The organism is Nocardia iowensis (genome assembly GCF_019222765.1).
Lineage (GTDB): Bacteria > Actinomycetota > Actinomycetes > Mycobacteriales > Mycobacteriaceae > Nocardia > Nocardia iowensis.
The window spans coordinates 5096440-5557812 of the sequence record NZ_CP078145.1 but is presented as its reverse complement, the minus strand read 5'-3'; the positions used below and the strand labels follow the sequence as shown (position 1 = coordinate 5557812).

The window sequence follows — 461373 nt, the reverse complement described above, 5'->3', positions numbered from 1 at the left end:
GGCCTTGCCTACTGTGATTTCAAGCCGGACAACGTGATGCAGACCGACGAGCAGCTGAAGCTGATCGACCTGGGCGCCGTGATTGCCATGGACGATCAGGACAGCCCCATCTACGGCACCATCGGCTATCAGGCGCCGGAGATCGCCGAAACCGGCCCCACCATTGCCACCGAGGTCTATACGGTCGGGCGCACCCTGGCCGTGCTGCTGATGAATGTGCCGCAGCAGGGCGGGTATTTCGGCGAGTTGCCCGGTCCGGACACCGAACCGCTGCTGGCCACCTACGATTCGCTGCACCGTTTCCTAGTGCGCGCGACCGACGACGACCCCGACGCACGCTTTTTCTCGATGGAGGAGATGGCCGACCAGCTGACCGGTGTGCTGCGCGAAGTCCTGTCCATCGATGACGGCGTACCGCGCCCTGGTATGTCGACCTACTTCAGCCCGCCCCGTGGCGTCTTCGGTGTCGGCGCGCCGGTGGGCGCGGCGAATATCATTGCCGCCCTGCCGGTTCCGCTGGTGGATCCGACCGACAGCGCGGCCGCTCTGCTCGCCACGACCAGCGGAACCGACCCGGCGGAATTGGAACAGGCCTTCGAGGCGGGCCTGCGCTCGGTCGTGACCGGGCGCGGCGCGTCGACCGAGATTCCGTTGCGACTCATCCGCGCCGCGCTCGAGGTGGGTGACACCGCGGCAGCCGAACGGCGGTTGACCGAGGTCGCCGCGACGATGCAGGGGGATTGGCGGCTGGCGTGGTATCGCGGTGAAACCCGGCTGCTCGCCGGTGATTTCCCGGCAGCCGCCGCCGAATTCGACGCGGTATATGGCGCGCTGCCCGGGGAGGGAGCGCCCAAACTCGCACTGGCCGCCGTCGCGGAGCTGGCCGGTGCCGAGGCCCCCGATGCCGCAGGTTTCGATGCCGCGCAGGAAAAGCGCAGGGCGGCACGCTATTACGAGACGGTGTGGCGCACCGATCGCAGCTACCTCAGCGCGGTCTTCGGCCTGGCCAGGCTGCGCGCGGCGACCGGTGACCGGGACGGCGCGGTGCGCGTGCTCGATCAGGTCGACGCGGGTTCGTCCCTGTTCACCGAGGCCGCAATCGCCGCGGTGGAGACGATGCTGGACGGCCGGTCGCCCGCCGACCTGACCGAGCCGATCCTGCGCGACGCGGGCGAGCGGGTGGCGCGGCTGCGGCTGGATTCCAAACGCCGTGCCGCCCAGGTGCGTTTGCGGGTGCTGAGCGCCGCCCTGGACTGGCTGCGCGCTGGCCACGTTCCGGCAGCACCGGATCCGTTGCTCGGCGCGAACCTGGATCAGGACGGGGTTCGGACCGGATTGGAGCGTTGCTATCGAGACCTGGCCCGGGAGACCGACGACATGTGGGAGCGATTCGCATTGGTAGAGCAGGCGAACACCGTCCGGCCGAGGACCACCTTATGAGTGCGCCGGTCGGCCTGCACTGTCCGGGTTGCGCCGAGGAGGTGCACCGGCAGGATCGTTTCTGCGAGAACTGCGGTCATGAGTTGGGCGGCAGGCGAATCGCGTTGCCGAACCACGATCCCGGTCCGCCGGCCGCCTGCGAAGGATGCGGCGGCCTGCGCTACGACGCCGACGGCTACTGCGCGGACTGCGGGCAACTGCGCGGGGTGCCGGATCGGTTCGAGGCCGACCTCGGTGCCGTCGCGGTGGTCACCGATCGCGGAATCGCGCACGCGCGCAACGAGGATGCCGTCGCGGCGGCCGTGCTGGAGGGTACCGGCGGGCTGCCCGCGACCGCGGTGATCGCAGTCGCAGACGGGGTGTCGACCTCGGCGAATCCCCAGGCGGCCTCGGGTGCGGCGGCCAGGGCGGGCGTCGATGCCTGCCGCGCCGCACTGCTGGACGGACTGCCCGCGGCCGAGGCGGCCATGGCCGGACTCGCGGCGGCGGCCGAGGCGGTCCGCGACGTCGCGGTGACCGACGGCCACGCACCGTCGTGCACCTATGTGTCCGCCGTGGTGCAAGCGGGCCAGGAGAGCACCGAGATCACCGTCGTCAATGTCGGTGACAGCAGAGGCTATTGGTTGCACGCCGACGCACCCGACGACCCGCGCAATCCACCGTCGCAGCGGCTGACGGTGGACGACTCCTGGGCCCAGGCCTTGATCGACGCGGGCGCGATGGACGAGCAGGCCGCGATGAACGACCCACGGGCACACACGCTCATCCGCTGGCTCGGCGCGGACAGCCCGGCGAAACCGTGGTCCGACAACTGCCTTCGGACGCTGCGCACCACCGGGCCCGGTGTGCTGCTGCTGTGCAGTGACGGCCTCTGGAACTACCTGTCCGACGCGACCGCACTCGCCGAAGTCGCCACTTCGACCGCCGCCGCGGTCGCCGCCCGCGAACTCGTCGAGTTCGCCCTGCGCTGCGGCGGCAGCGACAACATCACCGTCGCGATCGTTCCCGTTCCATGGTCCGGAAAGCCAGGAGAAGTACAGTGAGTTCCGTTGCAAGCAATGGCATTTCGGTAGCTGTCGACCAAAACGAGTATCTGGCCGACGGTGTCGGCACGGTCGACGCCGTGCTGACCGTCGAGACCGCGGCCGACCTGGTGGTGGCCGCCGCGCCGCAGGAACGGCTGGAGATTCTCATCCTCGACTGCTCGGGCTCGATGGCGACCGGCCGCAAGTTCCCCGGCGCCCGCCAGGCCGCGCTCGCCGCGCTCGACGTGATGGCGGACGGCACCAAGTTCGCGATCATCGAGGGCACCTCGATGGCGAAGCTGGCCTTTCCCTCGGATGTGCCGTCCATGCCCGCGAATCAGGACTCCCGTGCGGCCGCGCGGCGCGCGCTCGACAAGCTGAAGCCAGGCGGCGGCACCGCGATGGGCACCTGGCTCGGCCTGACCAGGCAGCTGGCCAAGAAGCATCCCGGGGCGATGGTGCACGCCATTCTGCTCACCGACGGCAAGAACGAGCACGAGCAACCCGAGGCGCTGGCCGCGGAGATCACACAGTCCGAGGGCATGTTCACCTGCGACTGCCGTGGCGTCGGAACCGATTGGCGGGTCGATGAATTGCGCGCCATCGCCTCGGCCCTGCACGGCACCGTCGACATCGTCGCCGACCCGGCCCGGCTGGCCGAGGACTTCGCCGAGATGATGCAGGGCTCGATGGCGAAGGCGATTCCGGAACTGACGCTGCGGATATGGACCCCGGCGGGGGCCGAGGTCCGGTTCGTCAAACAGGTCGCACCGACCATCGAGGATCTCACCGCCCGGCGGGTGGACACCGCCGCGCAGGTGGGGGAGTACCCCCTCGGCGCGTGGGGTGCGGAGGACCGCGACTACCACGTGCAGGTCCGGGTGGAACCGGCCGCGCCCGGCCGGGAGAAGCTGGCCGCGCGGGTCAGCGTGGTCAGCGGCGACGAGGTGCTCGGGCAGGGTCTGGTGAAGGCGGTGTGGACCACCGACACCGAGCTGTCGGCCCGAATCAGCAGGCGGGTAGCGCATTACACCGGTCAGGCGGAATTGGCGCAGGCGGTGCAGGAGGGACTGGCAGCGCGCAAGAGTGGCGACACCGATACCGCGACGGCGAAACTGCGGCGCGCGGTCGAACTCGCGGCGGAGTCGGGCAACGAGAGCACGGCGAAACTGTTGCGCGGCGTCGTCGAGGTCGACGAGCGCCATGGGACGGTGCGCCTGCGCGCCAGTGTTGCGGCAGCCGATGAGATGGCCCTGGATGCTCGCTCTACCAAGACGGCCAGGGTGCGGAAGGAGGGATAGTGGGCGTCACCTGTCCCGAAGGGCATCAGTCGAACTCGACTGATTATTGCGATCTCTGCGGGGCGCCGATCGGGGAGGCCGCGGCGACCGTGGCCGGGCCGGTCGCGCTCTGCCCGTCGTGTGGTGCGCCCAGCACTGGGCGCTTTTGTGAAGTCTGCGGGCATGATTCGGCGCTGCCTGCCCCGGCTGCTCGGCCCAGTCCGGTGGCGGTAACCGCCCCGGTGTCGGGCGAGCCCGCGCCCGTACCGCCCGCCGTCACCTGGGTGGCCACTATTACCGCGGATCGCGAATTCTACGACCGGGTGATCGCCCGCAAGGGCCCCGACGCCGATCAGGTCGGGTTTCCCGCGTTCTATCCCGAGCGCCGAATCATCTTGCGCGGCAACGACATCTTGATCGGTAAGCGCAGCGTCTCGCAGGGCCTGACGCCCGATATCGATCTCGGCATCGCACCCGCCGATGTCGGTGTCTCCCGAGCGCACGCGATGATCCATATCGATGACAACGGGCTCACCGTCACCGATCTGGGCTCCACGAACGGCACCAGTATCAACGGCAGCGACGACCTCATACCCGCCAAGGTGTCGATCCCACTGCGCAGCGGCGACCGCATCCATCTCGGTGGCTGGACCACCATCGTGTTCGCGACCGAGCCGCCCGCGCCCGAACCGGCCTGAGCGCCAGCCGCTTTGCGTCTGGGACAGCCTTGCCAGTTCTATAGACACCGGTGTTCATTTGCGCCTATCGTCGTGAGTTATGACGAAGTTCGGCGGCAAGAGCTGCCTGATCACCGGGGCGGCCGGCGGTCTCGGCCGCAGCACCGCCCTCGCGGCCGCGGCCAACGGAGCCTCGCTGATCCTCACCGACATCGATGCGGAAGGACTGCAGCAGACCGCGACGCTGGCCCGCACGGCGGGCGCGACGGTGCATCTCGCGGCGACCGCGGACGTCAGCGACCACGAGCAGGTGGTTGCCCTGGCGGCCAGGGCGCACGACGAGGTGGAAAGCGTCGACATCGTCATGAACGTGGCCGGGATCGCGACCTGGGGCACCGTCGACCGACTGACCCACACGCAGTGGCGGCGCACCATCGACATCGACCTCATGGGCCCGATCCACGTCATCGAGGAATTCTTGCCGCCGATGATCGCGGCGGGCCGCGGCGGTCATCTGGTGAATGTGTCCTCAGCGGCCGGACTGTTCGGGCTGCCGTGGCATGCCCCGTACAGTGCGGGCAAATTCGGCCTGCGTGGCGTTTCCGAGGTGTTGCGGTTCGATCTGCGCCAGCACGGCATTCGGGTGAGTCTGGTCTGTCCCGGTGCGATGGCGACGCCGATGGTCGATCGCGTGGACATCGCGGGCGTCGACCGCACCGCCGAGGCGGTGCAGCGTGCGATGGCGTTGTTCATGCGGACCGCGGTGACGCCGGAGGCCGCGGCGCGCTCGATCGTGCGCGGGGTCGAGCGCAACACCTATCTGGTCTACACCTCGAACGACATCCGCATCGGGCACTGGGCGCAACGATATTTCCCGCCGTCGTACCACCTCGCCATGCGCGGTCTGAACTGGGCTATGAGCCGTTATATAGATCAACCGGCTACGAGAACGACCGTGCGCTGACGTCGAGAGGACCCGCCATGGCCCTGCCGCTGAGCTCCACCGCGGTGCCGGTGCCGCCCAACCATCGATTCGATATCGGGCCCGCCCGGTATCCGAAGTTGTTCGGCGCCAACACCGTTCCCATTCCGATGTCGGACGGCGCCGTCCTCACCGCCGATATTCTCCGGCCCGGCGACGGGGCCGGGCCCGCGCGCGAGCCGCTGCCCGCCATCATCAACTTCACCCCGTACAACAAGATGTTCAGCCGCCGCGGCATGCGCTGGAACAATCCGCTGCGCGCGCTGGGGGAGCGGGTGGGTTCCTCGGATCGGCAGCGGTTCACCGCGCGCGATGTGCTGCACACACCCGCGGGCGGGATCTTGGAACCGTTCGCGATCAACCGGACCGCGGTGCGCCGCGGCTACGTCGGGCTGATGATCGACGTGCGTGGCACCGGCAGCTCGACCGGTAGCTGGGACTTCTTCCAGCCGCGCGAGCAGCAGGACTATCTGGAGGCAATCGCGTGGGTGCGTGAACAGCCCTGGTGCAACGGTGAATTCGCGGTGACGGGGGTGTCCTACGGGGCGATCTCCGCGCTGATCACCGCAGGTTTGCGGCCGCAGGGGCTGCGCGCCGTCTTCGCCATCGAGGCGGGCGAGGACCCGATGCGCGAACTCGGCCTGACCGGCGGCGTGCCGACGCCGGGGATGCTGCTGTGGATCCTCGCCGTCAACGGTTTCAAATGGCTGCCGTCGTTGCCCGGCCTGCTGCGGGCCGGGATCACCGAGCAGTTTCTGCGCGACCGGATCGCCGACCCGGCCAGCTGGGTGCGGCACGCGATCGAGATCGGGCTCACCGAGCAGCATCCCGATGGCTTCCTCAACCCGATGTGGGCGGGCAAGCTGGCCCGTTTCGAGAACATCACGGCGCCGACCTGGATCCACGGTGGCTGGCACGACGTCTACAACCGGTCCAACTTTCGTATGTTCGACCGAATCCCGTTGTCGGGCGGGGCGAAACAGGTGCTGGTGGACGACTCCTATCACCTGACCATCGGTTCGGGTTTCGGGGCATCGGACAGTCCGCAGGCGATCGATGAACTGCAATGCGCCTGGTTCGACCGGTGGGTCAAGGACATCGACAACGGTATCGACGGCTACGGCCCGATCACTGTCCGTCGTCAGGGTGACGGCCGGTGGCTGCGGCATCCGGTGTTCCCGGACCCTGTCGCCACGCTGCAACGTTTCTATCTGAACGCCGAAACCTCCGGTGCGGCAGCGCATGCCGGTACCGACGCCGGACTGGCGCCCGAAGCCACCGAGGTCGCCTCTCGACTGCCGCTACCCCCGGGCCGAATCAGCATGGCGTCCAACAACACCGGCGTGCTCAGCATGGGCGTGGCCCTGCTGTTCGGGCGCCGCTTCGGCACCGATGACCGGCGCGCCGAGGCCGGGGCGATCACCTTCACCAGCGCGCCGTTCACCGAGGACACGGTCGTTTCCGGCCCGATGAACCTGCACCTGAATGTGGAAGTCGAAGGTACGGACGCGTTTTGGTCGGTCACTGTCTGTGATGTCGAGCCCGGCGGAGCGTCGGTACCGATCACCCGCGGCGCGCTACTTTCCAGCCTGCGCGCGATCGACACCGAGGGTAGCGAATACGTAGACGGTGAGCTGGTGTTCGCCTTGCATACGCTCACCGCCGAGTCCGTGCTGCCGGTGGTGCCCGGCGAGCCCTTCGTCATCGACATCGAGATCAACCCGACCGAAGCGCTGCTGCGGACCGGCCACCGATTGCGGGTCGCGGTGAGCCGCAATAGTTTTCCGCGTCATTTCATCGCGCCATGGCGGCAACGGATGATCGGCGGGCAGGCGATCGCGCTGGACCCGGAGCGGCCGAGCTATCTGACCCTGCGGGCGCGTCGCGCCGTCCTAAGCAGATGATCTGCTTTCCCGCAACACCTTCGGGCTGTGGCATTTGGCACCAATTGTCGGGATTGTCCCCCGAGCGTAACTCGCTACTGTTTACTACAGGACGTAGTAGCTGTTGAGGGGAAGCAATGGACAAGCTGCAGAGCAAAGTAGCTCTGGTTACCGGATCCAGTCGTGGCATCGGCCGTGGCATCGCCTGTCGCCTGGCACAGGACGGTGCACTGGTCGCGGTGCACTATTCGAGCAATGAGCAGGCGGGTAAGCAGACCGTGCGCCAGATCGAGGAGGCGGGCGGCCAAGCCTTCCTGTTGCACGCCGAACTCGGTGCGCCAGAAGCGGTCTCGGAACTCTTCGGAGCGTTGGAGACGGAACTGCGCGCCCGCATCGGCACCCCGAGACTGGACATTCTGGTCAACAACGCGGCCTACGCGGGGTTCACCGGCGCGATGCCAGAGGACGTCACACCGGAAATGTTCGATCGACACATCGCGGTGAACGCGAAGGCGCCCTTCTACCTCACCCTGCGCGCACTGGACCTGATGCCGTCCGGTGGACGCATAATCAATATCTCCTCCGGCATGACACGAACCTCTCTGCCCTCGCAGATCTGCTACGCGATGAGTAAAGGCGCGCTGGAACAGATCACCTTGCAACTGGCGCTGCACATCGCTCCCCGTGGCATCACCATCAACACCGTCGCCCCAGGTGTCACCAACAATGGCGACCCCGTCTTCGACGACCCCGCTACCGTCGCGGAGATGTCCGCCTGGTCGGCGTTCAACCGCGTAGGTGAGGTCTCCGACATAGCCGACGTCGTAGCCTTCATCGCCTCCGCCGACTCCCGCTGGATCACCGGCTCCTACATCGACGCCTCCGGCGGCACCCTGCTCTGACCAGCCGAGCTACCGAGCGCCGAAACTCGCTTGCGTCGGGTGGGATCATGATCAGCATGGCTTCTTCGGTCTACCTCATCACCGGCATTCAGGCCGCAGGGAAATCGACTGTGGCGCAAGCGCTGGCGGAGCGATTACCGCGGTCGGCGCACGTGCGTGGGGATACCTTTCGCCGGTTCGTCGTCGGTGGGCGTGAGGAGATGAGTCGGGAACCGTCGCAGGAGGCGCTGGAGCAGCTGTGCCTGCGGCACCGGCTCGCCGCCAACACCGCGGACGCCTACGCGGCGGCCGGGTTTACGGCGATCCTGCAAGACACCGTGCTCGGCGAACTGCTGCAGTACACCGTCGATCAGATCGAAACGGAGCCGCTGTATGTGGTCGTGCTCGCACCACGACCGCAAGCCGTCGCCGCACGCGAGGCGGGCCGGGGCAAGGTGGCCTATGGTTCATTCACGGTGGAAGACCTGGATACGGCCTTGCGGGAAAGCACGCCACGCCTCGGATTGTGGCTCGACACTTCCGATCTCACCGTCGAGCAAACCGTCGACCAGATACTGAGCCGCGCGGAGCCACTGTCCCGCTGACTGCACGCGGTGCTACGGCGTCCGTGGCATGTTGAGCGGGGTCAGCGACTTGGTGGCAGGCCCTTCCAGGAGGGTGCCGTCGGGGGCGAAACGGGAACCGTGCAGCGGGCAGTCCCAGGAGCGTTCGGCGTCGTTCCAGCGGACGATGCCGTAGAGGTGCGGGCAGACGGCGGACAGTTCGGTGGTGGTGCCGTCGACCGTGCAGGTGGCGGTGGGGCGCAAGCCGTGCCGTTGCACGGTGCCGCAGCCCTCCGCCGGAACCTCGTCGGAACTGTGCGCGGCCACGCGCAGCCACCCGGCCGTAAGTTGTTGGGCGACTTCGGCATTCGCGATGGTGGCGGACGGCAGCGCCTTGAGCTCGCCCGGGCGCCAGCTGGCCAGCGCGCCCGCCCACTGCGGCAACTTGCCGGTGATCCGACCGGCCAGCGCCAACGCGGCGGCGACCCCGTTGGTCATGCCCCACTTCGCGTACCCGGTGCCGAGCAGGATGTTGTCCTGCCCTGGCAAGAGAGGGCCGACGTACGGGAGTTGTCCGACCGGCTGGTAGTCCTGCGCCGACCAGTCCTGCAAAGGCTCTGCGGTCGGGAACCAGGTGCGGGTCCAACTGATCAAGTCGTCGACCTTCTTGCGCGCTTCGCTGGTCCGCCCGACCGCGTGGCCGTTGCCGCCGACGAGTAGCAGATCGCCATCCTGGCTCGGTGCGTAGCGCAGCGACCGGGTCGGTTGACCGGCACTGATGTACATGTCGTGCGGAAACGCCTCGTTCATCCGGAAGGCGGCCAGGTACGAGCGCTGGGCGGTGAGCCGGGCGAAGAAGCCGCCGCGATCGAGAATCGGTGTGCCGGTGGCCAACACGACGGTGCCAGCGCCGAGATCACCGTGCTCGGTCTCGACGGTGAGGTCACCGTCGGAGCCGTGGTGCACACCGCGCACCCGGGTGGATTCATAGATCGGCGCGGCGTGCGATTCCACCTCGGCGGCCAGCGCGGCGAGCACGGCCATGGGATCGACCTGTGCTTGATCGGCCAGCCGCACCGCGCCGTACGCCGGGAACGGCACGTCGAGCTCGGTCACGAATTCGGTGGGCAACCCCGCCTCCTGGGTCGCCTTCTGTTCGGCGCGAACCTGACCGAGGTCGGCTTCGGACTGCGCGTAGGTGACGGCGGCGACGCGCTGCACCGGCACGCCGCGCTCCGCGCAGAAGCGCAACAACCACTCCTGCCCGTCCCGATTCGCCGCGACGTAGTCGCGCAGTGTCGCGACGCTGTGGCGTCGCCGGATCTGCTGCGCGCGGGTCCCTTGGAGCAGACTGATCTTCGCGGTGCTCGCCCCGGTCGTGCCCGCGCCGACCCGCCTGGCCTCGACCACCGCCACCTGGACGCCGCTCTCGGCGAGCAGCAGCGCGGTCACCAGGCCGGTGAGCCCACCGCCGACCACCACGGTGTCGAAGCGTGAGCCGGGGGTGAGTCGCAGCCGCGCCGGGACCTCGGCGTCGGTCGTCCATAGTGACGTCATAACTGGGACATAACCGATGCGCCGGTGCGCAAACGCACCGGTTGTCGGGCGGAAAACAGGTATATACGCGGTGCGGCTACCTTCCCTAGGCTCGACACATGAGTCTTCGCGCGAGGGAGCACGGCGTCGAGTTCCCCGGAGCCACCGGGGAGTTGAACGCGATCACCGACGTACCGGGGGTCGAGGTCGGATACACCACGCTGATCCGCGGCGAGGACGTGCGCACCGGCGTGACGGCGATCCTGCCGCGCGGCCGCGAACGCGTGTTCACGCCGTGCGCGGCGGGCTGGTATTCGCTCAACGGCAATGGCGAGATGACCGGAACCACCTGGCTCAGCGAGACCGGCTCGTTGTCGCTGCCCGTGCTCATCACCAACACGCACGCGGTCGGCACCTGTCACCGGGGGATCATCGATTGGCTGGTCGGCGCGTTTCCCGAACTGCCGGACGACTGGTCGCTGCCGGTTGTCGCCGAGACCTGGGACGGCTACCTCAACGACATCAACGGCACGCACGTCACCGCCGCCGACGCGGTGGCCGCGATCGACGCCGCGGCGGGTGGGCCGGTTGCCGAGGGCAGTGTCGGCGGCGGCACCGGGATGAACTGCTACGGCTTCAAGGGCGGCAGCGGCACCGCATCCCGGGTGGTCGGTTACGGCAAGGACCGGTACGCGGTAGGCGCTTTCGTACAGGCGAATTTCGGCTCGCGCAGGGAGCTGACGATCCGCGGTGTCCCGCTGGGCGCCCGGCTGAGCGAGGACGACCCGTTGGGCGAGTGGTCCGCGCCGTCGGGTTCGGGCTCGGTCATCGTCGTCATCGCGACCGACGCGCCACTGCTGCCGGGGCAGCTGACCGCGCTGGCCAGGCGGGTGCCACTCGGCCTTGCCCGCACCGGCACCACCGGCTCGCACTTCTCCGGTGACATCTTCCTCGCCTTCTCCACCGCCAACGAAGGGGCGCTCACCAGCACCTACCCCGCCGGTGAAACTCCTTATGAGCAGCTGAGATTCATTCCGTGGGGTCAGCTAAACCCGTTCTACGACGCGGTCGTCCAAGTGGTGGAGGAGGCCGTGGTCAATGTGCTCTTCGCCGGCGAGACGATGGTCGGACGTAGCGGCCACCGCTCGCCGGCGATGCCGGTGCAGGAGGTGCTGAAGTTGCTCACCGCGAACTGACGGTGTCCTGCATCAACTCCGCTTCGGTGGCCTCGTGGACCGCGAGCCAGCGCGCGAACTCCTCGAACGACTCCCTGCGGTCGGCGCCCGCCGTCGAAAGCATGTCGTCGAGTAGTTCGCGCATCCGATTGTGTTGCAGAACAAGGAGTTCCACGACGTTTCTGTGGTGACTCGATGTCATGTGCTACCTCGTTCGTGCCGCAAGGGTGGATCGGTTATTTCGGGACCAGGATGCCGGTCAGATCGGCCTTCTTGATCGGGGTGTCCGGGTTCGCCTGTGCCGCGCACATCAGCTTGATCGAGGCGATGGCCGCGTCGACCGTCCGGTCTTGGGTGGGCGGGGCATCGCCGCCGCGTTCCTGCTCCAGGAACTTGGTGACGGTGATCCGCTGCTTGTCGGGATCCTGCGCGCTGAATTCGCTGCAGGGCGTGTCACCGCCCTTGTTGACGAGCTTTTCCGGCTCGTCACCGCAGCCGCCGACGAGCAGTAACGCGGCGGCCGACGCGAACACCAGTAGTTTGCTTGTCTTTGTCATGATCAACCACCGAATCCGGCGAGGGCGGAGGCGAGATCGGATGAGTCGAGCACGTCGATCGCCTGCTGGCGCACGTCAGGGCAGGCCTGCGTGGTGATCTTGTCGATGACGCTGCGGTCCTTGAGCACGGTGTCGTTGAGGCCACCGTTGCGGGCCGCCCAGTTGTGCACGGTGCCGTTGAAGGCCACGCGGCCGAGCGCCGCGCCCTCGGTGCGCCACTTGTCGATTTCCGGACTCATCATGTCGCACAACTGTTTTGCCGCTGCGGGCGAGACGTCGTCGTCGGGGTCCGGCACTTGAGCGGTAGTGGACGGCATCGACAGCGAGATCGTGCTGTCGCCTGGCGTTGCCGGGGTCGCCGGGTCTGGGTCGTCGGTGTCCGAACACGCGGCGAGCAGCGGAGCAGCAGCTAGCGCACCGGCGATCAGCAGGGTGCGCAGCACGGGCCGATGGCGATGATCTGTCATGTCTTCTCCTCCGGAGGGGGACCGCCGGACACGGCGGCATCACGATCCGCATACCCGGGTCCCCGATGCCCAATCAGTGACCAGCGGGATCGCTGAGGCCTCGGCCTTCCTTATTCTTGACTCGGCGATGTTCCAGAATCACCCAGGCAAAGCCGACCACCAGGCACACCACGGTCGTGATCCCGCCGATCAGGGCCCAGCCTTCGAAGCCGTAGCCGGCCGCGGTCAGGGTCAGGCCGAGACCGACCAGGCCAAGGCCCACCAGAATGATGCCCGGCCAATTGCGGGTGTCCTCGATGGATTCCCCGACGTGGCTGCGGGAGGTGCGGGTGTAATCCGGGAAGTTGTCTTCGTCGGGACGTCCGTGGTGCTCGGCGCCGCCGTGTCCCGAGGTCGTTTCGTTCGGTCCGGGAAGCATAGGGATCCTTTCTGGTCCAACCACCGGAAAAGGGGTCTCTCATTCGAATACCCGGTCGAACAGGGATCAATCGGCAGCCCGAAGCAGGTGTTCGGTGGCCGAGACGATCGCGGTATCCGGGATGGCGTCGAGGCCGTGCCTGCCGCAGGGCGTGGTCGGATCGCCGAGCACCACGGTCGGCACCCCGTAGGGCGCCCAGCGCCGGGCCGGGACGACCGGTGCGAACAGCGAAACGACCGGCGTCGCCACCGCCGCGGCCAGCGGTGCGGTGCCGGTGTTCGGGGCGACCACGGCGTCGGCGTCGCGCAGCACGGCGGCGAAGCAGGCCAGATCGGTGGCACCGCCGAGATCACGGGCGTGACCGTCGGCGACGGCGCCGGTGAGCTCGCGTTCGGCCGCGCTGCCGGTCACCACGACGCGATGGCCCGCGTCGACCAACGCCGCCGCGACCTGCCTGCTGCGCCGCGCCGACATCCGGCGCGCGGGTTCCGCGGCACCGGGGTGCAGCACCACATAGCCTGGGCCGCCGGTCAATTCGGTGACCTCGGGCAGATCTTCCCGCACACGCAGCTGATGCCCGGCAGGCGGGTAACCGGCCGCGACGGCCAACGACAGTGCCCGGATCTGCTCCGGCATGGCGTCGGGTACGCGATGGCGGACATCGAGTAGCGTGCCCGCCTCGTCGGTGCTGATCGCACTGATCCGCGGCACGCCCGCCATCCGCAGGATCAGGGCGAGCGGCAATGGGGACTGATGCAGCGAGGTGCTGATGATCGCCTCGTCCGGTGCCAGCATGCGCAGGCATTCGATCAAGGCGCGCACGGCGGCATGGGTCAGCGGCGGCGGATCGGTGTCGACCCAGGGTGCTCGGAATTGCAGCACCCGGTCGACGCCGGGCAGCAGCGCGGCAGCCGAACTGCCGCGCGGCCCCGCGAGGTAGCTGACCGTCCCGGCTACCCGCGCGACGGCGCGCACCATGGGTCCGGTGAGCAGGACGTCACCCGCGCTGTCCAGCCGCGCCACCAGTACGTGGCCGGTCATCGGGTGGGCAACGCTCGGTGCGTTTCGACGCTGTCGGCGAGTATCCGGTCCCAGCGGCTCAGGAATTCGTCGATGCCGAAATTCGCCTGCGCCCAGTGCCGCGCGGCCTTGCCGGTGAGCTCGGCGAAGCCCGGTTCATGGATGAACTGCCGGATCGCCTCGGCGAGGATGTCGGGCTCGGTCGAGACGATGCCAGCGTCCGCGGGAATCGATGCGGAGGCCTCGGTGGTGCCGAGCGCGACGATCGGCATGCCGAGATACATCGCCTCGATCACCGACAAGCCGAGCGACGTCCAGCGCGGCGTGTGCACGAACACGCGGTGTCGCGCCAGTTCGCCGTGTAACCGGCCCTGCACGAAATCGCCCGCGCCGCAGACTCGTTCGGGCGGAACCTGGAGCGCGGTGTGCACGCCTTCGGTCCCGGTGCCGTACACGTCGATCGGGGCGGCCTCGGACAACGGCGCGAGCAGATCGGTGCCGGTGATCCGCCAGCGCGGCACCGGCTCGTTGATGATCGTTGCGGCCCTGGGGAGTTCGCCCGTGTACAGGTAGCCGGGGTCGAGCACGCCGTGCGGGATCACCGTGTTCGGGCAACGACCGTTGTCCCACATCAGCCGGTTGAAGGAGGTGACGTGGACCAGCGGGATGTCGGTGCGCTCGGCCAGCGGGTGCTTGGTGAGTGCCGCGTGCTCGCGCGGAGTTTCGTGCTCGACGTACACCGCGGGCAGGTCGGCGCCGGGTGATCTGCCCAGCCAGTGCGACACCAGGTCGAGTTCCTTGGGGCGTTGCAGAACTACGACATCGATATTCGCGTCGGCGAGATCGGCTGGTGCGATGTCGATCGCGTTGGGCCAGGGTCGGTCGCATCGGCCCCGCGCCCATTCGCTGCCCGGTGCACCGTCGTGGCCGTCATAAGGCACCAGGTACCGATGCTTGCCCTGGACGAACGAGGTCATCCAGGGGCCGTGCACATGCCAGACGAGAACGTTCAGCGGTCCGGCCGCCCCGTTCGGATCAGTCGTCGGAGCTTCCATACGGACCGGGTGCCCGCATGGTCGAATCCGAAACGCCCGGTCTGGACCGACGTCCGATTACAGTGTCGCGGGCTGCAATTCGTAGACCGCGTAGGCCGCGCGGATGACCGGCTGGGCGACATTGCGGACGCGGGTGCCGCCCGGTGTCGTTCCGCGTTCGGCGCCCGCGTGGGCGTGGCCGTGCAAGGCCAGTTCGGCGCCGTGTTCGTCGATCACCTCGCCGAGCAGGTATGAGCCGAGGAACGGGTAGATCTCGCGCGGCTCGCCGTGCAGCGTGTCACTGACGGGGGAGTAGTGGGTGAGCACGACCGTCATGTCGGTGGACAATTCGGCCAGCGCCGAGCCGAGCGAATCCGCCAGATCCACCGTGTGCCCGGCGAATTCGCGCATCAACCGCTCGCCGAAGATGCTGGCGCACTTGCCCGCGAACCCACCGCCGAAGCCTTTCGTCCCGGCGACCCCGAGCGTCTGCCCATCGATGTCGAACGTGACAGCCGTGCCCTCGAGCACCGTGATGCCATGATCGGTGAGCAGTTTGGCGATATCGTCTTCGAGGTCACTGTGGTGATCGTGGTTGCCGAGCACGGCGACGACGGGCACGCCGAGATCGGCGAACTCCGTTGCCACCACTTGCGCTTCGTCCAGGGTGCCGTGCCTGGTCAGGTCGCCCGCCAGCAACAGGACATCGGCCCGCTCGGGCAGGTCGCGCAGCGCGGGCCGCAGCTGACCGCCCGACTCGGCGCCGAGATGCACATCCCCTACCGCCGCGATCCGCATGAGGTCAACTCCTTCGTTCTTCGGCAGGGCCGAGATCTTCGCACTCCGCGGGCGCGGTCGGCCGGGTGACGTGCACGTCATTGTGAATCCGGGCCTGCGGAAGCTGCTCGCGCACCACGGTTTCCATCTGCTGCTTGCGCTGCTCGCTACTCACTTCACCGCCAAGCACCACGACATCGCCGCGAATGGTCACGTGCACACCGAGTTCGGCGGTGCGCGGATCTTCGGCGAGTGCCCGGCGCAGATGGGCGACGAGGTATTGCGGTTGCTCCATCTACTTCGCCTTTCCGATATCGGTGACGCCGAGATCCTCGAGCAGGCCGAGGAACGCCCGCGCGTAGGGCGACTCCTTGGTCTTCTCGCGCACAACCGGCCAGTCCACCTGCTCGCGCAATGCGCGCGCGATGTGCAACAGCGGGCTCAGGTCCAGCCGGTGCGCGTCGAACACCAGCAGTTTGTCCACCATCAGATCGGTCGCGCTGACCACCGGCGCGGTGGTGGGGCCGACCCGCATGATCTCCGCGCGGTCGAGCAGGTCGTCGGTCACTTCCCGATTGTTCGGCCGGAAGATCACGTCGATCAGGACGTCGCGGTCATAGACCTTGCGCAGCCAGTCCTCCGGCGGGTCGCAGGCGCGTAGCCCCGCCTGAATGAGCGCCTTGACGGCCCGGTCGGTATCGGCCGGTTTGACGAAGATATCGACATCGTGTTCCGTGGTGGGCCCGCCACGTGCGTACACCGCGCAACCGCCGGCCACCGCGAACCTGATGTCGGTGTCGGACAGGGTGTTCACCGCGCGAGTCAGCGCGTGTAGCAGTTCTTCCATGGTCGCCACCATGCTGCGGTGGTACCCGGCGCGCACCTGGTTAATCGTGGCCGAATGGGGTAACCGAACAGGTACCGGAATCGCCCGTAGGGCCAGGTCGGGGGCGTTCGTACGCTGAGTAGCGTGTCGCGCGCCGGTTGGATCAGGAAGAGGCAAGACGCGGATGGCCGAAGATGGGGCCGTCTCGGCAAGCGAGAGAGTCGACCGGAAGGCTGCTCGGGCTCGAAGTGACGAGGCGTGGAATCGGGAAGCTCGTGGTGAAACCGAAACCGAACGGCTCGACCGCAATTGGAGCAATCTCATCCAGGAACTGCGGGTGGTGCAGACCGGTGTCCAGTTCCTGATTTCGGCGCTGTTGATCGTGCCGTTCCAGTCGTCGTTCGCGGCACTGTCGCAGACGCAGCGGGTGCTCTATCTGATCACTCTCGTCGCGGCCGTCGGGGCGACGGTGTTTCTGGTCGCGCCGGTCTCCTGGCATCGCATTCTGTTCCGCCGACATCGCCTCGGCAATGTGGTGGCCGCGGCGCACCGGTGCGCGATGGCCGGAATCGGCTTGCTCGGCATCTCGCTGACCGGGGCCTTGGTGCTGGTGATGAGCATGGTCGCCGGGACGGTCGAGGGCGTGATCGCCGGGGTGGCCGCGGCCGTGTTGTTCCTGGCGGCCTGGCTGGTCACCCCATGGTTCTGGCGTGGCCCGAGCCGGACCGACGCCGGGGACACCTGAGCGGGCCGTCCTCGGTCACTGCGCCGAGACGACTTCCCCGGCGTGTGCGGGCGCGGCCCGGTGGTAGGCGGTCAGCGTGTCGATGGCGATCTGATCCCAGGCGTAGCGACTCGCGGCACGTTGGTACCCGGCCGCACCCCAGGTGTCGCGCAGTGTCCGGTCCGCGAGCAGCGGTCGCACGGCCCTGGCCACGGCGACCGGGTCCGGCGGCGCGATAAGCCTGCCGGTGACGCCGTCGACCACGGTGTCGAGCATGCCGCCGACCGCGGTGGCGATCACCGGCTTGCGGCACGCCATCGCCTCCAGCGGGACCATCCCGAACGGCTCGTACCACGGGGTGCTCAGCACCACATCCGCGGACCGGTACCAGCGCGGCAGCTCACTGCGGCGGACCTGACCGAGCATCCGAACCCGTTCCTGCACACCGCAATCCACTGCGACCCGGCGCAGTCGCCGACCTTCGCTGTCGTCGGCGACATCGTCGCCGACCGGTCCGCCCGCGATCACCAATTCGGTGTCCGGCAGGTCCGGCAGCGCCTTGATGGCGACATCGAATCCCTTGCGCGGCACCAGCTTTCCCACCGAAAGCAGGCGATGCCTGCGGTGTCGCTGTTGGCGTTCGGCAGCTGGGCCCTCTGGCGTGAAGGTCGAAAGGTCAACGCCGCTCGGCACGATCGAGATCCGGAACCGGGGAACTCCCATCCTGGTCAGCTCCACCACCTCGTCCGAACAGGTCGCCACGATGTGCGCCGCGCGCCCGGCGATCAGCCGTTCGAAGCGGATTCGGGAGCGTGGACTGGTGTCGGCGAGGCCTTGGTAGCGGCGCCGCACGGTGCCGAGGGCGTGGAAGGTGACCACCACCGGGATACCGTGTGCCCGGGCGGCCAGCTCGGCGGCGAGGCCGGACATCCAGAAGTGCGCGTGCACGATGTCGGGCGTATCGAGTCCCCACTGTCGTTGCAGGAAGCTGCCGAAATCGCCGAGATGCGGCAGGCTGTGGTCCTTCGGCAGCGGTTGGGCAGGCCCGGCGGGCACATGCACTACTCGATAGCCCGCATCGGTGATCAACTCCGGCAGCAGATTCGGCGCATCGCGGCGGGTGTACACGGTGACCTCGTGCCCGCGCCGCGCGTAGGCCGCCGCCAACTCCGCGACATGGATGTTCTGGCCGCCCGCGTCGGTTCCGCTGAGCCCCGCCAGTGGGCTCGCGTGCTCGGAAACCATGGCAATCTTCACGATCTGCTCCGTTCTCACCACGGGTGACGGACATGCGGCAGCGCTGCGCGGTGCCCGCGACCAGGCATCGCGTGACATGTTCTGCATTCGGATATGTCCCAGTTATGCCCGTGCGCCGGCGAACGAAACCCTTGACCCCACTTCGTGATACGCGGCGGTGGTCAGATCATCGACACGATGATCCCGATCGCCACCGCGGTGAACACCGCCACGAGAAGCACCGTCGCGATGATCGCGGCGACGCCGGTGCCTGGGAAGTGATGGCTGGTCGATGGCTCGGGCGCGGACAGCCCGGACGTCTGTGCGGTCTCCGGCGGGGTAGAGCCGGGCGGCACCCCGCCGCCCTGCTCGAGGTCCGGTGTCGTGGCGGGGTCGGGATCCATGGTGGCCATCGCGCTCACTCCCCGTCGTTGCCCGGTGATTCCGGGGCATTCGGCCGGCTGCCGTTCTTTTTGCGATAGAGGACGACGGCGCCGACGAGCACCGCGATCCCGATGATCACCAGAATTTCCATATGCAGGGCGTACCCGGTCTCGAGACAGTCAATCCGCGATGGTTTGCCCGCCGAGATTGCGGGCAGTCGGCTACCTAAGACTTCTGCGGGCCGCCGAACAGCAGCGGGGGACCTGCGGTTTTCGGCTGAATTTGTGACATCGACGACGGGCCGTGCCACACTGTAGGAGGTTGAGACTACAGCCGACCCCGGTTCGACGCATGGCGCCCCACACCCGCCGGAGAGCCGGTCGATGGGATCCGTAGTGACAGCCGATTCGCAGCGCTGCGACAGCTGCTCGCTCCCTTCCCTCGTCGACCGTCTGTCGCGTAGAACTGGATTCCCCCTCTACGGGAGGTCAGTTATGTCCGCTAGTTCCGCTCTGCATGAGCACGCCGAGGGCGTGCACCGGAACGGCTCGAGGCCGGGACCTCACGACAGTCAGTCCTGGGCACAGCGCGTCGATCGCCGCCACGAATGTGTGGTGGTCCGCGTTGAAGGCGAATTGGACGCCGTCGCCTGCCCGGATTTCTTCGCCACGGTCGAACAGGCGGTCCGCTCGAACTGCCACGCCGTGGTGATCGATCTCCGCGCGGCGAGATTCCTGAGCTTGCGAGCCGCTTCGACACTGGGCGCGGTAAAACAACGAGCCGCGTGTGAAGGGACCGACGTGCGAATCGTCGCCGGGCGGCAGGCCATCGAGCGGTCGCTCGAGGTCTCCGGCGTACGACCGCTGTTCAGTCCCTATCCGTCGATGCGAGCCGCACTCGACGCCTGAGACACACCCGATCCGCCGGCGTCGCCGATCTCGGCGTGGCGCGGAGTGATCTGCTCGCGTGCCGCACGCCGACGACGGATACTTGCGCTGTGACTGAAATTGGGCCGGTCCAGCCCGAGGATGCTCTCGCGCTGGACCGGGTGATCGGATTAGGGACGCCGCAGAGTGTCGGTAGCTTTCGGTTCTGGTTCGCCGACCAGCGTTGGGAATGGTCCGACGAGGTGGCCGCGATGCACGGTTATTCGCCGGGTAGCGTGGTACCGACCACCGAACTGCTGCTGACGCACAAGCATCCCGACGATCGCGCCCAGGTGGCCAACGCGCTGGCCAAGTCCATCGACGAGGGCGACCCGTTTTCCAGCAGGCACCGGATCGTCGACACCGCGGGCCACATCCATCACGTCATCGTCGTGGCCGACCACCTGTTCGATGACGAGGGCCAGGTCGCCGGGACCGCGGGCTACTACATCGACGTGACCGACACCCTCGAACATCACCGGCAGGAAGCGCTCGACGACGCGCTGCCCGAATTGTGGGCCTCGCGCGCGGTGATCGAACAGGCCAAAGGGGCGGTGATGCTGGTCTACGGTGTCAGTGCGGAACAGGCGTTCCGGGTGCTCAGCTGGCGTTCGCAGGAGACCAACATCAAGCTGCGCGCCCTGGCCTCGCGGCTGGTCGCCGACCTCGACGCGCTGACCGATTCGACCGTCGGGTTGCGTACGAAATTCGACCACTTGTTGCTCACCGCGCACGAGCGGATCCCGGCCGGCTGATTCCGCGCGGACGTTTCGCGAGTGCCGCGGCGGGTACGACGGTAGAGATGAGGAGCGTCGCGGCCTCGCAAGTTGTAGCCTGCCGCGGTGCTGGGCAGCGGGCGGCCCGCAATACCCCGGATCGGGCGGTGACGTGACGGCTCCGGGTCGGCTGCGAGAGCAAGGTGGTGATGGGCATGGGGGAATGGACTTCCCGATCCTCTACGGAAACAACGACAATCGGCGTCCGAATCCCCGCGCAGTTGGAACAGCTGACGATGCTGCGCGCGCTCGCCGAAACCGTCGCTCTCATCGCCGATTTCGCCCTCGATGAGGTCACCGATATTCGTCTCGCGTTGGACGAGGTCGCCACCTCATTGATTCTGGACGCGGTGCCCGGCTCGAACCTCGACTGCGAATTCACCTACGACAGCAGGCAAATGTTCGTCCACGTCGCCTCGGTGGCCACCTCGGAGTCGGTGGTGGGGCAGGCCGGTTTCGGCTGGCATATCGTGCGGACGCTGACCCATTCCATCGCGGCCGCGCAAGCCCCGTTCGACGGGGTGATTTCCGGGTATCCGACTGTGGTCGACTTCAGTTGGGTACGAGGGGCATCGGATGGCGGGTGAATCGAGATCACGCGGCGATAGCTACGACAATATCGAGCCCCTCTTCGAAAAACTCGCCGCCCTGGACGAGGACGATCCGCGCCGCGAGGGGATGCGGGAGGAGCTGATCGGCCGGTGCCTGCCGCTGGCCGAGCACATCGCGCGCAAGTTCGCAGGGCGCGGCGAGAATTTCGATGACCTGTTGCAGGTCGCGCGGCTTGGCCTGGTGCAGGCCGCGGACCGGTTCGATGTCACCCGGGGATCGTCGTTCCTGTCTTTCGCGGTGCCGACGATCATGGGCGAGGTACGCAGGCACTTCCGCGACAACACCTGGTCGGTGCGGGTACCGCGCCGCACCAAGGAGATTCAGCTCAGCATCGGTGCGACCGTCGAGGAGCTGTCGCAGCGGCTCGGCCGGATGCCGCGCGCCCGCGAAATCGCGCAGGAACTCGACGTCGACATCGTCGAGGTGACCCAGGCGCTGATCGCGGGCAACGCCTACCAGTCGTCGTCCATCGACGCGGTGGCGGGCGACGACATCGAGAACGCGCCGCTGCCGCTGCTGGAGAGCCTCGGCGAGGAGGAACCCTCCTACCATCTGGTGGAGGACTACCTCGCCGTTCGCCCGCTGATCGAAGAGCTGCCCGAACGTGAGCGGCAGGTGCTGATCATGCGGTTCTTCGAGTCCAAGACGCAGAGCCAGATCGCCGAGGTGCTCGGTGTCTCCCAGATGCACGTCTCACGGATTCTGTCGAAAACCTTGAATCAGTTGCGCGATCAGGCATTACGCGACTGATCCTGATCGCGTCGCGAGATCGCTTGCCGTCAGAGTGGATTCGGCGGGGTGGGGTCCGTCGGCGGGAACGGGCCGCCGGGGTCGGGGATCGGCGGGATCGGTCGCGGGCCACCCGGATCGGGCGGGGCGGGTGCTGGATCAGGGCCGGGCACCGGTGGTACCGGGTCCGGCGGGGCGGGTGCCGGATCGGGACCGGGTATCGGCGGAACGGGGTCGGGATTGGGGTTCGGGCGCGGCGGCACCGGGTTCGGAGTGGGTGGGACCGGGTCAGGGTTCGGGGTAGGTGGGACCGGGTCGGGGTTCGGGGTAGGCGGAACCGGACTGGGCTCGGGGGGCACTGGACTAGTCATCTGTATTCCTCCTCGGTTGGGCGTTACCCACCCGCGCCCCGGCGAATCAGCCGCGATCGCTGGCTCGTTGCGGGTGACTCGGCTCACAGCCGCACCGCTCGTCGGCATTTCCGGCGGCGATCTGCCGGAAATGGCAGTCGTGTGACCAACTGCCGGTTTGCACGAAGTCGAGGTCGGGTACGTGAAGAGAAGCCGGACATACGATGCCGATGGCTCAGGAGCTCGTTTATGAACGACCACCGACTACGCACCCGGAATCCGTACGCCGGATCGGGAAGCGCGACGTCGCCACAATTTCAATCGCTCGAGCGGATGGACGCCACGCGCCTCGGGACTTTGAACCGGACGCGCGTCACCAGGAATCACGACATCATCCGGCAGTGGGCGGAGCGGCGCGGCGCGCGGCCCGCCACCATGCCCGGCAGTGAATACAACGGGCGACTGGGCGTGCTGCGCTTCGACTTTCCCGGATACGGCGGCGCGGTGCTGCGACCGGTGGATTGGGACGAATGGTTCGCCACCTTCGACGCGCGCCACCTGCATTTCCGCTACCAGGACCGGCGCCCCGACGGGACACCGAGCAATTTCAACCGCCTGGAACGCCCGACTCGCGAGGACCACTGAGCGCTGGACGCGCCGAGCGTCGGGCTGATCTAGCGCCGGACTGACCTTTCGAAGGGCTCTGTGACCGAATGGACGGTCACAGAGCCTTTGCCGTGTGTACAGCCCGATTTATCCCTCGGCCGGGTTGAGGCTCGCGGGCAGCAGGCGCGGCAGCACCGCGGCGCCCGCGGTGGCCGCCACCGCCGAGCTGGTGGCGATGGTCCAGCCAACCGGGCCGAGCGGAGTGCAACCGAAGTAGTGGCAGAGACCGGGCGTCATGACCACCGCGCCGAGGACGGCGCCGCTCGCCGCGATGGTGAGCCAGACCAGCGGGCTGTGCCGACCGGAGATGAGCGTCTGGCCGAGCTGGGTGCCGATCAGCGCGACCAGACCGATCGTCTCGGCGCGACGCTTGGTTCCGGTGTAGCGGCCGAGCGTCCAGGCGATGGAAGCGCCGGTGGCCGTGGCGATTCCGCGCACCGCAAGGGTGCGGAGCAGGTCGCTGCCGAGCTGGGCGGGCGGGATCTCGGCGAGTTGGGCGGCCCGCTGTTCGGCTTGCGCCTGTGGATCGTCGGCGGTGTCCGGATCGAGCCCGGTGCCGTCGGGGGAGAGCGCCAGCGCCATCGCGGGGAACATATCGGTGAGCATGTTCACCAGCAGGAACTGCCGTGTTCCGAGCGGGGCCTGTCCACTCACCCCGGTTCCGTACAGCGTGAATGCCACCTCGCCCGCGTTGCCGCCGACCAGCACGCCGACGGCGTCGGTGACCCGCTGCCACATGCCGCGTCCCTCGACGAGCGCGTGCAGCAGCGCCAGCGGATCCGGCCGGGTGAGCACGAGGTCGGCGGCATTGCGTGCGGCGGCCGAACCGTGGGCGGCCATACCGATGCCGACGTCGGCGGTGCGGATGGCGGCGGCGTCGTTCGCGCCGTCGCCGGTCATGCCGACCACGTGACCGGCGCGGCGCAGCGCGGCGACGATGCGCACCTTCTGCTCCGGATCGACCCGCGCGAACACAGTGCTGCGCTCGATGAGGTCGGCCTGGGCGGATTCATCGAGCCGATTGAGATCCGCGCCGGTGGCGACCGAACCGACCTCGATACCGAGTTGCTCGGCCACCGCCGCAGCGGTCGCCGGATGATCACCGGTGATCATTCGCACACTGATTCCGTTGCGCTGCAAGGCGTTCACCAACGGGTAGGTCTGTGGCCGCGGCGTATCGGCCAGCCCGAGGAAGCCGAGCAGGGTGAGTTCTCCGACCGCCCCCTCCATGTCGGCGGGGGTCTCGGACAGATCGCGGCGGGCGACCACCAGCACGCGCAGGCCCTGCCGGGCCAGATCCTGGATCACCCGCTCGGCACGCTCGCGGATCTCGTCGGTCAGCGGCACCGGTTCACCCTGTCGCACCCGGGTGCAGCGCCGCAGCACCACCTCGGGGGCGCCTTTGACCACCAGGCGGAGCCGGTGGGTGGTGTGACCGAGTGCGGCGGCGTAGCCGCGGTTGGATTCGAACGGGATCTCCTCGATCGGATCCCATTTGTGGGCGTCGTCGCCGAGGATCTCCGCGGCCTCCAGGACGGCGCGGTCGGTGGCGTGCACGACCGGGCCCTCGGCCGGATCGGGGCAGGCGCGGGCGGCGGCGCGCAGCAACCTGCGGGCGTCGTCGGCATCGGCGTCGGGGTTCCACTGCTCGTTCAGGTCCGCCACCGTCACCAGGCGTAGCCGTCCCTCGGTCAGCGTGCCGGTCTTGTCGAAGCACAGGGTGTCGACCCGGCCGAGCGCCTCGACGGTGCGGCTGGCCCGAACCAGCACACCGTGTCGGGACAGGCGCCGGGCCGCCGCCAGCTGGGCAACCGTGGCGACCAACGGCAATCCTTCCGGCACCGCGGCCACCGCGACCGCGACTCCGTCGGCGATGGCGGTGCGCAGCAGCCTGCCGCGCAACATCCCCAGCACGGTGACGACGCCGCCGCCCGCCAGCGTGAGCGGCAGGGCGCGATCGGTCAGCTGCCGCAATTGTGCTTGTACACCACCCTTTTCGGGCGGCATCGCACCCGCGGTCGCCCGCCCGGCCTGGGTGTCGTCGCCGACCGCGACGACCACCGCGAGCCCGGTCCCGTTGACGACCGTGCTGCCCTCGAACACCATGCAGGCGCGCTCGCCGAGCACGGCGCCCGGCGTGGCGGCGGTCCGCTTGGACACGGTCACCGATTCGCCGGTCAGGCCGGACTCGTCCACCTCCAGATCTTCGACGCGCAGCAGGCGCGCGTCGGCGGGGACCACGTCACCGGCCCGGACCAGCAGCAGATCACCGACCGCGAGCCGATCGGCGGGCACGACGTTCTCGCCCCCGTCGAAGTTCTGCACCGCGTCGCGGCCGACCAGGCGACCGGTGAGCTGTTCACCCTCCAGCAGCCGATGCAACGCACCCTCCGCCCGCTGCCGTTGCCGGGCCGACACGACCGCGTTGACCGCGAGCACCGACGAGAGCAGCACCGCGTCCGACGGCGCCCCCAGGATCGCCGTGGCGACGGCGCCGACACCGAGAATCGGGGTGAGTGGATCGGCCAGCTCGCGGCGTAGGTGGTGCAGGAACGATGTCATCGGAACCAGTGGCGTCAGTGCGCCGATGCGGCCCTGCCCGCCCGGTTCCGGACGCTCCTCGACCGGACCTGGATCGGGCAACCGGCTCAGCACTTCGCCTGGCTCGAGCGCGTGCCATGGCAGCAGTGGTGCCAGCACCGCGGGTGGCCGCATCCTGGCGACCCGCCAACCGGTGAGCGCGCCGTTCAGCACGCCGGTGTACTGCGCGGCGGTCATCGGTGACAGCCGACCCGCCGCGCCGGGTGCGGCGACGAGCAGTAGGCCGCCGAGTGCGCACGCCGACAGCGCCAGTGACCGGCCCCGCTCACTCACCTGCCGGGCGGGCGTGATCGCGGCGAGTACCCGGTGCACCTGGGTCAGCTCCCGGCAGACCACATCGGCGCTCCACGGCACCTGTGCTTCGCCGTTGTCGCGACTCACCAGGCCGATGGCCACATCCGCCCAGAACATGGCCTTGTGCGCCCGCGGACTCAGCACGGCTACCGCATGCCCGTCCTGCTGCAAGCCCTGGACCAGTTTGCTCAGCGACACCCCGTTGGAAATGAATTCATCCGCCAGCGCGCACAATTCGGCCGCATCCTGGCCGCCGACCAGGATCACCCGCAGACCCGCGTTGCGCGCCTCGCTCAGCACCGCGTGCGCGCGGCGATCGAGCTCGCGGCCGACGAGCACCCGTCCGACGGTATGGTCGCCCTCGCGCAGCTCGCGCCACACCGGGCGCAGCGTGGCGCCGCGGTCCCGGGTTCCGGTGCCGGGGTGTACCAGGCGGAGCTTGCTCTGCCGCGCGTCCGGTTCATCGGCCGAGGCCCACAGCAATCGTTGGGCGGCGCTCCATACCCGCGCCGCGGGCCACTCGTCGCCGCCCTCCGCATCCAGCACCATCCGGCGGCTGGTCAGCAACGCCTCCCCGTCGATCACCAACGCGGACAATCGGTCCAGCCGCCGCCACATCGCCGGATGCAACGTCAGCACTCCGTCGCGGGAAAGGGCGGTGGACACGGTGGCGGCGAACACCTCCCGGCCCGCCCTGGCGGCCTTCGGCGCACCGAGTGCCAAGATATCCGCGGACCCGGACAGGCCGCGGCCGCCGAGTGCCGCGGCCACGGCACCGACGGTCGAGCCGGTCGCCGCTTCGTCCGCGACGCGTTCGACCGGCCCCTGCGGCAGGGTGCCCGGCCGGGTGTACGGCGGCAGCGGATCGGACACCGCGGCGGCCGGGCGCCGGCTCAGCGCGGGCTCCCACTGCTGCCACTGGAGGTGCCTGGCCACCGCCTCGGCCAGGGTGAAACTGCGTTGCGCGGTGTCCGCGACGAGATTCGCCACGCCCTCGGACGCCTGGGTACCGAACGCGTTGCCGACCGCGTTCGCGATGCTGAGCAGCAGGTCGGCTCTGGTACGTCCCAACCGGTGTTCCAACTGCCTGCGCAGCCGCGGCTGGGTATCGACGACGGAAGCGACCGATCGCAACATCCCGGCGGGGCCGCGCAGCGGCAGCACCGCCCCCGCCGTCGACAAGGCGATCGCGCAGATATCGCCCGCGACCTGAATTCCGGCCGCCAGCAACGGTTCCCGGTCGGCCGGGTATTCGACCGTGCGGCTCCAGTCCAGGTCGTCGACGTGGGTCTCGGCCTCGACCTCTTCGATGGCTTCGAGCAACTCGGGCAGGTCCTCGGCGCCATCGGCCAAGGCGGCGACCACCCGCCCGGTCACCGCGTTGACCCGCCACCAGCGCACATCGCCGCGGCGGTCCAGCTTCTTGGCCAGTGCCCGCGCGACGGCCGCGCTCTTGCTCGACGCCAGCCCGCGGACCTCCACCGTCGCCCGGTCGTCGTGCAGCGCGACCCGCCGCTGGGACCGTTCGGCGTGCGGATCGACCAGCGCGGCAAGTTCCTCGCGCAACGTCGTCTCCGGCCCGGGTTGCAGCAACGCCAATCCGTCCGCCGCGGCGTGCGCGCCGGACTCCAGTGCGTGCAGCGGCGCCTCGACCGCCTTCGCCCCGGATTCGAGTGCGTGCAGCGGCGCTTCGGCCACTTTCAACCCCACGCCGACGGTCAGCACCGCCCCGGTCTTCGCCGCTTTCACCATCGCGCTAGCGGGCGCCTCCAACCACCACGGCGCCCGTACGTCACCTACCGAAAACCCCATACCGGGCAGCTACCCAGGGCCGATTGCCGCAAACAGTTTCGAAAGAGACTGTGCCAGGGATTGTTTCATCGGCTCGGTGGCCGGAGCGTGACGTGCCCGACCCGGTGAGACAGATGAACAGCTCGCAAAGAGAATGTGTCGGACATCACGTAACGGTTGCGTAACGACTCCCGCGGGACCAGTGTGGAGGAGTAGCCAGCCAGACGCTGAACACTCGCTCGTCGCTCTCGCGGCGATGGGTGATCGGGCTCACCGGCTACTGAACGAGCGTCCGATCCACGTTTACCGAACGGTTTGTTCGGGTACCTGGGTGGTCGGCAAGGTGCTCGAACAAGCGGAATGTCGCGTCGGTATGGGGATGCGATCTCCGCACCGTGACGCGGGTCCGCGTGTCTGTAAAGGGATAGGTATTTGAGCGCGAACCTGATGATCGTTGAAGACGACGACCGGGTCCGTGGTGCGCTGCGGCTCGCCATGGAAGACGAAGGCTACGACGTCGAGGAGGCGGAGGAGGCCGAGGACGCGCTCACCCATCTGCGCAGCAATGGCGTTCCCGATGTGATGATCGTCGACCTCATGCTCGGCGGCATGGACGGCTTCGACTGCATCCGCGAGATCCGCCGCGAGCACGACGTGCCGATCATCGTGGTCAGCGCCCGCGACGACACCCACGATGTGGTGGCCGCGCTGGAGGCTGGCGCCGACGACTTCGTGACGAAACCGTTCGAGATCAAGGAAATCACCGCGCGGATGCGTGCCGTGCGCCGCCGCGCCCGCCTGACCGTCGAGCGGGACGCACCGCAGGAGATGGTGCTCGACGCCGACCCGCACGCCCCGCTGGTGCTCGCGCAGGACGGCGGCGTTGTCCGCCGCGGCGACGAGGAGATCCGGCTCACGCTCACCGAATTCCGGCTGCTGTGTGAGCTGGCCGAGGCCCCCGGCCGGGTGTTCAGCCGCACCGTGTTGCTCGAACGCGTATGGGACCAAGGATTTTTCGGTGACGAGCGGATCGTCGACGTACACATGCGCAGACTGCGCACCAAGATCGAACGGGATCCGTCCGATCCGCGCATCGTTGTCACGGTGCGTGGGCTCGGCTATCGCCTCGATGTCCAGCGCTGAGCGCTGGTTTGATCCGCAACGTTGGAGTTTGCGTAGTCGGGTGACGGCCATGTTCGCGGCGATCGCCGCGCTCATGTCGCTGGTACTCGTCGTGTCGGTGTTCACCATCAGCCGCAGCTATCTGCAACGCGCGCAGGTCGGCGAAACCGACCTGCAAGCCAATTTGAACCTGCTGCGCAATGTGCTGATCGGTTGTGCGGTGGTGGTGACCTCGATCGGCGCCGCAGTCGGCTGGTGGGCGAGCAGGCGCGTCCTGACCCCGCTGCACCAACTGGCCGGGACCGCGGCCAGGATCGCTTCCGGCGATCTCGACCAGCGCCTGCCCGCCACCCGTGACCAGGATCTGGCCATCACCGTCGAATCGTTCAACGCCATGGTCGACTCGCTGCAGCGCCGCATCGAGCGCGAGCATCGGCTGTTCGGCGATGTCAGTCACGAGCTGCGCACGCCGCTGACCACGCTGATGGCCAGTGTCGACGTACTCAACCGGCACCGCGAGGATCTGCCGGAACGATCGCAGCGGGCGCTCGGCCTGGTCACCGACGAGGTGGACCACCTGCGCCGCCTGCTCGACGATCTGCTGGCCTTGGCGCGGGTGGAGGCGGGCATGCATCGCGGCGACGTGGAACCGCTGTCGATCCGCGACCTGCTGACCCACACGCTGGCCGAACGGCGGTACCCGCCGGATCTGCTGACCGTCGACGAGGACGTCGTCGTGCTCGGCCGCAAGCTCGAGTTGGAGCGTGCGGTGGTCAACCTGCTGCAAAACGCCGACTTGCACGGCGGCGGCGTGGTGGCGGTGTCCGCCGATCGGCGCGACGGCGCGGCGGTGATCGTGGTGGACGACGCGGGGCCCGGCGTGCCACCCGCGGACCGCGTGCGCATCTTCGAACGTTTCGCGACCGCGCGCACCGGCCGTCGCTCGGCGACCGGCACCGGAATCGGCCTCGCGCTGGTGACCGAGACCGTCGCCAAGCACGGTGGCCAGGTGCAATGCCTCGATCGGCCGGGCGGCGGCGCCCGGTTCAGCGTCACCTTGCCCGGCGTCGACGCAATCGAGCCGTAACACAACCGTAATGAAGTCGACCGGGCCACCTCAAAGTTGGTTCGTAAGCCTGGATAAGTACTGCAACCGACCAGGGAGTTGTATGTCACCGTCAAACTCGAACACCGCGGAGATCGAACGATCCCGTGTCGAACAGGCCGCAGCCGCACTCGGCTCGTCCCCGGCCCGCAAACAGACCGGACCCGCCGTGGTCCTGCGCGCGCCACGCGTCGGCGACGGCGCCCAGATGTGGCGGATCGCGAAAGACTCCACCGTGCTCGACACCAATTCGAGCTACGCGTACCTGCTGTGGTGTCGCGACTTCGCGGACACCTCGGTCGTCGCCGAGCTGAACGGCCGCATCGTCGGCTACGTGATCGGCTTCATCCGGCCGCAGGCACCGGACACGGTGTTCGTCTGGCAGGTGGCCGTCGATCCGACGCAGCAGGGCAGGGGCACTGGCGCGGAGCTGCTGCACGCGCTGCTGGACAATGTTGCGACCCAGGGTGTTTCGGCGTTGGAGACGACGATTTCGCCGGACAACGCCGCGTCGATCGCCCTGTTCACCTCGGTGGCGCGCCGACGCGACGCCCGAATCACCAAGCGCCCCTTGTTCGACGCGGGCGTCTTCCCGGACAGCCATGCGTCCGAGGATCTCTATCTCATCGCACCGACCGCTCGCACCACGCAGGAGGACCACCGATGATCAACGCCGACACGAGCATTTTCGAGAGTCTCGAATCGAATGTGCGCGGCTACTGCCGCAATTGGCCGACCGTATTCACCAAGGCCAAGGGCAGCTGGTTACGCGACGAGGACGGCAAGGACTACCTCGACTTCTTCGCGGGCGCGGGCGCACTGAACTACGGCCACAACAACGACGTGCTCAAGCAGCCGCTGCTGGACTACATCGCCGGCGACGGCATCACGCACGGGCTGGACATGTCCACCTCGGCCAAGCGTGAACTGCTGGTCACCTTGCGCGACACCATCTTCGCGCCCCGCGGCCTGGACTATAAGGTCCAGTTCCCCGGGCCGACGGGTGCCAACGCCGTCGAGGCCGCGCTCAAGCTCGCCCGCAAGATCACCGGGCGGGAGACGATCGTCAGCTTCACCAACGCCTTCCACGGCATGACATTGGGCGCGCTGTCGGTCACCGGCAACGCCGCCAAGCGCGCGGGCGCCGGTGTGCCGTTGGTGCACGCGGCGCACATGCCCTACGACGGTTACTTCGACGGCACCACCGCCGACTTCCAGTGGATGGAAAAGGTTTTGGACGACACCTCGTCCGGCTTCGACCGTCCCGCCGCGGTGATCGTCGAGACCGTGCAGGGCGAGGGCGGCGTCAATGTGGCTCGCGCCGAATGGCTTCGGCATCTGGCCGGGCTCTGCGCGGCCAGGGAGATCCTGCTGATCGTCGACGACGTGCAGATGGGCTGCGGCCGCACCGGCCCGTTCTTCTCGTTCGAGCTGGCGGGGATCACCCCGGACATCGTCACCTTGTCGAAGTCGATCGGCGGCTACGGCCTGCCGATGGCGCTGGTGCTGTTCAAGTCCGAACTCGATCAGTGGGCGCCGGGCGAGCACAACGGCACCTTCCGCGGCAACAACCCGGCGTTCGTCACGGCCGGAGTCGCCTTGCGGCACTTCTGGTCCGACGGCGCGCTGCAGGCCGCGACGCTGGCCAAGGGTGAGCGGGTCGCCCGGACGCTCAGCGAGCTGGCCGACAACGTGCCCGGCCTGTCCACCCGCGGGCGCGGACTGGTGCACGGCGTGGTGTTCGACGACGCCTCGCAGGCGGGCAAGGTCTGCCAGGTCGCCTTCGAGCGCGGCTTGCTGGTGGAGACCTCCGGTTCCACCGACGAGGTGGTGAAGTTGTTGCCGCCGTTGACGGTTACCGATCAGGAACTCGAGCACGGTCTCGGCATCCTCACCGGCGCGGTCGACACCGTCTGCAGCGGCATGGGGGCGATCGCATGATCGTGCGCAGCACTGCGGAGATCACCGGCACCGATCGTGACGTGGCGGGCGAGGGCTGGCGCAGCAAGCGCATCATCCTCGGCGGCGACGGCGTCGGCTTCTCCTTCCACGAAACCACCATCGACGCGGGCACCGTGCACGAATTCCACTACCGCTACCACGTGGAAGCGGTGTGGCTGATCGAGGGCGATGGCACGCTCACCGATCTGGACAACAACGTCACCTACGCGCTCGCGCCCGGCTCGATGTACCTGCTCGATGAACACGAACGACACCGCCTCGAGGCGCGCACCAAGATGCGGATGATGTGCGTGTTCAACCCGCCGGTCACCGGGCAGGAGGTCCACGACAGCACTGGGGCGTACCCGCTGGTCGCCGCGACCATCGGGGGATAGGTAGCAATGGTTTTGCAGCACACGGAAACTCGGCAGGAAGTCAGCTCGACCGACCGTTACCCGACCCGGCTCAGCACGCCGGGACGGCACCTGGATCGGGTGGACCCGACGGTGTGGGGCTCGATCGAGAGCCCGGAGCTGGCGAGCTTCGACGCCGATGGTTTCGCCAGCATCGACGAACTGCTCACGCCCACCGAGGTCGCCGACTTCAGCGCCGAAATCGGCCGTCTCGCAGGCGATCCCAGCCTGCGCGACGACGAGCGGCTGATCGTGGAGAAGTCGTCGAACCGGGTGCGCTCGGTCTTCGAGGTGCACCGCCTCAGCGCGGCGATCGCCGATCTGACCCGCGAATCCAGGGTCGCCGGATTGGCCAGGCAGATCCTCGGCTCCGAGGTGTACATCCATCAGAGCCGGGTGAACTACATGCCCGGCTTCCGCGGCACCGGCTTCTACTGGCACTCGGATTTCGAGACCTGGCACGCCGAGGACGGCATGCCCGCGCCCCGGGCGGTGAGCCTGTCCATCGCGCTGACCGACAACTATCCGATCAACGGCAGCCTGATGGTGATGCCCGGCTCGCACCGGACGTTCGTGCCCTGTCTGGGCAGCACACCCGCCGAGCACTATCGGGAGTCGTTGCAGGAGCAGGAAATCGGCGTGCCGTCCCAGGAGGACATCACCGTGCTGGCGAATCGGTACGGCATCAGCCAGTTCACCGGCCGGGCCGGGTCGGCGCTGCTGTTCGACTCGAATCTGATGCACGGCTCGTCGAACAACATCACCCCGTTCCCGCGCTCGAACATCTTCCTGGTGTTCAACAGCGTGGAGAACACGCTGGTCGAGCCGTTCGCCGCACCCGCACCGCGGCCCGGCTACATCGGCAGCCGGGACTTCACGCCGCTGTCGGCCTGATCCGTTACCGAGGCGCCCTTCGGTCCACCTTGCCGGACCGAAGGGCGCCTTCGGTGTGCGGTGGTCGCGCGACGGACGCTGGCCAGTCGAGGCGCTGATGCTCGGCGCGCGGGGTGCGGCCATCGGCGGTACGATCCTGTCGGCCATCGCGCCGCGGCTGTCCACATCGCCGATTCGGGGCCGGGTCCCGTCAAGTCCCGCCAAATGTTCTTTTGGCGTGCGCAATATTCTGGCCAACATGCCGATCTTGGGGTTCGCCACAAGATCACTCAACTGCCGCGGGCCCGTCGGTCGGCGCAACAGAGGGCGTCCGCCATCGACCGAGGCTGTGCGCGTGGACTTCTCGGTCCACCGCGGCAACGGCGCTGGTCCCGAAGTGTTTTTCCACTGATTGTGCAGAGTGCCGCCGGGTATTGGTATCCGGCACAAAAGTGGTCGTTTGACCAATTCGATGGCAAATTATGGGCAATGCCGCGAGGGCTTGACCTAATTGTTACCGCTGGGTACAACTACGTAACCATGCCGACGCAGACCGCTCGGTCGGCCCATGAAGAAATGCACGCAGTTGGTAACGGACGTCATCACGATCGATGCGGAGTTCGCGGCCGCACGTAAAGCCCTGTGGGACTTTTTCATGGACCCACAGACCTACACCCGGATGTTCCGCGGAATCGGCGACTGTGTGCGCGCCGAGAACTCGGATACGCACCCCGTTCTCCTGATCCGTGCCAGGTACGCCGGGACCGACCTCGCCGTGCCCGCGCTACAGCTGGTGATCGGCAAGGAGCTGGAGACCTTCGAGCTACAGTGCCCCGGCCTGGGCAGTTTCGCCGCCGTGCGGCTACGCGGCGAGCAGGAGCAGACCCGGATCACCGTCACCTACTTCGGCGCGGGCCGGATCCATCCGTGGATCGCCGAGCGGGACAACGACGAGGTGATCGACTGGACCATGGCCGGTCTGGACCGCATCGTCGACGCCATCCTCGGCGCGCCGACGTCGGTGCTGGTAAACGGCGAGGAGTCGGCGGCGAAACAGCAGGTCGGCACGTTGAAGCAGATGGTGAGCACCGGCGTCGTGCGCACCTATCGCCCCGACCGCGCGCTCAAGCAGATGGGCGGGCTCGCCCGGTGGGGATTCACCCTGGCCGGTGGTTACGCGGCCGCCGCGGGGCACTCGCCGCGTCGGCTTGCCGTGGTGGACGACGTGTCCGCTTATACGTTCGGTCAAATGCACGATCGCACCCACAAACTCGCCTCGGCGTTGGCCGCGCTCGGCATCGGCGCGCGCGACAAAGTGGGGCTACTTTCGCGCAACCGGGTGTCGATGGTCGAATGCATGGTTGCCACCGGCAAACTCGGCGTGGACACGGTGCTGCTGAACACCGGCCTGTCCGCCCGGCAGGTCGAAGACGTGGCCGACCGGCACGGACTCTCCGCGGTCTTCCTCGATGACGAATACGAGCCGCTGACCAAATATGTCCCGTCCGGCGTGCCGCGTTTCGCCACCAGCCCGCACACCGGGTACGACCGTTATACCGTCGATGATTTGATCGCTATCGACGCGCCGACCTTCCCCCGGCCCGCACATCCGGGCCGGTTGATCGTGCTCACCTCCGGCACCAGCGGGACGCCCAAGAGCGCACAGCGTCCGCAGCCAAAGGGATTCGGCACGGTGGCCGCGCTGCTGTCCCGAATTCCGTTGCGGATGGACGAGACCATGCTCATCCCCGCGCCGCTGTTCCACACCTGGGGGCTGGCGGCATTGCAGATCAGCACCCCGATCCGGGCGAGTGTCGTACTGCCGGAACGGTTCGACGCCGAGGACTGCCTGCGACTGATCGAGCAGCACGGCGTCACCTGCCTGGTCGTGGTGCCGGTGATGGTGAACCGGATTCTCGATCTGCCCGCGCACATCCGGGACCGCTACGACACCTCCAGCCTGCGGGTGGTCGCGAGTTGCGGTGCGCCCCTTGCCGGTCCGACCGTGCTGCGTTTCATGGACACCTTCGGCGACGTGCTCTACAACGTCTACGGCTCGACCGAGGTCTCCTGGGCCACCATCGCCGATCCGGCCGACTTGCGGGCCGCTCCGACCACCGCGGGGCGCCCGCCGCTCGGCACGAAACTCGCTGTGCTGGACAAGGATTTGCGTCCGGTGCCGCGCGGGGTCACCGGCCATATCTTCGTGCTCAACCACATGCTCTTCGACGGCTACACCGACGCGAAGCCGCCCACCGAGTGGGGCGGCATGCTCGACACCGACGATCTGGGCTACCTCGACGCCGACGGGCTGCTGTTCGTGGCGGGCCGGGACGACGAGATGATCATCTCCGGCGGCGAGAACGTCTTCCCGCGCCCGGTCGAGGAGGCGTTGTCGCATCTGCCGCAGGTGAGCGAGGTGGCGGTGGTCGGGGTGCCGGACAAGGAGTACGGCCAGCGGCTCGCCGCGTTCGTGGTGACCCGCGAAGGGTTCGGCCTGGACCGCGACATGGTCCGCAACTACATCCGGCACCGGCTCAGCCGATTCTCGGTGCCGCGTGACGTGACCTTCCTGGACGCACTACCACGCAACGCGACCGGAAAGATCCTGAAGCGCACGCTGATTCAGCCGAGCTGAGCGCCGGGCTCAGCTCAGCCGATTCCTCAGTTCATCCGGCGGATCGCCGCCGGGCCCAGGTCCGCGATCGTCCGATAGCCGTCGACCGCCATCAGCAGATCCGCCTCGGCGAGCAGCGTGCGCAGCACATGCACGATGCCGTCGGCGCCGCCCAGCGCCAGGCCATAGGCGTACGGGCGACCGATGCCGACGGCGGTCGCGCCGAGCGCCAGCGCCTTGACGACGTCGGAGCCGGACCGGATGCCGGAGTCGAACAGCACCGGCAGGCCGTCGGCGGCCGCGACCACGCCGGGCAGGTGCTCGATCGCCGGGATGCCGCCATTGGCTTGCCTGCCACCATGATTCGAGCAGTAGATGCCGTCCACGCCCGCATCCTTGGCGCGGCGGGCGTCGTCCGGGTGACAGATCCCCTTGAGTACCAACGGAAGATCGGTCAGTGACCGCAGCCAGGGCAGGTCGTCCCAGGTGAGTAGGCTGCCGAACTGCGCGGTAAAGGTCAGGACGGCGGTTTGCGGGTCCTCCTCCGGGGTCTTCGCGAGCATGCCGCGAAACACCGGGTCGCTGAAGTAGTTCGCCAGGCAGTGGCCGCGCAGCTGCGGGAAGTTCGAGGTGCTCAGATCGCGGGGCCGCCAGCCGGGTACCCAGGTATCCAGCGTCACCGCGATGGCTTTGTAGCCCGCGGCCTCGGCGCGGCTGACCAAACTCTGCGCCAGGTCGCGGTCCTTCGGGGTGTAGAGCTGGAATATGCCCGGAGTGTCGCCGAAGCGGGCGGCGACGTCCTCGAGCGGGTCGACCGTCAGCGTGGAGGCCATCATCGGGACGCCGGTGCGGGCCGCGGCCTCGGCGGTCGCGAGGTCGCCGTGCCCGTCCTGCGCGCACAGACCGATCACGCCGACCGGTGCCATGAACAGGGGCGAGGGCAGCTTCATGCCGAACAGCTCGATCGAGAGGTCGCGGACCTTCGTGTCGCGCAGCATCCGGGGGACGATCCCGAGCTTCTCGAACGCCGTCACGTTGGTGCGCTGGGTGAACTCGTCGCCCGCGCCACCTGCCACGTAGGACCAGATGCCGGGCGGCAGCGCCGCCTGCGCCCTGGCCTCCAGCTCCGCGTATGTCATCGGCAGCTCGGGCAGCACCCCGCTCAGGCCCTTGAAGTAGATCTCGAACTGGTAGTCACCGAAATTGCTGGTCACATCGCTTCCTTCCGCGTTTGATACATAAATGTATCCGATACATTTGTGTAGCGGGGCGCGTTGCCCTGGCGATGCCCGATACGTAGTACCCGGTAGAGGGTCATCCAGCGGTCCGGATGAACAAAACCGACCGGTTCGTCCTGCATGATCCCCGCTGCGGTACACGCTGCCCGCACGGTGCGGGCAGGGAACTGGGTCCGCAGTGAGCTCGCCAACGAGCCGCCGACCCCTCGGAAGCCGAGCTTCACCACCCGGCGGTAATCGTCGAGTGCCGAGTGCGGCAGGAGTGGGTGGGGGCGCCGGTGCAGCCGCAAGAGCGCGGTGTCGACACTCGGTACCGGACGAAAACTGTGGCGTCCGATGCGAGTGCCCAATGTTGTTGCGACAGTGGGCCAATGGGTTACCGTGAGCTTGGTCCACCGGCCATAGTCGCCGGAATGTTTACGGGCGAACTCTAATTGGGTCAGCAAGGTCGCCGAGGTGAGCTGCCGGGCGGCCAGGCACCAGCGCACCACGTCGGTCGTGACGGCGAAGGGTACGTTGGCCACCACCGCGAACGGCTCGTCCGGTACGCGCACGGTCCGGAAATCTCTGTGGAACAGCATTATTCGATCGTTGCCTGCGTATCGCCTGCGCAGGCGTTCGGCGTAGTAGCCATCTTTCTCGTAGGCGAGTATCCGGCCTGCGGCACCGAGCAGTTGCCTCGTCAGCATGCCGTCGCCGGGACCGATCTCGAGCACGAGATCCGCGGCGGTGACACCGGACGAGCGCACGATCAACCGGGCGGCGCCGACATCGATGAGGAAATTCTGCGACAAACGCTGGCGAGTACCGGCACGCGAATCGCGGGCGCGCGGCAGCGAAGGATTGCGGGACATGGGTGTCCTCCGAACGGAGTGGTCGAATCAGAAAAAGTGATTCGCCCGGACCCATGCCAGGGCACAGAGATCCGGCGGTCTCATCGACCGCCGGCGCAGCTCCCGATCAGAACTGTCGGGACACCGTGGCCGTGCGGTGCGCTGGCAGAGCCCAGGCCTCCGCGCGCAGCCGAATGTAGTACGCGCCGATCGCGCACGCTCCGTTCATCCCTGAACCGCCCATACGCGCAAGCTACCGCAGCCCCACACCTCCCGCCACCGCATTATTCGCCCCTGATCAGCGGCGGGCGACCTCGTCCGAGTCGAGCAGGTTCCGCCGTAGGGCGGCGACCAAGTCGTCGCCGGTGCCGAGCAGGTCCGCCGTATACCCGCGCACCGATCCGTGTTCGGCCACGAGAGCCGCCAGGAACAGCCGCATCACCTCAGCAGGCGCTCGCCCGTATCCGGGCCAGTTCGGCTCCTTGCCCGCATTCGCCCTGCGCCAGTCCGCGAGCAGGCGTTCGGTGGCGAGTTCGGTGCGGGCGAAGTCCTCGATGATCACGTCCTCGGATACCCCGAGCAAGGCCAGTACGAGCGCGGCGAGCAGCCCGGTGCGGTCCTTGCCGGACGCGCAGTGGAAGACCGTCGGGCCGTCCGCGACGGCGAGTACCTCGATGGCCTGGCGCAGTTCTTCGACGCCGTCGTAGGCGACCTCCAGGAACCGCTCGGCGAGATAGGGGCCGACCTCGACGTCCTTGCCGAGCGCGGCCTGGTCGTAGGGGCGGTGCTCGATGCTGAGGTTGTGATAGGCGAGTGACTCGTGGTGGGGGACGCGACCTTTGGCATCGATCTCCCATGGGTAGCGCAAATCGATGACGGTGGTGACGTCCAGCTTCAGGAAGCGCTCCCAATCGTCGCCGTGCAGCTTGCCAAGCGAGTCGGAGCGATACAGACGGCCCCATCGCACCAGCTGTCCGTCTTCGGTCGGGTAGCCACCGAGATCACGGAAGTTGTGTAGCCGCTCGAAGAAGATGTGTCTGTTCACGACTCGGACTCTATGGCGGAGGAAACAACGCCGCCCGTACGCTGCCCCTCACCGATATTCAGCGGCGGGTGTGGCGGTCCGTAGGGCACACTCTGATCATGAGCCTGCGTTCGGTGAGCGACCTGGTCAGGGTGACAACTGCGGGCGAGAAGCTGGACTATCTGTTCTTCTGGGGGCATCAGCCGGAGCGTGGCGGGCGGATCGGGGCGAGTTGTTTGAGTCAGTGGTGGCTCGCATCGTTCACGGTGGACGGGAACACCTTCGCGTCGGCCGAGCACTACATGATGTGGGGCAAGGCCGTGCTGTTCGGTGACAAGGAGAATGCCGAACGGGTGCTTGCGGCGGAAACACCCAAGGCGGCGAAGGCGCTCGGGCGGGAGGTGCGCGGATTCGACGGGAAGGTGTGGAGCGCGCATCGATACGAGATCGTGGTGCGCGGCAATGTCGCGAAGTTCGGGCAGCACGCGGAGCTACTGGAGTATCTGCTCGGGACGGGCGAGCGGGTGCTGGTCGAAGCCAGTCCGGTGGACCGGGTTTGGGGTATCGGGCTGGCCGCCGACGATCCGCGGGCCGAGGATCCTGCCCGGTGGCAGGGGTTGAACCTGCTTGGTTTCGCGTTGATGGAGGCTCGCGCGCAGTTACGCGGTGGTCAACTCGACCCGACGGACTGATCGGCGTTGGTGGAGCGTTCTTCGTCGGCGCAGGCCCGCCAGACGCGTGCCTCGGCGTAATTGCCTTGCCGGTCGAGGAGTTCGGCGAGTCCGGCCATCGCGCGCGGTTCGCGTCGGTCCGCGGCGGCCCGCCACCACCGTTCCGCGTCCACCAGGTCGCCGCGGCGGAAGTGCACGACACCTAAGTCGTAGGCGGCGCCCGCGTGACCCGCGTCGGCGGCTTGCGCCCACAGACCGCACGCCTGGTCTTCCTCACCACGGCTGTACATAGCGACACCGAGGTCGTAGAGGGCGGTCCGATAGCTGGCGTCCGGGGCGGGCTCCTCGTCGGTCTGTGTGGCGGGTTGCACCATGGGTCGGGTAGGCGCCGACTGGACACCAGGACCGTACTGGGCGTCGGAGCCGAGGTAGGGAGTGGGACCGGGTTGCGCGGGCGGGTCCGCGACCGGGGCCGGATGCGGCTGCGTGACACGGGAATACGCGTCGAGCGGCACCGGCTGCGCGCTCGGCGCGTACCCGGGATTGGTCTGCGCGGACTGCATGGTCGGGGGATGGGCACTGTTCTGCGTCGCCGACGGGTAGGCGCCGCTCGGGTCGGTCGGTAGGTTCGGCGCCGAACGGAGTGGTGTTTCCAAGGCGGGCCGCGGCACCGGCTGCGCGTGCTGCTTGACCGGCGCGGTACGCACTTCGACGACGAGGTTCGCGAAATTCGCTGGACCCTCGCCGATGCTGCACCACAGGACGATCCGGCCGTCGGGCGTGTTCTCGATGACGATGCCGTAGTTGCCGACCCAGGACTTTTGTTCGCCGAAACTGTCGACCCAGACCGGTGTCAGGGTCACCAGGGTGCCGGGGGCGGTGCCGATGATGTCGAAGCTGATGCCGCCGACGAGGGCATCGGACCACACGTCCACCCCGGCCAGCCGGCGACCGTTCAGCGCGACGTAGCCGTCGACGACCGACAGCCCCATGCCGAGACCGCGCAGCCCGGTCGGCGGCGCCGCGGACAGCAGCGTCACGGTGACCGCCGTCGGCGCGGGCCCGACCTGCTCGGTGTACATCGGGTAGACCTTGCTGCCGCGCAGCACGATGGGGTCGGCGCTCTGGTAGCGGGCGGCGAGCGGTAGGTCTTCGGGCGAATTCCGCGCAGCCCATGACGAATACGGCTCGTTCATGCAATGCCCGCCTTTCCGCCGAAAGCGTCGTGCCGTCCCTGCGCTGTTGCGGCGGGGTATACCGTACTCGCCGCAGCCGGGAAAGGCGCAGCAAATCAAGCCGAGCGGGCGACGATGCGTTCCAGCGCGGCCAGATCCTTCTCCAGCATGCGGAAGAGCCAATACACGCCGATGAACGCGAGGGCGCTGCCAAGGCACAGCACCCGCAGGGCCACGATGACGGCCGGAATGTCCTCGGGCGGTATGAAGGTCGCGCCCGCGACACCGAGCAGCGGGACGGCGGCGGCGATGGCGAGGAAGTAGGTGCTGCGCCGGTCGAGTTGCTGGAGTCGCCGCGCGTCCTTGGCGCCGAGCCCGCCGTGCCGGAGGAACATCGGATACAGCGAGCGCACCGCGTAGAAATTGACCATGAAGTACGGGTACGCCATCGCGATGGCGCCGCAGACGATCTGCGTGATGAAGAAGTGCAGGTAGGACTCGGCGGTGAGGTGGTTTCCGGAGACCTGTACGGAAACCGGCACCGCGACCCCCGCGATGACCCATAGCATGAAGCAGGTCAGCACATTTCGCTTGCCGAGCAGTAACGTGTCACTGCGCGCACGGGCCAGAGTATCCGCGTCGTAGGACTTTCCGTTGCGCAGCCCGCGCGAAATCGACCACAGCTGGGCAACCAGCACGTTGGTGACCACGAAGCCGATCAGGAAGCACAGCCCGTAGGTGGTCAGCGCGATCTGGTCGAAGCGGTGTTGTGCCTGCTCGTCCAGCTTGCCGATGATCAGTGTCCGATTGTGGTTGTAGCTGTACCAGATCGCCAGCGCGTTCGGCACGGCGATGGCGAGCGCCATGATCGGATGCATGAGTACCCGGGCCCGCAGCCGCCAACTGGTCGGCGGGGGATCGACGAGGTCACGGGCCCTCGCGTCGAGGCAGACCTCCAACTGCTGGGCCATGTCCGCGCCACGCGGCCAGCGGTTGTCCGGGTCCGGGTCGAGTGCGCGCACCAGCGCCCGCCGCAGCGCCGCCGGACAGTCCGGCGGAAGATCTTGATACGGCAGGGCATTCGGGCCCGCCGAGCGGCGCTCCAGCATGCCGTCCAGCGCCGTGCGATCGCCGCCGGTCACCGAGTCGTCGTCGAAAGGTTTTCGGCCGGTGAGCAATTCCCACAGCACAACGGCGAGCGCGTAGAGGTCGCTGCGGGTGTCGAGATCCGCGGCCGTGCTCGCCCGATCGGGATGCACCGCCGCCAGCTGTTCGGGCGACATGTAGGCGAGCGAGCCACCGAAGTAGGCGACCGGGCTGTCTCCCGAAACGTTGCCGCTGAAGCTGATATTGAAGTCGGCGAGCTTGGGAATGCCGTCCGCGGTGAGCAATACGTTCGCCGGTTTGATATCGCGGTGCAGCACACCGGCATTGCCCGCGTAGTCGAGCGCCTCGGCAAGCCGCCGCCCCAGCCAGGCAATGGTTTCCGGCCACGACAGCGTCGCCAGTTCCGCCCGCAACGGTGATTCGCTCGGCCGGATCTCCCCCTTCCCGGCGAGCACCGAGTCGATGACATCGAGCAGCAGCGTGCCGTTGCGCTGTTCCGGTGGGGTCACCCGAACCCGCTCGAGCACGGTGAACAACGTCCCGCCCGGCACATACTGCATGTAAAGCAGCCGCAACTTGCGGCTCTCCAGGACTCGCTGATCGAAGACTCGAACGATGTAGTCGTGATCCAATTGCGCCAAAGTCTGCGGCTCGGAGCCCTTGTCGCGGGAGATCTTCACCGCTACCAGTCGCTGCATCGACCGTTGCCGCGCCAGGAATACCCGCGCGAAGGCGCCGCGCCCGAGCCCGGTCATCAGGTCGAAGTCGTCGATCTTCTGCCCGGCCTCGATATCGTCGAGCCGCACCGGCTCGGCGGCCGACATCATCGTGCTGTGATAGTCGTCCGTCGCCAGCATCTCCGAAAGTTGTTCGGCCTGTGCGGGATACGCCGCGGTGTATTCCTCGACCCGGACCGAGCTGCCCGCCCGCCGCCGGACGTGGAACTCCTCGTAGATCAGATCCGGCGGCAGCGGCCAGGTCCGCAGTTCCGGCAGGTCTGCCACGTACTCCGCCAGACGTTTCGGCGCCGCGCCCCGTCCCCAGCGATTGGCCAGATCGACCTTGATCAACTCGATCAACGACACCCGCCGAATAGCGGGCGAGTCCGGCAGATAGGCCCGCAGGTCCGGCGGGCTGGCATCCTCGCGCCACGCTTCGGCAAACCGTTCGACCACCTCGGTCACCCCGGTGCCGCGCGAACCTCCGGGCGAACGGTCCGATGCGACCGTCGCCCCCGGAACCGGCGGGGCGGGGTGCGCCATCTGCGCATCGTATCCCCGCCGCTCCCGCGAAACCGGGCGTTCGCCGGGAAAAATCCCGCGAAACGGGCGGTCAGCCGGAGGTTGTCAGGCCGTCAGGAGGTTTCTGCCGAGAGGCCTGACGGACTCGTCGACCGGTCCCGCAACATCCCGGTAGCCTCGGACCCGTAACCCGCGTCCCGGGCCAGACACATCACGACGATCCGCCCTTTGCCGCGCGAAACCCACAGTGCGGCAATATCTTGCGAGGTATCGTCGAATCGGTCCATGGACCCTGGGGCCGTGCACTCCTACGTCGAGGTGAGCAAGGACATGACGACCGCCGGTACCGAAAACGTGCAGCCACTCGATGACCAGGTACTGGTCCGGCCGCTCGATAAATCCACTACGGACAGCCAAGAAGGCCAGGTCATCGCGGTGGGCCCGCACGAGCCCGCCGACCTAGATATCCAACCCGACGACATAATCCGCTACGCGAAGGACCTCGGCACCCCCATCAACTACGGCAAGGACACCTTCGTGATGATCTCCCTGCGAGACGTCCTGGAAATCATCGACAAGTAGCAGCGAACGGGGCAGCTAGGCGGTTTGGGCTTGCCAGTCTCGTTCGACGGTGCGCATGAGGGCTGGGTAGACGAGTAGGTAGCGGAACGGCAGGATGGCGGCCATGTAGAGCTTGCCGAACAGGCCGTTGGGTTTGACGAGGACGGCCATTTGGCCGCGGTAGCCGCCGGATTCGTCCTGGACCCAGCCGATGTGCATTATCGCGTGCACGGTGCTGTTGGCGATTTCGGCGGCCCATTCGTCCTGGGTCAAAAAGACCGAGTGGAAGGGTTTGCTCTGGAACGCCGGGCCGGGTGGAGCGTCGCGAAGCTCCGCGGGCAAACGGTCGCGCAGCGATGGGACGCGGGTGGCGATGCCGGTGTCCTCCTTGTCCCAGCCGAGTAGCGCTCCGAGCTTCCAGCGGATCGCGAAAAGTATCCGGTAGGCAGGGGACTGGTTCGAATCGTTGCCGGTCGCTATGTGGTGGACCAGACGCGAGAAGTCGTCGGGACCCCCGGGCGTGGGTAGGGCCCACACGTCTTCGAGCTCGAAATCGCCTGCGAGTTCGTGAATGCGCCAGGGGCGCGAGGTGTGCGCGGTATTCGGCAGCTTCATGTGCTCGCTCCTGCTAGACGGAAAGCAGCTTGACGATGTGGCGCGGGCGGCATTCTCGTTCGTCGAACGCGACGTCCACGTCGGCGGACGCGACGGCGGCGAATGATGCCGCGCAGGCTTCCTCGGATTCCCACTGGCCGGTCGAGATCACCGCGTCGCCTTCGGCGCTGACCCAGCAATCGACGGCCAGGCATCCCGGCGCCGACCCCATCACCTCCCTGACCTTGCGCACCCGGTCGACGAACTCCTCGAAATGGGCGGGCTCGGGGTAGTGAAAGGCCACGAAACCGACGGTCATCTTGCGCTCCTGACGCTGGCGAGGGCACCGTTGCCCTCGCAATTCGCTTACTTCCCAATGGCTTTCAAATATACGGTGCCGTATACTTCGATCGTAACGTGCGGTGCGCCAGTGTCAACACCGTCGGCGATACTGAAGGTATGGTCGCCGTCACTCGCACACCACGGAGCAGTTGGATCGAGCAGGGCCTGCTGGCGCTGGCAACCGGCGGTCCCGATGCCGTCCGCATCGAAAGCCTCGCGCAGGCGCTCGGCGTCACGAAGGGCGGTTTCTACGGCCACTTCGCCGATCGGAACGCACTGCTGGACGAAATGCTGGACACCTGGGAGCGGGAAAGTACCGAGGAGGTACGGGCCCAGGTGGAACGTGAGGGCGGTGACGCGCGAACGAAGATCCGCCGCGCGGGACTGCTCACCTTCTCCAACGATCGGATGCTGCCGATCGACCTGGCCATCCGCGACTGGGCCCGTCGCGACGAAGCGGTCGCCGAACGCCTGCGCCGCGTCGACAACGACCGCATGGCCTACGCGCGCGAGCTCTTCGGCAGCCTCTATTCGGATCCGGCGGAGGTCGAAGCCCGCAGCATGCTCGCTTTCTGCCTAGCCGTCGGCAATCACTTCCTCGCCGCCGACCACAACGAGCACACCCGCCATGAAGTCGTCGTCCGCGCCGCCGATCTGCTGCTCGAATGTCCGTAGGTGCGGACGCGGCTCAGTTGTCGGCCTGGGCTCGGGGGAAGGCCCAGCGGGCGTAGGTATTTTCGGGGCGGACGGTGATCACATCGCACGTTTCGACCAGGGGGTCGACGGTGCCGTCCAGGTGGTCGAGGCAGGGGGCTATCACCGCTTCGGCGCCACTGGTCCGGACGACGTTGAGCAGGTGCAGGATTCGGTGGTCGGTGTCCGAGCCGAGTACCACGGTGTCGACCAGGTCGTACCCGAGTCGCTTAGCGAGACTACGGATCTGGGTCTCGTCCCATGCTCGGTGCGCACCCGAGATGTCCTGCCGCAGGTACCCGAGCGCCATTGGTTTCGCCGTCATCATCATCACCACCCTTCTCGCTAGAAAACTAACGCACCACCACGCCTAATACCACCCACAGCGCATCCCCGAGCTCCCCAAATCTACCCGCGCCCACCTCGGAACGTTGCACACGCAAAGTTGGCCGTTGGGGCGGGTGTCAGGGGAATCGGGGGCGGGCGGTGGGCCGTGGCGGGCGGTAGGTTCGTGGCGGCGGTTGGTGAACGTTTCTGAAGGCAGGTCGGTCTACATGCTCGTTCGGATCGTCCGGGTGATCTTGGTGATGTGTTGTGCGATAGCCGGTTTCGGGGTGGGACCGGCCGGTGCCGTTCCCGGCGGCGCGAATCCGGTGTTGGTGATCGGCGGGATCGGCACCGATGTGGGTCCATTGGAAGTCTTGCGAACGTGGCTCGGTTCGCGGGGGTATACCGCCTACTGGATGGTGCTGCGCGCCCATCCGACCGAGAACGCGCCGTTCGGCAGCGCGCCGATCGCGGAGTCCGCCCAGGCGGTGGCCGAGCAGGTCGCGGAGATTCGGCGGGAAACCGGTGCGGAGCGGGTCGATCTGGTCGGGCATTCCATGGGCGGGCTCGCCCAGCGTCACTACATCAAGTTCCTCGGCGGTCTCGGGCAGGTCGGTACCTATGTCGATGTCGGGACACCTGAGCTGGGGATCGTGCTCGCCTTGGAGTGCGCCGACCGGTACCCGGGTTGCCGTGATCTGCTGCCGTGGTCGGAATTCATCCGCGATCTCAATGCCCCGCCCGCGATACCGCCGGGACTTCCCGCGTACCACCTGTACACCGAAATCGCGTTCGAGAACGTTCCGCTGCCGGGTGCGACCAACGCCAGTGTCCAATCGTTCTGCGCCGGGCGACGTGTTGCCCATGGCGACCAGCTCGTCGACGGCGCGGTGCAGCAACTGATCGACTCCGCATTGCGGGGTGGGCCGCTGTCGTCCACCTGTCCCTAGGTTGGTCAGGCGTCGCCGAATGGGCGATCTGCCTTGTCGACGGTGAAAACGCCACGTCGTGGGCATGTCGTCGGGAATGGGCGACTCGGGAGCGGCTAACGGATTTATGTGTAACCGACGGTTACAGATAACTTCGGGAGGACTCTGTGAGGAGGGGCGGTCGCGGATCGAATCACGCGGTACCGGAGATGTTCACAGCCTACCTGGTGCCGGAATCAGCCGCTACCGAGCCCTTGGCAAACGAGCGCTGAGCAGGTTCGCGATAACCAGGTCGACCCGACCAAGCGCTTGCTACGCTCGCCGCATGATCTCCACGGCGGTCTGGGGCACCGGCAATGTCGGCCGGGCGGCCATTCGAGCCGTCGAGGCACACCCGGCACTGAAACTCACGAACGTGCTCGTGCACAACCCGGACAAGGTCGGGCGCGACGCCGGTGAACTGAGCGGCCTCGACCACCACCTCGGTGTCGCGGCGACCGACGACGTCGACGCGGTGCTGGCATCGGGTCCGCGCGCTGTCGTGTACGCGGCGTCCGGTGATATCCGCCCGGACGACGCACTCGCCGACATCGTGCGGGCGATCCGGGCCGGAGCGCTGGTCGTCACGCCCGCGCTGTACGCGCTCTACGACCCGCGCAACGCACCGGCGGAGGTCCGCGACCCGGTGCTGGCCGCGATCGCGGACGGCGGCGGTTCCCTGTTCGTCTCCGGCGTCGACCCCGGCTGGGGCAATGATGTACTGCCGCTGTTGATCAGCGGCCTCGGCGGCACCGTGGACGTGATCCGCTGCCAGGAGATCTTCGACTACTCCAGCTACGACCAACCGGACTCGGTCCGCTACCTCGTCGGCATGGGGCAGCCGATGGATTATCAGCCACCCATGCTCGCGCCGAGTGTGCCGACCATGGTGTGGGGCGGGCAGATTCGACTGATGGCGCGTGCGCTCGGCGTCGAACTCGACGAGATCCGGGAGACCCTGGAGCGACGGCCGCTGGACGCCACGATCAGCACCCGGTCGATGGGCGAGTTCACCGCGGGCACCCAGGGCGCGGTGCGGTTCGAGGTGCAGGGCATCGTGGCGGGGGAGCCGCGCATCATCATCGAACATGTCACCCGCATCCATCCGTCCTGCGCGCCGGAGTGGCCCGCGCCCGCCGACGGCGACGGTGCGCACCGCGTGATCGTCGAGGGTCGCCCGCGCATCGAGGTCACCGTTGAGGCGACGGACGAGAACGGCAACCGCGCCGCGGGCGGAAACGCCACTGCGGTAGGTCGTTTGGTGAGTGCCATCGATTGGCTGGCCGCGGCCGAACCCGGACTCTACGACGCACTCGATATTCCGCTGCGTCCGGCAGTCGGCAAACTCGGAAGGAAACACCCATGATCATCGACATCCCCGAGGGCAAGGACCCGATCGGTTACGTCTGGGGCGAGATGGTGCCGGGCATCGGCGTCGCCGCCGCCCAGTTCTCGATGTCGGTGTATGCGCACAGCACCCTAGGATTGCGCGAATTCGAAGCCGCCCGCCTGCGCATCGCGCAGATCAACGGCTGCCTCTTCTGCCAGGATTGGCGCACCGAACGCGACGGCGTCAAGGTGGAGCCCGAATTCGCCGACGCCGTCACTGACTGGCGCAGCACCGAAGCCTTCGACGAACGCACCAGGCTCGCCGCCGAATACGCCGAGCGCTACGCCCTGGACCACCACAGTATCGATGATGAGTTCTGGACCAGGATGCTGGCCGAATACTCTCAGGTCGAAGTCGTGGAACTGAGCATGAGCATCGGCTCCTGGCTGGCCTTCGGCCGGCTCAATCGCGTCCTCGGCCTCGACACCGCCTGTGTGCTGCCAGGACATTCGGCGGCGTAGTCGATCGGTCGCGGCGGGAACGCTAACGTTTCGGCACCCACGCGGGTTGCCCGTCGACAAGTCCTGTCTCGAACAATTCCGGCGCGTCCAGGACGGCGCGGAGCAGGTCGTGCGCCTCCACGGTCGACAGCGAGGTGGGGTAGCGGAGGTAATCGAGGGTCGCGGTGATTTCGGCCTGGAATCGATGGCTGAATTCGATGTCGCCGACACAGGTGAGGGCGATGCGGCCGTGCCAGTCGATGTCGTGCCTGCCGTCCGGTCGGCGAGTGAAGAACACCTCCTGGTCGGCGACGGAATCGTGGCCGAGTAGATAGATATTGAAGGCCAGATATTCGAGTTGATCGATATCGAGGAGGGGCAGCGGATCGGCGGTCAAACGTTGCGGCGTCAACGTTTTCAGTTGAAATGGATTTCCGGGTGTGGCGGCGAGAAACCCGGTGCCGTCGTCCTCGCCCCAGTAGGTGGAGGACAACGTGCAAGCGCCGTAGTTCCGCCACACGTCCGGCGAGGACCAATCATCGGTCCCCGCAGCGCCTTTCGTGGACGCTTCGGCGACATATTCCGCCGACCGCAGGTGCAGATCGAACCATAAATTGCCGTTCTCGTCGATCCGCCCGGTCCAGGCGAACTCCTCGATCGCGTGCCCTGTCGGCCACGGGTTTCCCGGAAACACAATCCGTCCGATGGCCGGATCGTGTTCCGGGTCGATCCTTTCCATGCCGACGAACCTAGCGACCGACACCGACAAACCCCGCATCCGCCGCCGTTTCGGTTCCGATAATGCTGTTCACTCAGGCTTTGACCGTCGTCTCGTCGCCCGACGCACCGGCATCCGGCGCGTCCTCGACGGTGCGTTTCGGTCCGGTGAACCAGGTGCGGGCCGAAACCAGCCACCAGATGCCGATGGCGCCGACCACCCCGATCAACGCGATCGGGGCGTAATTGACCGTATTCCAGGTGAACTCGCTGTTCCATGGGTAGCCGCGGTCGTCCATCGGGAGGATGAACAGGAAGCTGATCAGCACGATCCACAGCAGCGCGACCACGCCGACCGGGCGATACCAGCGCCCGAGTTGCCAAGGGCCGGTCTGGAACCGGGAGCCGTGCAGCTGGCGCAGCAGGATCGGAATGCCGTAGGCGATGTAGAGGCCGATGGTGGCCACCGAGGTGGCGGCCGCGTAGGCGGTGGGTGCGTTCGCGGCGGGCACCAGCATGGACGGAATCAGCAGCACGAACGCGAAGAACGAGATGAACAGCACCGCGTTGACCGGCACCTTTCGCGCCGAAAGTTTCGACCAGAGCGCCGATCCCGGCACCGCGCCGTCCCGGGAGAAGGCGAACAGCATGCGCGAGGCCGAGGTGACCGAGGCGTACCCGCAGAACAATTGCGCGGTCGCCGCGATGATCAGCAGCAGCCCGGACCAGAACGAATTCAGCGAATTCTCCAGGATGTAGATCACCGGGTAGCCACTGTTCTTGGTCGGATCGAGCGCGTCGTCCAGATTCGGGATCGCGAAGGTCACCGCCATGATGAGCAGGTATCCGGCGATCGCCGACGCCACGATGGTATTGATGATGCCCTTCGCCGCCATCCGCGAGGCGTCGTGGGTTTCCTCGGACATGTGCGCCGATGCGTCGTACCCGGTGAACGTGTACTGCGCGTGCAACAGGCCGAGCAGGAAGCTGAAGGCCACGCCGCCGAACCCGACCGCGCTGTTGTCGACGGTTTCGGTGAACACGAATCCGACGCTCTGATGCTGGTTCGCACCGAAGGTCAGCACGAGCACGAATATCGCGACGCCGCCGACATGCCACCACGCGGAGATATTGTTGATCACCGCGGAAAGATGCGGCCCTATCGCGTTCAGCACGGCGTGCAACACCAGTATCACCAGGAAAACAAGGAAGATCGCGGTCCGGTCGGTGCCGATCTCGATGCCGATCACGTTCAGCACCACGGTGGTGAAGATCGCCGCCCCGTAATCGATGGCCGCGGTCACCGCGATCTGGCCGATCAGATTGAACCACCCGGTGAACCAACCCCAGACCGGCCCGCCGAGCTGAGCCGCCCACCAGTACAGCCCGCCGGAGGTGGGGTACGCGGAAGCCAACTCCGCCATCGCCATGCCGACGAACAGCACCATGAGCGAGACCAGCGGCCAGCCCCAGGCCATGGTGATCGGGCCGCCGTTGGCCAAACCGATTCCGTAACTGGCCAATCCGCCGGTCAGGATGGAGACGATGGTGAAGCTGATGGCGAAGTTCGAGAATCCGGACCAGGATCGGGCCAATTCTTGTTTGTAGCCGAGTTCGGCGAGCCGACGTTCGTCGTCGGACGGGGACGGTCGTTCACTCATGTACTGCTCCCGGGTGTAAACACTGCCCTCACACAGCGTTTGCCAGAAGATCAGTGTGGAGTAAACCTGGGTCAACCGCACGGCAACCAGGAATACCGTGGCAAATCGCTGCGACCCCCTCCGGCCGTGGCCGGGTGCGTCGCCGTAGCGTGGGACATATGAGCGATCGACTGGTTGTCATCGGTGGTGACGCGGCCGGGATGTCGGCGGCTTCGCAGGCACGCAGGCTGAAGGACGCGAGCGAGCTGGCGATCGTGGTCTTCGAACGCAGCCGGTTCACCTCGTACTCCGCCTGCGGAATCCCGTACTGGGTCGGCGGCGATGTGACCGAACGCGATGCGCTGATCGCCCGAACGCCCGCGGAGCACCGATCCCGCGATATCGACCTGCGGCTGCGCACCGAGGTGACCGAGATCGACGTCGCCGGCAGCCGGGTGCGCGCCCGTGATCTCGAGTCCGGCACCGAATCATGGACGGGCTACGACAAACTCGTGATCGCCACCGGTGCCAGGCCGATCCGGCCGCCGCTGCCCGGCATCGACGCGGCCGGTGTGCACGGCGTGCAGACCCTCGACGACGGACAGGCCCTCATCGATACGCTCGACCATACCGAGGGCAAGCGCGCGGTCGTGGTCGGTGCGGGCTACATCGGTGTCGAGATGGCCGAGGCGCTGATTCAGCGCGGCTACGACGTCACGATGGTTCATCGTGGCCCGCAGCCCATGTCGACGATGGATCCGGACATGGGTGCGCTGGTCCGGGATGCCATGTGCGGCATGGGCATCAAGGTGTTCGGCAATGCCGAGGTGACCGAGCTCCGCACCGACGAGCAGGGCCGGGTCAGCGCGGTGGTCACCGACAGTGCCGAATATCCCGCGGACGTGGTGGTACTCGGCATTGGGGTACGCCCGGACACGGAATTGGCTCGCGCCGCCGGCCTGCCGCTGGGGGAGTACGGCGGACTGCTGACCGATCTGGCCATGCGGGTGCGCGGCCACGAAAACATTTGGGCCGGTGGGGATTGCGTCGAGGTGCTCGATCTGGTGTCCGGTCGCGAACGCCATATCGCCCTCGGTACCCACGCCAACAAACACGGCCAGATCATCGGCGCGAATGTCGGTGGCGGGTACGCGACCTTCCCTGGTGTCGTCGGGACCGCGGTGAGCAAGGTCTGCGACCTGGAGGTCGCGCGAACCGGCCTGCGGGAGAAGGACGCTCGGGCCTCGGGCTTGCAGTTCGTCGCCGTCACCATCGAATCGACCAGCCGCGCGGGCTATTACCCCGACGCCGCGACGATGACGGTGAAGATGATCGCCGAACGGCACACCGGGCGCCTGCTCGGTGTGCAGATCGTCGGCCGCGAGGGCGCGGGCAAGCGCGTCGACATCGCCGCCGTCGCACTCACCGCGCACCTGACGGTCGACCAGATGACCGCTCTCGATCTCGGTTACGCACCACCGTTTTCCCCGGTCTGGGATCCCGTGCTGGTGGCGGCCCGCAAGGCGGTCACCGCGGTGCGCGAGCGCCGGTAGCGCTCAGGCCGCTTCCCGGTACACCGCGAGGACCGGGATTACCCGCGACGTCTTGGCCTGGTACTCCCCGAAACCCGGCATGATCTCGACCATCCTGGCGTACAGCGCGTCGCGTTCGGCGCCGGACACCTCCTCGGCTTTCGCCGCGTACCGTTCGGTGCCGATCTCGACGGTGAGCTCAGGGTTGGCCCGGAGATTGTGGTACCAGGCCGGGTGCTTGTCGGCGCCGCCGTTGGAGGCGATGAGCACGATTCGGTCGCCGTCGGGCAGATAGACCAGTGGATTGGTGATGCGGCGGCCCGACTTGGCGCCGGTGGTCGTGATCAGCACCATGGCCGCGCCTTCGAACATGCCGCCGACCTTGCCCGCGTTGGCGCGGAACTCGTCGATCACCTGCTCGTTGAAGCTTTTTCGGTCGAAGTCGGGGCTGTTGGGATCGGTCACGTCGTTGCCTCCAGTGGTCGGTTTTCATCCGGGTAACCATGGAGCGAGTGACGAAATTCCTGCGCGCTCAGTAGTCGGCGAACAGCTCGAGCAGGTCGGCCTTGCCGAACATGACGGCGGCGTCGCGGGCCGACGGGGTGCCCGCGTCCGGGTCGGCGCCGCACTCGACGAGTATTCGCGCGATCTCGGTCTCACCCTTGAAAACCGCACCGGCCAATGGGGTTTGCCCCTTGTCGTTGGCGCGGTTCGGGTCGGCGTCCCGGTCGAGCAGCGCCGCGACGGCATCACGATGACCGTGATAGGTGGCGAGCATGAGGAGGGTGTCGCCCGCGTCGTTGGTGAGATCCGCGGGGACGCCGGCATCCAGATAGGTGGCCAGCGCGGCGGCGTCACCCTGGCGAGCGAAATCGAACAGCTTGGTGGCCAGTTCGATGAGTTCCGGATCTATGTCAGCGCTCATTCGCCTTTCCTACCACGCCTCGGTGACACTCATCCGGAGCTCGCCCGCTTTCCCATCTCGGCGCTGACCTGCCGCAAATCGGCGACGAACTGCGCGTATGCCTCGGTACGGTCCGGTGCGCGCAGCACCGCAGACGGATGCACCGTGGCGATCACCCGATAGTCCGCCATCGAAATGACTTGCCCGCGTTGCTGACTGACCTTGAACGAGGGTCCGACCACCGCCTGCGCGGCGATCGCGCCGAGGCACACCACCAATTCCGGCCGCAGGAGCGACAACTCGGCGGTCAGCCAGGCCGAGCAGGCGACGATCTCGGTACGGCCCGGCTGCTTGTGGATCCGCCGCTTGCCCCGCTCGACGAACTTGAAATGCTTGACGGCATTGGTCAGATAGACGGTGGCACGGTCGATACCGGCCTCGTCCAGCGCGCGGTCGAGCAGGTGACCAGCGGGGCCGACGAACGGATGCCCCTGCCGGTCCTCCTGATCGCCCGGCTGCTCACCGACCATGACGACGGTCGCGTTGTCGGGGCCTTCGCCGAACACTGTCTGCGTCGCGTCCCGGTAGAGATCGCAACCCCGGCAGCCGCACGACGCCTCCTGGAGGGTCGCCAGATCCGCTCCGTCGGGGACGAATTCGGCGGCCCCCGGCGCCTTCATTTCGCCTCCTGAGCTTCCCGCGCGTAAGGGGGGTACGCTTCGGCACGCAGCAATCCGGCCAGGTGCGCGGCATTGCGGGCGACCGCGCCGTTCGTCCGCTGGACGTCCTCGGGGGTCTCGTACAGATCCTGATAGTCGACGGAGCCCATCGCCTGACCGTTCCAGTAGGTGCCGCCCTGTGCGGGAATGGTGAACCCGATGTCGTTCAACGCCTGGAACAGATCCGCGATGATCTTGTGCGCGCCGTCCTCGTTGCCGACCACCGCGGCGATCGCGACCTTGCCGACCATGCTCGGCCTGCCCTCGTCATCGGTCTCCGACAGCTCCGCGTCGAGCCGCTCCAGCACCCGCTGCGCCACCGATGACATGTGCCCCACCCAGGTGGGCGTCGCGACGAGCAGGATGTCGGCGGCCGCGATCTGTGCGCGCAGCATCGGCCACGCATCGCCGTCGCCCTCGTCGGCGCTCACCCCTGGACGCACGTCGTAGTCGACCACCCGGACCACCCGGCCGACCACCCCGTATCGTTCCAATTCGTCCAACACCTGCCCGGCCAGCAGTTCGCTGCTCGACGGCTCCGGGGACTTCTTCAAACTGCACACCAGCGCTACGGCTGTCAACGCGCTCATGACTGGGTCGACCTCCTTCGGGCGGGGGAAACTGCTGCCGAGTTACCCGTTTTGCCCGCGCTCACGCCGGACGCCCTCGAATGCCCTTCTCACCTGGTGTACCGGTATAGTCGCCGCGGATGAGTAGTGTCACCACCCGCGTTGAGCCGGAAGCCAAGAACCGTCGACTCGGCGTCGTGGTATGGCTGGCACCGGCGCTGTCCATCGCGTTTGCCGCGTTTTGTCTGCTGTTGCCCGTCTGGCCGCTCGACGAGATCACCGGCGGGTTCATCGACCTGCAGGTCTATCGCCTCGGGGTGGACGCATTGCGTCAAGGCAACGACATGTACGGCCAGTTGCCGCAGACCACCATCGGCGCGGGCTTGCCGTTCATCTATCCGCCGTTCGCCGCGCTGGCGTTGAGCCCGTTCGCTCTGCTGCCGTGGAATGCGGCCGCATTCACCTTCTTCGTCTCGTCCGTGGCCGCGCTCGCGCTCACCCTGTACCTGGTTGCCCGGCAGATTTGGCCCACGGCGGGGCAGCGCGGACTCGCACTGCTTGCGACCGCGTGCGCGACCCCGCTCGGCCTACTGCTGGAGCCGATCCATTCGACGCTGAACTTCGGTCAGGTGAACCTGCTGCTGATGGCGTTGGTCGCCGCCGACTGCCTCACCGAGAAGCCGCGCTGGCGGCGCGGCATGCTGATCGGTGTCGCCGCCGCCATCAAGCTGACCCCGGCGGCCTTCGTGCTGTATTTCCTGGTGCGCCGCGACTACAAGTCGGCGGCGACGGCCGCGGCGACCGGTGCGGCGGCCACCTTGCTCGGCTTTGCCGTGCTGCCGCACGACTCCGCGAAGTACTGGTTCGGCGGAATGGGCAATGTGTCCGGCTTGAGCGGTTCGGCGTTCCACACGAACCAGTCGATCCAGGCCATGCTGGCCCGGCTGAAGGTGCCCGAGCCCGCGTTCACCGGACTGTGGCTGATTCTCGGCGCCGCGCTGCTGGTGCTGGTGATCGCGGCCATGCGGCGCGCGACCGACTTCCCGCCGCTCGCGCTGGCCTTCAACGCGGTCTTCACACTGCTGTTCTCGCCGATTTCCTGGTCGCACCACTGGGTCTGGATCGCCCCGGCATTGCTGGCCGCCATCGGCTACGCCACCCGGTTGCCGCGCCGTCGGGCCATCGGCTGGTCGGTGACCATCGCCGTCATCACGGCGGTCTTCGTGTACGGCCCGCAGAACTGGCTGCCCGACGGCGAGCATCGCGAAACCGAGTGGACGCCATGGCAACACATCATCGGCAACACCTATGTGTGGTTCAGCGTGCTGCTCGTCGCGCTGTACTTCGTCGCAGGCCGCCGGGCCGCTCCCACGCGAGAACCAGTGCCGGCACTGGTGCCGCAACACCAATCCTGACCACCGGGTTGTTTGCTGCCGGGATCCCCGGGTAGGGCGTCAGTGACGGCACACCGCCGTCGCCGACAGAATTACCCGAGGCAAGGAGGGATGCACATGGCCGACGCCCCACGTGGCTTTGCCGCCATGGACGCAGAGCAGCAACGCAAGATCGCCAGCCAGGGTGGCAAGGCGAGCAGCGGCAGCTTCGACAACGATCCCAAGCGTGCCAGCGAGGCAGGCAAGAAGGGCGCCGCGGCGCAACCGACCGCCGCCAAGCGGCTCGGCGGCGAACACAGCCACCAGAACCGGTAATCCGAAAAGCAGCCGATGGGCGGGGCGTCAGCCTCGCCCATCTCCCGTCTCGAACCGAGGGGATGGCAGCCCGATGCGCTTGCGCCGCAGCACCATCTACGGCCCCGGCCTCACCAGGGTCCGGCGCGGCCGCGGTTTCTCCTATGTCACGACCGACGGTGCGGCGGTGACCGACGACGAAACGCTCGATCGCATCAAGTCTTTGGTGATTCCGCCGGCCTGGCGCAAGGTGTGGATCTGTCCGCACCCCAACGGTCACGTGCAGGCGGTCGGGGTGGACGTGGCGGGCCGTCGGCAGTATCTGTACCACGAGCAGTGGCGCAAGGAGCGGGACGAGGAGAAGTTCGACCGGGTACTCGAACTCGCCGCGCGGCTACCCGAAGTGCGACGACAGGTGCGCGCGGATCTGGCCGACCCGGGGCTCGGCAAGCACCGGGCCGAGGCGGTCGCGATCGAACTGCTGGATCGCGGCGTATTCCGGGTCGGCGGTGAGGAATACGCGGAGGAGAACGGTACCCGTGGCGTCGCCACGCTGCTGCGTGAGCAGGTGCGGTTGTCCGGCGACGAGATGCTGTTCGACTATCCGGCCAAGGGCGGTATCCGGCGACGGGTTCGCGTCACCGAACCGCTGGTTGCCAAAGCTGTTCGGGCGCTGCGGCGCTGCCGATCCGGCTCGCCGCGACTGCTCGTTTATCGCAACGGGACCGGTTATCGCGAACTACACGCCGAGGACATCAATCTCCGCTTCCGGGAACTGGCGTGCTGCGACTGCAGCGCCAAAGATCTGCGGACCTGGCAGGCGACGGTGCTGGCGGCGGCGGACTTCGCTTCGGCCGAATGCCCCACGTCGCAACGTGGTCGCAAGGCAGTGGCGAAGAAGGTGATGGAAGATGTTGCGGCAGCCCTCGGCAACACACCAACGGTGGCCCGCAACTCGTATGTCGATCCGCGGGTGGTGACGGCATTCGAGAACGGATCGACGATTGCCGCGGCATTGCGGCGCGCGCGACGGGCCGCTTCGGACGACGAGCGCCGCGAACTGGTCGACCGGGCGGTGATTCGGCTGCTACGCAAGGCCAAATGACCCGCTGCTCATCCCCTTGCCCAGCTCAGGAGGGCCGGAATCCCGTTGTCCCAGCCGTGATCCCGGCCTCCTTCGCCCACTTCACCTTGATGAAGACCTCTACGCTAACAGCGCACCCGGTCTGCCCGACAGCCACGAAAACTGGTGTCCCCGATCATGCAAGCTCCAGTAGTGGGCCGACATGTATCGCGCGGTACACCTCGTTGCGGATCGCGTTGGCTTCCTGGTCGGTGAGCGTGCGTGCCAACGGCCGGAGAATCAGCCGCACAACGGCATTCGTTTGCCCCGGCACGATGCCGAGACGGTCCCGCGCCTGCTCGGAGAGCTCGGCCCATGGTGTCCGAGCCGATACGAGCACGGACTCGATGTCATCGGCTCGATCGTGCAGTACTTTTCGCACGGTGTCGCCGAGGGTCTCGTCATCGGTGTCGTCGGCGATCACCACCGACAGGTCGCGGCGAATCGGCGGCAGCATCGAGACCGGCCGCCACGGCGAGAGGTCGCGCAGCTGGTCGGCGATGCGCGGGTTATCCGATCTGAGGTAGCGGATATCGGGAATTCCCTTGCACAGCATCAGGGCTCGGTCCAGGCCCATACCTAGCGCGGTGCCCGACCAGCGGGCGGGGTCCAACCCGGCGCCGACGAGGACGTGTTCGGCGATGAGGCCGCATTCGGCGAGTTCCAGCCAGTCGGCACCCAATCGCACGTCCACTTGCCGCCCCAGGGCGGTGTAGGGGTGTTGTGCGGGCGTCGTGCGCCATTCGGCGCCGGGCAGCACCGCCTCGACCAGGCGGGCGACCATCTCGTTCACCTCGTGGTCGCCGGTGTCCGGCCTGGACCGCAATCGCCATAGATCGACTTGGTGCGGTTCGCCCACGTGGATGCGATCGACGACGTCTCTGCGGTAGGTCAGCCCGGGCACGACGATGAGCTCGTCGACTTCGGTCGCCACACCGGCGTAGCGCCGCAGCGTCTCGGGGATGTCGGCGGTGGTGTGGCTGCGCAACATCACTGTCGGGCTGAGATATCGGGTGTAGCGCGTATCGCGGGTGATGTCGGACGGGTCGTAGCCGAGCTTGTCGTAGTTGTCGACGACGGCGACGATCGGCGAGTTGCGGACGATGTGCACCGTCGACGCCCAGGCGTCGGCCAGCGCGTCGATGGTCCGGTTCAGCAGAGCCTGCATGGCGTGCGGTCCCTGCGCGGCGTCGCTCAGGTCGCGCACGGCAAGCGCCCGCGACAGGTCCAGCGGAGTGAGATAGGAAGACATGTGAGTTCCTTTGGTAGCCAGTCGGATTCGGTGAACCCCCCCGAACCGCCGACGGCCACAGGAACTACGTGAGCGAACGCACGCAGCAGACCCCGCGGCCGACTGTCGGCCGGGGGCGAAGAAATCGCCTGCACGCGTTCATGAACCAAGCGTAAGGGATCACTCGGTCGCAAAGCCAGCGACAACCACTATTTTTGAACGATCGGTCCAAATGAAGTAGTCTTTGCCTCGTGGGCAGAACGAAGGAATTCGATCCGGACGCGGCACTGCGGACGGCGATGGAGCTGTTCTGGCGGCAGGGCTACGAGGCGACCTCCATGCAGGACCTGGTCGACCATCTGCAGCTCGGGCGCGGCAGCATCTACGGCGCGTTCGGCGGCAAGCGAGAGTTGTATCTCAAAGCGCTGGAACGCTACGCGGAAGACACTCGGGCGGGATTGCTCGACCAACTCTCCGTGCCCGGGTCGGCGTTGGCGGCGGTTCGCGCGCTGGTGCGCTGGTACGCCGAGACCTCGCTCGCCGACGAATCGCGAAAAGGCTGCCTGATGACCAACACCGCGGTCGAGCTCCCCTCTGATGAAGGCGCGCGCCGACTGGTCGCCTCCGGTTTGGAAACCATGGAGACCGTGCTCACGAGCGCTTTGCTGCGGGCGCGTGCGCAGGGGGAGTTGTCGGCGGATCGGGACCCGGTCGCACTGGCCAGATTCATCGTGACGCTCCTCCAGGGGATTCGCGTTGTCGGCAAGACTCCGGTCCGGCGTCGCTTTCTCGATGACACGGTTGAGCAGGCGCTGACCCTGCTCGGCTGAGCCGTCGGTCGTTCTGCACCACACCGCCGTTCGGGCACCACATTGTTCCGTCGGGCATCGCTATGTCCATTTACTGGACCGATCATTCAAGAAAAGGATCCTCCTGTGACACACAACGTTCCGACCGATGCCGAGCTGGCCGCCTCGCTGGACGGCGACTTCACCAGCGCCTACGCCGAGGTCAACGGCACCCGCCTGCACCACGTCACCGGTGGTGCGGGCGAGCCGTTGATCCTGCTGGGCGGCTGGCCGCAGACCTGGTGGCAGTTCCGGAAAATATTGCCGGAGTTGGCTCTTCGCTATCGGGTGACCGCCGTCGATCTGCGCGGCATGGGCGGCTCGGCCAAACCGGCCGCAGGCTACGACAAGAAGACCATGGCGCGCGACATTCACGAATTGATCCGGCAGCTCGGGCACCGGTCCGCGTTCGTCGCCGGGCACGATATCGGCGCGTCGCTGGGCTATCACCTGGCCGCCAATTTCCCGGAGTCGGTGCGGCGGTTGGTCACCGTGGACATGGGCGTCCCGGATGCCGCCTGGCAGGCCATCACCATGCTGCCGGGCAGCGACGATCAAGCGGCGGCACTCGAGCACGGGCGCGGCGGCTATCCCTGGTGGTTCGCCTTCAATCAATTGCGCGAACTCCCCGAACAGCTGCTGGCCGATCGCTTTCGGTTGGTGATCGATTGGCTGTACGGGCACATGCTGGTCGATCAGGCGTCGGTGGAAGAAGAGGCGCGGCGCATCTACGCGCACGCCTACGATTCCCCCGACGCCATCCGCGCGGGCAACGGCTGGTATCAGACGATGCGCCAGGACATCGCCGATCTCGCGGACTACGCGCCGGTGACGGTGCCGATCCTGACCTTGGCGGGGGAGGAGTCGTATCCGGCACTGCGCCAACAGATGTCGGCGGATAAAGGGACCGACATCAGGGTCGTCGAGATCAAGGGCAGCGGCCACTACATCCCCGAAGAGCAACCCGGCCAGATGGTGCGTGAGCTGACCGCGTTTTTCGAATCGAGCGCGGTAGCAAGCGCTTAGCGGTTCCGAGCGCCTGCTCAGGCGGAGATGGGCTCCAGGTCGTAGAAGGGGGGATAGGTCTCGCTGCCGGTTCGCTCGGCCGCATCGATGTAGTCGGCGAGAGCGCTACGGGATCGAGCGAGCCGGGCCAGCTGATCGTCCAGTCGGCGCAGGCGTGACCGCATCGCGGCCAGCAGTTCGGGGCACCCGGGCAGCTCAGGGGCCTCGCCGACCGCGCAGGGCAACAGGTACGCGATGTCCTCGGAGGACAGTCCGGCACCGAGCAGGTGCCGGATCTGCTGCACCCGCAGCACGGCGTGCTCGTCGTACTCGCGGTAGCCGTTCGCGCCACGGTCTGCCGCCAGCAGGCCGTTCGCCTCGTAGTAGCGCAACTGATGGGCGTTGACGCCCGTCCGGCGACTCAATTCCCCGATCCGCATCGAAACCCTCACTTGACCTTCACACCGGTATGAACGTTGATGATGCTGCCATGGACAACAAAGCACCCGTGACAGTCATCGGACTCGGCCTGATGGGCCAGGCGCTCGCCGGCGCGTTTCTGAAAGCCGGACATCCCACAATCGTGTGGAACCGGACGGCCGCCAAGGCCGACCAGTTGGTGGCCGAGGGTGCACGGCTGGCGTCAGCGGTCGGCGACGCTCTCCAGGCGAGTTCCCTGACCATCGTCTGCGTCACCGACTACCAGGCCATGCGCGAACTGCTCGGCGCGAGCGACATCGACCTGAACGGCACGATGTTGCTCAACCTGACCTCGGGCAACTCGGCCCAGGCCCGAGAAGCCGCCCGATGGACCGAGCAGCGCGGCGCTCGCTACTTGGACGGCGCCATCATGGCCATCCCGCCTGCCATCGGGACCGCCGAGGCGGTGATTCTGCACAGCGGCCCGCAGTCGGACTTCGAAGCGCACAAGTCGACGCTCGACGCGCTCGGCACCGTTACCTACCTCGGCGCCGATCATGGGCTGGCGTCCCTGTACGACGGGGCGGGCCTGACCATGATGTGGAGCGTCCTGAACGCCTGGCTCCATGGCACCGCCATGCTCCGAACGGCCGGTGTCGACGCCGTGACGTACGCGCCGTTCGCGCGGCAGATCGCCGCCGGGGTGGCCGAATGGCTGCCCGGGTACGCCGAACAGATCGACAGCGGGTCCTTCCCGGCCGAGGTGTCGGCCCTGGAGGGCGACGCGCGGACGATGGCGCACCTGATCGAGGAGAGTGAGGCATTGGGTGTCAACGCCGAACTGCCGAAGTTGATCAAGGCGATGGCCGACCGCTCGATCGCCGCCGGGCACGGCGCGGAGCAATATCCCGTGCTGATCGAGGAATTCGGCAAACCCTGAAACGCCCGATCCGGCACCGGAATCCAGTTGACTGGCCTATCCGGAACCGGCCGACAAGCGTCCGGCGACACCGGGGATCCGGTCGACCATCGCGATGGTGAAGTCGGCGAGCAGGTCGATCAGGCCGTCGCGATCCACGTCGAGACCGCCGTCGAGCCAGACGAGGACGAGTTCCGCGGCACCGCCGGTGATCAGTTGCGAGGTCGCGGCGACGGCGGTGTCGTGGCCCGCGGGCAGGGCGAGCACCAGCCGGGTTTGTTCGATGATGACGTCGGCGACCCGGCGCATGCCCGCGAAGCGGGTGCGCATCAGGGCTTCGTTGCCGTACGCCTGGGCAAAGATGATCTTGGCACGGCGTGGGTCGTCGGTGAGTTCGATGATGAGTGCGGCGACGCCTGCGCGGATCTTGTCGGCGGGCGCACCCGCGGTGTCGACGACGGCGGCGCGGGCCCGGTCCAGCGCGGCGTCCTGAATTTCCAGCAGTAGCTCGGACGCGAGGCCGTCCAGATCGGGGAAGGCCTCGTAGAAGAAGCGGGGACCGACGCGAGCCTGCTCGCAGACGCCGCGAACGGTCATCGCCGACAGGCCCTGGGTGCCGACGATATCGAGTGCGGCATCGAGCAACCGCCTGCGTCGATCTTCCCGGCGCTCGGCGGTCGACGTGCCACGGTAGGTGCCGCTGAATGCTCGGGTCACCCGAGCAGCCTCGCACAAGAGAAGTCGGGAAACAACTGTTTACGGAAACGTGCGTTTCCGATATGGTCGAGGGGTCGCAGCGTCGCGAAGGGACCACCGGCATGAGTCTTCTCGTTCCCCCGAAAATCACTGATGTCCATGGGGATGTCCGCCACCTGCGTGCCCGGATCGCGAAACGCGCGCAGGCCTTCGGCGCTCGGGTCGCCGACCGCTACCCGTCCAGCGCGCGTCCGCTGGCACAGCCGCCGCCGGGCAGTGGGTTACGACCGGTGCTCGGGGACTTCGGCGTGCCGGGCATCGGCTACACCCTGCACGCGTTGAGTGATCCGATCATCTTGTCGCGCAACCGGTTCGAACGTTTCGGACCGGTGAATTGGATGGGCATCCTTGGTCGCCCTGTGGTCTGCGTCGGCAGCCCCGCTGCGATCGAGGCCGTGCTGATGGACCGCGACAAAGTCTTCTCGGCGCAGCGCGGCTGGGAGTTCCTGATCGGCCCGTTCTTTCGCGGCGGATTGCTGTTGCGCGATTTCGACGAGCACCTGTTCCATCGCCGCATCATGCAACAGGCGTTCACGCGGCCGAAGCTGATCGGGTACCTGGCGTTGACGACGCCGCGCATCACCCGTGGCGTCACCGGATGGCGGCCCGCCGCGCACTTCCCGCTCTACGACGCGATCAAGCAGATCCTGCTGGAGCAGGCCACCGAGGTCTTCGCCGGAGCCGAGATCGGCCCCGAAAGTACGGTGCTGGCAAGGGCTTTCGAGGACGCGGTGCACGGCGCGACCGCGCTGATCCGGGCCGATGTGCCGGGCGGCGTGTGGTCCCGCGGGATACGCGGCAGGCGAATTCTCGCCGAGTACTTCCGGCGCGAGCTGCCCGCCAAGCGCGCGGGCGACGGCTCCGACTTGTTCAGCGTGCTGTGCCACGCCGAGACCGACGAGGGGCACGCCTTCTCGGATCAGGAGGTCATCGAGCACATGATCTTCGTGATGATGGCCGCGCACGACACCAGCACCATCGCCGCGTCGATGCTGGCCTACGAACTCGCCCGCCACCCGGACTGGCAGGACCGGCTGCGCGCGGAATCCCGCGCCCTCGGCAAACCAGCCCTCGACTACGGCGATCTCGACCGGCTGCCCGGACTGGATCTGGCGTTCAAGGAGACGCTGCGCTTGTATTCGCCGGTGGCCCAACAGGTTCGCGAAACCACCAGGGATACTGAGCTGCTCGGCTACTACGTGCCGAAAGGCACGCTGATCATGGTCGGTTCGTACCCGATGATGCGCACCGACGACTACTGGCACGACCCCGATGTGTTCGACCCGGAGCGGTTCGCGGCCGAGCGCCGCGAGGACAAATCGCACCGGCTCGCCTGGGCGCCGTTCGGCGGCGGCGCCCACAAATGCATCGGCCTGTACTTCGGCGGCATGACCGTCAAAGCCGTGCTGCATCAGATGTTGCTGCGCTACCGCTGGTCCGTGCGGCCGGGCTATCAGGTCCCGCTCGTCGCGGGCACTGGACCCATGCCCGCCGACGGCCTGCCCATCCGCTTGGAACGGCTGCCGTCGTGAGGATCGTCGCCGACCGCACCCGCTGCGACGGGCACGGTATGTGTGAAGCTTTGGCGCCCAATCTGTTCCGCGTCGGCGACGACGGAATCGTCGCACCGCGTACAGACTCCGTCGACGACAACGATCATGACCTTCTGCAACTCGCGATCGACAGCTGCCCCGTCGAGGCGCTGCGCCTGGCCTGACTCGCGCGTGCCTTTTCCGCTCGGCGCGGTCGGCGGTGGAAACGCCTGGGCATCGGGCGATCCCAGTGGATGACATCGAAGAGAGATCAAGAGTTTGGAACCTCGCCGCCGAGGCATTCCCTGTCCGATACGACCGGCTCGGCAAGGAGGTTCAGGTGTCGTCTGGGGTGTTGATCGCGGTGATCGTTCTGGTGGTCCTCGCAGTGGTGGCCATCGCCTTACTGGTCTGGCCGATGGTGCGCAGGCAGCGACTGCGGAGCCGGTTCGGGCCGGAATACGACCGGACGGTACAGGAACACGAGGACCGTCGCGCGGCGGAACGCGAACTGGCCGAACGCGAGCGGCGGCATGCCGAACTCGAATTGCGCGAGCTGACGCCGGAACAGAAGCAGCTCTACACCGCGCAGTGGGTCGAGGTGCAGGAACAGTTCATCGATGATCCGGCCGAGGCCCTGCAGGCCGCCGATCGCCTGCTGACCACGGTGATGGCCCAACGTGGTTATCCCACCGAGGATTTCGATCAGCAGGTCGCCGACCTGTCCGTCGAGCACGCGGAACCGCTCGGCCACTACCGGGCCGCGCACGAGATCGCGACCCGTCCGGCCGGCGCCGAGGTGTCGACCGAGGACCGGCGTACCGCCATCGTGCACTACCGGGACCTGTTCCAGGACTTGCTGAATGGCGCCACCGACGACAAGAAGACCGAGCACGACAAGAAGGCACTGTCATGAGCACCGAATACGAACGCACCGTGCACTCAGATAAGCCCACCGAGGATGTCCCGATGAGTGAGCGGGAAGCGCGGGCTTCGACGTGGGATGAAGGGCCGGGCCACGCCGAGAACGCTTGGACCGCAACAGAATCAGAGACCAGCGCCCGCTCGGAGAAGCAGGCTGACGACCAAGTGCATGCGTCGGAGAACGTTGCCGAATCGGAGCACGCGAAGACGACGGACTACGGTACCGAACCAGCGACCGCAACCGAGTACGGCGCGGAGACCGCGCCACAGCACGACGCCGAGCCGGATCACGTGATCGCCACCAGCGGTGACGCTGACGCGGATCAGGAGACCACCGCGACCGCGGACACCGAGCCGGATCAAACCGCCGTGGCCGCGAACGGTGCTGAGCAGCAAAAGGCTTCGTTGGATGACGTCGGCACGCCACTGTTCACCGACTCCGAGGTCGACCGCCTCCGCACGCAGTGGCGCGAGGTGCAGGGTGCCTTCGTCGACAATCCGCGCGACGCGGTGACCCAGGCCGACAAGATCGTCGCGGACGTCATCTATCAATTGACCACCGCCTACGCGGAACGCAAGCGCGTGCTCGAGGAACGGTGCGCCGGGTTGCACGAGGCGGATACCGAGGAGCTGCGCCAAGCCCTGCGCGGCTATCGGGGCTTCTTCCATCGGCTGTTGGTGATCGAACAATAGACGTCACCGACGGAAGGCGTTGCCCATGAATTTGTTTCGATTGCCGACCGACCGGATCGACCAGCTGACCGACTGGGTCGGCCGGCAGCTGAAGGCGCGGGTCCCGTCGCCCGACCCGGCCGACCGGGATCCCGAATTCATCATCGACACGGTGGGTCCCGGTTGGCTGTTCGCGCGGCTGTATTTCCGGGCGGAGGTCCGTGGCCTCGAGCGGATCCCGGACGAGGGCCCGGTCCTGTTGGTCGGCAATCATTCCGGCGGCAACGTCTCACCCGAGGTGCTGGTGGCGACCTTGGCGTTCGTGCGGCGGTTCGGCCCGCACCGCCCGTTCTATCAGCTGGCCCACGACATGGTGATGGCCTATCCGGTCATCGGCACGCTGCTGCGCCGCTTCGGGACGGTGGGTGCGAACCCGGACAGCGCTCGGCAGGTGTTGCGCGACGGAGCGGTGGTGCTGGTGTATCCCGGTGGCGACTGGGAGGTGCACCGCCCGACCTGGGAGGAAGACCAGATCGACTTCGCTGGCCGGACCGGGTTTCTCCGGTTGGCCTGGGACGAGAAGGTGCCCATCGTGCCGATGGTCAATATCGGTGCCCAGCAGACCGCGTTGATGCTGACCCGTGGGGACCGGCTCGCTCGGTTCCTCCGGCTGGATCAGATGATGCGGCTGAAGGTCTTTCCGATTTCGCTCGCCCTGCCGTGGGGCCTCAACATCGGTGATCTCGCCGGTCATATTCCGTTGCCGAGTAAGGTCACCGTCGAATTCCTGCCACCGATCGATCTGCGTGCGGAGCTCGGTCCGGAGTTGGATGTGGAGGCGGCCTACGAGTACGTCACCGGCATCATGCAGGAGGCGCTGAGCGGCCTCGCGGAGGAACGCGGGCTACCGATAGTCGGCTGAGAAGCAGTGGCCCGCAACCGATTCAGCTCGTGCCGGGAAGCGCCTGCGCGACGAACATGTAGCTCTTCTCCTCGACCCGCCGCGCGATGCGCCACTGGCCGTCGACGCGCGCGAATGTGTCGAGGTACCAGAGACCGCACAGCATGAGGCTCGCCGGTCCGTCCCCGCCGGACAGCAGCATCGGGTTGTGACACATGGTCCGTCCAGTGGCGGTGTCGCCGTCGAGGATGATCGATGAGTTGCTGATCAAATGTTGGAACGCGGGGAAATTCGGCAACATGGCGGCGAGGAATTCCTTCGTCGCCGCCACGTCGCCGGCCGGTCCGCCCATCGCCGTGTAGTCGATGTGCGCGTCGGCGGTGAAGATGTCATCCAGCCGATCCCACTGGCCGGTGTCAACGGCGTGGGAGTACCGGACCATGAGGTCCTGGATCTCCAGGCGGTCCGAAATCTCTTGCAGGGACAGCATGTTTGCCTCCGAATTGCGCCGATCCTCTTGGCGCTATGCCACCAGGGTCGAGCCCGGGAATCAATAGTCGAAGGCGCGCAGGGCGGCGGAGGCGAGAAGGGTCAAGCCTTGTGCGGGAGGATGGATAGTACGAGTGCGAGTCCGGCCGCGATGCTGGCGCACGCGAGGACCGTGGTGACCGCAGACTGCGTAAGAGCGGCGATGCCGATCGAAAAGGCAAGGCACGTAGCGAATGCCAGTACCGCGGTCCCCGGCTCCACGCCGGCGATCCGGGCTGGTCGGTGATCCGTCGATGTCATGCTTCTGTGATACCCACTGGGCGCCGTTACGAAACCGTGACGGGAAAATCGCCGCGTGCGCCCTTGGTTCGGGCGCCGTAGCCGTCAATACGCCTCGGTGGCGAAACCGGACGAGGTGGACATCACAAGACCGCGCCCGCATTGACAAACTTAGGTATCGCTAACTTAAGCTCTCGTCCCGTGACCTCCGCCGACACCACCCGCACGGCCGCAGTGCCGCGCCGAATCCCGATGCTGATGCTCGGGTTTGCCGCGCTGCTGCTGTGCGTTGTGTTGAGCCTGGCCCTCGGCGCCCGTTCGGTCCCGCTGGGCACCGTCGTGCAGGCACTGCTCGGCGACGGTGGCAGCCGCGACGCCATGGTGGTCACCGGCATGCGACTGCCGCGCACCCTCGTCGGTCTCGCGGTGGGCGCGGCGCTCGGGCTCGCGGGTGTCGTCGTCCAGGGCATCACCCGCAACCCGCTCGCCGCGCCGACTACCCTCGGCATCAACGCGGGCGCCGGGCTTGCCGTGGTCATCGCCATCTACGCACTGCACTTGACCCGCCCCGTCGAGTACCTGGGGTTCGCGTTCGTCGGGGCCGCCTGCGCCGCGCTGTTCACGCTGACGCTCGGGCGGCGGGCGGGGGACCTGGATCCGGTCCGCCTGGTGCTCGGCGGCACCGTCTTGCAGCTGGTCCTCGTGTCGTGGACGTCGGCGGTGCTGCTGTTCAGTGAACGCACCTTGGACGAGGCCCGCTTCTGGCTGGCCGGATCCATCGCCGAACGCGACGTCGACGTGCTCGTTCCGATGCTGCCCACGCTGCTGGTCGGCGCGGTGATCGGTCTGGCGATCGCGCCTGCCCTCAATACCCTCGCGCTCGGTGACGAAGCAGCTGAGGCACTCGGCATGCCGGTGGGCCGCATTCGGCTGGCGGGCATGGTGGCGGTGGTATTGCTCGCGGGTTCCGCGGTCGCCGTGGCCGGGCCGATCGCCTTCATCGGGCTGGCCGCGCCGCATTTGGTTCGGCTGGTGCTTGGCAACGACCATCGCCTGCTGGTGCCGGGGTGCCTGATCGCCGGGCCCGTGCTGTTGCTCAGCGCCGACATCCTCGGCAGGCTCATCGCCCGGCCCTCCGAGCTGGAGGTCGGCATCGTCACCGCATTCCTCGGTGCGCCGCTGCTCGCCGTACTCGCTCGGCGGACGGCGCGATGATCGACGACGCCCCGTTGCGGAACGGTCGAATGACAGTGCGTTCCCAGCCGTCTGAACTCGGTCCATCGGATGTCCGGGTGCGCCAGCGCAGGCGCGCGATCCTGATCGGCGCGGTGTGCGCGGCGGCGATTGCCGTGCTCTCGACCGTTGCCCTCAGCCTCGGCGAAGTGGACATGTCGGCGGCCACCGCGTTGCGCGCCGCGCTCGGCTTCGGCGATCAGGGCGAGGTGTACATCGTCCAGGAGTTCCGCGCCCCACGCTTGGCGGCTGCGCTGCTCGCGGGCGCGGGGCTGGCCACCGCGGGTGCCGTGCTGCAACGACTGTTCCGCAACCCACTGGCCTCACCCGACGTGATGGGAGTGACCGGCGGCGCGTCCTTCGGAGCGGTGCTAGTCCTCGCTCTCGGCGCGAGCCAGTCGTTCATCCCGCTGGGCGCACTCGGCGGTGGGATGCTCGCCGCCGTGCTGCTCGGCGTGCTCGGCTGGCGTTCCGGACTGCCGGTCACCCGCCTGGTGCTGGTCGGATTGGCCGTGCAGGCCGGGTTGGCCGCCGCGGTGAATCTGATGGTGGTGCGTTTCCCGCGGGAACTCGCCGGGTCGGCCGTGCAATGGACCACCGGCTCGCTCTACGGGCGCACGTGGCCGGAGATCCAGGGCGCGGCGGTGGCGTGCCTGCTGGTGCTGACGCTGCTGTATCTGCAATATCGGACGCTGGCGGTGCTCGATCTCGGGGACGAGTCGGCGGGCACCCTCGGGGTCCGCGTCTCCTACTCCCGCCTTGCGCTGCTGGTGTCCACCATCGCGCTCGCCGCCCTGGCCGCCGCCCTCACCGGGCCGATCGCCTTTGTGGCGCTGGCGGTTCCGCATCTCGTCCGGCGGCTGGTCGGCCCGCCCACCGCCGTCACGCTCGCCGTCACCGGCCTCGCCGGTGCGACGCTGCTGCTCGTCTGCGACTTGATCGTGCAGCACGCGCTGCCGATCGAGGGGTTGCCCGTCGGTGTCGTCACCGCCACCGTCGGCGCCCCGTGGTTGCTCATTCTGATGCTCCGCGAGAGCTCGCCCGTCGCCAGGAGGACCGCATGAGTGACAAGCGCGAAGCAGCCCGCGCGCAACGACCGGACGAACCGGACCGCGCGAGTGACGGCGTCGCTGGTAGCCCGCAGCGCAACGAATTGGCCGCGCAGGCAATCGATCTGCGTTACGGAGACCGAGTCGTGATCGATGGGCTCGACCTCGTGCTGCCCGGCAATTCGGTGACCGCCATCGTCGGTCCGAATGCCTGCGGCAAGTCCACCCTGCTGCGCGGCCTCACTCGGCTGCTGCGTCCGTCCGGCGGCACGGTCACCCTCGACGGCGCCGATATCCACCGAATGTCGGCCCGGACGTTGGCCTTACGGATGGGCCTGCTGCCACAGCAGCCGATCACGCCGGAGGCCATCACGGTCGAGGCGCTGGTACGGCTGGGCCGCTATCCGCATCAGCGGTTGCTGCGGCCCTGGTCGGCCACCGACCAGTCGGCCGTCGAGGATGCGTTGCGCCGCACCGGCACCACCGAACTGCGCGACCAGCAGGTCGATCGACTCTCCGGCGGTCAACGGCAACGCGCCTGGATCGCGTTGGCGCTGGCACAGGACACCGATCTGCTGCTGCTCGACGAGCCGACGACGTTCCTCGACCTGCGCCACCAACTCGACGTCCTCGACCTGGTCGCCGACCTGCACGCCGAAGCGGGCCGCACGGTCGTGATGGTGCTGCACGACCTCGGCCAGGCCGCCCGCTACGCCGACCACCTGGTGGTGCTGCACGACGGGCGGCTCGCCGCCGCCGGGCCACCCGCCGAGGTGCTCGACGCCGAGTTGGTCCGCACCGTCTTCGGTGTCGACTGCCTGGTGATGCCCGACCCGGAAACCGGTACCCCGCTGGTGATTCCGCGCAGCCGGACTGCCCGATTGACCGCCGCTCGCGCCTGAGCGGCCATCCACTGCGTCGCCTCGCTCGAGCTGATGCACCACTCCAAGAGATGAGGGACTGAACATGTCCACACGTCGATTCCGCGCCCGCGGGTTCGGTCGAATCGGTATCGCGACCTTTGTCGCGGCAGTGGGTCTGTCCGGCCTCACCGCCTGCGGAAACAACACCACCAGCACGGATTCCGCGGTGTCCGCGGCAGATTCGGCCAGCTTCCCGCGCACCCTCGACACCCTGATGGGGCAGGTGACCATCCCGCACGTGCCCAAGCGGGTGGTGGTGCTCGACACCGCCGAGTTGGACTCGGTCACCCTGCTCGGCATCAAGCCGGTCGGCGCGGTCATCCCGCACACCAAGACCAAGGGCGGGTTCCCGGAGTATCTGGCAGACAAGGTCGGCGGAGTGACCGATGTCGGTCCGCTGCTCGAGCCGAACCTCGAACGGATCGCCTCGCTGAAGCCCGACCTGATCCTGTCCTCCAAGGTCCGGCACGAGAAGATCTACAGCAAGCTCAGCGGCATCGCGCCGACCGTGTTCACCGAAACCACCGGTGGCCCTTGGAAAGAGAACCTCGCGGTGCACGGCAAGGCGCTCGGCCTCGACCAGCAGGCCGCGGACGCGCTGAAGAGCTACGAGGGCCGCGCTCGCGCGCTCGGCGACGCCATCAAGGCGAAGAACAACGGCGTGCTGCCCACCGTCTCGGTCGTCCGGTTCCTCGCCGGGCCGACCCGGCTGTACCAGAGCAACTCCTTCAGCGGTGTGGTGCTGGCCGATATCGGCCTGCCGCGCCCCGCTTCGCAGATCTCCACGGATCCGAAGAAGATCATGAAGGAGGTCAGCCCCGAGCAGATCGATCAGGCTGACGCGGACCTCATCTTCGTCGCCACCATCGATGATCCGGGCAAGACCGAGAAGGGTCCGGTGACCACCAGCCCCGTCTGGCGGGATCTCCGCGCGGTGAAAAACGGCAAGGCCATCGAGGTCCCCGATGAGACCTGGATGTCCGGCATCGGCATTCAGGCCGCCGATCAAATGCTCACCGACGTCGCCAAGGCCACCGGCGTCAACTAGCCACGAGCGGGACATCAAGCTCAGTGATGTCCCGCTCGAGGGGGGTTTCACGGGTGGCCCGGGAGAGCGGGCAGGCGAGCCAGGTCGAGGTGGTAGCGGGCGTACGTTTCGAAGGTGGCGATGCGGGCGAAACCTACGCGCTGAAGTACGGCGACGCTCTTGTGGTTGCCGTGGGTTACTCCGGCGAAGAGGTCGGTCGCAATGTGGGTGGATCGTGCGTGTCCGGCGGCAGCGTGCACCGCGAGGGTGGCGATACCGCGGCCGCAGGCGCTGTGGGCAAGTAGGTAGCCGAGTCCGAACTTCGGCGGGTCGTGCGGAACCAATTCGACACTGCCGACGAGGAGGTCGTTTTCGTAGATGCCGAAATTATGCCGCGGGTCGAGCTCGGCGAAGGCCGCTGCGTGGACGTCGGCGGGGGCCGCGACCGCGTCGACATAGTCGCCGTGTCTCGTGAGATGCTCGGCACTGGAACGGAGGAGATCCGCGTAGGCGGACCCGTCGCCGGGTAGGAGGGATCTCAGCTCCAGCCCTGAGCGGATCGTGGCAACCTGCACCACCGGCATGGTGGTGTAGACGGCGCAGCGGGGCAACCCATTTTCCGATGGAGGGCCGCGCCTGCGTTCAGATCGGCAGGCCGTGCCCGAGCCGGGTCACCGCGGTGACGATCGCCATCGATTGGATCGTGACCAGGCGGTGCACCGGAATGGGTCGGCCCGGCGCGTTGGTTTCGATGTCGGCGCACCATCTTTCGAAGATCGCGCCGAATCGGGCGCGCTCCGCGGCAACGGCGGCCGACCCGTCCCGGCCGGTTTCGTCGAGTAGTCGCAGCAGCATGCCGCCGGCGCGCAGCCGGGCCACCCCGACCCACACGTACTCTTCGATGAAGATCTCGCCGCGGCTCGCTTGCCGGGTCTCGGTGACGGATCGTTTGGCCGTTGCGTTCCCGCGCAGGGCTCGCACCATGTCGGTCAGTGCTCGCTCGAACGGACTGGACCCGTTCAGCCGGTCGGCGATTCGGCCGAGCGAGCCGCAGACGATGTCGGCGATCTCCTCGTAAGAGCGTGCGGTGCAACCCAACACGCCGGCCAGCGGACGCCCGCTCGGCGCGTGGTCGGTGACGCGCGGATCCACCCACAGCGGCAATTCACACACCAGCAGGGCGGTCCCGTAGGCGGCCGCGTAGTCACGAATTCCGCCGCCGTACATCATCGCCAACGGTTCGACGCCTTCGGCGGCCAATGTCTCGGCTATCCGCTGGAACAACGGCAGTTCGAAGACACCCGGCGCCCAGGTGCGCGCGCCGGGCACGTCGGGTTCGCCGTTATAGGTCGGCACACCCGCCGCGGCGAGCTGGTCGGTGAGCCCAGTCCAATATTCGCGATCGCCGCCGGTGGTGTAGAAGAACCCGCCGCCGAAATCGGCATTGTGCAGCGACACGATCAGTGCGGGCCGCGTCCGATCGATCAAGCGCATCAGCGCCAGCGTTTCGGGCATCGGCGCGCCGACGTGGGTGCCACGCCAACTGGTCGGGAAGCACCACTCCGGTTGCTCGGCGGCGGGTGGCCGGTAGAAACCGCGCGCCACGCCCGTTCTGGTCCGTTCCCCGGCGAACCAGCCTTCGTTGAGCCGGGTCCCGTCGGGATCCAGGCACAGCACGAAGTGCCACGTGGCTCCGAGGGTCTGCGCGTCGTCCCGGGTCAGCCTGCCGAGCAGGTGCCGAATCGTCGCCATCCCGATCGGTTCGTTCGGATGTGGATTCCCGACCACCAGCACCTGCCGGACACCGGACCCCACCCGTACATCCCGAATCGGGTCGCCGCCGCGAGATCTACCGATCTCGGTGACCGTCACCCGATCCGGCACTGCGTGGACCAACTTGTCGACAAATCCGCTCAGTTCGTCCACCGTCGGAAACGCGTCGATCCGCTCGACCAACCCGACAATATTGCTCACATCATCCACCGCCGCGACCTTCATCCTCCCGCCCGTATCAATAGTGAGCGCGCCAGGCGGTGCGCGGGCCAGATTGCCCTCAGCAGAAGGGATTCCGTAGCATCGACAACCCGTCTAACGTCCGATGACAGAATCAATCACCGGTGCGGGACGGCCTACTTGGGCAGGGAGAACGACGGCGGTGCGTCGGCGTCGGCGGTGCCGAACAGCGGGTCGGGTTCCGCGCCCATGGTGAAGTCGAGGCGACGACCGGAGCTGACGAAGGATTCGGGTAGCCAGGCCTTCGTGGTGTTCTCGCCGTCGACCCGCAATCCGCGAATGTAGGGGGCGTCCTCGGTGGCTTCGGGGGCGTTGATAATGATCTCTTCACTCGAGGAGCGGCGGATCACCGCCTTCGTGAAGGCCGGTCCATGGACGAATAGTTCCGCACGGCCCGGTATCACCGGATAGACGCCGAGCGAGGCCCAGACATACCAGGCCGACATGGTGCCGAGGTCGTCGTTACCCGCCAAGCCGTTCGGACTCGGACCGAACAATTCGGTGCGCGCCCGGCGGACGACGTCCTGGGTCCGGTCCGGCCGCCCGGCCCACGCGTACAACCACGGCGTTTGCAGGGACGGCTCGTTGCCGAGGTAGGCGTACGGCGCGTGCGGGCCCGCGTTCAACTGGGTGAAGAAGGTATCCAGCCGCGCGGCCGCCCTTTCGTTGCCGCCCATCAGTTGGAAGAGCGTGCGTACGTCGTGGAAGGCCATCCAATGATATTGCGCGCCATTGCCTTCCACATATCCGTCGGTGCCGGCCGGGTCGAACAGCAGGCCGAAGAAGCCCTCGGCGGAGCGGGGTTGCAGCCAGCCGGTGAGCGGGTTGAACAGATGTCGCCACCCCTGTGCGCGGCGCAGGAATTTGTCGTGGGTCGCGCGGTCGGTCAACCGGTCGGCCAGCTGGGCTATGCCGAAGTCGGCGATGGTGTATTCGAGGGTGTCGGACACCTGGCCGGGCACCCAGCCGAGCCGCTGATATTGGTCGTTGCCCGGTCTTTCGGTGTACCCGGACTTCTCGCCGACGCGCTCGGCGCCCGCGACCATCGAGGCCAACGCCCCCTGCGCATCGAAGTCGCGGGCCCCGAAGGCGTACGTGCTGGCGATGATCGAGTGGTACGGGTCGCCGTTCATCACCCCGGTGATGGTGTTCTGGTGCGACCAGCGGTCCCACACGTCGCCGAGGACGTGCGCGTTGTCGTACATCGATTGGGCGATGTCGGCGGCGACGTCGGGTGCCAGCCAGGCGAGCAACTGCGTGTGGCTGCGGTAGATGTCCCAGCCGGAGAAGGTGGCGTAGTAGTGGTGGCCGGGGCGAACCCGGTGTACCTCCCCGTCGAATCCGGTGTAGCTGCCGTCGACATCATCGAAGATGTAGGGCTGCAGGAACACGTGGTAGAGCGCGGAATAGAAGGTACGCAACCGATCCGGATCGCCGCCGGCCACCTGGATCTGATCGAGCCTGCGTCGCCAGGCCTCGCGCGCGTCCACGCGGACGGTGTCGAAATCCTTCTCGGCGATTTCGGCGGCGAGATTGCCGCGGGCGCCGTCGATGCTGACGTAGGACAGGCCGGTGCGCATCTGCACCGGCTGATCGGAGTCGAACTGCAGGAAGACGCCGGTCCCGTGGCCGTTGCTCGCGATCTCGCCGGAGTTCGTGCGCCGGGTCGGCGCCGCGCCGCGGGTGGTGGTCGTGCCCGGCTTGATGACGTTGTCCTGCCAGCTGCCGGACGCGGTGATCGGGCGGTCGAAGGTGGCATGGAAGTAGACCCGGTACCGGCTGCGCGCGCCACAGAATCCGCCCGTGTGCGCCCAGCCGGACACGGTGTTGCCGTCGATGGTGACCTCGGCGTCGTCGACGCCGTTGACCGAGCCGGTGACGTCGAGCAGCAGCGTGCCCGGCTTGCCCGGCGGGAAGGTGAAGCGGGCGATTCCGGCCCGGGTCGAGGCGGTCAGTTCGGTTTCCACGCCGCTGTCGGTGGTGACCCGGTAGTAGCCGGGGCTGGCCTGCTCGTTCGCGTGATCGAAGGTCTGAACGTAACCGGCGCCGTCGACGGCCGGTGAGCGGCCGATCGTCCCGGAGATCGGGAGGACCGGAAAGTCTTGTGCGCCGGTACATCCGGGGCCGGAGATGTGCGTCATCGAGAACCCGTACAGCCGGTTGTCCTCGTACTTGTAGCCGCCACCGGCGGTGCGCACCGTGTCCGGGCTCCACTGCATCATCCCGAATGGCGTGACCGCGCCGGGAAATGTCATTCCCGCGCCGCCGCCGTGCCCGAAATCGGGGCCACCGTCCTGCGTTCCGATAAAGGGATTCACGTGCCTACTGGAATCGGCCACCGTCTCGGCCTGCGCGACAACGGGAATCAAGGGAAGCAACAGGGGAACAACGATGCCGACAAGACGGCGACGCGACATACCTCTCCTCGGCGAGCGTCCGACAATGTTGCCCTGTGCTTGCCCATCCTGGCATCTCGCGCGTCCGCCGCAGCCGCCGACACGCCGCTGATCTGCGCTTTTCCCGCTCACCGTCGGCACGGCGGCCGAACCGGTTGGTGGTTTCCGGCTGCCCTCGCGTTGGCCACGAAGGGGAGGACGGTGTTTCGAGACCGCGAGGCCGGTTATGCAGGAGCAGTACAAGATCGGCTGCGTGCGCGCGGACGACTCGACCGGCCACGCTGAGAGGAATCGGATATGGGAGCGGGCGAGCTGCTGGCGTTGGCTTCGGCCGCATTCTTCGGCACGACGCATTTCCTGAGCGCGCTGCTCGCTCGTCGCGCCGACGCCACGGCGGTGGCGTTGTACGCGCAACTCGGTGGCAGTGTGCTGATCTTGGCGGTCGCACCATTGGTCCCCGCATCGTCGGTCACCGTGTCCGCGCTCGCGTGGGGTGCGTTGTCCGGGATCGGAACGGGGCTCGGCGTCACCTTCCTGTACCGCGGGGTCAGCCGCGGACGGTTGAGCGTGGTGGTCCCGTTGAGCGACGTGGGTGCCCTGATGCTGCCGGTGCTGGTCGGTGTGCTGTTGCTGGGGGAACGGCCGTCGTCGCTGAGCTGGGCGGGCATTGTCGTTGCCATGCCCGCGCTGTGGCTGGTCTCTCGGTCGGCGGGCGAGGGGGACGGCGAGGGGAGCGTCAGCGGAGGCAGCGTCGACGGGCTGATCGCGGGGGCCGGGTTCGCTTTGCAATTCATCGCACTGGCCAGGGTCGACTCGGCTGCCGGGCTCTGGCCGCTGGTCGCCAGCCGGTTCGCCTCGGTGATCGCGATCGTGCCGCTCGCGGTGGGCGCGCACGCGGCGCTGCACATGCGTCCTCGGGTGTTGCTCGGTGCGCTCGGTACCGGAGCGCTCGGCACCATCGCCATCGCGCTGTACACCTGGGCCACCTGGCAACAGCTGCTTGCCATTGCCGTGGTGCTGGCGGCGCTCTATCCGGTCATTCCGGTCGTGCTCGGGCTCACCGTGTTGCGCGAACGGGTCAGTCGCGCGCAGGTACTCGGGCTTGTTCTCGCCGCAGCCGCTATCGCGGGCATCGCACTCGCTTGACGAACGGGGGTGAAAGCCAGTGCGGCACTGTTATGTTGCGCCTTGGGCCCGTGTTTTCCGATCAGTAGTTGAGCGTGATTTGGTTGTCGCGCAAAATATTCCGGAGGTCGGCGAGTTCGAGGATTTCGTGGATCCAGGTGGGGGTGGCGAGCGGGTGCGCTACCACCGCCCGGACGGCCGCCGTCGCGACCACGGCCGTCGCCAGCGACTGGCCACGGCCCGCCGCCCAGCGCATGGAACCGTCCGCCGAGCGGGCGAGTGCGACCCATTTATCGCTGCCGGGCAGGTGTTTCGGCACGAGCGGACGGAGCACGGGCGCACGGGTGAGCAGACCGAGCCCGGCGGTGGCGAGGCGGGAGTCCAGTCTCAGATAGCTGCGTACCGGGACACCGAATTCGCGGGTGAGGCGGTGCTGGTCGGCGAAGTCGGCACGCAGGGCGCGGGCAGGCCGGTAGCCGGACTCTTTCGGAACCTCGAAGCGGACCGGCCCGGTGAAGTTGCGGACGGTGGTGCCGTCGGGGTCAGGGAAGCGTTGTCCGAGTAGGTGATACGTCCAGGCTGTCGCGGCGGGGCCGTGGTGCTCACCGGATCCGAGGCCGATCATGATGTCGACCGGGCCGTGGTTCCCGGACAAGGCGTCCACGGCGAGCAGGGTGGTCAGGCCAGGTGCCAACCCGACGCCGAGCAGCACCGGACCAGCGATCTTCTCCAGTCCCTGAACGTATTCGGTGGTTGCCGAGATATCGAGGAACGGAATCCCACGGCTCGCGCAGACCTGGGCGAGTCGAAGGTCCTCACCGCCCGCGCAATTGACCACGACGGCCGCGTCGTTCAACGCGGCCTCGTAACCGTTCACATCGGAGAAGTCGAGTACCACGTCCGCTCGCGTGCTGTCCCGTCCGGCGGCCCGCGCCACCATCCCGTCCGCCCGCAGTAGTCGCACCAAGTGCGCGCCGACCGCTCCATAGCCGCCCAGGACCAACACGTTCATGCTCTTTCGGGTCATGCCACGATACTACTTCACTAGAGCGGAGCTCTAGCGAAAAACGATGCAAGGCGGGCAGCATCGCCTCCCGCAGCCGGAGGACCCGGGGCTTTGGTCCCGAAACCGAGTGCCACTCGGCCCCTTGATGCCGTCGTGCAGCGAGCTGATGCTGGAAATGTGCTGGTCGGGACGAGAGAACAAGGCCGAGGCGGACAGTGGTTTCCGTGCGCGGCGATTCGGGAATAGCAAGCTGCGGCAAGGCTTCTCGGTAGCGGTGATCGCTTCCGCCGATGCTGTTCCGACCTCACGCGACATGGGAAATTGTGTGAGGAGGCCGGATGGGAACCGCATTCGCAGCGGGCAGCAAAACGACGACACGGCAATCGCGCACCGGTGGTGACAGTTACGACAATATCGAGCCCTGGTTCGACAAGCTGGCTTCGCTACCGCACGACGATCCGCATCGAGCAGAGGTGCGGGACGAGATCATTCATATGTGCTTGCCGTTGGCCGAGCATATCGCGTGCCGATATGCCGGGCGCGGCGAAGAATTCGACGATCTGCTGCAAGTCGCGCGAGTGGGACTGTTGCGCGCGATCAACCGATACGACGTCTCCCGCGGCTCGCCGTTCCTTTCCTTCGCGGTGCCGACCATCATGGGCGAGGTGCGCAGGCATTTCCGGGACTACACCTGGGGTGTGCGGGTGCCACGGCGGGACAAGGAGTTGCATCTCGAACTCGGGCCCGCCATCGAATCGTTTGCCCAGCGCACCGGCCGGACACCAACGGCCGAGGAAATCGCCGAGGCGCTGCGGGTGTGTCCGGACGATGTCGATCGGGCACTGATGGCAGGCAACGCCTACAACTCCGACTCGATCTACGCGGCCGCCGAGGACGACACCGGAAATGGGGCGGTGCCACTGCTCGAAACCCTAGGGGCCGTCGACCCGTCCTACTGTCAGGTGGAGGACACCCTCACCGCGCGGCCGCTGCTCGCCGACTTACCCGACGAGCAGACCCGCGTCCTCGTCATGCGATTCTTCGAATGGAAGACCCAATCCGAGATCGCGGAAATCCTCGGTGTCTCGCAGATGCAGGTCTCCAGAATTCTGTCGACGACCCTACTGGGATTGCGCGAGCAGGCGCTCGCCGACTGAGCTCGGCGCACGCGAAGAAGGCCCCGCTCTGTTGAATCGGGGCCTTCCGCGTTCATTCAGAGGAGCCAGGGATTGGCGGCGCAGACTTCGGTGGGGTGTGCGACCGGGTCGAGTGCGCGCAGGGCGATGGAGACCGCGCGGGGGGAGTAGAGCATCGAATTGTGATCGGAGATGTCCTGCGAGCAACCGTCTTGCAGGAGGACGTCGTCGACGGTCGCGTCGGGGCCTGCCGTCAGGTAGGTGCGGGTGAATGGGCTGGACACCTCGTCGTAGCGGTCGGCGACAATGGTGTAGTCGATGCCGGGCATCGTGTCACCGCCCTCGTTCAGCCTGGTCAGCACCGGCGATCCGATGAGCTGCTGAATACCCGCGTGGCCGATCAGCGCCTCGGTGGGCGTCGAAAGGTCCAGTCCCATCGTGTTCTTGAAGACGCCGAGCAGGCTGCCGAGACCGCTGAGCGTGGTGCCGTGATTGGTGGCGCCGTAGGTGATGAGCTTCTTCACCTTGTTCGCCGCGGGATCGTTCGCGTCCGCGCCGCCCTCGAACTTCAGGTACTGGCGTGCCACTACGCCACCCTGCGAGTGTCCGATCATGTCGACCTGGCCGGTGCCGGTGGCGGCGAGCACCCGATCGACGAAGGCGGCGAGCTGCTTCGCCGAATCCTCGATGTAGCCGGTGGCGCCGATCGTGGGTTGGTTCAGTCCGGCGCCTGCGACGTTGGCACGTCCGTAGTTGAACGTGAAAACGCAATAGCCCGCCTTGGCGAGCTGCGGCGACATGTAGGAGTAGGCACCGAAGGCACTGGCCCAGGTGCCGTGCACCAGCACAACCGGGCGCGGGTGGGCGTCGTCGGGCTTGCACGCCCAGTTGTTGGCGCCCTGCGGAGCCACGTCCGGATTGACGAGTCCGTAGGCGAAGGCCGCGGCCTCGTCGGTCAGCACCGGGCCGTACCCGACGGTGTCGGCGGAGTGCGTTTCCGAGACCGGCCCCGGATCCCCAATGGCCACCGCGGCATTCAGCCCTGATCCGACAATCGCGGCTGCCATGATCGCCACGGCGATGCGCGGCGAACGGAGGATGCTTCTCATTTGCTGGTTCCTAGGAGGAGGGGTGCATCGCACAGGTGTATGGGAGGTGACTGCCGTTATCGACAGAAACTGGTCGTACGACCAGTTGAGGGAAGAGTAAAGGCAATTCGCCAGAAATTTGCCGTGACTACTTTCACGCCCGTGACGCTGCTGTCGGCGGTGCGGAGTGCGCGGCCGGTCGGCGACCGGATCGCCTTGTCACGGCGGTGATTTCCTCACCCATAGTTCACGCAACGTTTCAGCTGTTCAGCAGTGTCGAATGCGCGTTGTTGCGGGGCACGTGCGAGGGCGTGAACGGGCGGTTGGACCGTCGGCACAAATTTGCCATCGGGTCGTTTGTGCCTGCGTATCAGCAGGTCATGAGGATGGGTGCGGCCAAGACGCAGGGTATTCACACGGTTGTATCGGCACGGTTGTGCCGAGGCGCCGGAAGCTGCGCGGGCCATCGTTCGTGCGCCGGAGTCGGCGCGGTAGTCAACTGGCGCGGTGGTGGATCGGGCGTACACCGGCGAGGGCGCGCAGCGCGTCGGCGCGGGAGATGGGCTGATCGTCGGCGAGGGCGGCGAGTTCGATAGCGAGCCAGTCGCGGATGAGTTCGCTCATGGTGATGCCCCGGGCTCGAGCTTCGGCCTTGATCGCCTGGTCCATGTCGAGGGGTATGCGCAGGGACCGCACCACCATGATGTCCTCGCCGGGCGTCAACGGGGGCGGCACGTCGGCTTCGGGCACCGGTGCGTCGTCGAAGACGAGGCTGTCCATCAATTCGTCCACGCCCCGGGGTGTGGACGGAAAGTTGTTGTCGCCCATCACTGGTTCTCCTGTTCCCACTTTTCGAACTCGGCCACCTGCTCCGGGCTCATCGTTCGGGCGGCGACGATCTGCCATTGCCAGGGCTCGGCCTGACGCAGGCCGACGATCAGCGGTCGACCCGCCGCCGTCCGCCCCCAGATCGTCAGCATCTCCATGCCCGCGGTACCGCGCCCACGCCGTGGCCACCGTCGCTGCTTGGTCAGCACCTGCATCACCTCGTTCGGAGAGATCCCGATGAGCATGTCCAGCGCCCAATCAGGCCACTCGAAACCCACAACTCCACATAATACGCGCGTATTACGCCAGATGGCGGTAGGGCCGGTGACTGGCCAGGCGCGCGATCAGAACGAGTACAACGGGACGATTGTGCACGGCGGTGTCACCGGGTGTCTCGCGTCGAGGGCGTTGCCGATCATCGCGACCGCGGTCGGTGAGTACGGTTGGGCGAAGTGCTGTGACAGGTCGGTCGGGCAGACGTCATTGATGTAGTGGGTGCTGGCGTTGCGAGCGCCGTCCGGTACCCGCATACCGCCGAAAAGCCCGAGCTCGTCGGCGGCGTCGGTGATTTGGATGTAGCGGAGAGTGGGTTGCAGCACTTGGGCCTTGCCCACCGACCATGGGTCGAGCAACCCGAGGCCGAGGGGCGGCACTGCGCCGTTGTAGAGGATGGCGTCGTAGAGCGGCTTCGGAATCGTCGAGCGGCCGATGGCGGTGAGGTCGAGCGGCGGGCCGGTGAGGGTGTACGGCGAGGAAAGCAGGACCACCTGATCGGCCTTGTGTACACCGCCGAGTTCATTGAGGTAGTAGCGGGTCACCACGCCGCCCTGGGAATGCGCGACGAAGTCGACCTGCGAGGTTCCGGTCGCATCGAGAACCTGGTCCACGAACCGGTCGACCTCGGTCGCCGACATCGGGATCGGGTCCATGCCATTGAGCCCTGGCGCGACGTTGTACATCGTGCGCCCGTAGTCGAGGGTGAACACGCAGTACCCCTGGTTGTGCAGGTAGGGAGCGATCGCGGTCCAGTTCACCGCGTCCGAAAGGAATGTGGAGCCGACGAGGATGATCGGCTTTGGATGTTCCGGCGTGGGCTTGCACCCGAAGTCGTTTGCGCCGGGAACCGGCCCATCCCAATCGGTTTGGGCGATCCGGACCATCTCACTGTTGCCATACCGGACGGGTAGCTGATCGGCGTGCGCCTGCGGCGCGGTGGCCAGCGCGAATGCGGCGGCAACCGCGGTCAGTAAGCGTGCGTGTCTCATGGTCGATCCACAACTTCCCCCGTGAACGATGCTCGAACCGGAGCCTAACATAAACATTGTTCATGTTTGGCTGATTCGTGACAGGATGACGAAGTGCCGACCGAACGCCGACTTCGCCGACGCGAGCCCGTTCAGGAACGCAGCCGGCAGCGGGTCGAGCGCATCCTCGCCGCCGCGCTGGAGCTGCTGACTGAGGGTGGCATGGCCGCGGTCAACACCCGTGCGGTAGCGGCGCGCGCGGGCGTCTCAGTTGCCACGCTGTACCAGTTCTTCACCAACAGAGAGGCGTTGCTCGAAGAGTTGGCCCTGCGCAGCACCGACCGGTTGGACGACGAAATGCCGGACCGGTTGGCGGCGGTTACCGCCGACACGATCGCCGCCGCGGTCGACCAGATCGTCGAACTGCATCGAATCCACTACCGCGCACATCCGGAACTGGTAGCGCTGTACTACGCCCGCCGGGCGCGCGGCGAATTCGCCGACGCGCGTGATCATCGAAAGCGGTTCGCGGACATGGTCCGTCGGATGCTCATCGACTGCGGGCTATTGCCGGACGATCTCGATCCGCTGGTCACCGAATTGGCGATGGAACTCGGCGACCGGATCATAGAGGTCGCTTACCGGTCAATGCCCGGTGGCGACAGCGCGGTAATCGCCGAAGGCAAACTGGCCATCGCGCGCTACCTCGAAGCACACGCCCGGTAGGTCCCGTCAGGCGGATCGGCACAGGGTTGATCCGCGGGCACATGCGTGTCGGAAATCGAGCTGCGTCCTGCTTGCCCGCGCTGGTAGAAGTTGACGCGTGGTTTATGTCGACATTCCGCTGACCGAGGACATCCGAGCCGCTGTTGCGGCCGAATGGGGATTCAAGGGCGACGGCGTGCGGTTGCACGGCGGGGAGGAGTCGGCGGCCTACCGGGTCGGTGAGGTGGTGGTGCGGATCGGTGCACTCGACCGGGACCCCGCCGAGGTCGAGTGGTGCAATGGTGTCGCCGTTGCGGCCGCTCGCGCGGTGCCGGAGGCCGTGGCACCGCTGCCGCGTGCGGATGGTTCGACGGTCGAGATGGTCGCGGGGCGCCCGATCACGGTGTGGCCGTTGATCGAAGGACAGTGGGTCAGTAGCGAGGATCCAGTGCAGTTCGGCGAGGCGGCAAGGCTGCTGGCGCGCGTGCACCGCGCGCTGGCCGATTACCGTCCGCCGTCGCGACCCGCGCGGTCGTTCCTGGAGATCGGGCTCGATGGCGAGCCGTCGGCGGAGCTGCCGGATCCCGAGTTGGACCGCTGGTTGGCCGAGTTCACCCGGACGGCCCGCCCGCAGCCACTGCACGGCGACTACTACGAAGGCAACCTGCTCGCTCACCACGGGCACGTCACGGCCGTACTCGACTGGGACGAGGCCCTGATCGGCCCGCCGGAGGTCGAACTGGCCTCGGCCGCCTTGGAATTCGCGGATGAGCTGGGATATGACCTCGGCCACGCGCGAACGTTCGTGGACGCCTACCACGCCGAGGGTGGCACAGCGGAACCCCTGGACGACCTCGCGCTCGCGCAGCTGATGCGACACCGATTGCGCCGGGAGGCAGTGTATTTCGGTATCGCGGTCGCTCGCGGCGTGGTGCACGACGAGGACGACCTCGAATACCACCGCGATCGGCTGGCGGCATTCCACCGGCTCAGGCCCTGAATCGGACCGGCGCGAGGCGGCCGCGCCCTCCGCTCCGTGGACCGGTCGGGCGAGGTAGCATTCGGCGAAAACGTAGAGGAGTCAGTACGATTCGCACGCTGATAACAGCTTTCAGGACTGCACGGTGTGCCGTGCTCGCCGCCGTCGCCGCGCTCGTCCTCACCGCCTGCTCCTCGCTGTTGACCGACTACCGCGCCGAAGCCGAAAGGCTCGAGAAGGAAATCTCGGCTATGCCGGGGGTGCAGAGTGTCGATGTGGCCTACGTCAGCGACTTCTTTCTCGGGGACCACTACTTCCGACTCGGCGCACACCTGCCCGACGCGACCGAGCCGCAGATCAGTGACGTCATCAACCGCATCAAGGAGCTCCTTCGCAATTTCGGCGGCTTAAGAGACCGAAGCATCGAATTGGTCGTCGGCGACAGAGCGAGGGTCGGCACCACCAAGTATTTCGAGGTCGCCCCTTTCCTCGATGCGATCCGAAACGTCCGCCAGTACACGGCATCAGTGCCCGATGGGGGGATCTTCTGGGATGTGCGCCCCACACCGGCGATCTCCGTCTCGGATGGGAAGACCAGCACGGCCGAACCGCTCGCTGCGATCCGAGCGATGATCGGCGCCACAACGGCCGCTCATGTCTCGATCGAGACGACCGAGCATGGACAGTGGAGCGTCGACCTACCGTTATCCGCCGAACGGGAGGCAGAGCTTCGCCGCCAGCTGTCCGAAATCCCCTTGGCCACCATGATGGTCGTTATCGAAGACAGCTACGTCAGCGAGCTGTCGGTGCGCAACAGGGTGCCGTCGACCTTCGACCCCGACCTCGCCTACGACCAACTCGCCGACACCGTAAAGAAATTGGGCCCGACCACCGACCACCCCCTGCGCCTGAGGTGGACATGGCTCTTCTTCTACACCGACGGAAAAGCCAACGAAGGCTTCGTCCACGCCGCTGGCTGCGACTATTCCATTCCCACCGTCTTCGACGACGCCCTCAGCGGACCGGCCCTCACCGTCCAGCGCAGGATGCGCGACGAGTTCGACACCTGCCAATAGGACCGCTAACGACGCAGCTTCAGTTGCGTCGGTCGATGTGCCGTCGGCGGAACATCGGGACGGGTTTGCCAGGGACGCGGCCCATCGACCGGGCGGTATTCGACGCCGAGCGCGTCGAGACGGGGGAGATGGTGGTCGCGCAGCCGCGGTAGGAACTCCGCGAAGTCCCGATTCGCCGGGCTCCAAGCGACTTCGGCGATAGCGCACAGCCGGGGAAAGGCGGCATAGTCCACCCGCCGCACCGAATCCAGATGCTCACTCCACAACTGCGCTTGGACACCGAGGACGCGTGGTTCGTCCGACTCGGGCTCGTAGCGGTACATGTCTTCGAGCGTCCGCAGATAGCCGACCGGGATCGGCTCATCGGGGTGATCCGACTGCCGATGGTCCAGGTAGACATGTTCTTCCGGGCACAACACGACATCGTGACCCGCCAGCGCCGCCCGAGCGGCCGCCGCTTGGTCGCGCCATGCGCCGATCACCATCGGCGGTAGCGCTCCGGCGTCGAGCACCTCGTCCCAGCCGAACGCCCGTCGGCCGCGCTCGGCCAGGTACGCCGCCAGCTCGGCGACCAGACGGCCGTGCGCCGGAGTCGCGCCGGGCACCTCGTCACCACCGATACCGATGACCGGCGAGGGAAACACCGTCAACACGTGATCGAAGACGCGGCGGAAGAAGTCCGTCGTATAAGCCGTCGGCTCCAGCAACGCGGTGCTGACACCCCAGGAAGTCCATACCTCCCAAGGCGTTTCGGGTTCCGGTCCGAGCTCGGGATACGCGGCGATCACCGCGCGAGCATGGCCGGGGACATCGATCTCCGGCACCACGGTGATCGACCGCTCGGCCGCGTACGCGACGATCTCACGCAGGTCGTCGGTGGTGTAGAAACCACCGTGCGGGCGACCGTCGCGTTCCGGACCGTCGTGCCGTCCGACCATCGATTCCCTTCGCCACGACGCGATTTCGGTCAGTCTAGGGAAGTCCGGGACGTCGATCCGCCAACCTTGGTCGTCGGTCAGATGCAGGTGCAGCACATTGAGTTTGTGCACCGACAGCAGATCGATGAATCGGAGGACCTCAGCCTTGGTGCGAAAGTTCCGCGCCACGTCGAGCAGGCAACCGCGCCAACGGAATCTGGGGTGATCCGTCACCACACCGCACGGCACAGTGTGCTCGCTCGTACCGATGGGTGCGGCACGGAAGGCGTCCGGCCCGGCGAGTTGGCGCAGTGTCTGCTGCGCGTGGGTCCGGCCCGCGAGATCCGCGGCGGTGAGCGTAATGCCGGTCGGCGCGATCTCCAGCCGATAGCCCTCGGGCGGCAGGCCGGGATCGGTGCGGACGTCGAGTTCGGCGGGCCAGGAACAAACACCGGGCAGCGGGGTCACCGAGACCGGACGGGGGAGCAGCGTGTCGAAACCCGGCATATCAGCCCTTCACCGCCCCGCCGAGCCCGGAGACCAGTTTCCGCTGTACCAGCACGAACAGCACCAGGGCCGGAATGGTCATCAATGTCGAGGCCGCCATGACCGCGCCCCAATCGGTGTCCTCCGGCTTGAAGAACACCAGGATCGCCTGCGGCAGTGTCTGATTCTCGGTTTTGGAGATGATGAACGTTTTGGCGAACAGGAAGTCGTTCCACGCGTGGATGAACGACAGCACGCTGACCGACACCAGCCCGGGCGCCACCAGCGGGAGCAGGATCTGCCACGCGAACCGAAGACGGCTCGCACCATCGAGTTTCGCCGCTTCTTCGAGCTCGATCGGCACCGCTGCGACGAACCCGCGCAGCAACCAGATGGCCAGCGGCAGGCTGAACACCAGATCCACCAGCATGATCGAGCCGAGTTCGTTCAGACCGAGCGCCGGGACGGTGCCGCCGATCGAGCGCATCAGGAAGAACAGCGGAATCGTCAGCGCCTCAACGGGAACCATCTGGGCAACCAGGATCATTACCAGCAGCACCGTCCGGCCACGGAACCGGAACCGGGTCAGCGCCACTGCGGACAGGAACGACAACACCAGCGAAAGCAGCACCACCACAACGGCAATCAGCAAGCTATTGAGGAAGAACCGGCCGAAACCGTTCATCGAGAGCACCCGGGTGAAGCTGTCCAGGCTCGGCGTCAGGGTCCACGGTTTCGGACCCGCCGATTGGATCTCGCCCGGCGGTTTGAGCGCCGAGAGCACCATCCAGTACAGCGGGAAGGCGACGAACCCCGCGATCACCACCGTAATCATCTCGGCGACAAGCCGACCGGGCTTGCGTGGGGTGCGGCGCAACGGTTTCACTGCCACGGCGTGCTCCTGCGCTGGGACCGGACATAGAGCCCGGTGATCGACAACAGCAACAGTGTCATCAGCACTCCGATCGCTGAGCCGAGCCCGTATTCCTGCCCGGCGAAGGCCTTTTGATAGGCGTAGACATTCAGCACCAGGTTGCGCCCGGCGACACCGCCGCCATTGGTCATGACGTAGATCTGGGTGAACACTTTGAAGTCCCAGATGATCGATTGAATTGTGGCGATCAGCAGCAGCGGCCGCAGCATCGGCAGGATCACCGAGCGCGCCGCCCGCCACGCCGAAGCGCCGTCCAGTGCCGCGGCCTCCAGCACTTCCTCCGGTATCGCTTTGATGCCCGCGTACATGGTCACCATGACGAACGGGAACGAACACCAGATCACCTCGGCGGCAACCAGTCCGAACGCGCTGAGGGTCCCGAAGGTCCACGAATGGCCGTCCATCGAACGGAACCCGAGACCGGAGAGCGCTTCATTGACGACACCGAAGTCGGCGTCGAACAGGAAGAGCCAGACGTAGGAACCCGCCATCGCGGGAGTCGCCCACGCCCCGAGCGCCGCGAGGAACAGCAGCATTCGCGGCACCGCGCGGACCCGAGTGGCGAGCACGGCCAGCGCCGTGCCGACCACCAGCCCGCCGACCACGCAGACCGCGCCGAACCCGAAGGTGTTGGCGAGCACGATCCAGAACTGGCTGTCGGCGAGGAGTTCGCGATAGTTGCCGAAGCCGATGAATTCCAATGGCGCGGCGCCCGTCGCCTGCGCCTGGCCGTAGTCGTAGAACGAGATCAGCACGATCTGGTAGATCGGATAGACCAGTACGGCGGCGAGCAGGATCCCCGCCGGGGCGAGGTATAGCCAGGCGGCAACCGTATCCCGGCGGATGCGCCGCGGTTTCGGTGTTATACGCGGTGCCGGGATGGTGACCGGCCGTTCCTGAATTGCCATGTGCGCCTACCTGAATGCCTTGTTCATCGCGGCGGCTGCCGCGGCGAGCGCCGCCGATGGTTGCTTGGCCCCGGTGGCGATCTGCTGCACCGCGGTCGGCAGCACGTTCTGGCTGTCGATCTTCGACCACGCCGGTGTGCTGGGTACGAACTTCGTCCCGGCCCTGAGCGTTTCGACGAACGGCGCGAGGAACGGGTCGTTCGCCGCGAGCTTCTGCTGCACACCGGACAGCGTCGGCAGGTTCCCCATCGCCAGGTACATTTTTTCCTGATACTTCGCGCTACCGAGTAATTCCACGAAGTCCATCGCGAGACCCCGCCGCATACTCGCGCGGAAGACTCCGAGCAGATTTCCGCCCGCGAATGCCGGTGCGATCGAACCTGTTTCGGTACCCGGCAGGGGCATCACCGCGTATTTGTCCTTGACCGCACCCTGATCCATCGCCTTGCGGCTGAAGTCGCCGCCGATGGTCATCGCGGCCTTGCCGCCCGCGAACGCTTGCACGCTCTGGGTGCCGGTGAAGTCGGCGCACTGTGCGGCCGGACAGATATCGTCGTGGATCAGCTCGGCGTATCGGATGATCCCTTCCGTCGCCCGATCCGAGTTCACCGTGGAGTTCCACATCGTGCCGTCGTATTCGGCGATCTCGCCGCCGTGCGCCCAGAGGAACGGCAACATGGCGTAGGTGTACTTGCCGCCGACCGAAATGCCGTACAGGTCAGGCCGTTTCGCGCGGATGCGGCGGGCGGTGTCGGTCAGTTCGGCCAGCGTGGCCGGTGGCCGCAAGCCCAGTTCGGCGAAGACGTCGGTGCGGTAGTACAGCGCGCGCATACCGGTGTACCAGGGCAATCCATAGATCTTGCCGCCGGATTTCGCGGTTTCCAGGACCGAAGGGTCGATGTCCTTACCCTCCGGCCAGGACGCGAGATCGTCGCCGAGATCGGCGAACGCGCCGGTGACGGCGTAGCCGGCCAAGTCGGTATTGCCGAATTCGGCGAGGTCCGGTGCGCTGGCCGGATCGTTGAAGGCGCCCGCGAACTTCTCCGCGCGGCCGGCGACGGGCACCCATTGCACGTCCACTTCGACATTCGGCCGAGTCGCCCGGAACTCCGCGATCGCCTCGTTGACCACGGTTTCCTTCGGCGCGCGGTTCGCTTCGTCGAAAAGCCAGACCCGTACGGTGCCGGTCCGCTCATCACCGCCGGACCCGGCCGGTCCGGATTGCACCGGTGCGCACCCGGCGAGCAGGAACAGTGCGGCTCCGAAGGTGAGTGCGCGTCGCACGGACCCGCCAACGGCTCTCGGCCGGAATTCACGATGCAGCATCAAGGTCCTTCGGGGTCCCGCCCATAGCATGTTGCGTATTGTGCAACGTGTATTGCGTTGCGTGCCACAATGTTTAGCATCAAGGCGGGCCACATTCAATAGGCAGATGTGATCCGCATCGCAGCGGGCGGTGGACGGAGAGTTACCCTCGAAGCAAGGAGGCCTCGGTGCGAACCTTCCGCTTGGCCTCGCCGAGCGAGCAGGAATGCGAGGGCCACCCACTGCTGACCGTGATCGGCGCACCGTTCAACTCCGCCGGGACAACCGGCGGGGTGGCGAAGGCGCCAGCTGGACTGCGCGCAGCCGGCCTCCTCGACGCGCTTCGCGCCCACCGTGGCGACGTACGCGATATCGGCGACGTCGATGTCGGCACGCCCAGTCCATCGCGCGACCCGGAGAGCGGGCTACTGGCGCAGGAATCCCTCACCGCGACAACCACATCCGTCCGCTCTGCGGTCGCGGCGAGCATCGAGGCGGGGGAGTTCCCCCTGGTGCTCGGTGGTGACTGCCCCGTGCTGTTGGGTGCCTTGCGCGGCGCCCAAGACGTGCTCGATGACGTCGCGCTGGTCTTCGTGGACGGGCACGAGGACGCCTGGCCGCCGAAGCGAAGCACCACCGGCGAAGCGGCGGACTGTGAACTCGGCCTCGCGCTGGCCGGTACCGACGCTCGGCTTCCTCCTGAGCTGGCCGATCAACTGCCCGCCCTCGACCCGACCCGGGTCGTCGCCCTTGGCCCACGCGACGCGGCCGAGTTGCAGGCGGACGGAGTGCCTTCGCTCGCCTCGACCATCGCCCTGCTCACCGACCGCGATCTGCACGAAAAAGCTGCCGTACCAACGGAAATCGCCGTAGGCCGGTTCCGTCGCCGAGGCTCTGCCTGGTGGCTGCATGTCGACCTGGACGTGCTGTCGACCGCCGCGATGCCTGCCGTGGACTATCCGCAACCGGGCGGTCTCGACTGGTCGGACCTCACGGCCATAACCGACGCCGCCATCCAACCCGGTTGTGTCGGAATGACATTGACCATCTACAACCCCGATCTCGACAGCGACCGGCGCCATGCTCACCGCATCGTCGACTATCTCGCGGAATCCCTGTCCGGCACTCCGGAGTCCGCTGATAGGTGAGTCACGGGTTCGATGGCGGAAGGTCGTCCATTTCGAGATCGAAGCGGACCCCCGAGTCCAGCATGGCGGTAGCGGACAGTCCGAATGTCTTGCGGAAGGTATCGCTGAAGTGCGACGGGGAGGCGAAGCCCGCATCCACCGCGCAGCGGGACAGATCGTGGCCCGCCGCGATGCCATGAACCACCTGCCGTAGGCGTGCCCACTGCTGGTAGCGGCGGAAGGTGGTGCCGGTGCTCCGCCCGAACAGGCGCAGGAAATGCGAGGCCGACAGTCCCAGTCGAGCGGCGGTCTCCTCGGCGTGGAACACCCGGACGGGGTCCCGCCGGATCGCCGCGGCCAGCTGGATGATCCGCGGGTCCACGCTTTCCGGTGCGGGGACTCCGGCACGCCGCAGTAGGGCTCCTGGATCGCAGTTGTTGTCGCACGCGGCAATGAGTTCGCGCTCGTGCTGGTGCTCGAAACCGAAGGGGCCGGTGAAGGAGCGCATCGCCGCGGCAACGGGGGCGATCGGCGTCCCGGCCGGGTCGATGAAGAGCAACATGATCCGCCCCTCCGATGCGAGCATCGAGTGCACGGCCCGTGCGGGAGCGAACGCGCTGCCTGTTGTCGTCGGCCCGTGCCCGGGCGCCCGGAAGACGAGCGGCGCGTCCAAGCCGACACCGAGGACAGCGACCGAGGTGGCGTGCGCGGCGACGGTCAGGTCCGGACCGATATAACAGACATGGCTTGGGCGGACGAACATTACCGGTCGTCGATCACCGCACGTTTTCGGAAGCGGCGCAACCGTCATGACTGAGAGGCTAGCCAAGGGACGTGGCTGCGTCGAGACATGGTGGGGGACAGAGGAGAACACGGTGCCAAGATCCGGAACTCGCACTCTCGACACTACTGTGGTCTGCGCCGGGGACAGTATCACCTCTGGTCAGTACAGTGCGGACTACATCGCGATGTTGCGGGCACGTAACGAGGGACGTCTGATGACATTTATCCGCGCAGGCGTCAACGGCGACCATTCCTACAGCCTGTTGGCCCGCCTCGACGCCATCATCGAGCAGCAACCGGATATCGCGACCGTGCTGATCGGCAGTAACGACGCCTGGTGCAGTCTGAGTGAAGACAACGCTTTGGCGTCGATGCGCCGCAGGAAGCTGCCGACCATGCCGACGATCGGCGATTATCGGGAGAACCTGTCCGCCATCACCCAGCGGCTGCTGGAGGAGACCAACGCCCGGATCGCCCTGCTGTCCTTGCCGGTGCTCGGCCAGGAATTGGACTCCCTGCCCGCGCGGACGACGCGCTTGTTCAGCCGGGTGGTCAAGGAAACCGCCGCCGCATACGGTGTCGCGTATCTGCCGCTGTACGAGCGGCAGATCGAGCATCTGCGATCGGTCAGGTCGCGTCAATGTATTCCATATCGCGACGACTCGGCTTTCCGTGCGCGCGTCTTCGCGCGGCACCGCTTGCTGATGGGGCGGTCCCTCGACGACATCGCCAGGCTGCACGGGCTGGAGCTGACGACCGACTTCGTCCACCAGAACAGCAGGGGTGCAGCGATGATCGCCGATCTGATCGGTGATTTCATCGACGCTCGCTGAGCCCGGCTGTGCCACAGGAATTATGGGCAATGGCAGATACTGGTCCTGCGGAAAAACGCCAGTCATGCGGGTAAACTATGATGTGCTCCGTTCAGCGGACTATACATACCGAGGAGGAGGTCCGTGGGGGATGGCGACGGCCGGGCCGCTCTGCGCAGTGAAATAGCCGCGTTCTATGCGGGCTTCGGTCAACCCGACGCCCTGCTGGCCGCATTTCGGGAGGCTGCCCTGCTGGTGCCGGTGACCGATGACGAGCGCGTGTATGTTTCGCAATTCGGTGGCATCGACTGGTTGTGCGCCTTCACCAGCATCGAGGAGTACGCCCGATACATGATGGCTCGTGGTTATCTGGCCGACGGCGGCATCGACGCCGACCGGGAGTATCGATATCATTCATTGTCCGGGTGGCGCCTGCTCGCTTACGCCGAAACACGCGATCAGCCGACCGGCGTCACTGTCGACGTCGTGGGGTCGGCGCCGATGGCATTTCCGCCCGATGTGACCGAGTAACAACAGAATCGGGAGGCCGGTCATGACACAGCAGGTGAAGGTGGACCCTGCGGTGCTGGTACAAGCCGCGAAGGGGATCGAGTCGACCATCGGTGAGCTGTCGAATATGGGCATCGGTGAAACGGGCAACATGGGGCGCGGTTTCTCGTTGTTGACCTTGTCGACAATGGAGGCAGGCAAGCACACGGTGCAGAAGACCTTCGAGGAGTTCACCGAGCGCTGGTCGTGGGGTGTGCGCGCACTCGTGCAGGCGGGCAACTCGATCGCGCGAACCCTCGGCCTCGCGGCAGGTCGCTATCACGAGATGGACTCCAAGGCCGAGGGCACCTTGAAGAAGATGTGGACGCACCTGGCCGGTAACCCACACCTGTCCGACGAACAGATCACCTCGCGGTCGTGGGGAGATACCTTCTCCGACAACGCCTTCAACCACATACGCAACGCGGACTACAGTGCGGAGTCGTTCCAGAAGGCGGGGCAGACGATGCAAACGAACATGAAGGTGATCGAGGCGGTCGGCCCACAGGCGTTGGCGAATGTCAGCCCGTTGAGTGGCCTCGCCACCGGCGAGACGCCCGGCTGGAACACCGGTGCCTCGAAGACGGCCGCCGACATCATGAAGGAGTCAGGGGGGCAATAGCTTTGGGGCTCGGCGATTTCATCAATGATGTCGGCGACGCGATCGAGAAGGGTGTCGAATCGGTCGTCGAGGGTGCCGGTCAGCTCGCGGACGCCGGGTTGGACGTACTCGGCGACGGGGCGAAAGCGATCGGCCTCGACAGCCTGGGGGAGGGCCTCGACGACCTCGGCGACAACATCGCCTCGGGCACCGGTGGCAATGTCGATGAGGAGGAACTCGGCGAGACGGAAGACCCCAAAGAGTTGATCCGCGGCGAACCCGCCGAAATCAGCTCCACCGCAGATACCTTGAAGAAGATGGCCAGTGCGATCGACTCCACCGGCCAGGCCCTCAAGCAGATCGACGCCGCCGACTGGGTCGGTGCGGGTGCGGACGCGTTCAACGAGGTCTACGACAAACAACCGAAGCTGTGGTTCGAGGGTGCCGACGCGATGACCGCGGCCGCCAAGGCCATGGATGCCTGGCACAACGAGGTGAAAACCGCGCAGAGCAAGGCCGCGGACGCGATCGATAAATGGAAGGCCGCCGACGCCGAGGAACGCAGGCAAAAGACCTGGTGGAACTCGCTTTCCGGGGAACAGCAGGCGCAGACCCCGCTGGTCGACACCTGGACATCGATGCGCAACCAGGCGCGCGAGATCCTGCGCGGCGCGCGAACACAACGTGACAACGGCGCTTCCGTCGCGGTCAGCGCGTTCGCGGCGGCCACCGAGAAGGCGCCGAAGGAGCCGCCGTTCACCGAACGGTGGATGGCCAACATCTCGGACTTGGGTGGGGTGCTCGAGCACGGGGCGTTGAACTTCTCCGCAGGTCTGCTCACCAGCCTCACCGGGCTCGTCCAGTTCGCCCGGCAGGTCAATCCGACCGACATCTACAACCTGACCCACCCGGCCGAGTACGCCGCTGGACTCTCCAACCTCGGCACGGGATTGGTTGTCGCAGCGGCCGATCCGGGTGCCACGGTGTCGGCGATATTGTCCGACGCGCGCCGCAATCCGTTCGAATTCCTCGGTGCGCTGACCGGCGACGCGCTGCTGACCGCCGCTACCGGCGGTGCCGGTAGCGCCAAGCTCGGGGTCAGCGCGCTGAAGAAGATCACCGACGCGTCCAGGCTCACCCGTTTCGCCGACGACGCCGGTGACCTCGGGCGACGGCTGCCCACCGAACCGCAGGGACGGGTGGGGCAGACACCAACGCCGGAGAGCCCGAGTGCCGGTCCGGCACCGCATTCCGATACCAGGCCGACGCCGACGAATCCGGTCGATGCGAGCAGTCGGCCGGAATCGCCCGCGCCGAGAGCCGACACGGGCGATGGTCCGTCGACGACGCCGGAGCAATCGAGTCCGCAACGCTCGGAGTCGCCGGCGAACAATCCGGACACGCGTGCCGAACCCGATCCGGCGCCGCGGCAGCGTTCGGAACCCGAACCCGAACCTGACCCCACGCCGCATTCGGACCCCGATCCGACGCCCAGTTCGCGTCCTGATCCAGACCAGGCGCCGCGTGCCGATCCGGACCCGTCGCCGCGGTCCGACCCCGATCCGTCGCCGCGCACCGAGCCCGCTGGTAACCGCGCGGATCCGGATCCGACGCCCACACCGCGTCCGGATCCCGATCCTGACTTGGCTTCTCGGCCGCAGTCGGACTCCACGCCGACGCCGCGTGTTGATCCTGATCCGACGCCGCGGGCTGATCCCGATCCCACGCCGCGGGCCAATCCTGATCCGACGCCGACCTCGCGTTCGGACTCTGACCCGACGCCGACGTCGCGTTCGGAGTCTGATCCCACGCCGACGTCGCGAACCGAGCCCGACCCGGCAACACGCACCGATCCTTCCCCCACCTCCCGCACCGACCCCGATTCCACACCGCGCACGGAGGCCGATCCGAACCCGACTGCCCGTCCGGATGCGGATCCGACACCGGAATCACGCCACGATCCGGGACCGGCTTCGCACGCGGATCCCGATCCGACGCCCACCCAACGGCCGGATGCTGATCGCCCATCGCCCGATTCGGACGGCACGCCGAGGACGAATCCCGATGCGGCACAGCCGGTTCGACCGGACCCCGACCACACGCCCGCTGGGCGCCCAGATCCGGACCAGTCGCCCGTCAATCGCCCCGACTCGGACCAGTCACCCGGCGGACGCGATGACGGCACGCCGACGCCGCGCACCGATCCCGATACCACGCCCGCGGGACGCACTGATCCGGCCCCGACGCCAGGGTGGCACAGTCCGGTCACCCACGCCGACAGTCCGACACCGCGCACACAACCGGACTCGTCGTCGCCGACCCGCCCACACGCCGACCCGTCGCCTGCTACCCGTCCACATGGCGACCCGGCGACCACCCCGCGCACGCAACCGGAATCCAGGCCGCACGTGCGCCCCGAACCCGCAACACGTGTGCATCCGGACCCCACGCCAAGGGAAACCCCCAGCCGCGAACCCGTGGCCGCCGTCCGGGCCGATCCGCAGTCGTCACCGGCGGCCCGCACGCAACCTCATTCGCCCGCAACCGGTCGTCCGACTCCGGACCATACGCCGCAACGCGCGCACGCCGATCCGTCCACCCGGTCCGACCCGGATGCACCGCGGCGATCGGATCCGGAACCTCGCCGAGGACCTGACGACGCGAATCCGCGTACCCCGCATCATGATCCGGACCGAACGCGCGATCGCGGTGATGGGCACGACCGTCCGCGGGGTCCGGAAGACCCACCACGGGATCGTGACTCGAAGTCTGATCGTGATCCGAAGTCCGATCGTGATCCGAAGTCCGATCGTGACCCTGAGTCGGACCGTGATCCGAAGTCCGACCGTGATCCGAAGTCCGATCGTGACCCTGAGTCGGACCGTGATCCGAAGTCCGACCGTGATCCGAAGTCCGATCGTGACCCTGAGTCGGACCGTGATCCGAAGTCCGACCGTGATCCGAAGTCCGATCGTGACCCTGAGTCGGACCGTGATCCGAAGTCCGACCATGACCCGAAGTCTGACCGAGACTCCGACCCCGATCGGGAACCACGACCCGACCACGACTCCGACAACCCGACGCCGCAAGACCGCGCAGTCGCCGACCGCAACGCGCACGAGCAGGCTCGCGAGTCGGGTTCGGAATCCGATCGCACGCCGGAGCAGAAGACCTGTTCCACCGACCCGGTAGATATCAGCACCGGCGAATTCCTGCTTCCCGAAACAGATCTCGCACTGCCGGGTGTGCTGCCGCTGGTACTGCGGCGCGCTCACCACTCGAACTACCGATTCGGTCGCTGGTTCGGCCCTTCCTGGTCGGCCACCCTGGATGTCCGGCTGGTCATCGAGGATGCGGGCGTAACGTTCATCGGTGAAGACGGCATGATGCTGGCCTACCCACACGCCGAGGTCGGGGTCCCCGTGCACCCGCTCAGCGAGGGCCAGCAATGGTCGTTGACCCGAACCGACTCCGGCGGCTACCGCGTATGGGACCAGCGCCGCGAATTGATCTGGCATTTCGCCCCCGAACTAGGCCTCGACGGCATCGAAGCCCGCCTCGGCAACTACGCGATCTCGGCCATCACCGACCGCCACCACAACCGCGTCCGCTTCCACTACGACGCCGACGGCGTGCCGACCGAAGTCACCCACTCGGGTGGATACCGCGTCCGAATCCATTCGGACCACGGGCGCATCACCGGCCTGTCACTCATCACCGACAATCCAGACCTCGGCGAATATGCCACGCCCATAATAGAATTCACCTACGCCGCAGGCCTTTTGGTCGCCGTCACCGACGCCGCGGCCGCAACCACCCGCTACACCTACGACGCCGACCATCGGATGACGTCATGGACCGATTCCAACGGCAACCAGATGGTCAACACCTACGACGAGTCCGGCCGCGTGGTCTTCCAACGCGGTACCGACGGAATCCTGAACTCCGACTTCGACTATCTGCCGCTCCCCGACGGCACCGGACGTTTCACCACCGTCACCGACTCCCGCGGCGCGGTCACCACCCACGGTTTCGACCGCGAATTACAACTCCGCGACATCATGGACCCCACCGGTGGCCGCACCCACATCGACTACAACGCCGACCGAAAACCGTTGAGCGTCACCGGCCCTGACGGAGCGAAGACCACCTACTTCTACAACGGCGCGGGTGATCCGGCGAAAATCACCCGCCCCGACGGAAACGCCACCCTCATCGAATACCTGTGGCGAAACCGCCCCACCAAGATCACCACCCCGGACGGCGCGATCTGGCAGCGCGAGTGGTCCGAGGACGGCAACCTGTCCGCGATGATCGACCCGGCGGGGGACCGCACCGAATTCACCTACCACGCCAACGGCGCCATCGCCACGATCGTCGAATCCAACGGCGCACGCACCGTAGTCCAGGTGAACCCGGCCGGACTACCGGTCCGAATCACCGCGCCACACGGCGCGATCACCCAGATCCAGCGCGACGCCGCAGGACGCCCGACACAGATCATCGACTCGATCGGCGCGGTAACGCACTACGAGTGGTCACCAACCGGAAAACTGCTCCGCAGAACCGATCCCGACGGCCACTCCGAATCCTGGACCTACGACGGTGAGGGCAACGTACTCGCCCACACCGACCGCGCCGGTGGCATAACCCGATTCACCTACGGCGCTTTCGATCTCCCGCAGACCCGCACCGACCCCGCGGGTTCGGTCACTCGGTTTACCTGGGACACCGAGCGTCGGCTCACGGCCGTGCAGAACCCGCTCGGCCAAAGTTGGAGTTACACATACGACAGGGCTGGGCGGCTGACCGCCGAAACCGACTATTCCGGTGCCACAACCCGATACACCCATGACAGGGTGGGGCGGGTCGCCACCGTCACACCGCCGACGGGCATCACCCGCAGCCACCGCCATGACATCCTCGGCCGCCTCACCGAGATCGCCGCCGACGACACCTGGATCCGCTACACCTACAATCCCGCTGGCGCAGTCCTGACAGCTGTCAATGGCATCGGCGCGGACACGACGCATACCCTCGAATTCGCCTACACCGCAACCAGAAAGATCGCCTCCGAGCAGCTGGACGGGCAGCAGCCGATGCTGTTCGAGTACGACCAGCGGGGCAATCGAACCCACCGAACTACCCCCTCCGGCGCCACCACTGCCTGGCACCACGACATCGTCGGCCGCCTCGACAGTCTCAGCACCGACAACCACGAGGTTTCCTTCAGCTACGACCCCCTCGGACGCCTAACCGGTTGGCGCACCGGTGAAGTCGCGGTTACCCGAAATCTCACCGAGGCCGGCCGCACCTTGGACCAAGCGGTAATCGCCTTCCCCGCGCAAGCCCTGTCCCTCGACATGGGCCAGTCCACCCGCCCGGCACCCTATCAACTGCGGCGCGACGAATTCACCTACCGCCCAGACGGATACCTCGTCGGCCACCGTACCGCCCGGCCCGAGGCCGATGTGATCGAACGGGCCTACGATCTCGACCCGCTCGGCCGCATCACCACTGTCCTGCGCAACAGCACTGTGACCGAGCAGTACGCCTACGACCCGTTGAGCAACATCACCGCGACCCTGTCCGCTGTCGATGAGCACCAGGGCGTTCACGACGACAGTCCTGGTGCGCCCCCTCAGCAGGGGACACTCGGGCAGCGGCGCGAGTACCGCGACAACCTGCTTATCCGTGACGGGCGAACCCGCTATTACTACGACGAATCCGGACGGCTGATCCGCAAGACCCGCACGCGGCTCTCGCGCAAATCCGAGACCTGGTTCTATCGCTATAACAGCTTCGACCAGCTCACCGATGTCTGGACACCGGATCGGCAGTGGTGGCACTACACCTACGACGCACTCGGCCGCCGCACGACCAAGCAGCTATTGTCCAACGACGGGGCTGTTCTTGAACGCGTCGACTACACCTGGGACGGCACGCATCTCATCGAGCAAGTCACTGCCGCCGCGGTCACCCGCTGGCATTACCAGCCCGACTCCTATACCCCGATCAGTCAAACCACCGATCAGAACAGCATCGATCACGAGTTCTACGCCATTGTCACCGACCTGGTCGGCACGCCCGTCGAATTGATCGAGCCCGATACCGCCCACACCGTAGCCACCGCGACCGCGGACCTGTGGGGCAACACCACCTGGCATGGCCCCGTCAGCACGCCGCTGCGCTTCCCCGGTCAAATCCACGACCCAGAGACAGGGCTGCACTACAACCTGCACCGCACCTACGACCCCGCAACCGCCCGATTCCTCACCCAAGACCCCCTCGGACTAGCGCCGGCCCCGAACCCGAACATCTACCCCCACAACCCCACCACCTGGAGCGACCCCCTAGGATTGACTCCGGAGAGCTGCGGCATTGCGCTCGGCTTCAGCGAATTGGACGGGGATCCACTCACACTGCAAAACTTCGCTGAGGCTGTCGGAGCCAAGTCCTACCATGATTGGCCGTCTGGCGGTGAAGACTGGGTCAACGAGTTCAAAGCCTACGTTCGCGATGGTCAGACGCCAATTCACTTCAATTTGGACGGCATGGACGATGCCCAATGGATCGCGTCCTCCCAGGCAGCTCGGGGGCTCGATCCTATCTTCGATGGACACGCAACGCCGTGGGAACTAAGCTTTATCCAAGATAATCGGAGCTCGTGGTCCAAGGTGTTCTTCTACAGAAACGGAAGTCGTTATGACAATCCATTCACCTCAGAATGAAGGTGAACGGTTGAATGAATCCCTGCCAGTTTTTTTCGACAGAAAGTTCAAGCCGTGGCGCTACTCGGTCAGTCATTCTGAACTCGAAATACGAAGCGTTGGCAGGAATTCGGATAGCGATTTCATAGTTCTGAAGTTCCACAACGTGATCGCGATGAAACTCAAAACACACTACGACCCACTCACACTCGCCATAGCCGATGAATCGCAGGCCGAAGATATTTTACGCTTTGCTGACCTGCCGGAATCGGATTGGAATCGGGTGAAATGCCTGGCGCTCAAATCGGACGGCGAAGACAGCCTCGTGGCGTGTGTTGGATACACAATGCGGACGCACTCGCGGAGGGACGAATAGTCACCCCATCACTACTCGTCGGCTGGTCCGTCAGTGCGCCGGGTACTTTGCTTGGCTGCGACTGATCGAACCCCGGGGGGTAGCGGCTCGAAACGTTGGGGCCACCGTGCGCGTGTATATCCGGCCCGTACTCGGCTGGTTGGCGACTTTCCCGCTCAGCAGGTGTGGCTGTTGCCGCTCAGCTCGACTCCACTGACGGCGGCACCCGGCGGTGTAAATACCTTCCGCCACAACCGTTCCACCGGGCACTGACCGCTGGCAGGGTCAGGTGGTCACCGGATGCACGCGGTTGGCGCCGATGCGCTCGATGCGGTCACGACCCCAGTCGCCGAGGGGTTCGAGGGCGCGGTTGAGGGCAGTGCCCAGCTCGGTGAGTTGGTATTCGACCCGCGGCGGCACCTCGCGATAGACCTCGCGTGTGACGATGCCGTCCTCCTCCAACTCGCGCAGCTGCTGGATCAGCATCTTCTCCGAGACGCCGGGCAGGCCGCGGCGGAGTTCGCCGAAGCGGCGGACTCCGTAGTTCTCCAGCTCCCACAGGATCAGTGCTTTCCATTTGCCGCCGATCACGTCCATCGCGGCGTCGATGCCGCAGAAGTATGGTCCAGATCTCTTTTCGCCCAACGCCCGACCTCGCTACCTGTTCACACACCCATTGGTAAGTACCGGACCAAATAGTAGGTACTTGTCGCCATCGCGGGCAACGAGCAGGGTTGGTTTCAGCGCGCTGACCATCCTGTTCACGAACTTCCAAGGAGTTGACCCCGCAATGGCGGAAACCACGAACACCCCGGTGACGGTCCTCGGACTAGGCGCGATGGGCCAGGCGCTGGCCGCCACGCTGCTGAAGGGCGGCCATCCGACGACGGTGTGGAACCGCACCCCCGGCAAGGACACCGACCTCGGCGCGGCCGGGGCGGTCAGCACCCCGTCGGTTGCCGAGGCGGTGCAGGCGGGCGGGCCGATCATCGTCGTCCTGTTCGACCACGCCTCCGTGCACACCACTCTCGACCCCGTGGTCGACGAACTGTCCGGCAGGCAGGTGATCAATCTGACCAGCACCGCCCCCAACGAGGCCCGCGAGCTGGCCACCTGGGCGGCCGAGCACGGCATCGACTACCTCGACGGTGGCATCATGGCCATCCCGCCCATGATCGGTCAGCCGGGCGCGTCCATCCTGTACAGCGGCTCCGAGGCGATCTTCAACGAGCACCGCACAGCCCTCGAATTGCTCGCCGCCGCAGAATATTTCGGCGACGATGCCGGACGGGCTTCCACCTATGACTTCGCCTTGCTCGCCAACATGTACGCCATGTTCGGCGGCTTCATGCACGGCGCGGCCATGATGCGCTCGGTCGGCGTCTCGGCGAGCGCGTTCGCCGAGCGAGCCGCGGCATGGGTCACCGCCATGGCCCAGATGTTTCCCGCCTACGGCGAGCTCATCGACAGCGGCGACTACACCCAGCCCATCCAAAGCCTCGCCTTCCACAAGGCCGCCCTCGACGCCATCAACCGGGCCAGCCGCGACGCCGGCGTCGCCACGGACTTCGTCGCCCCCATCAAAAACCTCATCGACCGCCAGATCGCCGACGGCAACGGTGCCCTCGAGTTCGCCCGAACCATCGAAGAACTGATCTGACCCAAGGAAAGGGCTTCCGACCCACCCCGCCGGAAGCCCTCCCACCCACCCCACACCCCCCGGCAAAACACGCGGTCAACCCGCGATTTGGTCCACGCGGCGACATCCGATAACCTTGCTGAGCACCACCGGTCCGGGTGGCGGAATGGCAGACGCGCTAGCTTGAGGTGCTAGTGCCCTTTAACGGGCGTGGGGGTTCAAGTCCCCCTCCGGACACACGTGTTAACCACCGGGATGCCGGCACTGACCACAGCAAGCTGTTGGCGGTGTCGGTATTTTATTTCCAGGTGCAGGGCTTCGTAGAGGGCTGCTTGGTCTTCGGTTGCGCCAGCTGTCAGTACCGCTCTGATGTCGCCGAGAGAATCGATGAGCTTCTCCAGTTCGCCTGCGGTCATCCGCCGGATCGTTGGGATCGCATCCAATTCCGCTCGGGCTATTGCTCTTTCAGCCTGCGCTTGGTTCATCGGATTGATCAGTGCTTGTACATCGACCCCGGCTTCGATCGCAGCCTGATACCGCCGCAGCTTCGTCTCCGCGGCGGAAAGTCTTTGACGGACGAGTTGGCGTTGGAGATCGCCGTCGCTGTCGGCCTGGGCGGCGATGAGCGTCGCGATCGTCTCGGCGCGATGGCGTCGATCGAAGACAGTCGCGATCCAGTTATTGACCGGCACGATGAGTCGCGACTCCGCCAGGTTCACCGTCTTCGGGTGACTTTCGAGTGCGGGGCTGCTGGGCGCGAGAGTGCTCGCCCTGCATCGGTACCAGACGGAGTTGTCTTTGATTCCGCCTTCCATCTTCCGATCGCAGTCGTCGCAGCGGATTCGGCTGCGAAACCGATACTGCTGGCGGCCGGTAACCCTAGTGCGTTCGAGTTTGGCGCGTCGCTGCAGACCACCGCCTCCTCGTGCTCGGCGCGCGAGTTGTACCTGGGTGTAGGTCTCGACGCTGATGATTGCGGGATGTGCGGGTTTGCGCGAGCGGATCACGCGGTCGTTGCTCGACCTGCGAAACCGGACGACTTTGCCCGCTGCGACGTCGTCGCGGTCGAGTAGTTCTTCGTGTTTGGTCCCCGATCAATCCGGCCAGTGCCAGCCCCGACCACGGGCCACCTTCGCGGTGCCGGATGCCCTTCGCTCCCGTCGTCGAGCAGGGTTGGGCACGGCCCGAGATACCGGCGCTCGACCGGCCGATCGACGACGTACCGAATCTGCGCGAGCGCGCCGGACACCTCGACGAGCAAGTCGTGCGCGGCTTCGTGCGCGCGCACCTCGCGGCGATGCTGGGCAAGCCACAAGGGGGCCTGTTCGAGCTGGCCCGGCGCGGTGATCGGCAGTGTGCCGGGCCGCCATCGCGCGAATCGCGCGGATTTCGGCGATAGCCGTCGACGCCTGCTCTGCCGATGAGGGCCGGGAACCAACCAAGAGTTCCCACATTCCGGTGTATTCGAGGATGCCGACGAACGCCTCTCGCGTCGCCTCGACTTGCCACAACTGGCGTTCTTCGTGGGCATTCGCCTCGTCCTCGGCAAGGCGTGCGCGTATGAACGCGTCGATCGTTGCGCCCTCTTCGCTCATGCGGCCGATCCTCCCGCCTACGCGTCTCGCCGCGCCAGTCAGTGCCAGCACGTCTTCGATACAAGTAGATCCGGTCAGACTGAGTCGCACGTGTTCTTTGGGCGTGGCACAACCCAACAAGCGCGGTACCCATCCTTCTGCTCGGTAGAAACGAATACCGACTGACTACAGGCCCGGACCACTCGCGGTGCGGGACCTTCCCGATCTCTAAGGACAAAGGAGGCACATGTCGATCCGACGCTGGATCAGCACAACACTGGTCACCTTCGTAGCAGCGATGTCCGCCGCCGCCGTTTACGCAGGCCCAGCAACCGCCGCCGACCCCACATGTGCCGAAACGGGCGAGTCGTACGGGGCGTACAGGAAGTGTGAATTGAAGAAGCAACAACAGGACCACGAGATGGACTGTGATAAGGGCGGAGACGAGGAGGCGTGTGCGGAGATTGACCGCCTTCAGAAACTGATCGACAAGATCAAAGACTGAAATCTGAACTGACACAGACGGACCGCAACCGTCGAGCATCACGCTGGCCGCTGTTGTGCCTCTCACCGCACCAGCGTGAGCGCGTCGCCGAGTCTGTAGACGTGCACAGAGGTGGCGTCGATCGGGTGATCGGTGATCCGGTCGCCGTGCTGCCATGCGCGAGGCCCGATCCGGCGTTCGCGAGCCCACCGCGGTACAGCGTCGATTTCGGCACCGCAGCACCGATGCTCTCGGTCACTCGAATAAGGTCGCTGAGGCTGTAGAGCATCTCCTCGGCCGCTGCGCGCACAGTGTCGAGGATCTCGGCGACTTCGTGCTGTGTGCGGCACCGGCCGCACCGGACCCAGCTTGCGCCGAGTTGGGCGCGTAGCTCCCACCGGCAGCGACCAGGATGGCGACCGCGGTCCCGGTCGCGGGATCGACTGACTTGATGCGTCCGGTTAACTGCACCGTTCCAGCGGAGGCAGCCTCGACGACCGTGTAATTCGACAGCCGAACGCCGTATCTGATCATCGCGCCCGGGTCGCCGAGCCATCCGGTGACGAATCCCGCCCCCAAACCCATGGTGAGCATGCCGTGGGCGATCGCATCCGGAAGACCCGCGAGCGCAGCGACCTCGTCATGCCAATGGATGGGATTCGGGTCCCCGGAGACCCCGGCGTAGTTCACCAGATCGCCGCGTGTCAGGCGCACAGACCGAGAGGGAAGTTCGTCACCGACGGCTATGTCCTCGAATCGGAACATGGTGCGCGGGACACGCGTTCGTGAGATCGCCGAAAGACATACAGCGGTCCCGTAATCCGGATCTGTCACCAGCGGGCCGCCCACATCAGTTCCGACCTAGGTTCGAGAGGCTGTGTCGAGCCCGCTCATGATGACGCGCTCGATCGTGTCGCTGATCTCGGCGTTGACATCCTCGCCGGTGAGGCCGACGACGGTCGTGTGCATGATCTGCACGACCTCACCGGTCTGGTCGCCGAAGGTGTTGGTGATGGTGAGCAGGTCCTTGCCCGCGATCCGACGCACCGAGGACAGTTCGACATCGCTGACCAACCGGTCGCCGGTGAGCACTGGCTTGTACATTTCGAAAACCTGATCGGTCTGCACGACCACGTCGTAGCCGGTCATGACAGTCTCGAGCAGCCTGCGGTTGGCCAGCATCGCGACGGTGGAGATGAACGTGGTGGGCGCGAGCAGACCGGCGTATCCGAGCTCACCAGCGGCGGCTTCGCTCCAGTGCGCCGGGTGGAAGTCCTGCACAGCTCGCGCGTACTCGCGGATCTTCTCACGCCCCACCTCGTAGTAGTCGTCTGTCCGGTAGCGATGCCCCACCAGCCCAGCCACATCGAAGTGCCGACGATCGCACAAGTCACGTCATCCAGGGGCCACCCTGACACGGCTTGGGGGACGGCGCCGGATGTGTTGGACGAACTCGCGGTTATAGCGTCGGCCTTATGAGGTCAACTACTATTCAACTTGCGACCGTCGGCGCGTACGCGACGGTCGCAAGTCTCGTTTTCGCGATCACTGTCGCCGAGACGATCTTCTTGTATCCCAACATGTTTCGAGGCGTGCCGGAGTCGCTGGCGTTGTCCGACGAGTTCATGACCGTGGTGGATATCGGTGCCGTGATGCGCCCGATGGGCATGGTGATGACACTGTGCGCGGTGATCGCGATCGTGGTCGCGCTGTGGGCACGGCAGGCGCGGGGTTGGATCGCCGCATCGCTGATTTTCCTGATCGGTGGTCAGTTCCTGTCGGTTCTCTACCAGTGGCCGCGGGCGAGCATCTTTGGCGAACGAGACCAGCACACCGTGGAGGAGCTCGAGCGCGCGGTGACGGAATTCCTTGTCGGACACGGATTCCGGATCGCCGCATCGCTCGCGGCGGCGGTATTGGCGATAGCCGCGGTGTTCTCGATCTACCGCGCCCGGGTCCTCGCGGGGGCGCGAGCGAATTCCGCGGCCGAGCATGCCCTCGTTTGTTGATCTTCACTCCCCGTTCTCCGCTGTTACAATGTGGAGCCACAGAGCTGCACACCCCAGAGAACCGTCGTACAACTCTACGGGGGGTGTCTTCGGTACCATGTCAGGCCACGGATTTGAAACCCCCTGAGAACGCCACTACGGCGAGCGCGGTTCCAGCGGACAGCTGGTTGTCCGGACGTGTCCGCCGCTTAGAGGACATTGCATGCCCGTGTAGGGTCTCAAAACTCATGTCGGAACTCAGAATGATTGACAGTGTCGTAGCGGATCTGTCGTAGTTTGAGATTCTGCTCCCGCTGCGGGCTGATGGGTGGATGATCTTCGCCAGTTAGCTTCCGTGGCGGGAGGTTTCGAGTTGGCGAGCGCAAGTGCGCGGAGGTCTCGGCGGTTGGTTGGCGTCGATACTATCGAGGTCGCTTTTCGGCGTGCTGGTGGATCTGGGCAGGTCCAGTCGCTGGGGGGTAAGGGCTGAGATGCTGAGCGGGGCGGCTCCGTGGCGGAGGTTCCGCTGGTATCACGGCCAGAAGCACTATTCGGGTTCGTATTGGTCGGCGACCGAGGCGCTAGCCAGGGCTTTCAGTTACGGCGACCGCTTCAGCTTCTTCATCTGCTCAACCCTTGTGGTGAGGTAGTCGCGGAGGCTGAGAAACTTCGTAGTTTCGCCGTTGAATTCCCATACTGGCGCGCTGTCACAGTCACCGTTGTCTTCGCAGCCGACGGTAAGCACGAAGCGGGTTTGGATGTTGTTGGTGCCGATCAGGATGAGGTCGTCGAACGAGCGCACCCCGAAATCGTCTGTGGTCGTGCCGGTTTCCTCGAGCATCTCCACGAAGATTTCGCGCTCTGGCGAGTCCTTGGCCAGCTGCTCTGTCGAGAACAGGCTGATGGTGCCGAAAACGACAGGCCAGCCGTTCGCGTGTTCGAGCCACTGCCGTAACTGGCGATCGAACCGCTTCTCGAGGCGTCGCTCGGCGGCACCGATCTGCTCCGCGGTGGCGGGCGGGTCGGGTCGGGTGAGCCTCCATGTCAGATCGTCGTTCTCACCGCCGTGAGTTTTGTCGTAGTCGTACCAGCGTTGCCGCTCACTGGTCAGGGCCGCGATCACGTCGGTGCACCAGTCGCCGGGGTGGTCTCCTGCTGGCGCCGAGCAGGCTGCGGCCGCGGCTAGCGCCACCATCAGTATCGTCGTGGTTCGAAATAACCTCATGTTCGGCTCCCTCTCGCATTCAGGTTCTCTAGGGCGCCTGCGTGTTCGGCACCGCGTCTAAAAGACCTGCCGGCGGATCGGCACGCGGCACGCACCCCACGCCATCCATCCATTCACCCGGAACGAACGCACGCACTTTGTAGTACTCCGGGTACGCCCTCGACTGTCCACCGATGGATCCGTTCAAGCTCAAGTCCATCGGCATCCAGTACTCCTGGGCCGGGTTCGGGTTTCCTGACCATACGGTATCGGGGAGATGACCCGCGACGATCTTTCCCGAGGGGTACCAAACGGTGTTAACCGTCGGAGGGTGGTAGATGGACCGGAACCTGCTGTGCTGATCATCTCTCGCATCCTCGGCAAGGTCCTCCTCCGCACCCGTGAGCTTGTTCCTGTCCAACGGAAGTCCGCGGTTTTTGTTGGTGAGCTCGTTCCCGGCCTTGATGTACTGGAGGAGCTGATATTCCAGAGCCCCTACTTGGGCGGGGGTCATATTGGCGGGGAGACGCTTGCTGTTCTTGCTGGGCAGGCAGACCGCGACCAATCCTTCGCAGTCCTTGTCGACGTCGGCGGGATAGCACGTCCTCTTACGGTCGCGGTTGATGTGGCGCCAGCGATACCTGCCGTACCAGTCGTCCCGTACCTCTTCCCAGGCCGTCTCCATGATCTCTTCCTTCGTGCCGTGGCACTCCGAGTTGAGTTGGTTGACGCGTTGGATGACCCTGGCCACGAGGGGATCGTCGGATCCGTCTTCAGCTTCCAGCGGGCCGGTGATGTTCCTGACGACCCAGTGCACTTCTTCGCTGCTCAGAGGACTCACCGGGCACGACTCCGGGCGGGCCGGCTCGCGCGGATCCCGCGGCGTCGGTGGCGGTTTCGTCGGTTGTTTCGGCGGTTGTTTTGGCGCCTTCTGATCCAACGAACAGGACGGATTGTCAGGATGGCCGGGGAGAGCGGGTGGCAGGTATCCGGGGATGGGGATGATGGCCTTGCACGGATTCGGTGCTGGGCTCGGTGGTGGCGGGGTCAGTGCCGCAGCGGGCGGTGGAGCCTGAGGTGCGGACGGAGGGCCGGTGGGTATCGATGGTTGGAGTGGAGTGGGTAGCAGCGTGGGGGCGGTTGGTTCTTCGATCTCGGGGAAGTTGCCCCAGCATGGCCAGCCGGGATGCATTTCCTGCCATTGCGGGCACGGCACATACGGATTGATCGGTTTCGCGCCCGCATCCGGCGTTCCGTTAGCGGCGACTATCAGGCCGATACCGGCGGCCAGCGCCGCGACCATGACGACGATGCCGAAGCCACGCCGGACCGACGCGCACCCCGTAGCTGTCCTGTTTGGTGACATGGGTTGTCTCACAGGTAGATCGGGTCGCCGTAGACGGCTAGTGAGTTGTCTGCGGTGGGGGTGGTGATGTTGACCTGGGCGTAGGAGCGCAGGCTCACCGGTCCCATGCAGCCGTCGATTTTGATGTGGACCTGGTCGGAGGTGATCGAGCCGTGGCGTCCGGTCAAGGGTTTGGTGGCAAACGGAATGGTGGTGATCGTGCCGGGTTTGAGGGTCACCGACGGCGAGATGCTCGCGCTACCACCGACACCGAAGTTGGTGAGGCCGATGCTGATGCTCGGGCCGATAGCCAAACCGATTGTGATGCCGTTGGTTACGTCGACCTGGCAGCCGATCTGATAGCCGAGTGAGATGGTTCCGGCGTTCACCGGTGCGGTGCCCATGCCGTCGATGTCGGTGACCGCCTTGAGGCTGACGAACCCTTCACGGGTGAACGGGGTGGCGGCGAGATTGGGGTACCTGTCGAGGTTTTCGTCGGTCTTGGTGATCCGCATCTGCCAGCCGTCGTCGGTGGTGACCTCCCGCGACTTATCCGCTAGCGGTTCGGCAGCGGCGGTGCCGCTGCCCATCGCGCTGACCATTACGCAGGTCAGCAATCCGAAAAGTCCTGCCTTCGTGCCACGAATACGCATGAATACCCCGCATGGAGACAACATCGAGCAATCGGATGATGACGAATTAGCCTGTACCACAGGCGAATTCGTCCAGTTGAACCCCCCTTCGGCCCAACGCCAGAACCATAACATGAACATGAATCAGGTTCATATTCTTGTCGTGTCAAGATGACCTGCGTGGCCACAGAACGTCAACACCGCCGACGAGAGCCAGTTCAGGAACGCAGCCGCGAACGGGTCGAGCGACTGCTGAGCGCGGCCCAAGAACTAGTGGACGAGCAAGGGCCGGAAGCGGTCACCACGCGCGCGATCGCCGAACGCGCCCAACTGCCCGTCGCCACGCTGTATCAGTACTTCGCCAATCGTGAAGCGGTGCTGGGTGAATTGGCGCTGCGCATCATCGATCGCCTCGACGAAGAGTTCCCCCAGCGCTTGGCGGCGTTGCCAGCGACCACCCTGCCGGAGATGGTGGAGCAGCTGCTGGAGTTGCATCGCCAGCTCTACCGCGGCGATTACCCCGCCCTGGTGACGATGTACTACGAAGGCCACTACACCGGCGACATCGCCGACGCCCGCCCCCACCGGCACCGTATGGCCCACATGATCCACCAAGCCTTCATCACGAGAGGCATGCTCCCCGCCACCACCGACCCGCTGATCACCGAACTCGCTGTCGAACTCGGCGACCGCGTGGTCGAGCTCGCCTACCGCCGCACCCCGGGCGGTGACCCCGTCGTCCTCGCAGAAGGAACCCTCGCTCTGACCCGCTACCTCGAAGCACACACGAAGACCGGGGACTGATAGAGCCGATCCACCATGCCAACTCGGTGCTCGGCCCGGGTCGCCGTGTGGCGCTTTTGGGTGGCGATGGGTGCGGGTTGCCTATGTTGGGGCGACGTTTTCGGTCGACTCCGCCCGTCCCGCCCGAACCTCAGCTCCCGCAAGTAATCGTCGGCGACCGCGACGCCATCGAGGATGGTCATCCACCACTGTCCAATACCGATCTGCCGATGGCATCCGGACCCGAAACGCACGCACCCTGCCTCCGCCCTCCGTCGGTATTGCCGATGTGCGAGCTGTCGGTATCGCGCGATTTCGGTAGGTGACCAATCTCGGGCCAGCTCTGGATCGAATACCTGGGGACCGATGTCTTTTCGTCGTCTGGGGGAGAGTTCGTGGGTGTCGGTGGTGGAGGTCGTATACGCGTTCTGTATGCGCCGCTCGCAGCTGTTGCCGTAGCAGCAGTGCTCTCTTTCGTCGGCCCGGTGGCGGGTCCCGCTCGGGCGCTGCCGAGCACAGGTGTCGGTATCCATACTGCTGCCGATTCCGGCGATGCTTTGATCGACCAGGCTCGCACCCGTGCTCGCTACGTCGAGGGTCGCACCAGAGTAGTAGCCTCCTTTCTCACGCCCAAGGAATGTGAGGATCCCACGCGCGAGACCAAAAAAGCTGTCAAAACCGCGGTCGAGGCGGCTGATTCGGCTAAGGACGCGTCATCGGCATCCCGCGCCGCTGCAGATGCCGCCAAGGCTGCCCTCCCGGCCTACACCTGCCTCGTCGGCGTCCTTCCTCAGATGATTTCACATCGGACGCAAAGACCGCGCCGCAAGGCGTTCGCCGATACCGTAAGGCCCGACCAGGAATGCGCGATCGGTGGGGTGCGACCCATCCACGGCGGGATACGCAACGAATCAACCGGTGGCGTTCCGGATGAGACCTCAGACCGATATTCGATACCCAGACACCCTCATGTGGCTGTGGGTTGACGATGGTCCTGGTCGTCTGGAGAGACGCTACTCGCAGTGCGCTGGTCGATATCCATTGGGAGAGGAGCACCTTAGTGCATTTACTGGTTCAGCCTGCAACATCACTCCGCGAGAAAACGCCTACAGGCCGCGCGATCGTGCTGCCGCTGCTCGTAGCTGCCACCACGGCGATCCCCATATTCATCACGCAACCCGCCCTCGCTGACTGGCCAGCCGAGACCGTGAAGATCACAAACAATTCCATGGGATACGAAGCATGCGTCGGAACATATGACGCTAAATCTCCCATAGGGGTTATAGATTGCCCCGCACCCGAAGAAGATCCTGAAGACGATCCTTTGCCGGATCTAGATAAATGGATCGCCATCGACGGCACCGGGCCAACTCGCCTCAAAAATGGAGAGATCAATAAATGTCTGGGTGTGGTAGTCAGCGCGGAGTTGTACGATTGCAACAGCAAGGATGCGCAACGCTGGACATATGATCCGGCTACCAAGAAGATCACCGGACCAATCCCCCGTGGCAAGAAAGGCCAGACACTGTGCTGGCAAACCAACAAGACGGGCGCGCTCGCAGGCAATCCGGATAATAACTGCCAGGGACCCCGCGGGACCTGGGTGGTCAAGCCCGTGAAATAACAAATCCTCTGTACACGCCCGACCCCCTGGAGGGAGGGTTCCACCCGGCCCCCTCCAGTGCCATGGTTTTCCATCCGGAACCGGAAATCGCAGGATTCGTGGTCAAACTGTGACCATGCATACCGACGGGTATGCATGGTCACAGTTTGCGAGCTCCCACCGGCATTCGCTCCCGTCGTCGAGGACGGCCGGGCAGGGGCCGAGGCACCGCAGTTCGATCGGCCGGTCAACGATTCGCCGAATCTCGGCCAGTGCGCGCGACACGTCGACGAGCAACTCGTGCGCGGCCTCATGCTCGCGGAGCTGGTGGGGGTGCCGTGCCAGCCACATTGCGGCCTGCTCAAGCTGGGTCGGCGCGATCAACGACAGCGCCGCAGGGTCTCGCCCGTCACCGCCGCATGCTGCCGAGCGAGGTCGAGCAAGCACGGGCTTCCGATATCCGGTGTCACGCCCAGGGTTTCGGCGAGGACCCGGTCCAGCCGATTACCGTGGTTTCGAGCTGGGACAGCGCACGGTCACCCTGCATGGTGGCGCGGTAACTCGTGGCCCGCACGGGCAGGGGCGTCTCGGCCGAACGTACGCGCGGCGAGCCTACACGTCGCGGCTCGCGTGATCGCCAGCTCGGCGAGCAGGCTCGGCACCTCGCGAAGGTCGGTCACGACGCCGTCGGTGCACGTCTGGCACAGCGACAGCCCGTCGGCGACCGGCCGCTCACACTCGGCGCGCGGCGCTGGCTCCGGGGCGGAATCTTCCAGAGGCACCGACACTTCCAGGTAGAGACCTTCGACCAGACCGGGGGCGTCGGCGTCGGCCAGGGTCAGATAGGACGTAAGGGGCCGAAGACAGCCAGAGACGGAGCAGAGGGCATTTGCCGCCACTGGCGTCCGAAAGACGCCCTGAGCCGCAACAGATTCCCCGCATGATGGGGCGCGAAGACCGCCAGCGGGCAGAGCAGGCAGACCCACGGCCGCGCGGGGCAGGGTTTGCCTTGGGTCCATGCAGCCCGGACAGTTGATCGCCGCTGGCTGCGGTGAACACATCCCGCTCTCCGCCGACCAGCTCCGCGAGTACGGTGTCGTCGAGACCGAGTTCGGCGACCAGTCGCGGATAGTCACGGCCCGTCCGCAGTGGTGGTTTCCTCGGTGACGATGGTCGGCGGGTGTGCCCGGCGGAGCATGCCTGCTGAACTATGGTCGCGGTTCGCGAACAACTGCCAGCAGGGATCGCGTCCAGATCCACAAACGTAGCCTCCGGTCGAGGTTGGTCGAATCAGGGACGGCGTGACCGCCTCTGATCAGGCGCTTGTATGCGGCGCGTTTGCGTCCGCAATTTTCAAGGCTGCATCGGAGGTGGCGCTGCATCTCCCGGTGCGCCTGCGCGATGGTGAACGGTTGTGTGGGTGGGCTGTGAGTGTGTCCGCAGGGCCAACTGCCGTGCTGTCGAACATGTTTGATTGCCGAGCGCCGTTCACGACGCGCAGCCGCGGCGCTGGGGATCCCCAGCAGCACCCGTGCCAGTCCGATGAGGCCGCCGATCGCCAGCGCAATAATTGCAATGTCGAATACGGGGCTCATCAGGTGCTCGCAGTCACCGGCTCGGCTGTTCGGCGTGCCCGCAGCGGTTGGTGCTTGCGGGGAGTGCACTGGTGTTTGGGCGACGGGCGTTCGCTACGCAGTGGGGCGGGAGGTTCGGCTGGTTCGTTGGTAAGCGCAGGCGGTGGTGGGCAGACGCGGCCGCGGACCGGCAACAGGTCTTGTGGATCAGCCGTAGCGTTCGAATCGTTACGTCTCCTCTCCAGCAGAGGCATCGAGATCCGGAGTTCGCGCGGAGCGCCGATTCATGCCGGAGCGATTCCAGATTGGGCACGGGTTTCGCCGGACGCGGAGGGCTGCGGTCGGAGCTGGGGCGCTCGCCGGTGCCTTCGTGGTTAGTCTGCGATCGTCGCCATCCAGCCGACGATGGCCTCGTGATAGTCGCTACGGTTCTCGGCGAAGTTCATGGCATGTCCGGCACGAGGAAGCACATAGGCTTGCAGCCTGGCGTTCTGGTGGAAGTATGGTGCTTCGGCGGCAGCGAGAGCGGCGGAGTCGACGCAGGCTTGGCGGGTACAGAGCGGATCGAGCTCACCATTGGCAATCAAAACCGGTACCTGGATGTCGAGCGTCATGGGGCCGACGGTGGTCGGCAGACCCGTCGTCATCTCGGCTGCGGTGAACGTACTGACAGTGTCGTCCGCGATCGGGATCAACGCAGGGTCGGCACCGGGTCCGAGGAAACTCGAGGCGCGGGTTCCCGGGGCGGTGGTCAGATAGCCTGCGTCATAGCCTTGACCCGTGAAACGCGGGTCGGTGTCAGCGCGCACGAATGTCGTCGCAATCCGTGCTGTACCAGCCGCGTCCACGCTGTGGGAGTAGCCCGTGAGGAGAAGGGCGTCGAGTTCGGCGCCGTTGATTGCGGCGATGGTCGCGATTGCTGAGCCGAGGGAAGCCCCGGCGAGGACGACTCGGGCGAATCCGTGTTGGTGCCGTAGTTGGGATACCAACTCGCCGACTGCGGTGGCTTGGACCTGGGAAGTGAGTGTCGCGCCAGGCGGCTTGCTGCTGCGCCCGCTGCCGAGGCGATCGATGGCCAGGGTCGTGGCTCCCGCGGCATTCATGGCGGTGCGGAAGCTGTCTCCACCGGCGTGATCCCCAGCGGGGTCCCAGTAGGAGCGGTCAATGCTGGCGCCTGGTATCAACACCATGACCGTGGTTGTCGGCTTCGCTGGTCGACACAATGTCGCACCGATCTGACCGACCGCGGTCGGCATCATCAAGTCCTCGCATCTGGGTTGCAGGACAATCCCATCACCGTGAGCAACGGCCGGGACGCTGAACGTCACTACGGCAACCAGGACAGTGAAAGCTTGAATCAGAGTGTGCGCAACAGGTATTCGCATATCATTCGACATTCGCGTCTACTCCCTCGAGATCGGTTCCGGATCGGCTGAGGGCCCGCAGTCCGGCGAGTACCGCGGGCAGCAGGGTGTGATCCGGAGTGGTAGGTATGTCAAAGGCGTTGTGCACCTGGGCGAGTGACGGAGCGGGTGCGGGTTCGCTGTCGGTGGCGCGGCTGCTGTTGTCCTCGGCGCGGTGTTGAGTGGGCGCCATCAGGAGACCGCGAACCGCACGACATAGCCGATGTGCTCTGCTATCGCGGCGCGTGAGACATCGAGGTTGTGGGCGTTGCGGCAGACGAAGCCGATGAGGGTCGACCACACCAACATCGCGCGGATCTCGTCCATCGCTCGGCCCTCCTCGGCGTTGGTGCCGGCTGGCGTGCCGCTGCGGACGGTGGCCAGAAGTGCGACGACGGCGGCGCGGAGTTGGCTTGAACGTTGAGCGGCTCGATGGTCACCGTCGTTGCCGTGTGCGGCGAGTTCGAGTTCGAGGCGAACCCAGCCCGGTCGCGCCATGGCGACCTCGGTCCACGTGACCAGCATGGCGATGAGGTCGTCGACATCGCGGGGGCGGAAGCGGTGGATTCGCGCAGTGGCCTGATTGCACACCGCGTCGGCGACGTCGTGGCCGATCATGATTTTGCTGATGCCGGACGGCCGCCGGACACCTGCACGTTCGATGATCTGCCTGATCGAGGTCGCCGAGAACCCGCGGGTGAGGAACGGTTCGGTTGCGGCTCGCAGCAGCTGTTGGCGGATCTCGGTTGGATCCGGCTGCTCGCTTGCAGGATTATCGTCAACTGCGAGTGGGGATGTGGTCACTGGACGGTGGGCTCCTCGATCACGGCTGCGGGTCAGTACTAGATGCGGGTGGACGCGGCGACCAGATCCCGGTCGTCGCCATAGGTGACGAGCGCCCCCTGTACAGCGTCCGGAGCGCTGCGGAGGGGAGCGGGTGCGAACGGTGCACAGCACAGGGCGTTCACCGGTATGTAGATCAAGTTGTTGCAGCGAAACGATTTATCGACACCGCTAAGGAAACGTTCAACGCGTTGATGTGTAGAAAGCCGTTGGCGCGCGGTAGTTTTCGGCCCGTGCAGGCAATGGCCCACGCTGGAGGCGGATTCGGGTGCGGTGTTATCGTGGCCGTCGCTTCGTGCGGGCGGCGATCCGGTGGCGTTCCTCCTCGGACAGGCCGCCCCAGATCCCGTGTGGCTCGCGTGTTTTGAGGGCGTAACCTCGGCACTGAGCCAGCACCGGGCAGGTGCGGCAGATTTCCTTGGCTCGTTTCGCTCGTGCAAGGCGTGCTTTGCCTCGTTCGCCGTCGGGGTGGTAGAAGACTGCTGGATCTTCTGTGCGGCAGCTCCCGCGCATCTGCCAGTCCCAGGCGTCGGTGGACGTCGACCTGACGGAGAACCCGGTCATGAGAGCCGCTGGCCCACATGGCGACGAGCGGCGTCGTAACACGAAGGATCCCAACGGGCGTCGAGAAACGCTGCGGTACAACCAATTGCCTTCATACGAACGGCATCCCTTTCCCGGTGGTGTCGATGGTGTGGGTGGATCGAGGTTTCGAATGCGGACAGGTGTGCTTCGCGGTCAGGGGCAACGCGGCGGTAAGCCAGGACAGGAAGCCGCTGTAGTCCACCTCGGCAGAGACCTGAATCGGGTAGCCGCCGGGGTCGCGATTCATGCGCGCGTCGGCTTCGATGCGCACGGTTTCGGGCACGAACTCCACGACCGGGACATCGAGGGCGGCGGCCAGGGTGAGCGGATCGTTCATCCAGCTACTCGGCACGGCCTGGGGCGCGCGGCGTGCCCGGTAGGCGAACCAGCGCGATGCGTTCTGGGCGATCAGGTCGAGCTCGGCAGGTGCGTTCGGCCTCGTCACACATGCGTACAGGTCAGAGGTGGGCGTGACGGCCAGCTCATCGACGTTGGTGTGGCTGCTCATCACCAGCCGAGGCTTGTGGGCCGTCCTCATAACGAGATCGAACGCCGCCGGGTCCATGCGGGGGTTGTGTGAGGCTCGGTCGGGATTTCTGTAGCGGTCGAGCCAGCCACCCATCATCGTCAGTCGTATCTGCGGACAAAGATCAGGCCGGGCGGTGAGAACATCGGCGAGATTGGAGGCTGGACCCATCCCCACCCAGATCACCGGATGAGTCGACTTCTCACAGATCGCACTGACGTAGCCGAGGACGTCGGTGCACGCGGGCCAGGTCGGCTGTACTAGTCCGCCCATGACGAAGCGCTGATCGGCGCCGGGGAGTCGGCGCCCGGCGATGACGGGCACGTCGGGGCGGCCGTGGCTGTTGAGGACCTTGCGTGCCAGATGTGCCCGTTGATAGTCCTCGGTCTCGTCGGTCGTGATCACACCGAGGTGGCGGACCAGACGTGTACCGGCCCACAGCGTGAGCATGTCGTCGAGGTCGTGACCGAGGTCGGTGTCCAGTACGACCGTTGGTGAATCCGGAGCGAGGTAGGGGGCAGCGTTCACAGACCCATCCCTTCTGGTGAGCTCGTCGAGGTGATTGAAAGATGTTGATTGGCAACGGATCTGCGCGACTGGTGTAACGGTGAAAGGGGGAGGTCAGCGGCCAATCGGTCGAGTGGGTCATCGCCTGCGGGTGCGCAGCATTGGCAGCTGCTCTACTGCGGTGTTGTAATCACGTTGGGCTTTCAGCAATCCCGCGATATTGAGGTCGCTAGCAAAGGCCCGATAGAGCAGCCACCGCTGCGCCATCCGAGACAGCAGTGCACCGATCTCGACGTCGTCGATCGGTATGTCGACCAGATCGGCGACCGCGTTGTCGACGGCGTGGACCAGACGGTGGACCTCGGTGTCGACGCCGCGAGGTGTAGTGCCGTGTGACAGCGTGCAGTGTTGGTGCGCGAAAAGGAATTTCACCGCATAGTCGGACCAAACCGGGCTATGGCGAACCAGATCGGCCGCGTTCTGCGGGTTCTGGCGCGGCAGCCACAGGACCCGGCGGCGGCACGCTGTGAGGAGGCGTTCACCAATGCCTGCCGAGGGAGAGATCGGCGGGCAGACCACGGCGAAATGGCGGACCCAGTCCGCGGCCAGTGGCAGTCCGGCCGTGGAGGTGTGATGGGTGTGCAGTGGTATCGAGTCCTTGGTCATTTCGACGGCCCCACGTCGAGGGGGCGCGCACCGCGCCATCCAAGCGGCAGCTGGACAAGGCCCGCAGCGACGTCATTGACGAGATCGACGTATCCTTCGACGACCTCAGCGAGGTGGAACCACGCGTCGTGTTTCTTCTGCTCCGTGCCGGACGGCGTTTCCTGCTGGTCGCCGGCGTGGCGAATCGTCCACCCGACGTGGGCATATGTCCGGGCGGCATGGCTGATCACCTCACCAAAAGAATGGGTGTGCCGTCGCGCACCAGAAGGGCGCGGCACATTGAACACGGCCCATGAGTTGATCTCGGCCTCGAGATCGGCGATCTGGGCGTGCACCGCAAACACGTCCACCCGCTGTCGGCGGTCCGGATCCACGGTGCCCGGGATCAGCGAGGCGTGCAGATCTCCCAATTCCCGGGCCCACCCGAGCAGCTCCGGTGCCTCGCTGAGCTGACCGGCGAGCGCGGTCAGCACCCGATCCCTCGACGGTAACGACTCAGCGGGAAGGACCGGGTAGCCGAACTCGGGGGATAGTGTCCCCTCGAGCAGCGACTGGATGGTGGTGTATGTATCCATCACTGCCTCGCTCCGGCATGTTCGAATGGCACCGCGTACTCGCGGCCGAGCGTGCATCGGGTGATCGTTCGCCCGCGCTCGGTGTACCGAATAGCGTTCGCGCACAACGCTTTCAGTGTGCCGCTGGGTGGATCGGGGCGCGAGCGGGTTTCCTCGAGTTCCACCACGAGCAGGTCGTCGGATCGGTGCAGCAGCCGGATGTATCCGTCGTTGCCGTCGGGGCCGAAGCCTCGTTCCCGCGCAGCGCGGGCGGCACGATTGGCATCGTCGACCAGCTCCTTGTAGAGCTGTTCAACGGGCACCATCTGATCGATCCACATCCGATCGGTCAAAACCTTGATCGCATCGAGCCGTTTGGGCAGCGTTTCCCCGTCGAGCCGCGACTGCACCAGCACCACTTCGTCGGTGGCGGGCAAGCGTGCAGGGATCGGCTGCCGGGGCGGGATTTGACGGCCGGAGGTGAGGTAATAGATATGGGCAGTTCTCATCGTGGTGATGCGATGGAGCACGGCGAGCCCTGAGGGGCCAACGCTGGTCAGATGTGCCCGTGACGGCACCACCACGTGACCACCGCCCTCGCCTTCTAGCTGCGCCATCAACTCCCACAGCCGGTGAGAGCTCGGTAGCTGCGGGTCGAGGACCCGTGCGAGCTCCAGATTCCGTGACCGTGCTACCTGCTCGAGACGTCCCCTGATGTTGAGACTGGGGACTCGGCGATCGGCCTCTTCAATCAGCGAATTCAGCACACACTCGGGAGCTCTGGGCTCGATGAAGACTCCACCCGGTCCGAAGTCGGACTGCATCGCGAACTCGCGTATAGCAGAGGTGACGGCATCCATGGACTGCTGCCCGATTAGATCCATTCTGAAGTATCCGAACCACATTTTTTTCACGCCCTTTCGGGTGCGACGCTGGGTTCAGCGTGGTAGGCAACGTACGCAATTGCCTGCGGATATCGGTCGGTCAGCGAGGTCTGCATGGTGTGCGCTCCCTGGGACGATTGGAGCACTCGGCTACGGCTACGACGGCCCCAGTGCGGAGAGGAGGGATGTCCATATCCGGGGTGAGGGGTCCAACGCGGAATGCCGGGTGCTCCTTCAGACTTCGCCCAAAGGTCGGAAGCGGAAAGGCAACGAACCGGCATTTTTCCGGAATTGTTTGATCACCGGCCTATGCGCCGGGCGTAGCCTGACACCACTATCAACCACCACACTCAGCGGAGCCGCCGATGATCGGTGTCACCTGGACCGGTTTTGAGGTCGCGTGCCTGCAAGATGCGATGCTGCTAGGCACCGACGAGTTCGGCCATCGGATCGGGTGTTCTCCGCGATCAGTACGGCTCTGGCTCTCGCAGGGGCCTCACGCGCGGATCAGCCCGAGCAGCAAACGCCTTCTCGAAGAGGCGTACACCAAGCTGGACGATGCCGGGAAGCAGCGATTCGAGAAAGCCCTCTATCAGCAAACGCGGGACAACAACGCACTGCTCGACTCCGGTGTCGCGCAAGTCCTGCCCGCCCGACAGCGCAGTGAAGGTCTGCTGTCGGAACTCGACAGCCTGCGGATGGCGGTCGACCAGACACTGACCAGATGTAGCGTTACCCCCGCCCGCGTCGAGTTGATCGGAGAACGTGTAGCAGAACGGGTACGCACCTACACGACCATCCCGCCGAGCACAGCCTTGGCTGCGATCGCGCCGGATCTGCTCGAAGTCCAGGCGATCGCGGCGGAGCGTCAACCGGCCGCGATCCAGGCACGCCTTTCGGAGGCGTCCGCGGTGCTGAGTCTGTTGACCGCCGATGCACTGATGAAGCTGGGCCAGATTCAGCGTGCGAACTACTGGTACGGCACCGCTCGGCTTGCCGCAGACGACAGTCCGAACTTCGAACTGCGGGCCGGGGTCCGGGCCCAGCACGCGATGCTGCCCTACTACTACGGCGATCTCGCGGACACTGTGACGTTGGCCCGGTCCGCGCAGGAATTGTTGCCTGATATCGCCTGTGACGCGACTGCACTGGCTGCGGCCGCCGAGGCTCGAGCCCTCGCAAGGCTGGGTGACGATCACGGAGCCGAAAAGGCGATGGCGAAAGCGCAGACGCTGACTGACGGGCTTGATAGCGCCCCCAGTGACGAAGCCTTTCGTTTCAGCTCTAAACGTCTGCTGCTGTATTTGTCTGGAACACTGACCTACATGGGGCGCCTCGCTCGAGCCCGCCGCGTCCAGGACGAGGCGCTACGGCTCTACAAGTCAACGCCGGCAGTTATCATCGACCCGGCGCTGATCCAACTGGATGCTGCAGTGGGCTACGCGATGGACAGATCAGCTGAAGAGGGCTGCCAGCTGGCGGTGACAGTCTTGGACTCGCTGCCTCCAGGGCACCGAACTCGACTCGTGATTGCCCGTGCGACTGACGTGCTCGAAGCACTGCCGGCCCGGAGGGCGGAACTACCCGCAGCAGGTGCCCTTCGAGAGCTGGTCACTGCCCAGTCGGAAGCGCAATGACACGCCAAGACGCCGAACCGATGCACCTGACCGAATCAACATTCACTCCGGAAAACACCCGCAACATCCTTGAGACGGCTTGCGGCATTGCGGGTTTCGACGCGGCGTCTGCGGTGGTGATGCGTCATCACACCAACGCTGTGTATCTGCTCGCCGCGCAACCGATCGTGGTGAAGATCGGCAGACCCGATCACCACGGCCACATCGACGTCGTCGGCCTCGTACGCTGGCTCCAGCAACAGGCGGTACCGACTGTGTCGCTGATCGACACCGAGCAACCGCTCCACATCTCAGGTTGTCCGGTCACCTTCTGGCGATACCTGGATCAACAAAACAGGATCGTCAGCGCGGCCGATCTCGCCGAGCCCTTCGCCAAACTGCACGCCTGCCGGGCACCCGTACCGGTGGCACTGCCTGACCAACAGATCACCTACACATTCGAAGCGATCTCAACGGCGATCGATAACAACACAATCCTGTCCGCCCAGGACCGCGCGATGCTCCATGAACGACGAGAACAACTGGCAGAGCATGCCGACAACATCCGATGGGTCCTACCGCGGGGACCGATTCATGGCGATGCGCACCACCTAAATGCCTTGTGGGACAAGCCAAATGAATGCGCCGTGCTCGCCGACTGGGAGAACGCAGCAATCGGGCCACCCGAATGGGACCTGGCCACGCTCGAGGTCCATTGCCGCCGTTTCGGCCACCCTGCCGATGAATACGACCGGTTCGCCACGTCATACGGATTCGACATCCGCGATTGGTCTGGCTATCGATGGTTGCGTGACTTGCGAGAACTACGCATGATCACCACGAACGCACGAAAATCAGCAAGGGGTTCCTCCACCGCGGCCGAGGTCTTACGCCGCATCGAAGCGCTAAAGGCGAATGCCCCGATCGGTTGGAACATCCTCTAAGAACCCGGCGTTGCACACGGGCAATCTCCCGCCGCCTGAAAAGTCCCCCAAACAGCGTCGGCGGCTCGGTCTAAGAATGGGAGCGAACTCATCCCGTGTGCCGAACGCACACTGAGACCGCCCGCGCCGTTCGCTTTCGACCCGACCACGGCGAAACCGACCGCTCTGCCCGACCCCACCCACCACCACGAGCCCGGCGTGCACTGGCAGTCGCTGCGTTGGGGCGGCCGCGCCCTGGGAATCCGACTGGAAGACAAGGGAACTCGCGACGATCCCCGGCGGCTACGACGAGGAGGCAATCCGCGCCATGGACCGCGCCCAGGCGCGCAAGGCGCTGCTGCGGTTGTATGGGATCGGCCCGGTCTCGGCGGGTTATTCGCTAGGAGTGGTGCCCGAACGAACTCAGGGCAACTTCTGTAGTCGCCGGGCGGGCACTGACATTTGTCATGGCCGATCCATGAGCAAGTCATAGGGATTCGGTGACTGCGCTTACTACTGTCTTCCAGCGGTCTCCGTGATCGTTGAAGCCATGAACAGCGCACTTCGCAAAGCCCCGAATCAGGTTGGCGGGGGGACGAAACCGATCGACGATGTCATCACCGCGCGTGGCCTGCGCCGGACCTATGGTCAGGGCAAGGACGCCTTCGAAGCGGTCAAAGGGGTGGACCTGGAGATCGTGGCCGGGGAGGTCTTCGCCTTGCTCGGAACCAACGGAGCGGGCAAGACCTCGACCCTCGACCTGCTGGAGGGGCTGGCCGCGCCGACGGACGGCGTGGTGCGGGTCTTCGGTCTCGATCCGCTCCGGGATCGTGCGCAGGTACGCGCGCAGGTCGGAATCATGTTGCAGTCCGGTGGGCTGCCCGCCGAGCTGACCGTCCGCGAAACGCTCGAGATGTGGCGCGGGACGTGCACCGACCCCACCACCGCCGAGGCGGTCCTCACCCAGGTCGACCTGCTCGACCGGGCCGACGTCCGGGTCGGTTCGCTGTCCGGCGGTGAGCAACGCCGCGTCGATATGGCGTGTGCCCTGCTGGGTCGGCCGCGGTTGCTGTTTCTCGACGAACCGACCACCGGGCTCGATCCGGAAAGCCGCCGGGCGACCTGGCGACTGCTCGCCGAGCTCAAGGCGGCCGGGGTGACGATGGTGCTCACCACGCACTATCTGGACGAAGCCGAGGCCCTCGCCGACCGGATCGCGATCATGCACAAGGGTGCGGTCGTCCGCACGGGCACACTGCGCGAGATCGTCGACGGGCACCCGGCCCGGATCGCCTTCGATCATCCGGGACTGTCGTTGCCGCCGTTGCCCACCGCGCGGATCGACGCCCGAGCTCGCGTCACCGTCACGACGAATGACCTGCAGAGTCATCTGTTCGAGCTACTCGCCTGGGCCCGCGAGCACGGCCTGCGACTGGGCGGTCTCGAAGCCCGCGCCGCGTCCCTCGAGTCGGTTTTCCTCGATATCGCGGGCGATCCGGCGGACGCGAGGACCACCACCCCCGACCTGATCGGAGCAGCCCGATGATCGACACCACCATGCCCGCCACGAACTTTCGCCGCCGCCCGTTGGCCGCGCTGGCGAGGGCGGAGTTCCTGCAGTTCCGGCGGAACAAGACGCTGGTCTATATGGCGACGGTCTTCCCGATCGGAACACCGCTGGCTCAGTATTTGATCGCTCGCAAGGACGAGCCGGCGACGGCCGCGATGGCGGCGACGACCTTCGAGATGCTGGCGTTGCTGACTTTGCTGTTCGTGCAGTACTACTCGGTGCTGTCGATGGTGACGACGCGACGGGGCGAGGGCGTGCTGAAGCGGCTGCGTACCGGTGAAGCCGCCGACTGGCAGATCCAGACCGCCCCGGCGGTGCCGGGCGTGCTGGTGACGCTCGCCTGCACTGTCGTGGTCGCCGCCGTGGTCTACGGCACGGGCGCGCCGGCGCCGGTGAACCCCGTGGCGATCGCGCTGGGACTGATCGGCGGCGTCGCCCTGTTCGCGCTGCTGGCGCTCGCGACCAGCGCGGTGACGAAGAACGCGGAGGCCGCGCAGATCACCTCGCTGCCGGTGATGATCGTGGCGATGCTGGGTCTCGGGTCCATCCGCGGTGTCCTGCCGGATCGGCTGGCCGCGGTGGCCGACTGGACCCCGTTCGCCGCGGTGTCCGACCTGGTCTCCCTCGGCGCGGCCGGTAAGCCGGCCACGGCCGCCGACGCCGACGTGGCCGCCGGCTTCACAGGTACTTTCGCCGATCTCGGCCGTCCGTTTGCCACACTGGCGCTGTGGACCGTCCTGGCAGTCGTGCTGACCCGCAGGAGCTTCCGCTGGGACGATCGGGGATGAACCGGTTGACCGGGTGGTGGCACGAGTTGCCGGGAGCCGCCAAGTTCCGGCTCTACACCCGGGTCACCCTGCAGTTCGCGATCGCCTTGCTGGTGCTCGTCGTGGTGGTGACCAACGGCATGGATGCGCTGTGGTCCGCCCTGGGGATCGTGATCGCCGGAATCGCGGCCATCCTCGCGCTGCACGCCCAACCCGAGTTCGCGACCGATGCGGTATCGCACCGCTGGGCTTTGCCCACCGCCATCGCCTTACTGGGCGGGGTGTGGGTCGCCTATGCGGTAATCACCCGGCTCGCGGTGAGTGAGTCCGTCGCGGAACAAGCGCGAATGGCCGGCAGCTATACGGCGATAGTCGCCGTCTTCTCGGTCGTCTCGTTTCTGCCGCGGCACAAGTGGTGGGTGGTCGCTGGTATCGGCCTCGCCACCGGTCTGGTCTTCGCCTCGTCTCTGAGCAAGGGCCTGATCGCGGCGCTGGTGGGTTCGCTGGCCGGTGCTTTCGCCGTCGGGACGACTTTGCTCACGGTGTGGGGATTGCGGGTGGTGGAGGAGTTGGAGCGGGCGCGGGTGGTCGAGACGGAGCTACAGGTGGCCGAGGAACGGTTGCGCTTCGCGCGGGACCTGCACGATGTCGTCGGCCGCGGCTTTTCCGCGATCGCGGTGAAAAGCGAACTCGCGGCGGTGCTCTCGCGAGCGGGCGACGCCGAGCGCGCGGCCGCCGAGATGGACGAGGTCAAGACCCTCGCCGTCGAATCGATGGGCCAGATGCGTCAGCTGGTGCGCGGTTACCGTGGCATCGATCTGCGGGCCGAGGTGGCCGGGGCCCGCTCGCTGCTCGCCGCGGTCGGATGCCGGCTGGTGGTCGAAGGCGACGCGGCCAGGGTTCCGGCGCGCTACCACGAGGTCTCGGCCTGGGTGGTGCGTGAGGGTACGACCAACATCGTCGAGCACTCCGCGGCGACCTCGGCGGTGCTGAGCCTCGGGGATGCCGGGATGTCGCTGCGCAACAACTGTCCGCGCGGCACGAGTGGGGAGCGCTCTGGGCTCCGCGGCCTCGCTGAACGGCTCGCGGCCACCGGGGCGACCCTCGAGGTGAACGCGTCGAGCGATGCCTTCGAGCTCGAAATCCACTGGGAGAAAAAATGATTCCGGTCCTGCTGGCCGACGACGAAACACTCATCCGCGCCGCGTTGGCGACCCTGCTCGATATCGAGACCGATCTCGAGGTGGTCGGCCATGTCGGTTCTGGCGAGGAGCTCCTCGCCGAGTGGCGGCGCCGGACCGCCGCGGGCACACCGGTCGCGGTAGCCGTGATCGATCTGCAGATGCCCGGCATGGATGGCATCGAAACCGCCGTGGAACTGCAGCGTCTCACCCCCGGCGCGGGCACCCTGATCGTCACCAGCCACGGGCGCCCCGGCTATCTGAAACGAGCACTCGCCGCGGGCGTGCGCGGCTTCCTGCCGAAGACCACCTCGGCGGCCACACTGGCCGAAGTGATCCGGACCGTCCATGCCGGCGGCCGCTACGTCGACCCCGAATTGGCGGCCGAGGCGATCAGCGCCGGCGACACCGTCCTGACCGGACGCGAGGCGGACGTGCTCGAGTACGCCCTCGACGGCGCGTCGGTCGACGATATCGCCCGCCGCGCCCACCTGTCGCCCGGCACCACCCGCAACTATCTGTCCTCCGCGATGGCCAAACTCGGTGTCGCGAACCGATACGAGGCCGCGCTCAAAGCTCGGGAAAAGGGCTGGATCTAGTTCCGCCCGAACCCCTTTCGCAATACATACAACGATGGAGTTCGACATGAAGTCCGCTACGGCCGCCGTAACGGTGGCCCTGTCAGTGCTGGCCCTGGCCGGCTGCGCGCAGCAACCGGAACCGTTGCAGCGCTATTACCACCAGCACCTATCCTTCGGAACCTGCGACGGGTATGCCACGACCTCGGGCGACGAAGAAGCCTTCGCCAGCAGCCCCGATCTCCGTTGCGCGCGCATGGAAGTGCCACTGGACTACCAGAATCCGGACGGCCGTACCGCGCGGATCGCGTTGCTCAAAGTGCCTGCCCGCGGGGAAAAGCTCGGATCACTCGTGCTCAATCCCGGTGGCCCCGGCGGCGCCGGGATGAGCCTGGCCGCCGCCGCCGCGAAAATCTGGGCGAACAATCCGATCACCGAGCGATTCGACCTGATCGGCTTCGACCCGCGCGGTGTGGGCGCCTCGACTCCCGCGGTCGACTGCTTCACCGACGCGGAGGTCGATACCGGCCAGGCCGTTTTCCCGACCGCCGCCGCGGTGGGCCGCTGGACCGCGACCGACACTCATGCCCTGATGAATCGGTGCGCCGAGCGTTCCGGTGGGCTGGATGTGCTTACGCACCTCGGCACCCGCGACGCCGTCCGCGACATGGACGTGCTGCGCGCCGCCCTCGGCGACGACAAACTCACCTTCGCCGGGCTGAGTTACGGCACCCGCCTCGGCGCGGTGTATGCGGAGATGTTCCCGCGCAATGTCCGCGCGCTGGTCCTCGACGGCGCCATCGACCCGGCCAGCGGCACGGTCGAGCGCCACCTGTCACAATTCGCCGCCTTCCAGCGATCGTTCGACAAGATGGCCGCCGACTGCGCCACCCGCCCCGACTGCCCGTTGGGCACCGATCCGACCAAAGCCACCGAGGTCTTCCAGAGCATCGCCCGCCCCTTGAACGACCACCCGGTGCCCGCCGGCGACGGCCGGAAACTGGATTTCTCCGGTGCGTTCAGCGGGGTGGGCGCGGGCCTGTACGTCGCTTCGGCCTGGCCGACGATCCTGCGGGGCATCGCCGAGATCGGCACCGGCCGCGGCGATATCCTGCTCGCCCTGAACGACGTGCTGCGTGGGCGCGACGCGAACGGGCGCTGGTCCAACTTCGGTGAGGCCAACTACGCCATCAATTGCCTGGACGAGCAGCGCCGCAGCCCTGCGGAAGAAACGGATCTGCGCCGAAGAATCTACGCGGCCGCGCCGTTCACCGACCCTGGCACCGGAGCCGACGGCGCCCGCGACGGATGCGAATTCTGGCCCGCAGAACCAACTTTGGGCTATCCCTACGCTACCGGTATCGAGAACTTGCCGAAAACCCTGACGATCTCGACCACCGGTGACCCCGCCACCCCCTATGCGGGCGGCGTCAGCCTCGCCCGAGCACTCAGCGGAGCCATGCTCACGGTCGAGGGTGAACAACACACCGCCGCCCTGTCCCCCAACCCCTGTGTCCACGGCGTCGTGGCCAACTACTTGATCGACCTGAAACTGCCTCCCGCAGAAGCCAAATGCGCGCTCTGACCGCGCGGGGTCGATCACGCCTTCCACCTGGCTCGGCCCAGATCACCGACTCGCCGCCGGCCCGATCACAGCTTCCAAGAGCGCGATGCCCTTGTCGTCGAGTCGATACGATGCCGCTACGATCCGCAACCACGGTCAATCGGTCAATCTTCAAACCCTGGCTACAAAATGCCTTCCAAGCCGAAGGCGGCAACCTCGGCGAGGACCCGTTCCGCGTCGCTTCCCGGCCAGCTGGGGGCGATCCGCAATCCGGCTCCCGTGAAGTCGAGTGCTTCCAGCAGTTGACGGCGCGCGAAGTAGGGCAGCTCGGTGGTGGGCTCACCATCGAGGGCCAGAAGATCGAAAATTACATACTCGACCTGTGTGGCCTGAATCGCCGCGGTGGTCGGGCGGTTGAGGTGGATGCGTCGCTGCAACTGCCGGAACGACGGTCGCCCATCGGCGGCCAGGGAGACGATCTCACCGTCGAGGATCCAGTCTCGGTCGGGTATTGCCGCAGCCAGGCGTTCGGCGACATCGGGGAAAGATGGGGTTACCTTGCGCTGGGCTCGGCTATAGATCCGCCATCGCCCACCGCGCGAGATGGCGATGCCCCTCATGCCGTCGAATTTCAGTTCTGTCGCCCAGGTGTCATCGCTCGGGGGCGGACCCGAGACGGCCAACATCGGAGTCGGCACCGGCACTCATGCAGCGTATCGCTAGTTTCGCCGCACCTTGGCAAGGAATACACCCACTGCCTGCAATAATGCGATTGCGTCACCGTAAGCGAGCGGAATACTTCCTAGATAGACAACATTGAGCAAACCAGGCTGTGTGGGGTGTCGGGCGCGACTGCCTACTCATCGGTTGCGTTCTAGCCGCTGTGCGATCGACAGGCACTAGGCGAATATCCGCTTCTGCCGCATGCCGAGCGTTCGGCCGACCATGATCACCGCATCGCTTGGTTGACCAACAATGAGCCGCAGAGCTAACACCCCCGAAGAACCGTTGGTCTACCAGTCCACAGATCAGCAGGTGCAACAGCTCGCTATAGGTCCAGAACCCCAGGGAATGACGCCCGCAGTGGCTACGTCCATCGATCTGGACGGCGTCTGTCCACGGATTTCGACGGCACCCTGAAATCGGACAGGGGTAGTGTCCACGAATTTGGACGGCATCTGTGGTGGGCTCAGCGGTGGGGTGTTGAGGCATAGTGGGAGGCCGTGGCCGACAACGAGATATGTATCGACGCCGCTAACGTTTTGGGGTTGGTGGAGCTGCTGGAGTCAGTGAACCTTGCTCGTTCCCGTGGCTCTGCCGGTGGCAGCGCCGGGGCGGAGAGATACAAGATCGGCTGTCTCTGAATTCCGGTAGCGTCCCTGCGGTGCGCCCCGCGCGGATTGACGCCACGACACCCCTTCTGGACGACCCGACATGACACACGACTCCGACATCGACGCGGCACTGGCTAGCCTCGACGGCAGGCGCGGCAGCATGGTTCCGTTCGCCGGCACCTGGTGGCGCGCACCGTATCCCCACACCCAATTGGCCGATGGCCACGCCTGCACAGTCCTCGCTGACGACGACGGGCTACAGACCCTGGTCGTCGCCGACGACGGCGAAGTCCTGATCGTGACCGACGACGGCACAGAGCTGGTCAACACCACCGTCGAGCGCTTCGCCGCGTGCGCCTGCGCCTACACCGAGGCCCGCACGCAAGCCCGCCACATCGACGAGGACGACGAGGAGACCTTGGAAGCGCACGGAGAACAGACCCTCGCCACCTTCCGCGGCATCGACCCTGCTGCCGTCGCCGGCGAGAACCAGTTCTGGTCCGTCGCCGCGGAGGAACTAGGCTACGGCCTCACCATCTGACAGTGAGGCCGTAGCCTACGGCGCGTCTACGCTCCGCCGGTCCCCAGCCCGCCACACAAGGTGCCGTCGGAGTTCACGGATACTCGATCTTGAAACCAGCCCCCGCTGCCGTCGAAATCAATGGATAAGCACCGTCCGTATCCATGGACGCAGCCACCCGCGGGCCGCCGGTGACCGGCGGTACCCGCGTCTGCAGATGTCCTGATGAGAACTGGGTCCGAGGTTTCAGTAGATGTCGTTGTCCAGGTGGAGGGTGTCGCGGTACCCGTGCCGGTAGTCGGCGACGGCATCGGCTAGGTAATGCAGTCGGCGCGCGACCACATCCGGTGGGTCGGCCATCTGCCACCCACCACCGTCTGCACGGAGTCCGTTGATGTTGGGCAGCGCGAGCAGGTTCAACGCCGCGGCGACTTCGTCGAGTGTCGGTGCTGGGTCGAGGTCACGGCGCACCACCCGATGTATCTCGGCGGTCGCGAAGCTGCCGCAGTCGCCCTCGTCATCGATGGCGGCCATCACCACCGAGAGCACGTCACCGGGTCGTTCCTCTCGTGCGGTCATGGGGCACTCCTGCGGTTCACTTCGGTTCGGACAATGCTCGCTGCGGGCACCACTGATACGCGAGGACATGGCCCTGCTGATTGGCAACCGGTGGAGCGCATGTATTCGTCTGTTGCACAATTCCTCCGTCTCCAGCGAGTGGGACTCTGGCTACCGCCCGTGTCGACCATGGAGACGATCGTCTTGGCCGGCGGAGTTGGGCGGCGGTGCTAGGGAGTGCTCGGGACACCACTGGCGCAAGACGAGCTGGCCGTGGCCGTTACCGGTAGGGGCGGTGAACTCGACGAGTCCCAGCCATGCCCCGTTCCAGGCCCGGGCCCAGCCGTGCAGCAGTCCTGGCACGGTTCCGGTCAGGCGCAAGCCGCCGGATCTGACCCGCAGCGGTACCGACTTCTTCGGGCCGAAGGTTGAGCGTTGAGTTGAGATCGCTTGGCCGAGGTCAACGATGACAGGCGTCGGAGGTTCGACGACCCGACGTAGTGACGGGCTGAACTCCTCCGGCCATCATCGAACATAGGTTCGAACTATACCGCGTCTCCTGGATCAAGTCCGCTGACATCGACACGTCGAGAACGCGCGGCATGCGGCATGAGCGGACATCGCCGCTGGACCTGGACGGGCCACCAAGGTGAGATGTAACTGTCTCGCATCGCGATCGTCCGGCGACGCGATCGACGACGTCCGACCTACCTGCGTGCTGTTGTTTTCATTCGACCACTCGAGTCAACTGTCCGTCGATGTGATGCAGCTCGACGGGTCTTCCTTTAGTATCGTTTTTCGCCGCGGTCCCGCTGAACGTCACGGCGATAACGCGGGTTCCGCGGTCGCATTCCGGCGACTCCATCCTGCTGATCACCCTGACTTCGGCGTGCTGCGCCGAGGCGACGAGCGAGCGAGACTTACGTCGCAGCTCCGACGTGTTGGCCATCGCCGCAGGATTGTCCGGCGATATCGCCGTCGTCATCTTTCCGTCGGTGAGTGTCACGGTCACCTCGACGGGGCCGATCGGCGCGGGTTTTACCTCCGTATCCGGGCGGTACCTGGCATCGATGTTTCCTGTGTAGACCGCCGTGCCGTCGGCGTCGACCCAGTCCGACATCGTGAGCCCGCACTCCGGATGTGCGGACAGCAACCCGACCGGCCCCAACCGCTCGCCGTGCGAGGTGATCAGCGGCCCGACCGCGGACACCGCCACGAACAACGCGACAACAGCAATCCAGCGGGGGTAACTGCGGCTGGGCCACCGGCGCACGAAAACCGCCACAAGTGCGGCAACGCACGCGCCAGCAGTGCAGGCCAGACTCACGTCGACGTACCCGGGCAGGTGCGGCCGATGGTCGGTGAGGAAGGTCAATGTCGCGACGAATTGGGTGTATAGACCCATCGTCAGCCCGGCAACGACGAGCGTCCAGGATTCGACCCGGCTCCGCACCACCCGGACGCCGACGACGAGCAGGCCCGGTGTGAATACGGCGAACAAGGGTCCGTACACATAGAACACCGCGGCAAACAGTCCGTTCGTATCCAGATCGAACGCCGGATCCGGCGACGGCGTCGACCACAGTCCGAGGGTCACCGCGACCCACCCCGCGACCAGAAACGCGTACCCTACCCATTCAGCGGTGCGCGCGATTCGCATCGGCTCCCACCCTGCGACGGCTGTGGTCAGCTGGTCGCCGCCGCGCCGAGCGAAGCGCGGCCTCACATCTGACATGGCCGAACGATACCGCCCGGCATGGCGATAGACGACGCCCAGAATTTTGCTGACTACCGGTCAGCCGACACACCCTGTAGGACAACCGCGCCCGCGCTGCCGCCGAGTCGGCATCCTCTGATGACCCAGGTAAGACCACGCCGCTGTACCACATCGTGTAATCGGCAAATCCGGATGTTCTGCGCCGCAGTCGTTCTCGCCGAGGCAGAACGCCCGCACTGCGGCATTATCGTGCATTGCTCGTGGTTTCGTGTGGGTGCTGTTTCGCTGGCATGCGTGGCCTGCCGGCGCGCTGTATCACAAGCTCGGAGTACCCGCCGACCCGTTCGAACCGCTGCACGGGACATGGAAAGCCCTACAGCCCAAGCCATTTCGAATGATCCACACCGACCTACATCGCAAGAGCATGATTATCCGCAACGGCCGGACAGTGTTCTTGGATTGGGAACTTGCCCTGTACGGGGACCCGGTATGCGACGGCGCCATCCACCTCCACAAAATGGGCTACTGGCCCGAGGAACATCGGCAGTTCCTCACCGCGTGGGCGGCAGCCGAACCCGAGGCCCTCTGCGGCAACTGGGAACACGATCTCGAGGTGTACCTCGTCCACGAAAAGATCAAGTCCGCCGTCCTCGACACGGTCCGCTACGCCAAGGTCATCGCCGAAGGCACTCGCACCGCCGACCACGAACAACGCCTGGTACACAGCCTGACCGATAAACTCGCAGCAGCCGCACCACTCTGGGGCCAGAAGACCAGTGTTGATGCGGCACAGGTAGATGCTGCACTTCGCACCCGCCACGATCAGCCGGAGTGTCGAACCGCCGGAACCTAGGTCCCCGCGCGTAGTCACCAGTCCCGAGGTGTGCTGGCGGAACCGGCGGAGCCTCGCGTGCGTCAGATGGACATCCCCGATCACTGTGTGCCGCTGAGGCTTTCCCTCCGCAATGGCTTTGGGTGCGGCAGTACTCACGCACGCGCTCTTTCCGAGTCGGTGGTGACTGTCCTTACGGCAGGTCAGTCCTTACTTTTGCATGGTGGGCGAGGACCTGCTTCACGGCGTCTGTAACCGGCGGGTCCTCGGTGAGGCTGGTCCAGGTGTAGGCGTCGTGCTCGGTCAGCTCGACCGGGTCGGGGGCGGTGACGTCGATGGTGAAGTTGAATTGGCGGCTCTTCTTGCCGCTGCCAGATTGATAGTCGAAGTCACCGAGGTACTCCTGGATGTCGGCGACGTCGAGGCCGGTCTCTTCCTTGACTTCGCGGATCAGCGCAGTGCCGAGCGTCTCACCCGGCTCGACCTTCCCGCTGGGCAATTCCCAGATGCCTCCCATGAAGTCGTCGACGGGTCGTTGCAGCAGAAGCACTTTGCCGTGGTACTGGACGACCGCGCCGACGACGAGTTGTTGCACCCCGTCTCGTTCGGCGTCCTGAACGAGGTTCTCCAGCAGCATGGTGTCGATCATCAGTTCCTATCCTTTCAGGTCGGCGTGGTGTGCGATGACTTTGTAGATGGCTTCGATGTAGCGGTCGACCAGCGGTAGGTCCTCGTTTCGGTGCCAGACCGGCAGCTTGAGGGTCGCGTGGTGGATCCCTTCTGCCCGCGGATAGTCGCCAGGAGCGTAGGCCAGTTGCCGGTGAACGCCGGAAACAAAGGGCCAGGGTCCTGAAAGAGTGGCAGCAGGTTAAGCGGGCAGGTGGAGCCAGGGCGGTCCATTTCATCGCAGCCTTCGGCTTGAAGAGCGGCGTGAAAGCGTTCGACCGGGATATCGTCGAAGAATTCGGCGCTATAGCTCATGGTCAGCCCCTACCAGGATGGCTGCACCTCGGGTTCATGCCATGTCACGGCGAGACCGGGCTCTCGATCCGGTGTTTGCCGCTGACACCGAACCCGACGCTGTGGTCGCCGCTGGCCGCCACACCGGGCAGGTGGGATCACTCCTCGCGGAGGCCGAAGCTCATGGCCCGCACGGCGGTAGCTCATGGCCCGCACGGCGGTTCGTAGTCCATCTCCGGGAGGTAGCGCTTCCACTCCTCGCGGCTGATCCGCGGGCGCACCGTGGCGCAGATGCTTGCCTCGATGCGGGCGGTGTCGGTCTCCCAGACGCGGGCTGAGCGGTCTGCGGATGTGCTGGCCAGGAGGTGGCCGTCTGGGCTGAACACCACCGCGCCAACGTCGTCGCTATGGCCGGTTATGGTGCCGGCGTGCACCGGGCGGTCCGGTCGCGTCACGTCCCACAGCCGGATCGCCCCGTCGGTGTCGGCGGTGGCCAGCAGGCGCCCGTCCGGGCTGAACGCTGACATCCACACCATGCCGGGGTGGCCGGGAAGCGTGGTCACGGGCCGCGGGCGGCTTATGTCGGTCACGTCGAATAGCCGCACCGACTTGTCGGGGGCGTTCAGGGTGGCCAGGATCCGTCCGTACGGGCTGAACGATCGGGCGGTGACCACGTAGTCGCCCGGTGGGAGCTCCAGCTCTCGCGGGGATCGCGGATCGCCGACGTCCCACATCTGGGTCTTGCGCTGGCCGGCGCCGCTGGCGACGATTGTCCGGCCGTCTGGGCTGAACACCAGCGACCACACCAGTTCGGGGCGGTCACCGAGCCGGGCGACCAGTCGCGGACCGGTCGCGTCCCACAGGCTCACGCCCTGGTGCCCGCCGACCGCCAGCACGCGGCCGTCCGGGCTGAACGCGACCGCGACGACCTCGCCCGGCCCCGGGGCGATCTCGGACAGCCGGTGCGGCCGTCGGGGATCATCGACTTTCCACAGCACGGCGATACCGTCCTCGGACGCGGTCGCCAGCGTGCGGCCGTCGGGGGAGAACGCCACCGACCGGCTCGGGCGGGCGCCGACGGTGAGCGTGGCCAGCGGGCGCCGGACGCGGGGATCGCTGACGTCCCACAGGCGTGCGGTCCCGTCCCAGCTGGCAGTGGCCAGGACTCGGCCGTCCGGGGCGAACGCGGCGTCCGCGACGATGTCGCGGTGGCCGACCAGTGGGAGCGCCCGAAGGTCTTGCAGCCGAACAGCTTTGTCGTCGTCGACGGCGGCGACCGTCGCGCTGTCCGGGCTGAACGCCACCGCCGACCGGCCGCCGGGGATCGTGGTGACATTGCCGGGGCGCGCCGGATCGGTCACGTCCCACAGGATCGTGCCGCCGCCGGTGGAGGCCAGCCAGCGACCGTCCGGGCTGAACGCGACCGAGGTGACGGCGGCCGCGTGCCCGGAGAGGACGGCGGGCGCACCATCTGGGACCGGCCAGAGCCGCACGTCGTGGTCCCAGCTCGCTGTCGCGATGAACCGGCCGTCCGGACTGAACGTCACGCCGGAGACGAGCGCCGCGTGCCCGGTCAGAACGCGGATCGGACGGGGCGTGCGCGGGTCGGTGACGTCCCACAGCCCGACGGTGTCGCCGCCTGCGGCGGCCATCGTCCGGCCGTCCGGGCTGAACGCCAACTGGTGCAATCGATCCGCGTCACCGGAGAACGCGCCCAATTCCTGGGGCCGCCGGGGGTCGCGGATGTCCCAGAGCTGGACGGACTTATCGTTCGTCGCGGTCGCCATGACGTTGCCGTGGAACGCCACCGAGGCGATCGTGCTCGCTGGGGCGCCCATCCTCGCGAGTTCGGCCGGGGAACGCGGATCGGTCACATCCCATATCCGGGTGCCGCGCTCCCCGATCGTCACCATCGTGGCTCCGCCCGGCGCGAAACCCACCGCCATCAACCGCTCCCCGAGCTGAAGCGCCATGATCTCCCTCGGGCCGGCGGGGTCGGATGTGGCCCACAAACGCAGTGTCTGGTCCTCGCCGACGGTCGCCACCACCCGGCCATCCGGGGCGTACGCGAGGAAGATCTCGTTGCTCGCGTGGCCGGTGAGCCGGGTCGAGTGCGCCGTTCCGTATGCGCTGAGCAGGGCGTCGCGGGTCTCCGCGAGCGGCGCCATCCGGTGCGCGGCGAGGGCGAGCTGCGCGGCGAGCCCCGGGTTCGCCGACCGGAGCGCGGTCGCGTCGGTCAGCACCCGGCGGGCGATCGCGACGGTCCGCTCCCGCTCGGCGGCGCGTTCCGAGCGCACCGCGAACACGGTGGCTGCCGTCGCCAGCACCAGTAGTACGGCGAGCAGCGCGACCAGCCTGCGCAACCGGCGCGCCTGCCGGACGGCGGTGGCGCGCTCGGTCGTCTCCGCGTCCAGGCTCGTAGTGAGGAACCCGCGTTCGCGGGTGGTGAGCGCGGCGTCGTTGTCGGCCGCCCAGTCGCGGCTGACAGCGAGGCGGACTCCTCGGTAGAGCGTGCCCGGATCGCGGTCGTGCGCCTCCCAGGCGTCGGTGGCGTCGGTGAGCAGGCGGTGGATCCGCAGGCCGTCGCGGTCTTCAGCGACCCATTCGCGCAGGCGTGGCCAGCACCGGATCAGCGCCTCATGGGTGATGTCGACAGTGTCCTCGTCGACGGTCAGCAGCCGAGCCCTGGTGAGCCGTTCCAGAATGGCGAGCGTTCCGTCATCGGTGTCGAGCTCCTGGCGGCGGACGCGACGCTTGAGGTGATCGGCGGTCTCGCCGACGGCGGTCATGCGCAGGAACAGGTGGCGGGCGATGTCCTGCTCCGGCGGGGAGAGCGCGGCGTGGACCCGTTCGGCGGTCCGGGCGATCGCGTGCTCGATGCCGCCGACGGCCTCGTACCCGGCAACGGTCAGCGTGGCGCCGCTGCGCCTGCGCCATGTCTCCAGCAGCGCGTGCGACACCAGCGGCAGGGCCATCGGCTGACCAGTGGCGTCGGCGATCAGCCGTGATACCAATGCAGCCTCGACCATGCAGCCGGAACCGGCCGCCGGGCGGGTGATCGCCTGCCGCAGGTCCTCGGCGCTCATCGGACCGATGAGGAGCTGGCCGCCGCGCAGTGCGTCGATCAATCGGGGGTGGTCCCCGCACCGGCCGTAGAAGTCGGCACGGACGCCGATGACCACCCGGGGAAGCTCAACGAGCGCGTCGATGAACCGCCGCCGCTCGTCATCGCCGCAGAGGGTGAACACCTCCTCGAACTGGTCGACGACCAGCAGGTCGGCCCCTGCGGCCCGGGTGAGCTCAACCATCGGCTCCGGGCCGGGGGTGATCACCACGCCGGGGGTCCGCGCCAGCAGTCCCGCGCGCAGCACCGATGACTTGCCCGCCCCGGACGCGCCGAACACGCCGGTGAACCGTCGCTCCCGCACCAGCCCGACCAGTTCGCCGACCACCGCGTCCCGGCCGAAGAACCGGTCCGCGTCGGCCGCTTGGAACGCGGCCAGCCCGGCGTACGGCGCGGGACCGGTATCAGGTTCGGATTCGGATTCGGATTCAAGTGCCAGCTCGGCGGCAACCTCGCGCCACCGCTCGCGCCACAAGTCGACGTCGCCATCGCACGCCCGGACGTAGGCGACGGTGACGGCGAGGCTCGGCAGAGTCCGCCCAGCGGCTGCCTTGGACAGCGCAGCCACCGAGTAATCCACTCGCGACGCGAGTTCGCGGTAGGTCGGGCTGCCCGCCTTCTCACGCAGTTTCCGCAGGCCATCAGCGAACCGGCCGAGCGTCGTGTCGACCGTGTCCAGTGGCCGCTCCGCTCGTGGCACCTCAAGCTCCTTTGTTTCCTCAACCTTTCCCCGGCGGGAAACAACGGGACCGGGATAGACCGCTATTGTCATCCGTTTTCATCCGAGGGGAAACCATGAGATCACCCAACACGTCGGACACCGGCGACCTGATCGGCAACGGGGTGCCCGGCAGCGTCGTCGCCCTGGTCAAACAGGACACCCAGATCATCACCGGGGCCTACAAGCGCTTGGCCAGGCGAACGACAACTCGCTCACCGCAGCGTTCGTCGACAACTCCGGCACGCTGAACGTGGCGTCGGTGAACGGGACGGGAGCGTGGACGGCTCCGAAGCGGTGGCCAGGCAGAGGAGGTCGAGCCGCTCAGCGGTGGTCCGGTTAGGCCAGATCAGACCCGGCTTCGAGCACGGGCATCGAAAACATACAGGGGGCGGGCTTCGACCGCGTTCCTGTTGTAAGTGGAGGAGTAGTACATATGGGGACTTACAGATTCGGCATCGATAGTTTTCACATCGCATCGCTCCGATCGGCGCAGAAGGACACGCTGTACGCGTCCACAGGTCTGACGGTGTACAACGCTGCGGGTGGTCTGCACAAGCATTGGGGCTCACACGGAGGCGCGCTCGGTGACTGGGGGACGGGCGACGAGGGGCGGCTCTTCCTGCCCTGGGACGAGGTTTCGGTACCGGGCCCCACCCCGGACAATCCAGATGGCGGATGGGTCGCCTGGTCGTTCCTGCTCGTCAACGGCGGACACAAGGAAAGCGGCTTCGTAGACGTGCTCAATAAGGCGGCCGATTCGTTCGCGGGTGCGTTGGCAGGCAAGGTGGTCGAGCCTGGAGCCAGTGCGGGTGCGGCAAGTCTTGCCTATCTTGCCGGTTTCGGCGGAATCTTGGCCGCTCAGCAGGTGCTGAACATGCTCACGGCCGACTGTGACGGGCAGGTGGCTGGCGGCGCATTCATGTGGACCGCTGCCGAATTGGCCGTCATGACCGCCGGGGGCAAGGTCAATATCTTCAGCGAGGACAATCCTGGCACCAATAGCCCGCCGGGCTGTGGTGACAATTCGCACTATTGGATCTCTTATCGGGTAGGACCGTCCACCGCGGGCCTGCCCGCCGGTGCGCCGATCACTGCCGCGCGTGTTGACGACGATGTGAACGCGGTCGTAGTCGGGCTCGACGGATCACTCGAAGTAACGTCGGTCTCCGGCTCCGGCGGGGGCTGGACGCCCATCAGCACGATCGCCCCGTCGGGCACCGCGCGCCCCCGCACTCCCATTGCATTGGAAAGGCATGGGTCGCTGAAGCAGTTCGACGCGTTGTTCGCTGGACCAAATGGTGAAGTAAAGATCGTCTACGGGAGGGAGAGGCAGCAGGGTTGGACCGGCCCCGAAACCATCGCCCCGGCCGGAACGATAGGCTCGAACACGCCGATCGCGTTGGCGGTACAGGGCGATCATGACCAGCTGGATGCGGTATTCGCCGGACCCAACGGCGAGGTCAAGCTCATGTGGGTAGAAGGGACCGGCGGCTGGCACGGCCCCGAAACCATCGCACCGGCCGGAACAATAGGCTCGAACACGCCGATCGCGTTGGCGGTACAGGGCGATCATGACCAGCTGGATGCGGTATTCGCCGGACCCAACGGCGAGGTCAAGCTCATGTGGGTAGAAGGGACCGGCGGCTGGCACGGCCCCGAAACCATCGCACCGGCCGGAACAATAGGCTCGAACACGCCGATCGCGTTGGCGGTACAGGGCGATCATGACCAGCTGGATGCGGTATTCGCCGGACCCAACGGCGAGGTCAAGCTCATGTGGGTAGAAGGGACCGGCGGCTGGCACGCCCCCGAAACCATCGCCCCGGCCGGAACAATAGGCTCGAACACGCCGATCGCGTTGGCGGTACAGGGCGATCATGACCAGCTGGATGCGGTATTCGCCGGACCCAACGGCGAGGTCAAGCTCATGTGGGTAGAAGGGACCGGCGGCTGGCACGCCCCCGAAACCATCGCCCCGGCCGGAACAATCCGCCCGAACACGCCGATCACATTGGTTCGGCAAGGGTTTCGGGATCAGTTGGATGCGATATTCGTCGCGCCGGACGGTTCGATCAAGGTCATGTGGGTGGAGGGCACTGGCGGCTGGCACGTTCCGGAGGTGATCGCTCCGGCGCGACAGGGGGCGTTGGCTCACGCGCAGGCCAGGGTGCGGGCGCTCACCGACGAGGCAAGAGCACTCTGGTCGGCCGGCGACCGGGACGGTGCGATCACGCGGGCGCGGGAGGGCGAGTCGCTGGCCCGCGACATCGCCGAGTACGACCCGGCGTACCCGGGTCTCGGCGAGATCCTGGTGGACCCGTTGGCCACCTACCTGGCCGAGGCGGGCAGGCGCGACGAGGCGATCACCGCGCTGCGCGAGGCGGTGGACGTGTTCACCCGGCTCGGCGACGCGGCGAAGCTCGACACTGCGAAGCAGCGGCTCGCCGGGCTGGGGGTGTTCATCGGCCGGTGGACAATGTGGCAGACCAACGGCTTTCTCATTCAGCTGGACGTGAACCCTGCCGATGGTGCAGGTAACTTCGACGGCAGCGCGGCCTACGACGGAAGCACGGGAGCGATCCGAGCAGGCCAACTGGGTGCCCGCGACGTGGTGTTCGAGATCCATTGGATCGACGGCCGCAAAGGCCGATTGACCGGCCACCTCGATGACCAAGGGATATGGTCGGGCGACAGCGTCGATATGGCAGTCCCGGAGAGCACAGCACGCTGGTCTGCCAAGCCCAGTTAGGGGATGAGCTGGGCCGCCACCAGCGCGAAGTCATGGACGTCACTTGGACGGTTCAGGCAGGATTTCGATCCATCGCCTGGATCGTCCTCCCGCGCCTTCAACCCATCACCCCCGCCAGTGATTGAGATTAGGTAGCCGCAGGTTTACCGCACAGGAGGCCCGCTACGTGCGGTGACCCTTACTGCCGCGACCCGCGCGCTCGATCGGGACAAACGGTCCCCCTCCGGACACAACCATTACGCACACGGGTGGTGGTGGCTGAACTTCAGCCACCACCACCCGTGTTTCGTGGTTGTAGGTCATTTTGAGGCCGAGTTGTCGGTAGACCTCGAGTTTGTCGGTGGGATCGGCGGCTCGCAGGATCTTCATCAGTCCGCCGAAAGACTTCACGAGTCGGCGAATCTCATTGCGGCTCAGTGTGGGCCGGGCTTCGGTTGTGGCCTCCATGGCGGTCAGCTGGCCGGCGACTTCTCATTCGGCTCGGGCCTGTCGTGTCCAGGTCGCGATCAGGGGGGTCGGTGCCTGCCTCGAGCGCCGCGCGGTAGCTGTTGAGCTTGCGGTCGTATTCGTTCAGTGACTGCTGGATAGCGCGCATCGAGGTTACTGTCGCGCTGCTGTCTGGTTGGGCTTGTTCGAGCATGGCGAGGGATTGCTCGATCTGATCGCGGCGAAAGACTTGGGCGAGCCAGGAGTCGACGGGGCCGATGATTTGGTCTCCTCGCAGGTAAACCACTGCTGGATGGTCGATGTTGTTGGCGATGGCGTATTCGGCCGGGAAGCGGCAGCGGTGGTGGGCTTTGTCGTGGTTCCAGTTGCCTTGCATCCGGCGGCCGGTTGGGGCCGACGGATCGACCTGCAATCCCCATTTGAAGGGCCGACCGCGCCGAATACACCGCGACAAGCTCAGCGCGACAGCAAGGAAGGAACCTCTGTGAGGTCTATGGTGGGGAATTCGCGATCATGGGTGCGAGTCGGTTTGGTGATAGGCGTGTGTGCGACGGCCTGCGGTTTGATTCTCGCGATCGAGAGCGGACACGTACCCGCGCAGGCGCAATCGACATCGCAGTCGTGCAAAGATCAGGGCAAGGCGATCAAGGAAGCGCTGCCGGAAGACCTGCAAAGCGCGGTTGACGAGATCGAAAACGCGAAGGACGGCAAGGCAGTCGCGCGTGGGATGGACAAACTACTCACCGGCGTCGGGAACTTGGAAGAGGGCGCCGAGACGGTGATCGGCTTCAACCTGTACGCCAGCAAGGACGCCTTCTCCCCAAGCATCCAAGAATCGATGGATACTCTGGCCAAGAAGGCTGCTTCCAAAGAAGAGATAACCGACAAGGAAGCTGTGTCCCTCATATCTGCTGTGCTCGTCTCTCTTATGGAATGTGCGATCACCGCGTGCCACAACAAGGTTCGTCGCCGCGCGCCCCGTGGATGGGTCGGCTGAACGCGCTCCATGCGGCATTACCGCGCGTTCCATGAGATCGAATCGTCAGTGCGGCTCCGGCCTGGAGGTGCCTGGCGGCCGATCCGCTGCCGATGTGAAAGGTGCACTGCCGAGTCGCACACCTACAGTTCGGAGCGCGCTCGAGCGGATCGCAAATAGTACGCTTGGACCTGCGACCTGACCTGAGTGGTACCGGCGCAGTGCGTCATTGACGGCGACGCGCTCTCCGGACGATCACCTGGTCCCCATCCTCCATCGGATCACGATGTTGAAGGTGGCTCCGGCACTCACCGAGATGCCGCTTACGTCGGCATCTCGGTTGACCGGAGCCATCTTTGTGAGGGGACCGGGTTGACCTGGCCCAGGGCGATGGAGACCGTGCCGGGTGTTCGATCATCGAGCGCCCGGCGGAGGCGGACTCCCAGAGGAGTACACGACATTCGGCAGAGGCGAACGTTCGCGAACGCGCGGGTCGCGGCATGTGCGGACGTTGCGTTACAGCAACGGGCAGTATGACTGGCGTGGTCCCGGTCTATGGAGGCAGGATTGGGTCGAATCCACGCGGTGAGTTGGTGGTCAGGATCTGGCACTGAGTCGCAATCACACCGATTGGGTGTTGGGTCGAAGGCCGGTTTGCCCTGTCAGAGAAAGTGCTGAGTGGACGCCCTCATACTGGCAGTGTGAGCAGCTCCGAACCGGCTGACGCGTTGGCCGGACCCCTCCGTAGCGCTGGCCGCGGCGCGGATCCGCGATTGTCCGGCGATCTCGTGACGGCAGCCAGTGGCGAACAGCCCAGTGCTGCACTGGCTGTAGTTGCCGAGGCCGCACTATCGTCGGGAATCGCTCTCGCAGACGTTATCCGCGCCTGTACTGCCGCACGTCTGCAAATCAGAACGCGGGCAGGGGTTTTGCGGAACTACGAGGATCCTGCCGAAGAACATGTGCTTGATCTGATGGATCGTCTTACCGGGTGGTGCGCCCCCGGTAGTGAGCTGCCACGCGGCTCTGAAGTCGGCGACTGAGTTCGTCTGTCGAGTTGGTCCGGCACGCGGGGGCTTACGACGCGAGGAGCCTCGCTGTGCTGCGCCTATTCGGCAATAGTGGACGTTTCAGAGGTGTTGGTGGCCAACCGATACGCGGCTGGCCACCATCCGCTCGGAACGCGCGAGTCGCGGCATGAGCGTGCGTTCGGCATCCAGGCTCGACATCCCGCCGGAACTCGGGTATCGCGGTTATAAGCTTGGGGGACAAAGATTTCGAGTATGGACAAGCCGAGTCGCCAATCGCTCGAGCGGCTATGGGGCGAGCATCGACAAGCCCCATTTCCGCCACGTGCACGTGGCGTCGACATCGCGGGCGTGGACCTGGTGATGCTGGATGGGGCCACGGCGGGTTGCGTCCATACTGCCCTGTCTCACGCACTGGATGATCGCCGTCGCCGCGCTCTGGTCAAATGCATTGAGTCGCTGGGCAGGATCTTGCCGCACCTCGAAGATGAGTACGAAGCGGAGTATTTCGAGCGAGTGCGCGACATAGCCGTGGTGCTGGCAGCGCTCGAAGGGGTTGAGATCGACGCCAAGCCATCGCCCTGACATCGGCAGACGCAGACGTTCGCGAACGCGCGGGTCGCGGCATTACAGCACGTTTGCCGACGGACATCCGCGTCCGATTTCGAGCCGCGGCGAGCAGCGGGACGGGTCGACTGTGTCTTCGGATCAGGACGTTCGTCGCATCGGACTTTGATCTGGTGGCACAACAGCGTCGGTAAGGCTCAACCTCGAAACGGCCTTCCGCCGATGCCTGCACAGTCCGGGCCGGACTCTTCCCCCCGCGTCGCGCACCACTTCGCTGTGCTGAGAAGATGTCCGGTGCCGGGGATCGCCTCGGGAGAAGGGACATGCCCATGCGACGAACAGCTTTTGTCGTGTCGGCGCTGATGGTCGTCACTTGCGGACTCACCGCGGTTGCCGGTACTGCGGGAGCGGTCGACGACAAGGCGACATGCGCCGCCCTCAATGAGGCCTGGACCGATTTGAATAACCGGCTCGGAGCACTCGGCGGCGCGGGCTCGTTCTCCGAACTGCGGCAGATCTACCTCGACACCGCCGGGGACCTCCGCGTCGTGGCGGACGCCGCAGACCCGGGCGCGTTGAAAGACGCGCTCAATACTGCTGCGGCACAGCTGAGTCGGCTCGAGACCGCGACGAACCTCGACGACTTCGACAGGGTGATGGGGGATCCCGCTCTCACCGCTGCCTTGGACGCCGCCGGCACGCCCTGCGGTCTCTGATCTCGCCCGGCGCGCTCGGCGGCGCGACCGGCCCGCCGTCGCCGCCGGTCTCGTGAGTGCACGCTGCGTAGCGAGCTTCATCGTCGATCCGGTCAGCTCGGAGTCGACCGTCGAACAATCCCGAGTCGGCCGGTCCGGTCGGCGCGCCATGCGGCATGAGCGTGCATCGCGGGATGCGAGCAGCGAGTTCCGTTGATCAGGCTTGCGGCGAACCGTGGTTCACGCGATGTCTGATCTGATCGGCTTGATCAGGTTCCGGAGAGCGTGGTCGTATTGCTTGCGGTCGAATCGGAATGGACCGAACGTGCCATAGTCGCGTGCCCGGCGATCGGGTTGTTCGGCGCAATCCCAGAGCACAAGGTCGTCAGTGACGGTTATCTCGGCCAGCAGCGGCCAGCAGCCCCACTCACCGCATTCACACACGAGCACGGGCGTCTTGGATCCCGTTGCCATGGTGGACCTTCCATGGAAGTGGTCATCCAACCGGAGGCACCGAGAGTACGCCGGGATGAGACCCCCGTATGCCCCACCTGCCGGCCGCATACCTGCCTCTAGCTCGAATCTGTCGATCAGGTCGGTGAGTGGCACACTGTCGATACAGGGCATGATCCGGTCGCATCGCACGATCGGAAGCATGTCGGCGAGCAGCCAGCGGCGTGGGCGGCGGAATTCGACTTGTATGTCGAACTGAATCTTGTTGATGGCCATGCCGAAATCCGGTTCAGACAGCGCCTCGGTTTGCGGCTGCGGACCCAACGCGTCGGCACGAACAGTGGCCTGGTCATCGGCGTCGCCGGGATCCAGCCACTTGCCGGGGGTCACCGGCAGGGGCGCAGGACGCCCTTTCCACAGGAAAAGATCATGGCCTCACCATATGTGGCGCTCGTATCGCCCGCAAGATCCGCTCGAGCAGGTGCAGACGCAGGAAAGCGACGGACAGAGACATCCTGAGCCCGCAGGCATTTGCGCGTTGAGAAGGCGTGCCAGTCGACCTTCTGGATGACCGCCCAAACACGCGCCATGCGGCATTACCGCGCATTGCGGGTACCGAGATGTTCTAGCGGGTTGATCGTTGAGCGTGACCGGTTGCGGCTACGGATAGCGCGTCGGGTGCATCCCAGGTCCACAATCGGGTGTTGAGTGAACGTAGATTGGATTGCAGCTGCCGATAACTAGGGATTGCATGGCCCCGGCCTTCTGTATGCCGGTGTTGAATCCCGATGGCTATCAGTGGTGAAGAGCTAGCCCGCCTCGGTGGGGGTGTTGACGATGGATACAAATCGCCATCCGAGGTCGGTACGTGCGGCGAGGAACGTGGCTTGGTAACTTTCGATCACTTGGCCCTGGCGGTCGTTTCTGGTGAAGGTCGTTTCGATGACTGCTGCCAGGTCGTTGAGGACACGCACGCTGCGTCCGGATTCAATGCTGTCGGCATAGTCGTCGTCGCTCAGGCGCTGAAGTTCCTGACCGTATGCCTCGAGCAGGGAACGCTGGTCGGTGAACGCGATGTAGCCCGCAGGAGTCATCAGGGAAATCGGAACCCCATAGAACTCCAGCACCCACGCCGTGTCCTCGCGCTGTTGCGCGGGGGAGGTGTGGTCGTGCCACGCGGCGACGTAGCGATCGAAAAACGCCTGCACCTCGGCGCTGATGTCGCTGCTCACGGGCAAGGTCATAGCGCGATGTTAGCGATGGAATTCACGAGGCCCTGGTGAGACGCGCCGCGTCGCGAACGGCGGGTCGGCCTTCTCCTGCCGCAGCGGCGGTAGCGTCGCTGTCTACCGCTGTCCCGTAGTCGAACCTCTATTCACCCTGACGGGCCGGATTGCCAGCGCAAAGCGTCAGTCGACCCCACCCGGACGCTATCCAGCAAGGTGAAAGTGTCGCAATGACTAGCCGATCAACAGGCTGGCGCGCCGAACTGTAAGCACCTGAATTCGGCAGATCCCGAGGTCCATACTCGGTTGACTCGTCCCTGGCGACGAACCAGCCGGAGGCACTCAATTCGGCCTGTCAGTGCGTTCGTGCCATCCTCGGCTCGGCGAGCCTGAACCGAGCGGGCCGCGGCGACAGCAGATACTGCGGTCGCTCGCAGGAGGCAAGGATGGTTCCGGCCGTCGGCCCGGGATTCACCTGCCCCAACCTTGTCCGGGTAGGGGATCCAGCCGAAAGCTCAGCTGCGCACCGAGTTCGCGGAAGCCGAGCGCGGCGGCGATCCACTGGGATTCCGCCGTGCGGGCACGCCACTGTGGCACCAAACCCTGCGTGAGAGCGTGTTCTGCGGCGGCCGAGGCGACCACACCAGCCGAACACACGACAAACGCCGACGAGGACGTTCGGGGCCGAGGAGGTCCGCCCGCTCGTGTGAATCGGGTTCAGGCTTGGGCCAGGCGAGTTGAACCCCGCCCACGCGGACCCATGCTCATGCTCCGTGTGTCTGTGATCCACGCAACGCTGGACCTCGAGTGGGCTCGAGGTTGCACGATGGTTCCGAGACCGTAATCGAGGAGGGAAGCGAACTGTGCCGAAACTTGACCGGATCATCGAGTCCGCGTTGTATGTCGACGACCTCGGTCGTGCCAGAAAGTTCTATACCGATGTGCTGCAACTGAAACCGATTCTCGAAGCGGATCCGTTGTGCGCGTTCGACATCGGAGGCGACAATGTGCTGCTGCTGTTCCGCCGCGGCGGATCGCTCGAACCGAAAGTGCTGCCCGAACCGGGTCTGCCGAACGGCGAGATCCCACCCCACGACGGCAGTGGCCGGCTCCATGTGTGCTTCGCGGTCTCCGAGGACCAACTGACCGAGTGGGAAACTCACCTGAACGCGCACGGCATCCCGATCGAAGGCCGGACCAATTGGGCACTTGGCGGACGCAGCATCTATTTCCGGGATCCCGACGAGCATCTCCTCGAACTCATGACACCGGGTAACTGGCCGACCTACTGAACCTCCTGACCAGGGCGAGTGCCCAGCCTGTGCTCCAGACGTCAATTCAGCCTGTATCCGCTCATCGTCAAGAGCGGATGTTCTGCGCCGCAATTGATCTCGCCGCACAGAACGCCCGCCACGCGGCATTACAGGATATCGAGAGGTTCGATGACTTTCGGAATCGGTCGTGGCTGCTGTCTCGAGGTCGTCTTCTGTCGCATATCGTCGCCGATCACCGTGCCCTGCAATAGCTTCAGCGAGAGTGGCTGTTCGGCCGGTGCCCGCGGTTGTGCGAAGGTGGTGTGAAGCATGATCGTGAGGAGAATCCGTGGCATTGATCTCGGCCGCTGTATGCCCACATCCGCCGGGACTGATACCCGACGTTGCCGGGGAGGCCGCCTCGCAGTGGGACCAATTGCGGGCTGCCTGCGCGGAATCCGTTCGCCGGCTGGATCTTCCTCAGTTGGGCATCGACGGCAGGGCTGCCGTCTTCGAGGGGTTCGGCGCGCGCCCTGCGGATGAGACGACACCCGAACTCGTGGTGATTGTGGGTGGTGACGATACGACCAGGACGTTCCACCCCGCCGGTGCGTATCCGAGCCTGCGGGCGCACGGCATCGACTGGTGGGGCGGCTGGGGACAGGATCACGACGAGTCGGCGCCGTTGCCATTGTCTCTTTCCCTCGGCTACTGGCTTCTCGATTTCGGCCGCCCTCCTGGAGTGCTCATGGCACGGGTCGAGTACCAGGCCGTGTCGTTCGATGCCTCACCGCAGGACTGCGCGAGGCTGGGGTGGGAGCTGGCCGGGCGCGCCGGGCGGGTCGCGATGCTGGTGATGGGAGAAGGGTCGGCGGTCAGGGGTGTCACGGTGCGGCCACACCCGGATGAGCGGTCCGGGCGCTATGACGCCGAGGTGGCAGCTGCGCTCGGCGAGGCCGACACCGAGGGGCTGGGTTGGCTCGATCCGGCGTTGTCCAATCGGCTGAACGCAACCGGCCGAGCGGCATGGCAGGTCCTTGCCGGGGCGGCTGACGGACAGCGATTCCAGGCAGAACTGCTGGCAGGTCCGGCATCCAGCGGCGTGGGATATTTCGTGGCCACTTGGACCCAGGGCTCGTAGCGACACCCGCGATAGCAGGACAGCCGACACACGCATCTCGGCAATACCGGATGTTCAGCACCACAACCGGTCTCGATGCCTTCGATTTCGCCGTACCAGCCTCGTTTTCGGCTCGTTTGCGGCGCAGTAGAAGATCGTGTTCGAGTTCGTAGATGGGCGATGTGGTGCGGGCGCTCAGCATTCCATACGCGCGAGCGGAACGATTCTCTCCTCCCGTTCAGGTCGTGCGGTACGAGGCGCGGGTCTACGCGTTCGAACGGGCCCCGGCCTCGCCGCAACTGCCACCGAAATTGTTCGACAAACTGATCGGCAGCGACGATCTTCGTACGGATGAGCACTGCCAGCGCTTGTCGGTCACAGTGCCGGCCGATGTCGGCGACAACGAACGGCTGCCGGTGCTGGTCTGGATCCATGGTGGCGGCAACGTCGCTGGTGCCGGCGATCTCGCCCAATACGATCCATGCGCGCTGGTTGTCGAACAACGCGTGGTCGTCGTGACCGTGACCTTCCGGCTCGGAATGTTCGGCTTCCTCGGCAACGGGACCGAGGTGCCCGCGAATCTCGGTCTGCTCGACCAGCTGACGGCGTTGCGGTGGATCCGGGACAACATCGCCGCGTTCGGTGGCGACTATTGTTCGGTAAGAACGGTCATGGTGGTGTGCCCCTGATATCGACGCCTGCCGAGCGCAAGTCGGCTTCGACCAGCGCCATCAGTCGGCCCCAGGCGGGTGCGATCTGCGCCTGGTAATCGTTGATCAGTCCAAACCGGGCCGCCGTGTCGGTCTTGCCTTGGAGGCTGGTGGGTATCGCCAGCAGCTCGGGGTTGGCGAGAAGGTGGGTGGTGATGGCCGTGGCGAGTTCGGCGACCCGCGGATCGTCGGGTTCCCATCCGCTGGCCTCCCAGTTGCGCTTGAGCAGGGTCACGTACTGGGCGTCGTCGAGGGAGTGCTCGATCTGGGTGAGGAAGTCGTCGAAGTCCCACGGGACCAACGCCTTGGCCAGCACAAGGCTCTCTCGGGACTGTGCAAGGTAGTCCGGGGGGAAGCCGAGGTCGGCGGCGCGGTCCAACAGCGCGCACGCGCGGTCGGGCAGCAGGAGCCGGTTTCCGGCGGCGAGCCGGTCCACCATGTCACGGCGAGCGATCAGCTCCTGGATCCGATCGGTCAGCCGTTGTTTGACCTGGGCCAGGTCGGCGGCGAACTGCTGCGGATCGGCGCCGAGCATGGTGCCGATCTCGGCCAGCGGCACGCCGGCTTCGGCCAGGGTCCGGACCTGGACCAGCCGCAGCACGTCGGACGAACCGTAGCGTCGGTGATCGAGGCTGTCGCGGCGGGGTTCCTCGACCAGGCCGAGCCGGTGGTAATGCCGCACGGTCTTCACTGTGACACCCGCGAAGGCCGCCGCTTGGCCGATCGTCAGACCACTCGTCATGTTCTCAACGGCTCCCGCTGCCGACGGCGGCGACTTCGCGCACGGCGTTGGCGATGGCACGGAAGTCCTTGCTCAGCACCTTGGAGTGGTTGCTGGCGACGGTCGCGCTCACCTCGATGTTCGGATTGCGGGCGAGCACCGGGCCGAGGTTGGCCCGTTGTATCTGCATTTCATCGGCCTCGCCGCCGAGGTTGCCGCCTGAGGCGACCACCCAGCGCACCGGCACGGTGAGATTGTCCAGCACCGGCTCGATCTCGGCGACGACCTCGTTGAGCTCGATGTTGACTTCGGCGTGCTGATCGCCGGTCATCCGGGCGGCCATGCCCAGCCGGCGGGCCACCGGAAACGCCCAGCGCATTCGGCGGAACAGACGGCGGACATCGTCGCGGGTCATGCTGCCGCGGCTGAACAAGTCGTATGGGTACGCGCCGTCGACCGGGACCACACCCAAGGCACGGTGCGGGTTTCGGCTGGCCCAGTGCACCCCCACCACCGCGCCGTAGGACCAACCCACCAGAATTGGCCGGTCTACCCCCCGCGCCGCGAGAACGACACCGACGTCGCGAACGCACGCCTCGAAGGAATAATCCGCCGAACGCCGCGATCGGCCGCGGGCCCGCTCGTCATAGGTGATGTGCCGCCAGCCCGGACCCAGGTCGGCGATGACGCGGCGCCAATGCTTCTGATTGGCATACGAGCCATTGAGGTAGATCACCGGAGTACCGGTATCACCAGTGTCGGTCACGGCCAGCGCCGTGTCCTCGACCGGCACCATACCGGTCCAGGACGAATCAGTCTGGTGCCCACGGTTCATCTTTGTCATGCACCTAGGGTGCGCCCCTGCCCTTAGGTCAACGCCACCCCAGACTTGCTCCACCGGTAGGTGTTCTGGATCACCCAACCTAGCCGCTGCCTTCCTGGCGATGCTTACTCCGGCTGGAACCGGATCTCCTTGGGGTCGACGGCGGCCCGCCGTCGACCGCGCGCCGCGCTCGAGGGCCGTGCCTTCAAGACCTACAGGTCGGTGATATCGCCGTCAGCGTCCACCTCTACGAGGACGCCACGCACTTCACCCCGACCCCGCACCCCGGCTATGTCACCTGTGGTGACAGGGGGTCACTGCCGCTACCTTTGTTCGGCGCCAGATGGAGGGCATCGAGTGCGAAATCTATTGCGGTGACCAGCCTGGCCTGGTCGTGCCCGGCGCGCTCCCTGACTCGTAGCCCCAGGACGGTGGTGAACAGGGATTCGACCGCGGCGTCGATATCGAGGGCGGCTGGCAGCTCGCCCGCCGTGCGCCCGCGGCGCAGGACCGCGGCGAGTGTGTCACGGGTGGCATCGAAGGCGGCTTCGATCCGTTGTCGCACGTCGGTGTCGGTGGCACCGAGCTCGGTGGCGGTGTTGACCACGAAGCATCCGTCGGCGACATCCGCGTCGGCCGCACCGCTGATCATCCAGATCATCCAGTCGCGCAACACATCCCGGCACGTACCCGGAGCTTCGAGACGGTCGCGGGATGCGGCCGAGTCGTGTGCGCGGTAGTGGTCGAGCGCGCGCAGGAACAGCGTGTGCTTGTCGGTGAAGGTCCGATACAGGCTGCTGGATTTCAGGCCGAGTTCCTCGCCCAGGTCACGGACCGAGGTGGCGTGATAGCCGCGACGCCGGAACACGGAGACAGCCTTGGCGACCACCTCTTGCTCGTCGAATTCTCGCGGTCTTGGCACAGGGCCAGGCTACCACTGTTGTGGATCGATCGCTCCCGTATTATCGTCTGCCTTATGGGAACGATCGCTACCAAATCGAGGAGACAACATTGATCGAGACACAACACGCGGCTGAACCGGTCACACTTCAGACGAATCGCTGGTGGGCCGTAGTAGCGGTGGCGATCGGGACGTTCTTGCTGGTGACGGCCGAGCAACTGCCGATCGGATTGTTGTCCCCGACCGGGGAAGCGCTGCGCGTCTCCGCGGGTATGGCCGGGCTGATGGTGACCGTGGCCAGCATCGTGGCCGCTGTGGCGGCACCGGTGGTTCCGCTGGTGATCGGACGGCTTGACCGCCGGGTACTGCTGATCGTCCTGATGGGGCTGATGACCGCCGCCAATGCGATATCCGCGGTGGCGCCGAACTTCGGGGTCATGCTGGTTTCCAGAGTGCTGGTCGGCATCGCGATCGGCGGGTTCTGGGCGGTGGCCGCGGGGTTGGCGGTGCGGTTGGTGACCGAGGCGGCGGTACCGAAAGCCACGGCGGTCATCTTCGGAGGGGTCGGCGCGGCGAATGTCCTCGGTGTCCCGCTCGGGACAGCACTCGGCGGGTTCGCAGGCTGGCGTCTGGCATTTGGGGCACTCAGCGTTCTGGCGCTATTGGTCTCCGTGGTCCTGATCGCGGTCCTGCCGCCGCTGGTCGCCACTGAGCCGGTCAGCCTTCGCCAGCTCGGCGAACAGTTCCGCAACCCCGGCGCCCGAGCGGGCATCCTGGCCACATTCCTCCTCGTGACCGGACACTTCGCGGCCTATACCTTCATCGGGCCGATCGTGCAGCAACTATCCAGAATCGGCGCCGAGTTCGTCGGTCCGCTGCTGCTGGGCTTCGGCGTGGCGGGCATTGTCGGAAATTTTGTCGCCGGCGCAGCCATCGGGCGAGCCATGCGACCGACCGTGCTCGGGATCGCCGCAGGCCTGGCGGGGCTGGTGCTGCTCTACCCACTGCTCGGCGAAGGCCCGACCAGTGGGGTGCTGCTGGTGCTCGGGTGGGGACTGATTTTCGGCGGCGCGTCGGTCAGCCTGCAGACCTGGATGATCAAGGCGGCACCCACCGCGGTGGAAGCCGCCTCCGCCCTCTGGGTCGCGGTATTCAACCTGGCCATCGGCCTCGGCGCACTGCTCGGTGGCGTGGTCGTCGACCACCTCGCCCTACCCGCGGTACTGATATTCGCCGGCGCGCTACTTATCTTGGCTGCACTGGCCATCTGGACGACCCGTGACTTCGACGCCGACCCCACCTCGCCACCGGTCAACCCTTGAGCACCCCGAGGCAGAACCCGCTGCTCGTTATACAGCTCGCGAGCGCCTGACACCATCGGCTGTTGTTCACCCAGACCGGGTGAACAACAGCCAAGCCATCAACTCTCACCGCAGCATGTGACGCGCCACAGTCGATCCTCTTCTGACGCACTGACATCGGCACTATCGAATGTTCTGCGCCGCAGTTGATCTCGCCGCGCAGAACGCGCGCCCAGCGGCATTATCGCTCACTCGCTCTGACTGATGTCAGCCTCACGAATGCAGGAGCTTTGCGAACATTGCCCACCAGGGCGGTGTCAGTACCGGTCGCTATGGTCACCGCATGACCCATCCGGCTCCGCGTACCTTCGACCAGGTTTGGACTCGTTTCCTGCATCAGCTCGGCATGTACTCGCCCGCCTCCGCCGCGACCCTGCAACCCGGCGCCACCGCCGAACAGATCGCGCACCTGGAAACTGTCCACGGTTTCGCGCTGCACCCCGACGTCCGGGCGCTGCTCGAACATCACAACGGCACCGTGTATGTCGACGGGAATGCCGTAGAAGGCACCGACTTCCTGCCGATGGGGTACATGCTCGACTCGATCGACCGGATCCTCGCCGGTCACGAATGGCGAACCACCTTCAGCGCCGAGAATCGAGCAATAGGCATTCCCGAGGAGACTCTCTACGGCCATGCCCACCAATGGGTTCCGATCGCTCACTCCATCGACGCCGGTATCTTGTTCGTCGAGCACCGCCCCGGACCGACCTACGGTCACGTCATCGAATTGGGTATCGGCTCGGGCGCTTTCGAAGGCACCCTGTGGGCCAACACGCTGCTCGAATTCTTCGACGCCCTCACACACTCCCTCGACACCCGCACCCCCTTTCACGACCAGACCCCCGGCGTGCGGGAGTCGAACCTCACCGAGGAGATCTATTTGCACTGGGACTGGGACGAGTGACCCTCCCCGAGACTCGAACGAGCCCTGGTAACCCCACGACTACGCCCTATCCGTTGATTTCTCGGCAGTCCGGAACCCCTATCGCTGACCCTCGCGTCCACCCGCTCGACACGTGCACACTGCCCGGTGCTGCCGCGAAATCGTTCAAATCTCGATACCGGCGGGGTTCAAAGCCATCCTGTATTCGGCAATATCGAATGTTCTGCGCGGCAGTCGATCTCGCCGCGCAGAACGCCCGCCACGCGGCAGGAGCGGACGTTGGCGCTATTCAAGCCTGTCGATGTCCAGATGGGCTGTACCTCCAGCATTAGCGATCGCGGCGGCCAGGTCGTGTGCGAAGGTGCTGATGGCTTGGTAGCTCGTCGGGACCAGGAGACGAGTTTCTGTCACGGTAGCGGCGGTCGGAGAATGAGCATCGATATCGATCATCGCGAGATGAACCGCGACCGCAAGTTGACCACGGCCCGTCAGAACGAAGGCGGCCAGGTCAACAGTCTCGTGGTCGCCCAGATCAGCGGAAACGCGAATTCGAGCGTCCCGCTTCCATGGATAGATTTGTAGCGCGCTGACCCACTCCTGTAGGTCCGAGTCGTTGAAGTAGCCGACAGCGGCGCCCGCGAAAGGTGGTACGCATGCCGAGACATGTAGCTCACCCACGCCGATGATCTCCTCGGGTTGATAGGTGACGGCCAGCCCGTCGGAAACGTCGAACACAGCTCGAACAATACGTTGGACCAACACTTCCGCGTCGTCACCAGCGCATGGTCGAACGACCACGCATCGGCAATATGGTGCGTTGAGGCCGTCGAGATGATCTCGGCACGTTGATCTTTCGAACGTGCCGCATGGCCGCTTCGAACCGCACGCCCAGCGGCAAGAGAGTGCATTTGCGAGAAGTTCTCGAAGCGCTGAACAATTGAATGGTCTTGCTGTGGGCGACCTGGGCATACTGTGCGGCATGGAGGTGGAGAGGCGGCTGTCGTGCAGATCGCGCGGTGAGCCGTTCGAGATCGAATCGGATCGTGGGCTCGTGCTGGCGCTGGAGGCGCTCGACGGAGCCTTCGGCTCGATCCGGCCACCCGCGGCAATCGACTGCTGCCCGCATTGCGAGAAGGCGCACGACTACGCTCCCCTCCTCACACGCCCGCGTCAGCAGCTGACCGGAACCGAACTGGGTGCCTATGCCTTCAGCGTGTTGAACACCGTTGGGTCCGCCGCTGATCTGCACTACTTGACCGGACGGATTCTGCAACTACTGCACAGCGATGACAGTCGAATGCCCGACATCGAAGTGTTCTACGACAAACTTCACAGGGCGGGTTGGACCTCCTGGCCGCAGGCCGAGGCCATCGGCGCTGTCTTCGATGCCCTCTGGCACGATCTGCTGACCCGCGACTCCTCACACGAGTCCGTCGAGACTCTGTTGTGCGCATTGGGTTTGGCTGAGGACACGATTGCACCTCGGCTGTCGCGTTGGGCCGACCTCGACTGCGATATCGCAGTCCGCCGACTTTACGAGTTCGTCACGTGGGGCTGCCGACAGAAAGACGGACTTCTCCTTCCGTGCAACACTTTCTGGAACCGGGCGTTACCGACCTACCGCGAACTGGTCGTCTGGCTCAACGAAGGACCGGCGCTGTGCGCGGTCACCGCAGCCTTCGATCGTTACGACGACCCCCACCTGCTCGAGGTCGTCGCGGGTATCCACGGTCTCCTCGTGATGTCCGGCCACGAGCACGACCACATCGCCTAATCGGCAATATGGTGCGTTGCGAGCGCGAGCTGGTCGGCTGTCTGGAGCGGGCAATTTGACGGTTTGAGGCGTACATCGGGTTTGATTCCACGGAAGCTGGGGTGGCGTAGCGAGCCGTCTGCTGAGTTTCGGTAGGCGATGTCGGCGACGAGGATTGGCTCGACGAAGTGTCCGGCCCGCAGGATCTCGCGGGATATGGGTCCGGCGATCGCTGGGTGGGTCAGGGCGATCTGATCGAGTGTGGCGCCTAGGATTTGGCGGGTTTTCATGGTGCAACCGGTTCCTATGCATCCGATATAGTTCAGATAGCCCTGCGCGTCATGACCGGCCAGGATGAGTGCGCCGAAGCTGTCGGCGTGTGCGCCAGTGCCCGGGAGCCAGCCTATGATCAACGCGTCGGCGAAGCGGCGAATCGCGGTCTTTACCCAGCTGCGGTTCCGGGCGTGGCGGTGGAGGCGGCGGCCCGCCGCTGCGAAAGCCCTGCCATCCCAGCTTCCGTCGAGCGCCGAGCTCATTACCCCTTAGCGTCGTGAGCACACCGACCATGGCGGCGAACAGCTGGTCAGTTCTGGTCATCACCAGATGCAACGATGTTGCATCCGATACAACCGGTCGGTGACTGGTCCCGAGATCGGTTCGACGCCGATGTGGCTGGCTCCCAGCGCGGTCCATTTGAATCCGGAGTCGGCGGTTTTCGAGTCGATGATCGCGGGTTAGGCACGAGCTCGACGTAGGCGCTCGGGCGCCTGCACGCGAACAGCCTCGCAGCACATCCGCGGGGCGCCATGCAGAGCCTCCCATCGAGCGTTGTGCGATGCCGCCCATACGCTGGCCGCCCACGCGACCTCCCGCTCCTCCAGGCTGAACCGGCGGCCCCGCACATCCTGATAAGCCGTCAGAAACGCGGCAGAGCTTTCAATCGGTGCAAGGATCGGCGGCCCGACCGCGCGGGTGAACGCGCCAGAAGCCGCACCCGTCAACGCCGCCTCCGGCTGCCAGGCCAAGCTGTCCCAGTCGTGAACGGTCCACACCTGACCGTCGCGCCAACGGAGGTTCTGAGCTTCGAAGTCGGCATGACCCAGCACACACGCCAAGTCGGCGGCCGACAACCGCTCGCGGGACCGTTCGGCTGCGTCGATGACGTACTCAGGCACACCGCTCTGGTCGCGCTCATCAAGGAACTCGATGGCCGGCCACAAGCCGGAATCCGCGTGATCCCACCGCACCCAGCGAGGATTCGGCAACGGAGGCGAGACGGCCACGCCAACCAATTCGGTCATAAGCCGGGCGAAGACTGCCGCGTATTGCATCGCGACATCAGGGGAGTCGCCACCCAAGATTTCCCCCTCGGGGCGGTACTGCTCCGCATGCACCGCCAAGGCACCGACCTTCACTACGGGAGTGAGCGGTCGGGCGCACGGAAACCCCTGAGTTGCCAACGCGGCCTGCGCGGCAACACACGATGCCACGCGGCCGTCGTCTTCTCGCACCTTCACCACGACGTCCTGCCCGCCAGCCAACCTCAGCCCGAACACCTCTGAAATCGACCGCCACTCGAACAGCACGCAGACTGGCTCATCCGCCAACTGGTCGATACACCAGGCGGCTATCCAGTCCGGCAAGTCGTCCAACAGCACGGTATGCACTCTCTCACGCAACGAATGGCGCAACGTTGGAACATGTGAACACCACCAGTTGAGTGCGCGGCGATCCACTACCGACCGCGCCCCTCGACCAGCCTGAATGCAACTGTCAACGCCGATCCCGGCGGCGGCTACCGGCCTAGCCGCAACTTTGTTGGCTTTGGATGCATCGCGAGTTCTTGGAGCCTGGCCGGTACGAATTGCGCTACGCGCATGAGGGGCGTGCTCAGCCCGGTCCGAAGCAAACCCGTAAGCGGCAATACAGTGCGTTCGAAGCCGAGGCTCAGAGTGCTTGCGCAGCGCATCAGCGCAGTTCTCGTTCGGTAGCGGCGGTCGACGATGCGCGCCGAGCAAATGTCGCATTCTGTGAACCGCTTCAGCGTGTTCATGCGCCGAAGTTCGGGAGCTCCGTGTCAGTGGGCTTCTCTACGCTGCCGCCCATGACCCTTTCCCGAATCAGACCGCACCACACTCCTATTGCCCTCTTCGCCTTCGAGCTTGTCGGCTTCGATCCTGGCGAGATGAACGCGCCCTCGTCCTCTGGGGCCTCGCTGCCGGGCGATGGTGGGCTCTCGCCGGTGGGGATGGTGTGAGAAGTGTTCAGACTCGATGGCGAGGTGCACGTCTCCTACGGCCAGATCTATGTTGAGAGTGCCCCCGGGGGATCCGGCGCGCGCATGGACGAGGCGTTCGTCGGGCAGAACTCAGGACTGTGCGGCGCCGCGGTACCCGGCGAACTTTTCCTGAGGACCGGTTTGCACACCGGCAACGTCGGTTTCACCGTCGAAGTGCGCGGCCAGGCTCCCTCGCTGGATCCGGCATGGGAAGACGTCGTGGAGGTCTCCTTCTACCCGCTCTCGGAGCAGAGCTTCCTGGTGCAGTGGGCTGGTGAGGATTCCTGGGAACTGGACTTGAAAGAAGGGCTCGACTACCGGGTGCGGTACTGCGCTCAGGGCATGGACCAGGCACGGGAGAAGGACGTCAGGCTCGATGATGAGCCAGTACTGGACCGTTACCTCCTACAGCTCTGGCCCGCCCCGCCCGAACCGGACCGCATAGTGCGCCAGACCTCACAGAGGGCGGCCCGCGCCCACGACTATGCCCGCCAGCTACCCGATGACGGGTTCCGCGTGCGGGCCATCATGGCCCAACGACGGGCATACCTCACTCCTGAGGGCACCGAATCGTTTTGCGACGCCGAATCTCCACACGGAATAGCGGATATGGCCGTCATCTCCCGCGAGGCCGATCTCCAGTCTGTCCGCGAGCAGTTGACATCGCTGAGCTCCTATCCCACAGCGCTGCCCTGGGATTGGACCGCCACCTTCGTCGTGCCAGCCGACGATCGCGTCGGTTACATCGAAGCGTTCCTCGAACAGATCGGTGAGCACGCCTTCGCCCTCGGTACTGTCCTGGCGTCGCTGGAATCGGGGGAAGACTACTACCTGGCCTTCGTGACACCGACCGAGTTCGAACAGCTCTCGCGGCTTCTCACCGCACACAGGATGAGCGCTGAAAGCGTGCGGGATGGCCGCTGGACGCGGAGCGTGAGCTGGGAAGAACGCGCAGCGAGCAGCGTGATCAGAGCCTGGGCTATAGCCAACGGCCACAAGGGCAGTGCAGCCCCCGGAGCGGCGATCACGTGGTCGCTCGAGAGCCCCGAGGCACCCGAGGAGGCCGGGCAGGACCGGCCCGCCTGACGCGTTCGGCGCCCGGGAATCCGCGCCCGCTATCCCGTCCCCAGGGCGGAAGTGGGTGGCCGCGTTCCGCGCCCGTGCCACAGCCCAACCGCACACAGTAGAAGCGCCAGGGACAGCTCCACCCATCCTCAAATCGGCATGTGCGCGGGTTGGAAGACTCTGTGAGCCAACCATTCTGGACGGCTGACCACCGCGCGCCCAGCGGCATCGCGCCCAGCGGCATGAGGGTGCGTTCGCAAGCAGTTGGCCGGGCGTCCATAGCTGCGACAGCAGACCGGATAGCTGGTCATCTGATAGCTTCGGCAACGATGGCTTGCCTGCGGGCAGCATAAGGGGGATGGATGGATACCGCCGAGCGTTATGAGCGATTCGCCGACCACGAAGTCTGCGGATACTCGCCTTCCTCCGAGGAGTGGTCCCGCGGAATCGCCTGTGACCCTGAACTACTCGGCTTGATCAACCAACTCCCAGCAGACAAACGCAGGCCCAATCTTGTGTTGGCTGCGGCCCGCTTCCTCGGTGCCGAGCCGTCTGGCTACCCGAGTTTCAAAGCCTGGATGATCGAGCACTGGGACCGAGTCGCCGAGGTGGCGCTGGCTCGGTTAACACAAACGAACGAGCCGGGGAGAACAGCTAGCCTGCTGCCCCTGTTGGCTCAGTTTCCGGGGCCGTTGACGCTGATCGAGGTGGGCGCCTCGGCCGGACTCTGTCTATACCCCGACCGATACAGCTACCGCTACGACGAGCGTCTGAGCGTCGATCCAGCCGACGGGGTATCGCCGGTTGTGCTGCGCTGCACGACCGCTGGGGACCCGCCACTGCCCTCAGAAGTCCCTGAGGTCGTATCGCGCATGGGGATCGACCTGAATCCGCTCGACGTCAACGACGCGGGGGACATGGCATGGCTAGAGGCGCTGGTTTGGCCTGAACAGCAGCATCGGCTGCAGCGGCTGCGCGCGGCGGCCGACATCGCACGAGCGGACCCGCCAGCCTTGGTTGCTGGAAACCTGCTCGACACCATCGCAGATGTGGTGGACGCAGCAAACCCGGATACTACGGTCGTGGTCTTCGGCAGCGCCGTACTCACCTATTTGGACCCACCATCGCGGCGCGCCTTCGAAACGATGGTGCGCGACCTTCGATGCAAGTGGATCGCCAACGAGGGCACCGGCGTCATCGAGTCGCTCACCGCCCAACTGCCCAAGCCGCCCCACACAACTCGAGACAAGTTCGTTCTCAGTCTTAATGGGGAACCGATGGCATACACCGGACCGCACGGCCAATCGCTGGACTGGATCGCCGACATCGAGACGGCGCGATAATCGGCTACATAGGACTGGTGTCAGGACCCGATCCCGGCCAGGATCACGTCCGGATGCCCGGTGAGAAGCTCCCTAATCGGCTGCCCACCTGCGTCATTGGTGTGCACACCGTGATCGGGCGTCACCGCCGGACCACGACACAATTGAGCGCCGACCGCCCTACGGATGGGTCAGCCCGCATCCATGAAAGGCCGGAAGGGGTACGAGGGTGCGCCAGGAAGGCGATGGTCGGAATCCGTGTAACTCCGAGTCATCCGACTCCGCAATCGGTTCAGAATCGGCCCGCGGAGAGGAAGTCTCACCACTATGGTGGGATGCCGGAGTTTGCCACAGCGACCGCAGTTGAGGAGTTGCCATGCCCGTACGGTTGGACCTGGTGGCGATTACGCTGGACTGTGCCGATCCGGAGGAGATGGCCGAGTTTTATCATCAGGCCACCGGTTTCGAGTTGCATCCCAAGTCTGGCAGCAACTTCGCTGGTCTGAATCGTCCGGACGGGCTGTTTCTCGGTTTCCAGCGAGTAGACGACTATCGGGCGCCGCAGTGGCCCGCTCAAATCGTTCCACAGCAGATCCACCTCGACTTCAAAGTTGACGATCTCGACCGGGCGGAGGCGCTGCTATTGGAGTTGGGCGCGACCAAGCCGGAGCACCAGCCGGCGGGCGACCGGGCACGCGTCCTCATGGACCCCGCCGGGCATCCGTTCTGCCTGACCCTTGACTGAGAACAGCGATCTGAGACGGCCGCCAACCATCGAGCAAACATCCTCAATTCGGCATTACCGCGCCGTCCGGGTGGCGATGCTCGTGGGTCAGGAATTGTCGGGAAGGTGTACTGCTGTGGGAGGTATGTCTGCTCTGATGCCTCGAAAGCTTGGGTGCCGCAGGATCGCGTCGTGGCTGATTTCGCGGTAGTGGATTTCGGCGACCAGGATGGGTTCGACGAAGTGGCCGGCGGATAGCACTGTGTGCGGGATGGGGCCGGACGGATGGGGCGATGCAGAAAATCTTACGTTGATTTTCGGATGTTCGGGACGGCTGTATAAGCCCGGATTGTCGTATGGGGGGTTACCGGCTCTCCCCTCCAGACGGATCTTGTAGGTACGCAGCCTCGTGGGTCTGATCGCCGGAGAACGCGCGATATTCGAGGCGAGAGGGCACTCCACGGCTCGAGTCGCTAGGAGACAAACCCTAGATTCCACCACAGCCGCTACCGGTCACGATCCCTTTATTGTCTCCGGCGTCCACTGTGCGGCATCTCCCTGCATAATGCTTGAGCTTCTTCACTGATCCATCTTTCAGGGTGGCCTGGCCACCTTTTGTTGCGGAGATGAATCCTCCCCACTCTGAGCGTTCATCAGATTCTATTCGAAGAAGTTTACAGCCCGTCCCGATCACGTCGTAACTAGCTTCTATTGTGGTCCCGTATGTCGGGTGGTAGGAAGTCGTCTCCGAGGCCCACTGCGCGCTGATCAACTCGCAACCATAGACGGGGTCCATCCACAGCCCATGCCTCCGTAGGCGGCGAAATTATCAACGCGAAGGCGGAAATTGCGACGGTACTCGATACTTTTTTAAGGCTGTCACTGTGCACTCCTCTGAAGACACACTCGCATGTGGTCGGTTGGTATTCGGGGCGACGGACCGGCCGGATGGGTACTACCGAGCAATATCTCGTACTACGGCGGGTGTGTCGACACGCTCAACGGGCGTTCAGGTCGGGCGCTCTCAAGGTGCCGTGCCCCTTGAACCGTGCGATAGGCGGCATGAGAGGACATTTACACCAGCGGTTCGGCGGCCCTGGGCTGGCGGAAAACGTCAAGCACCTGCACCCATCCGGAAGCGTGCTCAGTCCGAATCATTGGACGGTGCGTCCCTGAATAAGCCTGTGGATGTACGCAGGACGTCAAGACGGGACGACAGACCGACGCACAGCCAGTCGCCTCGTCAACACGAACGCGTCGGATCCAGTTGTGCCGGAACTGTTGCGTTGTGGGTCAGATCGGTAGAGCGCCGCGGCGTAGGAGGTGTCGTAGTGAGTGCGGTATGGCCAGCACTCCCGCGCCTTCGACCGTGGTGTGCGGGCCGAGGCTCTCCAGGTTTATCGACATTCGCTGTGCCGCTGCATATGCACCGAATACCAGGTCCTGCGCGGAGTCTGCCGCCGGGAAGTGACCGTCGAGTTCCGCTGGATCCGGCTCCTGGTTTTCCGGAGGCAAGCGATCGTCCCCATTACGCTGATGCAGCATGGCCGCATACGCTGCTGCTCGATCGTGGTCCTCGTGCGCCGGGCGCGGCTCACGTTCGCGGTCGTTGGCCTCCATCCAAGCATTCAACTCGGGGAGTGAATCCATGGAATCGTGTTCCTCGCACCGATAGACATAGACGTCGTCGGAAGACACACAGTGCATGCGGATTTCGCCGTCTTGGGCGATGCACCATTGGCTCCACGTAGTGTCGGCATAGTCGTCGATGGTGAACTGTTCGTACCAGTGCGCGGTCCCGAACCGCTGGCTCAATTGCTCCATCCGCTGATACAGCTCGTACCGGCTCTGTGCCGAAGTCGAGCCTGGTGTGATTCCGCCGAGTGCCTCGTTGCGGCAGAAGACCAGGGTCCACCCGTCCAGCACGGGAGTGACGAATACCTCAGGGCAGAGGCTGTGCCCGTACAGCTGTGAATTCTCGGTCCAGAAATCGCCTTTCCGGCTCGTCCACATGTCGGTGGGCATACGCTCCGGTTTTATCCCCTGCCACAGCGCGAATCCCATACGCATCGTCGCGGGAACCGGATCAGTGAGATCGAGCGCGTCCAGGACCGCGGCCTGATCGGTGGTCGGCAGCGCAAACCACGCGCCGCCGAGTATGCCCATGGACAACGATTCAGGTGCCTCGCCTCGCTGCTTCATCCGGATCAACCGACGAAGCATCACCAGATCTTCCGCCGGAATGTGATTCCACCCGAATTCGGCAAGCATCACCAGCGCTACTCGCCGCGCAGCCGAGTCCCGGCGTACCAACCGCAGTGAGTCGATGATGCCCGTCCCGAATTCCTCCAGCTCCCGCATCGCCTGGTACCGGACCATTTCGAACGAACTGCCCAGTAGGGCGAGGAGAACGGGGAGGTGTTTGCATCGGTGTGCGGCAACGACTTCGCCACACCACTTCCAGAATGTGCAGCCGATCGGTGCAGAGGACTGTTGGGGCGAGAACTCAGGCATACGAGTGGCGGCAGGCAGTCCGAGCGTGACCAGCAGCCGCTCGCCCAACCCTTCGCTCGGCGCATCCACCAGCGCGCCGACCAGAAGTTTGAATTCTATCGGTCTGCGCAGCACCTCGATGCATTCCGGCCAGGCATAATCGAAACGCCCGTCAGCCAGCAGTTCCAGGGCCATCGTGACGCGCGGCACCCTATAAAGGGCATTGCGAGTGTCCACCCAGCACACCCGCGTGCGAACCGCCGGATCGGTGTCGGTCAGCAGCGTCCGGAATTGTTCTGAAGTGAGGCCGTCTATCAGCAGTCCATAAAAAGGGTCTCGATTGCTGTCATCGACAAGCAGATCCAACGCATCCCACGTCTGTCGCCGGATCCTCGGATCGGCATCGGTGGCCCGCATCCGTACGTCGTCCAGCAACTCCTCGCCTGCTGCGCCGCGAAACCTCCACCACTCCTGCGTCACCGAGTGTTCAGCAAGCAGGGCCCGCAGCCTGTCCGAGTCGACCTTCTTCACCGTCGCAACATAGCCGACCGTACCCGGCCATCGCGATGTTCGACGGGCCTCGACAGGCGGGCGTTGGCTGGATCAGAACAATGTGTCGCGGCCCCGTAGCGGCCGGTAGCCGGTCGGGCCGAGCTGAGCCAACTCGGCATCGATGTCGACCTCGATCGAGCCGAAGAAGTTGATGTTCTCGCTGTGTGCCCGGGGAGATGTGCGCCAGCACCTCGTCGTCGATGGGGCGACCTTGACGGCGCATCTGATCGACCGCCAGCCCGTAATACCCACTCGACCACGCGAACACCGCGTTCGTGGCCAGGGGTCAAGCACCACGCCTGTTCGGTCTGCGCTTCCAGATGCCGCGCCTGGAAGGCTCCTTCGTGGGCGTAGATGAGACCACGTTTGAGCGCGTGGATGGACTCGCCCTTGTTGAGTTGGCGGGGGGATCTTGCGCCGATAGTCCGGGTCGGTCAGATACCGGCAGGCGTAGACCGTGCGCGCATAGCGCCGTATTCCTTCAACGCCGAGGCCAAAGCGTTCTGACGAGTCGACGCGGACAGCTTGCCCACCAGCAGAGACGCGGTGGCGTGCCCGAACTTCAGCGATCCAGCCAACCTCAGCAGGTCGTCGTAGTGCTCGGCGATCAGATCCAGATTCAGCTTGCGAGTCAGGAGCGGTCCGCGAACACCCGTCGCCACGAAACCCGACCTCCAACACAACCGATCAGCCTCGTCGGCAGCCAGCCGATCATTAACCGAGCCCGTCCGCAGCCCGAACCGGAAACCCGACATCTCTGCTGGTCAAACCATTGTCGTTGTTTTCGCGCGATTACTACCGGGACCCCGACAGCTGCATGGTGCTACTGCGGGGATCTACGGCCGTGCTTGCTCACCGTTGTCTGGCGGTCAGACGGAAAGACGGCAGACACACGATCTTCGGCACTATCGGATGTTCTGCGCGGCAGTCGATCTCGCCGCGCAGAACGCGCGCACGGCGGCATTTGCGGACGTTCCGCGCCGCACTGATCTCGCCGTGCAGCCGCGTCCAAAATCACGCGGCAGCACCTCGACCGGCCGCGGGCGAGGAACGTCGAGCAGATCCGCCAGGTCCGCGATACTCGCCCCGCCCTGACGAACCAATTTCCTCGCTCGCCCGCATGCTCGGCGTCTGGCGGTTCATGCTCTACAAATACGTGCCCGAGCTCGGTGGCGGTGCAGGGCAGTGGGTAGACGCCGAGCCGCGCGTGATCACCTCCTCGTGATGTCGGAGGTCTCCATTTCCGGCCGATCCGAGAGCGTGAGCAGCACGGTCTCGCTGAGACACACGCTAGTGACGGATTGTTCGGAGTCTGGGTCTAAGGTGCCGTCGCGAGTGGTCAGACAGGCGCCCACCCGGGTATCACCGGGCTCTAGGCGGAGGTCCGCCAGCATGGCGGTCGCGGTGTGCTTCTTCCCGTCACAGGTCGCATCCACCAACGTATCGTCCGTATCGTCTCGCTCGTTCTGAATGATTAACCACAACTCCTTTACCCCGATCGAGCCCTTCGCGTCATCGGCGGCGCACAGCAACCAGCTCGAGTAACCGTCGCTGCAACCACCACGGCAGATGCCTGTTGAATGTGGCACCGAAGATTGGCCGCAGCAGAGCCTTGACAACCGCAGGTGGCAGAGCGATATCGCGCATGAATTCGTGCTCGCGGCTATGGAGACACGGCTGTCGGCCGCATCCGCTGATGTGCCAGACCAGCAGACACCTTGCCGCGACGGCACACTCAACCCTTGTGTTCGCGGAAGGTTGGGCTCAGCTCGCTCGACTCGGGCAGAACATCGTGGGTCGACCGAGGAAGCGATGATCGTCGGTCACAGTTCGGCCTGGTGATTCTGACCCCATCTGCACACCGACCGCGTCGGATGGAACAACGCACGCGGTCGTCACGCATGTACGGCAATTCGCCGCGAATTCGATGCGTCAGGAATTTCAGCAAATATCCGGGAATTCGACTACCATGGATCGAGCGGCGCATGAAATGTGTTGCATGCCAACCCAATTCAAGTATCTCACAGCGAGGTTGCTTTGTCAAATTTTGACTATGCGGCGGAATTATCGATCGAGCGCGAATACGTCGCATTTCTGTACGGGGAATTGGATGCGGTCCGGCAACAAGCGGTGGGCCGGCTCTCCGCCGAGCTGCGGGACACCGCCGCGGCGAGTCCGGAGGAGCGGTGGCGGCGTGAGGTGGCGGTCGGCGCGCTGCGTGGCCAGGTGAGCCGGTATCGCGCGGCCGAGAACGGACTGTGTTTCGGGCGGTTGGATCATGGCGCGGCGACCACCTATATCGGGCGAATCGGGCTGTTCGACGAGGCGCACGACTACGAGCCGTACCTGCTGGACTGGCGGGCGCCCGCGGCGCGGCCGTTCTACACCGCGACGGCCGCCCGTGCCGAAGGGGTGGCGCGGCGGCGGCATCTGCGCGCCCGCGGCCGGGAGATCATCGGATTTCACGACGACGTGCTCGATCTCGCTGCCGCCGGGGCCGATACCGACGCGGCGCTGCTCGCGGCATTGGCCGCGCCGCGCGCGCGGACGATGCGGGATATCGTCGCCACGATCCAGGCCGAACAGGACGAGATCATCCGGCTGCCGCATGCGGGGATCGTGGTGATCGAGGGCGGACCAGGCACCGGTAAGACCGCCGTCGCGCTGCACCGCGTCGCGTATCTGCTCTACTCCCGGCGGGAGCAGCTGTCGCGGCACGGTGTGCTGATGATCGGGCCCAACCCGGTATTCCTCGACTTCATCGGCGCCGTCCTGCCGTCGCTGGGGGAGACCGACGTCGTCTTCGCCACGCCCGGCGAGCTGATGCCGGGCGTCCGCACGGCGCTGGAAGATGCGCCGGAGGTCAAGCGGGTCAAGGGAAGTCGCGCCATGGTCGACGTGCTGACGGCGGCAATCGCGGATCGTCAGGAGCTGCCCGGCGATCCGATCGAGGTCGAATTGAGCGATGTCACCATCGATATCGATGCCGAGGTGGTTCGCGATGCGCGAAAAGCAGCCCGCGCTAGCGGATTACGGCACAACGATGCCCGTCGAGTCTTCTGTTCCGGACTGCTCGACGGGCTCGCCGAGCGTGCGGTGGACAAGATCGGCGCGGGGTGGCTGAGCGCGCGCGATACCGGTATTCGCGCCGAACTGGCGGCTGACGCGCGCGCCGAACTGGCCGAGCACGGGGTGGTGCGTGCGGCGATGGGTAGGCTGTGGCCGCCGTTGACCCCGCAGCGGTTGCTCGCCGACCTGTTCGGCTCGCGTGCGCGCCTCGCCGCGGTACCGCTGACCGATGCGGACCGGGCGCTGCTGTGGCGTAAAGGCGCTGCGGCATGGACGATTTCGGATGCCCCCCTGCTCGACGAGGCCGCCGAACTGCTCGGCGTCGTGCACACCGGCGCGCGGGCGGATGATCGGCGCGAACGCATCGACTATGCGCGGGGAGTGCTCGACATTCTCGACACCGACGACGATCCGGACGTGCTGCGCGCCGTCGACGTCATCGATGCCACCGGGCTGGCCGAGCGGCATGCCGAGCGGGACCATCGGACGCTGGCCGAGCGCGCCGCGGCCGATCGCGAATGGACCTACGGCCACGTCGTGGTGGACGAGGCCCAGGAACTGTCCGAAATGGATTGGCGGGTCATCATGCGCCGCTGCCCCGGCAAATCCATGACCATCGTCGGCGATCGTGCCCAGCGGCGCTCCCCGGCGGGCGCACGAACCTGGGCCGACGTGCTCGACTGCTACGTCCCCAACCGCTGGGCGTACCGCACCCTCACCATCAACTACCGCACCCCCGGCGAGATCATGGACCTCGCGGCTCGGGTCCTTGCCGAGGTAGATCCCGCGGCGATGCCGCCGAAGTCAGTGCGCCGCACCGGAATTCAACCGATCGCGGTCCATGTGGCCGAAGCATTGCCCGTCGCCGTCGACGAACTGGTGCGTACCGCGACCCTCGCCACCGGCTCCCTCGCCGTCATCGCACCGGACGATATCGAACTGAATCCTGAACTCACCGTACTGAATCCGGCCGCCGCGAAGGGGCTGGAATTCGATGTCGTAATCCTGGTCGAACCCCAGGTCATCCTCGAATCACCCTGCGGCGCCGCAGATCTCTACGTCGCACTGACCCGAGCCACCCAGCGCCTGTACCTTCTCCACTCCGAACCCCTCCCCACCCCGCTGACGGAGGTGCGGTCTTGAACTCGTCCGCGGGTAAGTGGTCCTGCGGCGAGCCTCGCATAGAGGATTGATGCTATGGCGCTGTGCGCGGTCGAAACCGAACTAGAGGTGGCCGATTGGCTACGCTCACTTTCGGACAGGGATTTCGGTCGTGTCTCGCGAGGGCATACTCACCGCCGACAAGGCATTTTGTAGCCAGAGTTTGAGATTGACCGTTCCCTAGTCGGCATCGCTGACGTAACCGCCGCCCACACCGAACCCGTCCGGAGCCCGGTAAATGCGGACGTTCCAGAGACGTTGGTGGCCGACCGTCCGAGGCGGGCCACCGTCCGCTCGAAACGCGCGCTCCGCGGCATGTGCGGATGTTCGTTCACGGTGGAACCTCGAGGCGTGGAGTAAACGCGCTGCCTCCGGTGTTGTAGCACCTGTTGTTGCAGCGATCACAGCGGGCTCGGTGATGGTCCGCCCGGGAAGGGACGGAGCCGATGAGCCTTCGTCAGTTCGAGTACGCGCTGGCCGTGGCCGAAGCGGGATCGGTGACGGCTGCGGCGGAGTTGCTGCATGTCGCTCAACCGTCGATGTCGCAGCAGATCCGCAACCTGGAGCGGGAATTGGGCGTGACGCTGTTCGCGCGGACACCGGCCGGACTGGTGCCCACCGTGGTGGGTCGTGCGTTCCTGCGGGAAGCGCAGGTAGCGGTGAGTGCGGCGCGGCGGGCGCGAGCGACGGCGCGAGGCGGTGCCGAGGAGCTGGTGGGGGAGTTGGTGGTCGCGGCACAGATGGGCTTCGGTACTCGGCAGCTGCCGGTCGTGCTGAGCGCGCTGCGCCGCCGCTTTCCGCGCCTGGAGGTCACTGTCTTCGAGGAGCCGAGTTCAGCCGAGCTGGAGCGGCTGTGTCGCCAGGGCGTGCTGGATCTCGCTTTGATGGCGGCCTGTGATCGTGGCCCCGCCGACGCCAAGCACCTCGGCTACGAAGAGTTTGCCGTGGTGCTGAGCGCCGGGCATCGGCTGCTCGACTCGGAGCGGGTTGAGCTGTGCGAGCTGGAGCGGGAATCGTGGGTGCGGTTCGACCGCGACAGCGCGCTCGACGGTGTGCTGACCGGCGTGCTGCGCGACAACAAGCTGACTCCGACCACGGCCGCCCGTGTGTCCCAGACGGTGACGGCCGTGCGCTGGGCCGCGTACGGACTGGGAGTGACGCTCGTCCCGGCCTCCGTGGTGCCCCACGGTTACGAGCACCTCGCTCGCCCGGTGGTCCCGGCCGTGTCCCAGCCCGTCGTCGCCGTGGTCCGCCACGACGCGGGTCCGGCGGAGGCGGCCCTGCTCGAACTCCTGCGTGAGGAGAGCTGGCACAAGCCCGCTCAGAGCTGGGTGACACCTCCGTCCGCAACGAACTCGGTGCCTGCCGCGTAAGTGGCATCGAAGGCGAGAAATGCTGCCGCCCTGGCAATTTCGTCGGGGGTGCCGAAACGCCGCATGGGATTGTCCGCGACCCGTTCCGCTTTGAACTGCTCGGCGGCCTCTGCGGTCATCGTGTTTTCCAGAATTCCCGTGTCAATGGGACCGGGGCTGATCGCGTTGACACGAATTCCGCGCGGAAGCAGTTCGCGGGACAGGGTGCGGGCCATCGAACGCAGCGCCGCTTTGCCCGCCGCATAGACGCTGGTGTCCGGCAAACCCAGGACGTTCGCATTCGAGGTCGTGAGGACAACGCCCGCGCCCGGGCTGAGCAGCGGGGCGAGCTTCTGCACTGTGAAGAATGCGCCTTTGACATTGATCGCGAACAGCTCGTCGAACATCTGCTCCGTTGTCGACTCGAAGGGCGTGAGGGAGGCGATGCCGGCGTTGACGAACAGGGCCTCGATCGTGCCGAGTTCGGCCGTTACCCGCTCCGCCAGCGCATCGAGGTCGGATTGTGCGGTCACATCGCCTCGGACGGCAATCGCGTTCTTGCCCAGCCGTTCGCGCGCGGTGTCGAGGCCGGCCTGCGAGCGGCCGGTAATCACTACTCGGGCTCCGCCTTTCACCAGCAGCTTCGCCAGCGCGAACCCCAAGCCGCTGCCGCCACCGGTGATCACCGCATTCTTGTCGTTATATGCACCCATGCCGGGATTCCTCCGTTGTTGTTTTCCGAACTTGTTCAGCCCCTGGGGAATTCGCCGCCGTCGACGACGATGCTGCTTCCGGTCAGCCAGCTCGTCCGCGGCGAGACGAGGAAAAGCACCGCGTGGGCGATGTCGGCGGGCCGACCATCGCGCCCCAGCGGTGGGGCGGTGTTGTCCTGGCCCGGCCCCACATCCAGGCGTGCCCACTGCTCCCGCGTCGCCTCGCCACCAGGGGTGGCGGTTCTGCCGGGAGATACGGTGTTGACCCGGATTCCGAACGGGGCCAACTCCGCAGCCAATCCGCGGCTGTAGTTCTCCAGTGCCGCCTTCGCTGTCGTGTAGTGCAGGAAAGGCGGTGCCACCGTGGGGACCGCGGCCGAGGAGATGTGCACGATCATCCCCGAACGCCGGTCCCGCATCCCTGGTGCCACCAGCGAGTCCAGCCGCACAGACGCCAGGAAGTTCAAGTCCAGCGCGTCCTGCCACGCTTGGTCCGGGATCGCCAGTGCGCCTTGGTAGGGACCCGCCCCGCCCGCGTTGTGGACCAGGATGTCCACCCCGCCGAACATCTCCTGCGCGGCTGCGGCGAGCGTCTCCGCACCGGCCCGAGTTCGCACGTCGGCCGCCACGAAGGCGGCCCCATCCGGTACCGGGCTCGTTTCCGATCGGGCGGCCGCAAGCACCTCGGCGCCCGCGTCCAGGAGTTGGCGCACAACGGCGGCTCCGATTCCGCGAGTACCGCCGGTCACCAGGGCCCGCTTTCCCACGAGTTCTCCTGTTCCCGAACCGTTCTCGACCGTACTCATGTCAACTGTCCTCTCGATTGCGATATTTGACGGCTCGACGAAAAGGAGCGCGACGTACCCCCGGGCACGAATCTTCGGAGAATCGCGGTCGGGCACCTAATCGAGCTATTTCACGGTATGCCGGCGAAAGAACGACAAGCAAAGACGAAAATTCAGTAGGCACCATAGGAAATTCCTATACAGTCCCAAACCTTCCGCTCGTGTCGACAAACGCCGAGCTCCGGCTGCGGTACCTCGCGCAGAGCTTCCACCCGTAGCGGAGGATCGGCCAAGCACGTTGTAGCTCAATGGTTCGACGCATACTGGTGCACGCCGGATCAGGAGTCTTCGCCCATCTCGCTACACGGGACGCCACCGATCCGGCGAACGGCCGTAAGAACATGGCCGACATGTACCAAGCACCAGTTGATATTCGGAACGCAAGGGCACCCGGGTAGGGTCTCAGAATCCGTGGCACACGGTGGCTGCGTGACCTGCTGGTTTCTTGGTTGTCTCACGGTGTGGCCAGCTGTGGTTGTCGCAATTCGCTGGCATTTCCTGAGCCGTCAGAACTGGCTAGTCGGACCCAGTGCCATGATCGCCTCGCTGAGCTCAGCCGCGGACTGGGCCACGGACTGGGAAAGGGTGGTGTCCGGCTCGGCCAGCCAGCGGGGCATGGCGTGCCGGTGGATCGCCAGCACCACGTCGATTATGAAGCGCGCCTTGCCGGGTTCGACGCCGCGACGTTCGATGGCCGGGACGAGTGCGTCGGCGATGGAGTCGAGCTTGATCAGCTCGCGCTCGGCCAGTGCCGGGTTGGCGGCGATCACTTTCCCCCGGCGTACCAGAAATTCGCGTGGGCGAAAGATCTCCTCGGCGGTTCCCAGTGCGGCCAGCAGCGCCTCGAACGGCGTGAGGCCCGGGTCTGCCGCCTCGAGCTGGGTGACGAGGTGCGCCTCGACCTCGTCACCGGCGAAGAGAACTTCCCGCTTGTCGGGGAAGTAACGGTAGAACGAGCGCTCCTTCAGACCGGCGGCACCTGCGATCTGCGCGACCGAGGTGCGGTCGAATCCCTGCGACTCGAATAGCTCGAGCGCCGCGCGCTCGAGCCGGCCCTGTGCGTCGGACTCCCATCTCGGCATACACACCAGCCTACGACAACAGCATCTGTTGTCATGATGTACGGTGGGCGACAACAGATGCTGTCATCACGAAGCGGGTGTCATGAAGGCTCTTCAATTCGACCGGTTCGGTTCCCCTGACGCGATTGTGCTCCGCGACGTCCCGCGGCCGGAGCCGGGACCCGGCCAGATCCGGATCGGCGTGCGAGCATGCGGCCTGACACCGGCCGACTGGCACCTCGTCAACGGTCTCCTCGCCGACCAACTGCCACCGCTGCCGCGCGGGCTCGGCCTCGAGATCGCGGGCACCGTCGACGCACTCGGCGACGGCGTCACCGGCGTCCGGATCGGCGACCGCGTGTTCGGCCCGGCCACCTTCGACGGCCCGACGGCCGGTGCTGCCGAGTACGCACTGATGCCGACCTGGGCGCACATTCCCGACGGCGTCACCGACGAGCAGGCCGCCGCGCTGCCGATGGCGGCCGAGACGGCATGGCGCGCGCTCGACGACCTCGGGGTCCGGCCGGGCGAGCTGCTGCTCGTCCACGGCGCGGGCTCTACCGTGGGCGAAGCGGCGGTGCGCTTCGCGCTGCACCGGGGAATCCGTGTGATAGCCACCGCCGGGCAGACCCGGGCCGCAGCCCTGGAACAGATCGGCGCCCGAGTAACCGCATACGGCGACGGCATGGCCGAACGTATCAGGGCACTGTCCGAAGGTCCCGTCGACCGCGCCCTGGACACGGCGCCGACCGGCGGCCGGATCGACCGCGCCGACCAGCCCAGCCCGGCCGGCGGCGCACTGCCGACCCTGATCGAACTGACCAGCGACCCCGACCGTGTCCTCACCGTCTCGGACTTCGCCGCCGCGGCCGATCTGGGCGTCCGGACCACCACCGAGATCCGCTACGACCAGATGGACGAGTTCGCCCGGCTCGCCGACGAAGGCATCCTGGTCGTACCGGTCGCCCGCACCTACACGCTCGACCAAATCCAGAAAGCGGCCGAACTCAGCCAATCCCGCCACCCCGGCGGCAAGCTCATGCTCGTCCTGTGAGGCATGACCGCCCGACAGTCCGAACCCTCCTGCCCCGGAACACAACTGGCGAAGATCATCAACCACCAATCAGCCGGAACAGGGAGCCGAATCTCAAAATCATGGCCAACTGGTCCACGCTATGGCCAATCGTTCTGAGATTTGGCCACGAGTTCCGAGACCCTACAACCCGGCTTTTGGTCACCTGATCCGAATCCTGTGACAGGTCAAGCGCAGGCGAGTCAGATCGCCTCAGCAACCGCACAGCAGGGTTGGGGGTTCTAGACCTGTAGCGGGCTGTTGTGCCTGCTGACCTGCGGGCCGGTTTCGCAACGGTTCCCTGGGGGTGTTCGCTCTGCGGCTCCGTGTGGGTCGACCGAGGGATGCGGTGATCATTGTGGCCGAACGCGCGCTCCGCGGCATGAGCGTGCGAAGGTCGTCTGCGGCGCGGTCGTGTGGTCAGGTGCTGTCGTGCCGAGCGGATTCCTGCGTCGTAGCTGTCCACCCGGTGTCGAGGAGGGTGAAGATTTGGTCGAGTGCCCATTCAGGGTCGTCTCGTCCGTGGACGAGGCTGACGGCTTCGAGGGCGAAGTGGGCCAGAGCTTGGGCGGCGGGGTCGTTTTCGGGTAGTCCGGTGTCGGCGACGATCGCTGCGGCCAGGGCGTTTTCGTGACGCAGCCATATGCGCCGAGCGCGCTCGCGCAGTACCGGAGTGGCCTCGATCAGGTGGAGGAACTCGGGGAAGTGAGGGTCGGTGCGGACCTGTCGAGAGCGCTCGTCGTGCAGCAGCGTGCGCAGCGCCTGGGGGATGGACTGGCCGGTCGGGCGCTCGCAGACGGCGGCGACGAGCGCTTCCTCACGGTCGGCGTCCTGGTCGAAGATCAGTGCTTCCTTGCCGTCGGGGAAGTGCTTGAACAGCGTGGCCACCGAAACGTCAGCGGCGTCGGCGATCTCCCGCACGCCGACCGCGTCGTAGCCGCGCTCCAGAAACAGCCTCAGCGCCGCGTCCGCCAGGGCTTGGCGGTTAGCGGCTTTCTTGCGCTCGCGGCGTCCTGGTTCGGTCATGTGCCCACCTTAGCGCATGGGTAGAACAGGTTGAAATGTAGAACCGATATACTTTTGGCACGGTTTCACCTAAGCTGGGTGAAGCGAGGTCGACCCGGCCTGCACCCAGCGGCGACAACCACACCGCCGCAACACGTTCGAGAGGAACCACCCTGATGACCACACCCCGTATCGCTATCGTCGGCGGCGGCCCCGCGGGCCTGATGTGCGCCCGTGTCCTGCAGGGATATGACATCCAGCCCACGGTGTACGACGCGGACGCCGCCGTGGACTCCCGTGACCCGGGCGGGACGCTGGACTTGCACGCAGACGCCGGCCAGATCGCGTTGGAGGACGCCGGGCTGATGGACGCTTTCCGGGCTTTGGCCCGGGTCGAGGGCCAGGCCAAAAGCCGCCGCGACCACCACGGCACCGTCCTGGCCGAGTTCACTCCCGCCGAGGGCGACGACGCGGCTCCCGAGATCGACCGCGGGCAACTGCGGACCATGCTCTATGAGCACCTGCGTCCCGGCACGGTCGCCTGGGGGCACAAACTCCTGCACGCGACCCCGCAAGGCGGTGGCACGCACCGACTGGAGTTCGCCAACGGCGCCAGCACCGAAGCCGACCTCGTCATCGGCGCCGACGGCGCATGGTCGCCGGTTCGTCGGTTGCTCACCGCCGCGGTCCCGCAGTATCTCGGGGTCTGCTTTCTCGACGCCCGATTCGATGACGTGGACACCAGACACCCCGAAATCGCCGCGATCGTCGGTGACGGCCACATGTTCTCCTCCGACGGCGACGGCCGCGCGGTGATCGTCCAGCGCAACAGCAACGGTGTGGTCCGCGGTTACGTCGCCTTCCGCGCCGAACTCGACTGGCACGTCACCGCCGGCGTGGACATCACCGACCGCGAGGCCGTCCGATCCTTCCTGCTGCGGGAATTCAGCCACTGGTCCGCGCTCATGCGTCCACTGCTCACCGACATCGACGGCGACTATGTGCCACGCAGCTTCTGGGCCCTGCCCGCTCCGCTGACCTGGAACCATGTCCCCGGCGTCACCTTGATCGGCGACGCAGCCCATCTGATGGCACCCTTCGGCGGCCACGGCACCAATCTCGCGTTACTCGATGGCGCAGAACTCGCGCACGCCATCCACAAAGAGAACAATCTCGACGACGCGATCACAAGCTACGAGACAGCGATGTTCCCACGATCCGCAGAACTGGCCGTGAGCTCGAACACCGCGCTCACGCGGTTCTTCGCCACGACATCCCCCGACACACCGCACCTTCCCCCAGACCACGCGCGCGAACACGAGAACTACCAGACCAGGGCCGCCGAATATCGACGCAGGCAACAGAAACCATAGCCACACCTCAGCGAGAAACCAGGCTTCGGCGACATGCCGTGAACAAGCAACCAAACGCCCGCAACTCGGCATTATGGGACGTCCGCTTAGTACTGCAACTGCGCGTGGGCTGAGGTTGTTTCTCATCGGTGCGGCGGGGTAGACGGGCCTCAGATGATCTTGTCCGTTTACCGCCAGCATGACGGGCGTGGATGCTCATAGTGTCGAGCAATGGCTATCGACAACCGGGCTGTGGTTCAGGCGGCGTGGCGGGCGTTCGCCAGTCACGACGCAGAGCAGATCGCAGCGTTCTTCACCGAAGATGCCGAATGGCTCGCTCCGGCGGGCAACGCGACCGCGGTCGCGCTCGACGCATCCAGCCACATGATCGGCAGGCAGGCCATCACGCACTTCCTCGCAGACGAGTTCTCGCGGTTGTTCGTCAGTGACGTTGCTGTGGATTTTCGCGGCTTCTACGTCGACGGAGACCGGGTGATTGTGGAGGAAACGATGAGCGCCACGCTGGCAACCGGAAATGCCTACAGCAACGACTACTGTTTCGTCTTCGAGCTGCGGGACGGTCTCATTTACAGGGTGCGCGAGTACATGGACACCACGCGCGGGCATCGCGACGTCTTCGGAGGCGTCGCCGCTGGCGCCAGCAGCACTACCGAGGCCGCGCACACGTCGGTCAGGTGAGGGGGTGGCCGCGGCGGCGGTAGTGCGACAGCCGGGCCTGGTGTTGTCGGCGTCGTCGCCATCGTGACCAGGCCCAGACGTGCTCGGCGGGATTTAGCCGTGTGAGCACGAACGCGATCAGCAGACGACGGATCTCCGATAAGGTGAGCGCGATCATGCCGTCGCCTCTGTCGGTAATTCCCCCTTTGCTGCAACGGTTTTCGTCGCAGCCAGCCAGGCCAGGGCGAGCATCGACAGGGTGATGTGGGCATACCAGGCCCGCCATTTGCGAACCTGGTAGTGATCCAGCCCGGCCTCGCCTTTGGCCTGCTGAAACGCCTCCTCCACATGCCAGCGTGCCCCTGCGATCCAGGCCAGGGCGACCAGCCGCGCCGAAGCCGGGCCGTAGCAGAGATAGTAGGCGATCTCAGTGGGGTTGCTGATCGAGCGTCGGGCCAGCAGCCAGTGTCCACGCCCGGACTTCCAGGTGCCGTCGATCTGGCGGCGTGCCCAGTCGTATTCGCGTGGCCCGTGCGCGCCAGCGCCGACCGACAACCGCTGCCACGACGGTGCGGCGAACTCGCCGACCAGGTCGTCGGAGCGAGTGGTGCGGTCGGCGCGAGTGGTCATCTGGTGGTCGCGACGGGTGGCCATGACGTAGAACACGTCGCGGTCTTCGAGCCAGCCCCGCAGGTAGCCTGCCTGCCCGTAGGCTTCGTCGGCGGTGAACCAGGCGAAGGGCACCTCCGCCGCCAGCGCACGCTCGAGCATGGCGATCATCTGCCGCGGCTTGGTCGCGAACTCGACCTCGTCGGGTATTCCGGCGTCGCGGCATCGCTCACGATCGGACGTCCACGACTCCGGGACGTAGAGTTCCCGGTCGATCAGGGCGTGCCCGTGCCGGGACGCATACGCCAGAAAAACTCCGATCTGGCAATTCTCCGTACGCCCGGCGGTGCCGGAGTATTGCCGTTGCACCCCAGCGGATTTCACGCCCTTCTTCAGGAATCCGGTCTCGTCGCCGGCCAGCACGGCTCCGGGGTCGCCGAGGTGCTCGACGACGTAGTCACGCACGTCGTCGCGGACACCGTCGACGTCCCAGTCCGCAGCGCGCAGCAACCGCTGCATTCCATACGGGCAGCCCTCACCAGCACGTTCGGCTACCGTCCACCCGTTCTTGCGTTCCAGACCCCGCGACCAGCCCCGACACGTACTCCCGCGCTCGCCCCCGCGGCTCAGCCCGGGTGAACCGTCTCCCGATACTCGCCATCAACGAATCCAGCTCCGCCACAACCCGATCCAACACCACCCGACAGGTCTACCAGCACCAAACGATGCGAGTGCAGTTGCAGTATTAGGCGGCCGGGTCACGGTTGGCCTGGAAGATACGGGTCACGTTCGGGGTTCTGGCCCAAATTTCGTGAAGTCGATGGTGCTGTTGCTTAGTCGCTCAACAAGATTCGCTTCCTTAACAGGTCCGGGTTGGCTCGGCCGAACATCTGCCGTTTCAACATCTTGATCCGATTGACGTGGCCTTCGCCCGCACCGCTGCTCCAGTGCAGGATCACGGCTGCCGCCGGACATCGCAGAACTCGTGGAACAACTGGCCGGGAACGCACACGACCGCTGGGCGGCATGCCGAATATCGGAGGGCCTGGCCCCCACATCCGTGCCGAGGCCGTGACGCCTCGAACAAGTATCGACAGAGTGCCGCCGCACCCGAGGTGTGGCGGCACTCGCGGTAGGCGGGTCGTGCCTATCATCGTTTCGCCGTAAAGCATCTTCGGGTCCGGTGGCCAGCGAATCACACTGCTACGAAACGCTTTACGATCACGGAATCCTCCTTGGAAGGGGTCGTGAAACATGGCGTAGCAGTAGTGCGGCGGCCGCGGCCGGGAGGGATCCTGCTACTCGGCGGGCACCTTGCCGGTGATTAGGTCGACGAAGCTGGCCGGGGTGTTGGCGCCGATGAGCAGGCCGTGGTTGCGGTCGGATTCGGCGGCGAACTCGGCACTGCGGGGGAAGAGTGCTTGCTCGTATTCCGAGAGTGCGGCCTCGGCATCGCCGGGGTGTGCGGCGAGGGCCCTGCCGAGTTCGGCGCCGTCGAACATGGCGAGATTGGCGCCCTCGCCCGCGAACGGGGACATGAGGTGCGCCGCGTCGCCGAGCAGGGTGAGACCCGCGACTCGGTCCCAGCGATGATCGATCGGCAGGATGTTGACCGGGCGTAGCACCGGCTCGGCGTCGGCGTCGGTGATGAGCGCGGTCAGCTCGGGTGCCCAGCCGTCGAACTGTGCCGCCACACGTTCGTAGGTGGTGACGGCATCGGTGACATCGAGGTCGGCGAACCACTCCTGCGGCTTCGACAGCGCGATGTAGGCGTGCAGGACGCCGTGGGCCTCGCGGTGCACGAGGATCCCCTTACCCGGCGCGATGGCCGACATCGAGCCCGCGCCAACGAGTTCGGCTGCGGCAGGGTGGCGTTCATCCACGTCGTAGAGGTAGGTCTCGACGAACGTCGTGCCGATATAGGTCGGCTGGGCGTCCGACAGCAGCGGGCGCACCCTGGACCAGGCGCCGTCCGCGCCGACGAGCAGGCTCGTCGTCACGGTCGTCCCGTTGGCGAAGCGCAGTTCGTGGCGGCCCTCGCCGATCCCGGCGACCCCGGTGACCTTGTGCCCCCACCGGATCGTGTCGTCGGGCAACGAGTCGAGCAGGATTCGGCGCAGGTCGCCGCGCAGGACTTCCGGGCGTCCGCCGGTGCCGTCGTCGGGTTCGTCGAGCAGGACCGTGGCGTGCTGGTCGAGGACGCGGGTGGCTTCGCCGCCCTGGTGGATGATCGCGCGGAATTGGTCGGTGAGCCCGGCGGCTTCGAGAGCGAGCTGCCCGTTGTATTCGTGCATATCGAGTTGTCCGCCCTGGGTGCGGGTGTCCGCGGAGGCTTCGGCCTCGTAGATCGTGGCGGGGATGCCGTGCAAGTGCAGGACGCGGGCGAGGGTCAGGCCGCCGAGTCCGGCGCCGATGATCGTGACGGGGGTGGTCATGATGCCTCTTTTCGGGTTGGTACGACGTACCAACAGCTTGGTACGACGTACCAGTTGTGTCAAGATGAACCATGGCCAGAACCACCGAACGTCGCGCCGACGCCCTCACCCGCGAGCGGATCATCGAGGCGGCGGTCGAACTGCTGGACTCCGCCGGGGAGAACGGGCTCACCTTCCGCGCCCTGGCCACCCGGTTCGAGACCGGTCACGGTGCCATCCAGTGGCATATCGCGAACAAGGCCGAACTGCTCGAGGCCGCCACTACCCGCGCCGTCGCCCGCGCCATCGAGGATGCCGATCTGCAGGGCTCGCCCCGAGATGCGCTGCACGCCTTGGCCTCGGGGGTGTTCGACGCCGTCGAGGCGCACCCCTGGATCGGTGTTCAGCTCGCGCGCCCGCCGTGGCGGGACGCCATGGCCGAGATCTTCGAACGCGTCGGACGACTGGTGCGAGCCCTCGGCGCACCCGAGTCCGTGCAATTCACCACGACCCAGGCCCTGCTGCACTACATGATCGGCGCCAGCGGCCAGAACGCGACCAACGCCCGCTTCGGGGCGGGCGGTGATCGGCAGCAGACCCTCGACACCGAGGCCGACCGCTGGCAACGCCTCGACCCCGACAAGTACCCGTTTACCCGGACCATGGCCGCCCGGCTACGCCGACACGACGACCGGGTCGAATACCTGGCAGGTATCGATCTGATCATCGACGGTATGACAACCACGGCCCACGGAGGCGAGCGATGACCGCTCCAGCGTCTGCACAACGCATCCGGCGCCGGAGCGATTTATTGTGTTCGTATGGCTGGAAGATTCGCCATCGCCATCGTCGTAAGTTGTGTTGCCTTGGTGTTCGTCGGCGCGCAGGCACCCGTTGCGAATGACGCCGACGATGTCGCTCCGCTCTATAACGCCGCGCAGGACAACTTCGTCCGTGGCGACGTGGCAGGCGGATTGGCCCTGCTCGAGCAGGCGGTGGCTGTCGATCCCGGAAATACCGATGTCCTTGCGCTGCGGGCATTCTGGGCCGACGAAGCGGGAGATGTCCGCGCTCGTGACGACTCGGTGAACCGGCTCTGTGAGCTCGCACCCACCGTGCGAACGGCAGTGCTCGACGCCCTGCGGGCCATTCACAAAGCGCTGGTTACTCGGGTCAATTTCACCCCGACGCCACAGGGCCCCGAGACGGCAATCGTGATCCCGGGCTACGGATTGCTGCCCGACGGCTCGATGCGACCGGAGCTGATCAACCGATTGCAGGCCGGGCACTACGGACCGTCCCGCCGCGACGACCTACGGTGCTGTCCCTGGGCTATCGAATCGTGCCGCCCGGCAAGAACAACGGCCCCACGGTCCTCTGATCTCCTCCGGCCGGTCTCGTGTCAGCCGACCGCGTACGAGCCCGCTGACGAGAGCAAAAGAATTAGCTTCCGCGCTGGTGGGGCTTCTGCTTTCACGCGCAGCACTTGTAGGCGCTCTGAGTGATCGTGTACGGTTCGCCCGGCGGCGGTGTAGTTGTGGGTTTCGTGAACACATCCGGCGGGCACGGCACCTGGTCGCAGGAATCCAATACTTCCGGATGCTCGAACAACCATGTCACTCCCCATAACAGGGCCGCCAGCAACAGCACCGACGTGAACGCAATCTTGAACTTCACCCATTCACGATAGAGGAGAAGCCCCGCCGATCGGCGGGTGCTATTCCTTACCGCACGGTGTCAACTCCGGTTCGATCGCGGATCAGGCGCAGTTTGCGTGATTGACCCGACCTGGATTGCCAACGGGCGCTTGATGATCGATCATGTCGCTGGTGTTCTGATCTTGGACCGCTTGCGGTCTTGTTCCCGCATCTGGATGGGCTGCAGATCGACGGCATGACCGCGGCCGGGCTTCGAGTGGACCTCGATGTGAGCACCCGTGACGAGGCAGCCGTCTGTTCGGGCTGTGGAACCTCGTCCCGTCGGATCCATAGTCGCTACCGGCGGCGATTGTCCGATACGGCGATCACCGGCCGAGAGGTCGTGATCCGGTTGCGAGTGAGGCGGTTGTTCTGCGACAACTCCGGTTGCGGGAGAAGGACTTTCGCTGAGCAGCTGCCAGGACTGGCGGAGCGGTATGCCCGACGCACGACCATCCTGCAGCGCTTGCTGTGTGCGGTCGCGCTGGCATTGGGCGGTCGTCCGGATGCCCGGATGACCCGGCATTTGGCAGCCACGGTCAGCCGGATGACGCTACTGCGGCAGATCCGGGCGCTGCCCGATCCGGACCAGGCGACACCCCGCGTACTCGGGGTCGACGACTTCGCCCTGCGTCGCGGCCACCACTACGCAACGATCCTGATCGACATCGAGACCCGGCGCCCGGTCGACGTGCTCGGCGACCGCACCGCTGACACCCTCGCTGCCTGGCTGCGTGCCCATCCCGGAGTCGAGATCGTGTGCCGGGACCGCGCCAGCGCCTACGCCGACGGCATCTCGGCCGGAGCGCCGAATGCTCTGCAGGTTGCCGACCGATGGCACATCTGGCACAACCTCGGCGAAGCGGTCGAACGCGTCGTGGCCCGACACCGAGACTGCTTGGGTGCCACGGCCGTCGCTGAGTGCGATGTCGAGCCAGTGGTCGTGCGCCAGCAGCAAACGCCGGTGACTTCCGAGGTGATCGAGCCGCCAACCGGCAGGACGGACAAGTGGGCTGTCCGGACTCGTGAACGCTACGCCGCAGTCCACGCACTGCTCGGCGACGGTGTGAGCATCCGGGCCGTTGGCACCCAGCTCGGCTTGGCCCGGGGAACCGTGCGGCGTTTCGCCCGTGCCGTCAGCGTCGAGGAGTTGCTCGTCAACCATGGCACCGGGCGGCGCCCGAGTCTGCTCGAGGAGTTCAAGCCCTATCTGCATCAACGATGGAATGAGGGCTGCACCAACGCAACTCAGCTATTCCGTGAGATCCAGGAACTCGGCTACCGCGGAGGCAGCAAGATCCTGCTGAACTACCTGCACCCGTTCCGCGCCATCGGCGACATTCCCCGCGCAGTCCGCAAGCCGCCGTCGGTCCGTCGCGTCGTCAGCTGGATCATGAGCGAGCCCGCCCGTCTCGATCCCGACGATCAGCAGCGGCTCGACGCGATCCTGACCATGAGCGCCGAACTCACAGCCTTGGTCGGTCACGTCCGGGCCTTCGCGACGATGATGGTCGAGTTGCGTGGTCGTGAGCTGGAGCGATGGATGGCCGCCGTCGATGCCGAGGACCTGCCCGCGCTGCACTCGTTCGTCCGCGGCCTGCGCCGTGACCTCGACGCGGTCACCGCAGGCTTGACGCTGAGCTGGAGCAGCGGACCGGTCGAAGGACACGTCAACCGCATCAAGATGATCAAGCGCCATGTGTTCGGCAGGGCAAAACCAGATCTTCTCCGGAAACGAATCCTGTTGAGCGACTGAACATCCCGATCCGATCGGATCACCAAATTTGTGCCTGATCCACGTTCGGGCCGGAGTTGACAGGTCTTCGCCCTACCGGGACTGTCGCTGGCACCTATAGTTTGTGGCATGTGGCTGTATGCCGTGTGGGGGTGCATCGGTGCAGCTGTCAACTGCGGGGTCGTTTTCGTTGAGGCCAGCACCAGAGTCAAAGGGTGGCCATGGGGCCAGCCCGAGGGACCGGGTGGAGGTGTCTACGCCGCGGCGGTCGTAGTCCAAATCTGTACGGGTGCTGCGACTTCTGCTGCCGTGCTCAGCAGTGGCCTGATCACGCCGAATATTCTCATCGCCTTCGGCATCGGGACGGGCACCCCCGTCGTGCTCAAGAAGCTCAGCTTTTACGTGCAGTCCCTGCTGCCAGGAGACGAAGAACCGCAGGACGGGAGGAAAGGCTATGAGCCGTAGCCGATTCGGGCGCCGGTTTCTTGCGGCGTTGGCTGGTTCCACTCCAGCGTTCACCCGCCCAGTGAGCGAGGAATATCGGGGCGCCGGACGACGGTTCCTGGCCGCGCTCGCTGGGTCGACCCCCGCATTCAGCGCCGCGCCCAGCGATCAATACCGCAGAAGCGCAGGCATTTCGGTGCGACCGGACCGCGATGTCCGTCCCACCTTTCGCCCCTTCCGCCGCGGGCCGAGCTTGGCCCCGGCCCGAATGCGCGCCTCCGGCGGGGGGTGGACGAGGATCGCAGCAATAGCGGGGATCGCGGGTCTCATCGTCGCGCTCTTCGTTTCCGCGAATACCGTGTACAGATCAGCTCCTCCCGACCAGGCGGTAGCACTGGGTCCTGCCGGGGAGGTGAGCTTTACCGATTTCAGCCCGGCAGGTGGGGTCCTCGGTGGTGTCGGCGCCCATGGCACCGTCCGACTGTGGGACCTATCGGGCAACCAAGTCCGCACCTTCGAGACAGGTGCCAGCTCTACCACCTCGGTGGCGTTCAGTCCGGACGGCCGTTCAGTCGCTATCGCAGCCAATGACTCCTCGATCCGATTGTGGGACACCACAACCGGGCAGGCATCGGCGGTCCTGGACGCTGTTGGCGGACCGGTGTTCGCGGTGGCGTTCAGCACGGACGGCCACGTCTTGGCCTCGGCGTCGGCCGACGGTGCCGTCCGCATCTGGGACGTTCTCACCGCTCAACTGATCGGCGTCCCCCTGACCGGGCACGTCAGCCAGGTGACCTCGGTGGCGTTCAGTCCGGACGGCAACCGATTGGCATCAGCGTCGGCTGACCACACCGTCCGCATCTGGGACTGGCGCACCGGTTACGCGATTGATGGCCCTTTCATCGGGCACAACGAGTCAGTAGCAGCGGTTGCGTTCAGCCCAGACGGCCACCGACTGGCAACGATCGATATCGTTGGCGTGGTCATCGAGTGGGACGCCGCCACCGGGCGTCCCATCCGTGTTACCGACACCGGTCTCGAGGGCAGGGTGGCTTCGGTGGCGTTCAGCCCGGACGGCAAGACCATACGGGCAACCGGCAACCAGGACAGCACGCTGCGATTAAAGGAACTGAAGGCCTGAACGAGTCAGTCCCCTAACCCAAAGCGGTCGACTTCACACCCGAGCCATGATTTTCCGAACCCGCCGGTAGTGATGACCCGGGCGCTAGATGAGACTGCTCAGTCTTAGCCTCAGTCGGTCTCGTCTGTGGAACGCGCGGGTCGCGGCAATGTCGGGTGTTCAGAAGTTGGCAGTCGTCGAATGGCTCTGCGCGTCAGCTGTTCGGAGCGAAGCGGTAGACCTGCGATTCGCGAGGTTGGAATCCGAGTCGTTCGTACAGGCGGTTGGCCGCAGTCCGGGATGGTCGGGAGGTCAGATCCAGCGTTCTGGCACCGGCAGCGCTCGCGCGCATCTTCGCCTGCTCGATCAGTACCGCGCCGATCCCATGACCGCGGGCGGCCTCATCGACGACGACGTCTTCGATCCGTGCCCGCAGCCCTGACGGGATCGGGTACATCACCAAGCTCAAGGTACCGACGATCTTTCCGTCGTCACGGGCGATCAGCACGGTGGTCGATTCGGTAGATGCCAACTGTGTCAATGCTTCCCGATCGAGACGTTTCGCCGACTGCGACAGCTGCGGTAGCAGCCGACCCACTGCCTCGACGATCTCGTCATCGACCACGCTCAATGCTTCCACCGTGACTGCCATCCAGGCACCGTACCGCTCGGCGGTCCGAAATGACCTCAGCCCTTTGGCCTTCCGGACTTTGACTGGGCTGTTTGAGCCGCTCGCGACGTAACATCACCGCGCGTTCACGCGGCGATTGTTGGTGTCGGGCCGGTACGTGTAGTGGATGAGTCCCTGCTGAAACTTGCCTAGGTTGTCGTAGAGAGCGCGAGCTGGGCTGTCTTCCAGGGAGTTCCAGTAGAGACCGGGGAAGCCGTGCTCTTTGGCGTCCTGCGCCACCCACTCGATCAAGGCCGTCGCCACACCCCGCCGCCGGACTTCGGCGTCGACGAACAGGTCCGCCAAATAGCATTTGCCGGAGTACCAGATACTGGCGTGGAACAGGTAGTGCGCGATAGCGACCATCTTGCCGTCGAGCCAGGCGCCGACCCCGCGTATCTGCTCGTCGTCGAGCAGACGTCGCCATGCACGTTCATAGTCTTCGTCGCTTCGTTCGACCGCGAAGTACATGTCCTTACCGCGTGCCAGCACTTCCCAACTGGCGCGGTCGGATTCGGTCAGGAGACTGATTTCTTCCACGGTGACCATCATTACGACGCACGTGCCTGCGTCCCTACTGGGTGTAGCGCCGACAGAGACGCACTGGATTCGGCAAGAGCGGCGTTCTGCGCCGCAGCCGATCTGGCCCCGCAGAACGCGCGCACCGCGGCATTACCGCGTTCCATGAGATCGAATCGTCAGTACGGCTCCGGCCTGGAGGTGCCTGGCGGCCGATCCGCTGCCGATGTGAAAGGTGCACTTCCGAGTCGCACACCTACAGTTCGGAGCGCGCTCGAGCGGATCGCAAATAGTACACTTGGACCTGCGACCTGACCTGAGTGGTACCGGCGCAGTGCGTCATTGACGGCGACGCCCTCTCCGGACGATCACCTAGTCCCCATCCTCCATCGGATCACGATGTTGAAGGTGGCTCCGGCACTCACCGAGATGCCGCTTACGGCGGCATCTCGGTTGACCGGAGCCATCTTTGTGAGGGGACCGGGTTGACCTTGGCCAAGGGCGATGGAGACCGTGCCGGGCGTTCGATCATCGAGCGCCCGGCGCCCGGCGGAGGCGGACTCCCAGAGGAGTACACGACATTCGGCAGAGGCGAACGTTCGCGAACGCGCGGGTCGCGGCATTACCGCTCACTCGTTCCGACTGAAGTCAGAGTCGACGGGTGCAACACAGAACGCCTCTGATCGGACCGTGCCCGCGGTCAGGTCAAGAGGGGGAGATGTCTATGCGGTCGGTCGGGTGGGCGGTGGTGCCAGGCCGAGGATCCCGGTGAGGTCGCGCAGGCATTCTTCGTAGACCGGTTCGAGGTCGGAGTACGCGAAGTCGAGCTGGTGCAGGACTTCCATGCACAGCAGGCCGTAGAGCCGAATCCAGCAGGACAGGAAGACATGCGCGGCCGCGGGTGGCAGCTGGTCGCCGATACTCGCCGAGTACGCGATCAGCTGCTCGTGTAAGGACGCGGGCAGATCCGTCAGCGCGGGGATCGGGAACGGGCGCGTCTGCCAGAGCTCGATCGTCAGATCCAGCAGGACCCGTTCGAATCGTTGCCCGGCCCGGTGGCGTTCGGAATCGGGTTGCCGGTTCAGTGGGGTGATGGGGGCGGCGAAGATCCAGCCGAACTCGGCCGGGTGGGCGATCGCCCAGGTGCGCATGGCGCGGCAGACCGTCAGGATACGTTCGCCGACAGGCGCTTCGGCGTCGGCGTCGCGGGCCTGTTCCATTGAGGTGGCCAGCTCGTCGAAGAAATCCGCGGTCACTGCGCCGACCAGCGCCTCGTGGCTGGCGTAGTAGTGATACAGCGACGGACCGCTCATCCCGACCTCCCGGGCTACCGCGTTGATCGTCACCGCGGCGGCCCCGTGCTCCACCAGCAGCGCGCGTACCGCCTCGTGGATTTCCTGCAAGGTCGCCTTGCGTAGCCGCTCGCGTCGCCCACCGGTCTTCGTCGCCATCGTCGCCTTTCCGCTGCACCGCCGTCGTTGACATCCTAGAGCATCTATGGTGTCTTAATGACTCTAAATTATCTATATACTCTAGGGAGTTGGTGTGAGACATTCGTGGTGGCTGGTCCTGGCAGCCGCGCTGGTCGTGACGGCGGAGTGGTGGCGGCAGTCCCGAGCTGCTCGGCTACGCGGCGGCCGGCCGGTCTGTGATCGCAGGAGCCGGCGTTGAAGGCGCTCGTCGTGGGTGGCGGTATCGGCGGGCTGGCCGCCGCGGTAGCGTTCCACCAGCAGGGCTGGACGGTGGAGGTGCTCGAACGCGCACCGGAAATCACCGAAATCGGTGCGGGGCTCTCGATTCAACCCAACGGGCTGCGCGCCCTGGACGCGCTCGGCCTCGGCGACCTACTCCGCGCCGGCGGGCCGGCCGGGCCGCCGCAGGGTATTCGAAATGCCGAAGGCGCCTGGCTGATCCGCAACGATATCGCCGACCTGGAACGGCGCTTCGGTCCGTGGGCGATCATTCACCGAGCCGCACTGGTCGACATCCTGCGCGCGGCCCTGCCCGCGTCTGCGCTGCGACCGGGAACCACCGTGCGAGAGGTGTTGCCCGACGGCACAGTCCATTACGACGATGGCACCGCCACCGCGGACCTCGTGATCGGCGCCGACGGCGTGCACAGTGTGACCCGGCGCTCGATCTGGCCACATGCCGCCGGTCCGCGTTACCTGGGTTACACCACCTGGCGCCTGCTCACCGCGCCTTACGAGGTGGCGGGCAGTATCGAAATGTGGGGTAAGGGTGAACGATTCGGCTATCTTCCGATGCCGGACGGCCGTGTCTACTGCTATCTGATGGGCAATGCCCCGGCCGGATCGCGTACGGGACTTGAACAACTGCGCGACCGTTTCGCGAGCTGGCATGACCCGGTCCCGGCACTCCTCGCGGCCGCTTGCCCGGACGAGGTGCTGCAGCACGACACTTACGAGCTACCGAATCTGCGCACTTACGTCCGCGGGAACGTCGCGATACTCGGGGACGCCGCCCACGCCATGGCACCGAACCTCGGGCAGGGCGCCTGCCAGGCACTCGAGGACGCCGTCACACTCGCCGCAACCGTGGGCACTCGCGGCATCGACGCGGGGCTGGCGCAGTACGACCGCCTGCGCAGACCACGCACCCAGATGATCGCCCAGCTCTCGCGCCGCGTCGGCGCACCCGCACACTGGGATTCAACTCTGGCCATCGCCCTGCGCAACACTGCCCTGCCCCTGCTGCCCAGCGCGTTCCTCGGTCGTTCGATCACACCCGCCTACTCCTGGACGCTCTGACACCCACCCGAAAGACGAACGATGCCCTTGCCTCGAATCGTGATCGCCGTTGTCGCGGTGATCACAATGGTCAGCCCCGTCCTCGCCGACTTGGTCATCCCCGACCTGGCCGCGCAGCACGCCTTCAACCCGAACTGGCCGCCGCACGCGAAGTTTCACGACGCTCAATACATGGTGATGACGGTGCTGCTGGGCCTCATCGGCCTGGCGCTCATCCTGCGGCCAGGCCGGGACGCACACCGCTCGACGCTGTGCGCGGCAGCCGTCGTGGCCACCCCATGGCTCGGGATGGCCGGCGCGCTACTGTTCCCCGAGACCGCCACCCACGACCCGGAGTTCGCCGCACAGACCGTCTTCATTCTCGGGCTGCACGGGCAACTATTCCTGGCGCTGATCCTTCTCGCAGCCCTGCTCGGCGCGCTAGTGGTGTCATGGCGGCGTGCGATTCGACCTGTCACCGACCAGCCGTCGAGCCGCTGAGGTCGAAGCGGCATCCAAGCAGAGGATGGGTCGTGACTCGGCAATATCGTGCGTTGGGAGACGCTGTCGGCCAACCGGTTTGGACGGCTGACCAACACGCGCTCCGCGGCATGTGCGTGCGTTGTTTGTCGGGTGAGAAGCGATGTCGTCTAGCTCCGCGACGGTGTGAGCGCGATCCTGCCGAACACCTCGCCTGCTTCCATTTTCTGGTGGGCCAGAACGGCCTGTTCCAAGGGAAGTGCCTCGTGCACAACGGCTTTTAGCTCGCCACGACTGGCGGCAGAGAACAGTTCGGCGGTCACGGCGCGTCGCGCGAGTGCGGGCACGGTGTCGGCGCTGAAAGTGCCGAACGACATCGACTTCCGGAACGCCGCGACCATCTCCATACCGAAGTCCGCCGGTGGCATGCCTGCCATCGCACCGACGGCCACCATGCGACCGTTCGGCTCGAGCCGGGCGAAGAAGGAAGGCAGATCCACACCGGCGACAATGTCGAGGATGACGTCGTAGCCTGCGGGAGCGTCCTGCCCACCCCGGCCGGCGCGGTCGAGCACGTGGGTCGCGCCCAGCTTGCGCAGGCGATCGCCACGCTCGGCCGAGGATGTCGTGACCGCCACCGCACCGGCACCGCCACGGGCTGCGATCTGGACCGCCATGACCCCGATGCCGCCGGCCGCGCCGCGCACCAGCACCGACTCACCGCGAGCGAAGTGGGCGTGACGCAGAGCGAAGTGGGCCACCATTGCCGAGCTGCCGAGCGTCACCGCAGCGACGGCCGAAAGGTCGGCAGGCAGGGGAACGAGCATCTCGCCCGATGCGAGCGCCTGTTCGGCATACCCGCCGCTCTCACCAGTGAGCGCCCACACACGCCGGCCGACCCAAGTGGTGTCGACGCCCTCGCCGACCTCGGTCACGGTGCCCGCGACCTCGCTGCCGAGGATGCGACCGGGCGTGGCGCCGTACGCGGCCAGCGCGCCGCTTCGGATCAGGGCATCGAGACCGCCGACGCCGATCGCCTCGGTCGTGATCGACACCTGCCCGGCGGCCGGATGCGGGTCGGGGAAGTCGACCACGGCGAGCGCCTCGGGACCCCCGAATGCCTGGACTATCACTGCCCTCACCGGTTTCTCCATGTTCTTCTCGATCGGAACCAACCAGCGGACCGTAACGGACGGACCCGTCCGTTTAGCTAAAGTGAGAGCGGTGACTGCTCATTTGCCTCACACACTGCGTTCGGACGCGCGTGACAATCGCGAACGCATCCTCGAGGCGGCTCGCACGGTATTCGGCAGCGCAGGTCTGGATGTGCCGATGCGGGAGATCGCCCGGAGTGCCGAGGTCGGGCCCGCGACCCTCTACCGCCATTTCCCGACCAAGGAGATGCTGGTCGCGGAGGCGTTCACCGATCAGATGCTGGCCTGCCGGTCCCTCGTGGACGAGGGGCTCGCCGACCCGGATCCCTGGCATGGTTTCTGCCTCACGATCGAGAATCTCTGCGAGCTGCAAGCACGCGACCACGGTTTCACCGCGGCCTTCATGTCCACCTACCCCCACGCGCTGGATTTCGCCGCGATCCGCACATCCTCGCTGACCGCCGCCGCGGAGCTGATCCGCCGCGCCAAGGACACCGGGCGCCTACGCCCCGACATAATGCTCGACGACCTCATCCTCATGATCATGGCCAACAACGGCATCCAGGCGAGCACGCCTGCAGCACGCCTAGCGGCCTCCCGACGCTTCGCCGCACTTATGATCCAAGCGTTCCAGGCCACCCCCGGGTCCGCGCCGCTGCCGCCGCTACCACGATTGATGCCCACAGTGCCGGTACCCCGACACAAATCCAACCAGTCGAAACACTCGGCGACCAGGGGATAACCACCCTGTCATCGGCACTATCGGATGTTCTGCGCCGCAGTCGATCTCGCCGTGCAGAACGCCCGCCACGCGGCAGTATCGTGCGTCTGTCCTTGTTGGGGCATGGTCGGACGGTGGGGAAGGACGACCATGTTGTCCACCCGCCGGGGATCAACTGCCGAAAGATGGCTCTGCATGGCGTCCTTCCCGCCCTCCATACGCTTATTTGCTGCGTCCTAGTGGGGGTCGATCGGCGCGATCGTGGCTACCGAGCGGTCAGCTCGAGCTGGTGGAAAATGATGTCTCGTAGTCGAGAAAGGCCTCGATAACGGCGGTTTGGGTGGTGTATCGATCATTGAAACGGTTGGGGCTCCAGTCGGCGGCGGAGGTCAGGTCGCTGGTTCCGTGCAGGAGTAGGTCGGTGAGGACCTTGGCGTAGCCGGGGCCGTGGGTGAGTCCGGCTTCGTTATCTCCGGTCAGGGCGTAGAGGCCCTCGACGGCGGCGACAGGCCCGACCAGTGCGCGCCAATCAGGGGTGTAGCAGGGTGCGCCGTGTTTGACCGTGATGCTCGATTGCCGGGCCAGAACCGGCATCACGGTGTCGGCGCGTGCGGCCACTCGCAGCAGTTCCCGCACACCGTCGTAAGGGATCTCGTCGAGCCGCTCCGGCATCGGGGCGTCGAGGAGGATGTTGCGCGGGTACGTATCGTAGGTGCCGCCCCACAGCAAGCCACCGGCGTGCCAGCGCACCCACAACAGTGTTCCGCCGTCGGTGTCCTCGGGAATCAGACCCGAAAGGAACAGAGCGGGCAGCGTGCTGGGCAGATCGAGGTTCTCGGTGATGATCCGTGAGGTGATCTGCGGTGCGGTGGGCAGGAATATGCCGAGGGGAGCGAGCAATTCATTGCTCCACGCGCCCGCAGCCACCACCACCGCCGCACAATCAATTGTCCCGGTGGCGGTTTCGACGCCGACGATACGACCGCCGCGGGTACGCAGCGCGGTAACCGGCCGCCGCGAGTCGACCACTCCGGGGTGACGGTGCAGCCGCTCGGCAAGGGCTGCCCCGACCTTCGGCGCGAAGACCTGCGCACCGCCTGGCTCGAACAGTCCGCCAGCTATTCCACTGCCCGCGACCAGGCCATGGGTCAGTGCCTCGACTTCGGCCGCATCCACAACAGTCGCTTGCTCGCCGTACTCCGCACCACTGTCGCTGATTTCCTGCAACGAGGACGCGCGGGCGTCCAACGACAGAATTCCGTTGCTACGCAGGTCGATGTCGTGGCCTTCGGCTTGCAACCGGGCATAGTAATCCAGGCTGTAGCCTGCCACGGCTTGCTCCGCCGCGAATGGCGTCCAGCTCGCCAGGAACCCGGCACCGGCTGCGCTGGTGCCCTGAAAGAGCCCGTCGCGTTCCAGCAGCCGGACACTTCCGGCCCCGGATTCGATCAGGTGCAAAGCTAGTGTGCACCCCAATATTCCGCCACCGATGACGACGACGTCGGCGTGGTCAGACATTATTCCTCCAGTAAGAGTCCGAGCGATATTCGAACCCGGGGCCCCTGGGATGAACCGACCCTAACCGACTCCCGAAATTTTCGCCTATGGCAATTTTTCAGACCAAATGCCAGCTCGCGGACGCTTCATCCGTAAGGTCGCGGATGCGAAAGTGACGGCGCTGGGCACGCTGGCCGAGAAGAGCGTCAAGCCGAGCGGCATGTCTGGCCGTCACCCCGACGAGTGTCCACTCCTCGGCAGCAGAGGATGTTTGATCCGCGGCGTACTACTGCTCGGTTGGTGTTGGGCCTGCCTGGACCCACGCATTGCGGAGCGTGGTGTAGTCGATCACGACGATGCCTTCCTGATCGAGAAGTTCCCGGGCTTGCCTGGAAATCAGGAACTCGTAGTCGGTGCGGCGCACGCGCCATCCGCTGTCGATCGTCTTGGACTGCCCACCACCTGTGCTGGGATGTACCGCCCACTCAGTGAGCCCGGCGGGCAGATCGTGTAGCAGCTGGGTGTACCGAGCCGCCTTGTCCGCGATGTCGAGGGCGAAGCTGTCCAGGAAATCGTGGTCGACCACCGGCAGGCCCCGTTGCCGGGCCTTCTGCCGTCCTGGTTCGAGCCAGATCCTGGTGGCAACACCGTACTCGGCGGCCAGCGTCATGGTCAGGTCGAGGATGTCCGCGCGACCGCCGTCGGCCAAGCAGTGGAAGTCCAGATGTGTCGGCACGAGCCCGGCGTCCACCACGGCGTTGATCTGGGCCCGGAACTCTCTCTCGACCTCTGGCAGGCGGGCGCGCGCCAGCAACTCGGCGCGCCCTGTGGGGGTGAAGGCGCGCAGGAGGCCGGTGTCGTCGAGCAGAGAGGTCACCGCCGTCTTCGGGCTCAGCGGTTCCCACCGGTCTTGGGCGCAGTCGCGGACCAGCGTGAGGTGGATCCCGAACCGAACTTCAGGTCTGTCCTGCAACAGGCCCATGGCCTGTGGTGCTGCGGGACTCACCGGCATCAGGCTGCACGAGCTTGCGATCCCCTGTTCGATCCCTACCCCAACTCGAGGCCCCCGACAAAACCCTGTCGGCCTTCCTCGAATTCCACGACACCCGCATCGCCAAGCACACCGGCTGAGCTGGTCACGGCCGCCTGGCGAGTCTGACACCGCGCCGCCAGACTTCGGTGACCGCCGCGGTCGCGGAGATATCAGCAGTGGGATCTCCCTCCACCAGGAGCAGGTCGGCGCGCAGCCCCGGGGCGACGCGACCTCGATCCGCGAGCCCGAAGTACCGCGCGGGCAAACTCGTAGCCGCCGCGAGCGCCTCCTGGTTGGTGAGTCCCGCCGCGATGAGCAGCTCGAGCTCCCGGTGCAGTCCGGCACCGTGGGCCGGGACATAGGGGGTGGCGTCGGTCCCGGCCAGCAGCGGCACGTCGGCCTCGTAGAGGAGTCGCGCGACCGAGGCTGCGCCTGCCGCCGTGCCGGGCACCGAACGATCGGCGGCCTGCTCGGTGATCGCCTCGAAGTACACGAGCGTGCTGATGACGAAGATGCCGCTGGCGGCAACGTCGGCGACGAGATCGGTGTCGGAGGCGTCGGTCCAGACGTGGGCGAGTCCGTCGACGCCGCAGTCGAGAGCGGTGCGTACCTCGGCGGCGGTGATGGCGTGCGCGATCACCCTGAGGTCGGCCGCATGGGCCGCGACGACCAGCGCGCGCACCGTCTGCTCGGACAGCACCGGCAGTGTTGCTCCGTGCACGGCGCCGTCATCGATGACGATCTTGAGATAGTCGGCGCCCTCGGCGAGCCGGGCGCGCACGAAATCGACTGCCTGGTACGGGCTTTCGATCATGTCGAACGGCGCGGCGCCCTGCGTGTCGACGCCCGGCGCGGCCAGCAGTTGGCTGGGGTGCCCGCCCGGGGCCGTGGCGAGGGTGCCCGCGCTGCGAAAATCGGCGATGTCGTCGCGCCGGGCGGCGAGTTCGCGCTGGATGGCCAGGCTTTCGGGCAGGCAGAACATGTCCAGCTCGGTGGTGACGCCGAAGGCGAGGGCGGCGGCGAGATCGCCCTCCCCGAAGGTGTGCGTGTGCGCGTCGATCAGGCCGGGCAGCAGTGTCCGCCCGGTCCCGTCGATCTCGATATCGCCGGGGCCGCCGTCGTACTCGGCGATGCGATCGTCGATGATCAGCACGGTCGTGCGGGGTGTGGTCTTCTCACCGTCGAACAGCCGGACGTCGCGAATTACGGTGCGCATGGAATCTCCCGCGGGTTGTTCGATAGGGAAGAGCCGGTCCCGCGCGAGCCAACCCGCGGTGCCGACGGCGGCGGTGCCGAAAACGGCGCTCGCACGCAGGAACCCACGCCGGTTCATCGGGCGCTACGAACTACGAGGCGCATGGCTGACTCCTGGTGTGTCGGAGGGATAGGTATGAACAAGGAGGGGATCGGCTCGGGCGATGTCACGCTCTACCCAGCGCGAGTGAGATGGATCACGATGCGCCGCTTCGGCGTTACGTTCGGAACCGGCGCGCACTCTCGGGTGGTGTACACCGGCGAACAGAAAGGGGTGCGCGATGAGCGAGCCAGGACGAGCGATGGCGGACGCCGACACGGCGACACGGATCTTCGTCGAGCACCGGGAACTGTTGTTCTCCGTTGTCTACAACATGCTCGGCAGCGTCGCCGACACCGAGGACGTGCTGCAGGATGTGTGGCTGTCCTGGGCGCCGCGCACCGAGCCGAAAACCGTGGCGCAGGTGGAGAATCCGCGTGCATACCTGGTGCGGATGGCGGTGAACCAGGCGCTCGCCCGCCGGGCGGCGGTGACCAGGCGCCGGGAAACCTACGTGGGCCCGTGGTTGCCCGAACCACTGGTCGCCACCGCACCGGAGTCCGATGCCGAAGCCGAAGTGCTTCGGGTGGAGTCACTCTCGACAGCCCTGCTGGTGGTTCTGGAATCGCTCGCACCGGTGGAGCGGGCGGTATTCGTGCTCTCCGAGACCTTCGGGTACAGCCACGGCGAGATCGGCGAGATGCTGGATCGCAGCCCGGCGGCGGTACGCCAGCTGGCGTACCGGGCGCGTCAGCATGTGGCGGCCCGCCGCCCCCGTACCCAGGCCGATCCGCGGCTGCGCCGCGAGGTCACCGAGCGCTTTGTCGCCGCCACCATGGGCGGCGATCTGGAAGGTCTGCTCGCGGTACTGGCGCCGGACGTCACGCTGTGGACCGACGGCGGCGCGAAGGGACCCGCGCACAGCCTGCGACCGGTGCACGGCTGGGAGCGGGTCGCCAAGGTCTTCCTGGAGCTCGCCCGCGGCGGCGGGCTGCGCGGTTACCAGGTGCGGTGGCGCACGGTCAGCGGCGATCCGGGTGCCGTCGTCTTCGACGGCGATGCACCGCTCGCCGTTCTGGTGCTCGACGTGACACCCGACAACATGGTTCAGGGCATCTACTCGGTGACCAACCCGGACAAGCTGACCGGCGTCCGCTGACAGGCAACCGATTCCGCGAAGTCCTCTCGGGCGACCCGGTTCTGCATTGTCGGCCGCCGCTGCGGGTGCGCGACACCCTGTTCTGAGCGGCCGTTCACCAGGGATTCAGCAACCATCGCTCGACTGTTGTTCTGCGACAATGGTTCCGGTACGTGGTGAAGGAGAAGAATCCGTGACAAGCGCCTTTCCAGGCCAGCCCGCGTCGGCAAGGATGTGGCGGTGACTCCACGCCAGTGGCCCCTCGTGGCGGAGCAGGTCGTGCCCGCCGATGAGTTCTCGGCGTTCGAGTCCGCCTGCGCGGCGGTGACCCGCGACACGAACGGTTTCGAAGAATTCGACAGGTTCGAGGACGCCCACTGGAGCCTGCGAACAGCCGGGAACGGAGCTAGCCGAGGGTGGGTACTCACCTTCGTTGTTGGCAACGACCCGCTGTTCGGATTCGGAGTCAGCGACGGGCTCGAAGCCGCAGAGATCGTCGTGCGAGTGGCGGAAGCCTTCCAGGATCACATGGCTGGCTACGAGTTCATCCAATGGCCGTTGCACGGCCACCGCCCGGCAAAACCAGCGGTAGTCGAGGGCGGAGCCGTCTGGATCGACGGCTCCGAGATCACCGCCGCTATCGGCAGCCTCGATCCGAGCGGTATGGACTGATGCGCACGCTGATTCTGACCTTCACCATGTTCGGCACGCTGCTGGGCGCGATAGGGGCTGTGACATTCGCGGTGGTGGTCGGCAGGCCGATCGAGCTCTACACCGACCACGTCTATACCGCCAGCTACGAACCGATGCCGCTGGGCACACTGTCAGAGATTCGAGGACTGCTGAATACCGCGCTCATCACGGCCGGGCTGATCCTGGGCAGTGGCTTGCTCGGAGCGGCCATCGGATGGGGTTTGACAGCAACGGGTTTCAGGATGTACTTCAGGCCGACCTCAGTTCTCGGGGTCGAGGAGCATCCGGGAGGAAAGCCACGCTAAACAGACAGGGCGAATCCTGTTGCTGTGCTGGTGATTTCATACCGGCTTGACTGATGAGGGTGTGCCCGGGCTGGTTCATCGACATCGAAGCCGCGACCAGCCTCTCGGCCATCGCCGCCTACGCGCCGGCCAGTCTCACCGACCGCGGCATCCCCGAAGTCAGCGTCGCCGAACTGCGAGGCCGCGCCCGCGAACTCGGCTGTCAGAAGCACGCGTTTGCGTAGCGGTGGAAGCCCGGCCCTGCCGAACATCTGCCTGTGAGCATTTTGATGTGATTGACCCGGCCCTCGACCGGACCGGAGTTCCAATGCATGGTCAGACCGGCGATGACGGCGTTGAGGTCGGACTCGAGCCCGCGGATTGGGTGCGTTGTGGCGCGGCCAGATGAGCTGTTAGCTATGCCACGCAACGGCTCTGTCACAGACTTTCGTCCGTCGGCGTCTCATGTTCGTTCAACACACCCCACGAGTGAGGACGACACCATGACTACTCGAGAGCACGCAATCGCTCTGGTTACCGGAGCGAACAAAGGGATCGGCCGGGCGGCAGCCCAACAGCTCGCCACCTTAGGAATGACAGTGCTGGTCGGCGCCAGGGATCCCCAGCGCGGCGAGCAGGCCGCGGCGGCGATACGCGCGGCCGGGGGCACAGCGCATGCGCTCACCTTGGACGTCACCGATGCGGCGACAATCCGAGCGGCGGCACACTGGATCGAGGAACATCTCGGGCACCTGGACGTACTGATCAACAACGCGGGAATCAGCGGTTCCGGTCAGGTCGACCCCGGCGACGCCGTCGACCAAATCCCCAGCACCGTCGAGCTGGACATGGTCCGAAAGGTCTTCGAAACCAACGTCTTCGGCGTGATCGCGGTGACCAATGCCATGCTGCCGCTGCTGCGGCGGTCACCCACACCGCGCATCGTCAACGTTGCGAGCCATGCCGCTTCGCTCACCCTGTTCAGCGACCCCAATGGTCCGTTCGCGGCGTTGTTGCCCTCGGCGGCGTACTCGCCGTCGAAGTCGGCGCTGCTTTCGTTGACTGTCAACTACGCCAACGAACTACGTAAGGACGGCATCCTGGTCAACGCTGTGGCTCCCGGTTACGTGGACACCGACAGCAATAACCACACCGGCTTTCTCACCGTGGAGCAAGGAGCAGCGATTCTGGTGCGCATGGCCACACTCGGGGCAGACGGAACAACCGGTGGATTCGTCAGCGAAGACGGCCCGGTTCCGTGGTAGTCGATCGCTGCCCGCAACGCGATCATTCGGCGAATCGTCACCGCAGAATGTTCATGACCCGTCACGCGCTCCTGCCGCGGTACGGGCGTTCTGTGCGCCCAGATCGGCTGCGGCGCAGAACGAACGTCCGCATCTGCCGATGCGCGAGCCCTTTCGGCTCAACGACCCACTCCCACAGAAGGATTGATCAGATGCCGAACTGGCCGACGCTCGACCCGATCGAACAGCGCGACAAGCTCACCGAGATCACGAGCGAGGTGCTCCCCACCCTGCCGATCGGTTGGACTCGGCTTGTAATGCGCGCCAGGATGATCGGGCCGCATGCGGAATCCGATACCGGAGTGCGAATGCCCGACGGCACGATACAAGCCTGGTCGTTTCCGCCCGATGTCTGGCGGAAGTTCCAGCAACTGCGGAAGGGATGTATGTTCAGGGACTCGGCTCATGGATCGAGTTCGAATACATTCTGGATCCGCCCGACCGCTTCACCATTCGATACAACCGAGATCCGCCCCAGCCTTCTCGGTACCGCCGACGGCTGCGCACTTCGGCACCGAGAACAAGTGGTTTCCGCGATCGGATCAAGAGGTGCCGGAGTGGTTCCGCCAGGGGCTGAGTCCAGCCTGGCGCTGTTCGAACCGGCCGCGCGAGCTGTCCGGAGATCAACGGACACAGCACTTTACGGCTGTGCTCGTGTCGGTCCGCGTTGTCAGGTGATTGGTTCGGCCTCAGCATAAGCGGCGCGCCCCGCCCTAGCGCGCCGTGGCCATAGCCGATCGGTCCTCCGTTAACGTCACTGGTCGGTCAGTATCTGCCGATGTGGTGGCCACGAGACGAGTGCCGACTCCAGGTTGGCGGATAGGCTCGTTGCAGTTCTCGGTCTGTCCTAAGCGTGCAAATCGAGGACAAGCGTCGCGGCGGCCGATCTGACCGCGCCCTAACGTGATCTTTGAGCCGTGTGTGTCCGGTCGACGGGGGCCAGTGACGGGGACCAACCGCGGACGAAGGATGGTTCGTCCGCGTTTGGTCCGGCGCGGTGTGCTTGCGCTTCAGACCTGGGCGAAGCCGCCGTCCACGACGAGTTCGGAGCCGTTGACGTAGCTGGACGCGTCGGAGGCGAGGAACACGGCTGCCGCGGCGATTTCCTCTGGTTCGGCCAGTCGGCCGAGCGGAACCGCCGCCCCGGCCGCGGTGAGTTCGTCGGCTGAGACCAGCTCTTGCAAGCCCTGTGTGCGGGTGCCGCCGGGGGAGAGCACGTTGATCCGGTACTGGCGCTTGCCGGCGTCGTGGGCGAACCCGCGAGCCAGGTTGCGGATCGCGGCCTTGGTCGCCCCGTACACGGGCAGGTAGGACTGGGGGCGCGAGATCGCCGTCGATCCGGTGAGGATGATCGACGCGCCCGGCGAGAGCAGCGGCATCGCTTTCTGCACGGTGAACAGCGAGCCCTTGACGTTGGTGGTGAACATGGCGTCGAATTGCTCCTCGGTGATCTCGCCCAGCGGGGCGGCGATTCCGATCCCCGCGTTGGCCACCAGGACATCGATCCGGCCCGCCTGTTCGGCGACGGTGGCGTAGAGCCTGTCGAGGTCTTCGAGTCGGCCGACGTCGCAGCGGATCCCGGTGACCTTGGGGCCGAGTTCGGCTTCGACCTCGTCGAGCTGCGCCTGGCGACGACCGACGGCGAACACCCGCGCTCCCTCGGCGCGGTAGGACCGCGCGATCGCCAGCCCGATACCCGTGTTCGCCCCGGTCACGACCGCGACCTTGCCCTCCAGCACCTTCATGACAACTCCTATCCGCGTTATTGACCGTACAGTCCATAATTTTGCTTATATGGACCGAAAGGTCAATAACGCGAGAGGCGCTGTGCCGTACTTCACTGCGGCAGGAGTGCTCAGAACGCGGGCAGCAGGCCGTTGAGCAGAGCCTCGGCTGTGGCCGACAACGCGGCCGGATCCTGGCCGACTCGGCCGAGCACGATCAGCCCGAGCTGACCGGCCAGCACCGCCCGGGCGGTGACGTCGGGGTCCAGATGGGGCGCGAGGTCTCCCTCGCGTTGCGCTCGTCGTACCGCGTCGGTCAGCACGGCGGTGGTCGAGGCGTAGCTGCGCCGCGCCTCCGCGGCCACCTCGGCGGCGCTCACCGACAGTTCCATCGCAGTGTTGGCGAGCAGGCAACCCCGACGGGCTTGCTCGCCACTGGGATCACGCACGGGCCCGGTCACGAAACCCCGGATTACATCGATACCGCGCTCAGCTTGTTCGAGCCAGCTGCGTAGCATTTGATTATTGGCCTCGTCATACATCCGCAGCACGCGCAAGAACAGGCTCTTCTTGTCTCCGAACGCTCCGTACAGGCTCCCCTTGCCGAGCCCACTGGCTATCAGGAGATCTTCGAGCGATGTGCCCGCGTACCCGTTATCCCAAAACGCCGACTGCACAGCTGACAGCACGCGCTCTTCATCGAACTGTCGTGGACGCGGCATGGGGGCGATACTACCCATAGTGGACTGGCCGGTCCAGCATCCTCGCGAGGTGGCGAGGCCGGCAGCGAGCAACTGACCGTCGTCGATCTTCACGACCGTTCTGGGGTTGGGGGAGAAACGGCCAGGATTGAACGCTAAGGGCGTTTCTCCTGGTCAGAGCATATTCACCATCGACCACTTTGGCCGCGACCGTCCTGGCTGCCGCCGGGCTGGCCGCTATCGCGCTCGTACACACCCGTTCTGCACGTCCAGCATCGGAACAGCTCTGCACCCTCTCCGTGGGAGCTGCCGCCGGGCGCGACGGGTGTACCCGCTCGATGAACGAGTGATCGGAATTTGAAATCCCTGCAGCACAAACATGCTCAGCCGTTCATGATGTCGCGGACGCTGGGGGAGTACCTCCAGAACACCCTCTTCTGACTCGCCCCTTTGCTCCGGGCGCCTCTCATAATCCGCTCTTGCCGAATTGAGGGCGTTCGATCCGGCAACCGGCAGCTGTGCGGAATCTAGCGCGTCTGGTTCGCGGCTGCCGATTCCTGGAAGTCGACGAGCGCTTCTCCGTGCACCTGTGCCCACCGCGTCAGCATCGCTATCGGCTCTTGGAGCGTCTCGCCGAGCGGGGTCAGGCTGTATTCCACCCGCGGGGGCGCCTCGGCGTAGCGCCGTCGATCGACGAGGCCGTTGCGCTGCAGGCGGCGCAGCGTCTGAGTCAGCACCTTGTGGGAGATACCGCCGGACAAGGCGACGAGTTCACTGTGCCGCTTGGGGCCGTCTGTCAGCGCGTACAGGGTGACTACCGACCACTTGTTCGCGATGACCTCCATCGCTGTGCGCGCGGGACAGTCGGTCATGAACATGATTCCGGCAGGAGGACGCACGACCCGGAGGTTACCAAAAGGTACCTATCGGATTCCTAGCGTTGCCATCATGCACATCACAGCCCTGACCCTGTCCGCCCTGCTCGCCGTGGCGATGCTCCAGTCCGGAGTGATGAAATTCGTCCGCCCCGCGTGGATACGCCAATTCGCCGAAGCGGTCCACCTCACCACTTCCCAGCTCCATGTGCTCGGGAGCCTGCAGATCGCCGCGACGGTCGGGCTCATCTGGGGGATCTGGTTCCCGCCCTTCGCGATCGCCGCCGCGATCGGGCTGGTGCTCTACTTCGTCGGCGCGATCGTCGCCCACATCCGCACCGGCGACCGAAATATGTTGGGGGCCATGGTGTTCCTTACGTTCTCGATCGCGACGTCAATCGTGCTCGGTGTCGATGTGTTCCTCACCTGAGCGCAGAAGCCCCCGAGACGACAAGGAACATGTACTTACGAATCGGTCCGCGAACCATAGGCCAGTGCTGAAAGCCGAGCGCTCGTGCGCGACGCCTGGCTCGCCAGAGCCGAACATCCGATCTTGCGCCGTTGCCGCGTCAGGTGGGGCGGGCGACCTCCCAGGCGGCCTCGATCATCTGGAAGATTTCGTCCACCGTGGCCGGTGGATCATCCGCCGCACGGCCAAGCGAATAGGCGTCGATGACGAACCTCGCGAGCGCCCGGCATGCCGTTGTGGTCGGTGCCGGGTCGAGATCTGCGGCGATGGCAGTGGCCAGCGATTGCGCATAGCGCAGCCGCATCGACTCCTCGTACTCCCGTAGGGCGAGTGATTGGTTGATCATGCGCCAGATCGGAGCGGCGTCCTCGGATGCGCAGTGCCGCACCATGGCCTGGATCTCGCGCCGCAGCGCGGGGATGAGGGGCTCGTCCGCCGACCGGCCGGTGACCGCCCGGGTCAGTCGCTGTTCGAAGTTCTCTTCCTGCTCGAACACCAGGGCCTCTTTCGAGGCGAAGTGGGAGAAGAGCGTGGTGACGGCTACGTCGGCCTCGGCGGCCACGTCGCGGATGCCCACTTCGTCATATCCGCGTTCCAGAAACAGCCGCAGGGCGGTATCGGCGATCTTCTGGCGGGTCGCGGCCTTCTTTCGCTCGCGACGTCCGACGGTCGGCGCTGTCATGAGCTGATGCTATCAGGTGTTAATCAGTAACCGATGCAAGAAACTATCAGTTGCAAAACACTAACGGATAGGCTTATGTTCGAGGTATGAAAGCAGTGCGCTTCGCCGAGTACGGCGGCCCGGAGGTCCTGGAACTGGTAGAGGTGGCCGAACCCCATCCGGGTCCTGGTCAGATACGTGTCGCCGTGCGTGCGGCGGGGGTGAATCCGCACGATTGGCGGGTCCGCGAGGGTCAGTTCCAGCGGATCAACCCGATCCAGCTGCCCGCTGGCGTCGGCCAGGACGCGGCCGGTGTGGTGGACGAGGTCGGCCTCGGGGTCAGCGGCATTGCGGTGGGAGACTTTGTGTTCGGCCGCGGTTCGAGCACCTACGCCGAGTTCGCCGTCCTGTCCTCCTGGATGCGCCTGCCCGAGCAGTTGAGCTTCGCCGAAGCGGCCGGTTACCCGTCGGTGGTCGAAACCGCACTGCGGATCCTGCGCCTGGTCGGCGTCCAGCCGGGGCAGACGCTGCTGGTCAGCGGCGCGGCCGGCGGGGTCGGGTCGGCGGTGTTGCAGATCGCCCGCGACCGGGGAATCACGGTGATCGGCACCGCCGGGTCCGCGAACCAGGACTACGTGCGCAGCCTCGGCGCCCGCGCCACCACCTACGGCCCGGGCTGGGTCGAGCGGGTACGTGAGCTCGGCCGCGTCGATGCCGCACTGGACCTCAACGGCGCTGGCGTGCTCCGCGGACTGCTCGACCTGACCGGTGACCCGGACAAGGTGATCACCATCGCCGACCTCGAGGCCCCCATGCTCGGCATCCGCTTCGCAGGCGTCGGCGGCAACATGCCTGCGGCGCTGGCCGAGGCGGTCGACCTCATCACCCGCGGGAAACTCCGCATCCCGGTCGCCCAGTCCTACTCGCTCACCGAGGCCGCCGCCGCGCACGCGGACAGCCAGGCCGGACACACCCGCGGACGCCGGGTCCTGCTCGTCTGAGCCCGTCTCTCCAGGCGGGATGCCCGCCGAATACCTGCACACCTCAACCTATCGACCTGACCACTTCACCCCGCCGAGCCGGAACAACCGGCGCCGTCGCCTGCTCCAGGAGAAACGTGTATCGCCCCCGCATCGACACCGACATCGAGATGACGACCAGAGACGGCGTCGTCCTCGCCGGCGATCTATACCGCCCCGATGACGACGGCCGCTGGCCGGTCTTGCTGCACCGCACCCCGTACAACCGCAAGGATTCCTACCGGGTTTCCGGGATAGTCGCCGACCCGCTGTGGCTCGCCCGCCAAGGCTTCGCAGTGCTCGTCCAAGACACCCGTGGCCGGTTCGAATCCGGCGGCGAGTTCGACTTCATCACCCAGGAGTACAACGATTCCTCCGACGCGATCGACTGGGCCGCAACACAATTCTGGAGCGACGGCAACGTCGGGATCTACGGCTCGTCCTACCTCGGAATGGCCGTCCTGCAAGCCGTCGCCGCCCGCAACCCACACCTCAAAGCCGCTGTCGCGCTGGTCGCCACCGCCGACATGCACCACACCGCCCGACCGGGCGGAGTGTTCGAACTGGGCTTCCTCACCACCTACGCCCTCGTCTTGTGCCGCGAAGGCCTCGACCACACTTCCTTGGACGCAGGCGAGCAAGAGCAGGTTCGCAAGCTACTCACCGAAGCCTTTGCCGACCCCCGCGCCACCGTGAGCCGACTGCCGCTGACCGACATCAGCCCCCTCGACGACGACCGGATCGCGCCGTTCTGGACCGACTGGCTGCGCTCGCCCCACGACCCGTTCTGGGACCGGCCCACCCTGCTCACCGAACCCGAACGGGTCACCATCCCGTTCCTGCAGATCACCGGCTACCAGGACTTCACCAGCCCCACCCAGTTCCGGCTCGCCACCCAGCTGGCCGACAACGAGCACACCGGCCTCATCGCCGGACCATGGACCCACTTCGGCACTTACACCCCCTCCGGCCAGGTCGGTGCCCGCGTCCTGCCCAACGCCGGAGCCGGTGTGCCCACTTGGAATCCGGTACTCGCCGCGTTCTTCGACCGGCACCTGCGCGGCGGCGACGGCTCGGCCTACCCCACCGCCGACCGGTATCTGTCCGGACCAGGCCGGGTCACCTACTTCGTCGGCGGTTCGAACACCTGGGCACACGCACCCGCCTGGCCACCCGCGACGACCGTCGCGGAATGGGCCCTCACCTCCGGCGGCGACGCCCGCACCGCAACCGGCGATGGACTGCTCGCCCACCCAGGCGCGAAACACGAACCGACCTCCGCCATCTCCGACACCTTTACTGCCGATCCGCACGACCCGTTTCCCACTTACGGCGGAGCGATCACGATCGAAGGCGACGCCGCGGCGGCACCGCAGGGCATTCAGGACCAGCGCGCCGTCGACGGCCGCGTCGACCTGCTCGTCTACACCAGCGCACCGCTGACCGAGGACGTGATCATCGCCGGACAACCCGAGCTGGTCACCTTTCTCACCAGCAGCGCCCCGGATGCGGACGTGTGCGTCACGCTGGTCGACGTCGAGCCCGACGGTTTCGCGGGCAACGTGGCCGACGGCGCCCAGCGCGCCCGTTACCGCGACGGTGGCGACACCGACTGGCTCCGCCCCGAGCAGCCCGGTCGGGTGACCGTCACCCTCCACGACGTCGCGCACCGCTTCCGCGCCGGGCACCGCATCCGCGTGCAGATCGCCGGTTTCAGCTTCCCGCGCTACAGCCGAAACCTACACACCCGCACCATTCCCGAGTTCGGCACCCTCGATGAGGCCGTTGCCGCCCAGCACACCGTGCACCACGGTCCGACCGCCCCGTCCATGCTGCGCCTGCCGGTGCTCAGCTGACCGACCAGCTCAGAAAGAGCCCACGTTGTCCGAAATCGTCGTCATCGCCACCCTCCAAGCCAAACCAGGACGCGGCGCCGAACTACTCGCGCTGCTCTCCGCATTGATACCTCCGGTGCTCCGCAGCGAGCCCGGCCTAGAGCGTTACGCCTTCTATGTCGAACAAGGCTGCGACCCCCTCCGCGTCACCGTGATCGAGAAGTACGCCTCAGGCACCGACTTGACGGCACACAACAGCGGTGTTGTGGCTGGCTATCTGCCTCGGCTGCTCGATCTTGTCGACCCCGCACCCCACACCATCGAACTACGCCCGGCACCACTGACGTTCACCGTCAGCGAGACCGACGCCGCTCGGCTGACCATCTAGCACCGCCACCGACCCGACCGGCTTGGTGGGGGCGGACCCGCCGATCGGCGGGTCCGCCCCCGCTGATCGGCCCCAACACCGTCCCACCACAGCGGTTCGGAAGCTCGCGGTGGGACTGTGGGGTGAGCATCCCGTAGCTGAATGCCGCGTATTGTCGCGAGAACTTTGCCGCCGAGCCGCGTCCGGCCCGGAGAAACAGGAGTGAAACCATGCCCGGTATGAACCGGAACGGCGACACCCGCTCGACCGTTGTGAACCGACGCCGACTGCTCTTCGGCGTCCTCCCGGCCGCCGCCCTGATGGTCGGCTGCGGCGAGTCAGGTGCCGGCGCACGGACCGCATCACGACGGCTCGCGCTCATCTACAACGGCGCGCAGGGGTGCCCCGGATGCGCGCCCGCTGTAGCCGACCTGCTGCAAGGGGCACCGCACCCATTCGAGGTCAAATATGTCGGCCCCGGCACCGAGATACCCGTGAGCGCAGCCGCTTTGGCCGAAGCCCAACTCTACGTCCAGCCCGGCGGTGGCGCCGACCTCGAGGCGACCTGGCAGTCCCTGCGCGGCTCAGCCGGGCTGATCCGCGACTGGGTCCGCGACGGCGGCAGCTACCTTGGGTTGTGCTTCGGCGGCTACCTCGCTGGCCGCAACCCGGGCTTCGACCTGCTCCCCGGCGACACCAACGGCTACATCAATTCCCCAGGCGCCACGGTTCCCGACGCCCGCGACACCGTGGTACCGGTGGACTGGCAGGGCAAGCCCCGCCACATGTACTTCCAGGACGGGCCTGCCTTCTTCCTGGACGACGGCGCCGACGCCACCGTCCTGGCGACCTACCCCAACGGCACCGCCGCCGTCGTCGTCGCCCCCTACGGCAAAGGCAGGGTCGGGGTCAGCGGCCCACACCCGGAGGCCGACGAATCCTGGTATGCGGAAAAGGGATTGACCAACCCCGACGGCGTCCACTTCGACCTGGCCTACGAACTGATCGAAGCGACCGTCGGACGGCGCTGATCCCACCATTACCGGATCACGCACCGATCTCGATATCGGCGCTGCACCTCCGCCATCGCCGCGCCTGCCCGTGCGCTAGATCCGGTCGCCGCCTGCGCGGCAGCGGGAGGGCCGGGGCCGCCGCTCGCGTGCGGCGTACCAGGTCGCAGTACTGCTAGCCAGAGTGGCGAGCATCAGGGCCTCGATTTGGAAGGGTGTCGGCATCGCTCGGAAACCGGCCAAACCCGAAAACAACGCTGCGCACGCCGCAATCGCGACAGTGAGGGGTACGCGGCGGCGATGCAGCGCGGACGAATTATGCACCAGGTTCGCCGCATCCCGGTGCCGTATGCCGCCATACGCGTCGAGTTGAGCGTGCGAGAGAAGCGCCACCGCGGCGTGGTCCGGCTGGGGTGCCAGCGACCGCGACTCTACCAGCCACCGCGTTGCCGATCGTGGGACTACCGACGGTAGGCTATCTGCTGGGAGAACGTGTTTCAGATCTGGTATGCGGACCGATCATGGCGGCCACAGTTGACCGTCCGGTATTGCCGATTATTTGCCGTCAGAAGAGAGCGATGGTTGGGCCACGTCTTGGTTCGCGTACCAGGAATACATCCACCGGATCCTCGGTGCTTACGACGAATCCGTGCCGTTTGTACAACCGTCGAGCCGGGCTGCCCTGCAAGACATTTAGCCGCACCACGATGCCATCGCGGTCGCACTCCTCCAGCAGATGGCTCAGCACTGCCGCACCGATTCCGCTGCCTTGCAGATGAGACGCGAGGTAAAAGTGCTCGAGCCAGTGCGCATCCGCCGCCGGGCGCAACGCCACGCAACCGGCGAACTCACCACCGACTTCGATCACCCATGTGTGCTCCGCGACGAACTCATCCCGCAATCGCTGACGAACGCGCTGGCTGTCATATCGGCCGAGCCGGGTCAGATCCGCCCGAAGCACCACAGCCCGCAATTCGGCTATTGCCTCGACATCGGCCGATGTGGCCGGTCGAATCTCCCAGTCCGCCATGATCGCCAGGCTATCTCGCGCCGAAACGTACGCATCTGCCGCTGTACGCGCTAAGCGAAGCGGCCACTTCGCGGCGGTCGGCGGACCAGAGCTGTTGCAGCTCAGGACGTCCGCATCTGCCGATGTGCGGCTGACGGCACCGGGCGGGGCGGAGGCTTCGTAGTAGTCGACGGACAGAGCCAGTCCGCTTAGACCGTGTCTCACGTCGGTGTAGTTCGTTCTCCGTGCTGGCGCAGTTCTCGGGCCGTGTTGTCTTGGGCGGTGAGCAGGTCGTCGCCGTGGTCGAGAACCCAGGTGCCGAGCGCTTTCATGGGTCCGTCGACCAGACTTGCACCCAGACTGGTCAATCCGTAGTCGACGCGGGGTGGCGTCCGCGCGTACCTGCGGCGCTCGATCAGGCCGTAGCCGAGGAGGCGGCGCAACGCTTCGGTGAGGGCTTTGTCGCTGACACCGCCGATACCGGCCCGCAGTTCGCGGCGGCGGCGTGGCCCATCACGCAGCGCAGCCAACACGACGGGATCCCAGGTATGGGCGAACAGGTCGGTGGCTGCACGCAACCGGCAGTCCGCCACCAGCTGCTGGCGGTGGTCTTCGAAACCGCTCATCCCGCCATGATCACCCGTCCATTGTGCACCGATCGGTGCGTATCGGTTTCCCTACCGTAGCCGTCGTTCGGGCTACGAGATGAAGGAGCTACCGATGCGAATCGGGATTCTGGGAACGGGCATGCTGGCCAGCGCATTGGGAAGTCGCTGGACGCGGGCAGGCCATGAGATCGCTGTCGCCGGGCGATCATTGGCCAAGGCCCAGCAGGTCGCCGCGCGTCTGGGCGGCAGAGCACGAGCGTTGACCGTGCGGGAGGCGATTGTCGAAGTGGACGCAGTACTGCTGGCAGTCCCGTGGAGCGGTGTGGAAGACACTCTGTGCAGAGTCGAAGCCTTCACCGGGACACTGGCCGGCATGACGCTGATCGACCCGACCAATGCCGTGGACCACGGCGTCGGTGTCCTGCACACCCCACTCGGTAGGTCGGGTGCGCAGCGTGTTGCGGAACTAGCCCCTGGTGCGCATGTGGTGAAGGCATTCCACTTGTTTCCCGCCCAACAGTGGAGCGATCCAGCGAATCCTCCTGTGACGGTAGCGATCTGCGGAGACCACCCGGATGCCCTGCGCGTCACCGAGACCCTCGTCCGCGACGCCGGCGCTCACGCTGCCGTGCTGGGCCCGCTCGACCGCGCGCGGCAGCTGGAAGAAGCCGCAGGCTTTGTTATCGGCCTGGCCTTCAAAGGCTTCGACCCGCGTGCGGCAGTGCCACGCGTTCCAGCCACGCGATGACAGCAGCAGAGTAACCAGCGGATACTTCGCACCGGATTTCAACTGTTTGCCTCATCGGTTGTGCCGCATGATGTTCGAGTTGTGTCGAACAAGTTGTCCAAGTGTCTTGTGCCGGATGAACTGTGGCAGCTGACCGAGGCGCTGCTGCCGGAATTCTCCCTGCCAGTCGTGCGACATCTAGAGAACGACGAAAGCGCCCGACTCGCAAGACGAGTCGGGCGCTTTTAGCGCTTCGGGGGAACGCACTCTCATGCCGACGAGCGTGTATCCCGCGGGCACCCGGCTCGTCGGTCTGGTCGACCGGTTGGCAGCGGCCGACCAGCGGTCATCCGGCGGCGGTCCAGCCTCCGTCGACGGGGACGATTGCGCCGGTCATGTAGCTGGCGCGGTCACCGGCCAAGAAGGCGACCACCTCGGCGACTTCGATCGGGTCGGCCGTGCGGGCCATCGGCACCGCGTCACCCAGGGCGCGGATGGCGTCCGGGCTCACCACGGCGATCATCTTCGAGGAGCGCATCGGGCCGGGCGAAACGGCGTTGACGCGTACCTTCATGGGAGCGAATTCCGGGGCCCAGGCGCGAGTCAGGGATTCCAGCGCTGCCTTGGTAGCACCGTAGAGGGCCACGCCGGCCATACCGATCCCAGCGGCTGTCGAGGTGATGTTGACGATGCTGCCGCCGCCGTTGGCGGCCATCTTCGGTGCCAAGGCGGCGGTGAGGATGAAGGGCGCACGCACGTTGATGGCGAAGGTCTGTTCGTACACGTCCAAGTCCTGCTCGGCGGTCGGGCCGTTCGGCACGATGGCCGCGTTGTTGATCAGGATGTCGACGAGTCCGGCGTCGTCGGTGAGCTGGCGCACCGCTTGGCTGTCGGCCAGGTCGGTCTGGATGAACCGAGCCTGGCCGCCGAGGTCGTCGACGACTTGGGCACCGCGGTGCGGGTCGCGGCCGGTGATCACCACGTCCGCGCCGCCGGCCACCAAGATGGTGGCCACTGTGTGCCCGAGGCCGCCGATGGCGCCGGAGCCGGTGATCAGAGCCGTCTTTCCTTGGAAGTCCACGGGTGGGTCCTATCGTTGTTTCGGAGTGCGATGATCTTGCTTTGCCGCTGTCGGAGGTGCAGCGACACAACAACGCGGGCAACACCTTTCAACTCAAAGGCCGGGGGCACCTCTCATGGGCATGGTGCAGGATCGGGTAGCGGGGTGGCGGTGAAGACGTGCTGGGGGTCGTAGCGCTGTTTCGCGGCGATCGCGCGTGCCGCGTGCGAGCCATAGGCGTGGGCGACCTGGTCGTGCTGTTCTGGCAGAAGGAAGTTGGGGTAGCCGCCGGGCAGAGCATGCGGTTCCAGTGCGGTCCAGACGGTTGCGGCCCAGTTCCGGTACGCATCGGCGTCATCGCCGGGTCCGCGTCCGGCGGAGATCTCGATGACGACATGGTTGGTGCGCAAGCCGAAGGCGGTGTCGTCAGCGCCGACGCGGGTGGCGGCGCCGTGGAACTGCCGCAATCCGATTCCCGTTCCCGGCCCGGGGCGCTGCTCCGCCAAGCCGATGAGGAGATCGAGGATGCCGGGCGTCAGCGCCGCGACGGTACGAGTGCGCAGGTCCCAATGCAATCCGGTGGGGACAGCCTGGTCGAACTGCGTCAGCAGATCTTTCTGCGTGGCCGGGCCGACGGTGCTGGTGATCGGGGTACCGAGCCGCATGACCTCGGCGATAGCGGTTTCGGCGTGCCGTGGTTCGCCGGACCAGACGGGCACCGCGAGCAGACACGGCCCGATATCGGGGACGAAGGTGAATTCCAGCAAGACGGTCAAGCCTTCGGGAGCGTCCGTGACCAATTCCGCGTACCGGGTCGACACCGTCGCCGCTTGTTCCCAGGGGAACAGGATGATCCCGCCGACGAGACCGCGGTCGGGGTGGGTCCGGATGCACATTTCGGTGACGACACCGAAATTCCCGCCGCCGCCCCGCAGTGCCCAGAGCAGTTCGGGATCATCCTCGGTCGATACGAGTTGGCCGTCGGCGAGTACGACCTGTGCGCCGAGCAGGTTGTCGGCGGCGAGTCCGGCCGTGCCGAGTAGCAGGCCGTAGCCGCCGCCGAGGGTCAGACCTGCCATGCCGATCACCCCGGCGGTCCCGGTGGCGACATTCGCGCCGTGCCTCGCGACAGCTGCCACCACATCACCGGCCAGGCTTCCCCCGCCGGCTACCGCGTCGGCCCCGACGATCCGTACGTCGCGCATCGCTCCGAGGTCGATCACCAATCCGCCGTCGCGCAATGCCCGCCCGGCCCAGTCGTGACCTCCGCCGCGCACCGACACCCCGAGACCGAATTCCCGCGCCGCGGTGAGGGCTGTGGCGACCTCGGCGCTGCTGCGGGGCCGTACGACCAGGGCAGGCCGAGTGGTTACCGCGCCGTTCCATAACGTCACGGCCTCGGCATAGGCCGGATCACCCGGACCGAAGACGCGGTCGGCACGCAACCGCTCCCCGAGACGACGGGCCAGTTCATCGATCGCATTCGCGGAACGCACGGGATCCTCCCCGATGGTGTCGTAGTGACGGCGGCCTCACGGTGCCGAATGCTGTTCAGCCGCAGCCTGTTCGGCTGTTACAGACTAGGAGGTACGGTGCGGTCTAGGCTTGGACGGCAGTGCCATATCGATGGAAGATCCGTGCCATTCAGGAAGTGGGAAGAGCATGGCGGTCCCGAACGAGCCCGGATCCAGCGCGACGTTCGCCGCAGAGGCCACCGCTCCCGGCACCGCGGCAGCGCGTTTCGGCCGTTTCTGGCGCGAGTGGGAAGCACAACTGGGTAAGAAGCAGCCGACCCCCCACTTCGCACCAGGCAGCACCGGTGACTTCCAGATGAGCGCCCGTGCCGTCACGGCGCACGACGCGGTGATCGCCGATGTCCGCAGCGAGTCCCTCATCAGCACCTACACCAGCCCACCTCGCCAAGGCGACGAGCAGGTGCTGATGCACGTGGTCCGCCGCAACGCCTGGCGATTCGCCCGACCGCGCGAGGGTGAGCACACCGTCCCCGCAGGGCATTTCATGCTCCAACGCATGGGTCCACCCACCTTCGAGCAAGCGCGGCGCACCGCGGCGACGGTCCTGATCGTGCCCACAGCACCTCTGGCCCGTCTGATCCTGGACCGGCTGATCACCGGACCGGCATCCTCGGCCGAGATGCGGCTGCTGCTGGGGCAGTTGCAGTTGGTCGAGCAGACCGCCCGGGACCTCACCCCGGCTGGTGCGCTGGCCGCCCGCAATGCCCTGCTCGAGTTGGTCGAGGGGGTGCTGCGGCAGCAGGCGGACAGCACCGAGCCCCACCTCGGCCCCGCCCTGGCTCAGGCGGTGAAAGACCTCGCGGACAGCCGCCTCGCCGATCCGGACCTCTCGCCCTCGATGCTGGCTCGCGAACTCGGCGTCTCCGTGCGCACGCTGTACCGGGCATTCGCGGCGGTCGAGGACAGCGTCGCCGGTTACATCCGCCGCCGCAGGCTCGAACAGGCCAGCCTCGAACTCCTCAGCCCCGTGGGTCGACCGAGCATCTCGGAACTGGCCGCCCACTGGCACTTCGCCGACAGCAGCCATTTCATCCGCGCCTTCAAGAGTCAGTACGGCCGCACCCCCGCCGAGTTCGCCCAGACGGATACCGGCGATGAACCAGACACACACCCGTCCCGGAGAGCGTGATCCGTTCCTCGCCAAGCGGTTCGAACACGCCGAATCGCGGGCGGCGCCCCGGTCGAACCGCGCGCCCCGGCCGAACCTCTCGCGTGTGGTCCCTGGCTACTTGCTCGCCTCACGCCCACAGACACGCAACGAACTCGGCGACTACCTGGACCAACTACGACTCGACACCACCCGATTCGAAGAACAATGAACCCACGCCCGAGAAGCCGAGCGCCGCATCACAACCGATAGAAGACGAGGGCAGCACCCGGCCCAGACCTGGTATCCGGCAGATGCACGCCGGGGCCGAGCTGATCTTGCGAACGTCCTATATTGCCGCGACCGGCCGTTCGGAACCCAGGCCGCGGGCTCGGTCGGCGAGTGCACGCACGTGCTGCGGAGCGCGCGGCCTGCGGGTGAGATCTGCTGCGGCTCAAGACATCCGCGCCTGCCGGGTTGAGCCGCCAGCTGCAGCTGGACCAAGAGCGCCGAGCGCGCAGCAAGGTCACAGGGTCGGGCCGTAGGTCTCGATCAATGCCTACAGTGAAGAGGTGGCTGACTCTTTTCTCGCACCGGGGTCGCGAAATGTAGCCGGCCCGGGGTGGTTTCTGTGGTGGTTGGTGATCAGCCAGAAATGGCGGATCGCACTGGGGGCAACCTTGGGCACTATCTGGATGGTGTCACTCGCGGTCCCGCCTTATGTGTTGTCCCGGGCGATCGACGATGGACTGGTGGCCAGGGATCCGGTCGCGCTCGCGCGTTGGACCACAGCCGGTTTCGCTGTCGCCCTCGCGATCGCCGTTTCCGGCATCGCCCGGCATCGGACCATGACGAAGGTCAGCATGGACGCTGCCGATCGTGTCATCCGGGCGACGGTGCATCGCAGCGTATATCTCGGAAACTCGCTGGCGCGCACGCTGAGCGCGGGTGAGGTCACCACCATCGGTACAGCCGATATGCAGGTCATCGCGCAGTCGCTGACGATCACCGGGCCCGGTGTCGGCGCAGTGGTCGCCTATCTCATGGTCGCGGTTGTGCTGCTGTCGATCTCGCCGCTGCTCGCGCTGGTCGTGCTGGCCGGTGTGCCGTTGATCATCGGCACCGTGGTGCCGCTGTTGCGCCGGATCCAGCAGCGCGGCAGGGGATATCGGGACCATCAGGGCGCTTTGACCGAGCGGCTCGCCGACGTGCTCAACGGGCTCCGAGTTCTCAACGGACTGGGCGGCAAGGGGCGGTACGCGGCTCGTTTCCATCATGAGTCGCAGGTGCTCATCGCCAAGGGCGAGCGCGTCGGCGCCGTGGCCAGTTGGGTCGACGCCCTCGCCACCGGCTCGCCGATGTTGTTTCTGGCGATCGTCACCTGGCTGGCCGCCCGGATGACGGCCACCGAGGCGATCAGCGTCGGTGATCTGGTTGCCATCTACGGCTACACCGCCATGCTGATCGTGCCGGTCGGATTCCTCATCGAGGGTGGCAACAGCATTGCCCGCGCGCGGGTCGCGGCCGACCGGGTGGTCCGGCTGCTGCGGCTGAGTAACGAACACGACCATGATGAGATGACCGACACGGCACCGGAAGCTCCTGCGGCGCTGCGGGATCCGAGCTCCGGCGTGGCTGTACTGCCGGGCCTGTTCACCGCTCTCGCCTGCGCCACACCGGCGGACGGCGTCGGGATCGCCGACCGGCTCGGCCGGTTCGCACTCTCGAATGCGACCTGGGGCAGCGCCCGGATCGACGCGGTGGCGCTGAACTCGGTCCGATCACGAATCCTCGTCGCCGACAACGACGCTCACCTGTTCACCGGATCGGTCCGCGAGATCGTCGCGGGCCGCTACGACACGGACGACGAGCGTGTCTGCGCGGCGATCCATACCGCGGCCGCCGACGACATCATCGACGCGCTGCCGCAGGGGCTGGACGCCGTTGTCGGTCCCAAAGGCCACAACCTTTCCGGTGGGCAGCGGCAACGACTTCGGCTCGCCCGCGCCCTGTATGCCGCGCCCGAGGTGCTGCTCGCGGTCGAGCCTACCTCCGCGGTGGACGCACACACCGAGGCACGGATGGTGGCCAGGCTGGCCACCGCCCGCCACGGCACAACGACAGTTCTCGCCACTACCTCGCCGATCGTGCTGTACCGCGCCGACTTGGTGTACTACGTGGTCGGCGGCCGGGTCGCCGCCACCGGCACGCATCGGCAGTTGCTCGAAACCGAACCGGGTTACCGCCGCCTGGTCACGCGCGGCGCCGATGCCCAGGTGCTGCGATGACCACCCTGCTGCCGGTCGCAGCCGCGGCGCGCGTCCGGCGGGCCGCCTGGCAGGAAATACGCTCTGACCGAGCGCTTTTCAGCGCCGCCATGGTCGCGAATATCCTCGCCGCCGGGGCCGGACTGCTGATACCGCTGCTGCTTGGGCGCATTGTCGACGCGGTCACCGGCACGCCGGGGCGCGCAGTGCTCGCCGCGGTGGATCGGCTCGCCGTGGCGATCCTGGTCGTGACGGTGGTCCAGATCGTGCTGCTGCGTTACGCGCAGCTGCTCTGTTATCGCTTCGGCGAGCGCACGGCCGCCCGAATCCGCGAGCGGTTCCTCGACCGTACGCTCGCGTTGCCCGGCGCGCTGGTTGAGCACGCGACCACCGGGGATCTGATTACCCGCGGCACCGCGGACGTCAACGCCGTCGCCATCATGCTGCGCGGCATGGCGCCACAGCTCTTCCTGGCAGCCGTTCAGGTGGTGTTCCTCATAGTCGCGGTGCTGCTGCTCGATCCGATGCTCGGCGGTTTCGGACTGGGCGCGTTGGTCATCGCCGTTGTCGCACTGGGTGCTTATCTGCGTCGGGCCGAGGCTGCCTACCTGCGGCAGGCCACGGTCGCCGGGCAGGTCAACGAGGTGGTCACGACCACCGCGCAAGGAGCGCGGACCGTCGAGGCATTCGGGATGGCGCGACTACGGATCCAGGCGGCGGACTCCGCAATCACGGAGAGCCGGCAGGCGCGGCTGTCGACCCTGTGGCTGCGCACCCGGCTGTTCCCGGTGGTGGAGATCGCTTGCGCGCTACCGGTGGTCGGTGTGCTGCTGCTCGGCGGCTGGTTGCACCGCAACGACATGATCTCCCTGGGCGCCGTCGTCGCCGCAGCGCTTTACCTGCAGCGGCTGATCGATCCGCTGAACCTGTTCATGATGTGGCTGGACCAGATCCAAAGCGCCACGGCAGCATTCGCCAGAATCGAGGGTATCGCCGCAGCGGGAGGGCCGCGAGTCGAGCCGGATCCCGCGGTCATCGTCGAGCCTGCCGATGACCGAATCGTCTGTGCCGACGTGCATTTCGCCTACGAAAACGGCCGCGATGTCCTGCACGGCGTCGACCTCGATATCCGGCCTGGCGAACGGCTAGCCATTGTCGGGCCCTCCGGTGCAGGCAAATCCACCCTCGGCCGGCTACTCGCCGGGATCGAGGCACCCGACCGGGGTTCGATCACCATCGGCGGCGTGCCGATCGCCGGGCTCGCCCCGGATCGCCTGCGCCGTCAGATCATCCTGATCACTCAGGAACACCATGTCTTCCGCGACACGCTGCGCGAGAACCTGCGCCTGGCCGCCCCGACCGCCACCGACGCCGAGCTGGCCGCAGCGCTCGCGGCCGTAGGCGCGAGCTGGGCCGCGGAGCTTCCGGACGGTCCCGATACCGTGCTGGACGGTCGGCATCGGCTCGATGATGCGCAGGCACAGCAACTTTCGCTAGCCCGCGTGGTGCTGGCCGACCCGCACACGCTGATCCTGGACGAGGCCACCGCGATGCTCGATCCGACCACCGCCCGCGATACCGAACGTAGCCTGGCCGCCATCCTGTCCGGTCGCACGGTCATCGCCATCGCCCACCGCCTGCAAACCGCACACGACGCCGACCGTATCGCGGTCATGGAGAATGGCCGCATCGCTGAACTAGGCACCCACACCGAACTGCTCACCCGGGACGGTAGCTACGCCGCCCTCTGGCGCACCTGGCACGGCTGACCATGGGACACCACCCCCGACTCCTCGAAACGTCCTACTGCCGCAGGGCGCTCGGCCGGCGCTTGAGATCCGCCGTGGCTCAGCACATCCGCACATGCCGCATATCGCGTGTTCTCAGCCGGATTGATCGTGAAGGTAGGCGATCTTGGGGGTCCGGTCTCCGAGTGCCTGGTGCGGCCGCACGGTGTTGTAGAGGACACGGAAACGGTGGACCTCCATGTCCAAGGCATCACCGTCGGCGATGACACCGCGATACAAGTGCTCGTACTTCAGGGTGCCGAAGAACCGTTCGATCACACCGTTGGTCTGCGGGGACCGCACGCGGGTACGCACGTGCCGAAGCAGAAAATCGAAGCCGGTGAAGGCGGCCTTGAAGACCTCGCCACGGAAACACGAGCCGTTGTCGGAGACCACCGCGATCGGCGCCGATCCGATTGCCTGCCGAATCGCCGTCCGGCCCGAGGACCTCGGCCACGCCACGGTCGACGCGCAGGTCGTCCACACCGAGGACCCGCTCGGCTTCGGCGACGGCGAGCTGCAGGCATTTCAGGGCATCGTGGGCCACGCGCCGTGGTGGTCACGGTGATGGCCAGGCAGTATTTGGTGACGTAATCGATGACCGCGCAGATCCGCCAAATCCCTCCACCGCTGGTCTCGAACTCGCTGAATCGGTCTGCCACACCGCATTACGTCGCGTCGGTGGTTCCCGGAACACCTTGCGCCGCAACGCCGCCCACGACTTACGGTCCGCGCGAAAACCGCGCGGCAACAACAATCCACGACGACGTAGCGCCCGTTCGACCGTGGACGTCGACACCTCGAAACCGTCAGCGCGCATCAACGCCGCGATCTTGCGATGCCCCCACGCCGGCCACGCCTCGGCGTATCGCGCCGCGATCGCCTCGAACCGATCGAGTTGCGGTGACGGCCGCGGTCGGCGCCGCGGCTTGCCAGCACGGTGTCGGGCCAGGCGTCGGCGGTAGGTGCGTTCCGGGATTCCGGCCAGCGGCGCGAACCTCGAAACCGGCAACCGTTGTGCCGCTCTCAGGGCTTCGAGGTCGGTGAAGGGACACGCTCGACACCGCCGTACCGCTGGATCCGCAGCTGCACCGTGGCCTCGGCGAGGGCGAGTTTGAGCTGTTCGTTCTCGATCCGCAATCGCCGCTCCTCCGCCCCACCGCGGGCTCCGGCCGGACCGCTCGGGCGTGGTTCGAGGGCCTTCGTGCCTGCCTCGAGGAACGCTTGCTTCCACTTCGAGACCGCCACGCCAGACACCCCCGCCGCCGCGCGGCCTCGGACACGCTCATCTCCCCTCTGAGCACCGATAGGACGATCCGCACCTTGTCCTCGACCGGGATCCTCGACCTCGCCGACCGTGACATGGCGTCGCCTTCCTGGCTCATGGTTCGGGACCTTAAACCTGCCGAACCTGCCACATATGGTGACGCAGAAGACCGGGTTAGTACTCGAAATTATGTTCGAGTACTGGACCGACGAGTTCGCGTCGTCGTTGCGGCGGGTGGTTGATCCGCCGCAACGGGTGCTCGTTGACCTCGGTACCGCGATTCCCACCTACGCGCCGCTGCGCCGGGACTCGGTGCAGATGCGCGTCAAGGCTGCGGGCCTGAACACCTCGGAGACGGTACCGGGACTGCTCTACGCCTGGGCGCGCACCCGAGACGGTGCCTGGCTGGCGCTGGTCAGTTTCGCGGTCCCGACTGCCAACAACGCGGGGCGGATCGAGACACGGCAGTGGTGTCCAGCGCGGGCGCTGACGCGGGTGGAGTAATCGGCACTGCTGGACGGTTGGACCCGTTGAAGACATCAACCACGTCCTCGGCATCCTGCGCCTGCCCGCTGTCGGCTACCGCCGCGGCCATCACCCCGAAAAGGTGCTCGCGCGCATCACCGACATGTTGCAGGGGATCGACCCCGGCGAGCCCGACAGCGCTGAGATGTATACCGACCCTCGGGACTGAGAGCCGGACCGCCCGTACACTGCGTTGGGCGACAGCCGTTTCGGAAGCAGAGGGAGGCCGCAGTATGACCGCCACATCGAAACGACCCTTCCCCTTCCTGGGCCCGGCGTCGACCAGTGACGCCGAAGCAATCCGCGACAATGACTGGTCTGCCTTCCAACACCTGCCGACGGTCTACGACCATTGGTCGCTCAAACCGTGGTCGCCAGGCCAGGCAGGCTACTACTGGTATTTGACATTCTCCGATCCGGCGCTGGTCGAGCTGGCTTCCCACTGCCAAACTGAGCTCGCGCACGACGGCCTCGACCCCGTCCCCCTCGACGGACTGCACCTGACGATGCTCAACATCGGCCGGACCGACGACGTTACCGGGCACGAGCTCGCGCGCATCGCGGACGCTGGTCGTGTTGCCGTTGCCTCGGTCAAGCCGTTCCGGCTCAGCGTAGGGCCGCTGACTGGTTCGCGGAGCGCGCTGCGTTTCTCGGTCACTCCGTGGGACCAGCTGCTGGATCTGCACCGAAGGCTGCGCTCAGCCACCGCCCAACACCGGGACGGGAGCCGTCTGGCCGAAACAGCCGAGTTCAGACCACACCTCGGCGTCGGCTACCTCAACCGCAGACAGGACGCGCAGCAACTGATCAAGGACGTCAGCGAGCTACGTGAACTGCCGCCCGTCACCGTCCGCGTGCATGAGATCCATCTCGTCGAACTCCGGCGCGTCAATCGCGAGTACAAGTGGGAGAATCGCGCTGTCGTTGCGCTCGGGTGACTACAGCTCCGGCGCCGCGAATTCACGGGCTGCCGGTGCCCACTTCTCAAGCTCTTCGAGATACCCCTCTGATGCTCGTGTCGGGATAGCCCGCATTAGGGCGCCGAGGTCGTTCGCGCGCTGCCACACCGAGCGGATCGGGCGATCCTGAGACGCGGTCAAGGCCTCGATGCCCAGTTGCGCGGCCTGCTCGACGTCCCGGTTGTCTTCGCCGAGTAGCGCAGCCGCCATGTCCAAGCGAACCAGGGATCGACTCCATACCGAATCCGATTCGTCGATACGGTCCTGAACCTGCTGTCCGAAATCCAGCGCGCGGCGGTATTCACCGGCCGACAAGAACGCTGTGGCGGCGTTGGCCATCAGCCGAGCCTCGCCGTACGGCGTGAAGTCCAGCGCAGGGGTGAGGCCCAAACCAGTGCTCAATGTCCGAGCGGTATCCATCGCGGCGGCGATCGCTACTTCAACACCCGCGGTGTCCCCAACCTTGCCGAGGGCGCGCGCCAACCCGTTGGAATACAGCCGGATCGCCTGTGGCCCTTTACCCGCAAGGTCAAGTCCCTGGTAGGCGAAGCGGACGGCCGCAGCATAATCGCCTTCGTAGTAGGCGCAGAAGCTCTCTGTGCTGCGCACCCACGCTTGCAGGTCCGGGTCCCCGAGCATCTCAGCGATGGCGAATGCTTCACGGCAGTACATCTTCGCGTGCGCGAACCGACCTCGATTGACGGCCATATACGCCAGGACGCCGGACAGCCTCCCCGCCACCCCGTAGAGCTGGCGCAGTTGCATGGGGTGCCGCCGCTTCTGTAGCAGCGTTTCGATTTGCTGGCGTGAGGCGATCACCCCCGGCGCGAGCCGCCGCGGACCCTCTAGCTCGTACCGATCGACCACGTCATCCACAGCAAGGGAGAAGATCGTTACAGTGTCGCCGTCGGCATTCATCTCAGTAACGGACTGAAGCCGCCCAGCAATCTCGGTGGGGTTTTCGAACGGGTCCAATGCGACCGCCCTGTGCGCAGGTACTCCACCGCTCGCCAAGGCAGCCTGGAATCGGGCTAGCTGCGACTCATCGAGCCGGTTTAGTGTCGTGTCCATTGCCGCTGCGAAGCGGCCGCGCAGAAGGATCGTCTCGTGCCGGTTTTCCCACTTGACCACGGCTGCGAGAGTGACTCCGAGAATCTCTGCGAACTCCACCTGCGTGACGCGCAACGCAATCTCGCGCAGTAGTCGAACCTCTACGCCCGTCCAATGGGTCACGACCATTTGACCTACTCACTTTACGTGGCGAAGCGTGTGTGGAGAAGCGTATAAGTTCCGTATAACCTCCGTGGATTCATTGGGCAACCCACCGGCGCAATCGTTATGGGTGCACTCGGCGTCGGGGCGATGTCCGGGCCCCGACCAGGCAGGACCCTCCTCGACGCCGGGTGCGTACCAACCACACCACGCACCCGAGGGGTATCGCCCAATGCCCGTGACAACGATTGCCCTGGTCTTTGCTATCGCCTTCCCGTATCTGGGATGGCTGGTCTGGGCCATGGGACGACCTGCTCATCGACCGCCCGCCACGTCCGATGCGGCATTGTCCGCCGCTGATGAATGGCCCATCTGATGACCGCCGCCGGGCAGGGAGCCGACACCGTGGCCGACGAGGACACCCGTGTAACCGAACTCGATCGGGTCGCGGCGACCTGGTACGTGCGCGACGGCGTGATCCATGTTCTGCGGATACGCAGCGCCGACGTCGACACCGTCCTGCCTAACATTCCCACGCTGGGCCAGTGTTTCAACCTGATGCCGCGCACCCTGTGGGAGCGGGTTCGCTACGAGTACGAACAGACCCGTCCGCGCGGGGGTCGATGAAATCGGTCCGGCTTTCCCATTCTCGACACCCTCCCGCGCTGGTAGAGGGTTTCGCCTTCAGGAGCGAATCATGTTGCATATCACTTCAACTGAGCACGGCCAGGCATGCTGGCAGATAGCCAACAACCGTCTCTGGATGGAATCGTTCACCGACCATCACAGCCAAGCCATGGCATACCGGCTGCGGATGGATGGCACCGAAATAGATATCCCGAATGCCCTGTCTGGCGTGGTCTATTTCGGCGAAGCCGACCAGCGTCCGGAGTTGCCGTTCGTGGCGGAACGGTTCCCGAACCATCGTGCTCTGTGGGTCGCTGTCGAAGCCGCGTAATGGGATGTCGTTGAACCACTCGAACATTCGCGACTGGACAATCTTGATCAACCTGCCCTGGACTACACGACCGGCGAATGGAATGCCGCCGAAATCCGCGAATCAGCCTGCGGGACAAGGCGGTCGGCGTGACCCGCCCTGCCGCGTCCACGTCGGCCACCCGAATGCCGGGTGCATGGTGAAACCCGCGCCGAAACTTGACACGTCCCAGCCGAACGCGGCGTGGATCTGGAATTGCCTGCTGGGCGGGAAAGACAATTATGGGGTCGATCAGGAAGTCGTCCACCGCATCCGGAGGATCGCGCCGGACGCGCGGACGGTGGTGTGGTGGACCCGCCAATTCCTACTCCAAGCCGCCCGTAGGGCAGCCGAGGCGGGGGTGGATCAGTTCCTCGACCTCGGCGCGGGTATCCCGTTCTCGCCCGACGTGCACGAAGCGATCCATGAAGTCGATCCTTCGGCGCGGATCGTGGCCGTGGATTACGACCCGATCGTGGAAGTCCATTGCGACGCGATGTGGTGCTATGTCCCCGGTATGGCCGTGCTGCGGGCCGATATACGTGAGCCCGCCGCCCTGCTCGACCAGCTGCGTGAGTACGTGCTGATCGATTTCACCCGGCCTGTCGCGGTCCTGATGGGCGCGGTACTCGACCAAGTGAGCGACGCCGAAAACCCCGCCCAGATCATCGCCGAACTACGCGAAAACGCCGTCGCGGGAAGCTATTTCGTACTCACCCATCTCTCCGATGACAGCGACCCGGACCTGATGAACCAAACCAGCACCGACACCGCCGACACCCCGGCGCAGCTTTTCTCCCGATCCGCCGACACGATCGCCGAATGGTTAACCGGGCTCGACCTGATCGCCCCCGGTATCGCCCCGGTCCAGGACTGGCTAGACGACGCGCTCCCGCCCACTCGCCTCGCTGTGGTCGGTGGTATCGGTCTCACACCGAGCCCGGCACCCACACCCACGCAGGAGCAGCCGCGGCGGCGGTTGCGTCACTCGGAGGAGGGGACCTATGCCCGGTATTGAGGGCGAGCCCGCGCCGTGGATCACCACCGCGCACTGCGGGTGGTTCTGCGTCGACAGCCATGGTGCGGTGTGCACGGCGCGGTGTCCGGGGATGTTCTGCGGGCAACTCGTCGCGGTCGTAGACGGGGCACTGACCGAGCACAGCCACGCCAACCACGCCACGGCGTGCCCGTGGACCGGAGTCGGTGTCCGCGTCGCGGACGCCGCATCTCGAAGCCACCCGCCACAGCGCGGGTGATCACATCCCGTGAACAGGGAGGAACACATCATGGGTGCAACATTGAAGAACGCGGCAGCAGCGGCGCTTTTAGTCACCGTCGCGGCCTCAACCGCGAGCCCAGTCGCGCACGCAAGCTCCGAACCGACGAGGCTGTGTGCCTGGAAGTTCCAGCCGAACGAGCCGTTCCCGCAGCACGGGGCCGTAATCGTCGGCGGCTACGCCGAATGCCCCACCGCCCCGGAAGCCCTTTCGGTCCGCCTGCGGTTGTGGTTCCGCCCGAGCGGGGGCACCTGGATGCCGCGCGGTGATGACTCGACCAGCCTCCCGAGTCCCCACCTTCTCAATTTCGCGGTCCGATCATTGGACTGCGCTACCGGCCTTTGGCAAGGCGAGTACGACATGGCCGAGGTCGCGGGTGGCTACACTCGCCGGGAAAACGGCAAGAGCCTGCAAGCCATCATCACCTGCTGAAGGGGGTTGCTGTGAAGGCACGAAACATAGCGCGCGGTCGCCTGTATTGGGTGCTCAGCGACATACGCCACATGCTGCGCAACCTGCGTCCCCCGGAGGGCCAGAGCTATCCGGTCCGTTATGAATTGGGATGGGGCTGGACGGTTCGCTCCAACCACGGTTGGCGCAGGTTCCCGATGGTGACTCCGCCGCTGCACTGGACTCGGCGAATCCCCGCTGACGCACAGACGGCGGCCGAGGACTGGGCGATGGACTGTATGGGCATTTCGTGATGGTCGCGAATGGGTAGACACGTCGACCGCGACACCTGAAGAACGACAAAAGCGCCCGACTCGTCTTGCGAGTCGGGCGCTTTTGGTGCTTCGGGGAACGCACTCTCATGCCGACGAGCGTGCGTCTGCTCCGGAGGCAGACTCAGAATGGTTTCCGGGTCCCAGGACGCCGCTGGTCATGAGCAGGTCGCGGAGGTAGGCACCGATTTCGTCGGTGGATTCAGGCTGAGTGTCCACGGTCCCGAAGACCTCGAACACGTCGCGCGGCAACTCAACGACCGATCCGTGTGGTCGGTGGCAACGAATATGGGCTGATCAGCGTCCACGTCCGTGCGTGGGCGAGCTATCGCGTATCCCGTTGCTATTCCCGAATCATGGAGGTCGCGTGAGTGTTTCGCGTTGTGTGCTTGCTGGCGTCGTCTCGGTCGCACTGGCGGTGACCGGGATCGGCGTCGAAGTTTCGGCTCAGGCCGCTCCACCGGAGGAGTGCGCGGAGATTATTGCGTCCGCTGATAAGACGCCGAAGACTTTGCTGGAGCAGGCGAAGGTTCGTGCCTGCTCAGCCGCCGCCCGCGCCCGCACCGCCGCCACCGCCGACGGCGGCGCGAACTGGCGCGCCCGCGCCGCCGACGATGCCGATGACGCCGACGCGGCCGCCGCCCACACCGTCGAGGGCAAAGGTGTCAGCGCCTTCGGCGTCATCGGCGACGCCGCCGACGCCGCCGACGCCGCCCAAAACGCCGCCGGCGAGGCCCTCAACGGCTCCTTCAACGTCGACGACGCCGTCAAGCGGCAAAGCGCCCACGAGGCCGCCTTCAAGGCCGCCTCCGCCGCGAGGCAGGCGTCGTACGCTCCTGACGACGTCGACCGTGCGAACGCGGCGGCGCGGGCGGAAGTGAAAGCCGTGGAGGCTTCGAATGAGGTTTTCGGGGCTCCGGAGCCGTTGAAGATCGGTGAGGTACCGAAGGAGTAGCGGCCTTCAGCTTCGCTGAGCCGAGGAGCTCAACGACCTGCTACACAGACGCTCGGCCGGGGTTACTCCCAGCCGAGCGTGTTGTCTCGATGCCGCGTGGGGCTCGCCCCGACCTTTCCGCTCGACAGCCCGCCAGTCAGGCGGCGGTCGAGATCGTGGGTGCTGTGGTGGTGCCGTGGGTGGCGATGTGGGGGTTCCAGGGTTGTCGGGTGGTGACGACGGCGTGGAGCTGGCGCAGGATCGCCGCATCGATCCCCTGCCCGGCCTTATTGCTGCCGAGCCTGCGGTCCTGCCGAAGCCCGGACCCGCCGCAGTCAACAGCCCACACCTGCAGCGCTTTTCGCGGTCTCCTGAGAGGGCTTCGTGCCCAGGGCGTTCCCAGCGATTACGACAGCAGGACGAACGGCACGCAGCTGCCCGCTCCTCACCACAACTCTGGCAAGGCCACTACGGGCCAGAGACAGATCCGGGTAGCGGATGAGAACCGTTCGCCCATAAGTAGGACGTTCCCCACGTCCAGGCAACCGACGCACTAAACGTCTTTCTATGCCGCTGGGCGGGCGGCCAGCGCGGCGAGATCGACTGCCGCGCTGAACGTCCGCTCTTGCCGATGACCGCGCGCGGTTCTTTGTCTTCAGTACCGAGCAGCCACTTGACGCGACGAGATCCCCCCTGTTCGTGGGGTCTCGTACCAGTCATGATGGCGGACGCACGAGCTGTGTTACCTGCATCCGCTCTGCATCGAAGTGCGCCGTGATTTCCCGGCCGCGCGCATCGATGATGCTGATCGTGTTGTTTCCCGCGAAGGACACACGCTGTGGACATCGCTGACCTTCAGGTGCTATCCACACATCGGTCTGCCTGCTGAAGAGGCCGCCGCGCTCCCGCAGCCGGACGGCGCAGAGGGTGTCGATCATGGCGTCCACGTAGTGCGTGACGGCCTCGTGGCCACCGTCTGCGCTGACCTCGACGGCCACGGTCTTCCTGTCATCCGAATCAAAGGCTGCCCACAACATTGTCAGCGGTACGAGAGGAACCACCGCCAGCACCAGCACGGCGGCGGGCACAAGCCAATCCCGCGTACGCCGCCAACCCATCCTCGGCCCAAGGACAACCAGCGCCGCCAACCCGATCAAACACACCGGAAAAGCCCAAACGGGGACATCCTGAAACCGATAGAAGCGGCCCGACGACCAGATCGCAGGTGCTGCCGCGAGGGCCATCACCACCAGCGCGGAGACCGCGAGCAGCCAGGCAATCCGCCATCGGCGCGGCACCCTATCCGTCGCGCGCCCGTGCCCACTCGGCGCGGGAATCGTCTCGTCAGTCGTCTGCTTTGTCAACGATCGGCCCAACTCGTGCAATCCGAACTCACCGCCAGCCTATCGGCGTCGTCCGCCACACCCGATCCCGGTGAATGGTCATCTGTTTCGCGATCACCAACATCCCACGCAGCCCCAGCTCGCGTGATGCGGGCGACGAACCGCACGTCCGATAATGCCGCATGCCGCGCGTTCTCGACGTGTCGATGTCAGCGGACTTGATGCAGGAGACGCGTGTCTTGCGTCAACCCGGTGGCAGGCTGCGATGGTGAGTTCGGTTGTCCGGGCTGGCTCCTGAGAACGCGCGGTAATGCCGAGAAGCGTGCATCCAGATGGGTACGCGCTGCGGATTGCCCTGATCGCCTGACCCGGGGGAGCTTGAGGTCAGTGATTGCCCCGCCCCGCCTTGGCAGACCCACCCGAAGAACAGCTTCGGAGTGGGGCGGGGTGTCAGTGTGCTGTGGTGGGCGGGGTGAGCGCGGGGCCGGTCTTGCGGGTGCACCACCAGATGATCGCGGTGATGATGGTGACGGCGAGGGTCGGGATGAGCTGGGTGGCGGAGCCGGCCCCGGCGGAGCGGTCGGCGAGCTCGGCGCCGAAGTCGATACGCATCAGCGGGGCACCGAGGAACGCGACCGTGTTGAGGACGGCGTGGAGGACGACCGCGATCTCGAGGCCACCGGTACGCCAGGTGATGATCGCCAGGCACGTCCACAGCACGAAATACCAGGTGTTGATGTAGGGGTCGGTGGACCCGTGCGCGGCGGTGAATAGGGCGCTCGAGACAAGCACTCCGGCGATCAGCCCGGCCCGGGGGCTGCGGGTCCAGCTGCCGACGACCCGGAACAGTAGCCCGCGGACGCCGTATTCCTCCCCCGTTGTCTGCAGGGGTGTGAGCAGGAGGGTGCCGACGAGGATGCCGATGAGGTCCAAGCGCGACCACGGCGCCTCGGTGCTCGGGGCGAAGAATCCGATCACGTTGACAAGTACCCAGGCCGGGCCGAACGCGATGAGTGCCTTGCCGAATAGATCGAACCGGAACCGGGAGGTCACCGAATGCAGCGAGGCGCCGGGGACACCGTAGAGCCAGCGTTGGATGAGCATGCTCCACGGGATGAGCAGCCCGAGGGCGATCAAGGAACCGGCGTGGTAGAGGGGGGTGTAGTCCGTGCCGCCGAGGATGGGCGGCGTGTTTCCCATCTGCACGTCGATGAGTCCGAGCGCCCTGCCGATGCCGGTGGGAAAGAGGATGAACCCGGCGATCAGGAGCCCGATCGCGAGAATGCCGCGACCGATGCGGCGCTTGGTCCCGGCGAGGACTCGGTGGTACTCCACCCCGCTGGGAACGGATTTCGAGTGGCGCGGTTCGCCGGGATCGAGGAGCCACCCGGGGGTGGGCATCGTCGTTGTCATGGCGTTTTCTCCTTGTGGGGTCAGCTGCCTGCCATATCGAGCAGAGGTGTGTGGCGCAGGCGAACTACACGCGCCGACGTACTAACACACTGTGCTAGTACGCACGCTAACACACTGTGCTAGTAAGCTGAGAACGCAGACCATAGGTACCCGGCGAAAGGGATGACAGTGGGATCGCGGGAGAAGATCCTCCGAGCGGCGGCCGAGATGATCGCCGAGGACATGACGGCGACGCTGAGCGTCCGGGCGGTCGCGGCGCGCGCCGGTGTGAGCACGGGTTCGCTGCGGTTCCATTTCCCCACCCAGCGCGCGCTCCAGGACACCGTGCTGGCGCGGATCTACGAGCACGTGATCCCCGACGACCCGATCCGGGATCGGTCACTGCCCGCCCGGGACCGGCTGGTGAACTGCCTGCGGCAGGTACTCGCGCCCGCCGGTGTCGGCGAGGAAGCACGCCGAGCCTGGGGCGCGGCGTATGAGGCCTTCATTGCACCCGACCCGACGGAAGAACTCCGCACCGCGTACTTCGCCTACGAACGGGCGTCGGCAGGCCGTGTCGAGTACTGGCTGGGCGTGCTCGCCGACGAAGGCGTGCTTTCTCACGAGGATCGCACCCGCCAGGTGAAATTTTTACTCACCGTCCTCAACGGGCTCTCGATCGAGCGAGCGCTCCCGGCCAGCGAATCCATCCTCAGAACCGAAACCGAGACCCTCTACACCGCCGTCGACTGCGTTCTCAGTACGAGCACCACATGACCCCGACGTAGTTCGCCCCCTGCTCCGCGCCCGACCGGGGCTCGCCTCGACCGACCGCTCGACGAGCCGCCTGTTCAGGCGGGGTTCGCGATCATGGCGGAACGGATTCTGGTGCCGTGGGTTGCGATGTGCGAGCCATCTGAACCGCTACATGCCCGACGAGATCCGGGCCGGTCGGGAACGGGGCGGAGGAAGTCGAGCGGCCGGGCGTGGCTGTCGGCGTGCGGTGGGAGATGGTCGATCGGTAATCAGGTTGGCCGCTTCGACGGTCGGACGTGTCACAGGCTGCAACGCGCGCCGACGGGCGGTGCTTGGAGGTCGAGTAGATACGCGTCCACCACGCGGTCGACGCACTCGCTGCCGCCCAGGAGGTAGGCGCCGTGCTGCTTGCCGTCGACGGAAAGCAGGCTTGCGCCCAAAGCGTCAGCCATCGCGATGCCGCCCTCGTGTGGTGTCGCAGGATCACCGATGACTGACACCACGAGAGTCTCGGGAAGGTCTTCGATACGGGCGAGCCACGGTTCGTCGCCAGTGGGCGGCGCGGGCCAGGCCTCGCACTCGCTGTGGTACTCGCCTGCGGTGAATACATCGAGGTCGAACATCGGCGCCACCTCTCCGAGCCTGCGCGCCAGCGCGGTGTTTTCCTCGGGTGTCAGGCGGGGCCAGTCCATGCAGCGCACAGCGATGTTCGTGTCAAGGTCGAGCGCGTAGCCGCCATCGGCGGTGCGACCGTAGAATCTGTCGCGCAGGGCGAGCATCTCGTCGGCCCGGCCTGCCTCGAGGGCAGTCAGCGCTGCGATGACGTCGGGCCATTTCGCCTGCGAGAACAGGCCGCCGGAGATGCCGACGTAGACGTCCCAGATGTTCACCTTTCTGCGGTCGGCGGTCGGTGGCGTCTCGATGAGCGGTTGGACGATCTCGTGGAGGCGATCGCTCGCTGCTGTGGGATCGGTGCCGAGTACGCAGTCGGCTGTTTCGGCGCAGAATGCGGCGAGGTCGTCGAACCGCGCCTGCAGGCCGGCGAACTGAGAGAAGCGGAACTCTGGTGCCGTCAGGTCGGGCGCGATGGCCCCGTCGAGCACGATCGCGCGGACCTTCTCGGGGTAGGTCGCGGTATACATGGCGCCGAGCTGGGAGCCGTAGCTGTAACCGAGGTAGGTCAGCTGGTCGTCGCCGAGCACCTCTCGCAGGATATCCATGTCACGCACGACGTTTGCCGACCCGGCATTCACCAGGTTCGCGACCCCGCCAGAGCCCTCGGCGCAACGTGCTGCGAGCTCGGCCGCCTGTTCGGCGCTGGTGATGTCGTACACGACGCCGAATCGTGGCGCCGCGCCCGCGTCGTACTCGTCGTCGGTGTAACAGTCGAGGGCCGGGGTGGACGACCCGATGCCCCGAGGATCGAAGCCGACGATGTCGAAGCGCTCGGCGACGGGGCTGGCCTGCCACAGGTCCACGGTCGACGCGACGAAGCTGGTGCCGGAGCCTCCGGGACCGCCCGGGTCGACCAGCAGCGAGCCCTCGGCCTCACCCGTGGCGGGCAAGCGCAGGAGTGCGACGTGCGCCTTCTCGCCCTTCGGTTCGTCGTAGTCGAGCGGCACCTCCACCGATGCGCACTCGAGCGCCGGGTTCGCGAACAGCTCGGCGTCCGCTGTGCTCGTCGCGGTGCCCTCGCACGCGCCCCAGTCGAGCTCTTGCTCGAGGTAGGGGCCGAGGCCTGCATCCGTCCTGGAGTCCGGTGGGGAAGATGCGGCTGTATAGCCGGTGAGTAAGAGCAGTGTTGACGTGGCGGCGGCGAGCACGGTCTTGGACCGTCGAGATCGATTCAGGAATCGAGGATGTGATCGCATGCGCACTTCCTTGGTTGAGCCGCAGTGGTACGAGACGCGGCGGTGTGACGGGGCGTTCGTGGCGGAGCGCACTGAGACGCTCGATGACCGAGGAAGCTTGTCCGGCTGGAGCGGAGGCGTCAGCTCTCGATCCCATCCGCCTCGGCGTCCAGGAGGCGATGGTGTCGGAAGGTGAGTGCTCGCTCGATCCCCGCGAGGGCCGCGGCGATCGTCAGCGCCGTGTTCGCCCATACCGGCAGGTCGATGGGCGAGACGAACGGCGTGAAGCGATCCGCCCAGAGCGGCAGGTGGGTGACCATCTCGAGCAACTGCGGAGCGAGCAGGATCAGGTTGACCGCCAACACGATCACCGCACCGGCGGCCAACGCTCGCCCAATTCTCGGGCGCCGCCGGGAAAGTTGAGCTCGCCAGTGCTCGGGCGTCCCGGGCGCGGGATCAAGACGTCGTTGGCTGCCGTTCGCGCTGATCAGGTGAATCCGCTGCATGCCGTACCGGCTCGCGGCGACCTCGATGCCGTCTGATCCGAGCGAGAACCGTACCGGCATGTCGGCGGTCTGCACGTGGCGGTCGTCCCGGTAGAGCGACGCCCGGCCCGCCATGTGATCGATATCGACCGTCGCCGTCGACGCATCGGGGAGGTCGACTGCAAATCGTGTGCGCTCGAGCGAGAGGGATGGGCGGAACGGTGGCAACGGTGAACCAGGCTCTGGAGCGGGCATCGACCACGCATCCGTATCGCCGTCGAGGTCTTCGAGCCCTCCGAGGCCGTAAAGGTCCTCGCCCGTCGAGCCGGGCCGGGGGTTGTACCAGCCCTTCATGTCTCGCGCTGTCCGGAGCCGTCACGGGAAGGAGGACCGCCTCCAAGCATTTCTAGCATGTCCATGCTAGAGAATTTAGCATGCCGATGCTAGAGATCGCTATCATGGGGCCATGCCCAAACGAATCGACCCGGATGTCCGCCGGGAGCAGGTCGCCGACGCCGTGATCGATGAAATCGCCGCGCACGGGCTGCGTGCGGTTACTCTCGCCCGGATCGCCGATCGCACCGGCTTGACTATTGGGAGCATTCGCCACTACTTCGGCGACACGATCCGCGAGGTCATGCGCTTCACGCTGAGCGTGCTCATGCAGCGCGCCGTGCGGCGCGCGACGGCGATGTCCGACGATCCGGTGGCACGGATCATCGACGTCATCGTCTTTGCCGCGCCAACCAGCGATGCGGAGCGCCGGGAGAACATCGCCCTCGTCGAGTACCGCGTCATGGCGCGCACGGACCCGGAGCTTGCGGCCGACATCGCCGCGATGTCTCTCGAGGGCGCAGGAGTAATCCACTCGCTGCTGCGCGACGCGCTGGCCGACCGCATGATCGACGAGGAGGCGCTGCACCGCGAAGCGCTACTGCTGCTCACCCTGGTTGAGGGCTTCTCGTGCAGTGCGGCGCTGTTCTCCGCCCCACTGCACGAGACGGACGTCCGTGCCGTCGTGGCGGCGACCATCCACCGTCTGCGCGACGCCTACCCACCCGTCGAAGTAGCCGCCGAGGACGCGGCGGCGCCGGTGCGCTGACTGTCGGCACCCGCGCGACCAGAGGTTGCCTCGGCATGCCAACCACATGGATCGAGTTCGATCCCCGCATCAAATCCCCACGAACGATGGCAGGCGATCAACGACTTTGTCTCCAGCGCACCGGTTGTCCCTGCCGCCACCCAATGGCTGACCGCCGATAACGGCTCTACTGCGGACTTTGATTTCAAGACACGTCGAAGACGTTGTAGACGAACGTGATTCAGCCAGAGATGACGTCGGGGCGTTCGCCGCGACCTCCGCCTGGGTGCTGCGCGCGACGATCGCGCATAACCTGCTGCGCGCCGCCGGTACGCTCGCGGGCCCGATCCTGGGCAAAGTCCGCAGCGCGCTACCCTCCGGCGAAAGATCATCGCGGTCCCTGCCCGACTGGACCAAGGATCATGCAGGAATCAATCGTCGGTCAGCTGCTTGCGAAACTCCTGCCGCCAACGGGGGTCCTGACGCAGCCCCACGACCAAGCCCAGGGATTCCCGGACCGGCAGGTTGAGCGCGTCGGCCATGGCGCGGGCGGCCATGGCGCGGTCCTGCCAGACAGACCGGTCCTTCCAGTCGGCGAATATTACCTGGGCTTCCGCGTGCACGCGGCGCAGCCGCAGGTCAAGGGCGGAATCGTCGGTAACGCCGGGGTGATCCTCCTCGCTCAGCAGGGACAGTGCGGCAGTGACCTCGGCATAGGTGTCGAGTCCGGTCTCGGCGGCCAGTGACGACATCTGCGTGGCGAGTACGCGGCGCAGGCGCTCGGGCGTCGCGGCGTCGACGAGGGAGGCAAACCGGTCAGGCACGGGTGTCTTGAAGTTGTGCTCCGGGAGCCCGAAGTTGTTGTCCGGCAGCAGGGGAAGGATCCGCGCGCTGTCGAGTTCCCCGTTCAGGCCGGGCGGTGGCAGTGGAATGCCGCAGTGGCGAACGACCGCGTTGCATACCGCCAGCAGCCGTTCTCGCCGTTGCTCGGGTGCGGGTTCCTGATCGGACATCGGCAGACCGGGGAAGACCTCGAACGGGTCGCGCGCGCCTTGCGAGACGGCCGATCGGGAGTAGTACTTCGTCACCAGTTCGCCGTCGTCGACAAGGAACACCAAAGTCGTACCGTCGTCCCAATAGCTTACGGACACCGCGCGGGTGCCACGGGACACCCGGCGCAGCACCTCCTCGCGTGTGCCCTCGAAAAGATGAAGACCTTCCTCGATGCCGAACGCCCAACCGCCATGGGTTCCCACGCGGACCACCGGCAGCAGCACGACCGGGACCTGCCGCTGGTTGGGGCTTTCCGGCTCCTGCCGCCACCGTGGTCGCCGGGTCTCGGGCAACGCACCGAACCGGCGCAGGAGTTCGGACTCGTCCAAGGCCTGCGCGAAGGTCAGGCAGAAATTGTCATACCCGCTGGGCCAGGTCATGTTCGGCGTGGCGGAGGAACTCGTCCGGCGTGGCGCGTCGACGACCGGGTCGGCGAGCGCGAGGTCGAACAGGGACCGAGGCTCGGTTCGCCGTTCGGGAGCGGGTTCCCACAGCAGCGTCCCGTCGTCGACGACAGGCACATACGACAGCCCCACCGTCATGACGGTTCCGCCCTCCAAGGAGTCGGCGATCTGTTCCATGAAGGCCGCGAGGCTTCCCCATTGCCCGAAGCCCACGCCCTCGGCCTCCCACTGCTGGCCCACCGCGCCGAACGACTCGCCTCGACGGCAGTCCACGACCAGCCCGTCCGCACTGATATTGCGGGCGAAGGGTACGAAATCGTGGTGCCAGAAGCCCTCCATCAGCGGGTCTCCCTCGTGCCTGGCCCACGACTCCTGCTGGCTCCGGCCCGAGGAGAGGATCTGGGCGAGGGTGTAAGGCTCGAAGCCGGGGAAGCTGAAACCCCCCTCCTCGGGGGAGACGAAACCCAACTTCCCGGGCGAGACTCCGTCGTGGTGCCGCAGATACGCGACCAGATCCGCGGGGAACTCCACCTCCAGCTCGGTAGCTGCGGCGCTGATGGCCTCCTGCGAGGCGGGTGGGCGCAAAGATGAGAAGGTACGCGGCGCATGCGCGGCGAGCCAGGAGTCGATCCGTCGCCAAGACTCTTCAATGGGTCTAACGTGCATCGTCCGATCATCACATCCACCTCCGACACCGATGCCTGCTCCGGAGGCCACCTCGGCCGATACGGTCTTCGCGAAAGCCACTGAGCTGCAACAACGTTCTCAGATCCAGGCATCAACTCTCCGGGACCCCAGAGAAAGCGCGTTCTTTGGGGGATCCGGACCTGTGGCGTGGTGTTGCATCGCGGACAGTCCGGTGGAGTTTCGCGATGATTCTCTGGGGCGCGTAGGCGTTCACCACCACATACACCGGTGGCCTGCGCGAAAAGCGGTGCAACGCACAGAAGGTAACGCAGCCACACACCATCGATGGTAGTGGCGGACACCGAGGACACGTCTACGTCAACGACGCAGACGCGTCCTCGGCAGCAGTACGAAGCCCGGTGCGCCTCCGGAACGTACGCTCGTGCCGCATAGCGTTCGGTCGGCCCGGCCAAACCGGTTGGCCGACAGCACTTCCCAACGCACGGGCAGCAGGCCCAGTGTGTTGCGGCGGGTGCGTTGTCGGCGTCAGGCTGACGGTGCACCTCAGGCTCGGCGAGTGCTGGGTCAGGCGGTGGGTTCGGCGCCGAGCCGGTCGACGACCGCGACGGTGATCGTGGAATGGCCCATCACCTGGCCCGTGCGGAAGACCACCGCCGGATTGGTCTGGTTGCCCTCGCCGAGTACCATGTCGCGAACCATGGTGCGGCGGGTGCCGATGATCTGCTCGCTGACCGGATCGATGATGATCTCGTCGAGTTCGGTGCCCTGCGGAACGCGGGGGAGGACGTCCACGAAACCGAGCGCCGTGCCCTTGCGTCCGTCCAGGTTCGGCACGTTCTCGGCGACCTTGATCCCGGGCATCCGCAGGAGCGCTTGGTGCAGCACGGTGCGCAGGTCCTTCGGCACCATGCCGGTGGAGAGTAACTCCCGGGCGTCACCGAAGGCATCGAGTTCCGGGCTGATCTTGGCGCCAGGTTCGGGGCCTTCCTTCAGCTTGGCCAGCAACGCGTCCGGGTCGCGCGGCAGCGCGGCGAGGAACTCCGGGGTTGGCCGGGACCACTTGCCCTCGAGCGGGCGGCACGCGGGTTTGTCGGCGTTCTCGCCCATATAGCTCCACGACCCGCAGGCGGCCCGCCATTCCCCGGAGAAAGTGCCCTGCTCGAACCTCCGCTGGTTTTCGGGGGTGTCTTCGCTGGCAGGTATTATCTTGACCGGCCGGGCATGGTTGCGGCGTTCCATCCATTCGTCGGTCCAGGTGGCCGGCATCCAGATTTCCCGAGTGGACTCCGTCTGGTAGGCCACGTCGCCCCGCGAATTCCCGACCCCGTCGCCGCGCTCCCCCACGTAGAGGTACTGGCCGGGAGCCAACCCCCGATCCGGGTCGGCCCCCGCGGCAGCGGGGGGTTGGACCTGCGGGGGTGATTGGTCACCACCGCTCGTGGTGCAGGCCGCGGTCGCCGCGATCACCACGGCGGCGGCGGCCCCGATCGGCAGCCATCGGGATCTGCGCCGTGCGGAACCGGGCCGAAGCGCCCGGACCATTGCCTCGGCGTGACCGGCCGGACCACCGGCGATCTCGGAGAAACCTTTCACTCGGCCCGAGGCGGGCTTTTCCTCGCTCTGTGGGCGGATATCGTCGTTGATCATCGAGAGAGCACACTCCGTCTCGTTAGTGGGACACGCTCTCCAGCGAACCAACACGTCAACCGATCGGCATCATCAAGCTGTCACACGCCCGTCATCGATCTCATTCCCGCAGGTAGAGCAAGATTCCAGAGCGCTCTCCTCGCACCCGACGTCGAGAAGGCTTGTGAGAGCGGTTTGTCGAGCTCGCCGCGACGGCCAAGGCAGAGATCGTCATCTACGGCACGGTTAGGCACGGCGCACACTGAATCAGTTTTGTCGATAACGCCCCCGTAGGAACGCACTCTCCTGCCGCATCCCGGGCGTTGATCGGCCGTCCAAACCGGTTGGCCAGCAGCGCTTCCCACGCGCTACTGGCGGATGCCGCGAACGTGTGGCACAACCGCAACGGGCCGAAATCCGAACATGGCCCAGGACAGAGAGTTCGAAAACCACTCCGGCCCGGGCCGGGTTATGACAGAGGCCGACACAGTTACCGCTATGTTCGCGAGAGTGACTGGCAGCCAACGGCCAATGGTGTGCACCCGACGGTGACTGGTCGGGTTCATTGCGGTCCGAGGAACCGGGCCACGGTGTCGATGAGTACGTGTTGTTCTTGTCGGGGGTCGAAGGAGTCGAAGTCGGCGACGGCGACGGCGAAGCCCTCGATCAGCAGCATCAGCCACGTGGTGAGGCTTCGCGCGGACAGATCAGTGCGGATGGTGCATTCGTCTCTGGCACGTGTTACCCAGTATCGGAGGCCGGTGCGGACGGTGTCCTGATGTACGGCAAGAGCTTTCGCGACACGTTCGTCGCTGATCTGAGCGCCGACGGCGCGCGTGAACCCCGCAGCGCGTTCGTCGCGCAGGTCATCGAGCGCGTGGCCGAGGTAGTCGAAAAGCACCTGACGTGCGTCGGTGCGACCGTGCTGGGAAGTGAAGAACTCACGGACTTCAGCGGTGCCCAGCTCCAGGATCGCGATCAGCACGTCGGATTTGGTGGGGAAGTAATGGAAGAAAGTGCCTGAGCCGATACCCGCGGTGCGGCAGATCGAGGCCGTGCTGGTGCCGTGGAAGCCGTCGGCGGCGAACCGGGTCAGCGCGGCGTCGATGATGTGCTGGCGCCGTGCCTCATAGCGTTCGGGGTCGATGGGTCTGGGCATGGCTTCGACCTTAGCCTTGTTATTGGAGTAGGTACTCCATTAACCTGGTGGGGGTGTTGGCAAGGTTGACGCTGCGAGAGCGGATCTGGCCGTTATTGGCGGTCTTTTTCGGTGCACCGGTGTGTGCGGAGTACTTGCAGGCATATCTGCCGGGGACCGGCGACGGGCTCGGGATGCTGGCCGGTCTGCTGATCTTCGGTCCGCTCTACGGTGGTGCGGCGCTGCTGATCCGCGAGATCGCGGTGCGCACGGGCCGGGGATGGCGCGGAATCGTGTTGCTGGCCACCGCATTCGGCGTCGCTATGCCGGGCCTGGTGGATTTGTCGCTGTTCGCCGAAGACAACCCGGGAGTGGCCTACTGGGATCAGCTTCGCCTGCCCACCTTGCTCGACCCGCTCGGAATCGCGGTGTACCCCACCATTGTCTGGGTGCTCGGTCATGTTCTGATGAGCGTCGGCGCGCCGCTGGCGCTGCTGAACGGCCTCGCGCCGCGGCATCGGCAGCGGCCACTACTCGGCGGTGTCGGACTCGCAGTGGTCGCAACGCTCTGGCTGGCGGTCACCGTATTTGTCCGGTCCGATGCGGCGGAGAACGAGCCGAGCTTCGCGCAGACCGCCAGCGCCTGCGTATGCGTTGCGGCCCTCGGCGTGCTCGCGTTCACGCCGGTGGGTCGTCCGGTCGCCGCCACTACTGCTGGGCAACGGATTTCGCCGTGGAAGGTGCTGGTTGCCGGTTTTGTCGGCATGCTCATCATCGACCTGGCTCCGCCGACCTGGCCCGGTGTCGGTCTTGTCGTGTGCGTCGTGCTCACCGCTGCCGTGGTACTCGGCGCGACGATCAGAAACCGTCGATGGACCGCGTATGAGATCGCGCTGCTGGCCGCGGGCGCCTTGATCGGGCGAACCCTGACCGGCTTCCTCGCACCACTACCCGAAGGAGTGTCCGCGGTCGCGAAATACAGCTCCAGCACAGTGCTCTTGGCCGTAGTCACACTGATCGCTGCTGCTGTGGTCCGATCCGGACATCGCGTCGGGCCGACCACCGAAGTCCTCCGCCCATGAACCGCAACCAGCGCGGGTTGCGGATTCGAAGATCGACTCACATTAGGTGGTGAGCTGACGGGACTGGCGAATGCCTGCTGCGGCACCTGGACGTGGATGCCGACCTCATCGTCGACGTAGGCGAGCTGGCGTTCGAGCTCGCGAGAGCCGAGCGTCGGGTACTGGAGATCCAAACTATGCTGCACTGTTAGGCCAATGATGATCCTCATCGCAGGCTCGATGATCTGTTCAATCTCATTGCCGATCCCGCGATTCTTCTGGTGGCGTGGGATCGGGTGTGGAGCAACAGGGGCGCACGCACGGCCGGAGTGGACGGCGAGACCGCCCGCTATATCGAGAACGCGGGGTCGAAGAGTTCCTGGCACGGCTGCGGGTCGATGTGAAAGCCCGGAGTTTCCAGCCTATTCCGGTCCGGCGGCGAGCGATTCCCAAGGCGGGCGGTAAGGTTCGCTATCTGGGGATCGCGACCATCCGGGACCGGCTGGTTCAAGCGTTGCTGAAGCTGGTGCTCGCCACGACTTCGCGGTGGCCCGCCGATTGGTCATCATCGTCTTCGGCGTCGGTCAACTCGTCGGCGGGCGATCCACGAGCGCAATCACCTTGCGCGGCAACTGCCCCGGACGACGTATCACCAAGTGCAGGTGGAGTATGAACCGATGCCGTGTTCGAATGGGGAAACCCGCACGCGGAACGGCAATTCCGGGTCAGGTCAGCACGGCTTCGATCAGATGTGGTCCCGGGTTTCGGATCGCGGCGGCGAATTGGTCGGCGAGTTGTTCTGCTGTGGTCGCGCGGGTCGCGGGGACGCCCATGCCGTGGCTGAGGGCGACGAAGTCCAGATCCGGCTGGGAGAGGTCGAGCATGCGGGTGGCAGCGCCGCCATTGCGCTGTGCGCCGACGCGGTCGAGTTCCGAGCGCAGGATGGCGTAGGACTTGTTGTTGAGCACGACGGTGGTGATGTCGAGGTTTTCCCGGGCTTGGGTCCATAGCGCGGAAATGGTGTACATGGCGCTGCCGTCGGCCTCCAGGCATACGACCGGCCGGTCGGGACACGCCACCGCGGCACCGACCGAAAGTGGAAGGCCTTGGCCGACAGCCAATCCGACCAGGCCGAGAACGTCGTGGGCGGGTGCGCCCGCGGTGGCCTCCGCCAACGTCTGCATGCCCGCGGTGATCGATTCGTCGCAGACGATCGCGTCTTGGGGCAGCAGTCCGCCGATGACCCACGCCCAGTTGGCTTGGGTGAGTACACCTTTGGGCAGGGCAGTGAGAGCTGCGGGAGCCGGGCGTGGAGTCAGGTCGGGTGCGATCCGGTCGGCGATGGCGGTCAAGCCGTCCAAGACGGGGATGAACTCGTCAGCCAGCACGTGCACATCGATTCCGGCAGGAACAAGGTCTCCGCTCTGGCCTGGATACCCGAAGGACGCAACGGGTCGTCGGGCTCCCGCCAATATCAGATGACGCACTCCCGCCATCTGGGCGCGCACATCTTCGCTGCGGTAGGCGAGCGGAGTCACCGTCGGGATTCCCGCTCCACGGCGCAGCGCCGCGGGCCAGGTCGGGCAGAACAGGAGTGCTCCGGTGGCCTGGGCGATGCGGTCGGCCGCGTCGAGCCCTTCGGTGGTGAGCGCGTCGCCGTCCAGCAGCAGGGCGGTCCTTTCGCCGGAACACAGGACTTTCTCCGCGGCATCGGAGGCGACGACGGCCTCTCGGGCGGCCGTGATCAGCAGGGCGGGCGCCGCAACGCCACCCCTCGACCACGACAGGTCGGCGGGCACCACGACCGTCGCTATCGACCCGGAGGTGCCGGTGCGGTTGCCGACCGAATCCTCGAATCCTCGGGTGGCTGCGATCGCGGTAGCGATATCGCGGCCGAGGTCGGCGCTGTTGGCCGGGCGGTACAGCCAGGCGGAGACCGATCCGGCGATCGCGTCGATGTCGGAGTCGAGGGGTGAATCGAGGGGTTTGTGGTCGCGTGAGTGGTCCCCGACAATATTGAGCACGGGGGTGCCGGCGCGGCGGGCGTTGTGGAGATTGGCCAGGCCGTTTCCGAGCCCGGGGCCGAGGTGCAGCAACGTCGCCGCGGGCCGTCGTGTCATGCGGCCGTATCCGTCCGCCGCTCCGGTCGCGACACCTTCGAACAGGCAGAGGATGCCGCGCAGCTGCGGGTATCGGTCCAGCGCGGCGATGAAGTGCATCTCCGATGTGCCCGGGTTGCCGAAACATACTCGGACATCGCTGTCGAGCAGCGTTTCGATGATTGCTTCAGCGCCGTTCATTCTTTGCTCCAGTTGTTCCGCTTCGCCGGCCGCAGGCCAGAAAACACCCTGCCGGAGCGGCACACTCAACCCCGGACTCCGCCCGCGCCACAGCACATTCACACGGACTGAATGTCGGATCACTTGACCTCGCCGCTGCGGCACACCTGACACTGCCGTCAGAACATCGGACACGTCGAGGGTTTCTTCGACCTGGCCGGAGCGTATAGGTCAGGAAAGGTTGTAACGCATGACCCGGAGTTCGTCGACATTTGTGCTGGTTCCTGGAGCTTGGCTGGGTGGCTGGTCCTGGCAGCCGGTGGCTCGACGCCTGCGGGCCGCCGGACGGCAGGCGGTGACGCTGACCCTGCCTGGCTTGGCCGACGGAGACTCACCGTCCGGGTTGCACCTGTCCGATGCCGTGGCCCATGTCGTGAACGAGATCGAGAAGCGCGGCTTGGAACAGGTCACCCTGGTGGCACACAGTTGGGGCGGATATGTCGTCACCGGTGCCGCGCACGAGCTGGCGGGACGCGTTGCGAAGGTGATCTATTACAACGCGTTTGTGCCGGAGCGCGGTGTGCCGCTTGTCGACGAGAACGAGGATTACTCGGTCATGATCAACGCGGCGATCGCGGCGTCGCTGGACGGGAGCGTGGCTGTGGTGCCGGAGCAAGTGCCGCTGTTCTTGCCCGATCTGAGCGCAGACGCTCAGCGACTGTTTTTCGAGTTGCTCGTGCCGCAGCCCGGTGCGTACTTCCTCGAAGCGATCGACGTCCCGGCGGTCACCACAGCGGGTATTCCGGCCGCCTATGTCGCCAGCGAGGATGATCGCGCGCTGGGCCGCCCCGGGGCCGAGTTCGCCGCCCGACTGGGCCTGACACCAGTAATCATCCCCGGCGGCCACAATTCGCTGCTTACCCACCCGGACGAGGTGACTCGGGCACTTCTGGCTGCCTGACCATGACTGTCGGCGGGCCCTGTTGGCGCCCGCCGATTGTGGTCGGGCGCGACGGCATAGCCAATCGGCAATTCGGACCGGCAAGACATCAAATGGACCGGCTCGATCACGTCGTAGCGGCAAGTTGTGCACTCCCGCAATAGGTTTCCACGACGACCAGGAGTCATCATGAATCAGTACCCCGCTCCGCCCCCGGTATCGCAGGACCGTCAATTCGTCCTCGGTCAGCACCTGCGCTTGTCTATCCTCATTTCGGCCGAGGAGACCGGTGGCCAATTCGACCTGAGTGATGTCACGTTGCCGGGCGGAGCGTGGACTCCGTTGCATCTGCATACGCGCTACGAGGAGCGGCTCTGGGTGGTCTCCGGTGCTTTGACCGTGTGGGCGGGACCGGACGTCTTCACACTGAGGCCGGGCGACTTCTACGTGATTGCGAAGAACACTCCGCACACCATAAACGCCGGCCCTGATGGTGCACGTGCGCTCAATCTGACCAATCCCGGTAAGTTCGCCGAACTCATCAGCCGGACTGGTACTCCTGCACATTTGGCGAGGCCGGAGACCGAGTGGGATATGGCATTGTTCCAAGCGGTGACCGACGAATTCGGCGACGTTGTACTCGGCCCGCCCGGAATGACCCCGGCTGAGCTGGATCCGACGTTGCGTCGATAACGAGTCCGTGCACTGGCGAAAGCCTAAGGGCGACAAGAAGAATGTAGCCGAAAATCCGCGATCGTCGGCTACATTCTCAGCGGTGGCGGTGGCCTGCGGATCCGGGCCAACCGGAAACACCCGGCCGCAGGGGCTCAGTCAAGTCTCGAATTCGCTGGAGCGTGTTATTGCGTTGGTGGTGCTGGAAGGCGCGCGATCCACTCCTCGGGCGGCGCGGCGGATACCACGAATTGGAAACTCTTCTCCTCGACGCGTTCCCTGATCCGCCAGCGGTCATCCACGCGGACGAGGGTGTCCAGATACCACACACCGCACAGCATCAGGTTCTGCTCACCCGGCACCAGTATCGGGTTGTCACACATAGTGCGGGCGGTCGCGGTATCGCCGTCGATCTGGATCGAGAGATTGCCGACCAGGTGTTGGTAGGCCGGGAAGTTCGGCATGACGGTGGCGAGGAACAGTTTGATCTCGGCCAGGCCGCCGGCGGCGCCTCCCAGCGCCGTGTAGTCGATCCGCGCGTCCGGGGTGAAGATCTCGTCGAGCAAGTCCCACTGGCGTGTATCGACCGCGTGCGAATACCGCACCATCAGGTCTTCGATTTCGAGTCGATCCGAAATCTCCTGCAACGACAACATCTTTCGCCTCCGAGTCACGTGCGCCCACGGCGGGCACTACATAGTCCCGGTGTGTGCACACCGGGCGCTCGACAGTCTCGACCGTGTCGCTGCGGCATGGTCAAGTGCCCGCCGCCCCAGTCGTGTCCGACGAGGTCGACTGGTTCGTCGATTGCCTCTGGTTCGTGTACCAGCCAGTCGCGGTAGTCGGGCATGGTGGCACCGAATCCGGGGCAGTGGTGCGCCGAATCCGGGTGGGGACAGGCAGATCGTCGTGTGGTCGCGACCCAGCTCGGATCTCGGTGGCCCCAGATGGCATCGCTTTCGGGAACACCGTGCACGAAGACGATCGTTATGAGTTCAGGAATACCCAGCCCAACGGCACACTCAACTTCGCCTCCGCATCAGCCACATTGATCAGGTGGTGATACCCGAAGGTGCGCGACCATCGCGTGATCACTGTCTGGACCGCCCCCGGACGAATCACGCGGCCAGGGCTGGCTCGGTGGTCAGGTACAGGGCGGGCAGGCCGCGGCGGCGGGTCATGTATTCGGCGACCAGCAGATTGGGCAGCCAGGCGATGAAGGCCAGGGCGCATAGGCGTTGGCGGAGACGACCGAGAAGGAGGTGCGACAAGAATGGGGCGAAAGGGCCATCGGGCGACGCTCGGAGTATTCCATGAGCTGGTGACTTGACTGTGCCGCAGCGACACAGTGTGTGCTGGTGCGGTGCGTTCGCGGCGGGCGGATCGGGTTCCGAAGGAGGGATTGTTATGGCTTGGAGTACGCGTGAGATCGCCGATCTCGCCGGCACCAGTGTGCGGGCGGTGCGGCATTATCACGAGATCGGCTTGCTGGCCGAGCCCGAGCGGCGCTCCAATGGCTACAAGCTCTACGGTGTGCCGCACCTGGTGCGTCTGCTGCGGATCAAACGCCTTGTCGATCTGGGTTTCTCGCTGGCCCGGATCGCGGAGATGGGTGATATGACCGACCATCCCGAACAGGCGCTGCGCGCCTTGGATGCCGAGCTCGCGGCGACCGTCGAACGGCTGCAACGGATTCGCACCGAACTGGCCCTGACCTTGAGCCAGGCCACACCGACCGACCTGCCGACCCATCTGGCCGCGGCCGCCGTCGAAGTGGACCTCTCCGCCGCCGACCGTGCGCTCGCCGTTGTGCTGACCCGCGTGCTAAGCCCAGCGACGCTGGATGCCTATGCCGACATGCTGCAGGCCTTTTTCACGCACCCCGCGGTCACCGAGTTCAGCCGGTTGCCCGCCGCTGCCGACGAGCGCGCCCGGCGCGAATGCGCAGAGCGTCTGGCCGCGCTCGTCCCGCAGCTGTTCGGTAGTCATCCGGAATTGCAGGACCTCACCGTCGGGGCGCCGCGTGGGGCACGGGTTGCCACGGAAACGATCGGCCTGGCTTTGAACGATCTGTACACCCCTGTTCAGCTCGATGTGCTCGGCCGCCTCGCCGAGTTGCTGGCCGCGAGTTCCAGCGGGGAGCACTGACCGGGCTGTGCGATTCAGCAACCCGTAAGACGCCGGTGAAGGTTCGTCACCTGGCCGCGAATCCTGTCGTGGCGTTCTCGTATTGGAGCGTGGCCCAGCATGTCGTGCAGGGCGAAGCCGTCGCGACATGGGTAGAGGACGCGGCGGTGAAACACCGCGTTTCCCCCCGAATCCTGAGAGGTCGGGCCGGGCCGGGGCGGCTGGGTCTCCAGATCACCCCGCAGACTTGGGCCAACGCGGGTTGGTCCGGCGACAACCGCTTCAAAGGGTGCTGAGCTCAGAGTGACACAAGGCTGTTCAGTTCGTCGGCGTATAGGAGAGCGGGGTCGAACTCCATTCCGGTGAAGTGGCCGGCGAGTTCGAGGGACAGCACGCCGTGGGTTCGGGTCCAGAACGACAGGGCGCGGTGCACGGTGGTGGTAGGTACGGAATTGTCCGGGGCCCAATGGCGATGGTGTTCGAGGTTGGCGTCGAACGGTGTCGCCTTCTCGTCGACGGGCTGCGCGACGAATGCCTCGATCAACACCGCCATGATCTCCTGGGTGATCGCGACGGTGTCGTCGGGGGCGTGATAGCCGGGGATCGGTGTGCCGTAGATGAGAAAGTATCGCTGGGGGTTGGCCAGCGCCCATTCCCGTGCGGCGTAGGCGAGTCCGGTCACGTCGGCGCCGGAGTCGCGGGCCGCGCGGAGGATGTCGGCCAGGCTCCGATAGGAATCGCGAATGAGCGCGGTGATCAACTCGTCGCGGCTGGCGTAGTACCGGTACAGGGCGGGGCCGCTGAGGCCCATGTTCTTGGCGATCGCATTGAGCGACAGTGCGGACGGACCGTCGGTAGCCATCTGTTCCCAGGCGCACTGCTTGATCTCGGCCTGCATCTGCACGCGATAGCGCTCGCGTGGACTCTTCACCGGTGTGTCCGTCATGACTGCCCCCTTGACTCGCTGTCCACTACCAAGGTTAGAGGCTATCACTTCGGTTATTGCTTCCAAACGGTGATTGTTATATGTTGTAACTTAAGTAAGTAGCGATAACCGTAGCCTGGTTGGCTCAGTGGTAAGGGATGCACAACCGTGACCGACAATCACCCTTCCGGCACTCCGGACGCACAGTCCACCTCCACATCCGACACCGCCGGCCGCGGCACACGGACAACCCTGCTCGGAATCATCCTGACCGCCGCGATGAGCGGTACGCCACCGTCCCGTATGCCCTCCACGGTGGCTCATCGGCGCGCGTCCTGATCCGCCGTCGCCGAGCCGGACGGCCACGGTCAGCGGCCCCCGTTCGCCACGATCGGCACGTGCTTGCTGTCGACCGCCGCCGCGTAAGCCGGGCCCAGTGCCTCATAGCCGGGGTTTTGCCATGTGAACGGCACCGCTGATGTGGTTGGGCGGGAGGGGATCCGGTGTGGGGAGGAGTCGGTAGCCCGCGTTCTGGTACATGCGGATGTTGCGTTCGCTGCGGGCACCGGTGAACAGGATGAATTGTTCGATGTGTGGGGGAGCGAGGGTTTCGATCAGGCGCAGCAGTTGGGAACCCGCTCCGCGGCCGGTCAGGTCGGGGGCGACCATGAGTCGGCCGACGTGCCAGTCGCTGCCTTCGACCTGGCCGCGTACGGCGGCCACCAGACGTCCGCGTTGCCGCACGACCAGCGTCATCGATGTAGTCGCCCACGCCAGTACCTCGTCATGAGTTTCGCGCAGTGGGGGAAGGTCGAGCATGTCGTTGAGTATTGCCTCCGGAACCCAGCAGCATCGTTGCAAGACAACGAGTTCGGCGAGATCGTCTGCGGTGAAGGTGGACAGTGCGGAGTCAGGGAGCACGTTCGACAGGGCGTCGCGGGGTAGATCTATCTGGTACGGCGATTGTGCGGCCATGAGCGGTTCCTAAATTGTGGTGCGGCGGGACAGCGCGGCGGGGGTGTCGACTCTGAGCGGTCGTCCGCTGGGTGATGCCTGGAGTTTCTCGACGCGGGACAGCTTACGAAAGTTCGGCGCGCCTGCTGGCCGGGCGGTGGAGGCGTGCATCGCCGCCGATTCCGGCCGTGTCGGTCATGCACAGCATCGCGGGAAACCTTTCGTACTCGGCCAGGAAAACGGTGACGGCACCTGCGCGCGCCGGACACTCGACAAGTCCAGACCGTGCCGCCACGGCACGGTCAAGTAGCAACAAGACCACTGCCTCGCGAAGAGGCTGGCAAAGCTGCCGAGTCCTCCAACCGTGTGAAGTAGAGGTCACGCTCCGTGCCATCGAATGCACAATGTCGGACGGGGTCTCGGTCGACCGGACCAGGCCGATCCCTTCCCCGACGATGAAGTCACCTGTTCACCTCTCGCCGTCGATGATCGCCCGCAATCGATCGTTTTCCTGCTCGAGATCGAGATTGTGGTTACGCAACCGCTCGATCTCGCCCGCGAAGTCGGCACGAGCCAAGCGCAGTGACTCCTGCAGGCGTTCGGTGCCGTACTTGGGTGGAATGTTCTTGGTGCAATTCCGGTCGAATGCTTCGACACGAACGACGATTGCACGGTCGCAGCGGGCGCGGATCGCCCCGCCGGGGGTGGTCAGCAGCTGATCGAGAAGCTGTGGATCATCGGCGCGTTCGATGATGTCGGCGCGGCCGAAGACCTTGACCCGGCTGCGAGTGGGATAGTCGACGAAGAAGAGCGCGATCCGGTTGTCGGTATCGAGGTTGCCCACGGTGACGAACTGTTGATTACCGACGTAGTCGGCCAGCGCGATCGTCGAGGTATTCAAAACATGCACGAAACCCGGTGGGCCGCCACGATGTTGAATGTAGGGCCACCCCGAGGGGGTGACAGTGGCGAGGAAACAGGAATCGGTTTCACGGATCAGCAGGGAAGTCGGACCGTCGAGCTCTTGCGGAACGCCCACGAAATCGCCATCGGCCATTTGCGGGCCGTAGACGTTGATACCGCCGTTCACCCGCTGCCGAGCAGCGCTGGCCGAGGAGAAAGCGATCGCCCCGTAGCGGGTGGTGCTATGCATGATCGGCCGCCGGACGCAGTTCACCGGTTACGTAGTGGGCGGCCCCGAAGCCGAACGACCAGTCCTGCGTGCCGTTTGCGGAGCGAGTTCGAATTGTCGTCACCTTCACCCCATCGACGCTACGAGTGGGTAGGCGGTCCGTAAAATGCCTGTTTTGCATGTTGTATAGCCTGAACGTATAGATTGTAGGTTCGTCGAGTCGCGGCGTTCACCACCCTGCCCGATGAAAGAACGTTCACTCGCGCCTGTATGCGGAATCCGTTGTGGCTGAAAGTGATTGTGCCTGGCCGCTGGCACAGCTCTAGCGATTGCGGGCGTGGCGGAAGGCGTTCCTGAGCTCATCGACCAGCACGCCGGGTTGTTCCCAGCCCGGATAGTGCCCGCCGTGCTCCATCTCGTTCCAGCTGGTGAGATTGCGATAGCGGCGTTCGGCCCAGCGCCGAGCGACGGGAAACGGTTCGGCCGGAAACACTGTGCAGGCAGTAGGCACCGTCACCGTCTGCGCGTTCTGTGCCTCCGCGCTGCGCGGCGTCCACCGTACCGCCTCCCAGTACCAGCGAGCGGTAGAGGCGCCTGTGCCGGTGAACCAATACAGGGCGATGTCGTCCACCTGCTGTGCCATGGTGACGCCACCACCTGCCTCGGGGCGCGTGTCCGAAAAGGCGACCAGCGCCTCGCTGAGCCACGCGGCGAGCCCGGCCGGAGAGTCGAGCAGGGAGTAGCCGAAGGTCTGCGGCAGCATGGCTTGGACAATCACATGGGTGGGGCCGGTCCGCATGAATCTGTCCCGTTTGGCGATCATGGCTTGTTCCGCGTCGTCGGCTGTCACCATGTCCTCGGGTAGGGGCGAGGCGAGCGGCATGGTCAGATGCAGGGCGGCAACTCGCTCGGGTGCCAGGCGCGCCAGCTCGGTGCTTACGTACGCGCCCCAGTCACCGCCGTGCGCCCCGAAGCGTTCGTACCCGAGCCTGGTCATGAGATCTGCCCAGGCCCGTGCGGTACGGCCAGGGTTCCAGCCGATTTCCTGGGGCCGCTCGCTGAACCCGAAACCGGGCAGGGCGGGTATGACCACGTCGAAAGCGTCCTCGGCGGAACCGCCGTGTGCGACAGGGTCGGTCAGCGGTCCGATGACACTCTCGAACTCCAGCACCGAGCCTGGCCAGCCGTGGGTCAGCAGCAGAGGAAAGGCGTCGGGCTCGCGCGAGCGCACATGCCAGAACGCGATGTTCAGGCCATCCAGACGAGTGCGGTAGTGCGGCAACGCATTCCATCGCTTCTCCAGCGCTCGCCACTCGTGCTGCCGCCAGGCGGCCAGCAGGCTCTGCAGACGTTGCAAGCCGATGCCCTGTGTACCGTCTCGAACCGTCTCCGCTTCGGGAAGCCGAACGCGGTCGAGACGCTCCCGCAGGTCCTCCAGGTCTCGTTCGGGAATGCTTACCGGAAAAGGTTCGATCTCGACGTTCATAGCGGCCTTTCCAATGTGTTTGCGGCCGGAACGATTCCGGCGGCGGGAAGGGTTCAACGAGATCAGTTCGGAAGGGTGGTGCCGTTCTCGGCGTAGATCTCGGCGAGTGGCACGAGACAGTCGATGGTTTCCAGGTCTTCGCACTCCTTCCGAACCGCGGTGGATCTGGTCCGCAGCGCACGGTCGTGCAATGCCCGCGTCGCGGTGGCGGCGATCGTGGCGGCGTCGATCTCGTCCAGGCTCAGTGGGAGCGCCAGTCCGGCCTCCGCGGCGCTGGCCGCGTTGATGGAATGTTCGGCGCCGAGAACGAGCGACACCATCGGCACGCCGTGATAGATCGCGCCGAGCATGGTGCCCAGCCCCGCGTGGCTGACCGCCAGAAACGCCTTGGAAAGGGCATAGCCCTGGGGCACAAAGCGTTCGACGCGCATTCGCGGCGGAATCGAACCGATCGTATCCGGGTCGACAGTGCGCCCGACCGTCAGCAGGACATCCGCGTCGAGTTCGGCCAGGCCATCGATCACGGCTCGGCGTGGCTTACGCATCCGATTGAAAACCGTGCCCAGGGTCGCGTAAACGAGCGGACGTTCGCGGCCGAGCGTGTCCAGCCAATCCGGGCCGGGCGCGTCCGGCCCGTCGGCCAGTGGCAGGCGCAGATGCCGCACCGTCGGGCCCGTGTTGCCCCCGCTGAACCACGACGGAGGCAGGCCGGTGAGCGTCAGCTGTCGGTTCCATACCGCCTCGGCGTCGTCGTGTTCGATCCCGAAGGTCCTCGCGGTACTGGCGTAATGGTCGAGCACTCGCGGCCAGTTGATCACCGACCCCCAGCGTCGTGCATCGGTCGGCAGGGCCGACCACGAGGCGCAGATCACGGGAATGTCGGCCACTTGCCCGGCGAGCGTGGCGCCGTTCTCGGCGAACTCGCGGATCATGACGTCCGGCCGCCAACTGTCGAACGAGGCGAGCAGGTCACGAGCCGCCGCCGGATTCCATGTGGTCCAGCTGAATTCGCTGGAATACTCCAGTCCCTGACCCCGGCGCGCGTAATCGACGAACTCGGGGAACGTCGTCTCGACATCGTCCCATCGGAAATGCGTTCCGATAGCGGTGAAATCGAAGCCGGCCGCCTCGACGACCCGGGCGAACGGCGCGCTGCTCGCGACCCGTACCTCATGACCGGCGGCCCGGAATGCGTTGGCGTAGGGAATCATCGGATCGAAATGTCCGTGGCCGGGCTGGGTGGTCAGAAGAACACGCATGGAGCTTCCTTCTCACCGTTGACGAACTTCTCGCCGTTCTGTCGTCGCCTCACGGTTCTCCTTTGCTCTCACGGTCATCGATACTTTTGTGCGTTGGAAACTATGGACGGCTAACCAACGGGGGCGAGCAGCTGGTATCGCTCCCGTTGGTTAGCCTGAAGTGTTCGCGGGCTACTGGAATGGGCAGCCCGGATTCGGGACGTCCTGGGACGGCGGGGCGCCGACCGGCAACATGTACAGGACGTCGAGTACGACGGGATGGCTGCCTTGATTCCTGCCGATGTGGACGTACCCCGGTCCGCTGGGCTCGACGATCGTGTGGCCCGGTCCGTGGGATCCGTCGACGGCGCAGCTCGAATCATAATGGCTCAGTACGCCGTTGCGCACGACCGCGTACAGCGGGCCGTCGTGATAGTGCCATCCGGTGGTCGCGCCGGGCTGCAGCGTCAGCTCGCGCAGGACGTAATGCGTACCGGCGACCGTGGTCTCGGCCAGCGTCGTCACTTCGACCCCGGCGGTCGGGGTGGCGCCTGCGACCGGCGCCGCGAGCAGGCATCCGGCGATCGCGGAGACGCTGATGACGAACTTTCGTGCAATGGACATCATGAATCTCTTTCTCGATGATCGGAATCGCGCTCGCGTGCTTGTCCGGTCCGGTGCGGCCGCACGCAGTGCTATGCAAGCCACTGCACATGCGGGCACTGGGTAGTCCAGTCCATGCCGCTGCGGCATGGTCAAGTTGGACGATGCGCCACATGGCTGTCGGGTCCTGCCCAGGTCATTCATTGGCTGGGCTTCTCCGGTAACGCGTGACACCTGAATTTGCGACCTCACCTGTCACGACAGGCACTCGAGTCTTCCTTGTCGAAAGCTGAAGGACGAGGGGGCCCCTCCATTCGCAGTATCGACGGTGTAGGTCGAGGTGCTCGGCGTTATTTCGAGCTTGGGGTCTGCCCGTCACCCATGTCATACCAGGGGTTTGACGCAACGCTTCGGAACGAGATGTCGGGTGGGCTGCGGAGTAGTGTGATGACCTGGATCGATTGTGCGCCAACGATTCTGGCAGCCACCGTTCATTCGGCGGCAGGCAGGACCGAGTTGCCTCCGGATCCCACTCGGCATAATTCGAACATGAATCCCGACTATTGCATCGACATCCCGCCCGGCTTCGACGATTCCGACGAAGACTCCCAGGTCCACCCCATAGCCTGCCGGCAGTTCTCTGCTGGCACCGCCGCAGAGGTGTTCGGGAAGGCGCAGCAGTGGATCAGCCAGCACAATGTCTTCCTGATAGACGTCTCGTGGACCTGGGCGTACGGCGAGCTGGAGCCGTTCCTGCTGGCCGTCTACTTCAACTTCGAGGACACCGAGGAGCCCGCCAGGGCCTGATCCCGCGATCGAATTCAGCGTTCCGCGTTCGCCATCGGCGCCCCAACAGCCCCACTACTCAGGCCGGTTCGCTCCAGCTTGGTTTCGGCCTCGTTGATTCCGCGGTGCAGGATTTGATGGCGAATGGCGTTGTCGTCGTTGGCATGTGCGGCAACCAGGGCCTTGACGGTTCGCCTTCGGTTTGTCGCGCTCGGCACGGGGTGTCACCCGACGGTACGAACAACCCGTCGCCGCGGAAATACGTCCCGAGCACCAATTCATGTGCCACGGGTATACATGGATGTGATCATGGGCGCGGAAGCGGACGCGAGGAACGTCACGATGCGAGAAGGAGTACCGATGGTGTTCATCGAGATGGTGCCGACGGAGGCGGCGGGCGATACCGCGCTGGTCGCGGAGGTTACCGATCTGGTGAATCGGGTGTACGAGGTGGCCGAAGAGGGCCTGTGGCGCGACGGCGCCAGCCGCACAACGACATCCGAGCTGGCGGGGTTGATCACCGCCGGACAGGTCGCCGTGGCGCGCGATGAGGATGGCCGGGTCGTTGGTGCCGTCTGCATTCAGCAATTGGCCGACGGCATCGGCGAATTCGGCATGCTGGTGTGTGCGCCCGAGCAGCGCGGCACCGGAATCGGCCGGGCCCTGGTCGATTTCGCCGAGCGCCACTGTGTCGATCGGGGAGCGCGGACGGTGCAGCTGGAGCTACTGGTGCCCCGCAGCTGGGCGCATCCGGTGAAGGAGTTTTTGCGCGGTTGGTATCTGCGGCTCGGGTACGTCCTCGAGCGTAAAGGTGAGCTGGAGGAGAGCTACCCGCACCTGGTGCCGCTGCTCGCCACCCCGTGCGACTTCCTCATCTTCCACAAGCTGATGCGCTGACTCTCGATGTCTCACGCGGTGCAGTTGCCACGGCCCGCACATTCTGGCGCCACCGCGCGGTCCTGGCCGCCAGCCATGTCCCGGCGTCACCGGCTGAGCGGCCTTCGGACGGCATGCCCCAGCAGGCGCTGAATCCCGGCGAGGTCAAGCCGCGAGGCCGTGGTCGGCGTCCTCGCTGGGACTTGCTCGAAAGGACAGTAGCCACGCTCTGTCACGAGTTTCCTCGGCGTCGATGATTGAGCCCGAACGGCACCGTGGACTGTCGCGTTTATCGAAACGCGCATGCCGCAATGGCCGAATCTGCAATCTCCGCAGGAGAACTGGCGCATGGTGGGAAACAGATCGGCTCGCCGAACTCGTTGCTGGCTGCGGCGCGGCCGATGTGTTTTACCAAGTGGCGGTTTGGGTTTCGGCGTGCGTGGAGGTCAATCGGTAGGTGTCCGCAACGCGAATCACGCGGCCTGCGGTGGGTGGCGGGAAGTGGCTGCCGAGCAGCAGGGTGTCGGTGTCGGCAAGGGAGGCGAGCAATGTGCGTCGGGTCGCCGCCGCCTGGGTCGGGTCGATGTCGACGCAGCTGACGATGTCGGGGTGGGCGAGCTGGATGGGGTGGTGGATGCAGTCGCCGGTGATCAGCGCCGCCGCTTCGCCGTCGTCGAGTCGCACCGCGACCTGGCCTGGAGTGTGTCCTGGGGTGGGGATCAGTTGTAGGCCCGGGATGATGTCGGTGCCGGCGTCCGGAACATCGATCAGGTCGAGCAATCCCGCGTCCTCGATCGGGTCGATCGAGTCCCGGAACATCTGCCTGCGTGGCGCGTCCATGTCGTAGCCGGCCCAGAACTCCCACTCGGTGCGCGAGGCGAGGTAGCGGGCGTTGGGAAAGGTGGGCATCCAGGTGCCGTCGACCGCGTACGTGTTCCATCCGACGTGGTCGGTGTGCAGGTGGGTCATGATCACCAGGTCGACGGCGTCGGGGGCGAAGCCGACCGCGGATAGGCGTCTGAGGTAGTCGCTGCGCAGGTTGTGCCATGCGGGATTCGCCCGGGTCTTGCCGTTGCCGATGCCGGTATCGACCAGGATTCGCAGCCCGGATGCCTTGACAGCGAAGGTGTGGCTCGAAAGCCGCAGCGCCCCTTCCTCATCGGCGAAATCCGGATGGAGCCAGCGCTGTTCGGCGATGAGAGCTGTTGTCGCAGTAGGAAATAACCAGGAACCGGTGGGCGGAGGTAGTGGAACCTCGTCCACGCGATGGACGACCAGGCTGCCTACGTGCCACGAAGTCGGTGTGTTGGGCATGGCACTCTCCGTTCGTAAAAGCTTACCGTTTGCGTTAGTGGACATTAGGCCCTAGGGTCACTTAATGCAAACGATTAGCTTTTGAGAGGAATGTGGATGTCTACCGAACTCACCGCGGACGAGGTCGGCCGATGGGCGGGCCGCCATGGCCTCTCGTTGGCCGCCGACCGGTCCGCAGTTGTCGCGGCCACCGCCGACCATGTGCATGACGTCGTATCCGTGCTGCGCGAGCTGGATTTCGGCGAGACACCACCGCTGGCGGCGTCGGACCGGCGGACGGAGGCGACCGATGCGACCGTATGAGCTGTCGCTGGTCGACGCGGCCGAGGCATTGCGAGCGCGACGCCTGTCCCCGGTCGAGCTGGTCGACTCAGTGTTGGACCGGATCGAACACACCGAGCCGCGACTGGGGGCCTACGTCACGGTCACGGCCGAACGGGCACGCCGAGCTGCGCGAAATCTCGAACGCGCAGCCACCGCGGTCGACGCGGTTGATCCATTGCGCGGAATCCCGATGGCGCTGAAGGATCTGATCGACGTCGGCGGCGTGCCGACTACCGCCAGTTCGAGGGTGCGTGCGCGACATCGAGCCACCGCGGACAGCGCGGTCGCCGCGCGGTTGACCGCGGCTGGCGCGGTGTTGGTCGGCAAGACGCACACCCACGAATTCGCCTACGGCCTGACCACTCCGCAGACCAAGAACGCATGGGATTCCAGACGGGTCGCCGGTGGCTCCAGTGGCGGGTCGGCCGTGGCGGTCGCGGTGGGCGCGGCGACGTTCGCGCTGGGTACCGACACGGGCGGGTCGATTCGAGTGCCTGCCGCGTTGAACGGGGTTGTCGGACTCAAACCGACCTACGGCCTGATACCGCAGGACGGCGTGATCGCACTGTCGTGGTCGCTGGACCACATCGGTCCGATTACCCGCACGGTCTCCGACGCCGCTGTGGTGCTTGGCGCGCTGGCTGGATACGGCCCACGCGGCTCGGTCGGCCAGTCGCGTGCATCGATCGAGCACGGGCTCGATGCCGACCTGCGGGGGGTTCGGGTCGGTGTACCGCGCAACTACTATTTCGACCGGGTCGATCCTGAGGTCGAGGGCGCGGTCCGTGCCGCCATCGCGCAATTGCGCTCGCTTGGTGCGGAATTGGTCGAAATCGAAATTCCGATGACGCGGTATATCCAGGCGACTCACTGGGGGTTGATGGTGCCGGAAGCGAGTGCCTACCACGAAAGGAGTTTGCGCTCGGTTCCCGACCGCTACACGGACGAGGTCCGGGTGCTGCTGGAGGCGGGTGCGCTCGTGTCCGCCGGGGACTACCTGCGCGCCCAGCGTGCTCGCGTCCTGATGCGGGAGGCATGGGTCCGCATGCTGGCTGAGGTCGATGTGATTGCGGCGCCGACCGTTCCGGTGACCGCTGTCGAATCCGGCCAGGAGCTTGTCGGCTGGCCGGACGGCACGGTGGAAACTGTCGCGGATTGCTATGTCCGATTGTCGTCGCCCGCGAATATCACCGGGGTGCCCGCCCTGACGCTTCCGGTCGGCCACGACGGCTCAGGTCTGCCGGTCGGCATGCAGCTGCTCGGCCGACCACATGGTGAGGCGGAGCTGTTGCGGGTGGGGCACGCCTATGAACAGGCCAACCCCGCTCGCAAACTCGCGATGCCCGCCTGACTTGCGTCAGAGCCGATCAATGACGTTGGCCAACTCCCGGGCGCAACCATCCAGCAGCGCAAGACCTTTCGCGGCGGTCGCCGCCCGGGCGTTACCGGCTACTCCTGATTCGCTCACGGACTCGAACGGCACCGGGACATGGACTGGATCGACATCGTCGAACAGGAGGCCGATCGTGGGCCCGTCCGTCATTGCTTCGAGATGCACCAGGTGCGGATGCAGGGCCATGACCATCGAGGTTTCACCCTCGCACGCGTGCATCAACGCGTCCTGGGTGTCCAGGATGTCGCGCACCACCGCGCGTCCGACGGTGAAATAGCTGGTGACGGCGATCGATGTACCAAGTTCCGCGGACAGTTCGCCGACGAGTGCGTGCAGGGCGGTCACGTTCCCGCCGTGGCCGTTGACGATCAGGATCCGGTCGAATCCGGCCCGCAGGATCGATCGGCAGATATCGCGCAGCAGCGCATGCAACGTGGACAGCGTGAGGGTCATCGTGCCGCCGAACCCCATGTGGTATTCGGCGAGACCGCACCAGATCGAGGGTGCGACGACCACCGGGCGTGCGGTGCCGACGCGGGCGGCCCGCATGCACACCTCGGTAGCCAGGAAGTCGTCTACCCCGGTGGGTAGGTGTGGACCGTGCTGTTCGGTGGATCCGATCGGCAACAGTACGACGGCATCGTGTGCCGCCAGTGCACGAAGTTCCGCGGCGGTGAGGTGGTTCCATCGGTTCTCGGTCATGTGGTTCTCCCAGCAGCTTAAAGCAATTTATTAGCGTTAGCGAGCTTAAGGGGTCGCTCGGTCTAGAAGCAAATACTTTGCTTTAACATGGTCGGTATGAGCCCCAAGCCCATGACCCGCCCTGGCGGCCGCAGTGCGCGAGTACAGCAGTCTGTGCACACGGCCGTCCGGGAACTGGAGTCTGAAAGTGGACGCGACACACTGACCGTGCCGCTCATCGCGGCACGGGCCGGTGTCACACCGTCGACGATCTATCGCAGGTGGGGTGATCTGCAGGAATTGCTTTCCGACGTCGCGGTCGAACGCCTGCGCCCCGAATCGGCGCCGGCCGACCATGGCAGCCTGGCCGCCGATTTGACCGCGTGGGCAGAGCAATTCTTGGAGGAGATGTCCGCGGACCCGGGGCGGGCCTACATCCGCGATGCCCTGCTCGGCGACCCCGACAGTGGCAATGCTGGAGCCTGCTCGGACTATGCGGTCGAGCAGATCGAACTGATCCTTTCCCGCGCGGTGGGTCGCGGCGAATTGGCCCCCGACGTCGAAACCCTGATCGATCATGTTGTCGCACCGATGATGTATCGCATCCAATTCCGGCCGCATCCAATGCCGCAGGACTACGCACGCCTTCTCGTCGAGAACGCCTTGAAAGGGCTCGGTCCTCGCCGGACCTGATCTCGGGCATGTGCACCGCGCTCGGCGGAGGTGTGAGTCGTGGTGAATCGCTTGGGCTGCAAGGTAATTCAACGGCACGCTAAAGCGCCCTCGACAAACCCTAGGCGTCAAGACACCATCAAAGCACTCAACGAAGTGTTGCGATGATCGCCTGAACCCGCACTCCTTCAGCCATTCCCGCCACGGTGACGGTGAGAGGCAAGCCTTGTTGGGTAACACCAATGACGCAGGTGGGCAGCCGATTTGGGAGCTCCTCACCGGGCACCTGGACCCGATCCTGGCCGGGATCAGGCCCTAGCGCCAGTCTTAAGTAGCCGAATTGCGTGCGAATGCGCCACGCCGGGCAGGGCGCCAACAGTCCGACAAGTGACGCCAGGCCCGAACATGCCCAGCAAGCCGAACTATCGAACATATGTTCTATATTGCGGTAGGCTGGTTCGGGTGAACATACATTCGACCGCGCTGGCGCCGGATGCTCCAGCGCCGGGATGGCCGGAACTGGCCGATGTCGACTTGCTGCGCACCCTCGTCGAAACCGAACGCCGCCGGAGGCGACTGGACGCTGCCATGCGCGCGGCCGTCGCCGAAGCCGAGCGTCGCGGCCTCGCCGCAGACACCGGCTATCGGGATACCGTGGAGCTATTGACTGATCTGCTGCGAATCAGTGCCTACGAAGCGCGTCGGCGAATCGAATACGCGGCTCCGCAGGCCCGCTCGCGTTCCAGGAAGAAGTGGAGGGTGCTGGCGGCAGCAAGTTGATGCCGAGCCCTGGTGCTCGACCTCTGTTCGGAGGGCCGACCGGCCGTTCGTCGTGTAAGCGCCAGCACGGGCCGCGTCCAATGCGGCTCGTTCGAAAGGTGCCGTATTGCGGGAGGGGGCGGTTCGATACGGCCACGTGGCAGGACTGAAAGATCAACGAGCCGAGCTCATCTCGACCCGCCGAACGCACTGATCTGCCGATGACAGCTCGCGGATTGGTCAGTCGTATTCGGCCCAGAACGAGGTGAGTACTCGTGCGCTGCGGACTGGGTCCTGCACCATCCAGTAGTGGCCGAGACCGTCGAGGGCGGCGACACGAGCACCCGCGCGGGCCGCGGACCGGCGACGCATCTCCTCGGAGCCGACAAACCGATCCTCGGTGCCGAGGACGGCCAGACCTGGACGTTCGGCTGCGGCGGGGAGGTTTCGGCCTAGTTCGGCCATGGTCGGCTGGGCGGCGGAGCGGTAGAAGGCGAGAATGGCCCGGCCCATCTCCGGGCCCTGGGCGGCGGCGAGCCGGGTGGCGACCGGCCTGGTGAGCCCCATCGCGACCATGCGCTCGACGCGGTCGTCTGCCGTGCCGCCCATCCAGTCCGCGATCGACTTCTCACCGACTCCGGATGTCTGCCATTGCAGGGCCTGTCCGTGCCAGACGTAATCGGGGTCGAACACGCCCAGGGAGTCGCTGGCCCAGGTTCGCAACAGGTCCGGCCGAGCCATGGCGACGCCGACGACGGTGCTGCCGCCTAGATCGTGACCGACCAGGTCGACCGGCTCACCGAGCGCCACCAACTCGGCGACCAGCCAGTCGCGGTAGCTCCCCACCGTGCAGTCGAAACCTGCCGGTATGGGCGCTCCGAACCCGGGCGGAGACAGGCGCAGCACATCGGTGCGGTCCAGTACGGCCAGCAGCGGATCCCAGATCGCTGCGCTCTCGGGATTGCCGTTCACGAATACTGCTGTCACGAGGAATCCTTACGGTAGGTCGAACATGATCACCATCAAGATGGACGCCGACCGACCGCACAGCCGACACGTCCGGAATGCCGCATACCGCGCGTGCGGGCCGAGACACGCTGCGGCTCAGCACATCCCGAAATGCCGGTGTGAGCGCGTGGCAGGCGTACTGCATACGGCCGCTACGCGGGGTACCCAGCTAGTCGATCACCACCTGGGTGTCTGCGTACTCGGTGGCCTCCCGGAGCTGCCCGTCGGAGAGGCGACAGACCCAGCAATAGGTGTTGTTGTAGGGCCGCCCCTGTTTGGTGATGGCCTGCCCGCGGAATTGGACCACAACGTAATCATCCTCGGTGATGAAACGGTTCGCGGTGAAAATCATGGGGCTGGCGAGTTGGCCGATTTTGGTGCCTTCGTCTGGGCGAGGATGGTGCGGAGCTGGGCGGTCTGTACGGCCATGGCCTGGGGACCGTCGCCGGTGAGGAGGTTTCTGTCCTCGTCGTAGATCGCCAGGGGATCGGTGGGAACGGCCGGAACATCGACCTGGTATTCCGCTTCTCGGAGCCGATCCTCGACATACTCGATCAACCGGGTGTGTTTGCCCGGGATCGCGAGATACGCGAGGTAGCCGCCTTTCGAAGCGTCGGCTGAAGACTGTTCGAGCTGCTTGGCGAGAGTCGTGACGTGCGCTCCGGCCAGAGGGCGGTCACCGCCGGTGGTGACCTTGCCGTCGTCGGTGACGCGGTATTTGGTGGAGACCAGCGCCAGCGGGCCGTGACAGATCATGGAAACAACCACGCCCTTGTCGTGCAAGGTATTGAGTAGCTCGCCGAGATACGGGTTGTCACCGAAGTCGACGACGGGGGCGTGACCGCCGGGCAGGTGGACAAAGGCGAACTCGCCCAGATCGAACGAGTCGGCCGGGTCACGGTCGCGGTCGATGAGGTCCTTGGCCGAGAGCCATTCCTGAGCGGGCAGCTTCTGGAAGGTCTCGGCGACCTCGTCGCGGATCGAGGCGACCTCTTTCTCGGTGCCGGGCAGGATTTCCGATACGGTGATCCGACCGATCAGGTCGTAGGCGGTCTGCAGTTCGCGGTCGCGGCGCGCCACCAGTTCGGGATTGTCGCGCCGCAAGGCCTCGGCGTCGAAGTCGGCTGCCGACTGAGCGGCCGCGGCCTGCGCGTCCACCTCGGCCCGCTCATCGGGCGTGGCGTAGCCGGCGAGGAACAGGCCGTTGACGTCCAACTGCGGAGGCCGACCGTCCGGGGTTGCGAAAACAAAGTCGTGGTCACGACGGAAATCCTGCAACAGGGGGCCCATCTCGCTCAGGAAGAACCCCGAGGAGAAACTCGTTCCGGCGGGTTCGGCCAATGGCACCTGCCGCGCCGAGGAGATCATGATCAGCGCCTTCGGGCGCCCGGTGGCGGTATCACTCATGGCGGAATTCCCCTTTCGGTTCGTTTTCATCGATACGCGCAGGTCCGGTTATTTCCTGGTCTCCTAACGTCCTGATAGCAAGCGAATTGTTGCTCGGCGATGTCCCGGGCGGTGGTCCTCGGAGGGTTGCTCGTCGTCGCGGACGAATCGCCACACGTGTGGGGCGCGGCGCACCAGCGCGGTCGGCGGAGTCGGCGGTTGCACCTGTGCGATATCGCCGGTCGCGATCACAACGACGCGGCCGTCGTGGCTGTGGTACACCTCGATCTGCGCGTCTGGATCGCAGTCTCGAACGCTTTGCCGCAGGTCGTGTTTGGCCCATCGACGCAACGCTTCGGCCGCGGAGTCCTCGGCCGCGGCTTCCCACATCAATGTGGGACGCGGGCCGGGATCGGGTCGCCGGCCGAGCTCACGGTTGCTGGCGGTGCGGGCGTTGGACAGTCCTTCCCAGCGTCGCCCGTAGTTCACGGTCAGCCCGAGTTGGTCCAGTACCCGGACCACGACGTGGTCGACCATGTCGTCCAGGGTGCGGGGCCGGTGGTAAAACGCCGGCATCGCCGGGCAGATCTGCACACCCATCCGTGCCAGCGCGAGCATGTTCTCCAAGTGGATCTGGTTGAGCGGGGTCTCGCGTGGAACCAGGCACAACGGCCGCCGTTCCTTGAGCACCACATCGGCGGCCCGAACGATCAGAGTGTCGGCCAGCCCGTGCCGAATCGCCGCGGTGGTCCGCATCGAACACGGCACCACCACCATCGCGTCCACCCGGAACGATCCCGACGACAACGCCGCCCCCTGATCGCCCTCCTGGTACAGGACATCGGCCAGCGCCTCCACCTCGGCCACCGAGTAGTCGGTTTCGGTGGCAATGTTCACCCGCGCCCACTTCGACATGACCAGATGGGTCTCGACGTCCTCGTCGAGTTCACGCAGTTTCTCCAACAACCGGATCCCGAAAATCACCCCGGTCGCACCCGTGATCGCCACGATCAGACGCATCGCCTCTCCTTTTTGTCGCCCGGAGTGCCCGGCAGCACTTTGGGGCGCTCACCGAGCTTCGGATTATTTGGCTTCGACGAGATTTGCTTCGACGAGATTTCCGTTGACTGCTTCCGGATACACCCTGCTGGAAGGTGGAGGGCACCGAGCGTGTCACCGCCCGGCGATCAACCCGTTTTCACTCCGGCCCCATCACGACGGCCGCAAATGCCATGGCGGCGTGGTCGACGGTGACCCCCCATACGGTCTGACAGATGCCGACCACATCGACTCGGTTTACGGTTCGCGTGCGCGCACGGAGATCACGCACATTAGGGGCGAGTAGCGTTCGTTGGCGCCATCAGCTCAGGGGGTGTGAGATGGCAACAGCTCGGACGACTCTTGGCCGGGTTCGGGCGGGATCTCGCCGTTGCCCATCATGGCGGCGGCGGGCGCGTCGAGCAGAATGATCTCGATGTCCGGCACGCCCGGGTCGATAGTCTTCCAGCCGTCGTAGATACCGGCCAGGCACCGTTGCTTGTGGGCTATGTCGCGGCCCGCTCGGATGTGCCCCTCGACGAAGACGAAATCGGCGGAGCGGCTCTCGTGGAACGAGTCGCCGGGCGCGGCTTCGTGGAACATTACGCGCACGAACGATGGTGGCGCGTTGAAGGTTTCGGCGTGGACAGTCGTGATGAGTTCGGCAATCGCCTGCTTCTGCGCAGGGTTCAGCGATCGGGCGGGAATCCGGCACGAGTAGAAAGGCATGACAGTCCTCCTGTTGCGGCTCCGGATTACTTGGCGCCGACGAGATTTGCTTCGACGAGGGTTTCGATCTTGGCCTTGACTGCTTCCGGATAGACCGCTTGGAAGGTGGAGGGCACCGAGCGTGTCGCGGCCCCAGCGATCAGCCCGTTGTGGACGACCAGCGGGCCGCGGAACGTTTCGCGTTCGTATGGGCTGAACAGGGGCGATAGGCTGGCAAGCGGTCGGTCGGTGAGGACGAGATCACTGCCAGGGCGTACCCGGGATGCCAGGGCCCACATGACATCGCGGAGGTCGGTGGGGTCGATGTCGTTCTCCACCACGAGAATCCGGGCCAGGGCCATGGTCAAGGGAACGCGTTCGATCAAGGTGTCGGTGATGCGGCGAATCAATGCCTGTGCGTCGCTGTTCCAGCTGGCCTGCCAATCCTTGGTCACGGTGACGACGGCGAACTGGTTCGCGCCTTCGGGAGGCACCCACACGTGCTCCACGGGCAGGCCGGCGTCTCGCAGGGTGCGCGTGTGTACGACGGACTGACCGATGTGGTTGATGGTGTGGTCGTCGTCGACGGGTTTGCCGGCCGGGACGGTGGCGAGGATGGGTTCGGGGACACTGGAGATCGCCGTGACATGACCCACCAGCTCGAGGTCGATCGCGTCCGGGATGAGGTAGCCGGGGTATTCCCCCATGGGGCCTTCGGGGGCGCGTTCCTCGATGTTGATGTGTCCCTCGATGACGACCTGCGCGGTCGCGGGGACATTGTGATCGACGGTGAAAGCGCGGGTGACCTCGAGGGGCTCGCCGAACCATCCCCCCAGAAATGCCGCTTCATCCACATGCTCGGGAGCCGCCCGTCCACCCGACAGGACCGTCGCGGCGGGTTCGACGCCCAGCGCCAGGGCGAACTCCATGGGCTTGCCGACCTCTTTCCACATCTCATAGATCATCCCGAAGTGCTGAAAGTCCCGGGTCCAGATGGTGAGGCGCTGCGCGTCCACGCGCATGACCCGGCACACATGCCAGTTGGTCCAAGAGCCATCCGGGGTCGTGGCGATCATCGTCCCGATCGTGTTGAGGTAGTCGCCGCCGTCGCCTTCGTGCAACATCGGGGACGGAATGTCGTACAGATCTACGGTGTCGTGCAGCTTGCGACCGCTGCGGTCGGGGACCACGACCGGCGCAATGAGATCGGTGTCGAAGTCGACCGCGAGCAGGCGATCGAGGATAGCCAAGGGATGCGTGTTCCAGGGCAATCCCAGGGCGAGCGCTACTCGTCCCCACCGATGCCGGGCATCGGAGGAGTACGGGGCCAAACCGCCGAGGAATCGGTACCCGGGAAACCCGGTGATGTTGGTGAAATACTGGGCCGGCAGATTGTTCTCGAACGCATATCGGGCGCCTGCGCCCAGTTCCAGATTCAAATCGACCGGTGCATCGACACGCGCCAGGTCGTCGTGCTCCGCCAGTGCGTCGAGGTATTCGTTGATCGATTTCAGGTGACGGCGTTCGCCGGGAGCTTCGTAACGATCGGTCATCTTTCAGCCTCCTCGAGTTCAACGAATATCGGCCGGACCGGCCTGCGTCGTGGCCGGGCATCGGAGCCCACTGCCTTTTTCGATAGCAAATGAACGTATCCGGGATCCACGCTGCTCTCGGTGACAGGATCGCGCAAGATAATCCGCGCTAAACTGCAAACAACTTCATCAACCAGTGATAAGGCGAGACGCATCTTATGGGACTGGAGCAGCGGCGTGCGGTCGTCCGCAATCTGCGAGCACGGTTGCCCGAGGTTGTCGACACAATGATGGACGCCGTCGCGGAGACCGTGCCCGCCTACCGCGGCCTCGATGCCGACCAACGGCGCGAAGTACGCAATGTCACCGCGTGGGTTTTTGTCCGGCTGCTCGACGTCTGGAGTGAGGACAGCCCGCTGACAGACCGGGACCGCGACCGGCTGCGCGCGATCGGCGCCGCCGCCGCCGAGAACGGCCGCTCCAATACCGCCGTCCTGCGCTCCTACCGCGTCGCCGCGCTCACCGGCTCCGATCTGGTCTTGGACGATCGTGATGCCGCCCACCTCGACCGCGCCGACCTGCGTGCCCAAACCGCTGTCCTGCTCGCCGGTATCGACGAACTGTCCGAGGCCGTCCTGGCCGGGCACACCGCCGCCCTCGACCGGCTCACCAGCGACCACGACCGGGCACTGCGCAACCTGTTCGACGACCTGCTCACCGGCCGCCACAGCTCACCCACCGTCCTTGCCGGCCGATGCCGTGAACTCGGCGTTGCCTTACCACCAGAGCCGGTACTCCTGGTCACCGAACCAACCATCGGTGCGCCACCGGCTCAGCTCGGCGTCGTCGACCTCCTCCGCGACTTAGGGCTGCCCACCACACCTGTCGAACACCTCACCACTGTCCGTGAACATCGAGCGGTCCTGCTGCTTCCCACACACATTCGCCCCGCCCTCACCGCCGCCGCCCAAGCTCGCCGATGGCGGGGGTGCCTTATCAGTGAGCACGCCGACACCCACACCGCGCTCGCCTACCGTCTGGCGACCGATGCGCTGGATTCCGCGCCCGCGCACGCTTTCCACAGCCGGCCCCTGCTCGACGACGGCGACGCGCACACAGTGCAACTGCTCACCACCCACCCGGCCACCGACCCCGACACCGTCGCCCGAACCGTCCTGGGCCCCCTCGCCACCCCCAGCCAGCGCCATCTACTCGAAGGACTGGCCGCCTACCTGGCGGCCACCTCGGCCAACACCGCCGCCGAACACCTTCACCTGCACCCCCAAACGCTGCGCTACCGACTGCGCCGCGCCGTCGAACTCACCGGCCGCGATCCCCGCGACCCTTGGCAGCGCCTCACCCTCGACATCGCCTGCGCCATCACCGCCCCGTTGCGAGGCGACCCCCGCCCGGGCGGCGCGTGATCTCGTCGCCCGCAACGCATGCACTCGGAAGCGGCGTTCGCGCATCAGGCCAGCGTCGCCCCGATCCCCGCCTCCTCGGGTCGCACCCGCCCACACCGCCTCGTCCCCCATCACCGCGAACGCACAGTGATGCAAGTGCCCGTGGGATCCATCGAACCCGCAAGCCGTCCGGCGCAATTCCAGGAACACCCGCATAACCAGAACGCACGATAACGCCGCGTGGAGCATTTGCCGTATCGATCTACGAACGGCTGCTCGGCCCGGCTGGGCGGGTGGTCGGTGTATTGGCAACCGCCGACGGTAACGCGCAGTGTCCCGCGGTTCTGGTCGACATGAGCACGCCGTGTGGAACATATCCGTGTCAGCGTATCGCGGGGGAGGTGCATCGCAGTCGGATGTGTCGCAACACACAGATGAACCTCAATTTCGGTCTTTAGCTGGGTGAGCGCGGAGTTCGAGCTCGACTGAGAGGTCGCAAAGAAGCTTGATGAGACAACTTGCGATTTGGCATGACCGAAACGATAGCCGTACAGTATGAAACGGATTTGGTGCGGCTCGGTCAGGGCTGCGCTAGGTCGTGGAAAACATTGTTCCCCAACAAGATTCGAGGTTGAACCATCATGCGTATTCGTAACGCTCTCTGCGTCGCCTGCGTCGCCCTGCCCACCGTCGCAGGGGTGGCCCTCGCGGGTACCGGCGCCGCCAACGCCGCCGTTGTCGACGAGCCCCAAGCCATCGAGGCTCCGATCGAGGCGCCGGCCGCCGCTCCGGACGACCCCGTGCAGGCGGGCGCGCTCCAGGGCGCTGTCGACGGCGGACGGGTCGGCGCGGTGGCAGGCGGGATCACCGGCGGGGTCGTCGGTCTACCGCTCGGCGTGGCAGGCGCTGCGGTCGGCGGCGCGGGCGGCGCGCTGGCCGGCGGCGCCCTGGGCACGGTGGCCGGTGGCGCGCTGGGTGCCGGTGCGGGTGCCGCGGCCGGCGGGGCCGTCGCGAGCTTGGCCGTGGCGGAAGCGGCTATCAACGGTGGCGCGAGCCTGCCGGTGATGATCGGGTTGATTCCGCTGCTCACCGGTGGCGGTGCTGCGGTGGGCGGTGCCCTGGGTGGAACCACCGGCGCGCTGGTCGGGGCGGTCGGCGGCGGTCTCGGCGGGGCTGCGCTTGGCTTCGCCGCGGGCGAGGCGATTCCGGTGGCCCTCGGCGCCGGTGCAGGCGCTGCCGTCGGCGCCGGAATCGGTGCCGTGGCGGGGGCCATCGACGGAGCCAACCGGGCCGCCCACGATCCGAATGTCGACAACGCCCCGAACGTCGACGAGGCTCCGGTTGTCGACGATGCTGCCGCATTCGACAACGCCTCGAGCGTCGACTACGCCCCGCAGTTCTGAACTGCTCCGGCGGTAACCAGCCGCAGGCCCCGCCCCGCAGCAGCGGAGCGGGGTCTCGCAGCGCCCGGGACCGGCTAGGACAGAGACGGTCTCGCCAGCTGCGGCAATCTTGTCCGGAACGGAATGGCAGAGTATTGCTCGAGGAATAGCTCCGATATGGCCGAGAATTTGCTAGCGGCCGTGCTGGTAGTAACCATCGCGGTGACAGTGGCGCGGACGTCGGTGTGGCGGTCCGAGCCGAAGACCCGCCTGCTGACCGTCGTGCTGGCGTTGTTCGCGGTGTCGGGAACGGCGACGCACCCGTGGGTGCGTCACGCTGTGGATACGTACTTGGAACTGCCTGGATGGACCGGGATCATCGATGACGTCGTGCTGTTGACGGCTGTCTGCCTCATGTGCGCCTACCTCGCGCGCGCCTGGGGTTTCACAACCGTGGCGCGGACCGCGGTTTGTGCCGCGCCGATACTCGCCGCGTCGCTGGCCCTCGCCTACGCCGTTGCGGAACATTCCGGCCGGCATCGCCACTACATCGGAGAGTTGAGCCGTCCGGCGACCGTGTACGGACTGATCGTGTCGGTCGGGCTGCTGGTTGTGACGTTGGTGATGTTCGTGACCGTGCTCGTGGCACGACCGCCGAGCCTGACTCAACTGTGGTTCGGGATCGCTGCTGCGGCTGGCATCGTGCTCGCGGGCCTGCGCACCTGCGCCACCATCGACCCCGGCCGTTTCGCCGATCCGTTCTGGAGCTCGCGATGTTCCCTCTGGACCGTATTCCTTTTGTCGGTCTCCGCGGCCGGAGTAACCAACCTGCGCGGCAAACGGCGGTCGCGGGTTGCCGATGGGTCCGTACCGCCATCGCCCAGAACGCGAAAGCCGTGACCGCTACGGCCGCCACGCTGACTATCGCGGATCATCCGCGCCTGCGAAAACGCCGCGATTGCTGGCCGGGGTCAGCTATTCAATGCTGGTTGGGACCTGCGTTTACGGAGCAGGTTGTCGATCCCGGCGGCGGAGACCGCAAGCAAGACGACGGTGTCGAGGGGGAAGCGTAGGTCCCAGAAGGCGTCGGAGAACCGCCCGGGGTCGATGGTCGCGCTGATGCGCAGGATCGCGACGGCGAGGCCGGCCAGGGCGGCCAGACCGAACCACAGCTGAGTCCGGGTGGGGGGACGAGCGGCGAGGACAGTGGCGGCCATGACGAGATCGGCCAGTAGCAGGGCGCTCGACACGAGGAGACTGTGCACGGTCGCGGTGGGGCTGAGTTCCTCACCGATGTAATGGCGGTGCTCACCGGCGTGCTCGGCGAGCGCGTAGGTGATGATCAGCAACGCCGCGAGGACGGGTGCGGCGAGTGCAGCGACCATGGCGAGGCCGGGGTGTCCCCAGATCCGGGCCAGGTAGGCGCACAGCAGGCAGACCGCGGTGAGCAGCAGCACGTCGTAGCCCATACCGGACCAGCCGGGGTCGTCGAAGTGCGCGTCGAGCGCATCGCTGATCTGGTTCTGCGCGAAAGCCCCCGAGACGGCCAGGAGCGCGAGTATCGCGGTGAGCAGCCGGGTCTGCGGCGCCGTACGCCAGATCGAGAGCCGGGCGAGCGCCGTCAGGGCAGTCACCGCGATCGCGAGGCCGAACAGGGCGTCGCTCATTCCTCGCGTAATCCTTTGCTGAGTCGCTCGCGGCGGGATCGGGGGGCGGGTGCGGCGTCGGTGGTGAGGCGGCGACCGACTTCAGCGGAGAGTTCTTCCGCGGTGGCGTCCTGCAGTGCCTCGCGCACCGAGGCGCGCTGCACTTCGGCGCGGGTCAGGAAGCCGGCCGCGATCAAGCCCTCAACCGGACTCACACCATAGGTGCGGCTGAACGCGATGACGGTCTCGGCGACAGGTGTGTCGCTGAGGTGCCGCGACACACGCATCTGGTTGGTGCCCATGCGCGCGGCAATGGCACGGTCGCTGTCGCCGTGCGAAACGGCCTGTTTCCACTCTCGGAAGCCCACACCCCCGAGTGTGTCCCGTAACTGAGTCATCGTGCAAGCCACCCTAACCGCCGGAGTGATGGAGGCGACCCCGACTCGCCGTAACGAATCGGGGTCGGGAACGCGGGTTGTCGCGTCAGGGCGGGGTCGACGATCGCCGGGAGGTCGGCGAAATCGACGGCCGCCGGTGTATCGGTGACCTGCGGCTTGGAGTGCGGTCAGGGAACGACAGCGGCGCTTGCGGCTCCGGTCCCGGACATGGGAGTCCGCGCGCCAGATCCGCACAAACGCGAGCGGCTGCCGGACAAGCCGCGTCGCCACGGCGCGGGAGCCGTCGCGGGCGGTGGATCGCTGTACGCGGACGCTCTACGCAACCCAATTGCGGCCGATACCAACGCGCGCGGTGGTGGAAGATCGCTGTCGCCGTTCGTCATGTGGTCGTGCCATCGAGAATCAATCTCCATGCGCTCGTAGGCAACAGCGCCAGTGGCCCAGTTGTGGTGTGATATGTAACGCTGATGAAAGCTGTGGCGGACGCCATACTCTCTGCATATTCCCACGTAAAACCCATGTACAAGCCCCAAGCGAAGATCGCGTGACGGGAGAGTGCTTGTGGTTAGGGTTGCCCCAGTGAAACAGATATGTGACAGTGGGTTGCGGAATTGAACACGCCAACCCTTTGGACAGTACAGACAGGAGCTCTGCCATGAAGATCAGGACTTTGACAGCCACCGCACTACTCAGCGCCGGAGCGGTCGCGACGGTTACCGGCAGCGCGTACGCGCAGCCACTGTGGGTCGACCACAGTCAGGTGCAGCAGGCTGCTGACGTAATGCGAGGCGAAGACCGCGGCGTAGCCGTCAACGAAGATTTGTCCGATGCGGTGAGCGTTCGCGATGCGGCCAGTTTCGACCTTACCGATGGTGGCCAAGCTTTCGGCGCCACAACCGAGGACGGTACGGTCTTCGATGCCATGCCGCTGGGCGATCAGGCCGCTGGCCAGACCTTCGACCTGGCACCGCAGACCGAGCATGACGGCGCCGGTCTGAACCTCACCCCGGTCGGGTTGTCCGGCATCGACCAGGCGCAGCAGGTGGACCTGCTTCACTCCGTCGACTACCCCGCTGATATGGCCCGTCACCAGTACAACGCGGGCGTAGGCGCGCTCATCGGCGCGGGTGTCGGCGCGTTGATCGGGTTCCCGTTCGCCGTGGTGGGTGCGATTCCCGGCGCGATCGTCGGGGCACTGGCGGGCGCGGCGATCGGCTGGGTGCAGCCGTAACCCGCGTCGATTGAATCGAGGCAACCACCGATACGAGGAAGGTGGTCCCCGGGTTCACATTCTTGGCGCCGGAGGTCTGTTGAGTATCCAATCGGAGGCCTCCGGTGCCTCTGCGCTACCTGACAGTTGCACATCGAGTTGATCTTTTCTGCCGCCGTCGCTCTTGGCCAGTCCGACGAATTCGGCCAGGGCTCTGCGCGAACCCGGTGGGGCTAGCCGTCCGGACGGTCGCCGGCGGCGCGACCGAGGTGGCGCCGAATCAGGACACCCGGACACACGCGACCCCCTGAACCCACTGACAGCCCCGCGATCCCCATTCCTGGCGCGGGTCAAAAACGTGCGCCACGAATCCGTGCCGGCTCGCGGGTCCGGACCTGCTCGCCTGAGCTGACAGTTCGCTATCCGGACGGAGACCTCATGATCGATCCCCCCATGGGCAACGCCCGAGCTCCATTGCGGGCCTGGTTCGGCTTGGCTGTGCTGATGTTGCCGGTGCTTTTGGCGGCAATGGAGCTGTCGGTGCTGTACTTCGGAATGCCGAATATCGAAAGCGCCTTGCATCCTTCGGCAGCGGCGGAAATTTGGATCATCGACATCTACGGATTCTGTCTCGCCGCGCTGTTGGTCACGATGGGTAACCTCGGCGATCGTATCGGCCGTCGCGGGATCCTACTGGCCGGTGCGACAGTCTTCGGCCTGGCATCGGTCCTGGCGGCGAGCGCCCCCAATTCCGGCATATTGATCACGGCCCGGGCGTTCCTGGGAATCGGCAGTGCGATGCTGCTCCCGGCGAGCCTTGCCCTGATCTCGAACCTGTTCTCGGACAGTCGTTCCCGCAGCATCGCGGTAGGGATCTGGACGGCGTTTTTCGCCGGTGGCGCCGCCGCGGGCCCGGTGATCGGTGGCACACTGCTCTACGAATTCTGGTGGGGTTCTGTTTTCCTGATCAATGTGCCGGTGGTGCTGATTCTGCTGGTGGCTGCCCCGTTCCTATTGCCCGAGTACCGCGAGCCTTACCCCGGCCCCCTCGACATAGTCAGCGTCGGACTATTCGCGGCGGCTGTGCTTCCGCTGATATTCGCGCTCAAACGTACCGCCGCCGAGGGCCTCGATCCCACCACGGCTGGGGCCGCCCTTCTGGGACTGGGCATGCTGGGAGGGTTCATCCGACGCCAACGGCGGCTGCCGACACCACTATTGGACCTGTCACTGTTCCGGCGGCGGAAGTTCGCCATCGCGATCGCCGCCGCCTCCGTCGGCGCACTATCCTGGTCCGGCCTGAGCTATCTCACCTGCACCTACCGGCAATCAGTCCTCGGCTGCGACGTACTCGACGCGGCGCTACTCGGAATCCCCATGGCGGCAACGGTATTCGCCTCCGCGGTGGCGGGCGTCCGCATCGGCTCACGACTGGGCTCGACGTGCACGATCCTGCTCGCGCTCGGCGCCGCCGCGCTTGGGAATTTGGTACTCCTCGCAACCAGCGCCGATGCCGGGCTCACCTGGTTTGTGGCCGGTTCGACGATCGCCGGTTCAGGCTACGGCATCCTGTTTTCTTTCGTCTCCGAGGCAGCGGTCTCGGCGGTACCGATATACGAAGCCGGTGCCGCGGCCGGCATCTCGGAGACCAGCCTCGAATTGAGCAGCGGCATCGGCATATCCCTGCTCGGCTCGCTGGCGTCCGCACTGTTCCGCCGCGGCGGTGATTTCGCACCGACCCTCTCGGAAACACTCGAGCGCGCCGACGGCGACGCAACAATCATCCACTCGGCCCGCACCGCCTTCGTCTCCGGCATGCACATCGCCACGCTCGTGGGTGTCGGCGCCGTGGTAGCGACAGCTGTCGCCATCTGGGTGCTAACCAAGAAAGCAGGCCGATGACGGGCTGCTGTGGGTAGCGAGCCGTGCGCGAAGTCCGGCAAACCGCAGCAACAACGGCGATCTGTGTCTGCTGGGGGGAGCGCTCGAGGTCGGCACCGCACGCAAGGCGTTCCCACTGGCCATTGCCGGGGCGTATCAGGCCGGTGGTCGATATGCCTCGTAACCGGCGGCGTCATCAACATTCTCGCCACAGTGGCGTCGGTAGCACACCGGCACAGGTGGGCATGTCAACGTCGAAACCGTGAGATATCTTGCGCAGCAGCCGAACCCAGAGCCTGTCGACGGTTCCGATACCGCCGCAGACGACTACCAAGCGCCTACAGCATGGGATGTACCGCGGAAACTTGGTGTTGGCCAATAGTTCTGTACGGCCTCGTTTTCGCTGAATTTCCAGCCACCGCATCACTCGATCAAGGAGACCGCCGCAACTCGCGACGCGGCCTCGGCGATTGGTCCGGTGCTCGCAGGCGGCGGGCGCTTCAGGCGGCGGGCGCTTTGCGGGCGCGACGCGCCGTCCGGATGCCGTCCCGCCCGTGCGCTAGTGGTGCGCGTCGATGTATTCGACGACGTCACCCGCGCTGGTGAATCGTTCGGCATCCTGGTCGGGAATGTAGATGTCGAATTCGTCCTCTACGTCGCAGACGAAAGCTGCTACGTCGTACTCGTTCATGTCCCATTCTCGGAAGGAGCCGGTATCCGGGTCGTCGCCGACGAATTGAGCGAGGACTTCGAGGACGCGCACTCGAATCTGGTCGTAGCGAGGCAGCAGCGCCAGCTCGGGGCTGCATTGAATGCGTGGATCGTTGCAGGTCGACGGCTTCCGGGTCACGCCATCGGCGGCGTCGACCGTAGCGGACGTATGGGTGGTCCGCGGCTCCTCCAGGACGGCGGGACCGATGTCGAAAAAAGCGATCCCGGCGGCGGCGGGCACGGCGGCCGCGGCGGCGCTCAGGGCATGGCGAATACGCATGATGATCAACTCGATTCTTGTTGTCGATGTGTCGTTACCGGGCTGCGCCGCCGAAATGCGGGGCGTCGACAGATCAGGCTGTATCGCACTGACCCTCTGGCGGAATCTTCGCCAGGGACTCGATCCGGTCGCGATCAGTCGTGATACGGCTCCACGCTGAACGCGACCTCGCCGGACTCTGGGAAATGCGCCGGGCCGACCGCGATCGTGCCGACGAATCGACCGAAGCCTGGGTAGAAGATGTGCGAACGACCAGGAGTCATCCACATGCCCGGCCCAATGGCGGTTTGGGTAAACGCACCGGTCTCACCCGTGTCGATGTTGCGCCAGTTCAAGGTGACGTCGAGCGTGCAGGAGCCGACGCCGAGCATGGTCGTTTCCACGGTGAAGCCGGCGGCGTTGGGGTACGCCGGGCTGTGCACGGAGGAGTTGACCTGCGCGGCGCAGGGACCGTTGTTGAGCGAGTAGATGGTGGCGAAACTGCCGCCCGAGTCGGCGGTGGCCGGTGCGGCGCTCGCGAATACCGCTGCTGCGGCGATGGCAGGAACGGCGAGCATCGTTTTGCGCGGGTACATCACGAACCTCCTACGTCGGTGTGATGACGCGCACTGTCGAAATGCTATGCGCGTCGTCTCTGATTTCGTTTTTCCCTACGGTCGACGCCGTATGACAGAGGCTGTAACCGCTGCGGGGCCACACTCACGACCATGGCGACATGCCTGCCACTGGGAATGTGTCGCACCTCGTTCGGGGACTTTTCCCTGAATCGAATACGTGTCATATTCTATCGCCAATGGTTCAGAAAGATCAACGGCAGACGGGTTTCATGTGGCTGGGTGCGCGGTGGTAGCCCAAGCGGGAGATGGCAGATGAGCAGCTAAAAGCACGCTTTTGGTCAGACTGTGCGCTCTGCCACAGCTATGTCGCGCTAACCCACGTGTGTCACAAAGATGCATCAGCTGTTCGTTCTACCGTGGCCAAGACTGATGGCAGCCGATGCGAGTCGCGCCGCTGCGGTCACCTTGCCTGAAAGTTCCCCGCTGACCTCGACCTCTCTCCGCTCTGGACGCTCAGATGGGAAGACTTCGCTGCCGGACGAGGCTTGACTGAAGTGAATCGATATCGTTACAGTACGAATCATATTCGTTGTGCTGGCCCCGGCCAATGGTCACTCGCTCGTCGCGCGTGCGGCCCGCTCGAGGTCGCGCTGTGGCGGCACGGACAAACCGCCGAAGCGAAGAGACCCGTTCCGCCAAGGGTGCGCAGATGCGGGCCTCATTCAACCGCGCTCGCCGACCGCGTCCCTTATTCAGGAGGAACCGTGGATTCACTGCCGAAGCTAGCGCGCACTGGCATCACGGTAGCCGCCATCGCGCTGGCAAGTTCGGTTGTGATCGCGCCGCCGGTCGCAGCGGGGCAGGACCCGTGCACGGCCGCCTCCCTGCCGATCATCGCCGAGAAACGATCGAACGCGGCAAAGGACCCTGTTTGCCGTGACATGGAGCCGCCCCCGGTGATCACGGCTGTTGATCAGTTCGCGCGCCATCCACCGCTGCCCGATTGCCTCAAACATCGACCCCCGAACGACCCACTCGAGGATTTTGAAAACGAGCGGCCGGAACATATCGAAGAAGAGGAGGAGCGTGACGACAAATTCAACCAGACTCAGCCAACGCAGCCCCGTTCATCCGGGCCGGGACGGTAATCAGTGTCGAGCCGGTGTCGTAAACGTGCATAACTCTCGAGACGCGGCGATGGACACGATGTCTGGGCGAGCCGATGCAAGATGGAACGCCACGGTGTTGGCCGGCTGCCGGGGTGAGGCGGCAATGAAAAATGCGACGGGCCAACGTCTTCGACATCGTCACCCTCACCAAAAGGGTGCACCGAAGCCTATGCCGTCGACCCGTCTCGGTCCGCGAAAGGTGTTAAGGCGCAGCTGAATCGGGTTGGGGATGCCGTGCCGGTGGGTCAGCACGGTCATGGCCTTCCGAGCCTAAGTCGAACCGGCGGGGGAGGGCGCGGCCGACGTGGAGGAACCGGGCTTTGCCGTGGCCGTTCTTGCCGAGGAAGTTGTGCATGCGGTGGATGCCATTGACCGGCTGGGCGGTGAGCAGGGTGTCGCCCTGGTAGGGGAGGAGCTGGAAGCGTTGCGGTGGAACGGAGTTGGCGTATTCGCCGGCGGGAACCTGCTCGGCCCAGATTGTGCCGTTGTCGTCCTGGTCGATGGTGATCTCGGCGATCGAGTTGCGGTAGCTGCCGAGGTAGCGGCTCGCGTCGCCGGTGCCTGCGTCGCTGGTGCCGGGCGCGGGTAGGGCGGGCAGTTCGATATCGGCCAGTTCGCGCAGCGCACGGCCGAGCAGTTCGTGGTGCAGCGTTACGCCCTGACCGCCGTTGGTGAGCAGTGCGACCGCGATGTCCCGCTCGGGGAGCAGGCGCAGGAAGGCGGCTTGGCCGATGGAGTCGCCGTTGTGGCCATAGACGGTGTGCCCACCAACATCGAAGACTTCCCAGCCGAGTGCCCAAGCGCCGCCGTGTGCGGTCTGTGGGGGTATTCGCACCTGCTCGGTCCGCATGGCATGGATGGACTCGGTGCCCAGCACGCCGCCGTTGTCGCCGAGATGGCTGCGGGCGAAGGTGAGCAGGTCGTGTGCGCTCATCGTCAATGCGGAGCCCGCGGGCGCGAGGGAACGGGGGAGTGCCCAGATCTCGGTGGGCTGAGGTGGATCTTCGGGTCCGGGTTGGTGATGGCCGACCGCGGCCCGATGCAGGATGGCTTCCTCCGCGTCAGTAGCGGTGTGCGTGAGTTCCAGTGGCTGGATGAGGGTTTCGCGTAGGCACTGGAGGTACGGTTTACCGCGGAGCGTTTCAATGATCCGGCCGATTACGCAATATCCGGCGTTGTTGTAGGAGAACATCTCTCCCGGTTCGAAGAGCTGGGGTGCCGCGCCGAGCAAATCGACGTACCGGGCAATGCAGTCGTCACCGCAACCGGTGTCGGTGTACAGGTCACCCTCGAAACCTGCGGTGTGGCAGAGCAATTGGCGAGTCGTGAGGCGAGCTGCCGCGTCCTCATCGGCCAGCCGGAAGTCTGGCAGATAGGCGCGGACCGGCCGGTCGAGGTCGAGTTTCCCCGCCTCGACCAGCTGCATGGCCAAGGTGGCCGTCCAAATCTTGGAGATGGAACCGATCTGGAATAGAGAATCCGTGGTTACCGAAACACCTGTGCGGGTATTGAGCACGCCCGCAGCGCGTTCCAGATATTCCCCGTTCGCGTACAGGCCGATGACCGCGCCAGGCACTCGGTGCTCGGCGATCAGTGCGGGGAGCCGCTGGCCGAGCCAGTTCCCCAGTGTGTCGAGTGTTGTCATTTGTCGTCCTTGTCCATTGATTCGATCGCTGCGCAGGCGCCCGGTAAACTATTGCGGCGGAAGGTAACCCGCGCCGAACACCGCCTCGACGATCCGGTCGCAGGCCGGGTACCAATTCCAGTCGCCGTTGAAATGGATGCAGACGATGAGCCCGCCGTCGGGAGTGGCCAGGGTCAGGTTGGCGCTACCTCCCTCCACGCCGGCCACCACGTGCAGCTGGCGGCCGTCGGTCAGCGCCCACCGAGACACCCCGGTGCCGTACCGGGTGTTGGGGACCCAGTCTCTGGTGGGGACCGTGCTCCACATCTCGCGATGCTGCGCGGGTGGCAGGAGGGAGCCGGTGGTCAGCGCACCCGTGAGCCGGATCATGTCGCTGGTGGTCGAAACGACGCCACCGGCAGCCCACCCGAAGTACGTCCGGTCGGTGACGTCGACCGGCTCACTATCGGCGTCCTCCAGCAGCGATTCGTAATTTTCGGCCGTGAGCGTTTCCGGATCGACGCCGTCCCTGATGAACCGCCCTCTCGAATACGCCTTGGTGTGTGGGCCCCGGAACTGCCGCTCGGCCAAGCTCCGCACATAGGTTCCGGTCAGCCCGAGCGGCTGGATGACCGTCCGATCGACTTCGTCCGCATAGCTCCGTCCGGTCGCCTTCTCGATGATCGCTCCGGCGACGTGGAAGCCGCCATTGGAGTAGGCGAAGTCCGCACCCGGCGCGTACATCGGCGGAATGGACATCTGGAGCTTCAGCAGCTCCTCGACGGTCCAGACGTAGTACCGGTACTCGGCGAACCCGGACCGGGTGTGGTACCTGCGCACGATCTCGGGGCTCAGCCCGGTGATGCCAAGGCCGCTGGTATTGGTGAGCAGCTGTCTGATGGTGATCTTGCTGCCGTCATTACCGTTGCCGCTGACCACGCCGGGCAGCCAGGTGTCCACCGTGTCGTGGAGGCTCAGCGTGCCCTCGGCCTCCAGGGTCAGCATGGCAGCGGCGGTGAATGCCTTACCGCTACTGCCGGCGTGGAATTGCTCGCCGGGTTGGCGGGGACGGCCGGTCTCGAGATCGGCCAGCCCGGCTGCGCCGAACCAGGTGCCGTTCTCATCCCGGACCTCGGCGACGACGCCGGGAGCGTTGCCCTCGGTCACCGTTCGGTCCAGCACCTCCTGAACTCGCTGGTACCTGGTGTCCGCAAAATTGGTCATGGTGCACTCCTGATAGCTGGGGCGGGATTTGCGCCTCCCACCATGGAGTGCGGGTCTGATAACCGGGTGACAGCGCGGTGATAGACCCCGCCGGCCAACGGTGATTACCGTGACCTCATACGGTCAGCCGGTCGATGGCGTCCTGCCGGGGCAGCTGCGCGCCCTTGCGATATGCCGTGTTGTATTCGGCCCGGCCCAGCTGTTCGGCCAGCGCAGCGGCGAGCGCACGAAGTTCGGGATCGCCGTGGTCGAAGACGCCGCGGATCGCCTCGCTCATGCCGAGCGCGGTGGCGGCGCCGACTGGATCACCCTCGAGATGGAGCAACCCGGCCAGTTGCTGGGCCGTGACAGCCAAGTCGCGATGCACAGCCGATATTCGGACGATGTCGGAAAGGAGCTCGCGGGCCCGTTTCGCATCTCCGGCCGTCAGCAGGTTCGCCATCCGGGCGGGGAGCACAAAACCATTGAGCGCGTTGATAAGAGGAGGCAAGCTCGCCTGGACGACCCGCTCCATCCGATCGAGTTCGTGCTCGGCACGTCCCACTTCGCCGCCGCGGCGGTACAGCTCCACCAGAGCGGCCCTGACCTCGAGCTGCCGCTGCCGCCCATGCTCCCCGGCCGCCAGTTCGGCGATCTCGATCTCCCGCCGGGCACCGGCCGGATCGCCCGCCCGCATCCGTTCCACGGCGAGCCCGATCCGATGGGTGATCGCATGATGCGAGGTCAGCGCGATGCTGCGCTCGTAGGCGGCGATCGCTCCGGCGTGGTCGCCACGAAAGGAGCGAGTCTGCGCCACCAGGGTCAGCACTAGCGCTGTGTACAGCCGGTCACCGGTCTCTTCGAACAAGTGGAACGCTCGCTCGAGCGCCGCAGTAGCGGCTGTCCAGTCGCCGCGCTCGTGACCGATAAACGCCTCCACGAAGAACGTGCAAGCGGTGGCCCAGGAGTCGGAGCGGCCGCGCGCCCTGGCGATCTCGCGTTCGACCAACTCGTCCAGGCCTGCGACGTGCCCCATGATGAGCATCGTCATCAGCAGAGTCGGGTAGCGCGCCAGGGTGCCGGTGCGTGCGCACTCCTCGATCAGGGCCGCTACGCGATCGGGCGTGGCGGCCGGTGCGTTGTCGCCTACCGCGTGCAGGATGTTTACCGCGGCTCGGACATCGGGAGCGAGCTCGTCGCCGAATTCCAGCACTTTGGCCACGAAAGCCTCGCCCTGCGGTTCGTAGCGCACCATCGTCCAATACCAGTGCAGCGTAACGAGAATCCGGGCGGCGGACGTGACGTCGTGATTGTCGATGGCCGTGCGCAGCGCGTAGACGAGGTTGTCGTATTCGGTATCGAACAGCCGCAGTGAGGCCTCCTGCTCAGGCGAGCGCAGCAGCGGTTCGTATGCCTCGGCGAGGTCGGCGAAGTGACGCGTGAAGCGATCCCGCGTCGTCTCCAGTTCGCCAGCGACGTCAAGCTTTCCGGCAGCGTAGGCGCGGATGGTTTCCAGCATCCGGTAGCCGCCTAGGGTGCGCTCCACGATGGACTTGTCGACCAGCGAGTCGAGCACGTAGGCGATATCGCCGGGTGGTAGCGTCCGGTCGGCGCAGATCGCTTCGATGGCGGCGGCACCGCTGCCGGCGGGGAAGATCGAGATACGGCGGGCGAGGGATTTCTCCTTGTCGCTGAGCAGATCCCAGCTCCAGTCGATGACGGCGTGCAGAGTTTGCTGGCGGGGCTGGGCGGTCCGATTGCCTGAGGCCAGCAGGCGAAAACGGTCGTCCAGCCGCTGGGCGAGCTGGTCGGCGCTCATGGTGCGCAGCCGAGCGGCGGCCAGTTCCAGCGCGAGCGGGAGTCCGTCGAGGCGCCGCACAATGTCGATGACGGATTCGTCGTCGAGGGTGATGCCGGGGCGTGCGGCCAGCGCGCGGTCGGTGAAGAGCCGGATGGCGGACGGTTGCGGGAGCGGGCCGAGCCGGCAGATCGCCTCGCCGATGATGTCGAGGGGTTGTCTGCTGGTGGCCAGGATCGTCAGGCTGGGCAGGTGTTCCAGCAATCGGGCGCTGAATTCGGCTGCCGCCGTTACGAGATGCTCACAGTTATCCAGTACGAGTACGGCTTCGGCGCCGTCGAGCAGCTCGGCGACTTGATCCACCGGCTCCGGTGACCCGCCGAGCGGCCGCGTGCCCGGCGAGCTCAGCGCACTGAGCACGGCCTTGCCCACGACATCGGATCCGGCCAGGGATACGAACCAGATGCGGCCACGGCGGTGGAGGCGGTGGCGGGATGCGGCTTCCAGGGCGAGCCTGGTCTTGCCGACACCGCCGGGGCCAACGACGGTGACCAGGCGGGAGGTTTCCAGCAATCCGCTGAGCAATTCCAGTTCGTCGTCGCGGCCGATTAAGCCGGTCATCGGGGCTGGTAGCCGACCGGGGCCCATTTGCGCCGGCGCCCGCGGCACCGCTAGCTCACCGCGTAGCACCGCAAGGTGGGCGGTCTGCAGCTCTTCTGCGGGGTCGATGCCGAGCTGGTCGGCGAGCGCGCCGCGGATCTGCTCGAACACCGTCAGTGCAGCGGAGGGGCGACCCGCGGCGTGCAGGGCGCGCATGCGCAGGGCGGCGAGCCGTTCGCGCAGGGGGTGCTCGTTGGCGGCCGCTGCCAAGTCGGCGAGGATATCGGCGTGCCGGCCAAGGCGCAGTCCGGCGTCGAACCAGTCTTCGGTCGCCGCGATACGCAGTTCCTCCAGCCGCGTGGCGACCGAACCGGCGAACGGGGCGTCGAGCACATCCGCCAGCGCCGGACCCTGCCACAGTGCGAGCGCCTCGCCGAGGATTGCGGCAGCCAGTTCCGGGCGGTCGGCGGCGAGCTCCCGACGACCGCGGGCGGTGAGATCCTCGAATCGCTTGGCGTCCACATCCTCGGTCCGCACCTGCAATCGATAGCCGGTCGTCACGGACTCGATCGCCGCGCTGCCCAGCGCCTTGCGCAGCCGATAGACCAGAGCGTGGAGTGCCTTGGCTGCTCCCGCGGGCGGGTGCGCACCCCACAGGGCATCAATCAACGACTCCGCCTGCACGACCTGGCCCACCGAAAGGGCCAGCCGCGCAAGCAGTCCCCGGAGTCTGGCGCCGCCAATATCGATCGGGGTCCCGTCCTCGGCGTGCACCTGAATCGGCCCGAGCACCGCCACCCGCACGACCACACCTTCCCGAACTCGAATCACACCAGAGGATGCGGCTACCACGTTAGCCGCCACCCGGCCGGGCTTTCGCAAACTGCCGGACGGGGGCCGCACACCAGAGCGATCACGACTTCAGCGCATCGAACGGAGGCGGCAGCGCCGAGCTGGGATGATCTTGCCGGGGGCCGTCACGCCTGCCACGCGATGCCCCGCGTGGCAGGCGCGGATGCTGAGCCCGATTGGAGCTGCGTTTCCGCGGAGGCCGCGGACGACCACACAAACTGGCTCGCGACAATGGGGCGCTGGCTTGTGCGACGCATCGACGTCGCCGCAAACGAGCCCAACGACCGCAAGCAACCCACAGAGGTTCGGTCGGTCTATGCGCTCAGCGTGGTCCGCGCGGGTCGCGATTCTATTGGACCGTTTCGCGAATCAGGCTGCTCGGCACTCGCGTTGCGGAAGTTCCGTCGATAGGCGTGCGGCGTGGCTCCGACCACGCGTTTGAATCGTTCGCGTAAGGCGGTGGTTGAGCCGAAGCCGGCGCGGTCGGCGATGTGTTCGACGCTGTCGTCGGTGGTCTCGAGCAGATACTGGGCGCGGCGGACCCGCGCGTGCAGCAACCACTGCCGGGGTGTGGTGCCGGTCTGCTGGCGGAAGCGGCGGTTGAAGGTCCGTTCGCTGAGGCCGCTGCGGCGAGCCAGCTGTGCCAGTGTCAGGTCGCGGGTGAGATTGTCGACGATCCAGCGCAATACCGGTTCCAGCGTCGAGCCCAGCGGGCTCGGCGGATGCGGGTGCACGACAACCTGGGCTTGGGCGGCTTCGCGCTCGAGCGGTACGACGGCCAGCCGCGCTATGTCGGCGGCGACGGCGGAACCGAAATCGCCTCGAACCATGTGCAGGCACAGATCCAAACCGGCGCTGGCGCCCGCCGAAGTGAGGAACTGTCCGTTATCCACGTACAGCACATCGGGTTTCACTTCGATCGCCGGGAACATCTCCGCCAGCCGGTCGGCCGCGGCCCAATGTGTCGTCGCGGCCAGCCCGTCCAGCAACCCGGCGGCGGCGAGTGTGAACGCTCCGGTGCAGATGGAGGCGACGCGGACCTCGCGGGCGGCTGCCTCCCGCAGCGCTGCGCGCACCTGCTCGTGGAGCGGTCCTGCGATTTCGGAACAGCCCGGGACAATGATGGTGTCGGCCTGGTCGAAGACCTCGAGGCCGTGCGGCGCGATCAAGGTGAATGTGTCGGTGATCACGTGCTGTGTCGGCGCGCAGACCCGAACTTCGTAGGGCCGACTGCCATCGGCGAGCCGGACCTGCCCGAACGTCTCGATCGCGGTACCCAGATCGGCGGGAACCACGTGGTCGAGCGCCAGGATCGCAACCGTGTGCATTCCGCCACGATAGGCCGGAACCGCCTGTCCCAAAATGCGATTCGCAGCACGTCCCGATCGGCGCCGTTGGCGAGAAGCCATGCAAAATTGGCCAGTTTCTGTCTGGGACACGAGGTTTCACCGGCCTAGCGTTGGCTGCTAGATCACTACGAAGGAGCAGCGCATGTACGCACAGTTCGTCCTGTTCGATGGTTTCGACCCGCTGGATGTCATCGCCCCTTACGAGGTGCTGATTGCCGCGAGCATGGTCACCGGCGGCGCGATCACGCCGGAGTTCGTCACGGCCGAGGGCGCCCGGGAGGTGCCAAGCGGTATCGCGCAATTGTCGTTGCGTGCGGTCGGGCAACTGGACCCCGTTCGCGCGGACATCATTGTTCTGCCGGGAATGCCGGGTGGCCTGCCCGACGGAACCGAGGGCGGTGCAACCAATTCCGACGTCACCGAGGTTCTCGGTCGTGTCACGCCAGGTTTGGCGGCGCCACTCACGGAGGCACTCGGCCGGGACGACACGCTGGTCGCCACCGTCTGCGGCGGCTCGCTGATCCTGGCCAAGGCTGGCCTACTGCAAGGCCGCCCCGCCGCCACGCACCATGCCGCAATGGTCATGCTCGCCGCCTTCGGCGCCATAGCCGTACCCGCCCGCGTGGTCGACGACGGCGATCTGATCACCGGCGGCGGCGTCACCTCCGGCCTCGATGTGGCGCTCTATCTGGTCGAACGCGAAATCGGACCTCAGGTCGCGCATACCATCGAGCAACTATTCGCCTATGAGCGCCGGGGCGTGGTCTGGTCCCAGCGTGAGCGGGTTAGCGCATGACCTGGCACCGCATCCGATCCGCGATGTTCGGATCGGCACGCATCACCTCCGCCGATCCGATCGGCGGACACATATCAGGAGGAGTGCGATGAGGCTCGTCGTATTCGGCGCGAACGGCCGAACTGGAGCCCAGGTCGTCAAGCAGGCAATTGCTCAGGGGCACAACGTTGTTGCCGCGGTACGTCGCCCCGACGCGCTGGACTTCACCGCGCCGCGATTGGACGTCGCACGCGCAGATGCCCGAGACATCGACTCGACCACGCGGGCGATCGCCGAAAGCGATGCGGTCATATCGGTACTGGGAACCACCTACACCACGAAACCGATCACGCTGTTCTCCGAGGGGATCGGAAATATCACCAAAGCGATGACGACGCACGGCATCTCACGACTCGCGTGCGTGAGTTCGGTATGTGTCACGGGCGAACCCGCCCCCGGCGAGACGCTCCTGTTCCGCACGGTGCTGCTCCCACTTCTGCTGCGAGCGGGACGCACCGCCTATCACGATCTACGCCGCATGGAGGACATCGTCCGAGGCAGCGGCCTCGACTGGACGATCATCCGTGCCTCCGGTCTGTTCAACAGCACCCGCGTCACCGACTACACTGTGTCGCCCACGAGTATCCCGGGTCGCTACACCTCCCGCGCCGACTTGGCCGACGCCCTGCTGCGTACGATCACCACCGAGGAATACGCCGGAACAACGCTGGATGTGATCACCACCGAGGGAACGCCTAGCCTCCGCAACAAGTTACGTCGCAACACCTCGTCGAGACCCGCCACTCGCGGCTGACCTACAAGAGCCCGAGGCGCGTGATTACTGATTCGGTTTCTCCGAAATAGCTGTCGTCTTCGCCATGGGAAGGTCGGAAGGAGGAAGACCAACGGCCCGAGGTGGCCCTTTCAATCGCGCCGCGCGGATTGTGCGTTCTCGACCGCGTCCTTGTCGGCGTCGTCGAGCTTGCGGGTGTCGCGCGGTGCGGCGAAGGGCTCCACGTGCTCGGGAAGTCCCTGCGCGATGGCTTTTCCGTGGTCGAGTTCGGCGTTGATTTCGGCTCCCAGCAGGAGCGCGATGTTGGTCAGCCACAACCACACCAGGAAGATCACGACGCCGGCGAGCGAGCCGTAGGTCTTGTCGTAGGAGGAGAAGTTGGCGACGTAGACGGCGAACAACACCGAGATGATCAGCCAGATGAGGACCGCTATGACGCCGCCGGGGCTGATCCATTTGATTCCACCCTGTTTGGCGTTCGGGCTGGCCCAGAACAGGATGGCGAGCAGCACCGACACGAGGACGAACAGCACCGGCCACTTGACGACATTCCAGACCAATACCACGGTTCCCCCGACACCGAGGAACTCGCCGATCTGCTGGGCGACCGGTCCGCTCGCCACCACGATGACCGCGCTGATCACCAGCAGGATCACCGCGAGGACGGTGACACCGAGCCGGATCGGGGTGGTCTTCCAGATCGGGCGCCCTTCGCCGATGCCGTAGATAACGTTGGAGGCCCGCATGAACGCGGCCACATATCCCGATGCCGACCACAGCGCGATGGCCAGACCCAATATTGCGCCGAGCCCTGCACTGCTCTTGTTGGACTGAGCTTGGCTGATGAGCGTGTGCACGAACTCAGCACTCGAACCCGGCGCGATCTGCTGCGCCTGATTCGTCAGCTCATCAGCGGTGTTCTGCCCTAATAAACCGAGCAACGAAACCAGCACGATGAGCCCGGGAACAACCGACAGCACAGCGTAGTAGGTGAGCGCAGCGGCCAAATCGGTCAAGTTGTCGCGCTGGAACTGCTTGGCCGCGCGTTTGACCACCGCCAGCAGCGAGGGTTTCGATAATTCGGCCGGACTGCTCGGCTCGTTCGGATCCAGGTCCGGCCGGGCCCCGGTAGCGGTCACCCCCTCACCCATCCTGCCGTCATCATGGGCAGCCCCGGGTTCGTTGGTCTTGCCCCCGTACCGGTTTGGGCCGTCGCGATCTGTGGCCATTTCGGTTCGCCTCGCTCAGGTGCGTTTCTCGGTCACACGTGCAGTAGCAATTAGCCCCGCACTGATCACGTTGTGCCCGAAGCGATGGCACGCAAACATCTCCCTCGGCTCGAAAACCCCTGCCCGCGCGGCCCCGGTGCCCGGCAATACGAGGAGATCACCAGCTCCCTTATCCCAGCCCGTTTTTCGCCACTCTCAGCTTCGAACCGGCCCCCCGACCGCCGGTAACGGCTCACGAGCCGAATCTACGGGCGAGCCGGTGCGATACGCCATGACCGCATCAACCATCGGAATGACCGAAACGCTCGCGCCATCGCCGCGGTCGGCAGGCTGATTCGTGAACCTCAGGACGTCCATTGCGTGACCCGCATTCGTGAACGTTCGCATCTGCCTGCGGGTTCAGGCGGTCACCGTCGCCGCAGCAGAGCCCGAAGCGGGCGGACACCCTCGAGGTGCCCGCCCGTTCGACTGCCTAGCCGGACACCAACGCGACGATGTCCTCGATCCGCACGATCTCGCCGCGGGCTCCCCAATTGCCTTCCGGGATTTCGTTGATGTGCACCCATGCGGTGGCGGCGTCGGCGAAACGCGCCGGGTCCTCGTCCGCGTCCGCCAGAACCCGATTGACGCGGCGCACGATGTCGCGGCGCTTGTCGTCGTTCATAGAGCCCGCCGGAACCCCCACTCGCACCACGTATTTCGGACTATCTCCGGCGGAGAGCTGCCGGCCGCCCACGAACCAGGCGTCGATCTCGTTCACCACCAGCCACGAGATGGCCCGGGCCGCCTCGGTGTCGGGCGCGCCCTCGGCGAGCATCACCTCCGACACCAGCTGGCTGCCGATCTTTTCCCGGTGTTCCTGGTCGAGTGAGCCCTTGGGAACGAACAATTCCACGAACGGCATGAGTTAGTCCTTTCATTGAACTCTATGACTCAGCCACCGTATCCCGAGTAAGTTCAATGAATCAACCCTCTACACTGAGAGCATGCACAGGACCAGCTTCGCGGAGATGCACTGCTCGATCGGGCAGTCCCTGGAGCGGGTCGGGGAGTGGTGGTCGCCGCTGATCGTGCGCGACCTCTACCTCGGCCTGCACCGGTTCGACGACATCGCCGAGAACCTCGGCATCTCCCGCAACCTGCTCACTCGACGATTCGAAGCGCTGATCGCCGACGGCATCGTGGAGCGCCGGGCGTATCAGGAACGACCGCTGCGGCACGAATATCACCTCACCGCGGCCGGGCGTGAACTCGTCCCCGTGCTGATGGCGCTGATGGCCTGGGGTGACAAATGGGCCACGCCGCCGGGTGGCCCACCGGTGCGATTGGTGCACGACGAGTGCGGACACCAGTTCACGCCGCAGGTCTGCTGCTCAGAGTGCACGAAACCGGTAACCGCGACAAGTGTGACCGCCATGTCGGGCCCGGGCGCGGCATCGGGGCCGGGGACCAAAGTGCTCGCCCGCCGCAACGAACTGGCAGCGCATCAGCCTGATACCGAGCAGTGAACCAGTGCAACGCCATCGACCCGGCGGCGTAAGCCCCGAATATCCGGCGGTGTGTCAGGGGGACACGAAAGCGTCGCGCGCATGCCCGAAGAATGGGACGGCTTGCTGGCGGGACGGCTGCCCAAAACGCGCACCATGATGGCCGACCGTGGCCTCGGCGAGCATCGCCGGAAGTGTGGCGACGAGATTGCCGGGATCATCGAGAGATGCGTGGGAGGAGGCCACGGGAAACTCCTTTGCTGAGAACAGGATTGACGCGACCGAACCGACTCCATCGGTTCGTCGGCGCTCGCCGACGGCGAGCGATCAACCCATACCCAACCTCGCGGTGAGTTGTTGGGCGGTGGGCGCATTCCAGCTACGCAGGTGGCGGTCGGCGGGAAGATCGGCGCTGCCACCGCTCCTGAACGATTGCGGCGGGGTGGACGCTCTGGTCCGGCTGCTCATCTGGCGTCCACGCTGATCGACTCCAGGTTCCGGTGATGTTCGAGGTGTCCGACCAGCTGTGGTGTTTGCGTATTTCGGTCAGGCTCGGCGAGGGATCCCGGCCATTGTTCGAGGTGGGGAGTCGAGTCGCCGGGGTTCGGTCCTCCGTCTGATTGCGAGGCGTACCGGAGGTGTCGCCGTTTGCGCGCGTACAGCCAGTGCAGTGAGCCGATGCCTGCCAACCCGAGTGCGAACGTCGCCATGCCAAGGTGCATACCCGGCGGTCGCCAGGTGACCTGGAGTTCGGCGTTCTCGGTGCCCGCCGGTATCTCGACCGAAAAGAAGATATCGTCGACCGCTTCGTGAATGATGTCGCGGCCGTTGAGCGTGGCCCGATAGCCCGGCCACACCAGACGCGCGAACGTGACCCGGCCGCCGTGCTGGGATGACACCCGTACCGTGCTGGTGTGCTCGGATTCGGATACCGACACTGCGGCGACGCCGTCGGTGTCTGCGATCCGGCCGTTGTTCCTCGACATCGGTCCGGCGTCGCGCTCGAGTGTCCAGATCCACTTGTCGTTCGGTGGGTAGTCGACCCAGTGCCAGCCCGGTGGTGGCGGATCGTGGCGAGCGTCCGGATACACCAGGCGCATCAGGGTGATCCGGTCGACCTTCATGAGGTCGACGATCGGCTCGCCGGTGGTCGGTTCGGTCTCGAAGATCTTGCGGAATGCGTCGGGGCAGGTGCTGCCGTCCCACTGCATACAAATCCGTTCTGAGAAAGCGGCGTGGCCGATCGGGGTGTATCCATTGACGTAGTCGAGCCCGAGGTCTTTGGCGTACGCCCCGACGACGAGCGAACTGTAAACTCCGTCGACATCCTTGGCGTCTCTCGGGAATATCTGACTGTTGCCCAACTGCAGTGTGGTGCCGTCGAATTCCGGAAAACGTGTTTGCGCGTCGGAGCGTCGCTCCGGCAGATTCCACGACATCGGGTGCGGAAACGAGCTGCTGACTTGGTAATACGCGATCGGGGCGATGGTGACGAGCAGCGCCGCACATGCCGCGACCCTGCCCCATTGCACATACAGCAGCAGGACGACGACGCCGAGCACCACGACGATTACAGCTGCCCAGAGGTGCGTCCAGATGCGATGGCTCGGCGCCGACGACACCGACCGCACCAACATCACCGCAACAAGTCCGGTCGCCACCCCGAGCCGCACACGCCAGCTCGCGAGGGTGCCGTGGCGGCTCAATAACACGCAGCCAGAAACCAGCAAGGCCAATGCGAGCATCGGCAGGATCCGCACCGGCCACCGCAGCGGACCGAATGCCGCGGGACCCGCTGTCCACATCAGTGCGATGCCGGCGAAGAAGGCCGCCGCGCTGACTTCCCGGAACGTCGACGCCGCCGCTTTCCAATCAATGAACGCCAGCCCGGGAATGAGGAACCACGCGATATAGACGACCGGGAACGGCTGGATCAGGCCGAACCAGGAGTTGAACGACGGCAGCGTCGTCGGCAGGCTCGCATTCAACGACTCCTGCCACGGCACGGTCATGAAACCGTCATTGCTGATCCTGTTGTCAGCGGTCCGCCAGGTCACTTCCGATGACAGCAAGCCGGGCAAATACGTCAGCAGGCCGGCCGCACCGGCACAACCGGCCGCGAGCAGCAACCGCACCGCAGGCCACGGCTTTCGCTGATACAGCCATTCTCCCGCGGCCACAGCGACGATCATCAGCGCGGATTCGACACCGGGCCACACATATCCGACGGTGATCGCGAGGAACAGGAACACGAACACCGGGATCGGCCCGCTCCGTCCTCGCGCGTACCGGATGCCCGATGCCCACGCGTTCGCCAGCCACGCAGTGCCGGCGAGCCCGAGGACCCACGTCGCCTGATCCAGGAACAGCAGCCACCCCGAAAAGCAGAACGCGACGCCGGCAACCGCTGCCCACGGTGCTTGTGCCCGGTACGCGAGGCACACCCGGAATACCCCGAGCGCGAGAATGATCGAATAGCAGAGCTTGACGGCGGTGGCCAAGACGACGAGATTGTCGACCGACGGCGCGATGAACGCGACCAGCAGTTGTGGCGGGTTGAAAACGCTGCCTTGGCCCTCGACGAGGTAGTTGCCTGCCATCCACTCCTCGGGAATGACAGTGGGGAACACACCGTCGCGCAGATGTCGCCCGACGTCCAGCCACAGTGGAACGTATTGGGCCTCGGTGTCGTCGGTGTAGAAGTGTCTGGTGTTCGCGAGCAGCACCCCTGCATATCCGGCGAGCACCCCGAGAACCGTCACGGCGGCCCATAACGACGTTGTCTTACGTTCGGCACGTGAACCGTTGTCAGTCACGGTTTCGTGACCCTACAGCTCGCCGATTCACGCAATTGCAGTGGTGTACGTCTCATTGCGTAGGTCGTGGCTATCGCCCAGTCGGTCCGGCTTTCCCGCGCGGAGGTGCAGCGCGAGCTCACCCGACGAGCCTGGTCCTCGCTGGACAGGGATTCGATCCGCTCGCAGGGCTTGCCGAATCCACAGTCGGCCGCGAGCGCACACTCGCAGAACTCGCCCGGACAAAGACCGGCGACTCAGCTGCTATCGAAGCCTCCGTCACTCGTCCGACGGCCTGTGTGCGGCAATCCTTCTCGACGACCATGAGGCTGACCCGGTGCCGCGAGTCCGGCTTCGATGCGCTACCTGTGGCCGAAGGCGGCCAGCGCGAGCTCGGTCGCCGGGCCGGACCCGGCATAGGACCTCGCGATTGTCGGACAACCATCCGAGCCGTGGCAAGGATGAGCCGAGTCCGCGTCGTGCTGAGGAATACATGCTCATCCGACACGACGCGAACGGTCATCCCCGGCTCGATCCGGCCCAAGCCGGAGATGGTCGGCGCGGGTCTTGGCCCGCCTACCGTAACCGCAATTCGGACGGGTCGACGCCGAGCTGGCCGACCAGCCGCACGAGCGCGACCGCTGGTGCGGCGGAGACCTGGTCCGGCGCGAAGCCCAACCACGGGCATGGCCGCCCGAGAAGCCCACACCACCAATGCACACTCGCTGCCGGGTTAGGAAGCGCTCATCTAGTGCGCGTAGGACCCCACCAGGAGTCGGATCCCTTGTGGAAGCTTGCCCGGCCTTCTGCTTGCCCACTTCGACACCGAATGTTCGTCGCGGTTCGGCTGTCATTTCGGCGGAAAGCCTTCCATGGGCCGCGGTTGGGCTCCTCCTCTCCTATACTGCGTGGACATCCAGCGCAACGAAACGGGATGACAGTGTCGGGAACGAGAGTTGCCGAGCAGCCGGGTTCGCAGATGGCCTGCCCGACGTGCCGACACGGCAACCCAACTGATTACGTATTCTGCGGGAATTGCGGAAGCCCGGCCAGCTCTGCGGCGTCGAGCGCGAAGCGAGTACAACGGGATTGGACATCTGTCACCGCACATGAGGCCACTCGTCAGCTATGTGCCGCTGTATATCTGGATAACTATCTCGCCAGGCAGGTGACATCTCTGGTGCTCGAGGAGCCGCGGCGTGCGGTGGCGACCTCGCCGGGAATAGACCTGGTCGCCGTCGCGCGGTACACGCTCGCTGCCAGGCGGCGGCGTCTGGCGCGCGACCTCGTTCTCGGCGTGGCCCTTGTCGCGCTGATAGTTGGTGTACTGCAATGGCTTACACCAGTCGTTTGGGTCGCGATTCTCGGTGGCTGGGCGGCGTTGTATGCCGAGGCCTGTGTGGCGCGGTGGGGTGCATGCGCTGCGTCGCTTCGGTCGACGGTGTTCACGCCGTCGTCGGCGCCACAACACAACGGCGCACGGGCGCAGCGGCAGCTCGACCATATCGCTCGATACTCGGACGGCAATGTCACTGTCTACCAAGGTTTTCGCCCCTTCACCGGATATGGGGTCACATCGAGGTCGTGGTCACTCATGCTCGACACCACCAAACCCGCGTTCCCGGACACTCCGATCGAGTCGTTTACCGCCGCCGAGCTGAATGGGCGGCTCCGGCAGCGCATCAACGCACTCGATGTGCCCGCTGTCCATGTCCGCAATCGTCTCTACATCAGTGGCGAGGATGTCCATCACGACCGGCGGCTGCTTCCCGACCCTATGGGTAAGCCCGCCGCTCGCGTCGACGAGTCGGATCTGGGGGCGCTGCTGGCCACCCCGGAAGATCGCGCCCGCCCGTATCTCACTATCGAAATCATCAGTTGGAAAGGCGAAGTGGTCTGGTCCGGATTCATTCGCCTGGTACTGAGCTCAACCTCGCTGTTCGTGGAAGTCAGTTACTGTGTACTCCCACCGTTGCTGCGCAGGTACTCCAATACCGACGATCTGCTGTTGCCTCCGCGTCCGCTGCCGGTGCTGGCCGTCGCGGGCATGTCCGTCCTTCGGCTCCCGATCGCGTTGTTGGCCTGTGTACCCGCGGCAGCGCAGCAATTACTCAGCGGTATTCGCGAGTGGCTCAAGGCCATTCGCGATCGTCGTGCGATCCGCCGTGCCTACACCGTGAACCGCGGCGCCTTGATCTGCGTTCGCGAGGCGGCGACCGATATGCGAAGCAAGGATGACCAGCCACTGGGGTACCACAGGTACTTCCAGCTCATCGACCACGAGCGGTACACCAAGGTTGTCGACAAACGGATCCTGCACACGGTAGGCGACTTCCTCGCGGAGAAGAACATCGATCGTGACGAACTGAATGCCCGCGGCGAACTGATCATCAACAGCAGTGTCAATATCGGAGGCAACGCGACACTGCTGAACTCCTCGATCGGCGGAATGCGGGCGAACACCGAGGTGGCCTTCACTGGCCCGCAGCGACGAACAACCCTGATCCGTACCTTGCGCAGGATGATCCGACGCCTCAGCGCGACCTGACCCATCGAGGAGAGCATCATGGCCAACGACAGCGGCGTGCATATCGGGGGCGACGCCAACCTCACCCGCTCGGCTATATCCGGCCGCGATGCGAACGTCGTCAACAGCGACACCTCGGTAGCAGCACCGGCAGATCTCGCGCAGCTGCGACGTGACCTGGTCGAGCTGCTCGACCAGGTCCACCGTGCAGGTTACGAACTTCCGGACAAGGACGGGGTGGCGGCGAACGTCAACCAGGCCCTGCAGGAGGCCGACAAGCAGGAGCCGGACCAGAGTCGCCTGAAGGGAATTCTCCAAGCCGTAAGTCAAGCCGTCACGGGGTTCGGATCGCTCGCGAACACCGCGACGGCGATCGACAGCTCCATCGACGCGATCTTTAGCGACTGACCGACTTCCGGTCGGACGGTAGGTGATCTTATGGCGGCGTGTTGGCAGTGCCAGCATTCCCTCCCCGGAACTTGGCTGCCCAACTGCAGCGAGTGCGGTGCCGCATTGTGCTGGCAATGCGGACACGACTCGAGCAGCGTGGCACGACGGTTCTGCACTCGCTGCGGCGTACGCCTGGAACCGCCGGTCCCGAGTTCCGAGCCCGATCAGCACCGCGATAGGAAGTCGAGATCTCGACTAGGACTACCCATTTCCACCGCCGCAGTACTCCTGCTGCTCGCCGCGACAGCTATCGTGGCGTTCCCGAGTTCTTCCTTTCGCGAATCCACGATGCCTCGTCTCCTTCCCGTGCCCGCAGAGACGATTCCGGATGCGCCGATTTCGGTGGGCGATTGCATCGAGATCGATGACGACACAGGCTCATTGAAACTAATTGAAACTTGCCGAAAGGGTGACAGATATTACATCGTAGAATACATCTTGCCCGTCGGCGCAACATGCCCACGGTCATACCACAGGACGATCCAGGGGAACGTCTACATATTCTGCCTGGAAGCAAATCGCTAACTGGGCTACCCATTCGACTACTGCTCACTAAATGAAGAAGAAGCGGCACAGTGGCGTCTCACCGAACCCGCCGATGTTCGGAACGCGACCGAATCCGTGCTCGCCGACCTCATCACCCGCGACCCGGACTTGGTATCAGCCTGGGGCACAGAGGAATACCGCTACCACCTACTTCGGCAGCCGCTGAAGACAGCCTCGCGCCCGAGTTCGACGGTCCGATTGCTCAGCTGATGCCCAGCGCGGAGTCGGGGATCCAGCTGCCGTGGAAGCCGTAGGGCACCCGGTGCGGCAACATGATTCGGGCCGCGGCCGGTCCGGTGAAGTCCGCGGCGTCGAGGATGGCCAGTTCCGAGGGCTGCCCGTCCAGACCGGTGACCAGGGACAGGATCCAGCCGTCGTCTTCGTTGCCGGCACCGGGGGCAGGCACGAATTCCGGTTCGCCCGGTACTTGCCCGGGCGGGAAGTCGCGGGTCTGTGCTGCCCCGGTGCTGTGGTCGTATTTGACCAGGCTGGTGGCGGTACGGCCGTGTCCGGCGTAGCCGACGATGTAGGTGTAGCGGAACCGCGCGGTGTTGTGGTGCTGGTTGATCGCCGGGAACTCGACGACTCGGTCGTCGACGAATTCCTCGCGCACCGTGTATGTAACCGGGTCGATGGTCCACCGGTACAGGCAGGCTTCCAGAACCAGTTCGGTGGAGGGCCCGATGGTGTGCTGGTGTGCGACCAGCCCGCCCAGTCCGGCCCAGCCGCGATCCCAGTCGGCGGCATCGACTCGGGTAGCTTCGACGACGATATGCCCGGCGGCGTCCTCGTAGGCGTTGGCGGTGTGCACGATCCAGCAGGGGGAAATCGGCAACCAGATGATGTCGGCGGCGCTGCCGTGCCGCGGCAGCAGCCCGATCCGGCACGGGTGCTCGTCGTTCCACACGATCGGGTACGGATTGCGGTCGAGCAGGCGCACGTCGTAGGTTGCCGGGGTCTGGAAGACAAGCACATAATTTTCGGTCAGCGCCATATCGTGCAGGAACGTCGGGGCCTCGATCTCGAAACGGACGTCGGTGGTCAGCTCGCCCGCGGCATCGATGACGTAGTAGTCGATCAGGGGGCGAACCATGTCGTAGCCGAATGAATGCAAATCACCGGTATGCGGATCCAGTTTCGGGTGGGCGATGAAATTGCCACGCAGCTTGCCTCCGAAAGTCCATGGGCCGACCGTGTCCAGGTCTGGGCTCATTTCGTAAGGAGGAGTTTGCTCGGACAGCGACAAGATCCGTCCGGCGTGGACCTTAACATCGGTGTTGTTCGCGGCGTATTCGTGGAGTTGGTTTCCGTCGGCGTCGAATGCCAGTTTCGCCTTGTGCCCGAAGGCCGGGGTCCGGACATACCGGTTGCGATACCATTCCGCGCGACCGTCGCGCAGGCGAATACCGTGGATCATTCCCGGGCACAAGAATGCGTGACCCGGATCCATCTCGGGTACGGGGTCGATGCCGTTGCGAAAATACCGCCCGGTCAGCTCGGGCGGGATCGCCCCCACGACCTGGAGTTCGGTGAGGGTGAGTTCTTCTCCGATCGGTTCCAGCAGTCCGCGGTTGTAGTGCACCTTCGTCGTCGAAGTGAGGCTGAGTGACATCGAATCCTCCACAATGGTCGAGTACAGGCGTTACCTACGGAACGCTACCGGTGCGGCCGTGCCGTATTTATGGCCGTGAGACCACGAATGTGCCTGTCGACATTGTGCGGGGGCATAATAGGTCCGGCACGGGTGTCGCCTGTCGGCAAGCTTTGTGCGACGGCACAAGGTTTCCGAAAGCATCAACGACCAAGGCCCATCGACAGCGCACTCCCACCAGTGCAGCCTGGATACCGCACCGAGTTCGAACACCAACGACACACGGAGGGCCAGATGGCATTCGCACCCTGTATCAGCGTCGCGGACACCGCAGCAAGCATCGAGTTCTACAAATCGCTCGGATTCGACGTCGACTCGAGCACTTCGCGCCAAGGCGACGATATCCACATGCTGCTCTACCAGGGCCGATTCTGCGCGATGATCTACCTCAACGCCGATCTGAAGAACTGGCTACCAGTGCTCACCGACCAGCCGATCGGGTTCGCTGGTATGTTCTACCTCGCTGTCGAGGACCTCGACAGCACCTTTCAAGCTTTTTCCGCCGCGGCCGATATCGTCAAACCCATCACCGAAGACCATAACGGGCAGCGTGAGTTCTATTTCCGCGATCCCGACGGCTACATCATCGGGGTGAACGACCAAAAAGCCATGCAGGCCAGCGATCTCGGCAAATACGCCGAATCCGATCACGGCTGAGTGGTGTTTTCGAATTGTTCGGGGAAAAGTTCGACTGCGCGTAGCGCGATCAGTAGTTCCGCGGTTCGAGCGGGGTGGGTGAGGGTGCTGCCGCTGAGTTCCTCGATGCGGTGTAGTCGGTAGCGGACTGTATTGCGGTGGCAGTGCAGCGATGTCGCGGCTTGTGGTGTCGACCCGTCGGCGTCTGACCAGGCGCGTAGCGTTTTCAGTAGTAGGGTGAGGTCGTGCTCGGGCAGTGACAGTAGCCCGCCGAGGGTGCGGCGTGCCATGGCGCTTGCCTCGTCGGGCCCGGACAGCATCAGCAGCAGGGCGAGTGGATCGTCGCCGTAGTGTGCTATCCGGCAGGTGGTTCCGTTGAGGCAGCCCAGTGCCAGTCGGGCTTGCCGCAACGCGGTCGCGGTGTCGCCGATGTCCCGGTAGGCCTCGCTGACGCCGATGCGGTCGGCGTCGATGGTGTCGAGCAGGTCGCGCAGTGGCCGTTCATCGGTGTCGAGGAGGGCTAGCACTCCGACGTTTTCTTCCGGTGAGTGCCGCCATACCGCGCGTATCCGGGTGTTGGGGCGTTGGCGAATCTCGAAGTGCAGGTCGGGTTCGGGCTGTTTCGGGGTGGCGAGGACCACGCGGAAGTTGCCGATGCTGGGCAGGCCGAGGGATTCGACCACTGATCCGCGTTCGGCGGGATCCTTACCGCCGCCACTGAGCAAGGACTCGATAAGGGTCGCGCTGAGGTGATGGTCGTGCTCGGCTTGGGCGAGGGCTGCTTGTTGGTAGCCGTCGAGGATTCGTTGGGTGCCCCGGCCCAGTGCGGTGAAAAGCCGGTCCGCGAGGGTGACCGAGAGTTCGTGGTCGGTCTGTGGGATGAGTTTCGCCGCCGCACGCAGCATGGTTCGCGAGCAGATCATGATGAGGGCGGTGATGGCGCTGAAGGAGACTCCGGCTTCGGCGCGCTGGCGTCCGGTCAGGTCGAGGTAGTCCAACCGCAGTTCGGCACCGCAGAGATGTTCGCATATTCGGCTCATCGCGTCCGCGATCGAGCGCTCGATCCGGTCCTGTTCGGCATCCGGCAGGGCCGCGATCTCGGGGATCTCGGCCCGCGCGTCGGCCAACGCCGTGCGCGCGATATCGGATACTCGACCCGCCAGCGGGGCGAACACGACCTCAGGCTGCAGAGGCCGAGAACTCAGCGACACTGATGATCCCCTTCCGCCAGAGGCTTCGCGGGACGCGGGAAAAGACCGCCGCGATAGCCGACGTGCTGGCATCACCGTAGCAATCACCGCCGCACGGCGCGGGATGACATGTACGCGCTCCATCAAAGCCAACACATGCCGTGTCAGCGGCGCGCTTCCTCGGATACTCAGTTGTGCTCGGTATAAAGCGGTCGTGCCAATCGAGTTCGAGAAAACATCGAGCAATCAATGCCTGGCCTGGCTGACCGGTCAAATTCGGAAACGGGAGTCGGTATGGTCGCTCGCATGGCAGAACCGTCTTCGACCGCAGCGCGGCCGGCTCCCGTCGAGTCGCCGCGGTCACGGCGCACTCAGGAGCAGCGCAGCGCCGAGACGCAGACCAAGCTGATGGACGCCACCATCGAATGCCTGCTCGAATACGGTTACGCCGGTACGACGACACCATTGGTGGTCAAGCGCGCGGGGGTGACTCGGGGAGCGTTGCTGCATCACTATCCGTCGCGGGAGGACCTGGTGGCGGCGGCGGTGCGCTACCTGGCGGTCAAACGGGTGCAGGAAGCGCTGGAGACGTTCGGACGACTCACCCTCACCGAGGCGGTTGTGCCTCAGGCCTTGGACTTGTTGTGGCGCATGCACCAGGGGCCTTTGTTCACGGCGGTGATCGAGCTGTGGGTCGCGGCGCGTACCGACGAATCACTGGCCGCGCAGGTGGAGTCGGTGGAGCAGGTAGTGCTCACCAGCTTGGCGTCGGCGAGTGTGTCCCTGGTCCCCGCGGGTGTGCCGCCGTCAGTGGTCAAAGACTTGGTGCTGACCGCGATGGATGGAATCCGCGGCGTATTGATCGGCTGCTATTCGTCGCGGGATCCCCAACGGGCACAGCGGCACTGGGAGCGGCTTCGTCGGCATCTGCTCCGTCTGGCCGAAATAGAACTGGCCGGGACGCGTCCGCAGGCCCGGTCCGGTGCGGCGGAGGCCGACTAGACCTGGCGGCGCTGCTGGGTCGTAGCTGGCGACCCGGCAACCGACCGGGGACGCCCGACGGTGCCGGGGTGACCGCCACAGCTCGGCGGGTGTGGCGACGGTGGCGACGGCAACCTCGGTCGAGCCATAGAGGTTGTGCAGGACGTCTCCGAAAACTTCGGCGGTCCGGGTGGCCAGAGCGGGGGAGGGCGCCGCCCCGGCGCAGAAGATGACGCGCAGGCCAGAGGTGTCGTAGTAGCCAGTACCCGATCCTCGAGGTCGACGATGCGCGCCAGCATGGTCGACCTGCGCGGCGACGTCGTGAAACTGCGGGGCCGCGATCCGGTGTTCATGAACCACGATTCGGGCACCCAGCTTGCCCGCCGCCAGCGCCGTGAGCGCCGGACCTCGATGGTCGCGGCACAGGGTGGCGATAACGTCGCCGGACGCAGCTCTTCGGCCACCACGTCGCAGCCGTGTTCGTGGGGGCAGATCGCTGGCCATGGAATCCTCGGCTCGGGTAAGGCGGCGTGCAGAAATATACATACTTGACTGTCTGTTTGTAACCTCTTTCTGACCGACGGGTACGCCAGGGTGGTTCCGAGTGTCTGAGGCCGAGGTCGCTCTGGAGCTGTGGGGGCCGCACAAGCCGATCGTGCCCCCGGGGGTGCGGATGGCCGGATCGGATCGGCTCGTCGGTGTGACGCTCGCTGAATTCACGGCGCCGGGGCGGCCAGAGCGCCTGTGCTGCAACGGGATTCCCGATATGGGCAAGGCGGCTGTGGCCGTGGTTCGCGGCATCCTCGCCTGCGGTGTCGGCGATCCGAGGCGTGTGGGGCTCGGACTGGAACCGCGAGACGACTTCGCTTGCAAAAGAAACAGTCAGGTGTGTATGTTTGTGCCGTTCGGTCGTGCCGGGATAGCCCGGCCCCGAGGAGGAGGGCGTTCAATGGCGAACAGGGTGTTTGTCGTCGGCGAGAGCCAGCGCAGCGTTGTGCGATCGAACACCACGGCATATGGCGGCGTCGCCACCACCGAGTTGGTGTGTGACGGCACCGGGCCAACGGTCGTGCTACTGCACGGCATCTACGACCGGGCCCAGACTTGGCAGGCGGTGCTGGAACGGCTGGCTGCGGCGGGTCGGCGCGCGGTGGCGGTGAACCTGCCGCCCCTGCATCGCCGAAGAGTGGGCGAGCCGATCCTGCCCGCCCTGGACTCCTTCGTTGCCGCGGTGGTGCGCGCCAACGCCAGCACCGAAGGCGTTGTGCTGGTCGGCAATTCGATGGGTGCCGGGCTCACGCTGCGCGCCGTGCTCGATCCGTCGCTACCGATCCGGGCGGGTATCCCGATCGCGGTGCCCGGGTTCGGATATACCGGATTCGCCTCGCTGGGTGTCGGCCCCGCCGGATTGCCGGAATCGGTGCTGTTCCGGATGCGGGCACCGCGGCGGCTCATCCGGACCAAGCTGGCGGCGCGGGCAGGCGCAGGGTTTCTCACCGTTCCGGGGCGGGCACTGCCGGAGGGCACCGTCGAGCATTTCGTCGAGCTGTTCGCCGGTGAACCCCTAGGCGGATTCCTCGCGGCCGGGCGGGCGCTGCTTCGGGAGTTCGACGCCGGGTATCCACCCGGAAAATCCAGCGCGCCACTACTTTTCGTGCACGGACGGCGTGACCGGTTGATCGTCTACACCGCTGCGATCCGCGCGGCTCGACGCTACCCTTCGGCCAAGGTCCGGATCCTGGCGGGCTCGGCGCACTGCCCCCAGCTCGACGACCCCGACACCACAACCGAGCTGATCCTCGCGTTCGCCGACAACGCCGGGCGGGCAGCGTGAGCGACCGGCAATCCCCGCTCATCGAGGTCCGCAAACCCGCCGACGGCCGCGCAGTCGCGGCGGTGCCCGACACCGCGCCAGACGAGACGGCGGCGGTCGTCGCCCGACTGCGCTCCGCCCAGCCCGAATGGGCGGCACTCGGCCCGCGCGGTCGCGCGAAATGGCTTGTCCGACTGCAAGAATGGCTGTTCACCCAGGCCGAAGAGATCGCGGACGTATTGCAATCAGAGACCGCGAAGCCACGCGTCGACGCGACAGTGGAGGTTCCGTTCGTCGCCGAGGTCATCGCCTACTACGCCGACAACGCCGCCCGCTTCCTCGCCGACGACCGCCCCTCGGCCCATAGTCCGGCCGCGGCGCTGAAAACCCGCACCCTCGCCTACCACCCCTACCCGGTCGTCGGGGTGATCACGCCATGGAACTATCCGTTCGGACTGCCCGGGATCGATGCCGTGCCCGCGCTTTTGGCCGGCGCCGCGGTGGTGGTGAAACCCTCGGAGGTGACGCCGCTGAGCGCGCTGCAACTGGCACGCGGCTGGGCGGAAATCGGCGCGCCACCAGTATTCGAGGTCGTCACCGGTGGTGGCGCCACCGGAGCAGCGGTGGTCGATACCGTGGACTTCGTCCAATTCACCGGCTCCACGCGGACCGGCAAGGCGATCGGCCGAGCATGCGTGGAGCGCATGATCCCGTTCAGCCTCGAACTGGGCGGCAAGGACCCCGCGATCGTGCTGGCCGACGCCGACGTGGATCGGGCGGTGCGCGGGGTGGCGTTCGGCGGACTGCTCAACGCCGGGCAGATGTGCACCTCGATCGAGCGTGTGTATGTCGAAGCGCCGATCTACGACGAGTTCGTCGCGAAACTGTCCGACCTCGTCACCGGGCTACGCCAGGGTGCCGACGACCGCGAATACCGCTACGACATCGGCGCTATGGCCAACCGAACGCAACTGGAGCTGGTGTGCCGCCACGTCGACGACGCGGTGCGGGCCGGTGCCGAGGCCGTGGCCGGTGGCGTCTCGGACGGAGCGTTTTTCCGGCCGACAGTTCTTGTCGATGTCGATCACCGCATGGATTGCGTCACCGAAGAAACCTTCGGCCCGATCCTGCCGGTGCTGCGGGTCGCCGACGAGGACGAGGCGGTGCGCCTGGCCAACGACTGCGCCTACGGACTGTCGGCCAGTGTCTGGACGCGCGACCGGACACGCGGTGAACGGCTGGCACGGCGGTTGCACGCTGGTGCGGTCAACATCAACGACGCCCACGTCAATCTGTTCGATCCGAGCCTGCCGATGGGCGGTTGGAAACAATCTGGTATCGGAGCGAGATTCGGTGGCGCGCAAGGGATCCGCAAATACTGCCGGGCCCAGGCCATCACCGCCGACCGCGTCCCGGTAGCCGTGTCGGCGTCGGAACTGCTGTGGTTCCCGTACTCGCGGACCAAAGCCCGGTTGGCGGTCGCGGCCATGCGTGCGCTCAGCGCCCGAAGCCTGCGAACCCGGTTCGCCATCCGCACAACCAACTGGAGCAATCGATGAACCGAATCTCGCTGCAAGGCAAGGTTGTCGCGATCACCGGCGGGGCCCGAGGCATCGGCGCGGCCACCGCACGCGCCTTCGCCGAGCGTGGCGCGCACGTCGCCATCGGCGATGTCGACGTCGCACAGTGCGCCCGCACCGCGGCCGATATCGGCCCTGGGATCGTGTCCGCGCCCTTGGACGTCACCGATCGCGCGAGCTTCACCGCGTTTCTGGACATGGTCGAGCGTTCACTCGGCCCGCTCGATGTGCTGATCAACAACGCCGGGATCATGCCCATCGTTGCCTTCGCCGAGGAATCGCAGCAATCTATCGAGCGGCAACTGAACATCAACGTCGGTGGCGTGATCACCGGCTCTCAGCTGGCGTTGCAGCGGATGATCGCGCGTGGCGCCAGCGGGCACATCGTCAACGTCGCCTCGGCGGCCGGACGATTGACTTTTCCCGGCGTATCCACCTACAACAGCACCAAATTCGCCGTCGTCGGCCTCACCTCCGCCTTGGCCGCCGAATACCGGTCCCACGGGATCACTTTCTCGGTGATCCTGCCCGCCATCGTCCGCACCGAACTGACGGCCGGACTGCCCGATCACCCGCTACTGCGTGCGGTCACCCCGGACAAAGTCGCCGCCGCCGTCGTGAACGCCACCGCCCGCCGCCGCTTCGAGGTGCCGGTGCCAGGGGAGATGGGGGTGTACTTCCGGCTCGCGGCGCTGCTGCCGCACGGCGTGACCGCCACGGTCATGCGGTTGCTGGGGGCCGACACACATCTGATGAAGGCCGCGCACTCGGTAGAACGGGCCGCCTACGAAGCCCGCGCGGCATCGAGCGTGCCCAGCCCCCGCCAGGGGTGACACCCATGAACGTCCGTGCACCGCTGATCGGGTTCAGTCTCTTCGCGACCGCGGCGGTGCTGGCCACCGTGCTGGTATGGAATACGCTGTCGCGCATCGTTCCCGGCACCACCAACACCTATAGTGCGGTCTTCACCGATGTGCTGGGCCTGAAGCAGGGCGATGACGTGCGCATGGCCGGTGTGCGGGTGGGCAAGGTCGAGAAAATCGACTTGGTGCACGGTCCGAACAACAACAAATACGTTGCCGAGGTGACTTTCGTCGTGCAGCGGGATCAAACCCTGTTCGATGACACCAAAGCCCTTGTCCGCTACCAGAATTTGATCGGTCAGCGATATGTGGCGCTGGCTCCGGGCAAGTCGTCGAGCCCGGCGCAGCTGAAGAACAACGGGTCGATTCCGCTGGAACGGACCGAGCCGTCGTTCGATGTCTCCGGTCTGCTCAACGGTTTTCAGCCGTTGTTCCAGGCATTGCAGCCCGAGCAGGTGAATCGCCTGTCGGAGACCTTCATCCAGGCCTTGCAGGGTGATGGAGTCTCGTTGAGCGCGTTCATCGTTCAGGCCGCACAGTTGGCCACCGATTTCCAGCGGCGGGACGCGATCCTGTCCGATGTGATCACCAACCTCTCCGGTGTGATGGCGGGGTTGGCCAGACGAGGTGATGAATTGGAGACCCTGGTGACCCAGACCCGGGCCTTGATCGGTGGGTTGTCCGAGCAGGGCCAGTCCTTGCAGGCATCGACGGTGCAGATCGCCGACGCCACCAGCTCGCTGGTGGAGATGGTCGGTCAGATCCAGCCGAAGCTGCAGACCGCGCAGAACTCCACCAGTGCCGCGCTGACCCTGCTGCTCGCCAACGGCGCGAAGCTGGACCAGGCGGCCATCGACCTGCCCAATATCCTGTCCGGGGTCGGCGGAATCTCCGCCGAGGGCGGCTATTCCAACGGCTACGTGTGCAGCTTGGATGTCTCCCTCTACGGCGTGCTGTTCCCGCGCGGGCTGTTCCCCCAAATCGGTGGCCAGTCCCATTCCGCAGTGTGCCGACCTTAACCGGGTTCGCGCCCGCCGTGGCCACGGCGATCGAAAACCGAGCAGTTCGATCGAGATTCGCCGAGGGTGGCCGATATTCGCTGGTGACGGTGGTGTTTCGGGGACGGATACGGCGCTGCGAAGTCGAGTTGAACTGCGCAGTAATAGCCCGAACAATGTTGTGGGGCGGGGAATTCCAGTACCGTAGACGACGGGGAGCCTTCGTCGACTTGTCGACACTTGCCTCGGCGGCGCGCTGCTGCGGGGTTCACGCGTGGTTTCGGACCTGTTCGCGATCCGGGGAGGTATCGAGAGTCGGCGTCGCTGGTCGTTGAAGTTGTACGGGAGGAGCATCTCATGGACGGAAGTGGGAGCGGTCCGCAGCAACGTGTGTTCGTCGTCCCTGATGAGGTTCGCGCTTACGGTCGCGAAGTGTACGGCGTCGCTGAAGCGTTGAAGTCGGCATTGAAGTCGGCAGGTACAGATGTCGATGACCTGCTGTCGGGAGGCTGGACCGGCGATGCGGCAGCCGGATTCGCCAACGGCTGGCAGGAAACACGCGAAGGCGGCCAGCGAATCCTGCGGGCGCTCACCATGTTGGCTGAAAAGCTCGGAGTCGACGCGGACAACTATCAGGGCAACGAGGACGGCAGCGCCGCAAACTTTTCGGGGCTGAAGCTATGAGTTCAGAATTTCAGGTCGATCTCGATGCACTCGATCACATCGTGGCCCGCCTCAACGGTCTGGCTGGATTTCTCCGGGACCACCTCGACCAACTCGACGACAACCTGGCCGGGCTACCCGACAGCTGGGAAAGCTATGCCGCCCAGGCTTATGCGGCTGCCCAACGCGAATGGGCCATCGGTGCACGCGAGTTCGCCTGTGGCGTGGCGGAGATGAGCTTCGCCGGCCGGGCCGCGCACGAGCTGTACACGACAGCGATCGATGCGAACCGACGCATGCTGGGCGGGAGATGAGCCGTGAGCCTGGTGAAGTTAGCTGCTGAAGGGCCCGTGATCGAGCAGAGTCGAGGCTGAAGGTGAGTTCGCAAAACACTTCGATCGCAGTCGACCCGAAAGTGTATTACCGTGCCGCCCAAGAGTTGTTCACGCTGGCGGGACAGATCAAAACCGCCGTCGCAGGGATTCTTGTTCCCGGGTTGAGTTCGACCGGCGGAATGGCCGGTGACTGCCCAGCCGTCGGCGGCTGGGCCGCGGCGTACACCAAATTCGGCGATGACGTACGGTCCGCGACGTTGGCCTACGCTGCGGCGCTCCGACATTTCGGAGCCGTACTCAACGTCGCCGGATACAACTGGGACATGGCCGAATACAACGGCACCAGCCCCGAACACAGAACGAGTCTGCCGCCGGCCCGGCCGGACCTATGCCCGACGGCGCCGATAGGGGACGGCGACTTTTCCGCTGTGCCGATCCCGAACGGGCGCAACGGGGACGGAGTCCTGATGTCGCCGAACCTGGGATTGGTGACAGTCACACCGAACGGTCGCACCGACTTGCTCGAAGCGGCGGCCAAGGCTTGGGATGGCTTCGCGCAGTCCGAAGCGGTCCGCATTGCGCCGGTCACTCTGCAGCAATCGGCGGGCTCGTTCCGGGCCTTGCAAGCCCCCGAAGTTCCTGACATCGTCGAGGCACTGCGTGCGCTACAGAACGGCATCAGCGACATCTTCTTCGCCGCAAGCGGAATCAGCACCGCCGTGCGTGCACATCGGGACAACCTAGTTGATCTGCGGACCAGGATTGCCGCTGCGGCACCCAACGCCTTCCCAGCTCCACTTCAGACCACAACCTCGGTCCACAACGGCGCGGTTCATGTTTCAGTCGCCGGCGAGCTGAAGTTCAATGACACCTTCTTCGCGGCAGCTGTTTTCGATGGTGTCTTCCTTGGCAGTCCATTGGCGGACGTGCTCGCGAAGACCGACTTCGTCAGCAGCGATACCCTCGACAGCGCCGCCAAGTTGAAGGCATTGGCCGAGCTGCCGCTACTACCCGCGACAGGAAACCCCGCCGACAACACCTCTCTGCGCGGTGATCTCGACATGATCGCCACCTGGGAGTCCAGGCCCTCCACCTTGCTGGAACTCGACCTCAGCAAACTGGGCAACGTCGATCCGCGACTCAAGGCGTGGGCCGCGGCCGCGGTGAAGTACGGCAACGAAGCGGGTATCGATCCGCGACTGGTGATGTCCATCATTCTCAACGAAGGAGCCAGGCGCACCTTGGTCGGTCTCGGTGAACCCTGGGACGACTTCCGTTGGCTGACCAGCGGTCTGCGGAACAACTCACTGGGACTCACCAATATAAAAGAGGACACCTTCGACAAGGTCAAGAAGGCATTCCCGAACCAGTTCCGCGACGCCGACTGGTCGGACCTCGACGGAAACGAAGACCTCGCCGTCAAAGCCGCTGCCTACAATCTCAAACGTATCGACCACGGATTCTCCGGCCAAGCTCCGCCGGACATGCGCGCCAACGTTACCCGCAACGAATTCCTGGCGGCAGCCTACAACGCAGGTGACGACCACGCCCGTGGGTACATTCAGGCTCACAAACTCGGCGAAAAGGTCACTCCCTACGTCGAGGGAGCGAAAAAGCATTATGAGCAGGTCGACCAGTGGATGTGCGACAGCGGCGCCTACCGATGCAACTAAAACCTTTGTGGTCCGACATGGCCTACTGCGCCAGTCTCGTTCTTGACGTACTGCGTATAGGGAGGTCGGGATGAAGCGAGTGCGTCGGGTGCTGGTGGCTGCGACGACAGCGTTGGCGGTGGTTGCGGCTTCGAGCGCTGCGACTGCCGCACCGGCGGAAGCGGATCGCGTCGGGCTGCAGAGTCGACTGGACGGCGTCGTGGCGGGCTACGCGGTGGGCGCGCTGGTGGAGGTGCGTGACGAGCATGGCGTGTGGCGCGGCACCAGCGGTGCCGCCGAACTCGGTACGACGGAGGCGCTCTCGGACCGCGGCCGGTTCCGGGTGGGCAGCATCATGAAGACATTCGTCGCTACTGTCGTTCTGCAGCTCGTCGGCGAAGGTCGGTTGCGGCTGGACGACACGGTCGAAGCGTGGCTGCCCGGGCTCGTTCCAGACGGTCATCGCGTCACCGTGCGCCAGCTGCTCAATCACACCAGCGGGTTGTACGACGTCCGGCGTACGTTTCCGATGCCGCCTTCGCCGGAGTTCCTGGACAACCGGTGGCGGACCTGGACCGCCGCGGAGCTGGTGCAGCGCGCGGTGGTCAACCCGCCGACATTCGAACCGCCCGGTTCGGCCTACGGGTACTCGAACACCGGCTACCTCCTGCTCGGCCAGATCCTCGAGAAGGTGACCGGCGGCTTGTACGGTGCGGAGATCGAGCGCCGGATCATCGGACCGTTGGGATTGGGCGACACCTCGCTGCCGGGGACATCCCCGCGAATCCCCGGGCCGCATCCGCACGGCTATGTGCCGACCCTGCGGGACGGTGAGATGCAGCTTGTCGACTACACCGAAATGAATCCGTCGGTGCTGGGCGCAGCTGGCGAGATGATTTCCACGACAACGGATCTCAACCAGTTCTTCGCCGCACTGCTCAGCGGGCAGCTTTTGCCGGGTCACCTGCTCGACGAAATGAGGACACCGGGCGGCGAGGACAAGATGTACGGGCTAGGGCTGGCCTGGCAGGACACCCCATGCGGGGTCCGCGTGTACGGCAACGACGGCGATGCCCTCGCGTACCAGTCCTGGTCGTTCTCCACCGAGGACTTGCGTCGCCAGGTCACGGTCGCGCTCACGCCCGATTTCCGCGGTGACCCCGACGACGCCGTCGAGGCGTTCTTGAACACTGCTTTCTGCGACTGACCGGTCGCCGTCACTCAGGCGAAAAAGCTTCATCCGGGCCCGCGTGTAGGCGCGGGCCCGGATGTGGCGGTGTGGCGACCGCAGCTGATGGCAGATGTTGTGCTTTGTCTGGACTGTTGAGTCCTTGTGCCAGATCGGGGGCAATCTGCAGTGGAGGCGGCCGGGTTCGGTTGCTATCGACCGACCGCAAATTTTGTGGTCAGCTCGGTGAGGAATTGAGTGGACTTGCGTTTGTCGTCGTCTGTCAGGTAGAGGTCGCCCTTAGCTGTTCGGGTTTCGGTATCCCGGATCTCGAGAATTGCGTTCCATTCATTGATGCGAGTAGCGAACCGTACCGTGTTCGAAGGGTTCCCTTTATCTGTCCGCAGGTCGTACACCCATACTGCTTCGCCCAGCTCTGGCTTCCTCACGTATCCACGGCGACCCTGTGTCGGGTCCGCATCGTTCGGTGCGTTTCGCGCCTGGTAGCTTCCGATCGGATTCTGCCCCTGGGCGAGCTCGCACACTCCGCCGACTGTAAGGACGGTGTCTGTAGAGACGTTTGGGATGGTTCGCACTTCGACGGCGTGCAACTCGGTCGTGAGGAAGTTTTTCAGAACATCGCACAGCTCTCCCTGCGTCATCGTCGGTCGAGCCTGAGACGGCACGGGAGTTGCAGTGGGCTGCGACGAGGTGCATCCGGCCACCGAAACCAGCGCAGTAATTAGCAAGCCAATCCTCACTGAGGCACCGTCCAATCCGCCGCCATAAGTTCGCCGCCTACTTCTTGGGGAGCAACATAGCGGTTCCACTGCGGACGAATCAGAATGCGGATTGGAAGGCATCCGCGGTCGAGTTCCATTGAGGCGAAGGATGACCCGATACGGGTTGGAGTTGCGGATGAGTCAGCCGCCGCAAAGGAGGCGTCCGCCTGTGGTGGCGTCGACTTGGCGACGGCCAGTGATGGTTTCGGCTCAACAGGAGGTGGCGCCGAAACAGGCTGGGCGTTGGACCTCTTCGGTACAAGTGGCTCTTCGTCCCAGTACTCATCGGGGTCGTCGTAGTGATTGAAGTATCCCCCGGCCGCCATTACCTCACCTCATCCTGCTGACCACTGCGCGAGACACCGAACCATCATCATCGAGGTGAGCTTGTTGGGGCGCTTGGCATCTGATTGGTCCCTCCCGGCTCGTCAGGCGCATACCAGGTCCCGTGTGCAAATTGCTAGTCGGTGTCCTGCTGGCGAATCCTTGCTCGGTCAATCTAAGTTGTGAATTTGGTCCCCAAATCTGTTGGTGCTGTGCGCGGATAGTGATGTGGTAGTGCTGGTTTCGGTGTCGCGGCCGTCGTCGGTGATGTCGTATCACTGCACGGCGTCGGTTGCGTCGACGCGTTTGTGGAGGCGGAGCCGAGGCTGTCTGCTGGGCGGCTGGGGAGGCGCTGGTGGCGTTCGCGCGGGGCAGCTGAACTGATCGAGGGCCTCGGCTACTTATCTTGCGATTAGCCCTCGCGGGCAAGATATTTGGGCCAGATTATGAGGCGAGAGTCTGCTGCATCATGGGTGGGTAGATAGGAGGGGCGTCGCGTGGCCATCATGTTGTTGGGAACCTTTGACACCAAGGGGGAGGAGTATGCGTACGTCCGTGACTTGATAGTCGAGTGTGGCAAGGACGTCGTTCTGGTCGATACCGGTGTCTTGGGGACCTCGTCCCTCGTCGCTGACGTGGACTCGTCAGCGGTCGCTGCCGCGGCGGGCGCCGATCTGGCGGGGCTCAGGCGCCGGCGTGACCGTGGTGTCGCGCTTGACGTGATGGCGGCCGGCGCCGCTACCGTCGCCAAGGATTTGTACGCCCAGGGTCGGCTCAGTGGTGTGCTCGCGCTCGGTGGTAGCGGTGGTTCCTCGATTGCCGCGACGGTCATGCAAGCGTTGCCTGTTGGCCTGCCGAAGCTGCTGGTCTCGACAATGGCTGGTGGGGATGTTTCGCCGTACGTCGGGACGACCGACGTGACGCTGATGTACAGCGTCGTCGACGTGGCGGGGATCAATTCGATCTCCCGTCAGGTTCTGGGGAACGCCGCGGCTGCGATAGCCGGAATGGCCGGCGCGTACGCGAGTAGGCGATCGAACCATGATGGGGCCCAGGACAAGCCGCTTGTCGCCGCCAGCATGTTCGGCGTCACCACCCCCGCCGTGGATACGGCTCGACGCCGGTTGACGGAACTGGGGTACGAGGTTCTGGTATTCCACGCCACCGGTTCCGGCGGCCGCACCATGGAGAGTCTGGCCGCTGACGGGCACTTCGTCGGTGTCCTCGACCTCACCACCACCGAGATTGCCGACGAGGTCGTCGGCGGGGTGTTGTCGGCCGGGCCGGACCGGCTCACCGCGGCGGCAAAGGCGGGCATTCCACAGGTCGTCAGCCTCGGTGCCCTGGACATGGTGAACTTCGGGCCGAGGGACACCGTGCCGGAGCGGTTCCGCGACCGACACTTGCTCATCCACAACGAGACGGTCACGTTGATGCGTACGAGTGTCCCCGAAGCGGCCCGGGTCGGTGCGGTGCTCGGCCGGAAACTGGCAGCGGCGACGGGGCCCACCGCGTTGTTCGTCCCCCGCGGCGGACTGTCCGCGGTCGACGTGGACGGCGGACCATTCTGGGACCGCGCGGCGGACGCGGCGTGCATCGACTCGGTACTCGAAGCGGTGGCCGGAACCCACGTCGAGGTGATCGACAGCGACCAGGAAATCAACAGCACGGCGTTCGCGACGGCGGCCGCCGAGCATTTGCATCGACTCATCAGGAGCGCACATCGTGAATCGTGAACAAGCTCTCGCAGGATTTCGCCGGCAACTCGATGCCGGTCAGCCGGTGATCGGTGCGGGCGCGGGCACCGGACTATCCGCCAAGTCCGCGGAGATGGGCGGGGCCGACCTCATCATCATCTACAACTCGGGACGGTTCAGGATGGCCGGTCGTGGGTCTCTCGCCGGCCTGATGCCCTACGGCGATGCCAACGCGATCGTGCTGGAGATGGCCGCCGAGGTTCTCCCCGTCGTCAAGAAGACCGCTGTCCTCGCCGGTGTCTGCGGTACCGATCCGTTCCGGCAGATGCCGCGGTTTCTCGATGAGATCCGTGCCATCGGGTTCACCGGTGTGCAGAACTTTCCCACCGTCGGTCTGATCGACGGTGTCTTCCGCGCGAATCTCGAGGAGACCGGTATGGGGTTCGATCTAGAAATCGAGCTGATACAGTTGGCGTCCGAGCGCGAGTTGCTCACTGCGCCTTATGTATTCGATGTGGAGCAAGCTACTGCGATGGTGCAGGCTGGCGCGGACATCATCGTGGCGCACATGGGCCTGACGACGAAGGGCAGTATCGGCGCGACAACGGCGATCACTCTCGACGAGGCGGTGGTGCGGGTGCAGGAGATGCGTGATGCGGCTGCGGCGGTCGACCCCGACATCCACGTGTTGTGTCACGGCGGCCCGATCGCTGAACCCGGCGACGTGCGCTACATCCTCGAGCACACCCGTGGTGTCGCGGGATTCTTCGGTGCGTCATCGGTGGAGCGGCTGCCCACCGAACGCGCCATCTCCGACCAGCTTCGCGCCTTCAAGGAAATCCCCACCAACCACCGCTGAGTCGCGGGTATCCCGCGCAGTTCGACGAAGGAGAGTCTTATGCACTGCGATCCGAACACTGTTGCGACAATGGTTTTCGACTGGGGCTCGATCAAATGGCTTGTCACGCCCGACATCATCAACGGTGCATCGTCGACGCTCGGCGAGGTGGTGATCAACCCGAACAAAGGCCATGACCGCCACGACCATCCCGACTCCGATGAAATCCTCTATGTCGTGGACGGCGAGGGACGCCAAACTGTCGGTGACAGCGACGAATTCGCCATCAAGGCGGGCGACGCGGTGTGGATTCCTCGCGGCACCTTGCACTCCACCTACAACACGGGATGGCGCCCGCTGCGACTGGTGGCGACCTACACGCCCGGTGGCGCCGAGGCCGCCCTTCGTGGTCTGCCGGATTTCGTCGAGCTGGCACCGGGGGAATTCCCGACGTGGGCGCAAGACTCGTAACTGCTACGAGTAGCGTCGCGGCACGGGTCCGGTTTAGCCCGCAGTGCGGGTCAGCAGTCCGCGATGGTGCGGCATACCGGTAGCGATTCGAAGGCGGACAGGAAAGGTAGCAGGCCGCCGAATGTGTCACGGGCGAAGGCGCCGTGTTCGCGGTCGGCGTCGTAGCGGTGGCCCACGTTGACCGCGCCCACGAACGACGATGTCACGGTAGGGCCGCTTATATAGGTGGTGCCGTCCTTTTGCTTTTTGACAGGTTCGCTCGGGCTCTCGATCGAGAAGGGTCCTTCCCGGTATTCCCGTTCGCTGGTGCGCGGGTAGTAGAAGTAGAAGGTTGCCTCGTTCTTGGCAGTATCGACCGCGGTGCACAGTCCTTTGGGGCCGCGGTCGGACTTCAGGTAGGGCGTGGGGCATTGCAGTTCGAACGGTGGGCCGGGTATCTCCACCATGGCCGGTGCGGGCCACGGATCACCGTCGATGTGGCCGGGGCGCAGGATGTCCCAGACTGTGAACGCTGCCGCCACGATCACGGTCGTGCCCAACGCGGCCGATGCGATGTGGCGACGATGGTTCGTCGACAGCGCGGCGGTCGCGGCGGCAGCCAGGTCGCCGCAGGCTTGGTAGCGGTCGGCCGGGTCGGTAGCGGAAGCCTTGGCAACGACGGCCGCCAGGCGTGGCGGGAGCGATTGCTGGACGCCCGCGCCCGGGAGCCGTCCAGTGAGCAGTTCGTACAACGTGACACCAAGGGCGTAGACGTCCGTACGCGGGTCCGTCGCACCGCCCGCCCACTGTTCCGGTGCGGCGTAGGCCCGGGTGAGCATGGGCGGGCCGACGGTCTCGGTGGCTTCCGCGTCGGTGGTGCGGGCGATTCCGAAATCCCCGATCAGGACGCGGCCTTCGGTGCCGAGAAAGATATTGGCGGGCTTGACATCCCGGTGCACTATGCCACGCCGGTGGGCATGGTCGAGGCCCTTGGCGACCTCGGTCACGATGTGCACTGCGCGGTGCGGATCCAGTCCGCGCCGATGCCGGCGGATGAGGCGTGCGAGGTCACCACCGGGTACATAGTGCATGGAGATCCACAGCAGCCCGCTTTCGATGCCGCGGTCGTGGATGCCGACGATATTCGGATGATCGAGCTGCGCAACCACCTCGGCTTCCCGCTCGAACCTGACCCGGAAACGACGATCGGAACCCAGCTCGGGATCCAATACCTTCAACGCCACCGACCGAGGTAGGCGCGGGTGTTGTGCCAGGTACACCGTGCCCATACCGCCGGAACCGAGCCGTTCCATGATCAGATGGTCGGCGAAAACGCTGCCCCGTAGCAACGACGGGGCGCCCATTCTGCACCCCCTCTCCTGTGCGAGAACGGATTCCAGGATACCCGCTGCGTTCTGGCGTCCATGCTGAACAGGCTCGTGACATCGATGGCTGCCGCTCTTTCGCCAGCGGTATCCTGAGCAGATGCCCGACGAGACTGTGCCGTCGGTGGATGTGCGCTTGCTAGGACCCGTACAGCTGATGGTCGATGGCTCCGCACTGAATATCGGCGGCACCAAGACTCGGGCGGTGCTGGCGATGCTCGCCGTCAACCGGCGCCGGGTGGTGTCGTCTCATGCGCTGGCCAACGGTATCTGGGACGGCCGTCCGCCCGGCCGCTTCGTCCCGACGCTGCATGTGTTCGTCGCCGACATCCGCAAAGCCCTGCGGACGGCTGGGGCCGACGCAGCCGCGATCCTTCGGACGATCACCCCCGGCTATCAGCTCAACATTTCCGACAACTGTTGCGACGCAGCGCGTTTCGAATCGAAGCGGGCTGCCGCCAGCGCGGCGGCCGCGGCCGGCGATCACGCCGGCGCGCTCGTGCACTTCGATACCGCACTGGCGCAGTGGAGCGGCGACCCGCTCGCCGACCTGCGTGGTCTCGGCTTCGCCGACAACTTCGCGGCCGATCTGGCTGATCGCCGGATGAATACGGTGCTGAGCCGCGTCGACGCCGAGATCGCCCTGGGGCGTGCGGCCGAGACGGTCGGTGGAATGACCGCACTGGCGGCCGACCATCCGGTCAACGAGGCTGTGTGGCGCAGGCTGGTCACCGCCCTGTATCTTGCCGGAAGGCAAGCCGAGGCACTTGACGCGTGCAGGCGGCTACGGACGAATTTGGCGGACCTGGAGGGGCTCGATCCCGATCCGGTCACCCTTGCCCTCGAGCAGCAGGTGCGACACCAGCAGCCGCTGCTGCCGATCGAGGTACCGCGCGGCAAAACCACCATGGAGACAACGCAACCCGCACCGCGTGCGGCGCTGCGTTTGTCGGATGGGCGAATTGTTGAGATCAACAACGGGGTTCGGATCGGCCGGCTACCGGACAACGATCTGGTTCTCGACGACGCGCGCGTCAGCCGCCATCACGCGAGGCTGGTCGTTCGCGAGGCTGGGGTGCTGCTCGTCGATCTCGGCTCGGCGAACGGAACTTATGTCAACGGAACACAAATCGTGGCGGGCACCCTGCTCAGCGACGGCGACACGATCCGAATCGGTTCGACGGCAATGAGAGTCGAAGTGCTCGCCGATGAGTAGCCGTCGATAGGTGAACGCCGATTGCCTCGTGGGGTAAGGCGAATCCCGGTGCAAGCACCGGGATTCGCCCGCTCGCGCACTCACTCAGCACTTGTACGTGCCGTGGTATGCGTCTTGAATGCCCCAGGTGACGCGGTCTCGGCCGCCTGCCGGAGTGTGTCGGCAATCCAGGTTGGGTCCTTCCTTGTCGACGAACCAATTGACCCCGTGGTTGCAATTGTTCTTGACGTCTAGTTTGTTCTGGCGCCAGTCGGTCGAGTGCCGTACGTCGACGCACGCGGGCAGCGGGGTTCGGTCCTGGGCGGCCACGAACTTTGCCGCGGCCAAGGGTTCCGGTGCTACCGGTGCCAGGGGTTGGGCATGCGCGGCAGACGGTGCGAGCGCTACGGCGGCGACACCGAGACTCGATGCGCCGACGAGCATCCTGCGGCGAACGGTTGACTTCATGACGTTTTCCTTTCATTACGATCCGAGGTCGGTTCCCCGGACGAGTGATCTGCGTAGATCGCGCAGAGGTACTGGTCCCAGTAGCGCCCCGCGTAGTAGACGTGGTCGCGCAGTCGACCCTCGACCTGGAAGTACCGGCCCTCGCCGCTGCTCATCTGCGGCCAGTTGAATCCCGGGACTTCCAGATACAGTTTGCGAAACGGGAAGGTACGGAACAGATATCGGACGAAGAGGGTGATCACCTCGGCAGCTAGTCCGGTTCCGGCGTACGTCGGCTCGAACACGGCGCCGACGTAGGCGTGGCCGACGTCGCGATCGGCGTTGTAGGCGACGACGTGCCCGGCGGGTTGGTTGTCGTCGATGCGGCGCACGACGTACTGCGTCACCACCTGCGTCCACAGTTCTTCGACGAAGCGTTCAGGCGCCGGCGGTACTCCGCGGTATCGCCAGCGGAAGCAGTTCTCCGGACGAACCGCTAGCGCATAGAGGTATTCGGTGTCGACCGGTTGGAGGGCATCGAGCCGAAACACGGAGCTTTCCAGGACAGGAGCGAGCGCATCGGGCCGCGACGGTGGCAGTTCCGGCACCAGGTGCGGGCCTGATGGTGACCCGTCCCCGGCGCGGATGGTGAGTTGAACAGCTTTGCCCGCAACGGTTTCCGCGAGCGACAGAACATCACCGACGGTGCCGCGGCGCGGCTGATCGGTTTGCGTGCGCACGCCGTGCGAGCCCAGCCACGCCGCCAGGGTCATCATGGCGAGGCTGTCCATACTGAGGTCCTCAACCAGCCGAGCGGTATCCGGCAGGGCCGCAGGATCGTGGTGCAACAGGTCCGCGAGCTCGGCGCGTAGCTTTTCTCGGTTCGCTGCCGGTGCAGCCGGGCGGAGGCTGATGCGGTCGATCGTGGTCAATGGAATGTCCTTTCCCGGGTTCCGGTCAGTGCTTCCGCCGCATAGCGGTGGCGAGTCTCGGCACGTCGCAACTTCCCCGACGAGGTCCTCGGCAGGCCGCCGGGCGGTAAAACAATGACGGCATGCGGACGCAAGCCCACTCCGTCGAGAACGGCGGCGGAAATGTCGCGGCGAAGCTCGGCTGTGTCGTCGCCGGTCGCCTCGACCGCGATCACGAGGTTGTCGCCGAGGTCGCCAGGTATCCCGAACGCAGCGACCCGACCGGGACGCATTCCTGGAGCACGAGCCGCCGCCGCCTCGACGTCTTGGGGAAAGATGTTGCGGCCGCAGGCGATCAGCATGTCCTTCGCCCGGCCGCACACGACCAACTGTCGATCGTGGGTCAGGTAGCCGATGTCGCCGGTGCGCAGCCAGCCGTGGCCGACAACAGAGGGACCGCGAAGCTCGATGTGGCCGACGGTCCGTTCGCCGAGCGGCGCGCCGGTACGCTGGTCGACGATTCGGATCGAGGTGTCGCGAACCGCGGGACCGAGCCGCACCAGGTGCCGGACACGAGCGCCCGGTGCTGCCGGTATCGCACGCCCGGTCGATTCCAAGGCGAGCGAATCGACCCGGTCCACGACGACCCCGGCGCCGAGGGGCGCGATGGTCACCGCGACGGTGGCCTCGGCAAGTCCGTAGGCGGGCACGACTACCGACGGGTCCATACCGCATCGCTGCGCAGCGGCCGTGAAGCGCGCCATAGTATCGGCATTCACCGGTTCGCCGCCGCTGATGAGCAGACGAAGCGAGCTCAGGTCGAGCTGCGAGTCGCGTGCGAGGACGCGTGTCATCAACTCGTAGGCGAAGTTCGGCGCGCCCGATACCGTGATCCGGTACTTCGAGATCGCTTCCAGCCAGGCTGCAGGCCGTCGCGCGAACGCCATCGGAGATTGCAGCACGAGTTCGCCACCACACGACATCGGCAGCGCCAGGAAGCAGATCAACCCCAAGTCGTGATAGAGCGGCAGCCAGCTCAGCACGCGGTCGCGATGACAGCCGTCATATTCGACGGACGCTCTGATCGCCGCGATGTTGGCGACCAGGTGTGCGTGCGACACGGGGACGCCGCGGGGCGCACGCGTGGATCCGCTGGTGTACTGCAGCAGCGCTAGGCTGTCCGGGTCGGTGCGGCGGGCTTCGCTCGGATCGGCGTTCTGAGCTGCGGTGACGAGATCGGCGAGCGCCATCGTCCGTGCCGGAACGAATTGCGCGGCAGGCGCGGACAGCGGGTCCACGATGACGAGGTCGAGCCGAGCGTCGGCAGTTGTCGCGGCGACATTTCGTGCGTGCTCGTCGCGGGAGCCGGGGGTGAAGGCAGGCAGCATCGTGACCGCCGCTCCGCACAGCCACACCGCCTGAAGCGCCGAGATGAGCTCAGTGCTCGTGTCACCGAGTAGACCCACCCGTCGGTTCGGGCCGATTCCGTTGGCGCTCAACACGGTTGCCAACCGACGAGCCTGCTGATGCACGGTGGCCCAGGAGACGGCGGTCCCGAGGTTGTCCTCGTCGAGCACGGTGACGGTGGCGTCGCCCGCGTTGAGCGCGATAGCGTCGACCACCGTTGGTGCGTGCAGCTCGTTGTCCACTAACGGTCGCCCGAATGCGCCGCCGGAAGTCGTGGTTCGCGCACGCCGGTGCGGAGCGTAATCCATGTCGGCACTTGTCATTTCCCACCCTTTTCGGTCGATTCCGAATGGACGGGACAACGGTAGAACCTGACGCTTAGTGGAATCTTCGGAGACGATTAGCGGTTCCTCTGGGTGGCCCCGCCACGCCTGCGCCGGTCGTGTCGCTGCGGCCATCGCGTTGGACCCGGGAAACGCGGACGCTACCGAGCGGACCTCATCACCGAGCTTGATCTGAATTGGGCCGCAACCTCATCCCGCGCGACCGGCCCGCCCGAGTTCGATAAACCCGTTGTGCCCGATTCGATAACAGACACTGCTAGGTCAAACCCGGTGGTACGCATCGGGTACCACCGCACCCTCGGCTACGGTCACGCCGGTTGACTCCGCCCTCGCAACACATGTTGGGAGCGTTGTTGATTCATGCCGCTGACTCCGCGTCCGCTTAGGTCAACTGGGCTGCCAACCTCTTCGCGTTCATGTAGGCGATCGCCTCGATGGAGATCATCGGGTTGACGCCGGACGCGGTGGGGAAGCAGGAGCCGTCGGCGACGACGATATTGGCGACTTCCCAGGTGGCGCCGTCGGGGTTGGTGGCCGCGAGTTGTGGGGAGCCGCCCATGCGGGCCGAGCCCATGATGTGTAAGGCGCCCATTGCACAGCGCCCCGGTCCGTAGCCCGCATCGCGGCAGGAGGCGGCGAAATCGGCGTGCGAGCCGCGGCGGCCGGGTTCGTAGTCCACGCCGGCTTGATGGCCGGAGAAGATGCGGCGTGCGCCCGCTGCCTCGAGAATGCTTGCGGCGCCTTCGATTCCGGTGTGCAGATGGGCGGCGTCGTAGGCCGACAGGCGGTAGTTGACGATTGGTTCGCCGGATTTGTCGACGGTGACGGTGCCCGAGTCGCGGTCGCGGGTGATGATTCCGATCGGGGTGGTGCTGGCGAAGTCGAGCAGGGTGCGGCGGTGCGCGTCCGCGCCGCGCCAGCCCATGAAGCCGATGGCCAGGCCGGGATGGACCGGACCCGTTTCGTAGATGACGCCGTAGCCGTTACCGTCGAGGTTCGCGTGCTGACGGCAGATGCGCCCCTGCAATGCGCCCTCCCAGCCCCGCAGTTCCTCGTCGAAGACGCCGAACACCGCGGCGGCTGGATGCAGGCGCAGGTGGCGTCCGATGTTCTCGTTGCGCAAACCGGATCGGCGCAGCAGCGCGGGCGTCTGCACCGCGCCCGCTGCGACGACGACGGCGCGGGCCCGCACCTCGATCTGCACTCCGGACTCGGTGACGGCTGAAAGACCTTCGGCGCGGCCATTTTTCACCTGGATCCGGCGGACGTTGGCGTCGACGACCAGTCGGGCACCGGCCCCGGCGGCGTCGGCAAGCCACGTCTTGGCGACGGACTGCTTGGCGCCGACGCGGCAGCCGTAACCGCAGGCACCGCATTCGATTCCGGCGTCGCAGGCATCGGTTACGTTGCGCGGCAATGCATTCACTTCCCAGCTGAGTGCCTGCGCACCGCGTTCCAGGACACCGTCGCGTGCCGAGAGTTGGGAGCGGGTGTCGGTGACGGCGAGTCGGCGTTGCACTACCTCGAGGGCCTCGCCGAACTCGGCCTCCGCGAACTGCGCCGCACCCAGTTCGGCCCATTCCGTGCGGACAGTATCGGGGGTGGGCAGTGCGGTGCTCCAGTTGACGACGGTTCCGCCACCCAGGCAGGTTCCAGCGACCAGGGTGATCTGCCCTTCGGAGGAACTGGCACCGGGAGCGTATAGCTGTTCCAGGGCAGCAAGTTCGCCCGCGCCGAAATCCCGGTCGTCATAATAGTTTCCGCGCTCGAGCACGATCACGTCGAGCCCGGCCTCGGCCAGCACGGCCGCCGCGGTGCCACCGCCCGCGCCCGATCCGACGATCACGACATCGCAAGTGAGCGTGGCGTTCTCGGTGCACCGTATCGGCGTCAGCGCCGGCTGTGGGGCGGTGCTGAGCGGCCCGGTCGGCGCCGGGTAGCCGATCTCCTTCCACATCGGATTGGTGCCCGTGGGGCCAGGAGTCACGTTGTAGGACAGCAGCGCCGCCTGCTTGAGCGCTTGGAAAATCGCGCGCACGGGCGCCGATCGCGAATCACCGAGGCGAAGCAGCGCCCGCTCTCGCTCCTGCTGCGACAGCGTGGAAAACCGGCGTGGGCCTGCGCCGAGGAGCATTCCGGTCAGGCGAGAATCCCACCACCCCAACAGCATTGCCAGCTGCTTGCGGTCGGCCTCGCGCGGACTACGGCCCAGTAGCCGGAATACGGTGTCGACCGCGCCGAGTTCGCTCGCCGACGGCAAGGTCAATCCGTCGCCGGGAACGAAGGTATCGCAGATCATGCTCAGCGCTGCCCGCTGCTCGGCCGTAGGCTCCATATGAAACTCCCCTTTTTCCCAATGCGGGTCGAGTTAATCACGTCGGGCGGACTTCGCGCACAAGTTCCAGGTAGGAGCCCTGCAGTGGCGGAATATTCATTCACTTGCTTGCGCCGGAGATGCTTGCGGTCGCGCTCAGGCCCGCCTCTTATGACCGCGCGAGTAGTTGCACCGCTCGCTGACGCCGATTCGGCAGCCAGCTCGCAGCGCAGGCCGGGGGGGATCAGCGGAAACTGCTGGTGCTCAACGGAAATCGGCCAGGTGGTCGGCGACCCACTCGCGATAGGTGTGCGCGGGCGCGCCGGTAACCTCGGTGACAGTGGACAGCACCGGCTCCGGCTGCGCCGTCATCTCGTCCATCTCCACCAGCGCGTTGTCCACCTCGTCGACCGGTATCCAGGTGGACATTCCCGCCAGCATCTCGTCCCGGGACATCTTCTCGAACCGCACCGGCACCCCGAGCGCGTCGGCGATGATCCGCGCCCGCTGCGGAGCAGTCAGCAACTCAGGGCCGGTCACCTCATAGACGGTGCCGGTGTGGCCCTCGAGCAGGGCCCGCACACCCACCGCGGCGATGTCGCGCTCGTGGATCACCGACCTGCGCCAATCGTCGTAGTATTCGCGCACAATACCTTCGGCGCGAATGGACTCCGCCCAGCCCAGGTCGTTGCCGGCGAATCCGCCCGCGCGCACGAAGGTCCGGCCGACCCCCGTATCGTCGATGAGCCGCTCGAGATAGCCGTGCGAACCGATTACCGCGCCGGCCTGCTCGTCCGCGCCCATGGCGGACAGGTAGACGATATGCGCCACCCGCTCGGCCAACTTCCGCACCACGGCCGGTGCGGCCGCGTCCGCATCCAGCGTCGGCCACACAAGGAATACCGCGTGCACACCATCGAGCGCGGCGTCCAGGCTGTCCGGATCCGACAGATCGCCAAGGACCACCTCGACGCCGGGCGGCAGATCCGCCGACTCCGGGCGACGGACCAGCGCACGAACCTCGACGCCCGCCTCGTGTAGTTGGGTGACGGCCTGGCGGCCGACCTTGCCTGTTGCTCCGGTAACCAGGATCATGGACCCGATCCTGCTACCTGAACTAACGTTCAGGTCAACCCCGTGGGATTCTCGTGGCCGGCCTGCCATCGGGCGCCGTCCCGTCAGCACTTCTCCCAATGGCCGGGGGAGGTCTGCTTGATCGACGACTTGACGAAGGTGTTCCACAGACCCAGGTTCTGGTTGGAACCGTTGGCGTAGGTGTAGCCGTTGGTGACGTGGGCGCGTCCGGCTGTGGTGTGTGCGCGATTCGTATCGGTGACGCATGCCGGTGCCGGGGTCGTACTTGTCGGCGGGGTGCTCGTCGGCGGCGTGGTCGTCGGCGGCGTGCTCGTCGGCGGGGTGGTCGTGGTGGAGGTCGGCGGCGTGGTCGTGCCGCTGTCCAGCCGCTCGACCATCGCCATGATGGTCTGAAGCTGTTTTCCGCCCTGCCAGGCGTAGTTGGCGTCGCCGCCGTAGCCCCACCAGTTCCAGCAGCCGTTCGGATTGGTGGTGCCGGCGTTGCTGAGCGCAATCGCTTGCGGGTAGAGCACGATGGTGTTGTTGGTATCGGCGTATTCGTTGAGGTAGGAGTACTTCATGAAGGCGTCGCCGAACGATTGATAGCTGTAGCCCTGCTTGCAACCGTGCAACGCGACCGTCAGCCGGCAGGACGCCCCGTCGGAGCAGGACTTGGGTACGTAAGCAAAACCCTTGCCGTCCATGCTGATCGCGCCGGCGTTGCCGCCCGGCGCGTAAGCGTTCTGATCGAACTGGACGAGTTTGCCGCTGAGGTTCGCGGCGGGGCCGCTCACCCGGCCGAACAGCTTGCCCAGCATCTGCCCGACTGGGTCACCGGCGCATTTGTTGATGAACGGCGACCGGGTCGCGGCACAGTCCACCGGCCCGAGCGGGCTCACCCACGCGTGCCCGGCCGGACCGGCCTTGTCATAGCTGACGTCCGCGCCGAACAGCCCGTAATAGCTTGCGAGGTCATCGTTCACGGCCTGCACGACGGTGTTGTCATTGGTGCCGTGGTACAGGTACACGGGGTCGCCGGCCAGGTTCGCCACGGCGTCGACCTTGCCCGTGTTCGCCAGTCGACGCGTCTCGTCCGCCAACTCGGTGGGGGACTTGCGTCTCCCGTTCTGCATACAACTGTTCTGGGCGGTCACGGCATAGTCGAAATCCTGTGCGCACCGGTACGGACCGGCGGAGAAGACACCGGCGCCCGCGAAGACATCGGAGTAGGCGACGTGCAACTGGGTCGCCATGTACCCGCCGGAAGAGATCCCGACGACGTAGGCGGCGCTGATGTCATAGCCGCGCAAGTCCTGCGGTGTCGGGCTGGGCACGGCGGCGGTCACCACCGCCGTGGTGGCCGCCGTGACGGTGGCGAAGGCCAGAGCGGCCAGGGCGGTTCGGATCTTCATATTCGGCTCCTCGTCGTTGGGGATGGATTCGGCAGACTCAGCCGCCCAGATCACACGTGTCGACCGGTGCTCCGGAGGCAGGACGCGACAGCGTCGCGCTCGGCGGCGGCAATCTTTGTGTCGTGGTCCAGGATTCGAGCGCAGTGAAGGCGCTGCGAAAACAAGGCAGCAGCGGCCGGAGCAGATCGGGAAACGAGTCGTACAACCCGTCCACATGGTTGCCGCCCTCGACCCGGTAGTAACGGTGCAGCGGATCGCTCCCGTGCGCCCGGACCATCGAGGCATAGACATCGGAGTCCTCGCCGATCGGCAGCAACGCGTCCAAGGTGCCGTGCACGGTGAGCAACGGACGTTGCAGACGCCCGGTCAGCGCCACCCGCCGCACCGCCGCCCGAACCGACTCGGGACGAGCGGCGTAGTCGTAGTCGGACTCGGCGGCCGAGTAGGCCGGATCGAACTCGGCACGGTAGATCCGCTGGGTCGAACTCCAATAGGTTTTGTCGTGGTAGTCCCACAGTGGCGCTGACTCAGCCGGAAATCCCGCCGCCACAATGTCTTCCGGCGCGTTCGGATATTTGCCGAGCACCGGTGGCAAGAACCTCAGTAGATTCGCCTCATCGCTCCACAGCGTGCCCGCCCACTCGACACCACCGTCGTAGAGCCAAGGCATCTGCTCCAGTTGCCAGCGCACCAGATAGCCGCCGTTGGACAGGCCCGCCGCGATGGTGCGCTCGGCCGGTCGTCCGTATCGCCGCAGCACCGCGGCCTGCGTCGCGATCGTCAATTGCGTCAGCCGCTGATGCCATTCGACGATGGCGTCACCGGGCGCAACCCCGTCCTGATGGAAATCACTGCCGCTATTGCCCTTATCCGTCGCGGCGTACGCATAGCCCTGCGACAGCACCCAATCGGAGATGGTGAAGTCGTTTGCGTACTGGCGCCGGTTGCCGGGCGTTCCGGCCACCACCAGACCGCCGTTCCAATGTTCGGGCAACCGAATCACGAACTGGCTGTCGTGGTTCCAGCCATGGTGGGTGTTGAAGGCGGAACTGTCGGGAAAGTAGCCGTCGATCTGGATGCCGGGCACCCCGGACGGATTCGTCGCGCTTGCGGACTGCAGACCGACCCAGTCCGCGGGCACGGTATGCCCGGACGCCACCGTGCCCGCGGTGGTCAGGTCGGCCAGACATGCCGAGATCTGCTGCTGCGCGCCGACAACGAGGGGCGCGGTGCAACCCGCCGACCGGATATCCGCGGCCATCACATCGACGGCTCCCACCAGGACAACCGCGACGCTCACGGTGGCGGCGTGCGTGACCAGACGCGAAACCAGCGGCATTAGGCTCCTCCTCGAGCGGAATGCCTGAATTCTGTGCGCCGGGATCGGCAGGTAACCAGATACGCCGGAGCCACTCTTGAACTCGGTTTTGTGGTGTGGGGCGCCACTGTTTCAGCAGCCCCGTGACATATGTGGGCGCGTCGAATGCATACGACCGGAAATATGTGGCCCGAACACATCGCAACCGCGATCGAATCGATCTATTGTCCCAGCACAGCCCGATCCGGGCAGAGGTGTACGTCTCGGATACACACGGATGGACTCCGTGACCCGAACCCGTCGCGGCCGCCCATGGATCGGCCCGGAGTTCGGCACAGCTCGATGCATGGAGGCGATATGGCGCAGTGGGCTACCGATCGCCGATGACCACCACGACAATGCCATGGGAGATCTTTCTCGCGCTGCTCGAGCGGGAGGCACCCGCCGTCGAGTTCGAAGCGCCGTTGCTGGAAGCGCGCGCGGCCGGAGCCTGCGCGGCGACGCTGGCCGAGCTGGAGGCCGCCAAACTCGCCGCGCTACGCGTGCGGGCGCTGCTCGAGCGGCGCGCGCGTCGCGAGGCGGAACTGACCGCTTTGTTCGACACGGCAAGCGATCTGGCGGGATTGCGCGAGGTGGACGCGGTGCTGTGTGCGATCGTGCACCGCGCACGGCGGCTGCTGCACGCCGACATCGCCTACATGACCCTGCCCGATCCCGACCGCGGCGACACCTACATGCGCGTCACCGACGGTTCGGCCGCACGGGCCTTTCGCGAGTGCCGGCTGCCGATGGGCGCGGGCCTCGGCGGGCTCGTCGCCCAGACCGGGATGCCCTACTGCTCCGCCGATTACTTCGCCGACCAACGCTTCCGCCACACCGCCGAGATCGACGCCGCGGTGGCCGAGGAAGGCATCGTCGCCATTCTGGGTGTCCCGATGAAGCTCGGCGACCAGGTGATCGGCGTACTGTTCGCCTCGCACCGCAGCGCTCGGCCCTATGCCCCTGAAGAGATCGCGCTGCTTGGCTCGCTGGCAGCGCACGCCACCGTCGCCCTCGATTCGGCCCGCCTGCTCACCAAAACGCGCACCGCCCTGGCCGAACTCAGCGCCGCCAACGCCGCGATGCACGCCCACTACACCACTGTCGAGCGCGCGGCCCAGGCCCATGATCGAATGACCGATCTCGTCGTCCGCGGTGGCGGGGTCACTGATATCGCGACGGTCGCCCGGGACATTCTGGGCGGGGCACTACTCGTCTTCGACTCCGACGGCTGCCGCATCGCGGATATCGACCCCGAGTCCGGCGGCCGCGACCAACTCGACGACGCCACCCTGCTGGGCGAAATCGTGCAAACCGCAGGCCGACTCGGCAGGACCGCGCGCCTGCGTGACCTGTGGGCCGCTCCCGCCGGCGCGGGCGCCGAACCGCTGTGCACGCTGGTGCTGCAGCATTCCGGCGAGCTCTCCCTGGCCGACCAGCGCATCCTCGAACGGGCGGCATTGATCACCGCGCTGCTACTGCTGTTCCGGCGTAGCATCGCCGAGGCGGAAAGCCGGGTGCGCGGTGAACTGCTCGACGATCTGCTCGGCGGCCGGGTCACCGATCATGCCGCCCTGAAAAGCCGTGCCGCCCTGCTGGGCATCGATCTCGAACAACCCTACGTCCTGTTGGTCGTCGACCACGGCGGCCGCCCGCGCGCCGCTACTTGGACGACCGGTCACGTCACGATGCACCAGGGACTGGCGGCCAACCGGGGCGAGCACACCGTGCTGATGCTGCCCGGGACCGATCCCGGGGCCATTGCCAGACAGTTCGCCACCGAACTCAGCACCGCCACCGGAACTTCCGCGACCATCGCCGCAACCGGGCCGGTCGATCTTCCGGCGGGGGTTCCCGACGCGCACGGCGAGGCGCAACGGTGCATCCACGCCCTGCACGCCCTCGGCCGCTCCGGTGCGGCGGCCAGCACCGACGATCTGGGCTTCGTCGGCCTGCTGATCAGCACGAAAGGTGACGTGCTCGCCTTCTTGACCGCCACCCTGGGGCCCGTCATCGACTACGACCGCCGCCGCGGCGCCTCGCTGATCCGCACCCTGGAAGCGTATTTCGGCAGCGGGTGCAGTCCCAGCAACAGCGCCAAACGGTTGCACATCCATGTCAATACCGTCACTCAGCGGCTGGAGCGAATCACCAGCTTGCTCGGCGACGACTGGCAGGGCCCCGACCGCGCTCTGGAAATCCAATTGGCCCTGCGCCTGCACCGCCTCCGCGAATCCGCGGTCTTCACCGGCGACGGTGACGTCGGTATCCGATGAGGTGCTGCCACCAGGACGGACTGCTGTCAGGGGTGAAGGACGACCTTGATTGCTCCGGAGGCTCGGTCGCTGGCGACGCGGAAGGCCTCTGCGGCGTCGTCGAGGGGGAATCGATGGGTGATCAAGGTCTGCGCGATCTCGGGGTTGTCCGCGAGCAGCGCCGCGGCCTTTTCCATGTCGCGGATGCCGTCGTGTCGGCTGTAGGCGACGGAGTGGATGTAGGTGAGTTCGTTGACCAGGCTGACGATGCCGGGGATGGGAACGGTGTGCTGATAGACGCCCAGCAGCACGATGCGACCGCCGGGTCGGGCCAACTCGGCGCATCGGGCGAGACCGGCCTCGGTGCCCGCGGCGTCGATCACCACGTCGTAAACGCCTTGCGCCGGACCGGCTTCCAACCGTTCCGCCGCGATCCGTTGATGCTTGTGGCGCACCTCGACATCGACATCGAAGCCGCGCTGCCGGGCCGCGGCGGCGGCGAGCAGCCCGATGCTGCCGCCGCCGACGACTGCCACTCGCTCGCCGGGCTCCAGTGCCGCGCTGCGGACACCGTGCCAGGCCACTGACGCGGGCTCCACGAGACAGGCGTCGCGTACGTCCAGGCCGGACGGGAGTCGGACGAGCATGTTCTCGGGGACTGTCACGGCATCGCACATGCCGCCGTCCCGGAATATGCCGAGCGTGCCATGTTCCGGGGCGTTGCATCGCTGGATATGACCGGCGCGGCATTGGTCGCACGCTCCGCAGTAAACCGTGGGTTCGACGGCGTAGCACCGGCCGTCGGCGGTGGTGCCGGCGAACTCGTGGCCGTAGGTGTAGCCCTGAACGCCACCGGCCGCGAAGTTCACGTCGGTTCCGCAGATGCCCGCGGCGGCGATGGTGAGGCGGACCCCGGGACCGTTCGGGTCGTCGGCCTCGGCCACGACGATGCCTTGATCGGTGTTTCGTACGGCGCGCATGAGTGCTTCCTTCCGACTGCCGCTATGCGAACGGCGTTAGCTTAGACTAAGCGAGAGGTGTTCGCATAGCGGCTATTCTTGTTCGGTGCGCGAACCGACGACGACAGCCGGGGCGGGCGAGAACCCGCGGCAGAGCCAGGCGGAACCGAGGCCGGGCACGGCTGCCTGGTGGCTTGCTCGGGAAAGGGAGCCTGCGCGTCCGCGGCGGCGCAGATCTCTCACCCTCGAGGCCATCCTCGACGCGTCCATGGTCCTGCTCGATACCCGCGGGGCCGCCGCGCTGACGATGCGCAACCTCGCCGAGGCGCTCGGCTGCACGCAGGCGTCGCTCTACCGCCACGTGCGCAACCGCGAGGAGTTGGTAACCCTGCTGGTCGACCGGGCGGTCAGCGTGGCGAGCTCGGCTCCGCCCGACAACGCGGACTGGGCCGAGAAGGCGGCTTGGTCGTCTCGCCTGTTCCGTGCGCACCTGCGTCGGCACCCCGGCGTGGCCTCGCTCCTTCGCGGGACCGAGCGGCTCGGTCCCAACTCGCTGGCGGGGGTGGAGTATGCCCTCGAACTGTTCATCGGAGCCGGTCTCAGTCCCCGGCTCGCGTCCGCCGCCGCATCGTCGCTGGCCACCTTCGTCATCGGCTCAGTGCATTTCAATCTCGGCCTGGACGCCTCGGATCCCGAGGAGAACCGGCACCGGCGGCTGCTGTACCGCTCGCGAGACGCCACGGCTTTTCCGCTGCTCGTCCAGCACGCCGATACCCTCGCGGAGGTCGGTAGCGACGACGAGTTCGAAGTCGGCCTCAACGCGTTGTTGACCGGATTCCGCGCTCTGATCGAGAACGCAGACGTCACACCCGATTAGTCGTCCACCGACGTTCCGAAACCTGATCCAATGCGCGTGAAGCTCGTCGCGTCCAGCGCCAGAACTGGGACAGTGTGCATGGCGTGAAACTACCCCAGCGGCGGATCCGCGCCATGACGGTGAATATGCCGGTCAGGGTGGGGGAGGTAACGAAAGTGATGGTCGCACTGGCCAATTCGCATTGGCGATTTTCCGTGGGTAACTGGCAGAAATGCCACTGGGACGCGGCCTGGTGGGGAGATACCTTCGTGACCGACACACCCCTGAGCCGTCCTGAGGAGTCGCCCGGTCATGAATTCCGCCGTCGTCAATGTTGTTGCGCCGTTGTTGATCGGCGCGGTATACGCCCTGCTGATGTCGCTGATCCGGGAACCACATCGGCGCACTTTCAACGCGATCATGGTCGCCGGAGCCGGAGCCGCGTATCTCAGCGGCGGCGGGCTCGGCGCCTGGGAGTACCTGTTCGCCGCCGCCATCACCTACTGCGCATTCCGTGGCCTGAATTCATGGACGTTCATCGGAATCGCTTGGCTGCTGCACACTGCGTCCGACGTGTTGCATCACCTCAAAGGCCATCCGATCGTCCCCTTCGCGCACAATTCCTCGCTCGGCTGCGCGATCTGCGACCCCGTGATCGCGCTCTGGTGCCTACGCGGCGGCCCCGACCTACTCGCTTTCATCCGTCGCCGCTCGTCCGACCAGCACAGCGAGCTCGCCAACTAGCCGTCGACGCCTGGTGCCGCACAACAAAATTCGTGTGTGCGGAACGATTTCATATTTACGGAGCCCCGCCAAAACCTGTTGGCGACCACGGCGACCCACTGCTAGTTTTCTGGAGACCGTGCGAGAGAACGAGGAGGTGGTACCCGTGAACGCAGTATCGACATGGGTGCTCCTCTCTGGGGTCACGGTCGGGCGATAGGTCGTCCGGGAGCGCCGTTCAAGAGCACTCCCGAAAGGCACGACCATGCAATTCACTTCTGAACAGCGCCTCGACGACGGCGTCCTCGAACGCGAATTCACCCTCGGCGAGATCCCTGGCATCCTGTGGACGCCCGCCGCATCCGCATCCGCATCGGCGCCGCTGATCCTGGTCGGCCACCCCGGCGGACTGCACAGGATGTACCCCCGACTGGTGGCTCGCGCCCAGCATGCCGCGGCGGAGGGCTTCGCCGCGGCCACCATCGAGCTTCCCTGGGCCGGTGACCGGCCCCGTTCGGCCCACGCCGAGCAGGCCCGCGCCGACCTGCGCCGAGCGATCGAGGCCGGTGAGCCGGTCGCCGACGAGATCGTCGACCGGCTCGTCAGCCCGCTGGTCGACAAGGCGGTCCCGGAATGGCGGGCCGCCATGGACGCCCTACTTTCGCTGCCCGAGATCGATGGTCCGGTCGGGTACTCGGGCGGGGTGATTGCCATCGGCATCCGGCTGGCGGTGGTCGAGCCGCGCATCTCGGCGGCCCTTCTCTTCGCCGGGAGTTTCGTGCCCCGCAGCATGTTCGAGGAGGCCCGCCAGGTCACCATTCCGCTGCATGTCCTGCTGCAGTGGGACGACGAAGGAAATGACCGGCAGCTGGCCCTGGACCTGTTCGACGCCTTCGGCTCCAAAGAGAAGACGCTGCACGCCAATATGGGCGGGCACACCGGCGTCCCGGAGTTCGAGGCGGACGCCGCGAACCGGTTCTTCACCCGGCACCTGAAGTGAGACCGGCCCGTCAGGCCAGCCGATAGGACCTGTCGGCCAGGATGCCGCTCATCGAGGACAGGTCTCGGCCCTCCTCGACAACGGTAACCAGCAGATGCACGACCACCCCGATCGCGGCGGTACCGGCCATCGGCGGTACCGCCCGGTCGGAGGCGTGTCTGCGGTCGGAATATTCAGGCCGGCTGGCAGAGGAGTCCGTCAGCGGGTGGCGTCAGTTCGGTGAGGTAGTTGAGTACGGGGGCGTCGACGCAGGTCGAACCGCTGAGTAGGAAGACGCCATGTTGTGTTCCACGGTAAGTGATCAATGGGCTGTTCAGTTGGTGGGCGAGTTTCTGGTTGCCGTCGTAGGGGGCGGCCGGGTCGCCGGTGGCGGCGACGACAACCATCGGGGGTAACCCGGACACCGAGAACGTGTGTGGTGTGCCAGTGGGTGGGGTCGGCCAGAAGGCGCATTTGTCGAGCGGGGCTTGGCCCTTGAAGTTTCCGTCGTTGAGGAAAGGTGCGGCGGCAAACATCCGCTCCTGTCGGGCCGCTGCCGCGGCACGGTCGGTAGTTCGGGGGTCGTCCAGGCAGAAGACGGCAGTCTGCACGGTCGTGTCCACGATGCCGGGCACGGTCTCGGCGGCATCGAGCAGGATGTCGCCGCGTCCGGATCGCAGCTGCTGGAGGCCGGACGTGATCGTCGACCACCCGGCTGGGTTGTAGAGCGCGGCGACAATCGCGGTCACGGCGCCGCTATAGGTCAGCGTCCGGGTACCGACCGGGATCGGTTGCCCGATCAGGGGATTCAGCAGTCTCTGCAGTACGTGTGAAGCTCGACTCGGGTCGGCCTCGACCGGGCAGTCGACGTTTTCGGCACAGTCTCGCGCGTATGTGTCGAAAGCCTGCTGCAGGCTGGCATAGAACTTCACCAGGTCGGCCACTGGACCGTCCAGCGGTACTCCGCTGTCGAGGACCATGGCGCGGACATTGCGCGGGAACGCTTCGGCGTAGGTAGATCCGAGCCGGGCCCCGTAGGAGTATCCGAGATAGGTCAGCTTCTCCTCGCCCAGCACGGCGCGGATGACGTCGAGATCACGGGCGACCTCGCGGGTGCCCACGTGGCCGAGCAATTCGGTGCCCGATCGTTCGACACATTTGTCGACGTAGTCACGGTTGTTTCGTTCCACCGTCTCGACTCCGCTTGGTGACCAATCGGTTTGGTAATCGTCTGGGCGGAGTGTCGCGGTCTCCGACAGGGTCAGACATTCGATCTTGGGCGTTGAGGCACCTGATCCGCGCAGGTCGAAACCCACGACATCGAACCGCTCACCGAGCGCCGTCTTGCCAAGTGTGTCGGCCTTATCCAGTCCCGATGCACCCGGACCGCCGGGATTGACCACGATCGAACCGACCCGGTCGCCCCGCGCGCGGAGCCGTGAGATCGCGACCTTGCCCGTAGTCCCGTTCGGCTTGTCGTAGTCGATCGGCACCAACACTTTGGCGCACTCGACCTCCGGTCCCAGCTTGTCACCACCGGCGAATCCCGAACACGAGCCCCAGATGATGCGCTGGGTATAGAACTCGGCGAGCTCGCGCGTGCTATCCGCGCTGCCACATCCGACGCCTCCGACCAAAACAACCGCCACCAACGCGAGAGCCCCGGCCAATTTGGGTTTCCCCTCGAGACACATTCGTGCCGTCCGACAACTTCCCGTTGAGGAGCGATGGGCATCTCGCGCAGCCTGGCGGCGGAGCGGATCCTCCGGTGTGCCCCTCAGCCGCGCCTCGGTGAATTGCGCTGCGGCAGAACGACTGTCGGTTGGTCCGAGATGCGTTGTGTCAGAAGCCATGACCACTGACGATAGAATCCGCCAAGGAACGGAACGAGCGGGCGCACACCCGCATTTCATGTAGTGCTGGCACCACCCGAACAGCAGTACTGTGCCCGGCGGTCCTATCCCGCGGAACGACACGGCGCCTGCAAATCCTCGGCCCCGCAACTGGATTGGGAGCGCCGCAGCGTGACCCGTCAACCCGCCTACGACACCGCCAACGTTGCGGCGCACTACCCAACCCAACCGTGCGCGAACCTGCTTTCGCCTGGCCCACCACGCCGAAGGCTCGTTTTCATGATCGTGAGTGGCGCAATCATCGAAAAATTACGTGCTTGGGGAACAGGCCACATGCAGTTGTCGATGCGCCCAACGGTCCGAACGAGCAGACCGTTGGGAATGTAAGGCTGCCGGTGGAGAGTTCGGGTGTTGCGCCGACTGGTCGCCGTTGGCACCATTGCATCGGTATGTCGTTGGATTTTGATATTGCCTATGACAGCCTCAAGGGTTTGTCCGTTGGCGATGCGCTGGGTGCTCAGTTCTTTGTGCCCGGCAGTTCCGTATCTGAGCTTCTTGCCGGGCGGCCACCGGCGCCACCGTGGCCATGGACCGATGACACCGAGATGGCCTGTTCGGTGTACTCGGAAATTCGCCGCCGCGGGCGGGTCGACCGCGACGCACTCGCGGCCGCGTTCGCGGATCGCTGCGAACCCTATCGTGGCTACGGCGGCGGCACAGTCGTTGTGCTGCACCAGATTCGCGACGGGTGTCCGTGGGTCGAAGCGGCAACTGCTGCATTCGGCGGTTGTGGCTCGTGGGGAAATGGAGCTGCGATGCGGGTCGCTCCGCTCGGGGCGTACTTCGCCGCAGACCTTGATCGCGCGGCGGCGCAGGCCGCGCTGTCGGCTGAGGTCACCCATCAGCATCCGGAAGCGATCGTGGGTGCCATGGCGGTGGCCGTAGCGGCTGGCCACGCTGCGGCGACTCGTGGAAAAGGCTGTGCGCCAATTGAATTGTTGGATGCGGTGGAGCCGTATCTGGTCGATGGCCGGACCGCGGAGGGTGTTCGTCGAGCCAGGAAGCTACTGGGTCGATCGGTAGCCCAAGCGGCTTACGAGCTCGGCAACGGCGCACAGGTCAGCGCTCAAGACACGGTGCCGTTCACCCTGTGGGCGGCCGCTACCTTTCTCGGTGACTATCCGGCCGCCGTCACCGCGTGCGTCGAGGCCGGTGGGGACGTGGACACCACGGCTGCGATCGTCGGTGGAATCGTGGCCGCACACACCGGGGTCGAAAGTACAGGGGAGACACGCGGGATCCCGCAACAGTGGTTGGCGGCACGCGAACCCTTGCCCTCGTGGGCGACAGACTGACGCACACATCAGTGACCGGACGATCATGGCGGGAGCAGGTGTCAGCCCGAGATAGCCACCATCGACCACCATGAGCTCGCCCGACGGACACGTGATCTCGCCGAGCGCAACAAGATTCGCCACGACCGCGCGGTGTAGGGGAAGACATTGAGGCGAGAAAGTCGACTGCCGTAACCGGGTGCCGCCGGTCCACAGGGGCATCGCACCACGGCCCAGTCGCGACCTCAGCGGAAGTGGTGGCCCGCATCGAGCAGCCGCCAAATGACGGCTTGCACCGGCACTACTCAGTGGAGCTTCCTTTCCGAACGGCTCGAACAGCTCCATGAAGGAGGCAGATGACCATGGACATTTCAAAGCTCACCTCGAAGGTGATCGGCGATATGGGAGACAAGCGGCGGTGGTGGAAGTACAAGGCGCGCAAGGAGCAACTGCCCCAGGGCTATCGCACAGCGGTCGATGCGCTCGAGCGGTACCTGATGATCCTCGGGCCTGGGGGCAGCGCCGCGATCTTCGAGGATCTCATCGATCTGTTCGAGCAGAGCGCGGCGGACGGAACCCCGATCGGTGAGATCGTCGGGGACGACCCGGTGGAGTTCATCGAGACGTTCGCACGCAACTACCAAGAGGACTCGTGGAAAAGCCGCGAACGCAAACGGTTGACCGACGCCATCGAGCGCGCCGCCGGAGAAGGCGGTTAGGACCCTGCGATGACGAACCAAGCTCCGGCGATCCGCATGCAAGGCCCGGAAAAGTTCTGTGAGACAACGGATGCCGCCGGAGATGGGTTCACGATCGGCCAGGCGGCAGCATTCGCCGGAATTGCGGTGACGACGGTCCGGCACTACCACCGCCACGGACTGATCGACGAACCAGAACGTGACAGCTGCGGTTGTCGGCGGTACCGATCGGCCGAGTTGCTGCGGCTGGTGCAGGTCCGGACGCTGGCCGGGGCGGGCGTGCCGCTGGCCGAAATCGGGGATCTGCTCGACTATCTCGCACAAATCGAGGACATCCTCGACTCTCGGTAGGACTTGTGCGGAGTGAGCCCGATTGTGCCGATCCCGCGAATAGTATTGCGCTCCAACCTAATGCGCGGCTGGGGAAGCTCCGGAATCTGCGAGTGCGTCATGTACCGCTACCGACCGTGACGCGGAATCCTGCCAATCGCGCATGCGATCGCCTATACGTATACACATACATATAATTGGCCTACAGTGGTAGGTGCCGATCGCAGTGATCGGCGCCGGGATCGAGAAGAGGGTTACAGCAATGGCAGGCACGACAAGCAGGGCATCAGGTCAGGACCACCACGGCCGCGAGAACGGCGTCGAGGACGGCTGGGGCAAGGTCGCCGACGCGTTCCGCGCGAACTTCGACAGAAACCCCGGCGAATTGGGTGCGGCGTGCTGCGTTTACGTGGACGGCCGCCGTGTCGTCGACCTGTGGGACGGCATCGCCGGAGGCGAGGCGGACGGCGTCGCCGATCGCGAGGCGAACCGACCGTGGGACGAAAACACCGTCGTCCGGGTCGCTTCCACGACCAAAGGCGCTACCGCGATCTGCGCCCACCTGCTGGCACAGCGCGGTGAGCTGGATCTGGACGCCCCGGTGGTCGACTATTGGCCTGAGTTCGGTGCCAACGGCAAGGACCGGATTCCGGTGCGCTGGTTGCTGTCCCACCAGGCTGGTCTGCCGATCGTCGACGGACCGTTGACGTTCGAGCAGGCGTGCGCCTGGAACCCGGTCATCCGCGCACTCGAAGCGCAGCCGCCGCTGTGGCAGCCGGGCACGGAGCATCTCTACCACAGCGTCACATACGGGTTTCTGGTCGGCGAAGTGGTGCGCCGGATCTCCGGGAAGTCGCTCGGCACGTTCTTCGCCGACGAGGTGGCCGCCCCACTCGGACTGAGCGCCTGGATCGGACTGCCAGAAGAACACGAGAAGCGGTTGGCCCGCATCGAGTACGCCGCTCCGTTCAGCCTGGAGGAGCTGATCGCGGGAATGGTCAAGGCCACCGGGCTCGATAAGGACACGGTAACCGCATGGTTCGACGCCGTCTGGGGTCCGGACTCGGTCCAAATGCGCGCCGGTTCGCTGGGCGGCGCCTTGGACAACATGGCCGACCCCGAGACCGCGTACTACACCACGCGTGCCTGGCGCGCGGCAGAGTTCCCCGCCGCGAACATGGTCGCCGACGCGAGTTCGCTGGCACGGATGTACGCCGCCACGGTCAGCGATGTCGATGGAGTGCGGCTGCTCGATCCGGCCACCGTCGAACGGGCGACAGCCGTCCAGACCGATAAGACGCGGATGCACGAGCTGCCGCCGCAGCTGAACATCCCGGCCGACCGCTCCTTCAACATGTCCCTCGGATTTTGGCGAGCCTGCCCGATGCTGCCGATGATCGGGCCGCAGTCGTTCGGCCATCCGGGCTCCGGCGGATCAATCGGGTTCGCGGACCCCGATAGCGGTGTCGGCTTCGGCTACGTCACCAACCTCTGGAACTTCCGCCCCGACGACCCGCGGGCATCGAGCCTGTCCGAAGCAGTCCGATCCTGCCTCGGCTGACCCGCAAGTCGGCGGCCAGCAGTCGCTTGCGGGCACGCTCGGCCGTGTCGACGACGTACGCGGGCACGCTGCTCTGGTCACGCTCATTGAGGAACTCGATCGTCGGCCACAACCCGGAATCGGTGTGATCCCAACGCGCCCAGCGCGGATACGGCAGCGGCGGCGCGACACTCGCGTCCGCCAGTTCAGCGATCAGCCGGGCGAATACCGCCGCCTACTGCGCGGCGATGTCCGGCGAGTCGCCGCGCAACAGCTCACCGCCGGGCCGGTACTGCTCGGCATGCACGGCCAGGGCACCGGTTCCAGTGTCGTGTCGGCAATCCGGCGGGCCGCCAACGCGACGGCGTCGGCCCTCGACGCGCCGATAGCCGGGCGGCCTGCCCTGACCGCTACGACGCGGTCGAGTTACAGCGTGGTGCGCTGACCGGCCCGCGCCGCGATGGCCTCGGCGACCGGCCACTGCGCACTGATGGCTGTCAATTCGGCGACCTCGTCGAGGAGGCTGTCGGCGGCCGAGAGTGCGAAATAGCGGCTTCCGGTCGGTGGGTTGCCGTGCGCCTTGGCGTCTCGGGCGCGAACGAGCAGGACGGCGCGGTCCAGTGCGTCATATGCCTGGCCGGTTGGGGCGGCGCTGGAAATCGCCGCCTCGATATCGGGTGGGTGCGGTGTCGCGTAGCGGGCCAGGGCCAGGATGCTGTCCCGGATCTCGATGACGGTGCGGTGTAAGAGATATCGGTTGGGCTGGGCGCCGAGCGGCACGGGGCTGTGGTGCACGATCTCCGGGCATGCGGTGGTCAGTTCGGCCCAGAGGGGGCGAAGCGCTTTTCGGTGGCGCGTCAGATCGGCTACGCCCATCCGGCTGCGTGCCGCGGCGAGTATGGCGATCATCGTCAATCCCATGCACAGCACGAGATCGAAAAACACCCCGTTGCGGTCGATTTCGGCCTGGAAGGCGGTAAACGAGTTGTGCGGCCCGCTGATCCGGATGGCGGCCGCCGTCATGGTGGCGCCGATGCGTCCGAGCACCGCGACGCCCGCGAGGAGTATCGCCACGTACATCGCCGCCTCACGGCGACCGACTCGGTTGCGTAGTTCGGCACCGGCCGCCCGGATGACGAGCACGGCCATCGCCGTACCGATCGGCGCCGTGCACAGCCAGTATCCGAACTGTCCCCATCCGGCGCGTTCGAAGATCGTGCCATTGCCATCGCCGAATGTGCTGCAGCACAGTGCCGCCACGCTGAATACGGCAGCAAGCCCGTAGCAGATGCGCGGCGAGCGGGAACGATGCAGCAGCGCCGCCCCGATCAGCAGTCCGGCCGCATAACCGACATTGAAACCGACCGCGCCGAGTTCGAGGATCAGTTCTTCCGAGAGCAATCCGCTGGATAGATCGGTGATGAGGCGGCACACTGTCGGTTCCCTGGTTGCCGCCGTGGCGACGACACAGCCGAAGGCGATGGTGACATGCCGGTCGAGCTCGGTACTGAGCAAGCCGACGACGCGGCCGGTGAGCAACAGGATGGCGGCGACAACTGTGGGCAGCGTTACCGCCGTCGGTAGCGTGGACGTCACCATTGTTCGCGGGACTCAGCGCTGAAAGACCAGGCGGCCGAGCACCGAACGCGGCCGCTTGACGTCGACGTCGACGTTGGACATGAGCATCGATGCGAAAAGTTCGGCCTGGTTCTCATCGACATCGTCGTAATCGCTGCGGGAGAGCACGCGCAGCACGCTATCGATATCCAGGTCGGGGAACAGTGCCGCGAGCGTCCGGCGCTGGGCTCCCGGCGAAACGAATCCGGCGTGGTCGAGCAATAGATGGGCGATCTCGTGCATCACGATGTGGTCGGTGTGATAGCCGGAGCTGGCCGCGTCGTGGACGATGACGATATCGTCGGCGCGTTCGACGACGAGTCCGCACGGAAATCCACCCGTGGTCAGATCTTGGTGCGGAACAATCAGAATCGGCTTGCCCACCCGCTCCGCAACGTGCGCTACGAAGGTTTCCAGATGCCACGGCCGCGGCACCTCGAGCGAATCCGCCAGCTGTCTGACTTGTTCGACCGCTGGGTCGACACCGGCGCGTCGGAACATGGAGCCATCTTCGCCGCCAATGGTCCGGATTGTCCAGGGGAGTAGTCAGGCATCTGGCAGTCCCGTGGGCGCCGATCGCCGCGTGTGCTGGCACCACATGCCCCGCCGCGGGTACCTGCTCGATCGCAGCTGAGCCGGATGTACTCGAAGTTCAGAGCAACCCGATATGATGAATCATCAAGCGCTAGTGCGCATTTTGTCCCACGATCCGGAAAATCAGTTTCCTGCACACTGAGTTGTTCGTAGCGTGAGCGAATGGATTGCGTAGCGGTCAGGCCGCTGCATGTGGACGACCTACCCAGCGCTGAACGCACTTCTGACGCGGTATTCCTCGACAGTGATCGGCGTAATCGACGGGTCAGCGAGCCCGAGCCCGAACCTCGATCGGAGCAGGCTGCCAAGCGGTGGATCGATCGCATGCGCTACTTCCTCGAGATCGATCCGTGCGGCTGCTGGGTCGCGGTCGACGGCGAGCAGATCGTGGGATTCGCGATCTCGCAGAACCGTGATCATCTGTGGTACTTGGCAACCTATGGCGTCCTGGCGAACCGACAGGGTCACGGCATCGGGAAACGGCTGCTCGACGCCGTACTGACGCACGCTGGCAGTCGTCCGGGAATGTTCTCCTCCACCGTGCATCCCGCAGCCACCCGGCGTTACCGATTGGCCGGGTTTTCGCTGCACCCCCAGATGCGCATGATCGGCACCGTCGACCGCTCCACTCTGCCGGCGGTGACCGGACTGTCCGACGGGTCGGCCGACGACTTCGACTGGATGAACCGGCTGGACCACCAGCTGCGCGGGGCCGGGCACGGCGCCGATCACCAATATCTGTTGACCGGAAATCGTTTGGTCGTGTCCCGCGCCGACAAGCCAGGATACGTCTACCTCGATGACCGAGGACGTCCGATTCTGCTGGCCGCGGCTGATCACCGCACCGCGGCGAACCTGCTCTGGGAAGCGCTCGCCGCCGCGCAGGCGGACACGCTCGTCAACTGCATCACCACCGCCAACGAGTGGGCAGTCGACGTCGGGCTGGCGGCCGGGCTCCGCATCGGTCAAGAAGGCTACCTCGCCGTCCGCAACATGCCGACCCCGGCGCCGTATCTAGCCAGCGGACAGTTTCTCTGAATCAGAGCTCGCACAACGCATCTCGTCGCCACAACTGGCCGGGCAGATCGCCGAATTTGCGCCAGAGCCAAGATTGGCGTGCCGGTGACGGGCCCTTGCGTCAGCGCGGCGCGGCATATTGGATTTTGACCACAGCGACTTCGACCGGGCGCGGACGACTGATCACGGCGTCGGCCGGACCATACGACGAGCCCTTGCCGCCGTCACCGCAGGTGAGCAGGTTCGGAGCGGAAGCGCCACCGCCACCACCGTAGTAGCCGCCCGCACCCCCGCCACCGCCGCAGTAACCGTCTCCGCCCGCGCCGCCGGCGGCCAACGCGCCGTCCGAGCCTGCCGCACCACCGGGATCGGGCGTCGCGCCCGTCCCGCCCGCCTCGGTGGTCGCATCGCCGCCCGTGCGTCCCCGGCCGGGACTGTGGAACCCGCTGGGCCCCGGTGCACCCGCGGCGACAATCAACCGTGATCGCAGACTGCCCGGAGCATCGGACGGCAGGAGGCGAACATCAGACGCGCCACCGCCGCCCACGCCGGGGAAGTTGCCCCCGCCGCCCGGGCCGCCGCCGTTGAAACCGCCTCGGTCCGGGCCGTCTCCGCCCGAACCGCCGACCATGACGTACAAGGTGGTTTCCGGTACGACATCCAGCGGCGCGACGACCATGTCGCCGGGGTAATTGTTGTTGAACGCGGCCCGGCCGCCGATAGCGGTCACCCGCACGGAAGTCACTCCGCCCGGCACCTCGAAAGTCTGTTCCCCGCCGGTGAATTGGTAGATGCACGTCACCATGTCGCCGGATTCGCTACAGCCGGGCGGCAGATCCGCTGCGGCCGTACCCGGCGTGGCGACAACGCATCCGGCCGCCACGATGATTCCGGCGGCGAATCTGCTGCCCCGCCAACGTATTCCGCCCATGCCGGGCACGACGCCAACACGAACGAGCATAGCAACCCCCACTGCACGTTTGCCGTATCTCCGCAGCATAGCGGCATCGACGAGTCGCAATGCGCGGTTTCGGATTGTGCCGCAGGTAAAGTGCGGCAGGCCCCGCCGGATACGCTGCCCGTATGACGAACACTCTCGGCACTGTCGGCAAGGGCGGCTACGTTCTGTTGACCACCTTCCGGAAGGACGGCACTCCGGTCAGCGCGCCCATGTGGGCCGTTTTCGACGACAGCAAACTCTATGTCTGGACGGCCACCGACAGCTGGAAAGTCAAGCGTCTGCGCAATAATCCGGCGCTCACCGCGCAGACCTGTGACCCAAGCGGGAAGCGGACCCGCGGCGAAATCGTCGAGGGAATCGGCCGCGTTCTCGACGCCGACGGCACCGAACAGGTCCGCAAACTCCTCAAGCGCAAGTACTGGCTGCTCGGCCCGGTCATCGTGACGGGCAGCATCCTGCGTCGCGGCAAATCCGGCACCGTCGGCATCGAGATCACGCCCGCCTGAACAACTCTGGAGTGGCCGCGCGAGCCCGTTGCCACGGTCCGCCTCGGGGATCCTGCGCGGGCTACGCTGGCGCTGATCGCGGCGCCGGCGCGATGATTGCGAGTATGAGACCCGCGGTCGGTGCCGCTCTGGCGCGATGCGACGAGTGCGGCGGTTACGAATACGGTGGAGCACCCGACTGCCGTCGATGTCGGCGCCTCGTCGACGGCATCGTAGAGGAGAAGTGGCATTGCTTCTTCGATCAGTGGCAGGGCGAAAATGAACTCGACGTCGCCCGGTTGATAACTGCCGAACCCGACCAGCACGACTGGCGAATCGTCGACGCCGCGCTCGATCGGATCGTCTGCGAGGAGTGCGGCAACCGTCTCAGCCGCGGACCGATGAACTGCTCCGCCTGTAACCTCGCGCATGGATTTCGTTACGCCGCAATCGAGTCCGACCGACCGGGTGTGCCGCGGGGCAATGAACACGCGATCCGCGTCAACGTCTCGGTAGTCCGCAGGCCACAGATGACATCGGCGCAAGAGCTACTGGCCCGCAGACTCTTCCTCCCCGCCCTCTTGGTGGGCTTCTTGCCCACAACCGCACAAGCCCAGCGCATCAGCGCAATGATCAAGTCCGATCCCACGCCGGAACGAGTCTCCGGCTTGGTGGACGACTGGCTCCGTGATCAGCGAACGTGGTGAAGCGCAGCGTGTCTCGGTATTTGGACCGAATCGAATGGCACCCCTTCGGGTTCAAGCAGACTCACATCCGGGATCTCAGCACGTCGACCTCGCAGCCTGGCGCGGTCGGGTCGAAGCCGTGCTCGACCAGCCAACGGATCGCCCGCAGGCTTCGCAACGACCACCACGCGCGGATCACGTCGAGGTCGACGTCGGTGCCGTAGCCGGCGACGACGTCGCCGAGGTGCTCCTCGTGTCCGAGCGTCAGGCTGGCGAGGTCGAACAGGGCATCGCCTTGGCTCGCCTCGGACCAATCGACCACGCCGGTGACCTCGTCACCGTCGACGAACACGTGGGCGACCTGCAAGTCGCCGTGCGTGAACACCGGTGTCCACGACCGGAACACAGCCTCGGCAACCCGGCGGTTGCGCGTGATCAGGTCGGTGGGAAGAACGCCGTTCGTGACGAGCCACGCGCATTCGCCGTCGAGGCGCGATGCGATCTCGTCAAGGCTGCGGCCGGGCCATGGCGGCAGCGGTGCGTCGTGCAGCACCCGCGTGGCAGCACCCGCCGCGGCCCACGCCGCTGACGACGCGGTCGACGGCTCGCCGAGGCGGCCGAGTGCCGTACCGGGGAGGGCGGCGAGCGCGAGCACAGGTGGCTTGCGCCACAGCACCTCCGGAGTCGGGATCGGCGCCATAGCCATCGCTTCGACCTCGACGTCGGTGCGCGTCTGATCGGCGTCGATCTTCAGGAACACGTCACCGACGCGCAGGGTCGCGCGCTCATGATGGGCGACGACGACCTCGACCTCCTCCACGTCGGCCATTATCGCGGGGATGACCACCGACGTCACCGGGTTATCGTGTGCGAGACATGACCGTCGGCTGTCGCGAGCCCAGCGACGACCCGCCTCGCCGCGTAACCGCCGGCGATGAGTTTCCTTGTCGCAGTAGGTCACTACTGTCGTGCGCACCAAAGCGCACGTAGGGAATCATTGTCGGGCTAGCCGAGCAGCTGAGCTAGAACTGGCCTTCCGCTTCGGCCATGGCGTAGTCCGGCGTCAGGTCAGATGATCGAATTCGCCGCTGACCCAGCGGATGTGCCGCTCGGCCGACCGGCGGACGGCTTGCGCGGCGTCGTGATCGATCGTGTGACCGCCCAGGGTGTAGAGCCGGTCGTACTCGTACGGTTCGAGCCCGTCGACGATGCGGCGCACCACGGCGGCCGAGAGCGGTATGTGCTTGGGGAAGTTGCGCTGGAACGTTACCCAGCCGGGGGCGAGGCTGCCGGTGATGGTGTCCCCGGTGAGCAGGGTGCCGTCGGCGGTAAGTGCGACCGAACTGCCGCGCATGTGCCCACCGAGCTGGATGAGGTCGACGCCGGGTAGCGGCTCGATGCGGCCCGTCCAATATTCGAGCACCGGATCGGGGCGCGGTACCCATTCTCGGTCGGCGGCGTTCACCAGCACCGGCGCCTTGCCGAACGCATGGCTCCAGCTGACCTGCGCGGCGAACATGTGCGGATGGCTGGTGGCGATCACCGCGACGCCGCCGAGTCGATCGACCGTGCCGACGATGTCGTCATCGATGTAGGCGGGCGGATCCCACAGCAGGTTGCCGTGCGGAGTTTGTACGAGAAACGACCAGTGGCCGATCGCGAATCTCGGTTCGCGGCGCAGGCTGTGCACGCCGCGTCCGTGGTCGCGGTGTTCGGTGGTGTGTGGTTGCCGGGCCAGTTCGTCGTGGGTGGTCCATCGCCCGTGTGGTCCGAGGTCGCCGCGTTCCTCGACGCTGACCTCGTCGGTGGCGAAGACGCAGCCGTCGGCGGCGGGCGGTGTCTCGGACGCCGCGTGTTCGAGTCCGCATCCGTCACAAATCCATGTCGTCATAGCCGACAGTCTTGAACCTCGAGTGCGCTCGAGGTCAACATATTCATGGGACGTATTTGTGTGTGCCGCGTGAGATTCGCAGTAGGTTGACGGCGCGGGAATAAGGCGGACGCAAGGATTGTTGGCGTGGTCATGGCAAGTGAATCCGCAGAACTCAGCCCCACCGAGTGGGTACAGGACCAGACGAAGCAGATCCTCGAGACCGGGACCACGGAAGGCGTCGAGGTTCTCGGGTCGCCAGTGGTGTTGCTGACCCTGCGCGGCGCGAAGACCGGAAAACTGCGCTACACCCCGGTGATGCGTGTGGAGCACAACGGCAACTATGCGGTGGTGGCGTCCAAGGGCGGCGCCCCTGAGCACCCGACCTGGTACTACAACATCAAGGCCTACCCGGAGTTCCCGCTACAGGACGGCACCGTGACGAAGGACTACGTCGCGCGTGAGGTCGAGGGCGTGGAGCGAGCCGAGTGGTGGGAGCGGGCGGTGGCCGCCTACCCGCCCTACGCCGAGTATCAGGAAAAGACCGACCGGCAGATCCCGGTGTTCGTGCTCGAACCGAAGTAGCGGGCGCTATGCGTGTCGGTGGCTATCGGTAGCGTCGGGTGCTGTGGAAACTGGGGAACATATCCAGCAGCTCGCCGACCGTATCGTGGTGCTGCGCGACGCCTACTATCAGGGCTCGCCGCTGGTCGCGGACGCCGAGTACGACGCGATCGAGGACGAGTTACGCAGCCTGATCGAGGCGCACCCCGACCTCGCGCCCGACCCGAATCCGTTGGAGCAGGTCGGTGCGCCCGCAGTGCTGCACGCCCCGATCCGGCACTCGCGGCCGATGTTGTCACTGGAGAAGGCGACCAAGCCTGAGCAGGTGGCGGCCTTCTTCAACCGCTTCCCCGGCCAGTCGGTGGTGGTGATGCCGAAGCTGGACGGCTTGTCCCTGGCTTTGGTCTTCGAGGACGGGCGGCTGGCGCGTGCGGTGACCCGCGGTGACGGCACCACCGGTGACGACGTGACCATGCTGGTCCGTGCGTTGGTCGACGGTATTCCGGAGCGGATCGACGCCCCGGGCCGGGTGGAAGTCCGTGGCGAGGCAGTAATGCTGCGTTCGACCTTCGTCGCCTACAACACCGCGCACCCGGACAAGCCGCTGATCAACCCACGCAACGCCGCGGCGGGCACGCTGCGCGCGAAGGACCCGGCCACGGTCTCCGAACGCCGCCTGCGGTTCTTCGGCTTCGACTTGGATACCTCCGACGGCGGCGCCGCAGTCGACCTCGAAGAGGGGCTGCGGGCGCTGGGCATCGCCGGTGCGCAGATGCGGCACTGCATCGACGCCGAGCAGGCGCAGGCGGCGATCACCGCGATCGAGCAAGGTCGCAACGAGCTGGACTACGACCTCGACGGCGCGGTACTGCGGCTGGCCGACCGGGATGCCTACGCGGCGGCCGGGACTCGATCGAACTCCCCTCGTGGCGCGCTGGCGTTCAAGTTCGCCGCCGAGGAGAAGACCACACTGTTGCGCGAGGTGATCTGGGACGTCGGCAAGACGGGCAAAATCGTCCCGGTCGCGTGGCTGGAGCCGGTGTTCGTGGGCGGCACGACGGTCACGAAGGCCACGCTGGCCAACCAAGAGGTGATCCGCGCCCGCGACATCAAGGTCGGTGACACGGTGCTGGTGCGCCGCGCGGGCGACGTGATCCCGTTCGTGGCAGGCGTTCTCGACGCCGCCAAACGCACAGGCGAGGAGCGCGAGATCGTGCCGCCCGCCGCCTGCCCCTCGTGCGAGCAGCCGGTGACCGAGCAGGGCAACAGCCGAGAACTGTTCTGCACCAACGTCTCGTGCCCCGCACAGACCGTGCGCAGGTTGATCCACTGGGCGTCGCGGGCCGCGGCCGACATCGATGCCATCGGGCAGGTGTGGATCGAACGTCTGGCCGAGGCGGGCATCCTGGAGAGTCCGTCGGACTTCTACACGCTGACAAAGGAGCGCCTGCTCGAGTTCGATCGCATCGGCGAGGTCTCGGCCGCGCGCATGATCGACTCGATCGATGCGAGTCGTTCCATCGGCCTGCGCCGCGCGCTGATCGGCCTGGCGATCCCGATGGCCTCCGACGGCACCGCCGCTCGCCTGGCCCGGGCGGGATTCGGCTCCCTGGAGGAGGTCGCCGACGCGGGCGAGGAAAAGCTCGTGGCGGTGGAGGATATCGGACCCAAGGTCGCCGCGTCCCTGGTCGCGCACCTCACTCGCCTGCGTCCGGAACTGGAGCGGCTGCGAGCGGCGGGCGTCTGTCTGGACGTGCGCGAAGAGGACCTTCCCCCGGTCATTGCCGCGGGCGCGCCCCTGGCGGGCAAGACGGTGGTGATCACCGGCGCTATCAGCGACCCGCGCTCCGGCGAGAAGGTCGCCCGCCCGACGTTCCAACGCCTGTGTGAGCAGGCGGGCGCGACAGCGGCGTCCTCGGTCTCGGCGCATACCGACCTGCTCATCACCGGTGCGGGAGTCGGTGAGAGCAAGCTGACCAAAGCGGAGAAACTCGGCGTCGAGGTCGTCGACCAGGGGGAGATCTGGAATCTGCTGATCGCCGCCAAGGTCGTCTAGATTCGGCACGCTCGGCCGGGCCGGACCGGCTGGAAAATGCCGAAATGACTCGCCGCCACGTGTTTTCGACCGCCCGCCGAGGCGGGATGCGCCCGCCAGATTTGGTGGGGGCCAGCGGATCTGGAACAGGACCTGACCGGCGTCGGCTTCTTACGATCGGGTGGAGGAACGGCCAGCACTGAGTGCCAGGCGATTCCGTGTAGCGTCGAATCCGGAGGGGCCGGTATCGCCGCAACAGCGGTGAAGCCGACTCCAGAGGAGAGGATCCGTTACATGATGCCGCAAATTTCGAGTGTCATCGAGAGACGTCTATTGGTCAATTACCGCGTCGAACCCGACGTTGCGGCAAACCTGCTACCGGCGCCACTGCGACCGCATCTGGTCGGCGACTGGGCGGTCGCGGGGATCTGTCTCATTCGACTCGGTCAGGTACGTCCGGTCGGGCTGCCCAGCTCCGTCGGCGTGCGCAGCGAGAATGCCGCGCATCGAATTGCTGTCGAGTGGGACGGCCCGGAGGGAGTCGAGAGTGGTGTCTACATTCCGCGCCGGGACAGCGGATCACCATTGAATGTGCTGCTCGGCGGGCGCCTGTTCCCAGGTATGCACAGCTTTGCCCGCTTCGACGTCGAGGAGAGCCGGCACGATCTGCACGTCGCCTACACGAGTAGGGACAATTCGACCCAGGTCAGTGTGGATGTACGCGCGGTCGACGAGTTCGAGGGCAGCACAGTGTTTCCCGATCTGGCCGCGGCCTCGGACTTCTTCCGCCACGGTTCTACCGGTTTCTCCGCCAGCCGGGATGGCAGGCGCCTCGACGGCCTCGAGTTGAACACGGACAAATGGCAGGTGCACCCGGCGCACACGCATACTGTCCGGTCGACCTTCTTCGACGACCGGACCCGGTTCCCGCGCGGCAGCGCAACTCTCGACTGCACGCTGCTCATGCGTGATGTCCCGGCCACATGGAACGTCACCGCACCGATGCAGATACCGGCTATGGCCTGATCCTGAATTTGCGTCAGCCGGGTAGCTTGCCGAGCAGCCAGCTGCCGACACCTTCCGGATTCTCGTCGAAGTAGTAGTCGTGGATGGCTTGGAGCAGATCGTTAGTGGTGACGAAGCCGTCGCCGTCGGTGTCGAGCCTGCGGTGGATTTCGCGGGCATCGTCGGCAGGCAGGTGCATGAGTGCCCCCGTCCAGCGGACGTACTCCTCGGCGTTCAGTTTGCCGTCGCTGTCAACGTCGGCGATCGCCATGATTGCTTCGAGGAACGGCCGATAGCCCTGTTCGAATGATTCCTCGGTCACCAGCAGACCCTCCGCGAAAGCCTCCTTGTACTCGGATAGATCGACCGATCGGTCGATGTTCACATCGCCCGCCGATGCCAGGCGCCCCCACAGCTGCACGCTCAGGTGTAGTAACCGTTGCGCGGCAGGCGAATCCGGTTCGTGGCCGAACTCCGCGGCCACCGCGCGCGCCGAGCTCTCGAAATCGCTACGCGCGATTCGGCCGTCTCCGTCGAAATCGAATGTCTCGAAGCGTCGCTCCAGCTTGCGCGTCAAGAACTCGCTGATCTCCATCGCATGTCCCATTCACTCGAACCCGATCGTGCCATCGCCGGGCACCGCATCCGCTCGCCACCAGCGGAACCCTCCGCTGATCCCGACCCCGCCACGCCGCGAATCCCGATGCCCGGCCTCAACCGTAACGTGGTGAACCGTAAGGCGGGAACGCTGCTGGTGCGCCGGTGGAGCGGGCCAGCGCGTCGTACACCCAGTTGTGGGCTTGCCCCACGGTGACACGAGTTCCGAGGAACTGTCCTGTCAGAGCCCAGTAACGATGAATTCGGTGGTCGCCGTCGGTTGCGTCGGTCAGCAATTGCTCGCGGAAACGCGGAGAATCGCGTTCCCCTCGCGCGCTGGCATGGGCGTTGACGAAGCGATCGAGTTCGCTGCCGCTGTGCGGGCGCACGCCTGCCGATACGTGGAATACCACGTCCGTCATCACGTTGCCCACGTCCATGTACAGTCCGCGCGGGTCCCGGATCAGCTCCGGCTGACTCCGCCAGAGTTGCTTTCGCACAGCGCGGTTCATTTCCGGGTCGGCGACCAGAGCGGCCAACTCGGCATAGGCGACGACCTCGTCGACGGACGGGTCAATGGGTGGCTCCGGGACATTCCAGCCCACGTAGATGTCAACGTCATACCGAGGTATCGGTGCGAGGATTCGCCGCCAGAACCGGAGTAGGCAATCGTGTGCTGCACCACCATCTTGTGCGGCGGCCAGCAACGCGAGTCGCTCGGCCCGCTGCGTCGGCGCAGCCGACTCGACCGCCCGCAGTGACGCCCGCCGCCACGCCAAAGTCCTGAATTCGATATCGAGTCGCGCGCTTTCGGCAGCGACGGCCTCGGCGATCGACTGCGCCCCGTGCAGCACCTCGGTGATAGCACCCAGCCCGAGACCGAGCGCGCGCAACCGCCGGACCAGCAGCAATCGTTCGGTGGCACTGGCAAAATCGAACATCCGATGTCCGCCCGCGCTGCGGCGGGATTCCAGAATGCCCTCGTCGCAGTAGAACCGGATCGTTCGCACCGCAAGACCGGTGGTGCGCGCCAATTCCCCGATGCTCACCAGCGCGCCGGTGCGTGTGTCGTCTGTCACAACCTATTGAACCTCCACCCCGGTGGAGCTCTTAGCGTACTGGCACTGCCGTTCGAACCCACACGGAGGAACCAGTGCCGTGGTGGAAGGCGAGTGGCGTACTGGGAGAAGTGATTACACCGAGGAGGATGGCTCGTGGCTACCACGCAGGAAGAAATCGTCGCCGGCATTGCGGAGATCGTCGAGGAAGTAACCGGAATCGAGGCTTCCGAGGTGACGGCCGAGAAGTGCTTCATCGAAGATCTGGACATCGACTCGTTGTCCCTGGTGGAGATCGCCGTGCAGCTGGAGGACAAGTACGGCGCGAAGATCCCGGACGAGGACCTGGCGAGCCTGAGAACCGTCGGCGACGCAGTCGCCTACGTCCAGAAGATGGAGGCCGAGCAGCCGCAGCTCGCCGCGGAGATGGAGGCGAAATTCAAGGAAGGCCAAGCGAATTGAATTCAAGTCCGCTCAGCGGTCCGCAGCGCCTTGGCGAGGTGGTGCATCGGTGATTGCTGATCCACAGCTGAATCCTGCCGCCGTCGAGCTGGGCAGCTTCTTCTCCCAACCACCGGACGTCGTGTGGCGCGCGTTGACCGAACCGGATCTATTGGCGCGGTGGCTGTTTCGACCGGACGGGTTCGCCGCCTCGGGCGGTGCTCGCTTCCGATTCACCATCCCGGCCTTGCCGATCAGTGAGATCGCCTGCGAAGTGTTGACGGCCGAACCGTGTAAGCAATTGACCTACAGTGCGATGTACCCGCAGCCGGAGCATCCGGCGCGGTGGATCGTCGACTGGACGATGCGGCCGCAGGGCCGTGGTACACGACTTCTGTTGACGCAGACAGGTTTCGACATTGAAGACCGTCGACAGAAGATGGTCCGCAATGCCATGGAGCGAAATTGGAAACGTCTCGTCCTGCCGCGACTTGGGGAGGTGATCCACCACTGATTTGCGGCTAGTCGGCGGACGGCCATTGCCAGCTGGCCCGTCCCGGACGGCGGGCCAGCCGCGTTTCCGCGCGTTCGTTCAGACGGCGTGGCCCGCCGACTCTAGGTAAGCGCGCGACGGCCTTACCCGTGAACTTCATCAATGGGCCCCCTCGAGGGTTAGGGCTCAGTGCACTGGCACAGGACAAGAGTGCTTGTTGTTAGTTCAGGAGCAACGGCACCACAGTTCGGAGACACTACGTAGACTGACATACAGGGCCCCCGTAACGGCCTCTGTCCAGATTCGCCTTGCTCGTCGTACCCGATGTGCTTGAACAGCAATATCGCGCTGACGATCATTGCCAATGCCGTGGCCGCACCGAGCGTCGGCCGCACCAGTTTGAGCCTGCCTCGCAGCGTCAGCCACCACAGGTGCCACCGCCGCCATGAGCACCACAGCTGCCATAGTCGAAGCTCGTCCATCCCACAGTCCTGCCCTCGCCTGCATGGGATGAATCGCGTTGGCGACCAACACGTTACGCAGCGGTTCGAACAGCAGGACCGTGGCTTCCGGGGTATGGCAGTCCACGCAGGCATACATCGCACAGCCTCAGTGGATTATCGGCAGAACCCCTTCAGGCCATGGCCGGTCGGGACCCCCGCGGCTACGTACACGGTTGAGATACTGCGTGTTCGCCGGCCGGAGGGTCGTCGAGCAGTCCGGCCCTAGGCGCGCGCCAGTCGGGCCTTGGTCGTGCGTCGTGACTCTCGACTAAGTCGAAAGTTGAAGTAGGGCACCGAAATTCCCCGGACATAGCGCGTTTTGTCGGGGTATGACGAATGCCTGTGGGATCGTTATGAAGGGCCTCGGGCCGCCAAGCGGGAGGTCTTCGCGTGGCCGATGGGAGAGCGATGTTCGAGAAGTTTACCGACCGCGCGAGGCGCGTCGTTGTCCTGGCTCAGGAAGAGGCCCGGATGCTCAACCACAACTACATCGGCACCGAGCACATCCTGCTGGGGCTGATCCATGAGGGTGAGGGTGTCGCGGCCAAGACGCTGGAATCGCTCGGCATTTCGCTGGAGGGCGTGCGCAGCCAGGTGGAGGAGATCATCGGCGAAGGCGGGCAGGCTCCGTCCGGATACATCCCGTTCACTCCGCGGGCCAAAAAAGTCTTGGAGCTGAGTCTGCGCGAAGCATTGCAACTCGGCCACAATTACATCGGCACCGAGCACATTCTGCTCGGTACCATCCGCGAGGGCGACGGGGTTGCCGCGCAGGTGCTCGTGAAGCTGGGCGCCGACCTGAACCGGGTGCGCCAGCAGGTCATCCAGCAGTTGTCCGGCTTCGCGGCCGAGGGGTCGGACGTCGCAGTGACGGAACGGATCTCGGTGCTGACGGCCATGATGACCGCTATCGATCGGCGCGGTGATTTGGTCGAGCTCGTCGCTGACGCATCATCCGAACGGGACGCCATCGAGAGCTTGAGCGCGCAGTTCGGTTTCACCGAGGCGCAAGCGCGGGCAGTTCTCGAAATGGGAATGCGACGTTTCACCGCAGAGGCGCGGCAGGCGCTACAACGTGACGAGCAGGAGCTGAGGGACCGCACCGACGAGCGGATCTCGGTGCTGACGGCCATGATCACCGCTATCGATCGGCGCGGTGATTTCGTCGAGCTCGTCGCTGACGCATCATCCGAACGGGACGCCATCGAGAGCTTGAGCGCGCAGTTCGGCTTCACGGAGGCGCAAGCGCGGGCAGTTCTCGAAATGGGAATGCGACGTTTCACCGCAGAAGCCCGGCAAGCGCTACAACGTGAAATTCAGCAGCTGAAGGACGCCCGTCGCGACGAGCGGCAATGAACAGTCCGTCGGAACGAAGGTGTGGTCGTTTAGTTCGCAGCGGCGGCGGCGGGCGCGGCGAGCCGAAAGTTCGAGACTCAGCTCAGTGGTCGGACCAGCATCACCTGGACCTCTCGGGGAGCACCACCGGCTATATCCACCGAGCAAACTGCTTCGAACGGGTCGCCGGATCGAACGGCTGGATGATCGAGGAATGTCGAACTCTCGCACAACCGGGCGGCACCAGCGGTGCCGTATGAGGTGGCACCGGCGATAACCAGGACGGTTTTCTGGGAGTTGAAGGGGCTGGCGGCGCGGACCACGATGCCGTGGTCGGTCCGGACTGTATTGCCCGCCGGGGTATTTGCCAACGACCACGTCCGACCGGTCTGCCGGTCGTGGACCTCTGGACGGCCCGACAGAGGCTCGCCGAGACTGCCGAAACCCACGCCGACACGCAGTCGTTCGAGAGCCGCCCCGGTCACGGTATTCGTCGACGGCCCGCCGATCAGGATCAGATTGCTGCGCCAATCCTCGTCGTTCAATCGACTCGCCGGACGAATGGACTGTGCCGGAATGCGCAAGCTTCCGGCTGCGCCCTGAAGGGTGAGGAGCGCGGCCAGATCGTTCTGGCCCAACCATTCGGATTTGTCGATCGTCAGATCGTCGTGCCGGTGTACCGGGGTGACGACTCGAAACTCTCCATCTGCGAACGGTTTCCAGAACGCTCGGCTGCTGCGCGAACGCCACCGTCGCCGCAGCTCAGTGGCGGAAAGCCCCGCCCCGAACGAGATCGATGCGGCAAGAAGATTGATACCGAGGTCCTGGAACTCCTGCAACACTCGGTCATCTTGACGTACCGGGAATCAGCTGGTGACCCGAACGAAGTACCTCACAGCACAGGTTTCCGAGCTGAACGCCGCCGTCGGCTCTGTGGGCCAAGACATTGCACACGCCGCTCGGTGACACCGAATCTCCCTCCGGCTCAACGGGTTTGTGCACGCGAGGGTGCGCAGGCACGGTGCCGTGTCCGCTGCTGGCGAATCGGTAGCGCGCTCAGGATCGGGCAATGGCTCCAGTTTCAGGCCGTGAGCCTGCTGGAGCCGAGGGCGGTGTTGTCGGAGCGTGCGGTAGGCTCTCGCGACTAGAGGTTACTCCTCCGCTTACGGCTTGCTATCGATCATCACCCCTACCGTGCGTAGGTAGATAGAGGCTGGCGGGGGAGCTGTTCGCATGCACAGCGGGCCGCGAAGGTGCTGTATACGGGCCCTGAACTCAGCACAACCCGGTTACCTCCAGGAGAACTCATTCGTGTCCGTATACCTCTATCGGTGGGGCAAATTCGCCTTCCGCCGCAAGTGGATAGTTCTGCCGGTGTGGCTCGTACTCCTCGGAGTGCTCGGCATCGCCAGCAGTGTGCTGAGCAAATCGATGAGCGACGAGTTCAGCATGCCGTCGCTACCGTCGGAACGCGCGACCGAAATTCTGGACAAGCAGTTCCCCGGCATGTCCGATCGGTTCAGCATCGACGCCGTCAGCGGTGCCTACGTCATCAAGGCGCCCGAAGGTACGAAGCTGACCGACGCGAAGAACAGCGCTGCCATCGACAAACTGATCGCCGATCTGAAGGCGCTGTCGGTCGACGGCGGCAAGCATAAGCTCGTCACCGAAGAGGACGCCGCGGCGCTGAAGAACCCGGTCGACGCGACCAAGGCGATGGGCTGCCTGACCGCCGCCGACCCGGCAGTGTGCTCCGGCGCGCCGCTCAATGTGCTGAGCGAGGACGCCCCGGCCACCGTCGCCGTGCTCTCGGTGCCGTTCGACATCGCCTCGTCGATGGACATCAGCGACGAAGAGCGGCACGCCGCTTACGCCGTAGCCGACCCCGCCCGCGAACAGGGATTGACCGTCGAGGTCGGCGGGGCCATCGAGCAGGAGCAGGAGCAACCCAGCGGCCAAGCCGAAATGATCGGTATGGGCGTGGCATTGATCGTCATGGTGATCGCCTTCGGCGCCATCGTGGCAGCCTTCGTGCCGATCATCACCGCCATCGTCGGCCTGGGTGCCGCCATGTTGGTGATTTCGCTTGGCACCTCGGTCGTCGAGGTCCCGAGTTTCACGACGTTCCTGGCGTCGATGATCGGTATCGCGCTGTCCATCGACTACGCACTGTTCATCGTCTCCCGCTACAAGCACGAACTACATGTCGCGGAAAGTCCGGAAGAAGCCGCGGGCGTTTCCGTCGGCACCGCCGGATCCGCGGTGGTGTTCGCCGGTCTCACCGTCATCGTCGCCCTGGGTGCGCTGAGCGTCGTCGGGGTGAACTTCCTGACCTTCATGGGCCTCGGTGGCGCGATCGCGGCCTTCTTCGCCGTACTCACCGCCATCACCCTGATGCCGGCTCTGCTCGGCGTTTTCGGCCGCTTCCTGTTCAAGCCGAAGATGCCGCTGGTCGCCCGGCACGACCCGGAAGACGACACCTCCGTCACCAACGGCATGCGGGTGGCCCGCGTGATCGGTAAGAGACCGTGGGTCGCACTGGTCATCGCCGTGGCAGCTCTGGCCGCGCTGGCCACTCCGGCACTCAACCTGCAGTTGGGTCTGCCGGGTGAGGACAGCTTCCCGACCGACTCCACCGTCCGGCAGGCCTACGACATCCGGACGGCAGGCTTCGGCGAAGGCAGCAACGGCATCCTGACCGTGGCCGCCGACCTGGAGAACGTGCCGGAAGGTGAGCGCAAAACCGCGGTGACGGCGCTGCGCGACCGGCTCGCCGAGTTCCCTGAGATGGATTACGTCACCGCGCCGCAGTTCAGCGAGAACGGGCTGGGCGTAATGCTCAACGGTGTACCGAAGTCGGGGCCGAACGATCAGGCCACCAAGGACCTGGTGCGCGACGCGCGCGCCGCCGAAGGCGCACTGACCGAGCAGTACGGCATCGAGTACGGCATCACCGGCACCACCGCCATCTACGCCGATATGGACCACGTCCTGCTCGGCAAGATCGTCCCTTACCTGGCGATCGTGGCCGGTGCGGCCTTCGTGCTGTTGATCCTGGTGTTCCGGTCCATTTTGGTCCCGCTCACCGCGGCCATGGGCTTCCTGCTCTCCATGGCGGCCACCTTCGGCGCCACCGTACTGATCTTCCAGGAAGGCGCCTTCGGCCTGATCTCCGATCCGCGACCGATCATCAGCTTCCTGCCGATCATGTTGATCGGGTTGGTGTTCGGGCTCGCCATGGACTACCAGGTGTTCCTGGTGACCCGCATGCGCGAGGAATACGTGCACGGCAAATCGCCGAAGGAGGCCATGATCTCGGGTTACCACCACGGTGCTCGTGTGGTCACCTCGGCGGCGATCATCATGATCTCGGTGTTCGGCTCCTTCCTGCTGGAATCCGACGTCACCGCCAAGTCGATGGGCTTCGCACTGGCCGCCGGTGTTGCCATCGACGCCTTCGCGGTGCGGATGGTGCTGGTCCCGGCGCTGCTAGTGATCATGGGCAGGGGGTCCTGGTGGATTCCGAAGTGGCTCGATCGCATCCTGCCGGATATCGACGTCGAGGGTGCGAAGTTGCGAGAGTTGCAGCGGCCGCAGGTCGAGCCGGTTGCTGCGCACTCCGTGTCGGCGTCGTCGGAAGTCTCGGTGCAGGCAGGGGAGGAGCGGGTAGGGGAGCCTGCCGCGCCGGTCATCTCCGAACCGGAGCCGGTGCTCGCCGCGGCTGGTGTCCCACACGCAGCCACGAACAGCGGTGGGGCGCAACGGTTGTCGGGCGTCGCGAACGGACAGGTCCTCACCCCGGCGGGTGACCGGACGATCGGTGGCTGCATTCGCCGTGACGACGGGCACCCGGTGCCGGACGCGGCGCTGACACTGATCGACCAACGTGGACATCAGGTTTCGCGGACGACCGGTGACGGCGGGGGCACCTACACCATCGAATTTCCCGCGCCAGGAAGCTATGTCCTGATCGTCTCGGCGAACGGGCATCAACCGGCCGCGGTGAACGTCACCGTGGTGGACGACGGCGCGCAGCATGTCGACATCACGCTGCAGGGATCCGGCGAGTTGTCGGGTGTGGTGCGCACTGCCGCGCGTGAGCCGGTGGCAGGTGCCACGGTCACCGTGACCGACCTGCACGGTGAGGTGGTCGGCGCTGCCGTGACGGCGGCCGACGGCGCGTACTCCTGCAAGGGTTTGCTGGCGGGAACCTACACCTTTGTTACCGTTGCCGCGCGGATGCGGCCCACCGCAACGACCCTGACCGTACCGGACAGCGGCCGTTTACATTTCGACGTCGAACTGGCGCCGATGGCGACATTGTCGGGAACGGTGCGTGCCGACGGCCGGGCGGTGTACGACGCCCAAGTCACCGTGCTCGACTGGTCCGGCGCGGCCATCGGCACCGCCCACACCGACGAGCACGGCCGCTACGCAGTGGCCAACCTACCCGAGGGCGAGTACACCGTCGTGGCTCGCGGCTACCCACTGGTGACCGACCAGGTGACCATCACCGGCAGCCAAGTCGACCACGACATCCGCCTGGGCTTCGACGTCGACGAACACGCGGAGCTGTCGTGAGCGGACTTCATTCGGCCCGCTGCGACAGGATCTCGACGTAGCCGTCTGTGCCGTTTACTCGGATGTGCTGGCCGTCGCGGATCAGGTCGGTGGCGTGCGATACGCCGACGACGGCGGGGAGGCCGTATTCGCGGGCGATTACGGCGCCGTGGGTCATGAGGCCGCCGACTTCGGTCACCAGGCCCGCGATCGCGAGGAAGAGCGGGGTCCAGCTCGGGTCGGTGTAGGCGGTTACCAGGATGTCGCCGGGTTCGAGGTCGGCCTGCGCGATGTCGGAGACGACGCGGGCGCGGCCTTCGATTGTCCCGGCGGACACCGCCATGCCGGGCAGTGCACCCGTGGGCAGGTCCTCGCGCCGATACGCCCCGGTGAGCGCCGCGCCGTCGGAGGTGAGCACGCGCGGCGCGGTGAGTGCCTGATACGTGCGGAACGCCTCCTTGCGCTCGTCGATGAGCTCCGCACGCAACCGGTGCGTGCGTACCACTTCGCTGAGCTCATCGAATCTCAGGTAGAAGATGTCTTCGGGCTCGCGAAGAACGCTGACCTGCACCAGGCGTTGGGCCTCGCGCAGCAGGGCCAACTTGTAGACAAAGTAGCGGCTGACCATGCCGTACTTCGGATACTCCCGATACCCGGAGAAAGTGCGGACGCGGTCGATCATCCGTTCGGTTTCTTCGGCCTTCTGCTCCCCGCCCGGCAGGGTGCGCAAGCGTTCCAGGATTTGTCTCTTCTTCTGCTCCGCGGCGCGTAGGCCGTCCTCGAAGCGTTGCCTGCCCGCTCCGGGCCCGAAGTTCTTGATATTGCCGAGGATCGTCGGCACGAGTGTGGTGGGGCTTTCGCTCCAGCGTGGTCTGGTGATGTCGATCTCCCCGACACAGCGCATGCCGTATTTGTCGAGGAAGTCCTCGATCGCGGCACGTGCCTCGCGGCCGCCTGGGTATCCAGCCAGCTCGTCCAAGAAAGCGTCCCGCGTCGGCCCTGCCTGCTCGACCTGCCGCAGGTACGCCACCATTTCCAGATGCGGGCGAATCACATCGGCGACGTCCAGCAGTGCCAGACCCATCTCTGACGTCACGTTCCCGGGAACCGACTGGGTGAGCGCATCGGCGGCGTTCTTCTCGCCCAGCCATTCCCGCAGCCGATCGTTGAGCCATTCCGACGCGTCCATCGCGGCCGTGATCACCTGCAAACCCCGCGGTGCGAACAGAACCCGCTGCAGTTCTTGAATATCGGTCTGGATGAAGTCGAGTAGCGTCGGTCCGGACTTGGTTCGGATGTCGCGTTTCAACGCGGTGAGGGAGGCCTCGCTCTCCGCGATCAGCTCGGTGACGACGTCGGGATCGGCCTCGATCGGCGCGGGTGCGGCACCGGGCGCTGCGGGCGGTGCGTCGACCGAATCTTCCTCCGGCACTTGACGAACGAAGGCATCGCGGTCGATCACGGTCCGCAGCGCGTCCCCGATCAGGGGATCGGACTTGCCGAGCGCCTCGATCAGCCCCGTGCGGGTGGTCGGCGACGACAGCGCTTCGGTGACGTCCACGAACAACCGGCCGCCCGCGTCACGCATGGGAGCCCGGCTCGTGAGCTGCCACAGCGAGATCCCCAGGGGCTTCATCGCGTCGGTCATCATCTGCTGATGGCCGACCGAAACGTAGACGTGGTACTTCTCGTCGGCAGCCGCGGGAATCGGGAACAGCGTGGTGATCGGCCTGCTCTGCACGATGCGGAGATCATCACCGTCGAGGCACCATTCGATGTCCTGCGGGCTGCCGAAATGCGCTTCGATGCGGCGGCCCAGCCGTGCGAGTCGGAGCACCTCGGCATCGGCGAGCACCGGCTCGTTGCGGCGCTTCCGGTCGATCTCCCGCACCTGTGTTCCGCCTGTCGGCGCGAACTCGACGGAGAACTTTTTGGCGGCGATCGTCCTGCCAGTGATGTTGCCGTCGCGAACCTGGTAGACGTCGGCGTTCACGAGGCCGGAAACGAGGGCCTCACCGAGGCCGAAGCCGGCGTCGATGGAAACGACCGTCCGGTCGGAGGTGACGGGGTCGGCGGTGACCAGGATGCCGGCGGCGCGCGGGAACACCATCCGCTGAACGACCACCGCCATCCGAATCACCTTGTGGCCAAATCCGTTTCGCAGGCGGTAGGTGACGGCCCGCTCGGTGAACAGTGAGCCCCAGCACCGGCTGACGTGTTCGAGGATCGCCGCGGACCCCACGATGTTCAGATAGGTGTCCTGCTGACCCGCGAAGGACGCGGTAGGCAGATCCTCGGCGGTGGCACTGGATCGGACGGCGTAGGCGCCACCCGCACCCAGCCGGGCGTGCGCGCCGATGATCTCGGCCGCCACATCATCGGGAATGACGAATTCTTCGACCGCGCAACGGATCTGCGCGCTCAGCTCACGGATCGCCGCCCGATCGTCCGGTTCGAGGCGCGACAGCTCGTCGAGCCGATCCTCGATCGAGGGCGCGCCCGCCACGGTCCGCGTAAAGGCTTCCGTCGTCACACAGAAGCCGTCCGGCACCTCGACGCCGTCGATCCGCGACAGCTCACCGAGATTCGCACCCTTGCCGCCGACGATCGCGACCTGCGTCCGGTCGATCTCCTCGAAGCCGAGCACATAGACCATCGCGGTACTCCTCACCTGGTGTTTCGGCATGTCGCGAGCGATTATGGACCAAAAATCGGAGCCTCATGAGGCCCCGGGATCGTGTATAAAGTGAGAGGGGGAAGGGAGCGAACCCCCCGCTTGTTCAGGCCCTCTTGGCAGTGGTCGAGTCGCGTCCGGAGTGCGGACTCCAGGAGTCCGACGGCGATGAGTTTCGCCGAGGTTTCCGGTCTATATCGACGAACCCGATCAACACACCAGAGGAGAACATCATGACCGTTACCTACACCTTCGATGTCTTTACCAGTCTCGACGGCTTCGGCTCCGCCAGCGGCAACTGGCGCGGCTATTGGGGCAAGCAAGGTCCCGAACTGCTCGAGCACCGCCTCGCGGTGTACGGCGAGGAGCAGCGGATGGTGTTCGGCGCCAACACATATCGGGCGTTCGCGCAGATGATGGCGTCGAGTACCGAGGAGTCCGAGGTGCGTGACCCGTGGGTCACCCGGATGCGGAACCTGCCGGCAACGGTGGTGTCGAGCACGCTGCAAGGGCCGCTCGACTGGCCGGATGCGACGGTCGTGAGCGGCGACGCGGTCGACGTTGTCGCCCGGCTCAAGGAGGAGTCCGAGGTGCCGTTGCGCTCACACGGCAGTCTGTCGTTGAACCGCTCGCTGATGGCCGCCGGTCTGGTCGACCGCGTCCAGGTGACGGTCTTTCCGGTGATCACCGGTCAGACCGGAGCGGCCCCGATCTTTCAGGGTGCGGCCGATTTCGACCTCGAGCTGATCGAGAGCCGAACGCTCGACGGTCGCACCCAAGAGCTCATCTACCGGCCCACCCTCCATGCCTGAGTCATCCTGCCCCCGTTGAACATCGGCGGCACCGCTCGCCTGTTCGCACCGATAATTTCGGGCGCTTCCGAACGACCGAGCCGGTAGCGTGCACACGTGACCCCACCCATCTCGGCGACTCCCATCGTCGCGGTAGCCAGCGGAAAGGGCGGTGTCGGCAAATCCAGCATTGCGCTGGCACTGGCTCGGGCCCTCACCGCCAGTGGTGTCCGGGTCGGCCTTGTCGATGCAGACCTCTCCGGTCCCGATATTCCTCGTATGGTCGGCTTCCGCCGCGATGTCCCGACCGCGTCGCTGCGCATCGCCGACTTCGGCCCGCACCGAAGCGATCTCGAAGCCATCGAGGTCGACGGCATGCAAATCGCGTCCGCTGGATTCTTGATGGCGGGCACTCAAGCCTTCTCCGTGGGGGAACGCTTCGCCGATATGCTGCTGACCCGGCTGATCACGCGTACCCAATGGAATAGCCGCGACATCCTCATCGTCGACCTGCCACCCGGTACCACCAGCATCGGGAACGCACTGCGGATCGCCGACCGCCTCGCTGTCATTCTTGTTGTCACACCCGCCGAAGTGTCCCACCTCGACAGTCATCGACTCACCACCGTGCTGAACCATCTGAAGGTCCCCGTACTCGGCGGAATCGAGAACATGGCTTACCTCAGTTGTCCCAGCTGCGCGCACCACATCGAATTGCATCCCCCGACCCCGGCCGATCGCACCATCTGGAATCGCGGCATCAGCAAGCTCGCCAGCCTGCCCTACCGGCCGGGCGCCGCACCGACCGTCACCGACCTCGCCCCGGTCACGACCACCGTTCGCGACTACCTCTCCGGCGACGACTGATCCACACTTCGGGTTACCTCGAAGGGCGCGGGTAACCAGTCGGAGCCGGGACGCTATCCGCCGCGGTTCAGCGTCCTGCAGCGGTGAGCTGGTAATCCGCTTCGAGCAGCATCCATCCGCTCAGCTGTACGGATAGATCGCGGCTCAGGTTCGCCGACGAAGCGGCGGACGACCGCATGAGCTGTGGAAAGGTGCCCGGCTGCTCCGGCATTGTGACCGGGCGGTTCCAATCCACACCGAACAGCGGTAGCCCGTCCACGTCGGCCCGGTGTTTCCAAGCCGCTCGCGCGGAAGTGTGCACGATATTCGCGGCGGTGGTGTCGCCTAAAGCCAGTGCGGCTTGCGCGAGATATCTGGCGAGGATACCCATGAATAGCCCGGAGTCGTCCCCGGCGGCCGGGACGATCACCCCGGCGTCGGTGAGCCCGTCCCCGGCCGCGGCGACGAGGGCTGCCACGCGCTGGCGATGGCCGGATTCCCCTGTGCGTATTGCCAGCTCGGTTTCCAGCCCGATGGCCACGCCCTGGCAGTAGGTGAGGACGGTGCGGTCTACTCGTCCGCCGGGTTCATGGACGCCGTCGAGGATCAGGCCGCTGTCGGTGTCGCGCAGTCGGGTGTGCAGGAAATCGGCAAGTTGTCCGGCCCGGGACAGCTCACCCAAACGCGCCATCGCGATACCGGTCGGACCGATCGCGGGGGTGTTGTAATACTCGTCGCCGGACCGCCAGGGCACCGCACCGACGACCGGGTTCCAGCCGTCCATCAGGTCGGCTTTCAACTTGCCGACAGCGTCGCCGAACCGGATACCGAGCAACCGGTCGGCGCGTTCGAGCGCCAGCGCCAGCCACGCCATATCGTCGTAGTACCGGTTGGTCCAGCCGGTAAGGTTGCGGGTCCGAATACCGCGGGCGAGGGAAATGACCCGGTCTATCCGTTCGGGGGTACGGGCGCGGTACGCGGCGTCCACCGCACAGTCGAGAAGGTGGGCTTGCCACCAGTAGCACCATCGCACGAACGACTGGTCCAATGAGGACGCAGGCCAGACAAGCGTGCCCAGCCGCGTTTGCGGCCGACCCCAGAGCGTGCGCACATGCCGCTGTACGAGCGCCTGTTCTGCCAGGTCCGCCCGCTTTCCGGGGTCCTCGGGGTCGGCGGACACGTTCCGGGTGATCGTTACTGCTTGCGTCGGCTCGGCCAGCACAGTGAGTGCGATCGAGGCTCCGGTCGCCAACAGCACACGGCGTCGGCTGATCCCCATGTTCCGGCGATCCATCCGCGCGGACTCCCTTTACTGAACGAGCACCAAAGCCGGAACCATGCAGCCACATTCTATCTTGCGATGACCGCCGCGGCGCGGCGTAGACCGGCTGCACCACGCCGCAGTGCGAAGCTGTTCCGACTGCCACACTTCGCCCGCGTCACTGCCGATCTTGCACTGGACGGTGATCCAGCCATGTTGTATTTATCGAGGTGGCAGGTCGATCAGCAGGATGGCGTAGGAACGGCCGGACTTCGGGACCGTGTGTCCGGCCTCACGCCATCCCCACTTGCGATAGATCGCGTAAGCGGGGGCCGCGGGGTCGACGCCGAGGAACGCGATCGGCTCGGTGCGACCGCGCAGCAGGTCGCCGAGGAGTTCACGGCCGAGCCCCTGTCCCCGATGGCTTTGTCGCACAGCCAGTTCCATGATCGCGAACTTCGCGACACCGATGGCGGCGGGCGGCGGCGACGTCGCGGCGTCGTGCCACCACTGTTCGGCGGGGATCGTGAACCCGTAGGCCATGCCGACCAATGTGCCGTGGTCCACCGCCCGGACCACGGCGAATCCGGGGCGGTCCATTTCATCGATGAGCAGCACTCGGAAGCGAGCAACCTGCTCTGGCCCCTCGCAATAGGGTGGTTCGGCGAAAACGTCGGCATACAGGTCGACGAGCGCGTCGATATGTGTTGTGGCGGTGGTGGGTCCATCGCGCAGAATCATCGGGCCCAAACCACCGCCTCGTCTCACACTGATGTCGTTGGTGAAATGGTTAGTCAGCAAGCAGGTTTCGACCGGTGCGCGTTGCTTATCGTGGCTGGTGGAAACTCTCGAAGAACTCGACCGCTTCCAAGGGCATCTCGACACTTCGAGGGAACATGGCCTGCTCGTACTCGGTGAGTGCGGTTTCGACATCATCGGGGTGCGCGGCAAGGGCCTTCCCGAGGTCGGCGCCGTCGAGCATGGCCAGGTTGGCTCCCTCGCCGCTCGGCGGTGCGAGGTGGGCCGCGTCGCCGAGCAAGGTCACTCCTGGGACACGATCCCACCGGTGGCCGATGGGCAGAGTGTACTGGGGGCGCAGCAGCGGCGCGGTGTCGCTCGCGGTGATCAGTGCGGTGAGTTCCGGTGCCCAGCCGTCGAATTCCCGCGCGATCCGCGCGGTGGCTGCGGTGGTATCGGTGAAATCGATGGCGGCGAACCAGTCCAGCGGTTTGGCCAGTACCGCGTAGGTATGCAGGGTCGCGTGCTTTTCCCGGTGCGCGAAGAGTTCTTTGCCCCGTGTCGCGCTGATCATCGACCCGCCGCCAACAGCTTTCGCGGTGGCGGGGTGGTTCGTGTCGGCGTCCAACAGGTAGGTCTCGACGGCCGACTTGCCTGCGTATTCCGGTGTGGCGCTGGACAACAGCGGCCGGACTCGGGACCATGCGCCGTCGGCGCCGACCAGCAGGCTGGTGACGGCGGTGCTGCCGTCGGCGAAAGTCAACTCGTAGCGGCCCTTTTCGAGGGGACGAACACTGCTGAGCTTGTGTGCCCACCGGACGGTACCGGCCGGGAGCGAGTCGAGCAGGATCTGGCGCAGGTCGGCGCGATGCACCTCGGGGCGTCCGCCCGTGCCGTCGTCGGCTTTGTCGAGCAGGACGGTGCCGTCCGGGTCGAGGACCCGCATTGCCTGGTGCCCTTCCAGGATGATGCCGCGAAACTCGTTCATCAGGTCGGCCGCTTCGAGGGCGAGTTGGCCGTTGTAGTCGTGGATGTCGAGCAACCCGCCCTGCGCCCGTGCCATCGGGGACGGCTCTGCCTCATAGATGGTGGCCGGGATGCCGTGCAGGTGCAGGACGCGGGCGAGGGTGAGTCCGCCGAGTCCGGCGCCGATGATCGTCACTGAAGTGGTCATGGTGGTTTCTCGTGGGGTGCGATTGGCTTGCTGCTCTGCGTGTTCGGTCACGCTGACGAGAATGCCGCGCGAGGATTGCACCGCCCTTGCGTGCGGCTTGCGTGCTCGTGCGCCTGCCTCGCGTGTTGTGAGCGCCGAGCGGTGAGAGAGTTGGTCAGCGAGGGCGGCGAGCTGTGACGATCCAGGCACGCGAGTCGAAGTACACGCCACCGTCGGTGTTGTGCGCGTCGAGGGTGGTGCGTAGCCGCGTGCGTGCCTGCTCGGCCGCGGCGGCGTCGAGGTCGGCAAGCAAGTCTTTGACTTCCCATAGGCGGAGTACGGCATCGAAGGCGGCGGCGCTGTCCGGGCCGTAGTAGACGGGCTCGTGCACGTCGGTGAAGCCGACTTCCGCGAAGCCCGCCGCCGTCAGGATGCCTTCCGTGACGGTCGGGTCGGCGAGAGAGAAGGCGTCCGGACCGCGGGGGGTGGCTGATGCGGCGGTGAGGGACCGGCGGATCGCGGTGGCCCACTCATTGCGGTCGCGCGCTTGCCAGACCAGCAGCACCAGGCGCGCTCCGGGGCGCAGAGAGCGGCCGATATTGGTGAACGCGGCGACCGGGTCGGCGAAGAACATCGTTCCGAACCTGCTGATACAGAGGTCGAAGCGCGTCGGTGGAAAACGGTGAACCTGAGCGTCTGCCAGCTGGTAGGTGATATTGGTCAGTCCCTGGTCGTCGCTGAGCTGACGGGCCCGTTCGAGCATCGGCGCGGAGAGATCGACGCCTACCACGCTGCCGGTGACGGCGGCGCGGGCCGCCTCGCGCGTGGATTGGCCGGTGCCACAGCCGATGTCGAGCACGCAGTCGTGAGCGCCGACTCGGGCAGCGGCGCGAAAGCGTTCGTTGTGCAGGCGCAATTCCGCGTCGTAGTCGAACAAATCGGACATCACCGTCACTGTAACCTCTCATCGAAAGATCGACAGCCAGAGCGCCGACTGCACCCGGATCATGGTCGGCGTTCGGTGTGCGCGAGCAGGGCCGGGACGAACACGTCCCACAGCGGCTTAGGCAGGTCGTGCCCGGCGCCTTCCAGGACCAGCAGCGTCGCGCCAGAGATCGCGTCCCGCAGCGCGTATCCGTGTGGGAGCGGGCAAACCGGGTCGTGGTCGCCGTGCACCACCAGACTCGGCGCCTCGAGGGCGGCGAAGTCGCGGGACGACCCGTCGAAGCTCATCGCGTAGTGGTTGACGAGGGTGGACGCGATGTCGCGAGTGCGGGCCACGTCCCACTCGACCAGTGCGCGCGTGGCGGTCTCGTCGAAGTAGGGCGAGCCGCCCGAGTACGCCTTTGCCGATGCGACAACAAAGTCCACCACCGCGGCGGCATCGGCAGGGTCCGGGGCGGCAGGGATGCCGCTGGTGAGCTCGTCCGACGACGGCGGCAGTCCGTCCTCGCCGGTGGAGGTGGAGACGAACGTCAGCGACTCCACCCGGTCGGGGTGGTCCACCCCGATGATCAGCCCGATTCCGCCGGACATGGACCGGCAGACGAAGTGTGCGCGCTCGACGTTCATGACATCCAAAATGCCGAGCGCGTCGTCGGCCAGATCGGTGAACGTGTAACCCGGCCGCCCTGGCGGGTAGCTGGTGGATCTGCCGGTGTCCCGGTTGTCGTAGCGGATGACGAACCGGTCGCCGCGCGCGATCTGTTCGCACAGCTCGGATTCCCACCACAGCATCGAGGCGGCCGCGCCGTCGATGAGCAGGATCGCCGGGTTCGCCGGATTCCCGAAGGTCTCGACGCACAGCTCGACATCGTTGATCTCAACAAGCTTCTCGCCGTTGGAAAGGGGATCGGTCATGAACGCCACGCTAGGCGCAGCAGTTCATTATGGGTTCTGTGGCTCGGCCTCGATGAACAGGTCGATCAGGTGCTGGGGTGGGTTGTCGCCGAAGAGGTGCTCGAAGAATTCGGCGCCGTCGGTGGGCGTGGCGCTGCGGTTGAACATCGCCTGTTCGAACTCGGTGAGGGCGGCTTCGACGTCATCGGGGTGCGCGGCGAGGGCGGTGCCGAGCTCGGCACCGTCGAGCATCGCGTTGTTGGCGCCTTCGCCGTCCGGGGGCGCGAGGTGGGCGGCGTCGCCGATCAGGGTGGCCCCGGGCAGCCGGTCCCACCGGTGCCCGATCGGCAGTGTGCAGATGGGGCGCAGGACGGGCGCGGTGTCGCTGTCGGTGATCAGCGCGGTGAGTTCTGGTGCCCAGCCGTCGAATTCGCCCGCGATCCGGGCCGTGGCCGTATCGGGGTCGGCGAAGTCGATGGCGGCGAACCAGTCCTGCGGCTTGGCGAGGATCGCGTAGGTGTGCAAGGTCGCACCGCGCTCGCGCTGGGCGTTGATCGACCTGTCCCGCGCGGTCGCGATCAACGACCCGCCGCCGACAGCCTGCGCGGCGGCGGGGTGGCTCTTGTCCGCGTCGTAGAGGTAGGTCTCGATGAACGACTCGCCGGTGTACTCAGGCTTCGCGTCGGACAGCAGCGGCCGGATTCGGGACCAAGCGCCATCGGCGCCCACCAGCAGGTTCGTAACGGTGGTGGAGCCATCGGTGAAGGTCACCTCATGGCGACCTTCGCCGAGAGCGCGGACGGCACTGACCTTGTGACCCCAGTGGACGGTGCCGATTGGGAGCGAGTCGAGCAGCATCCGGCGCAACTCGCCGCGTTGCACTTCGGGCCGCCCACCGGTGCCGTCGTCGGTCTTGTCGAACAGCACGGTCCCATCCGGGGCGAGGATCCGCGTCGCCTGGCGGCCTGCCAAAGCTAAGCTGCGGAACTCGTCCATAAGCCCCGCCGCCTCGATGGCGAGCTGGCCGTTGTAATCGTGGATGTCGAGCATTCCACCCTGAGCGCGTGCCGTGGGCGAGGCCTCGGCCTCGTAGACGATGACCGGGATGCCGTGCACGTGCAGGACACGAGCCAGGGTGAGGCCGCCGAGTCCGGCGCCGATGATCGTGACGGGAGTACGCATGAAAGCTCCTTCTCCAGGCAGGTGCGATAGCAACGACGATGCCGGGCGACGCTGTCGCCGCCCTTGCACCCGCCTTGCACCGTCCTGCGCCCATGCCGCATTCGGCGAAGGACCCGGATCGCTGGCACGTGTGCACGGCGTGGTGGGATCGTGCTCGTGAAAACGCGTCAGTACTGCTATTACGCGCTCACGAGTGACACGCTGTCGGCTGCGGAGATCACGGTGCGGCTCGGGATGGAGCCGGACCGGGTGCTTGTGATGGGGAGTCGGTCACCCGAACATGTCATTCCGCGGTGCCATGCGTGGGAGATCGTCCGGCGTAGCGATGAGAGCGTTGATGCGCAGATTCACGGTCTGGTAGAGCGGCTGGATCCCATCCGCTCCAAGTTGGTCTCGCTCTGCGCGCAGGACGTTGTGAGCTCGGTGCTGCGGGTCGTGCGGTATTTCCATGATCCCGACGGGATCGAGGCGGCGCCTGGCGGGACTTCATGGGAGCAGGCGCAGCAATGGCCTCGCCCGCTGGGCTGGCACCTATCGATGCCGGTGCTCGAGTTCCTGTCGTCGACTCGAACCGAACTCGACGTCGACGAATACGACTTCAGCGGTGATGGTGGTGGCGATTCTCGGTCCTGAAGTAGCAGCGCTCAGGTCACCTCAGCAACGGGGATGCCGCAAGCGGCGCTGGCCGAAGGTCGCGGGGGCCGGGTCGGTGCTCACGGCAGGTTGGAGAAGTGCACGTCGTGGGCCACGGCGGTGACATGGAGGCCGTCGGGGCTGGGCTGGATGGCTGTCAGTTGTGCGCCGAGTGGAAGGCGCTGGAGGGGCACGATGAAGGTGAGTGTTCGGCGCAGCATTGACAGGGGAATCGTTGGTCCGCCGACTGTGGACTGGACCGAGACCGGAGTGACCTCGATGCCTTCCTCGGTGGGGGCGACGGTGACGACGACCGTCGCGGGCATCGGGATACCTTCCACCGTGAATGTCCCGGTGACGCGCATCCCGTCGGGGCTGTAGGAGATCGACTCCACTCCCGAGGGGGCGAAGCCCTGCACGGTGTCGTAGGGAACCACGGCCCTCGCTGCCGCCGTGGTCGCGACAAGGTTCGATGTGCGGTTGTTGAGTAGATCGGTCAGCGGCGCGGATACGTCGGTGAGCGTGACATCGAGGTTGTGGACGGTGATGTTCTGACCGCTCCAGTCGCCGACCTGGATGTCGATGTCGTGATATTTGCCGTCGACGGCCTGGGTCAGGAACGGGAAGCCGTTGATGTCGACGCTCGGTCGGTGCGCGAGCTGGTATTCGGCCGCGATCTTGCGGCCGATCTCGTTCTGCGCCATCACGACTGCGACCCGGTCGCCGACGATCAGCGCGATCGCCAGCACGACGATCAATATCAGCAATGCGCGCATGTGCTCACCCGTTCAAACATTCCACCATCATGCTGTGGATCGCGGCGGGCCGGTGCCTTCGCCCCCCGGAACCGGCTGTCGTAGCGGGGTTCAACACTGTCGAAGGCGCTCGGGCGCAAGTAAAATGGCTCCCATATATGGGGCGCAAGGAGGTGCCATGTCACCTGGTCCGCGAAATCAGAAGCACGGGCGACGTCGATCTGCCGGAGTGGTCCGGGCCGCCACCGTTCTCGCGATGCTCACCACCCTAACCCTGACTCCCACCGAAGCCGCCGCGCAGCCGTACCCGATTTACGGAGCGATACGGGTCGAATACGACGAGGCCGGTGGTTTCGTCTTCTTCGGCAACGCGGTGAACCCGGAGTCCGACGCCGCCCGCGGCGGCCGCTGGCAAGCGTTCGAGAAGGACAGCTCGATCTATTGGCATCCGCTGGTATCCGACGGTCATGCCAATCAGATCGGCGGTGCGATCCGCGCCAAATGGGGCGAACTCGGCTGGGAGAACGGCGCGTTGCGCTATCCCACCAGCAGAGAGCTCCCGACCCGTAAGCCGGGACGTTTCAACCACTTCGAGGGCGGCACGGTTCACTGGTCGCGTGCGACCGGGGCACACAACACCTGGGGAGCGATCCGCGACAAGTGGGCCACGTTGTCCTGGGAGGACGGCCGACTCGGCTTCCCGGTCATCGACGAGTTCCGCGCCAAGAACGACGGGGCAGGGCAGCATTTCGAGGGCGGCTCGATCTACTGGTCGTCCGACACCGGCGCCCGCGTGGTAGTCGGGGCGATCAGAGATATCTGGGCGAGCCAGAACTGGGAGAACGGCCGCTACGGCTACCCGATCAGCGACGAGTACGACTACAACGACGGCCGAGCCCAGGACTTCCAGGGCGGCCGCATCGAATGGCATCCGCCCCGCTGACTCGTTTATGCAGCTTGCGCATATGTCTGCGCACCGAGGGTAGGCGGTAAGAGCAGCTACTTCGACGAATGGAGGCTCTGATGAACGCCGACCAGAACGTTTCCGCGGACCGCGGCCCGGCGCTCAGAATTCCGCGTAGCCGGGGAGCCCTCGGCGGGCTCGCGGTGCTATTGCTGGGGATCTGGGGTGCACTGATTCCGTTCCTCGGGCCGTACTTCAATTTCGCGTTCACGCCGGATGAGTCATGGGTGTGGACATCGGCGCGAGGATGGCTCGAAGTGCTCCCTGGCGTCACCGCGATCATCGGCGGGTTGCTGATGTTGGCGAGTCGCAATCGCCTGGTAGCCGGCTTCGGTGGTTGGCTGGCAGCGGCGGCGGGCTTGTGGTTCATCGTCGGGCCGTTCCTGGCGGATCTGCTGAACATCGGCGCGCTCGGCGACCCGGTCGCGACGTCCGACCTGAAACGCGCCGTCCTACAACTGACCTTCTTCTACGGTCTCGGCGCGCTGATCCTGTTCTTCGCCGCGACCTCACTGGGCCGGTTGTCAGTGCGTAGCGCCCGCGATATCGCCTTCGCGCGACGCGAGGTCGATGCCAGGGACGCCGTACGGACGGATACCCGAGGTGCCGTAGTCGAGGCGCCGGGACCGGTGAGTACCACCGACCGGCCCACCGTCGGAACACAGCCAAGACTGCACAAGCCGGGGCTGGGCGGCGGACACGCTTGATCCACAGTTTGTGACGCAAGGGACCGGCGGGCGAGTCTGTCGTCCGCCGGGTGATTCTGCTGCTACCCATTTTTCTGATTCGAGCGACCTCCGCACGGCACCGTATTGTTCGGGGGCGGTCAGCGGCGTCGTGCTCGGGCCGATCGCGGCGCGGGTAATCCACTAGAGCGGCTAGAGGAATATTCGATTATTCCGTGGTAGAGAAATGTTCGGTCCGGCAATACATTTCGAGTTATTCTGCGGTTAACGCCAACGAAATGGCCCGTCGTGAACCTTGTTCCCAAGCCCCATCCGGGGCGGTCTTGCTCCCGCGCTCGTGGATAGTCTTAGGAGTTCGCATGAAATGGTTGACTCGACCGGCCCTCGTCGCTATAGCGATAATCGGAATCGCCGGATCGACAGCGGGAGTGGCACAGGCCGATCCACCGCCCGGCGTTCCCCGGCATAAAGCCGCACGGGTCTGCACCGAAGTTCCCGCCCACTTCGCTCGTTGCCACGCATTGGTCCGGGTCGACGACGGTGGGATCACACCGCAGCTCACGGCTGGTCCCGCTGGGTTCGGCCCGAGTGACATCCACGGTGCGTACAACCTCGCGTCCGCGAGCGGCAACGGTCGCACTGTGGCAGTCGTCGATGCCTACGACGACCCGACGGCCGCGGCCGATCTCGCCACTTATCGCTCGCAATTCGGGTTGGCACCGTGCACCACCGCGAGCGGATGCTTCACCAAGGTCGGGCAAACCGGAAGCAGCACCGCGCTGCCGCAGGTCGACGCGGGCTGGGCTCAGGAAATCAGCCTCGACCTGGACATGGTCTCGGCCACCTGCCCGGACTGCAAGATCCTGCTGGTAGAGGCCAAGTCCGCATCCTTCGCCGATCTGGGGACCGCGGTCAACTACGCCGCTTCGGTGCCCGGAGTCGTTGCCATCAGCAACTCCTACGGCGGCAACGATTCCGCGGCGAAGCCGGCCTACAACCACCCCGGCATCGCGATAACGGCGTCGACCGGCGACAGCGGCTACGGCGTCGAATCCCCGGCTTCCTTCGGCACGGTGACGGCCGTCGGCGGAACCAGCCTGGTCAAGAACGCGAGTGCCAGAGGCTGGAGCGAATCGGCATGGTCCAGTGCGGGGAGCGGGTGCTCCACGATCAATGCCAAGCCCGCCTGGCAGACCGCCGCCACCCGGTGCAGCGGCAAGGCGAACGCGGATGTGTCCGCCGTCGCCGACCCGAATACCGGTGTCGCCGTGTATGATTCGACGCCCAGCCAAGGCTCGGCCGGATGGATGGTCTTCGGCGGTACGAGTGCGTCTGCGCCGATCATCGCCGCCGTCTACGCGCTGTCGGGAAACACCGCGGGCGTTCCCGCGTCCTACACCTGGGCGCACGCCGCCAACCTCTACGACGTCACCTCCGGCACCAATGGAAATTGCACCACCGCCGTGTGGTGCACCTCCGGTGCGGGCTGGGACGGGCCGACCGGCTTGGGCACCCCCAACGGAACCGGCGCCTTCTGAGTCATCCCGGGTCCGCCACGACGTCCGGATTCGGTCGAGCCATCGTGTACACGGTGGCTCGACCGATCCTCGTCGGTGGCCAGTAGGGGCGACGGCGGTCGAGTCCGGAACTGTGCGATCACGAGAATTTCGTCCGCTGATGCGGTGTGGGCGTTGGATCTCTCGCCGTTGCCGCGGCCAGGTGCGCACCGTGAGGATCAAAGGACTCGCGAGCGACGCAGGGGCTCGGGGACAACGGCGTGCACCACTGCCTCGGCAGAGCGGGAATGAGCGGGTAATTCGGTAGATCACCCTTCAGCGAAAGGCGCGCAATCGTGACGTCGGCAACGCTCTCCAGATCTGCGTTAGAAGCACTGAAACCCATTGTCCAACAGGGCTTTCTGGTTCGGCCCTTTACCCGGCACTGCCAGGTGGTCCAGCACGATGGTGATCACGCCGTCATCGGTGTGTCACCAGGAAACAGCTACTTCTCCGGTCAGCGAATCCGGGATCTCGCCCGGTGGGGACTGGCGCACTTCGACCGAGTCGACATCGTCTACACCGATGTGTACGTGGCCGAGATGTTCGAGGCCCTGGGATATTCCGCGCTCGGCGCTCGTCGCAAGGCAGACAAGAACATTCGTGGGGTGCGCGCCAAAATCATTGCGGCCGTGGGCGATGTGGACCCGGCGGGGCGGCGGTTGTTCGGCACGGCGATGTCGGAATTCCGGTCCAACGAGGCGTACCGGGACCTGCACGCGGATCTCATCAGGCGATCGGCCGACGATGCGGAATTCCGCGCGGTGTGTCATGAACTGGTGACGCGGTTCCTGTCCTCGAAAGTTCTGGATGGACGTGCACCTACGCCCCGTCAGCATGAGGTGTGCCTCGATTACATCCGCGCCGAGGCCCCACTGTTCCTGGACACGCCCGCAATCCTCGGGGTGCCGTCGTCGCTGAACTGCTATCACCAGCTGCTGCCCATGGCGGAACTGTTGTACGCGCGCGGATCCGGACTCCGCGCATCCCGCAACCAGGGTCACGCCATCGTTACTCCGCTCGAAGGACCCACCGCATGACGACCGTCGACACCATGCTCGCTTTCCCGTTCTCCGCTCGCGGCGACCGAATTCCCGAGGAGGTCAACGTCCTTCGCGAAACGACGCCGGTACGCAAGGTGCGCACCATCGCCGGTGACGAGGCCTGGCTGGTGAGCTCCTACGCCCTGTGCAAACAAGTGTTGGAAGATCGCCGGTTCTCGCTGAAGGACACCTCGGCCCCGGGGGTGCCGCGCCAGTATGCCCTCACTATCCCGCCGGAAGTCGTCAACAACATGGGCAACATCACCGGTGCGGGTTTGCGCAAGGCGGTGATGAGGGCCTTGAATCCGAAATCGCCTGGGCTCGAGGAGTTCCTGCGGACCGCGGCCGCGAGGTTGGTCGACGCTCTGGTCGCCGAGGGTGCGCCCGCCGATCTGCGCAACGATTTCGCCGACCCGTTCGCGGCCGCACTGCACTGCCATATCCTCGGCATTCCGCAGCAGGACGCGGCCAAGCTGATGCGCAGTCTGCACATCGCGTTCATGAATTCCGCGGCGCCCATCGCGGCCGCCGAGCTCAACTGGAATCGGGATATCGCGTACATGGTCGAGCGTCTCGATGACCCGGCCACCTCGGGCCTGATGGCCGAACTCGCGGCACTGCGGGACGATCCGGATTACTCGCAGGTTTCGGAGCAGATGCTGGCTACCGTCGGGGTCACCTTGTTCGGCGCCGGCGTGATCTCCACCGGCGGCTTCCTCACCATGGCACTGGTGTCGCTCATTCAGCATCCGGAACTGAAGGCTCAGCTGCTGGCAAACCCGGCGCTGGTCCCCGCCGGAGTAGAGGAGTTGCTGCGCATCAACCTGTCCATCGGTGATGGGCTGCCGCGGTTGGCGACCGAAGACATCCAGCTCGGTGACGTTCTGGTCAGTAAGGGCGAACTGGTGCTGGTACTGGTGGAAGGCGCCAATTTCGATCCCGCTGTCTTCCCCGCGCCCGAGACGATCGATCTGAATCGCCCTAACGGCAGTGCGCACCTGTCCTTCGGCGGTGGTCAGCACTTCTGCCCGGCCACCGCGCTTGGCCGCAGACACGCCCAGATCGGCCTGGAAGTGCTACTGGACCGCATGCCCGGTCTTGACCTCGCCGTGCCCACCGACCAACTCGTCTGGCGCACCCGCTTCATGAAACGAATCCCGGAGCGCCTGCCGGTTTTGTGGTAGTCACCGCCGTTCGATAACCCCCGTCCCATGCGTCGTTGAAACGGGGCGGGGGTTATCCGCCGCGCCGGAGCGAGCAAGCCGAGCTTGCCCAGGTAACCGCGGTCGCTCAGAACTCCTGGCGGTTCGCCAGCGCCGCAAGTGGTTCGAGGCCCGCGAGTACCTCGTGGTCGGGTACGCCGAAGTCGATCAAGCAGGCGATCTCGTCGACCCCGACGTCGCGGAGCCTGTCGACCATCGGTGCGACGGTCCGCGGGGTACCGAAGAGCGTGTTGGATCGGTAGTACCGTTCGAACGCGAACGCGAGCACCATCGAGCGATGCCGCGGTGTCAGGTTCGCCAGGTCTTCCGACCCGCGCCGCCACAGGTCGATGGAGTCCGCCAGGTACTTGGTGAAAGGGCCTTCGACCGTATCGCGCACGTGTTGTTCGGCGGTGCCGAGGAAGGTGTGCAGCATCAGGGTGACGGTGCCCGCATCAGGGTCGTGCCCGTGTTCGGCCCGCGCTTTGCGGTAGGCCGTCAACTTCTCACCCAACTCGTCGGTCCCTTGGAACAGCAAGGCGGTCAGGATATTCACGCCCATCGCGCCCGCCATCTGGAAGCGTTCGATACCGCCGCTACAGGTCAGCCAGGTAGGCAAGGTGGGCTGTATCGGTGCGGGGAACAAGCCGATCGTGCGCTCTTCGCCGGTCCCGTTGCCGAGGCGGACCTGGTCGCCACGCCATAGGCGCTGCACGATCTGCATGCCGGAGCGGGTCGTTTCCACCCGTCCGGCGTAGTTGTCCGGGGCCAGTACGAAGTCGTCGGGATTCCATCCGGTGGCGAACGCGACGTCCACGCGCCCGCCGGAGAGATTGTCGATGACGGACCAATCTTCCGCGACCCGAACCGGATGGTGCAGCGGCAGTACGACACTGCCTGCCCTGATCCGCAGCCGTGCGGTCGAGGCGGCCAGTGCCGCACCGAGAATCGCGGGATTCGGGTACAGGCCGCCGAACCGGTGAAAGTGCCGTTCCGGCAGCCATATCGCGGTAAATCCGTTGGCGTCGGCGAATCGAGCGCTGTCCAGCAGCAATCGATAGCGTTCGGCGGCGTCGCGTTCCGCATCGCTGGAGAAGAAGAACAGGCTGAATTCCATTGCTATCGACACACTCTCGCTCATCGCCACGACTGTGGCGGCTGCTGTCAGATCCACCTGGGCGCGTTCGGCACCGGGTCGGCACCGGCCGTCAATGTCGTGCGCTCTACCGGACACCGCCCGCTGAGCCAGCCGAGCAGATCGGCCTGCGATCCGACGACGGTGATCGGACGAGTCTCCGGTGCGCCGATCCGGCGGCTGAATCCGCTGTCGGTTGCTCGCAACCGCATTGCCGGGCAGTCTGATTCGCGGCGTTGCAAGGCGTCGGCGATGTCGTCGAGAATCCAGCGGGCCGCGGGCGGCGGTATATCGGTGAACGAGTACCCGGCGTCCAGATCCACGTGATGGATCTCCAGTTCCCGAAGCCGCATGGGGACCAGGGTTTCCGGGGTGCGCAGTTCACCGGTGCGTGGTCGGACGCTACGGTCCCACGCTTGTGGCGGAAGTGCGCGTACCACCTCGGCGAAGCGTTCGGCGCTCTCGGCCAGGTCGGCCAGCAGTTGCGCCACCGTCCGTGCCGCACCGGCCTCGATCTCGGCGGCGCGGGATTCCATACTCCGATACTGCGGCACCTCGACGCCGGTGTGGGCCCAGCCCAACAGTCGAACCAGGCTGTCGCCCGCCCGGCAGACGTGCGTGACGACATGACCGCGCGTCCACGGCGGAATCAGCGAGGCGCCGGACACGTCGGCGTCGGTCAGCGTTTGCACGGTCGCGGCGAACCGTCGGGTGGACGCAGCGATCGGTTCGAGCCATTCGATCCGCGTGGTCATGCTTCGCTGCCCGCTGGTGCACCCATTTCGAGACGGTCGAGTTCGCCATCGATCAGCCGTTGCCACATCCGCCGACGGCGCGGCTTGCCGCTGGTGGTGCGCTCGATGAGGCCCGAATCCGCGTGGAAGAACCGAATCCGCGCGTCGTCACCGCCGACGTGAGCGCGTACGACCGTATCGACGATCTCCATGTCGAGGTCGGCGGTCTCGAGCAGGATGGCGATCTGCGGGCGGCCGTCTGCTGTCCCGGCAAGTGCGACAACGCGATTCGACGGTACCCCGGTGGCGTTCACCACCGCCGCTTCCACGTCCTCGGCGTAGACGGTGGTGGCCCGGATCTTCACCGCGTCACCGATCCGGCCGATCGGATACACCGCGTTGTCCACCAGCGCAACGGCATCACCGGTGGCGAGGCTGCCGACGGCGTCCCGGGCGAGATCGGTATCGCCTGCCGCAGTGCGGTATCCGAGCGCGACATTCGGTCCTGTGACGCACAATTCACCGATCGATTCGCCGGTTCCGGGGGACTCCTCGCCGACGTGCACGCTGACCGTGCCGACCGGCCGACCGCAGCCGACCAGCCAGGTCCGGCCGTCGGTGAGCGGCGCGGTCATGAGATCGAACGGTCCGGTGATCTGTTGAGATCCGGGTTCGACGGTGATCACCTCGACCGGATCCCGTGGTCCGACACCGCTGACCGCCAGGGTTGCCTCGGCGAGTCCGTAGGCGGGGCAGATCGCGGTGGAGCGGAAGCCGTAGGGGCCGAATTCGGTGGCGAACCTTCGTAGCACCGCGGGGTCGATTCGCTCGGCGCCGACCACCAGTGCGTGCCAGCGGCCGAAGTCCATCTCTGCCAATGCCGCTCCGTCGACCTTGGCCAGCAGATAGGACAGCGCGAAGTTCGGTGCGGCGCCGATTGTCGCCGTCCGGGTTCCGAAGCAGGACAACCACTTTTGTGGTTCTTGGAGGAATTCGATCGGCGCCATGGCATCGATCTCCAGTCCCGCTACCGTCGGCGCGAGCAGGCAGCCGATCAGCCCCATGTCGTGATAGGCGGGCAGCCAGGTGGCGATGTGGTCGTCCGGACCTACCGACAGCCATTCGAAGATGTCGGCGATATTCGCCTGCAGACTCGCGAGCGGTACCCGGACCGCTTTCGGGGTTCCGCTACTGCCGGAAGTGAATTGGAGTAGACCGATGTCGGTAGGCCCGCACTGCGGAAAATCCGTGGTGCGCACCGGGCCGATTCGGTGGTCGAGTCGCGGGATGTCGTCCAGAACCGGCTCGAGTAGGGACTCGTATTCGGCGGGTGCGTAGACGGTCGCGGGCCGTGCCACCCCGAGCAACCGCACGAGCTGGCGGCGGTAGGAGTCGGCCCCCTGCAACGGAAATGGCGGTGCTATGGGGTTGGGCGTTGCCCCAGCTAGCAGGACGGCGAAGAAGGCGGCGAGGAAGTCGTCGACCTTCGGCTCGATGATCGACACCACATCGCCGGGCCCGATGCCGGAGTCGAGCAACCGTTCGGCGAGTGAGCGGGCTCGATCGCGTAGCTCCTCGTAGGTCGTCAGCTGCCATCCGTCGGCGACCGCCCGGTGGATTCCCCGCGTGGTGGACGGCTGACCGGTCCAGGTGAAGAAGTCGGTGATCACAATGCCGCCTCGGCTAGCGAACCGGCATCCATCGACTCCAGTCGCACCGGATGGTCGACACCATGCAGTTCCCGGTAGCGGGCCACTGCGTCGACGCAGCCCTGACGGAAGGAATTCACCAGTGACCGTACGGTTTCGGGGTCCAGACCGGTCGCCGCCAACCGTTTGCCGAGCGACGCGATCGCGAACTGCCACTGCTCGCCGATCCGCCGGGGCCGGTCGGTCAGTGACTGCACCAGCCGTGGCGTGGTGTCGCGGTGCTCCGGGGCGACCATCGTGCAGGCTGCCGCGGGGACGTGCCGCCGGACCGCGTCGACGATCAGCTCCCGGTGGCCCGCCCGAATTCCGTCGCGCAACGCGAGCACACCGAAGTTGACGTGCCGGGATTCGTCACGCGCGACGTTGGTGAGTCCCTCGCGCAGTGCGGCGAAACCGCCGTGCTCGCGGATGGTGCGCAGCAGACTGTGCAGCCCGGTCATCGCGACCGTTCCCTCGATCAGCAAGTGGTAGACCACGATTGCTTCGTACCAGCGCGCGAGATCGTCGGGATCGGTCCGCACCTGGCCGGTGATCGTGCGCAGCGACTGCTCGAAAAGGTCTCCGACAGTGACAGTTTCGTCGCGTTCGCGGTCGATGGCCGACGGTGCGATGCCAACGGCTCGCAGGCCGTCGACGTAGGTACGGAAGAACAGCGCATGCCGGGCCTCGTCGGCGATCTGGGTGGACAGATAGATCTGGTAGTCCTCGGTCGGCGCGGCATGCGCGATCGGCGCGAGGGTCTGGGTCACCGCCATTTCGCCTGCGGCGAACCGAAAGACGGTATGCAGCAGCTCTTCCCGGAGGAAACCGGGCAGGGCTGCCCAATCGGGACGGTCTTGCGCGATGTTCAGCGAGCTGATCTGCCAGTGCTGGGATTCCCATCGGTAGTACAGGTCCAGCGGTGCGACCCGCCCGCTGATATCGCGGTCCGCTGCCAGCAGCGCCTGGGTCCCATCCTCGGCAGCGGCATCCGGTGCGCTCACACCGGTTCCGATTCCGCGGCGGGCAGCCGACCGACGGTGAGTTCGACGACATCGGCCACGGTCACGATCTGGGCGGCGGCCGACGGGTCGAGGTCGGGCAGGCTGAACTCCGCCTCCAGCGCGATGGCCAGTTCGAGCAGGCTGAGGGAATTGAATCCAAGATCCTCGACCAATCTGCTGTTCGGCTCGATCGGCAGATCGGACTTGGGTGCCAACCCGGCGATGATCCTGCCGATCTGCTCTTCGATACTCGATGTCATTCCGTCACCTTTGTTTCCGTGCTCGACAGTTGTGCGAAGAATGTCGTGAGTGCGCCCGGCTCCCCGTGGACTCGGGTTCCGGATTCGGCCAGCAGATCGGCGGCCCGCTCGGGCCGCTCGAGCATGGCCAGCCAGGTGTTGAAGCCCAGTGAGTGAATTTCGATATCGACGCGCGCCTCCGCACCGGTCGCGGGATCGATAGCCAGTTCGGGACCGTCCAGGCGAAACACCCACTGGGCGGGTTGCAGATTCGCGAACTCGACCCTGGCCGTCACCGAGTCGCTCTCCGCAGTACCGCGGTAGTTTTCACGCAATGAGCGCACGTGCCAGCCGAAGAAGGTGGACAGATCGCCGTTGGAGAAATCCATTCCACTGAAGCTCTTGCCGCCCTTGTCCATTTGGCTCATCCACACCTCGGACCGGACCGCAATGTACAGGCCCGATCCCTCGAAGCACGCTTCACCGGATTCGTTGTCCAGAGCACGCATCGTCAAGGTGAGCTTGCGCCCGCGCTGTTCGGTCACCTCGGCCTCCAGGGTGAGGGGGCGGCCGAGGAGCACCGGTTTGCGGTACTGGATCGACATGGTGGCCGTCATCGCCGGAACACCGGCGACCGAGGAGGCCAGCAGCGCCTGGATCTCGTCGACGGCCGCGGCGAGGTATCCGCCGTGTACCAGGCCGGGTCCGCCTTCGGCGGTTTCCGGGGGCAGCCAATCCGCGGTGATGCGATTGCCGTCGCGCACTGCGTGTATCCGCATGGAGGCGGGGTTGTTCGACCCACATCCGAAGCAGCGGGGGTAGTGGTCGACGATGGTGGTATCGCCTGCGATCGAGTTCGACAAGATAGCGGTGTCCTCTCTGAGTGGTGGTCGGTCAGCGGAATTTCTGCACGAAGCGCTGCACCTGAGATCGGTACGCGTGCTCCCAATACAGCGAGAAGTGGTCGCCGGACTGGGATGAGATCAAGGTGGCGTCGGGCAGTGCCGCGGCGATCCGGTGGGACGAGGGCGTACCCGTTGTCGAATCGTTCGCACTGGTCATGACGAGCGTTGGTGTCCGCGGCAACCGGGCCATGTCCGGCGGCGATTCCATATGCGCGGTCGTCAGGCGAGCGAACTGGTGCAGCGCCTCAGCGGATTCATAAGGGAGAGAGGCCAATTGCTTGATTTGCTCGGCGGCAGCCTGCGCTTGCGGGGTGGCGGAGGTGCCAACGCCCGCTTGGGTCTCGTTCGCGTCCACCCATGCCGCGCCGGTCGAGAAGATTGTGCGGTGGAATGCGGCCGCGTACCGGAGATCACCTGCGATGCGCGGCATCATGCGCACCATGTTCGCTTCGAACGGGGTGTAATCGGCCGAATCCAGGTAATACCCCCCGTTCATCAGGACCAGCGCCGGAATGGATCCCGGCCATCGAACGGTCAACCACAGCGCCAGGTTCGCGCCCAGGCACCAGCCCGCGACGATCGCTCGTGATACGCGAAAGTGGGCGAGGACATCCATGGCGTCGGCTACCTGCCGCTCCAGTGTCGCGCCGAACGGTCCCACCGGGCTCGGCAGCAGACGGGACTCCCAGGTGAGCACCGAATGGGTCGCGAGCAACTGCTTCGACAGCGGACGCAGGAACTCCACCGGCATCCCGACCGCATTGCACAACAGGACAGTCGGGCGGTCCGGATCGCCTGCCGAGTACACCGTCAGCGGGGCGCCATCGGATGCCCGCAGCGTCTCCGTGGTCCACGGCGCGGCGCTCACGTGCGGCTGCTTCCGGTCGGCTCGGTGCCGGCGCCTGCGCTGAGCAGTCCGCGGTCGACCTTGCCGTTGCCGGTGATCGGCAGGCTGTCGACGATGCTGATACGGCTCGGGACCATGTACTCGGGCAGGGTCGCGGTACAGAAATCGCGCAGACCGACCGGGTCCGCCGTCGCGCCGGAGGCGAGAATGACGAAGGCGGCCAATGCCGCATCGCCCGTGCCGGTTTCATCGGGCACCACGACAGCGGTGGTGACGGCCGGGAATTCCAGTAGCCGGTGCTCCACCTCGGCGAGTTCGACGCGGTTTCCGTTGATCTGCACCTGCGCGTCGGTGCGGCCGCACAGGTACAGCGCGCCGTCCTCGCCGCGGTAGGCAAGATCACCGGTGCGCAGCAGCTGCGCACCGGACTCCGGCGCCAGCGGGTCGGCGACGAGGGCGGCCCGGGTGCCCTCGGGATCGGCCCAATACCCGGTGAACAGGGCGGGGGTCCGGAGCAGCAATTCGCCGCGCGTCCCGGTCCCGTCGATGATCGCACCGTTCTCGTCGGCGAGCAGTAACTCGGCTCCCGGGGGGGCGGCTCCGATCGGGATGTGTGCGACGTGCCGCGGCAGGGGATCGGGCACCTCGTAGAACGAACACGCCATCGATTCGGTGCTGCCGTAGCAGTTCACGATCCGCAGCCCCGCCCGGAGTTCGCGGAGCCTACGCAGCTCCGGAACGGGAAATTCCTCGCCGCAGTACAGAATCGCGCGGAGCCGCGGTAGCGCGGCGACCCGGTCGGGTTCATGGCGCAGTACCGGCCGCCAGATCGACGGCACCCCGCTGACCTGGGTGGCCTCGGTTTCGGCGAGGACCCGCAGGAAGTGGCGCGGCCACCGCACGAGCCGCTGGGGAATCGGCACGATCGCCGCGCCGCTGCCGAGGGCCAGACCGATATTGAGCAGGGCGAAGTCGAAGTGCAGTGGCGGCGTGCTGGCGATGCGGTCGGTCGGCTGCGCGAGATCGTGGCTGAACATGCCGTGGTAGAAGGAGGTTACGGCGCGGTGGCTCATCACCACGCCCTTGGGTTTACCTGTCGTTCCCGAGGTGAAGATGATGTAGGCGGCATCGGTCGTGCAGTGCGCACGGCGGTGCCGGACTCCTGGCTCCGGCGCGCTGTCCACACTGAATCCGCTTGTCGGACCGAAGCGTACGATGCCGGTTCCATCGGGGTAGTCGATGTCGATGCGTGGCACGGCCGCGATCTCCTCGGCCCGGACATGGAGGGCAGGGCGGGTACTGGACAGGACCATCCGCAGCCGCACCGACGGTATCGCCGGACTCACCGGGACGAAGGTGAGTCCAGCCTTGGAACAGCCGAGAAACATGGCGATGGAGTGTGCGGTCGCGTCGGCTTCCAGCACGACGCGTGCGCCGATCTCCAGCCCGAGGGCTTCGAGCTGCCGTGCGTAGAAATTCGAAAGTGCTTCGAGCTCAGCGAATGTCGTTGTCTCCAGCAAACCGGCAGCCGGTGACTCGATAACGGCCGGTGCGTCCGGTGTCCGCGACGCCCAGGCAAGTAGGGCATCGTGCAGGAAAAACTGTTGGGTGGCAGGCGAATTGAAATCCAATTGATGATCTGTCATGCTTTTCCCCCGCGCCCTCGGCAGGGGAGGGCGGTTGATTCGAACGTCGATGCCCAACCTAGGGGCCGGGCTCTGACGTTGTGAATCAGGCTTTCCCACAATGGGTTACAGCTATTCCGTCGACTAACTGTGGCTTTCTACAGTGGATCGAAACCACAACGGCATGAGTAGGCTGTCGGTGCTCGGGTAACGTCGGGGCCAGCCCCTGGCGGATAACCATTTGTCGAAATTCTGCGAGTTCCTTAGGGGGGAACCAGCATTCATCCGGGCATTTATCGCCCGGCGACGTTGTCTTCTGGCGTTCGAGACCAACTCTCTTATTACGAAATGTGGTCCTCATGTGGGTTCTGGGTGTCAATGCACCACCGGCAGGCTGGCACGACAGCGCCGCTTGCCTCATCGATGGTGACGGCAATGTGGTCGCCTTCTCCGAAGAGGAGCGTTGCAATCGGCGCCGCCACTCCCTGTACCGCAAGCCTCTCGGTGCCGCGCGATTCTGCCTCGACCAGGCGGGAATCCAGCCGGCCGATATCGACGTGGTCGCCATCGGATGGGACGTCGAGCAGCTCTACCCCGGACAGTTCGGCTCTGCTTCGGAGTTCCTCTCGTACGCCGTCGGTCTGGACTTCAGTGCCCGTACCCCGGAGGTGGTGCACGTACCGCACCATCGGGCCCATGCGGCTTCCGCCTTCTACGCTTCGCCCTTCGCGAAAGCGGGGGTCCTGGTCGTCGACGGACACGGGGAGAACGAATCGTCGACCATGTGGACCTTCGAGGACGGCCGCGAGCCCAAGCTGGAGCGCAGCTGGCAGCGCAGCGCCTCGCTCGGCTATGCCTACGACGCGGCATCGGTATGGCTCGGCTTCTCGTTCCTGAACGCGGGCAAGACCATGGGCCTGGCGGCCTATGGGCGCGCCCGTGCACTCCAGGTGGAATCCTTGGTCTCCGTCGAGGGCGATGACTTTCGATTGGCCGTCGCTCCGCGCGGTGTCGGTCCAGAACGCGCCACCGCGGCGCAGATCAAAGAGCAGTACGACGACGTGACGGCGCGGTGGCGGACGGTGTATTCGACGATCGTCGGCGCCGACAAGCCGAGCCGGCCCGAGGGCGATCTGGCCGCCGACCCGAAGGCCGTCGAAGTCGCCTATCTGGCGCAGCGGATCGTCGAGGAGACCGTCGCTCACCTGACGTCGCTGACCCGCAAGGTGTCCGGTGTCGACGAATTGTGCCTGGCTGGTGGTGTGGCACTGAACTGTTCGACAAATGGCACCCTGCCCGGCCCGGTGTATGTGCCGCCGGTTCCGCACGATGCGGGGGTGGCACTGGGCGCCGCGTGGACAGTGTGTCCGCCTCGCCGTCACGCCGAGCCGCTGAATCCATACCTGGGCAGCGATATTGACGGTCCGGGCTACCCGGTGCCCGACACCGCGGGGCTGATCGGGTCCGACCTCGATATCGATCGGCTGACCGAACTGCTGTTGGCGGGAAAGATAGGCGCGGTCGCGCAGGGCCGGTCCGAAGTGGGACCGCGAGCTCTGTGCCGCCGGTCCATCATTGCCGTACCGAACTCGGCCACGGTGCGGACGCGGGTGAATGTGATCAAGAATCGCGAGCAGTGGCGCCCCTTCGCCGGTGTGGCGCGACCGGAATTCGCCGCACGACTGTGGGAACAGCAGGATCTGTTGAGCCGGTACATGCTCGGCGCCGCCGAGGTCACCGACTTCGGTGCCCGCACCGCGCCCGCGGTTGTCCATGCCGACGGCACCACCCGCCCGCAGCTGTTGCACGAAGACGAAGCGCCCGCGGTCGGCGCCGTCCTCGATGCCATGCCGCGGCACGGCGCGGCCCCGGTGCTGCTCAACACGTCGTTCAACGACCGGGGGGAGCCCATCGTGAATACCGCGGCCGACGCGCTGGCCGCCTTCCGCTCGATGGACCTGGACTTCCTGGTCCTTGGCGACCGGCTCTACCAGAAGAGTTCGGCGAGGCAGTCGCGGTGACCATCCAGCTCGAGCTGCCCACCGAAAGGTTCCGGGCCTACGGACCACGCCAGATCGACTCGATCGCTTCGCGATTCGGCCTCTCCGACGAGATGCGGGAGACGATCCGCCGCATCTCGCTGGTCCTGCCCTTCCGGGTGAACGAATACGTGCTCACCGATCTGATCGATTGGGACCGAATCCCCGATGACCCGATATTTCAGCTGACCTTCCCGCAGCACGGGATGCTCACGGCCGCCGATGACCGGGAACTGGCCGAGCTCGCGGCAGATCCGGCGAATGCGTTGCGGCTCAAAGCAGCCGTGCGCGACATCAGGGGCCGGCTCAACCCGCATCCGTCCGGGCAGATGGACCTCAATGTGCCCAGCCGGGGTGGGCGGCCGATGCCGGGTATCCAGCACAAGTACCGGGAGACGGTGCTGTATTTTCCCGGCCAGGGCCAGACCTGCCACGCCTACTGCACCTACTGCTTTCGCTGGGCGCAGTTCGTCGGCGACCCCGAATTGCGTTTCGCCGCAGCCGATTCGGCGCAGCTGGTCGACTATCTGGGCGAGCATCCCGAAGTCAGTGACGTCCTGGTGACCGGCGGCGATCCGATGATCATGTCCACCGCACGGCTGCGGGCGCACCTCGAGCCGCTGCTGCGGGTGCCGACCGTGCGCACGATCCGGATCGGTACCAAGTCGCCGGCCTACTGGCCGCAGCGCTTCGTCACCGATCCGGACGCCGACGATGTCCTGCGTTTGTTCGAGCAGGTGGTCGACGGCGGTCGGCAGCTGGCGGTGATGGCGCATTTCAGCCATCCGCGCGAACTGGATTCCGACCGGACCCGAACGGCGCTGCGGCGCATCCGCGGCACCGGTGCGGTGATCTATTGCCAGGCGCCGCTGATCGCGCACGTCAACGACGATGCCGCGACCTGGGCGCAGTTGTGGCGCGCGGAACTGGCACAGGGAGCGGTGCCGTATTACCTGTTCGTGGAACGGGATACGGGCCCGCACAACTATTTCAAGGTGCCGCTGGCGCGGGCCGTGGCGATCTTCGCCGAGGCGTACCGCTCGCTACCCGGCCTCGCCCGGACCGTCCGCGGTCCGGTGATGTCGGCGACGCCGGGCAAGGTCGTGGTCGACGGTGTGGAGACGACGGCCGACGGCCGCCATTTCCGGCTCCGGATGCTGCAGGCGCGCAGTCCCGCACTGGTCGGCCGTCCGTTCCGGGCGCGCTTCTCCGACGACGCCGGCTGGCTCGATGAACTGGAACTGGCCGCGGATACCCCGCGCGATCTGGCGGAGGCGATCCGCGGTGAATAGTGCTGGCCTGTCACCGAATCTGGCGTTGAACCAGCTCGTGGAGCAACGCCGGGCGGCGGGGGAATCGCTGGTGCACCTGGCCTTCGGCGAGGCGCGCTTGCCGTTGCTGCCCCAGCTGGCCGAACAGCTCGCGATCGGGGCCGCCCGCACCTCCTACGGTCCGGTGGCCGGATCGCCACAGGTGCGTGCCGCAGTGGCGGGCTATTTCGCCCGCCGCCGCCTGCCGACCGATCCGGACCAGATCGTGGTGGCGCCCGGGAGCAAAGCCCTGCTCATGGCGATCCAGCTAGCGATTCCGGGTGACGTGGTACTGCCGCGCCCGGCGTGGAACACCTACCTCCCGCAGGTGAACTATGCGGGCAAGCGGGCCTTCGGCGTACCGATTCCCGCCGAGTACGGTGGGGTGCCGAATCCGGAGGCGTTGCGGGACACCCTGGTCCGGGCTCGACGTGAAGGCGGCACACCGCGACTGCTGATCTTGACCCTGCCGGACAATCCGACCGGCACCCTGGCCCCGCCCGAGGTGATCCGGCAGCTGTGCGTGCTGGCCCGCGCGGAGGATCTGCTGATCGTTTCCGACGAGATCTATCGCGATATCGTCCACGACCCCGCTGCCACGCCGTTCCTGAGTCCGGCCGAGCTGGCTCCGGAGCGCACCATCGTCGTCAGCGGCCTGTCGAAGTCGCTGGGACTGGGTGGCTGGCGCATCGGTGTGGCGCGCTTCCCGGGTGGCGATCTCGGCGATCGACTGCGGAATCCGGTGCTTGCCGCGGCCAGTGAGCTGTGGTCCGGACTGGCCGCCCCGATGCAGCAGGTCGCTGCCTACGCGTATGCCGAGCCACCGGAGATCACCGAGCGCATTGTCGATGCGGCCCGCCTGCACGGGCAGGTTGCCCGCGCGGTGCACCGGATCGCCGTCGAAGCCGGAGCACGGTGCCGACCGCCGACAGCCGGTTTCTACGTCTATCCGGACCTGGAGCCACTGCGCCCGCGGCTGGCCGCCCGGGGCATCACCGGTTCGGCGTCGCTGGCCGAGGCACTGCTGGGCGAATCCGGGATCGTGGTCCTGGCCGGTCATCTGCTCGGGGACGACCCTGGTGCGTTGCGGTTCAAAGCCGCCACGAGCTTGCTCTACGGCGATGAGCAGCAGCAATCGGCGGCACTGGCCGCTGCTGATCCGGTGGCACTACCGCAGATCCAGGCGAACCTCGCGCAAATTGCGCACGGCTTGGCCCGGCTCACCGATCAGCGATCTATCGCCGCCGAAGCGAAAACCGGAGTGACACAATGAAGCACCCAATCCTCGATCCAGCGGTGGTCGACCGGTGGAGTTCGTCGGCCGCACTGCTCGAGATCGCCTGCGCCGGTGCGCAATCGGAAGCGCCGATGTTCGACCCTGGTCTGCTGGACTGCATTCAGGTCAACCTCGCCGTCCTGGCGGATGCCGCGCACGGCGCGGGTACTCACCTGCTGCTGGGGGAGCGGGTGGTCTTCAGGGCGTGGCCGGGTGAAGCGAATCTCCCCACCGTGGATCCGCCGCTGGACGAGCAGTTGCGGTCCGCTCGGGCGATCGGACTGACGGTAGTCCGGCGGCAGCGGGGTACCGGTGCCGACATCGCGGATTCCGGGATGGTGCAGGGGGTTCGGTACATCGTTGCCGACGCCTTCGAACTGCCGTGGCTGCCCTATCACCGAAATGCGCATATGCCGCACAGCTTTCTGCTGACCAGTGAGGCCGACCGCTGGTATGCCGTGGACGCCTATCAAAACGAAACACGCTGGGGTGCTGCCGCTCCCGGCCTTTGGGAGCTGGGTGACGAAGAACTGCGCCGGATTTCCAGTGCGGACATCTTCGAGCTCGCTCCGGCCGACCCCGTGCCGACACGGCACGAGGACTCGGCCACGCCGGTCGACGACTATCTCGCCGCCTATCGGGACTGCCCCGATCGCGTCCGAGCCCTGGAGCGGCTCACTGCCGAAACCTGGCTACTGGCGCGCTCCCGGAAGCTGCACGCCCGATTCCGGCAACGGGCATCCGGACCGCCCGAGCTGGCCGCCGAGCACCTGCGCAGCTGGGACCACGTGGTCGAGCAGACCTACCTGGCGTTCCGGCGGGTGAGCCGCGGGCATCCGGAACCACCGGGCGTGCTGGACCGATTGGCGGCCGTACTCGCCGACGACACAACGGTATTCGCACCGCCACCCGAGGCGACGCGCTCCCGCATCGCGCACCTCGTCGGTGCGGTTCTCGGCGTGCCCACGTCCGGACTGATCGACGGTACCGCCTTCGATACCTACCCCACGTTCGGATCGTTCCGGTTGGTCGAAATCATCGAGAGCATCGAAGACGAGTTCGCGGTGGAGATCCCCGCCGAGCTCCTGGTGCCGGAGAAGCTGCGCACCGTCGACGACCTGCACGACTGTGTGCGGGCCGCGACGCCGCGCTAGGCGGCCTGTATGCCGAACCGAGAGAACTGAGTTGCCATGGAATCCCACTTCATCGATCTGCTGCGCCCGTTCCTGAAGCTCGCCGAGTCCACGGAGTTGGAAATCGGCCCGGACACCGATCTGCGCCGTCTCGGACTCACCTCCATGCAGGCGATCGAGTTGTTGTTCGCCATCGAGGACACCTACCGGATATCGCTGCCCGACGAGCACATGAACGACACCACCTTCGCGACGGCGGGCAGCCTGTGGCGAGCGGTCGCCGCGCAGTTGCCCGAACGAACCGGCGAGGCGGATACGTGACAGCGCAACTGCACGGGGTCGATGTCGACAGCAGGCTCGCCGTCGTCGTCGAGGTCGTCGAACAGCATGTACGAAGCACTGATCGCGACGCGACCTTTCCGGTGGCCGCCCTGGATGCCCTGCGGCGCACCGGTTTGCTCGGACTGCTCGTATCACCCGAGTATGGCGGGCTCGGCGGGACAGTGCGTGATATGGCCGCCTGCGCACAGCGGTTGGGGCGCAGCGACATGTCGGTGGCGATGGTGTTCGCCATGCATTGCCAGCAGGTCCAGGCGGTATCCCGGTTCGCGGGCGCGGAACTGAGTGCGAGCCTGCTGCCGCGCCTCGCCGCCGGTGACGTCTACCTGGCATCGGTGACGACGGAAGCCGGGGGTGATCTGTTCGGCGTGCGAGCGCCGCTGGTGGCGACCGAGGACCACGTGCGTATCGAACGGTTCGCGCCGATCGTGACCGGAGCCGCGCACGCCGACGGATTCCTGATCACCATGCGCGGACTCGACGCGACCACGGTCGACGACGTCGCACTGGTGTATGCCGATCGAGACCAATTGGCGGTCGAGTGTTCCGGTGATTGGCAGCCGATGGGCATGCGGGCCAGCCACAGCATTCCGGTGCGGTTGCGCGGTTCGGTGCCGCGGCACCAGGTCATCGGCGGATCCGGCGTATTCCACCGCATCGCCACCGAGGTCTTCGCACCGCTGGCCCACATCGGCTGGTCCGCGGCCTGGCTCGGCACCGCGGCCGGTGCCCTGTCGCGGGTGCTGCATCTGGTGCGTGATCCGAAGCAGCGGAACAGCTTCGACATCGGTTCGGAACTGCTGCTCACTCGCCTGTCCCGGTCGCGGCAGCAGCTCGACACCGTGCACGCGCTGCTGCGGCAGGCGGTCGATCTCGTCGAGTCGGGTGCGGATTTGCAGACGCCGCCGCGGCAGCTGCTGCTGAACTCTTTGAAGATCAGCGCATCCGAGCTGTGTCTCGCGGCGGTCGACGGGTTGGTCGACGCGGTCGGGTTGCGGCACGGTTATCTGCGGGACTCGCCTACCCGGTTGGAGCAGGCCCTGCGTGATCTTCGTTCGGCGGCACTGAATTACAGCAACGACCGGTTGCATCTTGCCGACGGTCGACTGGCTCTGCGTGATCGGGGAGTGCACTTTGTCGACTGAGCTGTCCGCTACCGTAACAGAATCGACTGTGCTCGCGGACCTACCGGTGACGTCGAGCGGTGCCCGAGTGTGGGCGACCCTCGGCTCGGCGGGACTGCTGATCCGTTGCTACCGAGGCGGTGACGTCCGGGCCGGGGTGGATCCGGAGCGCGTCGCCGCCGTGCTGACGGCGGTGGACGCGCGCTTCTCGGTGGCGGCCACCCTTTCGGTGAGTTTGCCGTTGGCGACGACGATTCCCGTATTGGCCACCGGCGCAGCGGAAGTCGCGCAAGCGGCGGTCGAGCGCACGCTGTCCGGAGCGGCCACCGTTGCGCTGGCGGTGACCGACGAGAACGCGGGCACCGACCTCACGGCGCTGGGCACCCGGATCGATCTCGACGCCGAGGGTGTGGAGGTCTCCGGCAGTAAGCGCTGGATCGCCAACGCGCTCACCGCCGAGGAGATCCTGGTGCTGGCCCGCCACCGTCCTGGCCGCCACATCACCGATTTCACCTGGGTACTGGTGCCGAGCAGCGCCGAAGGGGTAACCGTGCACCCCGCCGACTCGACGCTGTTCGCCGCCTCCGGCAGCGGGCATATCGATTTCGACCGGGTCCGCGTGGGACGGGAGCGGATCCTCGGGCGGGTCGGATTGGGGCTACCGGTCTTCGCCCGGCACATCGCGACCGAGCGTCTGGCGAGTGCCCTGTGGGGAGTTCAGCTGTGCCGTCGGGTGATCGCTCGCACTCGCGATCGCCTGGCGAACCGGGCACACGGTGATAGCACCCTGTGGCATCAACCGGCTGTGCGGCAACGGCTCGCCACCGCGATCGTGCGGACCCAGCAGTTGGACGCACTGTGCCGGGTGCACGCGAACGCGGTTGCGCGACACCATGATGCGGCCGCCGCGGCTACGCTGAAGGCAGCCGCCGGTGACACCGTCGGCTTCGTGCTGGGGGAGTGCGCGCACCTATGGGGCGCGGACGGCTTCGCGGCAGGCGGACTGCAGGAGCTGCGTGCTCAGGCCGCGCTGTTCGGAATCGGCGGCGGCGCAACCGAAGTCGTCCTGGAGACGGTGGCCGAGTACGCCGATAGCGCGCTGGCGGAGCTGGCCGGGCGGAGCGCACCGTGATCACCTATTTTCCGGTGCGGGACAATATCTGGCTGGCCACAGCGGAGGTCTCCGCCCTCGGCACTGTCTCGCATCCCGGCGACCGCCGGTCGGTGGCGGGTCGACCCGCGTGGCGGGTACGGGAATTCCTGGCCGGGCGCGATCTGTTGCGCCGCTTGCTCGCCGTCGCCGCGCCGCACGCCACCGATGCCGTCATAGAACCGGATGCGCGTGGGAAGCCTTGGCTGGTCGGCTATCCCGGGATCGGTATCAGCGTCTCGCATTGTGCGGAGGTGATCGCCGCGGGCGTTGCGGTGGGTATGGCACTCGGCGTCGACGTCCAGCGTCCGGATCAGGTGGTCAGCGACGGTATTGTCCGCCGGTTGCTCGGGACGAACGCGCCACTGTTGCACGGGATGTCGCCGGGCCGGGCCGCCGAGGAGGTCGCCTGGATTTGGACCGTGCAGGAAGCGTGCGTCAAGGCCGACGGCGCGGGTTTGGCCGGGCACCCCTGGACCATCCCGGTGCCGCCCCGAACGTGCGCCGGTCGCTGGGGGCGTTTCGTCTGGTCGAGTCTGCGTGGCAGATCACCGATTCCACTGAGTTACGCATTCGCAGCCGTCTCGATCGAGGAAGAACCGTGACGAATACAGCCGAGACCGTCGCCGATACCCTCTACGAGTGGTTCGGCAACTCCGCGCGGGCCCAGCCCGATGCCGTTGCTCTAGAGGTCGACGGCGTGGCCTGGACCTACCGCCGTTTGGCGAACGTGGCCGGAAACATCGCGTCCAGGATTCTCGCGGTGTGCGACGGCCAGGAGCCGCGTCGAGTCGGCTTGCTGGCATCCCGGACGGCCACGGCCTACGCCGGATACCTCGCGATCTTGCGCCTGGGTGCCACGGTGGTGCCACTTGGCACGAGTTTCCCCGCTGAGCGCAATGCGGCCGTGGCGGCGGCGGCACGGTTGGACGTCGTACTCGCCGATGGCAGTGCGGATTCGACCGCGTTGGGTGATCGCACGCTGGTGCTGGACCATGCTCGGCTGGCCGCGTGGGCCGATGAGAGCGTCCCGTCTATCCGTGCCTTTGAACCGCGAGGGGCCGCCTACATTCTGTTCACGTCCGGCTCGACGGGTGTCCCCAAGGGTGTGCCCATAAGTCACGGCAACGTGTGCGCGTTCCTGCGAAATACTGTGGCGCGCTATGGAGCCGGGCCGGGTTCCCGGGTCTCGCAGATCTTCGATCTCACCTTCGACCCGTCGGTCTTCGATATGTTCGCCGCTTGGGGGTCTGGCGCCACCCTGGTGGTCCCGGCCCGCGCCGACCTGCTGGCACCGGTTCGGTTCGTGAACCGGAAGGCCATCACGCACTGGAACTCGGTCCCCTCGGTGATCTCCCTAGCCCATCGGCTGCGCATGCTCCGTCCCGACGCCATGCCGACACTACGGCGCAGCGTCTTCTGCGGTGAACCACTCACGCTGGACCAGGCCAAGGCGTGGCGGATCGCGGCGCCGCACAGTCGAGTGGAGAATGCCTATGGCCCAACCGAACTCACCGTCACCTGCACTTCGTACACGCTGCCGTGCGAGCTCGAGGATTGGCCGCACACGCACAACGGCACCGTCCCCATCGGTACGCCGTACCCGGGAGTGGAATACCGGATGATCGACGGGGAACTGTGCGTCCGGGGACCACAACGCTTCGACGGATACCTCGACCCAGCCGACGATCACGGGCGCTTCCGTACAGGGGACGGCCACCCCCACGATCCCAACACCCCGCTCGACCACACCCACTGGTACCGCACCGGTGATCGAATCAGCACTACACCAGACTCGGCCGATCCCCCTGTCCTCGTCCATCTCGGCCGAAACGACGAGCAAGTACAAGTGCAGGGCTACCGTGTCGAACTCGCCGAAATAGCCGCCGCCATCCGCGAGATCCCCGAGATTGCCGACGCAGCAGTAGTACCCCTGACCCGCCCCGGCGGAGACACCGCCCTCGCCGCAGCCTTCACCTGCACCGATCCCCACCGCGACGACGCAACCACCGAGACCCTCCGCCAGCACTTACAACGCCGACTCCCGGACTACATGATCCCCCGCAATTTCCTGCGCCTCGACGCACTACCCCTGAACCCCCGCGGCAAGATCGATCGCCCCGCACTGGCCCAACTACTCACTGACGCAGACCCAACGACCACCCCAAAACCCGAGCGGGGCACAGCGATCCAAGATCCGGCTTCCAGGCTCGTGTGATCCGGTTGTCGACATCAAGCGCGATCGGTGACGTGATCGCGCACTCACCGCAGGGCGGGTGTGGTAGGAGGTGAGGGTCTACTTCAATAGTGCCGCGTGCATTTTTGTGTAGAGGTCGGTGTTGTCTTGGGTGGTGGCGAATTGGGTTGAGGCTGGGCCGTAGGTGTAGATCTGGACGTCGGCGCCGGTGTGGTCGCCGTAGAGGTATGTTAGCCAGAGGCTGGCGTCTGGGGAGCCGTCGGTTATGTCGGCTGGGTCGTCGGGGGTGCGTAGGGTCGCGGGGGCGAATGTCTGTGGGTCTGCCTGGGGTGCGTTCAGTGGGCCGCGGGAGCGGTTGGTGTCGAGTAGCTGTTCGTTGTCGCGCAACGGGATACCGTTGTTTGCCGGGTTTCCCGGGTCGATGTTGGGGGGTAAAGAGACGGATTCGGCGTTGGTGAAGTTGCCCGGCTCGACGATGCCGAGGCCGCCACCCTCGTGGTCGGCGGTGACGATTACCAGGGTGTGTCCGTCGCGTTCGGCGAAGTCCATGGCCGCGGCGACGGCGTCGTCGAACGCTTTGAGTTCACCGAGAGCTTGGGCGGCTTCGTTGGTGTGTGACCGTTTGTCGATTTGCGCGCCCTCGACCTGTAGCAGGAAACCCTTGTCGCCCTTGGCTTTCGACAGCAGATCGATGGCCTTGGTGGTCATCTCGGTCAGGGTGGGCTCCTGACGCTGTGGCGCGGTGTCGGGGAGCGTGGCCTTCGCCTGTTCGACGGTCATGTTGCCGCGGCTGAACAGGCCGATGACCTTCGCGCTGGAGACGGCACTCAGGTCCTGCTTGGTGGCGGTTCGCTGGCTGACGGCGGTCTGCGCGGCCATGGCCGGGTCGCCCATGCTGCCGAGGACGGCATAGCCGTTGTCCTGCAACAGTTTCTGATCCTCGGGGGTGAACCGGGACAAGCCGCCGCCGAGGATCACGTCGGCGGTGGCCGTGCGGGCGATCTGGTCGGCGATCGGTGTGATCACGGTTTTGTCGTCCGGGACCGCTTCGAAGCTGCCATCGGCTTTCTTTGGCAGGCACGAGGATTCGGAGAACGTCGGACCCTGGCAACTGCGTAGCAGCGCATGACTGTACATGGCGGCGGGGGTGGCGTCGGTGACCTCGGCGGTGGTCACGTTGCCGGTGGCGAAACCGGCGGCCTTGGCCTGCTCCATGAGGGTGGGCACCGCCTTGCCGTAGGCGTCCACGCCGATCGCGGCGTTGTAGGTCTTCACACCGCTCGACCACGCGGTGGCCGACGAGGCCGAGTCGGTGACCAGCACCGGCTGGGTGCTGTTCGGTTCCACCGCGTAGGTGGAGACCGCGCCGATGTGCGGCAGCTTCTCCATGTTCAATTGACCGCTCGCGCCGTAGAAGCGCTGCCGGGCCGCGGTGATGTGGCTACGGCCCATGCCGTCGCCGAGCAGGAAGATGATGTTGTGCACTCGGTCGGCGGCCTCGTCCCGACTCGTCCCGCATCCCGCGAGGCCGGACGCGGCGACCAGCACGGTCGTGGCGAGGGCCGCGGCGGCGCTGAATCGAGAGCGCTTCCTCTGCTGCACTATGTCTCCTCTAGCCGTCGGTGGCGAACTATTTCGTTGCGCGCCACAGGGTCTGGAGCACGGCAACGGTATCCGCGGACAGCAGGTAGTCAAAACTGATAAGTCTGATCAGACCACGGGTTCGGGTAGGACGCGTAGAGTGTGTGGTTCGATCGCGCCGCGGATCAATGCTCGGGCGTCGATGGTTTCCGGGCGGTAGGGCAGGGTGGTCAGTCGGTCGGTCATGGCTTGTACCGGGTCGGTGATTTGTTCGTTGAGTCCGAACAGGAATGTCCATTCGTGTTCGTCGCTGCCGTATTGCACGACGGTGGCGAACTGGTCGTGGAAGCGGTTCCAGGACCGTTTCAGTGTTTCGTTGCGCCACATGGTGGCGCATCCGGCTTGGGCGCTGAGCACGCCGCCGGGGGCGAGTAGTTCGCGACATCGCGAGAGGAACTCTGTTTCGTAGAGCCGGTTGTGTTGTGCGTCTTCGACTCTTTCGTCGGGCAGGTCGATGACGATGACGTCGTAGCGGGTGCCGGTCTGGGCGGCGTTGGCCAGGAAGTCCCAGCCGTCGGCGTAGTGCACCGTGATCGGGCCTTGGGCCTTGACGGCGGCGGCCAGGTCGTCGCTGGTGTAGCCGTAGGGCAGGTGTTCGGCGCACAACTCGACTTCGCGTTGGTCGATGTCGACGTGGTCGACCTGTGTCGCGCCCGCGGCGACCGACATCTGGCTGGCCACACCTTCTCCGGAGCCGATGATGAGGACCTTGTCCAGTTTCTGGGCCAGGGCGAAAGCGGGGACCATCATCGCTTCGTGGTAGGTCAGTTGGGAGAATTCGGTGGATTGGCGGTCGTTGTCGGAGAACAGGCTGATGCCTTGGTCGGTGCGGGCGATGACCATGTGCTGGAACGGGGTGTGGGTGTCGACGATGACCTCGTGCAGGTCCCAGATGCGGGTCAAACCGGCGCCGACGGGTTCCTCGATGCGTTGGGAGCCGTGTCCGCGTCGGATGACTTGCATGCGAACGTCGTTGGGGGCGAGTTTGTCTCGTAGGAGTTCGACGGCTTTCGACGCGCCGGCGCCGATGCTGCCGCAGGTGAAGACGTCGACGAAGATGTCGCCGGACTCCGGATAGGTGTGAATCGAGGCGTGGGACTCCGACAACAGCGCGAGGACAGTCACCCCCTGCGGATCGAACTTTTTGTGAACGACATCGCAGATGGTGACGCCCGCGGCGATCAAAGACTCACGCAACGCCGATTCGAGTCGTTCGAGATCGTCGCAGAGCGCCGCGTCGACACCACCGAACTCGGCCAGCACGTGCCAGCCGGTGAAATCCGCCGTCATGGGCAACTCGCTCTCGCTTAGGGGGCAGCCGGCGAAGCCGGCGGGGCGGGCAGGTTCAGCGCCCGAGGCATGCAAGGTCAAGGGCGGAAAACCGTTGAAGGACACCGACGAATAGCTCGCGGTATAGGCGCCGGTGTCGAGGGGCTGTATGCGATCACCGGCTCGCAACGTGGTCGGTAGGGGGACTCACGTGCATTGCTACGGTACATCGTCTCCGGCAGCGATCGAGCCTCGTTCAGAGTCGGTGCGGAGTTCACGTACGAGAGGGGAGTCCGCCGCCGAGTAGCGATCGATGGGGGAGGCCGGTCGGCGATGTGAGCACCATCATGCCGGGCGACCCGTGTGGCCGACGCCATCGTGAACCGTTGCGGGCGTGGGCAACTCGATCGCCACGCGATGGTGCTGGTCATCTGGGCGGATGACCAGTTCGGGCCTGGGGCGAACCGTTGCGAGAGGGTCAGCGAGAGTGCCGGTTTCGGCCTGCCTGTCGCGAGCGCGGTCGGCGCCGGGCGAGCAACGGGATCGCTGACCGAGTTGATCTTTGCGGCCGAACCATTAAGAGTTTGTTCCGGGCGGAATGTTTGAGGTCACAACTTTGGAGGGTAAGCTATGACGCCATTAGCTGGGAACGGGGAGCCTGCCCTACGTACAACCGTGCTGGGCGGCGAATGCCTGGAACCTCGGGACCCGGTGAAGAGAGTACCGATCGCGTCACTGCGGGATTCGGACTCGCCGCGGTCCGATGGGGTGGATCTCGACCATGTTCAGTTGTTGTCGGAGGTGCAGGTCCCACTGCCGCCGATTGTCGTGCATCGATCGACCATGCGGGTCATCGACGGTATGCACCGCTTGAAAGCCGCCATCCTTCGGGGACGTGATCACATCGAAGTCCGCTACTTCGATGGCGACGACGAAGATGCCTTCGTTCTGGCGGTGCAACTGAACGCGGCCCACGGACTCCCACTGTCCGCGGCCGACCGGACCGCCGCGGCCGCACGAGTCCTCGGTGCTCATCCAGAATGGTCGGACCAGGCGATCGCCGCGCTGGCCGGTATTTCGGACAAGACCGTGGCGGCAATCCGCCGAGCGTCGACGGCGGAGCATCCAGCCGTGAATTACCGGATCGGCAGGGACGGTCGCCGAAGACCACTCAACCCGACCGAGGGCCGGATGCGGGCCAGCGCGCTGTTCACCGAGAAGGCGGACGCGCCGCTGCGCGAGGTGGCGGCGGAAGCGGGAATCTCGTTGAACACCGCGCGCGATGTGCGCGAACGGCTACGCCGCGGCGAGGACCCCGTCCCTGAGCAGCGTCGCGGCCGGACCTGTCGGGACACCACCGCGGACCGGCACGATTCGGCTGATACGCCACCGGATCTGAACGACGCGCTGGCGCTGGCCCCGGACTGGAAGGCGAAATTCGACGTACTGGCAAGGGATCCCGCACTCCGGTTCAACGAGGAGGGCCGGACCATTCTGCGACTGTTGCACAGCCAGATGATGGGCGCGCAGGCATGGGAGCGCCTTATCGAGAACGTGCCGACGCACTCGACTGCCTCGGTCGCCGAGGCCGCTCGCAGGTGTGGCCAAGCCTGGCAGCAGTTCGCTCGCAGGCTGGAAGCTCGTCAGTGTGAGACCGGAACGACTCAGCGGTTCGTGAGTGAAGCTCACTGCTCGGAGTCGGACAGCCTGGGGCATTCCGCCGGAGATCTGCGGATCGTCAGTGCGCGACGAGCATGATGCGGAACCCCTGCTACCCCTGCGCGGTTCGGGCTTCCTGGACGAGCAACTGCTCGAGGTCCAAGAGGAATTGGTGAGCATCGGACGGCGGCATCGCGGCGGTGTCCGTGGACAGCAGGATGCGAATCCACTCGGATCCATCGCCGTCGACCATTAGAAAGAAAGGTTCGGCTTCTTGAAAGCTGTGCGGGGCCACAACGGTGTGGTCCAGCGCAGCGCAGATCGAGTCGGCATCGGCGATCGAGCCACCGCGAGATTCCCGAATATCGTTGAAGCAGGCGGGAAACGCGTCCTCGGCATGACATTGCAGAACGAGTTCGTCGACCAGGTCGGGGTCGTAATGGCCGCGTGAGTAGGCCGCCATCGAGGACTTCAAAGCCGACCGCGCCACCGCGGCGAACGATGGTGACCCGACATCGATGGTCGCGGGTACTTCCTGGTGCAGGTTGGCCACCGCGTTGCGCAAATCGGGTGCGAACCGGTTGGACACCAGCAATCTGAAGGCGACACGCGACAGGCCCGCTCGACGTCCAAGCAATTGGGCGGTGGCGGCGAGTAACACTGCCCCCGAACTGATGTCGTACCGTGCGGCCAGCGTCGACAACGCCAGCGCGGCGGCCAGGGAGTCCATCGCGAGGGTCGCGCACTGTCCCGACCGTTGGGCGGGAATCGCGGCCGGTGGTGCGTCGGCCAGCTGGCGTTGCCAGTAGGCCAGCGACCGGGCAAGCAGACGTTGTCCCTTGGGCGACCGCTCGAAGAGCGCGTGTTCGACGGGTTGTCGTGAGTTCGCCGGCACCGCATGGCCGTTCAGCCTGGCAATCAGTTCGTCGGCCAGCACGCGAAGCGACGTCAGGTCCACCGCGAGATGCGACACGCAAAAGGCCACCAGTACCGGAACTTCCCGGTCCAGTACCACCAGGGCACGTAAGGGGAGATCTACCTCGAATTGGTAGCCGGTCTGTAGCATCTGCGCTTCCCACGCGCGAAACACCGTGCCGGGATCCTCACCCGGTTCGACCGACGCCGTATGCACCGAGAACGAACCCGACTGGGATACATACTGGGACAACGCCCCCGCCGCATCGGGCACGAACACGGTGCGTAGCGACTCGTGCGCGCCGACCGCCGCCGAAAGGGCCGAGAGTACGTCCGGCAACGTCGGTTTCATCGAGAGGCCGACTCGGTAGATCTGGTTGAAGAAGGCGGAATTCGGCAGCTTCTGCTGGATGGCCCCCCACAGCTGCCGTTGCGCGCAGGTGGCGGGTGCGACCGCTGAGCGCGAACCGTGAAACTCGACCAGCCGTTGGTCCATAGCTCAACCTTCACACGAGGAAACGAACACATGACTGCCATTTCGTCCGGATCGTGCGGGGCAGCAGGTGCCCCGCACGATCCTCGAATCAACCTGATCGATTCAGGCGGAAAGCTTTTCCAGTTCGCGTACGACGTCGTCGACCGGCGCCGTGGTGTCTATTTCGAGGGTGGCGCTCTTGCGCAGGAGCGGCTCGATGAATCGCTGATGCTCGAGGATCATCTGACGTTCTTCATCGCTCTTGCCGTACGGGTTGTTGGTCCGGCTCGCAATACGGCTGAGCATCACGTCAACTGGTGCGCTCAACAGGACTACATGATCGAACGAATCGTAGAAGTCGGCCTGGTTCGACTTGCAACCGGACACGAATAGCATGCCTTGTTTATGGTCTGCCAGCAATTTCTCGATCGCCTCTTCGCGCCAGATCCAGTCGGTCCCGCCATCCTCCTCGGTTACCCAGCGACACCACTCGTCGGTATCCGTATCCACAACACGGTGACCACGTTCACCGAGCTTTTCTAGAACTGTCGACTTTCCCGTCCCCGACATTCCCGTGACAAGTATCTTCAGCATGCCGGAAGGGTAGCACTCGGGTTGGTCGCGAAACATCACCCCCGAGAACAGATCTCGGACGGTCAAGAGAGTTGCGGTGCGGATTTCCGGATTATGAAATTCTCCATCACAAGGATGTCCATGCCCGACGCGTGGAAGGTGCGCAGCGCATCGAGCGGAGTGCAGACTATCGGTTCTCCCGCGACATTGAAGGACGTGTTGAGTAGGACGGGCACGCCGGTCAGGTTGCCGAACTCGGTGAGCAGGCGGTGGAAGCCGGGATTGTCGGCTTGCACGACCCGGTGGATTCGGGATGTCCCATCCACGTGAACCACCGCGGGCGCGTCGGCGCGCAGGTGCTCGTTCGCGGTGAAGGCCATCATCATGAACCGCGCGTCACCGCCGTGATCGGTGTAGCTGTCCGCGTGCTCCTCGGGAACCGAGGGGGCGAACGGTCGCCACGGCTCGCGGTGCTTGATCACCGCGTTGACTCGATCGCGCATCTCCGGTGTCCGCGGGTCGGCGAGGATGCTCCGATGCCCGAGGGCTCTGGCCCCGGCCTCCATCCGCCCGGAGAACCAGCCGATTACCGAACCGCGTGCGAGATCGCGGGCGATCACCGGTGCCGGGTCGTCGACGAACTCGAACTCCGCCTGCACGTTGCGCAGCGTGCTCTCGATCGTGGCGGTCGAATAGGCGGGGCCGAGTGCCATGGAACCCAACGGTTTCGGCAGAGCGCCGGAGTCGGCATGGCAGGCAACCAGCGCCGCCCCGGCTGCCGCACCGTTGTCCGCGCATCCCGGATGGGCGAAAACCCGGTCCACCTCGGGCAACATGGCGATTCTGGCGTTCATCTTGACATTCATCGCGACGCCGCCGCCGAGACACACTGTGCTGACGCCGGTTTCCCGTACCGCCCACGACACGAGTCGACACGCCGCCTGCTCCGTGGCGATCTGTGCGGCGAGCGCGAGATCCTGGTGCCACGGTTCGACCGGTGCTACCCGAGACCGCGGCGGGCGCCCGAACAACTCGGCCAGCCGATCGGTGAACCGACCGGAGTACGTGTGCGGGCCGTAATGGATGTACTCGGGTGCGACGCGGTAGTCGATACCGTTGTCGGCCGGATGCAGCACCGCGCTGACGAGCGTGTCGAGTCCGGCATCCGGCCTGCCGTGCGAGGCCAGGCCCATCACCTTGTACTCGCCGTCGGAGGAATCGAACCCGAGATACTCGGTGATCGCGGCATAGAACCAGCCGAGTGAATGCGGGATCTCGATCTCTCGAATCAGCTCCAGCGCCGCTCCCGTTTTCAGCCAGACGGTTCCGGTGTGCGTGTCGCCGGAGCCGTCGAGGACGAGTACGACCGCGTCGCCATACGGGCTTTCGTGCGCGGCCTGGAACGCGTGGGTGTAATGGTGTCCGGTTCCGACGATCTCGGGAATGGCCTCCACGCCGAAGGTGCGGCCGAGTTCGCGCCGATGCAGTTCCCGCAGGCTGTCCCGGTTGAACGTGGACAACTGCTTGTGCTGCCAGCGGCTCGTCGCGGCGTCGACCGGCCAGGTTTCATTCATGCGCTGGTAGAAGGCGGCGATACGGCCATCGCTGTATCCGGTTACATCCCAGGGCATTGCGATCCGATGGACGTCGGACAGGTCGGTCTTCGCCGCTTCCAGGCAGTACCGGATGGCATTGATCGGGTAGATACCGAACGCGTGCTTGTGTCGAATGAAGCGTTCCTCGTCGGCGAGCGCCAGCACTCGGCCGTCCTGGACGATGGCGGCCGACGGATCGTGCGGTCCGGTCATGATGCCGAGGTAGAGGCGGTCCGGTACGGGTGCGGGCTCGGCGTGCGTATGTGAAATCATCATGGCGTCAGTAGCTTTGGACGTCTCGTCTTTCCTGTGGGCTGAGCGAACGGGCGTACAGATCCAGTCGGCGGAGGTGGCGCCGCATGACGCCGGACTTGCGATCCCATTTGGCAACCCACTCCTCGAAGGTCTCCGGCGGCTCGTGCTCGGAGGAAACGCGGAAGCCGCCCGGGGCCTTGGCCTGATGCGCGGGCTCGTTGGCGGAGAACCGGATGTCGACGCTCCAGCGGACCCGGTCGGAGATGTTGTCGAGGGAGCGGTGCAGGACGAGTTCGTTGAACATCAGCGCGTCGCCCGGCCGCATCGGTACCGATATCGGTTCCGTGGTGAATTCAGGTGCATCCCGGAGTGTGGTGATACCGAATTCGTCGGTGCTCTTCGGCAGTACCCCCTGCTTATGCGAGCCGGGTACGACCGCGAGACAGCCGGACTCGATACCCACGGGCACCAGCGGAATCCAGAAGGTCAGGATTCGGCTGTCGTCGGCACTCCAGTCGTCACAATTGAAGGCGTCTTGATGCCAGTCGATGGATTGGCTGGGATCGTGCGGTTCGCGCGGCCTGCCGTTGAACAGGTGGTAGGCGCGGATTTCCGGGCCGAGAATCGATTGTGCCGCACCGAGTAGGCCCGGCTCGAACCACAACTGGTAGACGGCGGGATCGATGAGGATTCGACGCCAGACGATCGGCCTGGAAGCCGGCACCTCCGCTCGGATCGCGGCCCACCGCTGCTCGAACGGCAATTCGTCGTACAGGCGCGAGAGTTCGCCGCTGTCAACCAATTCGAGAGCATACTCGTCGACGATCTTCTGGAAAACTTCGGCGACTCTGTCGCGAGCTTTCTGCGAGACCACATTCTCGAGAACCAGCAACCCATTTCGCTCGTATAGCTCGATTTGCTCGGCAGTCAGAGCCCCATCCATAGCTGTGTCTCCTTTCGTTGTTGTATCGTTCCACCCGGGAAGAAAACGCCGCAAGTGATCAATCATCGACACGGAAAGACAAGGCGCACAATGAAGATTGTCATCGCAGGCCGTGGTCGACTGGCTGTTCGTGGAGCCCATCTGTTCAGCCTGCTCGCGCATATGACATGCCGCGGCGCCGAACTCGTGTGCGTGCCGTCGACAGACGATGACGGCCAGGATGGTTGGCGGCCATCGCTACGTCGTGCGGCCCGAGCCAATGGCTGGCCGATCTACGACAGCATCGCCGCGCTCGGTTTGGATTCCGCGGATCTGTTGGTGTCCCTGCAATATCCGACGCTCATTCGGATCGCGGACCTCGGGGGAGCGCGGGCGGTGAATCTCCATTTCGCGTTGCTGCCACGCCACCGCGGCAGCCTCCCTTGCTATTGGCCGATCGCCGGTCGGGAGCAGACGGTCGGTGTGACGTTGCACGAGTTGACCAAGGGGGTGGACGCGGGGCCGATCATCGCCGCGCGGTCTTTTCCGCTGCCCGAATTCACCTCCGCGGGTGATCTATTCGAGATGTTCCATGATCACGCGTTCGAATTGTTGACCGAACAGGCCCGGGCTCTGATCGAGGGTAGTTACACGGCGCGTGCGCAGCAGGACCATGGCGAACCCGCGCATCGGCGCGCGGATGTGGACTTCACGCAAGCCGAGATCGCCGATTTCGCGAGGCCCGCGGCAGTGGTCCGCGCCGAATGCCTGGCCATGACCTTCCCCGGTTTCCAACTGCCCACCTTCCGCGGCAGGCCGGTGCGCAACGCGTACCTGCTGCCACATGGGCTGCCCGGCGGCGAGATCGGCGCGGTTGTCGCGGAGACGAAGCAGGCGGCGGTGGTCTCGTGTGCCGACGGCTTCGTCTGCCTGGAGTACGCCGCCGAGGAGTGGTCGGCCTGACCGCGGGCTGCGTCGCGCCTCAGGTTGCGTCGCGCGGGGCGAGTGCGGTGATCTCCTTCGCGATCAGCGCGAGGTCGTCCTCGGTCAGCTCCGCATGGCATGGGATGGAGAAGACGGTGTTCGCGACCTCTTCGGTGCGCGGCAGTGTGACGTTGTCAGCGGCGAACACCGCGTCGAGGTGGGCTGGTGGGAAGTACACGCGAGCTTCGATGCCACGGTCGCGCAGACCTTGCACGATCGCGTCGCGGCGCGTGCTCGATCGAAGGGTCAGCATCATGTAGGTCGCTGTTCGGTCGGGGCGGTTGGGCGGAAAGAGGACGTCGGCGTCGCGCAGGTGAGCGGCCAGAAACTCCGCGTTGGCCTGCTTGCGCTCGATGATGGCGCTCAGTCTGGTCACCTGCACTCGACCGATCGCCGCCTGCATTTCCGTCATTCGCCAGTTGTAACCGATCGAGGTTCGAGGCGTGCCGTCATCGGCGACACCGTGGTTCCGCAGCTGTCGCAGGCGTCGGGCGTAGTCCGGGTCGTGGGTGGTCACCATGCCGCCCTCGCCCATGGTGATGTTCTTCGTCGGGGTGAAACTGAACATGGCGCCGTCGGCCAGACCGCCGACGGGGCGGCCTCGATAGCTCGCGCCGTGGGCTTCCGCCGCGTCTTCGAGTAGCAGGATCCCGGCCCGGTCGGTCAGCGCGCGCAGTTCGGCCATGTCGGCGGCTTGGCCCGCGTAGTGCACCGCGATGACCGCCTTGGTCCGTGCGGTGATCAGTGCGGCAACGTGATCGGCGTCGATGTTCAGGATGTCGGCGTGCACTTCCGCGAATACCGGTCGCGCGCCGGCGTGTACGACGGCAGTCGCCGTCGAAAGAAAAGTGAACGAGGGCACGATAACCTCGTCGCCCGGCCCTATTCCGTGGGCGAGCAGCATCGCGGTCAACGCGACTGTTCCGTTCGCCATTGCCACGGCGTAGGGCACGGCGTGGACGCGCGCGAATTCTTCCTCGAATGCCGCGGTCTCAGGGCCGTTAGTGAGGAACCCGGATGACAGCACTCGTTGTACGGCTTGCAGCTCCGGTTCTCCCATGATTGGCTGCGCGAACCGGATTCGGAACTGTGGCGGCTTCGACAATGACATGAGACGAAATCCTTATCTATCCATCAGTTATTCACAAATAGCACACTGTTCGATGGTGGCAATGTTATGGAGGAGCGATATGACCAACCCTGTTCCGCAGACCCTGGTAACGATCGGCGAGGCCGAGCGTCGTGCGGTGGATCGGGTACTGCGCAGCGGCAAGCTCGTGCAGGGGGAGGAGGTCGGAGCTTTCGAGAACGAATTCTCGAAAGCTGTTGTCGCCGACCGGAGTTGCGTGGCCGTCAACTCTGGCACGAGCGCGCTCCATCTCGGTTTGCTTGCTGCTGGTATCGGTCCCGGTGACGAGGTCATCGTGCCATCGTTCACCTATGCGGGTACAGCCAATGCGGTGCGATTGGCGGGTGCTAAGCCGGTCTATTGCGATATCGACGAGAAAACCTACTGCGCTGCTCCGGAATCAGTGCGGGCGTTGATCGGTCCGCGTACCGCAGCCATTCTGGTGGTGCACCTCTTCGGTCATCCGGCCGATATGGACGAATTGGTCTCGCTGGCCGAGGGTACGGGTATCGCGCTGTTCGAGGATGCCTGCCAGGCACACGGCGCGACCTGGCGTGGCCGCCCGGTCGGCAGTTTCGGCACGTTCGGCGCATTCAGCTTCTATCCGACGAAGAACATGACCACCGGCGAAGGCGGAATGATCGTTTCCGGCGACCGTGCCCTGGTGGAAAAGGCTAGACTGCTGCGCAATCAGGGCGCTCGAAAAGCGTACGACCACGAGATCGTCGGCTTCAACAATCGAATGACCGAGACCGCCGCCGCGATCGGCAGAGTGCAATTGCAAAGCCTGGCCGGGTGGAACGAGCAGCGTCGTAGCATTGCCAAGCAGTATTCCGCGGAGCTGACGAATGTGCGGGTGCCCTCGGTAGGCCCGAATGTCGAGCATGTCTTCCACCAGTACAGCGTTCGGGTACCCGACGGGGTCGACCGGGACCAGGTACGCGAGGAACTCCGCAACCGGCAGGTGGGGACCGGTGCCTACTACCCGGTGCCCTGTCACCGCCTCGCCCCGCTGCGGGCCCCCGTCGACCTGCCCGTCACCGACGCGGTCTCGAGCACGATGTTCGCGCTGCCGATCTTCCCGGCGCTCGGCCGGGAGGATCTCCTTCGGGTAGCTCGCGAGGTGAACGAGCTGACCGCGCCCACAGGGTGAGCAACCACCCCGAGCCGCCACAGCACTGGTCGTACAAGACGGAAAGAGTGGGATATGTCTGGGGGTTCTTTCGTGGAGGCGGAGGATTTGCTCCGTACCGCGTACGAGAAGTTGACGAGCGCCCCGGCAGACGATCCGTTGGCCTCGGCGGCGACCCATCTCGTGCGCTGCGCCATGGATGGCGTGGCGATGCTCAATCAACCCGAATCGTCCACGGCGAGAGGGATTCTCGGCTGCGCTCGCGCTGCGGTGACGGTTGCCACCTACGCGCTGCGTGAGGTCGACGGGAGAGATCGACGGCATCGGAGCGCCGGACTTCGCCTGCGAGCGTGTCCAGAACCGTTGCCGGAGTAGATATGCGGGCAGCACCGAGGCGCCGGGACCGGCGGGTGCTGCCGGTTGATTCGGGCGTCCCGTCGATCGTGGCACGACGGGACGCCCGGACACGGTCAGTTCGATCCGTTGAGCGGGACGAACGGCAGGTGTTCGAACTTGGTGGCCATGAACTCACGGACGATCCGCTGGATGTTCTCCGGGCGGTAGCGCTCGGCCGTGCCGAAGCCCGCTGTCCGCAGCCGGGTCGCGAGGGTGGGCTCATCGCGCAGCCGACGGACCGCGGCGCGCAGGCTGTCGGCGTCGCCGAACGGAACCTGCAGGCAATTCCGCTCCGGCATCGCGTATTCCGCCGAACCGCCATTCGGGCAGAGCACCGCCGGAACACCGAGGGCCATCGCCTCCAACGGGGGATTGCCGAGACCCTCGACTCTGCTGGGGAACACCAACGCGTGGCAGGAACCGATGGCAGCCGCCACCTCCGTGGCGTTCAGCCCGATACGCAGCTCGTCGACGAGGTTCGCGAGCTGCTCCGATGGCGGGCCCGGCGATACCCACACGATGTGGAACCCCTCCGCACGCAGCGGCGAAAGCGCCTGTAGCGCACCGGGTATGCCCTTGGTCGTCACGTGCTCGGGGCCGACCACGATGACGCGGAACGGCGGTTGTGGCGCCGGGGTGCAGTCTTGATCGAACATCTCGCTCGCGATCGGGACCGAAATCAGTTCGGCCGCACGATGAAAGCGCTGTTCGAAGATGTTCACCATGGACTGGGATCCGGCCCACAACGTCACCGGCAACTGGTGCATCCGGAACGCGAAGTCGATGAAGTCGCGGTCGAATCCGACGGGGTCTTTGCGCAAGGTCGGCTCGCCCGCGGAGTATCCGATCACCGGGCCCGCTCCGGATTCCAGCGCGGCGAAGTAGTCGATCCAGCAGCCGACCAACAGCGTTGCCGGAGCGAGTTCACGCAGCGCGTCGGCCAGCGCGCGCGGGTCCGCCAGCGGCGCGCGGGAGGCGAAACCGTACTTGTCGTACTTCTCGTCCAGGCAGTCCTCGCCACGGACCTGGCGGACATGCACCTCGGCGCCTTCCTCGCCCAGCATCTTCGCCAGCTCCAGTTGCACGCGCATGCCGCCCGTCTGGATGGGAAAGGGCAGGACGAGCACGAGTCTTCGGTTCTGTACCGATGAGGTGGTGACCGGCCCCGGATCGGCTCGGTCGCCGACCAGGACGTCGGCGGCATGGCGGCCCTCGGCGAGGCGTAGCCGGTCGACCGGGGACAGCGCGTCGAATACTCGGGCGACCCGGCGGATCTCGCGCCGGGTATGTACCGACCACCGAGCAGGAAAGCCGAACTGGTCGAGTACCGCGGTGGGGGTTTTGTCTTGGGTCATGCTGGGCTCATCACCTTCGAGTGGGTGGCGTACTTTCCGTAGATCAGCTGGTGGATGGCGTCGTAGTCCGCGGCGCGACCGAGGTCGCGCCACCGCTGGCGGCCGGTGCGGTCCGGGGTATCGGTCTGGTCGGTCCAGCCGATATCGATCGCGTGCTGTCCGAGTTCGTTGATCCGCCAATCGGGTGCCGCGTCGGTGTCTCGCTCCAGCGCGGTCATGGCGAGCGCGGAGTAGATCCGCAGCGATGCCTCGATCGAGAAGCGGTCCTGCACATGCCGCCACCCGGCCTCGGCGGTCCGGTCGTACTGCTCCGGGTCGGCGAGCAAGTCGGCGGCGGCGCGGGCCGCCGGTAGCCAGTCGACGGTGACGCTGCCGTCGAGCTGGACGGTGGTCGGCATGTGCACGCCGGTCCGGCCGTGCCGCACGCTGTCGCGGTAGCCACCCCAGTCGGCGACGATGGGTGGCGTTCTGGCGACCTGCGATTCGATCGGGACGTAGCCGAAGTTGTTGTCGTAGATCGTGGACGCCGACACCACGAACGTCGCCCTGGCATACGCCGCGGCGAGCCCGCTGGCATCCAGGAACGGCAGGAAGACCGCGGCGTCGGTCAGCTGGGCCGCCGCGAGCGATGCCTCGAGTTCGGCTTGATACGCCGTCTTGGTCGCGCCCGCCGCGGCGTGCAGGAACACCAGCACCGGGCGATGGCCGTGATCGCGAAGCCAGGCGGCCAGCGGAACGATGTGGTGCACACCCTTTTCCGGTTTCATCCGCTCTGCGCTCAGGATCACCGGGCGCCGGGGGTCGAAGCCCGCCAGTGCCTCGGTCAGTGCCGCCGGCGCCGGTCCGTTCGGCAGGAAGAGCCCGAGGTCCGTTGGCATCGGAGCGACGTCCACGCTGGATTCCCACGGTGCGTCGAGAAACGTCCGCAAGATCTCGCGGTCGGCCGAGCAACTGCAGACGAGTGTGTCGTTCGACTGGAACCGCCGCATGAGCGCCACGCGCCAGGGGACCGCCCGCGTCGCGTCGCCCATGACCAGCGCGAGATAGGGCGGCCGGTGCCGGGAGCGGTCCCGGGCATTCAACAGGCGGATGTCCGGGATGCCGACCAGTACGTCGACCCGGCCGACGAACTCGTCGGCCGGTTCTCGCTCGTCCCAGGCCTCGAAGACGGTGTCCTTACCCGCCGGCGCCGCGCTGAGGGCGTCGAATCCCTTGGCGCATCGGAAGACGCTGCTGTGCGCGGCCGGCCCGCCGTACTTCTCGGCGGCGCGCAGGATGCGGCGCCGAATGAAGTGCACACCAATCCGGATGGTCATCGGCTTCGGCCTTTCAGAACTCGCTCGCTTGCAAGAAGTCCTCGAACCGCACCGACGCCGGGTCGAGCGGCTCCACGCGGACCCTGACCAGACCGTTCGTCACCACGTCACGCACCGGCGACTCGGAGTCGTCGAGGTAGTCCTCGTGCAGTTTCTCGCCCGGTCGCAGTCCGACGATCTCGACGGGCAGGTTCGAGCCCGCGTTATCGATCAGCGTGTGTGCGACGTCGAGGATGCGGACCTGCTCGCCCATATCGGCGAGCAGCGTTTCGCCGCTTCGGCCGTGCTCGGCCGCGAGCACGATCAGCTTGACCGCGTCGTCCATGCTCATGAGAAAGCGGGTCACATCCGCGTGCGTGACATGCAGCGGTTTGTTGTTCTCGATCTTTTCGACGAACGTCGGCAGGAATGAACCACGACTGCCGAGCACATTGCCGAATCTGACGTTGGCAAAACGGCGATTGTAGGTGGCACCGAAATGTGAGGTCAAACGTTCACTCAGCCGTTTGGTGATGCCGAGAACCGACGTCGGGTTGGACGCTTTGTCGGTGGAGACATTCACAAATATCTCGGTACCGCATTTCGCGGCCGTGGACAATGCCGTCCGAGTGCCGAGCACATTGACGCGGTACGCCTCGGACGGGTGCTGCTCGAGCAGCGGCACATGTTTGAGTGCCGCCGCGTGTACCACCACCTCGGGTCGCTCGCGCTGGAAGACCTCGCTGAGCGCGTCCTCGTCGCAGATGTCGCGCAGGTAGTAGGTCTGCGCGGGAATGCATTGCAGGTCAGCAAGACTCAGCTGCAACGCGTGCAGCGCCGAGTCGTCCCGGTCGAGCATGACGAGCTCGGCGGCGGGCATCGTGGCCACGGCACGGCAGAACGCCGAACCGATCGAGCCGCCCGCGCCGGTCACGAATACGCGCTTGCCCGCCAATATACCGAAATCGACGGGCACTGATCTGATGTGATTCGCGTACTGCCGGTGACCGTTCAGCTGCATTTTCAGAACGTCATCCACCCTCATCTGTATCCCTTGACTATGTTTTCTCTGGCCATGCACATTGGTTTCCATGGTTGCATCCCAAATGGGTGAATGGACATCGCATCGTCCCCCGGAATTCTACGGATTGGATGATACCGCTCGTGAGCGAATGAAGCGCAGCTGCGAAGTTTTGTCGGCTGCGCTCGATACCGAAGCACCGATTTACGGTGTCTCCAGAGGCTTCGGTCCGCTGGCCGAATTCGAAGCCGACACCGACGCCAACAGGCACGGTCTCGGCCTGATCTCGCACCTGTCCGCCGGACAAGGTGACGACCTCGACATCGAGACCACGCGGTTGATGCTCGACCTGCGGCTGCGCGGGATGACGCGCGGATACTCCGGCATCGACCCGGAGCGTTGGGAAGAAATCGTCAACTTGCCGCGATCCGGGTTCGTCCCGGTCGTGCCCTCGCTTGGCAGCGTCAGCGCGAGCGGCGACCTCATCCCGCTGGCCCACGCGGCCAGCGCGATGTCCGGGAAAGGCCTTGCCTGGGACCTGGATTCGGACCCGCCGGTGCAGGTGCCCGCGGACCTGCGATTGCGTCAGCTCGGGCTGGAACCGATCACCTGGGGCGCCAGGGAAGCCCTCGCGTTCGTCAACGGCACGAGCGCGAGCCTGGCCGCCACGCTGCGTAACCAGGCCAGCCTCCGCGAGCAGTGCTGGATCGCCGCCACGCTGACCGGCGTGATCGCCGACCTGCTCCATGCCAATACCGAGGCCTACCACGAGGTCGTAGGGCAGGCCCGCGGTGGCTCGCCGGGACATGCCCTGGCCGCCAGCTGGATTCGGGCCCAGGTCACCGATCCACGGGACGGCAGTTCCGCGCGCCAACTCCAAGAGCCGTACTCGCTGCGGTGCGCGCCGCAGATCGTCGGATCAGTGCTCGACTTCCTCGACGCGTTCTCGCTCATGCTGGGACGTGAGCGCGCTGGCTGCTCGGACAACCCCATCGTCAGCGCCGACGGCATCTTCCACGCGGGCAACTTCTATGCGATCACGGCCGGACTGGTCTCCGATCAGCACGCCACCCTGCTGCATCAGATCGCCTTCATGGCCGAACGCCAGCTCGCGCTGATCCTGAACCCGACGAGCAACGGCGGGCGTCCCCCGCTGCTGGCCGCCCGGCCGGGCGCGACGAGCGGACTGGCCGGGGTGCAACTCGCGGCGACCGCCTTCCTGGCCGAGATCAGGCAGCTCAGCGCACCCGCGACGACCACACCGGTACCGACGAACCTCGACAACCAGGATGTCGTGCCGATGGCCCTGATGGGTGCGCTGCGGGTAGCCCGCCAACTGCAACGGTCGGAACTGGTGCTCGGCTCACTCGCACTCGGCGTAGCCCAGCTGGCGCATATCGCCGACTACCGTCCGGGCACCAACCGGCCCTGGCTGGCGGACCTGCTGGCCGCGACCCCACGGCTTGGGGACGACCGGCCATTGGCGCCCGAAGTCCGTGCCGTCTGGGAACTGCTGCGGGCCGAGGCGCAGCGCCAGTGCGGGACCGACGAGGAGCTGTTCGGAGCGCACGAGACCGGAACCGAACGATGATCGTTCTCGGTATCGGCGGCTCCACCCACGACTTCAGCGCCTGTGTTCTGGTCGACGGCCAGGTGCGGATCGCGGTCGAGGAAGAACGCCTGTCGCGCATCAAACACCACTCCCTGGAACGCCTTCGCGTTTCCGATATGCGGCTGAGTTCGGTCGACTACTGCCTGCGCGAGATCGGCGCGACTCTCGATGATGTCGACCTCGTGATTGCCAATGACCTGGTCTACCGAGGGGCGCTGCGGTCGCTGCCCGCGGTCCGGCCGATCAATCATCACCTCAGTCACGCCGCTTTGGTCAGCTATCTGTCGCCCCACGCGGAGCAAGCGATTCTGGTGGTGGACGGGTTCGGCTCGATGCGGGACGGACAGGCGGAGACCGTCTCCTACTTCGTCACGGACGAGGACCGGGTGCCGCGGCTGATCCACCGCGAGACCAACCAGGTCCGGCGGGTCCACGCCGACCGGCCGTTCAGTTGGCAGAACTTCGACTTCGTCGAGCACTCGCTCGGCGAGCTGTACTCCTTTGTCACCGAGGCCATCGGCTTCGGCCTGCACGACGCGGGAAAGACGATGGGGCTGGCGCCGTACGGCTCCGAGCGTCTGGTCGAGGAGTTTCATCGGATCATCGAGGTCGATCCGATCGGCCGGGTGCGGTTCGACGACGCCACCCGCACGGAGCTGGCTCGGCTGATCGCCGCCGAGCCGGCCGCGACGGAGGAGTGGAAGCATCAGGCCGATGTGGCCAGGGGAGTGCAGGCCGTTCTGGAGGAAGCGTTGCTGCGGCGCGTGCACGATCTGCATCACCGCAGCGAGCGCGGCGCACTGGCTGTCGGTGGTGGCGTGTTCCTCAATTCCGTTGCCAACCAGCGAATCCGCGACGAAGGGCCGTTCGGCGACTTCTATCTGCACGGGGCGACCGGCGACAGCGGAACCGCCATCGGCGCCGCTCTGTACGGCTATCACCAACACACCGGAAAGCTGCCGCACCAGGAGGAGGAGCTGATCTACACCGGTCGCCGCTATGTCCGCGACGAGACGCTGGCCGCCCTCGAGGCAGCGGCCGGGGTCGACTGGACCGAGGACGAAGACGTCTGCGCCAAGGCGGCGGGCGTCCTGGCGGGCGGCGGCGTCGTCGGCTGGTTCCAGGGGCGATCGGAATTCGGTCCGCGCGCCTTGGGTAACCGGAGCATCCTGGCCGATCCCAGCAGGCCGGAGATGAAGGACCGGATCAACTCCGTGGTGAAGCACCGAGAGGGCTTCCGGCCGTTCGCTCCCGCCATCCTCGGGACTCGGCAGACGGAGGTGCTCGATACGGCCGCGCCGTCCACGTACATGTGCATGAACGGCAAAGTTCACGACCAGGCGCGCCGTCAGTTCGTCGCAGCCACCCACGTCGATGCCAGCGCCAGGTATCAGACGGTGACCGAGCAGACGAACCCTCGGTTCCATGAGCTGATCACTCGATTCGAAGCGCTGACCGGTGTGCCCGGCCTACTGAACACCTCGTTCAACGACAGCGAACCCATCGTCGAAACTCCTGGCGACGCGATCGGCTGTTTCCTCGGCAGCGACATCGATTGCCTTGTCATTGACAATTTCTTCGTCACCAAACAATGACGGGAATCTAGCGAGGTCGTCGGCCACCGGCCGATCCCGACTCGGCCGGTCCGGCGGCACCATCGAGAACGCGCAAGGGTGTTCACCCGAGCGCAATCGGCTCTACTCGGGATAACCGCGGTTGCCGCGTGGGTGAACGTTCAACCTCGGAATTTCCGAGGTTGAACCCGCCCTCGGCGTTACGCGAAACTTTCGAAGACCAGGCGCGAGGCGCACGGGTACGTTCGAGGTCGGATCGCATCCCCGCGGTGTGCGGTTGCCGACGTAGTGGGCTGATACCGCACGCTGCGGTGGCCAGTATGGCCGAGACGGCCCGGCGGCGGTTCTTCGGCGCGAAAGCTGTTCGGCTGAGCCGCAATCCATCGACATGGCTGGAGGAATTTACTTGTCCGCATTGGTCGGCAATGATGGGAAACTGCCTGACTCGGGGCAGTTGGGGGAGGAGAGTCCTGTGGAATCCAAGACAGCGACAAATGATATTTCTACCCTGCACAAACTGGTGAAGATGATCCTCGTCGGGCTGGAATGGCCATCCGATGGCGCGCCACCAGGACCCGATACTCGGATAGGCGAGGGTGGTCTCGGCTTGGATTCGCTGATGGTGGTCGAACTCGCGCTCGATATCGAGGAAGAATTCGATGTCGAGATCGATGAAGAAGAGATGTTCGAAATCGGCGGGATGACCCTGGACGGTCTCGCGAAATTCGTGGACACGCGGGCTGAGGGCTAATCGACGTGACCGTTGAATACTTTTTGTCAGCCTACGTCTCCGCCATCGGCCCCGGATCGCTGTACTGGCAGCGCCATGATCAGTGCGTTGCCCTGTGGCGGCGCGAGGGGGAGCGGGTCGAGCTGGTCCGCTACTGGGAGCTGGAGCGCATCAGCGGTCTCAAGCATCATGTCTGGCCGTTCTTCACCGAAGAGCGACGGACCCAGCTGTTCGATGCGCTGGTGCGGACCGAAGGCCTGACCATGGCCGATATCAGCGGCATCTGGGGACTTCCGGACGCCGGAGACAGCGGCAAGATCAGGCAGCTGGCCCACGATGCCCGCACCTCGGTACACAGCATCGGACACCTGTTCTCCGCTCTGCTGCTGGACTCCCGCGTCTTCCGCGAGGAAACGATCGTCGCGCTCGCTATCGACGGCGGACCCGACTTCGTCCTGGAAGACCGAGTTCCGGCCTACTGGTACTCGGGCGCGGTGGTCCGGAACGGCGAATTGCACATCCGGCCAGTCGAATCGCCCGGATTGCTTTATACGGCGGCCGTCATGGTCTTCGGCCAGGAGCCGGGCACGTTGATGGCCGCGACCTCGCTGTGCTCCTGCCGTGCCGAGATTCCCGCGCTGTCGCAGTCCGCGCTCGATGAGCTCACCTTCTACGGAGCCAGGGACAACGGCTGGGCGACGGCCACTCGCGTGCTGACCGCCGCGGTGGACGAGGGCAACAGGCTGTTGGCGGACAACGTGATCGGCAACTGTGGAGACAGCAGGCTCACGCCGGAGGAGCACGTACGGACCGCGGTCATGTGGCGGGTGCAGCAGATCGCCGAACACATCGCCGTGCGCAATATCGAGCGATTGGTGGCGGAGTTCGCCATCGACACCCGTTCGGCCTATCTGGGCATGAGCGGCGGCTCGGCGCTGAACTGTCCCACCAATTCCCGGCTGCTCGACGAGTTCGGGTTCGTTGGATTGCTCTGCCCGCCCTGCGCGAACGACGGTGGGCAGGCGTTGGGCATCGGGCTTGCCGGTTTCTACGCGGACGGCGTGCTGCCAACGGCGGAGTTCGTGTTTCCGGGGCCCTACCTCGGTCCGCAGGAAATCGAGTTCGAGCAAGCACGGCAGGAGTATGCCGAGGCGATCGCCGACGTATCCGAGTTCAGCGCCGTCCGCTTTGCCGCCGATCTCGAGCGCGGCCCGGTGGCCTGGGTGGACGGTGCCAGCGAGATCGGCCCGCGAGCCCTCGGCCATCGCAGCCTGCTGGCCGATCCGCGGCGCCAGGCGAGCAAAGACCGACTGAACGAGATCAAGGACCGACAGTGGTGGCGGCCGGTCGCGCCGATCGTGCTGGAAGACCAGGTCGCGGAGTGGTTCGACGGAGACCGCCGGTCGCCGTACATGCTGGAGGTCTTCCGGGTCGCCGCCGCGAAACAAGACCTGGTGCCCGCGATCACCCACCTCGACGGCACCGCTCGGTTGCAGAGCCTCACCGAGGCCGACGACCCCCGCCTGTTCGCCGCGGTGACGGCGTTCGCCGAGCGCACCGGTGTCCCCATGGTGTGCAACACCTCGCTGAACGCGAAGGGGGAACCCGTCATTCAGACCGCGTCGCAGGCGATCGCCTTCTGCCTCGCCAAAGGCGTGTCGGTGCTGTACCTGAACGGCCGACGAATCGAGCTGACCAGTGGCGTGATCGAAACGCCGGTCGTCGGTCCTCGGCCGCGTCAGGTGGAACTGTTCGCTGGGCAGGAGCAAGCACGGGACGCGCTGTGGCGCGAGCTCGAGGAGTCCGGAATCGGTGTCGAGTTGATGGCGTTGATCGCTCGCGCACCGCAACTGGCGTCCGCGCTCAGCAGTGACCGGGCCCGGCTCAAATTGCGGGCGCTCGCCGACCGCACCATCGGCAGCGACCCGGCCTGGCACGCCTACATCGACCATCTTCAGACGACCTTCGGCCCGGGCGGGACCTTCGAGGGCTGCTTTGTCGACGGCGGAACAACCGAGGACACCTTGATGCCGCTGGTGTCCGACCGGATGCAGCACAACACACGATAATTCTGTCGCAGATCAGAGGAGACCGACGTTCAGTGGAAGCGGAACTCGCCGAGACCCTAGTGTCCGATGAAAAATTGACCAGCCCAGTGAGTACCCATAACGAATGGGATCCACTGGAGGAAGTCGTCATCGGGACCCCCTATCACCTCGATTACCACAACGACCGCTCATTCCGAATCTTCTTCCACACGAATCGGTCGACCATCAACACCGACGGCGACATGCGGAAAGTCCGCCCGTCGAACCAGATGAAGGAAGAATGTCTGGAGGACATCGCCGATCTGATAAAGATCATGGACGACTTCCGGGTGACGGTCCGGCGGCCGGAAGTCTCTGAGCAGGTTCCGGTGGTGCAGTCGCCGTACTGGAAAGCTCCGATGGGGCATGCGCTGATGAGCCGAGACATCTTTCTGGTGATCGGCAATGAAATCATCGAGACCTCGCCGATGATGCGAGCCCGCTACTTCGAGCCCGAACTCTACAAAGAGCTGTTCACGGAGTATTTCAACAAAGGCGCGAAGTGGACGGTGGCGCCCAAGTCACGCCTGCTGGACCACAACTTCGACACCGGTTTCCTGCAGGAGTTGGGGTTCGAGGAGGAGGCGCCGCAGCAGCCGTTCTACGAGATCATGTTCGACGGCGCCCAGGTGATGCGGCTCGGTCGGGACCTGGTATTCAACGCCTCGTCGGAGAACCACCGAATGGGTGCGCGGTGGCTCAAGCAGCACCTCGGTGATGAGTACCGGGTGCATCTCACAAATATCACCGACACGCATATCGACGGTGAGGTATTGCCGTTGCGTCCGGGTGTTCTACTCGCCCGCGACACCGTCGACATCGATCTGCTGCCCGCGCCCATGCGGAATTGGGATGTCATTCGATACTCGTGGTTGGATCGGCCGCTCGAGATCGCCCAGGACGGCGTCCCGCTGCTGGCATCCCAGACGATCGGGATGAATGTCCTCTCGCTCGACCAGGAACACGTGGTGGTCCAAGACATTCAGGAACCGCTGATGCGGGACCTCGAGAAACACGGTTTCACCCCGGTGCCGTGCCGGTGGCGGCACGGTCGCAGTCTCGGCGGTGGCTTCCACTGCGTGACCCTCGACATTCGCCGTAGTGGCGGGCTCGAGGATTATTTCTCGGATTGATCCTGCCCTCCAGATTCGCCGAGACCGTGGCTCGATCGTTCGTGGCCACGGTCTCCTCCGTTTTCTATGGAGCATCAATTGTTGTCGAATGAGAATCCGCTCACCCAGGTGATCGGCAGGCTACCGAGCTGGGGGACGGCGGCCATCGAAGACCTCCAGACCACCCTGGCTTCCCGAGCGGATCCGTTCCCGTGTTTCTTCGCAGTGTCCGCGGTCCGCAAGTCCACCTTGCGTTTCGGATTCGTCGACGACGTCGACGATGACCGGACATGGGCGGCGCTGCCGGACATTCTCACCGAATATCTGCGGGTCTACCGGCAGATCGACCGGGAAACCGCGCTGATCGTGTTCTTCGGCTCCTCGGGGGAGGTCGCCGACCTCGACCGGTACCGGCAGCGGTTCTGGGAGGTGTTGCAGTTCTTGCACGGCCGCGACGAGACGACTTGGCCTGCCGAGATACCGCGGGACACCGACGACCCCACGTGGGAATTCAGCTTCGGCGGAACCCCACTGTTCGTGGTGTGCAATACCCCGGCCCACCTTTCGCGCCGGAGCCGATTCAGCCCGACCTTCATGATCTCCTTCCAGCCGCGTTGGGTATTCGAGGAGATCGATGCCGCGACGCCACGCGGGGCGGCGGCACGGCGGGTTATCCGTAAACGGTTGCGCGAGTTCGATCGTCGGGAGCCGCCGCCCGGCGTGCTCGGCGACTACGGCGATCCGGACAATCGGGAGTGGCGACAGTACTTTCTCCCGGACAGCGATGACGGAAACGGGCAGACCTGCCCGTTTCGGCATCGCGATGGTTAGTCAGTCGAGGGCGAGTCGCCGGAGTTGCTCCAGATCCGGCTTGCCTGAGGCGAGTAGCGGAATCGAGTCGATCATTCGTATCGATGACGGCCGTTTGTACGCGGCGAGTTCGGAGTTGCACAGGTCGCGCAGCTCGACGGCCACCTCGGCATTGTCGGGTTCGCGCAATTGGACCAGGGCAACGACGGTCTCGCCGACGACCGGGTGCGGTCGGCCGACCACCACTGCCTCGGCCACCGCGTCGTGGCCGCGCAGCACCGATTCCACTTCGGCGGGAAAGACATTCGCACCGGAGACGATGATGATGTTCTTCTTCCGGCCCGCAAGCCAGAAGTCGCCGTGCTCGTCGCGGCTCACCTGATCGCCGGTATGGAGCCAGCCGTCCACGATCGCCTCGGCGGTGGCGGCGGGATCCTCGAAATAGCCACGCATGACATTGGGGCCGGCGATCAGGAGTTCGCCGATCTCGCCGGTCGGCACCTCGGCACCGGACTCATCGATGACCCTGGTTCGCACGCCCTCGTACGGTTTTCCCAGCGAACCGGGTGCCGCGGATTGCTGATCGTTGTAGAGCGCGCACGGCGAGGTCTCGGTGAGCCCATACCCCTCGTGCAGGGGATATCCGAACCTGCGCACCCATTCCTCGGTGACCTGCCGGGGGAGCGGGGCGGCGGCCGACAGGGCGTAGCGGAGCCGGGGGAGCCTGGTCTTATCGGCACCGAGATCGAGAAGCAGCTGGAACACGGCGGGCACGCTCGGCAGCGCGGTCACCCCGTACTCGGCCAGATCCGCGACCAACTGCCTGCGTCGGCGCGGGTCGAGCAGCACCACCGCCGCTCCGCCGGAGAAGGCCGCGTTGAGCACGGCATTCTGGCCGTACGTGTGATGCAGCGGCGATATCAGCACGACGGCGTCTTGTGCGGTCGGCTGCATCCGGGACGCCTTCGCCCGCGCCGCCCAGATCACGTTGGCATGGGTCAACACGACACCCTTGGGGCGGCCCGTGCTGCCAGAGGTGAACATGATCGAGGCCGGGTCGTCGGTTGCCATGTCGGCGATCGCCTCGCCGACCGGAGTCGTTTCGAGCAGCTCCGGTACGGACGAGACACCGTCGACGGGCTTGTCGCTGATCAGCCGGACCGGGTACGGCAGGGCCGACAGCGCTTGGCGCACCTGAGGTAGCGCGGCCGCTTCGGTGACGACGACGTTCGGCCTGGTCAATTCGAATGCGCGGGTGATTTCCGCGGCCGTCGACTTTGGATTCAATGAGACGACGACATATCCTCCGGCCGTTATCGAAAAATATGTGAGAATGTGAACCGTCGTGTTGGATAGCACCACGCCGATTCTGTCGCCCCGGGTGAGACCCATTTGGCGGAACGCGGACGACAGTCGTGTCACATTGTCAAGGAGCTGCCCATAAGTGCATGAGCCGTCCGCGCCGGACACGGCCGTCGACGCTGGGTTGGCTCGGCGAAGGGATTCGGCGACATTCAACAGATACTCCAATAACCTCGGGACGATGACGACTCTGGAGCATACGTAAATCTCCTTGTATCTTCACAAGTCAGCCGAGTATCTTCACAGCCCATCAGATTTGCCGAAAGGCAGCAGGGAGAATCATCCTTGACGAAAGTAGTGGTAGTTGCTCCTCATTCCGACGACGAGTGCCTCGGTGCGGGCGGAACGATCGCGTTGTTTGCCCGCGCGGGCGCCGCGGTCACCGTAGTCACCGTGTGTTCCGAGCTGGAGCCGGTGTTCGCGGCCGGGGACCGCGCCATGATCCAGAACGAAGCGCGCCGCGCCCATAAGGTCTTGGGCGTCAGCGAATCCATCTTCTTCGACTACCCCACTACGGCGGTGAACCAGGTCCCGGTCGCGGAGCTGAACGGCCGGATGCAGCAGGTGATGAACGACGTACGGCCCGACATTGTGCTGCTGCCTTTTCCGGACCGCCACATCGATCATCGGGTTACGTTCGAATCGGCTGTGGTGGCCACCCGGCCCTACCGCGCAGGCCGCGAAATCCGGCTGACGGCGATGTACGAGACGATTTCCGAAACCTACTGGAATGTCCCCGGAGCCGAGCCCGCATTCAATCCGCACTGGACCGTGGACATCACCGAATCCCTGGAAGCCAAGCTGGCGGCGTTCGGTGAGATGCCGTCCAGGCACGCGCATTTTCCGGGCCCGCGTTCCAGTGAGGCATTGACCGGTCTCGCGCAATTCCGGGGCAGCCAGGCGAGTTGCGGATATGGTGAGGCATTTCAATTGGTCAGGTCATCGATAGCGCCAGCGGAACTCACCCAGGTGCTGACATGACCGCGCAGAATTCCGCTTCCGGAAAAACAGCCCTGGTCACCGGTGCGGCGGGTTTCATCGGATCCCATCTGGTCGAGTACCTGCTGACCGCGGGCTGGCGAGTACGCGGAATAGATGACTTCTCGGCAGGCACTCTGGAGAACCTTCGGGGGCCATTGCTCTCGCCGGACTTCGAATTCACCGAGGGCTCGGTGCTCGACGAGCGGCTCACCAGGTCGGTGGCCGCCGGAGCGACGCACATCTTCCATCTCGCCGGGCGGGTCGGCGCGATGTACGTCGAACAGAATCCGGAACAGACGGTACTCGACGCGGTACGGGCTACCCAAACGATGCTCGCGGTCGTCGGTGACACCCGCGTGCCGCTGTTCTTCGCCTCGACCAGCGAGATCTACGGCGATTCCGACCGGCTGCCGCTCGCCGAGGACGCCGACATCATCATCGCCCCGCCCGCCAATCCCCGGTCCTCCTACGCCTTCGCGAAAGGGGTCGGTGAACTGCTGGTCAACGAGTACGCGCGCCGCACCGGGGGGCCGGTCGTGATCGGCAGGCTGTTCAATACCATCGGACCGCGCCAGTCCGGCCAATACGGTTTGGTGGTTCCCCGGTTCATCGGCTGGGCCCGCGATAATCAGCCGATCACCATCCACGGGGACGGCAAACAAACCCGCAGCTTCAGCGCCGTCGCTGATGTGGTGCGCGCAATCGTCGCGACACTCACCACATCGGCCGCGCACGGGCAGACGATCAACATCGGCAGCCACCAGGAAACGTCGGTCAGCGACCTGGCCGCCCTGGTGATCCGGCTGACCGGATCGTCGTCCACGGTTCGGCACGAGCCCTATGACCACGTCCACGGCCGCGGTGCGCGAGATATCCGGCGACGAGTTCCGGACACCACCCGGTTGCGCCGGCTGGTCGGCGGTGCCTGTGCCACCCCATTGGAAACAGTGATTCGAACCATTGTCGAGGCTCCTGTAGAAACGTCCGTCGGAGGATCGGTCTGACATGGCTGTGCCGTCAGCAGAAGTAGTTTCAGTAAATGTCGTCGGAGTCGGTTACGTCGGGGTGGCGATTTGTCTCGCGTCCAGCGCGGCGGGCCACCGAGTCGCGGCGATCGACAACAACCTGCGCCGCGTCGATGACCTTCGCGCCGACACCAACGGACGCCGTCCCGACGAGTGGGCCGATATCCGCCGAGCGGTCGCGGACGGCCTGGTCGATCTGTACACCAGCATCGAGACCGCTCCTGCCGCGGACCTCTGGATCGTCGCGGTCCCAACGCCGTTGGATGATGCCGGGCTGCCGGATACATCCAATATCGAGGAAGCTGCGAAGGCGATTGCCTCGGTAGTCACCCCGAACGCGGTGGTCATCCTGGAAAGCACGTCCTATCCGGGGACCACCGAGAAGATCTTCCTGCCGCCCTTCCTCGAGGCCGGTTGGACGCCAGGTGTCGACCTGTTCGTCGGATTCTCCCCGGAACGGATCAACCCGGGCAGCCAGAACTGGACGATGAAGAACATTCCGAAGCTGGTCTCCGGTTGCACCGAGGAGTGCTTGAAGGCGGTCACGGAGTTCTATCGCACCGTGGTGGACGACGTGCGGCCGATGTCGAGCACGTATGCCGCGGAGATGGCCAAGCTCTACGAAAACAGCTGGCGGCTGGTCAATATCGCCTTCGCGAACGAGCACGAAGCGCTGTGCGTCTCGCTCGGTCTCGATCCCTGGGAGATCAGCGATGCTTGCCGGACCAAGCCGTTCGGCTTCTACGGTTTCGACCCGGGCCCCGGAGCCGGCGGCCACTGCATCCCGGTGGATTCGGGCTATCTTTCGCACTTCGCCAAGTCCCACGATGTCGGCACGCCGGTCCTCGACTCGGCGATCTCGGCCAATCACGCGCGACCCTCGGTCATCGTTGGCCGAATTCACCGGCAGCTCGCCGGCTCGCACCCGGCGCGAGTGCTGGTGATCGGTGTCGCGTACAAGGCGAACATCGGCGACGTCCGTGAATCACCGGCTATCCCCATCCTGGCCGCATTGCTCGAGGCCGGGATCGAGGCGAGCTACCACGATCCGCACGTTCCGGTGCTGCAACTGGAGACCGGTCTGTTGCGGTCGGTCCCGCTCACGGCCGAAACCGTCACCGGCTACGACTGTGTCGCGGTCCTCACCGCGCACGACGCGGTGGACTGGACATTGCTGAGGAATAGTTCCGCGCCGATCGTCGACACCCGTAATGTCGCGGCGGCCATCGGCGGTGGCCAGTGAACATCGCCCTACTCGGTCAGGGGACTCGCGGCGATCTGTACCCGCTGCTCGGCATCGGCCGATCCCTGGTCGAGCGCGGTCATCGGGTCATCGTGCTGGAGTACGACGAGTACGAATCCGATATCGAGGAGGCAGGACTCGATTTCCATCTGGTGCACACCGGGAGTCAGTGTGCGCACGTGTTCGAGAACGTGCCGGTCGGTCCCGCGACGCCGAGTACCGAGTTGGCTACGCACCGGCTCTACTTCGACGCATCGCTGCGCAGTGCACCGCATTTCGTCGCGGCGCTGGGCCGGTTGGCGCCACGACCCGAGGTGATCGTGGCGCCCTCGAACCATTTGGGCGCCAGCCTGGGCGGCGAAATGCTCGGCGTCCCAGTGATTTCGACGTTCCTCGGTTCCTCGGTGCCCGCCACCTTCGATACCCGAGCAGCCAGCGGCATGCGCTCCCGATCGGACGAAAGAATGGCGAAGCTGGTCGACCGGCTCGCGTTGCCGCGCATCGCCGAGGTCCGTCGAGAAATCGGCCTCGACCCCGCGCCGGACACCACCACGTTTGCCAGGGTGGACCGGGCAGGCGGGCTGGTGTTGACGGCGTCGCCGCTGGCGACGTTGCCGCCGGCCATCCCACCGACTTTCGAGATCGTCGGCTACCCCGACTACTACGGTTCGGACCGGCACCAACTCGACGAGCCGACCAGACAGTTCCTCGCCGAAAGTCAGGTACCTGTCGTCGTCTGCACCCTCGGCGACGGCTGGGCCAGAACCCTTCCCGATCAACTGCGACAGTTCCTCGACCGCGCCGACCAGGGCCGGTATCGCCTGCTCATGATCGGTGGCCGAGTGCCAGGGCTCAGCTCGGGCCCGGGCACCCGGATCGTTTCGCGGGCCAACCTGCGCGAAGTACTCGGCTACGCCGACGTCTCGGTCAACCACGGCGGCATGGGAACCCTGATCGCGGCGCTTCGCGGCGCGGTGCCCTCGGTGATGATGACGCAATGGCCCGACGGCCGCCGCAATGCCGCGGCCCTCGCCGAACAAGGGCTCGGCATCGATCTGGGCAGTGCCCCGAGCACGGACGAGTTCTTCCGAGCTGTTGACGAAGCCATCGGCAACGACATGATCAAACAGCGGTTACACGCCGCGAGCACTGCTATGCGCGCCGAGCGCGACCCGGCCGACGCGCTGCTGGATCGGCTTCACCGAGAACGGAAGGGCAGGACCGACCATGCCGAAACAAGTACTGGTCGTAGCGGCGCATCCCGATGACGAGATCCTGGGCATGGGCGGCACGATCGCGCGCCACGTGAAGCAGGGTGACGAAGTCACGGTCGTCTGGGTGACCGACGGCAGCAGCACGCAGTATCCCGGCCGTCCCGACATCGTCGAACGTAAGTATCTGGAGGCCGAGGCCGCATTGGAAACGCTCGGCGTGCGCAACTGGATAAAGGGCGGACTGCCCGACATGCGGCTGGACACCATCGCTCATGTCGAGATCAACCAGGTTGTCGCGGACGCCGTCGATCAGACCGAACCGGACACCGTCTACAGCGTCCACCCGGATGTAAACCGCGACCACCGAGCGGTTTTCGAGTCCGTCGCCGTCGTCGCCCGGCCACGGCCGGGAAGCCGGATCCGCCGGTTTCTCACCTATGCGCCGATGTCCAGCAACGAATGGACCCCGGCGCCGGAGAGCACCTTCACACCGACCTGGTTCGTGGACATCAGCGCCGAAATCGACGCGAAGCTGCGCGCCTTCGCCTGCTACGACACCGAGAACCGGGATTGGCCGCACCCGCGGTCCGCTCGGGCAATCCAAGCATCGGCAGAGCTGTGGGGCTCGGTCATCGGAACGTCGGCGGCCGAACCGTTCCTGCTCATCCGCGAAATCGAAAGGTGACCGTCGTGGTCAACGCCCAACCGGTCAGAGCCATCCTGGTTGGTTACGGATACTGGGGTTCCCGATTCCTCAACATCGCGAGCCGGGTGGACAAACTCCAGATCGTCGGCGTCGTGGATTCCCGATTCGGGGAGGACGGATTCACCAGGCCCACCTCACTGCCCGGGGGCAGCGACCTCGCCGCCGCGTTGGCCGACTCGCAGGTCGAAGCGGCGATCGTCACCACTCCGGCGTCGGCACACATCGAACCGATCCGGCAGGCGCTGCGCGCGGGCAAACATGTCTTCACCGAAAAACCGTTCACGGTGACCACCCGAGACAGCACCGAACTGCTGGGTTTGGCGCGCGACGGTGATCTCATGCTGACCGTGGACCACCAGTACTGGTGGAGCGCGGAGGTTGCTGCGCTGGGAAAGGCATTGGCCGACAAGGCAATCGGTGACGTGGTCGCGGTAGCGGTGGAACGGGCGGCCGACGGCCCGGTCCGCTACGACGTGGACGCACTGTGGGATTTGGCGATACACGACATCTCGATACTGGTGCGGCTCGGCGTGCTGGGGGAGGGCGACAAGCCCTGTTTGGAGGTCGAGGAATGTCGGGAAACGATGGACGGTCAGGTCGCGGGCTGCGTAGCACTCACCGGACGGACACCGTCGGCGATCACTCTCCGGCTGCACGCCTGCTGGATCAGCCGCACCAAACGCAGAGGTTTCGTTATCGCAGGCGAACGCGGCAGCGTCCACTTGGTGGAGACCGACCGCTACCTGTCGGCCTGGCTGATCCGAGACGGACGACGAACGCTGCTGTCCCGCAGTGCGAAATCCGGCAACGGCACCCCCATTGAACTCGCACTCGAGGAGTTCATCGCCGGGGTTCGCGGCACACCAGACCTGCGGAAGGCCACCGATGCCGGACGGGTGGTCACCGCGATAGAACACATCGAAAGTTCGGCCCGGCAGGTCGCGACAGTCGTTCGCTCGCCGCGTTGCTGGCTATGAGCAGGCTCCGGCGGCATTCGCCGGCTGCCATCCCCCTAGGCGAGAGTGAGTTTGCCCATGACGGCAGAATTCACCGGTCGGCATGTGCTGGCCGAGTTCGGTGGTGTCGACGCAGCACTCTGCGACGACCTCGAACGACTCGACACGGCGCTTCGAAAATCGTTGCTTGGCGCCGGTATCACCATCTGCGAAGTGGCACACAAGAAGTTCGAGCCGCAGGGTGTCACCGTGGTGGCGCTGCTGTCGGAGTCGCACGCCTCGATCCACACCTATCCGGAATCGGGCGACATCTTCGTCGACGTTTTCACCTGCGGCAGCATCGGTGACGGCGCTACCAAGGCGGTTGACCTGCTGCGAGAAGCGTTGTCTCCCAGCACCGTACGGATCGAGGTGATCCAGCGTGGCGGTACGCGTCCGGCGGATTCGCGGGTGGGTGCGTCGGAGGTTGAGTGATGGACGTTCGCGGGGAAGTTACGGCAAAGTGCCTGAAGTGCTGACGATGGTGACCAAGTGGAAGTAGAAACGGCGGCTCCCACCTCTGTCGGCGCGCGCCGTCCCATGCTCCAATTGTTCGTCGCGCTGTGGCGGGCATTGCCGATTCTCGCCGTCGCCTGGTGGAGCTTGCTGATCGTCGGTGCTGTGCTGCCGTCGGTCTTCGCGGTGCTCACCGGGCGGGTGATCGGTCGGATCAGCGCACCGGACGGTGGGCAGCTCGCGCCCGCACTGATCGCGCTCGGGGTGTGCTTCCTGCTCATGCAGGTGTTGCCGCACGCCGAGTCCGTGGTGAGTATGAGTCTCGGTTCGCGGCTTGCGAATTGGTTGAACGATCGCCAGATGCGGGCCAGTGTGGCGCCTGCCGGGTTGGCCCATTTGGAGCACCCTGACCTCGCCGCGATTCGCGATGTCGATCGCAGCATGAGCGGTCCACCGTTGTATCTTGCGATCTACTTCGTGCGCGGCTCACTGCACCGGTTTCTCGTCGGCGTCGTTTCGGCGCTCACCCTGGCCGTGTACAGCTGGTGGGCGGCACTGGCACTGGTAGCCATCTGGACTTCCACGCATTGGCTGTTGCGGGAGAGTTCGGTGTGGAAGGACCGCAACACTACCGAGGTCGATCTGACTCGGCAGCATGCCAATTACGCGTATGCGCTCGCCATGGAGCCCGAATTTGCAAAAGAGGTAAGGCTTTTCGGCCTATCCGACTGGGTGGTAGAGCGTTTCGCCAGCTGGCGGCTCGAGTTGTATGACGCTCAATACCTGGCGACCCGGCTGCGCGAACGGTCGGTCGTCGGGGCTGCGGCACTGGTGATCGTGGGCAACATCGTGGTCTTCGGCCTCATGGGGCATGGTTATCTGGCGGGGGATTGGCCGCTGCAAGATCTGATCTCGGCTGTCCAATTGGCGGTCGGCGTGCAGTGGGTGGCGTTCGGCGGATTGAGCTGGGCTGCCGACGATGCGGCAACCGCGGTGCAGGCGGTGAACCAGCTCGAGCCGCTCCTCGGGCCCGCCGGTCACCTTTCCACTGGTGCGCGCACCGTGCCGAATCGACAGATCGAGGTGGAACTGCGCGAGGTGAGCTTCAGCTATCCCCGGTCGGAAAGTCCCGTCTATTCCGGGCTGAACCTGCGGATTCCGCCAGGGAAGTCGCTGGCGATCGTCGGGGCCAATGGCGTGGGAAAGACCAGCCTCGCCAAGTTGCTCTGTCGGTTCTACGATCCGACCGGCGGCCGAATATTGATAGACGGCATCGACCTTCGCGACCTCGACGTGGAATCCTGGCGTACCCGGATTGCCGCCGTGTTCCAGGATTTCGCACATTTCGAACGGAGCCTTCGCGACAACGTCGACCCCGCTGGCCGGTGCACCGACGACGAGATTCGCGCATCGCTGCGTGATGCGGGTGCGGACCACATCATCGATCTCGACACCCCCATGGCGAAGGGCTACGTCGGCGGGACGGACCTGTCCGGCGGGCAGTGGCAGCGGGTGGCCCTCGCGCGCGTGCTGTGCGGCGTCCGCTCGGGGGCGCAGCTCGTGATTCTGGACGAACCGACCGCCAATCTGGATGTTTCGGGCGAGGCGACGATGTTCTCCCGATTGCTGGCCGAGACGAAAGGCACGACCACGGTGCTGATTTCGCACCGGTTCTCCACGGTCCGGATGGCCGATCAGATCGCTGTGCTGGTCGACGGGAAGGTCGCCGAGTTCGGCAACCACGACCAGCTGATCGCCGCCGACGGGCACTACCGGCGGATGTTCGACTTGCAGGCCAGCCGGTTCACTACCGAATACAACGAGGACGGTGAGCAGTATCTCGTACTCGAATGATGTGCTACCGGGGGCAAATTCGGAGGTCGCGCTGCCCGGTGGCCCGGCGTCGATGTGGCGGCTGATCAAACTGTGTTATCGGTTCGAGCCGCGGCTGATGATCGTGTCACTGGCCGTCCAGGTTCTTGCGGCTGTTCCCCGGCCGCTCACCATCGTGTGGTTGGGGATGCTGACCGCGGGAGCCGTGCAGCGCCGAGGTGTGCTGATCTTCGTCGCCCTCGGTGCCATGGCGCTGTCCACCTGCGCGAGCTGGCTACTCACGATCGCCGCCGAACGCACCGGGCGCCGGTTCCGTGATCGGCTGACGATCTCGCTGGAAACCCATGTAGCGCGGCTGTTCGCCTCGATCGACACGATCGAACACCATGAGCGGCCCGAGCATCTGGACCGGCTGGCGGTGCTGCGCAAGCAGGTGTACATGGTCGACCACCTGTACGAGTCGATCGTCATCAGCGCGGTGTGGATCTTCCAGCTGGCCATGATCATGCTGCTGCTCAGCACAGTCGACCCGCTGCTGCCGTTGCTGCTGGTCTTCGCTATTCCGGTGATGGTGACGGCGGCGCTGCGACCCGGTGTGGAGCGCCGCGTCGAAGAGAGTGTCGCCCCGCATAGTCGGTTCGCCGATCACCTGTTCGACCTCGCAACCACCCCGGCGGCGGCGAAAGATGTCCGGCTGGCCGGGATCGGGCCGCGGTTGGTCAAGGATCGGGCGGAGGCATGGGCCAAGTGGTACCGACCCATCGGACGATCGCGAGCGGTCTCCGCCGGTTGGGATGCGGGTGCCTGGGCGGTATTCGGACTCGGTTACGCGTTGATGTTGTTCTATGTGGTCGAGGTCGCGGAGGCGCCTGCGGCAGGGGTGGTACTGGTGCTGTCGGCCGGCATCCAGATGTCGGATTATGTCTCGGCGGCTATCGGTGAGATCGACTTCATCCGTGGCGTGTTCCTGGACGCGGCGCGCCGCCTCATGTGGTTGGAGGACTACGCGCGGGCGGTCGCCTCGGCTGGTGCGCTGCCCGCGCCCGAGCAGATCAATCAGGGAATCACCTTGCGCGAGGTGAGTTTTCGATATCCGGGTGCCGCGATACCCACGCTGGTCGGCGCGAACCTCACGCTGCCCGCGGGTTCGGTGGTCGCCGTGATCGGGGAGAACGGGGCGGGCAAGTCGACGCTGGTCAAGCTGCTGACCAAGTTCTACCCGCCCACCGAGGGCACCATCGAGATCGACGGAGTGCCACTCGATCAGATCGATACCGAGCAGTGGCGTCGACGTATCGCGGGTGCGTTTCAGGACTTCGCGACGTTCGAGTTCGCCGCCCGGACCGCTATCGGCATAGGTGATCTGCGAAGCATGGATGACGAGTCCGCTCTCCGGGCGGCTGTCGAGCGCGGTGGTGCCGACGATCTGCTTGCACACTTACCGGCGGGATTGGCTACCCAGCTCGGGCCGCGCTGGCCGGACGGGGTGGATGTCAGTTTCGGTCAGTGGCAGAAGCTGGCTCTGGCCCGAGGTTTCATGCGGACCGCCCCGCTGCTGGTGGTACTGGATGAACCGACGGCTGCCCTCGACGCGGAGACCGAACACAGCCTGTTCGAGGGCTTTGCCAGGGCCGCCCAGGCGGCGCGTGCCGAGGGCCGGATCACCGTGCTGGTCTCGCATCGATTCTCCACGGTCCAGATGGCCGATCTGATCGTGGTGGTCGAAGGTCGCCGCATCGCCGAGGTCGGTGACCACGACTCGCTGATGCGGCTCGACGGCACCTACGCCCGCCTGTATGGGATTCAGCAGCGCGCCTACCAGACCTGAACGGGCTGGCTTAACCACACGAGAATGTCCGCCCTGGTGCTCGGCGGACAACGTCGAATCGCCGGATTTGAGCTGAGAGGTCGAGTCATGAACGTGTTCGAAGAAGTGGATTTCACGAGCTGTGATCCTCGGGCGAAGCTGGCGGCCTTGAACGGGGAGAAGGTGACGTTCCGGCAGTGCGGCTTCACCGGCGCGGACCTGAGCGACCTCGACCTGGCCGACGCGGTCATCGACCGATGCACGTTCGATGACGCGGTACTACGGGATTGCCGATTGGATGACGCGGCGATCACCGGTGGGAGCTTCTTACGCACCGATTTCAGCGGGGTCGACCTCACCAGCGCGGTCTTCGAGAACGTCGACCTGTCGCAGGCCCGTTTCAGCGATGCGCTGCTGGCGGAAACCCGATTCACCGGCTGCAAGATGACCGGTACCGACCTCACGTCCCTGCGTGGTCTCGCGGTGACCCTGACAATCGAGAACTGCAATCTCCAATTGGCCAATCTCGCCGAGGCGAAACTTCGTGGCCTGCACATCACCGGATCCGACTTGACCGAAGCCGACCTCTATCGCACGGACCTACGTGACGCCGTCTTCATAGACTGCAAATTACGAGAGGTCGACCTCTCGGAAACTCGGCTCCGCGGCGCTGATCTGCGCGGCGCCGATCTCGGCGGCATCATCGCCAAGGATCCTCGGCAGTTGCGCGGGGCGGTGATTTCTCCCGCCCAAGCCGCGGACATTTGCCGCGCACTGGGTCTGACCGTGATCTGATACGCAGCGGTGCGAACTGCCGTTCGATGGGGGTAATTACTCAGCGGATGTGCTCCGTGCGTGTGATTCGTGCAGGAGCAGCAGCGTGTAGGCGGCGACCGTGCCCGCGGTAGCGATTTCACCGGTGCGGATCATGGATTCGACGGTGCTGCGCGGCAGCCACGCGGACCGCATGTCCTGTTCTTCCGGTTCGCGCTGCGGTGGTCCGGCGGTGAGATCGGTCGCCAGGTAAACGTGTCCTCGTTGGGCGGTCAAGGTGGGGGCCGCGTCGAGGGTGCCGAGATAGCTCATGTTCGTGGCGCGCAGGCCTGTTTCCTCTCGTAATTCCGCGTGCGCGAGGTCGATCGGGTCGGCTCGGTGGCCTGGTGTCGGCGTCCCGGCGGGGAACTCCCAGCAGCGTCGGGCGATCGGGTATCGGAATTGTTCGACCATGTGTAGGCGATCACCGTCCATGGGGATGATCATGGCGAAGTCGGCGCGGTCGAGGACCCCGTAAATCCCTGTGTCGCCATTGGGTCGACGGACGGTATCCTCGCGCACCGACATCCAAGGATTCGCGTACACGGCGCGGCTTCCGATGGTTTCCACGAGTATCGATCTTTCCATGCTCTCGAACAAGTCGGCATCATCGGACTATGGGTCGAGCACCTTGCCCGGATTGAACAGGCCGAGTGGGTCGAGTGTGCGTTTGATCGCGATCATGAGGTCGACTGCCGCGCCGTGTTCCTCGCGCAGGTACTTCTTCTTGGTGAGGCCGATGCCGTGTTCGCCGGTCGCGGTGCCACCGACGGCGAGCGCGTGCCGTACCAATCTGTCGGAAAACTGTTGTACTACAGCGTAATTCAGGTCGGAGAAGGGGATGATGGTGTGCACATTGCCGTCCCCGACGTGTCCGGCGACGCTGATCGCCAAGCCGAGTTCGTCCCCGAGCCGGGTCGCGGTATCGACCGCCGCGGCGAGCTGCGAATAGGGGACGGCGGTGTCGGTCACCAGAAAGCGGCTTCCCGGGTGGCGTGACTTGAGGGCGAAGAAGAGATTGTGCCGGTCCGCCCAGAGGGCATGCCGCTCGGTATGGGTGCGTGCGGCCGCGATATCGATGGCATCGTGGGCCCGCACGATTCGCTGGATCTCTTGCTCTTCGGCAGTGGCCGCCGGTTCTGACGACGATTCGATATCGATGAACAGTGCCGGCGTCTCGGCGTAGTCGGCGCCACGGAATGTGTTGAGCGCGATCATGCCCGGGGCGTCGACCAGTTCGAGCCTGCTCACCGGCAGCGCCGCGCCGAGCATCTCCAGGGCGGCATCGACTGCTGCCGTCACGGTAGGGAACGAAACCCGCAGCGAGCGCAGCCATTCCGGGATCGGATGCAGGCGAACGGTGAGTTCGGTGATGATGCCGAGCGTTCCCGCTGAGCCGATGATCAGGTCCTTCAGGTCGTAGCCGCTCGACGATTTGCGGACCGCGCGGCCTAGCCGCACCACCGTTCCGTCGGCCTGTACCACTTGCAGGGCGAGGACATTCGCGCGCATTCCGCCGTAGCGGACGGTGGTGGTGCCGCTGGCATTGGTCGCGGCCATACCGCCCAGCGAAGCGTCGGCGCCGGGATCCACGGTGAACTGCAAACCGGATTCCGCCGTCGCCGCGTTCAGTTGGGTGCGGGTGACTCCGGGTTGCACCGTCGCGGTGAAATCGGTGGGGGAGATGTCCAGGATCGAATTCGCCTGCGACAGGTCGATGATCAGCTCATTGCCCTGCGCGAGCAGGTGACCTTCCAAACTGGTTCCGGCGCCGCGAGATATGAGCGGCGTCCGGGTCGCTCGCGCCCACCGGACCATCGCGGCTACCTCGTCGACATTGGCCGGGTACGCGACTCCGCACGGCCGTTGCCCGGCCCGACCGGTCTCGTCTACCGTGTATTGGTCGAGAACCGCTGAGCGAGTATCGATCCCGAGGGGCGGGCCGTCGAACGCGGTGGTCATCGCGATGCCGAAATTCGGGTCATCGTGCTCCTCCGTCCGGGCCGCTCTCGTTCGAAGCGTGTGTTCGCATGGTAGATCTCGCGTGTCGGCCCTCGCCACCGATCGACGCCCGCATCAGGGCGGCGAAGTGTGTTGTGCCAGCAACAGATCTCCCACTGGGGAGCGAGACGTAGGCCGGTCCGGCGTACGACACCGGCGTGGTGGAAGGGGACCTAGTGTCGATCAGCCTGTGTCAGGGCGTGTCCAGCACAGTTGCGGGGACGCCGTAGGGCAGGAACCGCACGCGGCGGCGTTCGTCGGTATTGTCGCGATGCGCCCGCAACGCCTCGAGTTCGCTGGGAAAGACCTGCTCGACCCTGGCACCACCGGCGTCATCGATGCTGTAGATCACCCACACCCCGCTGCCGGTCTCGCCGGTGGTCTCGTCTTCCGGTTTCGGCGGTCGCGTGCGCTCCGGCTGAACAAATTGACCGAGCAGCGACGCCAGCGTATTCATGCTGGTGCGATCGATGTACCCGCCGGCCTTTCCGAGGAGGTCACGTAATTCGATCCCCGCCTCCCGTAAAGCGCGTTCGAATTCTTCCGGATCGATCCCAAACGGCCTGTCGGCTGCCATCACGTTCCTCCTGGAGACGAATCGGCGCTACGGCTTCAGTGTCCTCGCGTAACCGCGACTTCGCCACGTCCCGATGGTGGGGGGTGGTCGAAGCTCGGGGCGGGTATCAATCCGCCATTCTGCTGTAGAAATGTCGGCCACACACCGGTGGCGTCGAAATGTCCGGAGCCCGTGGGGTTTCGGGCTCCGGACAGGGGGATCGGCGGGGTTATTCGGGGTGGGGGAGGGCGCTGATGCCGGTGTGGGCGGGCAGGGCCGTGAGTAGTTTCGCGATTTCCGGGGCACTGTCGAAGTGGCGTTTCTGCAGTTGCGCGACCTTCGACTCGAAGTCGGGGTCGGGGTCATCGGTGAGGTCGTATGTCTGGAACTTCTCGGCTAGCGGGAGTCCGATTCGTACGGACTCGGTGTGGGCCGGGTGGCTCAGGTACGCCCAGTAAGCGTCGAGGTCCGCCAGGACGAAGATGGCGCCCCAGTCGAAATCGCTGCCGTACTCGCGGCCCGCGATGAACGACTGCACGGCCGGGATGATTCGGCCCTGTTCGTCCAGGCTCGCCAACGCCGCCTCGGCCTGTTCCTGGGTGACGCCTTGCCGGAGTTTGATCCGGTTGCCGTGGTAGATCATCGAATTCTCCTCGATCGCGGTGGAAGGTTTCAGTGGCGGGCCGCGAGGCGGCGGCGTTCGAGGACGGTTGCGACGGCATAGCCACCGCCGCCGCCGAGGGTGAGGACCCAGAAGAGGCCGGGAGTTCCGAGCAGGAGTGCGCCGGTGGAGACCAGAGCGAGCCAGGTGCCGAGGCAGTAGTGCAGGACATTGCGGCGCGCGGCGCCTTCGCCGAGGTAGAGCAGCCCGACGATGAGACCGGCGCCGGTGGGCCAGAGCACCGTCTGCAGGTCGGATCTGTCCAACAGAGAGGTGATACCGGTGATGGCGAGGAAGAGGGCGGCGAAGGCGCTGGCCCAGGAGATGCCGAGAAGTTTGCCGGACAAGATGTCGGGGCTGTCGGCGCCGCGTTGAGCGCGCAGCGCGGCCAAGGTCGCTTGGACGGTGCCGACAGCGAGGCCGATGCCGAGCAGGGCCATCGGCAGCCAGCCGGGCAGGCTGACCATCGGATCGGAGCCTTTGGACAGGGCGGCGGCGCCGTGCCCGAACAGGTACGCGAGCGCGAAGCTGAGGTAGGTGGCGCGGTTGTCGACGTCGCCGACGCGGACGAGAGCGGAGTTGGATGGGGCGGGGAGGGTGATGGTAGCCATGGCTGAATTCCTCATTGTGCGAACAGAATTGAACTGACGGTGGTCGAGATGTGGTGATCGGCTACGCGGTGATGACGACCTTGCCCGCGACCGTGCGCGACTCGGCGAGTGCGAGCGCCTGCGCGACGTCGGCCAGCGGGAACTGCGCGGCGATCTGCGGCGAGAGAACGCCGTCCGCCAGCAGCCGCAGCACCTGGAGCAGGTCCTCGCGCAGCCGATTACGGAAGGCGGGCAACCGGCGCTTGCCCGCCCAGAAGTTGTAGAAGTGGGCGCTCTTGCCATTGGGCAGGTAGTTCCACAGCGCCAATCGGGCGAGCGACTTCAATACGGGCAGTTGGGAATTGCCGTCCTCGTCCTTTGTCGCCGCGGTGCCGTAGGACACCAGCGTCCCGCCCTTGCGCAGCAACGCCCAGGACTGCGCCAATCCGGCGCCGCCGACGTGGTCGAACACGGCGTCGACACCGTCGGGCGCGATCTCCCGGATGCGCTGGTACATGTCCGGGTCGCGATAGTCGACCGGGATAGCGCCCAGTTCACGGATCGTGTCGTGATGCCTGGGTGCTGCCGTCCCGATCACGGTGATACCGGCGTGCCCGGCCAGTTGCACGAGGGTGGAACCGACGCCGCCGTTGGCGCCGAGCACCACGATCGTGGCGCCGCTGGGCACCTTGGCCGTCCGGTGCAGCATCTGCCATGCGGTGATTCCGTTGACCAGCACCGTTTCCGCGGCGGCCGCGGTGACGCCGTCCGGTATCGGCACCAGATCCGCGGCGTCGATCAGCAGGTGGCTGGCCCAGCCGCCGACCTTGACGACGGCGGCGTACCGACGCCCGACCATCGCGGGGTCCACCTCGGGGCCGACGGCGGTGACGGTGCCGACCACGTCGTAGCCGGGAACGAAGGGGAACGGTGGCTGGTCGTAGTACTTGCCGCGGCGCATCTGCTGCTCGGCGAAGGACACGCCGGTCGCATCCATGCGCAGGACAACCTGGCCCTTGCTGGGCGCGGGAAGTTTGCGGGTGCGGAGCAGCAGGTCGTTCGCTTCGACCTTGCCCGGTAGCACGACCTCGGTGGTGACAGTGGTGGTGTTCATGACGTTCTCCGCGCTCAGTGAATGATTACAGCTGTAAACATACACACGTTAGGTTCGGAGATTCAAGGGGTAACACCGATAAGTTTTCAGGTGTAAGTTGACGGTATGGCAGACAACATGACCGCGTCTCCCACTCGGGTTCGCAACCGTCGAGGGGAGGGCGCCCGCTTGCGCGACGACATCGTGGCCGCGGCCGTCGAACTGCTCGACGAGACCGGCGACGAAAAGGCCGTCACCTTGCGGTCCGTCGCCCGCCGCGTCGGGATCGCCGCGCCCTCGATCTACCGTCACTTTCCCGACCAGCCGACGATCATGCTGGCCGTCGTGCAGCAGGCATTCGGTGAGCTCGCGGAGTATCTGAGCGCCGCCGTGACCGGGGTAGGCGACGACCCGAGGGACCGGCTGTTCGCCGTCTGTCACGCGTACCTGGAGTTCGCTGAACGTAATCCCCAGCGCTACCGCACCATGTTCGGCGGCCTGTGGATGCCCGCTCTGGACGAAACCACGCTGACGGAGGCCGATATGGTCGCCCTCGGCGACGAGACCCTGCGTCTACTCACCGAGGTCATGTCGGACTGCGTCCGCGCCGACCAGGCCACCAGTACCGATCTGCCCGCCGACACCATCGGCCTGTGGCTCGGCCTGCACGGGCTGGCGCACCAGCGCGCGTCGACCGTCGCGTTCCCGTGGCCACCGGACATCGCCGACCGCATGATCACGTCGCTGGCCCACCTGAAGGACGCGCCCTAGCCGGACCGCGGGCCGGGGGTCAGACTTTCTGCCCATCCCGTGCACGTTCAGAGCGTGCCGAGCTCATCACACAGGCGCAGATAGATGTCGAGGACCGATGGTGCGCCGGAAGCGCCGGTGGGCGTACCTGTTTCGATCCACTCGGTGAAGGCGGCGAACAGGACCGTACCGGCGACGGCGAGCATGAACCGCACCCGCGAGCGTGCCGTGGCGGGAATCGTCGCGAGCAATCCGTCGGTCCGCTCGTTGGCCGCCGCCGTTGCCGCCGCCATCAGCTGTGGTGATGACGTGATGGCCTGATACATATCCGCGGTCGCACCCACGTCCGGGCTCTGGTCGATGTTTGCCAGCACGCTGCCGAATGCCTGCTCGATATCGCGCAAACGCACCTCATTCGGATCCGCGCGCACGAACAGTTCGTCGACGGCGTCGCTGAATCCCCACCGGTCGAAGACGAGCGCGCGGTCCCTGGTGGCGAAATACCGGAAGAACGTGCGCGCGGACACCCCGGCACGCGCGGCGATGTCATCGACGGTGACTTGATCCGCGCCGCGCTCGGCGGCCAGCGCCACCGCGGCCGCATGGATCTCCAGTTCGGTCTGCCGCCGCCGGCGCGCCCGCAGATCCGGACCGGGGCGCTCCGTTGACGCGTCTGTGCTCGGCATCACTCCAGCCTAGCAAAGTGACAGAGCTTACCTACTTGGCATATGCAGACACTATGGCAGAGTCTGCCATTCGCGCTTAGCCTGAGGGTAGCCGACCTCCCCTACCAGTGTCGCTAAGGGCCGGTTTCAGGCTTCTCTACCCCCGGTGAAGTCGAAGGAGCCATTCATGACGTCGTCACAACTGTTGGTTCGCCCGCTCGCACCGAGCGAGGTGATCCACTTCCGGTTCGGGCTCTACGTGGGGTATTGCACGCAGGTTCGCGGCAAGCTCGACTCGGCCGCGCTGGCGAAGGCGTTCGAGATCCTGCGCTCGGCCTATCCGATCCTGTCCGCCCGACTGGTGCTCGACCACGCGAGCCAGCCGTCTATCGAAGCCGCACCGGAACTATCCGCCGTGGTCGACGAGGTAGCCGGTCCCACCGACAACCCGCTGTTCGGACTACCCGACCTGAACGACCGCGCCGCGGCGATCCACACGGTGCGTGGGAGCGATGACACCGCCGCGGTCACCCTGCTGACCCATCACGCCATCGCTGACGGTCACCACTCACTACACCTGCTATCCGAACTATGGAACTGCTATACCGCCTGCGTCGACGGCACACCTGCCGTTCCAACCCGCCACGATTACCCCCACTCGCTCGAGCACCTGCTCGATCAGCGCGGCATCGACACCGGGTCCGTCGACGCCCTGCCGGACACGGACATATTCGGAGCCCTGGCCGACGTCGATACCCCTTCGGGTCCGCCCGAGCGCGTTCGCACTCGCCTGTCCGCCGCCGACACCGCCGCCCTCCTCGCTACCGGACGTAGCCACGGGACCACGCTCAACGGGTTGGTCTCCGCCGCGCTGCTGGCCGCCACCGCACAAAGCCGCAGCGTCGACATCGACACCCTGCACTACACCTACCCCGTCGATTTGCGGACCAGACTCACCCCGCGGATCGGATACCCCGAGGGCACCAATGTGCTCGGCATGGCCTATTTCGTGGCGGACCCGCAGGCTGATGACGATCTTCTCGCACTGGCCCGTGCGGTCACCAGCAAGCTGCGCGAAGGAGTCGCCACCGGCGCGGTCTTCGCGGGGAGTTCGCAGTTCATGTCTGCCGCTTCCGACGGCGGGGATTTCGCCAACCCCGAAGCGTTTTTGTCGGCCTTGCTGGTGTCGACGAACTGGGGAGTCATTCCACACCTGCCCACCCCGCCCGAACTCACCATCGAAGACTTCCACCCCCTCATGCCGAACAATCCCATGACATCCGTTGCCCCCTACGTCATCACGACCTACGACGGCCAACTCACCATCGACACCTCGGCTCACTCGCCCGACACAAGTCGACTCCTCGCCGACCACCTCCACGGCTTGGCCCGGCGGTCCGGTTAGGACACGGTCACTACAAGTCTGCCGGGCAGGCCCGTCGCGGTGCCGCTCGCTGCGGGTGCCCGGCTGCCGCTCGATGGCACAATGACCAGGTGGTGACCGTTCTGCTGATCGAGGATGACCCGCACGTCCGCCGCGGGCTTGAACTCGCTCTCGGTCGGTATGGATACACGGTGCTCCCCGCCGCGAGCGGGGAGGAAGGAATAGACCTGTTCGTCACGATGTCGCCGGACGTCGTGATTCTCGACATCATGTTGCCCGGAGCCGATGGCTTCGAGGTGTGTCGTCGGCTTCGCGCCGAGTCGGCGGTGCCGATCGTCATGCTGACCGCGCGCGACGAGGACATCGATGTGGTCGGCGGCCTCGAGGTCGGCGCCGACGACTATGTGGTCAAACCGGTGCAGCCGCGGGTGCTCGACGCGCGAATCAAGGCGGTGCTGCGCCGCGGGACCTACGACCGTCGAGGGCAACCGACCACCGTGATCGATCAGGGCGGACTGACCATTGACACCGATTCCCTCATGGTCACCAAGGACGGTGCCCCGGTGCCGTTGACGCCCACCGAACTGCGGCTGTTGCTGGAACTGTCGGGCAACCCGGGCCGGGTATTGAGCAGGCAGCAGCTCCTGGAATCGGTGTGGGGTCACGACTATTTGGGCCAGTCCCGGCTGGTCGACAGTTGCATCCAACGGGTCCGTGCGAAGGTCGAAAACGATCCCGCGGCACCGGTTTTCGTTCAGACGGTCCGGGGTTTCGGATACCGGTTCGGCCCAGTGTGAAGCCGCCGCGCTGGCTTTCGGCGCCCTCGGGGCGCCCGAAGACCCTGAAGGTGCGGCTGGTGCTGGCCTTCGTGTCGGCGAGTGTGCTCAGCGCTTTGGCCGTGGGCGTGACCGCTTTCGCGGCGTTCCACGATGCTCTGCTCACCAATGTCGAGCAGCAGTCCGTCGACGACGCGCGGTCCAGAATCGGCGTGCTGGCACCGGACTTGACCTACCCGCCCGATCAGCAAGCACTGGATCGGTTCCGGCTGATGGTGGCCGACGCGACACTGGTTACCTACCAATCACTAGAGTCCGGCGATCCTCGCGGCAAGGATCTGGTGAGTCCCGAGTTGCGGGGGGCGGTCGGCGCGCGCGGTGTTCTGGTGTTTCAGCGGGTGAATTCATCGACCGGACCGAAGCTGGTGATCGGAACACCGGTCGTGCTGACCGGCCTCGACGGTGCTCGCACGCCTTCCGGCCTCGAGGTCTATCTCGTGCGTGATCTCGAACCGACCGCGCGGCGGCTGGATTCGACGCTGCGCATCGCGGCCGGGGCGGGATTGCTCACCACGCTCGCCGCGGTACTGCTGGCCCTGCTGTCGGTGCGCGGCGTGCTGCGACCGGTGCGGCACCTGCGCGATTCGGCGCGGCAGCTGGCCACCGGAGATCTCGGTTCCCGCGCCAAGGTGCACAGTTCGGACGAACTCGCCGATCTCGCAGCCACATTCAACGATATGGCCGAGCGGCTACAGCGCTCGATGACCGAATTGCGGCACCGCGAGCAGAATTCGCGACAGTTCGTCGCCGACGTCTCGCACGAGCTGCGGACCCCGCTGACCACTCTCAACGCCGTGGTCGACGTGTTGCGGGGTGATGCCGACCGGATGACCGCGGAACAGCGGGAATCGACCACGCTTGCGGTCGAGGAGGTGGGTCGGCTGACCCGGCTGGTCGAGGACCTGCTCGAAGTGTCACGGTTCGATGCGGGCACGGCACGTCTGCAGGTGCGCGAGGTCGACCCGCGAGAGATCGTGGAGCAGTGTCTGGACTTGCGGCAGTGGCGCGACCTGGTCGATGTCAGTGGACCGCGCGGCACGACCGCGGTGCTCGACCCGCGTCGGGTCGACGTGTTGGTGGCCAATTTGGTGAGCAACGCGCTGCGGCATGGGGCGGCACCGGTGCGGGTGCGGCTTACCGTCGACGAGACGACGGTGCGGATCGAGGTGCGCGACAGCGGACCGGGACTCGTGGAGGCGGCCATCGAGCGGGTGTTCGACCGGCTCTACAAGCACGACAGCGCACGCACTCGATCGGAGGGCAGTGGTTTGGGATTGGCGATCGCCTTGCAGCACGCCCGGTTGCACGGCGGCGACATCACCGCAGGCAACGCCGCGGACGGCGGGGCGGTGTTCGTCGTGGTGCTACCCCGATATGCGGGCGGATCGCAGTGAACACCCGAATCGTGCTGCCGCTGATCGCCGCGGTACTCGCGCTCGCCGGTTGCGGGGTGAGCCCCAGCGGCGTACGGGTCGGCGGGCAGGCGCCCACTGGCGTCGCACCCGGCGTGTACCTCTACTTCCTCGACGCGCACAACGAGCTGCGGCCGGAACTGTATCGGACGCAGCGGCTCGGCACCGTGGCGAGCGCCCTCGACCTGCTGTTACGAGCCGGGCCACCCACCGCACTGCGGTCCGACCTCCCGGTGATCCAATCCAGCGGCCCGGTCGTCGACATGGCGAACTCCACGATGACCATCCGGGTCCCGTTGGACCGCGACGAAATCGGGCCGCGCGGTGTCGACCAGATCATCTGCACGGCCCTCGGTGTCACCCGGCAGAGCGGAGACGACCGGACGACCGAAGTCGTGGTGTCCTTCACCATCGCTCCGGCCACGGAACCGAGGCGCTGCCCGCAGCACTGACCCGCCGGTTGTGACACGACTGCGACATTACGGCGAAGGTAGCCGGACATTCACAGCGCACCGTGGTGGCCATGACACCATTTCGAACCGGCATGCCGCAGGTGGCGGCCAGATCGTCCCTACGGTTCCGTCTGCCCGCGTTGCTGGTTGCCGGGTTGTCGTGCGTCGCAACCGGATACGCGGTTCAGCTGGCCATCTACACCAGCGGCGGCCAGTACGCCGACGAGCAGCTGATGCGCCGGTCTGATTCATCGACCTGGGACGCCGTGGCCGCATTCGTGCTCGACTCGGACACGATCCCGGTGGTCTCGGCGATCGTGCTGGTCGCGGTCGCGGCGCGGGTGGTGTGGGCAAGGTCCGTGCTGGGTGTCGTTCGTGCGGTGCTGATCGTCGCGGGCTCGTCGGCGACTGCCGCATTCCTGAAAGGCGCACTGCCGCGGCCGGATCTGCTCGGCACCGGAATGCAGAACTCGTTTCCCAGCGGCACCGTCGCCTGGGTGGCCGCGCTGGCCGCGGCTGCGACGGTTACCGCCGCTGCACGAGTGCGTCCGGTGCTGGCGGTCCTCGGTGCGTCGTGCACGTCGGCCGTGATCGGCGCCGTGGTCACCCGGCAGTGGCATCGGCCCAGCGACGTGATCGGCGCGCTGCTCATCGTGGCTACCTACACGGCGCTCGCCGTCGCGGTCACGCGCAAGGTGCCGGAGGCGGCGAACACGCCTGTACCGCACGGTATCCCGACAGGTGTTCGATGAGCTCGGCGGTCGATACGGCGTCGTCGACGACCGCCGCGCGACGCGGTGCCCGGCAAACCTACTATCCCGCGCTGGACGGGCTGCGCGGCCTGGCCATCACCGGTGTGCTGCTCTTTCACACCGGTGTGCTGTCCGGTGGGTTCCTCGGTGTCGACCTGTTCTTCGCGCTGTCGGGGTTCCTGATCACCGATCTGCTGCTGCGCGAGTACGCCGCTACCGAAACGGTGTCACTGACGGCGTTCTGGGGCAGGCGGATCCGGCGGCTGTTTCCGGCGCTGGCGGTGCTGTTGGTCGCTGTCGTCGGATTGAGCTGGGTGTTGCGCGAGGGTGCCTATCTGCCCGGCGCACTGTCCGATGGCCCCTGGGTACAGGCGAACCTGGCCAACTGGCACCTGATCGCCGAATCCTCGGACTACTGGGCCCGTTTCACCGGCGGGCGGGTGTTCGAACACTTGTGGAGCATCGCGATCGAGGAGCAGTTCTATCTGCTCTGGCCGATACTGCTGCTGGCACTCCTGCACGGCAGAAAGCGTGACCACCGACGGGTCGCAGTGTGCGCCGGGCTGGCGGCGGTGGCGTCGCTGGTGCTGATGATCGTGCTGCTCGATCCTGCCGATACCACGCGCGTCTATATCGGCACCGACACCAGAGCGTTCTCTCTGCTGCTCGGCGCCATGGCCGCGACAGGCCCGGCGCGCAGGTTCCTCGGGCACGTCCTGCGCCGGTGGGCCGGTATCGCGATGGCCTTGCTGGTGGCGGGCATAGTTGTGCCCTGGGTGTTCGTCGACGGTGAGACCTCGCCCTGGTTGTTTCGTGGCGGCTTGTTCGCCTATTCCGCGGCGGCGGCCGTGCTGGTGCTGTTGTGCGTGCGTGCACCGGCGACCGCGGTGGCGCGGGCGCTGTCGGTTCGGCCGCTGGTCTGGCTCGGCACCGTCTCCTACAGCCTCTATCTGTGGCACTGGCCGATGTTGGTGCTGCTGCGTGATGAGGCGGCCGGATGGCCGCGTACCGTCCTCGCCTGCGCGCTCGCGCTCGCGGCCGCCGCCGGGTCGAAGTATCTGATCGAGGACCCGATTCGCTTCCGGGCACCGTGGGCACGTGGCCGCACCGGCCGCACCACGTTCATCGCCGCAATGCTGGCCCTGGTCCTGTTGTGGGTGATCGTGCCGACGCCGCGCCCCGCCACGATCAGCATCGAAGGCAGTGGAACCATCGATGCGGCGAGACAGGGACCTCCGCTGCGGCGGCTGATGTGGGTCGGTGACTCGGTGGGTGCCCAGTTGGCGCGTCCGCTGGCCGCTGCCGCCGCCGCGAGTGGACTGACCTTCGAATCGGCTGCCGAAAACGGTGGCGGCAATGTGGTCGGCCCGTTCTCGGACGAGAACTGGCCTCGGCTCGCCGCTCGGATCGCGGCTTTCCGCCCCGACGTCGTCGGCTACGAGATCACCACCTACGACTGGGGATCCGAATCCGAGCAACGCCGCGCCTACACCCGGCTGGTCGACACGGTGACGAAAGCCGGTGGCTACGTGATGTTCGTCAGTTCTCCGCCGATCCGTCCCGACGACTTCTACGCCGCCCACATGACCGATCTGGCCCGCGCCTTCCCGGTGGCACGAGCGGTCGCGGATGATTCCGGCGGGCGTGCCGTTGCCGTGAACGCCGACGAATATTGGGGCGCCGCATTCAGATCCGACATCGACGCCGACGGTGCACTCGATCGCGCATCCGACGGTATTCACACCTGCCCGCGGGGCGCAGCCGGATTCACCAACTGGTTGATCGGCCGGCTCGTACAGCGATACTCCGGATTCACCCCGGCACCGGCATCATCGTGGGTCAACACCGGATGGGCTGCGAGTAAAGAGTTCACGGTCTTCCCCGAGTGCCGATGATGAGAAGTCTTGCGCGACAAGTCATATCGAGGCGGCGGTCGGGGGGGTTGTCTATAAAAAGGGAAGGATTAACCTCGCTGGTCTGGACCGAAGTTGTTGCCGTATAAGAGGAGCAGTATGGACCGGCTACACGGCAAGGTGGCCATCGTTACCGGCGCGGCCTCGGGAATGGGTCGGGCGTCCGTTGTGGCGATGCTGGGCCAAGGGGCGGCGGTCGTGGCTGTCGACATCGATGCGGACGGGTTGGCTCGTCTGGCCACCGAGCAACGATCAGAGCGTTTGTCGACAGCGCAAGCCGATGTCACCGATCAGCAAGCAATCCGGCACGTTGTCGACGGAGCCGAAAGGCGGTTCGGCGCGATCAACGTGCTGAGTACCTGTGCGGCGGTAGCATATTCCGCGCCATTTCTGGCGATGACATCCCAAGACTGGGAGCTGACGATGCGGGTGAACGTGACCAGTGTCGCCTTCACCTGTCAAGCGGTGATCCCCGCGATGCGGCGGGCAGGCGGGGGATCGATCATCACCTGGGGCTCGGTGGCATCGGTGGTTGCCGAAGAGGGATTCGCGGCTTATTGCGCTAGCAAAGGAGCGGTCCTGATGCTGACCAAGACCATCGCCGTCGAACACGCACGAGACCGCGTTCGCGCGAACTGTCTGTGCCCCGGCATGGTCGACACCCCCATGGCCGCCCCCTACCTCCCGCGAAACCAGCCCGACCGCAACCAGTTCCTCGACGAGATGACCAGCTGGCAGCCACTTGGCCTCGGCACCCCCGAGCAACTCGCCGATGTCGCGGTATTCCTCGCCTCGGACGAATCGAGCTTCATCACCGGCTCCGCGATCATGGCCGACGGCGGTTTCACCGCCATGTGATCACGCTTCCCCGCATGTTGACACCCGCCCGTGGCGCGCTGTGCTGGTGGTCGCGTTCGGCCGGAGGCACTTGGCGTCCACCGAAAATCGAGCAGTTGCATCTTGGTTGCTCAGCGGTGTGGCCGTCGGTGCTGGTGGGCGGCATTTTCGAGAGCGTGGGCGGGGTAGCGCAAAGTCGAGTTGAACCGCCGGAGGTCGACCGGAAAGATATTGGTACGCAACGCATCACAGCGTGTGTTCGCTGCTGGGGGAGTAAATGGCTGACTTTCTGCAAGTCGATCTCGAAACTGTGCTGAGGCTGGGGGCCGACCTCGGTCGTCATGCCGACGCCATCAACGCGATCGACCATTCGGTCGTCGTTTCGATGTCGGATGGACCGGTCGCGAAGGTGTTCGAGGGGACCGGTGATGCCGTGCGGGGCGCCTATCGCCTACTCGGCGGTGAGATCCGCCGGATGTCCGACACCGCGTTGTGGGGTGCGCGGACCTATGAGGCGATGGAGTCCGCCTCCACCGAGCAACTCCGCGCTTACCTCAAAGGTCGGTAGGTCCCGGTGGCGACCATCAGTTATGTCCAGGCCTGTCAGCCCGAGACGATGCTGGACTTCGGAGCGCATCTCGTCGCCCAGAATTCGATCCTCGTGAACCGAATCGACCAGATGCACCGCGAAGTCGACGGTGCCAAGACGAGGTGGAAGGGAGACGGCGCTTCCGCGATGGCGGCAAGCGAGTTGGCGAAACAGCTGGCCGGTAGTCATATCGGCAGCGCTGTGGTGGCGGTCGCGGACGCCTACAACGACTTCGGTAAGCAGCTGTCTGCCATCCGGACGCCGCTATTGACCATCGCGACGATCGAGGTCCCTGGTGCCGGGATGACCGTCGACGATCATGGCGTCGTCACAGCGCCGCCGGTGCCGTACGCCGACGTCGATCCTGGTTCCTATATCAACCAGCTGAATTTGAACAAACAGGCGGCCGCGCTGCAGGCGCGGATCCAGGCGTTGCTCAACGACTTCAGCGCGATGGAAACCGAGGCAGCACAGGCGATTACCGCCGACCTCGAGCAGCTCGCAGCGCTCCAGCAGGCGCCCGACCCGATCCTCGGTGAGGCGGTGAAGGCCATCCTGGCGGGCACAGCGCAGCTGCCGACGGATCCGCAGCAGTTGCGTGATTTCTGGGAGAAGCTGACGCCCGCGGAGAAGGACGCGTTGTTCCGCCACGACCCATTCATCGGCAACCGTGACGGTATTCCGCAGGTGGATCGTGACTATTACAACCGTCGAAATCTGAATAACCTGCATGCGAAGGCGCAGAGCCAGCTGGACAACCTCAACCAACGACTCGAGTTGACTTTGACGCCTGCACAACGAGCCGGATTGCAAGCGCAGGCCGACAGTTTGGCCGACCGAATAGCCGGTTACAAGAAGCTCAGCGAAGCGCTCGTGCCCACGGACGGCGTTCCACGACTGCTATCCCTATTCGATGACAAGGGGCGAGCCGCGATCGCGATACGGAATCCGGACACCGCGGGCAATGTGGTGACTTTCGTGCCAGGGACGGGCGCCAATGTCGAGGAAATGAAAGCGGTTACCGATCGCGCAGACATGTTGCGGATTGCCGCCGAGGGAGCGGATCACACTACTAGGACATCGGCTATCGGGTGGCTCGGGTACGACGTGCCGCAATGGCCCGGATCGGCCGCGTTGGATGACGGTGCTGAGGATGCAACCGACAGGTTGAACAATTACCAGTCCGGGCTACGCGTCACCCACGAGGGGCCGCGGTCGATGAACACGGTGGTCGGACACAGTTACGGCACAACGGCGATCGGTCACGCGGCTAGCGCGGCCGACCGTCCACTCGATGCGGACAAGCTTATCTTTGCCGGTAGCCCGGGCGTCGGTGTGGAAGCGCCATCCGAGATCAGACTCACCGGCGTAGGAGCGGAGGACTCCTCCAAACGCATTTATTCGACAATCGCCCCGGAAGATACGACGGCTCCTATAGCGGCCAGTACTGGCTTACACGGTACAGCCCCCTGGATGCCTGGATTCGGGACGAACTTCGCTTCGGACGAGGGGACCGACCACAACACGTATTTCGGCCACGAGAATCAAAAGGGCCTGGAGACCATGGGGCACATCATCAGTGACAAAGAGCAAACCCGATGACCGAGCGAATCCGGCCGCCTGTTTCCGCGGCGATCGTCTGCCGCACACCATCACTCACTCAGCAGCCTGATCGGTAGCCCGATGTCGCAGAAATTCGAAGAACTAGGTCTCAAGGTCCAGCGTGCACATCACGCGATCGGACAGATCCGCGGTGAAGCCACCGTACGCGGCGTGCGAGTCGTTGTAGACGCGGAGAACCGGCTGCTCGCGGTCGACGTGCCCGACGCCGACGCCATCTTGGAAGCATACGAAGCTGCTCTGCGTGATAAACAGCCCAGGGTAGAAGCGGCGATGCAAGAGCTTCGCGCCGACGCGCGCTTCGAGTCCGTGATGATCTTTGCCGAGGCCAATTCGGCACGCAAAGCCGAACGCGCCGAACAGCAGGACGAGATCGAATACGAGGAATACTTCGCCACGTCGAATCGTCGAGGATGGCCTTTGGGCGAATGAGTTACCGCAACGCCGCCGCCGTCCGTGCCCTAGCGGGTGAGGCGGGTCGGCCGGGTCTTGGTCAGCTCTGCAGGGTGACGGGGACCTGGTCGAGCTCAGCCCTGGTGATGTTCCCGTCCGTGGTGTAGATGTCCCAGATGATGAGGAGCTTGGCGGGGCCGGGCTGGAATGGGAACGCTTCCGGTTCCGGAAGGTTGATCGTGTAGTCGTGCGCAGTGCCGTCGCAGGCCAGCGGGCCCGGCCCCGCCGCCGAATAGCTGAGCGTGTCGTTCCCGGGATCGCCCTGGGTCAACGTGGTGCTCCCGTACGTTTTGCCGCGGCCGCCGTTGCAGGTGTAGGTGCCGGTGATCTGCACAGTGCCATCAGCGTTGAGACGCTGGATGGCGGCGGCGGTCAGCTCGGCCGATGGGGCCGCCGAGGCCGGGACCGCAAGCACGGCCGTGCCTATGCACCCCGCAACCGTGGCGATAGCCATTCGGATGAATCGATTCCTGGGCACGGCGGTCCGACGATACTCAACCATCGCACGACTCTCCTTGTGGTGGAAAGGAATTCGCAGTCAAATGCAATGCTGAGTGTAGCGACATAATGTCCGCACACCGACCCCCCAAAGCTACGGTCATTCCCCAGATCGCCAGTGGCCCTTCGCAAGCAGCGACAGCTGACCGGATCCGTTGCCGGTCAGCCCGGTCGGGGCGGAGTAGGGCCGCATTCGAGGCTCTGGGCGCAGCGGCTCTACGGGGCATCTTCGGTCAAACCCTCGGTGCAGGTCGCTGAATACCCTTGCCGTCCTGGGTACTTCGCCGACAGCCCACGAGGTCTGACCTCGCCTCGGGGAATGCGCCGCAGCTCAGGCATGACATAAGAGACTGTCTCGAGTGCCCGGCACATGCGGCGGCCCGCACCCGGCGTGCTGGTGCGGGCCGTGCGGCGAGCGGCGCCGATCTCAGCCGAGCTGCGCGAAAAACTCGCGGATGTCACCGACCAGCAGCTCCGGCGCCTCGTGTGCGGCGTAGTGACCGGCCGCGTCGTTAGGTCCGCCTTGGGCGGCCGCGGCATCGTAGGAGTTCCAGCGGACGATGTTCTTGTGGTCGCGCTCGGCGAATCGGCGGATCGACTGGAAGTCGCCCTTGAACATGGCCAGCGCGGTCGGCACCGTGGTCGGGCCCTGCGGCTGTTCCGGGGCGTGCGCGTCCTCGTAGTAGAACCGGGTGGACGAGCTCGCGGTGCCGGTCAGCCAGTAGATCGCCACATTGCCGATGACGAAATCGTGGTCAAGGGACTCGCCCATCAGCTGCGCGTTCCAGCCGAGCAGGCCGATCGGCGAGTCGGTCAGCGCGTAGGCCAGCGTCTGCGGCTGCTGGCTGAGGAAGGTGTTGAACGCCATCTTGTTGTCGTGGAACCACTGCAGGTGGCCCAGCGCTGCCATGTCCTCGCCCGACATGTCCTCGAACTCGGCCGGATCGCCGGACGGGAACGAAAACAGTTGCGTCACATGCACTCCGATCACCTTGCCCGGCGCGAGCTTGGCCATCTCGGGCGCGATCATCGAACCCGCGTCGTTGCCGATCGAGCCGTACCGCTGGTAGCCGAGCCGGTCCATCAGCTCCACCCACGCCTTCGCGGTGCGGTAGCGGTTCCAGCCGGTGCTGCGAGTCGGGCCGGAGAAGCCGAAACCGGGCAGCGACGGGATGACCAGGTGGAAGGCGGGCGAGTCAACCGACTCCGGCTCGGTCAGCGGGGCGATGACGTCGAGGTACTCCAGGATCGAGCCGGGCCAGCCGTGCGTGAGGATCACCGGCACGGCATCCGGCCGCGACGAGGTGATGTGCAGGAAGTGGATGTCTTCGCCGTCGATCTCGGTGGTGAACTGTGGGTAGGAGTTCAGCTTCGCCTCCAGCGCCCGCCAGTCGAAGCTCTCCAGCCAGTACTGCGCGAGGGTGTGCACCCGATCACCGGGCACGCCGTAGGAGTCGCCTACGCCGGGCAGCTCGCTCGGCCAGAGGGCACGGCGCAGCCGGTCTGCCAGATCATCGAGCTGGGCCTGAGGGACGTTGATCTGAAAGGGCTTGATGGTGCTCATCGCGATCTCCTAGTGAAACGGAATGCTTCGTTCTGTTTGAACTGTAGCAGAACGGATCGTTCCGTTTCAAGTGCTGGTCACCTTCCTCGCCGCCTCGCGCGTTGTACGCGGTCGCGATCAGCGACGATTTCGCTGCGACGCTGCGCCATCGCCGCTGCGGGAGAAGAGTTCGACGTGATGGCCTGGAAGACGGCGTGCACATCTTCGAGCGCGTCGCGCGCGCCCACGCCGGCAGCCGGGGTTATGGCGTGATCGGCATCGCCCACCAGTAGCGCTGGCGTCGTCGGCGCCGCGGCATTGTCCAACGGAACATCGCGTGCGTTGCTGACATGTACGACATCGGTGTTCGCGATGAACATGTCGACCATGTCCGCGTTCGACGGAGTTGCCCGCATGATGGTGTCGGCCCATTCGTTGATCGGATGTACGCCCAGGTCGTCCGCGTCTGCCAGTGGTTCGCGGGTGAGCCGGATGAACCAGTGGACATGGTCGTCGTCGGGGTGCCAGATGTGACCGAGGGTGCTGCTCGCGGTGCCGCCGGCTGCGTCTGCTTCGGCGAAGAAGTGCAGGGTCGCCTGATCGGTCGGTAAATCGAGTCCGCAGGTGGTAGTCCCGTACATCACCACATCCCCGGCGTAGACCGCGGGCCTGGCAGGTTCGAGGCACCTCCGCACAACCGAGTTGATTCCGTCGGCGGCCACGAGCAGATCGTCGGTCGTGGTGCCGTCGGCGCTGGTGCGAATGATGCAATTGCGGTGGGCGACAGTGACTTCGGAGACCTGGCTGCCGTATCGCACGTCGGCCCCGGAGCCGGCGACGAAGTCGTTGAGGATTTGCATGAGGTCGTAGCGCCGCCAGAACCGGTGGCCGCGACTGGCCATTTCGGAGCGCTGGCCAGTGCTGGTGACGTATTGCAGCCCGGCCAGGGGATAGGACGCTTCGTGCAGGGCCGGTTCGGAGACACCGAGAGCGGTGAGGGCGTGGTGCCCCCGTCCGTCGATGAACAGGAACGCGCCGCCGCCAGCGTCGTTCGCCTGCTGTTCGTGCAGGGTTACCGAGTGGCCGATGCGGGCAAGGGCACCGGCGAGAGTGGATCCAGCGATACCGCCGCCGACGATGGTCACCATCGGGTTGCCTCCTTGGTTTGCCGTGTGTAGCTGCGGGCCAACGGAATCGGTTGGTCGCGACCCTCAGCGTCAGGGGTGGTGCGGATCGGCGTCGCCGGACCTTGTGAGTATGGCTGGTCGAGGTTGCCGCGGTGGCGGAGATCGATCAAGGCGGCGGCGACAGCGCCCGGTTGTTGATGGTCGGCGTTGTCGAGAATGTCGGCCAGAGCGCTGACAACCCTCGTGCGAGTCGAGCCCGGTTCGTGACAGGCGGTAATCTGCGAGAGAACATACAAGGACCGGGATGAACGCGGAGTGGATCGGCCGCCGATGAACAGCACTGGTGCGGAAGTCGCAGACTCGCGCGGAAGGTTCTCACTCGATTCCACCGTCCCTGGCGCCGTATCGCGAGGTTTCGATGTCTTCCGGCACGGGTGGCAGACCCAGGTCGGCGATAGCTTCCCGCTGCCGACCTTCAGTCCAGCGACGACAGGTGACTTCCGGGTCCGAAGCCGCGTCGCGAAGGTGCGCGACGTGGCGATCACCGATCTCGACAGCGCGTCGGTCATTCGAACGGCAGGCACCCCGTACGGCTATGACGATCAGGTACGGCTTTACGTAGTGCGGCGTGGCGCATGGGGTTTGGGCGGCTCGCCCGATCGCGACGAATACACCGTGTCGGCCGGGCAGTTCCTGCTACGGCACGGGCCGCCGCTGCACTTCGGGGCGGCGCCGGACACCACGGTGCGGATTCTCACGCTGCCCTCCGCCGTACTCGAACCACGGTTCAGAAACCGGAGCATCATCGAGTCGGCGGACTCCGCCGAGATGCGCCTGCTGATGGCTCACACGAACATGGTCCACGCAACCGTGGCAGACCTCGGGGCGGTTGGTGTGCACGCCGCTCACAGCGCCCTGATCGAACTGGCCAAGGCGGTGACGACGGGCCGGTTCGATGCCGCGGAGCCCGGGCTGAGGCCTACGCTCACCCAGGCAGCGAAGGCGCTGGCGGACCGTTATCTCGCCGATCCCGAGCTGTCGCCAGGGATGCTGGCACGTGAACTCAACGTCTCGGTACGCACCCTCCAGCGGGCGTTCACTACGGCGGGGGAGTCGGTGACCAGCTACATCCGCGACCGCCGGTTGGCAGCGGCGCGGCTCGCCCTCACCGCCCCGTCCCGTCGACCGACCGTCGGCGAACTCGCCGCGCACTGGCAATTCTCCGACAGCAGCCACTTCATCCGCGCTTTCAAAAAGCGCTACGGCCAGACGCCCGCCGAGTACGCCCGCTCAATGGAGACCACCGGGAGCTAAAGACTCGGCGGACAACTCACCACGTGCCCCGATGGCGTCGGCGACGCCCAAGCATGTGCCGCCGAGAAAAATCCCGAGTTCGTAGTGCACGGCTTCGGCGTCGAAAGACCGGACGAGAACCCCGATCTCGTAGTTTCCGGGATAGGTGACCTCGCCGACGTAGTTGATTCGATACGACGACGGTGACAGGTCGGGCGCCAGACCTCCCTCGCCCACGCCGAGCGCCGCTGACGTATACGCCGCGACAGCATCGTCGTACCAAGTGGCCAGGGCAATGAAATTGACGTGCTGATTGGAGTCGACGTCGCCTATCCGTGCACGCAGCGGCGCGAAATACGGGTAATGGTCCCGCTGCTGGCGCTCGGCAGCCGGACGGGTCACGGCGGTCTCGCTCGAATCCGGCATCGCCAAGGCAGTGAGATCCGCGATCAACTCGTCCGGCAGCGCGAGCGCTCCCGCGCTGCCGAGCAGCAGAACCGTTGCCTCGCCGCTGCCTACGCGCTCGCTGCCCACGAACACCGCTTGCTCGAAGGTGAAAGATGACCGCCCGATACGACGAATACCGGTGTGCACCCGAATATCCGTATCCGTGCGGTGGGTGGCTGCCAGCCGTTCGACACTTTGGCTGACGAACACGATCTGGTAAGGGCCGAACCCACGGGCCCGTACGAGTCGTTCGAACCGCGGCAATCTCACTCGAATCCGGGCGTCCTCCAGCCAGCGAGCCATCCCGATCGTGCTCACCGAGTCGTTCCGGCCGAGATCGCCTTGCCTCACTCGGATATCGCATTGGGCCGGAAAGACGGGGTCACTAATGGAATTCATGAACGAGGACCTTAGATGGAAGTCATCAACAAAAACCTCGGCAATGCATGCTTATGGCGTGCATGTTCCACCAAATTGACGCGGTTGTTCAAGGGCGCGCCCGACCACGACCTCGATGACGAGATAGACGGTTCGCAGGCCGAAGCGGGCAGTCATCGCGACCACCGGCCTCCGCGTCCGCAGCACACGAATCTGTTCGGGTGTGCGCCGACGGTTACTTGTCGGCCGGGATGATCGGGAGGGTGATCGAGGAGGGGTGGACTGGGTCGTGGTAGATGGTTTGGTGGGCGGTGCGGATCCCGTCGCTGGTGCCGAAGGGGGCGCCGGTGTTGGGGTTCGGTGCGTATTGGGGGAAGTCGCTGGATGAGATTTCCAGGCGGATCTTGTGTCCGGCTTTGAACATGTTGGAGGTGGGCCAGATCTTGATCGTGTACTTGTAGATCTGGCCGGGCACGATCGGCGTCGGGTGGGTGGCGGATTCGCGGAAGCTGGCCCGCAAGATGCCGTTGTTGAGGTTGCGTGCGGTGCTGTCGGGGTGCACGTCGACGAGTTTCGCCGTCCAGTCGGTGTCTTCGGCCGAGGACGAGGCGTACAACTCGACGCTGATCGGGCCGGTCACCCTGGTATCGGCGGTCAGCGGCGGGCTCGTGTACACCAACACATCCGGACGGGCCTCGACGGTCTGCTGGTCGTAGGGTCCCTGCTGCCCGCCGGTGTTGTCGCAGCACGAGTGCCCGCCGGCGGACGGCACGGGATCGCGCGGGTCGTAGGTGTATTGGTCGGGGGGCTGACCGGCGGTGGGCGGCGTGGTGGCGAGCTTGCCGTCGCCCAAGAGTGAGGCGGCGTGGCCGTCACTGCCCAGGTAGTACTTGGTGAACTCGGTGCCGGGGATAGGCCACGCCGAGGCCTGCCGCCACGTGTTGGAGCCCATCTCGAAGTAGTCCACCGCGGCGCGGCCGTCACCGGGGCGGCCCTTGAGGTGTTGGTCGAACCAGGCGAGCAGCCGCTCGTCCAGCGGATATTCCCCGGCCTTCCCGATGGCGGCGAGCATCGGCGACGGCCGGTAGGCCTCGGCGGGCGGCCGACTGTAGGACTTGTGATCCCACGGGCCGATCACCATCCGCTGCCCGGCCCGCGCCTCCGGCGACCCACCGTCGGCCGTCATGCCGGTGAAGTTGCGGATGCCGCCGTCCAAGAACGAGTCGTACCAGCCCTCTATGTGCAGGATCGGCAGTTTGATCTTGGAATGGTGGCGTTCTGGCGCCAGCGACGTCCAGTAGTCGTCGTTGGTCGAGTGCTTGATCCAGTCGAAGAAGTACGGCGCGACCTTCGGATCGTCCGGCCGGAATGGCGGGAATGTGTTGTAGGGCCGGTGCCGCAGCCACTTCGCGACGTCGAGATACGCGGCGTCCAACTCCTTGACGAGCGCTGTGTCGCCCCGATTGGCGGCGGCGCTGCGCACGATGGTGTGCATCGCCCACGGCTGGATGAAGCCGAGCCGGAACTGTCCGCCCTCATACGTCCACCCCTCGTAATAGTCACTGGAGGTGTTCATCGGAACGATGGTGGTCAGGTGCGGCGGCCCGGCCTCGGCGGCCAGCCATTGGGTGGCCCCGAGGTAGGACGAGCCGTACATTCCGACCTTGCCGTTGGACCCGGGCAGCTTGGCAGCCCATTCCACCGAGTCGTACCCGTCGTTCACCTCTTGGGTGAACTCATAGAACGTGCCCTGGGATGCGTACTGGCCGCGTACGTCCTCGTGCACCACGAGATAGCAGTGGGTGGCCAGCCAGTGCGGCGACAGGAACCGATGCGGTTGGAGCGCCGCCACGTCCTTGCCGTACTGGTTGCGGATCAGCACCACCGGCACCGGCTCGTCGGTCTTCGGCCGATAGACGTCGGCGTACAGCACCGTGCCGTCGCGCATCGTATCCGGCACGTTGACCTCTTTGGTGACCTCGCACGTCTCCGCCTGCCGGTCCTGCGACGCGCACGACACCGGCACGGTGATCAACAGCGTCACGGCCATCAATAGCGTTGTGGCCGACCGTCTTCCGCTGACTCTGCGCCTCATGATCCCTCCCCGAATCATTATCGGCGGTCCGGCGGCAACACACAATGGTCGGATGAGCCGGTCATCCTGCCTCTCGCCGCACCGGCGGACCGCACGGTCGCGCGAGTCGAACGCAGGATCCGGGTGAAAAAACCATTCTCTTAATAGAACTGTGTGTGGCAAGCGTGCACTCGGCTCGAATTTCACTAGCATCCGGAAGGACACCAAAACCGGTAGCTGGGATCGACGCAAAGAGAGGACAGCCATGACGGAGGAATTTCCCCCCGGTTATACGGCACCGGGCCAGTATCCGCCGCCTGCGGGGCCTTATCGACAGCAGTCCGAAAGCAACGGCCTTGCCATCGCCGCATTGGTGCTCGGCATCCTCGCGCTGGTCAGCTTCTGGACCGTGATCGGCGGAATCCTGCTCGGCCTGGCCGGACTTGTCATCGGCATTATCGCTACGTCCAGGGCCCGGAAAGGCACGGCCGGGGGCTCCGCTATGGCGATAACGGGCTTGGTGCTGAGCATAGTGGCCTTGATTGCGACGGCCGTTGCCCTGGCAGTCGGCTTCGCCCTTTTCGGTTTCACCGGCGGTGACGACTTCACCGACTGCGTGAGCGATGCCGGTAATGATCGCGCGAAAATCGATCAGTGCGAACGGGATTGGCAGCAAACGGTGGAAAACAAATTCAGCGTCACCATCAGCCCACGGCCGACCAACTGACACGATTATTTCGCTCTTTTCGGATGGCGTCACGCGGCGGGTGAAATCACCGAACGCACGGGCGCGCGGCGTTTTGCGAAGCCGTTCGACGCCGAGTGAGCCATGCGGGCGCGTCCTCGATCAGGCGGGCTCAGGTCCGCTTGATCGAGTGCCGCCGCTTGTGCGGTGCATACCAGACCACCACGCACTTGCGCTCGTTCGCAAGCCCAGTTGTCCCCACACGGTAGTCTCGCCGGATCGTGGCATACAACTGACCCGACGAGGCGCGCAGATCTTACGAGATTGTGCCGTCAAAATTCGCCGATACGAACATCTTTCGATCCGAGGCGACGTCGGAATTCACCGATGAGCGACGTCGCAGGTTATCGAACTGGTCATCCGGTTGATCAGGGGCTGAGCCTCAAGCGATGATTCGCCTTGCGACAGAACGGATCTCGTAACCAGGTCTTCGAAGAGCCATGCGCACGACACGGGCTTGTCGATGGCCGTTGGATCCATCCGGTTCCGGCGAGAGTTCTGCTGGCGCACACCACGACCGTCTCGGCTCGTCGTTCTCGTGTTGGGTGCGTCGAACTTCCAAAGTGAATATCTTAGTCTGCGGGTAATTGTATCCGACTTTACCCGCCGACCAGTCGGAATTGTCCCCAGCGAAATCGGGCCGGCATGCTGACTAATATTGGCCTGAGTTAGATGAACGGTAGGGGTCGACGGAAAGTCATTGGAGGGCTATGGTTGTGGCCTAGCAGTCCTCGCGCAAGATCTATCTCGTAGTCGAGATGTATTGCGGGACATCGGAGTCCACTGCATGATCCGATCATCCGATCACCCTGTTTTAGGTGGAAGTCATGGCCCGACTTGCCAATTCACCCGGACCGCCGAACCGATTGCGTCCCCGGCGAATTCGAGCCCGGACGGTATGGATTGGCCTAGCCCGCTCGGGCTACGGATGATGATTCTTCGCAGCGCACCGACCGCCGCTCCCGGAATTTCCCGTAATACGACCTGTCTCTGGCCGCGCACCGGCTTGCCCAGTCGGTGCTGCGGACCGAATCCTCAGTGTGTCGACTGCATGACATATCCGTTTTTGTGTTGTGCCACAGTCGCACACTTCCGTTTACGAAATTGGAAGGAGGTGACAACAATGATGAAGATGAGTTACATCGAGCCCGAGGTGACACGTCTGGGCACGGTCGAGGAGCACACCACGATCCTGTTCAAGGGCGTGCCCGATCTCGTCAGCCACGGCAACCTTATTTAGCCGTATGAAGTGATCGACCCGTGGTCCCCTCCCGCGTCTCATGACTAGGAATTCAGCGGGGGAGGGGGCCCCTTCAGCCGAAGATTGTCGGCGAATGAGAGGTTCCGTCCATCATGGACCATTCTCCACTTACCGTGGACTATCTCGGTTGCGCCGGCCGAGTGACCTTGCCATGTGACGGGACTCCCGTCGACTACGCCTGCGTTCCCTACACCGCCTTCCCCGAACGCCGCGTCCCCGACAGCCCGATGTATCTGCGGCAGTGGACCAGACCGGGAACGGGTGCGACCGTCCAGCCCGCACATTCGACCGATCGAACCCATCTCGCACTGGGCGGCACCCTCACCGGAATGCTGGACAATGCCCTCGTCGACCGGATCACCGCCACGCTCCGCAGCGGACGGTATCCGGAGCTGGCCGGGTTGCCCGGTGATCTGGTCGGCTGCCTGATCACCGACGATCGGGCCTTCCTGTTCCGCAGCCTGTTCACCCGAAACACCTTGTTCTACAAGCAGTCCGGCAACATGTTGGAGTGGTCCAGCGATCCTGCCGACCTGGTCCCCGACGCCCTCGACCGGCTGGACCGGCAAACCATCTGGCGAATCTGCCGCGGCGACAGCCTCGTTGCCTATCCCGAATTGGGATTGCTCCGCCCGGGTCACCTGATGGTGTTCGACGGTGTGTCGGCCAAGGTCATCCAGTACGACCGGATCACGCCGAAACCGCTGCCACGGGGCAGCACGCCGCGAGATTACGCGGACCGCGCATGGGAACTGCTATTGGCCGCGACCCGCCCTTACGCGCACGTCGGCCACATCGGTCTGCTGCTGAGCGGCGGCCTGGATTCTTCCGCGGTCGCCGCCGCACTGGCGGCCAACGGCGCCGAGGTCACCGCCTACCACCTGGGCACCGACGATCCGCTGGCCGATGAATCCGGCTACGCCCGCGAGGTGTGCCGACACCTGTCCATCCCCTTCGTGCCGATCATGACCGATACCGGCGCCGGTCACGTGAGCGAGGACTGGCGGTTCTCCCACCCCTACAACCACACCGGGTTTCGGTGGCTGGAACAGATCGTGCAGCGGGTCCGAGCGGACGGCGTGCAGCTGCTCACCTGGGGTCGGGACGGTGACCTGCTGTTCAGCCCGGCCCCCGACTACGGCGTGCGCGATGTGCTGTGGGGCCGGCTGAGCTGGGCGGAGAAAAGCCTGATGCTGCGGGGACTGCTCTGCTCACGCTGGACACTGGACGCTTTGCTGAGGAGCGTCCGCCGGTCGTACTCACTGGCGATCGATGCTTCAGCGTTCGGCGACCACACGCGGCAACCGGACTTCCTCGTCCCGATGCCGGGCGTGCCGTTCGAGTTGCCCGACCCGGAATTCGTTCCCGAGGAACAGATCACCGATCTTGCTCTCTCCTGGCCACACGGCGTCCAATTCTGTTCCCCGATGGCTGATCGGGGACTGTATGAGCTGGCAACCGGCATGCCACGGGCCTACCGGTGCATTCCCTACGGCGGACGAAACATCGACAAGCCGGTACTTCGGTTGATGCTCGAAGATCGGCTGCCACCGATGATCTGGCGTCGGCACGGCCGGCTCTGGTTGGGTTCGCCGCACGAGAACTTCTGCCTGAACCATCCAGAGGCATTCACCGCACTGCTCGGGCCAGACTCCCGGCTGGCGCGGATGAACATCGTGGACCCCGAGCGGTTGGCCGCCGTACTCGGCCATCCGTCCTCGACGCGCCGCAACGCGGAGAGCCTGATCTGCGCGGCCATGACGGAGCTTTTCCTCCGCAGTCTGGAAAGCCGGACATCGCACTCGGTGAGGAGCTGATCATCATGTCACTGCTGCAACTCGGCGACGACGCCATCCTGGACACCACCGACGGCGTCGGCATCATCATGGACACCCGGGCGGGTGTCTACTTCGAACTGAATCCGGTGGCCACGCTGATGGTCCAGGCCGCGATGACCAGCGAGACCGTCGAGGAGGCGGTGCGCGAACTCGAGCAACGCATCGACGCGAGCGCGGAGGTACTGCGGGCCGGGCTGGGCAAGCTGATCGACCAGCTCGCCGAACACCGGCTGCTCGCGCGAACGGATGCGTCGCAATGACCGAACTGGCACGTCAACTTGAGTCCATGCTGTCCGATATCGACGGCGTCCCGCCACCGCCTCGCCTGTCACGTCGGCTCCGCGGGCACGCGCTGCGGAGCACCTGGACCGCGCTCCGCCTGCTCGGTAAGCAGGGATGGGGCCCGGCGCACAGCTACCTGCGGGACCTGCGCCCAGGGCCGGGCTGGCAGCTGCACGCCGAACTGGAACCGGCGGTAGCGATCCGGCTTGCCCGGCGCGAAATCCTGTTCAGTCAGCTGGTTCTGCGAACATTGCAGCCGAACGGGCTGTGTCTTGCCCGCTCGCTATCGCTGGGAACCTATCTCTCGGCGACCGGACTGCCCGCCGAAGTCATCGTGGCGCGGGAGCGGACTTCAACCAACCCGCGCTATTCGTTCCACTCGTGGACCGAACTGTACGGCGAGGTGCTCAACGACAACCAGGACGTCACCCTGGGTTTCTCGGTGCTGCAACGGGTTTCGGCGAGCGCGCTCAGCGGTTGATCAACCCCTTCCCCACTCGTCGACTGGGGTTTCACCGAGCCGACATATCGGCCTAATCTCCGGGCATCGGGAATTCATCCGTCCCGTATGGAGGAGCCGATATGCCCTCGTATCTTCCGTCGCTCGCGGTGGCACCGAGGCAAGGCGTCGGTCGGTCATGGATATCTCCTCGGCGACCTCCGCCGGTCGCCGCCCACCAGTCTTCGACGCAGGGGACTACAAGCAACGCCACGCGGTGGAATGCGGCATTCGAAAGTGGCGCGAGAGACAGGGTAAGTCCATGAGCAGTTTCCGCACTATTCTTGCATCTATTTCCGCAGTGGTTATCGGTGGTTTTTCGACGCTTGTTTTCAATCCAGCGATGGCGCACGCCCAGGATGATGCTCCCTACTACTGGGACGTTGCGGTGCCGTCGCAGACACAGGTGGACATCATCGCCGATGCGGGGATCGAGATGGTTCCCGCAGGTCCGGGCACGGTGACCATCGCGGTCGACGAGGCGGTAGCCCAAACGCTGAGGGATCGGGGACTGAATCCGATAAAGCGCGCACCGGTATACAAGCCGTTGCCACCGGAGCGAAGAGCCCCCGACGATACGTACTACGGCGGCTATCACACCGCAGCCGACATGCTCCGCCATGCCCGGGATGTCGCCACCAAGAATCCCGGAATCGCCCAGGTGCACAACATCGGCAAGAGTTGGCTGGCCGAAAGAGGCACGGGCGGCCACACCATGAACGTCATCTGCTTGACCGGAATCGCGAAGCAGGCAACCGACAAGGAGAAAGCAGCGGCGAAAGCGACGGCCCAACCGGACGGCTGCGCACTGTCACCCTCCTCGCGCAAGCCTCGCTTTCTGCTGACCGCGCAGATCCACGCCCGCGAGCTGGCGACCGGTGAACTCGCGTGGAAATGGATCGACTACCTCGCCACCGGCTATGGCACCGATCCCACGGCTACCTCGATCCTGGACACCACCGAGGTCTGGATCGTCCCGGTGACCAACCCGGACGGTGTCGACGTGACGGCCAGCGGCGGGAACAGGCCCAAGATGCAACGCAAGAACGTCAACAACAGCGCGACACCGCCGTCCTGCGCCGTCGTCGATGGATCCGGCCGAGGGCCCGGTGTGGATCTGAATCGCAACTTCCCGGTCCGCTGGGGCGGAGATTCGAGAAACCCCTGTTCGCAGACTTACCAGGGTCCGCGTGCCGGCTCCGAACCGGAAACGCAGGCGGTAAAGAATCTGTACGCGAGCCTGTTCACCAATCAGCGTCCCAGCGGAGGCGGTGACGTCCCGGACACCGCTAAGGGAATCGTGATCGATCTGCATGCTTACGGCAATTACGGGATCATTCCGAGCAATGCCACGAGCAAGAACGCGAGCCAATTGCGGGCATTGGCCAAGAAGATCGTGCCCGGGTTCATCGTCGGCACCTCCGAAGAGACCGTCGGATACTCGACCACCGGAACGACCGACGATCAGGCACACGGAGCCCTCGGACTAGCAACCCTCACCATCGAAATCGGCCCGAACAACACGTCGGCTTGCGGCGGCTTCATGCCCCGCTACTCCTGCGTGGACAGCACCTTCTGGCCGCAGATCAAGAGGGCGTTCACCACCGCCGCCCAATCCGCCGGCGCTCCTTACAAACAAACACCCACTCAGCCGAATCCCTGATTACCCCCGCCCAGTTCACCGGCCCGGTCCACAGTGACCGGGCCGGTGCGGGCCGGTCGTCCCACCAGCCACCACCGCGGATTTGATCAATTCTCCTGCGGCAGTTCGTTCTTGCTGGGGGAGCCGGTGAGCTGAGGCGTCAGCGAGTCTGGGGTCCCGGCTCGCTGACATCGGTTGGCCGCAGCGTTTCTCGCGTCGAGGTAGCGGCTCGTCAGCTCCACCACGATCGCGCCATCTTCCGGCTAGCGTTTGTTACGTTAGTCATATCATATGGTATCCAAAGTATATGCTACGATTCTCGTACTATATGACAGTCGAATGGATGCCGCATGTACCTAGTAACCGGAGCGACCGGCCTCATCGGTCGCCCACTCGTCGAAGCACTGCTTTCGGAAGGCGCTGAGATCCGGGCCGTGACCCGCAGCCCGGAGGACGCCACCTTTCCCGCCGGGGTGGAAGCTGTTGCGCCCGAGGCGATCCGACGAGCGCTGCGGGGCGCTCGCGGACTTTTCGTCCATCCCCGCGCAGCCAAGGACGACACCGATAAGCTCCTTCGGCTTGCTGCCGAAGAAGGGGTCCGGAAGGTGGTCGTCATGTCGGCGATCAACGTCGACGACCACCCCGATCACCAGCCCTCGCGCTTCAACGGCGACCGTAACGCCGAGGTGGAGCGTGCCGTCACCGAGCGCGCCCTCCCGTGGGTTGCGGTGCGGCCCAGCTCATTTGCGATGAACACGCTCGCTATGTGGCGCGGTCAGCTCGCACTCGGTGACACCGTCCGGGGTCCGTACGCCGGCTTCGCCGAGGCCGTCATCCACGAGCGCGACGTCGCCGAGGTGATCGCCCGTGCGCTTGTCGATGACTCCCTTCTCGGCAGGAGGATCGCTATCACCGGACCCGAGGCGCTCAGGCTCGATGAGATGGTGCCGATCATCGGCGCGGTGATCGGCAGGCCACTGCGGTTCGAAGAGGTCCCGGCCGAGATGGCGGCCCAAGGAATGCTTCGAAACGGCCTCGACGAGCGGTTCGTCCATGCACTCATGGCGCGCTACCAGCGTGAAATGGAGCGACCCGCAACGGTAACCACCGAGATCGAGACGATCCTCGGCCGCCCCGCCCGTACCTTCGCGACCTGGGTCGCCGACCACGCGGGAGCATGGTCATGACGAAGTACGCACGCTTCGCCAGCCTGGTTTTCAGTGGGCTCTTCGCCGGATTCCTCATCGGCGTCCTGGTCCTGGAGCTATCCCTGCGAGGCTTTGATGGCGCGGTCTACACCCAGGTCAGGCTGGTCGAGCTCGACTCCCTGGACAAGCTCGCTGTCGTCACGCTGCTGCCCGCGCTGCTCGGCACGGCGGTACTGGCCTACCGGGCTTTCCGAACGAGCACTCGATGGTTGACAGTGGCCGCGCTCGCGCTGCTCGTCTGCGTCTTCGGCCTCACGATCGCGGTCAATCTTCCGATCAATGCCGACCAGCTCGAATGGAGCGTCCAGTCTCCGCCCGCCGACTGGTCCGACGTGCGGGACCGCTGGCAGATCGCGCACGCTGTCCGAACGGCGGCCGCGGTCCTCGCTTTCGGATTGCTGGCCTTCGCTGCTGTACTGCCCAGCCGGAGCAGATAGCGGCGATTCGGCGACCTCCTGATATTCCACTCGCACGGATTTGGTCGAGTATAGGAAACTACAACGGCTCCTGTCGACTTACATAAGGGCTGATTTCAACAGTTAAGGCCTGACTTACATAACTTGCATTCACCCACCAGGTGCCCAGTACAGTCGACGGTGCCGATCCGGAAGTGCGCAGCCGATGGCACAGCCGCCATTCAGGGTTCGGTAGAAACTTTGCCTGTAATACACCCGGAGGTCTCCCGCGCTATGCCGTCTGCTGTCCATCGTCGTAACTATCGCGGAAGACATCGAGCCGCAAAGTCGACCACGTATGGCACACCCCGACTATTCGCCACCCTGCTCGCTGGCAGCCTGCTCGCTCCCGGCGCGCTCAGTGTGGCGACAAGCGCCACCGCCGCAGCTCAGGCGCCAAGTTTCAGCTATCGGGCGCAGATTCAGGGCTACGACTCCGACGGCAGAGCGATCATTCATTACAACAATAGGGTCAACGACCCCGACATAGAGAAAGCCGTCAAGCACCTGAATTCGACCCCGGGCCTCGAATTGGTGTTGAAACCAGGCACGGGCAGGGGTGCCATCAATATCAGTCACGGCCCGCTAGGGGGAGGTGTAGTCGGGTTGGGCGGATGGGATAATGGCCCGTTTGTCAAACTCGACCCTAATAATCGCAACATGGAACGTGACGATAGAACCGAGGTCGCCGCGCACGAACTCCTGCACTCTATCGGTCTCGATCACAATGACAGCGGTTGCAGCATTATGGCCAGCGTGGTCAACAGGTGCAACAGCGGCCCGACCCCGTTGAGTCAAAATGAGATCAGCCAGCTCAATAGCATGTACCAACGAGGAAAGCCGAATAATCCGTCCGATCAGACCACGCCAACAAATTCAGACGACCAGACCGAACCAACAGATGACACCACACAGGCGGGTGATCCGGGTGATTGGCAGAGCCAGCCGGAGCAGGACTCCTGGGGTGATTGGCAGAGTGAGCCGGACCAAGATGCCTGGGGTGATTGGCAGGGCCAGCCGGACCAAGACGCCTGGGGTGATTGGCAGAGCCAGCCGGACCAAGACGCCTGGGGTGATTGGCAGAGCCAACCAGAGCAAGACGCCTGGGACAGTTGGCAGAGCCAACCAGAGCAAGACGCCTGGGGTGATTGGCAGAGCCAACCAGAGCAAGACGCCTGGGACAGTTGGCAGAGCCAGCCAGAGCAAGACGCCTGGGACAGTTGGCAGCGCCAACCAGAGCAAGACTTCTGGGGTGATTGGCAGAGCCAGCCAGAACAGGACACCTTGAACAGTTGGCAGCGCCAACCAAAGCGAGACGCCTGGGGTGATTGGCGAGGCCAGCCAGAACAAGACACCTGGGATGGTTGGTTCAAAGCCAGCTGAACCGGATGTGTCTATTCCCTCGTAGTTCGGGGTCGGATCGCGACGGCGTCGAACCCGGGAGCGGTTCCCCGCGAGGAGTAGGGCGAGTCGGCGATCTCCTCCGGGGGACCGGTGGCGATGGTGAAGGCAGACACGGTGTTGCCGAAGAAGTTGCCGGTGTATAGGCGCTCTCCGTCTGCTGCCGCGACCACCCCGGGCCCCAGGCCGGGACCGATCCGTGGACCGAGCGGGTCCAGAGCGCCGTCGTCGCTGATGGCGAAGGTCCACACCCCGGCCTCGGTAGGGTTGGGCTCGGGCTGACTGGCCACGCTCGTCACGTAGAGACGCGTGCCGTCGGGCGTGACCGTCACACCTTCCGGTGTGCGTGGCGCGGGGAACGGCTGCCCGGGAACAGGATTCAAAGCACCATTCCGGCCGACGTGGAACGCGTACACATCGTTGGTGCCGGAACAAGCGATGTAGAGGAAACGGCCGTCCGGCGTGCGGGCCATCCCGGTGCCTCCGCCGCCGATAGCGACCGATGGCCGCGGGCGGTCGAGCGTGCCGCCGGGCAGGATGGGGAAGAGCACGAGTGCGTCCGGTCCGGCACTGTTCGGCAAGCCATGGCTGACGAACAGGAACTGGCCGTCTCGACTGACCAACACGTTTCGGGGATTGGGCTGCTCTGTGGCGGTAGTTCCAGCCAGCACCGGCACACCGCTTTCGCGCACGCGAAAGGTTGCGACAGTGCCGCTGCCGATGTTCGCTGTGTACAGCGAGCGGCCGTCGGGCGCGACGGCCAGACCGAACGGTGACCGCCCGCCGGTGCGCACCGGCGAGAACCCGGTGAGACCACCGGCACGGTCCACCGCGTAAGAATAGACGGCGTTCTCCTCGATGGCTGCGAGATATGCGAAGCGCCCGTTCGGGCTGAACTCGAGGCTGCGGGCACCCATGCCGGTGGGCACCGGATCGCCGAACGGTGTCAACCCGCCGTCGGCGCGGACCGTGAAGATCGCGATGTTGTGCGGGCCGACCTCGCCGTCGAAGTCCCTGCCGCTGTTGGCGACATAGACCTTGTCCGCCTCGGTTGCCCCGGCGGCGGAGGCGGGCGCGGGGCTCGACATCAGCGCCGCCGCGAGTACGGAGTTCGCTTGCCGGAATCGCGTAAACCCAACGGTGGAAGTGCTTTCCGGCGGACCGCAATCATCTACCCATACTACCGGCGTGTAGCCATGGGAGCGTGGTTGTTCCGCCGACACCGGCCCATCGATGCCGCCATGGCTCCGGCCGATCAGGCGAGGCAGAACGTGGCGGTGACAGTCGCGTACAGGGGTATCGCGTCCGAGGAATGGGCAGAGGCGATGACCATGGACATGGCTCGCCCTGCGGGGGACCGGTACGCGAAAGCCAGGTAACCGAGCAGTTCGCCGCCGTGGCCCCAGACCGGCCCACCGCACGGTGGGTCGAAACGCTGGATGCCGAGGCCGTAGTGGAATCCCATGCCCATCGGCACCGTGCGCATCATCTCCGCGAGCGACTGTCCGCTTGTCAGCTTGCCCGAGAGCAGGGCTTCGAGGAACGTGTCGAGATCTGCCGTCGTGGACAGCATTTCGCCTGCGGCCCAGTCCAGAGAGGGATTCATCTCGGTGACATCGGCGGTCGTTCCGCCGTCGAGCGTGCGATGGGCGCGGATCGCCGGAGCCGGTATGGCTGGGTCGTTACCCGGAATTATGGTGTGGGACAGTCTCAATGGTTCCAGGATGCGGCGGGCGATCTCGTCCCCGTAGCTGCTTCCCGTGACGTGCTCGATCAGCGTGCCCAGCACGATGTAGTTGGTGTTGGAGTAGCGGAACCGGGTCCCGGGTGCGAAATAGGGGGCGTGGCGAAAGGCCGCCTCCAGCAACTGTTGTGGCTGATATCCGATGAAACGCTCGCTGCCGCGCCAACGGTTGGTCGACATGCCAGGGTCTTTCATGTAGTCGTACAGGCCGCTGGTGTGGTTCAGCAACTGCCGCACGGTGATTCGCTCCCCGTCGGGCACCATCCCCGGCAATTGCTCGGCAATCGGCCTGTCGAGCGCGATCCGCCCCTCGTCCACCAGTTGCAACACCACTGTGGCGACGAAGGTTTTGGTGATACTGCCGATTCGGAATCGGCTGGCGGCACCGAGTGGTCCGTTGTGTGTGACACCGGCGCCGCTCGTCACCCACACCTGCGACTGTCCCGAGTCCGAAACCCGCAGAATTACATCGGTATTCGTCCATCCGGCGGTGCGGCGCACGGTGAAGGCGAGGACCTGCTCCCGTTGTGTGACGAGGACCAGCACGAATAGCAGTGCCACCGCGATTATGACCGCGCACGTCACCATCGTGATTCGAAACAGCTTCTTCCGCATGATCATCGACGCTAAGCCCGAGCTGACGCGAGGACGATACGGTAGTCCCCGCACCTTTGGTGTGGAAAACCCTACCCCGCGGGTGCGGTTGTACCGCCGGTGTCGGGTGGTCGGCACCAGTGTCCGGACCGCGCCGCGTTCCTAGCGTCGACGCCATGGATATGACAACGGATTCGACCGGCAGCGAACTCTCGGGCATCGCGGGCTGGGCAGTGCACGTGATGGAGACCATGGGCAGTCCCGGCGCAGGCATTGCGATCGCCCTGGAAAACCTCTTCCCGCCGTTGCCGAGCGAGGTGATCCTGCCGTTGGCCGGATTCACCGCCAGCCGTGGCGAATTCGGCCTGGCCGAGGCGCTGCTCTGGACGACGGCGGGGTCGATTGTCGGCGCCCTCGTGCTCTACGGGCTCGGCGCGCTGCTCGGACGCGACCGGACGCGGCGCATCGTGGCACGGATGCCCTTGATGCGTGTCTCGGATGTCGACAAGGCCGAGGCGTGGTTCGACCGGCACGGCACCAAGGCGGTCTTCTTCGGGCGGATGATCCCGCTGTTCCGCAGCCTGATCTCGATCCCCGCCGGAATCGAACGGATGAACCTTGTCCGCTTCACCGCCCTGACCGCCGCGGGCAGCCTGATCTGGAACTCGATATTCGTGCTCGCGGGTTACTTCCTCGGCGAAAACTGGGACGCGGTGCAGCTCTACGCCGACGTGCTGCAGAAGTTCGTCATCCTCGCCGTTCTGGTCGCCCTCACGATCTTCGTGGTGCGCCGGGTGCGCGGCGCGCGGCGTGGGCGGCACGCGAGAATCGGAGGATGACGACGACATTGCCCACCGAGGCCAAGGTCCGGGGAGCACGTCGCGCGGGGCGTATCGCCGTGGGCTTGGGACTCGGCGTGCTGATGGTTCCGGTGGACCTTGCCGGAATGGCCGGAGGACTGTTCGCGCCGCGGGCGGCGCAGTCGGTCGTCGCGTTGGAGCAGTGCAGGTTGGCGAACCTGTCCAGCGCCCCGCTTCGCGGCCACCCGACGGGTCACCGTGCGGCGGGGTATCTTGCGGTGCGCGCACTGGTCGGCGCGCTGACCGCGATCATCCTCATGCTGATCGTCGCGGGCCTGGTGGTCGCGGTGAGCGTGCTGATCGGCGCCGTGACGGGCGGCGCGGTCCCGGTCATGGATGCCCCTGAGCCGGGCCGCGTGACGTGGATGACCGCCGCCGTGTTGGTGCTGCCCGGTCTGGTACTGATGTACCTGGCCGCGCAAGGACTCATCGGCATCGTCGGCATGGAGGTGCGCTTGTGGAATCTGTTCTCCCGCCCGGGGTCCGGTGAACTGGAGCAACGTGTCGTCCAGCTCACCTCGGCACGGGCCGAGGTGATCGAGGCGATCGACGAGGAGCGGCGCCGCATCGAACGCGACATCCACGACGGGGTCCAGCAACGCGTCGTCGCCCTGTCGATTCTGCTCGGCCGGGCCGAACGCGAATCCGAGCCACGGCAGCAGGCCGATATGCATCGCCGGGCGCTCGTGGAAACGCGCAACATCCTCGACGATCTCCGCGCGGTCTCCTGGCGCGTCTACCCGGCCATGCTGGACCGCGACGGACTGCGCAGTGCGCTGGACGCCTTGGCCGACCGCACGCCCGTGCCGACACACATCGACTATCGGCTCACGCGGCGGCCACCGCGGCCGGTGGAGTCGGCGTGCTATTTCACTGCGAGCGAGGCGATCACGAACGTC

435 protein-coding genes, 1 tRNA gene and 9 pseudogenes (2 of these 445 cut by a window edge) are annotated in these 461373 nt (G+C 65.7%); 242 read left to right on the top strand and 203 right to left on the bottom strand.

The features are described from left to right. From KV110_RS25595 to KV110_RS25560, 8 genes are all read left to right on the top strand, one after another. A protein-coding gene (locus KV110_RS25595) for a serine/threonine-protein kinase (protein ID WP_423710091.1) crosses the window boundary here: on the top strand, positions 1–1440 show its 3' portion. The gene continues 600 nt to the left of window position 1, outside the view; the window shows 1440 of its 2040 coding nt (coding positions 601–2040); the start codon falls outside the window, past its left edge; it ends in the stop codon at positions 1438–1440. After that, positions 1437–2483 carry a PP2C family protein-serine/threonine phosphatase gene (locus KV110_RS25590; protein WP_246633969.1) on the top strand — a complete coding sequence of 349 codons (1047 nt, stop codon included), beginning with the start codon at positions 1437–1439 and terminating at the stop codon, positions 2481–2483. Before KV110_RS25595 ends, KV110_RS25590 begins: the two co-directional genes overlap by 4 nt. Then, positions 2480–3766 carry a vWA domain-containing protein gene (locus KV110_RS25585; RefSeq protein ID WP_246633968.1) on the top strand — a complete coding sequence of 429 codons (1287 nt, stop codon included), beginning with the start codon at positions 2480–2482 and terminating at the stop codon, positions 3764–3766. The genes KV110_RS25590 and KV110_RS25585 overlap by 4 nt, the downstream gene beginning before the upstream one ends. A gap of 203 nt (positions 3767–3969) precedes the next feature. Next, positions 3970–4443, top strand: coding sequence for an FHA domain-containing protein (locus KV110_RS25580; protein WP_246633967.1), 474 nt, complete (start codon positions 3970–3972; stop codon positions 4441–4443). 79 nt (positions 4444–4522) lie between these two features. Further along, positions 4523–5386: an SDR family oxidoreductase gene (locus KV110_RS25575; protein ID WP_218469821.1), complete on the top strand. Its 864-nt coding sequence runs from the start codon at positions 4523–4525 to the stop codon at positions 5384–5386. A 17-nt stretch (positions 5387–5403) separates the two neighbouring features. Next, the gene (locus KV110_RS25570) at positions 5404–7308 is read left to right on the top strand and encodes a CocE/NonD family hydrolase (protein WP_218469820.1); all 1905 of its coding nucleotides are present in this window, start codon (positions 5404–5406) and stop codon (positions 7306–7308) included. Positions 7309–7424: 116 nt separating this feature from the next. After that, positions 7425–8189: an SDR family NAD(P)-dependent oxidoreductase gene (locus tag KV110_RS25565; protein ID WP_218469819.1), complete on the top strand. Its 765-nt coding sequence runs from the start codon at positions 7425–7427 to the stop codon at positions 8187–8189. A gap of 56 nt (positions 8190–8245) precedes the next feature. Further along, positions 8246–8773: an AAA family ATPase gene (locus tag KV110_RS25560; RefSeq protein ID WP_246633966.1), complete on the top strand. Its 528-nt coding sequence runs from the start codon at positions 8246–8248 to the stop codon at positions 8771–8773. Between the two features lie 12 nt (positions 8774–8785). Here the strand turns inward: KV110_RS25560 and KV110_RS25555 are convergent, their stop codons facing one another. Further along, positions 8786–10288 carry an FAD-dependent oxidoreductase gene (locus KV110_RS25555; protein WP_218469817.1) on the bottom strand — a complete coding sequence of 501 codons (1503 nt, stop codon included), beginning with the start codon at positions 10286–10288 and terminating at the stop codon, positions 8786–8788. Positions 10289–10386: 98 nt separating this feature from the next. Here KV110_RS25555 and KV110_RS25550 point away from each other — a divergent pair, with 98 nt between their 5' ends. After that, positions 10387–11463 carry a DmpA family aminopeptidase gene (locus KV110_RS25550; RefSeq protein WP_218469816.1) on the top strand — a complete coding sequence of 359 codons (1077 nt, stop codon included), beginning with the start codon at positions 10387–10389 and terminating at the stop codon, positions 11461–11463. Here the strand turns inward: KV110_RS25550 and KV110_RS25545 are convergent. The 9 genes from KV110_RS25545 to KV110_RS25505 form a co-directional block, all read right to left on the bottom strand. Continuing rightward, entirely contained in the window at positions 11450–11617 is a 168-nt protein-coding gene (locus KV110_RS25545; protein WP_218469815.1) for a hypothetical protein, read from the bottom strand. The two genes, KV110_RS25550 and KV110_RS25545, sit on opposite strands and share 14 nt — an antisense overlap. A 61-nt stretch (positions 11618–11678) precedes the next feature. Next, the gene (locus KV110_RS25540) at positions 11679–11999 is read right to left on the bottom strand and encodes a hypothetical protein (RefSeq protein ID WP_218469814.1); all 321 of its coding nucleotides are present in this window, start codon (positions 11997–11999) and stop codon (positions 11679–11681) included. A gap of 2 nt (positions 12000–12001) precedes the next feature. Then, entirely contained in the window at positions 12002–12466 is a 465-nt protein-coding gene (locus KV110_RS25535; protein ID WP_218469813.1) for a hypothetical protein, read from the bottom strand. A gap of 73 nt (positions 12467–12539) precedes the next feature. Further along, a complete protein-coding gene (locus KV110_RS25530; protein ID WP_218469812.1) occupies positions 12540–12884 on the bottom strand; it encodes a hypothetical protein in 345 nt (114 codons plus the stop codon). Between the two features lie 66 nt (positions 12885–12950). Beyond that, the gene (locus KV110_RS25525; protein ID WP_218469811.1) at positions 12951–13925 is read right to left on the bottom strand and encodes a glycosyltransferase family 9 protein; all 975 of its coding nucleotides are present in this window, start codon (positions 13923–13925) and stop codon (positions 12951–12953) included. Beyond that, the gene (locus tag KV110_RS25520) at positions 13922–14959 is read right to left on the bottom strand and encodes a glycosyltransferase (RefSeq protein ID WP_218469810.1); all 1038 of its coding nucleotides are present in this window, start codon (positions 14957–14959) and stop codon (positions 13922–13924) included. Before KV110_RS25520 ends, KV110_RS25525 begins: the two co-directional genes overlap by 4 nt. Positions 14960–15016: 57 nt before the next feature. After that, complete coding sequence (locus tag KV110_RS25515; protein WP_218469809.1) at positions 15017–15736, bottom strand: metallophosphoesterase family protein; 720 nt, start codon at positions 15734–15736, stop codon at positions 15017–15019. A 4-nt stretch (positions 15737–15740) separates the two neighbouring features. Next, the gene (locus KV110_RS25510; RefSeq protein ID WP_218469808.1) at positions 15741–16010 is read right to left on the bottom strand and encodes a BON domain-containing protein; all 270 of its coding nucleotides are present in this window, start codon (positions 16008–16010) and stop codon (positions 15741–15743) included. Continuing rightward, complete coding sequence (locus KV110_RS25505) at positions 16011–16598, bottom strand: nucleotidyltransferase family protein (RefSeq protein ID WP_246633965.1); 588 nt, start codon at positions 16596–16598, stop codon at positions 16011–16013. A gap of 127 nt (positions 16599–16725) precedes the next feature. Here KV110_RS25505 and KV110_RS25500 point away from each other — a divergent pair, with 127 nt between their 5' ends. Further along, positions 16726–17286: a DUF6328 family protein gene (locus tag KV110_RS25500; RefSeq protein WP_218469807.1), complete on the top strand. Its 561-nt coding sequence runs from the start codon at positions 16726–16728 to the stop codon at positions 17284–17286. A gap of 15 nt (positions 17287–17301) precedes the next feature. Here the strand turns inward: KV110_RS25500 and KV110_RS25495 are convergent, their stop codons facing one another. The 3 genes from KV110_RS25495 to KV110_RS25485 all read right to left on the bottom strand — a co-directional run bounded on the left by KV110_RS25495 (position 17302) and on the right by KV110_RS25485 (position 19036). Continuing rightward, on the bottom strand, positions 17302–18522 hold the full coding sequence (locus KV110_RS25495) for a glycosyltransferase (RefSeq protein ID WP_218469806.1): 1221 nt from the start codon (positions 18520–18522) through the stop codon (positions 17302–17304). A 161-nt stretch (positions 18523–18683) separates the two neighbouring features. Then, positions 18684–18914: a DUF6480 family protein gene (locus tag KV110_RS25490; protein WP_218469805.1), complete on the bottom strand. Its 231-nt coding sequence runs from the start codon at positions 18912–18914 to the stop codon at positions 18684–18686. 5 nt (positions 18915–18919) lie between these two features. Further along, positions 18920–19036 carry an LPXTG cell wall anchor domain-containing protein gene (locus KV110_RS25485; RefSeq protein WP_218469804.1) on the bottom strand — a complete coding sequence of 39 codons (117 nt, stop codon included), beginning with the start codon at positions 19034–19036 and terminating at the stop codon, positions 18920–18922. Between the two features lie 232 nt (positions 19037–19268). Here KV110_RS25485 and KV110_RS25480 point away from each other — a divergent pair, with 232 nt between their 5' ends. The 4 genes from KV110_RS25480 (at position 19269) to KV110_RS25465 (ending at position 21949) form a co-directional block, all read left to right on the top strand. Next, on the top strand, positions 19269–19793 hold the full coding sequence (locus tag KV110_RS25480; protein WP_343224122.1) for an STAS domain-containing protein: 525 nt from the start codon (positions 19269–19271) through the stop codon (positions 19791–19793). Positions 19794–19882: 89 nt separating this feature from the next. Beyond that, positions 19883–20566, top strand: a complete 684-nt coding sequence (locus KV110_RS25475) for a PAS and ANTAR domain-containing protein (RefSeq protein ID WP_393539783.1) — start codon at positions 19883–19885, stop codon at positions 20564–20566. Between the two features lie 176 nt (positions 20567–20742). Then, positions 20743–21174 (top strand): ATP-binding protein, encoded by a 432-nt coding sequence (locus KV110_RS25470; RefSeq protein WP_218469802.1) that lies wholly within the window; start codon positions 20743–20745, stop codon positions 21172–21174. Continuing rightward, a complete protein-coding gene (locus KV110_RS25465; RefSeq protein WP_218469801.1) occupies positions 21164–21949 on the top strand; it encodes a SigB/SigF/SigG family RNA polymerase sigma factor in 786 nt (261 codons plus the stop codon). The genes KV110_RS25470 and KV110_RS25465 overlap by 11 nt, the downstream gene beginning before the upstream one ends. Positions 21950–21978: 29 nt before the next feature. On the opposite strand, the gene KV110_RS25460 is transcribed toward KV110_RS25465, so the two are convergent. Then, a complete protein-coding gene (locus tag KV110_RS25460) occupies positions 21979–22299 on the bottom strand; it encodes a hypothetical protein (protein ID WP_218469800.1) in 321 nt (106 codons plus the stop codon). A gap of 228 nt (positions 22300–22527) precedes the next feature. On the opposite strand from KV110_RS25460, the gene KV110_RS25455 reads away from it, so the two are divergent. Then, positions 22528–22923, top strand: a complete 396-nt coding sequence (locus tag KV110_RS25455; protein WP_246633963.1) for a hypothetical protein — start codon at positions 22528–22530, stop codon at positions 22921–22923. 108 nt (positions 22924–23031) lie between these two features. Here KV110_RS25455 and KV110_RS25450 read toward each other — a convergent pair whose 3' ends face one another. Beyond that, positions 23032–27651 carry a cation-translocating P-type ATPase gene (locus KV110_RS25450; RefSeq protein ID WP_218469799.1) on the bottom strand — a complete coding sequence of 1540 codons (4620 nt, stop codon included), beginning with the start codon at positions 27649–27651 and terminating at the stop codon, positions 23032–23034. A gap of 411 nt (positions 27652–28062) precedes the next feature. On the opposite strand from KV110_RS25450, the gene KV110_RS25445 reads away from it, so the two are divergent. The 7 genes from KV110_RS25445 (at position 28063) to KV110_RS25415 (ending at position 35722) form a co-directional block, all read left to right on the top strand. Further along, positions 28063–28773, top strand: coding sequence for a response regulator transcription factor (locus tag KV110_RS25445; protein ID WP_218469798.1), 711 nt, complete (start codon positions 28063–28065; stop codon positions 28771–28773). Between the two features lie 49 nt (positions 28774–28822). Beyond that, a complete protein-coding gene (locus KV110_RS25440; protein WP_246634772.1) occupies positions 28823–29839 on the top strand; it encodes a sensor histidine kinase in 1017 nt (338 codons plus the stop codon). 82 nt (positions 29840–29921) lie between these two features. After that, positions 29922–30524, top strand: a complete 603-nt coding sequence (gene ectA / locus KV110_RS25435) for a diaminobutyrate acetyltransferase (RefSeq protein ID WP_218469796.1) — start codon at positions 29922–29924, stop codon at positions 30522–30524. Further along, entirely contained in the window at positions 30521–31798 is a 1278-nt protein-coding gene (ectB, locus tag KV110_RS25430) for a diaminobutyrate--2-oxoglutarate transaminase (protein WP_218469795.1), read from the top strand. Before ectA ends, ectB begins: the two co-directional genes overlap by 4 nt. Further along, positions 31795–32193, top strand: a complete 399-nt coding sequence (locus KV110_RS25425) for an ectoine synthase (protein WP_218469794.1) — start codon at positions 31795–31797, stop codon at positions 32191–32193. The genes ectB and KV110_RS25425 overlap by 4 nt, the downstream gene beginning before the upstream one ends. A gap of 6 nt (positions 32194–32199) precedes the next feature. Next, positions 32200–33105, top strand: a complete 906-nt coding sequence (thpD, locus tag KV110_RS25420; protein ID WP_218469793.1) for an ectoine hydroxylase — start codon at positions 32200–32202, stop codon at positions 33103–33105. A 565-nt stretch (positions 33106–33670) separates the two neighbouring features. After that, positions 33671–35722: an AMP-binding protein gene (locus KV110_RS25415; RefSeq protein ID WP_393540177.1), complete on the top strand. Its 2052-nt coding sequence runs from the start codon at positions 33671–33673 to the stop codon at positions 35720–35722. Between the two features lie 26 nt (positions 35723–35748). On the opposite strand, the gene KV110_RS25410 is transcribed toward KV110_RS25415, so the two are convergent. The 3 genes from KV110_RS25410 to KV110_RS25400 all read right to left on the bottom strand — a co-directional run bounded on the left by KV110_RS25410 (position 35749) and on the right by KV110_RS25400 (position 38817). Continuing rightward, entirely contained in the window at positions 35749–36915 is a 1167-nt protein-coding gene (locus KV110_RS25410; protein ID WP_218469792.1) for a lactate 2-monooxygenase, read from the bottom strand. Then, the gene (gene erm / locus KV110_RS25405; RefSeq protein WP_218469791.1) at positions 36912–37793 is read right to left on the bottom strand and encodes a 23S ribosomal RNA methyltransferase Erm; all 882 of its coding nucleotides are present in this window, start codon (positions 37791–37793) and stop codon (positions 36912–36914) included. Before erm ends, KV110_RS25410 begins: the two co-directional genes overlap by 4 nt. Before the next feature lie 277 nt (positions 37794–38070). Further along, on the bottom strand, positions 38071–38817 hold the full coding sequence (locus KV110_RS25400; protein ID WP_218469790.1) for a tyrosine-protein phosphatase: 747 nt from the start codon (positions 38815–38817) through the stop codon (positions 38071–38073). Positions 38818–38915: 98 nt separating this feature from the next. Here KV110_RS25400 and ybiA point away from each other — a divergent pair, with 98 nt between their 5' ends. Further along, on the top strand, positions 38916–39488 hold the full coding sequence (gene ybiA / locus KV110_RS25395) for a riboflavin biosynthesis intermediates N-glycosidase (RefSeq protein ID WP_218469789.1): 573 nt from the start codon (positions 38916–38918) through the stop codon (positions 39486–39488). Here the strand turns inward: ybiA and KV110_RS25390 are convergent. After that, the gene (locus KV110_RS25390) at positions 39467–40663 is read right to left on the bottom strand and encodes a tetratricopeptide repeat protein (RefSeq protein WP_218469788.1); all 1197 of its coding nucleotides are present in this window, start codon (positions 40661–40663) and stop codon (positions 39467–39469) included. The two genes, ybiA and KV110_RS25390, sit on opposite strands and share 22 nt — an antisense overlap. A gap of 95 nt (positions 40664–40758) precedes the next feature. Continuing rightward, entirely contained in the window at positions 40759–43011 is a 2253-nt protein-coding gene (locus tag KV110_RS25385; RefSeq protein ID WP_218469787.1) for a serine/threonine-protein kinase, read from the bottom strand. 264 nt (positions 43012–43275) lie between these two features. Between KV110_RS25385 and KV110_RS25380 the strand changes: the two genes are divergently transcribed. Continuing rightward, on the top strand, positions 43276–43572 hold the full coding sequence (locus KV110_RS25380; RefSeq protein ID WP_218469786.1) for a hypothetical protein: 297 nt from the start codon (positions 43276–43278) through the stop codon (positions 43570–43572). Between the two features lie 15 nt (positions 43573–43587). On the opposite strand, the gene KV110_RS25375 is transcribed toward KV110_RS25380, so the two are convergent. Beyond that, complete coding sequence (locus tag KV110_RS25375; RefSeq protein ID WP_218469785.1) at positions 43588–44166, bottom strand: DUF2867 domain-containing protein; 579 nt, start codon at positions 44164–44166, stop codon at positions 43588–43590. 13 nt (positions 44167–44179) lie between these two features. Next, on the bottom strand, positions 44180–44464 hold the full coding sequence (locus KV110_RS25370) for an antibiotic biosynthesis monooxygenase (protein WP_218469784.1): 285 nt from the start codon (positions 44462–44464) through the stop codon (positions 44180–44182). 140 nt (positions 44465–44604) lie between these two features. Here KV110_RS25370 and KV110_RS25365 point away from each other — a divergent pair, with 140 nt between their 5' ends. Then, positions 44605–45162 carry a TetR/AcrR family transcriptional regulator gene (locus tag KV110_RS25365; RefSeq protein ID WP_218469783.1) on the top strand — a complete coding sequence of 186 codons (558 nt, stop codon included), beginning with the start codon at positions 44605–44607 and terminating at the stop codon, positions 45160–45162. A gap of 13 nt (positions 45163–45175) precedes the next feature. Here KV110_RS25365 and KV110_RS25360 read toward each other — a convergent pair whose 3' ends face one another. After that, entirely contained in the window at positions 45176–45505 is a 330-nt protein-coding gene (locus KV110_RS25360; RefSeq protein ID WP_218469782.1) for a hypothetical protein, read from the bottom strand. Positions 45506–45734: 229 nt separating this feature from the next. Here KV110_RS25360 and KV110_RS25355 point away from each other — a divergent pair, with 229 nt between their 5' ends. The 3 genes from KV110_RS25355 (at position 45735) to KV110_RS25345 (ending at position 48326) form a co-directional block, all read left to right on the top strand. Further along, on the top strand, positions 45735–46457 hold the full coding sequence (locus KV110_RS25355; protein WP_218469781.1) for an esterase/lipase family protein: 723 nt from the start codon (positions 45735–45737) through the stop codon (positions 46455–46457). A gap of 304 nt (positions 46458–46761) precedes the next feature. After that, positions 46762–47841, top strand: a complete 1080-nt coding sequence (locus KV110_RS25350; RefSeq protein WP_218469780.1) for an NAD(P)H-dependent amine dehydrogenase family protein — start codon at positions 46762–46764, stop codon at positions 47839–47841. Next, on the top strand, positions 47838–48326 hold the full coding sequence (locus KV110_RS25345) for a carboxymuconolactone decarboxylase family protein (RefSeq protein WP_218469779.1): 489 nt from the start codon (positions 47838–47840) through the stop codon (positions 48324–48326). The genes KV110_RS25350 and KV110_RS25345 overlap by 4 nt, the downstream gene beginning before the upstream one ends. A gap of 22 nt (positions 48327–48348) precedes the next feature. Here KV110_RS25345 and KV110_RS25340 read toward each other — a convergent pair whose 3' ends face one another. Together KV110_RS25340 and KV110_RS25335 are read right to left on the bottom strand one after the other, a co-directional pair. Continuing rightward, a complete protein-coding gene (locus KV110_RS25340; RefSeq protein ID WP_218469778.1) occupies positions 48349–49044 on the bottom strand; it encodes a hypothetical protein in 696 nt (231 codons plus the stop codon). Positions 49045–49117: 73 nt separating this feature from the next. Further along, a complete protein-coding gene (locus tag KV110_RS25335; protein WP_246633961.1) occupies positions 49118–50683 on the bottom strand; it encodes an amino acid permease in 1566 nt (521 codons plus the stop codon). 158 nt (positions 50684–50841) lie between these two features. Between KV110_RS25335 and KV110_RS25330 the strand changes: the two genes are divergently transcribed. Then, positions 50842–52215 (top strand): FAD-dependent oxidoreductase, encoded by a 1374-nt coding sequence (locus KV110_RS25330; RefSeq protein WP_218469776.1) that lies wholly within the window; start codon positions 50842–50844, stop codon positions 52213–52215. A 3-nt stretch (positions 52216–52218) separates the two neighbouring features. On the opposite strand, the gene KV110_RS25325 is transcribed toward KV110_RS25330, so the two are convergent. The 4 genes from KV110_RS25325 to KV110_RS25310 all read right to left on the bottom strand — a co-directional run bounded on the left by KV110_RS25325 (position 52219) and on the right by KV110_RS25310 (position 54407). Further along, on the bottom strand, positions 52219–52659 hold the full coding sequence (locus tag KV110_RS25325) for a nitroreductase family deazaflavin-dependent oxidoreductase (protein ID WP_218469775.1): 441 nt from the start codon (positions 52657–52659) through the stop codon (positions 52219–52221). A 67-nt stretch (positions 52660–52726) separates the two neighbouring features. Continuing rightward, positions 52727–53119, bottom strand: a complete 393-nt coding sequence (locus KV110_RS25320; RefSeq protein ID WP_218469774.1) for an ankyrin repeat domain-containing protein — start codon at positions 53117–53119, stop codon at positions 52727–52729. Between the two features lie 29 nt (positions 53120–53148). Then, positions 53149–53778: a UdgX family uracil-DNA binding protein gene (locus KV110_RS25315; RefSeq protein WP_218469773.1), complete on the bottom strand. Its 630-nt coding sequence runs from the start codon at positions 53776–53778 to the stop codon at positions 53149–53151. Further along, a complete protein-coding gene (locus KV110_RS25310) occupies positions 53775–54407 on the bottom strand; it encodes a flavodoxin family protein (protein WP_218469772.1) in 633 nt (210 codons plus the stop codon). Before KV110_RS25310 ends, KV110_RS25315 begins: the two co-directional genes overlap by 4 nt. Positions 54408–54526: 119 nt before the next feature. Between KV110_RS25310 and KV110_RS25305 the strand changes: the two genes are divergently transcribed. The 3 genes from KV110_RS25305 (at position 54527) to KV110_RS25295 (ending at position 57179) form a co-directional block, all read left to right on the top strand. Next, a complete protein-coding gene (locus KV110_RS25305; protein WP_218469771.1) occupies positions 54527–55801 on the top strand; it encodes a glycosyltransferase 87 family protein in 1275 nt (424 codons plus the stop codon). Positions 55802–55897: 96 nt separating this feature from the next. Continuing rightward, positions 55898–56095: a con-10 family general stress protein gene (locus KV110_RS25300; protein ID WP_218469770.1), complete on the top strand. Its 198-nt coding sequence runs from the start codon at positions 55898–55900 to the stop codon at positions 56093–56095. A 73-nt stretch (positions 56096–56168) separates the two neighbouring features. Then, positions 56169–57179: a DNA topoisomerase IB gene (locus KV110_RS25295; protein WP_218469769.1), complete on the top strand. Its 1011-nt coding sequence runs from the start codon at positions 56169–56171 to the stop codon at positions 57177–57179. A gap of 154 nt (positions 57180–57333) precedes the next feature. Here the strand turns inward: KV110_RS25295 and srmL are convergent, their stop codons facing one another. Next, positions 57334–58449, bottom strand: a complete 1116-nt coding sequence (srmL, locus tag KV110_RS25290) for a PheS-related mystery ligase SrmL (RefSeq protein WP_218469768.1) — start codon at positions 58447–58449, stop codon at positions 57334–57336. Between the two features lie 230 nt (positions 58450–58679). Between srmL and KV110_RS25285 the strand changes: the two genes are divergently transcribed. Further along, the gene (locus KV110_RS25285; RefSeq protein ID WP_246633960.1) at positions 58680–59258 is read left to right on the top strand and encodes a TetR/AcrR family transcriptional regulator; all 579 of its coding nucleotides are present in this window, start codon (positions 58680–58682) and stop codon (positions 59256–59258) included. 105 nt (positions 59259–59363) lie between these two features. Then, positions 59364–60302, top strand: a complete 939-nt coding sequence (locus KV110_RS25280; RefSeq protein WP_218469767.1) for an alpha/beta fold hydrolase — start codon at positions 59364–59366, stop codon at positions 60300–60302. A gap of 17 nt (positions 60303–60319) precedes the next feature. Here the strand turns inward: KV110_RS25280 and KV110_RS25275 are convergent, their stop codons facing one another. Beyond that, entirely contained in the window at positions 60320–60721 is a 402-nt protein-coding gene (locus KV110_RS25275) for a MerR family transcriptional regulator (RefSeq protein ID WP_218469766.1), read from the bottom strand. A 50-nt stretch (positions 60722–60771) separates the two neighbouring features. Here KV110_RS25275 and KV110_RS25270 point away from each other — a divergent pair, with 50 nt between their 5' ends. Then, the gene (locus KV110_RS25270; protein WP_218469765.1) at positions 60772–61641 is read left to right on the top strand and encodes an NAD(P)-dependent oxidoreductase; all 870 of its coding nucleotides are present in this window, start codon (positions 60772–60774) and stop codon (positions 61639–61641) included. Between the two features lie 36 nt (positions 61642–61677). Here the strand turns inward: KV110_RS25270 and KV110_RS25265 are convergent, their stop codons facing one another. Then, entirely contained in the window at positions 61678–62337 is a 660-nt protein-coding gene (locus KV110_RS25265) for a TetR/AcrR family transcriptional regulator (RefSeq protein WP_218469764.1), read from the bottom strand. A gap of 101 nt (positions 62338–62438) precedes the next feature. Here KV110_RS25265 and KV110_RS25260 point away from each other — a divergent pair, with 101 nt between their 5' ends. From KV110_RS25260 to KV110_RS25240, 5 genes are all read left to right on the top strand, one after another. Next, positions 62439–63908 carry a cytochrome P450 gene (locus KV110_RS25260; RefSeq protein ID WP_218469763.1) on the top strand — a complete coding sequence of 490 codons (1470 nt, stop codon included), beginning with the start codon at positions 62439–62441 and terminating at the stop codon, positions 63906–63908. Then, a complete protein-coding gene (locus KV110_RS25255; protein ID WP_218469762.1) occupies positions 63905–64093 on the top strand; it encodes a ferredoxin in 189 nt (62 codons plus the stop codon). The genes KV110_RS25260 and KV110_RS25255 overlap by 4 nt, the downstream gene beginning before the upstream one ends. Positions 64094–64248: 155 nt before the next feature. After that, positions 64249–64824, top strand: coding sequence for a hypothetical protein (locus KV110_RS25250; protein WP_246633959.1), 576 nt, complete (start codon positions 64249–64251; stop codon positions 64822–64824). After that, positions 64821–65525 carry a hypothetical protein gene (locus KV110_RS25245; RefSeq protein ID WP_218469761.1) on the top strand — a complete coding sequence of 235 codons (705 nt, stop codon included), beginning with the start codon at positions 64821–64823 and terminating at the stop codon, positions 65523–65525. The genes KV110_RS25250 and KV110_RS25245 overlap by 4 nt, the downstream gene beginning before the upstream one ends. A gap of 25 nt (positions 65526–65550) precedes the next feature. Further along, a complete protein-coding gene (locus tag KV110_RS25240; protein WP_218469760.1) occupies positions 65551–66426 on the top strand; it encodes a lysophospholipid acyltransferase family protein in 876 nt (291 codons plus the stop codon). A gap of 22 nt (positions 66427–66448) precedes the next feature. Here KV110_RS25240 and KV110_RS25235 read toward each other — a convergent pair whose 3' ends face one another. Further along, positions 66449–66895: a nuclear transport factor 2 family protein gene (locus KV110_RS25235; protein ID WP_218469759.1), complete on the bottom strand. Its 447-nt coding sequence runs from the start codon at positions 66893–66895 to the stop codon at positions 66449–66451. A 479-nt stretch (positions 66896–67374) separates the two neighbouring features. Here KV110_RS25235 and KV110_RS25230 point away from each other — a divergent pair, with 479 nt between their 5' ends. From KV110_RS25230 to KV110_RS25215, 4 genes are all read left to right on the top strand, one after another. After that, positions 67375–68388, top strand: coding sequence for a FecCD family ABC transporter permease (locus tag KV110_RS25230; RefSeq protein ID WP_246633958.1), 1014 nt, complete (start codon positions 67375–67377; stop codon positions 68386–68388). A 29-nt stretch (positions 68389–68417) separates the two neighbouring features. Next, positions 68418–69470 carry a FecCD family ABC transporter permease gene (locus KV110_RS25225; RefSeq protein ID WP_218469758.1) on the top strand — a complete coding sequence of 351 codons (1053 nt, stop codon included), beginning with the start codon at positions 68418–68420 and terminating at the stop codon, positions 69468–69470. Beyond that, complete coding sequence (locus KV110_RS25220; RefSeq protein ID WP_218469757.1) at positions 69467–70357, top strand: ABC transporter ATP-binding protein; 891 nt, start codon at positions 69467–69469, stop codon at positions 70355–70357. Before KV110_RS25225 ends, KV110_RS25220 begins: the two co-directional genes overlap by 4 nt. Before the next feature lie 64 nt (positions 70358–70421). Beyond that, the gene (locus tag KV110_RS25215; protein ID WP_218469756.1) at positions 70422–71426 is read left to right on the top strand and encodes an ABC transporter substrate-binding protein; all 1005 of its coding nucleotides are present in this window, start codon (positions 70422–70424) and stop codon (positions 71424–71426) included. Between the two features lie 47 nt (positions 71427–71473). Here KV110_RS25215 and KV110_RS25210 read toward each other — a convergent pair whose 3' ends face one another. From KV110_RS25210 to KV110_RS25200, 3 genes are all read right to left on the bottom strand, one after another. After that, positions 71474–71980, bottom strand: a complete 507-nt coding sequence (locus KV110_RS25210) for a GNAT family N-acetyltransferase (protein ID WP_218469755.1) — start codon at positions 71978–71980, stop codon at positions 71474–71476. A gap of 67 nt (positions 71981–72047) precedes the next feature. Further along, positions 72048–73379, bottom strand: a complete 1332-nt coding sequence (locus KV110_RS25205; RefSeq protein WP_218469754.1) for a M14 family zinc carboxypeptidase — start codon at positions 73377–73379, stop codon at positions 72048–72050. A gap of 155 nt (positions 73380–73534) precedes the next feature. Beyond that, positions 73535–75835 carry a GH92 family glycosyl hydrolase gene (locus tag KV110_RS25200; RefSeq protein ID WP_218469753.1) on the bottom strand — a complete coding sequence of 767 codons (2301 nt, stop codon included), beginning with the start codon at positions 75833–75835 and terminating at the stop codon, positions 73535–73537. A gap of 276 nt (positions 75836–76111) precedes the next feature. Between KV110_RS25200 and KV110_RS25195 the strand changes: the two genes are divergently transcribed. Continuing rightward, entirely contained in the window at positions 76112–76960 is an 849-nt protein-coding gene (locus KV110_RS25195) for an EamA family transporter (RefSeq protein WP_218469752.1), read from the top strand. 61 nt (positions 76961–77021) lie between these two features. On the opposite strand, the gene KV110_RS25190 is transcribed toward KV110_RS25195, so the two are convergent. Further along, a complete protein-coding gene (locus tag KV110_RS25190; protein ID WP_246633957.1) occupies positions 77022–77966 on the bottom strand; it encodes a saccharopine dehydrogenase family protein in 945 nt (314 codons plus the stop codon). Between the two features lie 317 nt (positions 77967–78283). On the opposite strand from KV110_RS25190, the gene KV110_RS25185 reads away from it, so the two are divergent. Then, positions 78284–79102, top strand: a complete 819-nt coding sequence (locus KV110_RS25185; RefSeq protein WP_218469751.1) for an RNA polymerase sigma factor SigF — start codon at positions 78284–78286, stop codon at positions 79100–79102. Between the two features lie 56 nt (positions 79103–79158). On the opposite strand, the gene KV110_RS25180 is transcribed toward KV110_RS25185, so the two are convergent. From KV110_RS25180 to KV110_RS25165, 4 genes are all read right to left on the bottom strand, one after another. Continuing rightward, positions 79159–80190 carry an esterase/lipase family protein gene (locus tag KV110_RS25180; protein ID WP_218469750.1) on the bottom strand — a complete coding sequence of 344 codons (1032 nt, stop codon included), beginning with the start codon at positions 80188–80190 and terminating at the stop codon, positions 79159–79161. A gap of 474 nt (positions 80191–80664) precedes the next feature. Next, positions 80665–80997 (bottom strand): ribbon-helix-helix protein, CopG family, encoded by a 333-nt coding sequence (locus KV110_RS25175; protein ID WP_218469749.1) that lies wholly within the window; start codon positions 80995–80997, stop codon positions 80665–80667. After that, positions 80997–81275, bottom strand: coding sequence for a hypothetical protein (locus tag KV110_RS25170; RefSeq protein WP_218469748.1), 279 nt, complete (start codon positions 81273–81275; stop codon positions 80997–80999). The genes KV110_RS25175 and KV110_RS25170 overlap by 1 nt, the downstream gene beginning before the upstream one ends. 66 nt (positions 81276–81341) lie before the next feature. Continuing rightward, a complete protein-coding gene (locus tag KV110_RS25165; RefSeq protein ID WP_218469747.1) occupies positions 81342–82262 on the bottom strand; it encodes an esterase/lipase family protein in 921 nt (306 codons plus the stop codon). A gap of 93 nt (positions 82263–82355) precedes the next feature. Between KV110_RS25165 and KV110_RS25160 the strand changes: the two genes are divergently transcribed. The 3 genes from KV110_RS25160 (at position 82356) to KV110_RS25150 (ending at position 85001) form a co-directional block, all read left to right on the top strand. Next, a complete protein-coding gene (locus KV110_RS25160; protein ID WP_218469746.1) occupies positions 82356–82967 on the top strand; it encodes a TetR/AcrR family transcriptional regulator in 612 nt (203 codons plus the stop codon). Positions 82968–83064: 97 nt separating this feature from the next. After that, positions 83065–83946 carry a phosphotransferase enzyme family protein gene (locus tag KV110_RS25155; protein ID WP_218469745.1) on the top strand — a complete coding sequence of 294 codons (882 nt, stop codon included), beginning with the start codon at positions 83065–83067 and terminating at the stop codon, positions 83944–83946. A gap of 131 nt (positions 83947–84077) precedes the next feature. Beyond that, positions 84078–85001 (top strand): elongation factor 1-beta/delta, encoded by a 924-nt coding sequence (locus KV110_RS25150; protein ID WP_218469744.1) that lies wholly within the window; start codon positions 84078–84080, stop codon positions 84999–85001. A gap of 5 nt (positions 85002–85006) precedes the next feature. Here the strand turns inward: KV110_RS25150 and KV110_RS25145 are convergent, their stop codons facing one another. Genes KV110_RS25145 through KV110_RS25130 form a run of 4 tightly spaced genes read right to left on the bottom strand, consistent with a single transcriptional unit; the run spans position 85007 to position 89530 of the window. Beyond that, entirely contained in the window at positions 85007–86425 is a 1419-nt protein-coding gene (locus KV110_RS25145) for a beta-N-acetylhexosaminidase (protein ID WP_218469743.1), read from the bottom strand. 1 nt (position 86426) lies between these two features. After that, positions 86427–87296 (bottom strand): carbohydrate ABC transporter permease, encoded by an 870-nt coding sequence (locus KV110_RS25140; protein WP_246633956.1) that lies wholly within the window; start codon positions 87294–87296, stop codon positions 86427–86429. Continuing rightward, positions 87287–88246, bottom strand: coding sequence for a carbohydrate ABC transporter permease (locus KV110_RS25135; RefSeq protein WP_218469742.1), 960 nt, complete (start codon positions 88244–88246; stop codon positions 87287–87289). The genes KV110_RS25140 and KV110_RS25135 overlap by 10 nt, the downstream gene beginning before the upstream one ends. Positions 88247–88252: 6 nt before the next feature. Then, positions 88253–89530 carry an extracellular solute-binding protein gene (locus KV110_RS25130; protein WP_246633955.1) on the bottom strand — a complete coding sequence of 426 codons (1278 nt, stop codon included), beginning with the start codon at positions 89528–89530 and terminating at the stop codon, positions 88253–88255. Positions 89531–89739: 209 nt separating this feature from the next. Between KV110_RS25130 and KV110_RS25125 the strand changes: the two genes are divergently transcribed. Next, complete coding sequence (locus tag KV110_RS25125; RefSeq protein ID WP_218469740.1) at positions 89740–90699, top strand: arginase family protein; 960 nt, start codon at positions 89740–89742, stop codon at positions 90697–90699. A 1-nt stretch (position 90700) separates the two neighbouring features. Here KV110_RS25125 and KV110_RS25120 read toward each other — a convergent pair whose 3' ends face one another. Continuing rightward, positions 90701–91489, bottom strand: coding sequence for an AraC family transcriptional regulator (locus tag KV110_RS25120; RefSeq protein ID WP_218469739.1), 789 nt, complete (start codon positions 91487–91489; stop codon positions 90701–90703). Between KV110_RS25120 and KV110_RS25115 the strand changes: the two genes are divergently transcribed. The 5 genes from KV110_RS25115 to KV110_RS25095 all read left to right on the top strand — a co-directional run bounded on the left by KV110_RS25115 (position 91488) and on the right by KV110_RS25095 (position 100509). Beyond that, positions 91488–92294: an SGNH/GDSL hydrolase family protein gene (locus tag KV110_RS25115; RefSeq protein WP_281427683.1), complete on the top strand. Its 807-nt coding sequence runs from the start codon at positions 91488–91490 to the stop codon at positions 92292–92294. The two genes, KV110_RS25120 and KV110_RS25115, sit on opposite strands and share 2 nt — an antisense overlap. A 123-nt stretch (positions 92295–92417) precedes the next feature. Further along, positions 92418–92804: an SseB family protein gene (locus KV110_RS25110; protein ID WP_218469737.1), complete on the top strand. Its 387-nt coding sequence runs from the start codon at positions 92418–92420 to the stop codon at positions 92802–92804. Between the two features lie 22 nt (positions 92805–92826). Next, positions 92827–93444 carry a type VII secretion target gene (locus KV110_RS25105; protein ID WP_218469736.1) on the top strand — a complete coding sequence of 206 codons (618 nt, stop codon included), beginning with the start codon at positions 92827–92829 and terminating at the stop codon, positions 93442–93444. 2 nt (positions 93445–93446) lie between these two features. Further along, the gene (locus KV110_RS25100) at positions 93447–100154 is read left to right on the top strand and encodes a putative T7SS-secreted protein (RefSeq protein WP_218469735.1); all 6708 of its coding nucleotides are present in this window, start codon (positions 93447–93449) and stop codon (positions 100152–100154) included. Between the two features lie 10 nt (positions 100155–100164). Next, complete coding sequence (locus KV110_RS25095; RefSeq protein WP_218469734.1) at positions 100165–100509, top strand: hypothetical protein; 345 nt, start codon at positions 100165–100167, stop codon at positions 100507–100509. Positions 100510–100773: 264 nt separating this feature from the next. Here KV110_RS25095 and KV110_RS25090 read toward each other — a convergent pair whose 3' ends face one another. Then, positions 100774–101133, bottom strand: coding sequence for a winged helix-turn-helix transcriptional regulator (locus KV110_RS25090; RefSeq protein WP_281427682.1), 360 nt, complete (start codon positions 101131–101133; stop codon positions 100774–100776). Between the two features lie 145 nt (positions 101134–101278). Here KV110_RS25090 and KV110_RS25085 point away from each other — a divergent pair, with 145 nt between their 5' ends. Both KV110_RS25085 and KV110_RS25080 read left to right on the top strand, forming a co-directional pair. Next, complete coding sequence (locus KV110_RS25085; protein ID WP_218469733.1) at positions 101279–102148, top strand: NAD(P)-dependent oxidoreductase; 870 nt, start codon at positions 101279–101281, stop codon at positions 102146–102148. A gap of 131 nt (positions 102149–102279) precedes the next feature. Continuing rightward, positions 102280–102364, top strand: a tRNA-Leu gene (locus tag KV110_RS25080). Here the strand turns inward: KV110_RS25080 and KV110_RS25075 are convergent. Then, positions 102346–103134: a hypothetical protein gene (locus KV110_RS25075; protein ID WP_218469732.1), complete on the bottom strand. Its 789-nt coding sequence runs from the start codon at positions 103132–103134 to the stop codon at positions 102346–102348. The two genes, KV110_RS25080 and KV110_RS25075, sit on opposite strands and share 19 nt — an antisense overlap. A 137-nt stretch (positions 103135–103271) precedes the next feature. Between KV110_RS25075 and KV110_RS25070 the strand changes: the two genes are divergently transcribed. Both KV110_RS25070 and KV110_RS25065 read left to right on the top strand, forming a co-directional pair. Beyond that, the gene (locus KV110_RS25070) at positions 103272–103526 is read left to right on the top strand and encodes a hypothetical protein (RefSeq protein ID WP_218469731.1); all 255 of its coding nucleotides are present in this window, start codon (positions 103272–103274) and stop codon (positions 103524–103526) included. 422 nt (positions 103527–103948) lie between these two features. Next, complete coding sequence (locus KV110_RS25065) at positions 103949–104206, top strand: hypothetical protein (protein WP_218469730.1); 258 nt, start codon at positions 103949–103951, stop codon at positions 104204–104206. A gap of 372 nt (positions 104207–104578) precedes the next feature. On the opposite strand, the pseudogene KV110_RS25060 reads toward KV110_RS25065, so the two are convergent. Next, positions 104579–105574 (bottom strand): annotated as a pseudogene (locus tag KV110_RS25060) (fused (3R)-hydroxyacyl-ACP dehydratase subunits HadA/HadB); the annotation flags it as partial. A gap of 86 nt (positions 105575–105660) precedes the next feature. Between KV110_RS25060 and KV110_RS25055 the strand changes: the two are divergent. Further along, a complete protein-coding gene (locus KV110_RS25055; protein WP_218469729.1) occupies positions 105661–106194 on the top strand; it encodes a DUF1772 domain-containing protein in 534 nt (177 codons plus the stop codon). A gap of 577 nt (positions 106195–106771) precedes the next feature. On the opposite strand, the gene KV110_RS25050 is transcribed toward KV110_RS25055, so the two are convergent. From KV110_RS25050 to KV110_RS25040, 3 genes are all read right to left on the bottom strand, one after another. Beyond that, the gene (locus tag KV110_RS25050) at positions 106772–107398 is read right to left on the bottom strand and encodes an SMI1/KNR4 family protein (protein WP_218469728.1); all 627 of its coding nucleotides are present in this window, start codon (positions 107396–107398) and stop codon (positions 106772–106774) included. A 28-nt stretch (positions 107399–107426) separates the two neighbouring features. Beyond that, positions 107427–108680: a hypothetical protein gene (locus tag KV110_RS25045; protein WP_218469727.1), complete on the bottom strand. Its 1254-nt coding sequence runs from the start codon at positions 108678–108680 to the stop codon at positions 107427–107429. A 71-nt stretch (positions 108681–108751) separates the two neighbouring features. Continuing rightward, positions 108752–109375 (bottom strand): MspA family porin, encoded by a 624-nt coding sequence (locus tag KV110_RS25040; protein WP_218469726.1) that lies wholly within the window; start codon positions 109373–109375, stop codon positions 108752–108754. Between the two features lie 159 nt (positions 109376–109534). Between KV110_RS25040 and KV110_RS25035 the strand changes: the two genes are divergently transcribed. The 3 genes from KV110_RS25035 to KV110_RS25025 all read left to right on the top strand — a co-directional run bounded on the left by KV110_RS25035 (position 109535) and on the right by KV110_RS25025 (position 112907). Further along, entirely contained in the window at positions 109535–110158 is a 624-nt protein-coding gene (locus KV110_RS25035) for a TetR/AcrR family transcriptional regulator (protein ID WP_218469725.1), read from the top strand. Between the two features lie 1039 nt (positions 110159–111197). Further along, complete coding sequence (locus KV110_RS25030) at positions 111198–111761, top strand: RICIN domain-containing protein (protein WP_218469724.1); 564 nt, start codon at positions 111198–111200, stop codon at positions 111759–111761. Positions 111762–112757: 996 nt separating this feature from the next. Continuing rightward, complete coding sequence (locus KV110_RS25025; RefSeq protein WP_218469723.1) at positions 112758–112907, top strand: hypothetical protein; 150 nt, start codon at positions 112758–112760, stop codon at positions 112905–112907. A 781-nt stretch (positions 112908–113688) separates the two neighbouring features. Here KV110_RS25025 and KV110_RS25020 read toward each other — a convergent pair. From KV110_RS25020 to KV110_RS24985, 8 genes are all read right to left on the bottom strand, one after another. Continuing rightward, entirely contained in the window at positions 113689–114504 is an 816-nt protein-coding gene (locus KV110_RS25020) for an alpha/beta hydrolase (protein WP_218469722.1), read from the bottom strand. Between the two features lie 196 nt (positions 114505–114700). Beyond that, positions 114701–114910 carry a hypothetical protein gene (locus KV110_RS25015; RefSeq protein ID WP_218469721.1) on the bottom strand — a complete coding sequence of 70 codons (210 nt, stop codon included), beginning with the start codon at positions 114908–114910 and terminating at the stop codon, positions 114701–114703. Then, positions 114910–115521, bottom strand: a complete 612-nt coding sequence (locus KV110_RS25010; RefSeq protein WP_218469720.1) for a TetR/AcrR family transcriptional regulator — start codon at positions 115519–115521, stop codon at positions 114910–114912. Before KV110_RS25010 ends, KV110_RS25015 begins: the two co-directional genes overlap by 1 nt. Before the next feature lie 315 nt (positions 115522–115836). Continuing rightward, positions 115837–116124 (bottom strand): WhiB family transcriptional regulator, encoded by a 288-nt coding sequence (locus tag KV110_RS25005; RefSeq protein ID WP_218469719.1) that lies wholly within the window; start codon positions 116122–116124, stop codon positions 115837–115839. Positions 116125–116215: 91 nt separating this feature from the next. Further along, a complete protein-coding gene (locus KV110_RS25000) occupies positions 116216–117199 on the bottom strand; it encodes a nucleoside hydrolase (RefSeq protein WP_218469718.1) in 984 nt (327 codons plus the stop codon). 117 nt (positions 117200–117316) lie between these two features. Beyond that, on the bottom strand, positions 117317–117844 hold the full coding sequence (locus KV110_RS24995; RefSeq protein ID WP_218469717.1) for a hypothetical protein: 528 nt from the start codon (positions 117842–117844) through the stop codon (positions 117317–117319). Beyond that, positions 117841–118317, bottom strand: coding sequence for a hypothetical protein (locus KV110_RS24990; protein ID WP_218469716.1), 477 nt, complete (start codon positions 118315–118317; stop codon positions 117841–117843). The genes KV110_RS24995 and KV110_RS24990 overlap by 4 nt, the downstream gene beginning before the upstream one ends. Positions 118318–118418: 101 nt before the next feature. Next, the gene (locus KV110_RS24985) at positions 118419–118907 is read right to left on the bottom strand and encodes a hypothetical protein (RefSeq protein ID WP_218469715.1); all 489 of its coding nucleotides are present in this window, start codon (positions 118905–118907) and stop codon (positions 118419–118421) included. Between the two features lie 740 nt (positions 118908–119647). Here KV110_RS24985 and KV110_RS24980 point away from each other — a divergent pair. From KV110_RS24980 to KV110_RS24950, 7 genes are all read left to right on the top strand, one after another. Next, positions 119648–120919, top strand: a complete 1272-nt coding sequence (locus tag KV110_RS24980; protein ID WP_218469714.1) for an NsdA family TPR-like regulatory protein — start codon at positions 119648–119650, stop codon at positions 120917–120919. Beyond that, positions 120916–121842 carry a phosphotransferase family protein gene (locus KV110_RS24975; protein ID WP_218469713.1) on the top strand — a complete coding sequence of 309 codons (927 nt, stop codon included), beginning with the start codon at positions 120916–120918 and terminating at the stop codon, positions 121840–121842. Before KV110_RS24980 ends, KV110_RS24975 begins: the two co-directional genes overlap by 4 nt. A 529-nt stretch (positions 121843–122371) precedes the next feature. Continuing rightward, complete coding sequence (locus KV110_RS24970; protein WP_218469712.1) at positions 122372–123367, top strand: ABC transporter ATP-binding protein; 996 nt, start codon at positions 122372–122374, stop codon at positions 123365–123367. Continuing rightward, entirely contained in the window at positions 123364–124179 is an 816-nt protein-coding gene (locus tag KV110_RS24965) for an ABC transporter permease (RefSeq protein WP_218469711.1), read from the top strand. Before KV110_RS24970 ends, KV110_RS24965 begins: the two co-directional genes overlap by 4 nt. After that, entirely contained in the window at positions 124176–125321 is a 1146-nt protein-coding gene (locus KV110_RS24960; protein ID WP_246633954.1) for a sensor histidine kinase, read from the top strand. Before KV110_RS24965 ends, KV110_RS24960 begins: the two co-directional genes overlap by 4 nt. Then, positions 125318–125938 (top strand): response regulator transcription factor, encoded by a 621-nt coding sequence (locus KV110_RS24955; protein ID WP_218469710.1) that lies wholly within the window; start codon positions 125318–125320, stop codon positions 125936–125938. The genes KV110_RS24960 and KV110_RS24955 overlap by 4 nt, the downstream gene beginning before the upstream one ends. Before the next feature lie 46 nt (positions 125939–125984). Beyond that, a complete protein-coding gene (locus tag KV110_RS24950; protein WP_246633953.1) occupies positions 125985–127502 on the top strand; it encodes an alpha/beta hydrolase in 1518 nt (505 codons plus the stop codon). Between the two features lie 161 nt (positions 127503–127663). Here the strand turns inward: KV110_RS24950 and KV110_RS24945 are convergent, their stop codons facing one another. Next, complete coding sequence (locus KV110_RS24945) at positions 127664–128185, bottom strand: ATP-dependent DNA ligase (RefSeq protein WP_218469708.1); 522 nt, start codon at positions 128183–128185, stop codon at positions 127664–127666. Between the two features lie 730 nt (positions 128186–128915). Here KV110_RS24945 and KV110_RS24940 point away from each other — a divergent pair. After that, positions 128916–129356, top strand: coding sequence for an SUKH-4 family immunity protein (locus KV110_RS24940; RefSeq protein WP_218469707.1), 441 nt, complete (start codon positions 128916–128918; stop codon positions 129354–129356). A 225-nt stretch (positions 129357–129581) separates the two neighbouring features. On the opposite strand, the gene KV110_RS24935 is transcribed toward KV110_RS24940, so the two are convergent. Together KV110_RS24935 and KV110_RS24930 are read right to left on the bottom strand one after the other, a co-directional pair. Then, positions 129582–129914 (bottom strand): hypothetical protein, encoded by a 333-nt coding sequence (locus tag KV110_RS24935; protein WP_218469706.1) that lies wholly within the window; start codon positions 129912–129914, stop codon positions 129582–129584. A gap of 706 nt (positions 129915–130620) precedes the next feature. Continuing rightward, complete coding sequence (locus KV110_RS24930) at positions 130621–131628, bottom strand: hypothetical protein (RefSeq protein WP_218469705.1); 1008 nt, start codon at positions 131626–131628, stop codon at positions 130621–130623. Between the two features lie 250 nt (positions 131629–131878). On the opposite strand from KV110_RS24930, the gene KV110_RS24925 reads away from it, so the two are divergent. Next, on the top strand, positions 131879–132463 hold the full coding sequence (locus KV110_RS24925; protein ID WP_343224119.1) for a phosphotransferase: 585 nt from the start codon (positions 131879–131881) through the stop codon (positions 132461–132463). 172 nt (positions 132464–132635) lie between these two features. On the opposite strand, the gene KV110_RS24920 is transcribed toward KV110_RS24925, so the two are convergent. Both KV110_RS24920 and KV110_RS24915 read right to left on the bottom strand, forming a co-directional pair. Then, the gene (locus KV110_RS24920; protein WP_218469703.1) at positions 132636–133091 is read right to left on the bottom strand and encodes an NUDIX hydrolase; all 456 of its coding nucleotides are present in this window, start codon (positions 133089–133091) and stop codon (positions 132636–132638) included. Between the two features lie 514 nt (positions 133092–133605). Next, positions 133606–137226 carry an nSTAND1 domain-containing NTPase gene (locus KV110_RS24915; RefSeq protein WP_218469702.1) on the bottom strand — a complete coding sequence of 1207 codons (3621 nt, stop codon included), beginning with the start codon at positions 137224–137226 and terminating at the stop codon, positions 133606–133608. Between the two features lie 95 nt (positions 137227–137321). Between KV110_RS24915 and KV110_RS24910 the strand changes: the two genes are divergently transcribed. The 5 genes from KV110_RS24910 to KV110_RS24890 all read left to right on the top strand — a co-directional run bounded on the left by KV110_RS24910 (position 137322) and on the right by KV110_RS24890 (position 143730). Then, positions 137322–137495 (top strand): hypothetical protein, encoded by a 174-nt coding sequence (locus KV110_RS24910; RefSeq protein WP_218469701.1) that lies wholly within the window; start codon positions 137322–137324, stop codon positions 137493–137495. A 185-nt stretch (positions 137496–137680) separates the two neighbouring features. Further along, positions 137681–139996, top strand: coding sequence for a tetratricopeptide repeat protein (locus KV110_RS24905; protein ID WP_218469700.1), 2316 nt, complete (start codon positions 137681–137683; stop codon positions 139994–139996). Positions 139997–140618: 622 nt separating this feature from the next. Continuing rightward, positions 140619–141440, top strand: a complete 822-nt coding sequence (locus tag KV110_RS24900) for a hypothetical protein (protein ID WP_218469699.1) — start codon at positions 140619–140621, stop codon at positions 141438–141440. Between the two features lie 1262 nt (positions 141441–142702). After that, positions 142703–143032 (top strand): hypothetical protein, encoded by a 330-nt coding sequence (locus tag KV110_RS24895; RefSeq protein ID WP_218469698.1) that lies wholly within the window; start codon positions 142703–142705, stop codon positions 143030–143032. A 311-nt stretch (positions 143033–143343) separates the two neighbouring features. Continuing rightward, positions 143344–143730 carry a hypothetical protein gene (locus tag KV110_RS24890; protein WP_218469697.1) on the top strand — a complete coding sequence of 129 codons (387 nt, stop codon included), beginning with the start codon at positions 143344–143346 and terminating at the stop codon, positions 143728–143730. Between the two features lie 219 nt (positions 143731–143949). On the opposite strand, the gene KV110_RS24885 is transcribed toward KV110_RS24890, so the two are convergent. The 3 genes from KV110_RS24885 to KV110_RS41855 form a co-directional block, all read right to left on the bottom strand. Next, entirely contained in the window at positions 143950–144552 is a 603-nt protein-coding gene (locus KV110_RS24885) for a hypothetical protein (RefSeq protein ID WP_218469696.1), read from the bottom strand. 419 nt (positions 144553–144971) lie between these two features. Next, on the bottom strand, positions 144972–145394 hold the full coding sequence (locus KV110_RS24880) for a DUF6841 family protein (RefSeq protein WP_218469695.1): 423 nt from the start codon (positions 145392–145394) through the stop codon (positions 144972–144974). 465 nt (positions 145395–145859) lie between these two features. Continuing rightward, positions 145860–145985: a hypothetical protein gene (locus KV110_RS41855; protein ID WP_281427681.1), complete on the bottom strand. Its 126-nt coding sequence runs from the start codon at positions 145983–145985 to the stop codon at positions 145860–145862. Between the two features lie 266 nt (positions 145986–146251). On the opposite strand from KV110_RS41855, the gene KV110_RS24875 reads away from it, so the two are divergent. From KV110_RS24875 to KV110_RS24865, 3 genes are all read left to right on the top strand, one after another. After that, entirely contained in the window at positions 146252–146680 is a 429-nt protein-coding gene (locus KV110_RS24875; RefSeq protein WP_218469694.1) for a VOC family protein, read from the top strand. A gap of 310 nt (positions 146681–146990) precedes the next feature. Continuing rightward, on the top strand, positions 146991–147782 hold the full coding sequence (locus tag KV110_RS24870; RefSeq protein WP_218469693.1) for a class III extradiol ring-cleavage dioxygenase family protein: 792 nt from the start codon (positions 146991–146993) through the stop codon (positions 147780–147782). A 152-nt stretch (positions 147783–147934) separates the two neighbouring features. Next, positions 147935–148450, top strand: coding sequence for a carboxylesterase family protein (locus KV110_RS24865; RefSeq protein ID WP_218469692.1), 516 nt, complete (start codon positions 147935–147937; stop codon positions 148448–148450). Here KV110_RS24865 and KV110_RS24860 read toward each other — a convergent pair. From KV110_RS24860 to KV110_RS24850, 3 genes are all read right to left on the bottom strand, one after another. Beyond that, positions 148431–149213: a MerR family transcriptional regulator gene (locus KV110_RS24860; protein ID WP_218469691.1), complete on the bottom strand. Its 783-nt coding sequence runs from the start codon at positions 149211–149213 to the stop codon at positions 148431–148433. The genes KV110_RS24865 and KV110_RS24860 overlap by 20 nt on opposite strands. A 4-nt stretch (positions 149214–149217) precedes the next feature. After that, positions 149218–150036 (bottom strand): alpha/beta fold hydrolase, encoded by an 819-nt coding sequence (locus KV110_RS24855; RefSeq protein ID WP_343224117.1) that lies wholly within the window; start codon positions 150034–150036, stop codon positions 149218–149220. A 268-nt stretch (positions 150037–150304) separates the two neighbouring features. Continuing rightward, complete coding sequence (locus tag KV110_RS24850) at positions 150305–150937, bottom strand: TetR/AcrR family transcriptional regulator (RefSeq protein ID WP_218469690.1); 633 nt, start codon at positions 150935–150937, stop codon at positions 150305–150307. A gap of 89 nt (positions 150938–151026) precedes the next feature. Between KV110_RS24850 and KV110_RS24845 the strand changes: the two genes are divergently transcribed. Next, positions 151027–152238 (top strand): MFS transporter, encoded by a 1212-nt coding sequence (locus KV110_RS24845; protein WP_218469689.1) that lies wholly within the window; start codon positions 151027–151029, stop codon positions 152236–152238. Between the two features lie 322 nt (positions 152239–152560). Next, complete coding sequence (locus KV110_RS24840) at positions 152561–153184, top strand: SMI1/KNR4 family protein (RefSeq protein WP_218469688.1); 624 nt, start codon at positions 152561–152563, stop codon at positions 153182–153184. 264 nt (positions 153185–153448) lie between these two features. Here the strand turns inward: KV110_RS24840 and KV110_RS24835 are convergent, their stop codons facing one another. Beyond that, on the bottom strand, positions 153449–153898 hold the full coding sequence (locus tag KV110_RS24835) for a hypothetical protein (RefSeq protein ID WP_218469687.1): 450 nt from the start codon (positions 153896–153898) through the stop codon (positions 153449–153451). Between the two features lie 217 nt (positions 153899–154115). Between KV110_RS24835 and KV110_RS24830 the strand changes: the two genes are divergently transcribed. After that, positions 154116–154937 carry a hypothetical protein gene (locus KV110_RS24830; RefSeq protein WP_218469686.1) on the top strand — a complete coding sequence of 274 codons (822 nt, stop codon included), beginning with the start codon at positions 154116–154118 and terminating at the stop codon, positions 154935–154937. On the opposite strand, the gene KV110_RS24825 is transcribed toward KV110_RS24830, so the two are convergent. After that, positions 154934–155452: an ATP dependent DNA ligase gene (locus tag KV110_RS24825; protein WP_218469685.1), complete on the bottom strand. Its 519-nt coding sequence runs from the start codon at positions 155450–155452 to the stop codon at positions 154934–154936. The two genes, KV110_RS24830 and KV110_RS24825, sit on opposite strands and share 4 nt — an antisense overlap. A 198-nt stretch (positions 155453–155650) precedes the next feature. Continuing rightward, positions 155651–156574 (bottom strand): aminoglycoside phosphotransferase/kinase family protein, encoded by a 924-nt coding sequence (locus KV110_RS24820; protein WP_218469684.1) that lies wholly within the window; start codon positions 156572–156574, stop codon positions 155651–155653. 446 nt (positions 156575–157020) lie between these two features. On the opposite strand from KV110_RS24820, the gene KV110_RS24815 reads away from it, so the two are divergent. From KV110_RS24815 to KV110_RS24800, 4 genes are all read left to right on the top strand, one after another. Next, positions 157021–157173 (top strand): hypothetical protein, encoded by a 153-nt coding sequence (locus KV110_RS24815; RefSeq protein ID WP_218469683.1) that lies wholly within the window; start codon positions 157021–157023, stop codon positions 157171–157173. 3 nt (positions 157174–157176) lie between these two features. Then, positions 157177–158280: a DUF6630 family protein gene (locus KV110_RS24810; RefSeq protein ID WP_218469682.1), complete on the top strand. Its 1104-nt coding sequence runs from the start codon at positions 157177–157179 to the stop codon at positions 158278–158280. 341 nt (positions 158281–158621) lie between these two features. Further along, positions 158622–159602 (top strand): DUF2332 domain-containing protein, encoded by a 981-nt coding sequence (locus KV110_RS24805; protein WP_218469681.1) that lies wholly within the window; start codon positions 158622–158624, stop codon positions 159600–159602. A 355-nt stretch (positions 159603–159957) separates the two neighbouring features. After that, a complete protein-coding gene (locus KV110_RS24800; RefSeq protein ID WP_218469680.1) occupies positions 159958–160326 on the top strand; it encodes a VOC family protein in 369 nt (122 codons plus the stop codon). An 87-nt stretch (positions 160327–160413) separates the two neighbouring features. Here KV110_RS24800 and KV110_RS41610 read toward each other — a convergent pair whose 3' ends face one another. The 3 genes and pseudogenes from KV110_RS41610 to KV110_RS24785 form a co-directional block, all read right to left on the bottom strand. Continuing rightward, positions 160414–160566 carry an ATP dependent DNA ligase gene (locus KV110_RS41610; RefSeq protein WP_246633951.1) on the bottom strand — a complete coding sequence of 51 codons (153 nt, stop codon included), beginning with the start codon at positions 160564–160566 and terminating at the stop codon, positions 160414–160416. A 1032-nt stretch (positions 160567–161598) separates the two neighbouring features. Beyond that, positions 161599–163329 carry a hypothetical protein gene (locus tag KV110_RS24790; protein WP_218469678.1) on the bottom strand — a complete coding sequence of 577 codons (1731 nt, stop codon included), beginning with the start codon at positions 163327–163329 and terminating at the stop codon, positions 161599–161601. Positions 163330–163401: 72 nt separating this feature from the next. After that, positions 163402–163994: pseudogene (locus KV110_RS24785) on the bottom strand (Tn3 family transposase); the annotation flags it as partial. A 1393-nt stretch (positions 163995–165387) separates the two neighbouring features. On the opposite strand from KV110_RS24785, the gene KV110_RS24780 reads away from it, so the two are divergent. Together KV110_RS24780 and KV110_RS24775 are read left to right on the top strand one after the other, a co-directional pair. Continuing rightward, positions 165388–167562, top strand: a complete 2175-nt coding sequence (locus KV110_RS24780; RefSeq protein ID WP_218469677.1) for a helicase domain-containing protein — start codon at positions 165388–165390, stop codon at positions 167560–167562. Between the two features lie 464 nt (positions 167563–168026). Next, entirely contained in the window at positions 168027–168953 is a 927-nt protein-coding gene (locus KV110_RS24775; protein WP_218469676.1) for a LysR family transcriptional regulator, read from the top strand. On the opposite strand, the gene KV110_RS24770 is transcribed toward KV110_RS24775, so the two are convergent. The 3 genes from KV110_RS24770 to KV110_RS24760 all read right to left on the bottom strand — a co-directional run bounded on the left by KV110_RS24770 (position 168902) and on the right by KV110_RS24760 (position 171572). Beyond that, entirely contained in the window at positions 168902–169618 is a 717-nt protein-coding gene (locus tag KV110_RS24770) for an SDR family oxidoreductase (protein ID WP_246633950.1), read from the bottom strand. The two genes, KV110_RS24775 and KV110_RS24770, sit on opposite strands and share 52 nt — an antisense overlap. Before the next feature lie 62 nt (positions 169619–169680). Continuing rightward, positions 169681–170451, bottom strand: coding sequence for an oxidoreductase (locus KV110_RS24765; RefSeq protein ID WP_218469674.1), 771 nt, complete (start codon positions 170449–170451; stop codon positions 169681–169683). Between the two features lie 545 nt (positions 170452–170996). Continuing rightward, positions 170997–171572, bottom strand: coding sequence for a TetR family transcriptional regulator (locus tag KV110_RS24760; protein WP_218469673.1), 576 nt, complete (start codon positions 171570–171572; stop codon positions 170997–170999). 82 nt (positions 171573–171654) lie between these two features. Between KV110_RS24760 and KV110_RS24755 the strand changes: the two genes are divergently transcribed. Further along, positions 171655–172605 carry an NADP-dependent oxidoreductase gene (locus KV110_RS24755; protein WP_218469672.1) on the top strand — a complete coding sequence of 317 codons (951 nt, stop codon included), beginning with the start codon at positions 171655–171657 and terminating at the stop codon, positions 172603–172605. Positions 172606–173043: 438 nt separating this feature from the next. On the opposite strand, the gene KV110_RS24750 is transcribed toward KV110_RS24755, so the two are convergent. After that, the gene (locus KV110_RS24750; RefSeq protein ID WP_218469671.1) at positions 173044–173649 is read right to left on the bottom strand and encodes a TetR/AcrR family transcriptional regulator; all 606 of its coding nucleotides are present in this window, start codon (positions 173647–173649) and stop codon (positions 173044–173046) included. 155 nt (positions 173650–173804) lie between these two features. Here KV110_RS24750 and KV110_RS24745 point away from each other — a divergent pair, with 155 nt between their 5' ends. Both KV110_RS24745 and KV110_RS24740 read left to right on the top strand, forming a co-directional pair. Further along, complete coding sequence (locus KV110_RS24745) at positions 173805–175001, top strand: FAD-dependent oxidoreductase (protein ID WP_218469670.1); 1197 nt, start codon at positions 173805–173807, stop codon at positions 174999–175001. 210 nt (positions 175002–175211) lie between these two features. Next, positions 175212–175679 (top strand): nuclear transport factor 2 family protein, encoded by a 468-nt coding sequence (locus KV110_RS24740; RefSeq protein ID WP_218469669.1) that lies wholly within the window; start codon positions 175212–175214, stop codon positions 175677–175679. Between the two features lie 153 nt (positions 175680–175832). Here KV110_RS24740 and KV110_RS24735 read toward each other — a convergent pair. Continuing rightward, positions 175833–176967 (bottom strand): annotated as a pseudogene (locus tag KV110_RS24735) (IS701 family transposase). A 598-nt stretch (positions 176968–177565) separates the two neighbouring features. Next, positions 177566–178702 (bottom strand): FAD-dependent oxidoreductase, encoded by a 1137-nt coding sequence (locus KV110_RS24725; RefSeq protein WP_218469668.1) that lies wholly within the window; start codon positions 178700–178702, stop codon positions 177566–177568. 71 nt (positions 178703–178773) lie between these two features. On the opposite strand from KV110_RS24725, the gene KV110_RS24720 reads away from it, so the two are divergent. Together KV110_RS24720 and KV110_RS24715 are read left to right on the top strand one after the other, a co-directional pair. After that, positions 178774–179448 carry a TetR/AcrR family transcriptional regulator gene (locus KV110_RS24720; RefSeq protein ID WP_218469667.1) on the top strand — a complete coding sequence of 225 codons (675 nt, stop codon included), beginning with the start codon at positions 178774–178776 and terminating at the stop codon, positions 179446–179448. Positions 179449–179502: 54 nt separating this feature from the next. After that, entirely contained in the window at positions 179503–180186 is a 684-nt protein-coding gene (locus KV110_RS24715; protein ID WP_218469666.1) for a tetratricopeptide repeat protein, read from the top strand. On the opposite strand, the gene KV110_RS24710 is transcribed toward KV110_RS24715, so the two are convergent. Continuing rightward, on the bottom strand, positions 180155–180358 hold the full coding sequence (locus KV110_RS24710; protein WP_218469665.1) for a hypothetical protein: 204 nt from the start codon (positions 180356–180358) through the stop codon (positions 180155–180157). The two genes, KV110_RS24715 and KV110_RS24710, sit on opposite strands and share 32 nt — an antisense overlap. Before the next feature lie 216 nt (positions 180359–180574). Between KV110_RS24710 and KV110_RS24705 the strand changes: the two genes are divergently transcribed. The 3 genes from KV110_RS24705 (at position 180575) to KV110_RS24695 (ending at position 183698) form a co-directional block, all read left to right on the top strand. Next, positions 180575–182134, top strand: coding sequence for an ISL3 family transposase (locus KV110_RS24705; protein WP_218478834.1), 1560 nt, complete (start codon positions 180575–180577; stop codon positions 182132–182134). Between the two features lie 108 nt (positions 182135–182242). Beyond that, positions 182243–182578, top strand: coding sequence for a hypothetical protein (locus KV110_RS24700; RefSeq protein WP_218469664.1), 336 nt, complete (start codon positions 182243–182245; stop codon positions 182576–182578). A gap of 391 nt (positions 182579–182969) precedes the next feature. Continuing rightward, positions 182970–183698 carry a WD40 repeat domain-containing protein gene (locus KV110_RS24695; protein ID WP_218469663.1) on the top strand — a complete coding sequence of 243 codons (729 nt, stop codon included), beginning with the start codon at positions 182970–182972 and terminating at the stop codon, positions 183696–183698. A 193-nt stretch (positions 183699–183891) separates the two neighbouring features. Here KV110_RS24695 and KV110_RS24690 read toward each other — a convergent pair whose 3' ends face one another. The 3 genes from KV110_RS24690 to KV110_RS24680 form a co-directional block, all read right to left on the bottom strand. Further along, a complete protein-coding gene (locus KV110_RS24690; RefSeq protein WP_218469662.1) occupies positions 183892–184329 on the bottom strand; it encodes a GNAT family N-acetyltransferase in 438 nt (145 codons plus the stop codon). Between the two features lie 93 nt (positions 184330–184422). Further along, positions 184423–184896 carry a GNAT family N-acetyltransferase gene (locus KV110_RS24685; protein ID WP_246634767.1) on the bottom strand — a complete coding sequence of 158 codons (474 nt, stop codon included), beginning with the start codon at positions 184894–184896 and terminating at the stop codon, positions 184423–184425. Positions 184897–185588: 692 nt separating this feature from the next. Further along, complete coding sequence (locus KV110_RS24680; RefSeq protein ID WP_218469660.1) at positions 185589–186317, bottom strand: TetR/AcrR family transcriptional regulator; 729 nt, start codon at positions 186315–186317, stop codon at positions 185589–185591. Between the two features lie 216 nt (positions 186318–186533). Here KV110_RS24680 and KV110_RS24675 point away from each other — a divergent pair, with 216 nt between their 5' ends. Then, complete coding sequence (locus tag KV110_RS24675; protein ID WP_218469659.1) at positions 186534–187637, top strand: FAD-dependent monooxygenase; 1104 nt, start codon at positions 186534–186536, stop codon at positions 187635–187637. Positions 187638–187658: 21 nt separating this feature from the next. After that, a complete protein-coding gene (locus tag KV110_RS24670) occupies positions 187659–188117 on the top strand; it encodes a DUF6640 family protein (protein WP_246633949.1) in 459 nt (152 codons plus the stop codon). 149 nt (positions 188118–188266) lie between these two features. On the opposite strand, the gene KV110_RS24665 is transcribed toward KV110_RS24670, so the two are convergent. After that, a complete protein-coding gene (locus tag KV110_RS24665) occupies positions 188267–189238 on the bottom strand; it encodes a zinc-binding dehydrogenase (RefSeq protein WP_218469658.1) in 972 nt (323 codons plus the stop codon). A gap of 82 nt (positions 189239–189320) precedes the next feature. Here KV110_RS24665 and KV110_RS24660 point away from each other — a divergent pair, with 82 nt between their 5' ends. After that, complete coding sequence (locus KV110_RS24660; protein ID WP_246633948.1) at positions 189321–189992, top strand: TetR/AcrR family transcriptional regulator; 672 nt, start codon at positions 189321–189323, stop codon at positions 189990–189992. Positions 189993–190247: 255 nt separating this feature from the next. Here the strand turns inward: KV110_RS24660 and KV110_RS24655 are convergent, their stop codons facing one another. From KV110_RS24655 to KV110_RS24645, 3 genes are all read right to left on the bottom strand, one after another. Then, positions 190248–191489 carry an NAD(P)/FAD-dependent oxidoreductase gene (locus KV110_RS24655; RefSeq protein WP_218469656.1) on the bottom strand — a complete coding sequence of 414 codons (1242 nt, stop codon included), beginning with the start codon at positions 191487–191489 and terminating at the stop codon, positions 190248–190250. A 265-nt stretch (positions 191490–191754) separates the two neighbouring features. Beyond that, positions 191755–192474, bottom strand: a complete 720-nt coding sequence (locus tag KV110_RS24650; protein ID WP_218469655.1) for a ChbG/HpnK family deacetylase — start codon at positions 192472–192474, stop codon at positions 191755–191757. Between the two features lie 130 nt (positions 192475–192604). Then, positions 192605–193717, bottom strand: a complete 1113-nt coding sequence (locus tag KV110_RS24645) for an amidohydrolase family protein (protein WP_218469654.1) — start codon at positions 193715–193717, stop codon at positions 192605–192607. A gap of 319 nt (positions 193718–194036) precedes the next feature. Between KV110_RS24645 and sigJ the strand changes: the two genes are divergently transcribed. The 5 genes from sigJ to KV110_RS24620 all read left to right on the top strand — a co-directional run bounded on the left by sigJ (position 194037) and on the right by KV110_RS24620 (position 197175). Further along, positions 194037–194954, top strand: coding sequence for an RNA polymerase sigma factor SigJ (gene sigJ, locus KV110_RS24640; RefSeq protein ID WP_246633947.1), 918 nt, complete (start codon positions 194037–194039; stop codon positions 194952–194954). Between the two features lie 219 nt (positions 194955–195173). Continuing rightward, on the top strand, positions 195174–195605 hold the full coding sequence (locus KV110_RS24635; protein WP_218469653.1) for a hypothetical protein: 432 nt from the start codon (positions 195174–195176) through the stop codon (positions 195603–195605). Then, positions 195605–195931: a hypothetical protein gene (locus KV110_RS24630; protein ID WP_218469652.1), complete on the top strand. Its 327-nt coding sequence runs from the start codon at positions 195605–195607 to the stop codon at positions 195929–195931. Before KV110_RS24635 ends, KV110_RS24630 begins: the two co-directional genes overlap by 1 nt. A gap of 53 nt (positions 195932–195984) precedes the next feature. Further along, positions 195985–196155 carry a hypothetical protein gene (locus tag KV110_RS24625; protein WP_218469651.1) on the top strand — a complete coding sequence of 57 codons (171 nt, stop codon included), beginning with the start codon at positions 195985–195987 and terminating at the stop codon, positions 196153–196155. Between the two features lie 258 nt (positions 196156–196413). Continuing rightward, the gene (locus KV110_RS24620) at positions 196414–197175 is read left to right on the top strand and encodes an SDR family oxidoreductase (protein ID WP_218469650.1); all 762 of its coding nucleotides are present in this window, start codon (positions 196414–196416) and stop codon (positions 197173–197175) included. Between the two features lie 1049 nt (positions 197176–198224). On the opposite strand, the gene KV110_RS24615 is transcribed toward KV110_RS24620, so the two are convergent. The 3 genes from KV110_RS24615 to KV110_RS24605 all read right to left on the bottom strand — a co-directional run bounded on the left by KV110_RS24615 (position 198225) and on the right by KV110_RS24605 (position 200538). Further along, entirely contained in the window at positions 198225–198959 is a 735-nt protein-coding gene (locus tag KV110_RS24615) for an SDR family NAD(P)-dependent oxidoreductase (protein WP_218469649.1), read from the bottom strand. 110 nt (positions 198960–199069) lie between these two features. Then, complete coding sequence (locus KV110_RS24610; RefSeq protein WP_218469648.1) at positions 199070–199660, bottom strand: TetR/AcrR family transcriptional regulator; 591 nt, start codon at positions 199658–199660, stop codon at positions 199070–199072. 506 nt (positions 199661–200166) lie between these two features. After that, the gene (locus KV110_RS24605) at positions 200167–200538 is read right to left on the bottom strand and encodes a winged helix-turn-helix transcriptional regulator (protein ID WP_343224115.1); all 372 of its coding nucleotides are present in this window, start codon (positions 200536–200538) and stop codon (positions 200167–200169) included. Between the two features lie 49 nt (positions 200539–200587). Between KV110_RS24605 and KV110_RS24600 the strand changes: the two genes are divergently transcribed. Next, positions 200588–200944, top strand: a complete 357-nt coding sequence (locus KV110_RS24600; RefSeq protein ID WP_218469647.1) for a DoxX family protein — start codon at positions 200588–200590, stop codon at positions 200942–200944. A 139-nt stretch (positions 200945–201083) separates the two neighbouring features. Here the strand turns inward: KV110_RS24600 and KV110_RS24595 are convergent, their stop codons facing one another. Next, positions 201084–201665, bottom strand: coding sequence for a TetR/AcrR family transcriptional regulator (locus KV110_RS24595; protein WP_218469646.1), 582 nt, complete (start codon positions 201663–201665; stop codon positions 201084–201086). Between the two features lie 86 nt (positions 201666–201751). Here KV110_RS24595 and KV110_RS24590 point away from each other — a divergent pair, with 86 nt between their 5' ends. The 4 genes from KV110_RS24590 to KV110_RS24575 all read left to right on the top strand — a co-directional run bounded on the left by KV110_RS24590 (position 201752) and on the right by KV110_RS24575 (position 205896). Next, positions 201752–202645: an NADP-dependent oxidoreductase gene (locus tag KV110_RS24590; RefSeq protein ID WP_218469645.1), complete on the top strand. Its 894-nt coding sequence runs from the start codon at positions 201752–201754 to the stop codon at positions 202643–202645. A gap of 116 nt (positions 202646–202761) precedes the next feature. Continuing rightward, entirely contained in the window at positions 202762–204519 is a 1758-nt protein-coding gene (locus KV110_RS24585) for a CocE/NonD family hydrolase (RefSeq protein ID WP_218469644.1), read from the top strand. Between the two features lie 25 nt (positions 204520–204544). Continuing rightward, positions 204545–204886, top strand: coding sequence for a putative quinol monooxygenase (locus KV110_RS24580; RefSeq protein ID WP_218469643.1), 342 nt, complete (start codon positions 204545–204547; stop codon positions 204884–204886). 218 nt (positions 204887–205104) lie between these two features. Beyond that, a complete protein-coding gene (locus tag KV110_RS24575) occupies positions 205105–205896 on the top strand; it encodes a BPL-N domain-containing protein (RefSeq protein WP_218469642.1) in 792 nt (263 codons plus the stop codon). 544 nt (positions 205897–206440) lie between these two features. On the opposite strand, the gene KV110_RS24570 is transcribed toward KV110_RS24575, so the two are convergent. Continuing rightward, the gene (locus tag KV110_RS24570; protein WP_218469641.1) at positions 206441–206905 is read right to left on the bottom strand and encodes a GNAT family N-acetyltransferase; all 465 of its coding nucleotides are present in this window, start codon (positions 206903–206905) and stop codon (positions 206441–206443) included. Positions 206906–207105: 200 nt separating this feature from the next. Next, complete coding sequence (locus tag KV110_RS24565) at positions 207106–207510, bottom strand: winged helix-turn-helix transcriptional regulator (RefSeq protein WP_218469640.1); 405 nt, start codon at positions 207508–207510, stop codon at positions 207106–207108. Positions 207511–207589: 79 nt separating this feature from the next. On the opposite strand from KV110_RS24565, the gene KV110_RS24560 reads away from it, so the two are divergent. Further along, positions 207590–208240 (top strand): NADPH-dependent F420 reductase, encoded by a 651-nt coding sequence (locus KV110_RS24560; RefSeq protein WP_393540474.1) that lies wholly within the window; start codon positions 207590–207592, stop codon positions 208238–208240. Positions 208241–208565: 325 nt separating this feature from the next. Here the strand turns inward: KV110_RS24560 and KV110_RS24555 are convergent, their stop codons facing one another. Together KV110_RS24555 and KV110_RS24550 are read right to left on the bottom strand one after the other, a co-directional pair. Next, on the bottom strand, positions 208566–209300 hold the full coding sequence (locus KV110_RS24555; protein WP_218469638.1) for an SDR family NAD(P)-dependent oxidoreductase: 735 nt from the start codon (positions 209298–209300) through the stop codon (positions 208566–208568). Between the two features lie 113 nt (positions 209301–209413). Further along, the gene (locus tag KV110_RS24550; RefSeq protein ID WP_218469637.1) at positions 209414–210775 is read right to left on the bottom strand and encodes an FAD-binding oxidoreductase; all 1362 of its coding nucleotides are present in this window, start codon (positions 210773–210775) and stop codon (positions 209414–209416) included. Between the two features lie 166 nt (positions 210776–210941). On the opposite strand from KV110_RS24550, the gene KV110_RS24545 reads away from it, so the two are divergent. From KV110_RS24545 to KV110_RS24530, 4 genes are all read left to right on the top strand, one after another. After that, positions 210942–211943 carry a helix-turn-helix domain-containing protein gene (locus tag KV110_RS24545; protein ID WP_218469636.1) on the top strand — a complete coding sequence of 334 codons (1002 nt, stop codon included), beginning with the start codon at positions 210942–210944 and terminating at the stop codon, positions 211941–211943. Further along, positions 211909–212133 carry a hypothetical protein gene (locus KV110_RS24540; protein ID WP_218469635.1) on the top strand — a complete coding sequence of 75 codons (225 nt, stop codon included), beginning with the start codon at positions 211909–211911 and terminating at the stop codon, positions 212131–212133. The genes KV110_RS24545 and KV110_RS24540 overlap by 35 nt, the downstream gene beginning before the upstream one ends. Before the next feature lie 409 nt (positions 212134–212542). After that, a complete protein-coding gene (locus KV110_RS24535) occupies positions 212543–214189 on the top strand; it encodes an ABC transporter ATP-binding protein (RefSeq protein ID WP_218469634.1) in 1647 nt (548 codons plus the stop codon). Further along, a complete protein-coding gene (locus tag KV110_RS24530; protein WP_218469633.1) occupies positions 214186–215937 on the top strand; it encodes an ABC transporter ATP-binding protein in 1752 nt (583 codons plus the stop codon). Before KV110_RS24535 ends, KV110_RS24530 begins: the two co-directional genes overlap by 4 nt. Before the next feature lie 114 nt (positions 215938–216051). Here the strand turns inward: KV110_RS24530 and KV110_RS24525 are convergent, their stop codons facing one another. Beyond that, positions 216052–216270, bottom strand: a complete 219-nt coding sequence (locus KV110_RS24525) for an integrase core domain-containing protein (protein ID WP_218469632.1) — start codon at positions 216268–216270, stop codon at positions 216052–216054. A gap of 25 nt (positions 216271–216295) precedes the next feature. On the opposite strand from KV110_RS24525, the gene KV110_RS24520 reads away from it, so the two are divergent. Further along, complete coding sequence (locus KV110_RS24520; protein ID WP_218469631.1) at positions 216296–216523, top strand: hypothetical protein; 228 nt, start codon at positions 216296–216298, stop codon at positions 216521–216523. A 458-nt stretch (positions 216524–216981) separates the two neighbouring features. Here KV110_RS24520 and KV110_RS24515 read toward each other — a convergent pair whose 3' ends face one another. Continuing rightward, positions 216982–217203, bottom strand: a complete 222-nt coding sequence (locus KV110_RS24515) for a hypothetical protein (protein ID WP_218469630.1) — start codon at positions 217201–217203, stop codon at positions 216982–216984. Positions 217204–217375: 172 nt separating this feature from the next. Here KV110_RS24515 and KV110_RS24510 point away from each other — a divergent pair, with 172 nt between their 5' ends. Beyond that, positions 217376–217726 carry a hypothetical protein gene (locus KV110_RS24510; protein WP_246633946.1) on the top strand — a complete coding sequence of 117 codons (351 nt, stop codon included), beginning with the start codon at positions 217376–217378 and terminating at the stop codon, positions 217724–217726. A gap of 254 nt (positions 217727–217980) precedes the next feature. Then, positions 217981–218685, top strand: a complete 705-nt coding sequence (locus KV110_RS24505; protein ID WP_218469629.1) for a 2'-5' RNA ligase family protein — start codon at positions 217981–217983, stop codon at positions 218683–218685. On the opposite strand, the gene KV110_RS24500 is transcribed toward KV110_RS24505, so the two are convergent. Further along, a complete protein-coding gene (locus KV110_RS24500; RefSeq protein ID WP_218469628.1) occupies positions 218686–219945 on the bottom strand; it encodes a helix-turn-helix domain-containing protein in 1260 nt (419 codons plus the stop codon). It lies immediately after the preceding gene. 378 nt (positions 219946–220323) lie between these two features. Here KV110_RS24500 and KV110_RS24495 point away from each other — a divergent pair, with 378 nt between their 5' ends. The 7 genes from KV110_RS24495 to KV110_RS24465 all read left to right on the top strand — a co-directional run bounded on the left by KV110_RS24495 (position 220324) and on the right by KV110_RS24465 (position 223848). Next, the gene (locus tag KV110_RS24495; protein ID WP_218469627.1) at positions 220324–220545 is read left to right on the top strand and encodes a hypothetical protein; all 222 of its coding nucleotides are present in this window, start codon (positions 220324–220326) and stop codon (positions 220543–220545) included. 70 nt (positions 220546–220615) lie between these two features. After that, positions 220616–220876: a hypothetical protein gene (locus KV110_RS24490; RefSeq protein WP_218469626.1), complete on the top strand. Its 261-nt coding sequence runs from the start codon at positions 220616–220618 to the stop codon at positions 220874–220876. Between the two features lie 175 nt (positions 220877–221051). Next, positions 221052–221912 (top strand): SAM-dependent methyltransferase, encoded by an 861-nt coding sequence (locus tag KV110_RS24485; protein ID WP_246633945.1) that lies wholly within the window; start codon positions 221052–221054, stop codon positions 221910–221912. After that, the gene (locus tag KV110_RS24480) at positions 221899–222150 is read left to right on the top strand and encodes a hypothetical protein (RefSeq protein ID WP_218469625.1); all 252 of its coding nucleotides are present in this window, start codon (positions 221899–221901) and stop codon (positions 222148–222150) included. Before KV110_RS24485 ends, KV110_RS24480 begins: the two co-directional genes overlap by 14 nt. A gap of 30 nt (positions 222151–222180) precedes the next feature. Next, on the top strand, positions 222181–222603 hold the full coding sequence (locus tag KV110_RS24475; protein WP_218469624.1) for a hypothetical protein: 423 nt from the start codon (positions 222181–222183) through the stop codon (positions 222601–222603). Between the two features lie 11 nt (positions 222604–222614). After that, positions 222615–222875, top strand: coding sequence for a hypothetical protein (locus KV110_RS24470; RefSeq protein WP_218469623.1), 261 nt, complete (start codon positions 222615–222617; stop codon positions 222873–222875). A gap of 385 nt (positions 222876–223260) precedes the next feature. Continuing rightward, on the top strand, positions 223261–223848 hold the full coding sequence (locus KV110_RS24465) for a hypothetical protein (protein ID WP_218469622.1): 588 nt from the start codon (positions 223261–223263) through the stop codon (positions 223846–223848). Between the two features lie 136 nt (positions 223849–223984). Here KV110_RS24465 and KV110_RS24460 read toward each other — a convergent pair whose 3' ends face one another. The 3 genes from KV110_RS24460 to KV110_RS24450 form a co-directional block, all read right to left on the bottom strand. Then, entirely contained in the window at positions 223985–224176 is a 192-nt protein-coding gene (locus KV110_RS24460) for a hypothetical protein (protein ID WP_218469621.1), read from the bottom strand. Between the two features lie 367 nt (positions 224177–224543). Beyond that, the gene (locus tag KV110_RS24455) at positions 224544–225191 is read right to left on the bottom strand and encodes a hypothetical protein (RefSeq protein WP_218469620.1); all 648 of its coding nucleotides are present in this window, start codon (positions 225189–225191) and stop codon (positions 224544–224546) included. A 429-nt stretch (positions 225192–225620) separates the two neighbouring features. Continuing rightward, positions 225621–226583 carry a CPBP family intramembrane glutamic endopeptidase gene (locus KV110_RS24450; RefSeq protein ID WP_218469619.1) on the bottom strand — a complete coding sequence of 321 codons (963 nt, stop codon included), beginning with the start codon at positions 226581–226583 and terminating at the stop codon, positions 225621–225623. A gap of 162 nt (positions 226584–226745) precedes the next feature. On the opposite strand from KV110_RS24450, the gene KV110_RS24445 reads away from it, so the two are divergent. Continuing rightward, positions 226746–227339 (top strand): TetR/AcrR family transcriptional regulator, encoded by a 594-nt coding sequence (locus tag KV110_RS24445; protein ID WP_218469618.1) that lies wholly within the window; start codon positions 226746–226748, stop codon positions 227337–227339. Between the two features lie 278 nt (positions 227340–227617). Here the strand turns inward: KV110_RS24445 and KV110_RS24440 are convergent, their stop codons facing one another. Next, entirely contained in the window at positions 227618–229189 is a 1572-nt protein-coding gene (locus tag KV110_RS24440) for an alpha/beta hydrolase (protein ID WP_218469617.1), read from the bottom strand. Positions 229190–229308: 119 nt separating this feature from the next. After that, on the bottom strand, positions 229309–229908 hold the full coding sequence (locus tag KV110_RS24435; protein ID WP_218469616.1) for a hypothetical protein: 600 nt from the start codon (positions 229906–229908) through the stop codon (positions 229309–229311). 211 nt (positions 229909–230119) lie between these two features. Here KV110_RS24435 and KV110_RS24430 point away from each other — a divergent pair, with 211 nt between their 5' ends. After that, positions 230120–230755, top strand: a complete 636-nt coding sequence (locus KV110_RS24430; protein ID WP_218469615.1) for a TetR family transcriptional regulator C-terminal domain-containing protein — start codon at positions 230120–230122, stop codon at positions 230753–230755. Positions 230756–230993: 238 nt separating this feature from the next. After that, a pseudogene (locus tag KV110_RS41605) lies at positions 230994–231145 on the top strand (IS1380 family transposase); the annotation flags it as partial. Positions 231146–231165: 20 nt separating this feature from the next. Here KV110_RS41605 and KV110_RS24425 read toward each other — a convergent pair. The 3 genes from KV110_RS24425 to KV110_RS24415 all read right to left on the bottom strand — a co-directional run bounded on the left by KV110_RS24425 (position 231166) and on the right by KV110_RS24415 (position 235624). Beyond that, complete coding sequence (locus tag KV110_RS24425) at positions 231166–232776, bottom strand: SMI1/KNR4 family protein (protein WP_218469614.1); 1611 nt, start codon at positions 232774–232776, stop codon at positions 231166–231168. Between the two features lie 627 nt (positions 232777–233403). Next, complete coding sequence (locus KV110_RS24420; RefSeq protein WP_218469613.1) at positions 233404–234486, bottom strand: CU044_5270 family protein; 1083 nt, start codon at positions 234484–234486, stop codon at positions 233404–233406. A 541-nt stretch (positions 234487–235027) separates the two neighbouring features. Then, complete coding sequence (locus KV110_RS24415; protein WP_218469612.1) at positions 235028–235624, bottom strand: TetR/AcrR family transcriptional regulator; 597 nt, start codon at positions 235622–235624, stop codon at positions 235028–235030. A 53-nt stretch (positions 235625–235677) separates the two neighbouring features. Between KV110_RS24415 and KV110_RS24410 the strand changes: the two genes are divergently transcribed. Next, complete coding sequence (locus tag KV110_RS24410) at positions 235678–236685, top strand: hypothetical protein (protein ID WP_218469611.1); 1008 nt, start codon at positions 235678–235680, stop codon at positions 236683–236685. A 704-nt stretch (positions 236686–237389) separates the two neighbouring features. Here the strand turns inward: KV110_RS24410 and KV110_RS24405 are convergent. Beyond that, on the bottom strand, positions 237390–238964 hold the full coding sequence (locus KV110_RS24405; RefSeq protein ID WP_218469610.1) for an acetolactate synthase large subunit: 1575 nt from the start codon (positions 238962–238964) through the stop codon (positions 237390–237392). Positions 238965–239193: 229 nt separating this feature from the next. On the opposite strand from KV110_RS24405, the gene KV110_RS24400 reads away from it, so the two are divergent. Together KV110_RS24400 and KV110_RS24395 are read left to right on the top strand one after the other, a co-directional pair. Next, entirely contained in the window at positions 239194–239904 is a 711-nt protein-coding gene (locus KV110_RS24400; protein WP_246633944.1) for an alpha/beta fold hydrolase, read from the top strand. 168 nt (positions 239905–240072) lie between these two features. Then, complete coding sequence (locus KV110_RS24395) at positions 240073–240576, top strand: cupin domain-containing protein (RefSeq protein ID WP_218469609.1); 504 nt, start codon at positions 240073–240075, stop codon at positions 240574–240576. Positions 240577–240740: 164 nt separating this feature from the next. Here the strand turns inward: KV110_RS24395 and KV110_RS24390 are convergent, their stop codons facing one another. From KV110_RS24390 to KV110_RS24385, 3 genes and pseudogenes are all read right to left on the bottom strand, one after another. Then, entirely contained in the window at positions 240741–241211 is a 471-nt protein-coding gene (locus KV110_RS24390; protein WP_218469608.1) for a nuclear transport factor 2 family protein, read from the bottom strand. 83 nt (positions 241212–241294) lie between these two features. Next, positions 241295–241546 (bottom strand): annotated as a pseudogene (locus KV110_RS41600) (alpha/beta fold hydrolase); the annotation flags it as partial. Between the two features lie 127 nt (positions 241547–241673). Beyond that, a complete protein-coding gene (locus tag KV110_RS24385; protein WP_218469607.1) occupies positions 241674–241826 on the bottom strand; it encodes a hypothetical protein in 153 nt (50 codons plus the stop codon). A 136-nt stretch (positions 241827–241962) separates the two neighbouring features. Between KV110_RS24385 and KV110_RS24380 the strand changes: the two genes are divergently transcribed. After that, the gene (locus tag KV110_RS24380; RefSeq protein ID WP_218469606.1) at positions 241963–242703 is read left to right on the top strand and encodes a helix-turn-helix domain-containing protein; all 741 of its coding nucleotides are present in this window, start codon (positions 241963–241965) and stop codon (positions 242701–242703) included. Positions 242704–242980: 277 nt separating this feature from the next. Here KV110_RS24380 and KV110_RS24375 read toward each other — a convergent pair whose 3' ends face one another. The 6 genes from KV110_RS24375 to KV110_RS24350 form a co-directional block, all read right to left on the bottom strand. Next, entirely contained in the window at positions 242981–243628 is a 648-nt protein-coding gene (locus tag KV110_RS24375) for a TetR/AcrR family transcriptional regulator (protein WP_218469605.1), read from the bottom strand. A gap of 420 nt (positions 243629–244048) precedes the next feature. Continuing rightward, positions 244049–244582: a GNAT family N-acetyltransferase gene (locus KV110_RS24370; protein WP_218469604.1), complete on the bottom strand. Its 534-nt coding sequence runs from the start codon at positions 244580–244582 to the stop codon at positions 244049–244051. A 448-nt stretch (positions 244583–245030) separates the two neighbouring features. Next, on the bottom strand, positions 245031–245714 hold the full coding sequence (locus tag KV110_RS24365) for a pyridoxamine 5'-phosphate oxidase family protein (protein ID WP_218469603.1): 684 nt from the start codon (positions 245712–245714) through the stop codon (positions 245031–245033). A 301-nt stretch (positions 245715–246015) separates the two neighbouring features. Continuing rightward, entirely contained in the window at positions 246016–247179 is a 1164-nt protein-coding gene (locus KV110_RS24360) for an epoxide hydrolase family protein (RefSeq protein ID WP_218469602.1), read from the bottom strand. A gap of 62 nt (positions 247180–247241) precedes the next feature. Further along, positions 247242–248438, bottom strand: a complete 1197-nt coding sequence (locus KV110_RS24355) for a glycosyltransferase (protein WP_218469601.1) — start codon at positions 248436–248438, stop codon at positions 247242–247244. 171 nt (positions 248439–248609) lie between these two features. Beyond that, a complete protein-coding gene (locus KV110_RS24350; protein ID WP_218469600.1) occupies positions 248610–249041 on the bottom strand; it encodes a cupin domain-containing protein in 432 nt (143 codons plus the stop codon). A 528-nt stretch (positions 249042–249569) separates the two neighbouring features. Here KV110_RS24350 and KV110_RS24345 point away from each other — a divergent pair. Then, positions 249570–249827 carry a hypothetical protein gene (locus tag KV110_RS24345; RefSeq protein WP_218469599.1) on the top strand — a complete coding sequence of 86 codons (258 nt, stop codon included), beginning with the start codon at positions 249570–249572 and terminating at the stop codon, positions 249825–249827. Positions 249828–250166: 339 nt separating this feature from the next. Next, entirely contained in the window at positions 250167–250703 is a 537-nt protein-coding gene (locus KV110_RS24340) for a GNAT family N-acetyltransferase (protein WP_246633943.1), read from the top strand. A gap of 387 nt (positions 250704–251090) precedes the next feature. On the opposite strand, the gene KV110_RS24335 is transcribed toward KV110_RS24340, so the two are convergent. Then, positions 251091–251996, bottom strand: coding sequence for an MBL fold metallo-hydrolase (locus tag KV110_RS24335; protein ID WP_218469598.1), 906 nt, complete (start codon positions 251994–251996; stop codon positions 251091–251093). Positions 251997–252092: 96 nt separating this feature from the next. On the opposite strand from KV110_RS24335, the gene KV110_RS24330 reads away from it, so the two are divergent. Both KV110_RS24330 and KV110_RS24325 read left to right on the top strand, forming a co-directional pair. Next, positions 252093–252299 (top strand): hypothetical protein, encoded by a 207-nt coding sequence (locus tag KV110_RS24330; protein ID WP_218469597.1) that lies wholly within the window; start codon positions 252093–252095, stop codon positions 252297–252299. After that, positions 252286–253671: an amidase gene (locus tag KV110_RS24325; protein ID WP_218469596.1), complete on the top strand. Its 1386-nt coding sequence runs from the start codon at positions 252286–252288 to the stop codon at positions 253669–253671. Before KV110_RS24330 ends, KV110_RS24325 begins: the two co-directional genes overlap by 14 nt. Before the next feature lie 6 nt (positions 253672–253677). Here KV110_RS24325 and KV110_RS24320 read toward each other — a convergent pair whose 3' ends face one another. Then, a complete protein-coding gene (locus KV110_RS24320; RefSeq protein ID WP_218469595.1) occupies positions 253678–254415 on the bottom strand; it encodes a creatininase family protein in 738 nt (245 codons plus the stop codon). A 96-nt stretch (positions 254416–254511) separates the two neighbouring features. Between KV110_RS24320 and KV110_RS24315 the strand changes: the two genes are divergently transcribed. Then, complete coding sequence (locus KV110_RS24315) at positions 254512–255087, top strand: TetR/AcrR family transcriptional regulator (protein WP_218469594.1); 576 nt, start codon at positions 254512–254514, stop codon at positions 255085–255087. A 441-nt stretch (positions 255088–255528) separates the two neighbouring features. Further along, complete coding sequence (locus KV110_RS24310; protein WP_246633942.1) at positions 255529–255846, top strand: DUF222 domain-containing protein; 318 nt, start codon at positions 255529–255531, stop codon at positions 255844–255846. 219 nt (positions 255847–256065) lie between these two features. Here the strand turns inward: KV110_RS24310 and KV110_RS24305 are convergent, their stop codons facing one another. From KV110_RS24305 to KV110_RS24280, 6 genes and pseudogenes are all read right to left on the bottom strand, one after another. Beyond that, a complete protein-coding gene (locus KV110_RS24305; RefSeq protein ID WP_218469593.1) occupies positions 256066–256812 on the bottom strand; it encodes an alpha/beta fold hydrolase in 747 nt (248 codons plus the stop codon). 190 nt (positions 256813–257002) lie between these two features. Beyond that, positions 257003–257185, bottom strand: a complete 183-nt coding sequence (locus tag KV110_RS24300) for a nuclear transport factor 2 family protein (protein ID WP_218469592.1) — start codon at positions 257183–257185, stop codon at positions 257003–257005. After that, complete coding sequence (locus tag KV110_RS24295; protein ID WP_218469591.1) at positions 257182–258240, bottom strand: DJ-1/PfpI family protein; 1059 nt, start codon at positions 258238–258240, stop codon at positions 257182–257184. The genes KV110_RS24300 and KV110_RS24295 overlap by 4 nt, the downstream gene beginning before the upstream one ends. A 423-nt stretch (positions 258241–258663) precedes the next feature. Further along, positions 258664–259239, bottom strand: a pseudogene (locus tag KV110_RS41595) (UbiX family flavin prenyltransferase); the annotation flags it as partial. 345 nt (positions 259240–259584) lie between these two features. Further along, complete coding sequence (locus KV110_RS24285; RefSeq protein WP_218469589.1) at positions 259585–259986, bottom strand: tautomerase family protein; 402 nt, start codon at positions 259984–259986, stop codon at positions 259585–259587. 26 nt (positions 259987–260012) lie between these two features. Then, positions 260013–261518 (bottom strand): UbiD family decarboxylase, encoded by a 1506-nt coding sequence (locus tag KV110_RS24280; RefSeq protein ID WP_218469588.1) that lies wholly within the window; start codon positions 261516–261518, stop codon positions 260013–260015. Between the two features lie 197 nt (positions 261519–261715). Between KV110_RS24280 and KV110_RS41850 the strand changes: the two genes are divergently transcribed. From KV110_RS41850 to KV110_RS24265, 3 genes are all read left to right on the top strand, one after another. Further along, positions 261716–262921 carry a PucR family transcriptional regulator gene (locus KV110_RS41850; protein WP_218469587.1) on the top strand — a complete coding sequence of 402 codons (1206 nt, stop codon included), beginning with the start codon at positions 261716–261718 and terminating at the stop codon, positions 262919–262921. Between the two features lie 620 nt (positions 262922–263541). After that, complete coding sequence (locus tag KV110_RS24270; protein WP_218469586.1) at positions 263542–264303, top strand: hypothetical protein; 762 nt, start codon at positions 263542–263544, stop codon at positions 264301–264303. A 156-nt stretch (positions 264304–264459) separates the two neighbouring features. Then, positions 264460–265182, top strand: a complete 723-nt coding sequence (locus KV110_RS24265; protein ID WP_218469585.1) for a hypothetical protein — start codon at positions 264460–264462, stop codon at positions 265180–265182. 71 nt (positions 265183–265253) lie between these two features. Here KV110_RS24265 and KV110_RS24260 read toward each other — a convergent pair whose 3' ends face one another. After that, positions 265254–265949, bottom strand: coding sequence for a hypothetical protein (locus tag KV110_RS24260; RefSeq protein ID WP_218469584.1), 696 nt, complete (start codon positions 265947–265949; stop codon positions 265254–265256). Further along, a complete protein-coding gene (locus tag KV110_RS24255; protein WP_218469583.1) occupies positions 265946–266296 on the bottom strand; it encodes a hypothetical protein in 351 nt (116 codons plus the stop codon). Before KV110_RS24255 ends, KV110_RS24260 begins: the two co-directional genes overlap by 4 nt. A 685-nt stretch (positions 266297–266981) precedes the next feature. Here KV110_RS24255 and KV110_RS24250 point away from each other — a divergent pair. Next, entirely contained in the window at positions 266982–267557 is a 576-nt protein-coding gene (locus KV110_RS24250; protein WP_218469582.1) for a DUF8020 domain-containing protein, read from the top strand. A 417-nt stretch (positions 267558–267974) separates the two neighbouring features. Continuing rightward, positions 267975–269438: an MFS transporter gene (locus KV110_RS24245; RefSeq protein ID WP_218469581.1), complete on the top strand. Its 1464-nt coding sequence runs from the start codon at positions 267975–267977 to the stop codon at positions 269436–269438. A 538-nt stretch (positions 269439–269976) separates the two neighbouring features. Here the strand turns inward: KV110_RS24245 and KV110_RS24240 are convergent. Both KV110_RS24240 and KV110_RS24235 read right to left on the bottom strand, forming a co-directional pair. Next, positions 269977–270408, bottom strand: coding sequence for an acyl carrier protein (locus KV110_RS24240; protein WP_218469580.1), 432 nt, complete (start codon positions 270406–270408; stop codon positions 269977–269979). 134 nt (positions 270409–270542) lie between these two features. Continuing rightward, the gene (locus tag KV110_RS24235; protein WP_218469579.1) at positions 270543–270983 is read right to left on the bottom strand and encodes a hypothetical protein; all 441 of its coding nucleotides are present in this window, start codon (positions 270981–270983) and stop codon (positions 270543–270545) included. A 746-nt stretch (positions 270984–271729) separates the two neighbouring features. On the opposite strand from KV110_RS24235, the gene KV110_RS24230 reads away from it, so the two are divergent. Beyond that, positions 271730–272113 (top strand): hypothetical protein, encoded by a 384-nt coding sequence (locus tag KV110_RS24230; RefSeq protein WP_218469578.1) that lies wholly within the window; start codon positions 271730–271732, stop codon positions 272111–272113. 223 nt (positions 272114–272336) lie between these two features. On the opposite strand, the gene KV110_RS24225 is transcribed toward KV110_RS24230, so the two are convergent. The 4 genes from KV110_RS24225 to KV110_RS24210 form a co-directional block, all read right to left on the bottom strand. After that, on the bottom strand, positions 272337–273779 hold the full coding sequence (locus tag KV110_RS24225) for a serine hydrolase domain-containing protein (RefSeq protein WP_218469577.1): 1443 nt from the start codon (positions 273777–273779) through the stop codon (positions 272337–272339). A gap of 48 nt (positions 273780–273827) precedes the next feature. Beyond that, positions 273828–274982 (bottom strand): serine hydrolase domain-containing protein, encoded by a 1155-nt coding sequence (locus KV110_RS24220; protein WP_218469576.1) that lies wholly within the window; start codon positions 274980–274982, stop codon positions 273828–273830. 115 nt (positions 274983–275097) lie between these two features. Continuing rightward, a complete protein-coding gene (locus KV110_RS24215; RefSeq protein WP_218469575.1) occupies positions 275098–278163 on the bottom strand; it encodes an AfsR/SARP family transcriptional regulator in 3066 nt (1021 codons plus the stop codon). A 362-nt stretch (positions 278164–278525) separates the two neighbouring features. Then, positions 278526–279539, bottom strand: a complete 1014-nt coding sequence (locus tag KV110_RS24210; RefSeq protein WP_218469574.1) for a GlxA family transcriptional regulator — start codon at positions 279537–279539, stop codon at positions 278526–278528. 163 nt (positions 279540–279702) lie between these two features. On the opposite strand from KV110_RS24210, the gene KV110_RS24205 reads away from it, so the two are divergent. Next, positions 279703–280356 (top strand): DJ-1/PfpI family protein, encoded by a 654-nt coding sequence (locus KV110_RS24205; protein WP_218469573.1) that lies wholly within the window; start codon positions 279703–279705, stop codon positions 280354–280356. Positions 280357–280444: 88 nt separating this feature from the next. Continuing rightward, a complete protein-coding gene (locus KV110_RS24200; protein WP_218469572.1) occupies positions 280445–281149 on the top strand; it encodes an NAD(P)-dependent oxidoreductase in 705 nt (234 codons plus the stop codon). Positions 281150–281259: 110 nt separating this feature from the next. On the opposite strand, the gene KV110_RS24195 is transcribed toward KV110_RS24200, so the two are convergent. Both KV110_RS24195 and KV110_RS24190 read right to left on the bottom strand, forming a co-directional pair. After that, complete coding sequence (locus tag KV110_RS24195) at positions 281260–282267, bottom strand: YihY/virulence factor BrkB family protein (RefSeq protein WP_218469571.1); 1008 nt, start codon at positions 282265–282267, stop codon at positions 281260–281262. A 562-nt stretch (positions 282268–282829) separates the two neighbouring features. Beyond that, positions 282830–283261, bottom strand: coding sequence for a tautomerase family protein (locus KV110_RS24190; RefSeq protein WP_218469570.1), 432 nt, complete (start codon positions 283259–283261; stop codon positions 282830–282832). 82 nt (positions 283262–283343) lie between these two features. On the opposite strand from KV110_RS24190, the gene KV110_RS24185 reads away from it, so the two are divergent. Continuing rightward, on the top strand, positions 283344–283865 hold the full coding sequence (locus KV110_RS24185; RefSeq protein WP_218469569.1) for a winged helix-turn-helix transcriptional regulator: 522 nt from the start codon (positions 283344–283346) through the stop codon (positions 283863–283865). Between the two features lie 54 nt (positions 283866–283919). On the opposite strand, the gene KV110_RS24180 is transcribed toward KV110_RS24185, so the two are convergent. Both KV110_RS24180 and KV110_RS24175 read right to left on the bottom strand, forming a co-directional pair. Further along, a complete protein-coding gene (locus KV110_RS24180) occupies positions 283920–284090 on the bottom strand; it encodes a hypothetical protein (protein ID WP_218469568.1) in 171 nt (56 codons plus the stop codon). 218 nt (positions 284091–284308) lie between these two features. Beyond that, positions 284309–286660, bottom strand: coding sequence for a hypothetical protein (locus tag KV110_RS24175; RefSeq protein WP_218469567.1), 2352 nt, complete (start codon positions 286658–286660; stop codon positions 284309–284311). A gap of 1147 nt (positions 286661–287807) precedes the next feature. On the opposite strand from KV110_RS24175, the gene KV110_RS24170 reads away from it, so the two are divergent. Both KV110_RS24170 and KV110_RS24165 read left to right on the top strand, forming a co-directional pair. Further along, positions 287808–289187, top strand: a complete 1380-nt coding sequence (locus tag KV110_RS24170; RefSeq protein ID WP_218469566.1) for a hypothetical protein — start codon at positions 287808–287810, stop codon at positions 289185–289187. A gap of 18 nt (positions 289188–289205) precedes the next feature. Beyond that, positions 289206–289574 carry a hypothetical protein gene (locus KV110_RS24165; RefSeq protein ID WP_218469565.1) on the top strand — a complete coding sequence of 123 codons (369 nt, stop codon included), beginning with the start codon at positions 289206–289208 and terminating at the stop codon, positions 289572–289574. A 790-nt stretch (positions 289575–290364) separates the two neighbouring features. Here the strand turns inward: KV110_RS24165 and KV110_RS24160 are convergent. Continuing rightward, a complete protein-coding gene (locus KV110_RS24160) occupies positions 290365–291774 on the bottom strand; it encodes a carotenoid oxygenase family protein (RefSeq protein ID WP_218469564.1) in 1410 nt (469 codons plus the stop codon). 273 nt (positions 291775–292047) lie between these two features. Here KV110_RS24160 and KV110_RS24155 point away from each other — a divergent pair, with 273 nt between their 5' ends. Further along, a complete protein-coding gene (locus KV110_RS24155; RefSeq protein WP_218469563.1) occupies positions 292048–292470 on the top strand; it encodes a VOC family protein in 423 nt (140 codons plus the stop codon). Here the strand turns inward: KV110_RS24155 and KV110_RS24150 are convergent. Beyond that, positions 292461–293624: a PucR family transcriptional regulator gene (locus KV110_RS24150; RefSeq protein WP_218469562.1), complete on the bottom strand. Its 1164-nt coding sequence runs from the start codon at positions 293622–293624 to the stop codon at positions 292461–292463. The two genes, KV110_RS24155 and KV110_RS24150, sit on opposite strands and share 10 nt — an antisense overlap. A gap of 321 nt (positions 293625–293945) precedes the next feature. Here KV110_RS24150 and KV110_RS24145 point away from each other — a divergent pair, with 321 nt between their 5' ends. Further along, a complete protein-coding gene (locus KV110_RS24145) occupies positions 293946–294641 on the top strand; it encodes a TetR/AcrR family transcriptional regulator (protein ID WP_218469561.1) in 696 nt (231 codons plus the stop codon). An 18-nt stretch (positions 294642–294659) separates the two neighbouring features. Here KV110_RS24145 and KV110_RS24140 read toward each other — a convergent pair. Next, positions 294660–294922, bottom strand: a pseudogene (locus KV110_RS24140) (AMP-binding protein); the annotation flags it as partial. Here KV110_RS24140 and KV110_RS24135 point away from each other — a divergent pair. The 9 genes from KV110_RS24135 (at position 294906) to KV110_RS24095 (ending at position 303731) form a co-directional block, all read left to right on the top strand. Next, positions 294906–295172 carry a hypothetical protein gene (locus KV110_RS24135; protein ID WP_218479546.1) on the top strand — a complete coding sequence of 89 codons (267 nt, stop codon included), beginning with the start codon at positions 294906–294908 and terminating at the stop codon, positions 295170–295172. The pseudogene KV110_RS24140 and the gene KV110_RS24135 sit on opposite strands and share 17 nt — an antisense overlap. Positions 295173–295569: 397 nt before the next feature. Further along, entirely contained in the window at positions 295570–296454 is an 885-nt protein-coding gene (locus tag KV110_RS24130; protein WP_218469560.1) for an alpha/beta fold hydrolase, read from the top strand. Continuing rightward, complete coding sequence (locus KV110_RS24125) at positions 296451–297992, top strand: aldehyde dehydrogenase family protein (protein WP_218469559.1); 1542 nt, start codon at positions 296451–296453, stop codon at positions 297990–297992. The genes KV110_RS24130 and KV110_RS24125 overlap by 4 nt, the downstream gene beginning before the upstream one ends. Next, positions 297989–298846, top strand: coding sequence for an SDR family oxidoreductase (locus tag KV110_RS24120; protein ID WP_218469558.1), 858 nt, complete (start codon positions 297989–297991; stop codon positions 298844–298846). Before KV110_RS24125 ends, KV110_RS24120 begins: the two co-directional genes overlap by 4 nt. A gap of 5 nt (positions 298847–298851) precedes the next feature. Next, positions 298852–299895 (top strand): MCE family protein, encoded by a 1044-nt coding sequence (locus KV110_RS24115; protein ID WP_218469557.1) that lies wholly within the window; start codon positions 298852–298854, stop codon positions 299893–299895. A 336-nt stretch (positions 299896–300231) separates the two neighbouring features. After that, a complete protein-coding gene (locus KV110_RS24110; protein ID WP_218469556.1) occupies positions 300232–300558 on the top strand; it encodes a WXG100 family type VII secretion target in 327 nt (108 codons plus the stop codon). Then, entirely contained in the window at positions 300555–300851 is a 297-nt protein-coding gene (locus KV110_RS24105) for a WXG100 family type VII secretion target (protein ID WP_218469555.1), read from the top strand. The genes KV110_RS24110 and KV110_RS24105 overlap by 4 nt, the downstream gene beginning before the upstream one ends. 539 nt (positions 300852–301390) lie before the next feature. Continuing rightward, positions 301391–302545 (top strand): lysozyme family protein, encoded by a 1155-nt coding sequence (locus KV110_RS24100; RefSeq protein WP_218469554.1) that lies wholly within the window; start codon positions 301391–301393, stop codon positions 302543–302545. Positions 302546–302615: 70 nt separating this feature from the next. Next, positions 302616–303731, top strand: a complete 1116-nt coding sequence (locus tag KV110_RS24095) for a serine hydrolase domain-containing protein (RefSeq protein WP_218469553.1) — start codon at positions 302616–302618, stop codon at positions 303729–303731. 173 nt (positions 303732–303904) lie between these two features. Here the strand turns inward: KV110_RS24095 and KV110_RS24090 are convergent, their stop codons facing one another. Then, on the bottom strand, positions 303905–304354 hold the full coding sequence (locus KV110_RS24090; protein ID WP_218469552.1) for a hypothetical protein: 450 nt from the start codon (positions 304352–304354) through the stop codon (positions 303905–303907). A gap of 950 nt (positions 304355–305304) precedes the next feature. Here KV110_RS24090 and KV110_RS24085 point away from each other — a divergent pair. The 3 genes from KV110_RS24085 (at position 305305) to KV110_RS24075 (ending at position 307804) form a co-directional block, all read left to right on the top strand. Next, positions 305305–306534 carry a Tm-1-like ATP-binding domain-containing protein gene (locus KV110_RS24085; protein ID WP_218478816.1) on the top strand — a complete coding sequence of 410 codons (1230 nt, stop codon included), beginning with the start codon at positions 305305–305307 and terminating at the stop codon, positions 306532–306534. Beyond that, entirely contained in the window at positions 306524–307354 is an 831-nt protein-coding gene (locus KV110_RS24080) for a phosphoenolpyruvate hydrolase family protein (protein ID WP_218469551.1), read from the top strand. Before KV110_RS24085 ends, KV110_RS24080 begins: the two co-directional genes overlap by 11 nt. 69 nt (positions 307355–307423) lie before the next feature. Then, positions 307424–307804 (top strand): cupin domain-containing protein, encoded by a 381-nt coding sequence (locus KV110_RS24075; protein WP_218469550.1) that lies wholly within the window; start codon positions 307424–307426, stop codon positions 307802–307804. A gap of 50 nt (positions 307805–307854) precedes the next feature. On the opposite strand, the gene KV110_RS24070 is transcribed toward KV110_RS24075, so the two are convergent. Then, positions 307855–309147, bottom strand: coding sequence for a serine/threonine-protein kinase (locus KV110_RS24070; protein WP_218469549.1), 1293 nt, complete (start codon positions 309145–309147; stop codon positions 307855–307857). A gap of 121 nt (positions 309148–309268) precedes the next feature. On the opposite strand from KV110_RS24070, the gene KV110_RS24065 reads away from it, so the two are divergent. Continuing rightward, the gene (locus KV110_RS24065) at positions 309269–310384 is read left to right on the top strand and encodes a BTAD domain-containing putative transcriptional regulator (protein ID WP_218469548.1); all 1116 of its coding nucleotides are present in this window, start codon (positions 309269–309271) and stop codon (positions 310382–310384) included. 84 nt (positions 310385–310468) lie between these two features. On the opposite strand, the gene KV110_RS24060 is transcribed toward KV110_RS24065, so the two are convergent. The 7 genes from KV110_RS24060 to KV110_RS24030 all read right to left on the bottom strand — a co-directional run bounded on the left by KV110_RS24060 (position 310469) and on the right by KV110_RS24030 (position 319611). Then, positions 310469–310831, bottom strand: coding sequence for a hypothetical protein (locus KV110_RS24060; protein WP_218469547.1), 363 nt, complete (start codon positions 310829–310831; stop codon positions 310469–310471). Further along, on the bottom strand, positions 310828–311742 hold the full coding sequence (locus KV110_RS24055) for a GNAT family N-acetyltransferase (protein ID WP_218469546.1): 915 nt from the start codon (positions 311740–311742) through the stop codon (positions 310828–310830). Before KV110_RS24055 ends, KV110_RS24060 begins: the two co-directional genes overlap by 4 nt. Beyond that, positions 311739–313451, bottom strand: coding sequence for an AMP-binding protein (locus KV110_RS24050; RefSeq protein ID WP_218469545.1), 1713 nt, complete (start codon positions 313449–313451; stop codon positions 311739–311741). The genes KV110_RS24055 and KV110_RS24050 overlap by 4 nt, the downstream gene beginning before the upstream one ends. A gap of 403 nt (positions 313452–313854) precedes the next feature. Beyond that, positions 313855–315807 (bottom strand): FAD-dependent oxidoreductase, encoded by a 1953-nt coding sequence (locus KV110_RS24045; protein WP_218469544.1) that lies wholly within the window; start codon positions 315805–315807, stop codon positions 313855–313857. Between the two features lie 243 nt (positions 315808–316050). Continuing rightward, the gene (locus KV110_RS24040) at positions 316051–316881 is read right to left on the bottom strand and encodes an SDR family oxidoreductase (protein ID WP_218469543.1); all 831 of its coding nucleotides are present in this window, start codon (positions 316879–316881) and stop codon (positions 316051–316053) included. Positions 316882–316964: 83 nt separating this feature from the next. Next, positions 316965–318272, bottom strand: a complete 1308-nt coding sequence (locus KV110_RS24035) for an extracellular catalytic domain type 2 short-chain-length polyhydroxyalkanoate depolymerase (protein WP_218469542.1) — start codon at positions 318270–318272, stop codon at positions 316965–316967. Positions 318273–318309: 37 nt separating this feature from the next. Continuing rightward, positions 318310–319611, bottom strand: a complete 1302-nt coding sequence (locus tag KV110_RS24030) for a 3-hydroxybutyrate oligomer hydrolase family protein (protein WP_218469541.1) — start codon at positions 319609–319611, stop codon at positions 318310–318312. Positions 319612–319973: 362 nt separating this feature from the next. Between KV110_RS24030 and KV110_RS24025 the strand changes: the two genes are divergently transcribed. Further along, on the top strand, positions 319974–321905 hold the full coding sequence (locus tag KV110_RS24025) for a helix-turn-helix domain-containing protein (RefSeq protein WP_218469540.1): 1932 nt from the start codon (positions 319974–319976) through the stop codon (positions 321903–321905). A 26-nt stretch (positions 321906–321931) separates the two neighbouring features. Here KV110_RS24025 and KV110_RS24020 read toward each other — a convergent pair whose 3' ends face one another. Next, positions 321932–322864 (bottom strand): zinc-dependent alcohol dehydrogenase, encoded by a 933-nt coding sequence (locus tag KV110_RS24020; protein WP_218469539.1) that lies wholly within the window; start codon positions 322862–322864, stop codon positions 321932–321934. An 85-nt stretch (positions 322865–322949) separates the two neighbouring features. Between KV110_RS24020 and KV110_RS24015 the strand changes: the two genes are divergently transcribed. The 3 genes from KV110_RS24015 (at position 322950) to KV110_RS24005 (ending at position 325422) form a co-directional block, all read left to right on the top strand. Continuing rightward, positions 322950–323720, top strand: coding sequence for a TetR/AcrR family transcriptional regulator (locus tag KV110_RS24015; protein ID WP_218469538.1), 771 nt, complete (start codon positions 322950–322952; stop codon positions 323718–323720). A gap of 291 nt (positions 323721–324011) precedes the next feature. Further along, on the top strand, positions 324012–324443 hold the full coding sequence (locus tag KV110_RS24010) for a DUF6010 family protein (RefSeq protein ID WP_218469537.1): 432 nt from the start codon (positions 324012–324014) through the stop codon (positions 324441–324443). A gap of 244 nt (positions 324444–324687) precedes the next feature. After that, on the top strand, positions 324688–325422 hold the full coding sequence (locus KV110_RS24005; RefSeq protein WP_218469536.1) for an alpha/beta hydrolase: 735 nt from the start codon (positions 324688–324690) through the stop codon (positions 325420–325422). Positions 325423–325595: 173 nt separating this feature from the next. Here the strand turns inward: KV110_RS24005 and KV110_RS24000 are convergent, their stop codons facing one another. Continuing rightward, positions 325596–327050 (bottom strand): alpha/beta hydrolase, encoded by a 1455-nt coding sequence (locus KV110_RS24000; protein ID WP_246633941.1) that lies wholly within the window; start codon positions 327048–327050, stop codon positions 325596–325598. A gap of 434 nt (positions 327051–327484) precedes the next feature. Here KV110_RS24000 and KV110_RS23995 point away from each other — a divergent pair, with 434 nt between their 5' ends. The 5 genes from KV110_RS23995 (at position 327485) to KV110_RS23975 (ending at position 331601) form a co-directional block, all read left to right on the top strand. Next, positions 327485–328609, top strand: coding sequence for an ADP-ribosylglycohydrolase family protein (locus KV110_RS23995; RefSeq protein WP_246633940.1), 1125 nt, complete (start codon positions 327485–327487; stop codon positions 328607–328609). Positions 328610–328950: 341 nt separating this feature from the next. After that, the gene (locus KV110_RS23990) at positions 328951–329307 is read left to right on the top strand and encodes a DUF1048 domain-containing protein (RefSeq protein WP_343224109.1); all 357 of its coding nucleotides are present in this window, start codon (positions 328951–328953) and stop codon (positions 329305–329307) included. 9 nt (positions 329308–329316) lie between these two features. Continuing rightward, positions 329317–329637: a MerR family transcriptional regulator gene (locus KV110_RS23985; RefSeq protein WP_246633939.1), complete on the top strand. Its 321-nt coding sequence runs from the start codon at positions 329317–329319 to the stop codon at positions 329635–329637. Between the two features lie 241 nt (positions 329638–329878). Beyond that, positions 329879–331177, top strand: a complete 1299-nt coding sequence (locus tag KV110_RS23980) for a serine hydrolase domain-containing protein (protein ID WP_218469533.1) — start codon at positions 329879–329881, stop codon at positions 331175–331177. 124 nt (positions 331178–331301) lie between these two features. Beyond that, the gene (locus tag KV110_RS23975) at positions 331302–331601 is read left to right on the top strand and encodes a hypothetical protein (RefSeq protein WP_218469532.1); all 300 of its coding nucleotides are present in this window, start codon (positions 331302–331304) and stop codon (positions 331599–331601) included. Here KV110_RS23975 and KV110_RS23970 read toward each other — a convergent pair. Together KV110_RS23970 and KV110_RS23965 are read right to left on the bottom strand one after the other, a co-directional pair. Continuing rightward, the gene (locus tag KV110_RS23970; RefSeq protein WP_218469531.1) at positions 331583–332755 is read right to left on the bottom strand and encodes a DUF6545 domain-containing protein; all 1173 of its coding nucleotides are present in this window, start codon (positions 332753–332755) and stop codon (positions 331583–331585) included. The genes KV110_RS23975 and KV110_RS23970 overlap by 19 nt on opposite strands. Before the next feature lie 12 nt (positions 332756–332767). Beyond that, positions 332768–333274, bottom strand: a complete 507-nt coding sequence (locus tag KV110_RS23965) for a hypothetical protein (RefSeq protein ID WP_218469530.1) — start codon at positions 333272–333274, stop codon at positions 332768–332770. Positions 333275–333529: 255 nt separating this feature from the next. Between KV110_RS23965 and KV110_RS23960 the strand changes: the two genes are divergently transcribed. Further along, entirely contained in the window at positions 333530–334405 is an 876-nt protein-coding gene (locus KV110_RS23960; protein ID WP_218469529.1) for a GNAT family N-acetyltransferase, read from the top strand. Between the two features lie 100 nt (positions 334406–334505). On the opposite strand, the gene KV110_RS23955 is transcribed toward KV110_RS23960, so the two are convergent. Beyond that, positions 334506–335345, bottom strand: a complete 840-nt coding sequence (locus KV110_RS23955) for a glycine-rich protein (protein ID WP_218469528.1) — start codon at positions 335343–335345, stop codon at positions 334506–334508. Between the two features lie 122 nt (positions 335346–335467). Between KV110_RS23955 and KV110_RS23950 the strand changes: the two genes are divergently transcribed. Then, positions 335468–335851 carry a PPOX class F420-dependent oxidoreductase gene (locus KV110_RS23950; protein ID WP_218469527.1) on the top strand — a complete coding sequence of 128 codons (384 nt, stop codon included), beginning with the start codon at positions 335468–335470 and terminating at the stop codon, positions 335849–335851. A gap of 104 nt (positions 335852–335955) precedes the next feature. Next, positions 335956–336537: a hypothetical protein gene (locus KV110_RS23945; protein WP_218469526.1), complete on the top strand. Its 582-nt coding sequence runs from the start codon at positions 335956–335958 to the stop codon at positions 336535–336537. Positions 336538–336598: 61 nt separating this feature from the next. Here KV110_RS23945 and KV110_RS23940 read toward each other — a convergent pair whose 3' ends face one another. Both KV110_RS23940 and KV110_RS23935 read right to left on the bottom strand, forming a co-directional pair. Continuing rightward, positions 336599–337372, bottom strand: a complete 774-nt coding sequence (locus KV110_RS23940) for an aminoglycoside phosphotransferase family protein (RefSeq protein WP_246633938.1) — start codon at positions 337370–337372, stop codon at positions 336599–336601. Between the two features lie 207 nt (positions 337373–337579). Then, positions 337580–338407 carry an MBL fold metallo-hydrolase gene (locus tag KV110_RS23935; RefSeq protein ID WP_218469525.1) on the bottom strand — a complete coding sequence of 276 codons (828 nt, stop codon included), beginning with the start codon at positions 338405–338407 and terminating at the stop codon, positions 337580–337582. Between the two features lie 132 nt (positions 338408–338539). On the opposite strand from KV110_RS23935, the gene KV110_RS23930 reads away from it, so the two are divergent. From KV110_RS23930 to KV110_RS23920, 3 genes are all read left to right on the top strand, one after another. Continuing rightward, complete coding sequence (locus KV110_RS23930) at positions 338540–338971, top strand: nitroreductase family deazaflavin-dependent oxidoreductase (protein WP_281427679.1); 432 nt, start codon at positions 338540–338542, stop codon at positions 338969–338971. 43 nt (positions 338972–339014) lie between these two features. After that, positions 339015–341006 (top strand): NAD-dependent DNA ligase LigA, encoded by a 1992-nt coding sequence (ligA, locus tag KV110_RS23925; RefSeq protein WP_218469523.1) that lies wholly within the window; start codon positions 339015–339017, stop codon positions 341004–341006. A 273-nt stretch (positions 341007–341279) separates the two neighbouring features. After that, complete coding sequence (locus KV110_RS23920; protein WP_218469522.1) at positions 341280–342011, top strand: DUF2071 domain-containing protein; 732 nt, start codon at positions 341280–341282, stop codon at positions 342009–342011. 13 nt (positions 342012–342024) lie between these two features. On the opposite strand, the gene KV110_RS23915 is transcribed toward KV110_RS23920, so the two are convergent. Next, positions 342025–342585 (bottom strand): EF-hand domain-containing protein, encoded by a 561-nt coding sequence (locus KV110_RS23915; RefSeq protein WP_218469521.1) that lies wholly within the window; start codon positions 342583–342585, stop codon positions 342025–342027. Positions 342586–342703: 118 nt separating this feature from the next. Continuing rightward, entirely contained in the window at positions 342704–343666 is a 963-nt protein-coding gene (locus tag KV110_RS23910; protein WP_218469520.1) for a MerR family transcriptional regulator, read from the bottom strand. 135 nt (positions 343667–343801) lie between these two features. On the opposite strand from KV110_RS23910, the gene acpM reads away from it, so the two are divergent. The 3 genes and pseudogenes from acpM to KV110_RS41945 form a co-directional block, all read left to right on the top strand. After that, the gene (gene acpM, locus KV110_RS23905) at positions 343802–344107 is read left to right on the top strand and encodes a meromycolate extension acyl carrier protein AcpM (protein WP_218469519.1); all 306 of its coding nucleotides are present in this window, start codon (positions 343802–343804) and stop codon (positions 344105–344107) included. Between the two features lie 49 nt (positions 344108–344156). Continuing rightward, positions 344157–344600 carry an SRPBCC family protein gene (locus KV110_RS23900; RefSeq protein WP_218469518.1) on the top strand — a complete coding sequence of 148 codons (444 nt, stop codon included), beginning with the start codon at positions 344157–344159 and terminating at the stop codon, positions 344598–344600. Between the two features lie 890 nt (positions 344601–345490). Beyond that, a pseudogene (locus KV110_RS41945) lies at positions 345491–345955 on the top strand (Clp protease N-terminal domain-containing protein); the annotation flags it as partial. A gap of 560 nt (positions 345956–346515) precedes the next feature. On the opposite strand, the gene KV110_RS23890 reads toward KV110_RS41945, so the two are convergent. Next, the gene (locus tag KV110_RS23890) at positions 346516–347259 is read right to left on the bottom strand and encodes a hypothetical protein (RefSeq protein ID WP_218469517.1); all 744 of its coding nucleotides are present in this window, start codon (positions 347257–347259) and stop codon (positions 346516–346518) included. Between the two features lie 469 nt (positions 347260–347728). On the opposite strand from KV110_RS23890, the pseudogene KV110_RS23885 reads away from it, so the two are divergent. Beyond that, positions 347729–350026 (top strand): annotated as a pseudogene (locus tag KV110_RS23885) (MMPL family transporter); the annotation flags it as partial. A gap of 12 nt (positions 350027–350038) precedes the next feature. Beyond that, the gene (locus tag KV110_RS42105; protein ID WP_246634766.1) at positions 350039–350998 is read left to right on the top strand and encodes an MSCRAMM family protein; all 960 of its coding nucleotides are present in this window, start codon (positions 350039–350041) and stop codon (positions 350996–350998) included. A 7-nt stretch (positions 350999–351005) separates the two neighbouring features. On the opposite strand, the gene rph is transcribed toward KV110_RS42105, so the two are convergent. Then, entirely contained in the window at positions 351006–353633 is a 2628-nt protein-coding gene (rph, locus tag KV110_RS23880; RefSeq protein WP_218469515.1) for a rifamycin-inactivating phosphotransferase, read from the bottom strand. 251 nt (positions 353634–353884) lie between these two features. On the opposite strand from rph, the gene KV110_RS23875 reads away from it, so the two are divergent. Next, a complete protein-coding gene (locus KV110_RS23875; RefSeq protein ID WP_218469514.1) occupies positions 353885–354463 on the top strand; it encodes a dihydrofolate reductase family protein in 579 nt (192 codons plus the stop codon). Between the two features lie 96 nt (positions 354464–354559). Beyond that, positions 354560–355309 carry a P-loop NTPase gene (locus KV110_RS23870; RefSeq protein WP_218469513.1) on the top strand — a complete coding sequence of 250 codons (750 nt, stop codon included), beginning with the start codon at positions 354560–354562 and terminating at the stop codon, positions 355307–355309. Positions 355310–355376: 67 nt separating this feature from the next. Here KV110_RS23870 and KV110_RS23865 read toward each other — a convergent pair whose 3' ends face one another. The 6 genes from KV110_RS23865 to KV110_RS23840 all read right to left on the bottom strand — a co-directional run bounded on the left by KV110_RS23865 (position 355377) and on the right by KV110_RS23840 (position 361461). Beyond that, positions 355377–356582 carry a glycoside hydrolase family 76 protein gene (locus KV110_RS23865; RefSeq protein ID WP_218469512.1) on the bottom strand — a complete coding sequence of 402 codons (1206 nt, stop codon included), beginning with the start codon at positions 356580–356582 and terminating at the stop codon, positions 355377–355379. 189 nt (positions 356583–356771) lie between these two features. Further along, positions 356772–357290: a GNAT family N-acetyltransferase gene (locus tag KV110_RS23860; RefSeq protein WP_218469511.1), complete on the bottom strand. Its 519-nt coding sequence runs from the start codon at positions 357288–357290 to the stop codon at positions 356772–356774. A gap of 85 nt (positions 357291–357375) precedes the next feature. Beyond that, positions 357376–358461 carry an FAD-dependent oxidoreductase gene (locus KV110_RS23855; RefSeq protein WP_218469510.1) on the bottom strand — a complete coding sequence of 362 codons (1086 nt, stop codon included), beginning with the start codon at positions 358459–358461 and terminating at the stop codon, positions 357376–357378. A 154-nt stretch (positions 358462–358615) separates the two neighbouring features. Further along, positions 358616–359386, bottom strand: coding sequence for a class I SAM-dependent methyltransferase (locus tag KV110_RS23850; RefSeq protein ID WP_246633937.1), 771 nt, complete (start codon positions 359384–359386; stop codon positions 358616–358618). 59 nt (positions 359387–359445) lie between these two features. Next, positions 359446–360300, bottom strand: a complete 855-nt coding sequence (locus KV110_RS23845) for an alpha/beta fold hydrolase (RefSeq protein ID WP_218469508.1) — start codon at positions 360298–360300, stop codon at positions 359446–359448. Positions 360301–360327: 27 nt separating this feature from the next. Continuing rightward, complete coding sequence (locus KV110_RS23840) at positions 360328–361461, bottom strand: FAD-dependent oxidoreductase (RefSeq protein ID WP_218469507.1); 1134 nt, start codon at positions 361459–361461, stop codon at positions 360328–360330. A gap of 150 nt (positions 361462–361611) precedes the next feature. Between KV110_RS23840 and KV110_RS23835 the strand changes: the two genes are divergently transcribed. Beyond that, positions 361612–362094, top strand: a complete 483-nt coding sequence (locus KV110_RS23835; RefSeq protein ID WP_218469506.1) for a DUF4279 domain-containing protein — start codon at positions 361612–361614, stop codon at positions 362092–362094. A gap of 80 nt (positions 362095–362174) precedes the next feature. Here KV110_RS23835 and KV110_RS23830 read toward each other — a convergent pair whose 3' ends face one another. Next, positions 362175–362870 carry an LmeA family phospholipid-binding protein gene (locus KV110_RS23830; protein ID WP_218469505.1) on the bottom strand — a complete coding sequence of 232 codons (696 nt, stop codon included), beginning with the start codon at positions 362868–362870 and terminating at the stop codon, positions 362175–362177. A gap of 235 nt (positions 362871–363105) precedes the next feature. On the opposite strand from KV110_RS23830, the gene KV110_RS23825 reads away from it, so the two are divergent. The 5 genes from KV110_RS23825 to KV110_RS23805 all read left to right on the top strand — a co-directional run bounded on the left by KV110_RS23825 (position 363106) and on the right by KV110_RS23805 (position 368282). Beyond that, positions 363106–363792 carry an LGFP repeat-containing protein gene (locus KV110_RS23825; protein WP_218469504.1) on the top strand — a complete coding sequence of 229 codons (687 nt, stop codon included), beginning with the start codon at positions 363106–363108 and terminating at the stop codon, positions 363790–363792. Between the two features lie 80 nt (positions 363793–363872). After that, entirely contained in the window at positions 363873–364520 is a 648-nt protein-coding gene (locus KV110_RS23820) for a hypothetical protein (protein WP_246633936.1), read from the top strand. Positions 364521–364858: 338 nt separating this feature from the next. Continuing rightward, positions 364859–366037: a S53 family peptidase gene (locus KV110_RS23815; protein ID WP_218469502.1), complete on the top strand. Its 1179-nt coding sequence runs from the start codon at positions 364859–364861 to the stop codon at positions 366035–366037. A 314-nt stretch (positions 366038–366351) separates the two neighbouring features. Further along, positions 366352–367095, top strand: coding sequence for a cyclodityrosine synthase (locus tag KV110_RS23810; protein ID WP_281427678.1), 744 nt, complete (start codon positions 366352–366354; stop codon positions 367093–367095). Then, the gene (locus KV110_RS23805) at positions 367092–368282 is read left to right on the top strand and encodes a cytochrome P450 (protein ID WP_246633934.1); all 1191 of its coding nucleotides are present in this window, start codon (positions 367092–367094) and stop codon (positions 368280–368282) included. The genes KV110_RS23810 and KV110_RS23805 overlap by 4 nt, the downstream gene beginning before the upstream one ends. A gap of 106 nt (positions 368283–368388) precedes the next feature. On the opposite strand, the gene KV110_RS23800 is transcribed toward KV110_RS23805, so the two are convergent. Genes KV110_RS23800 through KV110_RS23765 form a run of 8 tightly spaced genes read right to left on the bottom strand, consistent with a single transcriptional unit; the run spans position 368389 to position 376498 of the window. Continuing rightward, a complete protein-coding gene (locus KV110_RS23800; protein ID WP_246633933.1) occupies positions 368389–369441 on the bottom strand; it encodes a MupA/Atu3671 family FMN-dependent luciferase-like monooxygenase in 1053 nt (350 codons plus the stop codon). 23 nt (positions 369442–369464) lie between these two features. Continuing rightward, a complete protein-coding gene (locus KV110_RS23795; RefSeq protein ID WP_218469501.1) occupies positions 369465–370190 on the bottom strand; it encodes a maleylpyruvate isomerase family mycothiol-dependent enzyme in 726 nt (241 codons plus the stop codon). Beyond that, positions 370187–371839, bottom strand: a complete 1653-nt coding sequence (locus KV110_RS23790) for an AMP-binding protein (RefSeq protein ID WP_218469500.1) — start codon at positions 371837–371839, stop codon at positions 370187–370189. The genes KV110_RS23795 and KV110_RS23790 overlap by 4 nt, the downstream gene beginning before the upstream one ends. Beyond that, complete coding sequence (locus tag KV110_RS23785) at positions 371836–372861, bottom strand: ribonucleotide-diphosphate reductase subunit beta (RefSeq protein WP_218469499.1); 1026 nt, start codon at positions 372859–372861, stop codon at positions 371836–371838. The genes KV110_RS23790 and KV110_RS23785 overlap by 4 nt, the downstream gene beginning before the upstream one ends. Further along, positions 372858–373121, bottom strand: coding sequence for an acyl carrier protein (locus tag KV110_RS23780; protein ID WP_218469498.1), 264 nt, complete (start codon positions 373119–373121; stop codon positions 372858–372860). Before KV110_RS23780 ends, KV110_RS23785 begins: the two co-directional genes overlap by 4 nt. Then, positions 373118–373963, bottom strand: a complete 846-nt coding sequence (locus KV110_RS23775; RefSeq protein WP_218469497.1) for a PaaI family thioesterase — start codon at positions 373961–373963, stop codon at positions 373118–373120. Before KV110_RS23775 ends, KV110_RS23780 begins: the two co-directional genes overlap by 4 nt. A 31-nt stretch (positions 373964–373994) precedes the next feature. Continuing rightward, positions 373995–374873, bottom strand: a complete 879-nt coding sequence (locus KV110_RS23770) for an alpha/beta fold hydrolase (RefSeq protein ID WP_218469496.1) — start codon at positions 374871–374873, stop codon at positions 373995–373997. Beyond that, the gene (locus KV110_RS23765) at positions 374870–376498 is read right to left on the bottom strand and encodes an AMP-binding protein (protein WP_218469495.1); all 1629 of its coding nucleotides are present in this window, start codon (positions 376496–376498) and stop codon (positions 374870–374872) included. Before KV110_RS23765 ends, KV110_RS23770 begins: the two co-directional genes overlap by 4 nt. A gap of 338 nt (positions 376499–376836) precedes the next feature. Here KV110_RS23765 and KV110_RS23760 point away from each other — a divergent pair, with 338 nt between their 5' ends. Genes KV110_RS23760 through KV110_RS23720 form a run of 9 tightly spaced genes read left to right on the top strand, consistent with a single transcriptional unit; the run spans position 376837 to position 387066 of the window. After that, on the top strand, positions 376837–378498 hold the full coding sequence (locus KV110_RS23760) for a carbamoyltransferase C-terminal domain-containing protein (RefSeq protein WP_218469494.1): 1662 nt from the start codon (positions 376837–376839) through the stop codon (positions 378496–378498). Continuing rightward, positions 378495–379808, top strand: a complete 1314-nt coding sequence (locus KV110_RS23755) for a KamA family radical SAM protein (RefSeq protein ID WP_218469493.1) — start codon at positions 378495–378497, stop codon at positions 379806–379808. Before KV110_RS23760 ends, KV110_RS23755 begins: the two co-directional genes overlap by 4 nt. Beyond that, a complete protein-coding gene (locus KV110_RS23750) occupies positions 379801–381099 on the top strand; it encodes a pyridoxal phosphate-dependent aminotransferase (protein ID WP_246633932.1) in 1299 nt (432 codons plus the stop codon). The genes KV110_RS23755 and KV110_RS23750 overlap by 8 nt, the downstream gene beginning before the upstream one ends. After that, positions 381096–382256 carry an acyl carrier protein gene (locus KV110_RS23745; RefSeq protein ID WP_218469491.1) on the top strand — a complete coding sequence of 387 codons (1161 nt, stop codon included), beginning with the start codon at positions 381096–381098 and terminating at the stop codon, positions 382254–382256. Before KV110_RS23750 ends, KV110_RS23745 begins: the two co-directional genes overlap by 4 nt. A 36-nt stretch (positions 382257–382292) precedes the next feature. Further along, positions 382293–382556 carry a phosphopantetheine-binding protein gene (locus KV110_RS23740; RefSeq protein ID WP_218469490.1) on the top strand — a complete coding sequence of 88 codons (264 nt, stop codon included), beginning with the start codon at positions 382293–382295 and terminating at the stop codon, positions 382554–382556. Then, a complete protein-coding gene (locus tag KV110_RS23735; RefSeq protein WP_218469489.1) occupies positions 382553–383719 on the top strand; it encodes an acyl-CoA dehydrogenase family protein in 1167 nt (388 codons plus the stop codon). The genes KV110_RS23740 and KV110_RS23735 overlap by 4 nt, the downstream gene beginning before the upstream one ends. Positions 383720–383765: 46 nt before the next feature. Then, a complete protein-coding gene (locus KV110_RS23730; protein ID WP_218469488.1) occupies positions 383766–384830 on the top strand; it encodes an acyl-CoA dehydrogenase family protein in 1065 nt (354 codons plus the stop codon). Continuing rightward, a complete protein-coding gene (locus KV110_RS23725) occupies positions 384827–385453 on the top strand; it encodes a 4'-phosphopantetheinyl transferase family protein (RefSeq protein ID WP_218469487.1) in 627 nt (208 codons plus the stop codon). The genes KV110_RS23730 and KV110_RS23725 overlap by 4 nt, the downstream gene beginning before the upstream one ends. Further along, a complete protein-coding gene (locus KV110_RS23720) occupies positions 385450–387066 on the top strand; it encodes an AMP-binding protein (protein ID WP_218469486.1) in 1617 nt (538 codons plus the stop codon). The genes KV110_RS23725 and KV110_RS23720 overlap by 4 nt, the downstream gene beginning before the upstream one ends. Positions 387067–387144: 78 nt before the next feature. Here KV110_RS23720 and KV110_RS23715 read toward each other — a convergent pair whose 3' ends face one another. Together KV110_RS23715 and speD (KV110_RS23710) are read right to left on the bottom strand one after the other, a co-directional pair. Then, a complete protein-coding gene (locus KV110_RS23715; protein ID WP_218469485.1) occupies positions 387145–388647 on the bottom strand; it encodes an alkaline phosphatase in 1503 nt (500 codons plus the stop codon). A gap of 108 nt (positions 388648–388755) precedes the next feature. After that, positions 388756–389976 (bottom strand): adenosylmethionine decarboxylase, encoded by a 1221-nt coding sequence (speD, locus tag KV110_RS23710; protein WP_218469484.1) that lies wholly within the window; start codon positions 389974–389976, stop codon positions 388756–388758. A 690-nt stretch (positions 389977–390666) separates the two neighbouring features. On the opposite strand from speD (KV110_RS23710), the gene KV110_RS23705 reads away from it, so the two are divergent. Then, positions 390667–391713 (top strand): ParB/RepB/Spo0J family partition protein, encoded by a 1047-nt coding sequence (locus KV110_RS23705; RefSeq protein WP_218469483.1) that lies wholly within the window; start codon positions 390667–390669, stop codon positions 391711–391713. 13 nt (positions 391714–391726) lie between these two features. On the opposite strand, the gene KV110_RS23700 is transcribed toward KV110_RS23705, so the two are convergent. The 4 genes from KV110_RS23700 to KV110_RS23685 all read right to left on the bottom strand — a co-directional run bounded on the left by KV110_RS23700 (position 391727) and on the right by KV110_RS23685 (position 396532). Further along, positions 391727–393025, bottom strand: coding sequence for a condensation domain-containing protein (locus tag KV110_RS23700; protein ID WP_218469482.1), 1299 nt, complete (start codon positions 393023–393025; stop codon positions 391727–391729). A 102-nt stretch (positions 393026–393127) separates the two neighbouring features. Continuing rightward, complete coding sequence (locus KV110_RS23695) at positions 393128–393598, bottom strand: AAA family ATPase (protein ID WP_218469481.1); 471 nt, start codon at positions 393596–393598, stop codon at positions 393128–393130. 62 nt (positions 393599–393660) lie between these two features. Further along, positions 393661–395448, bottom strand: a complete 1788-nt coding sequence (locus tag KV110_RS23690; protein WP_218469480.1) for a carbamoyltransferase family protein — start codon at positions 395446–395448, stop codon at positions 393661–393663. Positions 395449–395452: 4 nt separating this feature from the next. Beyond that, positions 395453–396532, bottom strand: coding sequence for a phytanoyl-CoA dioxygenase family protein (locus KV110_RS23685; protein ID WP_218469479.1), 1080 nt, complete (start codon positions 396530–396532; stop codon positions 395453–395455). 30 nt (positions 396533–396562) lie between these two features. On the opposite strand from KV110_RS23685, the gene KV110_RS23680 reads away from it, so the two are divergent. Beyond that, positions 396563–397312 carry a formyltransferase family protein gene (locus KV110_RS23680; RefSeq protein WP_218469478.1) on the top strand — a complete coding sequence of 250 codons (750 nt, stop codon included), beginning with the start codon at positions 396563–396565 and terminating at the stop codon, positions 397310–397312. 19 nt (positions 397313–397331) lie between these two features. On the opposite strand, the gene KV110_RS23675 is transcribed toward KV110_RS23680, so the two are convergent. Next, on the bottom strand, positions 397332–398393 hold the full coding sequence (locus KV110_RS23675) for a DegT/DnrJ/EryC1/StrS family aminotransferase (RefSeq protein WP_218469477.1): 1062 nt from the start codon (positions 398391–398393) through the stop codon (positions 397332–397334). Between the two features lie 130 nt (positions 398394–398523). Between KV110_RS23675 and KV110_RS23670 the strand changes: the two genes are divergently transcribed. Further along, positions 398524–399615: a DegT/DnrJ/EryC1/StrS family aminotransferase gene (locus KV110_RS23670; RefSeq protein ID WP_218469476.1), complete on the top strand. Its 1092-nt coding sequence runs from the start codon at positions 398524–398526 to the stop codon at positions 399613–399615. Positions 399616–400064: 449 nt separating this feature from the next. Here KV110_RS23670 and KV110_RS23665 read toward each other — a convergent pair whose 3' ends face one another. From KV110_RS23665 to KV110_RS23655, 3 genes are read right to left on the bottom strand one after another with little or no spacing between them, the layout of a single operon-like run. After that, entirely contained in the window at positions 400065–401345 is a 1281-nt protein-coding gene (locus KV110_RS23665) for a glycosyltransferase family 4 protein (RefSeq protein ID WP_218469475.1), read from the bottom strand. Continuing rightward, the gene (locus tag KV110_RS23660; protein WP_218469474.1) at positions 401342–402661 is read right to left on the bottom strand and encodes a glycosyltransferase; all 1320 of its coding nucleotides are present in this window, start codon (positions 402659–402661) and stop codon (positions 401342–401344) included. The genes KV110_RS23665 and KV110_RS23660 overlap by 4 nt, the downstream gene beginning before the upstream one ends. Before the next feature lie 13 nt (positions 402662–402674). Continuing rightward, the gene (locus KV110_RS23655) at positions 402675–403685 is read right to left on the bottom strand and encodes a polysaccharide biosynthesis protein (RefSeq protein ID WP_218469473.1); all 1011 of its coding nucleotides are present in this window, start codon (positions 403683–403685) and stop codon (positions 402675–402677) included. Between the two features lie 46 nt (positions 403686–403731). Here KV110_RS23655 and KV110_RS23650 point away from each other — a divergent pair, with 46 nt between their 5' ends. From KV110_RS23650 to KV110_RS23625, 6 genes are all read left to right on the top strand, one after another. Next, the gene (locus tag KV110_RS23650) at positions 403732–405252 is read left to right on the top strand and encodes an aromatic amino acid ammonia-lyase (protein ID WP_343224105.1); all 1521 of its coding nucleotides are present in this window, start codon (positions 403732–403734) and stop codon (positions 405250–405252) included. After that, on the top strand, positions 405249–406868 hold the full coding sequence (locus tag KV110_RS23645) for a carbamoyltransferase family protein (RefSeq protein ID WP_218469471.1): 1620 nt from the start codon (positions 405249–405251) through the stop codon (positions 406866–406868). Before KV110_RS23650 ends, KV110_RS23645 begins: the two co-directional genes overlap by 4 nt. Positions 406869–407253: 385 nt before the next feature. Beyond that, entirely contained in the window at positions 407254–407598 is a 345-nt protein-coding gene (locus tag KV110_RS23640; RefSeq protein WP_218469470.1) for an acyl carrier protein, read from the top strand. 5 nt (positions 407599–407603) lie between these two features. Beyond that, positions 407604–409646, top strand: coding sequence for a carbamoyltransferase C-terminal domain-containing protein (locus KV110_RS23635; protein WP_218469469.1), 2043 nt, complete (start codon positions 407604–407606; stop codon positions 409644–409646). 86 nt (positions 409647–409732) lie between these two features. After that, the gene (locus KV110_RS23630) at positions 409733–410797 is read left to right on the top strand and encodes a hypothetical protein (RefSeq protein ID WP_218469468.1); all 1065 of its coding nucleotides are present in this window, start codon (positions 409733–409735) and stop codon (positions 410795–410797) included. A gap of 78 nt (positions 410798–410875) precedes the next feature. Then, positions 410876–411607 carry a YqcI/YcgG family protein gene (locus KV110_RS23625; RefSeq protein WP_218469467.1) on the top strand — a complete coding sequence of 244 codons (732 nt, stop codon included), beginning with the start codon at positions 410876–410878 and terminating at the stop codon, positions 411605–411607. Here KV110_RS23625 and KV110_RS23620 read toward each other — a convergent pair whose 3' ends face one another. Further along, a complete protein-coding gene (locus tag KV110_RS23620; protein ID WP_281427677.1) occupies positions 411608–413104 on the bottom strand; it encodes a class I adenylate-forming enzyme family protein in 1497 nt (498 codons plus the stop codon). It abuts the gene before it with no gap. A 129-nt stretch (positions 413105–413233) separates the two neighbouring features. Between KV110_RS23620 and KV110_RS23615 the strand changes: the two genes are divergently transcribed. The 10 genes from KV110_RS23615 (at position 413234) to KV110_RS23570 (ending at position 424003) form a co-directional block, all read left to right on the top strand. After that, the gene (locus KV110_RS23615) at positions 413234–413929 is read left to right on the top strand and encodes a PIG-L deacetylase family protein (protein ID WP_218469465.1); all 696 of its coding nucleotides are present in this window, start codon (positions 413234–413236) and stop codon (positions 413927–413929) included. Beyond that, complete coding sequence (locus KV110_RS23610; RefSeq protein ID WP_218469464.1) at positions 413926–414933, top strand: NAD-dependent epimerase/dehydratase family protein; 1008 nt, start codon at positions 413926–413928, stop codon at positions 414931–414933. Before KV110_RS23615 ends, KV110_RS23610 begins: the two co-directional genes overlap by 4 nt. A gap of 1 nt (position 414934) precedes the next feature. After that, on the top strand, positions 414935–416197 hold the full coding sequence (locus KV110_RS23605) for a nucleotide sugar dehydrogenase (protein ID WP_218469463.1): 1263 nt from the start codon (positions 414935–414937) through the stop codon (positions 416195–416197). After that, on the top strand, positions 416194–417465 hold the full coding sequence (locus KV110_RS23600; RefSeq protein WP_218469462.1) for a glycosyltransferase: 1272 nt from the start codon (positions 416194–416196) through the stop codon (positions 417463–417465). The genes KV110_RS23605 and KV110_RS23600 overlap by 4 nt, the downstream gene beginning before the upstream one ends. After that, the gene (locus KV110_RS23595; protein WP_218469461.1) at positions 417425–418096 is read left to right on the top strand and encodes a PIG-L deacetylase family protein; all 672 of its coding nucleotides are present in this window, start codon (positions 417425–417427) and stop codon (positions 418094–418096) included. Before KV110_RS23600 ends, KV110_RS23595 begins: the two co-directional genes overlap by 41 nt. A 5-nt stretch (positions 418097–418101) precedes the next feature. Continuing rightward, on the top strand, positions 418102–419094 hold the full coding sequence (locus KV110_RS23590; protein ID WP_218469460.1) for a Gfo/Idh/MocA family protein: 993 nt from the start codon (positions 418102–418104) through the stop codon (positions 419092–419094). A gap of 57 nt (positions 419095–419151) precedes the next feature. Then, positions 419152–419547 (top strand): adenosylmethionine decarboxylase, encoded by a 396-nt coding sequence (gene speD / locus KV110_RS23585; RefSeq protein WP_246633930.1) that lies wholly within the window; start codon positions 419152–419154, stop codon positions 419545–419547. A gap of 57 nt (positions 419548–419604) precedes the next feature. Further along, positions 419605–421422, top strand: a complete 1818-nt coding sequence (locus KV110_RS23580; RefSeq protein WP_218469459.1) for an ABC transporter ATP-binding protein — start codon at positions 419605–419607, stop codon at positions 421420–421422. Next, a complete protein-coding gene (locus KV110_RS23575; RefSeq protein WP_218469458.1) occupies positions 421397–423229 on the top strand; it encodes an ABC transporter ATP-binding protein in 1833 nt (610 codons plus the stop codon). Before KV110_RS23580 ends, KV110_RS23575 begins: the two co-directional genes overlap by 26 nt. An 87-nt stretch (positions 423230–423316) precedes the next feature. Then, positions 423317–424003: a pentapeptide repeat-containing protein gene (locus tag KV110_RS23570; RefSeq protein ID WP_218469457.1), complete on the top strand. Its 687-nt coding sequence runs from the start codon at positions 423317–423319 to the stop codon at positions 424001–424003. Positions 424004–424039: 36 nt separating this feature from the next. Here KV110_RS23570 and KV110_RS23565 read toward each other — a convergent pair whose 3' ends face one another. The 6 genes from KV110_RS23565 to KV110_RS23540 form a co-directional block, all read right to left on the bottom strand. Next, entirely contained in the window at positions 424040–424549 is a 510-nt protein-coding gene (locus KV110_RS23565) for an NUDIX domain-containing protein (protein ID WP_246634765.1), read from the bottom strand. 87 nt (positions 424550–424636) lie between these two features. Beyond that, complete coding sequence (locus tag KV110_RS23560; RefSeq protein WP_218469456.1) at positions 424637–425983, bottom strand: FAD-binding oxidoreductase; 1347 nt, start codon at positions 425981–425983, stop codon at positions 424637–424639. A 232-nt stretch (positions 425984–426215) separates the two neighbouring features. Next, on the bottom strand, positions 426216–426599 hold the full coding sequence (locus tag KV110_RS23555; protein ID WP_218469455.1) for a hypothetical protein: 384 nt from the start codon (positions 426597–426599) through the stop codon (positions 426216–426218). A gap of 208 nt (positions 426600–426807) precedes the next feature. Continuing rightward, positions 426808–427221: a Dabb family protein gene (locus KV110_RS23550; RefSeq protein WP_218469454.1), complete on the bottom strand. Its 414-nt coding sequence runs from the start codon at positions 427219–427221 to the stop codon at positions 426808–426810. A gap of 29 nt (positions 427222–427250) precedes the next feature. After that, a complete protein-coding gene (locus KV110_RS23545; RefSeq protein WP_218469453.1) occupies positions 427251–427850 on the bottom strand; it encodes an ABC transporter permease in 600 nt (199 codons plus the stop codon). A gap of 61 nt (positions 427851–427911) precedes the next feature. After that, on the bottom strand, positions 427912–428943 hold the full coding sequence (locus KV110_RS23540) for a medium chain dehydrogenase/reductase family protein (RefSeq protein ID WP_218469452.1): 1032 nt from the start codon (positions 428941–428943) through the stop codon (positions 427912–427914). Between the two features lie 105 nt (positions 428944–429048). On the opposite strand from KV110_RS23540, the gene KV110_RS23535 reads away from it, so the two are divergent. Continuing rightward, positions 429049–429693: a TetR/AcrR family transcriptional regulator gene (locus KV110_RS23535; protein WP_218469451.1), complete on the top strand. Its 645-nt coding sequence runs from the start codon at positions 429049–429051 to the stop codon at positions 429691–429693. 47 nt (positions 429694–429740) lie between these two features. Here the strand turns inward: KV110_RS23535 and KV110_RS23530 are convergent, their stop codons facing one another. Further along, the gene (locus KV110_RS23530; protein ID WP_218469450.1) at positions 429741–430358 is read right to left on the bottom strand and encodes a TetR/AcrR family transcriptional regulator; all 618 of its coding nucleotides are present in this window, start codon (positions 430356–430358) and stop codon (positions 429741–429743) included. A gap of 166 nt (positions 430359–430524) precedes the next feature. On the opposite strand from KV110_RS23530, the gene KV110_RS23525 reads away from it, so the two are divergent. The 10 genes from KV110_RS23525 to KV110_RS23480 all read left to right on the top strand — a co-directional run bounded on the left by KV110_RS23525 (position 430525) and on the right by KV110_RS23480 (position 440564). Continuing rightward, the gene (locus tag KV110_RS23525; RefSeq protein WP_218469449.1) at positions 430525–431742 is read left to right on the top strand and encodes a phthiocerol/phthiodiolone dimycocerosyl transferase family protein; all 1218 of its coding nucleotides are present in this window, start codon (positions 430525–430527) and stop codon (positions 431740–431742) included. Between the two features lie 89 nt (positions 431743–431831). Beyond that, on the top strand, positions 431832–432518 hold the full coding sequence (locus KV110_RS23520; protein WP_218469448.1) for a response regulator transcription factor: 687 nt from the start codon (positions 431832–431834) through the stop codon (positions 432516–432518). A gap of 59 nt (positions 432519–432577) precedes the next feature. Next, entirely contained in the window at positions 432578–433951 is a 1374-nt protein-coding gene (locus KV110_RS23515) for a sensor histidine kinase (RefSeq protein WP_218469447.1), read from the top strand. Further along, the gene (locus KV110_RS23510; protein WP_218469446.1) at positions 433948–434421 is read left to right on the top strand and encodes a hypothetical protein; all 474 of its coding nucleotides are present in this window, start codon (positions 433948–433950) and stop codon (positions 434419–434421) included. The genes KV110_RS23515 and KV110_RS23510 overlap by 4 nt, the downstream gene beginning before the upstream one ends. A 71-nt stretch (positions 434422–434492) precedes the next feature. Continuing rightward, positions 434493–435173, top strand: a complete 681-nt coding sequence (locus KV110_RS23505; RefSeq protein ID WP_218469445.1) for a hypothetical protein — start codon at positions 434493–434495, stop codon at positions 435171–435173. Beyond that, positions 435170–437068, top strand: coding sequence for an acyltransferase family protein (locus KV110_RS23500; RefSeq protein WP_218469444.1), 1899 nt, complete (start codon positions 435170–435172; stop codon positions 437066–437068). The genes KV110_RS23505 and KV110_RS23500 overlap by 4 nt, the downstream gene beginning before the upstream one ends. Before the next feature lie 117 nt (positions 437069–437185). Beyond that, the gene (locus KV110_RS23495) at positions 437186–437944 is read left to right on the top strand and encodes an SDR family NAD(P)-dependent oxidoreductase (RefSeq protein WP_218469443.1); all 759 of its coding nucleotides are present in this window, start codon (positions 437186–437188) and stop codon (positions 437942–437944) included. Positions 437945–438200: 256 nt separating this feature from the next. Then, on the top strand, positions 438201–438491 hold the full coding sequence (locus KV110_RS23490) for a hypothetical protein (protein ID WP_218469442.1): 291 nt from the start codon (positions 438201–438203) through the stop codon (positions 438489–438491). 6 nt (positions 438492–438497) lie between these two features. Continuing rightward, on the top strand, positions 438498–440114 hold the full coding sequence (locus KV110_RS23485) for an alpha/beta hydrolase (protein WP_218469441.1): 1617 nt from the start codon (positions 438498–438500) through the stop codon (positions 440112–440114). Between the two features lie 81 nt (positions 440115–440195). Beyond that, positions 440196–440564 carry a hypothetical protein gene (locus KV110_RS23480; protein ID WP_218469440.1) on the top strand — a complete coding sequence of 123 codons (369 nt, stop codon included), beginning with the start codon at positions 440196–440198 and terminating at the stop codon, positions 440562–440564. A 61-nt stretch (positions 440565–440625) separates the two neighbouring features. On the opposite strand, the gene KV110_RS23475 is transcribed toward KV110_RS23480, so the two are convergent. From KV110_RS23475 to KV110_RS23465, 3 genes are all read right to left on the bottom strand, one after another. Further along, on the bottom strand, positions 440626–441039 hold the full coding sequence (locus KV110_RS23475) for a DUF6299 family protein (protein WP_218469439.1): 414 nt from the start codon (positions 441037–441039) through the stop codon (positions 440626–440628). 471 nt (positions 441040–441510) lie between these two features. Next, positions 441511–442647 carry an epoxide hydrolase family protein gene (locus KV110_RS23470; protein WP_218469438.1) on the bottom strand — a complete coding sequence of 379 codons (1137 nt, stop codon included), beginning with the start codon at positions 442645–442647 and terminating at the stop codon, positions 441511–441513. 77 nt (positions 442648–442724) lie between these two features. Further along, entirely contained in the window at positions 442725–443774 is a 1050-nt protein-coding gene (locus KV110_RS23465) for an FAD-dependent oxidoreductase (RefSeq protein WP_218469437.1), read from the bottom strand. A gap of 513 nt (positions 443775–444287) precedes the next feature. Here KV110_RS23465 and KV110_RS23460 point away from each other — a divergent pair. Further along, positions 444288–445067 (top strand): helix-turn-helix domain-containing protein, encoded by a 780-nt coding sequence (locus tag KV110_RS23460; protein WP_246633929.1) that lies wholly within the window; start codon positions 444288–444290, stop codon positions 445065–445067. Here KV110_RS23460 and KV110_RS23455 read toward each other — a convergent pair. Further along, on the bottom strand, positions 445044–445892 hold the full coding sequence (locus KV110_RS23455; protein WP_218469435.1) for an acyl-CoA thioesterase: 849 nt from the start codon (positions 445890–445892) through the stop codon (positions 445044–445046). The two genes, KV110_RS23460 and KV110_RS23455, sit on opposite strands and share 24 nt — an antisense overlap. A 214-nt stretch (positions 445893–446106) precedes the next feature. Next, the gene (locus tag KV110_RS23450) at positions 446107–447819 is read right to left on the bottom strand and encodes a CocE/NonD family hydrolase (protein WP_218478799.1); all 1713 of its coding nucleotides are present in this window, start codon (positions 447817–447819) and stop codon (positions 446107–446109) included. Between the two features lie 391 nt (positions 447820–448210). Between KV110_RS23450 and KV110_RS23445 the strand changes: the two genes are divergently transcribed. The 8 genes from KV110_RS23445 to KV110_RS23410 all read left to right on the top strand — a co-directional run bounded on the left by KV110_RS23445 (position 448211) and on the right by KV110_RS23410 (position 457258). Next, on the top strand, positions 448211–448672 hold the full coding sequence (locus tag KV110_RS23445; RefSeq protein WP_218469434.1) for a DUF4190 domain-containing protein: 462 nt from the start codon (positions 448211–448213) through the stop codon (positions 448670–448672). Between the two features lie 1371 nt (positions 448673–450043). After that, entirely contained in the window at positions 450044–451768 is a 1725-nt protein-coding gene (locus KV110_RS23440) for an asparagine synthase-related protein (protein WP_218469433.1), read from the top strand. A gap of 5 nt (positions 451769–451773) precedes the next feature. Further along, on the top strand, positions 451774–452049 hold the full coding sequence (locus tag KV110_RS23435) for a PqqD family protein (RefSeq protein ID WP_218469432.1): 276 nt from the start codon (positions 451774–451776) through the stop codon (positions 452047–452049). Continuing rightward, a complete protein-coding gene (locus tag KV110_RS23430) occupies positions 452046–452552 on the top strand; it encodes a lasso peptide biosynthesis protein (RefSeq protein ID WP_218469431.1) in 507 nt (168 codons plus the stop codon). Before KV110_RS23435 ends, KV110_RS23430 begins: the two co-directional genes overlap by 4 nt. 361 nt (positions 452553–452913) lie before the next feature. Then, positions 452914–454233, top strand: a complete 1320-nt coding sequence (locus KV110_RS23425; RefSeq protein WP_218469430.1) for a M14 family zinc carboxypeptidase — start codon at positions 452914–452916, stop codon at positions 454231–454233. Between the two features lie 329 nt (positions 454234–454562). Next, on the top strand, positions 454563–455399 hold the full coding sequence (locus KV110_RS23420) for an SDR family oxidoreductase (protein ID WP_218469429.1): 837 nt from the start codon (positions 454563–454565) through the stop codon (positions 455397–455399). Then, positions 455396–455857: an anthrone oxygenase family protein gene (locus tag KV110_RS23415; protein ID WP_218469428.1), complete on the top strand. Its 462-nt coding sequence runs from the start codon at positions 455396–455398 to the stop codon at positions 455855–455857. The genes KV110_RS23420 and KV110_RS23415 overlap by 4 nt, the downstream gene beginning before the upstream one ends. Positions 455858–456109: 252 nt before the next feature. Next, on the top strand, positions 456110–457258 hold the full coding sequence (locus tag KV110_RS23410) for a matrixin family metalloprotease (protein WP_218469427.1): 1149 nt from the start codon (positions 456110–456112) through the stop codon (positions 457256–457258). A gap of 11 nt (positions 457259–457269) precedes the next feature. Here KV110_RS23410 and KV110_RS23405 read toward each other — a convergent pair whose 3' ends face one another. Both KV110_RS23405 and KV110_RS23400 read right to left on the bottom strand, forming a co-directional pair. Continuing rightward, the gene (locus KV110_RS23405; protein ID WP_218469426.1) at positions 457270–458364 is read right to left on the bottom strand and encodes a lactonase family protein; all 1095 of its coding nucleotides are present in this window, start codon (positions 458362–458364) and stop codon (positions 457270–457272) included. Between the two features lie 167 nt (positions 458365–458531). After that, complete coding sequence (locus KV110_RS23400; protein ID WP_246633927.1) at positions 458532–459635, bottom strand: serine hydrolase domain-containing protein; 1104 nt, start codon at positions 459633–459635, stop codon at positions 458532–458534. Positions 459636–459796: 161 nt separating this feature from the next. Between KV110_RS23400 and KV110_RS23395 the strand changes: the two genes are divergently transcribed. Both KV110_RS23395 and KV110_RS23390 read left to right on the top strand, forming a co-directional pair. Continuing rightward, positions 459797–460453, top strand: a complete 657-nt coding sequence (locus tag KV110_RS23395) for a DedA family protein (RefSeq protein WP_218478795.1) — start codon at positions 459797–459799, stop codon at positions 460451–460453. Beyond that, a protein-coding gene (locus tag KV110_RS23390; RefSeq protein ID WP_218469425.1) for a sensor histidine kinase crosses the window boundary here: on the top strand, positions 460450–461373 show its 5' portion. Its footprint extends 219 nt past the window's final position; only the first 924 of its 1143 coding nucleotides appear in the window; its start codon is at positions 460450–460452; its stop codon lies beyond the right edge, outside the window. Before KV110_RS23395 ends, KV110_RS23390 begins: the two co-directional genes overlap by 4 nt.

Bases quoted from the DNA above. Each gene is read 5' to 3' on its own strand.
- KV110_RS24105 (WP_218469555.1), top strand. From the start codon at position 300,555: ATGAGTTCAGAATTTCAGGTCGATCTCGATGCACTCGATCACATCGTG.
- KV110_RS24335 (WP_218469598.1), bottom strand. From the start codon at position 251,996: ATGCCCAACACACCGACTTCGTGGCACGTAGGCAGCCTGGTCGTCCAT.
- KV110_RS24745 (WP_218469670.1), top strand. From the start codon at position 173,805: ATGACCACACCCCGTATCGCTATCGTCGGCGGCGGCCCCGCGGGCCTG.
- speD (WP_246633930.1), top strand. From the start codon at position 419,152: ATGACGGCAGAATTCACCGGTCGGCATGTGCTGGCCGAGTTCGGTGGT.
- KV110_RS25065 (WP_218469730.1), top strand. From the start codon at position 103,949: ATGTCGATCCGACGCTGGATCAGCACAACACTGGTCACCTTCGTAGCA.
- KV110_RS23685 (WP_218469479.1), bottom strand. From the start codon at position 396,532: ATGCGCGAGCAGGCTGAACAGATGGGCTCCACGAACAGCCAGTCGACC.
- thpD (WP_218469793.1), top strand. From the start codon at position 32,200: ATGGTTTTGCAGCACACGGAAACTCGGCAGGAAGTCAGCTCGACCGAC.
- KV110_RS25045 (WP_218469727.1), bottom strand. From the start codon at position 108,680: ATGGTCGCGGCGCTGGCCGCCGGTATCGGCCTGATAGTCGCCGCTAAC.
- KV110_RS24365 (WP_218469603.1), bottom strand. From the start codon at position 245,714: ATGCATAGCACCACCCGCTACGGGGCGATCGCTTTCTCCTCGGCCAGC.
- KV110_RS24955 (WP_218469710.1), top strand. From the start codon at position 125,318: ATGATTCCGGTCCTGCTGGCCGACGACGAAACACTCATCCGCGCCGCG.
- KV110_RS24075 (WP_218469550.1), top strand. From the start codon at position 307,424: ATGGTTTTCGACTGGGGCTCGATCAAATGGCTTGTCACGCCCGACATC.
- KV110_RS24260 (WP_218469584.1), bottom strand. From the start codon at position 265,949: ATGAGCGACGCCCTGTTCGGCCTCGCGATCGCGGTGACTGCCCTGACG.
- KV110_RS23950 (WP_218469527.1), top strand. From the start codon at position 335,468: ATGACGAACACTCTCGGCACTGTCGGCAAGGGCGGCTACGTTCTGTTG.
- KV110_RS23700 (WP_218469482.1), bottom strand. From the start codon at position 393,025: ATGGACCAACGGCTGGTCGAGTTTCACGGTTCGCGCTCAGCGGTCGCA.
- KV110_RS23915 (WP_218469521.1), bottom strand. From the start codon at position 342,585: ATGGAGATCAGCGAGTTCTTGACGCGCAAGCTGGAGCGACGCTTCGAG.
- KV110_RS24910 (WP_218469701.1), top strand. From the start codon at position 137,322: ATGAGATCACCCAACACGTCGGACACCGGCGACCTGATCGGCAACGGG.
- KV110_RS24935 (WP_218469706.1), bottom strand. From the start codon at position 129,914: ATGACCGCACGAGAGGAACGACCCGGTGACGTGCTCTCGGTGGTGATG.
- KV110_RS24135 (WP_218479546.1), top strand. From the start codon at position 294,906: ATGCGCGCCAGCATGGTCGACCTGCGCGGCGACGTCGTGAAACTGCGG.
- KV110_RS25220 (WP_218469757.1), top strand. From the start codon at position 69,467: ATGAGTGACAAGCGCGAAGCAGCCCGCGCGCAACGACCGGACGAACCG.
- erm (WP_218469791.1), bottom strand. From the start codon at position 37,793: ATGTCCCGCAATCCTTCGCTGCCGCGCGCCCGCGATTCGCGTGCCGGT.
- KV110_RS24950 (WP_246633953.1), top strand. From the start codon at position 125,985: ATGAAGTCCGCTACGGCCGCCGTAACGGTGGCCCTGTCAGTGCTGGCC.
- KV110_RS24930 (WP_218469705.1), bottom strand. From the start codon at position 131,628: ATGTCAGATGTGAGGCCGCGCTTCGCTCGGCGCGGCGGCGACCAGCTG.
- KV110_RS25300 (WP_218469770.1), top strand. From the start codon at position 55,898: ATGGCCGACGCCCCACGTGGCTTTGCCGCCATGGACGCAGAGCAGCAA.
- KV110_RS24940 (WP_218469707.1), top strand. From the start codon at position 128,916: ATGACACACGACTCCGACATCGACGCGGCACTGGCTAGCCTCGACGGC.
- KV110_RS25225 (WP_218469758.1), top strand. From the start codon at position 68,418: ATGACAGTGCGTTCCCAGCCGTCTGAACTCGGTCCATCGGATGTCCGG.
- KV110_RS23955 (WP_218469528.1), bottom strand. From the start codon at position 335,345: ATGCTCGTTCGTGTTGGCGTCGTGCCCGGCATGGGCGGAATACGTTGG.
- KV110_RS24750 (WP_218469671.1), bottom strand. From the start codon at position 173,649: ATGACCGAACCAGGACGCCGCGAGCGCAAGAAAGCCGCTAACCGCCAA.
- KV110_RS24890 (WP_218469697.1), top strand. From the start codon at position 143,344: ATGCGACGAACAGCTTTTGTCGTGTCGGCGCTGATGGTCGTCACTTGC.
- KV110_RS25050 (WP_218469728.1), bottom strand. From the start codon at position 107,398: ATGAGGTTATTTCGAACCACGACGATACTGATGGTGGCGCTAGCCGCG.
- KV110_RS23815 (WP_218469502.1), top strand. From the start codon at position 364,859: ATGAAATGGTTGACTCGACCGGCCCTCGTCGCTATAGCGATAATCGGA.
- KV110_RS24085 (WP_218478816.1), top strand. From the start codon at position 305,305: ATGTTGTTGGGAACCTTTGACACCAAGGGGGAGGAGTATGCGTACGTC.
- KV110_RS24340 (WP_246633943.1), top strand. From the start codon at position 250,167: ATGGTGTTCATCGAGATGGTGCCGACGGAGGCGGCGGGCGATACCGCG.
- KV110_RS25365 (WP_218469783.1), top strand. From the start codon at position 44,605: ATGGTCGCCGTCACTCGCACACCACGGAGCAGTTGGATCGAGCAGGGC.
- KV110_RS24700 (WP_218469664.1), top strand. From the start codon at position 182,243: ATGTGGCTGTATGCCGTGTGGGGGTGCATCGGTGCAGCTGTCAACTGC.
- KV110_RS23415 (WP_218469428.1), top strand. From the start codon at position 455,396: ATGACGAAGTACGCACGCTTCGCCAGCCTGGTTTTCAGTGGGCTCTTC.
- KV110_RS25195 (WP_218469752.1), top strand. From the start codon at position 76,112: ATGGGAGCGGGCGAGCTGCTGGCGTTGGCTTCGGCCGCATTCTTCGGC.
- KV110_RS23970 (WP_218469531.1), bottom strand. From the start codon at position 332,755: ATGGTGACGTCCACGCTACCGACGGCGGTAACGCTGCCCACAGTTGTC.
- KV110_RS25385 (WP_218469787.1), bottom strand. From the start codon at position 43,011: ATGGCGCACCCCGCCCCGCCGGTTCCGGGGGCGACGGTCGCATCGGAC.
- KV110_RS25440 (WP_246634772.1), top strand. From the start codon at position 28,823: ATGTTCGCGGCGATCGCCGCGCTCATGTCGCTGGTACTCGTCGTGTCG.
- KV110_RS25490 (WP_218469805.1), bottom strand. From the start codon at position 18,914: ATGGCCACCATGGATCCCGACCCCGCCACGACACCGGACCTCGAGCAG.
- KV110_RS23930 (WP_281427679.1), top strand. From the start codon at position 338,540: ATGGCAAGTGAATCCGCAGAACTCAGCCCCACCGAGTGGGTACAGGAC.
- KV110_RS24980 (WP_218469714.1), top strand. From the start codon at position 119,648: ATGATCGGTGTCACCTGGACCGGTTTTGAGGTCGCGTGCCTGCAAGAT.
- KV110_RS23655 (WP_218469473.1), bottom strand. From the start codon at position 403,685: ATGAGGGTGGATGACGTTCTGAAAATGCAGCTGAACGGTCACCGGCAG.
- KV110_RS25465 (WP_218469801.1), top strand. From the start codon at position 21,164: ATGGCGGGTGAATCGAGATCACGCGGCGATAGCTACGACAATATCGAG.
- KV110_RS24320 (WP_218469595.1), bottom strand. From the start codon at position 254,415: ATGACCGAGAACCGATGGAACCACCTCACCGCCGCGGAACTTCGTGCA.
- KV110_RS24725 (WP_218469668.1), bottom strand. From the start codon at position 178,702: ATGACCACCCCCGTCACGATCATCGGCGCCGGACTCGGCGGCCTGACC.
- KV110_RS24355 (WP_218469601.1), bottom strand. From the start codon at position 248,438: ATGCGTGTTCTTCTGACCACCCAGCCCGGCCACGGACATTTCGATCCG.
- KV110_RS23695 (WP_218469481.1), bottom strand. From the start codon at position 393,598: ATGCTGAAGATACTTGTCACGGGAATGTCGGGGACGGGAAAGTCGACA.
- KV110_RS23780 (WP_218469498.1), bottom strand. From the start codon at position 373,121: ATGACATCGAGTATCGAAGAGCAGATCGGCAGGATCATCGCCGGGTTG.
- KV110_RS25390 (WP_218469788.1), bottom strand. From the start codon at position 40,663: ATGAACGAGCCGTATTCGTCATGGGCTGCGCGGAATTCGCCCGAAGAC.
- KV110_RS25355 (WP_218469781.1), top strand. From the start codon at position 45,735: ATGCTCGTTCGGATCGTCCGGGTGATCTTGGTGATGTGTTGTGCGATA.
- KV110_RS25200 (WP_218469753.1), bottom strand. From the start codon at position 75,835: ATGTCGCGTCGCCGTCTTGTCGGCATCGTTGTTCCCCTGTTGCTTCCC.
- KV110_RS24025 (WP_218469540.1), top strand. From the start codon at position 319,974: ATGACCACCACGACAATGCCATGGGAGATCTTTCTCGCGCTGCTCGAG.
- KV110_RS24545 (WP_218469636.1), top strand. From the start codon at position 210,942: ATGGCGGTCCCGAACGAGCCCGGATCCAGCGCGACGTTCGCCGCAGAG.
- KV110_RS24720 (WP_218469667.1), top strand. From the start codon at position 178,774: ATGGCCAGAACCACCGAACGTCGCGCCGACGCCCTCACCCGCGAGCGG.
- KV110_RS25315 (WP_218469773.1), bottom strand. From the start codon at position 53,778: ATGAAGGCGCCGGGGGCCGCCGAATTCGTCCCCGACGGAGCGGATCTG.
- KV110_RS25510 (WP_218469808.1), bottom strand. From the start codon at position 16,010: ATGGAGCAACCGCAATACCTCGTCGCCCATCTGCGCCGGGCACTCGCC.
- KV110_RS24280 (WP_218469588.1), bottom strand. From the start codon at position 261,518: ATGACCGATCGTTACGAAGCTCCCGGCGAACGCCGTCACCTGAAATCG.
- KV110_RS25235 (WP_218469759.1), bottom strand. From the start codon at position 66,895: ATGCTGTCCCTGCAAGAGATTTCGGACCGCCTGGAGATCCAGGACCTC.
- KV110_RS24420 (WP_218469613.1), bottom strand. From the start codon at position 234,486: ATGATCAACGACGATATCCGCCCACAGAGCGAGGAAAAGCCCGCCTCG.
- KV110_RS25575 (WP_218469821.1), top strand. From the start codon at position 4,523: ATGACGAAGTTCGGCGGCAAGAGCTGCCTGATCACCGGGGCGGCCGGC.
- KV110_RS24350 (WP_218469600.1), bottom strand. From the start codon at position 249,041: ATGTCCATTGCACGAAAGTTCGTCATCAGCGTCTCCGCGATCGCCGGA.
- KV110_RS25240 (WP_218469760.1), top strand. From the start codon at position 65,551: ATGAATTTGTTTCGATTGCCGACCGACCGGATCGACCAGCTGACCGAC.
- KV110_RS24440 (WP_218469617.1), bottom strand. From the start codon at position 229,189: ATGCGATCACATCCTCGATTCCTGAATCGATCTCGACGGTCCAAGACC.
- KV110_RS25275 (WP_218469766.1), bottom strand. From the start codon at position 60,721: ATGCGGATCGGGGAATTGAGTCGCCGGACGGGCGTCAACGCCCATCAG.
- KV110_RS25470 (WP_218469802.1), top strand. From the start codon at position 20,743: ATGGGGGAATGGACTTCCCGATCCTCTACGGAAACAACGACAATCGGC.
- KV110_RS23455 (WP_218469435.1), bottom strand. From the start codon at position 445,892: ATGAATTCCATTAGTGACCCCGTCTTTCCGGCCCAATGCGATATCCGA.
- KV110_RS24690 (WP_218469662.1), bottom strand. From the start codon at position 184,329: ATGGCAGTCACGGTGGAAGCATTGAGCGTGGTCGATGACGAGATCGTC.
- KV110_RS23535 (WP_218469451.1), top strand. From the start codon at position 429,049: ATGGCAGACAACATGACCGCGTCTCCCACTCGGGTTCGCAACCGTCGA.
- ectA (WP_218469796.1), top strand. From the start codon at position 29,922: ATGTCACCGTCAAACTCGAACACCGCGGAGATCGAACGATCCCGTGTC.
- KV110_RS24865 (WP_218469692.1), top strand. From the start codon at position 147,935: ATGGGCGATGTGGTGCGGGCGCTCAGCATTCCATACGCGCGAGCGGAA.
- KV110_RS24130 (WP_218469560.1), top strand. From the start codon at position 295,570: ATGGCGAACAGGGTGTTTGTCGTCGGCGAGAGCCAGCGCAGCGTTGTG.
- KV110_RS25425 (WP_218469794.1), top strand. From the start codon at position 31,795: ATGATCGTGCGCAGCACTGCGGAGATCACCGGCACCGATCGTGACGTG.
- KV110_RS25165 (WP_218469747.1), bottom strand. From the start codon at position 82,262: ATGAGACACGCACGCTTACTGACCGCGGTTGCCGCCGCATTCGCGCTG.
- KV110_RS24405 (WP_218469610.1), bottom strand. From the start codon at position 238,964: ATGAACGGCGCTGAAGCAATCATCGAAACGCTGCTCGACAGCGATGTC.
- KV110_RS23560 (WP_218469456.1), bottom strand. From the start codon at position 425,983: ATGACCACCGCGTTCGACGGCCCGCCCCTCGGGATCGATACTCGCTCA.
- KV110_RS23465 (WP_218469437.1), bottom strand. From the start codon at position 443,774: ATGGTGACCATCGTCGGCGGCGGTATCGCTGGATCCACTCTCGCCGGT.
- KV110_RS23405 (WP_218469426.1), bottom strand. From the start codon at position 458,364: ATGTCGAGCCCCGCGCCCGCCTCCGCCGCCGGGGCAACCGAGGCGGAC.
- KV110_RS24370 (WP_218469604.1), bottom strand. From the start codon at position 244,582: ATGGCCGCACAATCGCCGTACCAGATAGATCTACCCCGCGACGCCCTG.
- KV110_RS24760 (WP_218469673.1), bottom strand. From the start codon at position 171,572: ATGCCGAGATGGGAGTCCGACGCACAGGGCCGGCTCGAGCGCGCGGCG.
- KV110_RS24390 (WP_218469608.1), bottom strand. From the start codon at position 241,211: ATGTTGTCGTTGCAGGAGATTTCGGATCGACTCGAAATCGAAGACCTG.
- KV110_RS24030 (WP_218469541.1), bottom strand. From the start codon at position 319,611: ATGCCGCTGGTTTCGCGTCTGGTCACGCACGCCGCCACCGTGAGCGTC.
- KV110_RS24330 (WP_218469597.1), top strand. From the start codon at position 252,093: ATGTCTACCGAACTCACCGCGGACGAGGTCGGCCGATGGGCGGGCCGC.
- KV110_RS24010 (WP_218469537.1), top strand. From the start codon at position 324,012: ATGAATTCCGCCGTCGTCAATGTTGTTGCGCCGTTGTTGATCGGCGCG.
- KV110_RS25105 (WP_218469736.1), top strand. From the start codon at position 92,827: ATGACACAGCAGGTGAAGGTGGACCCTGCGGTGCTGGTACAAGCCGCG.
- KV110_RS23825 (WP_218469504.1), top strand. From the start codon at position 363,106: ATGCTCACCACCCTAACCCTGACTCCCACCGAAGCCGCCGCGCAGCCG.
- KV110_RS24590 (WP_218469645.1), top strand. From the start codon at position 201,752: ATGAAAGCAGTGCGCTTCGCCGAGTACGGCGGCCCGGAGGTCCTGGAA.
- KV110_RS24095 (WP_218469553.1), top strand. From the start codon at position 302,616: ATGAAGCGAGTGCGTCGGGTGCTGGTGGCTGCGACGACAGCGTTGGCG.
- KV110_RS25145 (WP_218469743.1), bottom strand. From the start codon at position 86,425: ATGCCGGGTTTCGACACGCTGCTCCCCCGTCCGGTCTCGGTGACCCCG.
- KV110_RS24185 (WP_218469569.1), top strand. From the start codon at position 283,344: ATGCACAGGACCAGCTTCGCGGAGATGCACTGCTCGATCGGGCAGTCC.
- KV110_RS24740 (WP_218469669.1), top strand. From the start codon at position 175,212: ATGGCTATCGACAACCGGGCTGTGGTTCAGGCGGCGTGGCGGGCGTTC.
- KV110_RS25015 (WP_218469721.1), bottom strand. From the start codon at position 114,910: ATGGCGCCCACTCAACACCGCGCCGAGGACAACAGCAGCCGCGCCACC.
- KV110_RS25330 (WP_218469776.1), top strand. From the start codon at position 50,842: ATGAGCGATCGACTGGTTGTCATCGGTGGTGACGCGGCCGGGATGTCG.
- KV110_RS23850 (WP_246633937.1), bottom strand. From the start codon at position 359,386: ATGTCCGATTTGTTCGACTACGACGCGGAATTGCGCCTGCACAACGAA.
- KV110_RS25590 (WP_246633969.1), top strand. From the start codon at position 1,437: ATGAGTGCGCCGGTCGGCCTGCACTGTCCGGGTTGCGCCGAGGAGGTG.
- KV110_RS24430 (WP_218469615.1), top strand. From the start codon at position 230,120: ATGCCCAAACGAATCGACCCGGATGTCCGCCGGGAGCAGGTCGCCGAC.
- KV110_RS25190 (WP_246633957.1), bottom strand. From the start codon at position 77,966: ATGACCCGAAAGAGCATGAACGTGTTGGTCCTGGGCGGCTATGGAGCG.
- KV110_RS25185 (WP_218469751.1), top strand. From the start codon at position 78,284: ATGGGAACCGCATTCGCAGCGGGCAGCAAAACGACGACACGGCAATCG.
- KV110_RS23745 (WP_218469491.1), top strand. From the start codon at position 381,096: ATGAAGCACCCAATCCTCGATCCAGCGGTGGTCGACCGGTGGAGTTCG.
- KV110_RS24060 (WP_218469547.1), bottom strand. From the start codon at position 310,831: ATGAAGTCAACCGTTCGCCGCAGGATGCTCGTCGGCGCATCGAGTCTC.
- KV110_RS24565 (WP_218469640.1), bottom strand. From the start codon at position 207,510: ATGAGCGGTTTCGAAGACCACCGCCAGCAGCTGGTGGCGGACTGCCGG.
- KV110_RS23840 (WP_218469507.1), bottom strand. From the start codon at position 361,461: ATGCGTACTCCCGTCACGATCATCGGCGCCGGACTCGGCGGCCTCACC.
- KV110_RS25025 (WP_218469723.1), top strand. From the start codon at position 112,758: ATGCAGCCCGGACAGTTGATCGCCGCTGGCTGCGGTGAACACATCCCG.
- KV110_RS24680 (WP_218469660.1), bottom strand. From the start codon at position 186,317: ATGGCGACGAAGACCGGTGGGCGACGCGAGCGGCTACGCAAGGCGACC.
- KV110_RS25135 (WP_218469742.1), bottom strand. From the start codon at position 88,246: ATGGCAATTCAGGAACGGCCGGTCACCATCCCGGCACCGCGTATAACA.
- KV110_RS25040 (WP_218469726.1), bottom strand. From the start codon at position 109,375: ATGCGTATTCGTGGCACGAAGGCAGGACTTTTCGGATTGCTGACCTGC.
- KV110_RS23820 (WP_246633936.1), top strand. From the start codon at position 363,873: ATGAACGCCGACCAGAACGTTTCCGCGGACCGCGGCCCGGCGCTCAGA.
- KV110_RS25070 (WP_218469731.1), top strand. From the start codon at position 103,272: ATGCCCTTCGCTCCCGTCGTCGAGCAGGGTTGGGCACGGCCCGAGATA.
- KV110_RS24435 (WP_218469616.1), bottom strand. From the start codon at position 229,908: ATGCCCGCTCCAGAGCCTGGTTCACCGTTGCCACCGTTCCGCCCATCC.
- KV110_RS25550 (WP_218469816.1), top strand. From the start codon at position 10,387: ATGAGTCTTCGCGCGAGGGAGCACGGCGTCGAGTTCCCCGGAGCCACC.
- KV110_RS23650 (WP_343224105.1), top strand. From the start codon at position 403,732: ATGGTTGCATCCCAAATGGGTGAATGGACATCGCATCGTCCCCCGGAA.
- KV110_RS25270 (WP_218469765.1), top strand. From the start codon at position 60,772: ATGGACAACAAAGCACCCGTGACAGTCATCGGACTCGGCCTGATGGGC.
- KV110_RS25335 (WP_246633961.1), bottom strand. From the start codon at position 50,683: ATGAGTGAACGACCGTCCCCGTCCGACGACGAACGTCGGCTCGCCGAA.
- KV110_RS25245 (WP_218469761.1), top strand. From the start codon at position 64,821: ATGAGCACCGAATACGAACGCACCGTGCACTCAGATAAGCCCACCGAG.
- KV110_RS24630 (WP_218469652.1), top strand. From the start codon at position 195,605: ATGCGCACGCTGATTCTGACCTTCACCATGTTCGGCACGCTGCTGGGC.
- KV110_RS24620 (WP_218469650.1), top strand. From the start codon at position 196,414: ATGACTACTCGAGAGCACGCAATCGCTCTGGTTACCGGAGCGAACAAA.
- KV110_RS24480 (WP_218469625.1), top strand. From the start codon at position 221,899: ATGCCCGGTATTGAGGGCGAGCCCGCGCCGTGGATCACCACCGCGCAC.
- KV110_RS23980 (WP_218469533.1), top strand. From the start codon at position 329,879: ATGGCAGGCACGACAAGCAGGGCATCAGGTCAGGACCACCACGGCCGC.
- KV110_RS23540 (WP_218469452.1), bottom strand. From the start codon at position 428,943: ATGAACACCACCACTGTCACCACCGAGGTCGTGCTACCGGGCAAGGTC.
- sigJ (WP_246633947.1), top strand. From the start codon at position 194,037: ATGAGCGAGCCAGGACGAGCGATGGCGGACGCCGACACGGCGACACGG.
- KV110_RS24160 (WP_218469564.1), bottom strand. From the start codon at position 291,774: ATGTCACTCAGCCTCACTTCGACGACGAAGGTGCACTACAACCGCGGA.
- KV110_RS24500 (WP_218469628.1), bottom strand. From the start codon at position 219,945: ATGGTCGTGACCCATTGGACGGGCGTAGAGGTTCGACTACTGCGCGAG.
- KV110_RS23645 (WP_218469471.1), top strand. From the start codon at position 405,249: ATGATCGTTCTCGGTATCGGCGGCTCCACCCACGACTTCAGCGCCTGT.
- KV110_RS25565 (WP_218469819.1), top strand. From the start codon at position 7,425: ATGGACAAGCTGCAGAGCAAAGTAGCTCTGGTTACCGGATCCAGTCGT.
- KV110_RS23945 (WP_218469526.1), top strand. From the start codon at position 335,956: ATGAGACCCGCGGTCGGTGCCGCTCTGGCGCGATGCGACGAGTGCGGC.
- KV110_RS23610 (WP_218469464.1), top strand. From the start codon at position 413,926: ATGACCGCGCAGAATTCCGCTTCCGGAAAAACAGCCCTGGTCACCGGT.
- KV110_RS24070 (WP_218469549.1), bottom strand. From the start codon at position 309,147: ATGGGCGCCCCGTCGTTGCTACGGGGCAGCGTTTTCGCCGACCATCTG.
- KV110_RS24715 (WP_218469666.1), top strand. From the start codon at position 179,503: ATGGCTGGAAGATTCGCCATCGCCATCGTCGTAAGTTGTGTTGCCTTG.
- KV110_RS24040 (WP_218469543.1), bottom strand. From the start codon at position 316,881: ATGATCCTGGTTACCGGAGCAACAGGCAAGGTCGGCCGCCAGGCCGTC.
- KV110_RS25560 (WP_246633966.1), top strand. From the start codon at position 8,246: ATGGCTTCTTCGGTCTACCTCATCACCGGCATTCAGGCCGCAGGGAAA.
- KV110_RS24145 (WP_218469561.1), top strand. From the start codon at position 293,946: ATGGCAGAACCGTCTTCGACCGCAGCGCGGCCGGCTCCCGTCGAGTCG.
- KV110_RS41850 (WP_218469587.1), top strand. From the start codon at position 261,716: ATGGGACTGGAGCAGCGGCGTGCGGTCGTCCGCAATCTGCGAGCACGG.
- KV110_RS25305 (WP_218469771.1), top strand. From the start codon at position 54,527: ATGAGTAGTGTCACCACCCGCGTTGAGCCGGAAGCCAAGAACCGTCGA.
- KV110_RS24685 (WP_246634767.1), bottom strand. From the start codon at position 184,896: ATGGTCACCGTGGAAGAAATCAGTCTCCTGACCGAATCCGACCGCGCC.
- KV110_RS23445 (WP_218469434.1), top strand. From the start codon at position 448,211: ATGACGGAGGAATTTCCCCCCGGTTATACGGCACCGGGCCAGTATCCG.
- KV110_RS25085 (WP_218469733.1), top strand. From the start codon at position 101,279: ATGGCGGAAACCACGAACACCCCGGTGACGGTCCTCGGACTAGGCGCG.
- KV110_RS23475 (WP_218469439.1), bottom strand. From the start codon at position 441,039: ATGGCTATCGCCACGGTTGCGGGGTGCATAGGCACGGCCGTGCTTGCG.
- KV110_RS24235 (WP_218469579.1), bottom strand. From the start codon at position 270,983: ATGTACCCGCGCAAAACGATGCTCGCCGTTCCTGCCATCGCCGCAGCA.
- KV110_RS25370 (WP_218469784.1), bottom strand. From the start codon at position 44,464: ATGACCGTCGGTTTCGTGGCCTTTCACTACCCCGAGCCCGCCCATTTC.
- KV110_RS25485 (WP_218469804.1), bottom strand. From the start codon at position 19,036: ATGGAAATTCTGGTGATCATCGGGATCGCGGTGCTCGTCGGCGCCGTC.
- KV110_RS23875 (WP_218469514.1), top strand. From the start codon at position 353,885: ATGACCGTTACCTACACCTTCGATGTCTTTACCAGTCTCGACGGCTTC.
- KV110_RS25520 (WP_218469810.1), bottom strand. From the start codon at position 14,959: ATGGAAGCTCCGACGACTGATCCGAACGGGGCGGCCGGACCGCTGAAC.
- KV110_RS24270 (WP_218469586.1), top strand. From the start codon at position 263,542: ATGCGTATTCGTAACGCTCTCTGCGTCGCCTGCGTCGCCCTGCCCACC.
- KV110_RS25005 (WP_218469719.1), bottom strand. From the start codon at position 116,124: ATGACCGGGTTCTCCGTCAGGTCGACGTCCACCGACGCCTGGGACTGG.
- KV110_RS23665 (WP_218469475.1), bottom strand. From the start codon at position 401,345: ATGACCCAAGACAAAACCCCCACCGCGGTACTCGACCAGTTCGGCTTT.
- KV110_RS23740 (WP_218469490.1), top strand. From the start codon at position 382,293: ATGGAATCCCACTTCATCGATCTGCTGCGCCCGTTCCTGAAGCTCGCC.
- KV110_RS24035 (WP_218469542.1), bottom strand. From the start codon at position 318,272: ATGAAGATCCGAACCGCCCTGGCCGCTCTGGCCTTCGCCACCGTCACG.
- KV110_RS24855 (WP_343224117.1), bottom strand. From the start codon at position 150,036: ATGACAAAGATGAACCGTGGGCACCAGACTGATTCGTCCTGGACCGGT.
- KV110_RS24510 (WP_246633946.1), top strand. From the start codon at position 217,376: ATGGTGACGCAGAAGACCGGGTTAGTACTCGAAATTATGTTCGAGTAC.
- KV110_RS25455 (WP_246633963.1), top strand. From the start codon at position 22,528: ATGAACGACCACCGACTACGCACCCGGAATCCGTACGCCGGATCGGGA.
- KV110_RS24860 (WP_218469691.1), bottom strand. From the start codon at position 149,213: ATGACGAGTGGTCTGACGATCGGCCAAGCGGCGGCCTTCGCGGGTGTC.
- KV110_RS23545 (WP_218469453.1), bottom strand. From the start codon at position 427,850: ATGGCTACCATCACCCTCCCCGCCCCATCCAACTCCGCTCTCGTCCGC.
- KV110_RS24205 (WP_218469573.1), top strand. From the start codon at position 279,703: ATGTACGCACAGTTCGTCCTGTTCGATGGTTTCGACCCGCTGGATGTC.
- KV110_RS24765 (WP_218469674.1), bottom strand. From the start codon at position 170,451: ATGAGTACGGTCGAGAACGGTTCGGGAACAGGAGAACTCGTGGGAAAG.
- KV110_RS24020 (WP_218469539.1), bottom strand. From the start codon at position 322,864: ATGCGCGCCGTACGAAACACCGATCAAGGCATCGTCGTGGCCGAGGCC.
- KV110_RS25570 (WP_218469820.1), top strand. From the start codon at position 5,404: ATGGCCCTGCCGCTGAGCTCCACCGCGGTGCCGGTGCCGCCCAACCAT.
- KV110_RS23450 (WP_218478799.1), bottom strand. From the start codon at position 447,819: ATGCGCGACGGCACGGTGCTGTACGCCGACGTCTATCGGCCGAAGACC.
- KV110_RS25360 (WP_218469782.1), bottom strand. From the start codon at position 45,505: ATGACGGCGAAACCAATGGCGCTCGGGTACCTGCGGCAGGACATCTCG.
- KV110_RS23555 (WP_218469455.1), bottom strand. From the start codon at position 426,599: ATGGCAGCCGACAGGCCGTTTGGGATCGATCCGGAAGAATTCGAACGC.
- KV110_RS23795 (WP_218469501.1), bottom strand. From the start codon at position 370,190: ATGACCACGCGGATCGAATGGCTCGAACCGATCGCTGCGTCCACCCGA.
- KV110_RS24475 (WP_218469624.1), top strand. From the start codon at position 222,181: ATGGGTGCAACATTGAAGAACGCGGCAGCAGCGGCGCTTTTAGTCACC.
- KV110_RS23570 (WP_218469457.1), top strand. From the start codon at position 423,317: ATGAACGTGTTCGAAGAAGTGGATTTCACGAGCTGTGATCCTCGGGCG.
- KV110_RS24670 (WP_246633949.1), top strand. From the start codon at position 187,659: ATGCCCTTGCCTCGAATCGTGATCGCCGTTGTCGCGGTGATCACAATG.
- KV110_RS24045 (WP_218469544.1), bottom strand. From the start codon at position 315,807: ATGGAGCCTACGGCCGAGCAGCGGGCAGCGCTGAGCATGATCTGCGAT.
- KV110_RS24655 (WP_218469656.1), bottom strand. From the start codon at position 191,489: ATGTCTGACCACGCCGACGTCGTCGTCATCGGTGGCGGAATATTGGGG.
- KV110_RS24645 (WP_218469654.1), bottom strand. From the start codon at position 193,717: ATGCGCACCGTAATTCGCGACGTCCGGCTGTTCGACGGTGAGAAGACC.
- KV110_RS24755 (WP_218469672.1), top strand. From the start codon at position 171,655: ATGAAGGCTCTTCAATTCGACCGGTTCGGTTCCCCTGACGCGATTGTG.
- KV110_RS23830 (WP_218469505.1), bottom strand. From the start codon at position 362,870: ATGCGCGCATTGCTGATATTGATCGTCGTGCTGGCGATCGCGCTGATC.
- KV110_RS25450 (WP_218469799.1), bottom strand. From the start codon at position 27,651: ATGGGGTTTTCGGTAGGTGACGTACGGGCGCCGTGGTGGTTGGAGGCG.
- KV110_RS24965 (WP_218469711.1), top strand. From the start codon at position 123,364: ATGATCGACACCACCATGCCCGCCACGAACTTTCGCCGCCGCCCGTTG.
- KV110_RS24985 (WP_218469715.1), bottom strand. From the start codon at position 118,907: ATGAGAACTGCCCATATCTATTACCTCACCTCCGGCCGTCAAATCCCG.
- KV110_RS24995 (WP_218469717.1), bottom strand. From the start codon at position 117,844: ATGACCAAGGACTCGATACCACTGCACACCCATCACACCTCCACGGCC.
- KV110_RS25555 (WP_218469817.1), bottom strand. From the start codon at position 10,288: ATGACGTCACTATGGACGACCGACGCCGAGGTCCCGGCGCGGCTGCGA.
- KV110_RS24540 (WP_218469635.1), top strand. From the start codon at position 211,909: ATGAACCAGACACACACCCGTCCCGGAGAGCGTGATCCGTTCCTCGCC.
- KV110_RS24840 (WP_218469688.1), top strand. From the start codon at position 152,561: ATGACCCATCCGGCTCCGCGTACCTTCGACCAGGTTTGGACTCGTTTC.
- KV110_RS25020 (WP_218469722.1), bottom strand. From the start codon at position 114,504: ATGGTGTTGATACCAGGCGCCAGCATTGACCGCTCCTACTGGGACCCC.
- KV110_RS25120 (WP_218469739.1), bottom strand. From the start codon at position 91,489: ATGACGGTTGCGCCGCTTCCGAAAACGTGCGGTGATCGACGACCGGTA.
- KV110_RS24325 (WP_218469596.1), top strand. From the start codon at position 252,286: ATGCGACCGTATGAGCTGTCGCTGGTCGACGCGGCCGAGGCATTGCGA.
- KV110_RS24445 (WP_218469618.1), top strand. From the start codon at position 226,746: ATGACAGTGGGATCGCGGGAGAAGATCCTCCGAGCGGCGGCCGAGATG.
- KV110_RS25525 (WP_218469811.1), bottom strand. From the start codon at position 13,925: ATGACCGGCCACGTACTGGTGGCGCGGCTGGACAGCGCGGGTGACGTC.
- KV110_RS24825 (WP_218469685.1), bottom strand. From the start codon at position 155,452: ATGAGCTCGGCGCTCGACGGAAGCTGGGATGGCAGGGCTTTCGCAGCG.
- KV110_RS23490 (WP_218469442.1), top strand. From the start codon at position 438,201: ATGGCTGACTTTCTGCAAGTCGATCTCGAAACTGTGCTGAGGCTGGGG.
- KV110_RS24610 (WP_218469648.1), bottom strand. From the start codon at position 199,660: ATGCCGCGTCCACGACAGTTCGATGAAGAGCGCGTGCTGTCAGCTGTG.
- KV110_RS25535 (WP_218469813.1), bottom strand. From the start codon at position 12,466: ATGACAGATCATCGCCATCGGCCCGTGCTGCGCACCCTGCTGATCGCC.
- KV110_RS24225 (WP_218469577.1), bottom strand. From the start codon at position 273,779: ATGACAACACTCGACACACTGGGGAACTGGCTCGGCCAGCGGCTCCCC.
- KV110_RS23965 (WP_218469530.1), bottom strand. From the start codon at position 333,274: ATGTTCCGACGCGCCGGTGTCGACCCAGCGGTCGAACAAGTCAGACAG.
- KV110_RS23860 (WP_218469511.1), bottom strand. From the start codon at position 357,290: ATGATTCTGCGCGATGGACCCACCACCGCCACAACACATATCGACGCG.
- KV110_RS24595 (WP_218469646.1), bottom strand. From the start codon at position 201,665: ATGACAGCGCCGACCGTCGGACGTCGCGAGCGAAAGAAGGCCGCGACC.
- KV110_RS24960 (WP_246633954.1), top strand. From the start codon at position 124,176: ATGAACCGGTTGACCGGGTGGTGGCACGAGTTGCCGGGAGCCGCCAAG.
- KV110_RS23495 (WP_218469443.1), top strand. From the start codon at position 437,186: ATGGACCGGCTACACGGCAAGGTGGCCATCGTTACCGGCGCGGCCTCG.
- KV110_RS23805 (WP_246633934.1), top strand. From the start codon at position 367,092: ATGACGACCGTCGACACCATGCTCGCTTTCCCGTTCTCCGCTCGCGGC.
- KV110_RS24360 (WP_218469602.1), bottom strand. From the start codon at position 247,179: ATGAACGTCGAGATCGAACCTTTTCCGGTAAGCATTCCCGAACGAGAC.
- KV110_RS23550 (WP_218469454.1), bottom strand. From the start codon at position 427,221: ATGATCTACCACGGCAACCGGATCAAACTCCGGCAAGGCGTCACCCAG.
- KV110_RS23565 (WP_246634765.1), bottom strand. From the start codon at position 424,549: ATGTCGGTGCGCGAGGATACCGTCCGTCGACCCAATGGCGACACAGGG.
- KV110_RS24375 (WP_218469605.1), bottom strand. From the start codon at position 243,628: ATGACGGACACACCGGTGAAGAGTCCACGCGAGCGCTATCGCGTGCAG.
- KV110_RS25310 (WP_218469772.1), bottom strand. From the start codon at position 54,407: ATGAGCGCGTTGACAGCCGTAGCGCTGGTGTGCAGTTTGAAGAAGTCC.
- KV110_RS24775 (WP_218469676.1), top strand. From the start codon at position 168,027: ATGAGCCTTCGTCAGTTCGAGTACGCGCTGGCCGTGGCCGAAGCGGGA.
- KV110_RS25215 (WP_218469756.1), top strand. From the start codon at position 70,422: ATGTCCACACGTCGATTCCGCGCCCGCGGGTTCGGTCGAATCGGTATC.
- KV110_RS24600 (WP_218469647.1), top strand. From the start codon at position 200,588: ATGCACATCACAGCCCTGACCCTGTCCGCCCTGCTCGCCGTGGCGATG.
- KV110_RS24050 (WP_218469545.1), bottom strand. From the start codon at position 313,451: ATGACAAGTGCCGACATGGATTACGCTCCGCACCGGCGTGCGCGAACC.
- KV110_RS23760 (WP_218469494.1), top strand. From the start codon at position 376,837: ATGTGGGTTCTGGGTGTCAATGCACCACCGGCAGGCTGGCACGACAGC.
- ectB (WP_218469795.1), top strand. From the start codon at position 30,521: ATGATCAACGCCGACACGAGCATTTTCGAGAGTCTCGAATCGAATGTG.
- KV110_RS23395 (WP_218478795.1), top strand. From the start codon at position 459,797: ATGACAACGGATTCGACCGGCAGCGAACTCTCGGGCATCGCGGGCTGG.
- KV110_RS24295 (WP_218469591.1), bottom strand. From the start codon at position 258,240: ATGAGTGATACCGCCACCGGGCGCCCGAAGGCGCTGATCATGATCTCC.
- KV110_RS24975 (WP_218469713.1), top strand. From the start codon at position 120,916: ATGACACGCCAAGACGCCGAACCGATGCACCTGACCGAATCAACATTC.
- KV110_RS25375 (WP_218469785.1), bottom strand. From the start codon at position 44,166: ATGAAGCTGCCGAATACCGCGCACACCTCGCGCCCCTGGCGCATTCAC.
- KV110_RS25530 (WP_218469812.1), bottom strand. From the start codon at position 12,884: ATGCTTCCCGGACCGAACGAAACGACCTCGGGACACGGCGGCGCCGAG.
- KV110_RS23990 (WP_343224109.1), top strand. From the start codon at position 328,951: ATGGACATTTCAAAGCTCACCTCGAAGGTGATCGGCGATATGGGAGAC.
- KV110_RS24090 (WP_218469552.1), bottom strand. From the start codon at position 304,354: ATGACGCAGGGAGAGCTGTGCGATGTTCTGAAAAACTTCCTCACGACC.
- KV110_RS23675 (WP_218469477.1), bottom strand. From the start codon at position 398,393: ATGGGAGAACCGGAGCTGCAAGCCGTACAACGAGTGCTGTCATCCGGG.
- KV110_RS24400 (WP_246633944.1), top strand. From the start codon at position 239,194: ATGACCCGGAGTTCGTCGACATTTGTGCTGGTTCCTGGAGCTTGGCTG.
- KV110_RS24240 (WP_218469580.1), bottom strand. From the start codon at position 270,408: ATGCGTATTCGCCATGCCCTGAGCGCCGCCGCGGCCGCCGTGCCCGCC.
- KV110_RS24315 (WP_218469594.1), top strand. From the start codon at position 254,512: ATGAGCCCCAAGCCCATGACCCGCCCTGGCGGCCGCAGTGCGCGAGTA.
- KV110_RS23690 (WP_218469480.1), bottom strand. From the start codon at position 395,448: ATGATGATTTCACATACGCACGCCGAGCCCGCACCCGTACCGGACCGC.
- KV110_RS23595 (WP_218469461.1), top strand. From the start codon at position 417,425: ATGCCGAAACAAGTACTGGTCGTAGCGGCGCATCCCGATGACGAGATC.
- KV110_RS24285 (WP_218469589.1), bottom strand. From the start codon at position 259,986: ATGCCTTTCTACTCGTGCCGGATTCCCGCCCGATCGCTGAACCCTGCG.
- KV110_RS23855 (WP_218469510.1), bottom strand. From the start codon at position 358,461: ATGACCACTTCAGTGACGATCATCGGCGCCGGACTCGGCGGACTCACC.
- KV110_RS23505 (WP_218469445.1), top strand. From the start codon at position 434,493: ATGACACCATTTCGAACCGGCATGCCGCAGGTGGCGGCCAGATCGTCC.
- KV110_RS24395 (WP_218469609.1), top strand. From the start codon at position 240,073: ATGAATCAGTACCCCGCTCCGCCCCCGGTATCGCAGGACCGTCAATTC.
- KV110_RS24485 (WP_246633945.1), top strand. From the start codon at position 221,052: ATGGTGAAACCCGCGCCGAAACTTGACACGTCCCAGCCGAACGCGGCG.
- KV110_RS23425 (WP_218469430.1), top strand. From the start codon at position 452,914: ATGGCGCACGCCCAGGATGATGCTCCCTACTACTGGGACGTTGCGGTG.
- KV110_RS25500 (WP_218469807.1), top strand. From the start codon at position 16,726: ATGGCCGAAGATGGGGCCGTCTCGGCAAGCGAGAGAGTCGACCGGAAG.
- KV110_RS24505 (WP_218469629.1), top strand. From the start codon at position 217,981: ATGACCGCCACATCGAAACGACCCTTCCCCTTCCTGGGCCCGGCGTCG.
- KV110_RS24625 (WP_218469651.1), top strand. From the start codon at position 195,985: ATGAGGGTGTGCCCGGGCTGGTTCATCGACATCGAAGCCGCGACCAGC.
- KV110_RS25380 (WP_218469786.1), top strand. From the start codon at position 43,276: ATGGACCCTGGGGCCGTGCACTCCTACGTCGAGGTGAGCAAGGACATG.
- KV110_RS23440 (WP_218469433.1), top strand. From the start codon at position 450,044: ATGGACCATTCTCCACTTACCGTGGACTATCTCGGTTGCGCCGGCCGA.
- KV110_RS24920 (WP_218469703.1), bottom strand. From the start codon at position 133,091: ATGATCGACACCATGCTGCTGGAGAACCTCGTTCAGGACGCCGAACGA.
- ybiA (WP_218469789.1), top strand. From the start codon at position 38,916: ATGAGCCTGCGTTCGGTGAGCGACCTGGTCAGGGTGACAACTGCGGGC.
- KV110_RS23800 (WP_246633933.1), bottom strand. From the start codon at position 369,441: ATGAGCGAGAGTGTGTCGATAGCAATGGAATTCAGCCTGTTCTTCTTC.
- KV110_RS23525 (WP_218469449.1), top strand. From the start codon at position 430,525: ATGACGTCGTCACAACTGTTGGTTCGCCCGCTCGCACCGAGCGAGGTG.
- KV110_RS23420 (WP_218469429.1), top strand. From the start codon at position 454,563: ATGTACCTAGTAACCGGAGCGACCGGCCTCATCGGTCGCCCACTCGTC.
- KV110_RS24245 (WP_218469581.1), top strand. From the start codon at position 267,975: ATGATCGATCCCCCCATGGGCAACGCCCGAGCTCCATTGCGGGCCTGG.
- KV110_RS24155 (WP_218469563.1), top strand. From the start codon at position 292,048: ATGGCATTCGCACCCTGTATCAGCGTCGCGGACACCGCAGCAAGCATC.
- KV110_RS23985 (WP_246633939.1), top strand. From the start codon at position 329,317: ATGACGAACCAAGCTCCGGCGATCCGCATGCAAGGCCCGGAAAAGTTC.
- KV110_RS23605 (WP_218469463.1), top strand. From the start codon at position 414,935: ATGGCTGTGCCGTCAGCAGAAGTAGTTTCAGTAAATGTCGTCGGAGTC.
- KV110_RS25260 (WP_218469763.1), top strand. From the start codon at position 62,439: ATGAGTCTTCTCGTTCCCCCGAAAATCACTGATGTCCATGGGGATGTC.
- KV110_RS25340 (WP_218469778.1), bottom strand. From the start codon at position 49,044: ATGGAAAGGATCGACCCGGAACACGATCCGGCCATCGGACGGATTGTG.
- KV110_RS24705 (WP_218478834.1), top strand. From the start codon at position 180,575: ATGACCGCGGCCGGGCTTCGAGTGGACCTCGATGTGAGCACCCGTGAC.
- KV110_RS25515 (WP_218469809.1), bottom strand. From the start codon at position 15,736: ATGCGGATCGCGGCGGTAGGGGATGTGCATCTCGGCGCCGAGTCGGGC.
- KV110_RS25055 (WP_218469729.1), top strand. From the start codon at position 105,661: ATGAGGTCAACTACTATTCAACTTGCGACCGTCGGCGCGTACGCGACG.
- KV110_RS23960 (WP_218469529.1), top strand. From the start codon at position 333,530: ATGGATTGCGTAGCGGTCAGGCCGCTGCATGTGGACGACCTACCCAGC.
- KV110_RS23920 (WP_218469522.1), top strand. From the start codon at position 341,280: ATGATGCCGCAAATTTCGAGTGTCATCGAGAGACGTCTATTGGTCAAT.
- KV110_RS23435 (WP_218469432.1), top strand. From the start codon at position 451,774: ATGTCACTGCTGCAACTCGGCGACGACGCCATCCTGGACACCACCGAC.
- KV110_RS24815 (WP_218469683.1), top strand. From the start codon at position 157,021: ATGACCCTTTCCCGAATCAGACCGCACCACACTCCTATTGCCCTCTTC.
- KV110_RS24190 (WP_218469570.1), bottom strand. From the start codon at position 283,261: ATGCCGTTCGTGGAATTGTTCGTTCCCAAGGGCTCACTCGACCAGGAA.
- KV110_RS23410 (WP_218469427.1), top strand. From the start codon at position 456,110: ATGCCGTCTGCTGTCCATCGTCGTAACTATCGCGGAAGACATCGAGCC.
- KV110_RS24490 (WP_218469626.1), top strand. From the start codon at position 220,616: ATGTTGCATATCACTTCAACTGAGCACGGCCAGGCATGCTGGCAGATA.
- KV110_RS23765 (WP_218469495.1), bottom strand. From the start codon at position 376,498: ATGACAGATCATCAATTGGATTTCAATTCGCCTGCCACCCAACAGTTT.
- KV110_RS23470 (WP_218469438.1), bottom strand. From the start codon at position 442,647: ATGAGCACCATCAAGCCCTTTCAGATCAACGTCCCTCAGGCCCAGCTC.
- KV110_RS24575 (WP_218469642.1), top strand. From the start codon at position 205,105: ATGAACCGGAACGGCGACACCCGCTCGACCGTTGTGAACCGACGCCGA.
- KV110_RS24450 (WP_218469619.1), bottom strand. From the start codon at position 226,583: ATGACAACGACGATGCCCACCCCCGGGTGGCTCCTCGATCCCGGCGAA.
- KV110_RS25350 (WP_218469780.1), top strand. From the start codon at position 46,762: ATGATCTCCACGGCGGTCTGGGGCACCGGCAATGTCGGCCGGGCGGCC.
- KV110_RS24905 (WP_218469700.1), top strand. From the start codon at position 137,681: ATGGGGACTTACAGATTCGGCATCGATAGTTTTCACATCGCATCGCTC.
- KV110_RS25320 (WP_218469774.1), bottom strand. From the start codon at position 53,119: ATGAGCGCTGACATAGATCCGGAACTCATCGAACTGGCCACCAAGCTG.
- KV110_RS23935 (WP_218469525.1), bottom strand. From the start codon at position 338,407: ATGACGACATGGATTTGTGACGGATGCGGACTCGAACACGCGGCGTCC.
- KV110_RS24265 (WP_218469585.1), top strand. From the start codon at position 264,460: ATGGCCGAGAATTTGCTAGCGGCCGTGCTGGTAGTAACCATCGCGGTG.
- KV110_RS24530 (WP_218469633.1), top strand. From the start codon at position 214,186: ATGACCACCCTGCTGCCGGTCGCAGCCGCGGCGCGCGTCCGGCGGGCC.
- KV110_RS24300 (WP_218469592.1), bottom strand. From the start codon at position 257,185: ATGATTTTCACCGCGAACCGTTTCATCACCGAGGATGATTACGTTGTG.
- KV110_RS23430 (WP_218469431.1), top strand. From the start codon at position 452,046: ATGACCGAACTGGCACGTCAACTTGAGTCCATGCTGTCCGATATCGAC.
- KV110_RS23845 (WP_218469508.1), bottom strand. From the start codon at position 360,300: ATGACCGATCCCCTTTCCAACGGCGAGAAGCTTGTTGAGATCAACGAT.
- KV110_RS24560 (WP_393540474.1), top strand. From the start codon at position 207,590: ATGAAGGAGCTACCGATGCGAATCGGGATTCTGGGAACGGGCATGCTG.
- KV110_RS25480 (WP_343224122.1), top strand. From the start codon at position 19,269: ATGGGATCCGTAGTGACAGCCGATTCGCAGCGCTGCGACAGCTGCTCG.
- KV110_RS24615 (WP_218469649.1), bottom strand. From the start codon at position 198,959: ATGAAGGTGCTGGAGGGCAAGGTCGCGGTCGTGACCGGGGCGAACACG.
- KV110_RS24805 (WP_218469681.1), top strand. From the start codon at position 158,622: ATGGATACCGCCGAGCGTTATGAGCGATTCGCCGACCACGAAGTCTGC.
- KV110_RS24415 (WP_218469612.1), bottom strand. From the start codon at position 235,624: ATGCCCAGACCCATCGACCCCGAACGCTATGAGGCACGGCGCCAGCAC.
- KV110_RS25175 (WP_218469749.1), bottom strand. From the start codon at position 80,997: ATGGGCGACAACAACTTTCCGTCCACACCCCGGGGCGTGGACGAATTG.
- KV110_RS25345 (WP_218469779.1), top strand. From the start codon at position 47,838: ATGATCATCGACATCCCCGAGGGCAAGGACCCGATCGGTTACGTCTGG.
- KV110_RS23500 (WP_218469444.1), top strand. From the start codon at position 435,170: ATGAGCTCGGCGGTCGATACGGCGTCGTCGACGACCGCCGCGCGACGC.
- KV110_RS25180 (WP_218469750.1), bottom strand. From the start codon at position 80,190: ATGAGAAGCATCCTCCGTTCGCCGCGCATCGCCGTGGCGATCATGGCA.
- KV110_RS23660 (WP_218469474.1), bottom strand. From the start codon at position 402,661: ATGACCATCCGGATTGGTGTGCACTTCATTCGGCGCCGCATCCTGCGC.
- KV110_RS25295 (WP_218469769.1), top strand. From the start codon at position 56,169: ATGCGCTTGCGCCGCAGCACCATCTACGGCCCCGGCCTCACCAGGGTC.
- KV110_RS24005 (WP_218469536.1), top strand. From the start codon at position 324,688: ATGCAATTCACTTCTGAACAGCGCCTCGACGACGGCGTCCTCGAACGC.
- speD (WP_218469484.1), bottom strand. From the start codon at position 389,976: ATGACGGCGGATTTCACCGGCTGGCACGTGCTGGCCGAGTTCGGTGGT.
- KV110_RS25460 (WP_218469800.1), bottom strand. From the start codon at position 22,299: ATGACTAGTCCAGTGCCCCCCGAGCCCAGTCCGGTTCCGCCTACCCCG.
- KV110_RS24210 (WP_218469574.1), bottom strand. From the start codon at position 279,539: ATGCACACGGTTGCGATCCTGGCGCTCGACCACGTGGTTCCCGCCGAT.
- KV110_RS23400 (WP_246633927.1), bottom strand. From the start codon at position 459,635: ATGCGGAAGAAGCTGTTTCGAATCACGATGGTGACGTGCGCGGTCATA.
- KV110_RS24220 (WP_218469576.1), bottom strand. From the start codon at position 274,982: ATGACCAATTTTGCGGACACCAGGTACCAGCGAGTTCAGGAGGTGCTG.
- KV110_RS24250 (WP_218469582.1), top strand. From the start codon at position 266,982: ATGAAGATCAGGACTTTGACAGCCACCGCACTACTCAGCGCCGGAGCG.
- KV110_RS24570 (WP_218469641.1), bottom strand. From the start codon at position 206,905: ATGGCGGACTGGGAGATTCGACCGGCCACATCGGCCGATGTCGAGGCA.
- KV110_RS25115 (WP_281427683.1), top strand. From the start codon at position 91,488: ATGACTGAGAGGCTAGCCAAGGGACGTGGCTGCGTCGAGACATGGTGG.
- KV110_RS24115 (WP_218469557.1), top strand. From the start codon at position 298,852: ATGAACGTCCGTGCACCGCTGATCGGGTTCAGTCTCTTCGCGACCGCG.
- KV110_RS23865 (WP_218469512.1), bottom strand. From the start codon at position 356,582: ATGGATCGCCGGAACATGGGGATCAGCCGACGCCGTGTGCTGTTGGCG.
- KV110_RS23480 (WP_218469440.1), top strand. From the start codon at position 440,196: ATGTCGCAGAAATTCGAAGAACTAGGTCTCAAGGTCCAGCGTGCACAT.
- KV110_RS24110 (WP_218469556.1), top strand. From the start codon at position 300,232: ATGGACGGAAGTGGGAGCGGTCCGCAGCAACGTGTGTTCGTCGTCCCT.
- KV110_RS24200 (WP_218469572.1), top strand. From the start codon at position 280,445: ATGAGGCTCGTCGTATTCGGCGCGAACGGCCGAACTGGAGCCCAGGTC.
- KV110_RS23530 (WP_218469450.1), bottom strand. From the start codon at position 430,358: ATGCCGAGCACAGACGCGTCAACGGAGCGCCCCGGTCCGGATCTGCGG.
- KV110_RS24895 (WP_218469698.1), top strand. From the start codon at position 142,703: ATGGACAAGCCGAGTCGCCAATCGCTCGAGCGGCTATGGGGCGAGCAT.
- rph (WP_218469515.1), bottom strand. From the start codon at position 353,633: ATGGTCTATGTGCTCGGCTTCGAGGAGATCGACCGGACGCAGGTCGCG.
- KV110_RS24345 (WP_218469599.1), top strand. From the start codon at position 249,570: ATGAATCCCGACTATTGCATCGACATCCCGCCCGGCTTCGACGATTCC.
- srmL (WP_218469768.1), bottom strand. From the start codon at position 58,449: ATGTCTTCCTATCTCACTCCGCTGGACCTGTCGCGGGCGCTTGCCGTG.
- KV110_RS24800 (WP_218469680.1), top strand. From the start codon at position 159,958: ATGCCCGTACGGTTGGACCTGGTGGCGATTACGCTGGACTGTGCCGAT.
- KV110_RS25540 (WP_218469814.1), bottom strand. From the start codon at position 11,999: ATGACAAAGACAAGCAAACTACTGGTGTTCGCGTCGGCCGCCGCGTTA.
- KV110_RS24165 (WP_218469565.1), top strand. From the start codon at position 289,206: ATGGCCAACGACAGCGGCGTGCATATCGGGGGCGACGCCAACCTCACC.
- KV110_RS24970 (WP_218469712.1), top strand. From the start codon at position 122,372: ATGAACAGCGCACTTCGCAAAGCCCCGAATCAGGTTGGCGGGGGGACG.
- KV110_RS23670 (WP_218469476.1), top strand. From the start codon at position 398,524: ATGACCAACCCTGTTCCGCAGACCCTGGTAACGATCGGCGAGGCCGAG.
- KV110_RS24120 (WP_218469558.1), top strand. From the start codon at position 297,989: ATGAACCGAATCTCGCTGCAAGGCAAGGTTGTCGCGATCACCGGCGGG.
- KV110_RS24065 (WP_218469548.1), top strand. From the start codon at position 309,269: ATGCCCGACGAGACTGTGCCGTCGGTGGATGTGCGCTTGCTAGGACCC.
- KV110_RS24380 (WP_218469606.1), top strand. From the start codon at position 241,963: ATGGCTTGGAGTACGCGTGAGATCGCCGATCTCGCCGGCACCAGTGTG.